Source organism: Microbacterium esteraromaticum (assembly GCF_016907315.1).
Classification (GTDB): domain Bacteria; phylum Actinomycetota; class Actinomycetes; order Actinomycetales; family Microbacteriaceae; genus Microbacterium; species Microbacterium esteraromaticum.
On the sequence record NZ_JAFBBS010000001.1, the window covers coordinates 678,019 to 1,124,933 of the forward strand.

The 446,915-nt window shown below is 68.5% G+C and carries 439 protein-coding genes, 8 tRNA genes, 3 rRNA genes, 1 other RNA gene and 1 pseudogene (2 of these 452 only partly in view); 162 read left to right on the plus strand and 290 right to left on the minus strand.

Annotation, left to right across the window (positions count from 1 at the left end; all coding sequences use genetic code 11):
- The 4 genes from JOE67_RS03355 to JOE67_RS03370 all read right to left on the minus strand — a co-directional run.
- A protein-coding gene (locus tag JOE67_RS03355) for a gluconokinase (protein ID WP_204974144.1) crosses the window boundary here: on the minus strand, positions 1–4 show its 5' portion. The gene continues 524 nt to the left of window position 1, outside the view; the window shows 4 of its 528 coding nt (coding positions 1–4); its start codon is at positions 2–4; its stop codon lies off the left edge, out of view.
- Between the two features lie 2 nt (positions 5–6).
- Positions 7–888 carry a carbohydrate ABC transporter permease gene (locus tag JOE67_RS03360; protein ID WP_204974145.1) on the minus strand — a complete coding sequence of 294 codons (882 nt, stop codon included), beginning with the start codon at positions 886–888 and terminating at the stop codon, positions 7–9.
- Complete coding sequence (locus JOE67_RS03365; protein ID WP_239527964.1) at positions 885–1,811, minus strand: carbohydrate ABC transporter permease; 927 nt, start codon at positions 1,809–1,811, stop codon at positions 885–887. Before JOE67_RS03365 ends, JOE67_RS03360 begins: the two co-directional genes overlap by 4 nt.
- 61 nt (positions 1,812–1,872) lie before the next feature.
- The gene (locus JOE67_RS03370; protein WP_338041482.1) at positions 1,873–3,183 is read right to left on the minus strand and encodes an ABC transporter substrate-binding protein; all 1,311 of its coding nucleotides are present in this window, start codon (positions 3,181–3,183) and stop codon (positions 1,873–1,875) included.
- A 133-nt stretch (positions 3,184–3,316) separates the two neighbouring features.
- Between JOE67_RS03370 and JOE67_RS03375 the strand changes: the two genes are divergently transcribed.
- Genes JOE67_RS03375 through JOE67_RS03385 form a run of 3 tightly spaced genes read left to right on the plus strand, consistent with a single transcriptional unit; the run spans position 3,317 to position 6,408 of the window.
- The gene (locus JOE67_RS03375; RefSeq protein WP_204974146.1) at positions 3,317–4,096 is read left to right on the plus strand and encodes a FadR/GntR family transcriptional regulator; all 780 of its coding nucleotides are present in this window, start codon (positions 3,317–3,319) and stop codon (positions 4,094–4,096) included.
- A 44-nt stretch (positions 4,097–4,140) separates the two neighbouring features.
- Positions 4,141–4,869: a response regulator transcription factor gene (locus tag JOE67_RS03380; RefSeq protein ID WP_204974147.1), complete on the plus strand. Its 729-nt coding sequence runs from the start codon at positions 4,141–4,143 to the stop codon at positions 4,867–4,869.
- Between the two features lie 3 nt (positions 4,870–4,872).
- Positions 4,873–6,408, plus strand: coding sequence for a sensor histidine kinase (locus JOE67_RS03385; protein ID WP_204974148.1), 1,536 nt, complete (start codon positions 4,873–4,875; stop codon positions 6,406–6,408).
- Here the strand turns inward: JOE67_RS03385 and JOE67_RS03390 are convergent.
- The 6 genes from JOE67_RS03390 to JOE67_RS03415 all read right to left on the minus strand — a co-directional run bounded on the left by JOE67_RS03390 (position 6,402) and on the right by JOE67_RS03415 (position 11,924).
- Positions 6,402–7,952: a ferredoxin--NADP reductase gene (locus JOE67_RS03390; RefSeq protein ID WP_420827631.1), complete on the minus strand. Its 1,551-nt coding sequence runs from the start codon at positions 7,950–7,952 to the stop codon at positions 6,402–6,404. The genes JOE67_RS03385 and JOE67_RS03390 overlap by 7 nt on opposite strands.
- A gap of 4 nt (positions 7,953–7,956) precedes the next feature.
- Entirely contained in the window at positions 7,957–8,862 is a 906-nt protein-coding gene (locus tag JOE67_RS03395) for an FAD:protein FMN transferase (RefSeq protein WP_204974150.1), read from the minus strand.
- Between the two features lie 6 nt (positions 8,863–8,868).
- Positions 8,869–9,312: an FMN-binding protein gene (locus tag JOE67_RS03400; RefSeq protein ID WP_204974151.1), complete on the minus strand. Its 444-nt coding sequence runs from the start codon at positions 9,310–9,312 to the stop codon at positions 8,869–8,871.
- Positions 9,313–9,376: 64 nt separating this feature from the next.
- Complete coding sequence (locus JOE67_RS03405) at positions 9,377–10,411, minus strand: ribose-phosphate diphosphokinase (RefSeq protein WP_204974152.1); 1,035 nt, start codon at positions 10,409–10,411, stop codon at positions 9,377–9,379.
- A gap of 9 nt (positions 10,412–10,420) precedes the next feature.
- A complete protein-coding gene (glmU, locus tag JOE67_RS03410; protein WP_204974153.1) occupies positions 10,421–11,851 on the minus strand; it encodes a bifunctional UDP-N-acetylglucosamine diphosphorylase/glucosamine-1-phosphate N-acetyltransferase GlmU in 1,431 nt (476 codons plus the stop codon).
- A gap of 1 nt (position 11,852) precedes the next feature.
- A tRNA-Gln gene (locus tag JOE67_RS03415) sits at positions 11,853–11,924 on the minus strand.
- Positions 11,925–12,036: 112 nt separating this feature from the next.
- Between JOE67_RS03415 and JOE67_RS03420 the strand changes: the two genes are divergently transcribed.
- A complete protein-coding gene (locus tag JOE67_RS03420; RefSeq protein ID WP_204974154.1) occupies positions 12,037–12,531 on the plus strand; it encodes a MarR family winged helix-turn-helix transcriptional regulator in 495 nt (164 codons plus the stop codon).
- A 16-nt stretch (positions 12,532–12,547) separates the two neighbouring features.
- Positions 12,548–13,489 carry a pseudouridine synthase gene (locus tag JOE67_RS03425; protein WP_204976646.1) on the plus strand — a complete coding sequence of 314 codons (942 nt, stop codon included), beginning with the start codon at positions 12,548–12,550 and terminating at the stop codon, positions 13,487–13,489.
- Here the strand turns inward: JOE67_RS03425 and JOE67_RS03430 are convergent.
- The 4 genes from JOE67_RS03430 to JOE67_RS03445 form a co-directional block, all read right to left on the minus strand.
- Positions 13,476–14,135, minus strand: a complete 660-nt coding sequence (locus JOE67_RS03430; RefSeq protein ID WP_204974155.1) for a methionine ABC transporter permease — start codon at positions 14,133–14,135, stop codon at positions 13,476–13,478. The genes JOE67_RS03425 and JOE67_RS03430 overlap by 14 nt on opposite strands.
- Positions 14,135–15,178: a methionine ABC transporter ATP-binding protein gene (locus tag JOE67_RS03435; protein ID WP_204974156.1), complete on the minus strand. Its 1,044-nt coding sequence runs from the start codon at positions 15,176–15,178 to the stop codon at positions 14,135–14,137. The genes JOE67_RS03430 and JOE67_RS03435 overlap by 1 nt, the downstream gene beginning before the upstream one ends.
- Before the next feature lie 118 nt (positions 15,179–15,296).
- Positions 15,297–16,205 (minus strand): MetQ/NlpA family ABC transporter substrate-binding protein, encoded by a 909-nt coding sequence (locus tag JOE67_RS03440; protein WP_204974157.1) that lies wholly within the window; start codon positions 16,203–16,205, stop codon positions 15,297–15,299.
- A gap of 72 nt (positions 16,206–16,277) precedes the next feature.
- A complete protein-coding gene (locus JOE67_RS03445; protein WP_204974158.1) occupies positions 16,278–16,826 on the minus strand; it encodes a MarR family winged helix-turn-helix transcriptional regulator in 549 nt (182 codons plus the stop codon).
- Positions 16,827–16,902: 76 nt separating this feature from the next.
- Between JOE67_RS03445 and idi the strand changes: the two genes are divergently transcribed.
- The 7 genes from idi to JOE67_RS03480 are packed head-to-tail and all read left to right on the plus strand — an operon-like array spanning position 16,903 to position 22,436.
- Positions 16,903–17,466 carry an isopentenyl-diphosphate Delta-isomerase gene (gene idi, locus JOE67_RS03450; RefSeq protein WP_204974159.1) on the plus strand — a complete coding sequence of 188 codons (564 nt, stop codon included), beginning with the start codon at positions 16,903–16,905 and terminating at the stop codon, positions 17,464–17,466.
- Positions 17,463–18,509, plus strand: a complete 1,047-nt coding sequence (locus JOE67_RS03455; RefSeq protein WP_204974160.1) for a polyprenyl synthetase family protein — start codon at positions 17,463–17,465, stop codon at positions 18,507–18,509. Before idi ends, JOE67_RS03455 begins: the two co-directional genes overlap by 4 nt.
- Entirely contained in the window at positions 18,506–19,378 is an 873-nt protein-coding gene (locus JOE67_RS03460; RefSeq protein ID WP_239527965.1) for a phytoene/squalene synthase family protein, read from the plus strand. The genes JOE67_RS03455 and JOE67_RS03460 overlap by 4 nt, the downstream gene beginning before the upstream one ends.
- Positions 19,375–20,952: a phytoene desaturase family protein gene (crtI, locus tag JOE67_RS03465; RefSeq protein ID WP_204974162.1), complete on the plus strand. Its 1,578-nt coding sequence runs from the start codon at positions 19,375–19,377 to the stop codon at positions 20,950–20,952. Before JOE67_RS03460 ends, crtI begins: the two co-directional genes overlap by 4 nt.
- Positions 20,949–21,278 carry a lycopene cyclase domain-containing protein gene (locus JOE67_RS03470; RefSeq protein ID WP_204974163.1) on the plus strand — a complete coding sequence of 110 codons (330 nt, stop codon included), beginning with the start codon at positions 20,949–20,951 and terminating at the stop codon, positions 21,276–21,278. Before crtI ends, JOE67_RS03470 begins: the two co-directional genes overlap by 4 nt.
- Positions 21,275–21,586 (plus strand): lycopene cyclase domain-containing protein, encoded by a 312-nt coding sequence (locus JOE67_RS03475; RefSeq protein ID WP_204974164.1) that lies wholly within the window; start codon positions 21,275–21,277, stop codon positions 21,584–21,586. Before JOE67_RS03470 ends, JOE67_RS03475 begins: the two co-directional genes overlap by 4 nt.
- Entirely contained in the window at positions 21,576–22,436 is an 861-nt protein-coding gene (locus JOE67_RS03480) for a prenyltransferase (protein ID WP_204974165.1), read from the plus strand. Before JOE67_RS03475 ends, JOE67_RS03480 begins: the two co-directional genes overlap by 11 nt.
- Here JOE67_RS03480 and JOE67_RS03485 read toward each other — a convergent pair whose 3' ends face one another.
- From JOE67_RS03485 to JOE67_RS03500, 4 genes are read right to left on the minus strand one after another with little or no spacing between them, the layout of a single operon-like run.
- Entirely contained in the window at positions 22,437–23,174 is a 738-nt protein-coding gene (locus JOE67_RS03485; RefSeq protein ID WP_239528356.1) for a type 1 glutamine amidotransferase, read from the minus strand.
- Positions 23,175–23,179: 5 nt separating this feature from the next.
- Positions 23,180–23,923 (minus strand): ATP-binding cassette domain-containing protein, encoded by a 744-nt coding sequence (locus JOE67_RS03490; RefSeq protein WP_204974167.1) that lies wholly within the window; start codon positions 23,921–23,923, stop codon positions 23,180–23,182.
- Between the two features lie 4 nt (positions 23,924–23,927).
- Positions 23,928–25,031, minus strand: a complete 1,104-nt coding sequence (locus JOE67_RS03495; protein WP_204974168.1) for an amino acid ABC transporter permease — start codon at positions 25,029–25,031, stop codon at positions 23,928–23,930.
- Positions 25,028–25,906: an ABC transporter substrate-binding protein gene (locus tag JOE67_RS03500; RefSeq protein WP_204974169.1), complete on the minus strand. Its 879-nt coding sequence runs from the start codon at positions 25,904–25,906 to the stop codon at positions 25,028–25,030. The genes JOE67_RS03495 and JOE67_RS03500 overlap by 4 nt, the downstream gene beginning before the upstream one ends.
- Before the next feature lie 116 nt (positions 25,907–26,022).
- On the opposite strand from JOE67_RS03500, the gene JOE67_RS03505 reads away from it, so the two are divergent.
- Positions 26,023–27,027 carry a LacI family DNA-binding transcriptional regulator gene (locus JOE67_RS03505; protein WP_204974170.1) on the plus strand — a complete coding sequence of 335 codons (1,005 nt, stop codon included), beginning with the start codon at positions 26,023–26,025 and terminating at the stop codon, positions 27,025–27,027.
- A gap of 18 nt (positions 27,028–27,045) precedes the next feature.
- On the opposite strand, the gene JOE67_RS03510 is transcribed toward JOE67_RS03505, so the two are convergent.
- The gene (locus JOE67_RS03510) at positions 27,046–28,842 is read right to left on the minus strand and encodes an ABC-F family ATP-binding cassette domain-containing protein (protein WP_204974171.1); all 1,797 of its coding nucleotides are present in this window, start codon (positions 28,840–28,842) and stop codon (positions 27,046–27,048) included.
- A 40-nt stretch (positions 28,843–28,882) separates the two neighbouring features.
- Positions 28,883–30,274, minus strand: a complete 1,392-nt coding sequence (locus tag JOE67_RS03515; protein ID WP_204974172.1) for a threonine/serine exporter family protein — start codon at positions 30,272–30,274, stop codon at positions 28,883–28,885.
- Between the two features lie 78 nt (positions 30,275–30,352).
- Between JOE67_RS03515 and JOE67_RS03520 the strand changes: the two genes are divergently transcribed.
- The 5 genes from JOE67_RS03520 (at position 30,353) to mmsB (ending at position 36,009) form a co-directional block, all read left to right on the plus strand.
- Entirely contained in the window at positions 30,353–31,357 is a 1,005-nt protein-coding gene (locus JOE67_RS03520; RefSeq protein ID WP_204974173.1) for a substrate-binding domain-containing protein, read from the plus strand.
- Between the two features lie 139 nt (positions 31,358–31,496).
- A complete protein-coding gene (locus tag JOE67_RS03525; RefSeq protein ID WP_204974174.1) occupies positions 31,497–31,997 on the plus strand; it encodes a class II aldolase/adducin family protein in 501 nt (166 codons plus the stop codon).
- A gap of 50 nt (positions 31,998–32,047) precedes the next feature.
- On the plus strand, positions 32,048–33,169 hold the full coding sequence (gene chvE, locus JOE67_RS03530) for a multiple monosaccharide ABC transporter substrate-binding protein (RefSeq protein WP_204976647.1): 1,122 nt from the start codon (positions 32,048–32,050) through the stop codon (positions 33,167–33,169).
- Positions 33,170–33,263: 94 nt separating this feature from the next.
- Positions 33,264–34,808, plus strand: coding sequence for a multiple monosaccharide ABC transporter ATP-binding protein (mmsA, locus tag JOE67_RS03535; protein ID WP_204974175.1), 1,545 nt, complete (start codon positions 33,264–33,266; stop codon positions 34,806–34,808).
- Positions 34,795–36,009, plus strand: coding sequence for a multiple monosaccharide ABC transporter permease (gene mmsB / locus JOE67_RS03540; RefSeq protein WP_204974176.1), 1,215 nt, complete (start codon positions 34,795–34,797; stop codon positions 36,007–36,009). Before mmsA ends, mmsB begins: the two co-directional genes overlap by 14 nt.
- Before the next feature lie 33 nt (positions 36,010–36,042).
- Here mmsB and JOE67_RS03545 read toward each other — a convergent pair whose 3' ends face one another.
- The 3 genes from JOE67_RS03545 to rsmA are packed head-to-tail and all read right to left on the minus strand — an operon-like array spanning position 36,043 to position 38,898.
- Positions 36,043–36,963 carry a 4-(cytidine 5'-diphospho)-2-C-methyl-D-erythritol kinase gene (locus JOE67_RS03545; protein ID WP_204974177.1) on the minus strand — a complete coding sequence of 307 codons (921 nt, stop codon included), beginning with the start codon at positions 36,961–36,963 and terminating at the stop codon, positions 36,043–36,045.
- Entirely contained in the window at positions 36,963–38,027 is a 1,065-nt protein-coding gene (gene mgrA, locus JOE67_RS03550) for an L-glyceraldehyde 3-phosphate reductase (protein ID WP_204974178.1), read from the minus strand. The genes JOE67_RS03545 and mgrA overlap by 1 nt, the downstream gene beginning before the upstream one ends.
- 4 nt (positions 38,028–38,031) lie before the next feature.
- Positions 38,032–38,898: a 16S rRNA (adenine(1518)-N(6)/adenine(1519)-N(6))-dimethyltransferase RsmA gene (gene rsmA / locus JOE67_RS03555; protein ID WP_204974179.1), complete on the minus strand. Its 867-nt coding sequence runs from the start codon at positions 38,896–38,898 to the stop codon at positions 38,032–38,034.
- A gap of 44 nt (positions 38,899–38,942) precedes the next feature.
- On the opposite strand from rsmA, the gene JOE67_RS03560 reads away from it, so the two are divergent.
- Positions 38,943–40,217, plus strand: a complete 1,275-nt coding sequence (locus JOE67_RS03560) for an MFS transporter (protein WP_338041483.1) — start codon at positions 38,943–38,945, stop codon at positions 40,215–40,217.
- Between the two features lie 9 nt (positions 40,218–40,226).
- Here JOE67_RS03560 and JOE67_RS03565 read toward each other — a convergent pair whose 3' ends face one another.
- From JOE67_RS03565 to rsmI, 5 genes are all read right to left on the minus strand, one after another.
- Positions 40,227–40,811 carry a GNAT family N-acetyltransferase gene (locus tag JOE67_RS03565; protein WP_204974180.1) on the minus strand — a complete coding sequence of 195 codons (585 nt, stop codon included), beginning with the start codon at positions 40,809–40,811 and terminating at the stop codon, positions 40,227–40,229.
- Positions 40,812–40,995: 184 nt separating this feature from the next.
- Complete coding sequence (locus JOE67_RS03570; RefSeq protein WP_204974181.1) at positions 40,996–41,871, minus strand: TatD family hydrolase; 876 nt, start codon at positions 41,869–41,871, stop codon at positions 40,996–40,998.
- Between the two features lie 13 nt (positions 41,872–41,884).
- Positions 41,885–43,462, minus strand: a complete 1,578-nt coding sequence (metG, locus tag JOE67_RS03575) for a methionine--tRNA ligase (protein WP_204974182.1) — start codon at positions 43,460–43,462, stop codon at positions 41,885–41,887.
- Positions 43,463–43,593: 131 nt separating this feature from the next.
- The gene (locus JOE67_RS03580; RefSeq protein WP_338041484.1) at positions 43,594–44,205 is read right to left on the minus strand and encodes a class I SAM-dependent methyltransferase; all 612 of its coding nucleotides are present in this window, start codon (positions 44,203–44,205) and stop codon (positions 43,594–43,596) included.
- 94 nt (positions 44,206–44,299) lie between these two features.
- A complete protein-coding gene (gene rsmI, locus JOE67_RS03585) occupies positions 44,300–45,121 on the minus strand; it encodes a 16S rRNA (cytidine(1402)-2'-O)-methyltransferase (protein WP_204974183.1) in 822 nt (273 codons plus the stop codon).
- 59 nt (positions 45,122–45,180) lie between these two features.
- On the opposite strand from rsmI, the gene JOE67_RS03590 reads away from it, so the two are divergent.
- Positions 45,181–46,752, plus strand: coding sequence for a dolichyl-phosphate-mannose--protein mannosyltransferase (locus tag JOE67_RS03590; RefSeq protein WP_338041485.1), 1,572 nt, complete (start codon positions 45,181–45,183; stop codon positions 46,750–46,752).
- Between the two features lie 2 nt (positions 46,753–46,754).
- Positions 46,755–46,973 carry a hypothetical protein gene (locus JOE67_RS03595; RefSeq protein WP_204974184.1) on the plus strand — a complete coding sequence of 73 codons (219 nt, stop codon included), beginning with the start codon at positions 46,755–46,757 and terminating at the stop codon, positions 46,971–46,973.
- Between the two features lie 20 nt (positions 46,974–46,993).
- Here the strand turns inward: JOE67_RS03595 and JOE67_RS03600 are convergent, their stop codons facing one another.
- From JOE67_RS03600 to JOE67_RS03620, 5 genes are all read right to left on the minus strand, one after another.
- Positions 46,994–47,920, minus strand: a complete 927-nt coding sequence (locus tag JOE67_RS03600; protein WP_204974185.1) for a DUF808 domain-containing protein — start codon at positions 47,918–47,920, stop codon at positions 46,994–46,996.
- A gap of 107 nt (positions 47,921–48,027) precedes the next feature.
- On the minus strand, positions 48,028–49,437 hold the full coding sequence (locus JOE67_RS03605; RefSeq protein ID WP_204974186.1) for an amino acid permease: 1,410 nt from the start codon (positions 49,435–49,437) through the stop codon (positions 48,028–48,030).
- A gap of 170 nt (positions 49,438–49,607) precedes the next feature.
- Positions 49,608–51,383 carry a thioredoxin domain-containing protein gene (locus tag JOE67_RS03610; RefSeq protein ID WP_204974187.1) on the minus strand — a complete coding sequence of 592 codons (1,776 nt, stop codon included), beginning with the start codon at positions 51,381–51,383 and terminating at the stop codon, positions 49,608–49,610.
- Between the two features lie 71 nt (positions 51,384–51,454).
- Positions 51,455–52,291 (minus strand): aldo/keto reductase, encoded by an 837-nt coding sequence (locus JOE67_RS03615; protein WP_204974188.1) that lies wholly within the window; start codon positions 52,289–52,291, stop codon positions 51,455–51,457.
- Complete coding sequence (locus JOE67_RS03620; RefSeq protein ID WP_338041486.1) at positions 52,288–53,700, minus strand: heparan-alpha-glucosaminide N-acetyltransferase domain-containing protein; 1,413 nt, start codon at positions 53,698–53,700, stop codon at positions 52,288–52,290. Before JOE67_RS03620 ends, JOE67_RS03615 begins: the two co-directional genes overlap by 4 nt.
- Before the next feature lie 56 nt (positions 53,701–53,756).
- Here JOE67_RS03620 and hrpA point away from each other — a divergent pair, with 56 nt between their 5' ends.
- From hrpA to JOE67_RS03645, 5 genes are all read left to right on the plus strand, one after another.
- Entirely contained in the window at positions 53,757–57,776 is a 4,020-nt protein-coding gene (gene hrpA / locus JOE67_RS03625) for an ATP-dependent RNA helicase HrpA (RefSeq protein WP_239527966.1), read from the plus strand.
- Positions 57,777–57,799: 23 nt separating this feature from the next.
- On the plus strand, positions 57,800–58,744 hold the full coding sequence (locus JOE67_RS03630) for a quinone oxidoreductase family protein (RefSeq protein WP_204974190.1): 945 nt from the start codon (positions 57,800–57,802) through the stop codon (positions 58,742–58,744).
- 87 nt (positions 58,745–58,831) lie between these two features.
- Positions 58,832–60,172, plus strand: a complete 1,341-nt coding sequence (locus JOE67_RS03635; protein ID WP_204974191.1) for an O-acetylhomoserine aminocarboxypropyltransferase/cysteine synthase family protein — start codon at positions 58,832–58,834, stop codon at positions 60,170–60,172.
- 42 nt (positions 60,173–60,214) lie between these two features.
- Complete coding sequence (locus JOE67_RS03640) at positions 60,215–61,213, plus strand: Gfo/Idh/MocA family protein (RefSeq protein ID WP_204974192.1); 999 nt, start codon at positions 60,215–60,217, stop codon at positions 61,211–61,213.
- A gap of 1 nt (position 61,214) precedes the next feature.
- Entirely contained in the window at positions 61,215–62,120 is a 906-nt protein-coding gene (locus JOE67_RS03645) for an NYN domain-containing protein (protein ID WP_204974193.1), read from the plus strand.
- A 31-nt stretch (positions 62,121–62,151) separates the two neighbouring features.
- Here the strand turns inward: JOE67_RS03645 and JOE67_RS03650 are convergent, their stop codons facing one another.
- The 8 genes from JOE67_RS03650 to JOE67_RS03685 are packed head-to-tail and all read right to left on the minus strand — an operon-like array spanning position 62,152 to position 71,188.
- Positions 62,152–63,165 (minus strand): sugar phosphate isomerase/epimerase family protein, encoded by a 1,014-nt coding sequence (locus JOE67_RS03650; RefSeq protein ID WP_204974194.1) that lies wholly within the window; start codon positions 63,163–63,165, stop codon positions 62,152–62,154.
- Positions 63,162–64,415 carry an MFS transporter gene (locus tag JOE67_RS03655; protein WP_204974195.1) on the minus strand — a complete coding sequence of 418 codons (1,254 nt, stop codon included), beginning with the start codon at positions 64,413–64,415 and terminating at the stop codon, positions 63,162–63,164. Before JOE67_RS03655 ends, JOE67_RS03650 begins: the two co-directional genes overlap by 4 nt.
- Before the next feature lie 7 nt (positions 64,416–64,422).
- On the minus strand, positions 64,423–65,370 hold the full coding sequence (locus JOE67_RS03660; RefSeq protein ID WP_204974196.1) for a sugar phosphate isomerase/epimerase family protein: 948 nt from the start codon (positions 65,368–65,370) through the stop codon (positions 64,423–64,425).
- Between the two features lie 38 nt (positions 65,371–65,408).
- Complete coding sequence (locus tag JOE67_RS03665) at positions 65,409–66,236, minus strand: carbohydrate ABC transporter permease (protein WP_239527967.1); 828 nt, start codon at positions 66,234–66,236, stop codon at positions 65,409–65,411.
- Positions 66,233–67,192: a carbohydrate ABC transporter permease gene (locus JOE67_RS03670; protein WP_204974197.1), complete on the minus strand. Its 960-nt coding sequence runs from the start codon at positions 67,190–67,192 to the stop codon at positions 66,233–66,235. The genes JOE67_RS03665 and JOE67_RS03670 overlap by 4 nt, the downstream gene beginning before the upstream one ends.
- An 8-nt stretch (positions 67,193–67,200) precedes the next feature.
- On the minus strand, positions 67,201–68,514 hold the full coding sequence (locus tag JOE67_RS03675; protein WP_204974198.1) for a sugar ABC transporter substrate-binding protein: 1,314 nt from the start codon (positions 68,512–68,514) through the stop codon (positions 67,201–67,203).
- A gap of 36 nt (positions 68,515–68,550) precedes the next feature.
- Positions 68,551–70,035 carry a GMC oxidoreductase gene (locus JOE67_RS03680; RefSeq protein ID WP_204974199.1) on the minus strand — a complete coding sequence of 495 codons (1,485 nt, stop codon included), beginning with the start codon at positions 70,033–70,035 and terminating at the stop codon, positions 68,551–68,553.
- Positions 70,036–70,078: 43 nt separating this feature from the next.
- Entirely contained in the window at positions 70,079–71,188 is a 1,110-nt protein-coding gene (locus tag JOE67_RS03685; protein WP_204974200.1) for a Gfo/Idh/MocA family protein, read from the minus strand.
- A 114-nt stretch (positions 71,189–71,302) separates the two neighbouring features.
- Here JOE67_RS03685 and JOE67_RS03690 point away from each other — a divergent pair, with 114 nt between their 5' ends.
- The 6 genes from JOE67_RS03690 (at position 71,303) to JOE67_RS03715 (ending at position 79,095) form a co-directional block, all read left to right on the plus strand.
- Positions 71,303–72,508: an ROK family transcriptional regulator gene (locus tag JOE67_RS03690; RefSeq protein ID WP_420827632.1), complete on the plus strand. Its 1,206-nt coding sequence runs from the start codon at positions 71,303–71,305 to the stop codon at positions 72,506–72,508.
- A 119-nt stretch (positions 72,509–72,627) separates the two neighbouring features.
- Entirely contained in the window at positions 72,628–74,433 is a 1,806-nt protein-coding gene (locus JOE67_RS03695; protein ID WP_204974201.1) for a glycoside hydrolase family 3 protein, read from the plus strand.
- Between the two features lie 5 nt (positions 74,434–74,438).
- Positions 74,439–75,758, plus strand: coding sequence for an exo-beta-N-acetylmuramidase NamZ family protein (locus JOE67_RS03700; RefSeq protein ID WP_204976659.1), 1,320 nt, complete (start codon positions 74,439–74,441; stop codon positions 75,756–75,758).
- 11 nt (positions 75,759–75,769) lie between these two features.
- Positions 75,770–77,512, plus strand: a complete 1,743-nt coding sequence (locus JOE67_RS03705; RefSeq protein WP_204974202.1) for a serine hydrolase — start codon at positions 75,770–75,772, stop codon at positions 77,510–77,512.
- 18 nt (positions 77,513–77,530) lie between these two features.
- Positions 77,531–78,151, plus strand: a complete 621-nt coding sequence (locus JOE67_RS03710; protein ID WP_204974203.1) for a DUF4166 domain-containing protein — start codon at positions 77,531–77,533, stop codon at positions 78,149–78,151.
- On the plus strand, positions 78,148–79,095 hold the full coding sequence (locus JOE67_RS03715; RefSeq protein ID WP_204974204.1) for a DUF1731 domain-containing protein: 948 nt from the start codon (positions 78,148–78,150) through the stop codon (positions 79,093–79,095). The genes JOE67_RS03710 and JOE67_RS03715 overlap by 4 nt, the downstream gene beginning before the upstream one ends.
- A gap of 6 nt (positions 79,096–79,101) precedes the next feature.
- Here the strand turns inward: JOE67_RS03715 and JOE67_RS03720 are convergent, their stop codons facing one another.
- The 3 genes from JOE67_RS03720 to JOE67_RS03730 form a co-directional block, all read right to left on the minus strand.
- On the minus strand, positions 79,102–80,343 hold the full coding sequence (locus JOE67_RS03720; RefSeq protein ID WP_204974205.1) for an MFS transporter: 1,242 nt from the start codon (positions 80,341–80,343) through the stop codon (positions 79,102–79,104).
- On the minus strand, positions 80,340–80,972 hold the full coding sequence (locus tag JOE67_RS03725) for a helix-turn-helix domain-containing protein (protein ID WP_204974206.1): 633 nt from the start codon (positions 80,970–80,972) through the stop codon (positions 80,340–80,342). Before JOE67_RS03725 ends, JOE67_RS03720 begins: the two co-directional genes overlap by 4 nt.
- Before the next feature lie 107 nt (positions 80,973–81,079).
- Complete coding sequence (locus JOE67_RS03730) at positions 81,080–81,454, minus strand: PLDc N-terminal domain-containing protein (RefSeq protein WP_204974207.1); 375 nt, start codon at positions 81,452–81,454, stop codon at positions 81,080–81,082.
- Between the two features lie 71 nt (positions 81,455–81,525).
- Between JOE67_RS03730 and JOE67_RS03735 the strand changes: the two genes are divergently transcribed.
- Positions 81,526–82,653 carry an acyltransferase family protein gene (locus JOE67_RS03735; protein WP_204974208.1) on the plus strand — a complete coding sequence of 376 codons (1,128 nt, stop codon included), beginning with the start codon at positions 81,526–81,528 and terminating at the stop codon, positions 82,651–82,653.
- A 177-nt stretch (positions 82,654–82,830) separates the two neighbouring features.
- The gene (locus JOE67_RS03740) at positions 82,831–83,313 is read left to right on the plus strand and encodes an Lrp/AsnC family transcriptional regulator (protein WP_204974209.1); all 483 of its coding nucleotides are present in this window, start codon (positions 82,831–82,833) and stop codon (positions 83,311–83,313) included.
- A gap of 25 nt (positions 83,314–83,338) precedes the next feature.
- Here JOE67_RS03740 and JOE67_RS03745 read toward each other — a convergent pair whose 3' ends face one another.
- The gene (locus JOE67_RS03745) at positions 83,339–84,163 is read right to left on the minus strand and encodes a sulfurtransferase (RefSeq protein WP_204974210.1); all 825 of its coding nucleotides are present in this window, start codon (positions 84,161–84,163) and stop codon (positions 83,339–83,341) included.
- 17 nt (positions 84,164–84,180) lie between these two features.
- Positions 84,181–85,110: an aldo/keto reductase gene (locus tag JOE67_RS03750; RefSeq protein WP_204974211.1), complete on the minus strand. Its 930-nt coding sequence runs from the start codon at positions 85,108–85,110 to the stop codon at positions 84,181–84,183.
- A gap of 109 nt (positions 85,111–85,219) precedes the next feature.
- Between JOE67_RS03750 and pgi the strand changes: the two genes are divergently transcribed.
- Together pgi and JOE67_RS03760 are read left to right on the plus strand one after the other, a co-directional pair.
- Entirely contained in the window at positions 85,220–86,902 is a 1,683-nt protein-coding gene (pgi, locus tag JOE67_RS03755; RefSeq protein WP_204974212.1) for a glucose-6-phosphate isomerase, read from the plus strand.
- An 85-nt stretch (positions 86,903–86,987) separates the two neighbouring features.
- Positions 86,988–87,599: a flavodoxin family protein gene (locus tag JOE67_RS03760; protein WP_204974213.1), complete on the plus strand. Its 612-nt coding sequence runs from the start codon at positions 86,988–86,990 to the stop codon at positions 87,597–87,599.
- Between the two features lie 59 nt (positions 87,600–87,658).
- Here the strand turns inward: JOE67_RS03760 and JOE67_RS03765 are convergent, their stop codons facing one another.
- Positions 87,659–88,690 (minus strand): fatty acid desaturase family protein, encoded by a 1,032-nt coding sequence (locus tag JOE67_RS03765; protein ID WP_204974214.1) that lies wholly within the window; start codon positions 88,688–88,690, stop codon positions 87,659–87,661.
- A 266-nt stretch (positions 88,691–88,956) separates the two neighbouring features.
- On the opposite strand from JOE67_RS03765, the gene JOE67_RS03770 reads away from it, so the two are divergent.
- Entirely contained in the window at positions 88,957–90,414 is a 1,458-nt protein-coding gene (locus JOE67_RS03770; protein WP_204974215.1) for an amino acid permease, read from the plus strand.
- Between the two features lie 94 nt (positions 90,415–90,508).
- Positions 90,509–90,889, plus strand: coding sequence for a VOC family protein (locus JOE67_RS03775; protein WP_204974216.1), 381 nt, complete (start codon positions 90,509–90,511; stop codon positions 90,887–90,889).
- Positions 90,890–90,958: 69 nt separating this feature from the next.
- On the opposite strand, the gene JOE67_RS03780 is transcribed toward JOE67_RS03775, so the two are convergent.
- The 6 genes from JOE67_RS03780 to JOE67_RS03805 all read right to left on the minus strand — a co-directional run bounded on the left by JOE67_RS03780 (position 90,959) and on the right by JOE67_RS03805 (position 96,454).
- Positions 90,959–91,591 (minus strand): flavin reductase family protein, encoded by a 633-nt coding sequence (locus JOE67_RS03780; RefSeq protein ID WP_204974217.1) that lies wholly within the window; start codon positions 91,589–91,591, stop codon positions 90,959–90,961.
- Between the two features lie 120 nt (positions 91,592–91,711).
- The gene (locus tag JOE67_RS03785) at positions 91,712–92,887 is read right to left on the minus strand and encodes an NAD(P)/FAD-dependent oxidoreductase (protein ID WP_204974218.1); all 1,176 of its coding nucleotides are present in this window, start codon (positions 92,885–92,887) and stop codon (positions 91,712–91,714) included.
- 2 nt (positions 92,888–92,889) lie between these two features.
- Positions 92,890–93,969 (minus strand): Gfo/Idh/MocA family protein, encoded by a 1,080-nt coding sequence (locus tag JOE67_RS03790; protein ID WP_204974219.1) that lies wholly within the window; start codon positions 93,967–93,969, stop codon positions 92,890–92,892.
- Positions 93,969–94,739 carry an amino acid ABC transporter ATP-binding protein gene (locus JOE67_RS03795; RefSeq protein WP_204974220.1) on the minus strand — a complete coding sequence of 257 codons (771 nt, stop codon included), beginning with the start codon at positions 94,737–94,739 and terminating at the stop codon, positions 93,969–93,971. Before JOE67_RS03795 ends, JOE67_RS03790 begins: the two co-directional genes overlap by 1 nt.
- On the minus strand, positions 94,736–95,524 hold the full coding sequence (locus tag JOE67_RS03800) for an amino acid ABC transporter permease (RefSeq protein ID WP_204974221.1): 789 nt from the start codon (positions 95,522–95,524) through the stop codon (positions 94,736–94,738). Before JOE67_RS03800 ends, JOE67_RS03795 begins: the two co-directional genes overlap by 4 nt.
- Positions 95,525–95,584: 60 nt before the next feature.
- Complete coding sequence (locus JOE67_RS03805) at positions 95,585–96,454, minus strand: ABC transporter substrate-binding protein (RefSeq protein ID WP_204974222.1); 870 nt, start codon at positions 96,452–96,454, stop codon at positions 95,585–95,587.
- Positions 96,455–96,638: 184 nt separating this feature from the next.
- Between JOE67_RS03805 and JOE67_RS03810 the strand changes: the two genes are divergently transcribed.
- Positions 96,639–97,706 (plus strand): LacI family DNA-binding transcriptional regulator, encoded by a 1,068-nt coding sequence (locus tag JOE67_RS03810; protein ID WP_204974223.1) that lies wholly within the window; start codon positions 96,639–96,641, stop codon positions 97,704–97,706.
- A gap of 82 nt (positions 97,707–97,788) precedes the next feature.
- On the opposite strand, the gene JOE67_RS03815 is transcribed toward JOE67_RS03810, so the two are convergent.
- The 6 genes from JOE67_RS03815 to JOE67_RS03840 form a co-directional block, all read right to left on the minus strand.
- The gene (locus tag JOE67_RS03815) at positions 97,789–99,495 is read right to left on the minus strand and encodes a hydantoinase B/oxoprolinase family protein (RefSeq protein ID WP_204974224.1); all 1,707 of its coding nucleotides are present in this window, start codon (positions 99,493–99,495) and stop codon (positions 97,789–97,791) included.
- A 1-nt stretch (position 99,496) separates the two neighbouring features.
- Positions 99,497–101,545 carry a hydantoinase/oxoprolinase family protein gene (locus JOE67_RS03820; RefSeq protein WP_204974225.1) on the minus strand — a complete coding sequence of 683 codons (2,049 nt, stop codon included), beginning with the start codon at positions 101,543–101,545 and terminating at the stop codon, positions 99,497–99,499.
- Between the two features lie 103 nt (positions 101,546–101,648).
- Positions 101,649–102,632 (minus strand): ABC transporter permease, encoded by a 984-nt coding sequence (locus tag JOE67_RS03825; protein WP_204974226.1) that lies wholly within the window; start codon positions 102,630–102,632, stop codon positions 101,649–101,651.
- Positions 102,629–104,155: a sugar ABC transporter ATP-binding protein gene (locus JOE67_RS03830; protein WP_204974227.1), complete on the minus strand. Its 1,527-nt coding sequence runs from the start codon at positions 104,153–104,155 to the stop codon at positions 102,629–102,631. The genes JOE67_RS03825 and JOE67_RS03830 overlap by 4 nt, the downstream gene beginning before the upstream one ends.
- Before the next feature lie 4 nt (positions 104,156–104,159).
- Entirely contained in the window at positions 104,160–105,191 is a 1,032-nt protein-coding gene (locus JOE67_RS03835; RefSeq protein WP_204974228.1) for a sugar ABC transporter substrate-binding protein, read from the minus strand.
- A 33-nt stretch (positions 105,192–105,224) separates the two neighbouring features.
- Entirely contained in the window at positions 105,225–105,545 is a 321-nt protein-coding gene (locus JOE67_RS03840; protein WP_204974229.1) for a putative quinol monooxygenase, read from the minus strand.
- 212 nt (positions 105,546–105,757) lie between these two features.
- Between JOE67_RS03840 and JOE67_RS03845 the strand changes: the two genes are divergently transcribed.
- Genes JOE67_RS03845 through JOE67_RS03855 form a run of 3 tightly spaced genes read left to right on the plus strand, consistent with a single transcriptional unit; the run spans position 105,758 to position 109,630 of the window.
- Positions 105,758–107,044 carry a hydantoinase/oxoprolinase family protein gene (locus JOE67_RS03845; protein ID WP_204974230.1) on the plus strand — a complete coding sequence of 429 codons (1,287 nt, stop codon included), beginning with the start codon at positions 105,758–105,760 and terminating at the stop codon, positions 107,042–107,044.
- Positions 107,028–108,110, plus strand: a complete 1,083-nt coding sequence (locus JOE67_RS03850) for an S-methyl thiohydantoin desulfurase domain-containing protein (RefSeq protein WP_204974231.1) — start codon at positions 107,028–107,030, stop codon at positions 108,108–108,110. The genes JOE67_RS03845 and JOE67_RS03850 overlap by 17 nt, the downstream gene beginning before the upstream one ends.
- On the plus strand, positions 108,107–109,630 hold the full coding sequence (locus JOE67_RS03855; protein WP_204974232.1) for a helix-turn-helix domain-containing protein: 1,524 nt from the start codon (positions 108,107–108,109) through the stop codon (positions 109,628–109,630). The genes JOE67_RS03850 and JOE67_RS03855 overlap by 4 nt, the downstream gene beginning before the upstream one ends.
- Before the next feature lie 215 nt (positions 109,631–109,845).
- Here JOE67_RS03855 and JOE67_RS03860 read toward each other — a convergent pair whose 3' ends face one another.
- The 6 genes from JOE67_RS03860 to nrdH all read right to left on the minus strand — a co-directional run bounded on the left by JOE67_RS03860 (position 109,846) and on the right by nrdH (position 115,091).
- Positions 109,846–110,817 (minus strand): NAD-dependent epimerase/dehydratase family protein, encoded by a 972-nt coding sequence (locus tag JOE67_RS03860; protein WP_204974233.1) that lies wholly within the window; start codon positions 110,815–110,817, stop codon positions 109,846–109,848.
- Positions 110,818–110,954: 137 nt separating this feature from the next.
- The gene (locus JOE67_RS03865) at positions 110,955–111,131 is read right to left on the minus strand and encodes a hypothetical protein (RefSeq protein ID WP_204974234.1); all 177 of its coding nucleotides are present in this window, start codon (positions 111,129–111,131) and stop codon (positions 110,955–110,957) included.
- A 122-nt stretch (positions 111,132–111,253) separates the two neighbouring features.
- Entirely contained in the window at positions 111,254–112,234 is a 981-nt protein-coding gene (nrdF, locus tag JOE67_RS03870; protein WP_101188904.1) for a class 1b ribonucleoside-diphosphate reductase subunit beta, read from the minus strand.
- 37 nt (positions 112,235–112,271) lie between these two features.
- Positions 112,272–114,431, minus strand: coding sequence for a class 1b ribonucleoside-diphosphate reductase subunit alpha (gene nrdE, locus JOE67_RS03875; protein WP_204974235.1), 2,160 nt, complete (start codon positions 114,429–114,431; stop codon positions 112,272–112,274).
- Positions 114,413–114,847 (minus strand): class Ib ribonucleoside-diphosphate reductase assembly flavoprotein NrdI, encoded by a 435-nt coding sequence (gene nrdI / locus JOE67_RS03880; protein WP_204974236.1) that lies wholly within the window; start codon positions 114,845–114,847, stop codon positions 114,413–114,415. The genes nrdE and nrdI overlap by 19 nt, the downstream gene beginning before the upstream one ends.
- Before the next feature lie 10 nt (positions 114,848–114,857).
- A complete protein-coding gene (nrdH, locus tag JOE67_RS03885) occupies positions 114,858–115,091 on the minus strand; it encodes a glutaredoxin-like protein NrdH (protein ID WP_182253815.1) in 234 nt (77 codons plus the stop codon).
- A 376-nt stretch (positions 115,092–115,467) separates the two neighbouring features.
- On the opposite strand from nrdH, the gene JOE67_RS03890 reads away from it, so the two are divergent.
- The 4 genes from JOE67_RS03890 (at position 115,468) to JOE67_RS03905 (ending at position 120,047) form a co-directional block, all read left to right on the plus strand.
- Positions 115,468–116,676: an MFS transporter gene (locus JOE67_RS03890; protein WP_204974237.1), complete on the plus strand. Its 1,209-nt coding sequence runs from the start codon at positions 115,468–115,470 to the stop codon at positions 116,674–116,676.
- A gap of 9 nt (positions 116,677–116,685) precedes the next feature.
- Entirely contained in the window at positions 116,686–117,435 is a 750-nt protein-coding gene (locus JOE67_RS03895; RefSeq protein ID WP_204974238.1) for an alpha/beta fold hydrolase, read from the plus strand.
- Positions 117,432–118,607 carry an acyl-CoA dehydrogenase family protein gene (locus JOE67_RS03900; RefSeq protein WP_204974239.1) on the plus strand — a complete coding sequence of 392 codons (1,176 nt, stop codon included), beginning with the start codon at positions 117,432–117,434 and terminating at the stop codon, positions 118,605–118,607. The genes JOE67_RS03895 and JOE67_RS03900 overlap by 4 nt, the downstream gene beginning before the upstream one ends.
- A gap of 72 nt (positions 118,608–118,679) precedes the next feature.
- Complete coding sequence (locus JOE67_RS03905) at positions 118,680–120,047, plus strand: aspartate aminotransferase family protein (RefSeq protein ID WP_204974240.1); 1,368 nt, start codon at positions 118,680–118,682, stop codon at positions 120,045–120,047.
- A gap of 64 nt (positions 120,048–120,111) precedes the next feature.
- On the opposite strand, the gene JOE67_RS03910 is transcribed toward JOE67_RS03905, so the two are convergent.
- The 6 genes from JOE67_RS03910 to JOE67_RS03935 all read right to left on the minus strand — a co-directional run bounded on the left by JOE67_RS03910 (position 120,112) and on the right by JOE67_RS03935 (position 126,307).
- Positions 120,112–121,770: an amidohydrolase gene (locus JOE67_RS03910; protein ID WP_204974241.1), complete on the minus strand. Its 1,659-nt coding sequence runs from the start codon at positions 121,768–121,770 to the stop codon at positions 120,112–120,114.
- A gap of 1 nt (position 121,771) precedes the next feature.
- The gene (locus JOE67_RS03915; protein ID WP_204974242.1) at positions 121,772–122,635 is read right to left on the minus strand and encodes an ABC transporter permease; all 864 of its coding nucleotides are present in this window, start codon (positions 122,633–122,635) and stop codon (positions 121,772–121,774) included.
- Positions 122,632–123,516 carry an ABC transporter permease subunit gene (locus JOE67_RS03920; RefSeq protein WP_204974243.1) on the minus strand — a complete coding sequence of 295 codons (885 nt, stop codon included), beginning with the start codon at positions 123,514–123,516 and terminating at the stop codon, positions 122,632–122,634. Before JOE67_RS03920 ends, JOE67_RS03915 begins: the two co-directional genes overlap by 4 nt.
- Entirely contained in the window at positions 123,509–124,687 is a 1,179-nt protein-coding gene (locus JOE67_RS03925) for an extracellular solute-binding protein (protein WP_204974244.1), read from the minus strand. The genes JOE67_RS03920 and JOE67_RS03925 overlap by 8 nt, the downstream gene beginning before the upstream one ends.
- 44 nt (positions 124,688–124,731) lie before the next feature.
- Positions 124,732–125,901: an ABC transporter ATP-binding protein gene (locus tag JOE67_RS03930; RefSeq protein ID WP_204974245.1), complete on the minus strand. Its 1,170-nt coding sequence runs from the start codon at positions 125,899–125,901 to the stop codon at positions 124,732–124,734.
- Between the two features lie 133 nt (positions 125,902–126,034).
- On the minus strand, positions 126,035–126,307 hold the full coding sequence (locus tag JOE67_RS03935; protein WP_204974246.1) for a metal-sensing transcriptional repressor: 273 nt from the start codon (positions 126,305–126,307) through the stop codon (positions 126,035–126,037).
- A gap of 34 nt (positions 126,308–126,341) precedes the next feature.
- Here JOE67_RS03935 and JOE67_RS03940 point away from each other — a divergent pair, with 34 nt between their 5' ends.
- A complete protein-coding gene (locus JOE67_RS03940; RefSeq protein WP_204974247.1) occupies positions 126,342–127,625 on the plus strand; it encodes a DUF445 domain-containing protein in 1,284 nt (427 codons plus the stop codon).
- 40 nt (positions 127,626–127,665) lie between these two features.
- On the opposite strand, the gene JOE67_RS03945 is transcribed toward JOE67_RS03940, so the two are convergent.
- The 5 genes from JOE67_RS03945 to hutH form a co-directional block, all read right to left on the minus strand.
- Complete coding sequence (locus JOE67_RS03945; protein ID WP_204974248.1) at positions 127,666–128,310, minus strand: NAD(P)H-binding protein; 645 nt, start codon at positions 128,308–128,310, stop codon at positions 127,666–127,668.
- Positions 128,311–128,375: 65 nt separating this feature from the next.
- On the minus strand, positions 128,376–129,275 hold the full coding sequence (locus tag JOE67_RS03950; protein WP_204974249.1) for an arginase family protein: 900 nt from the start codon (positions 129,273–129,275) through the stop codon (positions 128,376–128,378).
- 27 nt (positions 129,276–129,302) lie between these two features.
- A complete protein-coding gene (hutI, locus tag JOE67_RS03955) occupies positions 129,303–130,469 on the minus strand; it encodes an imidazolonepropionase (protein WP_204974250.1) in 1,167 nt (388 codons plus the stop codon).
- Positions 130,466–132,145, minus strand: a complete 1,680-nt coding sequence (gene hutU / locus JOE67_RS03960; protein ID WP_204974251.1) for a urocanate hydratase — start codon at positions 132,143–132,145, stop codon at positions 130,466–130,468. The genes hutI and hutU overlap by 4 nt, the downstream gene beginning before the upstream one ends.
- Positions 132,138–133,679, minus strand: coding sequence for a histidine ammonia-lyase (gene hutH, locus JOE67_RS03965; RefSeq protein ID WP_204974252.1), 1,542 nt, complete (start codon positions 133,677–133,679; stop codon positions 132,138–132,140). The genes hutU and hutH overlap by 8 nt, the downstream gene beginning before the upstream one ends.
- Positions 133,680–133,730: 51 nt before the next feature.
- Here hutH and JOE67_RS03970 point away from each other — a divergent pair, with 51 nt between their 5' ends.
- The gene (locus JOE67_RS03970) at positions 133,731–134,519 is read left to right on the plus strand and encodes an IclR family transcriptional regulator (protein WP_338041487.1); all 789 of its coding nucleotides are present in this window, start codon (positions 133,731–133,733) and stop codon (positions 134,517–134,519) included.
- 339 nt (positions 134,520–134,858) lie between these two features.
- Here JOE67_RS03970 and rrf read toward each other — a convergent pair.
- The 7 genes from rrf to galU form a co-directional block, all read right to left on the minus strand.
- Positions 134,859–134,975, minus strand: a 5S ribosomal RNA gene (gene rrf / locus JOE67_RS03975).
- 103 nt (positions 134,976–135,078) lie between these two features.
- Positions 135,079–138,183: ribosomal RNA gene (locus JOE67_RS03980) — 23S ribosomal RNA — on the minus strand.
- 352 nt (positions 138,184–138,535) lie between these two features.
- Positions 138,536–140,060, minus strand: a 16S ribosomal RNA gene (locus JOE67_RS03985).
- The 16S, 23S and 5S rRNA genes sit together here, the layout of an rRNA operon.
- Before the next feature lie 879 nt (positions 140,061–140,939).
- Positions 140,940–141,012: transfer RNA gene (locus JOE67_RS03990), tRNA-Ala, on the minus strand.
- Positions 141,013–141,039: 27 nt separating this feature from the next.
- Positions 141,040–141,906, minus strand: a complete 867-nt coding sequence (locus JOE67_RS03995) for a hypothetical protein (protein WP_204974253.1) — start codon at positions 141,904–141,906, stop codon at positions 141,040–141,042.
- Between the two features lie 66 nt (positions 141,907–141,972).
- Positions 141,973–142,584 carry a GNAT family N-acetyltransferase gene (locus JOE67_RS04000; protein ID WP_204976663.1) on the minus strand — a complete coding sequence of 204 codons (612 nt, stop codon included), beginning with the start codon at positions 142,582–142,584 and terminating at the stop codon, positions 141,973–141,975.
- Positions 142,585–142,620: 36 nt separating this feature from the next.
- Positions 142,621–143,493, minus strand: coding sequence for a UTP--glucose-1-phosphate uridylyltransferase GalU (galU, locus tag JOE67_RS04005; RefSeq protein ID WP_239528371.1), 873 nt, complete (start codon positions 143,491–143,493; stop codon positions 142,621–142,623).
- An 82-nt stretch (positions 143,494–143,575) separates the two neighbouring features.
- Here galU and JOE67_RS04010 point away from each other — a divergent pair, with 82 nt between their 5' ends.
- Genes JOE67_RS04010 through mscL form a run of 3 tightly spaced genes read left to right on the plus strand, consistent with a single transcriptional unit; the run spans position 143,576 to position 144,893 of the window.
- Positions 143,576–144,172 (plus strand): 5-formyltetrahydrofolate cyclo-ligase, encoded by a 597-nt coding sequence (locus JOE67_RS04010; protein WP_204974255.1) that lies wholly within the window; start codon positions 143,576–143,578, stop codon positions 144,170–144,172.
- A gap of 11 nt (positions 144,173–144,183) precedes the next feature.
- Entirely contained in the window at positions 144,184–144,456 is a 273-nt protein-coding gene (locus JOE67_RS04015; RefSeq protein WP_204974256.1) for an FmdB family zinc ribbon protein, read from the plus strand.
- A gap of 26 nt (positions 144,457–144,482) precedes the next feature.
- On the plus strand, positions 144,483–144,893 hold the full coding sequence (gene mscL, locus JOE67_RS04020; protein WP_204974257.1) for a large conductance mechanosensitive channel protein MscL: 411 nt from the start codon (positions 144,483–144,485) through the stop codon (positions 144,891–144,893).
- Positions 144,894–144,975: 82 nt separating this feature from the next.
- Here mscL and JOE67_RS04025 read toward each other — a convergent pair whose 3' ends face one another.
- Both JOE67_RS04025 and JOE67_RS04030 read right to left on the minus strand, forming a co-directional pair.
- Positions 144,976–145,152: a hypothetical protein gene (locus tag JOE67_RS04025; RefSeq protein WP_204974258.1), complete on the minus strand. Its 177-nt coding sequence runs from the start codon at positions 145,150–145,152 to the stop codon at positions 144,976–144,978.
- Positions 145,145–148,852: an AAA family ATPase gene (locus tag JOE67_RS04030; protein WP_204974259.1), complete on the minus strand. Its 3,708-nt coding sequence runs from the start codon at positions 148,850–148,852 to the stop codon at positions 145,145–145,147. Before JOE67_RS04030 ends, JOE67_RS04025 begins: the two co-directional genes overlap by 8 nt.
- Before the next feature lie 178 nt (positions 148,853–149,030).
- On the opposite strand from JOE67_RS04030, the gene JOE67_RS04035 reads away from it, so the two are divergent.
- The gene (locus tag JOE67_RS04035) at positions 149,031–149,561 is read left to right on the plus strand and encodes a methylated-DNA--[protein]-cysteine S-methyltransferase (RefSeq protein WP_204974260.1); all 531 of its coding nucleotides are present in this window, start codon (positions 149,031–149,033) and stop codon (positions 149,559–149,561) included.
- Between the two features lie 85 nt (positions 149,562–149,646).
- Here the strand turns inward: JOE67_RS04035 and JOE67_RS04040 are convergent, their stop codons facing one another.
- Together JOE67_RS04040 and JOE67_RS04045 are read right to left on the minus strand one after the other, a co-directional pair.
- Positions 149,647–151,254, minus strand: coding sequence for a solute symporter family protein (locus tag JOE67_RS04040; protein ID WP_204974261.1), 1,608 nt, complete (start codon positions 151,252–151,254; stop codon positions 149,647–149,649).
- Positions 151,251–151,598, minus strand: a complete 348-nt coding sequence (locus JOE67_RS04045; RefSeq protein ID WP_204974262.1) for a DUF485 domain-containing protein — start codon at positions 151,596–151,598, stop codon at positions 151,251–151,253. Before JOE67_RS04045 ends, JOE67_RS04040 begins: the two co-directional genes overlap by 4 nt.
- A 109-nt stretch (positions 151,599–151,707) precedes the next feature.
- Here JOE67_RS04045 and JOE67_RS04050 point away from each other — a divergent pair, with 109 nt between their 5' ends.
- The gene (locus tag JOE67_RS04050) at positions 151,708–152,562 is read left to right on the plus strand and encodes a LuxR C-terminal-related transcriptional regulator (protein ID WP_338041488.1); all 855 of its coding nucleotides are present in this window, start codon (positions 151,708–151,710) and stop codon (positions 152,560–152,562) included.
- Positions 152,563–152,651: 89 nt separating this feature from the next.
- Complete coding sequence (locus tag JOE67_RS04055; RefSeq protein ID WP_204974264.1) at positions 152,652–152,996, plus strand: histone-like nucleoid-structuring protein Lsr2; 345 nt, start codon at positions 152,652–152,654, stop codon at positions 152,994–152,996.
- A 122-nt stretch (positions 152,997–153,118) separates the two neighbouring features.
- Here the strand turns inward: JOE67_RS04055 and JOE67_RS04060 are convergent.
- The 4 genes from JOE67_RS04060 to JOE67_RS04075 all read right to left on the minus strand — a co-directional run bounded on the left by JOE67_RS04060 (position 153,119) and on the right by JOE67_RS04075 (position 155,810).
- Positions 153,119–153,192 (minus strand) — tRNA-Arg (locus JOE67_RS04060).
- A gap of 29 nt (positions 153,193–153,221) precedes the next feature.
- On the minus strand, positions 153,222–153,719 hold the full coding sequence (locus JOE67_RS04065; RefSeq protein WP_204974265.1) for an HNH endonuclease: 498 nt from the start codon (positions 153,717–153,719) through the stop codon (positions 153,222–153,224).
- A 305-nt stretch (positions 153,720–154,024) separates the two neighbouring features.
- Entirely contained in the window at positions 154,025–154,765 is a 741-nt protein-coding gene (locus JOE67_RS04070) for a M23 family metallopeptidase (protein ID WP_204974266.1), read from the minus strand.
- A gap of 343 nt (positions 154,766–155,108) precedes the next feature.
- On the minus strand, positions 155,109–155,810 hold the full coding sequence (locus JOE67_RS04075; RefSeq protein WP_204974267.1) for an iron-dependent transcriptional repressor DtxR: 702 nt from the start codon (positions 155,808–155,810) through the stop codon (positions 155,109–155,111).
- A 100-nt stretch (positions 155,811–155,910) separates the two neighbouring features.
- Here JOE67_RS04075 and serC point away from each other — a divergent pair, with 100 nt between their 5' ends.
- On the plus strand, positions 155,911–157,020 hold the full coding sequence (serC, locus tag JOE67_RS04080) for a phosphoserine transaminase (RefSeq protein ID WP_204974268.1): 1,110 nt from the start codon (positions 155,911–155,913) through the stop codon (positions 157,018–157,020).
- 83 nt (positions 157,021–157,103) lie between these two features.
- Here serC and JOE67_RS04085 read toward each other — a convergent pair whose 3' ends face one another.
- Both JOE67_RS04085 and JOE67_RS04090 read right to left on the minus strand, forming a co-directional pair.
- A complete protein-coding gene (locus JOE67_RS04085) occupies positions 157,104–157,766 on the minus strand; it encodes a DUF3027 domain-containing protein (RefSeq protein WP_204974269.1) in 663 nt (220 codons plus the stop codon).
- A complete protein-coding gene (locus tag JOE67_RS04090; protein WP_204974270.1) occupies positions 157,750–158,130 on the minus strand; it encodes a cold-shock protein in 381 nt (126 codons plus the stop codon). The genes JOE67_RS04085 and JOE67_RS04090 overlap by 17 nt, the downstream gene beginning before the upstream one ends.
- Positions 158,131–158,231: 101 nt before the next feature.
- Here JOE67_RS04090 and JOE67_RS04095 point away from each other — a divergent pair, with 101 nt between their 5' ends.
- The 3 genes from JOE67_RS04095 to JOE67_RS04105 are packed head-to-tail and all read left to right on the plus strand — an operon-like array spanning position 158,232 to position 161,866.
- A complete protein-coding gene (locus JOE67_RS04095; RefSeq protein WP_204974271.1) occupies positions 158,232–158,507 on the plus strand; it encodes a multidrug ABC transporter ATPase in 276 nt (91 codons plus the stop codon).
- A 2-nt stretch (positions 158,508–158,509) separates the two neighbouring features.
- Positions 158,510–160,180 carry a helicase-associated domain-containing protein gene (locus JOE67_RS04100; protein ID WP_204974272.1) on the plus strand — a complete coding sequence of 557 codons (1,671 nt, stop codon included), beginning with the start codon at positions 158,510–158,512 and terminating at the stop codon, positions 160,178–160,180.
- Positions 160,181–160,225: 45 nt separating this feature from the next.
- A complete protein-coding gene (locus tag JOE67_RS04105; RefSeq protein ID WP_204974273.1) occupies positions 160,226–161,866 on the plus strand; it encodes a DNA repair helicase XPB in 1,641 nt (546 codons plus the stop codon).
- 21 nt (positions 161,867–161,887) lie between these two features.
- Here the strand turns inward: JOE67_RS04105 and JOE67_RS04110 are convergent, their stop codons facing one another.
- Complete coding sequence (locus JOE67_RS04110; protein ID WP_204974274.1) at positions 161,888–162,031, minus strand: hypothetical protein; 144 nt, start codon at positions 162,029–162,031, stop codon at positions 161,888–161,890.
- 121 nt (positions 162,032–162,152) lie between these two features.
- Between JOE67_RS04110 and JOE67_RS04115 the strand changes: the two genes are divergently transcribed.
- The 3 genes from JOE67_RS04115 to JOE67_RS04125 all read left to right on the plus strand — a co-directional run bounded on the left by JOE67_RS04115 (position 162,153) and on the right by JOE67_RS04125 (position 164,987).
- Positions 162,153–162,845: a response regulator transcription factor gene (locus tag JOE67_RS04115; RefSeq protein ID WP_204974275.1), complete on the plus strand. Its 693-nt coding sequence runs from the start codon at positions 162,153–162,155 to the stop codon at positions 162,843–162,845.
- Between the two features lie 19 nt (positions 162,846–162,864).
- Positions 162,865–164,580 carry a sensor histidine kinase gene (locus JOE67_RS04120; protein WP_204974276.1) on the plus strand — a complete coding sequence of 572 codons (1,716 nt, stop codon included), beginning with the start codon at positions 162,865–162,867 and terminating at the stop codon, positions 164,578–164,580.
- A 119-nt stretch (positions 164,581–164,699) separates the two neighbouring features.
- On the plus strand, positions 164,700–164,987 hold the full coding sequence (locus JOE67_RS04125) for a WXG100 family type VII secretion target (RefSeq protein WP_204974277.1): 288 nt from the start codon (positions 164,700–164,702) through the stop codon (positions 164,985–164,987).
- Between the two features lie 94 nt (positions 164,988–165,081).
- Here the strand turns inward: JOE67_RS04125 and groL are convergent, their stop codons facing one another.
- From groL to JOE67_RS04145, 4 genes are all read right to left on the minus strand, one after another.
- Positions 165,082–166,698: a chaperonin GroEL gene (gene groL / locus JOE67_RS04130; RefSeq protein ID WP_099195723.1), complete on the minus strand. Its 1,617-nt coding sequence runs from the start codon at positions 166,696–166,698 to the stop codon at positions 165,082–165,084.
- 130 nt (positions 166,699–166,828) lie between these two features.
- Entirely contained in the window at positions 166,829–167,404 is a 576-nt protein-coding gene (locus tag JOE67_RS04135; protein WP_338041489.1) for a LytR C-terminal domain-containing protein, read from the minus strand.
- Positions 167,405–167,476: 72 nt separating this feature from the next.
- Entirely contained in the window at positions 167,477–167,734 is a 258-nt protein-coding gene (locus JOE67_RS04140; RefSeq protein WP_204974278.1) for a DUF3263 domain-containing protein, read from the minus strand.
- Positions 167,735–167,743: 9 nt separating this feature from the next.
- Positions 167,744–168,736 (minus strand): DUF2332 family protein, encoded by a 993-nt coding sequence (locus tag JOE67_RS04145; protein WP_204974279.1) that lies wholly within the window; start codon positions 168,734–168,736, stop codon positions 167,744–167,746.
- Positions 168,737–168,826: 90 nt separating this feature from the next.
- Between JOE67_RS04145 and msrB the strand changes: the two genes are divergently transcribed.
- Positions 168,827–169,231, plus strand: a complete 405-nt coding sequence (gene msrB, locus JOE67_RS04150; RefSeq protein ID WP_204974280.1) for a peptide-methionine (R)-S-oxide reductase MsrB — start codon at positions 168,827–168,829, stop codon at positions 169,229–169,231.
- Positions 169,228–169,914, plus strand: a complete 687-nt coding sequence (locus JOE67_RS04155; RefSeq protein WP_204974281.1) for a nitroreductase family protein — start codon at positions 169,228–169,230, stop codon at positions 169,912–169,914. Before msrB ends, JOE67_RS04155 begins: the two co-directional genes overlap by 4 nt.
- A gap of 1 nt (position 169,915) precedes the next feature.
- Here the strand turns inward: JOE67_RS04155 and JOE67_RS04160 are convergent, their stop codons facing one another.
- A complete protein-coding gene (locus JOE67_RS04160) occupies positions 169,916–170,860 on the minus strand; it encodes a DMT family transporter (RefSeq protein ID WP_420827652.1) in 945 nt (314 codons plus the stop codon).
- A 53-nt stretch (positions 170,861–170,913) separates the two neighbouring features.
- Here JOE67_RS04160 and JOE67_RS04165 point away from each other — a divergent pair, with 53 nt between their 5' ends.
- Together JOE67_RS04165 and JOE67_RS04170 are read left to right on the plus strand one after the other, a co-directional pair.
- Complete coding sequence (locus JOE67_RS04165; RefSeq protein ID WP_204974282.1) at positions 170,914–171,567, plus strand: SOS response-associated peptidase family protein; 654 nt, start codon at positions 170,914–170,916, stop codon at positions 171,565–171,567.
- Positions 171,568–171,664: 97 nt separating this feature from the next.
- Positions 171,665–172,813: a M14 family zinc carboxypeptidase gene (locus tag JOE67_RS04170; protein ID WP_204974283.1), complete on the plus strand. Its 1,149-nt coding sequence runs from the start codon at positions 171,665–171,667 to the stop codon at positions 172,811–172,813.
- Positions 172,814–172,872: 59 nt separating this feature from the next.
- Here the strand turns inward: JOE67_RS04170 and JOE67_RS04175 are convergent.
- A tRNA-Thr gene (locus JOE67_RS04175) sits at positions 172,873–172,948 on the minus strand.
- Positions 172,949–172,994: 46 nt separating this feature from the next.
- Positions 172,995–173,966, minus strand: a complete 972-nt coding sequence (locus tag JOE67_RS04180) for a DsbA family protein (RefSeq protein ID WP_204974284.1) — start codon at positions 173,964–173,966, stop codon at positions 172,995–172,997.
- Between the two features lie 242 nt (positions 173,967–174,208).
- On the opposite strand from JOE67_RS04180, the gene JOE67_RS04185 reads away from it, so the two are divergent.
- Positions 174,209–175,312, plus strand: a complete 1,104-nt coding sequence (locus tag JOE67_RS04185; RefSeq protein ID WP_204974285.1) for an ABC transporter ATP-binding protein — start codon at positions 174,209–174,211, stop codon at positions 175,310–175,312.
- Positions 175,313–175,378: 66 nt separating this feature from the next.
- Positions 175,379–176,683 (plus strand): DUF4032 domain-containing protein, encoded by a 1,305-nt coding sequence (locus JOE67_RS04190; RefSeq protein ID WP_204974286.1) that lies wholly within the window; start codon positions 175,379–175,381, stop codon positions 176,681–176,683.
- A gap of 27 nt (positions 176,684–176,710) precedes the next feature.
- Here the strand turns inward: JOE67_RS04190 and JOE67_RS04195 are convergent, their stop codons facing one another.
- From JOE67_RS04195 to JOE67_RS04215, 5 genes are all read right to left on the minus strand, one after another.
- Positions 176,711–177,352 carry an NAD(P)-dependent oxidoreductase gene (locus JOE67_RS04195; RefSeq protein WP_204974287.1) on the minus strand — a complete coding sequence of 214 codons (642 nt, stop codon included), beginning with the start codon at positions 177,350–177,352 and terminating at the stop codon, positions 176,711–176,713.
- 57 nt (positions 177,353–177,409) lie between these two features.
- The gene (gene rlmB / locus JOE67_RS04200) at positions 177,410–178,414 is read right to left on the minus strand and encodes a 23S rRNA (guanosine(2251)-2'-O)-methyltransferase RlmB (protein WP_204974288.1); all 1,005 of its coding nucleotides are present in this window, start codon (positions 178,412–178,414) and stop codon (positions 177,410–177,412) included.
- The gene (gene cysS / locus JOE67_RS04205; RefSeq protein WP_204974289.1) at positions 178,407–179,846 is read right to left on the minus strand and encodes a cysteine--tRNA ligase; all 1,440 of its coding nucleotides are present in this window, start codon (positions 179,844–179,846) and stop codon (positions 178,407–178,409) included. The genes rlmB and cysS overlap by 8 nt, the downstream gene beginning before the upstream one ends.
- A gap of 49 nt (positions 179,847–179,895) precedes the next feature.
- Positions 179,896–181,080 (minus strand): 2-C-methyl-D-erythritol 4-phosphate cytidylyltransferase, encoded by a 1,185-nt coding sequence (ispD, locus tag JOE67_RS04210; protein ID WP_204974290.1) that lies wholly within the window; start codon positions 181,078–181,080, stop codon positions 179,896–179,898.
- A 95-nt stretch (positions 181,081–181,175) separates the two neighbouring features.
- Positions 181,176–181,658, minus strand: coding sequence for a CarD family transcriptional regulator (locus JOE67_RS04215; RefSeq protein ID WP_071640539.1), 483 nt, complete (start codon positions 181,656–181,658; stop codon positions 181,176–181,178).
- Between the two features lie 150 nt (positions 181,659–181,808).
- On the opposite strand from JOE67_RS04215, the gene JOE67_RS04220 reads away from it, so the two are divergent.
- A complete protein-coding gene (locus tag JOE67_RS04220) occupies positions 181,809–182,321 on the plus strand; it encodes a DNA modification methylase (protein WP_338041491.1) in 513 nt (170 codons plus the stop codon).
- 75 nt (positions 182,322–182,396) lie between these two features.
- Here the strand turns inward: JOE67_RS04220 and JOE67_RS04225 are convergent, their stop codons facing one another.
- Both JOE67_RS04225 and JOE67_RS04230 read right to left on the minus strand, forming a co-directional pair.
- The gene (locus JOE67_RS04225; protein ID WP_204974291.1) at positions 182,397–183,080 is read right to left on the minus strand and encodes a response regulator transcription factor; all 684 of its coding nucleotides are present in this window, start codon (positions 183,078–183,080) and stop codon (positions 182,397–182,399) included.
- A complete protein-coding gene (locus tag JOE67_RS04230) occupies positions 183,077–184,297 on the minus strand; it encodes a sensor histidine kinase (protein ID WP_204974292.1) in 1,221 nt (406 codons plus the stop codon). The genes JOE67_RS04225 and JOE67_RS04230 overlap by 4 nt, the downstream gene beginning before the upstream one ends.
- Before the next feature lie 184 nt (positions 184,298–184,481).
- On the opposite strand from JOE67_RS04230, the gene phoU reads away from it, so the two are divergent.
- The gene (gene phoU, locus JOE67_RS04235; protein ID WP_204974293.1) at positions 184,482–185,195 is read left to right on the plus strand and encodes a phosphate signaling complex protein PhoU; all 714 of its coding nucleotides are present in this window, start codon (positions 184,482–184,484) and stop codon (positions 185,193–185,195) included.
- A gap of 96 nt (positions 185,196–185,291) precedes the next feature.
- On the opposite strand, the gene JOE67_RS04240 is transcribed toward phoU, so the two are convergent.
- Entirely contained in the window at positions 185,292–186,035 is a 744-nt protein-coding gene (locus JOE67_RS04240; RefSeq protein ID WP_204974294.1) for a phosphoglyceromutase, read from the minus strand.
- Between the two features lie 176 nt (positions 186,036–186,211).
- On the opposite strand from JOE67_RS04240, the gene JOE67_RS04245 reads away from it, so the two are divergent.
- Positions 186,212–187,033: a class I SAM-dependent methyltransferase gene (locus JOE67_RS04245; RefSeq protein WP_204974295.1), complete on the plus strand. Its 822-nt coding sequence runs from the start codon at positions 186,212–186,214 to the stop codon at positions 187,031–187,033.
- Between the two features lie 18 nt (positions 187,034–187,051).
- Here the strand turns inward: JOE67_RS04245 and ygfZ are convergent, their stop codons facing one another.
- The 3 genes from ygfZ to JOE67_RS04260 all read right to left on the minus strand — a co-directional run bounded on the left by ygfZ (position 187,052) and on the right by JOE67_RS04260 (position 189,202).
- Positions 187,052–188,146: a CAF17-like 4Fe-4S cluster assembly/insertion protein YgfZ gene (gene ygfZ / locus JOE67_RS04250; RefSeq protein ID WP_204974296.1), complete on the minus strand. Its 1,095-nt coding sequence runs from the start codon at positions 188,144–188,146 to the stop codon at positions 187,052–187,054.
- 1 nt (position 188,147) lies between these two features.
- Positions 188,148–188,750: a heme-binding beta-barrel domain-containing protein gene (locus JOE67_RS04255; RefSeq protein ID WP_204974297.1), complete on the minus strand. Its 603-nt coding sequence runs from the start codon at positions 188,748–188,750 to the stop codon at positions 188,148–188,150.
- A gap of 158 nt (positions 188,751–188,908) precedes the next feature.
- Complete coding sequence (locus JOE67_RS04260; RefSeq protein ID WP_204974298.1) at positions 188,909–189,202, minus strand: hypothetical protein; 294 nt, start codon at positions 189,200–189,202, stop codon at positions 188,909–188,911.
- Between the two features lie 77 nt (positions 189,203–189,279).
- Between JOE67_RS04260 and JOE67_RS04265 the strand changes: the two genes are divergently transcribed.
- From JOE67_RS04265 to JOE67_RS04300, 8 genes are all read left to right on the plus strand, one after another.
- Positions 189,280–189,957 carry a winged helix-turn-helix domain-containing protein gene (locus JOE67_RS04265; protein WP_204974299.1) on the plus strand — a complete coding sequence of 226 codons (678 nt, stop codon included), beginning with the start codon at positions 189,280–189,282 and terminating at the stop codon, positions 189,955–189,957.
- Between the two features lie 40 nt (positions 189,958–189,997).
- Positions 189,998–192,169, plus strand: coding sequence for an RNA degradosome polyphosphate kinase (locus tag JOE67_RS04270; RefSeq protein WP_204974300.1), 2,172 nt, complete (start codon positions 189,998–190,000; stop codon positions 192,167–192,169).
- Positions 192,166–193,104 (plus strand): NUDIX hydrolase, encoded by a 939-nt coding sequence (locus tag JOE67_RS04275; protein WP_204974301.1) that lies wholly within the window; start codon positions 192,166–192,168, stop codon positions 193,102–193,104. Before JOE67_RS04270 ends, JOE67_RS04275 begins: the two co-directional genes overlap by 4 nt.
- Before the next feature lie 148 nt (positions 193,105–193,252).
- Complete coding sequence (locus JOE67_RS04280) at positions 193,253–194,353, plus strand: extracellular solute-binding protein (protein ID WP_204974302.1); 1,101 nt, start codon at positions 193,253–193,255, stop codon at positions 194,351–194,353.
- Between the two features lie 99 nt (positions 194,354–194,452).
- Positions 194,453–195,409, plus strand: a complete 957-nt coding sequence (gene pstC, locus JOE67_RS04285; RefSeq protein ID WP_204974303.1) for a phosphate ABC transporter permease subunit PstC — start codon at positions 194,453–194,455, stop codon at positions 195,407–195,409.
- 1 nt (position 195,410) lies between these two features.
- On the plus strand, positions 195,411–196,493 hold the full coding sequence (gene pstA / locus JOE67_RS04290; protein WP_204974304.1) for a phosphate ABC transporter permease PstA: 1,083 nt from the start codon (positions 195,411–195,413) through the stop codon (positions 196,491–196,493).
- A gap of 28 nt (positions 196,494–196,521) precedes the next feature.
- The gene (gene pstB, locus JOE67_RS04295; protein ID WP_204974305.1) at positions 196,522–197,301 is read left to right on the plus strand and encodes a phosphate ABC transporter ATP-binding protein PstB; all 780 of its coding nucleotides are present in this window, start codon (positions 196,522–196,524) and stop codon (positions 197,299–197,301) included.
- Between the two features lie 258 nt (positions 197,302–197,559).
- On the plus strand, positions 197,560–198,513 hold the full coding sequence (locus JOE67_RS04300) for a type IV toxin-antitoxin system AbiEi family antitoxin domain-containing protein (RefSeq protein ID WP_204974306.1): 954 nt from the start codon (positions 197,560–197,562) through the stop codon (positions 198,511–198,513).
- Between the two features lie 17 nt (positions 198,514–198,530).
- On the opposite strand, the gene JOE67_RS04305 is transcribed toward JOE67_RS04300, so the two are convergent.
- The 4 genes from JOE67_RS04305 to sigK all read right to left on the minus strand — a co-directional run bounded on the left by JOE67_RS04305 (position 198,531) and on the right by sigK (position 201,850).
- Positions 198,531–199,412 carry an aminodeoxychorismate lyase gene (locus tag JOE67_RS04305; protein WP_204974307.1) on the minus strand — a complete coding sequence of 294 codons (882 nt, stop codon included), beginning with the start codon at positions 199,410–199,412 and terminating at the stop codon, positions 198,531–198,533.
- A gap of 319 nt (positions 199,413–199,731) precedes the next feature.
- Positions 199,732–200,361, minus strand: a complete 630-nt coding sequence (locus tag JOE67_RS04310) for a DNA-directed RNA polymerase subunit beta (protein WP_204974308.1) — start codon at positions 200,359–200,361, stop codon at positions 199,732–199,734.
- A gap of 29 nt (positions 200,362–200,390) precedes the next feature.
- Positions 200,391–201,254: an anti-sigma factor gene (locus tag JOE67_RS04315; protein WP_204974309.1), complete on the minus strand. Its 864-nt coding sequence runs from the start codon at positions 201,252–201,254 to the stop codon at positions 200,391–200,393.
- Positions 201,251–201,850 (minus strand): ECF RNA polymerase sigma factor SigK, encoded by a 600-nt coding sequence (gene sigK / locus JOE67_RS04320; RefSeq protein WP_204974310.1) that lies wholly within the window; start codon positions 201,848–201,850, stop codon positions 201,251–201,253. Before sigK ends, JOE67_RS04315 begins: the two co-directional genes overlap by 4 nt.
- Positions 201,851–202,056: 206 nt before the next feature.
- Here sigK and JOE67_RS04325 point away from each other — a divergent pair, with 206 nt between their 5' ends.
- Positions 202,057–202,722: a fasciclin domain-containing protein gene (locus JOE67_RS04325; protein ID WP_204974311.1), complete on the plus strand. Its 666-nt coding sequence runs from the start codon at positions 202,057–202,059 to the stop codon at positions 202,720–202,722.
- 333 nt (positions 202,723–203,055) lie between these two features.
- On the opposite strand, the gene JOE67_RS15850 is transcribed toward JOE67_RS04325, so the two are convergent.
- The gene (locus tag JOE67_RS15850; protein WP_420827633.1) at positions 203,056–203,388 is read right to left on the minus strand and encodes a helix-turn-helix domain-containing protein; all 333 of its coding nucleotides are present in this window, start codon (positions 203,386–203,388) and stop codon (positions 203,056–203,058) included.
- 51 nt (positions 203,389–203,439) lie between these two features.
- Between JOE67_RS15850 and JOE67_RS04335 the strand changes: the two genes are divergently transcribed.
- Positions 203,440–204,186, plus strand: coding sequence for a DUF5131 family protein (locus tag JOE67_RS04335; protein WP_204974313.1), 747 nt, complete (start codon positions 203,440–203,442; stop codon positions 204,184–204,186).
- Between the two features lie 9 nt (positions 204,187–204,195).
- On the opposite strand, the gene JOE67_RS04340 is transcribed toward JOE67_RS04335, so the two are convergent.
- The gene (locus tag JOE67_RS04340; protein ID WP_204974314.1) at positions 204,196–205,284 is read right to left on the minus strand and encodes a three-Cys-motif partner protein TcmP; all 1,089 of its coding nucleotides are present in this window, start codon (positions 205,282–205,284) and stop codon (positions 204,196–204,198) included.
- A gap of 598 nt (positions 205,285–205,882) precedes the next feature.
- Here JOE67_RS04340 and JOE67_RS04345 point away from each other — a divergent pair.
- From JOE67_RS04345 to JOE67_RS04370, 6 genes are all read left to right on the plus strand, one after another.
- A complete protein-coding gene (locus tag JOE67_RS04345; protein ID WP_239527979.1) occupies positions 205,883–206,194 on the plus strand; it encodes a thioredoxin family protein in 312 nt (103 codons plus the stop codon).
- Positions 206,195–206,287: 93 nt separating this feature from the next.
- Positions 206,288–207,265, plus strand: coding sequence for a thioredoxin-disulfide reductase (gene trxB, locus JOE67_RS04350; RefSeq protein ID WP_204974315.1), 978 nt, complete (start codon positions 206,288–206,290; stop codon positions 207,263–207,265).
- Positions 207,262–207,588, plus strand: a complete 327-nt coding sequence (gene trxA / locus JOE67_RS04355) for a thioredoxin (RefSeq protein ID WP_204974316.1) — start codon at positions 207,262–207,264, stop codon at positions 207,586–207,588. The genes trxB and trxA overlap by 4 nt, the downstream gene beginning before the upstream one ends.
- Complete coding sequence (gene arsB, locus JOE67_RS04360) at positions 207,585–208,682, plus strand: ACR3 family arsenite efflux transporter (protein ID WP_204974317.1); 1,098 nt, start codon at positions 207,585–207,587, stop codon at positions 208,680–208,682. The genes trxA and arsB overlap by 4 nt, the downstream gene beginning before the upstream one ends.
- Complete coding sequence (locus JOE67_RS04365) at positions 208,679–209,677, plus strand: metalloregulator ArsR/SmtB family transcription factor (RefSeq protein ID WP_204974318.1); 999 nt, start codon at positions 208,679–208,681, stop codon at positions 209,675–209,677. Before arsB ends, JOE67_RS04365 begins: the two co-directional genes overlap by 4 nt.
- 22 nt (positions 209,678–209,699) lie before the next feature.
- Complete coding sequence (locus JOE67_RS04370; RefSeq protein WP_204974319.1) at positions 209,700–210,104, plus strand: arsenate reductase ArsC; 405 nt, start codon at positions 209,700–209,702, stop codon at positions 210,102–210,104.
- Positions 210,105–210,148: 44 nt separating this feature from the next.
- Here JOE67_RS04370 and JOE67_RS04375 read toward each other — a convergent pair whose 3' ends face one another.
- From JOE67_RS04375 to JOE67_RS04390, 4 genes are all read right to left on the minus strand, one after another.
- Positions 210,149–210,838, minus strand: a complete 690-nt coding sequence (locus JOE67_RS04375; protein ID WP_338041492.1) for a DsbA family protein — start codon at positions 210,836–210,838, stop codon at positions 210,149–210,151.
- A gap of 11 nt (positions 210,839–210,849) precedes the next feature.
- Positions 210,850–212,730: a heavy metal translocating P-type ATPase gene (locus tag JOE67_RS04380; protein ID WP_204974320.1), complete on the minus strand. Its 1,881-nt coding sequence runs from the start codon at positions 212,728–212,730 to the stop codon at positions 210,850–210,852.
- Between the two features lie 203 nt (positions 212,731–212,933).
- Entirely contained in the window at positions 212,934–213,269 is a 336-nt protein-coding gene (gene cmtR / locus JOE67_RS04385) for a Cd(II)/Pb(II)-sensing metalloregulatory transcriptional regulator CmtR (protein WP_338041493.1), read from the minus strand.
- A gap of 47 nt (positions 213,270–213,316) precedes the next feature.
- Positions 213,317–215,554: a heavy metal translocating P-type ATPase gene (locus JOE67_RS04390; RefSeq protein ID WP_420827634.1), complete on the minus strand. Its 2,238-nt coding sequence runs from the start codon at positions 215,552–215,554 to the stop codon at positions 213,317–213,319.
- A 311-nt stretch (positions 215,555–215,865) separates the two neighbouring features.
- Between JOE67_RS04390 and JOE67_RS04395 the strand changes: the two genes are divergently transcribed.
- From JOE67_RS04395 to JOE67_RS04410, 4 genes are all read left to right on the plus strand, one after another.
- On the plus strand, positions 215,866–216,312 hold the full coding sequence (locus tag JOE67_RS04395) for a DUF6153 family protein (protein ID WP_204974321.1): 447 nt from the start codon (positions 215,866–215,868) through the stop codon (positions 216,310–216,312).
- An 88-nt stretch (positions 216,313–216,400) separates the two neighbouring features.
- Positions 216,401–217,012, plus strand: a complete 612-nt coding sequence (locus JOE67_RS04400; protein WP_204974322.1) for a DUF305 domain-containing protein — start codon at positions 216,401–216,403, stop codon at positions 217,010–217,012.
- Between the two features lie 148 nt (positions 217,013–217,160).
- On the plus strand, positions 217,161–217,997 hold the full coding sequence (locus tag JOE67_RS04405; RefSeq protein WP_204974323.1) for a F510_1955 family glycosylhydrolase: 837 nt from the start codon (positions 217,161–217,163) through the stop codon (positions 217,995–217,997).
- 147 nt (positions 217,998–218,144) lie between these two features.
- The gene (locus JOE67_RS04410; protein WP_204974324.1) at positions 218,145–218,438 is read left to right on the plus strand and encodes a hypothetical protein; all 294 of its coding nucleotides are present in this window, start codon (positions 218,145–218,147) and stop codon (positions 218,436–218,438) included.
- A 163-nt stretch (positions 218,439–218,601) separates the two neighbouring features.
- Here JOE67_RS04410 and JOE67_RS04415 read toward each other — a convergent pair whose 3' ends face one another.
- The 3 genes from JOE67_RS04415 to JOE67_RS04425 all read right to left on the minus strand — a co-directional run bounded on the left by JOE67_RS04415 (position 218,602) and on the right by JOE67_RS04425 (position 221,525).
- Positions 218,602–219,099, minus strand: coding sequence for a universal stress protein (locus JOE67_RS04415; protein WP_204974325.1), 498 nt, complete (start codon positions 219,097–219,099; stop codon positions 218,602–218,604).
- A 42-nt stretch (positions 219,100–219,141) separates the two neighbouring features.
- Positions 219,142–220,563, minus strand: coding sequence for an MFS transporter (locus JOE67_RS04420; protein ID WP_204974326.1), 1,422 nt, complete (start codon positions 220,561–220,563; stop codon positions 219,142–219,144).
- Between the two features lie 290 nt (positions 220,564–220,853).
- A complete protein-coding gene (locus JOE67_RS04425; protein ID WP_204974327.1) occupies positions 220,854–221,525 on the minus strand; it encodes a TetR/AcrR family transcriptional regulator in 672 nt (223 codons plus the stop codon).
- 62 nt (positions 221,526–221,587) lie between these two features.
- Between JOE67_RS04425 and JOE67_RS04430 the strand changes: the two genes are divergently transcribed.
- Positions 221,588–222,220: a DUF4386 domain-containing protein gene (locus JOE67_RS04430; RefSeq protein ID WP_204974328.1), complete on the plus strand. Its 633-nt coding sequence runs from the start codon at positions 221,588–221,590 to the stop codon at positions 222,218–222,220.
- A gap of 53 nt (positions 222,221–222,273) precedes the next feature.
- Here the strand turns inward: JOE67_RS04430 and JOE67_RS04435 are convergent, their stop codons facing one another.
- The 10 genes from JOE67_RS04435 to JOE67_RS04480 form a co-directional block, all read right to left on the minus strand.
- Positions 222,274–222,585: a metal-sensitive transcriptional regulator gene (locus JOE67_RS04435; RefSeq protein ID WP_204974329.1), complete on the minus strand. Its 312-nt coding sequence runs from the start codon at positions 222,583–222,585 to the stop codon at positions 222,274–222,276.
- 302 nt (positions 222,586–222,887) lie between these two features.
- Positions 222,888–224,039, minus strand: a complete 1,152-nt coding sequence (locus tag JOE67_RS04440; RefSeq protein WP_204974330.1) for an FAD-dependent oxidoreductase — start codon at positions 224,037–224,039, stop codon at positions 222,888–222,890.
- Between the two features lie 37 nt (positions 224,040–224,076).
- Entirely contained in the window at positions 224,077–224,418 is a 342-nt protein-coding gene (locus tag JOE67_RS04445; protein WP_204974331.1) for a metal-sensitive transcriptional regulator, read from the minus strand.
- A gap of 66 nt (positions 224,419–224,484) precedes the next feature.
- Positions 224,485–224,757, minus strand: a complete 273-nt coding sequence (locus tag JOE67_RS04450) for a YHS domain-containing protein (protein ID WP_204974332.1) — start codon at positions 224,755–224,757, stop codon at positions 224,485–224,487.
- Positions 224,758–224,806: 49 nt separating this feature from the next.
- A complete protein-coding gene (locus JOE67_RS04455) occupies positions 224,807–227,077 on the minus strand; it encodes a heavy metal translocating P-type ATPase (RefSeq protein ID WP_204974333.1) in 2,271 nt (756 codons plus the stop codon).
- A 49-nt stretch (positions 227,078–227,126) separates the two neighbouring features.
- Positions 227,127–227,960, minus strand: coding sequence for a hypothetical protein (locus tag JOE67_RS04460; RefSeq protein ID WP_239527985.1), 834 nt, complete (start codon positions 227,958–227,960; stop codon positions 227,127–227,129).
- 125 nt (positions 227,961–228,085) lie between these two features.
- Complete coding sequence (locus tag JOE67_RS04465; RefSeq protein WP_204974335.1) at positions 228,086–228,295, minus strand: heavy-metal-associated domain-containing protein; 210 nt, start codon at positions 228,293–228,295, stop codon at positions 228,086–228,088.
- Between the two features lie 1,098 nt (positions 228,296–229,393).
- A complete protein-coding gene (locus JOE67_RS04470) occupies positions 229,394–231,244 on the minus strand; it encodes a DUF4365 domain-containing protein (RefSeq protein WP_204974336.1) in 1,851 nt (616 codons plus the stop codon).
- Between the two features lie 407 nt (positions 231,245–231,651).
- Positions 231,652–231,945: a hypothetical protein gene (locus JOE67_RS04475; protein ID WP_204974337.1), complete on the minus strand. Its 294-nt coding sequence runs from the start codon at positions 231,943–231,945 to the stop codon at positions 231,652–231,654.
- 101 nt (positions 231,946–232,046) lie between these two features.
- Entirely contained in the window at positions 232,047–232,841 is a 795-nt protein-coding gene (locus JOE67_RS04480; RefSeq protein WP_239527987.1) for a metallophosphoesterase family protein, read from the minus strand.
- Between the two features lie 645 nt (positions 232,842–233,486).
- On the opposite strand from JOE67_RS04480, the gene JOE67_RS04485 reads away from it, so the two are divergent.
- Positions 233,487–233,771 (plus strand): helix-turn-helix domain-containing protein, encoded by a 285-nt coding sequence (locus tag JOE67_RS04485; protein WP_338041494.1) that lies wholly within the window; start codon positions 233,487–233,489, stop codon positions 233,769–233,771.
- 411 nt (positions 233,772–234,182) lie between these two features.
- Here the strand turns inward: JOE67_RS04485 and JOE67_RS04490 are convergent, their stop codons facing one another.
- The 4 genes from JOE67_RS04490 to JOE67_RS04505 all read right to left on the minus strand — a co-directional run bounded on the left by JOE67_RS04490 (position 234,183) and on the right by JOE67_RS04505 (position 238,335).
- The gene (locus JOE67_RS04490; protein WP_204974339.1) at positions 234,183–234,602 is read right to left on the minus strand and encodes a DUF6262 family protein; all 420 of its coding nucleotides are present in this window, start codon (positions 234,600–234,602) and stop codon (positions 234,183–234,185) included.
- Positions 234,592–236,034 carry a tyrosine-type recombinase/integrase gene (locus JOE67_RS04495; RefSeq protein WP_204974340.1) on the minus strand — a complete coding sequence of 481 codons (1,443 nt, stop codon included), beginning with the start codon at positions 236,032–236,034 and terminating at the stop codon, positions 234,592–234,594. Before JOE67_RS04495 ends, JOE67_RS04490 begins: the two co-directional genes overlap by 11 nt.
- Positions 236,035–236,536: 502 nt before the next feature.
- Positions 236,537–237,574 carry a tyrosine-type recombinase/integrase gene (locus JOE67_RS04500; protein ID WP_204974341.1) on the minus strand — a complete coding sequence of 346 codons (1,038 nt, stop codon included), beginning with the start codon at positions 237,572–237,574 and terminating at the stop codon, positions 236,537–236,539.
- Positions 237,575–237,843: 269 nt separating this feature from the next.
- Complete coding sequence (locus tag JOE67_RS04505) at positions 237,844–238,335, minus strand: hypothetical protein (protein ID WP_204974342.1); 492 nt, start codon at positions 238,333–238,335, stop codon at positions 237,844–237,846.
- 108 nt (positions 238,336–238,443) lie between these two features.
- Here JOE67_RS04505 and JOE67_RS04510 point away from each other — a divergent pair, with 108 nt between their 5' ends.
- Positions 238,444–239,271, plus strand: a complete 828-nt coding sequence (locus JOE67_RS04510; RefSeq protein ID WP_204974343.1) for a serine hydrolase domain-containing protein — start codon at positions 238,444–238,446, stop codon at positions 239,269–239,271.
- Positions 239,272–239,278: 7 nt separating this feature from the next.
- On the opposite strand, the gene JOE67_RS04515 is transcribed toward JOE67_RS04510, so the two are convergent.
- Positions 239,279–239,806, minus strand: coding sequence for a CGNR zinc finger domain-containing protein (locus JOE67_RS04515; protein WP_204974344.1), 528 nt, complete (start codon positions 239,804–239,806; stop codon positions 239,279–239,281).
- A gap of 25 nt (positions 239,807–239,831) precedes the next feature.
- Here JOE67_RS04515 and JOE67_RS04520 point away from each other — a divergent pair, with 25 nt between their 5' ends.
- The gene (locus JOE67_RS04520) at positions 239,832–240,038 is read left to right on the plus strand and encodes a hypothetical protein (RefSeq protein WP_204974345.1); all 207 of its coding nucleotides are present in this window, start codon (positions 239,832–239,834) and stop codon (positions 240,036–240,038) included.
- On the opposite strand, the gene JOE67_RS04525 is transcribed toward JOE67_RS04520, so the two are convergent.
- A complete protein-coding gene (locus JOE67_RS04525) occupies positions 240,019–240,678 on the minus strand; it encodes an IMPACT family protein (RefSeq protein WP_204974346.1) in 660 nt (219 codons plus the stop codon). The two genes, JOE67_RS04520 and JOE67_RS04525, sit on opposite strands and share 20 nt — an antisense overlap.
- A 118-nt stretch (positions 240,679–240,796) precedes the next feature.
- Here JOE67_RS04525 and JOE67_RS04530 point away from each other — a divergent pair, with 118 nt between their 5' ends.
- Genes JOE67_RS04530 through JOE67_RS04545 form a run of 4 tightly spaced genes read left to right on the plus strand, consistent with a single transcriptional unit; the run spans position 240,797 to position 244,334 of the window.
- Positions 240,797–241,345 (plus strand): type 1 glutamine amidotransferase domain-containing protein, encoded by a 549-nt coding sequence (locus JOE67_RS04530; RefSeq protein WP_204974347.1) that lies wholly within the window; start codon positions 240,797–240,799, stop codon positions 241,343–241,345.
- Between the two features lie 57 nt (positions 241,346–241,402).
- Positions 241,403–242,080, plus strand: coding sequence for a response regulator transcription factor (locus JOE67_RS04535; protein ID WP_204974348.1), 678 nt, complete (start codon positions 241,403–241,405; stop codon positions 242,078–242,080).
- A gap of 2 nt (positions 242,081–242,082) precedes the next feature.
- Positions 242,083–243,438, plus strand: a complete 1,356-nt coding sequence (locus JOE67_RS04540; protein WP_239527989.1) for a sensor histidine kinase — start codon at positions 242,083–242,085, stop codon at positions 243,436–243,438.
- Positions 243,439–243,494: 56 nt separating this feature from the next.
- Positions 243,495–244,334 (plus strand): hypothetical protein, encoded by an 840-nt coding sequence (locus JOE67_RS04545; protein WP_204974349.1) that lies wholly within the window; start codon positions 243,495–243,497, stop codon positions 244,332–244,334.
- A gap of 64 nt (positions 244,335–244,398) precedes the next feature.
- Here JOE67_RS04545 and JOE67_RS04550 read toward each other — a convergent pair whose 3' ends face one another.
- Both JOE67_RS04550 and JOE67_RS04555 read right to left on the minus strand, forming a co-directional pair.
- Positions 244,399–244,944: a DUF1697 domain-containing protein gene (locus JOE67_RS04550; protein ID WP_204974350.1), complete on the minus strand. Its 546-nt coding sequence runs from the start codon at positions 244,942–244,944 to the stop codon at positions 244,399–244,401.
- A complete protein-coding gene (locus JOE67_RS04555; RefSeq protein ID WP_204974351.1) occupies positions 244,941–245,519 on the minus strand; it encodes an isochorismatase family protein in 579 nt (192 codons plus the stop codon). The genes JOE67_RS04550 and JOE67_RS04555 overlap by 4 nt, the downstream gene beginning before the upstream one ends.
- Positions 245,520–246,026: 507 nt before the next feature.
- On the opposite strand from JOE67_RS04555, the gene JOE67_RS04560 reads away from it, so the two are divergent.
- Entirely contained in the window at positions 246,027–247,685 is a 1,659-nt protein-coding gene (locus JOE67_RS04560) for a sodium:solute symporter family protein (protein ID WP_204976676.1), read from the plus strand.
- 15 nt (positions 247,686–247,700) lie between these two features.
- Positions 247,701–247,838 (plus strand): putative transporter small subunit, encoded by a 138-nt coding sequence (locus tag JOE67_RS04565; RefSeq protein ID WP_204974352.1) that lies wholly within the window; start codon positions 247,701–247,703, stop codon positions 247,836–247,838.
- Positions 247,839–247,895: 57 nt separating this feature from the next.
- Here JOE67_RS04565 and JOE67_RS04570 read toward each other — a convergent pair.
- The 7 genes and pseudogenes from JOE67_RS04570 to JOE67_RS15470 form a co-directional block, all read right to left on the minus strand.
- Positions 247,896–247,967: transfer RNA gene (locus tag JOE67_RS04570), tRNA-Thr, on the minus strand.
- 82 nt (positions 247,968–248,049) lie between these two features.
- Positions 248,050–249,528, minus strand: a complete 1,479-nt coding sequence (locus JOE67_RS04575) for an alpha/beta hydrolase (RefSeq protein WP_204976678.1) — start codon at positions 249,526–249,528, stop codon at positions 248,050–248,052.
- Between the two features lie 86 nt (positions 249,529–249,614).
- Positions 249,615–250,772, minus strand: a complete 1,158-nt coding sequence (locus JOE67_RS04580; RefSeq protein ID WP_204974353.1) for a DNA polymerase III subunit delta' — start codon at positions 250,770–250,772, stop codon at positions 249,615–249,617.
- 49 nt (positions 250,773–250,821) lie between these two features.
- On the minus strand, positions 250,822–251,451 hold the full coding sequence (gene tmk / locus JOE67_RS04585; RefSeq protein ID WP_204974354.1) for a dTMP kinase: 630 nt from the start codon (positions 251,449–251,451) through the stop codon (positions 250,822–250,824).
- Complete coding sequence (topA, locus tag JOE67_RS04590) at positions 251,448–254,306, minus strand: type I DNA topoisomerase (RefSeq protein WP_204974355.1); 2,859 nt, start codon at positions 254,304–254,306, stop codon at positions 251,448–251,450. The genes tmk and topA overlap by 4 nt, the downstream gene beginning before the upstream one ends.
- A gap of 116 nt (positions 254,307–254,422) precedes the next feature.
- A complete protein-coding gene (locus JOE67_RS04595; RefSeq protein ID WP_204974356.1) occupies positions 254,423–254,695 on the minus strand; it encodes a helicase in 273 nt (90 codons plus the stop codon).
- Positions 254,696–254,955: 260 nt separating this feature from the next.
- Positions 254,956–255,042, minus strand: a pseudogene (locus JOE67_RS15470) (DUF4244 domain-containing protein); the annotation flags it as partial.
- A 47-nt stretch (positions 255,043–255,089) separates the two neighbouring features.
- On the opposite strand from JOE67_RS15470, the gene JOE67_RS04605 reads away from it, so the two are divergent.
- Entirely contained in the window at positions 255,090–255,560 is a 471-nt protein-coding gene (locus JOE67_RS04605; RefSeq protein ID WP_204974357.1) for a hypothetical protein, read from the plus strand.
- A gap of 15 nt (positions 255,561–255,575) precedes the next feature.
- Here JOE67_RS04605 and JOE67_RS04610 read toward each other — a convergent pair whose 3' ends face one another.
- On the minus strand, positions 255,576–256,199 hold the full coding sequence (locus tag JOE67_RS04610; protein ID WP_204974358.1) for a hypothetical protein: 624 nt from the start codon (positions 256,197–256,199) through the stop codon (positions 255,576–255,578).
- 426 nt (positions 256,200–256,625) lie between these two features.
- Between JOE67_RS04610 and JOE67_RS04615 the strand changes: the two genes are divergently transcribed.
- The 5 genes from JOE67_RS04615 (at position 256,626) to JOE67_RS04635 (ending at position 259,531) form a co-directional block, all read left to right on the plus strand.
- Positions 256,626–256,763, plus strand: a complete 138-nt coding sequence (locus JOE67_RS04615) for a hypothetical protein (protein WP_204974359.1) — start codon at positions 256,626–256,628, stop codon at positions 256,761–256,763.
- On the plus strand, positions 256,760–257,140 hold the full coding sequence (locus tag JOE67_RS04620) for a hypothetical protein (protein ID WP_204974360.1): 381 nt from the start codon (positions 256,760–256,762) through the stop codon (positions 257,138–257,140). Before JOE67_RS04615 ends, JOE67_RS04620 begins: the two co-directional genes overlap by 4 nt.
- A complete protein-coding gene (locus tag JOE67_RS04625) occupies positions 257,137–257,658 on the plus strand; it encodes a bifunctional DNA primase/polymerase (protein ID WP_204974361.1) in 522 nt (173 codons plus the stop codon). The genes JOE67_RS04620 and JOE67_RS04625 overlap by 4 nt, the downstream gene beginning before the upstream one ends.
- A 377-nt stretch (positions 257,659–258,035) precedes the next feature.
- On the plus strand, positions 258,036–258,536 hold the full coding sequence (locus JOE67_RS04630) for an ImmA/IrrE family metallo-endopeptidase (RefSeq protein WP_204974362.1): 501 nt from the start codon (positions 258,036–258,038) through the stop codon (positions 258,534–258,536).
- A gap of 11 nt (positions 258,537–258,547) precedes the next feature.
- Positions 258,548–259,531 carry a hypothetical protein gene (locus JOE67_RS04635; RefSeq protein ID WP_204974363.1) on the plus strand — a complete coding sequence of 328 codons (984 nt, stop codon included), beginning with the start codon at positions 258,548–258,550 and terminating at the stop codon, positions 259,529–259,531.
- 61 nt (positions 259,532–259,592) lie between these two features.
- Here the strand turns inward: JOE67_RS04635 and JOE67_RS04640 are convergent, their stop codons facing one another.
- Positions 259,593–259,763, minus strand: a complete 171-nt coding sequence (locus JOE67_RS04640; protein WP_204974364.1) for a hypothetical protein — start codon at positions 259,761–259,763, stop codon at positions 259,593–259,595.
- A gap of 325 nt (positions 259,764–260,088) precedes the next feature.
- Between JOE67_RS04640 and JOE67_RS04645 the strand changes: the two genes are divergently transcribed.
- Positions 260,089–260,994, plus strand: coding sequence for a hypothetical protein (locus JOE67_RS04645; RefSeq protein WP_204974365.1), 906 nt, complete (start codon positions 260,089–260,091; stop codon positions 260,992–260,994).
- Between the two features lie 100 nt (positions 260,995–261,094).
- On the opposite strand, the gene JOE67_RS04650 is transcribed toward JOE67_RS04645, so the two are convergent.
- The 4 genes from JOE67_RS04650 to JOE67_RS04665 are packed head-to-tail and all read right to left on the minus strand — an operon-like array spanning position 261,095 to position 263,392.
- Entirely contained in the window at positions 261,095–261,238 is a 144-nt protein-coding gene (locus tag JOE67_RS04650) for a hypothetical protein (protein WP_204974366.1), read from the minus strand.
- The gene (locus JOE67_RS04655; protein ID WP_204974367.1) at positions 261,226–261,567 is read right to left on the minus strand and encodes a hypothetical protein; all 342 of its coding nucleotides are present in this window, start codon (positions 261,565–261,567) and stop codon (positions 261,226–261,228) included. The genes JOE67_RS04650 and JOE67_RS04655 overlap by 13 nt, the downstream gene beginning before the upstream one ends.
- Complete coding sequence (locus JOE67_RS04660) at positions 261,453–262,463, minus strand: type II secretion system F family protein (RefSeq protein WP_204974368.1); 1,011 nt, start codon at positions 262,461–262,463, stop codon at positions 261,453–261,455. Before JOE67_RS04660 ends, JOE67_RS04655 begins: the two co-directional genes overlap by 115 nt.
- Entirely contained in the window at positions 262,457–263,392 is a 936-nt protein-coding gene (locus tag JOE67_RS04665; RefSeq protein ID WP_239528384.1) for a TadA family conjugal transfer-associated ATPase, read from the minus strand. The genes JOE67_RS04660 and JOE67_RS04665 overlap by 7 nt, the downstream gene beginning before the upstream one ends.
- Positions 263,393–263,817: 425 nt before the next feature.
- Here JOE67_RS04665 and acs point away from each other — a divergent pair, with 425 nt between their 5' ends.
- The gene (gene acs, locus JOE67_RS04670) at positions 263,818–265,788 is read left to right on the plus strand and encodes an acetate--CoA ligase (RefSeq protein ID WP_204974370.1); all 1,971 of its coding nucleotides are present in this window, start codon (positions 263,818–263,820) and stop codon (positions 265,786–265,788) included.
- 61 nt (positions 265,789–265,849) lie between these two features.
- On the opposite strand, the gene JOE67_RS04675 is transcribed toward acs, so the two are convergent.
- Together JOE67_RS04675 and JOE67_RS04680 are read right to left on the minus strand one after the other, a co-directional pair.
- The gene (locus JOE67_RS04675; RefSeq protein WP_204974371.1) at positions 265,850–266,308 is read right to left on the minus strand and encodes an Atu1372/SO_1960 family protein; all 459 of its coding nucleotides are present in this window, start codon (positions 266,306–266,308) and stop codon (positions 265,850–265,852) included.
- Positions 266,305–266,532, minus strand: a complete 228-nt coding sequence (locus tag JOE67_RS04680) for a Sp36 family protein (RefSeq protein WP_204974372.1) — start codon at positions 266,530–266,532, stop codon at positions 266,305–266,307. The genes JOE67_RS04675 and JOE67_RS04680 overlap by 4 nt, the downstream gene beginning before the upstream one ends.
- Before the next feature lie 84 nt (positions 266,533–266,616).
- On the opposite strand from JOE67_RS04680, the gene JOE67_RS04685 reads away from it, so the two are divergent.
- From JOE67_RS04685 to JOE67_RS04705, 5 genes are all read left to right on the plus strand, one after another.
- Positions 266,617–269,232: a transglycosylase domain-containing protein gene (locus JOE67_RS04685; protein WP_239527991.1), complete on the plus strand. Its 2,616-nt coding sequence runs from the start codon at positions 266,617–266,619 to the stop codon at positions 269,230–269,232.
- Complete coding sequence (locus JOE67_RS04690; RefSeq protein ID WP_204974373.1) at positions 269,229–270,173, plus strand: metallophosphoesterase; 945 nt, start codon at positions 269,229–269,231, stop codon at positions 270,171–270,173. Before JOE67_RS04685 ends, JOE67_RS04690 begins: the two co-directional genes overlap by 4 nt.
- A 68-nt stretch (positions 270,174–270,241) precedes the next feature.
- A tRNA-Pro gene (locus JOE67_RS04695) sits at positions 270,242–270,315 on the plus strand.
- A gap of 172 nt (positions 270,316–270,487) precedes the next feature.
- Entirely contained in the window at positions 270,488–270,961 is a 474-nt protein-coding gene (locus tag JOE67_RS04700; protein ID WP_204974374.1) for a VanZ family protein, read from the plus strand.
- Between the two features lie 12 nt (positions 270,962–270,973).
- Positions 270,974–271,747 carry an HAD-IIB family hydrolase gene (locus JOE67_RS04705; RefSeq protein ID WP_204974375.1) on the plus strand — a complete coding sequence of 258 codons (774 nt, stop codon included), beginning with the start codon at positions 270,974–270,976 and terminating at the stop codon, positions 271,745–271,747.
- Positions 271,748–271,762: 15 nt separating this feature from the next.
- Here JOE67_RS04705 and JOE67_RS04710 read toward each other — a convergent pair whose 3' ends face one another.
- The 8 genes from JOE67_RS04710 to JOE67_RS15750 all read right to left on the minus strand — a co-directional run bounded on the left by JOE67_RS04710 (position 271,763) and on the right by JOE67_RS15750 (position 280,437).
- A complete protein-coding gene (locus JOE67_RS04710) occupies positions 271,763–272,998 on the minus strand; it encodes an alpha-hydroxy acid oxidase (protein ID WP_204974376.1) in 1,236 nt (411 codons plus the stop codon).
- Between the two features lie 16 nt (positions 272,999–273,014).
- Complete coding sequence (locus tag JOE67_RS04715; RefSeq protein ID WP_204974377.1) at positions 273,015–273,734, minus strand: FadR/GntR family transcriptional regulator; 720 nt, start codon at positions 273,732–273,734, stop codon at positions 273,015–273,017.
- 68 nt (positions 273,735–273,802) lie between these two features.
- Positions 273,803–274,432 carry a thymidine kinase gene (locus JOE67_RS04720; RefSeq protein WP_204974378.1) on the minus strand — a complete coding sequence of 210 codons (630 nt, stop codon included), beginning with the start codon at positions 274,430–274,432 and terminating at the stop codon, positions 273,803–273,805.
- Positions 274,433–274,442: 10 nt separating this feature from the next.
- The gene (locus tag JOE67_RS04725) at positions 274,443–275,915 is read right to left on the minus strand and encodes a malate:quinone oxidoreductase (protein ID WP_204974379.1); all 1,473 of its coding nucleotides are present in this window, start codon (positions 275,913–275,915) and stop codon (positions 274,443–274,445) included.
- An 84-nt stretch (positions 275,916–275,999) separates the two neighbouring features.
- On the minus strand, positions 276,000–277,073 hold the full coding sequence (locus JOE67_RS04730) for an aspartate-semialdehyde dehydrogenase (RefSeq protein WP_204974380.1): 1,074 nt from the start codon (positions 277,071–277,073) through the stop codon (positions 276,000–276,002).
- A 142-nt stretch (positions 277,074–277,215) separates the two neighbouring features.
- On the minus strand, positions 277,216–278,502 hold the full coding sequence (locus tag JOE67_RS04735) for an aspartate kinase (protein WP_204974381.1): 1,287 nt from the start codon (positions 278,500–278,502) through the stop codon (positions 277,216–277,218).
- 181 nt (positions 278,503–278,683) lie between these two features.
- Positions 278,684–279,298, minus strand: a complete 615-nt coding sequence (locus JOE67_RS04740) for a response regulator (RefSeq protein WP_204974382.1) — start codon at positions 279,296–279,298, stop codon at positions 278,684–278,686.
- Positions 279,295–280,437: an ATP-binding protein gene (locus JOE67_RS15750; RefSeq protein WP_204974383.1), complete on the minus strand. Its 1,143-nt coding sequence runs from the start codon at positions 280,435–280,437 to the stop codon at positions 279,295–279,297. The genes JOE67_RS04740 and JOE67_RS15750 overlap by 4 nt, the downstream gene beginning before the upstream one ends.
- Before the next feature lie 96 nt (positions 280,438–280,533).
- On the opposite strand from JOE67_RS15750, the gene JOE67_RS04750 reads away from it, so the two are divergent.
- The gene (locus JOE67_RS04750; protein ID WP_420827635.1) at positions 280,534–281,004 is read left to right on the plus strand and encodes a DUF2871 domain-containing protein; all 471 of its coding nucleotides are present in this window, start codon (positions 280,534–280,536) and stop codon (positions 281,002–281,004) included.
- Between the two features lie 109 nt (positions 281,005–281,113).
- Here the strand turns inward: JOE67_RS04750 and JOE67_RS04755 are convergent, their stop codons facing one another.
- The 10 genes from JOE67_RS04755 to ffs all read right to left on the minus strand — a co-directional run bounded on the left by JOE67_RS04755 (position 281,114) and on the right by ffs (position 293,797).
- Positions 281,114–282,031 (minus strand): DMT family transporter, encoded by a 918-nt coding sequence (locus JOE67_RS04755; protein WP_338041495.1) that lies wholly within the window; start codon positions 282,029–282,031, stop codon positions 281,114–281,116.
- The gene (recR, locus tag JOE67_RS04760; RefSeq protein ID WP_204974384.1) at positions 282,028–282,621 is read right to left on the minus strand and encodes a recombination mediator RecR; all 594 of its coding nucleotides are present in this window, start codon (positions 282,619–282,621) and stop codon (positions 282,028–282,030) included. The genes JOE67_RS04755 and recR overlap by 4 nt, the downstream gene beginning before the upstream one ends.
- Complete coding sequence (locus tag JOE67_RS04765) at positions 282,621–285,302, minus strand: DNA polymerase III subunit gamma and tau (RefSeq protein ID WP_204974385.1); 2,682 nt, start codon at positions 285,300–285,302, stop codon at positions 282,621–282,623. The genes recR and JOE67_RS04765 overlap by 1 nt, the downstream gene beginning before the upstream one ends.
- A gap of 354 nt (positions 285,303–285,656) precedes the next feature.
- Positions 285,657–288,149, minus strand: a complete 2,493-nt coding sequence (locus JOE67_RS04770) for a glycoside hydrolase family 65 protein (protein ID WP_204974386.1) — start codon at positions 288,147–288,149, stop codon at positions 285,657–285,659.
- Positions 288,150–288,187: 38 nt separating this feature from the next.
- Positions 288,188–288,928 (minus strand): HAD family hydrolase, encoded by a 741-nt coding sequence (locus JOE67_RS04775; RefSeq protein ID WP_204974387.1) that lies wholly within the window; start codon positions 288,926–288,928, stop codon positions 288,188–288,190.
- 105 nt (positions 288,929–289,033) lie between these two features.
- Positions 289,034–290,254 carry an acetate/propionate family kinase gene (locus tag JOE67_RS04780; protein ID WP_204974388.1) on the minus strand — a complete coding sequence of 407 codons (1,221 nt, stop codon included), beginning with the start codon at positions 290,252–290,254 and terminating at the stop codon, positions 289,034–289,036.
- Positions 290,251–292,356 carry a phosphate acetyltransferase gene (pta, locus tag JOE67_RS04785; RefSeq protein ID WP_204974389.1) on the minus strand — a complete coding sequence of 702 codons (2,106 nt, stop codon included), beginning with the start codon at positions 292,354–292,356 and terminating at the stop codon, positions 290,251–290,253. Before pta ends, JOE67_RS04780 begins: the two co-directional genes overlap by 4 nt.
- 9 nt (positions 292,357–292,365) lie before the next feature.
- Complete coding sequence (locus JOE67_RS04790; protein WP_204974390.1) at positions 292,366–293,016, minus strand: hypothetical protein; 651 nt, start codon at positions 293,014–293,016, stop codon at positions 292,366–292,368.
- Positions 293,013–293,621 (minus strand): rhomboid family intramembrane serine protease, encoded by a 609-nt coding sequence (locus tag JOE67_RS04795; protein ID WP_338041496.1) that lies wholly within the window; start codon positions 293,619–293,621, stop codon positions 293,013–293,015. The genes JOE67_RS04790 and JOE67_RS04795 overlap by 4 nt, the downstream gene beginning before the upstream one ends.
- A gap of 79 nt (positions 293,622–293,700) precedes the next feature.
- Positions 293,701–293,797, minus strand: an RNA gene (gene ffs, locus JOE67_RS04800) — signal recognition particle sRNA small type.
- Between the two features lie 104 nt (positions 293,798–293,901).
- On the opposite strand from ffs, the gene JOE67_RS04805 reads away from it, so the two are divergent.
- The 3 genes from JOE67_RS04805 to JOE67_RS04815 are packed head-to-tail and all read left to right on the plus strand — an operon-like array spanning position 293,902 to position 298,248.
- Entirely contained in the window at positions 293,902–294,879 is a 978-nt protein-coding gene (locus tag JOE67_RS04805; RefSeq protein ID WP_204974392.1) for an AAA family ATPase, read from the plus strand.
- Between the two features lie 5 nt (positions 294,880–294,884).
- Positions 294,885–296,069: a DUF58 domain-containing protein gene (locus JOE67_RS04810; protein WP_204974393.1), complete on the plus strand. Its 1,185-nt coding sequence runs from the start codon at positions 294,885–294,887 to the stop codon at positions 296,067–296,069.
- The gene (locus JOE67_RS04815) at positions 296,062–298,248 is read left to right on the plus strand and encodes a transglutaminaseTgpA domain-containing protein (RefSeq protein ID WP_204974394.1); all 2,187 of its coding nucleotides are present in this window, start codon (positions 296,062–296,064) and stop codon (positions 298,246–298,248) included. Before JOE67_RS04810 ends, JOE67_RS04815 begins: the two co-directional genes overlap by 8 nt.
- Positions 298,249–298,271: 23 nt before the next feature.
- On the opposite strand, the gene trhO is transcribed toward JOE67_RS04815, so the two are convergent.
- Positions 298,272–299,171, minus strand: coding sequence for an oxygen-dependent tRNA uridine(34) hydroxylase TrhO (trhO, locus tag JOE67_RS04820; RefSeq protein ID WP_204974395.1), 900 nt, complete (start codon positions 299,169–299,171; stop codon positions 298,272–298,274).
- Between the two features lie 9 nt (positions 299,172–299,180).
- Positions 299,181–299,909 carry a DeoR/GlpR family DNA-binding transcription regulator gene (locus JOE67_RS04825; RefSeq protein ID WP_204974396.1) on the minus strand — a complete coding sequence of 243 codons (729 nt, stop codon included), beginning with the start codon at positions 299,907–299,909 and terminating at the stop codon, positions 299,181–299,183.
- Between the two features lie 67 nt (positions 299,910–299,976).
- On the opposite strand from JOE67_RS04825, the gene JOE67_RS04830 reads away from it, so the two are divergent.
- Both JOE67_RS04830 and JOE67_RS04835 read left to right on the plus strand, forming a co-directional pair.
- Positions 299,977–300,363: a DUF4406 domain-containing protein gene (locus tag JOE67_RS04830; protein ID WP_204974397.1), complete on the plus strand. Its 387-nt coding sequence runs from the start codon at positions 299,977–299,979 to the stop codon at positions 300,361–300,363.
- Between the two features lie 19 nt (positions 300,364–300,382).
- A tRNA-Ser gene (locus tag JOE67_RS04835) sits at positions 300,383–300,470 on the plus strand.
- Between the two features lie 206 nt (positions 300,471–300,676).
- Here the strand turns inward: JOE67_RS04835 and JOE67_RS04840 are convergent.
- The 5 genes from JOE67_RS04840 to JOE67_RS04860 form a co-directional block, all read right to left on the minus strand.
- Entirely contained in the window at positions 300,677–301,282 is a 606-nt protein-coding gene (locus JOE67_RS04840) for a GNAT family N-acetyltransferase (RefSeq protein WP_204974398.1), read from the minus strand.
- Positions 301,257–301,922 carry a phosphatase PAP2 family protein gene (locus JOE67_RS04845; RefSeq protein WP_204974399.1) on the minus strand — a complete coding sequence of 222 codons (666 nt, stop codon included), beginning with the start codon at positions 301,920–301,922 and terminating at the stop codon, positions 301,257–301,259. Before JOE67_RS04845 ends, JOE67_RS04840 begins: the two co-directional genes overlap by 26 nt.
- A 112-nt stretch (positions 301,923–302,034) precedes the next feature.
- Positions 302,035–303,003, minus strand: coding sequence for a carbohydrate ABC transporter permease (locus tag JOE67_RS04850; protein ID WP_204974400.1), 969 nt, complete (start codon positions 303,001–303,003; stop codon positions 302,035–302,037).
- Entirely contained in the window at positions 303,003–304,343 is a 1,341-nt protein-coding gene (locus JOE67_RS04855; protein WP_204974401.1) for a carbohydrate ABC transporter permease, read from the minus strand. The genes JOE67_RS04850 and JOE67_RS04855 overlap by 1 nt, the downstream gene beginning before the upstream one ends.
- 90 nt (positions 304,344–304,433) lie before the next feature.
- Entirely contained in the window at positions 304,434–305,768 is a 1,335-nt protein-coding gene (locus tag JOE67_RS04860) for an ABC transporter substrate-binding protein (protein ID WP_204974402.1), read from the minus strand.
- Positions 305,769–306,014: 246 nt separating this feature from the next.
- Between JOE67_RS04860 and JOE67_RS04865 the strand changes: the two genes are divergently transcribed.
- Positions 306,015–307,022: a LacI family DNA-binding transcriptional regulator gene (locus JOE67_RS04865; protein WP_204974403.1), complete on the plus strand. Its 1,008-nt coding sequence runs from the start codon at positions 306,015–306,017 to the stop codon at positions 307,020–307,022.
- A 77-nt stretch (positions 307,023–307,099) separates the two neighbouring features.
- On the opposite strand, the gene rplL is transcribed toward JOE67_RS04865, so the two are convergent.
- The 3 genes from rplL to JOE67_RS04880 form a co-directional block, all read right to left on the minus strand.
- A complete protein-coding gene (gene rplL, locus JOE67_RS04870) occupies positions 307,100–307,483 on the minus strand; it encodes a 50S ribosomal protein L7/L12 (RefSeq protein WP_204974404.1) in 384 nt (127 codons plus the stop codon).
- Positions 307,484–307,534: 51 nt separating this feature from the next.
- The gene (gene rplJ / locus JOE67_RS04875) at positions 307,535–308,023 is read right to left on the minus strand and encodes a 50S ribosomal protein L10 (RefSeq protein WP_204974405.1); all 489 of its coding nucleotides are present in this window, start codon (positions 308,021–308,023) and stop codon (positions 307,535–307,537) included.
- Between the two features lie 347 nt (positions 308,024–308,370).
- Positions 308,371–309,354, minus strand: a complete 984-nt coding sequence (locus JOE67_RS04880; protein ID WP_204974406.1) for a hypothetical protein — start codon at positions 309,352–309,354, stop codon at positions 308,371–308,373.
- A gap of 285 nt (positions 309,355–309,639) precedes the next feature.
- On the opposite strand from JOE67_RS04880, the gene JOE67_RS04885 reads away from it, so the two are divergent.
- Positions 309,640–310,317, plus strand: coding sequence for a YqaJ viral recombinase family protein (locus JOE67_RS04885; protein ID WP_204974407.1), 678 nt, complete (start codon positions 309,640–309,642; stop codon positions 310,315–310,317).
- Positions 310,318–310,321: 4 nt separating this feature from the next.
- Here JOE67_RS04885 and JOE67_RS04890 read toward each other — a convergent pair whose 3' ends face one another.
- Positions 310,322–311,209 (minus strand): LysR family transcriptional regulator ArgP, encoded by an 888-nt coding sequence (locus tag JOE67_RS04890; protein ID WP_204974408.1) that lies wholly within the window; start codon positions 311,207–311,209, stop codon positions 310,322–310,324.
- A 70-nt stretch (positions 311,210–311,279) separates the two neighbouring features.
- Between JOE67_RS04890 and JOE67_RS04895 the strand changes: the two genes are divergently transcribed.
- The gene (locus JOE67_RS04895; protein ID WP_338041497.1) at positions 311,280–312,014 is read left to right on the plus strand and encodes a LysE/ArgO family amino acid transporter; all 735 of its coding nucleotides are present in this window, start codon (positions 311,280–311,282) and stop codon (positions 312,012–312,014) included.
- Positions 312,015–312,041: 27 nt separating this feature from the next.
- Here the strand turns inward: JOE67_RS04895 and JOE67_RS04900 are convergent, their stop codons facing one another.
- The 8 genes from JOE67_RS04900 to JOE67_RS04935 form a co-directional block, all read right to left on the minus strand.
- Positions 312,042–312,824, minus strand: coding sequence for an amino acid ABC transporter ATP-binding protein (locus tag JOE67_RS04900; protein ID WP_338041498.1), 783 nt, complete (start codon positions 312,822–312,824; stop codon positions 312,042–312,044).
- Positions 312,811–313,473, minus strand: a complete 663-nt coding sequence (locus JOE67_RS04905; protein WP_204974409.1) for an amino acid ABC transporter permease — start codon at positions 313,471–313,473, stop codon at positions 312,811–312,813. Before JOE67_RS04905 ends, JOE67_RS04900 begins: the two co-directional genes overlap by 14 nt.
- A gap of 10 nt (positions 313,474–313,483) precedes the next feature.
- On the minus strand, positions 313,484–314,296 hold the full coding sequence (locus JOE67_RS04910) for an amino acid ABC transporter substrate-binding protein (protein ID WP_204974410.1): 813 nt from the start codon (positions 314,294–314,296) through the stop codon (positions 313,484–313,486).
- 146 nt (positions 314,297–314,442) lie between these two features.
- Positions 314,443–315,132, minus strand: a complete 690-nt coding sequence (rplA, locus tag JOE67_RS04915) for a 50S ribosomal protein L1 (protein WP_204974411.1) — start codon at positions 315,130–315,132, stop codon at positions 314,443–314,445.
- Between the two features lie 11 nt (positions 315,133–315,143).
- On the minus strand, positions 315,144–315,575 hold the full coding sequence (gene rplK, locus JOE67_RS04920; protein ID WP_099195392.1) for a 50S ribosomal protein L11: 432 nt from the start codon (positions 315,573–315,575) through the stop codon (positions 315,144–315,146).
- Between the two features lie 162 nt (positions 315,576–315,737).
- Entirely contained in the window at positions 315,738–316,754 is a 1,017-nt protein-coding gene (nusG, locus tag JOE67_RS04925; RefSeq protein WP_204974412.1) for a transcription termination/antitermination protein NusG, read from the minus strand.
- Positions 316,755–316,811: 57 nt separating this feature from the next.
- On the minus strand, positions 316,812–317,081 hold the full coding sequence (secE, locus tag JOE67_RS04930) for a preprotein translocase subunit SecE (protein WP_204974413.1): 270 nt from the start codon (positions 317,079–317,081) through the stop codon (positions 316,812–316,814).
- Between the two features lie 36 nt (positions 317,082–317,117).
- A tRNA-Trp gene (locus tag JOE67_RS04935) sits at positions 317,118–317,190 on the minus strand.
- Positions 317,191–317,417: 227 nt separating this feature from the next.
- On the opposite strand from JOE67_RS04935, the gene JOE67_RS04940 reads away from it, so the two are divergent.
- Together JOE67_RS04940 and JOE67_RS04945 are read left to right on the plus strand one after the other, a co-directional pair.
- Entirely contained in the window at positions 317,418–319,265 is a 1,848-nt protein-coding gene (locus JOE67_RS04940; protein WP_338041499.1) for an HSP90 family protein, read from the plus strand.
- Positions 319,265–322,054, plus strand: a complete 2,790-nt coding sequence (locus tag JOE67_RS04945) for a hypothetical protein (protein ID WP_204974415.1) — start codon at positions 319,265–319,267, stop codon at positions 322,052–322,054. Before JOE67_RS04940 ends, JOE67_RS04945 begins: the two co-directional genes overlap by 1 nt.
- A gap of 240 nt (positions 322,055–322,294) precedes the next feature.
- Here the strand turns inward: JOE67_RS04945 and JOE67_RS04950 are convergent, their stop codons facing one another.
- The 6 genes from JOE67_RS04950 to gabT form a co-directional block, all read right to left on the minus strand.
- A complete protein-coding gene (locus tag JOE67_RS04950) occupies positions 322,295–323,656 on the minus strand; it encodes an NAD-dependent succinate-semialdehyde dehydrogenase (protein ID WP_204974416.1) in 1,362 nt (453 codons plus the stop codon).
- 71 nt (positions 323,657–323,727) lie between these two features.
- Positions 323,728–325,197, minus strand: coding sequence for an NAD-dependent succinate-semialdehyde dehydrogenase (locus JOE67_RS04955; protein WP_204974417.1), 1,470 nt, complete (start codon positions 325,195–325,197; stop codon positions 323,728–323,730).
- Positions 325,198–325,229: 32 nt separating this feature from the next.
- Positions 325,230–326,795 carry an APC family permease gene (locus tag JOE67_RS04960; RefSeq protein ID WP_204974418.1) on the minus strand — a complete coding sequence of 522 codons (1,566 nt, stop codon included), beginning with the start codon at positions 326,793–326,795 and terminating at the stop codon, positions 325,230–325,232.
- A complete protein-coding gene (locus JOE67_RS04965) occupies positions 326,795–327,688 on the minus strand; it encodes a universal stress protein (protein ID WP_204974419.1) in 894 nt (297 codons plus the stop codon). The genes JOE67_RS04960 and JOE67_RS04965 overlap by 1 nt, the downstream gene beginning before the upstream one ends.
- On the minus strand, positions 327,685–329,064 hold the full coding sequence (locus JOE67_RS04970; protein WP_204974420.1) for a flavin monoamine oxidase family protein: 1,380 nt from the start codon (positions 329,062–329,064) through the stop codon (positions 327,685–327,687). Before JOE67_RS04970 ends, JOE67_RS04965 begins: the two co-directional genes overlap by 4 nt.
- A gap of 85 nt (positions 329,065–329,149) precedes the next feature.
- A complete protein-coding gene (gene gabT, locus JOE67_RS04975) occupies positions 329,150–330,508 on the minus strand; it encodes a 4-aminobutyrate--2-oxoglutarate transaminase (protein ID WP_204974421.1) in 1,359 nt (452 codons plus the stop codon).
- Between the two features lie 101 nt (positions 330,509–330,609).
- Between gabT and JOE67_RS04980 the strand changes: the two genes are divergently transcribed.
- A complete protein-coding gene (locus JOE67_RS04980; protein ID WP_204974422.1) occupies positions 330,610–332,115 on the plus strand; it encodes a PucR family transcriptional regulator ligand-binding domain-containing protein in 1,506 nt (501 codons plus the stop codon).
- 126 nt (positions 332,116–332,241) lie between these two features.
- Here JOE67_RS04980 and JOE67_RS04985 read toward each other — a convergent pair whose 3' ends face one another.
- The gene (locus JOE67_RS04985) at positions 332,242–333,099 is read right to left on the minus strand and encodes a hypothetical protein (protein WP_204974423.1); all 858 of its coding nucleotides are present in this window, start codon (positions 333,097–333,099) and stop codon (positions 332,242–332,244) included.
- Between the two features lie 59 nt (positions 333,100–333,158).
- Positions 333,159–334,595: a helix-turn-helix domain-containing protein gene (locus JOE67_RS04990; RefSeq protein ID WP_338041500.1), complete on the minus strand. Its 1,437-nt coding sequence runs from the start codon at positions 334,593–334,595 to the stop codon at positions 333,159–333,161.
- 143 nt (positions 334,596–334,738) lie between these two features.
- Between JOE67_RS04990 and aceB the strand changes: the two genes are divergently transcribed.
- The 4 genes from aceB (at position 334,739) to JOE67_RS05010 (ending at position 339,931) form a co-directional block, all read left to right on the plus strand.
- Positions 334,739–336,397 (plus strand): malate synthase A, encoded by a 1,659-nt coding sequence (aceB, locus tag JOE67_RS04995; RefSeq protein ID WP_204974424.1) that lies wholly within the window; start codon positions 334,739–334,741, stop codon positions 336,395–336,397.
- Positions 336,398–336,427: 30 nt separating this feature from the next.
- Positions 336,428–338,023 (plus strand): isocitrate lyase, encoded by a 1,596-nt coding sequence (locus JOE67_RS05000; protein WP_204974425.1) that lies wholly within the window; start codon positions 336,428–336,430, stop codon positions 338,021–338,023.
- A gap of 84 nt (positions 338,024–338,107) precedes the next feature.
- Complete coding sequence (rraA, locus tag JOE67_RS05005; RefSeq protein ID WP_204974426.1) at positions 338,108–338,572, plus strand: ribonuclease E activity regulator RraA; 465 nt, start codon at positions 338,108–338,110, stop codon at positions 338,570–338,572.
- A gap of 141 nt (positions 338,573–338,713) precedes the next feature.
- Positions 338,714–339,931: an aminotransferase class I/II-fold pyridoxal phosphate-dependent enzyme gene (locus JOE67_RS05010; protein ID WP_204974427.1), complete on the plus strand. Its 1,218-nt coding sequence runs from the start codon at positions 338,714–338,716 to the stop codon at positions 339,929–339,931.
- Between the two features lie 131 nt (positions 339,932–340,062).
- Here the strand turns inward: JOE67_RS05010 and JOE67_RS05015 are convergent, their stop codons facing one another.
- The 4 genes from JOE67_RS05015 to JOE67_RS05030 are packed head-to-tail and all read right to left on the minus strand — an operon-like array spanning position 340,063 to position 342,509.
- Entirely contained in the window at positions 340,063–340,461 is a 399-nt protein-coding gene (locus JOE67_RS05015; protein ID WP_204974428.1) for a VOC family protein, read from the minus strand.
- Between the two features lie 32 nt (positions 340,462–340,493).
- Positions 340,494–341,630, minus strand: coding sequence for a UDP-N-acetylmuramate dehydrogenase (locus JOE67_RS05020; RefSeq protein WP_204976704.1), 1,137 nt, complete (start codon positions 341,628–341,630; stop codon positions 340,494–340,496).
- 16 nt (positions 341,631–341,646) lie between these two features.
- Positions 341,647–342,048 (minus strand): MaoC/PaaZ C-terminal domain-containing protein, encoded by a 402-nt coding sequence (locus JOE67_RS05025; RefSeq protein WP_204974429.1) that lies wholly within the window; start codon positions 342,046–342,048, stop codon positions 341,647–341,649.
- Positions 342,048–342,509 (minus strand): FAS1-like dehydratase domain-containing protein, encoded by a 462-nt coding sequence (locus JOE67_RS05030; RefSeq protein ID WP_204974430.1) that lies wholly within the window; start codon positions 342,507–342,509, stop codon positions 342,048–342,050. Before JOE67_RS05030 ends, JOE67_RS05025 begins: the two co-directional genes overlap by 1 nt.
- Positions 342,510–342,641: 132 nt before the next feature.
- Between JOE67_RS05030 and JOE67_RS05035 the strand changes: the two genes are divergently transcribed.
- On the plus strand, positions 342,642–346,439 hold the full coding sequence (locus JOE67_RS05035; protein ID WP_204974431.1) for an NPCBM/NEW2 domain-containing protein: 3,798 nt from the start codon (positions 342,642–342,644) through the stop codon (positions 346,437–346,439).
- Positions 346,440–346,526: 87 nt separating this feature from the next.
- Here JOE67_RS05035 and JOE67_RS05040 read toward each other — a convergent pair whose 3' ends face one another.
- The 4 genes from JOE67_RS05040 to JOE67_RS05055 are packed head-to-tail and all read right to left on the minus strand — an operon-like array spanning position 346,527 to position 350,487.
- Positions 346,527–347,333, minus strand: coding sequence for a sulfite exporter TauE/SafE family protein (locus tag JOE67_RS05040; RefSeq protein WP_204976705.1), 807 nt, complete (start codon positions 347,331–347,333; stop codon positions 346,527–346,529).
- Positions 347,334–347,376: 43 nt separating this feature from the next.
- Positions 347,377–348,924 carry a tripartite tricarboxylate transporter permease gene (locus tag JOE67_RS05045; protein ID WP_204974432.1) on the minus strand — a complete coding sequence of 516 codons (1,548 nt, stop codon included), beginning with the start codon at positions 348,922–348,924 and terminating at the stop codon, positions 347,377–347,379.
- Positions 348,924–349,469, minus strand: a complete 546-nt coding sequence (locus JOE67_RS05050; RefSeq protein WP_204974433.1) for a tripartite tricarboxylate transporter TctB family protein — start codon at positions 349,467–349,469, stop codon at positions 348,924–348,926. Before JOE67_RS05050 ends, JOE67_RS05045 begins: the two co-directional genes overlap by 1 nt.
- Position 349,470: 1 nt before the next feature.
- Complete coding sequence (locus JOE67_RS05055) at positions 349,471–350,487, minus strand: Bug family tripartite tricarboxylate transporter substrate binding protein (protein WP_204974434.1); 1,017 nt, start codon at positions 350,485–350,487, stop codon at positions 349,471–349,473.
- Positions 350,488–350,645: 158 nt separating this feature from the next.
- Here JOE67_RS05055 and JOE67_RS05060 point away from each other — a divergent pair, with 158 nt between their 5' ends.
- Both JOE67_RS05060 and JOE67_RS05065 read left to right on the plus strand, forming a co-directional pair.
- Complete coding sequence (locus JOE67_RS05060; protein ID WP_338041502.1) at positions 350,646–351,914, plus strand: PAS domain-containing protein; 1,269 nt, start codon at positions 350,646–350,648, stop codon at positions 351,912–351,914.
- Positions 351,915–351,950: 36 nt separating this feature from the next.
- Positions 351,951–353,528 carry an AMP-binding protein gene (locus tag JOE67_RS05065; protein ID WP_204974435.1) on the plus strand — a complete coding sequence of 526 codons (1,578 nt, stop codon included), beginning with the start codon at positions 351,951–351,953 and terminating at the stop codon, positions 353,526–353,528.
- Positions 353,529–353,654: 126 nt separating this feature from the next.
- Here JOE67_RS05065 and rplQ read toward each other — a convergent pair whose 3' ends face one another.
- The 42 genes from rplQ to JOE67_RS05275 form a co-directional block, all read right to left on the minus strand.
- Complete coding sequence (gene rplQ / locus JOE67_RS05070) at positions 353,655–354,170, minus strand: 50S ribosomal protein L17 (RefSeq protein WP_204974436.1); 516 nt, start codon at positions 354,168–354,170, stop codon at positions 353,655–353,657.
- 35 nt (positions 354,171–354,205) lie between these two features.
- The gene (locus tag JOE67_RS05075; protein WP_101188505.1) at positions 354,206–355,195 is read right to left on the minus strand and encodes a DNA-directed RNA polymerase subunit alpha; all 990 of its coding nucleotides are present in this window, start codon (positions 355,193–355,195) and stop codon (positions 354,206–354,208) included.
- Positions 355,196–355,323: 128 nt separating this feature from the next.
- On the minus strand, positions 355,324–355,722 hold the full coding sequence (gene rpsK, locus JOE67_RS05080) for a 30S ribosomal protein S11 (RefSeq protein ID WP_071644012.1): 399 nt from the start codon (positions 355,720–355,722) through the stop codon (positions 355,324–355,326).
- Between the two features lie 27 nt (positions 355,723–355,749).
- Complete coding sequence (gene rpsM, locus JOE67_RS05085; protein ID WP_099196937.1) at positions 355,750–356,124, minus strand: 30S ribosomal protein S13; 375 nt, start codon at positions 356,122–356,124, stop codon at positions 355,750–355,752.
- 161 nt (positions 356,125–356,285) lie between these two features.
- Positions 356,286–356,402 carry a 50S ribosomal protein L36 gene (rpmJ, locus tag JOE67_RS05090; protein WP_071644008.1) on the minus strand — a complete coding sequence of 39 codons (117 nt, stop codon included), beginning with the start codon at positions 356,400–356,402 and terminating at the stop codon, positions 356,286–356,288.
- Positions 356,403–356,467: 65 nt separating this feature from the next.
- A complete protein-coding gene (gene infA, locus JOE67_RS05095) occupies positions 356,468–356,689 on the minus strand; it encodes a translation initiation factor IF-1 (RefSeq protein WP_017201569.1) in 222 nt (73 codons plus the stop codon).
- Between the two features lie 152 nt (positions 356,690–356,841).
- On the minus strand, positions 356,842–357,501 hold the full coding sequence (locus JOE67_RS05100; RefSeq protein ID WP_204974437.1) for a DsbA family protein: 660 nt from the start codon (positions 357,499–357,501) through the stop codon (positions 356,842–356,844).
- Between the two features lie 114 nt (positions 357,502–357,615).
- Complete coding sequence (gene map, locus JOE67_RS05105) at positions 357,616–358,464, minus strand: type I methionyl aminopeptidase (RefSeq protein WP_204974438.1); 849 nt, start codon at positions 358,462–358,464, stop codon at positions 357,616–357,618.
- A 7-nt stretch (positions 358,465–358,471) separates the two neighbouring features.
- A complete protein-coding gene (locus tag JOE67_RS05110; RefSeq protein ID WP_204974439.1) occupies positions 358,472–359,068 on the minus strand; it encodes an adenylate kinase in 597 nt (198 codons plus the stop codon).
- Positions 359,065–360,387 carry a preprotein translocase subunit SecY gene (gene secY / locus JOE67_RS05115; RefSeq protein WP_204974440.1) on the minus strand — a complete coding sequence of 441 codons (1,323 nt, stop codon included), beginning with the start codon at positions 360,385–360,387 and terminating at the stop codon, positions 359,065–359,067. The genes JOE67_RS05110 and secY overlap by 4 nt, the downstream gene beginning before the upstream one ends.
- Positions 360,388–360,500: 113 nt before the next feature.
- Entirely contained in the window at positions 360,501–361,085 is a 585-nt protein-coding gene (gene rplO, locus JOE67_RS05120) for a 50S ribosomal protein L15 (protein WP_204974441.1), read from the minus strand.
- Positions 361,085–361,270, minus strand: a complete 186-nt coding sequence (gene rpmD / locus JOE67_RS05125) for a 50S ribosomal protein L30 (protein WP_071640253.1) — start codon at positions 361,268–361,270, stop codon at positions 361,085–361,087. Before rpmD ends, rplO begins: the two co-directional genes overlap by 1 nt.
- The gene (rpsE, locus tag JOE67_RS15620; protein WP_182254228.1) at positions 361,270–361,953 is read right to left on the minus strand and encodes a 30S ribosomal protein S5; all 684 of its coding nucleotides are present in this window, start codon (positions 361,951–361,953) and stop codon (positions 361,270–361,272) included. Before rpsE ends, rpmD begins: the two co-directional genes overlap by 1 nt.
- A complete protein-coding gene (rplR, locus tag JOE67_RS05135; protein WP_182254230.1) occupies positions 361,950–362,309 on the minus strand; it encodes a 50S ribosomal protein L18 in 360 nt (119 codons plus the stop codon). Before rplR ends, rpsE begins: the two co-directional genes overlap by 4 nt.
- Before the next feature lie 2 nt (positions 362,310–362,311).
- Positions 362,312–362,848 carry a 50S ribosomal protein L6 gene (gene rplF / locus JOE67_RS05140; protein WP_204974442.1) on the minus strand — a complete coding sequence of 179 codons (537 nt, stop codon included), beginning with the start codon at positions 362,846–362,848 and terminating at the stop codon, positions 362,312–362,314.
- 6 nt (positions 362,849–362,854) lie between these two features.
- On the minus strand, positions 362,855–363,253 hold the full coding sequence (rpsH, locus tag JOE67_RS05145) for a 30S ribosomal protein S8 (RefSeq protein ID WP_204974443.1): 399 nt from the start codon (positions 363,251–363,253) through the stop codon (positions 362,855–362,857).
- A gap of 161 nt (positions 363,254–363,414) precedes the next feature.
- Positions 363,415–364,005 carry a 50S ribosomal protein L5 gene (rplE, locus tag JOE67_RS05150; protein WP_071640263.1) on the minus strand — a complete coding sequence of 197 codons (591 nt, stop codon included), beginning with the start codon at positions 364,003–364,005 and terminating at the stop codon, positions 363,415–363,417.
- Positions 364,005–364,364 carry a 50S ribosomal protein L24 gene (gene rplX, locus JOE67_RS05155; protein ID WP_204974444.1) on the minus strand — a complete coding sequence of 120 codons (360 nt, stop codon included), beginning with the start codon at positions 364,362–364,364 and terminating at the stop codon, positions 364,005–364,007. The genes rplE and rplX overlap by 1 nt, the downstream gene beginning before the upstream one ends.
- Before the next feature lie 2 nt (positions 364,365–364,366).
- Positions 364,367–364,735, minus strand: coding sequence for a 50S ribosomal protein L14 (gene rplN, locus JOE67_RS05160; RefSeq protein WP_099194602.1), 369 nt, complete (start codon positions 364,733–364,735; stop codon positions 364,367–364,369).
- Positions 364,732–365,046, minus strand: a complete 315-nt coding sequence (rpsQ, locus tag JOE67_RS05165) for a 30S ribosomal protein S17 (protein ID WP_204974445.1) — start codon at positions 365,044–365,046, stop codon at positions 364,732–364,734. The genes rplN and rpsQ overlap by 4 nt, the downstream gene beginning before the upstream one ends.
- Positions 365,046–365,360, minus strand: coding sequence for a 50S ribosomal protein L29 (gene rpmC / locus JOE67_RS15625; RefSeq protein WP_204974446.1), 315 nt, complete (start codon positions 365,358–365,360; stop codon positions 365,046–365,048). Before rpmC ends, rpsQ begins: the two co-directional genes overlap by 1 nt.
- Positions 365,360–365,779: a 50S ribosomal protein L16 gene (gene rplP / locus JOE67_RS05175; protein ID WP_099194600.1), complete on the minus strand. Its 420-nt coding sequence runs from the start codon at positions 365,777–365,779 to the stop codon at positions 365,360–365,362. The genes rpmC and rplP overlap by 1 nt, the downstream gene beginning before the upstream one ends.
- On the minus strand, positions 365,779–366,543 hold the full coding sequence (gene rpsC / locus JOE67_RS05180; RefSeq protein ID WP_071640276.1) for a 30S ribosomal protein S3: 765 nt from the start codon (positions 366,541–366,543) through the stop codon (positions 365,779–365,781). The genes rplP and rpsC overlap by 1 nt, the downstream gene beginning before the upstream one ends.
- Entirely contained in the window at positions 366,543–366,944 is a 402-nt protein-coding gene (rplV, locus tag JOE67_RS05185) for a 50S ribosomal protein L22 (protein ID WP_182254257.1), read from the minus strand. The genes rpsC and rplV overlap by 1 nt, the downstream gene beginning before the upstream one ends.
- Positions 366,945–366,982: 38 nt before the next feature.
- The gene (gene rpsS, locus JOE67_RS05190) at positions 366,983–367,264 is read right to left on the minus strand and encodes a 30S ribosomal protein S19 (protein WP_071640280.1); all 282 of its coding nucleotides are present in this window, start codon (positions 367,262–367,264) and stop codon (positions 366,983–366,985) included.
- 12 nt (positions 367,265–367,276) lie between these two features.
- Entirely contained in the window at positions 367,277–368,116 is an 840-nt protein-coding gene (gene rplB / locus JOE67_RS05195) for a 50S ribosomal protein L2 (RefSeq protein ID WP_204974447.1), read from the minus strand.
- A 20-nt stretch (positions 368,117–368,136) separates the two neighbouring features.
- The gene (rplW, locus tag JOE67_RS05200) at positions 368,137–368,457 is read right to left on the minus strand and encodes a 50S ribosomal protein L23 (RefSeq protein WP_182254259.1); all 321 of its coding nucleotides are present in this window, start codon (positions 368,455–368,457) and stop codon (positions 368,137–368,139) included.
- Positions 368,454–369,119, minus strand: a complete 666-nt coding sequence (gene rplD, locus JOE67_RS05205; RefSeq protein ID WP_204974448.1) for a 50S ribosomal protein L4 — start codon at positions 369,117–369,119, stop codon at positions 368,454–368,456. The genes rplW and rplD overlap by 4 nt, the downstream gene beginning before the upstream one ends.
- A gap of 4 nt (positions 369,120–369,123) precedes the next feature.
- On the minus strand, positions 369,124–369,783 hold the full coding sequence (gene rplC, locus JOE67_RS05210; RefSeq protein WP_204974449.1) for a 50S ribosomal protein L3: 660 nt from the start codon (positions 369,781–369,783) through the stop codon (positions 369,124–369,126).
- Positions 369,784–369,791: 8 nt separating this feature from the next.
- Positions 369,792–370,100 carry a 30S ribosomal protein S10 gene (gene rpsJ, locus JOE67_RS05215; protein WP_017201594.1) on the minus strand — a complete coding sequence of 103 codons (309 nt, stop codon included), beginning with the start codon at positions 370,098–370,100 and terminating at the stop codon, positions 369,792–369,794.
- Positions 370,101–370,522: 422 nt separating this feature from the next.
- Entirely contained in the window at positions 370,523–370,735 is a 213-nt protein-coding gene (locus tag JOE67_RS05220; RefSeq protein WP_204974450.1) for a hypothetical protein, read from the minus strand.
- A gap of 145 nt (positions 370,736–370,880) precedes the next feature.
- Positions 370,881–372,074 carry an elongation factor Tu gene (tuf, locus tag JOE67_RS05225; protein WP_204974451.1) on the minus strand — a complete coding sequence of 398 codons (1,194 nt, stop codon included), beginning with the start codon at positions 372,072–372,074 and terminating at the stop codon, positions 370,881–370,883.
- A gap of 151 nt (positions 372,075–372,225) precedes the next feature.
- Positions 372,226–374,340 (minus strand): elongation factor G, encoded by a 2,115-nt coding sequence (gene fusA / locus JOE67_RS05230; RefSeq protein WP_204974452.1) that lies wholly within the window; start codon positions 374,338–374,340, stop codon positions 372,226–372,228.
- A gap of 77 nt (positions 374,341–374,417) precedes the next feature.
- Positions 374,418–374,888, minus strand: coding sequence for a 30S ribosomal protein S7 (gene rpsG / locus JOE67_RS05235; RefSeq protein ID WP_017201608.1), 471 nt, complete (start codon positions 374,886–374,888; stop codon positions 374,418–374,420).
- Positions 374,889–374,893: 5 nt separating this feature from the next.
- On the minus strand, positions 374,894–375,262 hold the full coding sequence (gene rpsL / locus JOE67_RS05240; protein WP_018171438.1) for a 30S ribosomal protein S12: 369 nt from the start codon (positions 375,260–375,262) through the stop codon (positions 374,894–374,896).
- 215 nt (positions 375,263–375,477) lie between these two features.
- A complete protein-coding gene (locus tag JOE67_RS05245; protein WP_204974453.1) occupies positions 375,478–376,125 on the minus strand; it encodes a spermidine/putrescine ABC transporter substrate-binding protein in 648 nt (215 codons plus the stop codon).
- 59 nt (positions 376,126–376,184) lie between these two features.
- Positions 376,185–376,676 carry a hypothetical protein gene (locus tag JOE67_RS05250; RefSeq protein WP_204974454.1) on the minus strand — a complete coding sequence of 164 codons (492 nt, stop codon included), beginning with the start codon at positions 376,674–376,676 and terminating at the stop codon, positions 376,185–376,187.
- Positions 376,677–376,691: 15 nt separating this feature from the next.
- Complete coding sequence (locus JOE67_RS05255; protein ID WP_204974455.1) at positions 376,692–377,828, minus strand: MFS transporter; 1,137 nt, start codon at positions 377,826–377,828, stop codon at positions 376,692–376,694.
- 107 nt (positions 377,829–377,935) lie between these two features.
- Entirely contained in the window at positions 377,936–378,094 is a 159-nt protein-coding gene (locus JOE67_RS05260; protein WP_204974456.1) for a hypothetical protein, read from the minus strand.
- A gap of 94 nt (positions 378,095–378,188) precedes the next feature.
- A complete protein-coding gene (locus JOE67_RS05265; protein ID WP_204974457.1) occupies positions 378,189–379,073 on the minus strand; it encodes a sugar ABC transporter permease in 885 nt (294 codons plus the stop codon).
- Positions 379,073–380,677, minus strand: a complete 1,605-nt coding sequence (gene malF, locus JOE67_RS05270; protein ID WP_204974458.1) for a maltose ABC transporter permease MalF — start codon at positions 380,675–380,677, stop codon at positions 379,073–379,075. Before malF ends, JOE67_RS05265 begins: the two co-directional genes overlap by 1 nt.
- 85 nt (positions 380,678–380,762) lie before the next feature.
- Complete coding sequence (locus JOE67_RS05275; protein WP_204974459.1) at positions 380,763–381,977, minus strand: sugar ABC transporter substrate-binding protein; 1,215 nt, start codon at positions 381,975–381,977, stop codon at positions 380,763–380,765.
- A 268-nt stretch (positions 381,978–382,245) separates the two neighbouring features.
- Here JOE67_RS05275 and JOE67_RS05280 point away from each other — a divergent pair, with 268 nt between their 5' ends.
- A complete protein-coding gene (locus JOE67_RS05280; protein WP_204974460.1) occupies positions 382,246–383,559 on the plus strand; it encodes a serine/threonine-protein kinase in 1,314 nt (437 codons plus the stop codon).
- Between the two features lie 45 nt (positions 383,560–383,604).
- The gene (locus JOE67_RS05285; RefSeq protein ID WP_204974461.1) at positions 383,605–384,093 is read left to right on the plus strand and encodes a YajQ family cyclic di-GMP-binding protein; all 489 of its coding nucleotides are present in this window, start codon (positions 383,605–383,607) and stop codon (positions 384,091–384,093) included.
- A 24-nt stretch (positions 384,094–384,117) separates the two neighbouring features.
- Here JOE67_RS05285 and JOE67_RS05290 read toward each other — a convergent pair whose 3' ends face one another.
- Positions 384,118–384,783 (minus strand): lipoate--protein ligase family protein, encoded by a 666-nt coding sequence (locus JOE67_RS05290; RefSeq protein ID WP_204974462.1) that lies wholly within the window; start codon positions 384,781–384,783, stop codon positions 384,118–384,120.
- Positions 384,784–384,912: 129 nt separating this feature from the next.
- Here JOE67_RS05290 and JOE67_RS05295 point away from each other — a divergent pair, with 129 nt between their 5' ends.
- A complete protein-coding gene (locus JOE67_RS05295; RefSeq protein WP_204974463.1) occupies positions 384,913–385,557 on the plus strand; it encodes a GntR family transcriptional regulator in 645 nt (214 codons plus the stop codon).
- Here the strand turns inward: JOE67_RS05295 and JOE67_RS05300 are convergent.
- The 5 genes from JOE67_RS05300 to JOE67_RS05320 all read right to left on the minus strand — a co-directional run bounded on the left by JOE67_RS05300 (position 385,550) and on the right by JOE67_RS05320 (position 391,139).
- Entirely contained in the window at positions 385,550–386,548 is a 999-nt protein-coding gene (locus JOE67_RS05300; RefSeq protein WP_204974464.1) for an alpha/beta hydrolase, read from the minus strand. The two genes, JOE67_RS05295 and JOE67_RS05300, sit on opposite strands and share 8 nt — an antisense overlap.
- A gap of 44 nt (positions 386,549–386,592) precedes the next feature.
- Entirely contained in the window at positions 386,593–387,966 is a 1,374-nt protein-coding gene (locus JOE67_RS05305) for an FAD-dependent oxidoreductase (RefSeq protein ID WP_204974465.1), read from the minus strand.
- A 13-nt stretch (positions 387,967–387,979) separates the two neighbouring features.
- Positions 387,980–389,041: a polyprenyl synthetase family protein gene (locus JOE67_RS05310; protein ID WP_204974466.1), complete on the minus strand. Its 1,062-nt coding sequence runs from the start codon at positions 389,039–389,041 to the stop codon at positions 387,980–387,982.
- A 231-nt stretch (positions 389,042–389,272) separates the two neighbouring features.
- A complete protein-coding gene (locus JOE67_RS05315) occupies positions 389,273–390,541 on the minus strand; it encodes an isochorismate synthase (RefSeq protein WP_204974467.1) in 1,269 nt (422 codons plus the stop codon).
- Between the two features lie 43 nt (positions 390,542–390,584).
- Positions 390,585–391,139, minus strand: coding sequence for a DUF402 domain-containing protein (locus tag JOE67_RS05320; protein WP_204974468.1), 555 nt, complete (start codon positions 391,137–391,139; stop codon positions 390,585–390,587).
- 140 nt (positions 391,140–391,279) lie between these two features.
- On the opposite strand from JOE67_RS05320, the gene ubiE reads away from it, so the two are divergent.
- A complete protein-coding gene (ubiE, locus tag JOE67_RS05325; protein ID WP_204974469.1) occupies positions 391,280–391,990 on the plus strand; it encodes a bifunctional demethylmenaquinone methyltransferase/2-methoxy-6-polyprenyl-1,4-benzoquinol methylase UbiE in 711 nt (236 codons plus the stop codon).
- A gap of 16 nt (positions 391,991–392,006) precedes the next feature.
- Here the strand turns inward: ubiE and JOE67_RS05330 are convergent, their stop codons facing one another.
- Positions 392,007–392,861 (minus strand): polyphosphate kinase 2 family protein, encoded by an 855-nt coding sequence (locus JOE67_RS05330; protein ID WP_204974470.1) that lies wholly within the window; start codon positions 392,859–392,861, stop codon positions 392,007–392,009.
- 99 nt (positions 392,862–392,960) lie between these two features.
- Between JOE67_RS05330 and JOE67_RS05335 the strand changes: the two genes are divergently transcribed.
- Entirely contained in the window at positions 392,961–394,526 is a 1,566-nt protein-coding gene (locus JOE67_RS05335) for a DNA recombination protein RmuC (RefSeq protein WP_204974471.1), read from the plus strand.
- 17 nt (positions 394,527–394,543) lie between these two features.
- Here the strand turns inward: JOE67_RS05335 and JOE67_RS05340 are convergent, their stop codons facing one another.
- Positions 394,544–396,295 (minus strand): thiamine pyrophosphate-binding protein, encoded by a 1,752-nt coding sequence (locus JOE67_RS05340; RefSeq protein WP_204974472.1) that lies wholly within the window; start codon positions 396,293–396,295, stop codon positions 394,544–394,546.
- On the minus strand, positions 396,292–396,633 hold the full coding sequence (locus JOE67_RS05345; protein ID WP_204974473.1) for a PLD nuclease N-terminal domain-containing protein: 342 nt from the start codon (positions 396,631–396,633) through the stop codon (positions 396,292–396,294). Before JOE67_RS05345 ends, JOE67_RS05340 begins: the two co-directional genes overlap by 4 nt.
- Before the next feature lie 88 nt (positions 396,634–396,721).
- On the opposite strand from JOE67_RS05345, the gene JOE67_RS05350 reads away from it, so the two are divergent.
- Positions 396,722–396,982, plus strand: a complete 261-nt coding sequence (locus tag JOE67_RS05350; protein ID WP_204974474.1) for a DUF4229 domain-containing protein — start codon at positions 396,722–396,724, stop codon at positions 396,980–396,982.
- A 12-nt stretch (positions 396,983–396,994) separates the two neighbouring features.
- Here JOE67_RS05350 and JOE67_RS05355 read toward each other — a convergent pair whose 3' ends face one another.
- Genes JOE67_RS05355 through JOE67_RS05365 form a run of 3 tightly spaced genes read right to left on the minus strand, consistent with a single transcriptional unit; the run spans position 396,995 to position 398,310 of the window.
- Positions 396,995–397,636 (minus strand): dihydrofolate reductase family protein, encoded by a 642-nt coding sequence (locus JOE67_RS05355; protein ID WP_204974475.1) that lies wholly within the window; start codon positions 397,634–397,636, stop codon positions 396,995–396,997.
- 12 nt (positions 397,637–397,648) lie between these two features.
- On the minus strand, positions 397,649–397,945 hold the full coding sequence (locus JOE67_RS05360; RefSeq protein WP_204974476.1) for a DUF4287 domain-containing protein: 297 nt from the start codon (positions 397,943–397,945) through the stop codon (positions 397,649–397,651).
- Positions 397,946–397,953: 8 nt separating this feature from the next.
- A complete protein-coding gene (locus tag JOE67_RS05365; protein WP_204974477.1) occupies positions 397,954–398,310 on the minus strand; it encodes a cupin domain-containing protein in 357 nt (118 codons plus the stop codon).
- A 64-nt stretch (positions 398,311–398,374) separates the two neighbouring features.
- On the opposite strand from JOE67_RS05365, the gene JOE67_RS15755 reads away from it, so the two are divergent.
- Positions 398,375–399,412, plus strand: a complete 1,038-nt coding sequence (locus tag JOE67_RS15755) for a DUF5937 family protein (protein ID WP_204974478.1) — start codon at positions 398,375–398,377, stop codon at positions 399,410–399,412.
- A gap of 62 nt (positions 399,413–399,474) precedes the next feature.
- Here JOE67_RS15755 and JOE67_RS05375 read toward each other — a convergent pair whose 3' ends face one another.
- Together JOE67_RS05375 and JOE67_RS05380 are read right to left on the minus strand one after the other, a co-directional pair.
- On the minus strand, positions 399,475–400,443 hold the full coding sequence (locus tag JOE67_RS05375) for a 1,4-dihydroxy-2-naphthoate polyprenyltransferase (protein ID WP_204974479.1): 969 nt from the start codon (positions 400,441–400,443) through the stop codon (positions 399,475–399,477).
- Positions 400,444–400,511: 68 nt separating this feature from the next.
- Complete coding sequence (locus JOE67_RS05380) at positions 400,512–400,961, minus strand: Lrp/AsnC family transcriptional regulator (protein WP_239527999.1); 450 nt, start codon at positions 400,959–400,961, stop codon at positions 400,512–400,514.
- Positions 400,962–401,033: 72 nt separating this feature from the next.
- Between JOE67_RS05380 and JOE67_RS05385 the strand changes: the two genes are divergently transcribed.
- Both JOE67_RS05385 and JOE67_RS05390 read left to right on the plus strand, forming a co-directional pair.
- Positions 401,034–402,464, plus strand: a complete 1,431-nt coding sequence (locus JOE67_RS05385) for a DUF6421 family protein (RefSeq protein ID WP_204974480.1) — start codon at positions 401,034–401,036, stop codon at positions 402,462–402,464.
- 115 nt (positions 402,465–402,579) lie between these two features.
- A complete protein-coding gene (locus JOE67_RS05390) occupies positions 402,580–403,221 on the plus strand; it encodes an SDR family NAD(P)-dependent oxidoreductase (RefSeq protein WP_204974481.1) in 642 nt (213 codons plus the stop codon).
- 25 nt (positions 403,222–403,246) lie between these two features.
- On the opposite strand, the gene JOE67_RS05395 is transcribed toward JOE67_RS05390, so the two are convergent.
- Together JOE67_RS05395 and JOE67_RS05400 are read right to left on the minus strand one after the other, a co-directional pair.
- Entirely contained in the window at positions 403,247–403,816 is a 570-nt protein-coding gene (locus JOE67_RS05395; protein ID WP_338041506.1) for a GNAT family N-acetyltransferase, read from the minus strand.
- A gap of 41 nt (positions 403,817–403,857) precedes the next feature.
- Positions 403,858–405,369 (minus strand): MFS transporter, encoded by a 1,512-nt coding sequence (locus JOE67_RS05400; protein WP_204974482.1) that lies wholly within the window; start codon positions 405,367–405,369, stop codon positions 403,858–403,860.
- Between the two features lie 54 nt (positions 405,370–405,423).
- On the opposite strand from JOE67_RS05400, the gene JOE67_RS05405 reads away from it, so the two are divergent.
- Positions 405,424–406,491, plus strand: coding sequence for a beta-eliminating lyase-related protein (locus JOE67_RS05405; RefSeq protein WP_204974483.1), 1,068 nt, complete (start codon positions 405,424–405,426; stop codon positions 406,489–406,491).
- Between the two features lie 130 nt (positions 406,492–406,621).
- Here the strand turns inward: JOE67_RS05405 and JOE67_RS05410 are convergent, their stop codons facing one another.
- The 3 genes from JOE67_RS05410 to JOE67_RS05420 form a co-directional block, all read right to left on the minus strand.
- Entirely contained in the window at positions 406,622–408,613 is a 1,992-nt protein-coding gene (locus tag JOE67_RS05410; RefSeq protein ID WP_338041508.1) for a M3 family metallopeptidase, read from the minus strand.
- 68 nt (positions 408,614–408,681) lie between these two features.
- Entirely contained in the window at positions 408,682–409,614 is a 933-nt protein-coding gene (locus JOE67_RS05415; protein WP_204974484.1) for a hypothetical protein, read from the minus strand.
- A 1-nt stretch (position 409,615) separates the two neighbouring features.
- The gene (locus JOE67_RS05420; RefSeq protein WP_204974485.1) at positions 409,616–410,209 is read right to left on the minus strand and encodes an NUDIX hydrolase family protein; all 594 of its coding nucleotides are present in this window, start codon (positions 410,207–410,209) and stop codon (positions 409,616–409,618) included.
- 65 nt (positions 410,210–410,274) lie between these two features.
- Between JOE67_RS05420 and JOE67_RS05425 the strand changes: the two genes are divergently transcribed.
- Both JOE67_RS05425 and JOE67_RS05430 read left to right on the plus strand, forming a co-directional pair.
- On the plus strand, positions 410,275–410,931 hold the full coding sequence (locus JOE67_RS05425; RefSeq protein WP_338041509.1) for an alpha/beta hydrolase: 657 nt from the start codon (positions 410,275–410,277) through the stop codon (positions 410,929–410,931).
- Positions 410,932–411,193: 262 nt separating this feature from the next.
- Positions 411,194–412,921, plus strand: coding sequence for an ABC-F family ATP-binding cassette domain-containing protein (locus tag JOE67_RS05430; RefSeq protein WP_204974486.1), 1,728 nt, complete (start codon positions 411,194–411,196; stop codon positions 412,919–412,921).
- Positions 412,922–413,017: 96 nt separating this feature from the next.
- On the opposite strand, the gene JOE67_RS05435 is transcribed toward JOE67_RS05430, so the two are convergent.
- Entirely contained in the window at positions 413,018–413,428 is a 411-nt protein-coding gene (locus tag JOE67_RS05435) for a DUF6157 family protein (protein ID WP_204974487.1), read from the minus strand.
- 81 nt (positions 413,429–413,509) lie between these two features.
- Here JOE67_RS05435 and JOE67_RS05440 point away from each other — a divergent pair, with 81 nt between their 5' ends.
- The 4 genes from JOE67_RS05440 to JOE67_RS05455 all read left to right on the plus strand — a co-directional run bounded on the left by JOE67_RS05440 (position 413,510) and on the right by JOE67_RS05455 (position 420,177).
- Positions 413,510–418,159 (plus strand): ATP-dependent helicase, encoded by a 4,650-nt coding sequence (locus tag JOE67_RS05440; protein ID WP_204974488.1) that lies wholly within the window; start codon positions 413,510–413,512, stop codon positions 418,157–418,159.
- 12 nt (positions 418,160–418,171) lie between these two features.
- Positions 418,172–418,924: an EI24 domain-containing protein gene (locus JOE67_RS05445; RefSeq protein ID WP_204974489.1), complete on the plus strand. Its 753-nt coding sequence runs from the start codon at positions 418,172–418,174 to the stop codon at positions 418,922–418,924.
- Positions 418,917–419,690 (plus strand): DNA-formamidopyrimidine glycosylase family protein, encoded by a 774-nt coding sequence (locus JOE67_RS05450; protein WP_204976714.1) that lies wholly within the window; start codon positions 418,917–418,919, stop codon positions 419,688–419,690. The genes JOE67_RS05445 and JOE67_RS05450 overlap by 8 nt, the downstream gene beginning before the upstream one ends.
- Positions 419,691–419,769: 79 nt before the next feature.
- Positions 419,770–420,177, plus strand: a complete 408-nt coding sequence (locus JOE67_RS05455) for a transferase (protein WP_204974490.1) — start codon at positions 419,770–419,772, stop codon at positions 420,175–420,177.
- A gap of 83 nt (positions 420,178–420,260) precedes the next feature.
- Here JOE67_RS05455 and JOE67_RS05460 read toward each other — a convergent pair whose 3' ends face one another.
- Entirely contained in the window at positions 420,261–420,929 is a 669-nt protein-coding gene (locus JOE67_RS05460) for a LuxR C-terminal-related transcriptional regulator (RefSeq protein WP_204974491.1), read from the minus strand.
- A complete protein-coding gene (locus tag JOE67_RS05465; RefSeq protein WP_204974492.1) occupies positions 420,922–422,166 on the minus strand; it encodes an ATP-binding protein in 1,245 nt (414 codons plus the stop codon). The genes JOE67_RS05460 and JOE67_RS05465 overlap by 8 nt, the downstream gene beginning before the upstream one ends.
- Positions 422,167–422,280: 114 nt before the next feature.
- Here JOE67_RS05465 and JOE67_RS05470 point away from each other — a divergent pair, with 114 nt between their 5' ends.
- From JOE67_RS05470 to JOE67_RS05490, 5 genes are all read left to right on the plus strand, one after another.
- The gene (locus JOE67_RS05470) at positions 422,281–423,822 is read left to right on the plus strand and encodes a PspC domain-containing protein (RefSeq protein ID WP_204974493.1); all 1,542 of its coding nucleotides are present in this window, start codon (positions 422,281–422,283) and stop codon (positions 423,820–423,822) included.
- A complete protein-coding gene (locus JOE67_RS05475; protein WP_338041510.1) occupies positions 423,819–424,166 on the plus strand; it encodes a hypothetical protein in 348 nt (115 codons plus the stop codon). Before JOE67_RS05470 ends, JOE67_RS05475 begins: the two co-directional genes overlap by 4 nt.
- Positions 424,167–424,259: 93 nt before the next feature.
- On the plus strand, positions 424,260–424,970 hold the full coding sequence (locus tag JOE67_RS05480; protein WP_204974494.1) for a helix-turn-helix transcriptional regulator: 711 nt from the start codon (positions 424,260–424,262) through the stop codon (positions 424,968–424,970).
- Between the two features lie 24 nt (positions 424,971–424,994).
- Positions 424,995–425,735 (plus strand): LysR substrate-binding domain-containing protein, encoded by a 741-nt coding sequence (locus JOE67_RS05485; RefSeq protein ID WP_338041511.1) that lies wholly within the window; start codon positions 424,995–424,997, stop codon positions 425,733–425,735.
- A gap of 56 nt (positions 425,736–425,791) precedes the next feature.
- Positions 425,792–426,505, plus strand: a complete 714-nt coding sequence (locus JOE67_RS05490; protein WP_204974495.1) for a glutamine amidotransferase-related protein — start codon at positions 425,792–425,794, stop codon at positions 426,503–426,505.
- Between the two features lie 41 nt (positions 426,506–426,546).
- Here the strand turns inward: JOE67_RS05490 and JOE67_RS05495 are convergent, their stop codons facing one another.
- Positions 426,547–427,008: a glutaminase gene (locus JOE67_RS05495; protein ID WP_204974496.1), complete on the minus strand. Its 462-nt coding sequence runs from the start codon at positions 427,006–427,008 to the stop codon at positions 426,547–426,549.
- Positions 427,009–427,083: 75 nt separating this feature from the next.
- Here JOE67_RS05495 and purU point away from each other — a divergent pair, with 75 nt between their 5' ends.
- Positions 427,084–427,935 (plus strand): formyltetrahydrofolate deformylase, encoded by an 852-nt coding sequence (gene purU, locus JOE67_RS05500; RefSeq protein ID WP_204974497.1) that lies wholly within the window; start codon positions 427,084–427,086, stop codon positions 427,933–427,935.
- 38 nt (positions 427,936–427,973) lie between these two features.
- Here purU and JOE67_RS05505 read toward each other — a convergent pair whose 3' ends face one another.
- The 3 genes from JOE67_RS05505 to JOE67_RS05515 all read right to left on the minus strand — a co-directional run bounded on the left by JOE67_RS05505 (position 427,974) and on the right by JOE67_RS05515 (position 430,435).
- The gene (locus tag JOE67_RS05505; RefSeq protein WP_204974498.1) at positions 427,974–429,029 is read right to left on the minus strand and encodes an NAD(P)H-dependent flavin oxidoreductase; all 1,056 of its coding nucleotides are present in this window, start codon (positions 429,027–429,029) and stop codon (positions 427,974–427,976) included.
- 216 nt (positions 429,030–429,245) lie between these two features.
- Entirely contained in the window at positions 429,246–429,554 is a 309-nt protein-coding gene (locus tag JOE67_RS05510) for a hypothetical protein (protein ID WP_204974499.1), read from the minus strand.
- Positions 429,551–430,435 carry an SDR family oxidoreductase gene (locus JOE67_RS05515; protein ID WP_204974500.1) on the minus strand — a complete coding sequence of 295 codons (885 nt, stop codon included), beginning with the start codon at positions 430,433–430,435 and terminating at the stop codon, positions 429,551–429,553. Before JOE67_RS05515 ends, JOE67_RS05510 begins: the two co-directional genes overlap by 4 nt.
- 206 nt (positions 430,436–430,641) lie before the next feature.
- On the opposite strand from JOE67_RS05515, the gene JOE67_RS05520 reads away from it, so the two are divergent.
- Positions 430,642–430,992, plus strand: a complete 351-nt coding sequence (locus tag JOE67_RS05520) for a hypothetical protein (RefSeq protein ID WP_204974501.1) — start codon at positions 430,642–430,644, stop codon at positions 430,990–430,992.
- Here the strand turns inward: JOE67_RS05520 and JOE67_RS05525 are convergent.
- The 3 genes from JOE67_RS05525 to JOE67_RS05535 form a co-directional block, all read right to left on the minus strand.
- On the minus strand, positions 430,941–432,587 hold the full coding sequence (locus tag JOE67_RS05525) for an alpha-amylase family glycosyl hydrolase (RefSeq protein WP_204974502.1): 1,647 nt from the start codon (positions 432,585–432,587) through the stop codon (positions 430,941–430,943). The two genes, JOE67_RS05520 and JOE67_RS05525, sit on opposite strands and share 52 nt — an antisense overlap.
- A complete protein-coding gene (locus JOE67_RS05530) occupies positions 432,584–433,543 on the minus strand; it encodes a TIGR03885 family FMN-dependent LLM class oxidoreductase (RefSeq protein ID WP_204974503.1) in 960 nt (319 codons plus the stop codon). Before JOE67_RS05530 ends, JOE67_RS05525 begins: the two co-directional genes overlap by 4 nt.
- A gap of 100 nt (positions 433,544–433,643) precedes the next feature.
- Positions 433,644–433,967 (minus strand): DUF7882 family protein, encoded by a 324-nt coding sequence (locus JOE67_RS05535; protein ID WP_204974504.1) that lies wholly within the window; start codon positions 433,965–433,967, stop codon positions 433,644–433,646.
- Positions 433,968–434,037: 70 nt separating this feature from the next.
- Here JOE67_RS05535 and JOE67_RS05540 point away from each other — a divergent pair, with 70 nt between their 5' ends.
- Positions 434,038–434,343 carry a DUF7882 family protein gene (locus tag JOE67_RS05540; RefSeq protein WP_204974505.1) on the plus strand — a complete coding sequence of 102 codons (306 nt, stop codon included), beginning with the start codon at positions 434,038–434,040 and terminating at the stop codon, positions 434,341–434,343.
- A gap of 18 nt (positions 434,344–434,361) precedes the next feature.
- Here the strand turns inward: JOE67_RS05540 and JOE67_RS05545 are convergent, their stop codons facing one another.
- A complete protein-coding gene (locus JOE67_RS05545; protein ID WP_204974506.1) occupies positions 434,362–435,039 on the minus strand; it encodes a DUF6766 family protein in 678 nt (225 codons plus the stop codon).
- A gap of 301 nt (positions 435,040–435,340) precedes the next feature.
- On the opposite strand from JOE67_RS05545, the gene JOE67_RS05550 reads away from it, so the two are divergent.
- From JOE67_RS05550 to JOE67_RS05565, 4 genes are all read left to right on the plus strand, one after another.
- Positions 435,341–435,754, plus strand: coding sequence for a CBS domain-containing protein (locus JOE67_RS05550; protein ID WP_204974507.1), 414 nt, complete (start codon positions 435,341–435,343; stop codon positions 435,752–435,754).
- 57 nt (positions 435,755–435,811) lie between these two features.
- On the plus strand, positions 435,812–436,372 hold the full coding sequence (locus JOE67_RS05555; protein WP_239528001.1) for an FHA domain-containing protein: 561 nt from the start codon (positions 435,812–435,814) through the stop codon (positions 436,370–436,372).
- Between the two features lie 102 nt (positions 436,373–436,474).
- The gene (locus tag JOE67_RS05560; protein ID WP_204974508.1) at positions 436,475–436,759 is read left to right on the plus strand and encodes a DUF6412 domain-containing protein; all 285 of its coding nucleotides are present in this window, start codon (positions 436,475–436,477) and stop codon (positions 436,757–436,759) included.
- Positions 436,760–436,836: 77 nt separating this feature from the next.
- Complete coding sequence (locus tag JOE67_RS05565) at positions 436,837–437,577, plus strand: YidC/Oxa1 family membrane protein insertase (protein WP_204974509.1); 741 nt, start codon at positions 436,837–436,839, stop codon at positions 437,575–437,577.
- A gap of 5 nt (positions 437,578–437,582) precedes the next feature.
- Here JOE67_RS05565 and JOE67_RS05570 read toward each other — a convergent pair whose 3' ends face one another.
- The 6 genes from JOE67_RS05570 to phnD form a co-directional block, all read right to left on the minus strand.
- Positions 437,583–438,704, minus strand: a complete 1,122-nt coding sequence (locus JOE67_RS05570) for an alcohol dehydrogenase catalytic domain-containing protein (RefSeq protein WP_204974510.1) — start codon at positions 438,702–438,704, stop codon at positions 437,583–437,585.
- A gap of 1 nt (position 438,705) precedes the next feature.
- Complete coding sequence (locus JOE67_RS05575; RefSeq protein WP_204974511.1) at positions 438,706–439,410, minus strand: phosphonatase-like hydrolase; 705 nt, start codon at positions 439,408–439,410, stop codon at positions 438,706–438,708.
- Complete coding sequence (locus JOE67_RS05580) at positions 439,407–440,564, minus strand: TIGR03364 family FAD-dependent oxidoreductase (protein ID WP_204974512.1); 1,158 nt, start codon at positions 440,562–440,564, stop codon at positions 439,407–439,409. Before JOE67_RS05580 ends, JOE67_RS05575 begins: the two co-directional genes overlap by 4 nt.
- The gene (locus JOE67_RS05585) at positions 440,561–442,309 is read right to left on the minus strand and encodes a PhnE/PtxC family ABC transporter permease (RefSeq protein WP_204974513.1); all 1,749 of its coding nucleotides are present in this window, start codon (positions 442,307–442,309) and stop codon (positions 440,561–440,563) included. Before JOE67_RS05585 ends, JOE67_RS05580 begins: the two co-directional genes overlap by 4 nt.
- Positions 442,306–443,118, minus strand: a complete 813-nt coding sequence (phnC, locus tag JOE67_RS05590) for a phosphonate ABC transporter ATP-binding protein (RefSeq protein ID WP_204974514.1) — start codon at positions 443,116–443,118, stop codon at positions 442,306–442,308. The genes JOE67_RS05585 and phnC overlap by 4 nt, the downstream gene beginning before the upstream one ends.
- A gap of 153 nt (positions 443,119–443,271) precedes the next feature.
- Positions 443,272–444,198, minus strand: a complete 927-nt coding sequence (gene phnD / locus JOE67_RS05595; RefSeq protein ID WP_204974515.1) for a phosphate/phosphite/phosphonate ABC transporter substrate-binding protein — start codon at positions 444,196–444,198, stop codon at positions 443,272–443,274.
- A gap of 171 nt (positions 444,199–444,369) precedes the next feature.
- Here phnD and JOE67_RS05600 point away from each other — a divergent pair, with 171 nt between their 5' ends.
- Positions 444,370–445,113: a GntR family transcriptional regulator gene (locus tag JOE67_RS05600; RefSeq protein ID WP_338041512.1), complete on the plus strand. Its 744-nt coding sequence runs from the start codon at positions 444,370–444,372 to the stop codon at positions 445,111–445,113.
- Between the two features lie 162 nt (positions 445,114–445,275).
- Here JOE67_RS05600 and JOE67_RS05605 read toward each other — a convergent pair whose 3' ends face one another.
- Positions 445,276–446,139, minus strand: a complete 864-nt coding sequence (locus JOE67_RS05605; RefSeq protein ID WP_204974516.1) for an EamA family transporter — start codon at positions 446,137–446,139, stop codon at positions 445,276–445,278.
- 220 nt (positions 446,140–446,359) lie between these two features.
- Here JOE67_RS05605 and JOE67_RS05610 point away from each other — a divergent pair, with 220 nt between their 5' ends.
- On the plus strand, positions 446,360–446,915 hold the start of the coding sequence (locus tag JOE67_RS05610; protein WP_204974517.1) for a M18 family aminopeptidase. 731 nt of this gene lie beyond the right edge of the window; only the first 556 of its 1,287 coding nucleotides appear in the window; it begins with the start codon at positions 446,360–446,362; its stop codon lies beyond the right edge, outside the window.

The window sequence follows — 446,915 nt, forward strand, 5'->3', positions numbered from 1 at the left end:
ACATGGTCATCCCTTCGTCGCGCCGGCGGTCAGGCCGGAGACGATGTAGCGCTGGGTGAACAGCGCGATCAGCATGATCGGGGTGGTGACGACGACGGATGCCGCCATCAGGGCGCCCCAGTCGATCGAGGCGTACCCGATGAAGTCGAAGATCGCCACGGGCAGGGTCTTGGTCGACTGCCCGGCCAGCACCAGCGCGAACATGAAGTTGTTCCACGAGAAGATGAACGACAGGATCGTCGCGGTCGCGATGCCGGGCACGGACAGCGGCAGCGTGATGCGGTAGAACGCGCCGATCGCTGTGAGCCCGTCGACCTGCGCCGACTCCTCGAGCTCTTCGGGGAGCTGGTCGAAGAACGACATCATGATGTAGAGGATCAGCGGCAGCGACACGAACATGTGCGACAGGATCAGCGGCAGGTAGCCGCCGGTCATCTTCAGCTGGGCGAAGATGAAGTACCACGGCACCAGCAGGCTGACGCCGGGGATGATGCGGGCCAGCAGCACGACCAGCGCTGAGCGGTTCATGAGGAACCGGCTCATCGCATACGCGGCCGGCACCGCGAGCAGCAGCGAGAGCCCCGTCGCCATGAACGCGACGAAGAACGAGTTCCAGATGTAGACGAGGTAGTTGCCGCGGCTCGGGTCGAACACCGTGTCGTAGTTCTGCAGAGTGGGCTCGAACAGCAGCGCCTGGCTGGCGTCGTAGATCTGCACATTGAGCTTGAAGCTCGCGAGCACCATCCACACGATGGGGCCGAGGAAGGCGAGCACGATGAGGGCGAGGCCGACGAAGCGACCGACCGAGCCCCAGCGGAACTTGCGGCGACGGATCAGCGGCGCGGGTCCAGGCGCGACCAGTGCGCGGGTGTGGGTGGCGGAGGTCATGACTCCCGGCCCTTTCTCTGCATCTGCAGCACCCAGATGACAGCGAGGATGATGAGGAAGAAGAGGATCAGCACCGCCGAGGCGAGGCCGTACTCGTTGTAGTCGAAGCTCAGGCCGTACGCGTAGACGTTCAGGGTCTCGACGTCGTGCGAAGACCCGCCGCCCTTGCCCTTGGTGGCGTAGAGGATGTCGAACGTCTTCAGCGCGTCGATTCCGCGCAGCAGCACGGCCGCGATGATGACGGGACGCATCAGCGGAACGGTGACGAACCAGAAGCGCTGCCATGCGTTCGCGCCGTCGACGCGGGCCGCCTCCTGGGTCTCCTCGGGCAGTCCGGTGAGACCGGCGAGCAGGATGAGGGCGACCATCGGCGTCCACTGCCAGACGTCGACGAATATCAGGGTGGACAGCGAGGTGGCGGGGTCGGCGAGCCAGGGCTGCGGTGCGATGCCGACCCACGAGAGCATCTCGTTGACGAAGCCGATGTTGGGCTCGAACAGCAGGCGCCACATCATGCCAACGGCGACGGGGGTGGCGACGAGGGGCAGCAGCACGATCGTGCGGACCACGCCCTGGCCCCGGAACGGCTTCCAGAGCAGAAGGGCGATGATCATGCCGAGGATGAGCTCGAAGAAGAGGGCGCCGGCCGTGAAGTACACCGTGCGGCCCACCGAGGGCCAGAAGCGCTCGGTGTCGGTCAGCGCCTCCGCGTAGTTCTCGAAGCCGATGAAGTCGAAGTCGCGACGGACGGAGCGCTTCGAATCGGTGAAGCCGAGGTAGATGGTCCATCCCAGCGGGATGGCGAGCATCAGCAGGGTGAAGACCATCGACGGGCCGGCGAGGACCCATTTGCGGTGGCGGTCGGCCCAGCGGCTGAAGCGCTCGCGCGCGCCCACCTCGGGAACGGTCGGGGATGCGGTCATGATGCGTCCAAAGGTCGGTCCGCACCGCCCCGCGACGGCGGGGCGGTGCGGGATCGGATCGTTATTCGGCGTCTTCCGCGAGGAACTCGTCGAAGGCCTTGGCCGCCGTGTCGACGGCCGCGTCGACGTCGCCGCCGGCGATGGCGGTGACGATGGGGTCGCCGACGATCTCACGCGCCTGCGCGACCTGGATGACAAGGGGGCGATCCTGGCCGACACCGTTCTCGCCGTTGACCTTGATGGCCTCGATCAGCTCGTCGGGGTAGTCGGCCGTGGCATCCGCGTCATCCCAGACCGAGGTGCGCGATCCGGAGACGCCCAGCTTCGACATCTCGAGCATCGTCTGCTTCGAGGTGGCCCACTCGATGAACTGCCAGGCGGCGTCCTTCTTCTCGGTGGCGTCGTTGATCGCCAGGCCCCACGATGCGATGTTGTAGGGCTTCGCGCCCGCGTCGCCGGCCGGGAACGCCGCGAATCCGACGTTGTCTGCGACGGTCGACTGCGACGGATCGGTCATGTTCTTGTACAGGCTGTCCGCGTCTGCGATGAACGCGGCCTTGCCCTGCTGGAACACGGCGAAGGCCTCGGGCCAGCTCATCTCGGGGTTGATCGTCGCGCTGGTGTGCGTGCGGATGAGGTCGCCGTAGAACTTGTACGCGTCGCGCGCCTCGTCGCTGTCGATCGCGGACTCTCCGTCGTCGGTGATCCACTTGCCGCCGAAGCTGAAGAGGAAGGCGCTGAACTGGGTGACCGCCGCGGACTTGCCGGTTCGACCGATGTATCCGGCGATGTCGGGGTTCTGCTCGTGGATCTTGGCCGCGGCCGCATCCAGCTCCTCGAGCGTGGTCGGCACCTCGAGACCGGCCTTCTCGAGCAGGTCCTTGCGGTAGTAGAGCACGGTGCGCTCGGTGATGATCGGCACGCCGACGATCTCGTCATCGTACGTCGTCAGCTCGGCCGGGCCCTTCTGGAAGTCGGACCAGTCCCACTCCTTGTCTCCCTCCGCGAGGTCGGTGAGGTCGGCGAGGTAGCCGTTGTCTGCGAAGAGCTTGCCCTCCTGCAGCGGCCGGTACATCATCACGTCGATTTCGTCGGTTCCGGCGTTGAGCTTGACGTTGTACTGGTCGGAGAGCTGATCCTCGGCGAGCTGGGTGATCTCGACCTTCGCGCCGGTCTCCTTCTCGAACTCCGGGATGAGCTCCTTGATGCTCTCGGTCCAGACGTGGTTGGCGAGAGTGACTCTGATGGTCTGACCCTCGATACCGGCCTCCGGGTCGACCTCTGGTGCGGAGCTGCAGCTTGCCAGCGCTCCTGCCACCATCGCGATACTTGCCGCCGCGATCACGCGGGCGGGCTTGGATCCGTACTTCACTGTGACTCCATCCTGTGCCGGGCTCCCTCGCTGCGGCACTGTTCAGATGCGGGGTTACATCTGCCCTATCGACACGATAACCGCCAAAAGTATGACAATTCAACCCTCGTTGCCTAAAAGATATGCTCTACACATGCCGTCGCCTCTGACCCCGCCGCACGTGCCGCTCGCCGTGACCGGCGATCTGCGCAATCTCGTGCTCGACACCCTCGGCCGCGAGATCTGCTCGGGCGCCATCGGCCCCGAGTCCACGTTCACCACGGAGTCGGTGGAGGGCCGCTTTCAGGTCTCACGGCCGGTGGTCAGAGAGGCCTTGCGCGCCCTCGAGGCCCTCGGCCTGGTCGTGTCGAAGAGACGCGTGGGCGTGCGGGTGCAGCCACTCGCCCAGTGGAACGTCTACGACCTCCAGGTGATCCGGTGGCGCCTGGCGGGCCCCAGTCGAGTCGCGCAGCTGCGCTCGCTGACCGAGCTCCGCGGAGCCATCGAGCCGGCGGCCGCTCGGCTCGCCGCCCTGCGCGCGCCCCTCAACCAGGCCAGCGAGCTCGTCGGGCTCTCCGGCAGGCTCTGGGCCGCAGGCCGCAAGGGCGACACCGAGGGATTCCTGCAGCTGGACCGCGAGTTCCACGCGCTGGTGCTCGAGATGAGCGGCAATGAGATGTTCGCCAAGATGCATCACCTCGTCGATGAAGTGCTCTCCGGCCGCACCCACTATGGGCTCATGCCGCAGTATCCCGCGCACGAGGCGCTGCAGATGCACGTCGACATAGCGACCGCGATCCAGGCCGGCAACGCTGAGAAGGCCGCTTCGGCGATGATCGCGATCATGGAGCGGACCATGAACGAGATGCGCTCGATATGGGAGCAGCAGGCCACAGAGCTGCCCTCGACCGACCCGGACTCAGAGCGCTCATAGCAAAACCTATGGATTCTCGATGAAACGCACCCGAGAATGGCCTCATGAGCACCGAGCACCCCGAACTGCGTCGACCTGACGGAACTCCGCTGCGCATCCTCGCCGTCGACGACGAGCCGATGCTCACCGACCTGCTCGCCATGGCGCTGCGCATGGAGGGCTGGGAGGTGCGCACGGCCGCATCGGGCCTCGAGGCCCTGCAGGTCGCGCGCGACTTCGAGCCGGATGCCCTGGTGCTCGACGTCATGATGCCCGACCTGGACGGCATGAGCGTGCTGCGTCGGCTGCGCGAGTCGGGCAATCTCGTGCCGGTGGTCTTCCTCACCGCGAAAGACGCCGTCGCCGACCGCATCGCCGGGCTCACCGCCGGCGGCGACGACTACGTCACGAAGCCGTTCAGCCTCGAGGAGGTGATCGCACGGCTGCGCGCGGTCATCCGCCGCTCAGGCCAGGTCCACGCAGACGACGAGCAGTCCATCCTGCGCGTGGCCGACCTGTCGCTGAACGAGGACAGTCATGAGGTCATGCGCGGCGACGACGAGATCGAGCTGACGGCGACCGAGTTCGAGCTGCTGCGCTTCCTCATGCGCAACGAGCGGCGCGTGCTGTCGAAGGCGCAGATCCTCGACCGCGTGTGGAGCTACGATTTCGGCGGCAAGTCATCGGTGGTCGAGCTCTACATCTCGTACCTGCGCAAGAAGATCGATGCGGGGCGCACTCCCCTGCTGCACACCGTGCGTGGCGTCGGCTACATGATCAAAGCACCGCAGTAGCCCATGCTCCCCCACCCCCTCAGCCTGCAGGCGCGGCTGATGGCCGCGGTGATCGGGTTCGTCTCGCTCATCCTGGTGATCGTCGCCATCATCACCAGCGCCACGCTCGGCAAGACGCTGGAAGACGGCCTGCAGGAGCAGCTCGACGCGACGTCGAACGTCACGACCGCGCTGGTCACCGACCGTGCGCAGCGGGCGGCGCTGCGCGGCGAGGTGCTGACGGCCGAGACCGCGATCCAGGGCGGCATCGTCTCCGACGGCAGCCTGCTGGTGGCCGTGCTGCCGCCGAGCGCCGCCGCCTCGGGCGTCATCGCGACACCCGACACCCGCCGGAGCCTCCCGGCAGGCGACCTGCTCACCCTCACCTCGGCGCTGCACGACTCGAAATCCGCGACCGTCGTCCTTCCCGACTTCGGCTCGTACCGCGTGACGGTCGATCGCACGGAGAACGACGTGGTGGTCATCACCGGGCTCCCCCGGGCCGAGGTGCAGCGCACCATGACCTCGCTGTTCACCGTGATCGCTCTCGCGACCCTCGGCGGGCTCATCCTGCTGGCGCTGACGACCGCGCTCACCATCAGCATGGGGCTGCGACCGCTGCGCGCCGTCGCCGCCACCGCATCGAGAGTCGCCGGGCAGCCACTCGACCGCGGCGAGGTGAGCATCACCGAACGTGTGCCCGACTACGAGGCCGACCCCCGCACCGAGGTGGGCAGGGTGGGCGTGGCGCTGAACACGCTGCTCGACCATGTCGATTCGTCGCTCGCGGCGCGCCAGCGCAACGAGGAGCGCATGCGCCGATTCGTCGCAGACGCCAGTCACGAGCTGCGCACACCGCTGGCATCCATCCGCGGGTACTCCGAGCTGTCGCTGCGCGCTCTCAGGCAGTCGCAGGACGCGCCCGCGGTCGAGGACACGACCTCGGCGCTGGAGCGCATCCAGGCGCAGTCGCTGCGCATGACCCGGCTCGTCGAGGATCTTCTGCTGCTCGCCCGCCTCGACGAGGGGGCCGAGCTCGTGCACGGCGAGGTCGACCTCTCACAGCTCGCCGTCGAGGCGCTCGCCGATGCGCAGCCCACCGCCCCCGGCCATCACTGGAAGCTGGAGACCCCGGGCGAACCCATCACCGTAACCGGCGACGTGGGACGCCTGCACCAGGTCGTCGGCAATCTGCTCGCGAACGCGCGCACCCACACCCCAGAGGGCACGACGATCACGCTCTCGGTATCGGCCACCCCGGCCGGCGCCGAGCTGCGCGTGCACGACGACGGGCCAGGCATCGACCCAGCCGTGCGCGAAGAGCTCTTCGCCCGCTTCGCCCGCGGCGATGTCTCCCGCGCACGGCAGACCGGCGGCACGGGGCTGGGGCTCGCGATCGCCAAGGCGATCGTCGAGGGCCACGGCGGCACCATCACCGTCGAGAGCGAGCCCGGCGACACGGCCTTCACCGTGCGCCTGCCGCGCGCCGCCGGCGCGCGGGAGCCGCTCGCGCCCGAGCAGGCCGACGACGCAGGGTGGCCAGGGCCGCAGACTCAGTAGCCGGCGAACGCGTCGGTGGTGACGCCGCGCGCCTTCTGCAGCGCCGGTGCCAGATCGGCGATGAGCCGCGGCGGTCCTGAGATGAACGCGTGACGGCTCGCCAGGTCGGGCACGACGCGCTGCAGGCCCTCGGCATCAAGGCGGATGCCCTGCGCCCAGGTCCAGTGCGCGGGCAGGTCGGCCGGTTCGTCGCGCGTGAACACGATCGTTCGCGCACCGGTCGCGGCGAGCTCGTCGCGGAAGGCGAGCTCCGCGGCCTCCGACGCCACGTAGACCAGCACGACATCGCGCGTCACGCCGGTGGCCTGCAGCTGCCGCAGCTGCGACACGAACGGTGTCACGCCGATACCCGCGGCGACCATGAGCACAGGTGACGCGCCGCGCGGCAGCACGAAGTCCCCCCAGGTGCCCGTGACCGCCAGCACCGCTCCCGGCTCAGCGGCCTTGAGCGCTCGCTTGTAGCTGGAGGGGTGCTTCTGATCGCCGTCCTTGTAGGCGATGCGCAGCGTCGGGAGGTCGGCAGGAGCGGACACGATGCTGAACTCGCGACGAGTGCCACGGGCATCCGGATTGCGGTGCGGCACCTCCAGCTCGACGTACTGTCCGGCGATGAATCGCACCCGGCCCTTGGCTCGGAAGGTGAGTTCCTGCGCGGTGGGCGTGATGAACTCTCGCTTCGTGAGCACGAGGCGCACCGAGCCGCGCAGCGCGAAGGCGAAGGCGAGCAGGTTGCCGATCAGCAGCGCGCGCTCCTGTCCGAGCGTGAACAGCGTGCCGATCGCGATCGGCCAGCCGGCGAGCACGCCGACAAGCGCCGCGACGCTGAACTGCTGCCACCGCCGAGGCGGCAGGGTCAGTGGCTCTGACAGCATGAACGCGCCCAGGAACAGATACGGGGTCTGCGTGATCGCGCCGACGAGGGCATCGCCCGCGTCGAACGGCACGCCGAACGTCTGCGCCTGCACGACCTGGCGCACCACCGAGACCACGACGACCACGATCAGGAAGACGAGCACGAGTCGCACCTTCTCGGTGCGCCACAGCACCACCAGGCCGAACAGCGCGACGAACGGCGACAGCCAGGGCGTGCCGACCCACCACGCCGAGAACGTGCCCAGCCCCAGGATCGTCACGACCGCGGCGCCGAAGGCAGCCGGGTTGACGATGTGGCGCCCCCGCCACGCGATGAGGTACTTCGACAGGCTGGCGAGCACTCCGGCGAGCGCCGTGCCGCCGAGCCCGGGGAGCGTCAGCGACGGCTGCAGCACGAAGAGCAGGATCAGCGCGGTGACAAGCGATGACTCGATGCGCCACGGCAGTCGCAGCGCGCGCTGCGCGATCGCGTCGACCACGGAGATCGCCACTGACAGCACCGCGAACGACGCGAGGATCTCGCCCGCTGAGGGCCCGACGAGACCGGCGAGCGAGAGTCCGAGGGCGATCACCGCCAGCGCGGCGAGAGCGAAGAGCACGAGACGGTACATCGAGATGGCGCCGAGCACGGCCAGCACCCGCTGCCGCATGGCGAGAAACGCAGTGATCACCGTTCTACTCTTCCGCATCCTCGCCGCCCTGGCGCCGCCCACCGCCCGCGGTGAACACCTCACCGGGGAAACCGGCAGAACGTTCCACGCGCCCGTCCGTCGACATCCTCACCCATTCGACGCCCCAGCGATCGGCGAGCGGCGGGCCCCCGTCGAAGAACAGCGCCGTGGCGACGGCATCCGCGTGCAGTGCGTCGCCCGCGAGCGCCCAGGTCGCAGCCCAGGTGCGCACCGGCAGGCCCGTGCGTCCGTCGAGCACGTGATGCAGCCCGCCGGCCCACGAGCGACGCGTGACACCGGAGGCGCAGAGTGCGGCATCCGCCACCTCCACCACTCCGATCGCAAAGGCCGGGTCATACGGGTGCTCCAACGCGACCCGAGCCGTGCCGCCCCGTACGCGCAGGTCGCCGCTGCCGTCGACGGTGACCCGCCCGGCGTTGCCTTCGAGCGCGTCGCTGATCAGGTCGACCAGCCGGCCCTTGCCGACCGCGCCGACATCGATGACGGCCGCACCCTCCAGCACCAGCGCACCGGCGTCAGCGCGCAGTCGGGTCCGCCAGTCGCCGGGCGCCTGCAGCGCGGGGCCGGCCTGCAGGCTCAGCGCGGCGTCGTAGCCGAGCGCCTCGAGCGCCGCGCCGATCAGCGGGTTCACCGCGCCGTGCGTCGCGAGATCCAGCTCACGGTAGACGTCGAGCATCGCCTGGGCGTCGGCGGCAGCATCCGGATCGAGCGGCGCGGATCCGCCTCGCTCCCGCAGCGCGGAGACGACCGAGTCGTCTCTGAAACGAGACCAGGTCTCGTCGAAAGAGCCGATGATGCTCTGGATCCGGGCGCGATCGCCGTCGCCGAGCGATTCGGCGGTCTCGATCTCCCAGCGCGTCCCGATGGCGTCGAACCGCCAGGCGTGCATGCCGTCTCACTCGGCCGCGGCGGCGGCCTCGTCCTTGATCTTCGCGAGCGCCTGGTCGAAGCCCTCGCTGGTCAGCGAGGACCCGGCAACGCGGTCGACGTCCAGATCGTCGACCTTCACTCCGACGATCTCGTCCGAGATGCCCGCGATGAACTGCCCCTGGTAGTTCTTCGACTCGGGGGCGATCGGGTCGCCGACCACCGTGACATCGCTGACCGCATCATCGGCGATCGTGAGGGCCACCTCGATCGTCTCGACCGTCTCGGGCGTCTGATACGACCCTTCGGCCGTATACGTGCCGTCGGCGTACGGCGCTGTCACGTCGCTCGACGTACCCGGAGCCGCGTCGCCTGTCTCGGCGTCTGCTGCGCCGGAGCATCCCGCGAGCACGAGGGCGCCGGCGATGCCGAGCAGAGCGGTTCCGGTACGGGCGACGGGATGCTGGTTCATGCCTCCAGCTTCGGGCATCCGGCTATGAGGATTCCGGATGCCCGATATGCATCCAGCCAGAGGCTCAGGCGTCTCCGCCGAACATGCTCGTGACCGAGCCGTCCTCGAAGACCTGGCGGATCGCGGTCGCCAGCAGCGGCGCGATCGGCAGGATCGTGAGCCCCTCCCAGCGACGCGATTCGGTGAGCGGGATGGTGTCGGTGATGACGACCTGGTCGATCGCCGCGTCCTGCAGGCGCTCGGATGCCGGATCGCTGAACACGGCGTGCGTCGCGGCGACGATCACCTTGCGGGCACCGTTCGCCTTGAGCGCCTGGGCGGCCTTGACGATGGTGCCGCCTGTGTCGATCATGTCGTCGACGAGGAGGCAGGTGCGGTCGTCGACGGTTCCGACGATCTCGTGCACCGAGACCTGGTTGGCGACCTTCGGATCGCGGCGCTTGTGGATGATCGCGAGCGGCGCACCGAGGCTGTCGGACCAGGTGTCGGCGACGCGCACGCGGCCCATGTCGGGCGACACGATCGTGAGCGTCTCGCGGTCTTCCGCGGTGAGGGTTCCCTCGAAGTGCTCGAGCAGCACGGGCTTGGCGAAGAGGTGGTCGACTGGTCCGTCGAAGAAGCCCTGGATCTGCGCGGCGTGCAGGTCGACGCTCATCACGCGATCAGCACCGGCGACCTTGAGCATGTCCGCGACGAGACGGGCCGAGATCGGCTCGCGGCCACGACCCTTCTTGTCCTGACGTGAGTACGGGTAGTACGGCGCGACGACGGTGATCCGCTTGGCCGACGCGCGCTTGGCCGCGTCGAGCATGATCAGCGTCTCCATCAGCCACTCGTTCACCGGCTCGCCGAACGACTGCACGATGAACAGGTCGCAGCCGCGGATCGAGACCTCGAACCGGGCGTAGATCTCACCCGAGGCGAAGGTGCGGTGCTCGACGGGAGCGACCTCCTGGCCGAGAGCCGCGGCGACGGCCGCTGTCAGCTCGGGATGCGAGCGTCCGCCCGCGACGACCAGCCGCTTCTTCGTCTTCGCGATGAGTCCGGGTGCGACGCCCTTCTCACGGTCGAGTGCAGCCGTCTTCTTCTTGCGCCCCATGCCAGTCGCCTATTCTGCTGATCGTTCCCGGGCGGCAGCGTCCGCTGCCCCCGTGCCTGCTCGGTTCTTCTCGACCCACCCGTCGATGTTCCTCTGGGGGGCGACGCTCATAGCCAGCGCACCCGCGGGGACGTCCTTGCGGACGACGGCGCCGGCACCGGTCTTCGCACCAGCTCCCAGCCTAACGGGCGCGACCAGCACCGTGTGCGAGCCGGTGTGCACCTCGTCGCCCACCACGGTGCGGTGCTTGCTCACGTCGTCGTAGTTCGCGGTGATCGTACTGGCGCCGAGGTTCACGCCGCGGCCGATCGTGGCATCGCCCACATAAGACAGGTGGGGCACCTTGCTGCCCTCGCCGATCTCGGCGTTCTTGGTCTCGACGTAGGCGCCGATCTTGCCGCCCGCGCCGAGCACGGTGCCTGGACGCAGGAACGAGAAGGGGCCCACGGTCGCGTTCGCCCCGATGACCGCGAGGTTCGCGTCGGTGCGCTTGACCACGGCGTCCTCGCCGACCTCGCAGTCGACCAGCGTGGTGTCGGGGCCGACCGTCGCGCCGGCGGCGATGACCGTGGCACGCAGGATCTGGGTGTTCGGCAGGATCGTGACATCGGCGGAGAGCTTCGCGTCGTCGTCGATCCACGTGGTCTCGGGGTCGACGATCGTGACGCCCTCGCGCTGCCAGCGACGAACGATGCGCTGGTTGAGCAGGCGTCCGACGAGCGCGAGCTGAGCGCGGTCGTTGACGCCGAAGGTGACGGAGACGTCGGAGACGACGGATGCCGCCACGCGGTCGCCGTCGCGACGAAGCAGGCCAGGCACATCGGTGAGGTACATCTCGCCCTGCGCGTTGTCGACGCCGATCTCAGGCAGGTAGCGACGCAGCGTCTCTGAACGGAAGACGTACATGCCCGCGTTGATCTCGCTGACCGCGGCTTCGTCCTCGCTGGCATCCTTCTGCTCGACGATCCGGTCGACGCCCCCGTCGGCGTCGCGGATCACTCGGCCGTACCCGGTCGGGTCGTCGACCACAGCGGTCATCAGGGTCGCCGGTGCACCCGAGGCGCGGTGCTCGTCGAGGAAGGCCGAGAGCGTGTCGGCGTCGGCGAGCGGGCAGTCGCCCGAGAGGACGAGCACGTCTCCGTCGAAGTCGGCAGGCAGCGCATCGATCGCGACCTGCACCGCGCGACCAGTGCCAGGCACGTCGTCCTGATCGACGAAGACCGCGTCGGGATAGTCGGCCGCGAGGGCGCTCACGACCTGCTCGCGCTCGTGCCTGACGACGACCTCGATGTGCGCGGCACCGAGCGAGCGCGCGGTGGTGAGCACGTGGCCGACGAGCGGGCGCCCGGCGATCTCATGCAGCACCTTCGGACGACGGGACTTCATGCGCGTGCCCTGCCCTGCGGCGAGCACGACGATGGCGAGATTGTTCTGCGTCATGCTCCGCCGCCAGGATTCGAACCTGAACCTCACAGCTCCAAAGGCTGTCGTGCTGCCGTTACACCACGGCGGACCACGGTCTTGTGCCGTCCGAGACGGCGACCGCTCGTCAATTCTGCCACGGCGCACCTGACGCCCCCGCCGAGCGGGATCGGCCGCCGGCGCCAGCACGCGATAATGGACGGATGAGCGAGGCGGATGAGGTCGACCGGATCGTCGGCGCCTGGAACACCCAGCGTCCCGACCTGGACTTCTCACCGCTCGAGGTGCTCTCACGCATGGACCGGCTGTCGCGACATCTCGACCGCGCGCGGCGAGACGTGTTCCGCCGCAGCGACATCGAGCCGTGGGAGTGGGACGTGCTGTCGGCGCTGCGCCGAGCGGGCGCACCCTTCCAGCTCTCCCCAAAGCAGCTGCTGCAGCAGACCCTCGTCTCGAGCGGCACCATGACCAATCGCATCGATCGTCTCGTGGGTCGTCGCTTCGTCCGCCGCGAGGCGGATCCGCAGGACGGCCGCAGTGTGCTGGTGACCCTGACCGATGACGGACGGGTCCGAGTGGATGCGGCGATCACCCGCCTCGTCGACGCCGAGGCGGTGCTGCTGCGCGCCCTGCCCCGCGCCGACCGCGAGCGGCTCGCCGGCCTGCTGCGCAAGCTCAGCCTGAGCTTCGATTCGTGATGGATTCCTGATGGCGATGGCATCGCCCCTGCCGGTGCGCGACGGCGTCGGGGCGACACGGCTGCACCTGCCGATGGCCGGCCCCTGGGCGACGGTCGGCGCATACATGGCCGAGCGCTTCTTCCACCTCGAGCCCGAGCGACTGCTGGCCCGGTTCGACCGCGGTGAGATCGTCGCTCGCGACGGCACGCCGCTGGGCCGCGAGACCCCCCTCGGGGCACACGAGTTCGTCTGGTACTACCGCGAGCCGCCGGTCGAGCGGGAGATCCCCTTCGAGATCGAGGTGCTGCATCACGACCGCGACCTGGTCGTCGCCGACAAGCCGCACTTCCTGCCGACCACGCCCGGCGGCAAGTACCTGCAGAACTCGGCGCTGGTCCGGCTGCGCAATCTGCTCGGCATTCCGGAGCTGACCCCGATCCACCGGCTCGACCGGGCGACCGCCGGGCTACTGATGTTCTCGACCCGGCCCGAGACCCGCGGGGCCTACCAGCTGCTGTTCGAGCGCCGGCAGGTCGAGAAGGTGTACGAGGCGGTCTCGGCGCTTCCCTCGGGGTGGGATCCGGCTTCCCCTGCTCTCGCCGGTCACCCGTTTCCCATCGTCCACCGCAACCACATCGAGAAGCTGCGCGCGCACGTGTGCGTGAAGGTCGACGACACCCGTGAGCCCAATTCCGAGACCCTCATCGAGCTGCGAGGCTTCGACGACCAGGTCGTGCACACGCTGCTGCGCCCGCACTCGGGGCGCATGCATCAGCTCCGGGTGCATCTCGCAGCTCTCGGCGCGGGCATCCTGAACGACGGCTTCTATCCCGACCTGCTGCCCGAGGCGCCGGACGACTTCGACAGACCGCTGCAGCTGCTCGCGCGCGAGCTGCGGTTCACCGACCCGCTCAGCGGCGCGCCGCGCGAGTTCACCACCCGGCGCACCCTGCGCTTCGCGCCTATCGGCGCATGATCCGCCTGGCGAGCCAGGTACCCAGCGTCTGCGCCAGGTGCACGAAAACGACGATGAGCAGCACGGCCGCCCACATCACCACGGGCTCGAACTGACGACGCCCGTAGGTGAGCGCGAAGTTGCCCAGGCCGCCCGCGCCGATGTAGCCGGCCATCGCCGTCATGTCGATCAGTGCGACGATCACGAAGGTGTAGCCGAGCACCAGCGGGCCGAGCGCCTCGGGGATCACGACCGTGAACAGCGTGCGCCAGGGACCGGCGCCCATCGCTCGCGCCGCCTCGATCACGCCGGGTGACACGCCGACCAGGTGCTGCTCGACGATCCGGCCGATCGCGAACATCGATGCGACGACGAGCGCGACGATCGCCGCGTTCGTGCCGATGCCGCTGCCCACGACCAGGCGCGAGAACGGGATCAGCACGGTGATGAGGATCACGAACGGGATCGGGCGGAAGAAGTTGATGAACAGGTTGAGCAGGAACGACACCGGCCGGTTCTGCAGCATCCCGCCCGGTCGGGTCAGGTAGAGGCCGACGCCGATCAGCCCGCCGAGGATGCCACCGAACAGCAGCGTCAGCGACACCATGTACAGCGTCTCGACCGCTGCCTGCCAGAACTCCGGCGAGAGCTCGATGAGACGATCCATCAGCGCTCCTCCTCCCGGTCGATGTCGGTCACTTCGACCTGTTCGGCGATGCGTGCGAGCGCCGCGTCGATGCGCTGCCCGTCTCCTCGGATCGCGAGGGTCAGATGTCCGAAGGCGCGCCCTCGGATGTCGTTGATGCCGCCGTACACGAGCTCGAAGTCGAGACCGGCGTCGGCGAGGTCGACGAAGAGCTGCGCCTGAGAAGGGCCTCCGTCGCGGAACGAGAACGTCACCAGACGTCCGCTGTGCCGCTCGCGCAGCACCGCTCTCTCGGACGGCGACGGGATGCCCTTGACCACAGTTCCGACGAAACGCTGCGAAGCCGGATGCCGGGGCGCGGAGAACACGTCGAAGACGTCACCGTGCTCGATGACGCGACCGCGGTCCATCACCGCGACCTTCGTCGCGATGGTCTGGATCACGTCCATCTCGTGGGTGATCACGATGATCGTCACGCCCTGCTCTTCGTTGACGCGCTTGAGCAGTGCGAGCACCTCGTGCGTCGTCTCGGGATCGAGCGCGCTGGTCGCCTCGTCGGCGAGCAGGATCGCGGGCCGGGTGGCGAGCGCGCGGGCGATCCCGACGCGCTGCTTCTGCCCGCCAGAGAGCTGCTCGGGGTACGACCGCGCCTTGTCGCTCAGGCCGACGAACGAGAGCAGCTCGGTGACCCTCGCGTCGATGTCGGCCTTCGACCAGCCGGCGAGCTTGAGGGGGTACGCGATGTTCGCCCTGACCGTCTTCGCCGAGAAGAGGTTGAACTGCTGGAAGATCATGCCGATGCCGCTGCGCACCTCGCGCAGCCTGCGCTCGCCGAGAGAGGTGATCTCGATGTCGCCGACCGTGATCCGGCCGGCGGTCGCGGGCTCGAGAGCGTTGATCAGGCGCACGAGAGTGGATTTGCCCGCGCCGGAGTACCCGATGATCCCGTACACGTCTCCCTTCTCGATGTGCAGGGTGACGTCGTCGACGGCGATGACCTGGTCTCCCGCGCGCTGCGGGGACGGGTATCGCTTCGACACGTTCTCGAGCGAGACGATGGGCATGGGTTTCACTCCGGCTTCGGGTGGGTGCTGGATGCGAGCGGGGACAGGCGGATGTCGTGCGACGCGGAGAATCGGGCGGCGCAGATCGCGCCGCCCGATTCTCTCAGACCCACCTGGATCAGCTGTTGTCAGCGACGTCCTTCTGGACCTTCGCCAGCGTCTTCTCGAGGTCGGCCTGCGGGAGCTGGACCGTGACGCCGGTTCCACCCGACGACTCCGAGAGGCCCTTCTGGACCGCCTCGTCGGTCTGGAAGATCTCGATCAGCTTCAGGTACGTCTTGTTGTCGACGTCCTCGGCGCGCGAGGCGAAGATGTTGACGTATGGCGCAGCGGCAGGGTCCGAGGCGTCGTCGGTGAAGAGCGCGTCGTCGAACGTGAGACCGGCCTGCTCGACGAAGTCGTTGTTGATGATCGCCGCGGCGACATCGGGCAGAGCCTCGGGCGTGAGCGCGGCTTCGAGGGCGGTGACCTTGACCTTCGACTTCGCCTCGTCGACGTCGTTGAGGTCGGAGAACGGCGATCCGCCGTCCTTGAGCTCGATGAGGCCCGCCGACTGGAGCACGAGCAGGCCGCGGGCCTGGTTCGACGCGTCGTCCGGGACGGCGACGGTCTCGCCCTTCTCGATGTCCTTCACATCGTCGTACTTCGACGAGTACAGCCCGAGCGGGTAGGTCTGCGTGGAGCCGATCGCGGCCAGGTCCTCACCGGATGCCTGGTTGTACTGCGCCAGGTAGATCACGTGCTGGAACTGGTTGAGGTCGATCTCGCCCTCGGTCAGCGCCGGGTTGGGGAGCTCGTAGGAGCCGAAGTCGACGAGCTCGATGTCGATGCCCGCGGCCTCGGCAGCCTTCTCGAATGCCGGCCACTGGGGGTCGCTCTTGCCGACCACGCCGATCTTGATGACATCGCCGTCCGCACCGGAGGCGGGCTTGTCGGCGTCGGCGTCGGCGGAGGCGCAGCCTGCGAGGCCGGCGACGAGGGCGACCGCTGCGGCTGCGGCGGCGAGGGTGGTGAAGCGGCGGGACATTTTCGGGTTCTTCCTCTCGTGGGGGACTCCGAAAACGTACGCGGGGAGGGCCTGGGGCTCAGAATCGCATCGTCACACAGCGTCACGCTGAGCCGTCGCGGCCATCGCGTCGAAGAAGTCGGCGATGACACGGCGCTGCTCGGGAGCGAGCGCGGCGACCACGTCGAAGCGCCTGGCGTGCTCCCGGCCCACCGTGGCACGGGCGGCGAGCCGAGTGTGCTCCGTCACCTGGATGACGAGGCTGCGGCGATCGTCGGGGTGCGCGAGCCGCACGATGTGGCCGCCCCGTTCGAGGCGGTCGAGGAGCTTGGTGGTCGACGCCGCCGAGATGCCCAGATGACCGGCCATGGCGCTCGGCGTGATCGGGACGTTCTGGTTGCCGGCGGCTATGAGCATGCGCAGCGCGCGCATATCGCTCGCGCCGAGCTTCATGTACTTCTGCGAGGCCTCGCTCGTCTCGCGCTCGGCCTCGCGCCAGCGACGCATCGCGTCGAGCACTTCCAGGACGCTCTCCAATTCGCCCGCGGCGAGATCGCCGGTGCGCACGATCTCCTGCGCCGGGTCGTTCAGGCGCGGATCGTGCATGACGATCCGGGCCTGACTCGGCTTCTCCTGAGGCATGGATTGATTTTAGGTGGCGTCTGGATATTTCTCTAGTTGAAAGCTAGCCTGTCTAGCAATCAACCAGGAGGTCGAAGTGTCCCACTCCCCCGAGCGCGTGATCCTTCTCGACGACGACGGGAACCCCCGCGGAGTCGCCCGCAAGGACGAGGTGCACAACGAGGCGACTCCGCTGCACCTCGCGTTCTCGTGTCACGTCCGCGACGATGAGGGAAGACTCCTGCTCACCCGCCGCGCGCTGAGCAAGCGCGCCTGGCCCGGCACCTGGACCAATGCGTTCTGCGGACATCCCGGACCGTTCGAGGCGATCCCGGACGCCGTGCAGCGCCGGGCACAGCAGGAGCTGGGCCTGGAGATCACCGACCTGCAGCTCGAGCTGCCGGACTTCCGCTACCGCGCGATCGACGCCTCCGGCATCGTCGAGAACGAGATCTGCCCGGTCTACACCGCACGCGCGGTCGGCCAGCCGTCGCTCAACCCCGCCGAGGCGATGGATGCCAGGTGGGTCACCCCCGAAGACCTCGCCGACGCCCTGACCGCCGCGCCGTGGGCGTTCAGTCCCTGGCTGGTGCTGCAGGCGCAGCAGCTGTCGGCGACCGCGGGAACCATCCACGCCACGGCGTGGAGGAGCGTCGCGTGAGGCTCGACACGGCGGTCGATCCGCGACTCGACGAGATCATCGACCGCTTCTTCACCACCCGGATCGCCCGCGCCGACGCCATGGGCGGACGCTATGGAGAGCTGTGGCGCCGCGCGGCGGACGCGACCCAGGGCGGCAAGCGGCTGCGCCCGCGCATGCTGCTTCTCGCGCACGACCGGCTCGGCGGAGTGGAGGATGCCTCGGCCCTGAATGCGGCGGCGGCCTTCGAAGTGCTGCACACCGCCCTGCTGATGCACGACGACGTGCTCGACCGCGACCTCGTGCGCCGCGGCCAGCCCAACCTCGCCGGCCGCTTCGCCGCTGCCGCGCTCGATGATGGACTCGATCCCGAGACCTCCACCTCGTGGGGCGAGGCCTCTGCTCTGCTCGCGGGCGATCTGCTGATCAGCGGCGCGCACGTGCTGGTGGCCGAGGTGACCCATCCGGCGGCCGCGACGCTGCACCGTGTGGTCGACGATGCCCTCATGCTGACGGCGGCAGGCGAGCACGCCGACGTGGGCTACGCGAAGGGGATCATGCCTGCGGACCCCGACGACATCCTCCGGATGATCGAGCAGAAGACCGCCGCCTACTCGTTCGCGGCACCGCTGCGCGTCGGGGCGCTGCTCGCCGGCGGGACCGACCAGGTCGTCGAGGCGCTCGAGCGGATCGGGTCGCGTCTCGGTCTGCTGTATCAGCTGCGCGATGACGCGCTCGGCGTGTTCGGCGCCGAGAGCACGACGGGCAAGAGCGTGATCGGCGACCTGCGCGAGGGCAAGCGCACCATGCTCGTCGCCTTCGCCGAGGGCACAGAGGAGTGGGAGGCGGTGCGGCCGCTGTTCGGGCAGGCTCCGCTCGACGCGGCGGACGCCGACAGGCTGCGCGCAGCGCTGATCTCCTGCGGAGCCGTCGACAGGATGCAGCGGGTCATCGACGAGGTGCTGCGCGAGGTGCTGCACGAGGTCGCGATCGCCCCACTGCCCACCGGGCTGCGTGCCGAGCTCGCGCTCATCGCCGAGAGATGCGCGGAGCGGCAGTCATGAGACCTCCGCCCGCCCTCGACCTGTACACCCGCACGGCGCACGCGGCGTCGGCCCACGTGATCAGCGGGTACTCGACGTCGTTCGGCTACGCCAGCAGGCTGCTGCCGCGCGAGGTGCGCGCGGGAATCGCCGACGTGTATGCGCTGGTCCGCGTCGCAGACGAGATCGTCGACGGCCCGGCCGCAGAGGCGGGTCTCGACCGACCCGAGGTCGTGGCGATCCTCGACGAGCTCGAGCGCGACACGGTCGCCGCCTTGCAGCGCGGATTCAGTGCGAACCTCGTGGTGCATGCCTTCGCCGACACCGCGCGGCGGACGGGGATCGGCGTGGATCTGATCCGGCCGTTCTTCGAGTCGATGCGCGTCGACGCCACCGCGCACGCCCGCTTCGACCGAGACGAGTACCGTCGCTACATCCATGGCTCCGCCGAGGTCGTGGGCTCGATGTGCCTGCGCGTTTTCGCGCTGGAGCAGCCGGGGATGGTGCTCGACGAGCACCTCGAAGAGGGTGCTCGCCGCCTCGGCGCAGCCTTTCAGAAGGTGAACTTCCTGCGCGATCTGGCTGACGATGCGGGGCGTCTCGGCCGCTCGTACATCCCTGAACTCGACCCCAGGACGTTCACCGACCAGGAGAAGGAGGCCGTGGTGGATGAGATCGCCGATGACCTCGCGATCGCCCGATCGGCGATCGCACGCCTGCCCCGCGGCGCGCGGCGGGCCACGACCGCGGCCGCCGCGCTGTTCGGCCGCCTGAACGAGCAGCTGCGCGAGACGCCCGCATCGCGACTGCGCACCACGCGGGTGTCTGTGCCGCTGCGGCGCAAGGTGGCCATCCTGTTCGGCGCAGCGACCGGCAGGACCGCCGTATGAGGCGCGTCGTCGTCATCGGCGGGGGCATCTCGGGACTCGCCACCGCCGCGCTGCTCGCCCGCGAGGGCGCATCCGTGACCCTGGTCGAAGCGCGCGACGAGCTCGGCGGTCGTGCCGGCAGCTGGGAGTCGAACGGCTTCCGATTCGACACCGGACCCTCCTGGTACCTGATGCCCGAGGTCTTCGATCACTTCTTCCGTCTGCTCGGCACGTCATCGGCGGAACAGCTCGATCTCGTCCGTCTCGATCCGGCGTACCGGGTCTATTTCGAAGGCGAGGATGCGCCATTCGATCTGCCTGCGGAGGGCGCCAGGGATGCCCTGATCGCGCTCGACCCGGCCGCCGAGCAGCAGCTCGACCGGTATCTCGAGTCGGCCGCCGACACCTACGATCTCGCGACCTCGACGTTTCTCTACAGCACCTACGAATCGCTGCGTCCGCTGCTCACTCCGCGTACCCTGCGAGGGCTGCCGACGCTGACCCGTCTGCTGGCCGAGCCGCTCGACCGGCGCATCCGCCGGCACAGCCGAGAGCCGCGCGTGCAGCAGATCCTCGGATATCCGTCGGTGTTCCTCGGCACCTCGCCCGCGAAGGCGCCAGGCATGTACCACCTGATGAGCCACCTCGACGTCGGCCAGGGAGTGCTGTACCCGCGAGGCGGCTTCGCCGAGGTGATCGCCGCCATCGCCCGGCTCGCTGCCGTCGAGGGGGTCGACATCCGCACCGGATGCCCGGCCCGCCGCATCAGGATCGAGGCCGGTGCCGTCACGGGGGTCGAGGTCGAACTCGCCGACGGGTCGCTCGAGCTGCTGCCCGCCGACGTGGTCGTCTCGACGGCCGACCTGCATGTCACGGAGCAGCAGCTGCTGTCTCCGGAGCACCGCACGCGATCCGAGCGCTGGTGGGACGGGCGCGACCCCGGACCGGGGGCCGTGCTCGCGCTGCTCGGCGTGCGTGGCGAGCTGCCGCAGCTGGCACACCACACGCTGCTGTTCACGAAGGCGTGGGAAGAGGGCTTCGACGCCATCTATGGCAGAGGCAGGGGCCGTGCGGGCACGCGCATCCCCGATCCTGCGTCGCTCTACGTGTGCCGTCCGAGCGCGACAGACGACGTGGCGCCCGAGGGTCACGAGAACCTGTTCGTGCTCATCCCTGTGCCCGCCGACACCTCGATCGGCGCGGGTGGCGTCGACGGAGCAGGCGACGACCGCGTCGAGCGCGCGGCCGATGCGGCGATCGATCAGATCGCCGGCTGGTGCGGCATCCCGGATCTGCGGGAGCGGATCGTCGTCAGGCGCACCATCGGGCCGGCCGACTTCGAGCGCGAGTTCGGAGCCTGGCGCGGCGGCGCGCTCGGCCCCGCGCACACGCTGCGTCAGAGCGCCTTCCTCCGCGGTGCGAATACCTCGTCGAAGGTCGACGGTCTGCTCTACGCCGGTGCGACGACGATCCCCGGCATCGGTCTGCCGATGTGCCTGATCAGCGCCGAGCTCGTGGTCAAGCGCCTGCGCGGCGACGTGTCGGCCGGGCCCCTGCCGGAGCCGCTGGCGGAGCCGGTGGCGGGGCGCCTGTGAGCGCCGCCTATCTGATCGCCCTGCTGGTCTCGCTCGCGGGGATGGTGCTGCTCGACGTGCGCCACCGGCTCTTCCTCGGCCGGGATCCCCTGCGCGCGACGATCGTGCTGGCCGCAGGCACCGTGTTCTTCCTGCTGTGGGATATCGCCGGCATCGGGCTCGGCATCTTCTTCCGCGACGACGGGGAGTTCGCCACTGGCATCCTGCTGGCCCCCGAGCTGCCGCTCGAGGAGCCGATCTTCCTCCTCTTCCTGTGCCAGCTCACCATGGTGCTCGTGTGCGGCGCCGAGAAGATGCTCGCGGCGCGACGAAGGGACGACGCATGAGCTACGTGCTGCTCTGCGCTGCCTTCCTCGTCGCGGCTGCAGGGATCGCTCTGGTCGTGCGACGCCGTACCCGGATGCCCTCCCCCGCCGCACTCGCGGTGGCCGCCGGCGCTCTCCTGCTGCTCACTGCGGTGTTCGACAATGTCATGATCGCTGTGGGGCTCTTCGACTACTCGAGTGCGCACATCTCGGGCATCCGGATCGGCGAAGCCCCCATCGAGGACTTCGCGTACCCGCTCGCCGCGGTGATCCTGCTGCCGGCCCTGTGGTCGCGGCTGAGGGGGAAGGAGGCGGACGATGATCGGTGACCTGCTCGCGGCGTCCCGGCCGCTCAGCTGGATCAACACGGCCTACCCGTTCGCCGCCGCCTACCTGCTCGTCGAGGGCGGGATCGACGCCCGCTGGGTGATCGGGACGCTGTTCTTCCTCGTGCCGTACAACCTCGCGATGTACGGCATCAACGACGTCTTCGACTATGCCTCCGACCTCGCCAATCCCCGCAAGGGCGGCGTCGAGGGGGCCTTGCTCTCCCCGCAGCGGCACCGCACGGTGCTCGTGACCGCCGTCGCCGTGTGCGTGCCGTTCGTCGTTGCGCTGGTCGTGCTGGGTTCGCCCGTGTCGTGGCTGATCCTCGCGATCAGCCTGTTCGCGGTGGTCGCGTACTCTGCGCCGCCGTTCCGCTTCAAAGAGATCCCGATGCTCGACTCGGTGACGTCGAGCGTGCACTTCGTGAGCCCCGCCGTGTACGGGTTCGCCCTGGCGGGCGGTGAGGTGACGCCAGGGCTCGTGGCGCTGCTGAGCGCCTTCTTCCTCTGGGGCGTCGCAAGCCACGCGTTCGGCGCGGTGCAGGATGTCGTTCCCGACCGTGAGGGCGGCATCTCATCGATCGCCACCGCTCTGGGGGCGGCTCGCACCGTGCGCCTCGCACTCGCGTGCTGGACGGCGGCGGGTCTGCTGATGCTGCTGACGGGCTGGCCCGGCGCACTCGCCGCGGTGCTCGCGCTGCCCTATCTCTGGGCGGCCCTGCCGTTCCGCTCGGTGTCCGACGCCGAATCCGGCACCGCCAACCGGGGTTGGCGGCACTTCCTCTGGATCAACTACGCCTGCGGCTTCGTGGTGACGATGCTGCTGATCGCCTACGCCCTCGACGTCCGCTGATCAGCTCTGCGCCACGGAGGTAACCGATGCCCGAGCGATGGCGAGCCACCGGCGGGCGACGCCGCTCCACGTGCTCTCCAGCCACTCCTCGTCTGCCGCCATCCCGTCGACGATCTCGTCAGCGGTCAGACCGAGTCCCGCGAGCTTCGTGCTCTCGGGCTCGGCCCATCCACGAGCGATCTCCGCGTCGGCTTCGAGATGGAACTGCAGGCCCCACGCATTGCGCCCCACGCGGAACGCCTGATTCGCGCAGGCGCCACTGCGGGCGAGCGACACGCTGCCCTTCGGCAACTGGGTGACCTCGAGGAAGTGCCACTGCAGAGCGCGCAGCGGACCGGCATCCTCCTGCAGCCCGCTCAGCAGCGGATCATCGGCGGCCGCGGGCGTCAGCTCGAACTCGCACAGCCCCACCTCGGGCTGCACGGCATCGCCGACAGCGCCTCCCGCCACGACGCCGAGCACCTGAGCACCGAGACAGATGCCGAGGTACGGCATCTCGGCCTCCAGAGCCTGCCGCACGAGCTCACGGGTCTGTGGCATCCACGGCGCGATGTCGTCGTCCTCGGGACCGGGGGAACCGCCCAGCACCACGAGCGCGTCGTAGCCCTGCAGGTCGGCGGGCAGCGGCGCGCCGACCTCAGGGCCCACGATGTCGAGATCAGCACCCTCGGCGGTGAGCGCCCTGCCCACGCGCTGGATGCCGGTGTCGGCCTCGTGCTCGACCACGAGCACCCGCATGGCGCTCACAGTCGGCCCGCCGCGACGATCTGCCCGAGGAACTCCCTGGTGCGCTCCTCCCGAGGAGCGCCGAAGATCTGCTCGGGCGGTCCCTGCTCGAGCACGCGTCCCTCGTGGAGGAAGGCGATCGAGTCGGCGACCTCGCGCGCGAAGTTCATCTCGTGCGTGGCCATGAGGATGGTCAGCCCGTCGGCCGCGAGGTCCTTCACGATGTTCAGCACCTCGGCGACCAGCTCGGGGTCGAGTGCGGAGGTGATCTCGTCGAGCAGCAGCACGTCGGTGTTCATCGCCACCGCGCGCACGATCGCCACCCGCTGCTGCTGTCCGCCCGAGAGCTGGTCGGGATAGGCATCCGCCTTCTCCTCCAGCCCCACGCGCGAGAGCAGCTTGCGGGCGAAGGTCTCCGCCTCGCCGGCGCTGACACCCAGCACCCTGCGGGGCGCGAGCATCACGTTCTCGAGCACCGTCATGTGCGGGAACAGGTTGAAGCTCTGGAAGACGATGCCGATGCGCGTGCGCAGGCGATCGAGATCCACCCCTTCGCCCGAGACGGTCTCGCCGTCGAGGCGGATCTCGCCGTCCTGGATGTCCTCCAGGGCGTTGATGGTCCGCAGCAGGGTCGACTTGCCGCATCCGGATGCGCCGATCAGGCAGACCACCTGGTGCTGCTCGACGTGCAGATCGATGCCGCGGAGCACCTGGTGGTCGCCGTACGACTTGCGCACGCCGTTGAGTTCGAGGAAGGCCACGGGATCAGCTCCTGGTCTTGGCGCGGTTGTCGCGCTCGATGAGCCGGTCGACGAAGCGCGTCTGCGGGATGGTGATGATGATGAAGAGGATCGCCACGACGGTCACCGACGACAGGTTGAAGTAGTTGCTCGAGAGGATCTTCGCCTGCGTGAAGGCGTCGACCATGCCGATGATCGTGACCAGCGCGGTGTCCTTCTGCAGTCCGATGAAGTCGTTGAGCAGCGGCGGCATGACACGACGAACCGCCTGTGGCAGCACGACGAAGCGCATGGTCTTGCCGTAGCTCAACCCGAGCGAGCGGGCGGCTGCCACCTGCGACCAGTGGATGCTGTCGATGCCAGACCGGTACACCTCGGCGACGTAGGCGCCGTAGGTGAGCGTGAGGGCGAGGATCGACGACCAGAACGGACCCAGGTCGCTGAAGAACGGGATGCCTGCGAGGGGCAGGCCGAACCCGACGAGGTAGATGACGATGATCGACGGCACCGCGCGGAAGATGTCGATGTACGCGGTGGCGAGCCACCGGATGGGGCGTCCGGCCGTACCGGGCAGGATCCGGCCCAGCGCGATCAGCATGGCCCAGACCAGCACCAGCACCTCGGCGATGACCGCGATCTGCACGTTCTGCCAGAACCCGACCGCGATGTCGCCCAGGCTCCTGAGCATGAACGGCACATCGAAGAACGTGGTCTGCACCGCGTGGTCGTTCGCGGCGAGGAACTGCGCGAACAGGGTCACGAGAAGGATCGGCACCGAGTATCCCGCGCCGATCCATCCGGCCTGGCGCGCACGGTGGCGTGCCGCGCGCGCCACCGTCTCGTCACCCGCGCTGCGAGCGCTGGCAGCGCGTCCTCGCTCGGCGAGGCCTCGTGCCAGGGGCAGGCCCGCGGCGAGCGCGAGCGCGACGACGGCCCAGAGCACGCCGCCGATGATCAGCGACCACACGCCGTCGGCGACGGCGGGAAGACTCAGCGCCGTCATCGTCGAGGCCGCGACCGCCGACGCCCACACCAGGGCGCCGACGAGCAGCGCCGTGCCGGAGGTGTCGTGCTCCGAGGTGATGCGCTCGCGCACGCGCACCGGCTGCGTGGCCGAGCTCAGGGTCATTCGATGCTCCACAGCGGGATCTCGGTCGGGTCGACGCCGTAGGCGACGCTGAGGTACTTCGACGAGAGCTCGTCGATCGTCCCGTCCTGCTTCATCTGCTGGATGATCTCGCTGACCACGGCGGTGTTCGGCGACCCCTTGGGCAGCAGCACGCCCATGCTCTGTCCGCTGTCGTACTGCCCGATCACCTCGATCGCACCGTTCGAGGCTGTCGCAGATCCGAGGGCGACGCTGAGGTCCTGCACTGCGGCGTCGATCTGGCCGGCGGCCACGGCTGCGTCGAGCTCGGGGTCGCCGGGGAAGACCGATACCTGCTGAGAGGGCTTCAGAGTGCTCTCGACGAAGATCTGCTCGGTCGTGCCCTGCTTGACCCCGATCTTCGCGTCGCGCAGGGAGTCGGCGTCGATATCCGCGCCCTTCTTGACCACCACGCCGGCGGTGGACGAGAAGTAGGGCTCGGAGAAGTCGAAGATCTCGGCACGTTCGTCCGTGATGGTGATCTGGTTCAGCGTGAGATCCATGTCGCCGGCCTTGCCGGCGATGAGCCCGTCGAACGACGAGTTCTGCAGGTCGATCTCGTCGATGCCGGAGCGGTAGGCGATGTTGGCGAGGATGCAGTAGTCCACGCCGTCCTTGATCGAGTCGACGGTGTCGCCGTTGTACCAGCCGCGGCTGGGCAGGTCGGCCTTGACGGTCAGCTTGCCCTCTTCGAGCGTCTGAAGGGTGAACTCGCCCTTCTTCCCGGCGACCTCGCAGTCGCCGTAGGGCTTGGCGTCGGCTCCGCCCGCTGCGTCTCCCGGTGCGCTCGTGCAGCCGGTCAGGAGGGCTGCGACGGAGCTGACGGCGACCAGCCCGACAAGAATGCGCTTCTTCATTGAAAACCTCTTTCGGATGAGTGTGCGTGTCGACCTAAACCGGTTTAAGCACTCGGCGATAGTATGGGACGAATCCCGCGGGTGTCAATCCCGCGGGCAGCGCTGTGAAGGATGCCATGACCAGCACCTCAGGGAAGATCACGATCCGAGACGTCGCCGCTGCGGCAGGCGTGTCGCCCGCGACGGTCTCGCTCGTCTACAACGACAAGGGCGAGGTCGCCGCCGCGACCCGTGAGCGTGTGCTCCAGGCAGGACGGCGCATGGGCTACCAGCCGGGCTGGATCAGCAAGGTCTTCCGCTCGGGACGCACCAACATCCTCGGCATCGCGGTTCAGCACGGGACGACGAGCGCGTGGGAGCGGACCTACCTGCCCTACTACCGGGGCATCATCGCGGGGGCCGCTCTGGAGGCCCTGGATCACGGCTACACGGTGACGGCTGTGCGCGTGGCAGCCGACGGATCGTTCGACGACAGGTTCTCTCTCGACGGCATGGTGATCGTCGACCCGCGGCGCGACGACCCCGCCGTGACGCTGGCCCTCTCGCAGGGTATCGCCGTGATCGCCGAGGGCGGATGCCTGGGCGACCAGCCCGAGGGCCGGATCCGTTCGGTGCGGGCTGATGTCGAGACCGGCGTCCCGCTGGTGCTCGATGAGCTCCGCGAGAAGGGGGCCCGCCGTCCCGCGTTCTTCCGCGGCCCATCGGACGACCTCTACACCGAGCTCTCCCTGCACGCGTACCGCACGTGGTGCACGGCTCATGCCGTAGACCCGATCGAGTACAGCCTGCCCGAGGACCACCGGCCCATCGACGGCGCCCGCCAGCTGCTGTCAGGAGACCTCGGGGAGCTCGACGCCGTCTACTGCCTGAACAACACCTACGGCAGCGCGACCGTGGCGGCGGCAGCCGAGCTCGGGCTGGGCATCCCCGATCGTCTGCATGTCGCCGCCGCTGCGGAGGCGCACGAGGCCGCGGTCGATCCGAGGCTCGTCTACCTCGCCCTGGACCCTGTGGAGTCCGGCGCGACATGCGTGCGGCTGCTCATCGATCTCATCGAGGGGCGTTCCCCCGCAGATCAGCTGCTCCCCGTGCGCGTCCTGAACGCACGGGCGAGCGCCTGACCCTGCCGTCGTGCGGCGTCAGTCGAGCTGCTCGGTGAGCTCGAACCAGCGCATCTCGAGCTCGTCGACTTCGTCCTGCTGCGCCTGGATCTTCTGCATCCGCTCACCCAGGCCCGTGTAGTCGGACCGGTCGTGATCGGCGAGCGCGTGCTTGGCCCTGTCGATCTGATCGTTCAGCTTCTGCATCCGTCGTTCGAGCGCCGAGAGCTCCTTCTCGGCTGTTCGCCGCGCCGCGCCCTCCAGTCCGGATGCCTTGACGGGGGCGGCCTGCCCGCCCGCGGCGCCGGCCTTGTCGTGCTTCTCGAGCTCGCGCAGTCGCAGGTACTCGTCGATGCCGCCCGGCAGGTGCCGCACGTGCCCGCGCAGCACGGCGTACTGCTGGTCGGTGACCCGCTCGAGGAAGTACCGGTCGTGGCTGACCACGAGCAGTGTTCCGGGCCACGAGTCGAGCAGGTCCTCGATCGCCGCGAGCATGTCGGTGTCCATGTCGTTGGTCGGCTCGTCAAGGATCAGCACGTTGGGCTGGTCGAGCAGCACGAGCAGCAGCTGCAGGCGGCGCTGCTGGCCGCCCGAGAGATCCTTGACCGGCGTCGACAGCTGGGCCGAGGTGAAGCCGAGGCGCTCGAGCAGCTGCCCCGGAGTGAGCTCGGCCGCCTTCGATCCTGCCCCGAAGGTGTACGAGGTACGCAGCCCGTTGATGACCGTGCGCACCGGATCGTTCCAGTGCTGCTCGAGCTCGTCGATCCGCTGGGTGAGGGTGCGCACCTGCACGGTCTTGCCGCGCTTGACGCGCCCCTCCGTCGGGTCGACGGTGCCGGCGACCAGCCCCAGCAGCGTGGACTTGCCCGCACCGTTCACGCCGAGGATCCCGGTGCGCTCCCCCGGTGCGATACGCCACTCGACATCCTTGAGCACGACTTTGTCGCCGTATGAGACGCCCGCGTCGAGCAGGTCGACGACGTCCTTTCCGAGTCGCGACACGGCCAGCGACTGCAGCGACACCGAGTCGCGGATCGGGGGCACGTCGTCGATCAGGGCGTTCGCGGCGTCGATGCGGAACTTCGGCTTGCTCGTACGTGCGGGGGCGCCGCGGCGCAGCCAGGCGAGCTCCTTGCGGGCGAGGTTCTGCCGCTTGGCCTCGGACGCCGCGGCCATCCGGTCGCGCTCGACCCGCTGCAGGATGTACGCGGCGTAGCCACCCTCGAAGGGCTCGACGATGCGGTCGTGCACCTCCCACGTCGCGGTGCAGATCTCGTCGAGGAACCAGCGGTCGTGCGTGACCACGAGCAGAGCGCCTGCGGTCTTCGCCCAGCGGCTCTTGAGGTGGGCCGCGAGCCAGGTGATCGCCTCGACGTCGAGGTGGTTGGTCGGCTCGTCGAGGGCGATGATGTCCCAGTCTCCGACGAGCAGCTTCGCCAGCGAGACACGGCGTCGCTGGCCACCGCTGAGCGACGCCACCGAAGCGTTCCAGTCGAGGTCCGAGACCAGTCCAGCGATGACGTCGCGCACCTTCGCGTCGCCCGCCCACTCGTGCTCGGGGGTGTCGCCGACCACGGCGCGCCCTACGGTGAGGTCGTCGTCGAGGGTGTCCGCCTGGTCGAGCACTCCGATCGTCGTACCGCCGCGGACGGTCACGCGCCCGGCGTCAGGCTCCCGCCTGCCGGCAAGCATGCCGAGCAGGCTCGACTTGCCGTCGCCGTTGCGGCCGACGATGCCGATGCGGTCGCCCTCCTCGATACCGAGGGTGACGGAGTCGAAGACGACGCGGGTGGGGAACTCGAGATGAAGCCCTTCGGCTCCGAGAAGATGTGCCATGTCGCCTTCCAGGGTAGGCGACGGCGGGCCGTCGGGATTCTCAGCGGATGCGGCCCCGACGGCGCACAACGCTCTGCAGCGTGTCGCGGACGGGTGCGCCGAGGACGAGTCCGAGGGATGCCCCCGACGCCAGGGCCAGGCCCACCGCGCCTGCCTGCATCAGGTCGGAGAAGCCGAGGATGAGGCCGATCGGATCCTGCTCGGCCTCGACGATGCCCAGCAGGCCGCGGTACACGACCGATCCGGGCACCATGGGCACGATCGCGGCCGTGGTCACCGCGATCGACGGGACGTGCAGTCGGTGCGCGATGAGAGTGCCCACGAAGCTCGCGATCAGGGCGCCGGCGGCGCTGGCGATCGGCACGCCGAACCCGCCCGCCCCGGCGGCACTGAATCCGCCCCACGCGATCGCGCCGAGCGCGGCCGAGACGAGAATGGTACGCGAGGTGGCGCCGTTCCACACCGCGACCGTGACGGCGATCAGAACGACCCCCACCACCTGCATGGCCCAGGGGCCGAGGGCGGGCGGCTGGGTCGACAGCGGGAAGCCGACTCCGAGCCGCTGTGCGAGCGCGACTCCGCCGACGATGCCGATCACGACGCCGAGCGTGAGCAGAGCGAGGTCGAGGATGCGTCCACCCGCTGTCAGCGCGAAGCCGTCGATGGCGTCCTGCGCCGCTCCCACGACCGACATCCCGGCGAGCATGAGCACGATCCCCGCGGCGACGATCACGGCGATGCTGGCCTCGTCGAAGGGCGCGACGCCGCTCGTGCGCAGTGCATTGGTGGCCGCGGCGAACGCCGTGACGACGAGCGCTCCTGCGGCCTGCGAGAAGAAGAACGGCACGTGCATGCGGGCCATCCACCTCTGGGTGAGCGCAGCGCCGCATGCCGCGAAGAACGCGATGAGCGTCGTGACCCACGATGCCCCGTACAGCAGGCAGACGCCGACCGCCAGCAGCGCCTGCGCGAGGACGATCACCGTCGGGCGGTAGCGGAAGGGCATGCGCCGGATGGCATGGAAGCGCACGCGCGCCTCGGGCAGGGCGAGACCGCCCTCGATCTCGACGACGAGCGCCTGCAGCTGCTGGAGCTTGGCGTGGTCGGGAACCGGCGCCCGGACGACCCGGATCGCCGTGAACGGCGGGTCGGACTCGCCACCCTGGTACGACACCGCGATGGAGTTGAAGGTGATGTCGACGTGCACGGGCCTGATCCCGAGGGCCGCGGCGACGCGGGTCGCCGAGAGCACCACCTCGTTGGCCGCCGCGCCGACAGCGATGAGCGCTTCTGCGATGCGCATCGCGAGTTCGATCACGCGTCGGGCATACATCTCGTCGACCGACAGGATCGCCTGGGTCTCGGGGCGGGACGAGGCATCGACGCGGATGGCCTCGACCAGACGCACGCGCCAGTTCTTCTGTGCAGCCATCAGTCCATCCTCACAGGACGAGCCTGACCTTCATAATGGAGATCACCGTGTGAACGTACACATCAGGGAGGCCGACACGTGGATCGCGTCCGTGCACCGAACATCCGCGATGTCGCACGCCTCGCCGGCGTCTCGTATCAGACGGTGTCACGGGTGCTCAATGACTCCCCCAACATCCGCTCGGCCACGAAGGACCGCGTGCTCGCCGCGATCGACGAGCTCGGCTACCGCCCGAATCAGGCGGCCCGCGCACTCGTCACGAGTCGCTCGCGCACGATCGGCGTGCTGACCTCGATGTCGGTGCACTACGGTCCGACCACCGCGATCAACGCCCTCGAGGTCTCGGCTCGCGAGGCCGGCTACCGCATCAGCCTGACGACCCTGGCGACGGGAGACGACGCCTCGGTGCGCAGCAGTCTCGACTTCATGATGTCGCAGAACATCGAGGCTCTCGTCGTCATCGCCCCCCAGGAGCGCATCGTGCACGCTCTCGACGACGTGGCGATGTCGATACCGACGATCACGCTCGACACCAGCGGGCGCGCCAAGGCGCACAGCGTCGGCGTCGATCAGGTCGCCGGGGCCCGGCTGGCGACCCAGCATCTGATCGACCTCGGCCACACCGACATCGTGCATATCGCCGGCCCTCGCGACTGGATCGAGGCGGATGCCCGGATGCAGGGCTACCTCGAGACACTGTCGGATGCAGACCTGCGCACCAGGGCCCCGATCCTCGGTGACTGGAGCGCGGGGTTCGGGTACTACGCGGGCATGGAGCTGCTGCGCTACCGCGACTTCACGGCCGTGTTCGCCGGCAACGACCAGATGGCCCTCGGCTTCCTGCACGCCTGTCGCGAGCTCGGCATCGAGGCACCGCGTGAGATCAGCGTGGTGGGCTTCGACGACATCCCCGAGGCCGCCCACTTCGCGCCCCCTCTGACCACGGTGCGGCAGGACTTCGCCGAGATCGGCCGGCGCACCATGAGCATGCTGCTCGACCTGATCGCGGGCGGCGATGCTGCACCATCGCGGATCACGCCAGAGCTCGTGCGCCGCGCATCGACGGCACCCCCGTCGGCGTGATCTCGCGACACCCGGGAACACGGCCCGCACGAAGGGCGATCATGTTCGGCCACTGAGCGGCTCGTCGGACCGATATTCACCTCTTGACAGATGTGACCGTTTCACATTTACTATCAAGCACGACTTGTGAACGGTCACAATGTCAGCCGTCCCGAACGGCCACCTGCAGACGACGATGGAGTCCACGATGCCGCACGCCCCCGCCTCCCGCGACCGCGGAGACGCGCGCGCGGCCGTGGCGGCCGTGATCATCGCCCGCACCCGTGAGCAGCTCTGCGAGGCCTGCGCTGCGGCACCCGTCGTCGCGCGTCCGACGGCGCTCTCCCTGCGCGTCGACGGAACCGATCTCTTCGTGATCACCCCCGACACCGCCGACCTGGCGGCCGTCGGCCCCGCCCAGACCTCGCTGGCCGACCTCGACGGCAGGCTCGTGAGTGCGGCCTGGGACCGCCGCACGCGGGCATCCGCCGCCACCGCCGAGCACGCCGGCGCACACCGCACGATGCAGGCGCCCGCCGTCGCCAGCCGCGACGGCCGCGTCGTGCACGCTAAGACTCCCGCCGCCGCTCTCGGGGCCGTGGCGGACCCCGGGGGCACCGCGCCCCCGAACGAGTCCAGCAGGACTCCGCACCACCCGTAATCCCGGGTCCTCACTCACCCGACCACCCAATGAAGGAGCACACAGTGAAGATGAAGAGGTCTCTCGCGCTCGTCGGCATCGCCGCCACGGCCGCCCTCGTCCTGGCCGGCTGCAGCGGCACGCGCGGCGGCGGCGGAGACGGCGGCGACGGCGCCGGCGACAAGCCGGCGTCCGATTTCACCGTCGGCGTCGCGATGCCCACGCAGCAGTCCGAGCGCTGGATCGCCGACGGCGACAACGTCAAGAAGACCCTCGAGGAGATGGGGTACAAGGTCGACCTGCAGTACGCCAACGACGACATCCCCACCCAGGTCTCGCAGATCGAGAACATGGTCTCGACCGGCGCCGACGCCCTGATCGTCGCCTCGATCGACGGCACCACCCTCACCGACGTGCTGCAGCAGGCGGCCGACAACGACGTGCCCGTCATCGCCTACGACCGCCTGATCAACGGCACCGAGAACGTCGACTACTACACGACGTTCGACAACTACCAGGTGGGCGTGCAGCAGGCGACCAGCCTGCTCACCGGTCTGGGCGTGCTCGACGAGAACGGCAAGGACACCGGCGTCGAAGGTCCGCTCAACATCGAGGTGTTCGCCGGAAGCCCCGACGACAACAACGCGAAGTTCTTCTGGGACGGCGCGATGGACACCCTCAAGCCGTACCTCGACAAGGGCGTGCTGACCGTCCCATCCGGCCAGACCGACTTCGAGCAGGCCGCGATCCTTCGCTGGCTGCCCGAGACCGCACAGAAGCGCATGGAGAACATCCTCACGGTCATCGGCGGCACCAAGCTCGACGGCGTGCTCTCGCCGTACGACGGTCTGTCGATCGGCATCATCTCGGCGCTGACCTCTGGCGGATACGCAGCCAGCGACCTCCCCGTCGTCACCGGGCAGGACGCCGAGGCCGGCAGCGTGAAGTCGATCATCGCCGGCGAGCAGTACTCGACGATCTTCAAGGACACCCGCGAGCTCGGCAAGGTCGCGGCCGAGATGGTCGACGCCATCCTCAAGGGCGAGAAGCCCGAGGTGAACGACACCGAGACCTACGACAACACGGTCAAGGTCGTGCCGTCGTACCTGCTCGAGTCGGTCATCGTCACCAAGGACAACTACAAGTCGGTCCTGGTCGACAGCGGCTACTACACCGAGGACGATCTGAAGTGATCTCCGCGTCCGGGCCCGCCTCTCGCGGCGGGCCCGGACCGGGCATCCATCAGCAGTCCACCACGCAACCAAAAGGCAGAAGGGAGGAGAGCGAATGAGCACGATCCTCGAGGTGCGCGACATCACGAAGGAGTTCCCCGGCGTCAAGGCGCTGCAGAACGTGACGATCGAGGTCGAGCGCGGGCAGGTGCACGCCATCTGCGGCGAGAACGGCGCCGGCAAATCCACGCTCATGAAGGTTCTCTCCGGTGTGTACCCGCACGGCACCTACGGCGGTGACATCGTCTTCGAGGGCGAGGTCGCCCAGTTCCGCGACATCCGCGACTCCGAGGGCCACGGCATCGTCATCATCCACCAGGAGCTCGCGCTGAGCCCCTACCTGTCGATCGCCGAGAACATCTTCCTCGGCAACGAGCGGCAGAGGCGCGGAGTCATCGACTGGGCCGCGACCAACCTCGAGGCACAGAAGCTCCTGGCCCGCGTCGGGCTGCGCGACGACCCGTCGACTCCGGTCAATGAGATCGGCGTCGGCAAGCAGCAGCTCGTCGAGATCGCCAAGGCTCTGTCGAAGGAGGTCAAGCTCCTCATCCTCGACGAGCCGACCGCCGCGCTCAACGACGACGACTCGGCGCATCTGCTCGACCTGATCCGGCACCTCAAGGGCCAGGGGATCACGTCGATCATCATCAGCCACAAGCTCAACGAGATCAAGGACATCGCCGACAAGGTCACGATCATCCGGGACGGCCGCACGATCGAGACCCTCGACCTCACCAGCGAGGAGATCAGCGAGGACCGCATCATCAAGGGGATGGTCGGCCGCGACCTCGCGCACCGCTACCCCGACCGATCGGTCGACGTGGGCGAAGAGGTGTTCCGGATCGAGGACTGGTGGGTGCACCACCCGGCCGACCCGAACCGCACCGTCATCCACGGCGCCAACCTGACCGTGAAGGCCGGAGAGGTCGTCGGCATCGCCGGCCTCATGGGCGCAGGACGCACCGAGCTCGGCATGAGCGTGTTCGGCCGCAGCTACGGCACCAACATCTCCGGGCGCGTCTACGTGCGCGGGCGCGAGGTGAACACCCGCACGGTGTCGAGCGCCATCGCCGCCGGCATCGCCTATGCGACCGAGGACCGCAAGCGCTACGGCCTCAATCTCATCGAGGACATCAAGCGCAACATCTCCGTGGCCGCGCTGGGCAAGATCGCCAGAGGCGGCTGGGTGAACAGTCACGAAGAAGTCGTGATCGCCGAGGGCTACCGCAAGAGCATGAACATCAAGGCTCCGTCGGTCGCCTCCGTGGTCGGCAAGCTCTCAGGCGGCAACCAGCAGAAGGTCGTGCTGTCGAAGTGGCTGTTCTCGGACCCCGAGGTGCTCATCCTCGACGAGCCCACGCGCGGCATCGACGTCGGCGCGAAGTACGAGATCTACTCGCTGATCAACCGCCTCGCCGCTCAGGGCAAGGGCGTCATCGTGATCTCGTCCGAGCTGCCCGAGCTGCTCGGCATCTGCGACCGCATCTATGCCCTGTCAGAAGGGCGCATCACCGGGGAGGTCGCCATCGCCGACGCCACCCCCGAGACCCTCATGCACTACATGACCAAGGAGAAGGAACCCGACCATGTCCACCCGTAGCGAGACCGCGCCCCGTGCGAACGAGGTGCTCTCCCAGCTGACCTCGCGGATGCGTCAGATCGGGATCTTCCTGGCGCTGATCGCCATCGTCGTCTTCTTCCAGGTCGTGACCGGCGGCAAGCTGCTCACGGCAGGCAACGTGGCGAACATCATCGTCCAGAACAGCTACATCCTGATCCTCGCGATCGGCATGGTGATGATCATCATCGCCGGGCACATCGACCTCTCGGTCGGCTCGGTGGCGGCGTTCGTCGGCGCCATATCCGGCGTGATGGTCGTGCACTGGGGATGGCCCTGGTGGATCGGCATCATCGCAGCGCTCCTCGTCGGCGCCCTCGTGGGAGCCTGGCAGGGCTTCTGGGTGGCCGTGGTGGGCATCCCGGCGTTCATCGTCACGCTGGCGGGCATGCTGATCTTCCGCGGTCTCACCCAGATGGTGCTCTCGAACACGCAGATCACCCCGTTCCCACGTGAGTACCGCCAGCTGGGCGGTGGGTACCTCTTCCCGCAGCTGTTCCCCGCATCGACATCGCCGGTCGAGTGGATCACGCTCGGTCTGGGCGTTCTCACGCTCGTGCTCTTCGTCGGCTACGAGCTGCGCGAGCGGGCGAAGGTGCGGAAGATGGGACTCGAGCCCGAGGCACGCACCTGGTTCCTCGTCCGCCTCATCGGCGGCGTGGTGCTGCTGGGATACCTCACCTACCTGCTCGGCATGGCCGACGGCTCGCGCGGCACCCCGATCGTGCTGATCGTGCTCGCCGCGCTGATCGTGGGCTACACCATGGTGATGGGGCGCACCGTGTTCGGCCGGCACATCTACGCGATCGGCGGCAACCGCCACGCGGCCGATCTGTCCGGCATCAAGTCCCGCCGGATCGACTTCTGGCTGTTCGTGAACATGGGAGTGCTCGCGGCCCTCGCCGGCCTCGTCTTCACGGGCCGCCTGAACTCGGCCGGCCCCGGTGCGGGAAACCTGTTCGAGCTGGATGCCATCGCGGCAGCCTTCATCGGCGGTGCCGCCGTGCAGGGCGGCGTCGGCCGCATCATCGGCGCGATCACCGGCGGTCTGATCATGGGAGTGCTGAACAACGGCATGTCGCTGCTGGGCGTCGGCACCGACTCCCAGCAGTTCATCAAGGGAATGGTGCTGCTGCTGGCCGTCGCATTCGACGTCTGGAACAAGCGCCGCCAGCGCGTCTGACCTACCGCGCACTCACGGGCCGGTGCCCGGCGATCACCCCATCACGCGGGCGCCGGGCACCGGCCCGTGCACGTGCAGCGCCGTGCGGCCTGTGTCGCGCAGCAGATCCTGCACCAGGCGCGCCTGATCCGGATCGTCGCACAGCAGGGCGATCGTTGGGCCCGAGCCCGACACGATTCCCCCCAGAGCGCCGAACCGTATGCCGTCGACGAGTGCCGACGTGAGGTCCGGCCGATCGACCAGCGCTGCGACCTCGAGATCGTTCAGCAGAGCAGGGGCGAGATCGCGGGCATCCCCCGCACGCAGCGCCTGCAGCACAGCGAGCGGCACGTCGAGCGACATCGGCGGATCATCGGCCACAGCACCGTCCTGTGCGCGCAGGAGGTCGAGCTGGCCGTAGACCGCGGGGGTCGACAGGCCCTGCTCGCTCAGCACGAGCACCCAGTCGAACCGCCCGCGCGCGAGAGCGGGCGTGAGCTCGTCGCCGCGGCCCGAGCCGACCGCGGTTCCGCCGTGCAGCGCGAACGGCACATCGGCACCGAGCCGTGCAGCCAGCTCATGCAGCCGGTGCGCGCCGAGCTCGGTTCCCCACAGTGCGTCGCACGCGACCAGCGCGGCGGCGGCGTCCGCCGACCCGCCACCCATGCCGCCCGCCACGGGTACGCCCTTGCGGATGCGCAGGTGCACCCCGGCATCCACCCCCGCGGTCTGCGCGAGCAGCTTGGCCGCGCGCATCGCCAGGTTTCGATCGTCGAGGGGCACACCCGAGACATCGACGTCTCCGTCCACCTCGAGAGTGAATGCATCCGAGGGGCTCGCGTAGACATCCTCGTACAGCGACACGGCCTGGAAGACGGTCGCGAGCGAGTGATAGCCGTCGTCGTGGCGGGGGCCGACGCCGAGGTAGACGTTGATCTTCCCGGGAGCCCGCACATGCACGGGTCGCGATGCCATCACAGCTCCGATGACACGGACCAGAGGTTCACATCGACGCCGTGCGCGAGGGAATCGATCGCCGTGAGCTCATCGTCGCTGAACTCGGGGCCGTCGATCGCCGCGATGTTCTCGTCGAGCTGCTCAGGACGCGAGGCGCCGATGAGCGCCGAGACGACGACAGGGTCGCGCAGCGTCCACTGCAGCGCCATCTGCGCCAGCGTCTGCCCGCGGTCCACCGCGATGTCGTTCAGGCCCCTGAGCACGGCCAGCCCCTCCTCCGAGAGGGGCCGGTCGGGCAGCGACCTGCGCTTCTGAGCCCGATCGGCCGTGCCGTTCTGGAGGTACTTGCCGGTGAGCAGTCCCTGCGCCAGCGGCGTGAAGGCGATCGCGCCCACACCGGTCGAGCGCAGCGCGTCGGTGAGGCCGTCCTCGATCCAGCGGTTGAGGATCGAGTACGAGGGCTGATGGATCACCAGCGGCGTGCCGAGATCGCTGGCCACCGCGACCGCAGCCTCGGTGCGCTCGGCGCTGTACGACGAGATGCCGACGTAGAGAGCCTTGCCCTGACGCACGAGGGCGTCGAGCGCTCCGATCGTCTCCTCCACCGGAGTCACCGGGTCGACCCGATGCGAGTAGAAGATGTCGACGTACTCGAGGCCCATGCGGGTGAGCGACTGCTCGGCGCTGGCGAGGATGTACTTTCGGCTGCCGAGGTCGCCGTACGGGCCCGGCCACATGTCCCACCCGGCCTTCGACGAGATGATCAGCTCGTCGCGGTACGGACGCAGGTCCTCCGCGAAGATGCGACCGAAGTTCTTCTCGGCGGAGCCGTAGGGCGGACCGTAGTTGTTCGCCAGATCGAAGTGGGTGATGCCGCTGTCGAACGCATGGCGAAGCAGCGTGCGCTGGTTGTCGAGCGGGATGTTGTCGCCGAAGTTCCACCACAGGCCCAGCGAGATCGGCGGCAGGTAGAGCCCGCTCGTGCCGACCTGGCGGTACTCGAAGCGCTGGTAGCGATCCGTGGCAGCGACATACGGCCGGTGGATCTCGGGGACGTCGGGTCGGAAGCGCGGTTCGGTCACGCTGTCAGGCTATCGGCACCGCGAGGGCATCGGGCTGGACGCGCGCGATGCGGTGGTAGTCGTCGACCGTGAGATCCTCACCCCGGGCAGTCGGCGCGACCCCGGCCGCTTCCAGCACGGCGGATGCCGCCGCCGACCCGCCGTAGAGACCCGAGAGCGCCTGGCGCAGCATCTTCCTGCGCTGGTTGAAGGCCGCGTCGACGATCTCGAAGGTCCTCCGGCGCTCGTCCTCATCGCCGCGCGGAACCTCATCGCGCACGAAGCCGACGAGCAGGCTGTCGACGTTCGGAACCGGCCAGAACACCTGACGTGAGACGGTGCCGCACAGCCGCCACGGCCCGTACCAGGCGGCCTTGACGCTCGGGGCGCCGTAGATCTTCGAACCGGGCTTCGCCGCGAGGCGCTCGGCGACCTCGGCCTGCACCATCACGACGCCGCGCTGCAGGTACGTGAACGTCTCGAGGAAATGCAGCAGCACCGGCACGGAGACGTTGTAGGGAAGATTGGCGACGAGCACCGTGGGGTCGCCGGGCAGCTCGGTGACGCGCATGGCATCGGCATCCACCACTGTCAGTGCGCCCTCTGCGACTCCCCGCTCGCGGGCGGTCTGCGGCAGCCGCTCGGCGAGACGATGGTCGATCTCGACGGCGGTGACGGATGCGCCGGTCTCGAGGATCGCCAGGGTCAGCGACCCGAGCCCTGGTCCGATCTCGACGACGCGCTCACCCGCCTGCACGCCCGCCGCGGTGACGATCTTGCGCACGGTGTTCGCGTCGACGACGAAGTTCTGCCCCAGCTTCTTCGTGGGGGTGACGTCGAGCTCGGCGGCAAGACGGCGGATCTCGGTGGCGCCGAGCAGGGAGACGGTCATGCGTCCATTCTCGCGCATCCCGCCCCACCCCTAAGATCGTGCGAGTGACCGCACTCGGAGAGCTCATCGCCCCGCGCCGCCTGGGCCGCGACTTCCGCTGGCTGATGTCGGCCGCGTGGACGAGCAACATCGGCGACGGCATCGCCCTCGCCGCCTCTCCCCTGCTGATCGCGTCGATGACCTCGTCGCCGGTCCTCGTCGCCTCGGGAGCCATGCTGCAGTTCCTGCCGTGGCTGCTGTTCGGTCTGCACGCGGGCGCGATCGCCGATCGCGTCGAGCGGCGGATGCTCGTGATGCTCGCGCACGGCATCCGGGCCCTCGTCGTCGCCGGTCTCGTCGCCTTCCTCGTGACCGGCACCGCGAACATCGCGATCGTGCTGGTCGTGTCGTTCCTGTACGGCACCGCGGAGGTGTTCGCCGATACGAGCACGAGCACGCTGCTGCCGATGATGGTGAAGCCGGCTGACCTCGGCATCGGCAACGCGCGGCTGCAGGCCGGGTTCCTCGTCGCGAACCAGCTCGCCGGTCCGCCTCTCGGAGCCTTCCTGTTCGCCGTCGGATCGTTCTGGCCGTTCCTCGCGCAGGTGCTCGCCGTGTCCATGGCGCTCGTGCTGATCTCGCGGATCTCCCGGCAGCCTGTGCCTGCGCGGTCGGATGCAGCCGAGACAGCCGAGAAGAAGCGCCCCGTGCACACCGAGATCGGCGAGGGGCTTCGCTGGGCGTGGCACAACAAGCCCGTGCGCACGCTGATCGTGATCATCCTCGCGTTCAACGTCACGTGGGCTGCACCCTGGGGCATCCTCGTGCTCTATGCCACCGAGCACCTGGGAATGGGCCCGGTCGGCTTCGGCGCGCTGACGACCGCCTCGGCGATCGGCGGGCTGCTCGGCACGCTGAGCTTCGGATGGCTCGAGAGACATGTGTCGTTCGCCACCATCATGAAGGTGTGCCTGTCGCTCGAGGTGCTCATGCATCTCGCCTTCGCGCTGACGACGAACGGCGTCATCGCGCTGGTCATCATGTTCGGCTTCGGCGCATACGCCTTCGTCTGGGGCACGATCTCGACGACCGTACGGCAGCGGCTGGTGCCCCATGTGCTGCAGGGCCGGGTCGGCTCGGTGAACATGGTCGGCGTCTTCGGCGGCATGGTACTCGGCCAGGCGCTCGGCGGCGTGCTGGCGCAGACCTGGGGGCTGACGGCTCCCTGGTGGTTCGCGTTCGCGGGCTCCGCGGTCACTCTGCTGCTGATGTGGCGGCAGATCTCGCACATCGCCGCAGCGAAGCCGGCGCTCGACGAAGGAGCCGCGGCGACGGCGTGAGGTCGTCGGTCAGCGGCGCGCCAGCCGCGCGTCGAGGCCGTTGCGCACCGCCGGCCACTCGTGCGGAAGGATCGAGTAGTTCGCGGTGTCGCGCAGCGATCCGTCGGGCATGATGCGGTGATTGCGCAGAACCCCGTCGAGCTTGGCCCCGAGCCGCTCGATCGCGGCACGCGACTGTCTGTTGTGGAAGTGCGTCAGAAGCGACACCGCGATGGCGTCGCATGCGTCGAAGGCGTGCCCGAGCATCAGCCGCTTCATCGCCGGGTTCACCTCGGTGCCCTGCGCGGCGGCGCCGAGCCAGGTGTAGCCGATCTCGACCCGGCGGTTCGGCTGATCGATGCTGCAGAACGTCGTCATGCCGACGACCTCTCCGCTCTGCAGCCGACGGACGGCGAACGGGTTCATCGCCCCGGCATCGCGCAGTGAGAGCCGGCGATCGATCTCGGCCGGCACCTCGCCGGCGCTCGGCACCGAGGTGTACCAGGCCGGGGCGAGCGTCGCCGCGGCTCGGCTCAGGTCGTCTGCGTGCTGATGGCCGAGCGGCTCGAGCCGCACGCGTCCGTCATCCAGGGTGATCTCATCGGCAAAGTGCACCCGTTCAGGCTACGCGACGGTCGCCGCCACCCCTGCCCAGCTACCTCGCCCCTGCTGGTTCGCGCAGCTGAGCGGGGGCGAGGTAGCTCGGCAGGGGCGAGGACCGCTGGCATGGCGGGCATCGCGGGGGGCGGGGCACCGCGGGGCATCGCGGGGCATCGCGCGGGCGACGCGGGGGGGCGGGTCAGGCGAACGAGCCGTACACCGACAGCGTGTTGGCGGCGAGCTGCGCGCAGAGCTCATCGACGTCGACGTCGAGCTCGGCAGCCATGAAGCGCACCGTGATCGGCACCAGATAGGGCGCGTTGGGGCGACCGCGCAGCGGCACCGGAGTGAGGAACGGCGCGTCGGTCTCGACCAGGATCCGGTCGAGCGGTGTGACGGCGAGCGCATCGCGCAGGTTCTGGGCGTTCTTGAACGTGACGTTGCCGGCGAACGAGAGCCAGTAGCCGGCATCCGCGGCGATTCGAGCCATCGCATCGTCACCCGAGAAGCAGTGGAAGACCGTCTTCTCCGGTGCGCCGACGCGAGCCAGAGTCTCGAGCACGTCATCGTGTGCGTCGCGGTCGTGGATCTGCATGGCGATGCCATGCTTCTTCGCCAGCGCGATGTGCGCCTCGAACGACTCGTGCTGCGCCGGACGCCCGGCCTCGCCGGTGCGGAAGTAGTCGAGCCCTGTCTCGCCGATCGCACGAGTGCGCGGATGCGCCGCGAGCTCGTCGATCACCGAGATCGCCTCATCGAGGCGGCCCTCAGCCGCGTACGTCGGCGCGTCGTTCGGATGGATGGCGACGGCCGCGAGCACCCGAGGGTCGGATGCCGCGGCATCCACCGCCCAGCGCGACGACTCGATGTCGCCCGACGCCTGGACGACTCCGGCGATGCCGACCTCGGCCGCCCGGTCCAGCTGCTCCGCGAGCGAGAGCGGCTCGACGCCGTCGGTGATCTCCAGGTGCGCGTGGTTGTCGTAGACCGCGACGGTCAGCGGCTCGGGGGCCGCCGGGTAACGCAGGTCCTTGCGGCCCTCGGCATCCCGGCGCTGCACGTACGTGTCTGCCATCTCGCCTCGCGGGTCAGGCGGTCTGCTCGACGCGGGGGAACAGCGGCGCGAGCGTGGACACGGTCGTGCCGGGCTGCAGCGCACCCCAGGTGCCTGCCTCGCGGATCGGCTGAGCCGTGATCTCGCCGAGCGAGCCCTCGACGCCGAGGGCGTCCCACAGCTTCGCGGTCGACTGCGGCATCACCGGCGAGAGCAGCACGGCGAGCGCCCGCAGGCCCTCCGCGCAGGTGTACAGCACGGTGCCCAGACGCTCACGCTGCTCATCGTCGCGCGCCAGGGCCCACGGCTCGTTCTCGGTGATGTACAGATTCAGGTCGTCGACGATCGTCCAGATCGCGTCGATGGCCTCGTCGATGCGGAAGTTCTCGATCGCCGCATCGGCCGCGACCGTGGCATCCGCCACCTTCTTCTGCACCACCAGGTCGCGCTCGGTGTACTCGGAAGGCGCCGGCACGACGCCGTCGAAGTACTTCTGGATCATCGCGACCGTGCGCGAAGCCAGGTTGCCGAAGCCGTTGGCGAGCTCTGCCTGGTAGCGGGCCGAGAGGTCCTCCCACGAGAACGAGCCGTCCTGCCCGAACGCGATGGCCGAGAGGAAGTAGAAGCGGTACGCGTCCGAGCCGAACACGTCGGTGATCTCGGTGGGCGCGATACCCGTCAGCTTCGACTTCGACATCTTCTCTCCGCCGACCAGCAGCCAGCCGTGCGCGAAGATGCCCTTCGGCACATCGAGCCCCGCGGCCATCAGCAGTGCGGGCCAGATGACGGCGTGGAAGCGCAGGATGTCCTTGCCGACCACGTGGTACGCGGGCCAGCGACGGGCGAAGTTCTCGTTGTCCTCGCCGTAGCCGACGGCGGTGGCGTAGTTGAGCAGCGCGTCGACCCACACGTAGATGACGTGCGACTCGTCCCACGGCAGCGGGATGCCCCAGTCGAACGTCGACCGCGAGATCGACAGGTCCTTCAGACCCTGGCTCACGAACGAGACGACCTCGTTGCGCGCGGAGTCGGGGCGCACGAAGTCGGGCTGGGTCTTGTACAGCTCGAGCAGGCGGTCCTGGAACTCGCTGAGCTTGAAGAAGTAGTTCTTCTCCTGCAGCAGCTCGAGCGGCTTCGAGTGGATCGCGCAGACCTTCAGCCCCTCGAACGGACCGGTGCCGTCGACGATCTCGGACTCGGGCTTGAACTCCTCGCAGCCGACGCAGTACAGCGCCTCGTACTCGCCGGCGTAGATGTAACCCGCGTCGTACAGCTTCTGGAAGAAGACCTGCACGTTCTTCTCGTGCCGCTCCTGCGTGGTGCGGATGAAGTCGTCGTTCGCGACGTCGAGCGTCTCGAGCAGCGGGAACCAGCTCTCGCCGACCAGCTTGTCGACCCACTCCTGCGGAGTGACGTTGTTCGCCGCGGCCGCACGCAGCATCTTCTGACCGTGCTCATCGGTGCCGGTCAGCATCCATGCGTCATCACCCGCCTGGCGGTGCCAGCGCGACAGGGTGTCGACGGCCACCGTCGTGTACCCGTGGCCGATGTGCGGCACGTCGGACGGGTAGTAGATGGGCGTGGTGATGTAGAACGATTCGCCTGCGGGCATGCGATCGATTCTAGGCGGGAACTCGTGGCGGCTTCTGTTCCGTGACCTGGTTCTCGTTCTTGTGATGGGGCGCCGCCGGGCGGGAATCGGGACGTCGCGGGCGATGGGGTGGTGTGGGAGGAGTGAAAGGGTCAGGCGCGGGTGGCGGTCAGTGAGGCGTGGGGGCGGATGCTGGGCTCGCCGGGAGTGCGCACGCGGCGCTCGAAGGCGGTGACGATGAAGCCCGCCTGCTCGAGCAGCGGCTGCAGGGCATCCGGGGTCCAGAAGTACGCCGTCGCGACGGCGTGGGCGAAGGGCTCGCGCGCCGGGCCGTCGAAGAAGCCGATCAGGATGCTGCCGCCGGGCGCCGTCACCCGGGCGAACTCGGCCAGGATCGCAGGCAGCCCTTCAGGAGGGGTGTGGATCAGCGAGTACCAGGCGAGGATTCCGCCCAGCGACGCGTCCGCCACCGGGAGTGCGGCGAACGACCCCTGGCGGAACTCGAGGTCCGGATGCCGTCCGCGGGCGTGCGCGATGAACTCCTCCGACAGGTCGACGCCGAGCACGGCGCGGTCGCCGTCGTGCAGGAACCGCGTCCACAGGCCCGGCCCGCATCCGGCATCCAGCAGCCGCCCCTGTGTGGCGTCGCGCCACGCGGCGATGAGCGTGCGGTCACGGGCATCCGTCTGTCCGATGTCGCCGATCAGCGCGACGTACTCCGCCGCTCGAGCGTCGTACGCGGCAGCGATCATCTCATCGGTCACGCGCCGACTGTACCGGCCGCCGTCGACAGCACCGCATGACCGCGTCGGCCGGTGGTGCGCTCGACACGACGTGGTGCGCTCGGCATACGGCGCCTCATGCCCGCTTCGCGGCAAGGGCGCCCTGGTACAGGTCGCGGGACGACAGGCCGGTGGCAGCGGCGACCTCGGCGCAGGCGTCTTTGAGACGGGTTCCGGATGCCACGAGTGCCTGCACCTGTGCAAGCGCGTCGTCTGCGGAGACCGAGACCGGGGCAGCGCCTTCGACGACCACGACGATCTCACCCTTGACACCCTGTTCAGCCCAGGCCACCAGCTCGGACGCGGTGCCGCGGCGCACCTCTTCGTAGAGCTTGGTGAGCTCCCGGCAGACCGCGATGCGGCGATCCGCACCGAACCCCGCGCCCATGTCGGCGAGCGAGGACGCGAGCCGCGAAGGAGACTCGAAGAACACCATCGTGCGCGGCTCGTTCGCCAGCGCGCCCAGCATGGAGCGGCGCTCCCCCGGCTTTCGCGGAAGGAAGCCCTCGAACGTGAAGCGGTCGGTGGGCAATCCGGAGATCGCGAGGGCCATCAGCACCGCACTCGGCCCGGGGATCGCCGTGACGGTCACACCGCGCTCGACGGCGGCGGCGACGACGCCGTAGCCGGGATCGCTGACCGCGGGCATCCCCGCGTCGCTGACGACCACCACATCCTGCTGCTCGGCGAGCTCCGCCAGCTCGGCAGCCTTGTGCTTCTCGTTGTGGTCGTGCAGCGCGATCAGCCGCGGCCGGTTCTCGATCTTCAGCGCCTGCAGCAGCCGCTGGGTCGTGCGGGTGTCTTCTGCAGCGACGACCTCGGCGTTCTCGAGCACCTCGATCAGGCGGCGGGAGGCGTCGCCGAGATTGCCGATCGGGGTCGCCGCGAGGATGATCACCCGACCAGCTTAGGCGGGTGCCGTCAGCCGATCCGAAGGTGATTGCCTAGGCTGATCAGGTGACCCTGCCCGCACCCCCGACGCCGTCTCGCCCCGCGACGCGCGGGGAGCGTGTCGCGGCCTGGGGCCTTGCGGATGCCTCTCGTGCGCGCACGCTCGGCTGGCTCGCTCCCCTGCTGGTCACTCTGCTCGCCGCGGTGCTGCGTCTGACGAACCTCGGGCATCCGCACGAAATCATGTTCGACGAGACGTACTACGTGAAGGACGCCTGGTCGCTGTGGAACCTCGGCTACGAGGGCAAGTGGGGCGACGGCGCCGATGCCGGGCTGCCGAAGGGCGATGACTCCGCCATGCAGACCGCAGGCTCGTACGTCGTGCATCCGCCCCTCGGCAAGTGGATCATCGCGATCGGCATGGCTCTGCTGGGGCCAGGTTCGAGCGTCGGCTGGCGACTGACGACTGCCCTGCTCGGCTCGCTGACCGTGCTCGTGCTGTATCTGGTCGCTCTGCACCTGACCCGCTCCCGCGTGTTCGCGACCATCGCGAGCGGCCTGCTCGCGGTCGACGGGCTCGGCATCGTGCTGAGCCGCATCGCGCTGCTCGACGGCGCTCTCACCTTCTTCATCCTGCTCGGCTTCCTGTTCGTGCTGCTTGATCGTGACCGGTCGCTGCCACTGCTCGACGCGCGGATCGTCGCGCAGCGCAGGGCGGATGCCGACGACGCACCCGTGCGGCTGATCGGACCCGTTGTGTGGTCGAGGCCGTGGCTGATCGCCGCCGGCGTCGCACTGGGAGCCGCGTCGGCCGTGAAATGGTCCGGCCTGTACGCCCTGGCCGTGTTCGGCCTCTACGCCGTGGTCACCGACGCCCTGGCCCGTCGGCGCGCGAACGTCCCGCTATGGCCGAGCGACGCCGTGCTGCGCCAGGGTCCGGCGTCGTTCGTGCTGATGGTGGGCCCTGCGATGCTGACCTACCTGATCTCGTGGACCGGGTGGCTCGTGACATCGGGCGGCTACGACCGCGGCGCCGACGCCAACCCCCTGGTTGCGCTGTGGAAGTACCACGCGTCGATGTACGGCTTCCACATCGGGCTCGCAACCCCGCACGCTTACGCCAGCCCGGCGTGGCAATGGCCCCTGCTGCTGCGTCCGACCGCGATCTGGGTCGGCTCGGATCCCGCCGGCTGCGGCACCGACCACTGCATAGCGGTGATCTCGTCTGTGCCGAATCCGCTGATCTGGTACGGCGGCGTCATCGCGGCCGTCTACCTGCTGTACCGCTTCGTGCGAGGCCTCGTCGAGCACGAGCCCGTGGGCCCGCTGCACACGGCGGCCCTGGTGGGTCTGCTGGCGACCTACGTGCCGTGGCTGCTCGTGCCGAACCGCACGATCTTCCAGTTCTACACGGTCGTGATGCTGCCGTTCGTCGTCCTCGCGCTCACCGTCGCGCTGCGCGATCTCGCCGGACGGCGGACCGATCCGCTGCACCGTCGGAAGGCCGGTCAGCGCACCGTGGCGGTGTATCTGGTCGTGGTCGTGCTCGTCTCGGCGTTCTTCTACCCGGTGTGGACCGGCATGAGCGTGCCCTACCCGTTCTGGCTCATCCACAACTGGCTGCCTGGCTGGATCTGACCATGCCCTCACCGCACGGGTTCGAGCACCGCGTCCGAGGCGACGAGGTCGTGATCCTGCATCACGGCATCCGGGCGGCCACCCTTCGCGGCGCGCGAGCGGCCGACTTCCTCAGCCGCGTCGAGACAGACGATCCGCAGCTGCTGATGGCTCGTCTCACCGGCGACTACCGCCGGGGCAACGAGCGGGCCGCGCGGCGGCATCCGCGCAATGCCGGCTGACCCGGGCTGACGCGGTCGGATCAGGCTACGGATTCCGGCGCGGTGTGGCCGGCGCGGTGCGCCTCATCGAACGTGGGCCGCTTGCCCATCAGCCTGCCGATCAGCAGCACGACGCCGACGACCACCAGGCCGACCAGCATGCCGGCGACGGCGGACATGGCGGTGTTGCCGAGCCAGACGACGAAGCCGCCCAGCGAGGCGAGCAGCTCGTCGACACCGTGCAGCAGGTCGGCGGGTGCATGCCATCCGACCTCGCCGAGGTTGACGACCACCAGGTGACCGCCGACCCACAGCATCGCGACCGTGCCGACCACGCTGATCACGCGGAACACGGCCGGCATCGATCGCACGATGCGGGTGCCCGTGTGCCGCACGTTGCGCGCCGGGTTCTTCGCCATGCGCAGCCCGATGTCGTCGAGCTTGACGAGCAGTGCGACCGCCCCGTACACGACCCCCGTCATCAGCAGGGCGATCACCGCCAGCACTCCCAGGGTCTGCCAGATGCCCAGACCGCGATCGAGGCTCGCCAGCGAGATGAGCATGATCTCGGTCGACAGGATCAGGTCGGTGCGGATCGCACCCCACACCAGTCGCTTCTCGTCTCTGGCACCTTCGTCGTCGTGCCCGTGCCCGAAGCCGAACCACTCCAGCACCTTCTCGGCGCCCTCGAAGCAGAGATAGGTGCCTCCGATGATCAGCAGATAGGGCAGCACCCACGGCGCGAAGGCGGTCAGCACCATCGCGATGGGGATGATGATGAGGAACTTGTTCGCGATCGACCCGAGGGCGATCTTGCCCACGACCGGCAGCTCACGCGCGGGCGTCAGCCCCTGCACGTACTGCGGCGTGACGGCGGCGTCGTCGATGACGACGCCCGCAGCCTTCGCGGACGCCTTCATCGCGGCGCTCAGGATGTCGTCGACGACCGCCAGCAGACCAACCGACATTCGGGCTCCTCCCCGGCACGCTCGGCGAGCGCGCTCCGGCCTGCAAGACTACTGTGCCCGCGCGGCCGCCACGAGAATCCGCGCGGACTGGCGGGCCGGTGGGTCGCCTAGCGAGCCTGCGTGTCGTCGAGCTGCTTGACCACGCCCTGGCGCGAGCGCCCCTTCGTCAGCCGTGAGAGGCCGAGAAGCGCGGCGGTGAGCGCGAGTGTGAGCAGCAGCTGGGTGCGCGCCGCCGGATCGATCATCGCGAGGGAGATGATCAGCGCGAGCAGCACGAGCGCGGCCCACGACAGCCACGGGAAGCCCCACATGCGCATCGGGAGCGCCTCACCGTCGCGGTCGGCGCGGCGGCGCAGGATGATCTGCGAGACCGCGGTCGCGGCCCAGATGATGAGCACGGTCGACCCGACGATGTTGAGCAGCAGCCCCATGACCGTCTCAGGGAAGGCCCAGTTGAGCACGACGGTGACGAAGCCGAAGGCGACCGACGCGAGCACGGCGACGTAGGGCACGCCGGCGGCGCTCGTGCGGGTGGATGCCAGCGGCGCCAGCCCCCGCTCGCCCAGCGAGTAGGCCATGCGCGAGGCGCCGTAGATATTGGCGTTCATGGCCGACAGCAGCGCCATCACGACGATGAGCGACATCACGAGGTCTACGCCGGGCACGCGCAGCGTGGACAGCACGGCCGAGAACGGCCCCTCGAGGACCTCGGGTGAGTTCCACGGCAGCACGGCCACGATCACGAAGATCGAGCCGAGGTAGAACACGAGGATGCGCACCATGACCTCGCGCACGATGCGCTTGATGTTGCGCGCCGGGTCGTCCGACTCGGCGGCGGCGATCGCGACGACCTCGGTGCCGCCGAACGCGAAGACGACGACCAGCAGCGCGGCGGCGATGCCCGCGATGCCGTGCGGTGCGAAGCCGCCGTGGTCTACGAGGTTGCCGATGCCCGTAGCGGGGACACCGGGGATGAAGCCGAGGATCGCGCATGCTCCCACCACGAGGAACGCGATGATGGCGAACACCTTGATCGCCGCGAACCAGAACTCGAAGCGGCCGTAGTTGCGCACGCCGAACAGATTGACCGCGGTGAGCGCGGCGACGAAGATGAGCACCCACAGCCACGCCGGCATGCCGGGAACCCACCCCTCGATGATGCCCGCGGCGCCCGTCGCCTCGGCGGCGATCACCACCACGAGCTGGATCCAGTAGAGCCAGCCGACCGCGCTTCCGGCGCTGCGACCCATGGCGCGCTGCGCGAACGAGCTGAAGGCGCCGGAGCTGGGGCGGGCGGCGACCATCTCGGCGAGCATCGCCATGATGAGGATCACGACGGTGCCTGCGATGAGGTACGACACGAGCACGGCGGGTCCTGCGATGCCGATGGCCTGACCCGATCCGACGAAGAGACCGGCGCCGATCGCGCCGCCGAGGCCCATCATCGAGATCTGCCGGCGGGTGAGCCCGGGATGCAGACCCTTGGTGGTCGTCGTGGTCAGTGGCACCTCGGCCATGGCGGACCTCCTCGTCCGGTCGCGGGAAGCGCGGCGTGCGCGTCGCTCCGAAGCGCAACACTAGAACGGCGTGCCATCCCGATGCAAAATGCCGCGAGATCACCGCGCACCGTGCGCGCTGAGGCACGGCGTGCGGTCTCCTCAGTGATCAGAATGCGCACCCGTGGCCGCTATCGAGCAGACGCGAGCTCTTCGGGCCGCGCGGTCGGAAGCCGGCACACGAAGTCGCGGCAGTCGTAGGCGACCCCGTCGGTGGCGTGCTTGCCCTCGAAGAGCGCGAAATCGGCATCCGCGAACGCACGAGCCTGAGCCGGCGTCACCACGGCCAACACATCGGCGTCGACCGCGCGAACGGCATCCGCGAGCGCCCCGCCGCGAGAGGTGACGGCGACGACCTGACGGGAGGGCCCGGCGAGCGTCGCCGAGACGCGCAGCAGCGTGCCGTACGCGAGCGGATGCTGCAGTGCGCGCCCGACGAGCGGCGCGCACAGCGCGACGGCGCGCTCGCGGTGATCGTCGCCCGCGCCGAGAAGCCACGCACTGAGGTGAGCGGATGCCCGCGCCGCTGGCCCCGAGGGCAGATCCCCGTCGCTGTCGTCACCCGCGGCCGCGAGCCCCTGCGCGGAGAGCACGGGGTCGGCGGCGAGCGGCTCGTCGAGCACGGCGACCGCCCTCGTCGCCCAGTCCGCGTCGCCGGTGGCGAGCGCCAGCGAGAACAGCCCGTCCGCGAGGAGCCCGATGTCGGCGGCCGTGGCGACAGCGGACGCCGCGACGCCGTCGAGCGACGAGCGCACGATCGCCCCCGCATGCGAGCGGTTGACCCGCAGCACGTGCGCGGCGGCCGCGGACGCGGCATCCACCCACTGCTGCTCCCCCAGCCGCGCCCCGGCGCGGGCGAGCGCGCCGATCGCGAGGCCGTTCCAGCCCGTGAGCACCTTTCCGTCGACAGCGGGCGGGGCGAGGGATGCCCTCGTCGCGGCGTCGGCGCGGTAATACCCGCCCTCGCTGCGCTGACCGTCGATCCACGACTCCGAGTCCTGCGCTGCGGCGAACGCCCCCTCGTCGCGGCGCAGCACCCCGAGCAGGAACCCCACGATGCCGCGCACGACGTCGTCACGCCCCGCGGCGAGCGCGACGTCGATCAGCTGGGCATTGTCGATCAGCATCCGCTCGTAGTGCGGCACCGTCCAGTCGCCCTGCGTCGCATACCGGAAGAAGCCGCCGTCGACGTGATCACGCAGTTCCGACGCGGCCATCGCATCGAGCGCTCGGCGTGCGGCATCCGCGCCGTCGGCGACCGGATGCTGGAGGAATCGCAGCGTCGTCGCCATCGGGAACTTGGGCGCCCCACCGAAGCCGCCGTGCAGGCGGTCCTCGCGCTGCAGGATCGTCGCAGCCGCGGCCTGCAGCGCAGGGGCGGCGGGCATGCCGCCGTCATCACCGGTCGCCGCGTGCCGAAGGGCGTCGGCCACGGCATCCGCCGACTCGTTCACCTCGCTGCGGCGATTCGTCCACGCCTCGCTGACCGCCGTCAGAACGTCGCGGAACGACGGCATCCCGCCGCGGGCCTGCGGCGGGAAGTACGTGCCGGCGTAGAAGGTGCGACCGGCGGGTGTGGTGAAGACGGTCAGCGGCCAGCCGAGGCTGCGGGTGAAGGCGGACGCGGCGGCCATGAAGGCGGAGTCGACGTCGGGATGCTCCTCGCGGTCGATCTTGACCGCGACGAAGTCCGCATTGATCTGCGCCGCAGTCGCCTCGTCGGCGAACGACTCGCGCGCCATCACGTGGCACCAGTGGCAGGTCGAGTAGCCGATCGAGATGAGCAGGGGCACGTCGCGGCGCTGGGCCTCGGCGAACGCCTCTTCGCCCCACGGATGCCAGTCGACGGGGTTGTCGGCGTGTGCGCGCAGGTAGGGGCTGAGCGTGTCGGCGAGCCGGTTCGTCATTCCCCCACGCTACGCCGAGACCCCCTGCCCCGGGGCTGTGCGGCCGGAGGCAGAGGGTCTCGAGATTCGCGTCAGTTCAGATCGTTCGGGTGCGTCCCGACCCGACCAGAGCCGTCGAGCGGGTCGAGGCCGTCGATCGCCGCCATCTGCTGCTCGTCGAGCTCGAAGCCGAACACGTCGAGGTTCTCGCGCATGCGCTCGGCTCGCACCGACTTCGGGAAGACGATGAAGCCCTTCTGCAGGTGCCAGCGCAGGACCACCTGTGCAGGGGTGCGGCCGGTGGCGACAGCGGCATCCGCGATCGGCCGGGCGCCGAACAGGTCGTACTTGCCCTGCCCGAGCGGGCCCCACGACTCGATGCGCACGCCGTGCGCGGCGGCCCAGTCGGTGATGTCGCGCTGCTGGTAGGCGGGGTGGAGCTCGATCTGGTTGACCGCCGGGGTGACGCCGGTCTCGGCGACGATGCGCTCGAGGTGCGGCACGAGGTGGTTCGAGACGCCGATCGAGCGGGTCAGACCGCGCTCGCGGATGCCGATCATCTTCTCCCACGCGTGGACGTAGTTGTCGTTCGCGGGCGTCGGCCAGTGCACGAGATAGAGATCGACGGCGTCGAGACCGAGCTTCTCGAGGCTCTCGTCGATCGCCCGGTCGGGCTCGTCGCCGTCGTGGCGGTCATTCCACAGCTTGGTGGTGATGAAGAGCTCGTCGCGCGGGATGCCGCTCTTCGCGATGGCGGCGCCCACGCCCTCTTCGTTGCGGTAGATCGCCGCAGTGTCGATGTGGCGGTAGCCGGTCTCGAGAGCCTCGCTCACCGCGCGCTCCGCTTCGTCGGCGGGCACGAGGAAGACGCCGTAGCCGAGCTGGGGGATCGTGTTTCCGTCGTTGAGTTCGAGAGTGGGGATCGTCATGCATCCACCCTAGGTCGGTCTGGTGCTGCGGGCGCGGGGGCGCCCGCAGACATGGCGGCGGCCGCCCGCGCCACCAGCTTCTCGAGCGGCCCCTGGCCGACGATGATCGCCCAGCCGGTCGTCGCCACCAGCAGCGACAGGGAGAACCAGCCCCAGGCGTGCTCGCTGTCGGGAAGCCCTGCGGGACCCGCGATGGCGACGATCGCCACGATGTGGGCGGAGTACGCGCTCAGGGGCATCGAGCCGAGCGCCGCGAACGGCAGCAGCACCCAGCGCAGCGGGCGACTGAGAAGCAGGCACGCCCCGATCACCGCGACGGCGAAGCCGCCCGACCCGAGGATCTCCGCCGTGCCGCCGGAGTGCGGGCCCGATGAGAGGAGCGCGCTCACGACGGCCTCCCCTGGCAGCTGCTCGGCGAGAGCCTGCGGGTACGAGGCCCAGCCACCCGCGCCGTCGATCCCCTCGTCGATCGCGGAGCTCGACGGTGAGCCGGAGGACGGAGCGTCCAGTCCGCTCTGCGACGGCTGGGGGTAGCAGTAGAACTGCCCGTCGCCCCAGGAGTCGCAGACCGCCTCGCCGAAGTCCACCTCCGAGGCGGGCATCGGCGCGGGCATCTCCTCGGAGCCGCTGCCGTCGATGATGCTCGAGCCCTCTTCGACCTCGGTCGGCGCCAGGGCTCCGCCCAGGGCGCCGAGACCGTATCCCCCGACGGCGAAGACGATGCCGGCCACGAGCAGGACCACGGCTGTGCGCGCCGCATCCACCCGCACGCGCCCGATCGCCATCCCCACCAGCACGAACGCCATCCACACGGTGATCGGGTAGGTGCCGAACAGCACCATGTCGGTGCCAGGTCCCGTCGCGCCCAGCGACAGCACCCGGGCGAGTGCGAGCAGAGGCGGTCCGGCGACCGCGAGGACGCCCGCCGCCAGCAACAGCTGCCACACTCGCCATCTCAGCATCGGGATCGCGGCGACGTACACCAGCCCGTACACGGTGAGGATGACGGCCACGGGCGTGCCGAGCAGCTCGAGGACGATGCCGATGACGAACACTGCGGCCCCGCGGCCGATCAGATTCAGTCGCAGCCGGGGCAGGTCGTCACGACGAGGGATGCTGGTGCGCCCCGTCATCAGCGAGATCGAGATGCCCGCGAGCACGGCGAACAGGATGGACGAGCGCCCGTGCACGAGGGCGTTCCAGGTATCCGGCTCGAAGACGCGCACCTCGTCTGCCGTGGTGGCGACGTGCGCGCCCACCATGCCGAGGACGGCGAGCGCACGCGCCACGTCCAAGCCCATGATGCGCGGAGCACGGCCGAAGCCCTGCCACCACCGTGCGAGAGCCGAGCGGGCGGGCAGACGGGCGGAAGGCGACTCCGGTGGGGAGACGGGCGGCGCAGCGGTCACTCGCTGATCGTAGCGACCGGTCGCGACCGGGATCGGCGGCGATACGATGGAGGGCTATGTCGTCGCCCGTCATCACCTACCCGCCCGAGCTGCCGGTCAGCGCGGCGCGCGACGAGATCGCCGCCGCGATCCGCGACAGCCAGGTCGTGATCGTCGCGGGTGCGACCGGGTCTGGCAAGACGACCCAGCTGCCGAAGATCTGCCTCGAGCTCGGGCGGGAGCGCATCGCGCACACCCAGCCGCGGCGTCTGGCGGCCCGCACGATCGCCGAGCGCGTGGCCGAGGAGCTGCACGTCGAGCTCGGCGACCTGGTCGGCTACAAGGTGCGCTTCACCGACCAGGTGTCTGATGCCACGCGCATCGCGCTGATGACCGACGGCATCCTGCTGAACGAGATCCATCGCGATCGGCTGCTGCGACGCTACGACACGATCATCATCGACGAGGCGCACGAGCGCTCGCTCAACGTCGACTTCCTTCTGGGGTACCTGCGGCGGATCCTGCCCGAACGGCCCGACCTCAAGGTCATCATCACCTCGGCGACGATCGATCCCGAGAGCTTCGCGGCGCACTTCGCCGACGCGAACGGAGAGCCCGCGCCGATCATCGAGGTCTCCGGCCGCACGTACCCCGTCGAGATCAGGTATCGTCCGCTCGTCGACGACGCCGCAACTCCGGAAGAATCCCGCGAATCGGGAGCGGGACGACCTGAGCGGCGCGGTTCGTCGGCGAGACTCCGAAGTTCTGACGGCAGCGCCTCCGAGCCGGAGGACGAGGTCACGGCCATCGTGTCGGCCCTGCGCGAGCTCGACCGCGAGGCGCCGGGCGACGTACTCGTGTTCCTGCCCGGCGAGGCCGAGATCCGCGATGCGGCGGACGCCGTGCGCGGCGCGTACCGCTCGTCGACCTCGCCCGTCGAGGTGCTGCCGCTGTACGGCCGCCTCTCGGCCGCTGAGCAGCACCGGGTCTTCGAGCCGTCGAAGGTCGCCGGTGTACGTCGCCGCGTGGTGCTGGCCACCAACGTCGCCGAGACGAGCCTCACCGTGCCTGGCATCAAGTACGTGGTCGACACCGGCACCGCCCGCATCTCCCGGTACAGCGCCCGCTCGAAGGTGCAGCGGCTGCCCATCGAGGCGGTGTCACAGGCATCCGCGAACCAGCGCTCCGGCCGCGCGGGCCGAACCAGCGACGGCATCGCGATCCGTCTGTACAGCGAGGACGACTTCGAGAAGCGGCCGGAGTTCACCGAACCGGAGATCCTGCGCACCTCGCTCGCCTCGGTCGTGCTGCAGATGCTGTCGCTGGGCTTCGGCGACATCACCGCGTTCCCCTTCCTCACCCCGCCCGACTCCCGCGGCGTGAAGGCCGCCCTCGACCTGCTCACCGAGATCGGCGCCGTCGACCTCACTCGCTCCTCCTCAGGCTCCGGAACCGGGCAGCCCCGCCTGACGAGGATCGGTCGCGACATCGCGCGGATGCCCATGGATCCTCGGTTCGCGCGGATGCTGATCGAAGCGACGCGCTCGGGCGGTCAGGTGCTCGCCGACGTCATGGCGATCGTCGCCGGGCTGTCGATCCAGGACGTGCGCGAGCGCCCCAGCGCCGACGCCCCGCAGTCGGTGCGCGATGAGGCCGATCGCATGCACGCGCGCTTCGCCGATCCGACCAGTGACTTCCTCACCCTGCTGAACCTGTGGAACCACCTGCGCGAGCAGCAGAAGGAGCTCGGCTCGAGCGCCTTCCGCCGCATGTGCCGCAGCGAGCACCTGAACTACGTGCGCGTGCGGGAGTGGTTCGACGTGCACCGTCAGCTGCGCACGCTCGTGAAGGCGCCGAGGGACACGGCTCGGGGCGACGGTGCGACCGACCCCGATGCCCTCCACCGGGCGATCCTGGCCGGGCTGCTCTCGCAGATCGGCATCCTCGACGAGCGCACCGCATCGCCGAGCGCCAACAAGGCCAAGGGCGAGAAGCGCCGCATCGCCGAGTACCGCGGCGCCCGCGGCATCCGGTTCTCGATCTTCCCCGGCTCGGGACTGCGAAAGAAGTCGCCGCAGGCGGTCATGGCCGCTGAGGTCGTCGAGACCTCCCGCACCTTCGCGCGCACGGTCGCGGCGATCGATCCGGCGTGGGCCGAGGCCCTCGCCGGCGACCTCGCCAAGCGCCAGGTCACCGAACCGCACTGGTCGAAGGATGCCGGTGCCGCGGTCGCCTACGAGAAGGTGACGCTGTTCGGGGTCGAGATCATCCCGAAGCGACGAGTGCAGTTCGCGCGGATCGATCGCGCGGGGGCGCGCGAGCTGTTCCTGCGCCACGCGCTCGTCGAAGGCGAGTGGGATCCGTCGCGGATCGACAAGCGCGTCAGCGCGTTCTGGCGGGCGAACGCCGAGCTGCGCCGACGGCTCGAGAAGCTCGAGGAGCGCGAGCGCCGCCGCGACATCCTCGCGGGCGACGAGACGGTCTTCGCGTTCTATGACGAGCGCATCCCGCGCGAGGTGTTCGACGTGCGATCCTTCGAGAAGTGGTGGCGCGACGCGCTGCAGAAGACGCCCAAGCTGCTCGTGATGCGCGAGAGCGACCTCGTCGACGACGACAGCCGGTCCGATCAGAGCGAGTTCCCCACTCGGTGGCAGCAGGACGACCAGGTGCTGGGCCTCGCGTACCGCTTCGAACCAGGCGCCGAAGACGACGGCGTCAGCGTCGTGATGCCGCTCGCGCTGCTGCAGCAGGTCCGTGACACCGGCTTCGACTGGCAGGTTCCGGGGCTCCGCGCCGAACTGATCACCGCACTGCTGCGCGCCCTGCCCAAGGCGATCCGCCGCCATGTCGTGCCTGCCGCCGATTGGGCGGAGAAGTTCGGCGAGCAGCTCGCCGCCGAAGGGCCGGAGCACCACTCCGGCGTGCCTGCACGCACGCTCAAAGAGGCGCTGGCGAAGCTCATCCAGCCGCTCGCCAATCAGCCCGTCTCTGCCGCCGACTTCGACGACGCCCGCGTGCCGGGTCACCTGCTGGTGAACTTCCGGGCCGTCGACGAACGGGGCCGGATCGCCGGGTCCGGTCGCGATCTGCAGGACCTGCAGCAGCGTCTGTCGGATCGGTCCCGGCAGAGCGTGACCCGCTCGCTGAACCGTCCGGACCAGGGCCGCACCGCCGGCCCCCGTCGTGAGGCCGAGCGCGTCGCAGCCGCATCGACCCGTGGTCCGATCGAGCGAGACGACCTGACCGATTGGACCTTCGGCGACCTGCCCGAGGTGCTCGACACCCGCGTCGCCGGTGGCACCGTGCGCGGGTACCCGGCGATCGTCGACCGGGGGAAGTCGGTCTCGGTTCGGGTCGAGGCGACGGCGGATGCCGCGGCCGCGGCGACCAGGGCGGGCGTGCTGCGCCTCGTGCTGCTGAACGTCCCCTCCCCCGCCTCGTACGTGCAGAACCACCTGACCGCGCCCGAGAAGCTCGCGCTCGCCGCATCGCCGTATGAGAACGTCGCCGCGCTCATCGAGGACGCGCGCACGGCCGTCGTGCGCTCCCTCGTCGATGCGCGTGTGCCGGGCGGGGTGATCCGCACCGAAGCGGAGTTCCGCCGGGTGCGCGACGAGGTGAATGCCGAGCTCGTCGACGCGCTCTTCGCCTGCGTGTCGCTCGTCGCGAAGATCCTCACGAAGAGCCGTGACGTCGAGCGCGGCATCAAGTCGCAGAACTCGCTCGCGCTGCTCGGTCCGCTGAACGACATCCGCTCGCAGCTGAGCGCGCTGATCCGGCCCGGCTTCATCTCGGCGACCGGCGTCGAGCGCCTCACTCACCTGCCCCGCTACCTCGACGGCATGCTCGAGCGGCTGAAGACCCTCGCGAACGAACCGGGCAGGGACCGTACACGGATGACGGAGTACGAGCGGGTCGCGAAGGCGTTCGGCGACGCCGGCGGAACCGTGCCGCTCGGCCCGGATGCTCCAGCCGACCTCGTCGAGGTGCGCTGGCTGCTCGAGGAGTACCGCGTCAGTGTCTTCGCCCAGCGGCTCGGCACTGCACAGCCGGTCTCGCCGCAGCGCATCATGAAGGCGCTCGCGGCCCGCGCCTGATCCGTCGAGGTAGCGTGGGGCGCATGGCTCACGCAATCGTCTACACCGAGATCGGCACGCCTGACGTCCTGCACCTCACCGAGATCCCCGAGCCCGTCGCGGGCCCCGGCGAGGTGGTCGTGCGCATCGAGGCGGCCGGAGTGAATCCGCTGGATGCCAAGCTGCGCCGCGGCGCCCGCCCCTCGCCCCCCATCGTCGAACCGCGCCGCGTCGGCTTCGACGGAGCGGGTGTCGTCGCAGGCCTCGGCGAGGGCGTCACGGGTTTCGCGATCGGCGACCGCGTCGTCGTCGACAATGTGCTCGGCACCTACGCGAGCGCCCTCGCTGTTCCCGTGTCGAAGCTGTTCCGCCTCTCCGACGGCGTGACGATGGCCGAGGGCGCAGCCCTCGGCATACCGGTCGGAACCGCCTACCAGTGCCTGCGCTCGCTCGAGGTGGCGAAGGGCGACACCCTCCTGGTGCACGCGGGCTCGGGGGCCGTCGGGCAGGCCGCCGTGCAGTACGCCGTCCTGTGGGGCGCGAGGGTGATCGCCACCGGCAGCCCCGGGCGATTCGACCAGCTGCGCGCGCTCGGCGCTGAGCCCGTCGCATACGGCGAGGGGCTGACCGAGCGCGTGCGCGAGGTCGCCCCCGGCGGTGTCACGGTCGCTCTCGACTGCGCGGGCACCGACGAGGCGATCCGCACCTCGCTCGACCTCGTCGACGACCGCGACCGCATCGCGACGATCGTCCGAGGCCCGGATGCGGCCGACTTCGGCATCCGGGCGTTCTCGGGCGGCAGTCCCGTCCCTCTCACGGAAGAGGAGCAGGCGTGGCGGCAGGAGGCGATACCGCTGACGATCAACCTCATCGAAGCCGGCGACTTCCAGGTCGAGCTCGGCCCCGAGCTGCCCCTCGCCGAGGCGGCCAGGGCGCACGAGCTGATCGAGCGGCACGCCGCCGACGGCAAGATCATCCTCATCCCCTGAGCCGATCGCGCACGGCACTCCGACGCACGTCGCAACAGTTCGACACACGACGCGCGCAGCGGCGCCCCTGCGGAGCATCATGAGCACATGACTTCCCCTGGTGCCGAGACGACGCCGGCTTTCGCGACCGCGCAGGTGCAGGCCGGCTACCAGCCGACCGGGGTGATCAGCGCCGTCCCGCCGATCCATCAGACAGCGGCCTACGAGTTCTCCTCCCTCGCCGAGGCGGCCGACCTGTTCGCCCTGCGCAAGACGGGCATCATCTACAGCCGCAACGCCAATCCGACCCAGCAGATCCTCGAAGAGCGGGTCGCGCTGCTCGAGGGCGGCGTGAGCGCTGTCGCCGTCGCCTCCGGCCAGGCCGCCGTGGCGGTCACGATCCTCGCGCTCGTGCACCGCGGCGGTCACGTGGTCGCAGCCGACCAGCTGTACGGCGGCACGATCGACCTGCTGCAGGAGACGCTCGACGACTTCGGCATCTCGGTGACCTTCGTCGACCAGGACGACCTCGGCGCCTGGCGCGATGCCATCACCCCGCGCACCCGGCTGCTGTTCGCCGAGTCGGTCGCCAACCCGATCGCCCAGGTGCTCGACATCCGCGCGGTGGCCGACATCGCGCACGAGGCCGGCGTTCCGCTCGTCATCGACAACACGGTGGGCACGCCTCACCTCGTGCGCCCCGGCGAGCACGGCGCCGACTTCGTCGTGCACTCAGCCACCAAGTTCCTCTCGGGACACGGCAGCTCGCTGGGCGGCGTGGTGGTCGACCAGGGCAGCTTCGACTTCGGTGCGCAGCCCGAGCGGTGGCCGCAGTTCACGGGACCGTACACGCGCTTCGGCGACCTCGTGCTGTGGGAGCGGTTCGGCCGAGGAGGGGCGTTCGCCGCCCTCGTGAAGTCGAAGTACGTGCACGATCTCGGCCCGTCGCTGTCGCCGTTCAACGCCTGGCAGATCCTGCAGGGCGTGGAGACGCTCGACCTGCGGGTCGCGCGGCAGTCGGCGACCGCGCGCCTGATCGCCGAGCACCTGGCGCAGCATCCCGCCGTCGCCCGGGTGCACCATCCCTCGCTCGCCGGCAATCCGTGGAACGAACTCGCGTCGCGGTACCTGCCGAGAGGCGCCCCGTCGGTCTTCTCTTTCGACCTCGTCGGCGCGGAAGACGAGCAGGCGTTTCCCCAGGTCGCGAGCGTCGTCGACGAGCTGCGGGTCTTCCGTCTCATCGCGAACATCGGCGACGCGCGCAGCATGGTCGCCCACCCGGCGTCGATGACCCACTCGCACCTGACCGCCGCCCAGCGGGAGGCCGCGGGGATCTCGCTGAACACGGTGCGTGTGTCAGCGGGGCTCGAAGACCCGGCCGACCTGATCGCCGATCTCGACCGCGTGCTTGCACCGCTGCGGGAGCACGCTCTCGTCGGCGCACGCTGACTCGAGCGCCGACGATGTCCGACGCCCCGATACGCTGAAGGCATGACCGGACTCCGATGGGGCATTCTCGCCACCGGCGGCATCGCCGCCGCCTTCGCATCTGACCTGCGCGCAGCCGGTCTCGACCTCGTCGCGGTGGGCTCGCGCTCACAGGAATCGGCGGATGCGTTCGCCGCCCGCTTCGACATCCCCCGTGCGCACGGCTCGTACGTCGACCTCGCCGAAGACCCCGACGTCGACATCATCTACGTCGCGACCCCGCACCCCATGCACCATGAGGATGCGCGTCTCGCCCTGCAGAACGGCAAGCACGTTCTCGTCGAGAAGGCGTTCACGGTCAATCGCGCAGAGGCCGAGGACCTGCAGTCCCTCGCCGCCGAGAAGGGCCTGCTCGCCATGGAGGCGATGTGGACGCGCTACCTTCCGCACATGATCCGCGTCCGCGAGATCATCGCCGAGGGCACCCTCGGCGAGATCCGCTCGGTGTCCGCCGATCACACGCAGAACCTGCCGACCGACCCCTCGCACCGGCTCAACGACCTCGCACTCGGCGGCGGAGCCCTTCTCGATCTGGGCATCTACCCGATCTCGTTCATCTGGGACGTGCTCGGCCAGCCCGTCGACATCACCGCGACCGGTCGTCTGCTCGAGACGGGGGCGGATGCCGAGGTCGCGACCATCATGACCCACGAGGGCGGCGCGATCTCGACCTCGCTGTCCTCGTCGCGTGCCGCAGGCCCGAGCACCGCAGTGGTGCTGGGGACGGAGGCCCGCATCGAGGTCGGCCCGTTCTTCCTCGCTCCCTGCGCGGTGCGCGTGATCGCCCCGGACGGAACGGTCATCGAGGAGTTCGACGGAAGCATGAAGGCCGGTGAGGGCCGCGGCATGCACTATCAGGCGAAGGCCGCCGAGCGCGCGGTCGCCGCGGGCGACACCGACGGATCGCAGCTCGCGCTCCCGATCGCCGAGTCGATGGCCATCATGGGCACCCTCGATGAGATCCGCCGGCAGATCGGCGTCGTGTACCCGAGCGAGAGCTGACATGGCTGAGACACCTGGCCGCGTCGCGGTCTACCTCGACTTCGACAACATCGTGATCTCCTGGTACGACCGGGTGCACGGTCGCAACGCGTACGGCAAGGACCGCCAGCGCATCATCGACGACCCGCACGACGCCGAGGTCGCAGAGCGCCTCAAGCAGGCGACGATCGAGGTCGGCGCGATCATCGACTACGCCTCGTCGTTCGGCACGCTCGTGCTCACCCGCGCCTACGCCGACTGGTCGTCTCCGGTGAACGCGGAGTACCGCTCGCAGCTCGTCGCCCGCGCCGTCGATCTCGTGCAGCTGTTCCCCGCGGCGGCGTACGCCAAGAACGGCGCCGATATCCGGCTGGCCGTCGATGCCGTCGAAGACATGTTCCGCCTGCCCGACCTCACGCACGTCGTGATCGTCGCCGGCGACAGCGACTACGTTCCGCTCGCCCAGCGCTGCAAGAGGCTCGGCCGCTACGTGATCGGCGTGGGTGTCGCCGGCTCGACGGCGAAGTCTCTCGCCGCGGCCTGCGATGAGTTCGAGTCGTACGACTCGCTTCCCGGCGTCGTCCGTCCGACCCCTGATCCCCCGGCCGCCGCGTCGACGAAGGACAAGCCCGAGCCGAAGAGCGCCACGAAGACCCGGCGCGCCCGCACCACAGCACCCAAGCAGGACGAGCAGACCGAGGCGACCTCGCTGCTCGTGCGCGCGCTGCGTCTCGGCCACGACAAGACCGATTCCGACGAGTGGCTGCATGCGTCGGCCGTGAAGACGCAGATGCGCCGGATGGATCCGTCGTTCAGCGAGAAGGCGCTCGGGTACCGCTCGTTCAACGACTTCCTGCGCTCACGCGACGACGCCGCCGAGCTCGAGGAGAGCGGTCACGAGCGGCTGGTGCGCCTCAAGGAGGCGTGACGCTCGCGGGCGCTCCCGACGCTCCCGCTCCTCACTGATTGCTGAAGGCGGCGTCGAATGACGCCTGCGGCTGAGGCCACAGCAGCGAGCGCACGTACTGCACGGCCTCCGCAGCGCCGTGCAGGCGGTCCATGCCCGCGTCCTCCCATTCGATGGAGATCGGCCCGGTGTAGCCGATCGCGTCGAGGGCCCGGAACGAGTCCTCCCAGGGGACGTCGCCGTGCCCGGTCGACACGAAGTCCCAGCCGCGTCTGGGGTCGCCCCACGGCAGGTGCGAGCCGAGCACGCCGGCGCGGCCGTTGTGCGGACGCATGCGGGTGTCCTTGCAGTCGACGTGGTAGATCCGGTCCTTGAAGTCCCAGATGAATCCGACCGGGTCGATGTTCTGCCACATCATGTGCGACGGATCCCAGTTGAAGCCGAAGGCCTCGCGGTGGCCGATGGCCTCGAGGGCGCGAACCGAGCTCCAGTAGTCGTAGGCGATCTCGCTCGGGTGCACCTCGTGTGCGAATCGCACGCCTTCATCGTCGAACACGTCGAGGATCGGGTTCCATCGATTCGCGAAGTCCTCGAAGCCGCTCTCGATGACCGATGCCGGCACGGGCGGGAACATGGCGACATAGGGCCAGACCGACGATCCGGTGAAGCCGACCACCGTGTCGACGCCGAGCTTGCGCGCGACGCGCGCCGCGCGCTTCATGTCGTCGGCGGCACGCTGCCGTACGCCCTCCGCCTCACCGTCCCCCCAGACGTAGTCCCGCAGGATCGCCTTGTGGCGGAAGTCGATCGGAGCGTCGCAGACGGCCTGCCCCGCCAGGTGGTTCGAGATCGCGAAGATCTGCAGGCCGTAACGGTCGAGGATCTCCTTCCTGGACGCGACATAGGCGTCATCCTCGTCGGCGCGCTTCAGGTCGAGGTGATCTCCGGATGCGGCGACCTCGAGACCGTCGTAGCCCCACGAGGCGGCGAGACGCGCGACCTCCTCGAACGGCAGATCGGCCCATTGCCCGGTGAACAGGGTCACGGGGTGCGTGCTGGCGGTCATGCGGGTTCTCCTTCGAGACGATCGGACGATGCGGACGCGCGAGTGCGCCGGACGACGAGAATGTTCAGTGCGGCGACGAGCACACCACCGACGGCGGCGGCGAGCAGGCAGCCCGCGGCTGCGGCGAAGCCGAGGTGCTCGGCGAGACCGCCGGTGACCGCCGAGGCGATCGCCTGGCCGACGATGATGCCGCTGGCGAGCAGGGTCATCGTGGTCGCCATGCGGCGGGGCGGAGCGGCGGCCGCCCCCGCACTGTTGAGGGTGACGAGCAGCGCGCCGGCGGCGGCTCCGACGAGCAGGATGACGAGGATCATGCCCCACACCGTGTCCACGAACGACATGCACACGGCCGCGACGACGAGCACAGAGGCGGACACGGCCCAGCGCGTGGCGAGCGAGACACGCTCGGGCAGCGCGACCAGGGCGACCGCCGAGACAGCACTGGTCACTCCCATGCAGCCGTACACGAGACCAGTCTGCTCCTCGAGGCCCTGAGCGCGAAGGAATGCGGTGAGCGCCACCAGAGCGGCGCCGAAGAACGCGCCCATGAAGAACATGCCGCCGATCGGCAGCGCGACGAGGGGGCGCAGCAGCAGCGGCCGACCCGCCGGCCCTGGTGCAGCCGGGTGCGGGTGCGGACGCACGGCCGCCGCCGTCGGGTGCCAGGCGAACGCGAGCACGAAGACCAGGGTGATGGCTGCTGCGGTCAGCATCGGCACGGCGGGGCCGAAGCCGGCCCCCAGGACGCCAACGAGCACAGGCCCGCCGACGAAGGACAGCTCGTCGGCCATGCCCTCGTAGCTCATCGCGGCGGACATGCGTCGGCGACTGCGGTCGTCGCCCACGAGCAGCGCCATCCAGCGGGTGCGGGCCATCGACGAGATCTGCGGGATCGTCGCGCCGGCGAGAAGGCACGCGGCCGAGAGGACGACGAGCGGCACATCGGCGAACGCGGCGGTGACGACGCCGATCAGCGCGGCCGTGTTCACCAGCGCGACCGCGGTGAGCACCGGCCGCTGCCCCCAGCGATCGGCCGCGGCACCGAGCAGCGGTGCGCCGATGCCGGATGCGATGCCGAGTGTGGCCGACGCGATGCCGGCCTCCGCCAGCGATCCGCGCGCCACGGCCACCAGCGTCAGCACTCCGACGACGTTCATCGCCACCGGCAGCCGGCCGAGGAAGGCGATGACGAAGAAGTGCCAGCCGGCCGCGGTGCGCAGTTCGCCGAAGGCGGAGGTCCGGGGCGTCATGGACGCGTCAGCGCCCGGTGACGTCGGCGACCCAGCGGGCGGTGTGGTGGGCGCTCTCGACCGGGTCCATGCTGGCGCGGTCGACCTCGATGATGACCCAGCCGTCCCAGCCCTCCGGCAGCGCGGCGAGCGTGCCCGTGAGGTCGAGGTCGCCGCGGCCCGGTTCGCGGTAGAGGCCCAGGTCGGTGGCCCGCTCATAGGTGAGCTCGCCGTCACGGGTGCGGCGGGCGAGGTCGAGATCGAGATCCTTCAGGTGCAGGTCCTGCACCCGGTCCGCCCAGGTCGTGATCGCATCCTTCGCGCTGATTCCCGCCCACTCCAGGTGACCGATGTCGAAAGCAGCGCCGAGGCGCGACGCGTCGATCGCGTTCAGCACGTGCTCGTACTCGTGCTGCGTCTCGATCCAGGTGCCTACGTGGTTGTGCAGGCCGGGCTTCACACCTTCTGCGTTGAGCACGTCGACAGCCTCGTCGATGAGGTCGGTGAGCTCGTCCAGACGGTCCTGGCGGAAATCGTGACCGACCGCCGGCTTGGTCCAGCGGATGGCGGTCTGGTCGACCTCGGCGGCGAGGAACACGGTCTTGAGGCCGAAGTAGTTCGACTCCTCGGCCTTGCGGCGCACGCCGTCGAACCAGTGGATGCGCTCGAACGTGCCGCGCTCCAGTCGTCCGCCGTGGTCGCTCGCCAGCGGAACCTGCACGTAGCCAGGGGCGAGTGCGAGGCCGGAGTCGGCCACCATCGCGGCGTAGCTCTGCAGCGTCTGGGTGTCGAGGACCTCCATCATCGTGGCGCCGAACCCCGCGTCCTTGATCGCCCGGAGCACCTCGGGGTACTCGGCGACGAAGGCCGGATCGGCGAAGCGCCACAGGCTCGCGCTGTCGAGGTCGTCAGGATCCTCCTTCACGTTGATCCACTGGATGGCGTTGAGAGCGAACTTCAGTTCCGAGAGCGGCATTGCGATGGTCCTTGTCTTTCTCATCAGAGGGAGGTGCGTCACTTCAGGCCCGTGGCGGCGACGCCCTGGATGAAGTACTTCTGCAGGAACAGGAACAGGATGAGGATCGGCAGCAGCACCACCATCGCTCCAGCCAGCAGCAGGCCGAAGGAGATCGAATTGGATGCCTGGGAGGCTACCGACAGGCCGACGGGGGCCGTGTAGGTGTCCTGCGACTGGGCGACCACGAGCGGCCAGAGGAAGTTGTTCCAGGAGGTGAGGAACGACAGGATCGCGACGGTCGCGAGTCCTGGCCCGGTGAGCGGCAGGAACACGCGGAAGAAGATCCGGCCCTCCCCCGCGCCGTCGAGGCGCGCCGCCTCCATCAGCTCGTACGGCACGCCGTGCGCGAACTGGCGCATGATGAACACGCACAGCGGCAGGGTCAGCACCGGGAGGATGATGGCGATCAGCGAGTCGACCAGGCCCATCTGCACGACGATCACGAACTGCGGCACGAAGAGTGCGACGTAGGGCACGATCATCGAGGCGATCACCAGCGGGAACACGACGTTCTTGCCGCGGAAGCGCAGTTTCGCCAGGGCGTACCCCGCCATCGCGCTGAAGACGACGTTGCCCGCGATCGCGACGCTCGACACGATGAAGCTGTTCATCATGTAGTCGCCGAATCCGCGGTCGCGGAAGAGCTGGATGTAGTTGTCGATCTGGAAGGTCTCAGGGAACCAGGCCCCTGGATTCGCGAGGAACTCGCCCTGCGTCTTGAACGAGCCGAAGAAGACCCAGACGAACGGCAGGAGCATGAAGACGGTGATGACGGCGAGGGCGGTGTAGTTGAGCGCCTGACGCGTCGGAGACAGGGTTTTCAATGTTTCGGCCTCAGAATTCGGAACTGGACGATCGCGACGACGCCGACGAGCACCAGCAGCAGCACCGATCCCGCCATCGAGGCGGAGACGTTGCCGAAGCCGAACTGCTCGTAGACCCACAGAGCGATCGACTTCGTGGAGCCGAGCGGACCGCCCTTGGTCAGCAGATAGGGCTCCTCGAAGATGTTCAGGAACGACACCGTCTGCAGCACGGTGACCAGCAGAGTGGTCGGGCGCAGCAGCGGCAGGGTGATGGACCAGAGGCGGCGCCACGGGCCGGCGCCGTCGGTGGCTGCGGCCTCGTAGATCTCCTCCGGAACCGCCTGGAGGCCGGCGAGGAAGAGGATCATGCAGGTGCCGGTGGTGCGCCAGACGCCCATGGCGACGACGGTGGTGATGGCCCAGCCGGGGTCGCCCAGCCAGTTCGGCTCGGGAAGACCGAGGCTGCCGAGCACACTGTTCACCGGGCCGGTGATCGAGAAGGCGTACTGCCAGATCACGGCGGCGGCCACGATGTTGGTGATGACCGGGATGTAGGCGGCCGCCCGGAAGAACGTCTTCAGCCGGCGGATGCCGTTGTTCAGCATGAGTGCGAGAGCGAGACCAAGCCCCATGCTGATCGGCACGCACAGCACCACGAAGAGCACGGTGTTGAGGAAGGCGCTCTGGAATCCCGGGTTCCCGATGATCGCGGCGAACCCGTCGAAGCCGGTGAAGTTGACGTTGAGGGGGTCGCGGATGTCCCGCGCGGACATGTCCGTCAGGCTCGCGCCGATGGCGAGGACCGCCGGGACACCCGTGAACAGGAGGAAGATCACGAGGAACGGAGCGAGGAAGAGCCACGCGGTGGTGGTCTCCGCCCGCGAGCCCTCGTGCGCCTTCCGGACCCCCCGGGGACGCCGTGCCGGCGTCCCCGGGGTGACCACAGTGCGAGTCGCAGAGGTGGTGGTGGTCATGATCGGAGTCAGTCGCCCATCCCGATGGACTCGGCCTGTGCCTGCGCCGCGTCCAGCGCTTCCTGCGCGGATGCACCCCCGCGGACGACCTTCTCCATCTGCTCGCCGATCACGGTGCCGACCTGGGTCCAGGTCGAGACCTTGGGCAGGTTGACGCCCGACTCGAGGCCCTTCTCGACGGTTTCGAGCACGCGGTTGTCTGCGAGCGCGGGGTCTTCCCACGCCGCCTTCACGGCGGGCATGTTCTTGAAGATCTCGAACCACTTGACCTGGCTCGAGGGCTCGGACATGAACCGCGCGAACTTCCAGGCGCCGTCCTTGTTCTCGGAATCGGAGGGGACCATCCAGCTTCCGCCGCCGACCGTGGTCGCGGCATCGCCGTCGGGACCGGTCGGCATCGGGGCGAGCGTCAGGTGCTCGTCCGACCAGCCGGCGCCGTTCGCGTCGTCGAACCAGCTGATGAACCAGGGTCCGCCGTCGACGATCTCCGCGTTCTTGCCGCTGCTCGTCCAGGGGACGGTGTCGAGGAACGCCGGACCGTCAGACGACGCGAGTCCGTCGGTCTTGAGGCTGGAGAGGAACTCCAGGGCCTCGACGTTCTCCTCGGAGTTGATCGTCCAGGTCGACAGGTCGTCGGAGATGAAGCCGCCGCCGTTCTGCACCGAGAACGCGAGCAGCTGGCGCGCCGTGTAGGCGTCGTAGCTCGAGTCCAGCGCGAGGGGGTACTCGGTGCCTGCATCCTTGAGCTTCTCGGCGAAGGTGCGAAGGCTGTCCCAATCGGTGGGCACCTCGGCACCCGCCTTCTCGGCGAGGTCGGTGCGGATGATCTGCATGTTCGCGTAGGCGTACCACGGCACACCGTACGCGACGTCGTCGTAGACCGAGTTGTCCCAGATGACCTCGAAGAAGTCATCGGGGTCGACCAGCTTCTCCGGCACGGCGTCGAAGCCGCCGGTCGCGATGAGCGAGGACTGCGTCTCGGTGAACGCGTAGATCAGGTCCGGCACGGTGCCGGCCGTGATCGCCGCCGTCATCTTCGATGCGAACTCCGCCTCGGGCACCTGCGTCATGTTGATCTCGACGTCGGGGTTGTCCTTCTTGAACTCGTCGAACATCTGGGGCAGCTCAGCGCCGTCGGCGCCCTGCGTCCAGATCTCGATGGTCCCGGTGGCGGGCTTCTCGTCGACGGTCGTGGCGTCGCCGCCGGCCGCTCCGCCGTCTTCCGCCGCGCGGCCGCAGCCGGTGAGCAGCAGGGTGCTGGATGTCAGAAGTGCGATCCCGAGCATCGTCGCTCGGCGTCGCGAAGGGGAAAGGGGGTACATCGCGATCATCTCCTTGGTGTTGGGTGGTGCGTCGGGTCAGAGGGAAGCGGCGACCGCGCGGGCGATCCGCACGGAGAGAGTGGCGCCGGTCAGCGTCGAGTTGCAGGTGAGGGCGGTCGGGATCACGCCGTTGCCTGCGAGGAAGAGGTTGTCGAAGCCCCAGACGCGACCGTCGGTGTCGACGACGCTGGTGCCGTCGTCCTCCGCGCCCATGCGCACGGAGCCTGTGTAGTGCAGAGAGGCGCCGGGAGGGAGGATCTCTGAGTCGCCGTCGGGGAACGAGCCGATGGCGTTCGCGGCAGCCCGCTGCACCTGCATAGTCTTGCGGATCACCTCCATGTCCTTCTCGGAGTATGAGAAGTGCACCGTCATGTGCGGCATCCCCAGGGTGTCGGTGAGCTCGTCCGAGAACTCGATGCGGTTCTCGGGCCTGATCTCCGTGGCGCAGTACCAGCCGACGCCCAGCACGTGCTGTCCGTCGAACTCGCGTTCCATGAGCTGCCCGTGTGCGGGCCGCTCTGCTCCGATCGAGGGGCTCCAGTACGAGCCGATGAACGGCTCGCCGGCCGGCGGCTTCGGGATGTCGGCGTCGCTGAGCCCCAGGCGCGCGGCGTCGATGACGACGTCGCCGTCGATGGACGCGTGCTCGTTGAGGCGCACTCCCAGCGCCTCGGGCCGGATGCCCGACGCCCACAGCAGCTGCGGCGTGCGCAGCGCGTCGCCCGCGACCAGCACCTCGCGTGCAGAGAAGACCGTCTCCTCGCCACTGACGAGATCACGGCCGACGACGCCGGTGACGCGGGAGCCGTCGTGCTCCAGGCGGGTGACGAACACCCCTGTGCGCAGCTGCAGCGCTGGTTCGCTGGCGTCGAACAGCGACGGTGTGATGTCACGCGGACCGGTGCGGGCGAACGGCCGGTCGACGTGCGGGATGCCTGCCATCGGCATGTACCCGAACTCCCGCTCCGGGTCGGGGCTGGGCACCGCGGCCCGGATCGCCTCGAAGATCGGCTCGGTGAAGGGGTTCTCGACGAGCGGTCCGACGTAGGTGCGCAGGAGACTGCGAGCGGTCTCCAGGTCGGCATCCCATTCCGCCCGCGGGAGGAAGTCGGGGATCTCCTCGGCGTAGGGCCAGGGTGTGGCGGCGGTCCAGTGCACGCCCATCCCTCCGATGTTCCACGCCAGCGATGCGCCGGGGAACTGCGCGAAGTTGTGTCCGAAGAACGCGGCGGGGAACACTCCGGTCGAGGACGGGTCCCAGCTGTCGCCCTCGATGCTGTTCATCGAGGCGGCACCCTTGACGTACTCGATCTGCCGCGCGCGGCGCATGAGGTCCTCGTACGACGCGTTCATGGCGTTCTCGTCGACCTCGACGAGGTGCTCGCCGTCGACGCCCGTGATGCGGGAGCCGGCCTCGAGCACGAGGATGCGGGCCTCGGGCCTGCGCTCGTGCACCTCGCGGGCGATGATCGCGCCGTTCGGGCCGGAGCCCACGATCACGAGGTCGTAGTTGTCTGTCATCTGTGTTCCTTGTCTGCGTTGAATCAGGAAGCGCTGCGTGTTCTCAGGAGGCCGGGGTGTCGATCCAGCGCTCCTCGCGGGCGGCGAGGAGCACCGCCTCGGTGAGCTGGGCGGCGCGGACGCCGTCCTGGAACGTCGGCAGGCCGTCGGGAAGCGCGTCGCCCCGGATGGCCGCGTACGCGTCGGCGACGAACCCGTTGAATGCGTCCTGGTACCCCTGGGCGTGACCGGCGGGCACCGTCGAGAAGCGAGCCACTCCGGGGTGAGCGGTCGCGGGGTCGCGGAAGAGCTGTCTGCTGCCCTCTCGCTGACCGACCCACAGCTCCTCCGGCCGCTCCTGATCGAAGCGGATGCTCGCGTGGGCGCCGTGGAGTTCGAGGGTGAGCGCGTTCTTCCGGCCGGCTGCCATCTGCGAGATGAGCAGAGTCCCGATCGCTCCCGAGGCCATCTCGACGAGGATCGAGACGGCGTCCTCATTGGTGACCGGACGACCACCTCGCTCGTCGTACACCCGGCGTGTGCGCGCGGTCAGACGCACGATGCGCTCGCCTGCGACGAATTCGAGCAGATCGCACAGGTGCGAGCCGATGTCGGCGAAGGCGCGAGAAGGACCTCCGTCGGCCGAGGTGACACGCCAATCGTCGTCGCCGGGTCGAAGCATCCAGTCCTGCAGATAGCCGCAGTCGACGGTGAGGAGTCCGCCGATCTCGCCGGCGGCGACTCTCGCGCGCGCCTCACGCACCATGGGGTGGTAGCGGTAGACGAACGGCACAGCGGCGACGACGCCGCGCTCCTCGGCAGCGGCGGCGAGCGCGCGCGCGTCCTCCGCGCGGGTGGCCAGCGGCTTTTCGCAGATCACGTGGATGCCGGCGCGGATCACCTCGAGGGCGAGTTCGGCGTGTGTGGCGTTGGGCGTGCAGACGTGCACGATGTCGACGTCGTCCGCGAGGAGTTCGGAGACGTCGGCGGCGGCCTTCGCGATACCGAGATCCTGCGCGGCCGCGACACCGCGCTCGGGAGTGGAACTCGCGAGAACCGCTGTGATCGCACCGGCCGCGCGTGCCGCGCGGCTGTGCACCTGGGCCATGAAGCCCCCGCCGAGGAAACCGGAGCGGATCGTTCCGACGCCTGTTGCTGTGACATCCGTTGTCATGTGGATGATTCTGACACGACACGACACACTTTTGCTAGATCAAAATCAAAAGTATTTCTGTCGTCGTCATATGTCGGTCCTGGCGCGCACGGAAGCGTGTGCTTTACTGACTCCGTGAGTGACGTCGAGAGGCTTTCCGCGAGCGCCGCGCCCGGCGCCGGAGACATGCTGCAGACGCTCCTGGACGGGCGAGCGCGGACCAAGGCCGATCTCGTCCATCTGACCGGGCTCGCCCGCTCGACGGTCTCCTCTCGGGTCGATGCGCTGCTGGCATCCGGGTTGATCTCACCCGCCGGCGAGGGCGCCTCGACCGGCGGCCGCCCGCCGTCGCGCGTCGCGTTCAACCCGCAGGCCGGCGCGGTGCTGGCGGCCGACCTCGGAGCCTCTCACGCGACCACTGCCGTCGCAGATCTCAGCGGCCGCATCCTCGCGTCGCGCACGAGGCAGATCGACATCGCCTCGGGGCCGACAGCCGTGCTCGAGGCGGCACTGTCGGACTGGGCGCTGCTCCTGGACGAGATGAGCGCGCAGGGCATGCCGGTCGTCGGAGTCGGCATCGGCGTGCCTGGCCCGGTCGAGCACTCGACGGGGCAGCCGTACAACCCGCCGATCATGCCGGGCTGGGACAGATTCGACGTGCCGGGCTACGTCCAGCGCACTTTCGACGTGCCTGTGCTCGTGGACAACGATGTCAACATCCTCGCGCTCGGCGAGCAGGCGATGAGCTTTCCCGACGCCTCCGACCTCATCTTCGTCAAGGTCGCCACGGGCATCGGAGCGGGGATCATCTCGGGTGGGCAGCTGCAGCGCGGCGCCAAGGGATCGGCGGGCGACCTCGGCCACGTGCGCGTGCCCTACTCCCCCGATTCCTCGCTGCAGCCGGGGGATGAGCGGGAGCTGGAAGAGCTCGCCAGCGGAACGGCCATCGCGGGGGCGCTGCGGGCACAGGGTCTCGAGGCCGAGAGCAGCGCAGACGTCGTCGAGCTGGTCCGCTCGGGCAATGTCGCCGCCATCGAGGCCACCCGGCAGGCGGGACGCGAGGTCGGCGAGGTGCTCGCGACGGTCGTCAACCTGCTGAATCCGTCGATCATCGTGCTGGGCGGCAGCGTTGCTCGCGCGGGAGAGCACCTGCTGGCCGGTGTGCGCGAGGTCGTGTACCGGCGTTCCATTCCGCTCGCGACGCAGCACCTGGCGATCGTGCAGACGCAGGCGGGCGAACGAGCCGGTGTGCTCGGTGCGGCGATCATGGTCGCTCGCGAGGTGCTCTCCCCTGCCAACGTGGACGCCCTCGTCGCGCGCGGCGCGAGCAGAACCAGCTGAGACTCGCCTCCCGCAGACGGGCGCAGCAGCTGGCCCTGTCGCTCGGTCGAGGGCGTTGCTAGGCTGGCGGGCACGTCTGGGGGGACGAAGCCGGGGACGCGACTCAAGGAGGAGACGTCATGCTGAGAAGACCTGCTCACCGCGCTGTGGCCGCTGCGGCGGCCGTAGCGCTCACCGCCACTCTGACACCGGCCGCCGCATCGGCCGCGCAGAATAGGGGCGCAGGCGATGCCCCTCCGGGCAAGGAGCGCCAGGCAGAGCAGTACGTCGATCGGACTCTCGAATCCATGACGCTCGAGGAGAAGATCGGACAGCTCTTCATCCTCTTCGCCTACGGTCCCACGGCCGACACCGCAGACGCGCGCAACACCAAGATGTACGGCGAGGCGAGTGCCGCCGAGATCGTCGACGAGTACGAGCCCGGCGGGTTCATCCTGTTCTCGGCGCGCGACAACGTGACAGACCCTGAGCAGGTCGCCACGCTCTCGAACGGTCTGCAGGCGGCAGCGGCGGATGCCGGCGCCGGCATCCCGATGCTGATCAGCACAGACCAGGAGCAGGGTCTCGTCACCCGCATCGGATCACCCGCGACGCTCTTCCCGGGCAACATGGCCCTCGGCGCCGGTCGCAGCGCGAAGGACACCCGCCGCGCCGCCGCCATCACCGGCCAGGAGCTGCTCGCCATGGGCATCCATCAGAACAACGCCCCCGACGCCGACGTCAACGTCAATCCCGACAACCCCGTGATCGGCGTTCGCAGCTTCTCGTCCGACCCCGACCTCGTGTCGCAACTCACGGCCGCAGCCGTGCGCGGCTACCAGGACGACGCCGGCATCGTCGCGACCGCCAAGCACTTCCCCGGTCACGGCGACACCGCCACCGACTCCCACACCGGCCTGCCCGTGATCACCCACACCCTCGAGGAGTGGCAGCGCATCGACGCACCGCCGTTCGAAGCCGCGATCGCGGCCGGAGTCGACTCGATCATGACGGCTCACATCGTGGTGCCGTCGCTCGACGACAGCGGCGACCCCGCCACCCTCTCGAAGAAGATCGTCACCGGTCAGCTGCGCGAGGCGCTCGGATTCGAGGGCGTCATCGTCACGGACGGTCTCGAGATGGCCGCCGTGCGACAGAAGTACGGCGACGGCGAAGTCGCGGTGCGCGCGATCGAAGCCGGAGTCGACCAGCTGCTGCTGCCCGCCGACCCGCCCGCCGCCTATGCGGCCATCGAGCAGGCACTCGACTCCGGGCGTCTCACCGAAGAGCGCATCGACGAATCGGTCGCCCGCATCCTGAAGATGAAGTACGACCAGGGTGTGATCAAGCGACCCACCGTCGAGGTCGACAAGGTGATGAACGTCGTCGGACGCCAGGGAAGCCTGCGCGCGGCCGAGAAGATCACCGACCGCACCACGACCCTCGTGCGCAATGAGAACGGCGCGCTGCCGGTCGCGGTCGACGGCAAGTCCGTGCTCGTCACCGGCTACGGAGAGGCGACCGGACGCACGCTCGCCGCCGAGCTCACGGCTCGCGGCGCAACCGTCACGACCCTTCCCACCGGGACCGCCCCATCGGCGGGCCTCATCGACCAGGCCACGGCAGCCGCCGCAGAGCACGACGTCACCGTGGTGCTCACCAACGGCGTCACCGCGACGAGCAGGCAGAAGCAGCTCGTCGCCGCGCTCGACGGCACCGGCACCCACCTCGTCGTCGCCGGCGTGCGCAACCCCTACGACATCAACCAGCTGCCCGGAGTCGACAACTTCATCGCCACGTACTCGTACGCGACTCCTGCGCTCGCATCGCTCGCGAAGGTGATCACCGGTGAGATCGAGCCGCAGGGCAAGCTGCCGGTCGACATCTACAGCAGCGCCGGCTCGGGCGAGGTCCTCTACCCGTTCGGCCACGGACTGGGGTGGTGAGCGCCATGGTCATCAGCAGACGAGGAGTGTTCCGCGCCGCCGGCATCGCAGCGGCGAGCGCCGCGGGAGTCGTCGCCACCGGCGGATCGGCATTCGCCGCAGGCAAGCCCGACAAGCCCGGAAAGCCCGAGACACCCGGCAAGGGGCGCCCGGTGCGCACCGGCGCCGACATCGCGGCTGCCGATCGCTGGCGGATCTTCGCCGGACGACGGGTCGGCGTCATCACCAACCCCACGGGCGTGCTCGAGGACTTCACGAGCATCGTGGATGACATGGTGGCTCACGACGTCGACCTGCGTGCGGTGTTCGGCCCCGAGCACGGCTTCCGCGGCACCGCCCAGGCGGGTGAGGCCGAGGAGACCTCGGTCGATCCGCGCACCGGGGTCACGGTGTACGACGCGTATGGCGCCACGGTCGCGAAGTTCGCCGGCTTCTTCGCCCAGTCGGAGGTCGACACGGTCGTGTTCGACATCCGCGATGTCGGCGTGCGGTTCTACACCTACATCTGGACGATGTGGACGGCGATGCAGGCGGCAGCGCAGGCAGGAGATCTGCGCTTCGTGGTGCTCGATCGTCCGAACCCGCTCGGCGGCCGAGCGCGCGGCCCGGTGCTTCAGCCCGGCTTCACCTCGGGCGTCGGGCTGCTGGAGATCGCGCAGCAGCACGGCATGACGGTCGGCGAGCTCGCGCGCTACTTCAACGCGACGTTCATGCAGCGCGCGGACCAGAAGCCCCTCACCGATCTGCAGGTCATCGAGGCCGAGGGGTGGCGGCGTCAGATGGTCGGGCCGGACCAGGCCGAGCGGTGGATCCCGCCGTCGCCGAACATGCCCACTCCGCAGACCGCCGTGCTCTATCCCGGCACCGGGATGGTCGAGGCGACCGACTGGTCGGAGGGGCGGGGCACGACGCGTCCTTTCGAGCTGATCGGAGCGCCGTATCTCGATCACCGGTGGGCTGCGGCGCTGAACGACCGGAAGCTGGCCGGCGTCGAGTTCCGTGAGGCGTACTTCACGCCGACGTTCTCGAAGAACGCCAACAAAGTGTGTGCGGGCGTGCAGGTGCACATCATGGATGCCGAGAAGGTGGATGCCATCGCGGTGGCCACCCACATGCTGGTCGAGGCGCGTCGCCTGTACCCCGACTTCGCGTGGCGCGGGGATGGCGGCAGGTGGATCGGCCTTCTCACCGGATCGGGACGCTTCCAGCAGCAGCTCGAGGCCGGCGCGTCGGCCGAGGAGATCATCGCGGCGTGGCAGCCCGAGCTCGCTCGCTTCCGGGACGACACGGAACCGTTCCTGCTCTACCCGGGGCCGCGCGAATGATCCGGCCGCGGGTGACACGTCTCGGTCTCGTCTGCGTGACGACAGCAGGCCTTCTCGTCGCCGGCGGTCTGACCCCGGCATTCGCCGACGCCGCGGGCGCCGAGGACCGCACGGGTCAGTACGACGCGCCCGCCGAGGGGTTCATGGACGAGCGCACGGTGCTGGACCAGGCGGAGCCTGCCGCGCTGGGTCTCGATCCGGCGCCCATCGACGCGGCGTGGGCATCGATCGACGCCTTCGCCTCGCCGACGACGCCGGGCACCAAGCCGATGTACGCGTCAGCCGTGGGGATCATGGGTCACCAGGGGCGGATCGTCAGCGAGCACCACACCGGGTACTCGCTGCTCTATGCCGACGCCGACACGAAGCTGCCGGCGGATGAGCGCATCGCCGCGCAGCAGGACACGATCTACGACATGGCATCGGTGAGCAAGCTCTTCACCTCGATCGTGATCATGCAGCTCGTCGAGAAGGGGCTGGTCGACCTCGACGCGACCTACGGCAGCTATGTGCCCGAGTTCGCGAACGGGGGCAAGGAGACCATCACCGTCCGGCAGATGCTCACGCACACCTCGGGTCTGGTCTCGTGGCTTCCGCTGTGGAGCGCATACGACGACAAGGCCGCGCGGATCGCCGCCGTGATGAACGTGAAGGTGAAGAACCCTCCGGGAACGGTGTACGAGTACTCCGACCTCAACCTCATCGCCCTCGGCGTGCTGGCCGAGCGGCTGACCGGATCGACTCTCGATCAGCTGGTCGAGACGGGCATCACCGCCCCACTGGGCATGACCGACACGGGGTACAACCCCGATGCGTCGCAGCGCGAGCGGATCGCAGCGACCGAGTTCCAGTCCTCCCCCGACCGCGGGATGGTCTGGGGCGAGGTGCACGACGAGAACGCCTGGAGCCTGGGCGGCGTCGCAGGTCACGCCGGCATCTTCTCGACCGCGCGCGACATGGCGGTGCTGGCGCAGACGATGCTCAACGGCGGCATCTACGGCGGCAACCGCATCCTCTCCGAGGCATCGGTGCTGGCGATGGTGACCGACGAGAACACCGCGTTCCCCGGCGACTCGCACGGACTGGGGTTCGAGCTGAACCAGCTCTGGTACATGGGTGGCCTCGCGGCGCCGTCGACCGCGGGACACACCGGCTACACCGGCACATCGCTCGTGATCGACTTCACCTCGAGGTCGTTCGTCGTACTGCTCACCAACCGGGTGCATCCCAGTCGCAGCTGGGGCTCGAACAATCCCGCCCGCCGAGCGGCGGCACAGGGACTGGCGCTCGCACTCGCGGTCTCACCGCAGAAGGGCAGAACCGCGTGGTTCGGCGGAACCGACGACGCATCCGAGCACACCCTCTCGCTGGACGTGCCGAACGCCGCGGCGGGGACGCTGGAGTTCGATGTGTTCGCCGACATCGAGGCAACCGACGTGTTCGCTGTGGAGGGCTCGGCTGACGGAGGCCGCACGTGGTCGCCGCTGCCGTTCACGGTGCGTCAGGACGGCACGTCGATCACCACCGACGGCACCTACGAGAACCAGGGTGAGCGCACGTGGGGCAGGGCGGAGGCAGTTGTTCCCGCCGGAACGGAGGTGCTGCGCTGGCGCTACACCACCGACGCGAACACCCAGGGCCGTGGCCTGTACATCGACGGCGTCAAGCTGCGCCAGGGCAGGAAGGTCGTGGTCAACGGAGAGGCGTCGCCCGACGCTTTCGTCTCAGAGGGCTTCACCGTGGCCGACCGCTGACGCGGGTAGTCTCGAAGCATGGATCACGTGCCCCAGTCCCCGTATCTGCGGGCCCTGGGCGAGCAGCGGCCGGGTCTGCACCCGGCGCTGCACACGTACTTCTCGCCGGTGCCGCGCGGAAGCGTCGGCATCGGCGAGGGCGTGTTCGAGCGGGTCGGCACTCCGCGACGCTGGCTCTGGCCGCTGCTTCGGATGCTGCAGGGCAGCGGCGCCGTGCTCGCCGGATGGCACGAGAAGGTGCCGTTCACCATCCGCAACCGCACCATCGCCGGCAGGGCGGTCAGTGTGCGGACCCTGCACCTGCCCGACGGCGACTGGGTCATGAAGGACACCGTCACCGCGCGCCCCGGCGGGCGGATCATCGATCAGATCGGCGAGCCGACGACGCTGGCTGTCGCGTTCGACGTCGCGGTCGACGAGCATGCGCTGACTCTGCGCAGCCGAGCGATCGGCGTGCGCCTCGCGGGTGTCCGCGCGCGCATCCCGCGCATCGTCGCGCCGATCGTACGTCTGCGCGAGAGCGCCGAGAAGCAGGCGGGTCTGCAGCGCGTCGAGCTGACGGTCGATGCGCCGCTTATCGGGCGTATCTACGAGTACTCGGGCACGTTCTCGTTCCGCGTCGAGCAGGAGCAGGTGTGACGCGCGTCGTCATCGGCGGCTCGACGGGTTTCATCGGCCGGCACCTTCTGCAGAAGTACCGTGCGGAAGGGCGAGAGGTCATCACAATCTCGCGGTCTGGCGCCGATCTGACCTGGGGCGACCAGACGGGCATCGACGAGGCCGTCGACGGTGCGAGCCTCGTGATCGGACTGGCCGGCAAGAGCGTGAGCTGCCGGTACACGCCCGAGAACCGCGCGGAGATCCTCGGCTCCCGGCTCGACACGACCGCCGCTCTCAGCGCCGCGATCCATCGGGCGACCCTGCCTCCCGCGCTGTGGGTGAACTCATCGACGGCGACGATCTACGGGCATGCAGAAGACCGCCCGATGACCGAATCCGGCGGCGAGCTCGGCGCCGGATTCTCGGTGGAGGTCGCGAAGGCGTGGGAGCGGGCGCTGATGGCGGAGGCCCTCCCGGCGACCCGCCGGGTCGCTCTGCGCACCGCGATCGTGCTCGGCGACGCTGGTGTGCTCGGCCCGCTGCGCAGCCTCGCCCGGCTGGGCCTCGGAGGAACGCAGCTCGACGGCTGGTGGCCGGTCTCGGCAGCACGACGGGCGGCCGGTACCGCCCACCTCCCGGGTGCACGAGGCGGGCGGCAGCGGTTCAGCTGGATCCACGTCGATGACGTGCTCGGCATCATCGACTTCGTCGAGGGGCATCCCGATCTCGACGGTCCGATCAACGCCTGCACGGCGAACCCTGTCGACAACCGCACGTTCATGGCCGCCGTGCGCCGCGCCGTCGGTGCGCGCATCGGCCCGCCCCTGCCTCGGTGGATGCTCGAGCTGGGCGCCATGGGCATCCGGACCGAGACGGAGCTGATCCTCAAGAGCCGGTGGGTTGTGCCGGAGCGGCTCACCTCCGCCGGCTATGTCTTCCGGCATCCGGATCTCGACGAGGCGCTGCGAGCCTCTCCCGACTGATCCGGTTCAGTCGGCGCCTGCGGCTCGCTGCTGACGCAGGGCGGGCAGGTAGCCCACGACGCCGAGCATGCTGAAGGCGCCGGCCGCAGCGATGGCCGTGATCGTGCTCGTCGACTGGGCGAGCGGCATGAGCGCGAGCAATCCGAGACTGTACGCGCCACCGGCGATCATCGAGTTGATCGACAGCACCATCGCCCTCGTCTCCGGTCCGCTCTGCCTGTGCAGCAGGGCGTTGTGCAGCGGTCCCGCCGCGCCGTGCGTGAGGTAGGCGAGCCCGTAGCCGATCAGCAGACCGACAGGTCCTGCGGCGATGCCCATCACGACGACGACGGCGCCGTTGAGAAGCCGCATGAGCATCGCCGCCCCGGCAGGTCCCAGCCGCCGGCGCACGAACACGACCGACGAGGAGCCGACCGCGAACAGGCCCCAGGCGACTGCCGAGGCCGGGCCGAACACGGCCGCCGCTGCGCTCTCGCTGCCGAACTGCTCGGTGAGACGCACAGGTGCGAGGGACTCGAACGCGATCATCGCGATGCTCCAGAACACCTCGACGAGCACGAGTCCGCGCAGAACTCGTGAACCGCGGAGCAGTCTCAGCCCTCCTCGCATCGCGAGCGGCGTCTCACGCACGGCGAAGGCCAGCGACACGCGCTCGCGGTGCGGCTCGCGCACCAGCAGCGCCACCAGTACGCCGAAGAGTGCGTAGACGGCGGCCGAGACGATGTAGGGCAGCACGAGCGCCGAAGAGCCGGCGATCGGATGCCAGGCGACCAGCGCCCCGCCGGCCGCCGCGCCAAGGGCGATGGTCGTGCCGAGCGCCGCAGCCGCTCGTCCGAGCGGCCTGTCGAGCTCGGCGTCCGGTTCGTCGGCGAGCGCGGCGTCGACGAACCAGGCCTCGAGCGGGCCCGAGTCCAGCGCACGGAACAGGCCCTGCAGCACGAGCGCGACGGCGAAGACGACGAACGACTCGGCCATGAGGAAGACCCAGGTGGATGCGACGGCGATGGCGGCACCGGCGAGCAGCAGGGGCCTGCGTCCGATGGCATCCGCCAGTCCCCCGGTGGGAAGCTCGAGGGCGAGCACGACGAATCCCTGCAACGACATCAGCACGCCGATCTCAGCGAGGCTGAGTCCCCGCTCGAGGGGCAGCAGGACGATCATGCCGAACGTGAGGCCGGCCGGCAGCCAGCGCACGGAGGTGAGCACGACGAATCTCCGCTCAGCCTGTCGCCGCGTGAGCGCCCTCATGATCGTGACGGAGCCTCGTCGCCCGCTGGGTCGGCGGCCGAGAGAGACGAACGTGCGGCCGACGAGAACTGCAGGGGTGCGGCGTGGGTGGTGACATGCAGCCGGATCGCGTCCTGGCCGCCGGCCCCGATGGTGCGGTAGCGGCCGAGCACCTCAGCCAGTTCGGCGTGCATCGCCCGGGCCTGCTCCGGGGTGACCTCGACCACCGTGTCACTGAGGCCGAGAGCATCGCGCCATTCGGCCGACCAGTCCGGGGCGGCCTCCTCCCATCGCTCGGCGCGCTCGACGAAGTCCCGCAGGTACGCTCGCTGAAGCCAGCCGACGGCGGCTGCTGCGTCCGGTCGATCGTCGAAGTCGGAGGGCGACCACGAGTGGAAGTCGCTGGTGGCCCGCCATTCTCTGCGCCGCCCGACGCCCTCCCCCGTGTCCGTGACCAGGCCCACCTCGGCCAGCTGCCGCAGGTGATAGCTGGTCGCCCCCGAGTTCGTGTCGAGCAGGCGTGCCAGATCCGTGGCGGTCGCCGGGCCGCGCATGCGCAGGAGCCCCGGGATGCGCGCACGCAGAGGGTGCGCGAGCACCCTGATCTGCCTCTCGTCGAGCCGTATCCCGCGGTCGCCGTCTTCGCTCATGCGCCCATCGTGGCAGCGCTCCGAGCTATGCACAACTCCTTTGCATAGTTTCTGTGCATGATCGGCGGCGGCGGCGGGGCCGGCGTCCGCAGGATCAGGTGACGGCCTCAGTCGTCGCTGACGCCCTCGCCGCGCTCCTTCTTGCGCTTCTCGATCTCCTGCCGAAGCCGCCACTCCTCGATCTCGCGGTCGAGATCGGCGATCTGCTGCTCGGTCGAGCGCACATCGGCCGGTGGCGCTGTCGCCACGGGGGGTGCGGCGGACGCGTCGCGTCGCGAAGGTCGCCCGAGCTGTATCCCGCCCTCGGGGTACTCGCGGCCGATCGCGAACCACAGCACGCTGCCGATGAGCGGCAGCAGGATCACCAGCAGCAGCCAGACGAACTTGGGCATGAACCGCACCTGGCTGTCGTCGCGACGGATGATGTCGACGAGCGCGTACACCATCAGTGCGATGGTGATCAGGGTGAACAGGAACGGCATGACATCAGATTAGACCGTCCTCGGCGCACCCCGCCCCGGTCTCCGCCCCGGACCCTCGCCCCCAAACGGAGGTGCAGACGGTTGCGCCTGACACCGGGCCAACCTGCCGGTTCGATACGCTCGGGCGCATGACTTCGCTGGGGACCGCCTTCCATCCGAAGCGGAACAGCCTGAATGCCCTTCGCCTGCTGTTCGCGACAGCGGTGATCGTCGCTCACTCGTGGCCGCTGAGTGGTCGGACGGACGAACCGATCGGACCGGGGGCATTCAACTCGCTCGGCCCGTGGGCGGTGGCCGGGTTCTTCGTCATCTCCGGATACTTGATCGCGAGCAGTCGCGATCACTCCGAGCTCGGCCGATTCCTTTGGCGCCGTATCCTGCGGATCTACCCGGCGTTCATCGTCGTGCTTGCGGTGACGGCCTTCGTATTCGCCCCACTGTCGACGCTCGTCATGGGCGAGTACTCGCTCGGTGCGGGGCTCGAATACCTTGTGAAGAACGCAGGCCTCTACATCTTCACATTCGATGTGACCGGCACGCTTGCGCATGCGCCCTACCCGGCCACTTGGAACGGGTCGCTGTGGACGCTGTTCTACGAGGCGCTGTGCTACCTCGCGATCGGTCTCGCGATGACGTTCGTCCCCCGACGGTGGCTGGCGCGCTTCCTCGCCGTGACGTTGGCCAGCGGCATGGCGGTCACAGCCTCCCACGTGTACCTCGACGTGCTGAACATCAGCGTCCTTCTTCACACCGTGCGGCTCGGAACCTACTTCGTCGCTGGCGCACTGCTGTATGTCCTCCGTGAGCGCGTCGCGTTCCGATGGGAGTTCGCGGCAGCGTCCGCTGCCGCCGTCATTCTCACCGCGGTGAGCGGTACGTTCGACTTCCTCGCCCCCATCCCGCTCGCGTACCTCTGCATGTGGCTCGGCATCGCGCTGCCACTGCACCGGATCGGTGCGAAGAATGACATCTCCTACGGGATGTACATCTACGCCTTCCCGGTGCAGCAGCTCCTCGCGATCACGATCGGACGCGGGCTGCCGCTCTGGCTGTACATGCTGGCCTCGATCGCCGCAACGGTACCGTTGGCATGGGCAAGCTGGACACTCGTCGAACGCCCCGCGATGAAGCTCCGAGGGCGCACGACGCAACGTACGCGCACCATGCCCCGCACGCTCGAGAAGACAGGTCGCGGCTGAGCCGCGACCCTCTCAGGCGCACCCGGGTGACGAGGCGCCCGTTTCGCCCCCGTCGTCCACCATGCAAGCTCCGCCGACGTCGCGGATCCGTCGGCGCAGAGGCGCGCGGGTCGAAGATCCTGCATAGGATCGTCGTGCATCGACCACGATCTTCGCGCAGACCACAGGAGCAGCCCCATGCCCGCCGCATCATCCTCGACGCCGGGGAATGAGCTCGACGCCACCGACCGCCTCATCCTGTCGGAGCTGAGCCGGAACGGCCGCATCTCGAACTCGGATCTCGCCGCGATCGTCGGAGTCGCCGAGTCGACCTGCCTCAAGCGCGTGCGAGCGCTGCAGACCAACGGGGTCATCGTCGGCTTCCACGCCGAGATCTCGCCGTCAGCCATCGGACTGCACCTCGAAGCGCTCATCTCGATCCGGCTGCACGCGCACGCCCGGGGCGATCTTCGTCGATTCCAGTCCTATCTCGAGGACCTGCCCGCCACCGAGCGCGTTTACTTCCTGGCGGGCGACCGCGACTTCCTCGTACACGTGGCCGTGGCCGATGCGACCGTGCTGCGCGAGCTGGTGTCCGACACGATCAGCCTCCGCCCCGAAGTGGCGTCGACGAGCACGAGCCTGATCTTCGCTCAGGCGCCGGGCGCGAGGGGCCTCTGATCACCCCACCGACGCCGTGCGCCCGTCACTCCGCGCCGGTCGCTACCGGCCGTCCCGGGGTGTTCGACCAGGCGCTCCACGAGCCGGGATAGACCGTCACGTCTCTTCCGGCGATCACGCCGGCCAGTGCCAGCTGAGCGGCGGTGATACCCGATCCGCAATACGCGGCGATCGGCGTGTCAGCCGTTGCGCCGACGGCGTCGAAAGCGGCCGCAATGTCGGACGCCGGGCGGAATCGCGCATCATCGGTGAGCAGCTGCCCGATCGGCAGGTTCTTCGCACCGGGGATGTGCCCGGCGACCGGGTCGATGGGCTCTGTCTCGCCGCGGTAGCGCTCAGCCACCCGGGCATCCAGCAGCGTGCCGTCGTCCGGCCAGCCGGCGGCCGCCTCGGTGTCGATCACGCCGTCGTTCCCTGGTGACCCGAGAACGATATCCCCTGGTGACACGACGACCTCACCCCTCTCGACGTCGCCACCGATGCTCAGCCAGGCCTGCCAGCCGCCGTCGAGCACCCGCACCTCCAGCCCCGCGCGCCGCAGCGCCCACCAGGCGCGTGACGAGGGAAGCATCCGGTCGTCGTCGTAGACGACCACCGACGCGCCCTGCCGTACGCCCCACCGACGCGCGGCCGCGGCGAGCGCGGCGTCGTCGGGCAGCGGGTGACGCCCCTCGTGCGGCTCCCCGTGACGAGTGAGGTCATGCTCGACGTCGACGAAGACTGCTCCGGGGATGTGCCCTGCGAGGTACTGATCGTGTCCGTCGGTGCGGCCGAGCGACCAGCGCGCGTCGAGCACGTGTATGGAGTCGAGCTGATCGCGCAGCTCGGCGGCCGAGATGAGCGGATGCATGTCGCGCGTCCTCCCGGTCAGGGGACGATGTGCCCGCCGACACGGAACAGCTCGTACCATTCGGCGCGGGTGAGTTCGACGTCTGCTCCGGCGGCGGCGTCGGCGACGCGCTGCGGGGTGGTCGTGCCGAGCACGACCTGCATCTTCGCGGGGTGGCGAGTGATCCACGCCGTGGCGATGGCGATCGGGGCGACGTCGTACTTCGCGGCGAGCCTGTCGATCACCGCATTCAGCTCGGGATGCTTCGGGTTGCCGAGGAAGACCCCGTCGAAGAAGCCGGCCTGGAACGGCGACCACGCCTGAACCGTGATGCCGTTGATGCGGCAGTAGTCGACGATGCCGCCGCCGTCGCGGACGACGCTCTGCTCCTCCCCTGCCATGTTCGCGGCGATCCCCTGGGCGATGATCGGCGAGTGGGTGATCGACAGCTGCAGCTGGTTCGCGATGAGCGGCTGGCTCACGGCCGTTCGGAGCAGGTCGATCTGACGGGGAGTGTGGTTCGAGACGCCGAACGCGCGCACCTTGCCTGCGGTCTCCAGCTCGTCGAAGGCACGGGCGACCTCGTCTGGTTCGACCAGCGCGTCGGGGCGGTGCAGCAGCAGAACGTCGATGTAGTCGGTGCGAAGCGCCTTCAGCGACCCCTCGACCTGGGTCGTGATGTGCTCGTACGAGAAGTCGAACATCTGCTGCGACGGCACGATCCCGCACTTGGTCTGCAGCACGATCTCGGACCGCTCCGCGGGGCTCAGCTGCAGGGCCGCCGAGAAGCGCTCCTCGCAGACGTGCATGGCGCCGCCGTAGATGTCGGCGTGGTCGAAGAAGTCGACACCGGCCGAGCGCGCGGTGTCGTAGAGCTCGCGGACCTCGGCATCGGTCTTGTCGGGGATGCGCATCATCCCGGCGATCACCGCGGGGGCGGTGCGGTTTCCGAACGGCACTGTCTTCATCGTTCCTCCTGAGGTCCGGTGACCACGCTACCCGTCAGCGTCGACACCCGGCCCCGGGGGCCCGACATCGGCCGCGCGACGGTTCGGACACGGCGCTAACGTTGCGTGTATGAGCGCACCGATCGATCCCACGTCCACGTCCGCCTGGGCTGAGCTGTCGGCCATCCGGGACTCGTTCTCCCCCGACCTGCGTGGCTGGTTCGCCGATGACCCGACGCGCGTCGAGCGCCTGTCGCTGCCGCTGGCCGATCTGCACGTCGACCTGTCCAAGAACCTCGTGACCGACGAGATCGTCGCCTCGCTCGTGCGACTGGCCGAGCAGACGGGTGTCGCGGAGCGCTATGCGGCGATGTTGGCGGGCGAGCACATCAACACCACCGAAGACCGCGCCGTGCTGCACACGGCGCTGCGTCGCCCTGAGGGCGCGTCTCCTGCGCTCGTCGTCGACGGGCAGGACGTCGACGACGACGTGCAGTCCGTACTCGCCTCGCTGTCGGCGTTCGCCGACCGGGTGCGCTCCGGTGACTGGGTCGGCGTCACGGGCAAGAAGGTCACGCATGTCGTGAACATCGGCATCGGCGGCTCTGACCTGGGCCCCGTGATGGTCTACGAGGCGCTCAAGCCGCTGGCGGATGCCGGTATCGAGGCGCGGTTCGTGTCGAACATCGACCCGACCGACATCGCTCAGAAGACAGCCGACCTTGATCCCGAGTCGACTCTGTTCATCGTGGCCTCGAAGACCTTCACCACGCTCGAGACCCTGACCAACGCGCGCCTCGCGCGCGACTGGCTGTGGGCGGGGCTCTCGGCGGCCGGTCTGATGGAAGACGACGACGCGAGCCGCAAGGGCGCCGTCGCTCACCACTTCGTCGCGGTCTCGACCGCCCTCGACAAGGTCGAGGCCTTCGGGATCGACCCCGAGAACGCATTCGGTTTCTGGGACTGGGTGGGCGGGCGCTACTCGGTCGACTCGGCGATCGGGCTGTCGCTCGCGATCGTCTTCGGCCCCTCGGCGTTCCGCGAGCTGCTCGCCGGCTTCCACGCCGTCGACGAGCACGTGCGCACCACCCCGCTGGCGCAGAACGTGCCGGTGCTGATGGGGCTGCTGAACGTCTGGTACGTGAACTTCCTCGGCGCGCAGTCGCACGCCGTGCTGCCCTACGCGCAGCAGCTGAGCCGCTTCGCCGCGTATCTGCAGCAGCTGACCATGGAGTCGAACGGCAAGTCGGTGCGGTGGGACGGCACGCCCGTCACGACCGACACCGGCGAGGTGTTCTGGGGCGAACCGGGAACGAACGGCCAGCACGCGTTCTACCAGCTGATCCACCAGGGCACCCGCCTGATCCCGGCCGACTTCATCGCCTTCGTGAACCCCGCCTACCCGCTGACCGACGGCGGCGCCGACGTGCACGGCCTGTTCCTGGCGAACTTCCTCGCGCAGACCAGGGCCCTCGCCTTCGGCAAGACGGCGGAAGAGGTCGAGGCCGAAGGCACGACCGGCGCCCTCGTCGCCGCGCGCACTTTCCCCGGCAATCGCCCGACGACGTCGATCTTCGCCCCCGCTCTCACGCCGGCCGTGCTCGGCCAGCTCATCGCACTGTACGAGCACATCACGTTCACTCAGGGTGTGATCTGGGGCATCAACTCCTTCGATCAGTGGGGTGTCGAGCTCGGCAAGCAGCTGGCCATGCAGATCGCCCCGGCGATCGAGGGCGATGAGGAGGCCCTCGCCGCGCAGGACCCGTCGACCAAGGCCCTGCTCGCCTACTACCAGGCGAACCGCGCCCGCTGACCGGCGTTCCGGATGCCCGTAGCGCAGCAGCCGGGCATCCGGAACCCCCTGCTCGGCGGCGGCCGCCGAGCGTACCGTGCGGTGCATGGATGACACGCTCAGCGCACTTCTGATCAACTGCACCCTCAAACCGTCGCCGTCCGGCTCGAGCACCCATGTTCTGGGCGAGCAGGTGCTGAACGCCCTGGCCGAGCACGGGGTGACCGCCGACCGCATCCGCGCCGTCGACCACGACATCCGCCCCGGCGTTCAGGCCGACATGGGCGACGGCGATCAGTGGCCGTCACTGCGAGAGCGGGTGCTCGCGGCCGACATCCTCGTGTTCGCGACGCCGACGTGGATGGGTCAGCATTCGAGCGTCGCGCAGCGCGTGCTCGAACGGCTCGACGCCGAGCTCAGCGAGACCGATGAGCAGGGCCGCCCGACGCTGTTCGACAAGGTTGCGCTCGCCGTCATCGTGGGCAACGAGGACGGGGCGCATCACATCGCGGCGATCGTGTTCCAGTCGCTGAACGATGTCGGCTTCACGATTCCCGCGCAGGGCTCGATCTACTGGAACGGCGAGGCTATGGGCTCGGTCGACTACAAGGACCTCGATCAGACGCCCGAGAAGGTCGCGCAGACGATCACGACCGCGGCGGCGAACGCCGCGCACCTGGCCCGGATGCTGAAGGAGAGGGCGTACCCGAAGGCCTGATCGTCCACGCAGACGCAGAAGAAGGCGGATGCCCTCGGGCATCCGCCTTCTTCTGTTCGTCAGGCGCGGCGCAGCTGCGCGGCAGCCGGGCAGTCGAAGGGGTCGGCCCCGGCGGCGAGGCCGACGCGGTTCAGGTACTCGATGACGATCGCGTACGAGCGGCCCAGGCTGGTCTCGGTGTACGGCACGTTGTTCGAGAGGCAGTAGTCGCGAACGATCTCGCGCGCCTTCGCGAGGTGCGGGCGCGGCATGTTCGGGAACAGGTGGTGCTCCACCTGGTAGTTGAGGCCGCCCATGAGCGCGGTCGCCCACCAGCCGCCGCGGATGTTGCGCGAGGTGCGCACCTGCTTCGAGAAGAAGTCGAGGCGGGCGTTCGGGTCGATGATCGGCATCCCCTTGTGGTTCGGCGCGAACGACGCTCCCATGTAGACGCCGAAGACAGCCAGCTGCACACCCAGGAACGCGAACGCCATTCCGAGCGGAAGCATCATGAACACCGGGATCAGCACGATCGCGAAGCGCACGGCGATGATGCCGAGCTCGGTCCAGCGTCCCTTGACCTTCTTCTTCGTCAGGAGGTGCTTCAGCCCGATGTAGTGCAGGTTCAGGCCTTCCAGGGTGAGCAGAGGGAAGAACAGCCATCCCTGCTTGCGAGTGATGAGGCGGATCAGACCCCGCGACTTCGCCGCGTCCTCTTCGAGGAACGAGATGGTGTCGACCTCGATGTCAGGGTCCTTGCCGACCTGGTTCGGGTTGCCGTGATGCTTGGTGTGCTTGGAGTCCCACCACGAGTAGCTCATGCCGATGGAGCCCGCGAGGATGCGGGCGAGCGTGAAGTTCGCCGGCCCCGAGCTCAGGATCTGCCGGTGGGCCGCCTCGTGCGAGAGGAAGGCGATCTGGGTGAAGATGATGCCGAGGGCTCCAGCGATCAGCAGCTGATACCAGCTGTCGCCGAGCAGGATGAACCCCGTGACGGCTCCGCCCAGCGCGAGTGCGATGCCGGCGGCGACGAGGATGTAGAACCACGAGGCGCGGCGCAGCAGTCCGGTCTCGCGGACGACCTGCGACACCTGCTTGTAGGCGTGGGCCATCGGGGGGAACTCGGCCGTGCCCGAGTAGGTCTGGCGGACCGGTCCGAGGATCGCTGCGCCGCTGTCGACGTCGGTGTCGATGTGGGTGGAACTGATGATGCTCTCCTGCCGCTCGGATGCCCTTGAGCTGTGTCAGCCAAAGGCGGATGCCGATCGCTGGTGCCCACGCTACGCCGGTCGGTATGCGTGCGGACGCATACGTCGCCGTCTTTCTCCGGGCGAATGCCGGCTTGGTGATCGGAACGGCGAGCGGGAAGACTGTTCGGATGACCGACGACTCCCCGTCCTCCCCCTACTCGCGACCCGTCTCCCCCGAGACGTCGGCGGGCCACCCGGTGACAGGCAAGAAGCTCCGCTCCCGTCACGTCATGATGATCACCCTGGGCGGCATCATCGGCGCCAGCCTCTTCGTCGGCTCCGGAAACGTCATCCGCTCCGTCGGGCCGGCGGCGATCCTCTCCTACCTGCTCGGCGGTCTGCTGGTGTTCCTCGCCATGCGCATGCTGGGCGAGATGGCGGCGGCGCGCCCGACCATCGGGTCGTTCATGGAGTACGCCCGCGTGGGACTGGGCGACTGGGCCGCCTATCTCGTGGGCTGGCTGTACTGGTACTTCTGGGTCGGCGTCCTCGCGTACGAGGCGGTGCTCGGCGGCGAGACGCTGCACGAGTGGTTCGCCCTCCTCCCCTCGTGGGCGTGGTCGCTGCTGCTGATCCTCATCTTCATCGGCACCAACGCCATCTCGGTGCGCACCTTCGGCGAGGTCGAGTTCTGGCTGGCGAGCATCAAGGTCATCGCCATCGTGGTCTTCCTCGGCGCCGGCCTGCTGTTCGCCCTCGGCCTGTGGCCCAACGCCTCCTTCTCCGTGCCGAACCTGTGGGAGCACGGCGGCTTCGCCCCGAACGGCATCGGCGTGGCGCTGACAGGAGTGGCGCTCGTCATCTTCTCGTACTTCGGCACCGAGATCGCCGTGATGGCCGCCGCAGAGTCGGAGGATCCCGCCAAGGGCATCCGCCAGGCGACGAGCACCGTGATCTGGCGCATCCTGCTGTTCTTCGTCGGCGCTGTGCTGGTCATCACCATGGTCATCCCGTGGAACGAGCTTCCCGAGCCGGTGAACGTGGCGGCCGCACCCTTCACGCAGGTGTTCGCACTGCTGGGGCTCCCCGGCGCCGCAGTAGTGATGCAGCTCGTGATCTTCACCGCCGTGATCTCGGTACTCAACTCGGGCCTGTACTCGGCATCGCGCATGTTCGCGGCGCTCGCCGATCAGGGCTTCGCACCGCGGCTCGTCGCGAAGCGGTCTCGCAACGGCGTGCCGCTCTGGGCCCTGGTCGCGTCGACCAGCGGCGCGGTCGTCGCCACGATCGTGAACTTCGCGGCCCCCGCCTCGGGCGTCTTCGACTTCATCATGAACTCGGCCGGCCTGGTCGCGCTGTTCGTGTACGTCTTCATCGCGCTCACCCAGATGCGCCTCCGGCAGAAGATGACTCCGGAGGAGGCCGCCGGACTGAAGCTGCGGATGTGGCTGCACCCGTGGCTGAACATCCTGCTCATCGCGGCGATCGCCGCCGTCTTCGTCGTCATGCTCACCACCGAGGCCGGGCGCACGCAGGTGTGGACGAGCCTGATCGCCACGGGACTGCTCATCGCGGTGTGGCCGCTGGTGAGGCGCAACCTGCGCAGGCGCAGGGCGTCCGCCGACGCCGAGGTGCCGAGCGCCTGATCCTGACGTGCACCGTCTGTGTCCGATGTCGGTGGCCGGGCGTAACGTGACCGCGGGAGCATTCGCCCCACGATCTCGAGGAAGGCGCAGGAGCATGGACTGGAAGATCGAGCTCATCTTCGTACCGGTGACCGATGTCGACCGCTCGAAGGAGTTCTACGTGAAGATCGGGTTCAACCCCGATCACGACCAGCAGGTGAACGACGAGCTGCGCTTCGTGCAGATGACCCCGCCAGGGTCTGCCTGCTCGATCGCCTTCGGCACGGGCCTCGGCGTCGACCTCGAACCAGGACGGCAGAACACGATCCAGGTCGTCGTACCTGATGCCGATGAGGCGCTGTCGCACCTGCGGTCAGTCGGCGTCGAGGCTCGCGGTGTCGATGAGCTCGCCTGGGGTCGCTTCGTGACCTTCGACGACCCCGACGGCAACACCTGGACGCTGCAGCAGCTGCCGGACTACAGCGCGCAGGGCTGAGCAGCCGCAGGGTGCGGACGTGAAGAGGGCGGATGCTGCACAGCATCCGCCCTCTTCCGCTCGGCCCGATCAGGAGCTCATGGCGGCCGCTGGTTCGTCGAGCAGAGGTGCCCGGAAGTTCGAGCCGACGCGAGCCCCCTGGGCGAAGTAGTGACGGAAGCTGTAATACAGCGGCTGCCACTTGTCGGTGTCCACGCGATCGGGCCCTTGAGGCCTGAGGATGCTCTCGTGCGCGTGAACACGCAGGACCTCGGCCTCGACGGCGACAGCGCTGCCTCCGTCGATCTCGATGAGCTGCGCGACGCGCGCTTCGATCTGCACAGGGCACTCGCCGATTCGAAGAGGAAGAACATCCTGCGAGTTGACGCGCGTCAAGCCGCCGAGGCTCCACTTGTCACTCTCGTGACGATAGCTCGCCTTCTTCTCGTCGGGAACCGGCGTGCGGCCCGTAGTCGGGGCGATCGCCTCGACGGCAGGCGCGAGATCGGCCGAGGGGAGGTTGATGACGAGCTCGCCGACGCGCTGCAGGTTCGCGTACGCCTGGCCCTCCGAGCCCAATCCGAGCATGTAGCGATCGCCCAATGCCCACGCCGACGAGATCGGGCTGATGTTCGACGACCCGTCCGGGTTGACCGTGGTGATCAACGCGACAGGAGTCCCGAAGTACAGCACGGGCAGATCGACATTCCTGGTTCTCTCCATGCCTCCATTCTCGGCCAGCGCCACGTCGGCCGAGAGCACCCAGGCGGGTCGTGCAGTCGCGGCTCTCAGACGCGAAGAGAGCGGATGCGCCCAGCATCCGCCCTCTTCTGCTCGTCCCGATCAGGAGCTGGTGACCGGCGCCCACGCGCCGATGCCCACCTCGTCGATCTCCGCACCCGCTGCGAATCTGTTCAGCCGGAAGGCGTCGAGCACCGGCGACGGCTTGCCCGTCACGATCTCCTCCGCGACGAGCTCACCGAGGATGAGCCCGAGAGTGGCACCCGAGTGCGTGAACAGCGTGAAGAGGTTGTCGATGGCCGGCACCGCCCCGACGACGGGCTCACCGTCGCCGGGGATCGGCTTCAGGCCGGCTGCCACGCGCTGCGCGACCAGCGCGGGGTTGCCGGCGAGCACGCGCGACCCCTCCTCGAGCAGCCCGCGCACCGACTCCTCCGGCACCGTGAGCGACCCGTCGGGCTCGACGATGATCGACCGCTCGGCCCAGTCCGCGTCGAGCACGAGGCGTCCGTCCGGCATGGGGCGCACGGCGACGCGCGGGGTGTTCAGTACGGTCCTCACGCGAGGCTCGACCGGTTCGGTGATGACGACGAACGCCGCGGGGGTGGCATCGGGCACCGTCACGCCGAGTGCCGCAAGCTGGGCCGGAACGTCGCCACCGGTGGCGAGCACCACCCGGTCGGCCGCCAGCGGGGTGCCGTCGCCGAGGACGACGCCGACAGCGGCACCATGGCGAACATCCACGCGCACCTCTCCGGCGTTCTCGACCAGCACCGCTCCGTCGGCTGTCGCCTCGGCGAGGAGGGCGCCGATGAGGTCGGGAAGGTTCACCCAGCCCTCGCCCCGGTTGAAGATCGCGCCCTCCTGCGAGACCGCATCGGCATCCACATCCGGCGTCAGCGTCGTGACCTGCGCCTTGTCGAGCCACTGCGAGTCATAGCCGCCCGCGCGCTCGTAATCGAACGTGTCGCGGAAGCTCTCGTCTTCCCCGCCCCACTTCAGAGCGCCGTCGAAGCGCAGGTACGAGGCGCTGTCGGGGTGCCGCTCCCGCCAGGTGCGGTAGCGGTCGAGCCCGATCAGGCGCAGATAGCGGTACTCCGTTGAACGCGCACCCGAGGAGTTCAACCAGGCGATCGACCGACCGGATGCCCCATCGCCCGGTCTCCCGGCGGTGACGAGCGTCACTCGAGCGCCGGAGCGCGCGAGGTGCGCTGCGGTCGATGCGCCGAGGATCCCGGCGCCGATCACGACGACGTGCAGAGGCTGCGAGTTGGTCATCTTCATCCTTCGTTCCGTTCTGAGAGGTCGGGGCGACGCAGGGGCGTCTCGGCATGCAGTCGCTCGATGATCTCGAGCACCGTGACGGCGTCCGCCGGGTCGACGGGCAGGGCGGCGTCGCCCCGGAGCGCGGCGGCGAGGGCGCGGTAGAAGGCGCCGTAGTCTCCGCGGCGCATCGGCAGCGGCTCCAGCGAACCCTCCACGCCGAAGAGCCCCCAGCGAGAAGCCGGCGTGACGCCGTAGTCCTCGTCGGCAGGCGACGCACCGGCAGCCAGCGCCGCCTCCTGTCCGTCCAGGCCGTGGCTCGTGTACCCGCTGAGTGAGCCGAGCACGTGGAATCGGGGGCCGAACTGCGGCGCGAGAGAGTTCATCCACAAGTGCGAGATGGTGCCCGACTCATGCCGCAGCGCGACGAAAGCGTCGTCGTCGGCGAGGCCGTCCGGCCGATTCACCGCCAGCTCGGCCGTCGCCTCTGCGACCGGGCCGAACAGCTGCACGGCCTGATCGATGAGGTGCGTGCCGAGATCGAACAGGATGCCGCCGCCCTGAGCCGCTGATGCCTCCGCCTTCCAGCTCGCCCGCACCTCGGGCTTGTACCACTCGAAGCGCGACTCGAAGCGACGCACCGCGCCGAGACGACCGGTCTCCACGAGATCCCGCACCGTCTGGAAGTCGCCGTCCCAGCGCCGGTTCTGGAACACCGTGATCCGCCGGCCGAGCTTCTGGGCGTGCGCGATCAGCGCGCGCCCCTCCTCGGACGTGGGCGTGAACGGCTTGTCGACGACGACGTCCAGGCCTGCATCGAGTGCGGCCGTCGCGATGCCGGCGTGCGTGGCCGGCGGTGTTCCGATCACGACGAGGTCGAGGTCGCCTGCGCCCGCGAGCATCTCCTCGACGGATGCGAGCACCCGGGCATCCGGATGCTGCGCCGCGGCCTCCGCCGCGCGGCCCGCGTCGCCGGTGACGATGACATCGAGCGAGAACGCCGGATCGGCTTCGAGGAACGGCGAGTGGAACACACGGCCGGAGGCTCCGTAGCCGATGACGGCGGTGCGGATCGGGTCAGCTGACGTCGTCGCCATCACAGCACCTCCGACAGGAAGAGGCGCAGGCGGTCGCTCTGCGGATCGTCGAAGATCTGCTCCGGCGTGCCCGCTTCGACCACTCGCCCCTCGTCCATGAAGACGACCTGGTCGGCGACCTTGCGCGCGAAGCCCATCTCGTGCGTCACGACGAGCATCGTCATGCCGCGCTGCGCGAGCTCAGCCATGAGGTTGAGCACGCCCTTGACCAGCTCGGGGTCGAGAGCACTGGTCGCCTCGTCGAAGAGCATGACCTCCGGCTCCATGGCCAGGGCACGGGCGATCGCGACGCGCTGCTGCTGCCCGCCCGACAGGTCGCGGGGGCGGTGATCTGCGCGCTCGGCCAGGCCGACTTCGGTGAGCCGTGCCAGGGCGATGCGCTCGGCCTCGCCCTTCGCCAGACGCTTCACATTGCGCAGCGCAAGAGCGACATTCTGCTGTGCCGTGTGGTCGGGGAACAGGTTGAAGTGCTGGAAGACGAGTCCCACCCGGCGGCGGAGCACATCGGGCTTCAGGGTCAGAGCGTCGTCATCTGCGAGTTGCACGCGACCGGCCTTGGGCTCGTGGAGGCGGTTCACTCCTCGCAGCAGCGTGGACTTGCCCGAGCCCGACGGCCCGATGATGCAGGTCGTGGTGCCGGGCTCGACGGTGAGGGAGACGTCGTTGATGACGTCGATGTCGCCGTAGGCCATGCGGAGGTTCTCGATCCGAAGCCGGGATCCCTCGTAGAAGCGACCCTCGGTGACGGGCTGGGGCGAGGTGTAGGTCATGTGTTCTCTCCACGGGTGTAGACCGGGCTGAGGGACTGCTCGGCGACCTCTTCGAGACCGCTCTTGGGCGGGGTGGGCTTGCGGCGGCCGGTGCGGAACCGGTTGTCGAAGTAGTTCACCAGGTGGGTCAGCGGCACGGTGATCACGAGGTAGAAGATGCCGGCCATCACCAGCGGTGACAGGTTGCCGGTCAGCACCGCGGCATCCTGGCCCACACGGAACAGCTCCCGCTCCGACACCAGCAGCCCGAGGAAGTACACCAGGGAGGAGTCCTTCACGATGGCGATGAACTGGTTCACCAGCGCCGGCAGGACCCGGCGGATGCCTTGCGGGACCACCACCAGGCGCATGGCCGAGCCGTAGCTCATGCCGAGGGCCCGGCAGGCCTCGAGCTGGCCACGCTCGACGGACTGGATGCCGGCGCGGAAGATCTCACCGATGTACGCGCCCGCGATCAGGCTCAGCGCCAGGATGCCGAGCGGGTATGGCGAGGGACCGAACATCTGCCGGCTGATCGAGGCGAACCCCTGCCCGATCAGCAGAATCGTCAGAATCGCGGGCAGGCCGCGGAAGACGTCGGTGTAGATGCGCGCGGGAACGCGCAGCCACGCGGTACGGGCGACGCCCATGACCGCGAGGATCATGCCGATGACGATGCCGAGCACTGTGGCGGCCACCGAGATGATCAGGGTGTTCACCAGCCCCGTGCCGAGCAGCTGCGGAAGAACCTTCCACATCGCCTCGAAATCGAGGAACGTCTTGATGAGCTTGTCGAGCCAGTCCATGAGGATCTCCTGTTCGAGGTGCGGGGCCACGTCGGCCGAGGCCCCGCACCGACGAGGCGATTACTCGCCGCCGCCCTCGCCCTGCTCGTCGCTGGGCAGGTACTGGTCGGGCATCGGGGAGCCCGGGAACCACTTCTCGTACAGCTCCTTCCAGGTGCCGTCCTCCATCGCATCGTGCAGAGCGTCGTTCAGCGCCTCCTTGAACTCGTCCTTGCCCTTCGCGATCGCGAAGCCGGCCGGCGCATCGAACGACGGGATGTCGATCGCGTTCTCCAGGCCGTACTGCTCGGCGTACTCCTTGGCAGCCTCGTAGTCGAGGAAGTGCGCGTCGACAGAGCCGCTGTTGACTGCGGAGATCGCCGAGTTGTTGTCCGGGAAGCGGACGAGTTCGGTGTCGGTGAAGTTCTTCACCGCGTACGCCTCCTGCAGGGTGCCCTGCACGACGCCGAGACGCTTGCCTGCGAGGCTCTCCTCGTCGGTGATGTCGCTGTCGGGGCTTGCCATCACCGTGAGGTAGCCGGCGAGGTACCCGTCCGAGAAGTCGACCGTCTGCTTGCGCTCGTCGGTGATGCCGATCGCGGCCACGCCGACATCGAACTGGCCGTTCGCGACGGCCGCGAGCAGGCCGGAGAAGTCCTGGCCGGTGAAGACGACCTTCTCGATGCCGATGCGGTTCGCCACGTCGGTGAACAGCTCGACGTCGAAGCCGGTGAACTCCCCGGACTCGTCGGTGAACGTGTAGGGCTTGGAGTCACCGAGGCTTGCCACTCGGATCTCGCCGGGGGTGATCAGCCCGTACGGGTTGTCTTTTGCAGCGTCGTCTCCCCCGCCGCCGGTCGAGGCGGAGGGCGAGCATGCGGCGAGCGCGATCGCGGCGGTGGCCGCGACGGCGGCCAGGGCCGTGCGGCGAAGTGTGGAGCGGATGCTCATGGTGTTCCTCTCTGAACTGCAGATCCACGGGGTGGGGGGGCTTGTGGTGAGACCGGTCTCAGCCTGTTACATTGAGACCGGTCTCAATTCGTTTCGATGGACGCTACACGGCTTCTGGTTCGGCGTCAACCGATAGGTTCGAGATCTGCGATCCCCCGCTGACGCGGAGACACGAGAGGGCGACATGAGCGAAACGGGAACCGGGCGCCGAGAGGCGACGGTCAGCGATGTCGCTCGGGTCGCGCGGGTGTCGAAGGCCACGGCGGCGCGGGCACTCGGCGACTACGGCGCCGTCAGCGACGCCGTACGCGACCGGGTGCAGAAGGCCGCGGATGAACTCGGCTACCGCCCCAACGCGCTCGCGCGCACCATGAGCACCGGACGGTCGCACACCCTCGGCATCATCATCGGAGACATCGAGAACCCGTTCTTCGCGAAGGCGACCCGCGGAGCGGCGGACGTCGCCGCCGAAGCCGGCTACGACCTCATCCTGTCGAATTCCGACGAGGAGCCGTCGGTCGAGGCGAAGGCTGTCGCCGTTCAGCTCGCCAAGCAGGTCGACGGTCTGCTCATCGCGCCGGCGTCGTCGCTCGAGCCCGGCAATCTGCAGCCCGTGCTCGACGCTGGCCGACCTCTCGTGCTCTTCGACCGCACGGTGCCTGGTGTCGACGTCGACGCGGTGATCACCGACAATCGCGCGGGCGCGCGGCGGCTCACAGAGCTGATGCTCGCCGCCGGCCACCGCCGGATCGCGTTCATCTCCACGCTCGCCCACGACGGCGCCTTCCGCACCGGAGAAGAGCTGTCGTCATCGGCGGTGGCCGACCGCGTCATCGGCTTCGTGGAGACGCTGGGCGCCGCGGGCATCGCGCACCCGGAATCCTTCGTCCACCTCAACGCGCGCCGCGACGGTGTCGACGTGCTCGCTGCCCGGCTCCTCGACGGCGAGGCCGCGGTGACGGCGATCATCGCCTCCGACAGCCTGATCGCGCTGGCGGTGTTCAAGGCCGCACAGGAGCGCGGTGTGCTGATCCCCCAGCAGCTGTCACTCGCGGGGTTCGATGACGCACCGTGGATGAGCCTGACCACCCCTGGCGTCACCGTGGTCGAGCAGCCCATCCACGAGATCGGCGCGCAGGCGACACGCACCCTGCTCCACCGCATCCGCGGCGACGGGCGTCCTCCTGAGACGACCGTGCTGGCTCAGACGCTCGTCGAGCGCGGGTCAGTGGCAGCACCGCCGGAGGGGTGAGCCGCGCCCCGCGTGGCGGGCGGAGCGGGGCATGGGACGAAGGCGGCGCGCCGGCATCTGCGAGCGCACCGCCTTCGACGATTCATCGGCCTCGGATGGCTGCCGTCGCGGCTGCGTCGACCGTGAAATCGTCCGTCACCACCACGCCGTAGTCCTGCTCGGCCGACCGTCGTGACACGAAGCCGTTGCGCACGTCGTGTGCGACGGCAGCGGGGTCTCGCCGCAGCGGATCGCCGTAGCCGCCACCGCCGCCCGTCTGGTTGACGAGCACATCTCCTGCGGCGAGCCGGTTGTAGCTGCCGCCCTGCACGACCTCCCGATCCGTGCCCGGGTTGAGAACCACCCTGTTCGGCTTGCCCTCCGACCCGCCGTCGATGGCCCACGGCTCCGTCTTCGTCTTGTAGACGAGGCAGATGCCCGTGGCGGGGGCTGTGAAGCGATACGACCGGCTCACGCCGACCCCGCCGCGGTGCTCCCCGGCACCACCTGTGTCAGGGCGGTAGCCGTAGTGATCGATGATCATCGAGGACTTCGCCTCGAGCACTTCGACCGGGTTGTTGCGACAGCCCGGCTCCGAGAGGTGCATGATCCCGTCCTCGCCGTCGTGGTGCGCGGTGCCGCCGAAGCCGACCGCCTCATTGGTCGCCTCCTGCCACGGCTCGCCGGTGCGCGGGTTGACGCCGAGGCCCATCATCGAGCACACGTCACCGCCCGAGCAGGCGGGAACCAGCTCCGGCATGCCCTGGGCGAGAGCCTTCAGGATGACCTCGCCGGCGAGCAGACCGGTCCACAGGGTGAAGGTCGGCATAGGCGGCACGGCGTGCATCACCGACCCCGGCACCGTGACCACCCGCAACGGGGCGAAGTTTCCCGCGACGACCGGGGAGTCCGGAGTCGTGAGCGACTTGAAGATGAGGCTCGACAGCGCCTCGGTCTGGCCGGGCGGCAGGTTGATGGGTCCTTCGACGTTCTCGGCGCTGCCTGTCCAGTCGACCACCATCTCCTCGTCCGTGACCGTCACCGTGCACTGCAGCTTGACGAGGTCGTCCTTGTTGATGCCGTCGTCGTCGACGTAGTCGACCGCGCTCCAGGTGCCCTTGGGCAGCTTGGCGAGCGCGAGCCTGGCGAGCCTCTCACCGTGCTCGTTGATGGTCACCATCGCCTCGGTGAGCGTGCGGACGCCGTACTTGTCCGCGAGCTCCTGCGTGCGGCGCACGCCCGTCACGCACGCCGACACCTGCGCCTGGATGTCGCCGATCGTGTGCTTCGGCATGCGGCTGTTGAACCGGATGATGTTGAACACATCCTCGTTGCGCTCTCCCCGTCGGTACAGCTTCGAGGCGGGGAGCATGAGTCCCTCCTGCGAGCGATCGGTCGAGTCGAGCACGTAGCCCGGGTCCTTCTGATTCAGGTCGGTCACATGCACACGGCAGGAGGCGAACCCGATCAGCTCGTCGTCCACATGGATCGGGGCGAAGACGAGCGGATCGAGGGTGTGGGCGCTCGACCAGTAGGGGAAGTTGATGATGAAGACGTCACCTGGCTCGATCGCGTCGGCGCCGAGGAACTCGACCGAGTGCTTGATGCCGGCATCGTTGCCCCTGGTGAAGACCGCGATGCCCGGCGCGTCCGCGACCACGTCGCCGTTGGCGTCGTGGATCCCGATGCCGTAATCGTGGATCTCGTAGACAACGGTGTTGTAGGCGGTGCGGCACAGGTTGCGCGCGACCTCCTCCGCGGCGGCCAGCAGGCCGTGCCTGATGATCTCGGTGGTGATGGCGTCGGCCACGTCAGGCCCCCTTCTTCGCGTACTGGATCGAGATGATGAGCTCGCCGTATGCACCGACCTCGAGTCGGTCGCCGGCGTGCAGCACAGTGGTCGCCGTGTGCTCGGTCACGACCACAGGCCCTTCGATGACGTCCCCGGCCATGAGCTCCTCGCGTGAGACCAGGCCGTACTCCGCTGTCTCGTCGCCGTCGAGCACGACCGTGCGCGTTCGCAGCTCGGGCCCTCCGCCTTCCGGACGGCGCGCCGCCTTCGGCAGATCCGGCTTGTCGACGACGCCGACCGCGCCGAGGCGCAGCGTCGTCGTCTCGATCGGGTCGTCCATGGTGTGACCGTACTGACGCAGGTGCAGGCGGTCGAACTCCGAGCGGATGGCCGCTCGGGGGTCCGTGCTGTCGTCCGGGTAATCGACCGTGACCGAGTGCTCCTGCCCGGAGTACCGCACTGCGACGACCCGATGGAAGAGCATGCGCGCGTCGTCGAAGCCCTCGGCGCGCAGCGTCTCACGCGCCTCCGCCTCCATGCCTGCGTAGAGCGCATCGGCCGCATCGGCGTCGAGCTCGTCGAGAGCCTGCAGGCTCGTGCGCGAGTAGTCGTGCTGCACGTCGGCCATCAGCATCCCGAGCGCAGAGAAGGCGCCCTGGCCCGGCGGCACGATCACCTCAGGGATCCCCAGCTCACGTGCAACATCGACAGCGACCAGCCCCCCTCCGCCACCGAAAGACAGCAGTGCGAAATCCTTGGGGTCGTGACCGAGCTCGATGGTGATGGCGCGCACCGCGCCCATGATCTTGGTGTTCGAGATCTTCACCATGCCCCGCGCCAGCTGGGTGACGCTCAGCCCCAGGGCCTCGGCGATCGGGCTGAGCGCTGTCAGCGACTTCTCCCGGTCGAGGGTGAGCTCGCCGCCGAGCGGGGTGTCCGTTCCGAGGTAGCCGATAGCGAGCGCGGCATCGGTGAACGTGGGCTCCGTACCGCCACGGCCGTATGCGGCCGGTCCAGGCATGGCGCCGGCGCTCTTCGGTCCGACCTGCAGGGCGCCGGCCTCATCGAGATAGCCGAGCGATCCGCCGCCGGCCCCGATCGTGTGGATGTAGAGCGAAGGCGTGTTGATCGGGAGCCCCTCGAACTCCGCACCGTGATACAGGACGGGGCTGCCGTCCTGCACCAGCGACGCGTCGAGGCTGGTGCCGCCCATGTCGATCGTGATGAGGTTGGGCCTGTCGATCAGCTTCGCGAAGGCGGCTGCACCGACGACACCGCCGGCAGGACCCGAGAGGATCAGGTTCACTGGCTGCTCGCGCGCGGCCGACGCGGTCATCGCCCCGCCTCCGGAGCGCGACATGAGGAAGCGCCCGTCGAAACCGCGCCGTTCGAGCTCGCCTTCCAGCGCCTTGAGATAGCTGCGCATGATGGGCTTGATGTAGGCATCCAGCACGGCGGTGCTCGTGCGCTCGTACTCCCGGTACTCGCGCGAGAGCTCGTGCGACAGGGTGACTTCGACTCCCGGTGCCTCCTCGACGAGGATCTCGCGCATGCGCAGCTCGTGAGCGGGGTTCGCATACGCGTGCAGGAAGGCGACCGCCACCGCGTCGTATCCGCGACGGAGGATCTCACGGGCGACATCGCGGGCGTCGTCGTCGTCGAACGGCGTCGCGACCGAGCCGTCGAACATGCTGCGCTCGGTCACCTCGAAGGTGTCGTACCGCTCGAGCAGAGCCTCCGGCTTGCGGTGGGCGATGTCGTACATCACCCGGCGGTCCGTTCGTCCGAGCAGGTAGACGTCTCGGAAGCCGCGCGTCGCGATCGTCGCGATGCGCGCACCCGTGCGGGTCAGCAGGGAGTTCAGTCCCAGGGTGCTGCCGTGGTTGAACGTCGAGACCACGGCCGGGTCGGCGTCGGCCTTCTCGAACGCGGCGAGCACCCCGGCCGTCGGTTCGCTCGGCGTGGTCGGCACCTTCTCGAAGCGGAGCTCGCCGGTCTCGGGCACGAGCTTCACCACGTCGGTGAATGTGCCTCCGACATCGATGGCGATTCGGACGTTCTCGGACATTGCAGGGGTCCTTCCATGAGGGATGGGTGATGTTTTCGGGCAGCCCGTCGAGACCCGGGGCGACCCGGGCCGTCTCCGGCAGAGCTGCGAGGAGGTGGTGCAGCTAGCGCTTGCCTCGCCCGGCCGCGGCGAGGCCGACCGCCGCGAGGATGATGAAGCCGGTCACCATGTCCTTGAGCTGGGGGTTCAGGTTCAGCAGATCGAAGCCGTTGCCGATCAGGGCGATGAGGAAGACGCCGGCCACCGACCGCCAGACCGCGCCGATGCCGCCGTAGATGCTCGTGCCGCCGAGGATCACCGCTGCGATCGCGCTCAGCTCGAGCCCGGCGCCGGCAAGCGGCTGTCCGGATGCGATCCGCGAGACACCGATCGCCGCGGCCGTGCCGGCCGCGAGACCGCTGATGACGAAGACCAGGATGCGCGTGCGATCCACGTGGATGCCGGAGAGCTCAGCCGCCTCCGCGTTGCCGCCGACGGCGTACACTCGGCGCCCGAACAGCGTCCGCGACAGCACGAACCAGAGGATCGCCACCACGACGATCATCACCAGCACCGCGATGAAGACGCCGCCGACACGGTTGCGCCCGAGAGCGGTGAACCCGGGTGTCGTCACGGTGATCAGGCTGCCTCCGGTGATGAGCACGGCGATCGTCGTGAAGATCATCGAAGACGCGAGCGTCGCGAGGAACGAGTGCACTCGAAGGCGGGTGATGACCGTGCCGTTGAAGGCCCCGAGGACGATGCCGATCACGGGCGCCGCCCCGAGGGCCAGCGCCACATTGCCCGTGGTCACCGCGAGCCACGCGGCCACGACCCCGGCCACGCTGTAGATCGCGCCGGTCGAGAGGTCGAAGTTCCCCGAGATGATCACGAACGTCCCGGCCGCGGCGATGATCACGAGCGGTGCGTTCTGGTTCAGGATGTTCACGATGTTGCCGAAGGTGAAGAACGACGGCGACAGGATCGCGAGCGCAACGAGCACGACGGCGAGCAGCAGCAGTACCGCGTACTCGATGACGAGTTCCTTCGCCGAGAACTTCCTGCGGGCGCGGGTTCGCGTCACGGTGGTGTTTGCGGCTTCCGTCATGCTGCCGGCTCCTGTCCGATGGTCACGTGGAAGAGCCGGAACAGCACTTCCTCCACAGTGGTCTGCTCGGGGATGATCTCCCCGAAGGTCTGGCCCTCCGAGACCAGGTAGGCGCGGTGGGCGAGCTCCATGATCTCCTCGTGCTCCGAAGAGATCAGCAGCACCCCGATGCCCTGCGCTGCGAGCCGGACGATGAGCTCGTAGATCGTCCGCTTCGCGCCGACATCGACGCCGCGTGTCGGCTCGTCGAGGATGATCAGCTTCGGCTGCGCGGCGAGTGCCTTCCCCAATAGGGCCTTCTGCTGATTGCCTCCCGAGAACCATCCGACGGGCAGTTCGATGTCGGGCGGCCGGATCTCGAGCGATTCAGCGAGATCCCGCGCGATGCGCTTCTCGCGCCTCCGGTCGATGACCCCGCCACGCGCGCGGGCCGGCAGGCTCGAGAGCCCGATGTTCTCGCGCACCGACCGCTGCAGCACCAGGCCGTCCTTATGGCGGTCCTCCGAGACGAGTACCAGTCCCGCGTCGATGGACTCCTTCGGCGTCCGGCGAACCCAGTCGCGGCCGTCGAAGCGGATCTCGCCCGAGACCACCTGGTCCAGGCCGAACACCGCACGCAGGCACTCGGTGCGCCCGCTGCCGACGAGACCGAGCATCCCGACGATCTCACCGGGGCGCACCTCGAAGCTCATCCGCTCGACGCCCGTCGCGGTGCGCAGATCCCGCACCGAGAGGAGCGGGTCGAGGAGTTGAGGTCGTAGCGGGCGATCCGGATACGCCTGATCCATCTCCCGGCCCAGCATCGAGGTCACCAGCTCATGCTTCGACACCGACGCCGCGTCGACGGTCTCGATGCGGCGACCGTCCCGCATCACCGTGATGCGGTCGGCGACCCCGAGAACCGAGTCGAGGAAGTGCGAGACGTAGATCACGCAGCAGCCGCGATCACGCAGCGTCCGCATCAGGTCCTCGAGCTGCTCCATCTCGTGCGCCGTCAGAGATGAGGTGGGCTCGTCCATCACGATGATCCGTGCGTCGCGGGCGAGGGCTCGCAGGATCTCGACCTTCTGCTGGTCGGCGATGCGCAGGTCACGCACCTTCTCCCCCGGGTCCAGGCCGAATCCCACCTGCGCGTCCAGCGCTTCGAATCGCTCTGCGACGTTGCGCCGCTCGATGCCGAAGCGGTGCTCCTCGGCACCGAGGAAGACGTTCTGTCCTACGGTCAGGTCGGGCACGAGCGCGAGCTCCTGCGCGATCATCACGATCCCCCGCCGCTGAGCGATCGCCGGGTTCCATCGGTCGACCACGGCGCCGTCGACCACGATCTCGCCGTGGTCGGCCGCATAGATGCCGGCGATCACCTTGCCGAGAGTCGACTTGCCTGCACCGTTCTCACCGACGAAAGCGTGGATCTCGCCCCCGCGGACGTCGAGCGACACACCGTCGAGCGCCTGGGTCGCGCCGAACCGCTTGCCCACTCCGCGCAGTTCGACCAGGACCGGCCCGCTGGCAGAATCCTGCATCGGATCAGCCGTTCCACTCACCGGTGAAGTCGGGCGCCGCATCGAGGTCCTCCTTGGTGACCATCGACGGGAGGTCGACGAGCGTGTCCGCGTCGACGACAGCCTCGACCTTCTCGCCGCGGAGCTTGTTGATCAGCTGCTCGAGCGCCGCCTCGCCCATGCTCACCGGGTAGTTCAGGTAGTCGTTCGTCCACTTCCCCTCGCGCACCGCCTTCACGGCCTCGGTGGTCCCGCCTCCGCCGGTGAGGAAGATGGAGGACGGGTCGATGCCTGCGTTCTCCAGGGCGATCTGCGCGCCCATCGTCTGCTGATCGGCGTTGCTCAGGATGCCGTTGATGTCCTTGTTCGCCTGCAGCAGGTTCGACACGGCCGTGAGCGACTTGTCGCGATCGTAGGCGCCCTCGACGGTGCCGACGATCTCGATGTTGTCGTGCGCGCCGAGCACGTCCTTCCACGCCGCGATCCGCGCGACGTCGAGCGGCGAGTTCAGGAGTCCTGCCAGCAGGCCGATCTTGCACGGATCGATGTCCTTGCAGTAATCGACGACGGTCTCGGCCTGGCGCTCGGCCCCCGCCGAGGGCGGCGAGGCCACGGTCGACACGACTCCCTCGGTCTGCGGCTCCATCTTGTCGATGTCGGGGCCGATCGGGTTCAGTACGGAGACGACGGGAATGTCATTGCCCAGTGGGAACGCTGCGGCGAGGCCCGGCCCGTCCTGCGGCACGACGATGACGCCGCTCGCCTGACCGGTCGTCCCGGCGTTCTGCAACTGGGACAGCTGCGTGTTGGCGTCGAACTGGCCGTCCTGGATCTTGGTCGTGATGCTGATGCCGAGCTCTTTCTCGAGCTCCTTCGCCTTGTTCTGCACACCCTCGTACACGGCCTGGTTGTAGCCGTTCTGAGACGAGGACGCGAGGAACACTATCGAGAAGCCGTCGCCGTCACCGGCCCCGCCGCCGTCAGCACTGCAGGCGGCGAGGGAGACGCCGAGCGCGAGCACGCCGGCGCCGGCGATGATCCGTGGGAGGTGCGTCATTGCATTCTTCTTTCGTGAGGGGTTCGGGTGGGCTCAGATCTCGGTTCTGGATGCGCGGTGGTCGACCTCGTACAGCCGCCCGACCCCGATCCGGGCGTCGGCGAGCAGTGCCGACAGCTCAGGGGCGGTGCGCCCGCGATTCGGGTGGTCGAGCCACTCCTGATACGCGGCCTCATCGGGCCACACAGCCGTCACGATGATCTCGCCCGATCCGTCGATCGCCGTGGCGATCTCCGAGCTGACGGCACGGGTCAGGTCGAGTGATTCCTGCAGAATCGCCTCGCGGCGGTAGAGCTCCAGCACGGAATCCGCCTGCTCTGGTGAGGTGTGCAGGGTCAGGACTGAGCGGATCATCAGGTCTCGTACTCCATTGTCTCGATCGTCTGGTGCGGCGGTGCGGCTCGGTCGATCCGCGACGCTGCTCCATGAAACTATCCACCCTCCGTTTCGCGTCTCTGTGCATGTTGCATATTGCGGAGGCATCCCGAAATGCAAAAGAATGAAATCGCTGAGTTTCGGGCGGAGCTACCGGCTACCCGAAACAGGAATCGCAAGGGAGCGGATGCATGCGCGTCGGGATCGCAGTGCAGGAACGGCGCGTCGCCGCCGCACTGCTGCGCCCCGACGGATCGCATTCGATGCTGGTGGACGCCGTCACCGGCGCCGGGATCGAGCGGTCCGTCGACCGGCTGCTCGATCGGATCGCGCACTCTGGTGACACGGTGTCGTCGATCGCGTTCGACCTGAGCGACGTGCTGCACCGCACGGAGGGCGCGCCGCTCGCGCTCGTCCGCATCGCGCCGAGGCCCCCTGTGGCCCTCGAAGATGAGCCTCGCGCCGGCGATGCGCCCATCCTTCATGTCCGCGGTGGGCACACCACGCTCGGCGAGGAGCTCGCGCCGTTCGACGCGGACGGCTTCCGGGCGGCCGCCGCAGGGATCCCGGCAGGATCCCGCGTCGTGATCACGAGCGTCGGCGCGCTCGTGAACCCCTCGCACGAACTCGCCGCAGGAGAGATCCTGCTCGAACACGGCGGACCGCTGAACGTGGTGTTCTCGCACGCCTTCGACAGCAACTCGTTCGCGACGCGGGAGCACACCGCGATCCTCAACGACGCGCTCGTGCCCGACGCCGAGACGCTCGCCACCTCACTCGCACTCGTCTCAGGGCGCCGGTTTCCCGAGGCCCGACTCTCCGTCACGCGGAACGACGGCGGCCGTGTGCCGCTCAGCCGGCTCCCGGCCGAGCCCATCCACTCGGCCTTCTCGGGCGCTCCGGTCGAGTTCCTCGGGGCGGCGGCGCTCTGCGGGCTCGATGACGGCGATCTCCTGCTCGCGACCGAAGACGGCCTCACCCTGGGGACGCTGCGCGCGGGTGCCCCCGCCGTGATCCCGCGGCTGCGCTGGGATCACACCCGCCTGTCGACGCAGGCCGCGCACCTCGTTCCGGCGACCGAGATCCTGCTCCACGGACGGACGCCAGCTCCCCGGCTCGTCCGCGTGGCCGGAGCGCCGCTGCCCATCTGGCTCGACGACGAAGGAGCGGTGGAGACCGAGGACGACCTGCGGGCGCTCGGAGCCGCCTGCGCGCCGCTCTCCGACTGGGCACTAGGGACCGTCGGCGCCGTGAACGCGGCAGAGATGGCGCAGGAACTGCAGGCGGCCGAAGCACGGGTCCGTGGCAGGCTCGCAGCGTTCGGGGCGCTGCCTTCGTCCGTTCGCATCCTGGAGTCGCAGCTCGTGGCCACGACCTACGAGCACGCGCGGGTCGTCTCGGTGCGCGTCAGGGGCGTGGCCGGAGATCCCGTGGGAGGCCTGCTCGACAGGGGGGTGCGCCGTGCAGCTCAGCGCTGACGACGTCCGGCACCTGCGCACCGGCGCACTCTTCCTGGCCTGCGCCGCCGATCCTGAGTGGTGCGATGAGCAGCAGGATCGGATCCTCGCGCGCATGGCGAGCGGCGATGAGGCACCAGAGCTGCTCGGCGTCGAGGACCTCGCCGGGGACGCGCTCGTCGCCGCCGTCGGCTTCGTCAACAACGGGCTCCCGCTGTCGGAGCTACGCCCGGCCGGCGACGAGTTCGTCAGCAGCGTCGAGCTGCTCGAACGCGAGCTGGGGAAGCGCATCGAGGGCCTGTTCCCGCTCGCGGCGGCGAACGTGAATTCGATGGTTCCTCTGCTCACCGGGATGCAGCTCGGGCGTCCCGTCGTGGATGCCGATCCGATGGGCCGGGTCTTCCCCCTGCTGTTCCAGTCGGTGTTCACGCTTGCCGGCCTTCCTGCGGGCCCGCTGGCCGCGACGGGGCCCGTCGGCGAATCGGCGCTCCTCCGGGTGCGCGAGCCGCGACGGGCGGAGCGTCTGGTCAGAGCGCTGGCCGAGGAGTTCGGCGGTTGGTCGGCCACGGCGCTCTACCCCATGACCGCAAGGGATCTTGCGCGGACGGGGGTGCTCGGCAGTGTGTCGCGGATGGTGCGCATCGGGAGGATCCTCGACTCCGACGCGACGACGGGCGAGAAGCACCAGCAGCTCCGCCGAAGCGAGGGCGTGCGCCGGATCATCCGGGCGCGGGTCGCAGATGTCGCGGGGCTCTCCCGTCCCGCGCCCGCCGGCGAGCCCGACCATCCCTCCAGCGTCGTGCTCATCGAGGAGTCACAGGGTCGCTTCGTGCAGCTGGAGATTCAGAACGAGCTGCTTCTGCTCATGGTCGACGGCACGCCGGAGGCGGTGATCCCCGACATCATCACGATGCTGCATCCGGATGACGGTCGCGTCGCCAGCCTCGACGATCTGTGGGTGGGCAACACCCTCGACCTCGTCGTCCTCCCGGCCGCCGCACAGTGGTACACGCCGGATGGCCGCCGCCTGGCCGCTCCAGAGACACTGCATTCGCTGCTCCCCGACCGTGGAAGAGGCCCGAGATGAACCGATCGTCTGCGGGAGCCGTCGAGCTGCGCGACCTGATCGATGCCCGCGAGCTCACCGGACTCTCTGTGCTGCACCTCGTCTCGGAACGCAGTCCCGTTCGAGACCTGGCCCTGGTCTCCGACTTCGAGGACATCGGAGCGGTCGGACCCGACACGGTGGTGCTGCTCGCGCGAGGCGCCGCGCGCGGAGGCTGGATGATCTCGGCGGCCCTGCGCTACGCGTGGGAGCGGCGGGCATGCGCGCTCATCGTCCCCGAGCAGCCGTTCACCGCATCCGTCATCGAACTGGCGAAGCGGCTGGAGGTCTCACTGCTCACCACCCGTCGCGACATGACCCGCCTCGCGATCGACGCGGCCATCCGGATCGGCGCCGCACGAGCCGAGGCGATGGTGCGTGTGCGTGCCGTCGTCGACCGCCTGGCCGATGTGCCCGGCCCCGCGCAGGCGATCGCGTTGCTCTCGGACGAGCTCGGTGGTGCCGAGGTGTGGATCGAATCGTCGGGGGCTCGCACCCTCGCATCGCCGACGCCTGCGGGCATCGACTCCGCATCGCAGCGTGCACCGCTGGTGAGGGCGCGCCTCGGGATGGGCGCAGAGGGGCCGGACGCGGATTCCGACCTGCTTCTGGCCAGGGTCCCCGCACAGGCCGTGGTGTTCGGCGAGCAGTTGCTCGCCGGAGCAGCGCCCTCGGTCAGGGCGCTGCTGCTCGAGCAGAGACTCACGGCGACCCGCTCGTCGCTGCCGGCGATCTCGATCACCGCCCTCACGGGCTCCGCTTCCGTCACGTCATTCGAGGAACCGGAGGCGGGAAAGACCACAGCCTGGCCACAGGCGCCCCTCGACGGTTCCTTCTTCGCCGTATGCCTGCTCACGTCCGAGCCGGACCGCGTGGGTGCACTCGTCCATCAGCTCTGGCTGATGGCTTTTCCCGAAGCCCCGCTCGCCCGGTTCGACGGTGGCTGGATCGGGTTCCTGCCCGCGGAGGATCCCAGCCAGCGCACCAGGGCACTGGAGAGAGTGAGAAGCGGGTTCGTGCGCGCCGCGGGAGTCCCGATCACCGGAGGCTCTTCGCGCATCCACCGCTCCCCTGCCGAGGCGCGGTACGCCGTCCGGGAGGCGTGGCTGGCTGCGCGACTGGCAGACCCCTGCACGGCGACGGCCGACGGGCCGGGCACCGATGCCTTCGTGGAATTCGAGTCCGCACCTCTCCGCCTGCTGAGCCGCCTCGTTCCGCTCGACCTCGCCGAGCAGCTCGTCGCAGCGCTGTTCCCCCGCCTGCTCGCCGACCCGTCGGCGCCTCGCCTCATCGAGGCGGTGATCGGCTACCTGTCGGCGAACGGGTCGGTGTCGACCGCCGCCGCACGCCTCGGCCTGCACCGCAACACCGTGCAGTCGAGGCTCCACCGCGCGGCAGAGCTCGACGTCGACCTCACCGAGCCTGCGAACGTGCTGCCGATCCACCTGCTCTTCGAGGCCGTCCGGCGCAGTGAGTCGCCGTCTCTCGAGAGCGACCGCTGAGCGCGAGCTTCGGGGTGGCTTAGACCCGGGTACCGAGTTCGAGAGCTACCGGTCTTGACGCATCTCGGCATGGAGCAGACCGCTCTCCCGCTGCCCTCTGTGCACAGTCCAGCCGAGCACGAACATCGGCCCCGTGTATGGCGCGGCCCGAGATGGTCGGCGTGTGAAGAGAGAGTCGAAGGTGGCGTCGTTGATCGACGCCACCCCTCGAGCGGTCAGTCGACCAGAGGTGAGGAGACCTCCAGCTTGTCGTTGTCGATGAGCCATTTGACGGACTCGAAGACCGTGTCCGCGGCGGAGTGCTGAGGGACGTAGCCGAGGAGGCGATGTGCCTTCTCGGTGGTGACGAAATGGCTGCGGACGAGATGGTCCCAGCTGAGGTCCGCGTTTCTCGCCCCGACATCGGCTCGGAACTCGTCCCAGGTGACGGATTCCAGCGTCGCGGACTTGCCGAACCAGGAGGCTGCCGCCGCCGCGTAGCCGCGGACGGTGAGGGCGTCATTCGCGGTGATGAAGAAGTCTTCTCCCGAAGCCGCCTCGCGGTTGTTCACGGCGAGCTCGAAAGCGAGGGCAACGTCATCGGCGTGCACGTGTGCCATCGACTCCGCACCGAGCCCAGGGATGGGCAGCGCTTCGCCGGCGGCGAGCTTCTGCCAGACGCGAGCGTCAAGGTTTCCGGTCGGTCCGATGGGCTCCCAGCCGGGCCCGCTGATGTGGCCCGGGTGGATGGTCGTTGTGGCCACTCCGCTCTCCGCGGTCTCTGCCTTGAGCATGCGAGCGATGTCGTGCTTGGCAACGCCGTACTCGCCGAACGGCGCGGGGGCGTTGTCCTCGGACATCGGAAGCACTTGACTGGGACCGGCTCGCCAGATGGATCCGCAGAACAGGTAGTGGCCGACGTTTCCGCGCAAGCGCTCCACGAGCGTCGTGGCGGATTCGAGCGTGAAGCATACGAGGTCGATGACGACGTCGGCGCTCAGCTCGACGACACGGTCGGCGAATACGCCCTGCGCGTCTTCCTTCTCCCGGTCTGCGGCCACTTGGGCAACGTGCCGCCACTCGGCGGAGTCCGTGTAGGGCTCGGAGGTGCCTCGGCTGATGTTGATCACCTCGTGTCCGGCTCGCACAAGTCGAGGGATGAGGAAGGATCCGATGTGGCCCGAGCCACCGATGACCAGCACACGCATGAGTTGTCTCCTACTGGTTCGTCGTGGGGATGGCGTCGTCGTCCGCGGTCTGTGCGAGGCGGACGGTGGTGTCGGAAGCATATCCAGTACCGGTGAGATCTGTACCGATCGGCGTCATCCGACGCGGCACTGATCGCTCAGCCGACCGGCTGCAGAAGAGAGGGATCAGTGGTGGCGACGGGTCGGGAGTTGTTGACCCTGCAGTCGACGATGTGTTCCCGGATGGTGCTCGCGACGTCCGATGAGGTGTGCTCGAGCATCGCGAGAGCCTCGACCTTCGCGGTGCCGGTGAGCTTCTCCGGCGACAGCCACACAAAATGGCCATGGAGCGGCGTCCTCGCTGAAGTCGCAAGAAGGGCCGCGGAATTGAACAATTCCGCGGCCCTTCTTAGGTCACACATGGCTTGTGAAGGATCACAGCCGATCTACGGACAGATCAGAAGTCCCAGTCGTCGTCTTCCGTGGCCTCGGCCTTGCCGATGACGTACGACGAACCCGACCCCGAGAAGAAGTCGTGGTTCTCGTCGGCGTTCGGCGACAGGGCCGAGAGGATCGCCGGGTTCACGTTGGTGACCGTCGAGGGGAACATCGGCTCGTAGCCGAGGTTCATCAGCGCCTTGTTGGCGTTGTAGTGCAGGAACTTCTTGACGTCCTCGGTCAGGCCGACGCCGTCGTAGAGGTCCTGCGTGTACTGCACCTCGTTCTCGTAGAGCTCGAACAGCAGGTTGAAGGTGTAGTCCTTCAGCTCCTGACGGCGCTCCTCGGTCTCGTTCTCGAGCCCCTTCTGGAACTTGTAGCCGATGTAGTAGCCGTGCACGGCCTCGTCACGGATGATGAGGCGGATGAGGTCGGCCGTGTTCGTCAGCTTCGCCTTCGACGACCAGTAGATCGGCAGGTAGAAGCCCGAGTAGAACAGGAACGACTCGAGCAGCGTCGATGCGATCTTGCGCTTGAGCGGGTCGTCGCCACGGTAGTAGTCGACGATGATCTGCGCCTTCTTCTGCAGATTCTGGTTCTCGACCGACCAGCGGAACGCCTCGTCGATCTCCTTCGTCGAGCACAGGGTCGAGAAGATCGACGAGTAGCTCTTTGCGTGCACCGACTCCATGAACGCGATGTTGGTGTACACCGCCTCTTCGTGCGGGGTGATCGCGTCGGGGATCAGCGAGACCGCACCCACGGTGCCCTGGATCGTGTCGAGCAGCGTGAGTCCCGTGAACACCCGCATGGTGAGCAGCTGCTCGTCGGGCGTCAGCGTGTTCCACGACTGCACGTCGTTCGACAGCGGCACCTTCTCGGGCAGCCAGAAGTTGTTCACGAGCCGGTTCCAGACCTCGAGGTCCTTCTCGTCCTCGATGCGGTTCCAGTTGATCGCCTGCACGTGGTCGACCAGCGTGAGCTTCGGTGAGGGAGTCAATTCATCGTTCCTGTTCTCAAAATCCCGGATCAGCGGATCACAGCATGCAGCTGACGCACTCGGTCATGTCGGTGCCCTCGAGCGCGAGCTGGCGAAGACGGATGTAGTAGATCGTCTTGATGCCCTTGCGCCATGCGTAGATCTGCGCCTTGTTGATGTCGCGGGTGGTGGCGGTGTCCTTGAAGAACAGCGTCAGCGACAGGCCCTGATCGACGTGCTGCGTCGCGGCGGCGTACGTGTCGATGACCTTCTCGTAGCCGATCTCGTACGCGTCCTGGTAGTACTCCAGGTTGTCGTTCGTCATGAACGGCGCCGGGTAGTAGACGCGACCGAGCTTGCCTTCCTTGCGGATCTCGACCTTCGAGGCGATCGGGTGGATCGACGACGTCGAGTTGTTGATGTACGAGATCGATCCGGTGGGCGGCACAGCCTGCAGGTTCTGGTTGAAGATGCCGTGCTTCTGGATGCTGTCGCGCAGCTCGATCCAGTCCTGCTGCGTCGGGATGAACTTGCCGGCGAAGAGCTCCTTGACCTTCTCCGTCTCGGGCACCCACGCCTGGTCGATGTACTTGTCGAAGAACGTACCCGACGCGTAGGTCGAGTCCTCGAAGCCGTCGAAGGTCTCGCCACGCTCGATGGCGAGCTTGTTCGACGCCTTCAGCGCGTGGAACAGCACGGTGTAGAAGTAGATGTTCGTGAAGTCGATGCCCTCTTCCGAACCGTAGAAGACGCGCTCGCGAGCGAGGTAGCCGTGCAGGTTCATCTGGCCGAGACCGATGGCGTGCGAGCGGTCGTTGCCGTCTTCGATCGAGCGCACCGAGGTGATGTGGCTCTGCGTGCTGACGGCGGTCAGCGCGCGGATCGCCGTCTCGACGGTCTTGCCCAGGTCATCGGCGTCCATCGCCAGGGCGATGTTCATCGAGCCGAGGTTGCACGAGATGTCCTTGCCGATCTGGTCGTACGACAGGTCGTCGTTGTACGAGGTCGGGGTGTTCACCTGCAGGATCTCGCTGCACAGGTTCGACATGTTGATGCGGCCCTTGATCGGGTTCGCCTTGTTCACCGTGTCCTCGAACATGATGTACGGGTAGCCCGACTCGAACTGGATCTCGGCGAGGGTCTGGAAGAACTCGCGCGCGTTGATCTTCGTCTTCTTGATGCGCGAGTCGTCGACCATCTCGTGGTACTTCTCGGTCACCGAGATGTCGCCGAAGGGCACGCCGTACACGCGCTCGACGTCGTACGGCGAGAACAGGTACATGTCCTCACCCTTCTTGGCGAGCTCGAACGTGATGTCGGGCACGACGACACCGAGCGAGAGCGTCTTGATGCGGATCTTCTCGTCGGCGTTCTCGCGCTTGGTGTCGAGGAAGCGCATGATGTCGGGGTGGTGCGCGTTGAGGTAGACGGCACCGGCACCCTGACGGGCACCCAGCTGGTTGGCGTAGCTGAAGCTGTCTTCGAGCAGCTTCATCACGGGGATGATGCCGGACGACTGGTTCTCGATCTGCTTGATCGGCGCACCCGACTCGCGGATGTTCGACAGCAGCAGCGCGACGCCGCCGCCGCGCTTCGACAGCTGCAGCGACGAGTTGATGCCGCGGGCGATCGACTCCATGTTGTCTTCGATGCGCAGCAGGAAGCAGCTGACGAGCTCGCCGCGCTGCGCCTTGCCTGCGTTGAGGAAGGTCGGGGTGGCCGGCTGGAAGCGGCCAGAGATGATCTCCTCGACGAGGTCGATGGCGACCTGCTCGTCGCCCTCGGCGAGCGCGAGGGCGGTCATCACGACGCGATCCTCGAAGCGCTCGAGATAGCGCTTGCCGTCGAACGTCTTCAGCGTGTAGCTCGTGTAGTACTTGAAGGCGCCGAGGAAGGTCTCGAAGCGGAACTTCTTCGAGTAGGCCAGGTCGTTGAGCTTCTGGATGAAGTCGAACGAGTACTGCTCGATGACAGCGCCTTCGTAGTACTGCTTCTCGACGAGGTAGTCCAGGCGCTCCTTGAGGGAGTGGAAGAACACCGTGTTCTGATTGACGTGCTGCAGGAAGTACTCGCGTGCGGCGCGCTTGTCGGCGTCGAACTGGATCTTGCCGTTCGCGTCGTACAGGTTGAGCATCGCGTTGAGCGCGTGATAGTCGAGCCCCTCGTACGCGGGGTTCATCTTGAACTCGACTGCGTCTGTCACTGTCGCTTCCACCATCGTTCCAATCCGTCGCTTACGCGATCGACGTCGTCCTGCGTGCCGAATACCTCGAACCGATACAAGTGCGGCACGTTGCACTTTCGGCTGATGATCTCGCCGGCGAGGCAGAACGCCTCGCCGAAGTTCGTGTTGCCCGCGGAGATCACTCCGCGGATGTGGCGCCGGTTGCGCTCATCGTTGAGGAACCGGATGACCTGCTTGGGGACCGCCCCCTTCTCCTCGCCGCGCCCCTGCCCGCCCCCGTAGGTCGGGGTGACGAGGACGAACGGCTCGTCGATGACGAGCGGATCCTCGGTGCGGTGCAGGGGGATGCGACGGGCGGGCAGTCCGAGCTTCTCGATGAATCGTGCGGTGTTGCCGGACACGCTCGAGAAGTAGACCAGGAGCGGCACCGCGGTCGCGACAGCGCTCATGGTCGGCGGCTTACGCGAGACGGGCGGCGAGCTCGTCGATCTTGTCGGGACGGAAGCCCGACCAGTGGTCCTCGTCGGTGACGACGACGGGCGCCTGCATGTAGCCGAGCGCCTTGACCTGCTCGAGCGCCGAGGCGTCCTCAGAGAGGTCGTGGATCTCGTACTCGATGCCCTTGGCGTCGAGGGCGCGGTAGGTCGCGTTGCACTGCACGCAGGAAGGCTTGGTGTAGACCGTGATCGACATGGTGATGTCTGATTCCCCTCTAATCCAGGTGGTTTTCCCGACAGGCCCCCGCCGGGACTTCAATACTACATATGGGGACGGACATTGGAAGCGACCACAAGGGGTAGTAGTTACATCCGTGTAGTTTTCCACTGCCTTCCCCAGATACAACACAGGTTGTCCACCCTTTCTTCCACAGCCCGGCACCCTCGCAGAACCGGTTCGGACCGCGGATTCACGCGGCTCGAGTGAGCTCGTTGCAGATCCATCCACAGCCAGGACCGTACGCCTGGCCACCGACATCCGATTTCCTGTGGAGAAGCGTCTTCGGCGTGTCGCGGCGTGTCGCCGCAGCGCCTCCTCGCGTCGGCCGCTCGGCCCCGGATAGCCTCGTCTGGTGGCTGGCTATCGTGACCTTCTTCGCACTCCCGGCGTGGCGCGCATGATCGCCGCGCAGCTCGTCGCGCGCTTCCCCAACGGCATGACGAGCCTTGCGATCCTGCTGCACGTCGAGCAGCAGACCGAATCGTACGGCGCGGCGGGAATCGTGCTCGCCGCGGCCTCCGTCGGCCAGGCGGTGGCAGGGCCCGTCACGAGCCGCTGGATGGGCGCCTGGGGCATGCGACGCGTGCTCACGCTGACCCTCGCCGGGTGCGTGGTCGCGGTGCTCTGCCTCGCCCTGCTGCCCCTGAGCCTCGCCGGCTACATGGTGTTCGCGCTGCTCGCCGGACTCTCGACTCCGCCCGTGCAGGCCGCTGTGCGCACCATCTACCCCAAGCTCGTCAACGCCGGACAGCTCACGCCTCTGTTCTCGCTCGACGCCTCGCTGCAGGAGATCATCTGGATCGTCGCGCCGGTCGTGATCACGGTCGTCTCGACCCAGGTCGGCACCGTGCAGGGACTGCTGCTGGTCGCGGCGATCCTCGTGATGGGCGGTTCGTGGTTCATCCTCTCCCCCGAGGTCGGCCGCGTGCGCATCCCGCGCAGCCGCCGCGCGTTCGGCCGCGTCGTGCTGAAGCCGCCGGTGATGCTGGCGACGGTCATCGGGTTCCTGCTCATCGGCGCGTGCGCAGCCGTCGAGGTCGGAGTCGTCGCGACGTTCGGGCACGGCGGCCTCGAGGCGGGCCTGGTGCTCGCCGTCTTCTCGGTCGGCAGCCTGGTGGGCGGACTCGCATTCGGGCACATCCCGATCGGCCCCTGGGCGATGGCCCGCCGCCTGCTCATCGTCACGATCGGTCTCGCTCTGACGATGGTGTCGCTGAACATCTTCTGGCTGGGCGGCACGCTCGTGCTCGCCGGCGTCGGCATCGCGCCCGCCCTCGCCGTGCTGTTCGCGATCACCACCGCGAGCGTCAAGTTCAGCGAGACGGCCGAGGCATTCGGATGGGCCGGCACGGGTCAGCTCATCGGAGCCGCGGCTGGCTCCGCCGTCGCCGGCATCCTCATCGACCAGTCCGGCCCGCAGGGCGCCTACCTCGCGGCCGCCCTGTTCGCCGCCGTCGGACTCGCGGTCTCGATCGTCTTCGTCCGGGCCTTCCCCGACCTGCGTCACCGCGACCCCGCGCCGTACCCCGACACCGAGCCGATCCAGACCGCCCGCCTCTAGGCTGGTGGCGTGCCTGCACCCCTCACCCTTCCTCGCCTGGTCTGGGGCGACGGCCCCCGTCGCGCCCTGCTCGTCCACGGTCTCGGATCATCCGCCGCGCTGATGTGGCGCATCGGATCCGCACTGGCTGATGCCGGGTGGCAGGCCACCGCGGTCGACCTGCGCGGTCACGGCGACGCGCCTCGCGCGCTCGACTACACGGTCGCCGCGTACGGCGCAGACCTCGCCGCCGTGCGCCCGGAGGGCGGCGGAGAGTGGGATGCCGTGATCGGCCACTCCCTGGGCGGCGCGTCGACCGTGGTGGCGGCGACCACGGCATCCGGATGGGCGAGACGACTCGTGCTGATCGACCCGGCGATCCACGTCGCGGGACGCGACGAGGGGATCATCCGGCGCAGTCAGAAGCGCGCCTTCGCCTCCCCCGACGTCGAGTCGGTGCGCGCCGAGCACCCGGACTGGCACCCGCACGACGTGGAGCTGAAGGTGGATGCTGTGCTGCGGGCGAGCCGCTGGGCGGTAGAGCAGACCAGCGCGCAGAACGATCCGTGGGACGTACGCGCGCAGGCTGCGCAGCTCAGCATCCCGACCCACATCGTCGGCGCCGACCCCGGCGTCTACAGCCTTTTCACCGGCGAACTGGCCGAGTCCGTGCTCGAGAACCCGAACATCACCATGTCGGTCGTGCCGGATGCCGGTCATTCTCCTCACCGCGATCGCCCTGAGGAGACGATCCGGCAGATCCTGGAGGCCATCTCATGAGCGCACCCGAACGCGACGGCTTCGACCCTGCTCGCCATCTGCCCGATGAGCTGCTCGAGCGCATCCGCGAGCGGGCGGCCGTGCATGACCGCGAGAACACGTTCCCGCAGCACGACCTCGACGAGCTGCGTGCGGCCGGATACCTGTCGATCCTCGTCCCCCGCGAGCTCGGCGGCGCCGGACTCGGTCTCGCCGATGCGGCCGTTCTGCAGCAGCGCCTGGCGTCGGCGGCACCCGCGACGGCGCTCGCGATCAACATGCATCTCGTGTGGACGGGTGTCGCGAAGGTGTTCAGCGACCGCGGGGTCCCCGGTCTCGAGTTCGTGCAGCGCGGCGCTGTGGCCGGTGAGGTCTTCGCATTCGGCATCAGCGAGGGCGGCAACGATCTCGTGCTGTTCGGCAGCGACACGTCGGCGGACCCTCAAGATGACGGCGGCTACGCGTTCACCGGCACGAAGATCTTCACCTCTCTCGCGCCGGTCTGGACGAAGCTGGGCCTGCACGGGCTCGACACGACGAGTCCGGATGCTCCGAAACTGGTGTTCGCGTTCATCGACCGCACCGAGGCGGTGACCACGAGCGACGACTGGGACACCCTCGGCATGCGCGGCACGCAAAGTCGCACGACCCGCCTGGACGGCGCGGTCGCCGCACCCGAGCAGGTGGTGCGCCGGATCGACCCCGGCCCCAATCCTGACCCGATCGTCTTCGGCATATTCAGCGTGTTCGAGATCCTGCTGGCGTCCGTCTACACCGGCATCGCGCGGCGCGGCCTCGACCTCGCCGTCGAGGCGGCGAAGAGCCGGCGCTCGAAGAAGACCGGCACGTCGTACAGTCAGGATCCGGACATCCGCTGGCGCATCGCCGACATGGCTCTCGCGTACGACGCGCTGCCGCCGCAGATCTCCGCTCTCGCTCGCGACGTCGACGAGCTCGCCGACCACGGCGCGCGCTGGTTCACGCTGTTGTCGGGGCTGAAGCACCGCGCCGTCGTGATGGCGAAGCAGGTGGTCGATGAGGCGATGCTCGTCGCGGGCGGCGGGTCGTACTTCTCGTCGAATGAGCTCTCCCGGCTGTACCGCGATGTGCTGGCCGGCATGTTCCATCCCTCGGATCCCGAATCGGCGCATTCCGCCGCCGCATCCGCATGGCTGGGGCCGATCGAGGGCTGACAGCGGAGCCGATCGGGCCCGATGCCTTCGAATTCTGTTGTCTTCGTGTGCGTTCAGTGTCAATATCGACACATGGATACCGAACTGCAGCGGAAAGCGAAGGAACATCTCTGGATGCACTTCACTCGTCAGTCGACGATGGCGTCATCCGATGTTCCTGTGATCGTCAAGGGCGAGGGTCATCACATCTGGGACTCGACGGGCAAGAGGTACATCGACGGTCTCGCCGGCCTCTTCGTCGTGAACGCCGGTCACGGCAGGCGTCGTCTCGCCGAGGCAGCGGCCGCGCAGGCCCAGGAGCTGGCCTTCTTCCCGCTCTGGTCGTACGCGCATCCCGCGGCGATCGAGCTCGCCGACCGGCTCGCGGCCGAGGCGCCTGGCGACCTCGACCGGGTGTTCTTCTCGACCAGCGGCAGCGAGGCCGTCGAGACGGCGTTCAAGCTCGCCAAGCAGTACTGGCGCCTGCGCGGCCGGCCAGGCAAGCACAAGGTGCTCTCGCGGGCGATCGCCTACCACGGCACGACACAGGGCGCCCTGGCGATCACGGGCATCCCGGCCATGAAGGAGATGTTCGAGCCGGTCACCCCTGGCGGCTTCCGCGTGCCGAACACCAACATCTACCGCGCCGACGAGATGGGGGCGCCGACCGACCCCGACGCCTTCTCGAAGTGGGCGGCGGATCGGATCGAGGAGATGATCCTGTTCGAGGGGCCGGACACGGTCGCCGCGATCTTCCTCGAGCCGGTGCAGAACTCCGGCGGGTGCTTCCCGCCGCCTCCGGGATACTTCCAGCGCGTGCGCGAGATCTGCGACCGCCATGACGTGCTGCTCGTGTCGGACGAGGTGATCTGCGCTTTCGGTCGCGTCGGCCGCACCTTCGCATGCGACGCGTTCGGCTACGTGCCCGACATGATCACCTGCGCGAAGGGGATGACGAGCGGCTACTCCCCCATCGGCGCGACCATCATCTCGAGCCGCATCTACGAGCCGTTCGCGCAGGGTGACACGTTCTTCCCGCACGGATACACGTTCGGCGGGCATCCGGTATCGGCCGCCGTCGCGATGGCGAACCTCGACATCTTCGAGGAGGAGGGGCTCAATGCCCACGTGCGGGAGAACTCGCCGCTGTTCCGCGCAGAGCTCGAGACCCTTCTCGACCTGCCGATCGTCGGCGACGTGCGCGGCGAGGGCTACTTCTTCGGCATCGAGTTGGTGAAGGACAAGGCGACCAAGCAGACGTTCGATGCGGACGAGTCCGAGCGGCTGCTGCGCGGCTTCCTGTCGAAGGCGCTCTTCGACGCCGGCTTGTACTGCCGAGCCGACGACCGCGGCGACCCCGTGATCCAGCTCGCGCCGCCGCTGACCGTCGGTCCCGCCGAGTTCCGTGAGATCGGCGACATCCTGCGTGGGGTGCTCGGCGAGGCCGCTCGCATCATCTGACCCGCCCGGCAGACGTCTGGGCAGAGAAGGGCGAAGGCGGGGCGCAGGGCAGCCCGGGTGGGGCTCAGGCCTCGAAGACCCGCACGCCCTCGACCCAGGTCCCGAGAACGCGGGTGTCGCCGATCTGCTCTGGCTCGCCCTCGAACGGGTCGCGGTCGAGCAGTGCGAGGTCCGCCAGCATCCCGACGCGGATCACGCCGGTCTCGGGCAGGCTGTTCACCCGCGCCGACCCCGCCGTGTAGGCCTGCAGTGCCGTGCCCAGGTCGAGCGCCTGCTCGGGCAGGAACGGCGGGTAGTCGCCCTCCCATTCCGAGGGAGCCGAGCGCCGGTTTACCGCCGTGTGGATCGCCGCCATCGGATCGGGCGTCGAGACCGACCAGTCGCTGCCCGCGGCGAGCGGCGCGCCCGAACGCAGCAGATCGCCGAACGGATACTGCCAGCTGGAGCGCGTCTCGCCGAGGAAGGGCAGCGTCAGGTCGACCATCTGCGGCTCGAGGGTCGCCCAGAGCATCTGCATGTTCGCCGTCACGCCGAGCCGGCGGAAGCGCGGCACGTCGTCGGGATGCACGACCTGGATGTGCGAGATGTGGTGCGGGTTGCCGAGCGGGCCGTTGCGTCGCAGCGCGGTCTCGACCGCGTCGAGGCATTCGCGGACCGCCCTGTCGCCGATGGCGTGGAAGTGCAGCGTGAAACCCAGCGCGTCCAGCCGCGCGGCGGCCTCGTTCAGCACCTCGGGATCGACGAAGGAGATGCCGGCGTTCTCGGTCGGATGCCCGTGTCCGTCGCAGTACGGCTCGAGCATCGACGCCGTGAAGTTCTCGGCCACGCCGTCCTGCATGATCTTGATGCTGGTCGCGGCGAACCGGCGGCCGCCCGCGGCGCTCTCCCGCATCGCGACGAGGTCGTCGATCTGCTCGAGTCCGCGCGTGCGGTCCCACCACAGCGATCCGACCACGCGTCCGGTGAGCTCGCCGGCTCGGTCGGCGGCGATGTACACCGGCAGGGGGTCGCCCGCATCGCTGTACTGCGTGCCGACGATCGCATCCTGCCAGGCGGTGATCCCGAACGAGTGCAGGTGGCGCTGCCCGACGGCGAGCGCCTCGCGCAGCCGCTCGTGCGGCTCTGGGGGCAGCAGCCGGTTGACGAGCGACATCGCGCCCTCGTGCAGCGTGCCCGAGGGCGCACCGGACGCATCCCGTTCGATGCGGCCGTCGTCGGGGTCGGGGGTTTCTCGTGTCACGCCCGCGAGTTCCAGCGCGCGGGAGTTCACCCACGCGCCGTGACCGTCACGGTTGGGCAGGAAGGCGGGTCGGTCGGGCACGACGCGGTCCAGCGCTTCGGCTGCCGGCGCGCCACCGGGGAAGGCCGACATCTGCCAGCCGCCGCCCAGCACCCACCCGTCGTCCGGATGCCCGGTCGCGTACTCCGCGATCCGCGCCAGGTACTCGTCCTGGGTCGACAGGCCGGCGAGGTCGCAGCGCAGCATGTCGAGCCCGCCCCAGAGCGGGTGCACGTGAGCATCTTGAAAGCCGGGAACCAGCATCCGGCCCTCGAGGTCGACGATCTCGGTGCCAGGACCGATCAGCGCGACCGCCTCCCGGTCGAGGGCGACGATCCGGCCGTCGCGCACGGCGACGGAGTCGGCGCGGGAGCGCGACGCGTCGGATAGGAAGACGCGGCCGCCGTAGGCGCCGCCCGTGAAGACGATGTCGGCCCGGGTCATGTCATCCTCCTGCCATCGTTCTGGCGATCTCGGTGGTCGAGTCGCCCGCCCGCTTCAGCACGTACGCGACGAGCGCCAGCGAGACGAGTGTGAGCAGCAGCATCACCGTCGACACCGCCGCGATCTCGGGCCGAAGGCCGCTGCGCAGCGAGCTAAGCACGTACACCGGCCATGGCGTCGTACCCGACACCTGCACGAACGCCGAGACGACCGTGTTGTCGAGGCTGAGCGTGAACGAGAGCAGGAAGCCGGCGAGCACGGCGGGCATGGCCAGGGGCAGGGTCACCTTGAGGAAGGTGCGCACCGGCGGTGCGTAGAGATCGGCCGAGGCCTCTTCGAGCTTCGCGTCGAGACCGACCAGCCGGGCTCGCACGATGTACGAGACGATCGCGATCGAGAAGAGCGAGTGGCCGACGACCAGGCGCACGGTGCCGTCGTTGAACATCGACAGCCCGAGGTCCTGCCCGAGGAAGACGAGCCACGGCAGCAGCGCGACGGCGTCGACGATCTCGGGGGTCACCGAGACGAGCAGCAGAAGTCCGAGGAACCACCACACCCACTTGCCTGGCCGCCGTGCCATCGCGATGCCGGCGAGCGTGCCGAGCACCGCGGCGAACAGGGCCGCGATCAGTCCGGTGCGCAGCGAGACCATCACCGCGTCGCGGATCACCGGCTTCTCGACCAGCGCCGCGAACGGCGCGAAGCTGAAGCCGTCCCACGCGACGAGCAGCCGGCCGGAGTTGAACGACGCCATGATGATGACGATGATCGGCAGGAAGAGGAACGCGTAGACCAGGATCGACCAGATGCCGAGGATGCGGTCGCCGACGGCCGGGCCGCGGCGGCGGGTGCGGGTGTCGCTCATGATGCCTCTCCGAGGACGAGTCGGCTGCGGTTTCTGAAGGGCAGCGAGATCAGCCACAGGATGCCGGCGGCGACCCCGATCGTCAGCATGATCACGAGGATCAGCAGCACCGCCATGGCCGAGCCGAGCGCCCAGTTCTGCGCGGTGCCGAACTGGCTGGCCACCAGCTGCCCGATCATGTTGCCCTGCGCGCCGCCGAGCACGGTGGCGGTGATGTAATCGCCCATCAGCGGGATGAAGACCAGCAGCACGCCGGCGACGATCCCTGGTCGCGCGAGCGGCACGGTCACCTGCAGGAAGGTGCGCAGCCCATCCGCCCCGAGGTCCTTGCTGGCCTCGCGAAGCGGGGTTCCCACGCGGTCGAAGGCGACGTACAGCGGCAGGATCATCAGCGGCAGGTAGTTGTAGACCACGCCGATCAGCACCGCCGTGCGGGTGTACAGCACCTCGATGGGGCCGTCGATGACGCCCACCCCCTGCAGCAGCGACGACAGCCACCCCTCTGGCGAGAGGATCACCTGCCAGCCCAGAGTGCGCACGAGGAAGTTCGTCCAGAACGGCACCATCACGAGCGCGATGAGCAGGCCGCGGCGCGACGGCGGCGCCTTCACCGCCATCCAGTAGGCCACTGGTCCGCCGATAAGCAAGCACAGCACCGTGCCGAGGATGCCGACCCAGAGCGTGTTCTGGAAGGTCGCGAAGAACGTCGGCGACATCGCCTCGGCATAGCGGTCGAACGACAGCACATCGTTGGCGTGCGTGCCGAAGATGCCCGGCTTGTAGCCGAAGCTGAACCACACGACCATCGCGATGGGCGCGATGAAGAACAGCGCCAGCCACACCCACGCGGGAACGGCCAGCCCGAAGCGAGGACTACGCACCGGCGGCGGCCTTGGTCTTGTTCCAGATCTCGACGATCCGCTCCTGCGCCTCGGTCACCTTGCCCTCGTGCATGGTCTTCACCTGCGCCTCATCGAAGAAAACCATGTCGAGCATCTCGAGTCCGGCCTCCTCGGCAGCATCGCGGATGCCCTTCGCACCCGTGTCGTAGCCGATGTAGTCGACCTGCGCGAGCTGGTTCTCGGGCGTGAGGATGTAGTTGAGGAAGGCGTGCGCGGCCTCCGGGTGGGGCGCGCCCTCGACGAGGGCCCAGTTGTCCATCCACAGCTCGGTGTCGGGCGAGCCGAGCACCCACTGCCAGCGGTCGGGGTCAGGCGACTCCTGGATGCCGATGCGCGCGTCGCCGTTCCACGACTGCATCAGCACGTGGGAGGCCTGCGGGATCGCCGCACCGCCCGGGTACGAGTCGAACGCGGAGATGTGCGGCGCGAGCTCGTCGACCAGGAACTTCTCGCACGCGTCGAGATGCTCGGGGTCGGTGGTGTTCCAGTCGATGCCGTTGGCCCAGTAGTAGATGCCGCCAAGGGGGGCCGGGTCGTCGAGCACCGACGTCTTGCCCGACGCCTCGTTCTTGGCCGCGTCGATGAAGTCGTTCCACGTCTTCAGCTCGCGCGTGATGACGGTCTTGTCGTACACGAACCCGGTGGTGCCCCACGCCTTGCAGATCGAATACTCGTTCTTCGGATCCCACTCGCGGCCGAGGAAGGCCGGGTCCATGTGCTCGATGTTGGGGATGAGGTCGAGGTTGAGCTTCGCGAGGAGGCCGTTCTCGATCATCTGCGGGATGAACACGCCGGTCGGCACGACGAGGTCGTATCCACTGGTGCCCTTTGCCGCGACGAGCTTGGCGATCATCTCCTCGTTGGAGTTGAAGGTGTCCATGACGACCTTCGCCCCCTCGTCGTTCGTGAACGCCTCGATGACCTCGGGGGCGTCGTACTCGCCCCAGCTGTAGATCGACAGCTTGTCCTCGATCGCGCCGCCGGTGGCGCCGGGGGCGGGCTTGCCCGAGCCACCGGGCGAGCAGGCGGTGAGCACGCCGGCGGCGCCGAGCGCGGCGACCACCCCGATGAAGCCGCGGCGGGTGAGCTGGTGGCGGACGACCGGCGCGATGCTGCTGTCGGCGAGGATGCGGATGCTGTTGTCGTTCATGAGAGCACTCCTTCGTGCGGTGCGGTGCGGGTGGTGGATGCGGCTCAGCGAGCGGCCCGGTCGGGTAGCGCGATCACATGGGTGGCGGCCGTCGGCGCGCCTTCGGCGGCGAACAGGCGAACGTCGGACGGTGACCAGGTGCAGCGCACGCGCTGGTCGACCGCCACGGGCGGGGCGGTGGGCGCTGGGGTGCGCACCAGCAGGGTCTGGTCACCGGCGATGCCGACGACCACCTGCAGGGTCTCGCCGAGGTACGAGACGCCGAGCACACGCCCGTCGACGCCGAAACCCTCGGCGTCAGCGGGCCCGATGCGGATGAACTCGGGGCGGATCGCAGCGACAGCGGCTTCGCCCGCCGTGACCTGCTGCGCTCCCCACCGACCGTGGATCAGGCCCACGCTCGTGTCGACCGCGTCGCCCTGCGCGGTGCCGCTGAGGAAGTTCTGCTGACCGATGAACGAGGCGACGTACGCGGATGCCGGTGCCGCGTAGATGCGGTCGGGGGCGTCGAGCTGCTCGATGCGGCCGGCCCTCATGACGGCGATCCTGTCGCTCATCGACAGGGCCTCGCCCTGATCGTGGGTGACGAACACGAACGTCGTGCCCAGGCGGGCCTGCAGCAGCTTCAGCTCGACCTGCATCTCCTCACGCAGCTGCCGGTCGAGCGCGGCGAGCGGCTCGTCGAGCAGCAGGACGCTGGGCCGGTTGATCAGTGCGCGCGACAGGGCGATGCGCTGCTGCTGACCACCCGAGAGCATGGTCGGCTTGCGGTCGGCGAAGCGGCGCAGCTGCACCATGTCGAGGGCGGCGATGACGCGCTCGCGCTGCTCGGCCTTCGGCACCCGACGCTGCTGCAGACCGTACGCGACGTTCTCGGCGACGGTCATGTGCGGGAAGAGCGCGTACGCCTGGAAGACGGTGTTCACCTCGCGCCGGTGCGGCGGCAGGCCGAGCACGCTGCGGCCCGAGATGCGGATGTCGCCGCTGTCGGGGTGCTCGAAGCCGGCGATCATGCGCAGCGTCGTGGTCTTGCCGCAGCCTGAGGGCCCGAGCAGCGACAGGAACTCCCCCGGCTGGATCGACAGGGACAGGTCGTCGACGGCGGTCGCGTCACCGTAGTGCTTGGTGACCGAGACGATGTCGACGCCGCCGGTGCCAGGTTCGGCGGTCGGGACGGGGGCCGGGGTGGGGGCCGCGGGTGCGGGCTGTGCCATGAAACCTCCACGTTGAGTTCTGACTGACGTCAGTCAAGCACAGTCACGCGGTGAGGTACAGCGAAAAACGAAGAATGTGACGAAGCCAGCGACGATATCCGTCGTCAAGGCGTTCCGTTCCTGCGGATATGGTCTACTTGCGGTCGAAGTCGAAAGCCTTGAGCAGCTCGCCCACAGCCTGCTCGCGCTCGTCGCCGCCCTCTTCGAACATATGGGTGACGTGCGTGCGCAGGTGGTTCTCGAGCAGCAGCCGGTTCAGCGATTCGAGCGAGCGCTGCACGGCGCGAGACTGCGTGATGATGTCCATGCAGTACTCCTCGCTCTCGATCATCCGCGCGATGCCGCGCAGCTGACCCTCGAGGATGCTGGTGCGGTGCAGGGCACGCTTCTTGATGTCGTCGATCACCCCTCAAGCGTAGTCACCGTGAAAGGATGTCGGCATGTCGCGAACACCGATGGCGCTGCTCTCGCCCGCCGATCAGGAGCGACTGCGCGGTCTGCGCCGTATGAAGGCGGTGGCCCTCGGCGCGCTCGTCTTCATGGCCGTCGTCTTCGTCATCTCGTTCTGGCTCGAATCCAGGCATCCGTGGCTCGGTTACGTCCGCGCCGCCGCCGAGGGCGGCATGGTCGGCGCACTCGCCGACTGGTTCGCGGTGACCGCGCTGTTCCGTCGCCCGCTCGGTCTCCCCATCCCGCACACCGCCATCATCCCCAACCGCAAGGACGAGATCGGGCGCACGCTGGGCGAGTTCGTCGAGACGAACTTCCTCGCCGCCGACGTCGTGCGCGACAAGCTCTCGCGCACAGCGCTCTCGCAGCGCTTCGGCGAATGGCTCCGCGTGCCCTCGCACGCGGAGCGCGTGACGGCCGAGGCGTCGACGGCGGCCACGGCTGTGCTGCACGCGCTCAGCGACGACGATGTGCAGGGCCTGATCGCCGACCTCGCTCGAGAGCACCTGATCGAGCCCGACTGGGCGCCGACGGCCGGCGGCTGGCTGCAGCGGATCGTCGAGGCCGACGCCCACCGCAGCGCCGTCGATCTGGCTGTCGACAGCATCGGCGCGTGGCTCGAGAACAACGCCGTCGCCTTCCAGGGACTCATCTCTCGGCGCCTCCCGTCATGGGTGCCGCGCCTCGCGCACCGCTTCGTCGATGAGACCGCGTACAGCGAGGCGCTGAAGTTTGTCCGCGCCGTGCACGCCGACCCACGGCATCCTGCCCGCCGCGCGATCGACGGCTACCTCACCCGCCTCGCCGAAGGGCTGCAGAACGATCCCGCGATCCAAGCGCGGCTGGAGGGCGCGAAGGCGGCCCTGTTCGACAGCCCCCGCGTCGGCGAGCTCGCGGCCCAGCTCTGGAACACGGCGAAGACCGGCCTGCTCGCGGCTCTCGCGGATCCGCAGAGCGGGTTGCGGGTGCGTGCATCGCAGGCCGTGGGCGAGATCGGCGACCGTCTGGCCACCGAGCCCGCCCTGCAGTCCCGCGTGGATGGCTGGGTGACCGATGCCGCCGTGTTCCTCGTCGACCGCTACCGGCACGACATCGCGTCGATCATCACCGAGACCGTCGAGAAGTGGGATCCGGCCGAGACCACCGAGAAGATCGAGCTCATGGTCGGCCGCGACCTGCAGTACATCCGGCTGAACGGCACCGTCGTCGGCGCCCTCGCCGGTCTGGCGATCTACGCCGTCGCCCACGCCCTCATCCCCGTCGGGCTCGCCTGACTCCCTCCGGCCTGAGCTGAGCTCGCCGGATCGCGCAGGATCAGCCGCTGAGCGCGTCGGCGATCGGCGTGGCTCCGGAGTTGAAGCGGACGGTGCGGCGGATGGTCGAGTCGGCGACCAGCGTCTCTGCGATGACGAGGGCGACGTCGGCGCGCGACACCTCACCCGATTCATCAGCGGTGACGTCGATGCGCCCGGTCGCCTCTCCGAGCGTGAGCCGGCTGGGCCCGAGGATCGTCCAGTCGAGTCCGGATGCCCGAAGATGCTCGTCGGCTGCCGCCTTCGCCTCTGCGTAGGCATGGAAGGGATCATCGGCCGGGATGCCGTGGTCGGGCGATGCGCCGAAGTACGACACCATCACGTAGCGGCGCACTGCCGCGTCCGCCGCCGCGTCCATCGACCGCACGGCGGCCTCGTGATCGACGGCCCGTGTTCGCGCTGCATCGCCTCCGCCTGCGCCGGCCGACCACACGACCGCGTCGTGGCCGGAGAGCATCTCGGCGATCGCGGCACGATCCTGATGCTCGACATCGAACACGACGGGCTGTGCGCCCGTCGCCCGCACGTCGTCGGCCTGGTCGGGGTTGCGGATCACGGCGGTCACCTCGTCACCGCGAGCAGAGAGAAGAGGGGCGAGCAGCAGGGCGATCTTGCCGTGGCCGCCGAAGATCACGATTCTGGACATGCCTCCACGCTACGCGCCCTTCGCGAGCGCGGGGCCGTCCGGCGATCCGGCGTGCAGAGCGGGTGTCAGCGCGAGGCGAGACCGGCGAGCAGTTCGAGCACGCAGAGCGCCGCCAGGCGCACGGTGCGCGCGTCGTCGGCGTCCGCTGTGGCATCCACCTCGGCGATATCGGCGCTGACCACCTTCTCGTCGGCCGCGATCGTGCGCACCAGCGCGCGCAGCTCCCACGCGGCAAGGCCACCGGGCACGCTCGCCGGGCACCCCGGTGCGATCGATCGGTCGACGACGTCGACATCGATGTCGAGGTGGATGCGCGAGCCGGCGCCAGCGACGGCAAGCGCCTCGGCGACCACGGCTGCGATGCCCTTCTCGCGCACCTCGTCGAGGGTGATGACCCTGATGCCCCATTCCGCTGCGCGCTGCGCGTAGGCTGCCGAGTTCGCGAAGTCCGCGATGCCGATCTGCACGATGCGGGACGGATCGATCCGCTCACCGTCCGGGGCGTCCTGCACGAGTCGCCGCACGGGCGTGCCGTTCGAGACGCCGTCGCGCAGATCGAAGTGCGCGTCGAGCGTGATGAGCCCGTCGGCGCCGGCGCCGCGCGCGGCCGGGTAGGTGAGCGAGTTGTCGCCGCCGAGCGCGATCACGAGTCGCGTCTGCTCGGCGAGTTCACGCACCGCCGCGACGGCGCGCTCCACGCCCTCGTCGCCGTCGGGCTCGTGCACGTCGCCGGCGTCGACGATGCGCAGCACCTGGTTGAGATCGACGGCAGGAGGGCCCATGAGCGTGGCGCTGTAACGCGGCAGTGCATCGCGGATCGCCCCCGGCGTCGCGTGCGCACCGGTCGGCGACAGCGACGTGCGCCACGTCGGGATGCCGAGGATCGCGGCGTCTGCGTTCTCGCCCGCCACGTGCGCAGGCCAGGACCCGGCGCGCGGCCAGAACTCGTCGTGGGAGAGTGCCATGTCGTCCTCCTGAATCGTCGCGCCGCGTCAGCGGGTTGCGACGCCGTCCTTCCAGACCGTCTTCACCAGCGGCACACCGGGCCGGTAGGCCAGGTGCACTCTGGTCGGAGCGTCGAGCAGCACGAGGTCTGCCCGCGCGCCCGGTGCGATCACTCCGATGTCCGAGCGCTGCAGTGCAGCCGCTCCCCCGGCCGTCGCGGCCCAGACCGCCTCGGCGGGCGTCATGCCCATGTCGCGCACCGCGACGGCGATGCAGAACGGCATCGACGAAGTGAAGCTCGACCCGGGGTTCGTGTCGCAGGCGATCGCGACCGTGACGCCCGCGTCGATCAGACGCCGAGCGTCGGGGTACGGCTGGCGGGTCGAGAACTCCACGCCGGGCAGCAGGGTGAGCACGGTGTCGGATGCGGCGAGGGCGGTCACGTCGTCGTCGGTCAGGTAGGTGCCGTGGTCGACCGATGCGGCGCCGAGCTCGATCGCGAGCTGCACGCCCTCTCCTGGTCCGAGCTGGCTGGCGTGCACCCGCGGCTTCAGTCCTCGAGCGATGCCGGCCTCGAGCACACGGCGCGACTGCGTCACGCTGAATGCACCCGTCTCGCAGAACACGTCGATCCACTTGGCGTGCGGTGCGCAGGCATCCAGCATCTCGCCGATCACGAGGTCGACGTACGCGTCGCCGCGGTCGGCGTACTCGGCGGGCACGACATGCGCACCGAGATACGTGACCTCCTCGGTCACCTCTGCGGCGAGACGTACCAGGCGCGCCTCGGTCTCGACATCGAGTCCGTACCCGCTCTTGATCTCGACGGTCGTCGTGCCCTGAGCGAGCATCTCGTCGAGGAACCCGCGCACCCGGGTGCGCAGCTCGGCGTCGGTCGCCCCGCGGGTCGCGGCCACGGTGGAGCGGATGCCCCCGGCGGCATACTTCTGCCCCGCCATGCGCGCCTCGAACTCGGCCGCTCGATCGCCCCCGAAGACGATGTGGCTGTGGCTGTCGACGAAGCCGGGTATGACGGCACGTCCGCCGGCATCCACCGTCTCGTCGGCGGTCGGTGCGTCGACCGCCGCGCCGACCCACGAGATCAGGCCGTCCTCGATGAGGACGGCTGCATCGGCCAGCGTGCCGAACCGGTCCATCGGGGAGCCGACGTTGGTCGTCAGCTCCCCGATGTTCGTGATGAGCGTGCTGCTCACAGCATCGGCACCTTGAGTCCGCGCTCGCGAGCGATGTCGCGGGCGTGCTCGTAGCCGGCGTCGACGTGACGCATGACCCCGGTGCCCGGATCGTTCGTCAGCACGCGCTCGAGCTTCTCGGCCGCCAGCTCCGAGCCGTCAGCGACGGTGACCTGACCGGCGTGGATCGAACGGCCGATGCCGACGCCGCCGCCGTGGTGCAGCGAGACCCAGCTCGCACCAGACGACGTGTTCAGCAGGGCGTTCAGCAGCGGCCAGTCGGCGATCGCGTCCGAGCCGTCCTTCATGGCCTCCGTCTCGCGGTAGGGCGATGCGACCGAGCCGGAGTCGAGGTGGTCGCGGCCGATCACGATCGGCGCCGACAGTTCGCCGGAGGCCACCATCTCGTTGAACTTGAGGCCCGCGAGGTGGCGTTCCTTGTAGCCGAGCCAGCAGATGCGAGCGGGCAGGCCCTCGAAGTGCACCTTCTCGCCGGCCTTGTCGAGCCAGCGGTGCAGCGCCTTGTCTTCAGAGAAGAGCTCGGCGATCGCCCGGTCGGTCTTGTAGATGTCCTCCGGGTCACCCGAGAGAGCAGCCCAGCGGAAGGGTCCACGTCCCTCTTCGAACTGCGGGCGGATGTACGCCGGCACGAAGCCGGGGAACTCGAAGGCGCGGTCGAACCCGCCCAGCACGGCCTCGGCGCGGATCGAGTTGCCGTAGTCGAACACGGCGGCGCCCGCGTCCTGGAAGGCGACCATGGCGGCGACGTGCGCTGCCATGGACTCGCGGGAGCGACGGGTGAACTTCTCGGGGTCGCGTTCGGCCTCGGCCTTCCAGTCCGCGACCGAGATGCCGATGGGCAGGTAGGCGAGCGGGTCGTGCGCGCTCGTCTGATCGGTCACGACGTCGATGGTCAGCTCACCGGCGTCCTGACGACGCTTGAGCTCGGGGAACACCTCGGCCGCATTGCCGACGACGCCGACCGACAGGGCTTCGCCCGCCTCCTTCGCGGCGATGACGCGGGCGACGGCGGCGTCGAGGTCGGTGGTGTACTCGTCGAGGTAGCCGTGCTCGACGCGGCGCGACAGACGTGACTCGTCGACGTCGACGATCAGCACGACACCGTCATTGAGCGTGACGGCCAGCGGCTGTGCGCCGCCCATGCCCCCGGCGCCGCCGGTGAGGGTGAGGGTGCCCTTGAGCGAGTCCTTGCCCAGCGAACGGGCGACGGCGGCGAAGGTCTCGTAGGTGCCCTGCAGGATGCCCTGGGTGCCGATGTAGATCCAGGAGCCGGCTGTCATCTGGCCGTACATCATCAGGCCCTCGGCCTCGAGCTTGCGGAATTCGGGCCAGTTCGCCCAGTCGCCGACGAGGTTCGAGTTCGCGATGAGCACGCGGGGTGCCCACTCGTGGGTGCGGAACACGCCGACCGGCTTCCCGGACTGCACGAGCAGCGTCTCGTCGGGCTCGAGCTCGTCGAGGGTCCGGACGATCGCGTCGTACGCCTCCCAGCTTCGCGCGGCGCGGCCGGTTCCGCCGTAGACGACGAGGTCCTCGGGGTGCTCGGCCACCTCGGCATCGAGGTTGTTCATCAGCATCCGCTTGGCGGCCTCGGCGCCCCAGCTCTTGGCGGTGCGCTGGTTGCCGCGCGCAGCGCGGATGCTGCGGGTGGGGTCATGGAGAGTGGGTTCAGACATTCGCGTGCTCCTTCGCAGTGCGGAGGACGGCGCCCGAGCGTACGAGCTCGGTCACAGCCTCCATGTCGGGTGAGAGGAAGTGGTCGGGTCCGGGCCCGGCGGCCACCGTGCGGACGAGGTCGCGCACCGCGCCGGTGGCGGGGCCGGCCTCGAGCGGGGCGCGCAGATCGAGCGCGCGGGCTCCTGTGAGGATCTCGATCGCGAGCACCCGGGTGAGGCCGTCGATCGCACGTCGCAGCTTGCGGGCGCCGGACCAGCCCATCGACACGTGGTCTTCCTGCATGGCCGACGACGGGATGGAGTCGACGGACGACGGCACGGCGAGACGCTTCAGCTCGGAGACGATGCCGGCTGCGGCGTACTGCGCGATCATCAGGCCCGAGTCGACGCCCACCTCGTGCGCGAGGAAGGGCGGCAGTCCGTGGCTGCGGGCGGGGTCGAGGGCGCGGTCGGTGCGCCGCTCGGAGACGGATGCCAGGTCGGCCACCGAGATTGCGAGGAAGTCCAGCACCGCGGCGACGGGCGCGCCATGGAAGTTGCCGTTGGATTCGATGCGGCCGTCGCTGGTCACGACGGGGTTGTCGACCACCGACGCCAGCTCGCGCTCGGCGATCGTGGCTGCGTGGGCCATGGTGTCGCGCACGGCGCCGTGCACCTGCGGCGAGCAGCGCAGGGAGTAGGCGTCCTGCACCCGTCCGTCCTCCGGGCCCTTGTGGCTCTGCACCATCGGCGAGTCGCCGAGGAAGGCACGAAGGTTCGCGGCCGATGTGGCCTGGCCGACCTGCGGTCGAAGCGCCATCAGGTCGGCGGCGAACACAGCATCGGTGCCCAGCTGCGACTCGATCGACATCGCGGCCGAGAGGTCGGCGGTCGTGACGAGCGTCTCGAGGTCGTGCAGGGCGAGCAGCAGCATCCCGAGCATCCCGTCGGTGCCGTTGATGAGGGCGAGTCCCTCCTTCTCGAGCAGCACGAGCGGCTCGATGCCGGCGGCTGAGAGCGCGTCGGCGGCGGCGACCAGCTCGCCGTCGGCGTTGCGGACCTCGCCTTCGCCCATCGACGCGAGCGCGACGTGGGCCAGCGGGGCGAGGTCGCCCGAGCAGCCGAGCGAGCCGTACTCGCGCACGATGGGCGTGACTCCGGCGTTCAGCATCGCGGCGTACGTGTCGACGACGACGGGACGGACCCCGGTGTGGCCGGATGCGAGCGTCTGCAGGCGCAGCAGCTGCAGCGCACGAACGACCTCGGTCTCGACCTCGGCTCCCGTGCCGGCGGCGTGAGATCGGATCAGGCTGAGCTGCAGCTGACGGCGGCGCTCAGGGGCGATGAAGGTCGTAGCGAGGGCGCCGAATCCGGTCGAGACCCCGTAGTGCGGGTTCGGGTCAGCCGCCATGCCGTCGATGACGGTTCGCGCAGCGGCGACACGCTCGCGGGCGGAATCGGCGATCTCGACGGGGGCGAAGTGGCGGGCGACGGCGACGACGTCGGCCGGCGACAGTGGGGCCGCGCCGATGATCACGGGGGAAGTTTCAGGCATGACTCGATTCCACACCCTGCGCTGTCGCTGCGGGGGCCGGAGTGACAGACTGTGTCTGTGATCCCAGACGAGTCGGATGCCCGGTCGAACCGTCCCCAGGTGCCCGCAGCCGACCAGACGCTGCGGATCCTCCGACATCTGGCGCGACGACCGGCGCCGATCGCCGCGACGGCGCTCGCACGTGACCTCGGCATCCCCCGGTCGACCGTCTACCACCTGCTGGCCACTCTCGAGGAGCACGGGTTCGTCGTGCACCTGCCGCAGGAACGGCGCTGGGGCCTGGGAACCAGCGCATTCGAACTCGCCGGCGGCTATGCCCGCCAGGAGCCGCTGGCCCGCCTCGGGCGACCGCTGCTCGCCGCCCTCGCTGACCGCATCGGAGAGAGTGCGCACCTGGCGGTGATGAGCGGCCGAGACGTGCTGTACATCGTCGAGGAACGAGCCGTGCGCCGCCCGGCGCTGGTGACGGATGTCGGCGTGCGACTTCCCGCGCACCTCACCGCCACGGGACGCGCCATGCTGGCATCGCTCCCCCGGGCGCAGGTACGCGCGCTCTATCCGGATGCGGCATCGTTCACCGATCGCACGGGGAGGGGGCCTGCTCGCCCCGCCGAGCTGAGAGATCTGCTGCGCGAGGTGCGGCAGGCGGGGATCGCGAGCGAGGACGGTGAGGTCACGCCCGGCTTCCGTTCGGTGGCTGCTGCGGTGCACGACCATGCCGGCTGGCCGGTCGCCGCCGTGGCCGTGACGTGGGAGGGCGAGCGAGGGAGCGATCCTGCGCAGGAGGTGCGGGGCGCCGCCCGGATGCTGCAGAGCCGCCTCGGCTACGACAGGCGCTGACCGGTCATACGCAGAAGGCGTCGTCCGGTTTCCGCTGTGCGGGGTCCGGACGACGCCTTGTGGGCTGCGGGATCAGCCCGCTGCACCCTTTCGAGGCTTGAGGAAGGCTTCTGGTTCGCGCTTCGCGCGCTTCTCAGCTCTCTTCTCCTTGAGTGAGAGCTGGGGTGCCTTCTTCCCTGCTCGTGATTGCGGCGTCTTTCCAGACATAGGACTCGCTTCCCCTCTTCGGCTGGCGGGTTCGGTTGACCTCTGACCATAGCCCGGACTGCAGGGAAGTCAAATCATGCGGCCTTAACGCAAAAGAGCCACCCAACAATGGGTGGCTCTTTCACAGAAGAAGTCCGGCGGTGTCCTACTCTCCCACAGGGTCCCCCCTGCAGTACCATCGGCGCTGTGAGGCTTAGCTTCCGGGTTCGGAATGTGACCGGGCGTTTCCCTCACGCTATGGCCGCCGTAACACTATTGACGTTTCGGCAACGCACACGTTGAGTGTGGTTGTTTGGTTCCGACCGTACGTCGAGAACCACAAAGTGGACGCGTTCATCTCGCAGAAAGGAGTGTTATCAAGTCATCGGCTTATTAGTACCAGTCAGCTGCACGTGTTGCCACGCTTCCACATCTGGCCTATCAACCCAGTAGTCTGGCTGGGAGCCTCTCGCCCCGAGGGGCATGGAAGTCTCATCTTGAGGCCGGCTTCCCGCTTAGATGCTTTCAGCGGTTATCCATCCCGAACGTAGCTAACCAGCGGTGCTCCTGGCGGAACAACTGGCACACCAGAGGTTCGTCCAACCCGGTCCTCTCGTACTAGGGTCAGATCCTCTCAAACTTCCTACGCGCGCAGCGGATAGGGACCGAACTGTCTCACGACGTTCTAAACCCAGCTCGCGTACCGCTTTAATGGGCGAACAGCCCAACCCTTGGGACCTACTCCAGCCCCAGGATGCGACGAGCCGACATCGAGGTGCCAAACCATGCCGTCGATATGGACTCTTGGGCAAGATCAGCCTGTTATCCCCGAGGTACCTTTTATCCGTTGAGCGACAGCGCTTCCACAAGCCACTGCCGGATCACTAGTCCCGACTTTCGTCCCTGCTCGACCTGTCAGTCTCACAGTCAAGCTCCCTTGTGCACTTACACTCGCCACCTGATTGCCAACCAGGTTGAGGGAACCTTTGGGCGCCTCCGTTACTTTTTGGGAGGCAACCGCCCCAGTTAAACTACCCACCAGGCACTGTCCCTGAACCGGATTACGGTTCGAAGTTAGATATCCAATATGACCAGAGTGGTATTTCAACAATGACTCCACCGTAACTGGCGTCACGGTTTCATAGTCTCCCACCTATCCTACACAAGCCACACCGAACACCAATACCAAGCTGTAGTAAAGGTCACGGGGTCTTTCCGTCCTGCTGCGCGTAACGAGCATCTTTACTCGTAGTGCAATTTCGCCGAGTTCGCGGTTGAGACAGTTGGGAAGTCGTTACGCCATTCGTGCAGGTCGGAACTTACCCGACAAGGAATTTCGCTACCTTAGGATGGTTATAGTTACCACCGCCGTTTACTGGGGCTTAAATTCTCAGCTTCGCCTTGCGGCTAACCGGTCCTCTTAACCTTCCAGCACCGGGCAGGCGTCAGTCCGTATACATCGACTTGCGTCTTCGCACGGACCTGTGTTTTTAGTAAACAGTCGCTACCCACTAGTCTCTGCGGCCACCACACCCTTTCCGGAGCAAGTCCGTATAAGCGGGTGGCCCCCCTTCTCCCGAAGTTACGGGGGCATTTTGCCGAGTTCCTTAACCACGATTCTCTCGATCTCCTTGGTATTCTCTACCTGACCACCTGAGTCGGTTTGGGGTACGGGCGGCTTGAACCTCGCGTCGATGCTTTTCTTGGCAGCATAGGATCACCCACTTTTTATCCGCATCGTGTCTCAGCCTGTATGAGTCACGGATTTGCCTATGACTCGGCCTACGCACTTGCACCAGGACAACCATCGCCTGGCTTGGGCTACCTTCCTGCGTCACACCTGTTAATACGCTAGCCGCACCAGCATAGGGTCGTGTGCTCCACCGGACGGTGAACCCCGAAGGGTTCGATGTCCGGCTTTGGACACTTAGCATTACTGGATTGACTGGGGCGGTTCTTCGCCGGTACGGGAATATCAACCCGTTGTCCATCGACTACGCCTGTCGGCCTCGCCTTAGGTCCCGACTTACCCAGGGAAGATTAGCTTGACCCTGGAACCCTTGGTCTTCCGGAGGACGTGTTTCTCACACGTCTTTCGCTACTCATGCCTGCATTCTCACTCGTGTGGCGTCCACGGCTGGTTTACACCGCCGCTTCACTCGCCACACGACGCTCTCCTACCCATCAACACGGCTGGACCACGAAGGCCTACCACAAATGTCAATGCCACAGCTTCGGTGGCGTGCTTGAGCCCCGTTACATTGTCGGCGCGGAATCACTTGACCAGTGAGCTATTACGCACTCTTTCAAGGGTGGCTGCTTCTAAGCCAACCTCCTGGTTGTCTAAGCAACTCCACATCCTTTTCCACTTAGCACGCGCTTTGGGACCTTAGATGGTGGTCTGGGTTGTTTCCCTCTCGACTATGAAGCTTATCCCCCACAGTCTCACTGCTGCGCTCTCACTTACCGGCATTCGGAGTTTGGCTGACGTCAGTAACCTGGTGAGGCCCATCGGCCATCCAGTAGCTCTACCTCCGGCAAGAAACACGCAACGCTGCACCTAAATGCATTTCGGAGAGAACCAGCTATCACGAAGTTTGATTGGCCTTTCACCCCTATCCACAGCTCATCCCCTCAGTTTTCAACCTAAGTGGGTTCGGCCCTCCACGACGTCTTACCGTCGCTTCAGCCTGGCCATGGATAGATCACTTCGCTTCGGGTCTAGAACATGCGACTGAAACGCCCTATTCAGACTCGCTTTCGCTACGGCTACCCCACACGGGTTAACCTCGCCACATATCACTAACTCGCAGGCTCATTCTTCAAAAGGCACGCTGTCACCCCTACTAAGGAGGCTCCAACGGTTTGTAAGCAAACGGTTTCAGGTACTATTTCACTCCCCTCCCGGGGTACTTTTCACCTTTCCCTCACGGTACTTGTCCGCTATCGGTCATCTGGGAGTATTTAGGCTTATCAGGTGGTCCTGACAGATTCACACGGGATTTCTCGGGCCCCGTGCTACTTGGGATACTCTTCACGCTGCGCACAACATTTCGACTACGGGGCTGGCACCCACTATGGCCCGCCTTTCAAGACGGTTCGTCTATATCGTCACATCACGTCGAACACTCGGCAGAATGTTCAAAAGAGTCCCGCAACCCCGGGCATGCAACGCCTGCCGGCTATCACACACACCCGGTTTAGCCTCATCCGCTTTCGCTCGCCACTACTCACGGAATCACTGTTGTTTTCTCTTCCTGTGGGTACTGAGATGTTTCACTTCCCCACGTTCCCTCTACCCGCCCTATATATTCAGGCGGGAGTCACCAGGTCGCAAAACGCCTGGCGGGGTTTCCCCATTCGGACATCCTCGGATCAACACTCGCTTATCAATTCCCCGAGGCTTATCGCAGATTGCTACGTCCTTCTTCGGCTCCAGATGCCAAGGCATCCACCGTTTGCTCTTAAAGACTTGAAATCACATGAGATGAACCAGATCCAGGAAAAGATCTGATTCGGTTTTCTTTAAGATGCTCGCGTCCACTGTGTAGTTCTCAAAGTACGGGCGGTCCCCCACCCCCACTGCCATACGGCAACAGAAGTAAGGGCCGAGAGGTTCAGAACGACCCGAAGGCCGGCCCGGTCCCTCAGGACCCAACAGCGTGCAGGCACCCCACCCTCCAGGCCAAGCGTTCCCCCTGCCGAAGCAGCGTACTAACTCAAACCCTCAGGTCGAATGCCATGTCAAATGTTCCACCCATGAGCTCCGGTCACACACATTCGGTGTGAATCCGGCTCTGTCAGACCCGAAGGCCTGCAGTGCTCCTTAGAAAGGAGGTGATCCAGCCGCACCTTCCGGTACGGCTACCTTGTTACGACTTAGTCCTAATTACCGATCCCACCTTCGACAGCTCCCTCCCACAAGGGGTTAGGCCACCGGCTTCAGGTGTTACCGACTTTCATGACTTGACGGGCGGTGTGTACAAGACCCGGGAACGTATTCACCGCAGCGTTGCTGATCTGCGATTACTAGCGACTCCGACTTCATGAGGTCGAGTTGCAGACCTCAATCCGAACTGGGACCGGCTTTTTGGGATTCGCTCCACCTTACGGTATTGCAGCCCATTGTACCGGCCATTGTAGCATGCGTGAAGCCCAAGACATAAGGGGCATGATGATTTGACGTCATCCCCACCTTCCTCCGAGTTGACCCCGGCAGTATCCCATGAGTTCCCACCATTACGTGCTGGCAACATAGAACGAGGGTTGCGCTCGTTGCGGGACTTAACCCAACATCTCACGACACGAGCTGACGACAACCATGCACCACCTGTTCACGAGTGTCCAAAGAGTTGACCATTTCTGGCCCGTTCTCGTGTATGTCAAGCCTTGGTAAGGTTCTTCGCGTTGCATCGAATTAATCCGCATGCTCCGCCGCTTGTGCGGGTCCCCGTCAATTCCTTTGAGTTTTAGCCTTGCGGCCGTACTCCCCAGGCGGGGAACTTAATGCGTTAGCTGCGTCACGGAATCCGTGGAAAGGACCCCACAACTAGTTCCCAACGTTTACGGGGTGGACTACCAGGGTATCTAAGCCTGTTTGCTCCCCACCCTTTCGCTCCTCAGCGTCAGTTACGGCCCAGAGATCTGCCTTCGCCATCGGTGTTCCTCCTGATATCTGCGCATTCCACCGCTACACCAGGAATTCCAATCTCCCCTACCGCACTCTAGTCTGCCCGTACCCACTGCAAGCCCGAGGTTGAGCCTCGGAATTTCACAGCAGACGCGACAGACCGCCTACGAGCTCTTTACGCCCAATAATTCCGGATAACGCTTGCACCCTACGTATTACCGCGGCTGCTGGCACGTAGTTAGCCGGTGCTTTTTCTGCAGGTACCGTCACTTTCGCTTCTTCCCTGCTAAAAGAGGTTTACAACCCGAAGGCCGTCATCCCTCACGCGGCGTTGCTGCATCAGGCTTCCGCCCATTGTGCAATATTCCCCACTGCTGCCTCCCGTAGGAGTCTGGGCCGTGTCTCAGTCCCAGTGTGGCCGGTCACCCTCTCAGGCCGGCTACCCGTCGACGCCTTGGTGAGCCATTACCTCACCAACAAGCTGATAGGCCGCGAGCCCATCCCCAACCGAAAAATCTTTCCACCCGCACACCATGCGGTGACGGGACATATCCAGTATTAGACGCCGTTTCCAGCGCTTATCCCAGAGTCAGGGGCAGGTTGCTCACGTGTTACTCACCCGTTCGCCACTAATCCACCCAGCAAGCTGGGCTTCATCGTTCGACTTGCATGTGTTAAGCACGCCGCCAGCGTTCATCCTGAGCCAGGATCAAACTCTCCGTAAAAAAGAAATGCATACACAACCGGGAAAACGGTCATGCAGCGAGTTTGAAACTGACCAAAAGAGACGAACATCATTGCTGACATTCATATAAATTGATCCAAAGGAATTCTCAACCAACCCCCACAGGGATTGGACGAGGATAATTTGGCATTTGACAAGTGCACGCTGTTGAGTTCTCAAGGATCGGACGCACCCGCACACCCACCCCTCAGGGCAGAGAAGCGCAGGGCAACTTCACAATCTTATATCTTCCCGACCAGGCAGTCAAATCCGACACGCCGTAAGGACCAGGTGAAGACATCCGCCACCTCAACGAGGCAACCGCTCCAGCCTATCCCAACCAGCGAGCTTGTCAAATCGACGAACCCGAACCGGGAACCACACTCCCCGGGCCTAACAGCCCCTCCAAACCAACAAGTGATCCAGAGTGAAGGTGGGTGGTTCGCTACTTGGAGGGGAGCCAGGCCCTTCAGGCCTTCCGCTCAACCGCTTGGGGCGAACAAGTAATAATTTACGCGCCACCCACCACCCCCGCAAATCACCACCACACCCCGGGCGTGTCGCACTACCGTGCTGACGCAGGAAATCGCTTCCGACCAGGCAGTACCCGCTCCGACCGTCCGGTGGACGGCCCGAGCTCGTGGTCGCTGGCCCTACTTGCTGCCCGTGGCGGGCCCGGTGGAAGCGTGGCCGGCCTGATCAGCGCGCGCCTGCTCGGGGCGCGTGATGAGGACCTGCGCCAGTGCGGCCGGACGGTGCTCGAAGTCGCGGTCGCACCGTGCCCGGATGCCGCGGTCGCACGGTGCTCGGAGTCTTGGTCGCGTTGTGCCCGGATGCAGAGAACCCCCGCACCTCAGTGCGGGGGTTCTCTGTCACAGTGTGGACCTAAGGGGATTCGAACCCCTGACCTCCTCGATGCGAACGAGGCGCGCTACCAACTGCGCCATAGGCCCGTGAACAGAGTTCAGGTTATCACGCGTTCAACCGGCTGCTCGCCGCGCAAGCAGCTGGCGTACGTGCGCCTCGATCTCGGCGTCGTCGACCACGCCCATCCGGGCGTAGGGCGACTCCCCCGCGGCCGCGGCCGGCGCGACGGGAAGCGCCGCCGGGGCGGCGGGCGCGAGCTCCTCCGCCCGACGACGCAGCTCGGCACGGCGTGCCGCTCGCTGGCGCTCGGCGCGAGCATCGATCTCCGCCTGAGCGGTCTGCGCGCGCGAGCCGGCAACCGTCACGAGCTGCTGCGGCAGCGGGCGCGGCGTCCAGACGGCCGGGCCCTGATCGTGCAGTGGGGGCGAGACGCGCTCGGCCACGGGCTCCGCGACGGGACGGCTGGCGCGCCGCGCGCTGCGACGGGCGACCTGTGCCATGCGCGCGAGCACGGTGAGCCCGAGCACCGCGAGCACCAGACCGCATGCGGCCAGCATCCATGCGCCAGTGGCGATGATCTGCCACACCCCGGATGCCAGCATCCCGAGTGCCACCACGACGGCACCTGAAGCCGCCAGCCGCACGCGACGTCGTGCCCGTGCCTGACGGAGGACGGGATCACGACGGGTAGCGGCGAGCTCCTCGCGGAGGAGTTCGAGCTGAGCGCTCTCCTTCTGCGCCTGCACGCGCTTTGCGAGCCTTTGCTGAGCCGCGGCCGTGCGCGCCGTCAGCTCGAGTCGCACCTCGTCAGGCGTCTCACTGGTCTCAGCCAGGACGCGAAGGGCCTGGTTGAGCCGGACCGCGTTGCGCTCGGCGGCATAGAACTGGTGTCGCCCGCGCCAGCTGGGCACGAAGTACAGCACCCAGAGCAGCACGGCGACGAGGACGATCACGCCCCCACTCAGCACCGGCCCATCCATGCAGTCAACGGTAGGCGACTGCGGCATCGGGAATGATCATTCCCGCGCGTGTGTCGCCGCAGACCGTCAGCTCTGCAGCGCGTCGTGCGGAGGGATCGCCGCCGCCTCCTGCGGCGCCGCTCCACTCACCCAGCGCGAGAGCACACCGCGGGGCACCTCATCCTGCGTGAGCGCGAACGCGTAGTGGTCGCGCCAGTCGCCGTCGATGTGGATATAGCGCCGCCGAAGCCCCTCGTAGCGGAACCCGAGCTTCTGCACGACGCGCAGGCTCGCACGGTTCTCGGGCCGGATGCAGATCTCCATCCGGTGCAGACCGAACTGCTCGAACGCCGCGTCCGTCGCCATGGCGACGGCAGTCGGTGTGATGCCTCGGCCCGCGAAGCGCTCGCTCACCCAGTATCCGATGGTCGCCGACGACAGGGATCCGCGGGCGATCCCCCAGATGTTCAGCTGCCCCGCGATCTCCCCGTCGTACTCCATCACGAATGGATACCCTGCTCCGTCGCGATGCTGCTGAAGCAGCCGGCGGATGCTGGCGCGCATGTCGAAGCCGGTGGCGGCGCCCGGGATCGTCGCCTCCCACGGCTGCAGCCATGAGCGGTTCGTCATCAGCTCACGCTGCAGCACCCGAGCGTCTCGCGGCTTCACCAACCGCAGGCCGACCGGGCCGTAGCGCATCACCGGCTGGACGTCGTTGGGCATCGCATCCTCCGGTCAGAGACCAGCCGCGAACTGCTTGAGCCAGGGCCTCAGCTCAGCGCCGAGATCGTCGCGGTCGGTTGCGAGCTGCACGATCGCCTTGATGTAGTCGGCGCGGTCGCCCGTGTCATAGCGACGGCCACCGAAGACCACTCCGACGACGCCAGGTCCGTCAGGGTCGGCCGCGAGCTCCTGGAGGGCGTCGGTCAGCTGGATCTCTCCGCCCTTGCCCGGCGGAGTGCGCTCGAGGATCTCGAAGACCGCCGGCGGCAGCACGTAGCGTCCGATCACTGCGAGGTTCGACGGGGCGTCCTCTGCCGCGGGCTTCTCGACCAGGGCGTCCACCCGCACCACGCCGTCCGTGTCCGTCGCCTTCGCATCGGCCGCGCCGTACATATGGATCTGCTCGGGGTCGACCTCCATGAGGGCGATGACCGCGGCCCCGGTGCGCTCGTGCGTGGCGATCATCTCGGTGAGCAGCGAGTCTCGCTCGTCGATGAGGTCGTCGCCGAGAAGCACGGCGAACGAGCTGTCGCCGACATGCGTCTTCGCGCGCAGCACCGCATGACCCAGGCCCTTGGGCTCGCCCTGCCGGACGAAGTGGATGTCGGCGAGATCGCTGGACTTCACCACACGCTCGAGGCGTCCGTGGTCGCCCTTCTGCTGGAGCCGCACCTCGAGCTCGGGCACCGAGTCGAAGTGATCGGAGATCGCGTTCTTGTTGCGTCCGATGATGACGAGGATGTCGTCGATGCCGGCCGCCACCGCCTCTTCCACGACGTACTGGATGGCGGGCTTGTCGACGACGGGGAGCATCTCCTTCGGCATCGCCTTCGTCGCCGGCAGGAACCGCGTACCCAGACCTGCGGCGGGAATGACGGCCTTCATGGTGCTCATGCGCTTCAGCTTAGTCGTGGGCCCGGCCGCCGACCCGGCGGGTTGCCAGACCCGCCGCCGTATGATCGGGGACATGCGGAGCGAAGCAGAACAGCAGAAGCGCGCCCTGCGCGCCGAACTGCGCGAACGCCGTCAGATCCTCTCGGAGACGCAGCGGCATGAGGCGGCCGCGGGCATCACCGCCCAGCTCGACGCCCTCGTCGACGCTCACGGTGCGCGGTCGGTGTCGTGCTTCCTCTCGACCACCACCGAGCCAGGCACCATGCCCTTCGTACAGGGCGCCGTGCGAAGGGGCATCCGGGTGCTGCTTCCGATCACGCGCGCAGACGGACTGCTCGACTGGGCCGTCGCGGACGACTCCGGAACGGTGGCCGAAGGGCTCTTCGGCCTCCCCGAGCCGACGGGCGAGGTGCTCGGCCCGATCGCCGTGAACGATGTCGACCTCATGATCATCCCCGCCGCGGCGGTCGACCGATCGGGCACGAGGCTGGGCTGGGGGCGCGGCTACTTCGACAAGACGATCGGCTCGATGGAAGGCTGCCCGCCCGTCTACGCCGTGATCTATGATTCCGAAGTACTCGATTCGCTGCCGCGCGAAGTGCACGACCAGCCGGTCGATGGCATCGTCACCCCGACGCAGACCATCACCCTGTCGCCCGCGCGGAACTGACAGGAGCATCCATGCCCACCTACGCCTACGCGTGCACGGCCTGCGACCACCGGTTCGACGCCGTGCAGTCCTTCACCGAGGACTCGCTGACCCTCTGCCCGGAGTGCGGCGGAGCACTGCGCAAGCAGTACGGATCGGTCGGAGTCACCTTCAACGGCTCGGGCTTCTATCGCACCGACTCGCGCGGAAATACTGGTGCAGCCTCGACGTCTTCGGCATCATCTAAGGCGGAATCTTCGACGAGCGCCAACCCGGCGCCCGCGAAGGCCCCGGCCTCGAACTGAGGCCGCAGCAACTCCAGGGGGAGTCCATGATCCAGGGATTCAAGGAATTCATCACCAAGGGCAACGTCATCGACCTCGCCGTCGCGGTGGTCATCGGCAGCGCGTTCACGGCGATCGTCAACGCGGTCGTGAGCGCGATCATCACGCCGCTCGTCGCCATGTTCTTCAAGGCGGATGAGGCGGGCAAGTTCGGCTTCACCGTCGACAACATCTACGGCGACCCGGTGACGTTCCCCGTCGGCGAGCTGATCTCTGCGGTCATCACCTTCTTCGCCGTCGCACTCGTCGTCTACTTCGTCTTCGTCGTCCCGATGAACAAGTACAAGGAGCGCCAGGCTGCGAAGAACCCAGCCGTCGAGGAGGAGACCCTGCCGACCGAGCAGGAGCTGCTCATCGAGATCCGCGACCTCATGCGTCGCGACGCCGACCTGCGCTGATCGACGCACGGCATATGAGAACGCCCTGCCCCGTCGGGGGCGGGGCGTTCTCATATGCTCGGGCAGCGTCTCAGCACGCGGTTCAGTAGTGCGGCGGCACCTCGCGCAGCATCCGATCATCGTTCGGTCCTCGCTCCTCCGCCGGCGGCGTGGAACGCTCGTCGCGGGAATGCGGTTCGGAGGTCGTGCCCTCGACCGGCGTGAGTCTCGCGCGCCGCGATCCCGCGACGTGCACGATGCGCTGCCGCTCGTCAGTCATCGAGGTCGAGCGGCTGCGTGTCGTGCTCTGCGCGCACCGCGCCCTCCTCGATGCCGAGCACCGTGGCGATACGACGGGCAACCGTAGCCGGGTCGCTGTACAGATCGAAGGCGTGCACACGCACGTAGTGCCACCCGAGCCGGCGCAGCACCTGAGGACGCAGCCGCACGCTCTCCCGCAGCGACTCACCGCGGGTCTCGGGGTCGGACTCGATGACCACCGCACGTCCGCCGTGCTGCGCGACGAGCGGAAGCAGGCCGCGGTAGTCGACGTCGACAGAGGCACCCAGTCGTCGCAGCTCCCGAGCGAGGGCGAGCGTGAGCGGATCGGCGAGATCCTCGAGACGCGCGTCGCGCCCCCTCGCCGCGAGTCCGCCGAGGATCGACATCAGGGTCGACGCTCCGTGCTCGAGCCGGCCCTCGTCGAACGCGGAGGGACGGATGCACGAGACGATCACCATCGAGCGGCGGGCTCTCGTCATGCCCACGGTCAGCAGACGCTCGCCGTCGTGCTGCGACAGGTCGCCGAAGTCGCTGAGCACACGGCCGTGCTTGGTGAGGCCGAAGCCCAGCGAGAAGATGACGCGGTCGCGGCTCTCCGCGACCGACTCCTCGAGCGTGAGAACGGCGAACGGCTCGGCGGTGTCGCGGCCGACGAAGTCGGCGACGTCCGAGCGTCCGGCGAAGGCGGATGCCACGGCCGACCGCACGCGCTCCGCGTGCCTGCGGCTCGCGGTGATGACCATCAGCGATTCGGTGGGGCGATGGACGGCGTGCTCGACCGCCAGGGTCACGACTCGGGCGACCTCGGCATCCGGGCTCTCGACGGCTCCGGTCTCGGGGTCGGGTGTGCCCACTCCCCCTTCGACGTAGTCGACGGTGAGGCTGCCGCGGCCGAGATACGAGCCGGCCCACGGCAGCGACACGATCTCGCCACCGTAGAACGCGTCGTTGATGAGCTCGGCGAGGTCTTCGCCTCCCGCGCGGTAACTGCGGGTCAGAGTCATGACGGGGAAGAGCTCGGCGAGACGCTCGAAGACCGAGACGTCGTCGAATTCGACCTCCGGCTCCCAGTCGGGATCGACGATCGTCGCGACCGTGAACGGCGTCGGACGCTGAGTGACGGGGTCGCCGAAGGCGACGACCTGGCGGGCCCGCCTGATCGCAGGCGCGGTCTCGGCGAGGTTGACGGCAGCGGCATCCACGAGAAGCACCGCATCGAACTCGACCGAGTCGGGGATCAGCGGCACCTCGTACGGCGAGGCGATCCAGACCGGCGCGAGCACGCGGGTGAGATCGGGTGCTGCCGAGACGATCTCGGCGGTCGTCGCGTCACCGCTCTTGAGGGCCTTGCGCAGATGCCTGGCCTGGTCTGGCTCATCGACGATCGCGATGCGCCACTGGCTGGCCAGGTTCCACGCGAGCAGCGGACCCGCCATCGCGGTGTGCGCCTCGTCGACGAGCCGGAAGTCGCGCTCGAGGCGGTCGACGACCGCGGTGTTCGCACCGAGCAGCGACCGGTCGTCCTGCAGTGCGCGCTCGAGAAGCGACTGCCACCAGGCGAACTCGAGCTCGGCCGAGACCCGCTCTTCAGGGACGTGACGCACCGACAGATCCGACAGCAGCGGACGCAGCCCGAGACCCGTCAGCGCATCTCGGATCTGCGTGCGCTCGACAAGATTGTCGAACACCGCAGAGCGCGCGGCGAGGCCGGAAAGCGTGCGCACCAGTCGGGCGACGGGCAGCGAGCTGAGCGGCTCGCGACGGCCGAGGGCGTGGTCGAGGTCTGCCAGCTCGGCAGACACGCGTTGCCAGGCCACGTGCACGTCGGAGAGACCGAGCGGCACCTGCGGCGCCACGCCGGCCTCGACGTAGCGCTGCCACTGCGTGCGCTGCTGCTGGATGCGCAGCAGCGACTCGTGCATCTCCGAGACGTGGGCGCCTGGTCGCACGTACTCCCGCGCCAGCTTCTTGAGCCGGCGCCGGTTCGCTGAGGACATGCCGGGGGCATCGCGGCGCGAGCCGTGCGCCTGGATCAGCTCGCCCAGCGGCCGTTCGAAGACCGTCGGGCTGAAGCGGTCGAGGGAGTCCCGGATGCCCTGCAGCAGCCGTACGTACTCGCCGAGCTCGTCTATGGTGCCGAACGGGCGCATGCTGGTCTGCGCGATGAGCTCGTAGCCGCGTTCCAGCAGCGACGGCACGGCCGAGCCGTGCAGGCGACCAGCGAGCTCGTGCGCCTTCTGCGCGGCCTCGGCGCTGTCGAAGCTGACGCCGTACCAGGGCGAGTCGTCGGGTCCGAAGCGGAACTCGCCGAGCTTCGCGGCACGCGTGAGCGCCTGCGCGGCGTCACGCCGATCGCCCGAGAGCTTCTCGAGGGTCTCCATCGACAGACGTGCCCCTGTCGATGGCGGCACCGGCAGCGACGCGAGTCGCGTGAGCTCTCTGGTCGCGTCGAGCACGGATGCCCCCGTGCGGGCCACCGGCTCCGACAGAGCCCCACGGTAGTCGCGGAGAACCGTGCGCAGACGCACCAGCGCCTCGTCCAGCTCAGCCGCCTTCGGCTGGGTCGCCTTCTCACTGCGTGCGATGGCGGTGATCAGGTCGCGGCGAGCGCGGGTGGGAGACACGGCGAGCGCGTCGAGGCCGACGCCGGCCAGCCGGTGGCGCACACCGTCGAGGGTCGACCGGCGGGCCGAGACGACGAGCACGCGTCGACCCGAGCGCACGAACCCGCCGAGCGCGTTGATGACCGTCTGCGTTCCCCCGGTGCCGGGCAGCGTCGACACGACCAGCGAATGACCGGCGGCGATGCGGGCGAGCACCTCCTCCTGCTCGGAGTCCGCGTCGAGCAGAAGGCTCTCGGACGCGGGGGCCCGCTCGTCGGGGCTCGACCAGGCCGGCAGCTCACGCGGTGCGGTCACTTGCTCGCGATCGCCGATGTGCCCCGCGAGGGCATTGAGCACCGGGTGGTCGAGGTCGACCATGTCGCGCACCATCGCGTCTGCGACATCGGCGAAGGTCGATACGACGAGGCGCGGATGCACGGCGAAGGTGTCGATGGAGTGGGTCAATGCGCGCAGCTGGTCGATCACCGGCTGCGGCTTGAAGATGCCGCCGTCGTACGCGAGGGAGGCGAGACCTGCCGGGTCGAGCTCGAGTCCGAAGTGCTCGCGCGCGACGCGCACGAGTTCGGGGTTGACCTCGAAGCGACCGTGCAGCTTCAGCTCGAAGTCGGCGTGGTGGCGGCGGATCGCGAGCGGACGAAGCAGCACGGGAGCGGCGAACGGCGCGCCACCGAGACGCCAGCGCGCGATGCCGACCGCGAGCCGGACGGCATCGATCCCTCTCACCGTGCGCAGCTCGGTGTTGCGCGCGGTGATCCGCTCGGCGGCCATTCGCGCGGTGCGGAGCCCGACCTCGTCCCTGAACAGGTTCGACAGCAAGGTGGAGCGGCCGGTGATGAACTGCGGAAGGCTGCCCGGATGCGCCTTGGAGATGTCGATGACCGACTCCGGGGCGTCGATGAACGTGGTCAGCGGCGAGGCTCCGCCGAGATCGGCAGCCTGAGCGCGAAGGCTGGTGCGCCGCTCCTCCGCCACATGGGCGATGTCGACCCCGGTCGACGAGTCGCTCAGGTCGCCGAGAGTCACTGCGGCCCGCTGGTCCGCGTTCTCAGCATCCTTCGCCTCTCGTCGCCACACACCGCAAGCCTAGGCGCGACACGCGCGACCGGCGGTATTCCAGGCCGATTTCGCCGCGATTCCGCCCACCGTCGGCCGTGCCGGTCGTCTTCTGCACAGATCGGAGAACGGATGGAGTTCTCCACGGGCTCCGGGACAGCGGCGGGCCTCTGTCGCTGTCCCGGAGCAGGATGGGGGCATGACCTTTCGCTTCGACTTCGCTCCAACGCCGTTCGGCGACGCGCTCGCGGTGTTCTCGGATGCAGGCATCGTGAGCTTCGACCTCTCGGAGTCGGCGGATCCGAGCGTGCCGTGGCTGCTCGAGAGCGTCACTCGACGCCTCGGCGCGGTACCCGAGCCGGAGCCTGGTGCCGCGGACGAGCTGACCGAGGCCCTCGACGCGTACTTCGACGGCGAGCCGGTGCGCTTCGATGAGCGCTTCGCCTTCGACTGGAGGCTCGTCGACGGGTTCGCCCGGTCGGCGCTGCAGGCCGTCTGCGAGATCCCCTGGGGTGAGACGATGAGCTACGGCGAGGTCGCGGTCATCGCCGGTAGCCCGGGAGCGGCACGAGCGGTGGGCACGGCGTGCCGGCTCACCCCTCTCTCGGTCGTGGTTCCGGTGCACCGGGTCATCCGCTCCGACGGCACGCCCGGCCATTACGGTGCGTACCCCGAACGCAAGCGCTACCTGCTCGATCTCGAGCGCGACGCCTCGGCATCGCGCTCATGAAAGAAGTGGAGCCCGGCGTGTAGGCCGCCGGGCTCCGCTCCTGCCGCGCTGGGGACACGGCACTCGGGTATCTCTGGGGAGAGTTCTAGTGCTCCACCGCTTTCTCGGCACCATAGCCGGTGAGCGAACGGACTTCCATCTCGGCGGCGAGGGCACGCGACTCCGCCGTCCTCGCCGTGACGGTGCCGATCCACCCGAGCAGGAACCCGAGGGGGATCGAGATGATGCCCGGGTTGTTCAGCGGGAAGATCGCGATGTCGATGCCGGGGATCATCGCCTTCTCGTTGCCCGAGAAGACCGGCGAGATCACGATCAGGCCGATGGCCGCGATCAGACCGCCGTACATGCTCCACACTGCACCGCGCGTGTTGAAGCGCTTCCAGAACAGCGAGTAGAGGATCGTCGGCAGGTTGGCCGAGGCCGCGATCGCGAACGCGAGGGCGACGAGGAAGGCGATGTTCTGGCCCTGCGCGCCGATTCCGCCGATGATGGCGAGGATGCCGATCACGATCACCGTGCGGCGTGCGACCTTGACCTCGCCCGCGGGGTCGGCGTTCTGGCCGCGCTTGATCACGTTCGCGTAGATGTCGTGCGCGAACGATGCGGCGGCCGTGATCGTGAGCCCCGCGACGACCGCAAGGATCGTGGCGAACGCCACCGCAGAGATGAAGCCCATCAGCAGCGAGCCGCCGAGCGCCTGCGCGAGCAGCGGAGCCGCCGAGTTGACTCCACCCGGCGCCGCCGCGATCGTCTCCGGGCCGACCAGCGCCCCCGCTCCGTAGCCGAGCACGAGGGTGAGCAGGTAGAAACCGCCGATCAGCCAGATCGCCCAGACCACCGACTTGCGTGCCTCCTTCGCGGTCGGCACCGTGTAGAACCGCATCAGCACGTGCGGAAGCCCTGCGGTGCCGAGCACGAGAGCCATGCCCAGCGAGAGGAAGTCGAGCGGGTTCGCCCCGTACTGCAGACCCGGGCCGAGGATCTTGTCGCCGTTGGGCGAGTTGTCGACGGCGGTCTCGAGCAGGGTGTTCAGGTTGAATCCGTGCAGCGCGAGCACCCACACGGTCATCGCCACGGCGCCCGCGATGAGCAGCACCGCCTTGACGATCTGAACCCAGGTGGTGCCCTTCATTCCGCCGATCAGCACATAGACGATCATCAGCACGCCGACGATCGCGATGACGAGCGACTGACCGAGCTTGTCGTCGATGCCGAGAAGCAGCGACACGAGCCCGCCTGCACCCGACATCTGCGCCAGCAGATAGAAGAAGCACACCGCAAGGGTGGTGAGCGCCGCCGCCATGCGCACCGGGCGCTGCTTCAGCCGGAAGGAGAGCACGTCGGCCATCGTGAACTTGCCGGTGTTGCGCATCATCTCGGCGACGAGCAGCAGCGCCACCAGCCAGGCCACGAGGAAGCCGATCGAGTAGAGGAATCCGTCGTAGCCGTTGATCGCGATGGCGCCGCAGATTCCGAGGAACGAGGCGGCCGAGAGATAGTCGCCGGCGATCGCGAAGCCGTTCTGGGTGCCGCTGAAGGATCGACCGGCCGCGTAGTAGTCGGCCGCCGTCTTGTTGTTGCGACTGGCCCGGATCACGATGAACAGGGTCACCGCCACGAATGCGCCGAAGATCGCGATGTTGAGCACGGGATCGTTCTTGACCGCTTCCGCAGCCACGGGAATGGTCGTCATAGCCGGGCCTCCGCCTTCTCGAGCTCGTCACGGATCTCGGTCGCAATGGGGTCCAGCCGGCGATTCGCGAATGACACGTACGCCATCGTGATCACGAAGGTCGTGACGAACTGCCCGAGTCCCATGAGCAGTCCGACCGTGATATCACCCCAGACGCGCTGGCTCATGAAATCGGTCGCGAAAGCGGCCAGTAGAACGTAGACGAAATACCAGAGGAGGAAGAACGCGGCCATAGGGAAGATGAATGACCGCTGGAGTCGCCTCAGTCCCTGGAACCTCTCGGATTCGTCGACAGCGATGTAGTCGATTCCGTGAGAGGAATCGCCCGTCGTCGGGTCTGTCATGGGGCCTCCTTGCCACATGTCCTTCATCGCGTGTCGGGGCGACACGCGATGGTATCGTCGACGCTACGAAACCGGCGGGTTCGGTCGTCACCCCCGAAAGTTGGTAACAGTGGAAGCCGAGAAGCGCATCGGAACCGCCGAGGATCTCGTTGCCGACGGCGTGCGCGAGCTCGCCAGACGCACCCGGTTCCCGGTGGCCTTCGGAGGCCTCATCGAAGACGGCGTGGTCCGGGTCACGAGCATCGTCGGAAACCGAACGCACAGCCTCGACGGCCTCAACGTGCGCCCGGAACGCGGGCTCGGCGGGCGCGCGATGATCGAGCTGCGCCCCCGGATGACGAACAACTACCGCACGTCGCAGCAGATCACCCACGACTACGACGTGTTCGTGCTGGGAGAGGGGCTGCGCACGCTGCTCGCGCTGCCGATCGTCGTGGAGGGCCGTCCGCGAGGCGTGCTCTACGCCGGCGCGTGGGAGGAGTCGGAGATCGGCGGCGTGACCACCGCTCCTGCGATGAGCGTCGCACAGAACATCGCCAACGAGCTGCACATCCGCGACGAGGTCGAGCGTCGCCTCCGGGCGATGCGCCCCGAGCCGGCGCTCGACGCCACCCATCTCGAAGACATCAGGGAGAGCTTCGCCGAGCTGCGCAGCATCGCGGCATCCGTCACGGACGAGGCGGTGCGCGAACGGATCGCCGCCGTGGAGCGGCGCCTTGTCGGAGCATCGTCAGCCGAGCCGGCACCGACGACGGGGTCGGTTGGCACGGTCCGCCTCTCCCCCCGCGAGACCGACGTGCTCGCCTGCGCCGCGCTCGGCGCGACGAATGCGGAGATCGCATCTCAGCTCGGTCTGCGAGAAGGCACGGTGAAGGCGTATCTCGGCGCGGCGATGTCGAAACTCGATGCATCGACGCGGCACGCCGCTGTCGCGCGGGCTCGACGCGCCGGCCTTCTTCCCTGACAGACGAAGACGCATTCACGGCGCATTCATTTCCGGAAATGCACGTCGGCGATTGCACGGCCCATATGAGATCAAATACTGTTTTCCGTATGGCTCGAAGAATTGTGCACCAGCTTGTCGACGATATCGATGGAACGCTGCTCGACGTGGGCGAAGGAGAGACCGTCCATTTCGCGCTGAATGGTGTCGCCTATGAGATCGATCTGACGAATTCACATGCTCAGGAGATGCGCGACGCCCTCGCCCCGTACATCGATGCGGGTCGCCGCGCTGCCGGTTCCAGCGCAGCCCGTCCGTCCGCTCCGCGTCGCCGAGCGGCACGCAGCTCGGAGACGGTCGAGATCCGCGAATGGGCGAAGAAGCAGGGGCTGAAGGTCTCGGAGCGCGGGCGCATCGCGGCCGACGTTCTCGAGGCATACCACGCAGCTCACTGACATCTGACGGATCCGAAGAGCGGGCTGCCCTCCGGGGCGGCCCGCTCTTTCTGCGTGTGCCCTTGCCGGCGGATAGATCGCGAAATGGACGCCACCCTCCGGCGGCGTCCTCTTCGTCATCGTGCCCTCGACAGGATTCGAACCTGCGACCTGCCCTTTAGGAGAGGGCCGCTCTATCCGACTGAGCTACGAAGGCGCCAGACAAGTCTAGTCGCCGCCTTGCCGCTATGCCGCCAGCGCGAGGTAGCGCTCCCAGACCGGATCGCCCCGCTCGGCCCCGCGGACCACCCACGTCCCACCGTGCGGAGGTCTGGGGGTTCGGCGCAGCTCCCACCCCATCTCCTGCGGCGTGCGGTCGCTCTTCGCGTTGTTGCAGCGAAGGCAGCACGCGACGAGGTTCTCCCAGCTGTCCGCTCCCCCACGGGAGCGCGGCATGACGTGGTCAATGGTGGATGCTGTCTTGCCGCAGTATCCGCACCTGTGGTCATCGCGGCGAAGCACCCCCCGCCGGGTGACGGGCTGCCGACGGGCGGTCGGCACCCGCACGTAGCGCGTGAGCAGGATCACCACCGGCCGGTCGTAGCGTCTGAGTCCGGCGATGACGGGATCGTCCTCGACGCGCTCGATGACGCTGGCCTTCTCATTCATCACGAGGACCATCGCCCTCTTGAAAGAGACCACCGTGAGCGGTTCGTATCCGGCGTTCAGGACCAGTGTGCGCATCGTCGTCATCCTCTCGATCCGCCGGGATGGCTTCCCGGCACTCTCGACTCACACGCCGTCGAGCGGATCAGAAGGAACGCGGATACGAAGAAAGGCGCTGTCTAGAGACAGCGCCTTTCGCGCTCGGTCAGACCGAGTCGGATCTGCGGGCGTTGCCGAAGGACCAGACGACCGAGCGCATCCATGGTGCGGATGCCCGGTATCGAATCCATCAGCTTCTCCCGTCCGTTCGACGACGGGTTCAGGGTAACCCATCCACGTGAACGAGGGACGTACCGAGGCTGAACGCCGCGGTGAGGCGTCGGTCAGCCGGCGTTGGCGCGGAGCCAGCCGATCGGCTCGACGATCGAGCCGTTGATCCTCACCTCGAAGTGCAGGTGAGCGCCGTACGAACGACCGGTGTTGCCGACCTTGCCGATGAACTGCCCCGCCTCGACCGTCTGACCGGCCTGCACGCCGCGGGTGCCGTTCGTCATGTGCGCGTATGTGGTGGACACTCGCTTGCCGCCGACGACCGAGTCGATCACGACCGCGACGCCGTAGGCTCCGTAGCTCTCGGACGAGACGCGCACCACGCCGCTGGTGGCCGCGAAGATCGGGGTGCCGGCGGGAGCGACCATGTCAGCACCCTCGTGGCCGCCGCCGACCGTGCGGCTGACGTAATACGAGCCCTGCGGCAGCGGGTAGCGCACTGCGCCGGACCCCGCAGAGATGAGGCGCAGGTCGGCGTCGCTGATCTTGCCGCCGGTGTTCGAGGACACTCGGGCCGCCGCAGCAGCTGCGGCCGCAGCTGCAGCGGCGCGCTTCTTGGCAGCTTCCTCCGCCTGCTTCTTCGCGATCTCGTCGGGCGTGGTCGCGGAGTAGGTGCCGCGCTCCATCGGGGCGCTGGTCGCCTCAGAGGCGACGACGAGCGACTGGGCGTCGTCGAAGGCCATCTGCTGCAGAGTGGCCGCCTCGGAGGGCAGGGGCTTGGCGGACGCCAGAGCGGGAAGGGCGACGCCGGCGACGAGGGCGCACACAGCGCCGAGGATCGCGACGGTGCGCATGGGCTTGACGCTCGAGCGGGCTGCACGGGGTGCTCGACGTCGGGTCGGCTCCAGGTTGCCAGCGGACTCGGTCGGGACGATTTCTTCGGCCAAAAGGGATTCCTCCTGCGCCTCCGCGCTTCGGGCAGCGCAGGCTCGTCAGCAATGTCGTTTCTCGGGCACGTATGTCACACGGCACGTTGTGCGAACTCTTCGCGAAGACGACGAGCCAGGGAGGCGATCTTCGCGATGCGTCATCGGCGGGCTTCTTCTCCGACGACCTCACCGACGTTACCTGAAGATAACGATTCTGTCACCCTGCGAACCTGGCAATCATCTCCACAGGCCGAGGATGACCCTCTGATCAGGCGTTCTCTCCCACGAGGAAGATGTGCGAGGCGAGCTCGACCGGCAGCTCCAGACCCTCGTCGCGACCGTCCATCTGGATCAGGACGTACCCCTCGCTGTAGCGGTAGTCGCCGCTCGCCCCCGGCACGACCCCGGCGTCGCGCAGCTGCTCGAGCAGGTCAGGACTGACCTGAGCGGGCTCGGCGAGGCGGCGCACGGTGCCCGTGATCGGACCGCCCGCAGCATCCAGCTTCTTGACCAGACCCACCACACCCGTCTCGAAGGCCGGCGTCTCGACATCGCCCAGCTGGTCGAGTCCGGGGATCGGGTTGCCGTATGGCGACTCGGTCGGGTGGCCCAGCAGCTCGACGAGACGGCGCTCGACCTGCTCGCTCATGACGTGCTCCCACCGGCAGGCCTCTTCGTGGACGTATGCCCAGTCGAGGCCGATCACGTCGGACAGCAGGCGCTCGGCGAGGCGATGCTTGCGCATCACGTCGACGGCCTTGCGGCGACCGTCATCGGTCAGCTCGAGTCGGCGGTCTTCAGAGACGACGACCAGACCGTCCCGCTCCATACGACCCACGGTCTGCGACACCGTGGGTCCGGAGTGACCGAGACGCTCGGAGATGCGCGCACGCAGCGGCACGATGTTCTCCTCCTCGAGCTCGAGGATGGTGCGCAGATACATCTCTGTGGTGTCGATCAGATCGGTCATTCATGCCCTCCGGGGTTCTTAGGCAAGCCTACCTTGCGGGCCCGACGTCGAGCCCGTCACGGGGCGCGGCGGACACCGCGCCCGCCTCTACAATCGAGCCATGTCGATCGAGATCCCCCGCGAACTGCTGCCCGCCGACGGACGCTTCGGCTGCGGCCCCTCGAAGGTGCGCCTCGAGCAGGTGAACGCGCTCGCCTCGGCGGGTGCCGACCTGCTGGGCACGTCGCACCGCCAGGCGCCCGTGAAGAACCTCGTCGGAAGCGTGCGCGAGCGCCTGTCGGCGCTGTTCCGTCTTCCCGACGGCTACGAGATCATTCTCGGCAACGGCGGCTCGACCGCGTTCTGGGATGCCGCCGCATTCGGCCTCATCGAGCGCCGCAGCCAGAACCTCGTCTTCGGCGAGTTCGGCGGCAAATTCGCCAAGGCCGCTGCGGCTCCCTGGCTCGACGCGCCTGACGTGCGCACTACCGACGCCGGATCGCTGACCGCGGCAGAGATCGTGGAGGGCGTCGACGTGTACGCCTGGCCCCACAACGAGACCTCCACCGGCGTCGCCGCCCCCGTGCGGCGGGTCGCCGCGGACGGCGCGCTGACCGTCATCGACGCGACGAGCGCCGCGGGCGGCATCGACTTCGACGTCGCCGAGGCGGACGTCTACTACTTCGCGCCCCAGAAGAACCTCGGATCGGACGGCGGGCTGTGGTTCGCCGCCGTGTCGCCCGCCGCGGTCGACAGGATCGAGCGCATCGCCGCATCCGGGCGGTACATCCCCGAGTTCCTCAGCCTGAAGAACGCGGTCGACAACTCCCGCCTCAACCAGACGCTGAACACTCCCGCGCTCGCGACCCTGCACCTGCTCGACAGCCAGCTCGAATGGATTCTCGCCAACGGCGGGCTCAGCTGGGCGGCCTCGCGCACCGCGGAATCGTCGGGCCTGCTGTACGACTGGGCGACGGCGTCGTCGGTCGCCACTCCCTTCGTCACCGACCCCGACCACCGCTCGCCCGTGGTCGCGACCCTCGACTTCGACGAGAGCGTCGACGCGGCGGCCGTCGCGAAGACCCTGCGCGCGAACGGCATCGTCGACACCGAGCCGTACCGCAAGCTCGGCCGCAATCAGCTCCGCATCGCGACGTTCGTCTCGATCGAGCCCGACGACGTACGCCAGCTGATCCGCTCGATCGAGCACGTGCTCGCCCACCAGGGCTGAGATCCCGCCGAACAGCGTGAGGCCCCTCCTGGGATCAGGAGGGGCCTCATTCCGTTCTCAGACCCGGACGTCGGGCCCCGGGGCTACTCGGATTCGTCGTCCTCGGCCTCGGGGTCCTCGTCCTCGTCCTCGTCGTCGGATTCGTCGTCCTCGGAGTCCTCGTCCTCGGAGTCGGAGTCCTCGTCCTCGGAGTCGGAGTCCTCGTCGTCCTCGTCGTCGTCCTCGTCGTCGGACTCGTCCTCGTCGAGCTCGTCGATGTCGACCCCGTCGACGTCGCCAGCGTGCAGACGGGGCGAGACATCATCCTCGTCCTCGATGTCCTCGTCCTCGTCCGACTCGTCGTCGTCGTCCAGCCCGCCGTCCTCGGAGTCGTCGTCGGAGGCATCCGAATCGCTCTCGGCGGCATCCGCCTCGGCCTGAGCCGCGAGCTCCGCCTGGTGTGCGCGGTACTCGGCCAGCCGCTCGGCCCACGGCACCCAGTCGGGTGCGAGCAGCGCGCCCTCGCCGGGCATCAGCTCCACCTCGAGGACGGTCGGCGCGGAGTCGTCGACCTGGGCGACCGTGACCGTCCAGAACCAGCCTGGATAGCCGGGCAGACGGTTCTCGAAGCGCAGCGAGACAGCCCCGCTCTCTTCGACGGTGTGGCCGGCAACCGGGCCGACGGTCGATGCGGGGGTGATCTCGTACAGCGCGGCGAGCGCGAGGTCGCGGGTCGCGGCGGCGAGGTCGTCAGGCTTCGAGGTCATCAGCTACCTTGCGGAGAACAGCGGCGACCGTGCGGCTTCGCGCGGCAGACGGGTAGCGACCGCGGCGCAGATCGCCGCCCATCTCGTCGAGCATGCGCACGAGGTCCTCGACGATCACTGCCATGTCGTCGGCCGGCTTGCGCGCCGCCTTCGCGAGGCTGGGCGGAGCGTCGAGCACGCGCACAGACAGCGCCTGCGGACCGCGGCGTCCGTCTGCGAGACCGAACTCGACACGTGCGTTCTTCTTCACGGAGACGCCTGCAGGAAGGGCAGAGGCGTGCAGGAAGACGTCCTGGCCGTCATCGGATGCGATGAAGCCGAACCCCTTCTCGTCGTCGTAGAACCTGACCTTGCCGGTGGGCATGGGAGAACCTCACTGAAACACGAAGATGGAGACGTCGCGCGGCGGCGCGACCCCTCCAGCCTACCCGTCCGCCCATGCGCGCAGGAGATACGCTGAGAGCAATGAGCAAGCACGACGACAGCAGCGCGCCCAAGACCGGCCGCCTCGAGCGATTCCTCGCCTTCACCGCGCTGGGTCTCGCGGCGGCATCGGTCATCAGCTTCTTCTCGATCATCATCGGCACCGCCGTGGGGATGGATCAGTCCGCGTTCGGACACGGCGTCTGGCCGTTCGTCGCGGGGCTTCCGCTCTTCGGTCTGCCGATCGCCTTCCTGATGATCATCACCCTGCTGGTGCTCAGCTGGGCTCGCAAGGGACGCACGGGCACCGGGTCCTGAACATGAGCACTCACGCCCGTCCGCTCGCTGACCGGCTCGCCGCCGCGAGCGACGTGCAGCTGGAGCGGATGCTGCGTGAGCGGGCCGTGCGCGCAGACGTCGGGTGGTCCGACTTCTTCGACGCGGCGGAGGCCCTCCTCGAGCCGGCATCGATCGAGCGGGCACTGGCCCGTCTCACGCTCGACCAGGCCCGCGCGCTGCGAGACGCAGGCCCCGATGGCACTGTCGATATCGGCGATGCCGGCATCGGCCTGCTCGACGCGGATGGTCGGGTGCTTCCGCCGGTTCGTGCGGTGATAGAGGTGCAGGCCGAGCTCCCGGATGCCGATCGAGGCCGCCCCGCACCGGCGTCCGATGCGGATTCCGCCCGTGCGGCGGAACGCGCATTCGCCACGATCGGGGGGCTGGCCGAGCTGCTGCTGGCCGCGCGCACCGCGCCCCTCGCGCTGGTGGCGACCGGTGCTCTGAGCGCGACCGAGAAGCGCCGGCTGCTCGATGAAGGCGACCTGGATGCGCTGCGCGACCTCGCCGAGCTCGCAGGTCTCGCCCGACGCGTCGATCGTGAGCTGCGGCTGACCAGCGACGCCGAGGGGTGGCTGGATGCCTCATTCGATGATCGCTGGACCATGACCGCCTCCCGGTTCAGAGATGCCCTGCCGTCGGGCATCCGGGAATTCGCGGCGAGCGTGTGGCCGCACATCCATCCCTGGGATGCCCAGTGGCCGGCACGTGCCGGGCGCGTGCGCGATCTCGCCTGGCGGCTGGGGCTGCTCGCGGGCGCGGCCAGCGGCTGGACGGTACCGGCATGGGGAGCACCCCTGCACACGCACGAGCCGTTCGACAGCTCGGCGCTGCAGGCGCTGCTGCCATCGGAGGTCGATCGCATCTTCCTGCAGAACGACCTCTCCGCCATCGCCCCCGGACCGCTCCAGCCCGTGCTCGACAACCGTCTGCGCGCGATGACCGAGCACGACCCTGCGCAGGCATCGTCGTATCGTTTCACCGCCGAATCGGTGTCGCGCGCTCTGGTCGAGGGCCACACCGCCGAGGGGATCCTGAGCTTTCTGCGCGAGATCTCGCTGACCGGCGTCCCGCAGCCTCTCGAGTACCTGGTCGGGCAGACCGCCACGAGACACGGACTGGTGCGTGTGCGGCCGGATGCCGATGGCGGCACCGCAGTGACCAGCGCTGACGCGCACCTGCTCGAGGCGATGGAGATCGACCGCAATCTGCGCCCGCTCGGACTGATCCGCGAGGGCGATCGACTGGTCTCGCGAGTGGGCGCCGAGGCGGTCGCGTGGGCGCTGACGGACGCCAGGTATCCCGCGACCCTCGTCGACAGCAGCGGACGCAGCATCGCCGCGGGCGGGGCCAGGCTCGCCGGCCCGGGCGCCCATGACGACGGCGCCTACGCCGCCCTGATCGCCCGGCTGCGCTCTCACCAGGGCCCGGACGCCGACGCCGCGTGGCTCGATCGCGAGCTCGAGGCAGCCGTGCGGGCGAAGGCGGTGGTGCTCGTCGAGGTCGCGATGCCCGACGGCTCGCACCGCGAGCTCACACTCGAGGCGGCCGGACTCGGCGGCGGGCGGCTGCGCGGCCGCGATCGCGCCGCCGACGTCGAGCGCACCCTCCCCGTGCGCAGCATCGTGTCGGTGCGCATGCTGCAGAGCTGAGCGACGTCGGACCCACCTGCCGAGCGGCCGGTAGACTGGTCTGCTATGTCTGATGGCCCCCTGATCGTCCAGAGCGACCGCACCGTGCTGCTCGAGGTCGCGCACGCCGACGCCGAATCCGCACGGCACGAGCTGGCGATCTTCGCCGAGCTGGAGCGCGCGCCCGAGCACATCCACACGTACCGCATCACCCGGCTCGGGCTGTGGAACGCGCGCGCCGCCGGGCACACGGCAGACGACATGATCGAGACGCTCGACAAGTACTCACGCTTCCCCGTGCCTCCGTCTGTGGCGGTCGACCTGCGCGAAACGGTCAACCGCTACGGAAGGCTCGTGATCGAGCGCGACGACGAGGGCGCGCTCGTGCTGCGATCGACCGACCCTGCTGTGCTGGCGCAGGTGGCGAACAACAAGCGCATCCAGCCGCTGCTGATCGGCCACCCCTCCCCCGACAGCTATGTCGTCGATGCGTGGGCGCGCGGTCAGATCAAGCAGGAGCTGCTCAAGATCGGCTGGCCGGCCGAGGATCTCGCCGGCTACACGCCAGGCACTCCGCACGAGATCGAGCTCGATGAGGACGGCTGGACCATGCGTCCCTACCAGCGCCAGGCCGTCGACGCCTTCGCGAAGGACGGCTCAGGCGTCGTCGTGCTGCCCTGTGGTGCGGGCAAGACGATCGTCGGTGCGGGCGCCATGGCCGCAACCGGCACCACCACCCTGATCCTCGTGACGAACACGGTCTCGGCGCGGCAGTGGCGCGACGAGCTGCTCAAGCGCACATCGCTCACCCCCGAGGAGATCGGCGAGTACTCCGGGCAGGCCAAGGAGGTCAAGCCGGTCACGATCGCGACGTACCAGATCCTCACCGCGAAGCGGAAGGGACAGTACGCCCACCTCTCGCTGCTCGACGAGATGGACTGGGGCCTCATCGTCTACGACGAGGTGCACCTGCTCCCCGCCCCCGTCTTCAAGCTGACCGCCGATCTGCAGGCTCGCCGGCGCATCGGCCTCACCGCGACGCTCGTCCGCGAGGACGGTCGCGAGGGCGACGTCTTCAGCCTGATCGGGCCGAAGCGCTTCGACGCGCCCTGGAAGCAGATCGAGGCACAGGGCTTCATCTCGCCCGCCGCCTGCTACGAGGTGCGCGTCGACCTGCCGCCGAGCGACCGGCTCGAGTACGCGGCAGCGACCGACGACGAGCGATACCGGCTGGCCGCATCCGCCCCCGCGAAGATCACCGCTGTCCGTGAGCTGATCGCGAAGCACCCCGGCGAGCGCATCCTGGTCATCGGTCAGTATCTCGACCAGCTCGAGAGTCTGTCGCAGGCGCTGAACGCCCCGCAGATCACCGGCGCCACACCGATCGACGAGCGGGAAGAGCTGTACCGCCAGTTCCGCGAGGGCGAGATCTCGCTGCTGGTCGTGTCGAAGGTCGCGAACTTCTCGATCGACCTTCCGGAGGCATCCGTCGCGATCCAGGTGTCGGGATCGTTCGGCTCCCGCCAGGAGGAGGCGCAGCGCCTCGGCCGCCTGCTTCGCCCCAAGCAGTCGAACCACACCGCGAGCTTCTACACGCTGATCGCCCGTGACACCGTCGACCAGGACTACGCGCAGAACCGGCAGCGGTTCCTCGCAGAGCAGGGCTACAGCTACACGATCATGGATGCCGTCGATCTGGCCGCCTGACACGCAGCCGGGCTCGTGCGACTAGCTCTCGCCGGTCACGTCCGCCCCCGGCTTCAGGCCGCAGCGCCAGCAGGGGGCAGCGAGGTCGTCGAGCAGCGCGCCGCACTCCGGGCACACCTGCGCGAGCCAGCACGCGCTGTCGCCGCCGTGCTCCTCCTCGTCCATGCGGTCGACGCTACTCCTCGGAGTGCTCCCGCAGGTCGGCCGCGGTCTCGCGCTCGGGCATCCTGGCGCCCGCGCCGCGCCCAATCAGCCGACGCAAGGGCGAAGTCACCATAATGGGGGCATGACTGATGCGCGAATCCTGGTCGTCGACGACGAGCCGAACATCCGCGACCTGCTCTCCCGGGGTCTCAGCTTCGCCGGGTTCAAGGTGAGGACCGTCGCGAACGGCGCCGCCACCATCTCGGCCGTCCTCGAAGAGGAGCCGGACCTGATCATCCTCGACGTCATGCTGCCCGACATGAACGGGTTCAGCGTGACCAAGCGCCTTCGCGGCGCGGGCTTCACCGCTCCCATCCTCTTCCTCACCGCCAAGGACGACACCCAGGACAAGATCGAGGGCCTGAACGCCGGCGGCGACGACTACGTCACCAAGCCGTTCGCCCTCGACGAGATCGTCGCCCGCGCCCAGGCGATCCTGCGTCGCACCATGCAGGCCGACGAGGAGTCGCTGATCCGCGCCGGCGAGCTGTCGATGGATCAGGACACCCACGACGTGTTCGTCGGAAAGATCCCGATCGAGCTCAGCCCGACCGAGTTCAAGCTGCTGAAGTACCTCATGCTCAATCCGAATCGCGTGCTGTCGAAGGCGCAGATCCTCGACCATGTGTGGGAGTACGACTTCAACGGCGATGCGGGCATCGTCGAGAGCTACATCTCGTACCTGCGCCGCAAGATCGACCCGCACACCGAGGAGTCGGTGATCCAGACCAAGCGCGGCTTCGGCTACATGCTGAAGGTCGGCAAGTCCGCCTAGCGGACGGCCAGAGCAAGTCATGGCAGGCGAGCCCGACTCCGTCACCCGCTGGTGGCGGCGGATCAGCCTGCGCGCCAAGGTCACAGGCGTCACCGTCGCGGTGCTCGCGCTCGGTCTCATGATCGCGGGCATCGGCACGGTGCCGATCCTGCGCGGGGCGATGATCAACAACATCGACGCGCAGCTGCCCGCCCTCGCGACCACCGGGCAGGCCGAGCGCTTCTTCGACGTCTCAGCCGAAGGCGGCCGACTCGTGTTCAGCCCCACCGAGGTCGCCCCGAGACCAACGGACTTCACCGTCGCCTTCTACACCGCAGACGGTGAATTCGTCGCCGAGGCGGGCGGCCAGGCATCGGCTCCCCGCCCTGACTTCCCCGCGACATTCACCCTGCAGGACACCGTGACCCAGGGCGACCAGGTGGTGACGCTGCAAGGCGAGGAGGGCGAGTCGTACAGCGCCGTCGCGTCGGCGCAGTCGGCGCAGGACCCCCAGGGCCTCACCTACGTGCAGATCGTCGCGCTGCCCCTCGATGAGGCCGACCGCATCGTCGCGACCTATGTCGCGGTGTACACCACGGTCGCGCTCGTGACGATCCTGCTCGCGGCGCTGCTCACCCGAGGTCTTGTGACGCTGACCTTCCGCCGGCTCGGCCATGTGGAGTCGACAGCGATGGCGATCGCCGCCGGCGACTTCAGCCAGCGCCTCACCGACCTCGAGCCGACCACGGAGGTGGGGCGGCTGAACGCGGCGATCAACACCATGCTCGACCGCGTCGACCAGTCGCTGGCTCAGCGCGATCGCACGGTGCAGAACATGCGCCGGTTCATCGGCGACGCCAGCCACGAGCTGCGCACCCCTCTCGTGAGCGTGCGCGGGTACGCCGAGCTGTACCGGATGGGCGCGATCACCGGCGAGGAGGACACGTCGCGGGCCATGGAGCGCATCGAGAAGGAGGCGATCCGCATGGGCGTGCTCGTGGAGGATCTGCTCGCGCTCGCCCGGCTCGACGAGGAGCGCTCCCGTGAGCTGCAGATCGAGCCGCTCGATCTGCGCCCGATCGCCCGCGACGCCGCGCTCGATCTGCGCGTTGCCGCCCCCGGGCGCAGGATCACCGTGATCGACACGACGGCCGACGACTCCGGAGAGCTGCGGCTCCACGGAAAGCCGAGCACAGCGCCCACTCCGGTCTCGCCGCGTCCATCCCCGTCACGCCCCGCGAGCGCGCTCGCGCGCCTCCGCCGCCGCCCCCGCCCGACGACTCCCGTGCCGGCGATCGACTTCACCGAGGCGACGGATGCCCCGGTCCGAACACCCCCGATCGTGCTCGGCGAAGACAACAAGGTGCGTCAGGTCGTCACGAACCTGCTCGGCAATGCGCGCAGGTTCTCGCCGGACGACAGCCCTATCGAGCTCGTCGTCGGCGCCGATCGCCGCGCGGGCGTCGGCACGATCTCGATCGTCGATCACGGCGAGGGCATCCCCCCGCAGATCCGCGAGCACATCTTCCAGCGATTCTGGCGTGCCGACACCTCCCGCGCACGGGAGACCGGCGGCTCCGGTCTCGGGCTCGCGATCGTCGCCTCCATCGTCGAGGCGCTGCACGGCACGGTGTCGGTCGACGAGACGCCCGGCGGCGGTGCGACCTTCATCGTCTCGCTGCCTCTGGCGCCGTCGCAGGCGACGCCGGATCATCTGCTCGCGGAGACGCAGCCGATCGACCGTCTCGAGCTCTGACTCCCCCACTCACCCTGCACATCCGTCCTGTCCGTCGACCTGTGCACGGATGCTGCAAGACGGCTCCCCCTCGCCGGGCAGGGGCTTCTAGTGTCAGAAGCCCATCGAGAGGAGATCCCATGTCCGTCTTCACCGTGGACACCGACGCGGTCCAGGCCGCGAACGGTGCCGCCTACGCCACCATGGAGCGCCTGCAGGGCGAGTCGGCCGCGCTGATGGCGCAGCTCGGACAGCTGCAGTCGTCGTGGACCGGCGCCGCCGCCGCGGCCTTCCAGCAGTGCAGTGAGCAGTGGCGCGGCGCGCAGATGCACGTCGAGCAGGTGCTCGGGTCGATCAGCGCGGCGCTCGGCTCCGCCGCCGCACAGTACGCGGACGCCGACCAGTACTCGGCGAGCCTGTTCCGCTGACGACGGCCGAGGCGCAGCAGACGCCGCGTACGCAGAGAACACCCCCTGCCGCATAGGCAGGGGGTGTTCTCTGCGGTTCTTCAGATCGTCAGGATCAGAAGTCCATGCCGCCCGACGGGTCAGCCGGCATGGCGGGAGCCTTCTCGGGCTTGTCGGCGACGACGGCCTCGGTGGTCAGGAACAGACCGGCGATCGACGCAGCGTTCTGCAGCGCCGAGCGCGTCACCTTGGCGGGGTCGATGATGCCCTGGGCGAACATGTCGCCGTACTCGCCGGTGGCCGCGTTCAGGCCCTGGCCCGCGGGGAGCTCGGCGACCTTGTGCGCCACGACACCGGGCTCGAGGCCGGCGTTGATGGCGATCTGCTTCAGCGGAGCCTCGATCGCGACGCGGACGATGTTCGCACCGGTCGCCTCGTCGCCCTCGAGGGCGAGCGTGTCGAGGACCTTGGCCGACTGCAGCAGCGCGACGCCACCACCGGGGACGATGCCCTCTTCAACGGCTGCCTTCGCGTTGCGGACGGCGTCCTCGATGCGGTGCTTGCGCTCCTTGAGCTCGACCTCGGTCGCGGCGCCCGCCTTGATGACGGCGACGCCACCGGCCAGCTTCGCGAGGCGCTCCTGCAGCTTCTCGCGGTCGTAGTCGCTGTCGGTGTTCTCGATCTCGCGACGGATCTGGGTGACGCGACCCTCGATGGCGGACTGCTCGCCCGCACCCTCGACGATCGTGGTCTCGTCCTTGGTGACGATGACCTTGCGCGCACGGCCGAGCAGGTCGAGCGTGGTGTTCTCGAGCTTGAGGCCGACCTCTTCGGTGATGACCTGGCCGCCGGTGAGGATCGCGATGTCCTGCAGCTGAGCCTTGCGGCGGTCGCCGAAGCCGGGCGCCTTGACAGCGACCGACTTGAAGATGCCGCGGATCTTGTTGAGCACGAGCGTCGCGAGAGCCTCGCCCTCGACGTCCTCGGCGATGATGACGAGCTCCTTGCCGTCCTGGATCACCTTGTCGACGACGGGCAGCAGGTCCTTGATGTTGCCGATCTTCTGGTTGGCGATGAGGATGTACGGGTCCTCGAAGACAGCCTCCTGGCGCTCGGGGTCCGTGACGAAGTAGGGGTTCAGGTAGCCCTTGTCGAAGCGCATGCCCTCGGTGAGCTCGAGCTCGGTGCCGAAGGTCTGCGACTCCTCGACGGTGACGACGCCCTCCTTGCCGACCTTGTCGATCGCCTCGGCGATGAGCTCGCCGATGGCGGGGTCAGCGGCCGAGATCGACGCGGTGGCGGCGATCTGCTCCTTGGACTCGATCTCCTTGGCGCTGTTCAGCAGGTCCTCGGTGATGGCCGCGACGGCCTTCTCGATGCCGCGCTTGAGCGAGATGGGGTCGGCGCCGGCTGCGACGTTGCGCAGACCCTCGCGGACCAGTGCCTGAGCGAGGACGGTCGCGGTGGTGGTTCCGTCACCGGCGACGTCGTCGGTCTTCTTGGCGACCTCCTTGACGAGCTCCGCACCGATCTTCTCGTACGGGTCGTCGAGCTCGATCTCCTTGGCGATCGACACACCGTCGTTCGTGATCGTGGGGGCTCCCCACTTCTTCTCGAGCACGACGTTGCGACCGCGCGGGCCGAGGGTCACCTTGACGGCGTCGGCCAGGATGTTCAGGCCGCGCTCGAGGCCGCGACGGGCCTCCTCATCGAAAGCGATGATCTTTGCCATGAGTCTTTCGTCCCTCCCGGACGTAGGCGATGGGGTGTTAGCACTCAGACTGTTCGAGTGCTAAACCCAGTCTGGCACTCGACCCATGAGAGTGCAAGCCGCCGCAGGCTGGGGAGGGGCGCGCCCGGGGTCAGGGCGCCGGAGTCTCGGGGCTCGGCGTCTTCTCGACACGGTCGAGGCCGACCACCACCGTGAGCTGTGGCTCATCGGAGTCGTTCAGCGCAGCGTAGAAGTCGCTCTTCTGCACCTCGGCGTCGCCGAGGAGCTCGGCGAGACCGAGCGCTGCTCCCTCATCGTCGTCCGAGACGTAGAAGACCGTGGTCTTCGAGAACTCCTGCGATGATCCATCGCTGCCGAACACGTCATCCGTCGACCAGCCCTCGGCGAGCAGTGTCTCGCGCACCTCGGCGACGAGCCCCTCCTCGGGAGTCGCATTGAGGATCAGCACACGGTACGACGTGTCGAGTTCTGCGACGACGCCCGGCTGCGTCTGCGCGGGCGTCGGCTCGTCGCCACCGAACAGCGAGATGCGGTCCATCATCACGAGCGACACGAAGATGCCGCACACGATCAGCACCAGAGCGACTGCGGCCGACCACAGCAGTACCACGAGGCCGTTCATGCCCGGCTGCTCGGCGCGGTGCGCGCCGACTCGTCCAGTGGCGCGCGGGACGTCGTCGAATCGATCGCGGGGGGACTTCTGCACCCCTCGATGCTAGCGGGCGCCTCCCGTGAGTCCGCACGGAGCGCGGCGGCCGGGTGACTGCGACCGGGGCGGTCAGCCGACGAAACCGCGCATGCGTGCAGTGCGCTGCACCGAGCGCGCGTCACGAAGGCGCCGGAGCCTGCGCACCAGCAGAGGGTCGAACTCCAGCGCGGCCTCGGTCTCGATCAGCCGTCCGAGCAGCTGGTAGTACCGGGCGGGGCTCATGCCCAGCTGCGCGCGGATCGTCTCCTCCTTCATGCCGCCGTGACGCGGCCAGGCCGCCTCCAGCGTCAGGATCGCCTTATCGCGATCAGAGAGGTCACCGAGCATGTGCTCAGGCTACGCGGCGTCAGGCGAGATGCCCGCGCGCCACTCCCACCAGCGCCCCAACGGGTCGGCATCCGCCACCACCCGACCGTCGAGCCCGACGGCGAAGCCGCGGAAGTCCGCGGCCTCGATGGCCGGCCGCCAGGCGTCGTGCAGCGCCGGCGGATCGATGGTGATCCAGCGAGCATCGAGCGCACGGATGCGGTCGATGAGTTCCAGCCGCCGCGCACGGGGCAGGTACACGAGCATCCCGGGGGTCGTGATGACGAGCGTGGCATCGGCGGGGGCGGCTGCGGCCATCGCGTCGAGCTGCTCGATGGCATCCCCCGCACGCAGCAGCGGCGGATCGGAGGCAGCGATCGCCATGGCCGCGGAGATCCGCTCGGCGCGCTCGTGCTCACCCGGCCAGATCAGCGACTGCAGCCAGTCGCGGTCGCCGGGCGCACGCACATCGATCGGATCGAGGTCGATGCCCGCGCGCCAGACGACCTCCGGCAGCCGTAGTCGTGGCAGCTCGCCGCGGACTGTGCTGGTGAGCAGAACCTGCGACGGCCCGTCCTCCGGGTCCAGACCCAGCCGCGCGGCGCCGTCTGCGTCGTTCACGCGGAACGAGTACCGGTCGGGATACAGGCACAGCCCCGCCGCCGCGCCGAGCTCGAGCAGCGCGACCGGCCCGTCGACCATGCTGAGCGCGGGCAGCAGAGCCGCGAGGCGGAGCGGCTCATTGATCTGCACACCACGTCGCGCGCACTCTGCGACCAGCACGTCGGCGTGCGCGAGCACGAACTCCCGCCACCGCGGATATGCGGCGACGGGCGCACCGAGCAGGCGTGAGACGGCGAACACCAGAGGCGGCTGGCGGTGCTGCGGAGTCAGCCGCTCGAGCAGGGCCTGCACCTCGGCGTCCGCGGCCACCCCTGCCGCCCACTCGGCGTACACGTCGCTGCGCCCTGGCGCCTCGTCGCGGGCGAAGCGGTCGTAGCGATGGGCGACAGCATCCGTCATCCCGCCATTCTCTCAGCGAGCCGCCGCCCCCACGCAGGGAGCCGCCCGGACCGCGGCGCCCCCGACCCGCTCAGGGGTGAGAATGGAAGCATGGCTTACAGCGTGAACAAGACGGATGCGGAATGGCGTGCCGAGCTCGGCGACGACCAGTACGCGGTGCTGCGCACCGCGGCGACCGAGCGCCCGTGGACAGGGGAGCTGCTCGACGAGGAGCGCGCGGGTCTTTACACCTGCGGCGCGTGCAACGCGGAGCTGTTCCGCAGCGGCACGAAGTTCGACTCGGGCTGCGGCTGGCCGAGCTTCTACGAGTCGGTGCGCCCCGAGGCGGTCGAACTCATCGAGGACACCTCCCTCGGGATGGTGCGCACCGAGGTGCGCTGCGCGGCGTGCGGCTCGCACCTCGGGCACGTCTTCCCCGACGGCTTCGGCACCCCCACGGGCGACCGCTACTGCATGAACTCGCTGGCACTGTCGTTCACCCCTGACCAGTCGTGAGCGCGCTCGACGCCGTCCGGCGCCGCACGTCCTGGTCACGCGTCACCGACGACGCGCCGACCCGTGAGCAGCTGCTTCCGCTCATCGAGGCAGCCGGACGCGTCGCCGACCACTCGTCGCTGCGCCCCTGGCGGCTGATCGAGCTGCGGGGAGACGACCGTCTCGTTCTCGGGGCGGCCCTGGCAGAGGCCGACGGAGAGGACAAGCCGTCGACCAAGCCGCTGCGCGCCTCGCTGCTCATCGCGATCGTCGCCTCGTATCGCAAGAGCGACAAGGTGCCGCGCTGGGAGCAGGAGGCCGTCGCCTCCGGCGTCGCGCACACGCTCAGCCTGCTGCTCGACGAGGCCGGCTGGGGCGTCATCTGGCGCACCGGCGGACTCACGCGCTCCGAACCCGTCGCCAGGGTGCACGGGCTGTCTGCGGACGAGGAGCTGCTGGGCTGGCTGTACGTCGGCGGCCGGCCGGAGGGCCGCGAGCCAGGGCACCGCAAGCCGGTGGACGCCGAGAGTCTGCTCACCGCCCTGCCGCGCGCCGATGGCGATGCCCTGTCATCCGACGACGAGGAAGCCCGCCGCGAGGCCGAGAGCGAGAAGAAGCGCGCCAAGAAAGAGCGCAAGCGCGAGAAGAAGCGCCTGAAGAAGGAGCGCAAGCGCGCGAAGAAGGCGCAGAAGAGCCAGGGCTGAATCAGCGTCGTCGTGGCAGCGCGACGACGACGGATGCGGCGGCGACGACGATCATCGCCCCGAGCTGCCAGAGCGCGGGCCCATGGTCGACCGGCCAGAGCACGTCGATCGTCACCGAGGTCACGAGCTGCCCGAGCACGCTGCCGAGTCCGAGCAGCAGCACCCCGGTGTACGGCACGAGCCACGCGCCGAGCAGGATGTAGGCGAAGCCGAGAAGGCCGCCCAGGTACAGCCACGGCTCGGCCGGCGGCGCCCCTGGCATCCCTCGGGTGAGGATGCTGACGCCGGCACCGGCCAGCAGCACCACGGTGCCCGCGATGAAGCTCATCAGCGTCGCTGTCAGCGGCGATTCGACACGGCGGGCGAGGCGGCCGTTCGCGGCCGCCTGCCAGGCGATGCCCGCGCCTGCGGCGAACGGCAGCAGGAGCAGCCAGAGCGGCGCGTTCGCCAGCACGTCGCCGCCCAGCGAGATGGCCACAGCGACGAGCGCGAGAGCGCCCCCGATGATGCGACCAGGAGTGACGGCCACGACGCCAGACGGACCGACCCCGACGCGGTCGAGCAGCAGCCCGTGCAGCGTCTGTCCGGCGACGACGCCGACCGTGAACAGCGAGACCCCGAGCACGCCGGCGACCAGCCCCTGGGTGGTCACGGTGAGCGCACCGCAGGTGCCGCCGAGCAGCATCCAGAACGGGATGGTGCGGGTGCGGATGCCCGAGAGAAGCCGTGCGGCGCCCGCTCGTCCCGACGGCATCGCCAGGATGACCGCGATGAGGAAGGCGAGCCCGACGGCGAAGGAGATGAGGCCGGCGACGATGCCGTCATCGATACGGACGCCCAGCACGCCGTTGATGCGGGCCTGCACGGCCGTCATCGCACCGATCGATACGGCACCGCCCAGGGCGACCCAGGTCGGCAGCGGGCGAGTGGAGGTCACTCGCTCCAGGCTACCGGCGCCAGGCCCTTTCCGGTGTCTGCGGCCGCGACTACCCTGGCGGCATGTGCGCGAGCTATGGGCTTGACCCCCGATTCACCGACGCCGAGCTGCTGGCCGAGGCCGACGACGCGGTGCTCGAGGGCCTGCGGTCATGGGCCGAGCAGAACGCCGGCGAGACGCTGCGCCCCACCGGGAAGAACCTGCGCAACCTCAATCCGCTCGTGACGGCTCACGACGGCGCTGCCGTGCTCGAACCAGCCTGGTGGGGGTACCTCGTCGACGGACAGCCGGCGCGGTTCCCCTCGATCAACACCCGATCGGAGCGGCTGCAGGACCGTCCGGGCGGGATGCGCAACCGAGCGCTCGTGCCGTCGACAGGCTGGTACGAGATGCAGAAGCCCGATCGCGTCTGGCACGAGTTCGGTCTCGGCCGGGGACTGCTGTTCGGGATGGCGGCCGTGACACAGCGGGGCCGCACGCCCGACGGCGAGTGGGTCACCTGCTACTCGATCGTGATGCGCCCCGCTCCCCCGTACCTGGCGAACATCCACGACCGGATGCCCGTGCTGATCCCCACCTCGTTCGCCGACGACTGGCTCACCGGCGAACCCACACGGGAGCTCATCGACGAGGCGCTGCTCGCGGCGGCCGATCTCGACGAGCGCGTCGCCGCTGTCCCTCGCTCCGACGACAAGGGCGCGCAGACGCTGTTCTGATCGCGTCGTGCCCCGAACTCGGGAAAACGATTGCTCCGCCACGAGGTCACTGCCACACTGACCTCATCCCCAGTCAACGACGACACAGGAGCAAGTGATGCACGATACACGCCCCCCGTTCACCCTCACTCGCCGTCAGGTTCTCGCAGCCATGCCCCTGGCCGCAGCGCTTCCGCTGCTCGCCGGCCAGTCGGCATTCGCTGCCGGCAGCTTCCCCGAACCCGGTGAGCAGGTGCCGCGCGCGGCGCTTCTCACCTACGCCGACGTGCAGAAGTCGCTCTCCGACATCCAGCGCAGCTCGAAGGGCGCCGTGCAGGTCAAGACGCTCTCGAGCCTCGGCTTCGGCCGCAGCGAAGCAGGCCGCGAACTGTATGTCGCCACCGTGGGCACCGGCCCCACGAAGGTGTGGCTGCAGGGCCGCATCCACGGCAACGAGCCGTACGGACCCGACGTGCTGCTCGACGTGCTCCGCAACGCAGGCAGCAGCGGGTCGCCGCTGTGGAAGGCCGTGCGCGAGAAGCTGACGCTGCACGTGATCCCCATGTACAACCCCGACGGATCCGAGCTCTACATCCGTCACACCGTGCTCGAGGACGGCAGGCGCATCGACCTCAACCGCGACTGGTCGCCGAGCGGCTTCGCGGCAAAGGAGTCGGTGGCCTGGTACTCGTACTGGGCGAGCGTGAAGCCCGACGTCGGCCTCGACATCCACCACCAGGGTCTGAAGTACGACGACTCCGACGAGCCCATCACCATGTCTCTCGGCATCTCGCTCGCGCCCAGCGGCCCCACCCTTCCCGGTGTACGAGGCGGCGAGTACGACGTGAAGACGCGCCAGCTGCAGGGGCACGTGTACACGGCGCTGCAGCGCTACGGCTACGTGAACGCCGACCGCTACAGCGTCGGCAGCGCCAGCAGCGGGTACCGCGAGATCGACATCAAGGGCGGCGTCTCTTCGGCCGTGATGATCGGTCTGAACTACAACGGGCTCAACCCGACCGGGCACAGCCACCCGATGGTGTTCTTCGAGACCTACGGCGGCTCCATCGGACAGAAGAGCCGCGGCAAGGCGATCAAGCAGAACGTCGTGGGCGTCGAGGCGCTGCTCGGCGGACTCGCCGACGGCAGCGTCTGGAGCGTGGATCCGATGATCTGGCACGGCATCCCGCACTACGACTACGTCGGATACCAGGTCGACACGGGCCTCATCGACGGCTGGCCGACCCAGCCGCCCGTGATGCCCTGACGCCAGGCCCCCGAGCGAGACGGAGGCCCGTGTTCCCCAGGGAACACGGGCCTCTTGCGTGGAGCCGACTACGGGACTCGAACCCGTAACCCCCGTATTACAAGTACGGTGCGCTACCAATTGCGCCAAGTCGGCGGACCGTCACAAGCATACCGACGGCATACGGCATGCCCGCACCGGGTCAGGACGCGGGTGTCGTGGTGGCGCTCGGAGTCGGCACCGGCGTCGGAGTCGGCTTGGCGGAGTCGAGGGACTCGCCGCTCGCGATCGTCAGCACGAACTGCGAGAACTCCGCAGGGTCGTCGAGAGCGCCCACGTACGACTTGCCGCCGACGAGGATGAGCGCCTCGTTGTTCAGCTTCAGGTCGTCGGTGCCGGGCAGCGGGCCCTCGAGCGCTCGGTCGGTCGCGTCCTTCGCCCACGAGACGAAGTCCTGGTCCTCGATGCACGCGCGCACCTTCTTGGCATCCGACACCCCGACCGCGACCGCGAGGTCGGCGAGGTCGGCGTCGGTGCGCCCGTCGCTGTCGGCCTCGGGCTGATCGGTCAGCAGCTCGTGGTTGTAGTCGTAGAAGCTGCCGGGCGCGTAGGTCGCGACGCACGCCGCGGCGGCTGCGGCGCGAAGCGAGTACTTCGTGCCGTTCGAGCTCGCGGTGAGCAGCGCGACCGGGTGGTATGTGACGGTGACCGCACCCTCGGAGATCCAGCCCGCGAGCTGACGCGCATTCGCACGCTCGAACTCCGCGGCGCCCGCCGACAGATAGTCGACGTAGATGTGGATCTCGGTGGACTTCGCTCCTGGTGTGGCAGACGGCGACGCGGACGGCGTGACGGCCTCGCCGGCCTCGGTGGCGGTCGCGGACGGCGCGGGCGACGCTTCGGTGCCGGCCGGGGTCGCCGCGATCTCGCTCACGGTGACGCCGTCACCGGGCATCCCGCTGGGGCTGAGCTGCGGCTTCGAGATCGACGAGCCCACCGCGTACGCCACGGCGGCGCCGATCGAGCCGACGGCGAGGATCGCGACGAGACCGATGATGAGGCGTCGCACCAGTCGTGCCCGCGACTGCTGCGCGTGCACCTGCTGAGCCTTCTCACGCACCGCTTCGCGGGAATTGCGAGCGGCGGGGACGTTCGGCGTTTCGTCGCTCGTCATCGTTCCTTCTTGAAGATCGGGTGGGTTCTGAAGCATCGGGTGGGACCGGGGATCCCTCGGCCGCGAAGCGTGCAGAGCCTGCGGCGACCGGATTCGATGCTAACGAGGCAGTCTGAGAAATACCCAGACGCGCCCGGCCGTGCCATACTGATCCCGACCCGATGGCGGGTCACGGCGGGCATCGCCCGCCGCTTCCATCACGAAGGATCGTCCGGCACGTACCTGCCGGTGAAGGAGAAACCATGGCCACCGTTACGTTCGACGACGCCACCCGCCTGTACCCCGGCGGAACCCGTCCGGCTGTCGACAAGCTGAACATCGAGATCGCCGACGGCGAATTCCTCGTTCTCGTCGGCCCTTCCGGCTGCGGAAAGTCCACCTCGCTGCGTATGCTCGCCGGCCTCGAAGAGGTCAACGGCGGCCGCATCCTCATCGGCGACCGCGACGTCACCGACGTGCCGCCCAAGGACCGCGACATCGCGATGGTGTTCCAGAACTACGCGCTGTACCCGCACATGACGGTCGCCGAGAACATGGGCTTCGCGCTCAAGATCGCCGGCGTCGGCAAGGAGGAGCGCGCCAGCCGCGTTCTCGAGGCCGCCAAGCTCCTCGACCTCGAGGAGTACCTGAACCGCAAGCCGAAGGCCCTCTCGGGTGGTCAGCGTCAGCGCGTCGCCATGGGCCGCGCCATCGTGCGTCAGCCGCAGGTGTTCCTCATGGACGAGCCGCTGTCGAACCTCGACGCGAAGCTGCGTGTGCAGACGCGCACCCAGATCGCGTCGCTGCAGCGCCGCCTCGGCGTCACCACGGTCTACGTCACGCACGACCAGACCGAGGCCCTCACCATGGGCGACCGCATCGCGGTGCTCAAGGACGGTCTGCTGCAGCAGGTCGGCACCCCGCGCGACCTGTACGAGAAGCCGAACAACGTCTTCGTCGCCGGCTTCATCGGCTCGCCGGCCATGAACCTCTTCGCCGCTGACCTCGCCGACGGCGGTGTGCAGTTCGGCACCGAGGTCGTGCCGCTCGACCGCGACACCGTCGGCCGTGCCACCGGCAGCCAGGTCACGGTGGGTGTGCGCCCCGAGGACATCACCGTCGGCCCCGCCGACGGCAAGGGCCTCTCGGTCGTCGTCGACCTCGTCGAGGAGCTCGGCGCCGACGGCTACCTGTACGGCCACACCGACATCAACGGCAAGCGCACCGACATCGTCGCGCGCGTCGACGGCCGTAACCACCCCAACGCCGGCGAGACGGTCACCCTGGCCGCCAACCCCGGTCACGTGCACGCTTTCGACCTCGAGTCGGGCGAGCGCCTCAACGACAAGCCGGTCGTCTCGGCCTGACGATTCATCACACGCGGCGCGGGCGACCATCTCGGTCTCCCGCGCCGCGGTGTTTCCGGAGGAATCATGCAGGAGTCCCTGCGTATCACCGCCAGCTCCATCGACCCGGGCCTGCTTGGCCTGCCCTGGTCCACACCGCTCGGCAAGTGGCCGTCGGAGCACATCGTCTCACTGCCGAAGGGTCTCTCGCGGCACCTCGTGCGCTTCGCCGACCTGTCGGGCCGCGTCGTAGCCGTGAAGGAGACGACGGCCGAGATGGCGCAGCGCGAGTACGACATGCTCGGCAACCTCGGCCGACTGGATGTCCCGTGCGTCAGCCGCGTCGCCGTGATCGCCGGCAGGCAGGACGCCGACGGCAAGCCGCTGCCCGCCGCGCTCGTCACCTCGCACCTGCGGTTCTCGATGCCCTACCGCGCGCTGTTCACTCAGGTGCTGCGCCCTGACACGGCCACGCGCCTGGTCGACGCCCTGGCCCTGCTGCTCGTCCGGCTGCACAACGTCGGGTTCTACTGGGGCGACGTATCGCTGTCGAACACGCTGTTCCGCCGCGATGCGGGAGCCTTCGCCGCGTACCTGGTCGACGCGGAGACCGGAGAGCTGCACGAAGAGGGCCTGACCGACGGTCAGCGCGCCTACGACCTCGATCTCGCCCGCACCAACATCGCCGGGGAGATCATGGACCTCGCGGCGGGAGGCCGGCTGGAGCGCGGTCTCGACGCGCTCGAGATCGCCGACGGCATCGTCTCCTCCTACCGCTCCCTGTGGGCCGAGCTGACCGACGAGGAGTCGTTCCCCACCGGCGAGACCTGGCGTATCACCGAGCGCGTCGAGAAGCTCAACGCTCTCGGGTTCGACATCGACGAGATGTCGATGGTCACCACCCCCGACGGCACGTCCGTGCGCATCCAGCCGAAGGTGGTCGACGCCGGTCATCACCAGCGCCGGCTGATCAGGCTCACCGGACTCGACGTCGAGGAGAACCAGGCTCGACGCCTGCTCAACGACTTGGACGAGTTCCGCGTGCGCTCGACCAAGGTGTGGGCGGACGAGGAGATGTACGCGCATGAGTGGCTCACCCGGGTGTTCGAGCCCGTGGTGCGCGCGATCCCCTACGACCTGCGCGCCAAGCTCGAGCCCGCCGAGGTCTACCACCAGGTGCTCGAGCACCGGTGGTACCTGTCGCAGGCGCAGTCGCGGTCGGTACCGCTCGCCGAGGTGCTCACGAGCTACATCAACGACGTGCTGCGTCATCGCCGCGACGAGGCCACCATCATGGGGCCGCCGACCGAGACCATGAGTCTGCCCGTCGTCACCGGGTCGGTCGAGGTATCGGACGACACGGCCTCGATCGACTGGCGCGACCTGGTCTAGCGCCGCGCCAGTCGCCGGGCGTGGGGATCAGTAGCCGACGGTGAAGCGACCGCGGCGATGCTTCGGCTGCTCGATCTCGTCGACGACGGCGATCGCGAAGTCGGCGCCGGAGATGGTGGAGGTGCCGTCGGCGTCCCGCACGAGCACGTCGCCGCCGTCGCGGTAGCTGCCGGTGCGCTCGCCCTCTGCCCAGGGCCCGAAGACCTCCGCTGGGTGGATGAAGAACCAGTCGAGGCTCTCGTCCGTGCCCTGCAGCAGCTCGAGCGAATCGATGCCGACCTGCGCCTCGTGCTTGTACTCCTCAGGGAAGTCCTGGTCGAACAGACGAGGGCCGCCGGGGGCGACGAGGCTGCCGCCGGCGCCACCAACGACGCCGAGGCGGGTGGGGGTGCCTGTGAGCTTGTCAGCGAGGGCGCGCAGCGCCGGAAGGACCGCGTTCTCCATGTCACCGCGGGGCGAGAGCGCTGAGACCCCGGCATCCGCGCCGTCGAACACGTCGCCGAGTCCGTCGAGGTCGAGCACAGAGCCCTGCACGTACCGTGCGCCGTCGAGACGGGCATCCGGAGTCGAGCGCGAGATCACGGTCACCTCATGACCGCGACTCACCGACTCGCGGGCGATGTGCGATCCGGCGTAGCCGGTTCCTCCGATGACGACGATGCGAGACATGCGCTTCCTTCCGATTGCCTGACGGTACGTCGGGTACAAGTCGCGCAGGGGCGCCTGTTATTCCGCAGACCCCCGCATGGTCGCCACCTGGTAGAGCGCGACAGATGCCGCGATGCCGGCGTTCAGCGACTCGGTGGCCGACGAGATCGGGATCGACACGATCTGGTCGCATGTCTCGGTCACGAGGCGTGAGAGGCCCTTGCCCTCGGATCCGACGACGATCACGACGGGACGGTCGGCGAGCTCGAGCGCCGGAAGCGCGACGTCTCCCCCGCCGTCGAGTCCGAGCACGAAGACGCCCTGCTTCTTGAACTCCTTCAGCAGGGTGGTCAGGTTCGCGGCGAGTGCGACGGGCAGCCGGGCCGCCGCTCCGGCGCTGGTCTTCCAGGCGGCGGAGTTCACGCTCGCCGAGCGACGCTGCGGCAGGATGATGCCGTGACCGCCGAAGGCGGCCGTGGAGCGGATGATCGCACCGAGGTTGCGGGGGTCCGTGATGCCGTCGAGGGCGACGAACAGCGGCGTCTGGCCGCGGTCGATGACCTGCTCGAGCAGATCCTGCGGGTGCGCGTACTCGTACGGCGGCACCTTCAGGGCGACGCCCTGGTGCACGCCGTCGAACCCTGCCATGCGGTCGAGCTCCTGGCGGGTGACCTCGAGCACCGGGATCTCCCGGTGCCGGGCGATCGCCAGCATCTCCTTGACGCGGTCGTCCATCTCGACGCGCTGCGCGATGTAGAACGTCGTCGCGGGGATCTTGGTGCGCAGCGCCTCGAGCACCGAGTTGCGTCCGGTGACGGTCTCGGTGTCGTCCGTGGACTTGCCGCGGGCCTGACGGTTCATGTCGCGGCCCTGCGGCTTCTGCCCGCCGGGCTTTCCCTTGCCGCCGGCCGCGGCGAAGCGCTCCTGAGCGGCCTTGCGCTTGCCGGCGACGTGCCAGCTGCGGTCTTCGGCCTTGGGCGTGGGGCCGCGGCCCTCGAGTGCCTTGCGGCCGAGACCGCCGGTGCCCTTGGAGGCACCCTTCTTCTTGCTGTTGCCCGCTCCGGGGCGGCCAGGCTTAGCCATCGATACTCCAATGTGTTCCGTCCGGAGTGTCCTCCAGAGTGATTCCTGCCGCAGCGATCGCATCGCGGATGCGATCTGCTGCGGCCCAGTCCTTGTCTGCGCGCGCCTGCGCGCGCTGCGTGATCATCGTCTGCACGAGCGTGTCGAGGGCGGATGCCTCGGCGCCGCCGCTTCCGGATTCCCACTCAGATGCGAGCGGATCGATCCCGAGGATTCCCGCCATCTCGCGCACCTGCATGGCCGCCAGCTGGGCGTCCGCCGTCTCACCGGCGTCGAGCATCGTGTTGCCCGACCGCACCGTCTCGTGCAGCACGGCGAGCGCCTGCGGCACGCCGAGGTCGTCGTCCATCGCCGAGACGAAGCCGGCGGGGAGCGCCTCGAGGCCCGGCTCCTCGCCTTCCGCCGGCCGTTCGGCAGACCAGGCGAACTCGCGCGGCAGTCGTGCCTCGCGCTCGAGGAACGACCGGATGCGCCCCAGAGCAGCCTCCGCCTCGGCGAACGACGAGTCGGTGAGGTCGAGGCTGGAGCGGTAGTGCGCGGCGGCGAGCGCGTAGCGCGCCACCAGCGGGTCGAACTCGAGGAGCATGTCGGATGCCAGGATGAAGTTGCCCAGCGACTTCGACATCTTCTGGCCGCCCACGGTGACGAGGCCGTTGTGCACCCAGTAGCGCGCGAAGCCGTCGCCTGCCGCGGTCGACTGCGCGAGCTCGTTCTCGTGGTGCGGGAACCTCAGGTCGAGCCCTCCGCCGTGGATGTCGAACTCAGCCCCGAGGTAGCGCTTCGCCATGGCCGAGCACTCGATGTGCCAGCCAGGGCGCCCGCGGCCCCACGGCGAGTCCCAGACGGCGTCCGGCTGCTCATCGGCCTTCGCGCCCTTCCACAGCGCGAAGTCCTGCGGGTTGCGCTTGCCGCGGGGGTCGGCGTCGGCCGCCGCCTCCATGGCATCGACGGACTGCCGCGTGAGCACGCCGTAGTCCGCCCACGAGCGCACGTCGAAGTAGACGTCTCCGGATCCGTCCGGTGCCACGTACGCGTGACCGCGATCGATGAGCGACGAGATCAGGTCGTGCATCTGGGGGATGAATCCGGTGGCTCGCGGCTCGTACGTCGGCGGAAGGATGCCCACCGCGGCATACGCCTTCGAGAACTCCTGCTCCATGCGGTAGGCGAGCGCCCACCATGGCTCGGCATCGGTCGCGTTGGCGAGCACCTTGTCGTCGATGTCGGTGACGTTGCGCACGAAGGTGACGCGGCCGTAGCGGCGCTCGAGCCAGCGACGCAGCAGGTCGAAGCTCAGGGCCGCCCGGACGTGCCCGATGTGAGGGCCGGACTGCACGGTGGGTCCGCAGACGTACATCGTCACGTTCGAGGGGTCGAGCGGAACGAAGTCGCGCAGCTGCTGCTCGCGGGTGTCGTACAGGCGGATCGTCACCGCACAAGACTACCGGGGCGGCGCGGCCCGCACCTGGGCGTCGGCCGGTCTAGCCGAGAGGGTGGATGAGCGCCACAGCGGTGACGGCGATGCCCTCGCCGCGGCCGGTGAACCCGAGCCCGTCGGTCGTGGTCGCCGCGACCGAGACGGAGGCTCCGCCGAGGGCTGCCGAGAGCACCTGCTCCGCTTCGGCCCTGCGCCCGCTGAAGCGGGGGCGATTGCCCTTGATCTGCACAGAGACGTTGCCGATGGCGAAGCCGGCCTCCGCCAGCATCTCGGCGGTGCGGGCGAGGAACACCTGGGCGTGCGCACCCGCGTACTCGGGGTGCGCGGTGCCGAAGTGCTGGCCGATGTCGCCGAGACCGGCGGCGCCCAGCAGGGCGTCGACGATCGCGTGCGCCACCGCGTCTCCGTCGGAGTGCCCCGACAGTGGCTGCTCGCCGGGCCATTCCAGACCTGCGAGCCACAGGTCGCCCTCGCCCCCGAAGGCGTGCACGTCGGTGCCGACGCCGATGCGCGGCAGCATGGGGGCCGCGCTGCGGGCGCCGAGCAGCATCCTGGCGCGCTCCAGGTCTGCCGGGGTGGTGATCTTGAACGCGCGCTCGGAACCATCGATCCGGCGCACGGCACCGCCGGCCGCGGCGAAGAGCGCGGCGTCGTCGGTGTGCTCCGCGCCGGATGCACCCGCGGCCGCGTACGCGTCCTGAAGGGCGGCGCGCGGGAAGCCCTGCGGGGTCTGCGCGGCTGCGAGCACCGAGCGGTCGACGGGTCCGGTGATCTCGTCGCCGTCGACTCGCTTGAGCGTATCGACCACGGGCAGGGCGGGGATGACGCCGGCATCCGTCACAGCGGCCGCGACCGCGTCGATCTGCGCGGGCGGGGTGAGCGCGCGCGCGGCGTCGTGCACCAGCACGATGCGGACTCCGTCCTGCAGGGCAGCCAGTCCTGCCGCCACCGACTGCTGCCTGGTCGCTCCGCCGGTCACGACCGTCACGAGGTGGCGCCGTTCGCCGGCGGATGCCCTGATCTCGGCGTCGACCTGCTGCTCACCGCCTGCGGGAGCGACGACGACCACCTGCATGGGTCCGGCGGCGAAGACGCCGTCGAGCGCATGGCGCAGAACTGAGCGCCCGTCGATGTCGACGAGGGCCTTGGGGGCACCGGCAGCGAGGCGCGTGCCGGATCCGGCGGCGACGACGATGATCGCGGTGTCTGGAGTCGAGTGCGCAGTCACGCTCTCACGCTACCGACTCAGGGGCCGCAGACACGAAGAGGGCGGATGCCGATGGCATCCACCCTCTTCGATGTTCCGGTCGTCAGACGCGCTCGTCAGGAGGCGAGCACCTCGTCGAGCAGCGCGCCGGCCTTGTCCTCGTCGATCTTCTCGGCCAGAGCGAGCTCGGACACGAGGATCTGACGGGCCTTGGCGAGCATGCGCTTCTCGCCCGCGGAGAGTCCGCGATCCTGATCGCGGCGCCACAGGTCGCGCACGACCTCGCTCACCTTGATCACATCGCCCGAAGCGAGCTTCTCCAGGTTCGCCTTGTAGCGGCGCGACCAGTTGGTGGGCTCTTCCGTGAACGGGGCGCGCAGCACCTCGAAGACGTTCTCGAGCCCCTCCTTGCCGATCACGTCGCGAACGCCGACCAGGTCGACATTCTCAGCAGGAACCTCGATGATGAGATCGCCCTGCGTGACGTTGAGCTTCAGGTACTTCTTGGTCTCCCCCTTGATCACGCGGTCCTTGACCTCGATGATCGTCGCGGCTCCGTGGTGCGGATAGACGACGGTTTCGCCAACCTCAAAAAGCATAAGAACGTGTCCTTTCGGCAATCTCCAGGATACCACAGCGGATATGCAGTAAGGTTCGCGCCGATCCGCCCCGCCATGGCATCCGTCCGCGTTCCCGGCCCTCGACCCACTAGACTGAACCAGGACACCCGTCGCACCTCAGGAGGATCCGTGAACTCGCGCTCTGCTGCGTCCATCGCTCCGCGCCTCGTCGCCACCATCGCCCTGGGCTCGGCGCTCGCGCTCGGCACGACCGGATGCACTTTCATCACGCATCAGGCGACGACGAACCCCTACTCCGCCTCCGACGGCGTGAACATCGACGAGACCGGCGGCGACGTCGTCGCGCGCAACGTGTTCGTCGTCACCACCGAAGACGGCGGCGTCGGCAACCTGGTCGGCGCGTTCGTCAACCAGGGATCCGAGACCACCAGCGTCGACATCGACGTTGCGGGAGAGCAGCTCTCCCTGCGCGTGCCCAGCGAAGAGCGCGTGAGCCTCGGCGCCGACGAGATGCCGCTGCGCATCGAGAGCCTCGACACCAAGCCCGGCGCCACGGTCGAGGTGCTGATCGTCTCGGGCGACGGCGAGGCCGTGCCCGCCGAGGTGCCGGTGCTCGACGGCTCGCTGCCCCAGTACGCCGACCTCGTGCCGGCTGCCGAGTCCTCCGACACCGAATCCTGACTCTCCGCGGCGACGACCGCGAACACGACGAGGCCGGCTCCCCAGGGGAGCCGGCCTCTTCTGCGTCCGGGCCCATCAGCCCTCGAAACGGTAGCCCAGTCCGCGCACGGTCACGAGCATCACGGGGTCGCCGGGGTTCTTCTCGATGCGCGAGCGGATCCGCTTGATGTGCACGTCGAGCGTCTTGGTGTCTCCGAAGTAGTCGCTGCCCCAGACGCGATCGATCAGCTGACCGCGAGTGAGCACGCGACCGGCGTTGCGCATCAGCACCTCGAGCAGCTCGAACTCCTTCAGCGGCATGTTGATCTCCGAGCCGTCGACGGCGACCGTGTGACGGTCGATGTCGAGGGTCACGCGCCCTCCCTCGAGCACGCGCTCGTCGACCTCGGCCTCGGCCTGCACGACACGACGGAGCACGGCGCGCATGCGCGCGAGGAGCTCGCGCGACGAATACGGCTTGGTGATGTAATCGTCGGCACCGAGCTCGAGCCCCACGACGATGTCGACCTCGGAGTCCTTCGCGGTCAGCATGATGATGGGAACGCTCGAGGTCTGCCGAACCTGGCGGCACACCTCCGTGCCCGCCATGCCCGGAAGCATGAGGTCGAGCAGGATGATGTCGGCGCCGCGCTCCCGGAACGCGGTCAGCGCGCCGGGGCCGTCCTCGCAGATCTCGACCTCGTAGCCCTCGCGCCGCAGCAGGTAGGCGAGCGGGTCGGCCAGATCTGGCTCATCCTCGACGAGCAGGATGCGGGTCATGCGAACTCTCCGTTTCGAGCGTCGCGTCTGCGGGCATCCGCATTCGGGCGCTTCTTCTTGTTCTTCCTCTTGGACTTCTTGTCTGCACCGGCTTCGGGGGCGCCGGCTCGCGGCAGACGCATCGTGAACGTCGATCCGCGGCCGGGCCGCGACCACACGCGCACCTCGCCGCCGTGCCGCTGCGTCGCGTGCTTCACGATCGACAGCCCGAGGCCCGTGCCTCCCGTACGGCGCGAGCGGGCCTCATCGGCACGGTAGAACCGCTCGAAGATGCGCTCACGATCAGCATCCGAGATCCCGATGCCCTGATCGGTGACAGCGATCTCGACCACATCACCGTCGACCTTCACCCCCACGCCCACGCGCGAGCCCCTGGGCGAGTACACGATCGCGTTCGCGATGAGGTTGCCGACCGCCTCGATGAGAACCTGAGCGTCGCCGCGCACCCAGACTCCCCTCTCGCCCCCGCGGCTGAGCTCGACCCCGGCGGAGTCCGCCTGCACGGAGTGGGCCTCGATCGACGCGGCGACGACTTCGTCGATCGCGACCGGTTCGACCTGCGACAGGCTCTCGGCCGCCTGAAGGCGGGACAGGCTGAGGATGCGACCGGTGAGCTGCGCGAGCCTCGTCGCCTCTGCCGTGATGCGCGCTGCGAAGATGCGCACCTGATCGGCATCGTCCGCGGCGGACTCGATGGCCTCGGCCAGCAGGCTGACAGACGCGACCGGTGTCTTCAGCTCGTGGCTGGTGTTCGACACGAAGTCGGTGCGCATCTGGTCGAGGCGCTCGCGCTCGGTCACGTCGCGGATGATCAGCAGCGTCAGCTGAGGGCCGACCGAGCTCGCACGGGCCGAGACCAGGCGCGGATCGAGCGACGCGCCGCCCGTGAGACGAAGGGTCTCGGTGGCACTCGCGCCGCTGTCGCGCACGCCGCGCACGAGACGACGAAGCTCCACATTCTCGAGCACGGCACCCGTGCGGATGCCGAAGCGCGTCGCCGCATTCGACGTCGCGACCACCAGGCCCGAGGCGTCGAGTACGCAGGCGGCGTCGTCCATTCCCGCCAGCACATCGGCGACGCCCTCCGGGATGGTCGTCGAGGTCTCCTGCAGAGCGATCGCCCGCACGCGATACGCCCAGCTGACGAGCAGCACTGCGCCGGCGCCGATCAGTGCGCCGACGGCGAGCGCGAACAGCGCGAGCTGAGCGGAGTCCATGCCTCAACAGTAGGGGTCTGGGCGCCGGCCACCAGACGTACACCGCGTGGTCATGCGGCGGAAGGGCTAGTATTCACGTTCCCGGCACCGTTTGTTAACCTTCGCCCCGGACAATCGTTCCGGCCGCGTGAGCGCGTGCCCCTCGGCATGCCGTGCCGAACCCCCGACGAAAGGTTGCGCCGACATGCGCGAAGTCTTCCACCAGTCCCTCGAAGAGCTGCAGTCGCGCCTCGCCGAGATCGCAGACCTGGTCACGGTCGCGATCCAGAAGGCCACCACGGCGTTCGCCGAGAGCGACGTCGCACTGGCCGAGGAGGTCATCGCCGACGACGCCAAGATCGACGAGCTCGCCGTCTCGCTCGACGAGCAGGCCATCGAGATCCTCGCCCGCCAGCAGCCGGTCGCCCGCGACCTGCGCATCGTCATCACCGCACTGCGCGTGAGCGCTTCGCTCGAGCGCATGGGCGACATGGCCGAGCACATCGCCCAGCTCGCGCGGCTTCGCTTCCCCGAGCGTGCCGTGCCCAAGGGCCTGAAGGGCACCTTCCGCCGCATGGGCGAGCTCGACGTGCAGATCGCCGGCACCCTCGCCGAACTGCTGCGCACCCAGGACCTGCGCTTCGCCGACGAGATCCGCAACGCGGACGACGACGTCGACGAGCTGCACGCCAGCGTGTTCGAGAAGGTGCTCAGCGACAACTGGAAGGGCGAGGCGACAGCCACCGTCGATGCCACGCTCGCCAGCCGCTACCACGAGCGCTTCGCCGACCACGCTGTCGCCGTCGCCAAGAAGGTCGTCTATCTGGCGACCGGCGACTGGGCCGTGCACGAAGAGGACATCGCCCTGGCAGCCGAGGCGCAGTCGGCGCCCACGCCGCCCGTTCCCCCCGCGCTCTGAGCGCGGCGTCGGCCCGTTCGCGCCGGCACCCCGCTGAACGCCGAGACCCCGTGCTGCAGACGACTGCGGCACGGGGTCTCGGCGTGAGCAGGGGTGTTACTTCTTGCCCTGGGCGGCGACCGCTGCTGCTCCAGCGGCGGCGGCTTCGGGGTCGAGGTAGCGGCTCGGACCGGTCGGCACGTTGTTCTCATCGAGCTCGTACACCAGCGGGATGCCCGTGGGGATGTTCAGCGCGGCGATGTCGTCGTCGCTGATGCCCTCGAGGTGCTTCACCAGGCCGCGCAGCGAGTTGCCGTGCGCGGTGACCAGCACCGTCTTGCCTGCTTCGAGGTCGGGCACGATCGCGTCGTTCCAGTACGGCAGCAGACGGTCGATGACGAGCTTGAGCGACTCCGTGCGCGGGACCTCGCCGTCGATGCCCGCGTAGCGCGGGTCGTTCACCTGGCTGAATTCGCTGTCGTCCGCGAGCACAGGCGGCGGCACGTCGAACGAGCGGCGCCACAGCTGGAACTGCTCAGCACCGAACTCCTCGAGCGTCTGCGCCTTGTCCTTGCCCTGCAGCGCGCCGTAGTGACGCTCGTTGAGACGCCACGATCGCGTGACAGGGATCCACAGGCGATCGGCCGCGTCGAGGGCGATGTTCGCGGTCTGGATCGCACGGCTCAGCAGCGAGGTGTGCAGCACGTCGGGCAGCAGCCCGGACTCGGCCAGCAGCTCGCCACCGCGCCGGGCCTCGGCCTTGCCCTGGTCGGTCAGGCGGACGTCCACCCATCCCGTGAAGAGGTTGAGCTGGTTCCATTCGCTCTGGCCGTGGCGGAGCAGGATCAGGGTGCGCGTCATGGGTCTGAGTTTATCGACTCTGCTCATCGGGGCGGGCTGCGTGACCTTGTCTTCATTCGCAGAGTGGGCCCCTCCGCTTCGCTCCTCCCCAATGCTCATTCCGACAAGGTCACTCCGCCCTCGACTGCTTGCGTGGAGCATGAGCGAGGAGGAAGGAGTGAGGAAGAATGGGAGAGATGAACGCACCTGTGGGGCAGCCGACGAGAGGGACGACGGGGACGAACCGGCTGCGACGCAACGACCGCTGGATCGCGGCGTCCGACGCGTTCCGCAGGGCATCCGATCCGCTCGTGGTCGATCTGGGCTACGGCGCCAGCGGCGTCACCGCGTTCGAGCTGGCGACGCGCCTGCGCCGGGTGCGGCCGGATGCCGAGGTGCTGGGGCTCGAGCTCGACCCGGAGCGCGTCACGACAGCCCGGCGGCAGCTCGAGGAGGTGCGCGCAGGCGGAACGCCCTTCGCCCCTGACCTCGCGGTGTCGTTCGCACGCGGCGGCTTCGAGGTGCCGGTGCCGGACCGGCGCCGCCCCGCCGTCATCAGGGCGATGAACGTGCTGCGGCAGTACGACGAGGGCGACGTCGCCGACGCATGGCGCCAGGTCGCCTCACGTCTCGCGCCGGAAGGGATGCTTTTCGAGGGCACCTGCGACGAGATCGGACGCATCTCGAGCTGGGTCGACGTGGCCTCCGACGGCTCCCCCGTCGCGTTCACGATCTCGCTGCGGCTGGCCGGCCTCGAGCATCCGGGGATCGTCGCCGAGCGTCTGCCCAAGGCGCTCATCCACCGCAACGTCCGCGGCGAGCGGATCCACCAACTGCTGACCACCCTCGACCGCGAATGGGAACGCGCCGCTCCCCTCTCGACCTTCGGCCCCGTGCAGCGCTGGCTCGCGGCCGTGACGGCCCTGAAGACGCAGGGCGTCCCCATCCAGGGCACCAGGACGCGCTGGCGCCTCGGCGAGCTCACCGTTCCCTGGTCGACCGTCTCCCCCGCATCCTGACGGGCACGGAGGCGACGATCAGCGCGTGTGGCGCGGGTCTTCGGCGACCGGGCGCCGCGACAGCCGGGTGAGCCGCGGCACGTCGGCGGTGGCACCGGCGTCGGCCGGTACGATCACCTGCTGAGCAGCGGCGATCAGCGTCTCTCCCGCTCGCACCACCAGCTCGCCCACCGGCGCACGGCGCGACAGCATCGCGAGCGCGATCGGGCCGTCTTCATGGTGCATCGCGACCGAGGTGATGTGCCCGACCTCGGCATCCCCCGCCAGCACCGCGTCGCCAGGCGACGGCATGACGACATCGCTGCCGTCGAGCAGCAGCGCGGCGAGCCGGCGAGGTGGATGCCCGAGGTTGTGCACCTTGGCGACCGTCTCCTGGCCGCGGTAGCAGCCCTTGTTCAGATGCACCGCACTGCGGATCCAGTCGGACTCGTGCGGGATGCTGCGGTCATCGACCTCGCGAGACCAGCGGGGCCGCCAGGCAGCGACGCGCAGCGCCTCGGCGGCGAGTGCTCCGGCGAAGGGTCCGGTCAGCGAGCCTGCGTCGTCGACGACGGCGATGCACCAGCTGTAGTCGGCGGCCGGATGACCGGAGGCGACGGCGTACTGGTGCCCACCTGGCTGCACGTGCGCCCACGGGTCGCGCCAGATCAGCGGGACGCCGTGCGGTGCGGATGCCGTCGTGCGCGCCTCTGCGGACCCGCCTGCGAAGAAACCGACCAGCGTCGCCTCTGCGCGCACGGTCACCGTCACGCGCGAGCGGAACACCATGCGCTGCAGCCAGCCGGCGAGCTTCTCGGCGCCGCCCTCGTCGGCGATCAGCCAGACCGACGCGCCGTCTTCGAGAACGCCGGCCGCATGCTCTACCCGGCCCTGCGGGTCGAGCACGAGCAGTTCGGTGCTGTCGCCGGCGCGCAGCCGCGCCACGGACTGCGAGGTGATCGAGTCGAGCCAGCTGAGCCTGTCGTCGCCGGCGACCTCGATCAGCACGCGATCCGTGATCGGCGCGATCGCCTCACCAGACGCCAGGCGGCGCTGCTCGACGAGCGGGTTGCCGAAGTGCTGGATCAGCTCGCCCTCGCGCACAGCGCCCGCGATGCCGTCGAACGCGGCCATGTCAGACCTTCGCCATGCGCGCCGAGGCGTGCGACTTCAGCTTCTCGCCGAGGGCGGTGATGTCCCACGCCCAGAGCAGATGCCCGTCGACCAGCCCGTACATGCGGGTCGCCGCCGAGTACTCCCGGCTCTCGGCGGGGCGGACGACGGCGTCGGTGGCGATGTCGATGCGCGGGCCGGCGATGCGACCCAGGTACAGCTCGAGCGTGCCGTCGGAGTGCGTCACCGAGACCTGAAGCGGGAATCCGTCGTCGGTGCGCAGCGCTTCGACGTCGTCGACCGTGCGCGGCGCAGCCTCTCCAGTCGGCGGAAGCAGGGCCGGACCGGGGTCGGCGTCCGTGAGCGGACGCGCGAGACGCCAGAAGCCCGTCTCCGCCAGCAGGGCGACGGGCTCGTCCATGCCGTCGGCGCCGCGGAACGACGCGGACGCGGCGTAGTTCAGGAAGGGGCCGCCATCATGGCTGAAGCTCACGCGGTGCGTGAACTCCCCCTGGTGACGGTGCTCGCCGGCCGTGTACTCGATGACGCCGGTGCCCTCCCAGACACCGAGCAGCCAGGACAGCGGTGCGAGGTCAGCCGGAAGATCGGTGGGCAGCTCGATCACGACGGCGTCGGATCAGCGCTGGCCGCGGAACAGGTTGACGAGCACGACGCCGGAGACGAAGGCGATCGCGAGGCTCGCAAGCCCCAGCAGGCCGAGGAAGAAGAATTCGAGCGCGACGAGGTCCATGCCGTCCACTCTACCCCTCCGCGGAAGGGGTGTCAGAGGGCCGACGCGAGTGCGGCGATGCCGAAGGCCGCCGACACCAGGCCCATGATCACCAGTGCCCCGACGACGCTGCCGGCCATGCGCACGATGAACCCCTGCGCCCGTCCATAGGCGAGCTGGACGCCGAACGAGACGAGCACGATCCCGCCGAAGGCGATCAGCAGCCATCCCACCCTCGACTCCTCGGGCAGCACGATGCCGAGCGTGACCGCGACCACCAGCGAGGCGATCCAGACCGCGACCACGCCGTGGAAGGCGTTGCGCGGGGCGAGGGCCGGTTCAGACATGGTGACATCGTAACGGCCGCGCCTGCGGGCATCCGGCATCCCGTCATCAGCCGCGCCTGCGCCACTAGCATTGACCCGTGGTCCTCGTGCTGGCACTCACCTCGGCCCCCGACGGGGACCCGGCGCTGCCTGCGCTCGAGCTGCTGCCGCACAGCATCCGCCGCCACCCGCTCGACCAGGCACGCCTTCTGGATCTGCCCGAGAGCGATGCCGTGCTCGTCGACGCGCGCGGCGACCTGGCTGCGGCGCGCGCAGCCTGCCGGCTGCTGCGCACCGCCGCGACCGAGGCGCCGGTGCTGCTGGTCGTCACCGAGGGCGGCATGAGCGCCATCGCGTCGGACTGGGGCTTCGACGACGTGCTGCTGTGCACGGCTGGTCCGGCGGAGGTGGATGCCCGCCTGCGGCTCGCGCTGGCCCGGGTGGATGCCGCAGCCCCCGCCCACGTGCAGGCGTCCGGCATCACGATCGACGAGCAGTCGTACTCGGCCCGCCTGCACGGGCGGCCGCTGGATCTCACCTACAAGGAGTTCCAGCTGCTGCACTTCCTCGCCACGCACCCCTCCCGCGTATTCACCCGCGAGCAGCTGCTGAGCGATGTGTGGGGCTACGACTACTTCGGGGGCACGCGCACGGTCGACGTGCACGTGCGACGGCTGCGCGCCAAGCTCGGCGAGGCCGAGCAGATCATCGGCACCGTGCGCAACGTCGGGTATCGCTTCAATCTGCACGACGAGCCGTCGACATCGGCGGACTGAGTTCGCATATCCGTCACCGGCGGGTGCAAAGATGTACCCCATGATGGAACCCGCCCTTGTCGACACCGGCCTCGGGGATGCCGAGGACGACGACTTCGACGCGCACGAGGCCCCTGACGCGGTGCTCCCCGACCACCGCTACCACGACCGCGAGCTGAGCTGGCTGGCGTTCAACCAGCGGGTGCTCGAGCTCGCCGAGGATCCGTCGCTGCCGGAGCTCGAGCGGGCGAACTTCCTCGCCATCTTCGCCAGCAATCTCGACGAGTTCTTCATGGTCAGGGTCGCGGGGCTGAAGCGACGCATCCTGACGGGGCTCGCCGTGCCGACCAACGTCGGCCGGGCTCCGACCGACGTGCTGGCCGACATCTCGCGCGACGCTCATGCCCTGCAGCTGCGTCACGCCGCCGCCTGGACCGACCTCGTGCGCCCGGCCCTCGCCGACGCCGGGATCGAGATCACCGAGTGGAACGACCTCACCGACTCAGAGCGCGACGCGCTCGGCGAGTACTTCCAGGCGCAGGTGTTCCCCGTGCTCATGCCGCTCGCCGTCGACCCGGCGCACCCGTTCCCGTACATCTCGGGCCTGTCGCTGAATCTGGCCATCCGCATCCGCAACGCCCGCACCGGCCGGCAGGACTTCGCCCGGCTGAAGGTGCCGACCATGCTGCCCCGCTTCGTCGAGGTGCCGGGCACGAGCGAGATCACCCGCTTCATCCGCCTCGAGGAGCTCATCGCCAACCACCTCGGCGACCTGTTCCCCGGCATGGAGGTGCTCGACCACCACGCCTTCCGACTCACCCGCAATGAGGACGTCGAGATCGAGGAGGACGAGAGCGAGAACCTCATCCAGGCGCTCGAGGCCGAGCTGCTGCGCCGCCGCTTCGGACCCCCGATCCGGCTCGAGATCACCGACGACATGGACGAGGTCACCCTCGACCTGCTGATCAGGGAGCTCGACATCACCGACCAGGAGGTCTATCGGCTTCCCGGACCGCTCGACCTGCGCGGTCTGTTCGACCTGGGCAGGATCAACCGTCCCGACCTGCGCTACCCGCCGCATCTGCCGACCACGGCCGTCGCGTTCCAGCCCGGCGACAGCAATGAGCGCACCGACATCTTCCAGTCGATCCGCAAGTCCGACGTGCTCGTGCACCACCCGTACGAATCCTTCGCGACGAGCGTGCAGGCCTTCCTGGAGCAGGCCGCTCGCGACCCCCACGTGCTCGCCATCAAGCAGACGCTCTACCGCACCTCCGGAGACAGCCCCGTCGTTCAGGCTCTGATCGACGCGGCCGAGGCGGGCAAGCAGGTGCTCGCGCTCGTCGAGGTCAAGGCGCGCTTCGACGAGGCGAACAACATCGTCTGGGCCCGCAAGCTCGAGAAGGCCGGCGTGCACGTGGTGTACGGCCTGGTGGGCCTGAAGACGCACTGCAAGCTCGCCCTGGTCATCCGCGAGGAAGACGGCGTGCTGCGCCACTACTCGCACATCGGCACGGGCAACTACAACCCCAAGACGAGTCGCATCTACGAGGACTTCGGCCTGTTCACCGCCGACCCCCAGGTCGGCAAGGACCTCACGCGCCTGTTCAACGAGCTCAGCGGCTACGCGATCGAGAAGAAGTTCAAGCACCTCCTCGTCGCCCCCCGCCACCTGCGCAAGGGTCTGATGCGGCACATCGACGCAGAGCGCCGCAATGCCGAGGCGGGCAAGCCGGCCCGCATCCGGATCAAGGTCAACTCGATGGTCGACGAGGAGATCATCGACGGCCTGTACCGCGCGAGCATGGCGGGCGTGAAGGTCGATGTGTGGGTTCGAGGCATCTGCAGCCTGCGCGTGGACCTGCCCGGTGTGAGCGACAACATCACGGTGCGCAGCATCCTCGGCCGCTACCTCGAGCACTCCCGGCTGTTCATGTTCGACAACGACGGCTCACCGATCGTCTACATCGGCAGCGCCGACATGATGCACCGCAACCTCGACCGCCGTGTCGAGGCACTGGTGCGGCTGAGCGAGCCGGCGCACCTGCAGGAGCTGCACGCGCTGTTCGATCTCGCCATGGATCCGCACACCAACTCGTGGCATCTGGCCGAGGGCGGTGAATGGAAGCGCGTCGCCGAGATCGACGGAGCACCCCTGGTCGATCTGCAGGATCTCACGATGGCGAGCGTGCAGGCTCGTCGGCGTCGTCGCAGCAAGCGCACGATCCGATGAGCGATTCGGCGGTCTACGCGGCCGGCGCCGTGGTCTGGCGCCTCGTCGACGACAAGCTCAGGGTGCTCCTCATCCATCGCACGAAGTATCGCGATGTGACCCTGCCGAAGGGCAAGGTCGATCCCGGCGAGATGCTCGCCGAGACCGCCGTGCGCGAGGTCCGCGAGGAGACGGGCATCAAGGTCTCGCTCGGGGTCCCGATCGGCGTCAGCAAGTACTGGATGCGCCCGAAGCGGCAGAAGGTCGTGCACTACTGGGCCGCTGAGGCCACGGACGACGCGATCCGCGCCTCGTCGTTCGTGCCCAACGGCGAGATCTCGGGCGTCGAGTGGGTGAGCCTGAAGAAGGCGCGCAAGCACCTCAGCTACCCGGTCGACGTCGAGATCCTCGACAACTTCATCCGCCTCGTCGACGACGGCGTGCTGCACACCTTCCCCGTCATCGCGCTGCGGCACGCGAAGGCCGTGTCGCGCTCCGACTGGCATGAGGCGGACGCCGCGCGCCCCCTCACCGACAAGGGCCTGCTGCAGGCGAAGGCGATCGTCGGCCCCCTGCGCGCCTTCGGTGTGAAGCGGATCGTCACCAGCGATGCCGTGCGCTGCGCGCAGACCGTGGCTCCCCTGGAGCGCAAGCTGGGCCGGATGGCCCGGCTGACCCCTAAGCTCAGTCAGGACGCATGGGAGGCGGATGCCGCCGACGTTCGTTCGGTGATCGGCCGCCGGGTGCGCTCTCGCAAGGCCACGGTGCTGTGCAGCCACGGACCGGTGCTCCCCGCCATCCTGTCGGAGCTCGCGCTCGCCACGGGAACCCTGCCCGGGTCGTACATCGACAGCGCCAGCGCACTGAATGTCGCGGCGTTCAGCGTGGTGCATCTGTCGGCCACCAACCCCGGGTCGGGGATCATCTCCATAGAGACCCACGAGCCCAAGATCTGACCAGTGGGGGCGCGGGATCCGCTCCGACTGTCCCCACCTCGTTCACCTCCCGTTCACCTGTCGGGGAGAGTCTCGTTAACCGGCCCTCCTAACGTCACTGTGTGCCCTGCACCGGGCCATACACATTCCCCGATCGAACGGATCCACAGTGAAGATCACCCGCATCGCTCGTATCAGCGCCGTCGGCGCTGTCGCCGCCCTCGCACTCGCAGGCTGCGCCGCGAACGAAGCCCCCGCTGCCGAGAACTCCGACGCCCCCGCGGCCTCGAACCTCGAGGGCACGCTGAAGGCCACCGGCGCCTCGTCGCAGGGCGCCGCCCAGGAGGCCTGGGTCGCCGCATTCCAGACCGCCAACACCGGCGTCACCATCAACTACGAGCCCACTGGCTCGGGCACCGGCCGCGAGAACTTCATCGCCGGCGCGAGCGACTTCATCGGCTCGGACCGGGCGTTCAAGCTCGAGGAGCTCACCGACGGCTTCAAGACCTGCTCGTCCGAGGGCATCGTCGAGGTGCCGCTGTACATCTCGCCCGTCGCCGTCGCCTTCAACCTCGAGGGCGTCGACGAGCTGAACCTCGACGCCAAGACGATCGCCGGCATCTTCGCCGGCACCATCACCAACTGGAACGACGAGGCCATCGCCTCGCAGAACGAGGGCGTCGAGCTGCCCGACCTGGCGATCTCGCCCGTGCACCGCTCCGACGACTCGGGCACCACCGAGACCTTCACCGCGTACCTGAACGCGACCGCTCCCGACGTCTGGACCAACGAGGCCGACGGCGTCTGGCCGCTGCAGGGCGGCGAAGCCGCTCAGGGCACCTCGGGTGTCGTGCAGGCGATCAAGTCCGGCAACGGCGCGATCGGCTACGCCGACGCCTCGCAGACCAAGGGCCTCGGTCAGGTCAAGGTCGGCGTCGAGGGCGAGTACATCGCGTACTCGGCTGAGGCCGCCGCCGCGCTCGTCGAGGCATCGCCGCTCGAGGAGGGTCGCGGAGACGCCGACCTCGTCTTCGACGTCGACCCCGCCGCGGCACCCGCGGGCTCGTACCCGATCGCCCTGGTCAGCTACCTCGTCGCCTGCGAGCAGTACGAAGACGAGAACAAGGCCGAGCTCGTGAAGTCGTACCTCGAGTACATCGCCAGCGAGGACGGCCAGAAGGCTGCCGCCGACAACGCCGGCAGCGCTCCGATCTCGGACGGCCTGCGCGAGAAGGTCCTCGCAGCGATCGACACGATCAAGGTCGGCTGACCCATCACCACCAGCTGACACCGGTGCCCCCGCGTCCGATCCGGCGCGGGGGCACCGGAGGGTCAGCCCTCATACGCACTTCGACCCGAAACGGAGACCATGAGCACGACGACCAGGCAGGCCCCGCCTGCCCCGATCAAAGCCAAGCAGCGCCTCGGCGACCGGGTGTTCTCGGGCAGCGCGCTCGGCGCAGGCATCATCATCCTCGTCGTGCTCGCCGCGGTTGCCGCCTTCCTCATCATCCAGAGCCTGCCGGCGTTCGCGCCCGACACGAGCGACAACCACATCCTCGAGGGCCGCTCGTTCTGGGAGTACGTCGGGCCGCTCGCCTTCGGCACCGTCTGGGCGTCGTTCCTCGCCCTGCTGATGGCGACGCCGATCGCGATCGGCATCGCGCTCTTCATCTCGCACTACGCGCCGCGCCGGCTCGCCGGCGTGCTGGGCTACGTCATCGACCTTCTCGCGGCTGTGCCTTCGGTCGTCTTCGGCCTCTGGGGCGGTCTCGTGCTCGCGCCCCTGCTTCAGCCCATCTACGCCTGGCTGAACGAGAACGCCGGCTGGTTCCCGATCTTCGGCGGTCAGGTGTCGTCGACCGGCAAGACCATCATGACCGCCGCCGTGGTGCTCGCGGTCATGGTGATCCCGATCATGACCGCGATCTGCCGCGAGGTCTTCCTGCAGACCCCGAAGCTGCACGAAGAGGCCGCCCTCGCCCTCGGCGCCACCCGCTGGGAGATGGTCACCATGGCCGTGCTGCCCTTCGCGCGCGGCGGAATGGTGTCGGCCGTCATGCTCGCCCTCGGCCGTGCGCTGGGCGAGACCATGGCCGTGACCATGGTGCTCTCCCCCGCCGCCGTCTACAGCTTCCTGGTGCTCACCGCCACCAACCCCACCCCGATCCCCGCGAACATCGCTCTCGCCTTCCCCGAGGCCCACGACACGGGTGTGAACACCCTCATCGCCACCGGTCTGGTGCTGTTCGTCGTGACCTTCGCGGTCAACGCGCTCGCTCGCTGGATCGTGGCCCGTCGCGCCGAGTTCTCTGGAGCGAACTGACATGACAACGCTCACCGCCGCACCCGCCTCGACCTCGCTGACCGCAGGCCGCCTCGCCTCGTGGGCCCCGTGGGCCCTGCTCGGGGCATCCCTCGCCATCTCATTCACCGTCTTCGCCCTCGCGGCCATCGGCGCCGACCCGGCCGACTTCAACATCGCCGGCGCCGTCATCGTGGGCGTGCTGATCTACATGGTGCTCATCACGGTCGTCTCGTCGATCGCCGAGAGCCGCCGCAAGGCCGTCGACCGCCTGATGACCGCGCTCGTCACCGCCGCGTTCGTCGTCGCGCTGCTCCCGCTCATCTCGCTGCTGTGGACGGTCGTCGCGAACGGCATCGGCCGTTTCGACGCCGAGTTCTTCAGCTACTCGATGCGCAACGTCGTCGGCGAGGGCGGCGGCATCGTGCACGCGATCTGGGGCACCGTGCTCGTCACCCTCACCGCGACGCTGATCGCCGTGCCCGTCGGCCTCATGACCTCGATCTACCTGGTCGAGTACGGCCGGGGTCGCATCGCCAAGGGCATCACCTTCCTCGTCGACGTGATGACGGGCATCCCGTCGATCGTCGCCGGTCTGTTCATCTACTCCGTCTTCGCCCTGCTCGTGCGGCCAGGCATCTCGATGGGACTGATGGGCGCCCTGGCTCTCGCGGTGCTGATGGTGCCTGTCGTCGTGCGAGGCAGCGAGGAGCTGCTGCGCATCGTGCCGAACGAGCTGCGCGAGGCGTCGTACGCGCTGGGCGTGCCCAAGTGGCTCACCATCCTGAAGATCGTGCTGCCGACCTCGATCGCCGGCATCACGACCTCGGTCATGCTGGCCATCTCGCGCGTGATCGGCGAGACCGCCCCGCTGCTGCTCACCGCCGGCTTCACCGCCAGCCTCAACACGAACCTCGTGAACAGTCAGATGATGACCCTGCCGGTGTTCGTCTACAACTCCTACATGAACCAGGGAACCGCGGCGGATGCCTCGGTCGCCCGCGCCTGGGCCGGCGCGCTCACCCTGATCCTCATCGTCATGCTGCTGAACCTGCTCGCGCGTCTGATCGCGAAGCTGTTCGCCCCGAAGACCGCCGGCCGCTGAGTCGCACCCGAACCCGAAGGAACCCGCTATGTCCAAGAGCATCGAAGTCAACGACCTCAACGTCTACTACGGCGACTTCCTCGCCGTCGAGGGCGTCTCCCTCGAGATCCAGCCGCGCAGCGTCACCGCCTTCATCGGACCGTCGGGCTGCGGCAAGTCCACCTTCCTGCGCACGCTCAACCGCATGCACGAGGTCATCCCCGGCGCCCGCGTCGAGGGCGAGGTGCTGCTCGACGGGAAGGACCTGTACGGCGCGGGCGTCGACCCCGTTCTCGTGCGGCGCCAGGTCGGAATGGTCTTCCAGCGCCCCAACCCCTTCCCGACGATGTCGATCAAAGAGAACGTGCTGGCGGGCGTGAAGCTCAACAACGCCAAGATGTCGAAGAGCGATCAGGATGCCCTCGTCGAGAGGTCGCTGATGGGCGCGAACCTCTGGAACGAGGTCAAGGACCGCCTCGACAAGCCCGGGTCCGGCCTCTCGGGCGGTCAGCAGCAGCGTCTGTGCATCGCGCGCGCGATCGCCGTGTCGCCCGAGGTGCTGCTGATGGACGAGCCCTGCTCGGCGCTCGACCCGATCTCGACGTTCGCGATCGAGGAGCTCATCCAGGACCTCAAGAACGAGTACACGATCGTGATCGTCACGCACAACATGCAGCAGGCGTCGCGAGTGAGCGACAAGACCGCGTTCTTCAACATCGCCGGCACGGGCAAGCCGGGCAAGCTGATCGAATTCGACGAGACCTCGACCATCTTCACCACGCCCTCGGTGCAGGCCACAGAGGACTACGTGTCGGGTCGCTTCGGGTAAGCCCGGGCTCGGCTCGGCTGGGCTGGTTGTCTGGCTGGCTGGCGCGGTCGGAGCTGTCGGAGTTCTCGGAGTTCTCGGAGTTCTCGGACCATCCGATCTCGAACCGGCGTGTCCCTCGGGGACACGCCGGTTCTTTCACATTCGGTCCGGTGTTTCCGACGGGCTGGTCTCACTGCACATCCGGGACAGGCGGGCGATTGTGCACAGCCGTCGGGTTCAGGGTGATCGAGCGGGCGGCGGGTCGGGCATCGTCGACGGATGCTCGCACGCAGCGCACTGATCACTCGAGGTCCCATTGCCCGCGCCGCGGACCTCAGGGCGCTCGGCGTGCGCGAGCGGGAACTCACCCGCGCCGTGCGCGCCGGTGAGGTGCTGCGCCTGCGACAAGGGATCTACGCGCTGCCCGACGTTCCTGTGGCGTTCCGGCACGCCACCGCGCACGGCGGCGTTCCCGGATGCGCGGAAGCCGCGCGGCTGCACGGGCTCTGGGTGCTCGACGGCGCCGCCGACCACGTCTGGATGGGCGATCGCGGCGCTCCGCACGGGTCATGCGCGGCCGCGGCGGCGTCCGCGGGTTCTCCGGCATGCCGCCTGCACTGGGACGAGGGCCTCGCGGTCATCGGCGAACTGCCTCCCGTGCAGAACGTGCTGCTGCAGATGTCGCGGTGCGAGAGCGAAGAGGCCTTCTTCGCGGCCTACGAGTCGGCGCTGCGGCTGTCGAAGATCTCACCGGGCGGCATCGCCTGGCTCTGGCGGCGTCTGCCCGTGCGCATGCGGTGGATGCTCGACATCGCCCGCTCGGATGCGGACAGCGGGCTCGAATCGCTCGTGCGGCTGCGCCTTCACCTGCTCGGGATCTCCGTGCGGACGCAGTTCAGCATCCGGGGCGTCGGGGAGGTCGACATCCTGATCGGGGATCGACTGCTGATCGAGTGCGACGGCCGGGAGAACCACGAGCGCGAGCAGCAGCGGCACAAGGACGTGCGGCGGGATGCGGCCGCTGCCGCCCTCGGCTTCGAGACGCTGCGGTTCGACTACGCCCTGATCGTGCACGACTGGTGCCGGGTCGAGGCGGCCATCATCGCGAAGATCGAGGCGCGCGCTCACCTGCGGACGCCCCCGCCGGGCATCCGACGTCGGAATCGCCAGGTCATTCGCTCCGACCGCGGCGTGGCGACGCGCGACGCGCCGCGGCCCGCGCGCACGGTCTGAGACTTCCGGCGGACGAATCAGCGTGGGGAGAGCAGGAACCCGTTCAGCTCAGCGGTGAGCTCGGGGTCGGATGCCAGGGGCGCGCCGTCGACGGCGGTGATGGGCGCGGCGAGGCGGATGCTCGAGACGAGCCACGCCGCATCAGCTCTGATCAGATCGGTCGCCGTCAGGGTCTCGTAGCGCGTCGTGAAACCACGGCTCTCCAGATGCTCGAAGACGCTGAGCTGGGTGGTGCCGTGCAGGATGCCGCCGCCGGGAGCCGGCGTGAGGAACTCGTCGCCCGAGCGGAGGATCAGCGATGCCGTTGGCGCCTCGAGCACGTACCCGTCGCGGGTGACGAAGACCGCGTCGTCGGCACCGCGTCGCTTCGCCTCGCGCAGCGCAGCCATGTTCACCGCATACGACAGAGTCTTCGCGCCGAGCAGCAACCACGGCGCCCGCTCCGCCACGCCGAGGTCGTAGCCGCGGTCGAGGGTGACGACCTTCACGCCGTCGCGTCGCGCGGCGCTGAAGTCGGGAGCCGCCGCGACAGTCGCCCAGGCCGTCGGCGCGGGGCCGTGCTCGACTCCCCGGCTGAGGATCAGTTTGATGACCGCTTCGCCAGCTGGAGCGTGCGCGGCGACGGCCTCGATCGCCTGCCGCCACTGCGCCAGGTTCGGCGCTGGCAGGTCGCACAGCCGCGCCGAGTGCGCGAGCCGCTGCACGTGCGCCTCGACCTCGTTCGCGTGCCCGTCGATCACGCCGATCGACTCGAACACGCCGTCACCGCGCTGCGTGCTGAGCTCACCCACGCTGAGCGCGGGCGCAGCGACATCCATCTCGGTGAAGGTGCCGCCGAAGTCCGCTCGGTCGTCGGCGACATCGGCGGGGGCGATCATGAGGGCGAAGCGCTGAGCCATGTGCACAGCTTAGGACGGCGGGAATACCCCAGCCGAGGACGCGTTACACTTGATCGGCCGGGCCGCATAACCCCGGGCTCCAATATTCGCCGCTGCGAGCGGCCTTCCGCCGAGAGGCGTTCTTGCGGTCCGGCTTTTTTCATGCCCGCTCGACGCTGGCCATCCGCATCCCGCGTCGGAAGCGCCAGACCACCCGCCCCAGCCACGGCGTGTCCATGCACGGCACGCCGCCGCGCGACCGGACCGTCCGAGAACTCCGACACGGCCCGGCGACAAGGGTGCCCGCTTCCCAGGACCGGACCAGGACCGGAAGAGGACGTCAGGCCAGCATGCCGCGGCGCCAGGACCCGGCGGAGGCGGACAGGTCCTCGGCGTAGGTCGAAAGGCGAAGAGCGCGGCGGGTGAGCTCGCTTGCCCGCTGGGGCTCGGTCTGCTCGTAGTCGTCGGCGGTGTGCGTGGCTCCGGATGCCTGCACCCGGCAGTACGCGGCGGCACGCTCGAGCGCCACGGAGAAATCGCCTCGGAACACGCCGCGCAGGATGGCATCGACGAGGTCGACCAGCTCACCGGGCTCGGCGGGTGCAGGCGCGCCGGCGATGGCCGCGTCGGCGGTGTGCAGCTCGACGCGTCCGCGTTCGTACAGCAGGGCCGTGAGCTGCGCGTCAGAGCGGATCGCGATCTGCAGCAGATACAGGCGCCACAGCGCACCGGGCAGCGAACGGGCCGGCGCGTGCGACCACAGCTCGGCGATCTCGTCGATTCCGTGCTCGGATGCGAAAGCGAGCAGCCGTTCGGTGACGGCACCCGATTCGTCGCTGCGCGCCCGTTCGAGCAGGGCGGATGCCGTGGCGTGTGCGACACGCGACTGCTCGGCGGGATCAGCGTCGCCCACGATGTTGTCGAACGCGGTGGGCGGCCTGCGGACGGGACGATGGAACTGCTCGGGCATCCGTCAAGGGTACGCCCGCACGGGCGGTCTCAGGCCGTGGGGATGACGATGATCGGGTCGGTGGTGGGCGAGCCCGACGGCGAGCCGCCGGCCTGCTCGATCGTGACGGCGATGACGTCACCCGCCTGCATGGGCTGCTCGAGCAGTGCGGTCGCCTTGCCGTCGTCGGCGTCGAACACTCCGGCCGCGATCGGCTGGTCGCCCCGAACGAACCACAGCTCGTAGCTCTTGTCGGCACCGAGGTCGTCGAGACCGGATGCTACGAGCACGGCCTTTCCGACCTCTCCCGACCAGTGCGCGGTCGCCGTCGCGCCGGAGTCCAGCCGTACCTCGGCCTGCTCGGCGTCGGGCGCGGAGCGGATCTCGTCGAGCGCGACCACGGAGGCAGGGCGCTGCAGCTGCGAAATGACGGCCGTCGTGGCGACGCCCGCTCCGACGACCAGCGCGAGACCCGCGGCGAGCGCGAACAGCCGGCGTCGCCACGGCGCACGCGGCCGTTCTGGCGCATCGAGGCCGCGGTCATCCGCATCCGGCACGGCCCGGGCATCCGGCACAGCATCCGCATCCGGCGCGGCCCCGGCATCCGGCACAGCCTGAGTATCCGCCACAGCGGCCGCGTCCGCCTCCGTCTCGGCATCAGGATGAACATCGTCCGCGTTGCCGCCCTGCGGCAACGTCGCGATCCGGCTCAGCAGCTCGGCGCGCAGCGCCGGCGGCGGTGTCACCGGGGTGAGACTGTCGGCGAGGTCGGCCACGGTGTCGTGGTCGTCATCGGCGATGGCCTGCCACTCGGGATGCCGGGCGAGCGCCTCGATGAAGCGCCGCTCGTCGGCATCCGACAGTGCACCGAGAGCGCGGCCTGCCGCAAGCTCCGCGAATTCCCGCTCGTTCATGCTGACACCCCCATCTCTCCGCGCAACCGCGTCAGTCCGTCCCGCATTCTCGTCTTGATCGTTCCCAGCGCCACTCCCGTGAGTGCCGAGATCTCGCTCTGGCTGTAGCCGCCGTAGTAGGCCAGGATGAGCGCTTCCTGCTGCGCCTCGGGAAGGGCGGCGAGGGCTGTGACGACCCGCTCCCCCTCCAGCTTCGATTCGACGGCCTCCTGCACCACATCCCGTTCTCCGCCGAGGTCGCGTACCCCGACGCGCATGTCGCGGTCGGTGCTCGACTGCGACGAGCGCACCCGATCGACGGCCCGGCGGTGTGCGATCGTGAAGACCCAGGATCGTCCCTGACCTCTGTTCGGAGCGAACCGCGAAGCGGATTGCCAGATCTCGAGGAAGACCTCCTGCAGCACCTCTTCGCTCTGGGAGCGGTTGACGACGACCTTGAGGATCAGCGCGAAGACGCGCGAGGAGAGCAGGTCGTACAGCTCGGCGAAGGCGCGCTGGTCGCCCTCGGCGACACGGAGGAGGAGGTCGGCGGCGAGATCGCCGGACGACCCGTCCTCGAGCACCTCGACGCCATCGATCACCATCTCGACAAGCATGCCTCATCCCTCCTCTCACCGGATCACGCCACTCCGTCACCCGAAGGTGAACGAGCCTTCACGCCCGGCCCGACCTTCAGGGTGAGCTCTCCCCCGTGATTCGATTCCGGAAATCGGATCGGATTGGTTCCCATCCGATTCCGCAGGGGTTCCGAACAACCGTCGACGCCGCGGGAGGTCCGCGGCCAGGAACCCCGGAGGTTGAAATGCTCAGCACCAAGAAGAAGATCACCGCCGCTCTCTCGCTCGGGTTCGTCGGCGCCCTCGTCCTGTCGGGCTGCTCGATGGGAGGCGACTCGAACATGGAGTCGTCCGAGCCCAAGGCGCCCGAGACGTCGAAGAGCGAAGAGGCGACGCCCGAGATGATGGATCCGGCCGCGAACCTCGTCGGCCCCGGCTGCGAGGCGTACGCCGAGCAGGTGCCGGACGGTGACGGCTCGATCCAGGGCATGTCGCAGGACCCTGTGGCCGTGGCCGCCTCGAACAACCCGCTGCTGAAGACGCTCGTCGCAGCCGTCAGCGGTCAGTTGAACCCCGACGTCAACCTCGTCGACACGCTCAACGGCGACGAGTTCACCGTCTTCGCGCCGGTCGATGACGCCTTCGCCAAGATCGACGCAGCGACGATCGAGGGCCTGAAGACCGACGCCGACACGCTGACGTCGATCCTGACGTACCACGTCGTGCCCGGCCAGATCGCGCCGGCCGACATCGAAGGCATGCACAAGACCGTGCAGGGCGCCGAGCTCGAGGTCACCGGCTCGGGCGATGAGTGGATGGTGAATGACGCCAACGTCATCTGCGGTGGCGTGCAGACCGCCAACGCCACGGTCTACCTCATCGACTCGGTGCTGATGCCGCCGGCACAGTGATCCGAGAACAAAGCGACCGGGGCTGAGTGACCCGGGTCGCCGCGCGGGGATGACGCGAGGAGCCGTCATCGGGAACGCGCGGGAGGAAGGTGGGGACCGCCCTCCTAACCGGAAGCGCCCGTCGAAGAGAGTCGACGGGCGCTTCCTCATGTCTCAGGCGATGCGCGGTCGGAACCAGGATCGAGCGGCCTCTAGAATTGAGGCACGGGCCTCTAGCTCAGTTGGCAGAGCGTCCGTTATCTGCGTTCTCGCTCCTAATCGCCCTCAATTCCGCGCTCGCCCTCGGCGTGAACATGTCCAGACCGAACGTGCCGGCGGGCGTTCGGGTCAGCGCTATGCGGATCGATCTGCTGCGTCAACGACGGCGGCGCCAACGGTCGCGGAGAGATCGGCGGCCCACTGCCAAGCGGAGCTCGGATTCCGCGCGTAGTAGCGAAACCGCGTCCCAGTGTCAGGCAGCTCTGTTAGTAGACCTAGATCTACGAGTGCCTGAAAGGGTCGTTGCAGGCTGCTCATCGTGACGTTCAAGCGCCTCGCAAGCTCCGTCAGCGTGCACAAGCCATCCTCAGAAGCCATGACGGCGAGCATCAGCTCAAGCCGATGTGCCTGCCCGAACGCTACTCGTGACACGGCACGAAGCTCAGCGGTTCCCGGCCTAATCTTCATACACTATGAATATCACGTAACGCATATCGCGTAACGAGGATTGAGGCGATCATGGCTAAGCGCACCGGCATCGAGTGGACCGAGGTGACGTGGAACCCCACCACAGGGTGCGACAGGGTGACTCCGGGATGCGACCACTGCTACGCGTTGACCCTCGCAAAACGGCTGAAAGCGATGGGCGCGGAGAAGTACCAGGCTGACGGGAATCCTGTCACTTCTGGGCCGGGATTTGGGCTGACGCTTCACGAGTCAGCTCTCGCTCAGCCCTACCGGTGGACAGGGCGTCGAACGGTGTTCGTCAACTCGATGAGCGACTTGTTCCACGCGAAGGTGCCCTTGGATTTCGTGAGGCGGGTGTTCGATGTCATTAGGGACACCCCGCAGCACACCTACCAGGTTCTGACGAAGCGTTCATCTCGACTCCCGAAGGTTGCTGACAAGCTTGATTGGCCGGCGAACCTTTGGATGGGGGTGAGCGTGGAAGACAACGAGCACCTCTACCGCGTCGACCACCTTCGTCAGGTGCCCGCGGCCGTTCGCTTTCTTTCCTGCGAACCGCTTATCGGTCCCCTGCCTGACCTCACCCTCGATGGGATCGGCTGGGTCATTACGGGTGGCGAGTCCGGGCCAGGCGCGCGTCCCCTAGACCCGGACTGGGTGCGAGAGATCAGAGACAGATGCGCAACCAGTGGCGTGCCGTTCTTTCACAAGCAGTGGGGTGGTCGAACGCCGAAGGCTGGCGGCCGTTCGCTTGACGGACGGGTGTGGAGCGAAATGCCCGCCGCTGAGTCCGCCTGACCAGCCGCGTCAGAACTGGATCATAGTTCCCGCAGGGAACGTGCCGAAGCGGTTCTGCTTCGGCACCGAGATTCGACCCGCGTGCTGAAGGGCCTTCAACGGACGTTTGAAGTGCGAGTCGGTGAAGCTGGTGTGCTCAGCAACGAAGTCGCTCACCTCCTCAACGGATGCAGCTCTGCCTGCGAAGAATTTGGTGATCTCGTTCGCGAGGAACTCAAGGTCCGGCTCGGCATCAAAGAGAACCGCCTGTCCCGCCGTCCGATCACGGAACCGATAGTCGCCACTAGGAGCCACCTTCCACATGGCTGCCTTCATTTTCTTGAGTCCCGCGATGTGGTTCGTGCAGAAATACAAGTGATATGACGTGTGTCCGCCATAGTTCTCCATTGCGAAGCTGCGGACGTAGCGGAACTGCGCGACCTCCCGGAGTTGTCTCGCATAGAGATCGTGCAGGAACTGTTCGCGACCCGAGGATGGAGCGAGAAGATACTCGTCCGTGCCGAAAAGGGGCTCGAGGTGATGATCGATCTTGCGAGCTCCGCTGAACCTCTTGATGTGGTTGGTGTTGAAGTAGATGAACAGTTCGCTTCTGTCACTGGCGAGCAGGCGGCGGACGACATCCATTGGCGCTCCGTACCCAAACGGGTCGATAAAGGCGAAGATCGGAGCCATAGCGCGTCCGCCGAGACCTGAAAGCATGTCCTCCGCGAGGTCGACGAATGGTTGGTTCGACAGGTGAACGGCGACGTTGCTAGGGAGGCCTTGGTAGTTGCGCTTGAGGTCTTCTATCACCAGCTGGAGCTCGGCGAATCGCTGTGCGTCTTGCTCATTGAAGACGAAGACGAACTGCGTACCACTCATTTTTGCCAGGTACCCATGCTCAAGCAGCACCTGAAGCGCGATAGTCGGCGAACCATCCTCGCCCGACTCATACCTTCCCGGACCAGCAAAACCGTCGAGGAAGATAACTCTCGAGTTTCTGGACCCGAGAACTGCAAACCAGGCTCCAAGGTACGCACGGAGCAAGTCATGCTTCGCGGCCGTATGAGGCTCGAGCGGCCAAATTGTAGCCTGTCGATCCGTGCGCTTAACTGCCACCCTTGGCCTCCCCCTCGAAGTCGCTATGAAGCAGAATGGCACAGATCAGCGGTGGCATCTTGGAGCGACGCATCGGCGCGACGAGAGTGACTTGATCCGCGCATCGTGCGTGAAGTGCGAATTGGCCCCAGCGCGCCGCTGGACGGTGACCGGGATCGCCCCGGTTGCCGTCTGCAACTTCCGCTCCTCAAACTCCGTCAGCGCCACCGGCGCGCACCGATTCACGCCGCCCGAGAAGTACCTGCTCATCGTCGGTGTGAAGTCGTGCGGTCCCGCCTCGACGCTCTCGGCTCTCGCCAGCTCACCAGCAGGCCCGTAGCATCGCGTCTGATCTGGCCAGAGCCAGTAACGCTGGGGAGGTGCCGAGCTCGCCCCTCGCCACCCTCGGGTCGCGGCGGCGCCGATGACTTCGAGCCCGTGGAGCCGGTGACAGCCGGGGACCTCAATTGGCTCGCGGACCGGATTCGACATTCTGCGCCCGCCAGCCTGGTCGAGCCGCGGGAGATGCGGCTTCCATTGGAATTCAGTCTCCCTGCACAGGAAGCTCCTCTCACATCGGATGCAGCCACAGCGGGCAGGTGGCATGCACAATGAATGGATGGTGAGCGTTGAGATCCTGCACGTCGATGAATGCCCTAGTTGGGAGACGGCGGAGGCCAGAACGCGGGAGGCGCTGGAATCTCTAGGACGGCCGGACATCCCTGTCAGTACTCGCCTGCTGCTCACGGCCGAAGACGCGGCGAGGTCCGCGTTCGCCGGTTCTCCAACGATCACGCTCGACGGCACTGATCTGTTTCCCACCGAAGGGCGTGCCTCCGATCTCGCCTGCCGAGTGTACGTCACTCCCGAAGGCCTGAGAGGCGCGCCCACGGTCGACCAAATCGTCGACGCGCTCCGCTCTCGGCTCTAGGCGGTCACCCCCACGGCCCGCGTTCCGGTGAAGGGTGGGTGAACACTCCCGAATCCGTTTGCTCGTTGCTTTGAAGAATGTCAATATAGATGCATGTCGAATCAAGAGGTTGAGCTGGTCATCATCGGGTCGGGCCCCGCGGGGTTCACCGCCGCGATCTACGCGGCTCGGGCGAACCTCGCCCCGGTGGTGATCGCCGGCTCGGTGACCACTGGTGGCGCGTTGATGACGACTACCGAGGTGGAGAACTTCCCGGGTTTCGTTGACCCTGTCAACGGCCCGGAGTTGATGGAGTCGATGCGTCAGCAGGCCGAACGGTTCGGCGCACGCATCCTGCTCGACGATGCGGTCAGCGTCGACCTCGACGGCCCGGTCAAGACCATCGTGACCGGCGCGGGCGAGACGTTCCGTGCGCATGCGGTGATCCTCACTATGGGCTCCGCGTATCGGAAGCTCGGCCTCCCGGATGAGGAGCGGCTCACCGGCCGCGGGGTGTCCTGGTGCGCCACCTGTGATGGGTTTTTCTTCCGTGAGCAGGAGGTCGTCGTGGTCGGCGGCGGGGACTCCGCGATGGAGGAGGCCCTGTTCCTCACCCGTTTCGCGTCGAAGGTGACCGTCGTGCACCGCCGCGACGAGTTCCGCGCGTCGAAGATCATGGCGCAGCGCGTGCTTGACCACCCGAAGATCGAAGTCGCCTGGAACAGCCAGGTCGCACGCCTGAACGGGGCCGAGAAGCTGGAGTCTGTCACCCTCCGCGACACCGTCACCGGTGCCGAACGTGAGCTACAGGCAACCGGTCTTTTCGTCGCCATCGGCCACGACCCCCGTTCGGAGATCGTCACCGGCATGGTCGACACCGACGCCGCCGGCTTCGTACGCGTGGACCACCCCTCGACTCGCACGAACATCCCTGGTGTCTTCGCGGCCGGCGATCTCGTCGATCACACGTACCGGCAGGCGATCACGGCCGCCGGCACGGGTTGTGCCGCCGCCCAGGACGCGCAGCACTTCCTGTCGCACCTCGAGAACGAGCCATCCACCCTGACCGAGGCCGAGGAGGTCTTCGCATGAGCACACTTACTGCCGTCACCGACGCCACGTTCCGCGACGAGGTGCTGACTTCCGAGATCCCCGTCGTTGTCGACATCTGGGCCACCTGGTGCGGCCCGTGCCGCCAGGTCGCTCCGGTGCTCGATCAGCTCGCTGTCGAGTACGACGGACGGGTGAAGATTGTCAAGGTGGATGCGGATCAGAATCCCGAGACCGTGACCGCAGCCGGTGTCACCTCGATTCCGACCCTCGGGTTCTACCGCGACGGAACCCGCACGGACATCCTCATCGGCGCGCACCCGAAGCCGGTCATCGCCGAGAAGATCGAGGCGATGCTCGCATGACCACCGCAACCGTAGCTTCTGCTCCCGTCGCCGTCCGGCGCCTGTCCACGCTCGACAAGTGGCTGCCGCTGTGGATCGGGCTCGCCATGGTCGCCGGGCTCCTCCTCGGCCGATTCGTCCCCGCACTGTCGGATCTCCTCAACCGTCTCGAGGTCGGCGGCATCTCCGTGCCCATCGGGCTCGGGCTGCTCGTGATGATGTACCCAGTGCTCGCGAAGGTCCGCTACGACAAAGTCGCGGCCGTCACCGGCGACAAGAAGCTCCTGATCTCCTCACTGGTGCTGAACTGGATCGCAGGCCCGGCGGTCATGTTCGCGCTCGCGTGGATCTTCCTGCCCGATCTGCCCGAGTACCGCACCGGGTTGATCATCGTCGGCCTCGCTCGCTGCATCGCCATGGTCGTCATCTGGAACGACCTCGCCTGTGGAGACCGGGAGGCGACCGCTGTGCTCGTCGCGATCAACTCGGTCTTCCAGGTGATCGCCTTCTCGCTGCTGGGCTGGTTCTACCTCACCGTTCTGCCCGGCTGGCTGGGCTTGGACGCCCAGGGGCTGGAGATCTCGATCTGGCAGATCGCGCTGAACGTGCTGGTCTTCCTCGGCGTCCCACTCGTCGCCGGCTTCGCCTCCCGGTGGATCGGCGAGAAGCGTCGCGGCCGCGCCTGGTACGAGGAGAAGTTCCTCCCTGTGATCGGCCCATGGGCACTCTACGGGCTGCTGTTCACTATCGTGCTGCTGTTCGCTCTGCAGGGCGACGCGGTCCTGGCTAACCCGATGGATGTCGCACGTATCGCGCTGCCGCTGTTGGTCTACTTCGGGCTGATGTGGTTCGCCGGGCTGCTGCTCGGCAAGAGCCTGGGCCTGAACTACGCCCGCTCCACGACGCTGGCTTTCACCGCTGCGGGGAACAACTTCGAGCTCGCCATCGCCGTCGCTATCGGCACCTTCGGCGCCGCATCTGGGCAGGCTCTGGCCGGCGTCGTCGGCCCTCTCATCGAAGTCCCCGTCCTCGTCGGGCTCGTCTACGTCTCCCTCTGGGCAGCACGCGCCTGGTTCCATACCAACCCCTACACAGGCGAGAGGAGCGCCGCATGAACGTCACGCTCACGGACGCCGCCGACACCTGCAGCCCCGTCGCCACCCACGCCATCGGCCACGAGGCAGCGTCCACGGTCGCAGCGACCTTGAAGGCCCTGTCGGATCCGCTGCGTCTGCGTATGCTCTCCGCCATCGCCTCCGATCCGCGCGGTGAGTCCTGTGTCTGCGACCTTGCCGAGCTCGCAGACGTGTCACAGCCCACTGTCTCGCACCACCTCAAAGTGCTCAAGGAGGTCGGCGTCCTCACCTCCGAGCGCCGCGGGACCTGGGTCTGGTACCGCATCAACCCCAGCCGCCGCAGCGCCGTCACCGCTCTGCTGGACTCGTTCGCGCCGGCGACCATGACGGAGCCTGGCGAGGGCAGCGACACCGAAGGCCGCGCCGGACATCCCGACTTCGATGCGCGGATTAGCCGCCTCGCCGATGAACTCGCCGCCGAGGTTCCCGAACTCGCCCCAGACACCGTGCTGAGCATCGTTCGCGAGTCCTACACCTCACTCGCCCGCACAGCGAAAGTCACGGGAGCCCTCGTCCCGCTCACGGAGCGATTCGCTCGTCAGCGTCTCGCAGACCTCACCCGGGACCGCGACGCGTCGGTGCCGCAGGTGCTGTTCGTCTGCGTCGCCAACGCCGGGCGTTCGCAGTTGGCCGCGGCCCTGGTCAACCAGATCGCCGGCGGCAACGTCATCGCCCGTTCAGCCGGATCCAGCCCTGCCGAGGTCATCCACCCCCATGTACGCTCGATCCTCGCCGAGATCGAAGGAGAGATCGCGGTCGACCGGTTCCCCAAGCCTCTCACCGACGATGCCGTCCGCGCCGCCGACGTGGTGGTCACGATGGGCTGCGGCGACGTCTGCCCGATCATCCCCGGCGTCCGCTACGAGGACTGGGCCGTCGGCGACCCCGCCCTCGCCTCCCGGGAAGGTGTCGAAGCTATCCGCGACGACATCGAGGACCGCGTGCGCGCCCTCGTCAATGAACTCACCCACTGACCGCCGTTCCATAGGAGCCCTCATGACCGACACAGCCAAGCCCTCCGTCCTCTTCGTCTGCGTCCACAACGCCGGCCGTTCGCAGATGGCCGCAGGGTTCCTCCGCGACACCGCCGGCGACCGCATTGAAGTGCGCTCAGCGGGGTCGATGCCCGCCGATAAGATCAACCCCATCGCCGTCGAAGCAATGAAGGAACTGGGTATCGACATCACTGCCGAACATCCCAAGATCCTCACCACCGAGGCCGTGCAGGCCTCCGACGTCGTGATCACCATGGGCTGCGGTGATGCCTGCCCGTTCTTCCCCGGCAAGCGCTACGAGGACTGGAAGCTCGACGATCCTGCAGGCCAGGGCATCGAGGCTGTTCGCCCGATCCGTGACGAGATCCGCACGCGCATTGAAAGGCTGGTCGACGAAATCATTTGAGTCGAAGCCTGTCCGTTGACGTCCGCCTCGCACACTCGATACGGTCAGCGAGCGACCGCATCGTCGAGGGCGTCCGTGAGGTCGCTGAGCTGGGCCAGTTCGAGCTTTTTGCCGTCGAGGAAGAAGGTCGGCGTGCCGCTGATATCGAGATGCTGGCCGTCGTTGAGGTCTGCTTCGACTCTTTCCTTGGTTGCGGGGCTTGCAATTGCTTCGTCATACGCATCCAAGTCGAGGCCGAGGTCCTGGGCAAAGGTGCGGAACAGCTCGGCGTGAGAGGTCTGCTGCTCGCCCCACTGAGCCTGGGTCTCGAACAGTCGGGCGTACATCTCCTCGAACTTGCCCTGTGGAGCTGCCGCTTCCGCGGCTAGGGCGGCGTTCATGGAGTTGAAGTGCCCGGGCAGTGGGAAGTACCGCACGACGTAGTTGATCTCACCCGCGTAGTCGGCGCGAATCTGTTCGACCACCGGGTAGAATGCCCCGCACGCTTCGCACTCGAAGACCAGGAACTCCACCAGCGTCGGAGCATCCGCGCCGGCGTCGTCCAGGACGTGCGAGTCACTCCGGGCGCCAGGCATGTGCCTGACGAGCCGGAAAGGGCGGGAGCAGGGGGGCCGGGTCAGAATGACCGCGACCAGGGCAACGATCACGAGGGCGATGACGGCGGCGCTGGTGATGAGGGTGACTTTGACAGGGGTCTTCACGAAGAATGGCTCCAGCTTGGGCGGCAGCGTCACCGCAGGGTTGGTCAGGTACGTACGGGTTCGGTTACCGGCGCTAGTTCTCGGAGTCCAGCGGGGCGTCGGGCTGCGCGGACGCCGTTGAGGATGACGACGACCTCGGCGATCTCGTGCACCAGGACGACGCCGGCCAGACCGAGGACGCCGAACAGCGCCAGCGGGAAGAGCCCGATGATGATCGCGAGAGCCAGGGCAATGTTCGCGGTCATGATGCGCCGGCCACGGCGCGCGTGCGCGAGCGCGCCGGGGATGAGGCGGAGGTCGTGCCCAGTGAAGGCGACATCGGCGGACTCGATGGCGGCCGCCGACCCCTTCAGCCCCATGGCAATCCCCACCGTGGCGGTCGCGAGTGCTGGGGCGTCGTTGATGCCGTCTCCGACCATGGCCGTCGGGCGGAGGGTGGTTAGGGATTCGATTGCCCGGGCCTTGTCGGCGGGCAGCTGCTCGGACCGCACATCATCGATGCCAGCCTGCGCGCCGATGGCACGGGCGGTGCGTTCGTTGTCTCCGGTGAGCATGATGGTCTCGATGCCCTGACTGTGCAGCATCCGCACCGTCTCGGCCGACTCCGGTCGCAGCTCATCGCGGATGCCGATGAGCCCGGCGACCGTCCCGTCGGCTTCGACGACGACCACGGTCATGCCCTCCGCCGCCATCCCGTCGGAAGCACCGCTGAGTGCTGCCGGGTCGAGCCAGCGCACGTTCCCGACGCGGATGAGCTTGCCGTCGACGCGGCCGGTGACGCCGTGGCCGGCTTCTTCAACGACGTCGAGCCCGGGTAACGTCTTCGGGGATGTGGCGGTGATCGCGGCGGCCAAGGGATGCGTGCTGGTCGCCTCGATGGCGGCCGCCCAGGCGAGCAGGTCGTCGCGACTGATCCCGTCGGCGGGTCGGACGTCTACCACTGCCGGTTCGTTGCGGGTGAGCGTGCCGGTCTTGTCCAATGCGATGGCGCGGATGGTGCCGAGCTGTTCGAACGCCTCCCCGGACTTGATCACCACGCCGAACTTCGATGCCGAGCCGATGGCGCTGATCACGGTCACCGGCACGGCAATCGCGAGCGCGCACGGGGATGCCGCGACCAGGACAACCAGCGCTCGCTCGATCCAGGTCCCCGGGTCCCCGACGAAGAAGCCGAACAGGGCGACGAGCGCTGCGGCGATGAGGACGACGGGAACCAGCGGGCGTGCGATCCGATCCGCCAGTCGCGCTCGGTCGCCCTTGCGGGCGTGGGCCTGCTCGACGAGCGAGACGATCTGCGTGAGGGAGTTGTCGCGACCGTCCGCGGTCGCCTCGATCCGCAGCGTCGCCGACCCGTTCACCGAACCAGCCGCGACCGGGTCGCCGGGCCCCACCTCGATGGGGATGGACTCCCCGGTGATCGCTGAGGTGTCCACGCTGGAGCACCCCTCGGCGACGACACCGTCGGTCGCCACTCGCTCGCCCGCTCCGACGACGAGGATGTCGAGCTCACGCACATCGGCCGCAGGGATCGTGATGTCGCCACTGAGCCGCGAGACGCGCACACTGTCCGGAATCAGGGACAGCAATGCGCGCAGGCCCTCCTTCGCGCGGTCCATCGCGCGATCCTCCAGCGCCTCGGCCAGGGAGAAAAGGAACGCCAGCGTCGCGGCCTCACCGACATGCCCCAGCAAGACAGCGCCGACAGCGGCGATTGTCATCAGCAGACCGACACCCAGCCGGCCGCGGATCACGCGGCGGATCGCACCCGGGACGAACGTGTACGCGCCGGCCAGCAGTGCAGCCCACGGCAGCACCAGTGCGGGAATCTCCAGGCCCGTCCACTCGAACGCGAACCCGGCGAGCAGGAACACCCCGGACAGCGCCGACGGCAGCAGGGCGACGTCCCGCCACCACGGCGGACGCACCTCGCTTTCTTGATCGGCGCCTGCAGTTGCCGTCAGTGCCGGACCGCAGCACGCATCGCCGTCATCATGAGCAGCCGCGGCCGGTGCCGACACTACGACATCGGAGCCGCAGCACGCGTCTCCCGTGGCGTGCGGCCGCGACAACTCGATGCGCTGGGCCGTACTTGTCTTCCGCGGCTCGTCAGCGCCGCAGCACTCCGCGCTCATGCGCAGCACTCACACTGCTCGTCCACGCACAGCACGCCTTCATCGACCGCGACAACCGCGTCGAGAAGGTGGCGCAGACCCACGGACAGGTGCGGATCCGCGATCTCATACCGCGTGCGACGACCCTCAGGTGTCGTGACCACCAGCCCACAGCCCCGAAGACAACTGAGATGGTTCGACACGTTCGTGCGGCTCAGGCCGAGATCTCGCGCGAGCTCCGCCGGATAGCACGGAGCATCGAGTAGCGACAGCAGGATCCTCGAACGCGTAGGGTCGGCCATCGCCCGGCCCAGCCGGTTCATCACATCAAGACGAGAAGCAATAGTCAGCACACGATGACTATACACGGGTTGATGAACTCTCTGTAATGCCTCCGTGGTCAGCGCTTGAGGATCGCTCCGGTCGTCATCTGCGGCCGAAGGTCGAGTCGGCGCAGGAGCTGCGCGTTGAGTGCGACGACGATGGTCGACAGGGACATGAGGACCGCTCCCACGGACATCGGCAGCACGAACCCGAGGGGTGCGAGCACACCGGCAGCAAGTGGCACCGAGACGAGGTTGTAGCCCGCTGCCCACCACAGGTTCTGCTTCATCTTGCGGTAGGCAGCTCGGGAAAGCTCGATGACGGAAAGTACCGAGCGTGGGTCATCGCTTGCGAGGATGACGCCTGCCGACGCGATGGCCACATCGGTGCCGGCGCCGATTGCGAGGCCGACGTCAGCCTGCGCGAGCGCGGGCGCATCATTGACGCCGTCTCCGACCATTGCGACCTTGCGTCCTTCCTTCTGAAGCTCCTGCACCTTCGCGGCTTTGTCCTCGGGGCGAACGCCGGCGAAAACACGGTCGATGCCCAGGTCAAGGGCGACGGCATGGGCGACGGCTTCTGCATCGCCGGTGATCATCACAACTTGAACGTCGAGCGCGTGCAGCGCATCCACCGCCTCGCGTGATTCGGTCCGTACTTCATCTGCGAGCTTGAGAGCGCCGATCACACGGCCGTCCTGGAGGACATGGAGGATGATCGCGCCGTCGTTGCGCCACTGCTCAGCAACAGGCAGCTCCGCGGCGTCCTCCTCGGTGAGCAGGTGCGGTCCACCCACCCGCACAACGGTGCTGTTCACCGTAGCGGTGACGCCAACGGCGGGCGCCGAAGTGAAATCAGAGCTTCGCGGCACATCCAGCCCGCGGTCGGCTGCAGCGCGGACGATGGCCTTGGCGAGGGGATGTTCGCTGTCGGCTTCGGCGGCAGCAGCGAGGGCCAGCACCGGGTCCGTATCGCCGCCGTCGACCGCGGAGATCTCCGACACCGTCGGTTCGCCCTTCGTGAGGGTGCCAGTCTTGTCGAACAGCACAGTGTCGACGGTGCGCATGCTCTCCAGCGCGAGACGGTCTTTCACGAGCACGCCGCCGCGCGCGGCTCGTTCGGTGGCGATGGATACCACTAGCGGAATGGCCAGTCCAAGGGCATGGGGGCAGGCGATCACGAGCACCGTGATCGTGCGGATGACGGCCTCGTCCGGGAACCCGATGGCCGTCCAGACGGCCGCGGTGACGAGGCCCGCGCCGAGAGCGAACCAGAACAACCAACCAGCCGCCGTGTCGGCGAGGCGCTGTGCACGGGAGGAGGAGCTCTGCGCGTCCGTGACGAGGCGCTGGATCCCGGCGAGCGTGGTGTCGTCGCCGGTGGCGGTGATCTCCACGCGCAGCCCGGAGTCCGTGGCCACGGTTCCGGCGGTGACGTAATCATCGACGCCACGAGTCACGGTGCGGGATTCGCCGGTGACCATGGACTCGTCCATGGATGCGCGCCCTTCGACGATGCGCCCGTCCGCAGGGACGCTGCCACCTGGGCGGACAATGACGATGTCCCCGACGACGAGCTCCGACGGAGAGACGGTGACGACGCCGTCACCCTCCACCCGTTCTGCTTCGTCGGGAAGGAGTGCGGCCAGGGAGTCGAGCGCAGACGTGGTCTGCGCGAGCGAACGCATCTCGATCCAGTGACCGAGCAGCATGATCACAATGAGCAGCGCGAGCTCCCACCAGAAGTCCAGCTCATGGTGCAGCAGTCCAATGCTCGCACCCCACGACGCGACAAACGCGACAGAGATGGCGAGCCCGATGAGCAGCATCATCCCGGGCTTCAGGGCGCGGATCTCCCCCACCGCGCCGACCAGGAACGGACGGCCACCCCAGACGTACATCACGGTCCCGAGCACCGGAGACACCCAGCTGAGGCCGGGCACGTCAGGGAGGGCGTAGCCGAGGATCATCGCGAACATCCCCGACAATGCGACCGTCGGAACCGCGAGAACCAGCATGATCCAGAACAAGCGACGGAACTGAGCTACATGGTCACCGTGGCCCCCATGTCCGCCGTGACCGGCATGCGTCTCATGCCGCTCGTCCCCGCCGTGCTGGGCATGAGTGCCGTGCGCGGCGGGACGTGTCGGGCCGGCCTGTCCGTGTGCCGCCACGCTTGGGTCACTGTGGTGCGACGCGCGGTCCCCCTGATCCTCCATGGCAGTGGCTCCCGTGCGCTCCGGTGAGGTGCCCTCAGGGGACGTGTGGCCGTGGTGCCCGGTATGGGCGGCGCCTTCGTGGTGCGGGTCGGTCATGGACTCATCCTCCTGGTGAACGAGATACGGGGCTGGGCGCCGATACGGTGGACTGCCCAGCAAACGCAGAGACTCGGGCAGTGACGACGCGCTCCGCGGGCCCTGCGTCGAAGTGCGGGTGCACCCGGCGCAGCAGCATTAGTTCCGTGTGCCTGCACAGCGCATCTCCGGCTGGCGTCCACGATATACCCGTGGGGGGTACTGTGGTCAAGGGTGAGGGACAGGTGACGCCGGCGTCGTCCCGACATCAGCAGTTCGTTCTCACACATAGATTTCAGTGCTACCGTCATCGAGCGATGGGAGGATCAACGATGCGAATCGCGGTGCGTGCAACGCCACGGCAGCTGTCGCTGCGCTCAGTGCTGATGCTCGGCGCCGCCGCAGTTCTGATCATCGTCGGCCTGCTCGCTATGCACACCTTCACCGCAGAGTCGGCAGGACACGGTTCCACCGGTGTTCATGTGGCCTCAACGGTCACCGTGGGGCACGACTTGTCATCGATGAGCAGCGCCTCCGCCGATTCAAGCACCTGTGACCCGTCGTGCGACGGTCCTGCCGGACAGACTCAGCGGCACGCGGACGTGATGGCCGCCTGCGTCTTGGCGTTGTTGGCTGGGCTACTGCTGTTGATCCCGCCGGTGGCGCTGCGGTGTCGGAGCTTCGCTCCCGGACAGGTCATGGCGCGGCTGGTGTGCGGCGCGACGGTCACTCTTCCTCGCGCGCCATCGTTGATTTTCCTGTCGATCAGTCGGACCTGAGCAGTTCGCCGCCGGACCAGCCTCCGGCTTCGTGGCGCCTTCGTGGCGCCTATTCGGTGAACCCTAAAACGACTTTGAAGGAACAACAATGAAGAAGACATCGATGGCTCTCAGCGCGGGTGCTCTCACCCTCGCATTCGCCCTGACAGGCTGCACGGATACCGGTAAATCACCCTCCCAGGAGAGCATCACACCGCCGGCATCGTCGTCCGCTTCGACGGCTAACGCCACTGAAGCCGACAAGATGTTCGTCACGATGATGATCCCGCACCACGAGCAGGCCGTCGAGATGTCCGACGTCCTGCTCGACAAGGACGGCGCCGATCCTCGTGTCGTCGAGCTCGCTGAGCAGATCAAGGCGGCACAGGGGCCGGAGATCGACAAGATGCTGAGCTGGCTCAATGACTGGGGTGTGGAGTACGACCCGGAATCTATGAGCGGCATGAGCCACGGATCCATGGACAGCGGTGACGGCATGATGTCCGAAGAGGACATGACCCGCCTCGAGGACGCCGACCCCGCCGAGGCGAACCGTCTCTTCCTCGAGCAAATGATCCAACACCACAAGGGTGCCGTCGACATGGCACGCACCGCACTTGCGGACGCGCAGAACCCCGACGTGCTCGAGCTCGCTCAGCAGGTGATCGACGACCAGACGGCTGAGATCGAGGTCATGCAGGACCTCCTCGAAGAACTCTGAGAATCAAGGGGGGGCGGGTGGTGCACACCACCCGCCCCGATTCCCGCCTTTGCGCGCTCTCCAGCGTGAGCATCCACCGCGACGCAGCACGTCTGGCCGTCGTATCCCTCACCCCCGGCCACCTCGGTGGCCGCTACCGGAAACCCTCATGAAGCGACCCCTCCTCACTGCAACTGCCCTTCCCGCCCTCATTATCGTCATCACCGGATGCTCCGCGGCCCAGCCGAACGAATCCGCCCAGACTGGCCGTATCGAGCACGTCCACGGCATCGCCGAAGACCCTCGCGGCGACGATCTGCTCGTGGCCACTCACGATGGGGTGTTCATCGTCACCCTGGACGGGAACGTCACTGGTCCAGTCGGCGGCCATGACTTCGATGCCATGGGGTTCATCGTCACAGGGAACACTTTGTTCGCATCCGGGCATCCTGGGCAGAACACACCTGCCGAGCTGGGGGCTCCCAACCTCGGCATCATCCGCAGCGACGATCATGGACTGACGTGGACGCCTATCGCCCTCAACGGAACCACCGACTTCCACGTGCTCACCGCCGCGCCAGATGGAACCCTGTATGGGGTGGCATCGAGTCAGGTGAACGTTCTCTCCAGCACGGATGACGGGAAGCAATGGACAACGCGCGCGCCCATCGCCGCGGCTGACCTCGCCGCCACCAGTTCGGGCCTCTACGCCGCTGCCGAACAGGGTCTTCTCGTCAGCACCGACGGAGGTGACAGCTTCACGCCCGTGCCTAGCGCGCCCCTGCTCTACGCTATCGACGCTCGCCCCGATGGCAGGCTGGTCGGTGCTGGCACCGATGGCGGCCTCTGGGCGCAGGAGCCCAGTGGCACCTGGCAGCGCCTGGGATCTCTCCAAGGTGCCGCGCAGGCGCTGAGTGCGACTGAGGATCGGATCCTTCTCGTCGACGACCGAGGGATTGTTGCAGCCACGGATGGCGGCGCCTCCGTCCTCGTCGCCATTCCGTGACCACGAGCGCGCCCTCGACTACCCCGGAGCCGTTATGCCTAACCACCAGAATCCCTTGCGGAATTTCGCGTTCTTCATCGTCGCCGCCACTATAGGTGTGGTCGTTTTCGCCTTTGCGGTCTATCTCTCAATCGGAATGCTCTTCCAATGACCCGATACGACCAGTGGGAAATGTCCCCGCGTCCGCAGACCGGCGTCTCACAAAAACCCGCGCCCCCTGTTTCGCCCGTCCAACGCCTGCACCGTCGGCTGGTTCGCCTCGGATGGGCGCTCCTCGCCGCTGGTCCTGCCCTTGGTGTGATTCACGCGATTACCGACGTGCTCCTCGGCGGTACCGCCACTTGGTGGACGTACACCATCGCCGGCTATGACACGGCGCTTATCGTCATGATCATCGGTACGGCATTGGTATGCCGATCCACGCCGGATGAGCCGGAATGAACCGTGTGACGGCTCGACGGCCGGCCCACGCGGTCCTGACCTTGATATAGGCCGAGGCTGGCAGACGGTATGCACGGCTGTGATGATCGGTGCAGCGCGAGGCGGCCCGCGTCACTATTGGGCGCGGGCCGCCTCGACTGCTGGTGACTTGTAGCGGAAACTCTTAGGCTCCGTCCGCCGCTGCCCGCTGGGCATGACGTGCTTGCGCCACGGCGTCGGAGGGAATCACCAGAGTCGGCAACGTGGCGTGATGAAGCACATTCGCCGACGTGCTGCCCAGCACGGTAGCTCTGACACCGCGGAGCCCGCGCGAGCCGATCACGATGATGTCGGCATCCAGGCGGTCGGCGGCATCCAGGATCGCCTCGGAGGCGGTGACGACAGCCGACGACACGAGCGATTCCGCCTCGAGCCCCTTGGCCCGTGCCAGCTCCGCGCCCTCGGCGGCGATGACTTCGGATGCGTCCAGTGCGGCGCGGTCGAGAGCATCGAGCTTCTCCAGGGCGGGGTGGCCCTGAAGGTGCGCGGCGAATCCCTCCATGGGCTGTCGAGCGTAGAAGACGACGGCCGCCGAACCCGGGAAGAGCTTGGAGACGGATTCGATGGCGTACTTGGAGTTGGGCGAGCCGTCGTACGCGATCAGCAGTCTTGGCTTAGGCATGGCTTCTTCTTTCGATTTGAGATGCGGAGATGAGAGACGGCGTCACGCGACCGGCAGGGAATGCGCGGGGCGCTTGGTGCGGAAGAACGCCGGCACGAGAATCGCTCCCAGGAGCGCGATGACTGCCGCGGCGATGAACGCGGCGGAATAGCCCCGGGTGAGAGCTTCCGGATCTCCCAGCTGGCCAGCCCCAAAGCCCGCCGCGACGGCGGAGACTGCAGCGAGGCCGATGGCGGACCCCACCTGGTAGCTCGTGTTCACGATTCCGGATGCAAGTCCGCCCTCCTCCGGGGGCGCGGCGGAGATCGCTACCTGAAGTGAGGGGATGAACGCGAGGGCCTGCCCGAAGGCTACGACGAGGGACGGTCCGAATGCGTCAACCCAGTAGTTGCCGTCCGGGCGGATGAACGCCATCCAGCCCAGACCCGCGGCGAGCACGACGAGCCCGAGTACGATTGGCGCCTTCGGTCCGACCGCGGCGATGATGCGAGGAGCGAGGACGATCATGCCCAGCATGATCAGGATCGTCATCGGCAGCAACGCGGCCCCGGCAGGGAACGCGGTGAAGCCGAGCACCTGCTGCAGGTACAGGTTCAGGAAGAACCACATCGGCACCCACGCGCCACCGAGAAGCACCTGCGCGAGGTTTGCCGCGCCCAGGTTGGGGGAGCGGAAGATCGACAGGCGCATGAGAGGTTCGCGCTTGGCGCGCTGAATGACGAGGAACAGCACGAGCAGGACGACGCCAGCCCCAATCGCGATCCACGTCTCGGCCGCGGCCCAGCCCGCAACCTCCGCGCGCACGATGCCGTACACGAGAGCGGCGAGGCCCAGGGTGACGGTCAGAGCTCCGATGACGTCGACAGATCCACGGGCGCCAAGCTTGCCGCCGGGCAGGGCCTTCCACATGAACAGCAGCACGAGCACGGCGATGGGCACGTTGATGAGGAACACCCATGGCCACGAGGCGAACTCGGTGATTACGCCGCCGAGGAATACTCCCGCGGTCCCGCCGGCCGGGGCGGCTGCACCGTAGAAGGCCATCGCCTTAGTGAGTTCCTTCGGGCTGCCGCCGAACAGCATCATGAGCAGAGTGAGCGCTGCCGGAGCGATGAGTGCGGAGCCCGCGCCCTGCATGACGCGGCCGATCAGCTCGACCGGCACGTCGCCTGCGAGGCCTGCAACGAGGGAGCCGACTGCCAGGATCACCCAGCCGGTCGCGAACATTCTGCGGGGACCGAACAGATCGGAAAGTCGGCCACCGAGAAGCAGAAGACCGCCGAGCGCGATCACGTAGGCGTTGAAGACCCAGGAAAGATCGTGCGGTGTGAAGCCGAGGTCGACCTGCATCTGTGGAAGCGCTACCCCGATGATCGAGGCGTCCATGATGACCATGAACTGAGCAAGCGCGATGAGGAAGAGGCCCCACCATCTGGCGTTGCTGGTCGGAGGGGACGAGGACATGTTGAAGCTCCATTCGATTCGGGTGGCATAGCCGTGAAACAAGTACAACCTATACCCTAGGGGGGTACGGTACAACCAAACAGTGTCAGGTGCCATCTTGTTCCACCCCGCCCTGCCTAACCGCGCGAATTGCACGCGAGCGCGGGCGGGTATGGCCCCCGGCTCTGGCGCTCGGGGCAGCCTTCCGCGGACGCTGCTGCAAAGACTCGGCGCCTCCTGCTGGTCGCGCTGATCTGACGCGCGTGCTCGCGATGTGCGTGGACGCTAACGAGGCCGCGTGCTCGGTGTGCTCATCTCGGGGCGGGCGCTGATCGCCATCCGCGCTCGTGGAGCCGCTCGAATCCGTCGAGAAGGATGTCGAGTGCGAAGAGGAACTCTGCGTCCTCGTCGCAGGCCGCGCCGGCATGAGAGGCGGTCGCCGCCATGCGGACGATGGCCGGATACGCCTCGGCGTAGGCGGAGAGAGCCGCGTCGCGTGCCTCCGGGTCGGCAGGCAAGGTGGGGGTGGGCATGACGTCGCGCGTGAACCCCCACATGCGCGTGCTGAGTGCATGCATGGCGTGATGAACGAGGTCGGGGGAGAAGCCGCCGCGGAACATCGCCTCCATCAGCGCGTTCATGTGCGACAGCACGGCCGGTCCTGCCATCGTCCTCGTCTCGACCGCCGTGCGCCACCAGGTGTGGCGTGTCGTCACCGCGCGCGCGGCGAGGATGCGCGCCCGGACCTCACGCTTCCAATCGGCACCCCCGTCCGAGACGCGGAACGCCGAGACGATCCGCTCGACCATCGTGTCGATCAGGTCTTCACGGTTCGACACGTGCTTGTAGAGCGCCATCGGCGTGACGCCGACTGTCTCCGCCAGGCGCCGCATCGACAGACCCTCGAGGCCGACCCGGTCTGCCAGCGCGATGGCGGCGTCGAGGACTCTGTCGCGGTCGAGGGAGGCCTTGCGGCTTGACATATCTACAGCGTATACCTAGCGTGAGGGACGGCGGTATACGCCGTATACCTGAAAGGGCTCTCATGACTCGCCGCAACCGGACCTACGCCCGAAGCGCAGGCATCGCCTACCTCGTGACGCACGTCACCTCTGTGACCGCGGTCGCCGCGTACGCAGCTTCCGCCCTGCCGCTGGGCGTGGCGCTCGAGTTCACGCTCGCGCTCGGCTGCCTGCTCACCGGGCTGCTGCTCTTGCCTCTCCTGCGCTGCGCCGGCGAGGTGCGGGCGCTCACCTTCGCGTTCCTGCGAGGGCTGGAAGCCGCCGTGATCGCGGCCGGGACCCTGCCGATGCTCGCGCTCGCCTGGACTGGTGGCTCGAGGGACGTCCTCGAGGCCCTGCACAGCGCCGCGTTCCTCGTCGGACAGGGCCTGGTGATCAGCGTCAACACCGTCGTGCTGGCATGGCTGCTTCTGGACTCGGGTCTGGTGCCGAAGGCGCTGGCAGTGCTCGGGCTCTTCGGAGGCGTCGTGGTGCTGGGCAGCAACACGGCGCAGCTGTTCGGGCTGATCCCCCTCAACGGTCCGGTCGCAGGCGTGTGCGCCCTGCCCATCTTCGCGTTCGAGATCTGGTTCGCGTTCTACCTGATCATCGCGGGGCTTCGGCCCCGCGCCGACGTGAACGCAGGAGCGGGCGAGCACGCCGCCCCGGCTGCGTGAGCGGATCAGACCACCGCGCGCCGAGCATCGCCTTATGGCTTGCCTGAACGGTCTTAGGAGCGCACGAGGCGGGTGATGGCGTCGGTGGCTTCCTGGATCTTCGCCTTGCCGGCCTCTTCGCTGAGCTTCGCGGCATCGAGCACACAATGCTTCAGGTGATCGTCGAGGAGACCAGTGGCTACCCCTTGGAGGGCGCGAGTGAGCGCGCTGACCTGGGTGAGGATATCAATGCAGTACTTCTCCTCATCGATCATCTTCGCGATGCCACGCGCCTGACCTTCGATGCGCTTCATGCGCTGCAGGTACTGGGTCTTATCGTCAATGTATCCGTGGTGAGCGGCAGAGGCCTCGTTCTCCGATGACATGGTGATCCTTACTGTTCGCGTTCCAGAGCCGAGCGGGTGCTGGCTTCGGGGGCAAGATCTAGACGGCGCAACAGCTGCGCATTCAGAGCAACCACAATGGTCGACGGGACATCAGGACTGCGCCCATCGACATGGGAGCACGAAGCCGGCCGGTGCCAGGATACCGGCCGCCGCTGGTATCGAGAGCGGGTTAGCGGGTTGTGCCGGCCGCCCACCTCAGACTCTGCTCGCATCTTCGGATATCCGGCCGGGGAGCGTTCTATGGCCGAGCGCTCGGAGCGTGGGGCGGAGCGGAACAGCTCTCATACGGATACTCCGTGGAGTCGAGGCGCCCACTGGTAGACGGTGCCCACTGCGTCGACACTGGTGACTCCGCTCACGGTGCCCGCCGTCTCATGCTCAACGACGAACTCCTGGTCGTCCGGGCGACGGCGTCCAGAGCTGCCAATGAAGCCGACCCCGGAGATCATCCGACCGTACACCATGGCCATAAACGGGCTCCGCGGCAGGTAGGCTCCGGGGTCATCTCCGAAGCCGAGGTCATGTAGCGCGGCCAGCGCGGCGTGTGTTCCCTGGGCGGCAGCGTCCTCCCAATGGTCGATGCGCCACGTGCCGAGCGTTGCGTCGTCATGGGTGGCAACACCTCCGGCTGCGTACACATGGGCGGCTTCAGCGCGAAGATGATCGTCGACCGCGACACCGTTCGACCACGGAGCCGGCGCTGAAGGTACGGTCCCAAGAGCGACCAAGAGGAAGTCTGCAACGAGCGTGTTCTCGTCATCGAGAGTGATGGCCACACCGGAATCTGCTTCATCTACGTGCTGGATCGTACGGCCGAATCTGGTCTGCACCGTTGCGGAGTGCAGGGCCGCGATGTGTTCCGCCACGGGGGTGCCGAAAGCTCCGATGCCGGGGATGCCGCTGCGGGCGATCATCATGACCTGATGCCCGTCGGTGTGGAGCGAAGACGCCGTCTCAGCTGCGATGATTCCGCCGCCGTAGATCGCAACTCGGGCAGGCCGCCCGAGACCGGCTAGCAGATCTCGAATGTGCAGCGCATCCTCTAGGGAGTGAAGCATGCTGATGCGGCGGGGGTCCGTAGCTCGGCCAGGTGTGATGACACCGGCGGGCAGGGCACGCGGCATGCTTCCGGTCGCGATGATGAGCGCGTCGTATGCGCGCTGTCTGCCAGAGTCGAGGCGCACCTCCTGCACTGAGGTGTCGATGCTGACCGCGGTGTCGGGAATGACGTCGATCTCTGGCAGCGGCAGTCTGATCAGTTCCGGCGATACCGGACCGAACGCGACGCCCTTGATCAGCATCCGTGTGTAAGGGACTTCACCAGCTCGCGTGATGAGCGTCACCTTGACGTCGTCTCTGGAGGCGAGGCTGCGCGCGGCGGCGGCGCCTGCGGCGCCTGCGCCGAGGATGAGAACGTGCGGCGTCGTGGACATGACAGAAGGCTCCTGGGTCTCTCGGAAAGGGATCGTTCTATGAGCGCACGAAGCGAGCAATCGCTTCCGTCGCTTCGGTGATCTTCTGATCGGCCGATAAACCTCCCGCCACAGCCGCTCTGAGGACGCAATGGCGCAGGTGGTCGTCGAGTAGACCGATGGCCACCGTCTCGAGGGCGTTGGTGATCGCTGAGATCTGCGTGAGGATGTCGATGCAATAGCGGTCCTCGTCCACCATGCGGTCGATGCCGCGGACCTGTCCTTCCAGGCGGCGCAGACGATTGCGGTACGTCGCCTTATCGCTGATGTAGCCGTGCACCGTGCTATCGGAAGTGTCGCTAGTAGGACAGGTCTCGGGGGTGGACGTCGTCGTAGTCATGTGATGCACTCCGGTCGGCCGGCGGGGTGGCTGGCTGAACTGCCCGCCACCCCGCACGCTGGTGATTTAGGCCATGTTCGCGGCGAACTTGGCGGGGTCTGAGTCGAACGCGGGGCCGCAGCCGGCGCAGCAGAAGTAGTAGCGCTGGCCCTCGAAATCACGGAACAAGCCGGCCGCCTCCGCAGCCTTCTTGCTGACCGGGCTACCCACCATGACCGGGCAGGTGGTCATGTCATCAGCGCCACCTCCGAGGAGGTTGTCACGGCCGTTGGCGGTCACGGCCGGCTTCGGCGCAGTGGTGCTGCAGCAGGTGGGCGCGGCCTGGGTGTCGTTCGTCATGAGGAGATGATGCCTTTCGTTCTTTGATGTGGGTTGGTGGTTCAGCTCGTCAGGGGGTGGTGACGCTCTTGAACCCGCGCAGGCGGAGGCTGTTGCCGACGACGAAGACGCTGGAGAACGCCATCGCCGCGCCTGCGAGCATGGGGTTGAGCATGCCCAGCGCTGCAACTGGGATCGCAGCGATGTTGTAGGCGAATGCCCAGAACAGGTTGGTCTTGATCGTTGACAGGGTCTTCCGCGAGAGGCGGATCGCGTCGACCGCGGAGCGCAGGTCGCCGCGAACGAGGGTGATGTCGGATGCTTCGATGGCGACGTCGGTGCCGGTGCCCATTGCCAAACCCAGGTCCGCCTGTGCGAGCGCAGGGGCGTCGTTGACGCCGTCGCCGACCATCGCGACGATCTTGCCTTCCTGCTGCAACCGAGCCACAACGGCGACCTTGTCCGCGGGAAGCACCTCGGCGATGACCTGATCGATCCCGACCTCGGCTGCGATCTGGCGCGCCACCGCCTCGTTGTCGCCCGTGAGGAGCACCGGAACGAGGCCAATCTCCTTAAGGCCCCGAATCGCCTCAGCGCTGGTCGGCTTGACGGTGTCGGCGACCACGAGAATGCCGCGCGCCTGACCGTCCCAGCCAACCGCGACGACCGTCTTACCTTCGCCCTCCGCGCGCACCTTCGCGTGCGCAACGTCGGGGGACAGGTGCAGGGACCAGTCGGCGAGCAGAGACTCGCGGCCGACGACGACAGCGGTGCCATCGACGACGCCCTGAACCCCCTTGCCCTCGATGTTCGCGAAGTCCTCAGGAGTCGGCAGCTGACCCACCTCCTGCGTCGCGCCCTTAGCAATGGCCTGCGCAATCGGATGCTCGGAAGCGTCCTCGAGCGCGCCGGCGATGCGCAGCAGTTCTGCCCGGTCCACGCCTGGCTCCGTGATGACGTCGACAAGAGTCATGCGCCCGGTTGTTACGGTGCCGGTCTTGTCGAGGATCACGGTGTCGACCTTGCGGGTCGACTCCAGCACCTCGGGGCCCTTGATCAGGATGCCCATCTGGGCCCCCCGACCGGTGCCGACGAGGAGGGCGGTCGGGGTTGCGAGTCCCAGCGCGCAGGGGCAAGCGATCACCAGTACCGCGACCGCTGCGGTGAACGCTGCGGCAGCGGGGAATCCCGCACCCATCCACGCGCCGAGGGTGACGAAAGCCACAGCAATCACGATTGGTACAAAAACGCCCGAGATGCGATCAGCCAGGCGCTGCACTTCTGCTTTACCGGTTTGCGCATCTTCGACGAGCTGCGCCATCTGCGCGAGCTGCGTGTCTGAACCGACGCGCGTGGCGCGCACGACCAGGCGTCCACCGGCGTTCACGGTGGCGCCGGTGACCGAGTCGCCTGTACTCACTTCTACGGGCACCGACTCGCCGGTGAGCATTGATGCATCCACCGCGGAGGTGCCGGAGACGACCAGACCGTCAGTGGCGATCTTCTCGCCGGGGCGAACGACGAACTCATCGCCGACCTGCAGCTCCGATGTCGGGATTTTCACCTCCGCACCGTTTCGGAGGACGGACACTTCCTTCGCCCCGAGTTCGAGCAGCGCGCGCAACGCGGCTCCCGCCTGTCGCTTTGAGCGCTTCTCGAAGTAGCGGCCGGCGAGGATGAACATCGTCACCCCGGCACCGACCTCCAGGTAGATGTTCGCTGCGCCGTCGGAGGGGGCAATTGTGAGCTCGAATGGGTGGGTCATGCCTGGGGTGCCCGCGGTGCCCAAGAACAGCGCATAGAGCGACCAGAGCAACGCCACTGAAGTGCCCATGGAGATGAGCGTGTCCATGGTGGCGGTGCCGTGCTTGAGATTCGTCCATGCGGCTCTGTGGAACGGCCAGGCTGCCCAGATGATCACCGGTGCGGCCAGAGCGAGCGACGCCCACTGCCAATAGGTGAACTGGAGCGCGGGAATCATGGCCATTGCGATCACCGGCACGGTGAGCACGATGGACCCGATCAGCCGGTGTCTCAGCGAAGTGAGCTCGGTGTCCTTCTCGTCCCCGGGTTCGGTGTCGGAGGCAGTCGCCTTCGAATCCTTGGGCTTGGGTAGTGCCGCGGTATAGCCGGTCTTCTCGACCTCCGCGATAAGCAGAGCCGGGTCGTATCCCGCGGGTATCGAAACCTTGGCCTTCTCTGTGGCGTAGTTGACGGTGGCTTCGACGCCGTCGAGCTTGTTCAGCTTCTTCTCAATGCGATTCGCGCAGGAGGCGCAGGTCATCCCACCGATCTCTAGTTCGATGCCCTGCCCGCTGGCGGCGGGTGCCGATGTGCTCATCGTCTTCCTTCTCTCTCAGCTCTGTAGTGCCGCAGCCACATCAAATGAATCAGTGGCCGCTGTCATCGTCGGAGTGCGGCTTGTCGACGTCATCGTGTGCGCCGGCATCGAGCCCTGCGTCGATGACGAACTCGGCGGTGTGCACGATTCCGTTCACCTGGAAGTCGAAGTACAGGAGGTAGCGGCCCGCGGTGGGGGCCTCGGCTGCGAACCCGATCTCTGGTCCGGCCGTATCGCCCGCGTGAGGCTCGGCGCCTTCAGCGTGCACGTGTAGGTATGCCAGATCTCCTTCTCGAAGCGCCACCAGATGCCCGAACGCGCCGAGATACGGTTCGAGCGTGGTGACGGGCTTGCCGCCGCGCTCGACGGAGACCGTCAGATCGCTCGATGCTCCTGCAATGAGGTCGCCAGCGAGGCTGACGGTGAAGCCGTCGACCTCAGCGGTGCGCTTCGTCTCGGTGGCGATGGGCGCGAAGTCTCCGGCCACGTTTACAGTGCGGGTCAGGGTGATGCCCGATGCGCCCTTAGCGGCGGGAGTGAAGTCGGCGTAGACGCGGTAGGTGCCCGCCGCATCCCACGTCCACGGCAGCGACCACGTTCCGGTAGTCGCGTCCAGCTCAGGGTGCACATGGCGGAAGTTCGCGCCATCCGCCCGAACGACGATCAGGTGGAGGTCCTTCTCGTGCGCCTCTGCGAACTCTGTGACAGCGTCACCGGCGACGGTTTGGACCTGGAAGCTCAGCTCCCCCTCGGATGCAACGGTCTCCGGGGCTTGGACCGGCGACAGCACGTAGCCGTTGGCGTCGATAGAGACGCCATTGGGCGCGTGGCCGGCGGGCTGCGTCTCGCTGCCACTGTCATGTCCGTTACCGTGTGCGTTCATGTCGCTTCCTTTCGCCCACGCCGCGACGGAGCTGTTGGGGATGACAGCGCCTGCAATCGCGAACGCACCGCCGAACGCCACCACTAGTCCCGCTCCGTAGAGCGCCAGGCGGCCGCCGGCTCTCATCAGATCCTCACCGCCGAGTAGCCAGCTTCCTCGACCGCCGCGAGAACTGCTGCGTCGTCGATCTGGCCCGCGCCACTGACGACGAGCTTGCCTGTCTGCGCGCTGACATCGATGCTCTCGACTCCAGCGACCTCGCTGACCTCTTCGCGGATCGACATCTCGCAGTGTCCGCATGTCATCCCGGTGACCTTGTACTCGTTGGCAGCCATCAACGTCTCCTTTTCCAGTGGTACCCCCCGTGGGTATCACGATTGACAACGGTATACCCCTGGTGGGTATTCCGCAACGAGGTGGCAAGGGCACCGCGCGGTCACGATCCAGGCGATAGTCGACGGACTCCGAACGACTTCTGTCCCGTCGAAGATGGGCCGCGGAACTCGTCGCCGCCGGGTTCGTCGAAGCAATGACAGATCGATTCGTCCGCGGAAGCGATTCGCCGCCGCGCCTGCGTCAAGCCTGCGGAGCACGTCTGCGGTAGCCCCGAGCTGGGGCGTGTCGTCCGTTTCTGCCAAGTCCGACCAGGTCTGCCAAGGCGGCCTTGGCTGGAGAGAGCCCTACTCTCGCTTGGGATCGGAGGCCGCTGCCAAGGTTGCCAAGTAGTAGATCTGTTATATGAGAAGAAAAAGAGAAGAGTAAGAGAGATAGGCCCAACTTCACTCTGAAACCCCTATATAGGACACCCCGCACTTGGCCACCTTGGCTGGAGGGGTGTTTTCTGCCTCCTAACCAGGTAAAAGCCCCGTGGACTCGACTTGGCTGGAGCTTGACATTTGTCAAGTTTCGGCGGATCCGCGTTTGGGGCGTTGACGTGCCGCAGGGTATCCGGTGAGAGAGTGTCGCGGGGGGCATCCCCGGTCTAGGAGTCAGCGGGCTGCCGAGCGTGCCGCGGCCGTTGCAGGGAGGTGGTACCTTCTGCCGGGGCCTGTGCTCATCCACTGACAACTCCACAGCGAAACACCTTGCAACGTGGTGAGCGTGGCCTGGCTGGGGGCGAACCGACGCCGCCTCGCCGGGCTCTTCCGACGAGAGGACACTGCGGGTCGGCGAATTGTCGATTGTGGTCGCACGCCCTAGACGTGGCGGTCGCGCACGCTTGCCACCGATGCTCGAGCAGGATCTCGTGGGTCGCTCGGGGCGTCATGGGGAAGACCGGCGTGCAAGCGGAGCGCCCACCTCCGGAGGCCTCCGTCAATTCTCCAACGATCCGTTGGAGAATTGACGATGGGTGCGCTCGAGAGACTGCATGCAATCGCGCAACGGGTCGTTGCGCAGCGCGGGGCGCTCGAGACGCAGGCCGCCCTCTCTAGTCACGGTTGGTTCGCGACGGAACCAGGTTGCCCAGAGTCGACCGGTTTGACGCCGCGATGTCTCAAGGACCAGATGGGCCATCTCTCAAGTGCGCCTCGTTCGGCCGGCGAGAGTGCGTCGAGGCTCTCCTCGATCTCCTCGGGATCCCCGAGCAGAATCGCGCAGCAGGCAATTGTCTGAGCCGGGTTTGGAACCTGATCCCGCACGGCCCGGGTCCTCAGATCGCGGACTGCTCGTCTGTCCATTGCGCTGGCATCAGCCGAGCGTTGCTGGATTTGCCAGCGGTTGATGAGGTGAGGGGGCTGTTCCCCTTCCTCGCGGATTAGCCAATCGTTCAGGTTTCGCGCCGTCTGCAGGAGATCAGAGCGACTTGGGCCCTTAGCAAGGTCGGCAGCCTTTATGAGGTCGAGAATCTTGTAGTTGGCGCGGTGGTGCCCAACGGCGGGGTCGCTCATCGTGGCATAGGCGTCGACGATTTCCGGGAGCCGAAGATTCAAGGTGATAGCCAAGTCTTCGCTAGTCATGGGCTCGTACGCCGTCCCGGCGATCTCTTCCGACTGTCCGTCTTCGCTCACACTGTAGAGCCGGAACTTCTCGCGGTGCTCAGGGAGGAACAGGTCAATGAACTGCCAGTGTTTCGGCGTGGAACCAGGCAAGACCATGAGAACGACCTTCTCCGTGCCAATCATCACGTCGAGGCGACCTGCAGTTCCCGTCGTCGAGTAAACCTCGTCTCCCAGCACGAGGCCCTTGTGCATAACGCGCAGCAGGTCCAGCTGCCCGTTGTCGATCTCGTTAGGACGGACTCGATTCAAAGGCACACTGAGAACGCGGAGCAACTCAGCGAGTCGCTGATACTGCTCGTACACAGACCGCAGGCCAGCATCTTCAAACTCAGGAGTCGATTCCGGCGTTAGCGTAGCGTCGTCGATGCGAACCGCGTCGCCCCGGCCAGCTGCAAGGAAGAACTCGAGTGCCCGCAGCTGTTCCTCCAGATCATCGGTGGCCGCGAGGTCCAGGTTGGCAGATATCGACCGACCGCCATCCCTCAACACGAGCTCGAGCGACGCGCTGAGTCGGAACTCGATGGAGTCATCGTTCAGCTGCCGTGCAATCACCCGCGAGTACTGGACGTCCGCGCAGGCCACGGTGAGCTCTGTCTCGTGCGCCACATAGTTCGCCGGGAGGATCTTCAGATCGCAGTCCACGGGTAGGTTGAGCCCGCCTTCGGTGTGAAGCACCACCGCGAAGTCGACCGACTCCAGCGACAACTCAGCAGGCCGAGACAAGTCGATGCCATCTGCGGTGAAAATCGAGAACGCGGGATTGCGGTCGAATAGAGCCGGATCGAACCCGAGGCTCACATTCTGCTTCTTCATCTCGACCGCAAGATCGAGGATCCGTTGTAGTCGCGATACATCGCTATCTAGGTGCTTGAGCGAGATGCTCAACGTTTGCTGATCCGGTCGCATTCCGTCGATGAGACGGCGGATCTTGAAAGGACTCAACGCGGCATAGAAGACCCGCTCTTCTCGAGTGTCAGGGTGTATCGCCACGTAGAAGTAGATGCCACCCTGGTTGTCTCTGAGGAACGTCAGAGAGGAGCGGTCGACAGCGAATGATTTCTCGAACGCCTTGAAGACCTTCTTGTTCTGATGAGCGCGACCCTTGACCTGAACGGCGACGCGGCTGTGCAGCCCCTCGTTCTTCCGATCTCCGTCGACGTAGACGTCAATATGCCCATCGGTGATCGGGGTCTTATCGTTGACCGGAATGTCCGCACGCAAGCGCGGGCAGTACGCAATCAGGCTCTTCACGGCCCCGACCGCGAGATCTTCTACATCAATCACTCGCTAAGTCTGGCGGATGCATCGCCACTATCCCAGCGAAACAATCACGCCGTGTAGCCCGGCGTGAAACCTTCGTGGCAGCGGCCGCTGTCTTAGTTCCGGAATGGCTCCCGGTGCGCCGAGAGTTGCCGCGAGCGACTGCGGCTGCGCGACTAGCATCGCGCCAGGTCAACAAGCGTCTCACATCAGCGTGGGGTCGAGATGCGGATGCAGTGCTCATCGTCACGCTCTTCTGCCGGCAGAATCGTGCATAGGAGAACCGCACGAGAGCCTCTGAGTTCTCGCCGCCTCGCCTTCATGGTGTGCGACTACCGAGGGATTCACGGTAGTTGCAGCCCACCTCCGTTTGCACCTCAGGAATCGACCTTCAACTCTCCGAAGATTCCGGAGAGTTGAAGGTCAGCCGGTCAGCTGCGCCATACAGCGGCGTCTTGCTTCGCTTCAAGTAGCACATCGGCCAGCTGCCCCTCGCGGAGCCGCTGCATGTTGGCTGGCTGTTCGACGCCGTCATCTCCGGTGAGGGGCGCGTTCAACCACTGAGCCCATGCCCAGGAGCTGTGGGTTCCGGAGTTCAGCACGCGTAGCACCTCCGCCAGTCCTTTCGCCGGCTGGCCGTCCTGGATCTGAAACGCGGGGTAGAGCTCCACCCCATCGGACGTGGTCAACTTGAGCAGGACGAGCGACTCTGCAGCTTCGATCACCGCCGCTTCCGTCCACCCCAGGATCCGCGCGAGAGACGCCGCTGTGTAGCAAGGACCGACGATATCGACCCAAGGGCTCGTCTGGCCTCTCGTCTTCGAGTTCACCGTCGTCGCGCCGCGTTCCGGATCTCGTTGAGGCTTGGGGTCTCCAGGGTCAGTGTGGTCATGTCCAGGATGGCAAGGTTGTCTTCTTGAATATCGCGACCGAGGCTCACAACTCGTCGCCCGTCCTCAGCCACGCCGCCGCCGGGCGTGTGCATATGCCCGTGCAGCAACAGCTCCGGGCGAGCGGCGTCCCACACCTCGCTGACCCGCGCTCGTGACTTCGCCGATTCCGCGAGGGCCTCCGCGGGAAACCGATTCGGATTGGTGCCCAGCACCTCCTGCACGGCTCGAACGGGAGTATCGGCCGGAGATTCGTGCGTCAGCATCAGATCCGCGGTGCCTCCTGTGATTGCCGCTGCGACCTGCTCATCACTTATCGCTTCCTCCGGCCACCAGTCGAGCCCCTCTGTTCGCCATATTCTGTCCACGGAGGCGGCGCCGCCGAGCGAGAGGACGGTTCTGCCGCCGATGATGAGACGGGCTGGCCGCGGGAGAATCCAGGTGACGTCAGAGACGCGAATGGCGGCGCCGGGGTGCGCCGCGAGCAGCGGACTGATTAGATCAAACGGTTCGTGGTTCCCGACTGTGACAAACACTCGGTCGATGCCTGCCTCAGCGAAGAGCGGGTCCGTCTCGAGCGGGTCCATCCACCAGTCGCCAAGCTGCAGGATGGTCCTCACGTCGTATGCGAGGTTCGGCAGCGCTCGGCTGAGCATGCGTAGCCAGCCGATGTTGCCATGCCAGTCGCCGCAGACTGCGACTCGTTTGTCCGAGAGTGCGATAGCACTCAAGTGCTCGATAGCCTTCAACTGGTAGCTACCTTGAATACAGCGCCAGCACTCATTGGGTCCTCGCAGCCTGCCGCTTGCGCGAGCATTCACGGAATGTCCTCCCGACACGCAAACTACGTGCCACTCCGGGATCCCACGAGACCCATCCGCGCCGTTTCCACTGCACGGCGACATGTAGGCGGAACGAACGGAGAACGGCAGCGCGTGAGGCGTTCGAGAGGCCGGGTGGCCATTCGGGGTGCAAAGGTTCGTCCTTGAAGACCTCGCCGAAGAGCTCCGTGAACGTGGGGCCACGCCCGGTACGTCGCCGAACGCGTGCGATGAAGATCCCGGCGGTTAGACCGTGGCGGTCAGCAACCGTGTCAGCAGTGAGCGCTGCGAACGCTGCGCGCCAGGTGTCAGGAGCCTCGACCTCTGTGGCGGTCCACCAAATCGGTCGGGAATCAGTCACTACTTCTCAACAATCAGGGTCGACCTGAACGGGACCTACGCATCGAGGCGACCCGGAGCCGATGCGCAGCGGCACACGTGCAGGTCGAGACGCACGGTGGCGCCTGTCGATGGAGTGAATGTTTCGTATGGCTGTCCACGATTATGCCATATGAGAAAGGCCATGCGAGGAAGGCATCTCGTCAGGCTGGAAGGGTGGGAAAGAAGCCGGCGAGTTACAGCGCAGAGTGGGAGGCCTTCGCCGGCGAGCTGGGCGTGAACCTCCATCGCGCTCGAATCGCTACCGGACTCTCGCAGGAAGCGGTCGCGTATCGAGCCGGACTCACCCGCTACACCTACCAAGCGTATGAACAGGGCAAGTCTCAGGCGCACACACCAGCGAATCCAACGCTTCTGGTGATGGTCGCATTGTCCCAAGTTCTCGAGGTGCCGCTCAGCCAACTGATTCCCGCCGACCCTCCCGACGTCACCACCCGGTAGGAGGAGGATCCGCTACGGGGGCACGTCGCACAGTGGCTCACGACGCTTCGGTTCGACAACGAACGACACCGTCTTGGTAAGCTGTACTCGCCCCTATAGCTCAGTTGGTTAGAGCAACGGACTTCAACAAAACAGGAGCGCTGGCGCAGAAATACGTCAGATGACCGCCGCTATATGCTGGAACCCCCTTAGAGCCTGAGGTACTCGCCCGTGAGGGCAGTGAAAATCCGATGGATTGGGCGATCAGCAGGTAACCGCGAGGGAACCTCAGAGACTACACGCGGCGCACCTGACCGGCTCGGCCGAAGGTGAAGATATAGTCCAGACTGCAAGCCGGAGACGGTGGCTGGGGAAACTCAGTGCAGCAAGTTAATCCGTGGGTCCAGGGTTCGAGCCCCTGTGGGGGCACCACTATGGCTTCAGCCATCGGTCAGTCTGTAGCTCGAAGAGTTGAGCCGTCAGCGCCTCGATGCGGTTCTCTAGAGCCTTCATGTCGGCCCGGTGCTTCGCGCGTTCCCGCTTGTACTCCTCGATCTTGGAAAGCGCGACCGCGAGCCTAGCGCTAAGCGAAGCCTCGTTCGGCGACGATGTGCCGCGTCGAAGGCCGTTCCGAGAGAGCTCAGCATCAGCCTCAATCAGACTCTTAAGCTCGGGATGCGCGTAGATGAAGCCACGCGATACCGAGGACCGTCGTGCCACAGCGTTGATGTTGATCTTCTCCCCCTCTCGGCGAAGGGCCCCCAGCGCCGAGATGACGGCCGCGCGCGCGGCCGAAGATTTCTTCTTGTTAGCGTCGCGCAGGTTCGCAGTTCGCCGATCCTCAGGCGCCACCGAGAGCCTCCTCCTGCTGACGAATGGTTCTGATGATCTTCTTCAGGTTGTCATTTGGCCGCGTGTTGATCTCAACGATACGCAAGTGCCCCGCAGCCTCGGCCTTGCTGATTACGCGATCAAATTCATCGGATTGAGCGAGGTGGACTGGCAAGAAGGCAGGGGTGGTGACGAAGTTCGGGCAGCCGTCCAAGCACGCATTGGCGTGCGGGCACTTTTGTTGGATCGGAAGGGCACAGCCCCCGTTGGGGAGGGGCTGAACGGCTCGGCCAATTTGGTGGAGCATCCATTCAGCGTCAGCCGCTGGCCCGTCTGGAAGCTCGAGCAACTCGCCTTCGACGTTGATGAAGGTTGCCTTCTCCCACTCCGCCCGCATGCGGACATCTGTGACGGTGGCGTAGATCTCCGTCGAGCTGAGCGATGCGTGCCCCAGCAGATCCCGCACGACTTCGAGAGGCACGCCCCGCTCTCTCATTTCCGTAGCGAACGTGTGCCTGAAGCGATGCGGGGTAAGTTTCAGTGGCACGCCCTGGGCATCACACAGCCCGAGCGCGGCGACCCACTCATCCAGGACAAGATTCATCTTCTCGGGTGTCAGTTGCCTGGAGATCGGCGCACGAGGATTCGGAAACAGCTGAACTGGGGCTGGCTCGCCCATCTGTTTCGACAGCGTCGCCGCGCGCGCTTGCTGCTCGCGAACAGCCCCAGCGACCGCGGCATCGATAGGCAGCGTGATCTGCCTGTTCGCTTTCGTGTCTACGAAGGTAAGTGCCCACCGATCCGTCGAGCCGCCTCGGTTCAAGTCGATGAGGCAGTCGTAAGGCAGCGAGCACGTATGCCCGGAACGAAGCCCCACCTGCATCATGATCTGCATCGCTACCCGGTGCGACGGGTCTGCAATGAGCGCGAGACTCGCTGGCATGCGCAAGGTCTCAATCACTCTTGGCTCTATGAAGCGAGGCCGCGGCGGGTCGGCTTTCGGTAACTCGCCCGGCAAGTAGACGGCGTTGCTTGGGATGCGATCCGTGACGTTGACGCGCGCAAAGGTGAGCATCATCGCGACGGAACTTACAAGCTTTGCGCGGTAGCTACCGGAAAGCCGAGCACCTGTCTTGCCCTTTCGGCGATTGACCTCCGCCGCCCATGCTAGGAGTAGGTTTCGGGTCAGCCCCTCCGGACCGCGAACACCCTTTGCCGTCGCCCAAAGTGCGAAACTTGTGACGGCGCGTTCCTGATCGCCCACGCTCTGCACGTCGCTCGCCTCGGTGTTGAGGCGATAGGAGACCCATCGGTCAACGATGTCTTTGAGCCACGGTTGCTCGATTTCCTGTGACGCAGACCAGCGCATGGTCCCGCCGCGTCGTCTACCCAAGCGTCGACGACCAGATTTCACGCCCGCGGCTTCGTCCAGCCAGATCGGAAACTCTCTCATGTAACCAGCGAAAGCAGACCTATAGCTGTTGGATCCTGAAAGGACAGAAGCCGAGACGTCAGGCGCAACAACCTCACGGATCGAGTGAATTTTAAGATCTGCGAGCTTCCGCACGAAGGCATTGAAACAGCCGACCACGAAAGGGGCCCCGTAGTCCCCCGATGCTTTCCGAGCGATCACGAAGCAAAGTTCCGCTCGAAGCACCTCAGATACCGCGGGTGCCAGGTCGATGATTCCGCGCCCCGTCCAACCTCCCGCCTTCTTCCGCGACGTGACATCTCGGTGCCGTTTCGCGACAGACAGGAAGGCATCGAGCGTTTCGCAGCTGCTGGCCCTGTAGTCGGCGACGTGCGGTCGACAGAAGCTCTCTACGCCGTTTCGCGGCCGCGGGCATCCCGGCACGAGGCAGCCAGCTTTGGAATATCGTCCGCTGGGGTCCGGGGGAAATCGAAGTTGTCGATACTCTACTGGGGTCTGCCCGACCACCCAGTCGAGGTAGACGCTATCTGCCTGAGTTCCACTGGGCAACAGCTTCATTCTGCACCTCCCACACGCCGTGCTTGAGTAGAACATCCCGGAGATCCTCGGCGTCCAAGTGGGAGTACATCTGTACCGTCGTAACCACACTCGCGTGCATAACGAGCTCGCTGATCACGTCTATCGGAACGCCCGCTCGCCGGCTCAGAGTCACGAAGGTGTGCCTGAGCGTATGCAGTGACCACGCGGTCACTCCGCTGTGGCGACGAAGCCGCGCCACGATAGAACGAGCCGCGGAATAGGTTGAGGGAGCCAATGTCTCGTAGTCGATGAAGACATACGGGCTGTCGATAAAGCCATACTCGCCGTGCATATAGTCGATATATAGCCGCGCGACTTGGTCGGATATGGGCACGCTAGCTGATCGCCCGCGTTTTGACCGCGCACCGTTCGGGTTATCATCTCGCGCTGTGACAGTTATTGTCTTCGAGAACGTGTCAATGTCCTCGTGGCGCAGTCCCAGTATCTGTCCGACTCTTAGTCCGGCGCTGAAAGCGAGCATGATTAGCAAACGATCACGGCTATCGCGGCAAGCCTCAAGGATCGCATGAACTTGCTGGACGGTGAGTATCAGCTGGCGCGTCTTCGTACGCGGCAGGCGGGGCCCGAGTCGGCGTCGCTTGCGATAGCGACTCGCATTTCCCACGTTGTCGATGATCGACGTCATGGGCTTCCGATATGAAGTCGCCGACCGCTCGAGCTGCCGGTAAACCGCAGCGCCTGGCGCTTCGTCCCCCAGCGAAGCCATGAACCGATAGAAAGCAACCACCGTAGCCAGCGCGCGGTTCGCTGAGGACCGAGATCGAACAGCGACGCTTTCAGAGATTGCGGTGACATTCGCATCCTCGAACCTGAACCATCGCGCGAACCTGCCCAACAATGCGTTATCGAACGATTCCCAGGAGCAGTTAGAGAGCTCCACAAACTCGAAAAACAGTCGTAGGTCGTATGCAGTCGCCCGCAGTGTGTTCGGCGATGATTCGATTGCTTCGAGATGCGCCATGTAATGACTCGTCTGAGGCAGCAGTCGGTCTTGATTGTCAAGCACGGCCCACCGACATGGCACCCCGGTGTCGGTTCTACCGATCACCTGGACCTTCATGACACCCCCGGCGTGGACACTTCGTCGTGACGTGTCTTAATGGGGGACTTTACGGTCTACATGCGCCCGCGTCAACAGTTGAGACATACGATCACCGTGTGCAGATAGCATCGGACTTTTAATCCGCGGGTCGTGGGTTCGAGCCCCACGGGGCCCACCGCACGACACCGTCAGGCAGCTTTCCCGGCTCTCCGGGCGTTCCTGGCGAGCACCAGCTGAACGATCCACTCGATCACGAGGTACGCCCAGCCGGCGAGCCAGAGGAAGCCGAAGATCAGGGCCAGGATCATCGAGAGGTCCTTGGCCTCCGGCGAGTCGGTCACGCCGAGCAGCACGGTCATGGCTGACTCCGAGCGCCCGTCATCGCCGCCGTCGATCAGGAAGAGGCCGACGCCGAGGATCCCCACCGAGGTGACCCACGCGGCCGTGATCGTGCGCCACGCTCCCCTCGCACGGCGCAGCACCCCGTTCGCGCGCAGCAGGCCGTTGGCGGCGACCACGATCTGGATGATGTACCCGGGCAGCAGCAGCCACCCGAACCAGATGGCGATGACCAGCATCCACCCCGGGTAGACGAGCTTGGCTGCGAGGCCGAGCAGCGGGAAAAGGATGAGGGCGAGGCCCGCGAGCACCGCGGGCGTTGCTGACACTCGCGAGTTCATGTGGAGATTGTCGCATGCAGGTCTCAGGCCGCCCGCCGACGCGTGTGGGAGGATTCCAAGGCGCTCCCCAGCAGCGGGGCGCACACCCCACGACCTCCGGGAGGACCGATGACCGCGATCGACGATGCTCTGAGCCGGATCGACGGATGGCCGGTCGACAACGTGTCAGCCGTTGTCGTCGCCGCCGACGGGTCGGTCGTCGGGTCGCGTGGCGACCTCGATCGCGTCTACCGCCTGGCATCCGTCACGAAGCCGCTCACCGCCTACGCGGCGCTCGTAGCCGTCGAGGAGGGCGTGTTCGACCTCGACGACCCCGCAGGGCCCGCGGGCTCGACCGTGCGGCACCTGCTCGCCCACACCTCCGGCCTCGACTTCTCGGATGACACGGTGCGCGCTGAGCCCGGCACCCGCCGCATCTACTCGAACCGCGGCTTCGAGGTGCTGGCTCAGACGCTCGAGGAGCGGGCTGAGATCCCCTTCGCGACGTATATCCACGAGGCCGTGTTCGCGCCGCTCGGCATGACGTCCACGAGGCTCAACGGGTCGGCCGGGGCCGGCGCCGAGTCGACCGCCGCCGATCTCGCCCGGTTCGCCGCCGAGCTGCAGCGTCCCGCGCTGCTGGCGCCGCAGACGGTGTCACTCGCCACGACGACGGCTTTCCCCGGCCTGTACGGCGTGCTGCCCGGCTATGGCGTGCAGCGCCCCAACGACTGGGGCCTGGGGTTCGAGCTGCGCGACGGCAAGTCGCCGCACTGGACGTCGACCGCGAACTCCCCCGCGACCTTCGGCCACTTCGGCCAGAGCGGCACCTTCCTGTGGGTCGACCCGCAGGCGCAGGCGGCATGCGTGGTGCTCGCCGATCGCGACTTCGGTCCGTGGGCGGCCGAGGCTTGGCCGCCGCTGTCGGATGCCGTGCTCGCGGCGCTCCGCGGCTGAGCAGGCGTCACACGCCGGCGGCGCCTCGCGCGCGGTGCCGGCGCACGGCATCCCTATTCGCGCACCGCACCGAGCAGTACCGCTGGCGTCCGTTTCTGGTGACGTCGACGACCACCCGCCTGCAGGGTGCCGCCTCGCAGCGCCCCAGCCGGTGCATCCCGCGCCCCGCGAGATGCAGAGCCGTCCCGACGCTGATCACCGCCTCGAGGACGACGGGCAGGGTCTGCACCGCGTCGCGGTAGTGCAGGTGCCAGCCCTCGCCGTCGTGGTCGGTCAGCTGCGGATACGCCGCCGCGGCGGCCATCTGCGCGTTGAGGATCGCGGCTCGATCGGCGTGCGTCTCGGCGTCGACGACCTCGAGCCACGCATCGACGACCGCGCGCACGCGTGCGTGGTCGTCGTCGCCTTCGTCGAAGGCCATCGTCATGCCGAAGTCCCTCGTGCGCTGCTCGATGCCGGCTCGGTCGGCCGGCCAGTCGTCGGCGAGAGATGCGGCCAGCAGCACTGCGTACTCTCCGTAAGGGTTGAGATGCATAAGAGCATTACATCATCGTGGAGACATGACCGCACCCCGCACGCTTCCGCTGCCGACGATCGCTCCCGTGCACGAGCACGGGTGGGTCACCGAATCCGCTCATCGCACGTCGGAGGGCGAGGTCGTGTACGTGCAGTGCGCCGCCTGCGGTATGCGACGGGTCGATCTGCGCGCACCGCACGACCTCCTCCCGACCGAGCTGACCCACCCGGTCAGCGCGGTACGTCGATGACCCGCTCCGCACCGGTATCGACCGCGGACACAGTTCCCGCCGACAGCGCGGAGACCTCGGCCTGAAGCCCCGCGACCGCGCCGGCTGGGGCCCACACCTCGAACTCCGCCGCGGCCCCGTACGAGGTCTCGCCCAGCACCGCCCCGCTGCGCGAGACCCAGTCGCGCAGCAGATTGTCGAACCGGCCGGCATCCGCATGATCCGCCGCGACACGCACCTGCTGCAGCACCCTGCGATCGACCAGCGCCGCGACATCGAGGGTCTCGGAGACAGCCGATGAGTACGCCCGCACCAGCCCGCCCGCACCGAGCTTGATCCCGCCGAACCAGCGGGTGACGACCGCGACGACATCGGTCAGCTCGCGTCGGCGCAGCACTTCGAGCATCGGCACCCCCGCCGTCCCCGACGGCTCGCCGTCATCCGACGACCGAGCCCGGTCACCGAGCAGGCCCGTCACCTGGGCGCTGCAATTGTGCCTGGCATCCCAGTGCCGTTTCTTCGCCGCGGCGATGACGGCATCCGCCTCTTCCGACGACGCCACCGGCGCGACCACCGTAAGAAACCGCGACTTGCGGATCACCAGCTCATGCTCGACCGGAGCCGCGATCGTCGCCGGCAGCAGACGGGACGGCACGGACATGCCTCCAGCGTATTCACCCCACGCGTATCACGCGCTCCCCGGCCTCGCCATCCCCTGCCGTGATGTGCCTCCCCGTCGCAGGGTGGAACCACCCCAACCCCCAGCGAAAGGACGCATCATGACGAGCATCTCCGGCAAGAAGGTCGCCTTCCTCGCAATGGACGGCTTCGAAGACAGCGAGCTGACCGAACCGTGGCGGGCCGTGAGCGAGGCCGGCGGCACCGCGACCATGGTGGCTCCCGATTCGGGCCGGATCACCGGCAAGAACGGCCACGAACAGGCAGTCGAGCTCACCTCTGACGCCGCATCGGCCGACGACTTCGACGCTCTGGTGCTGCCGGGTGGCGTGGTGAACGCCGACCATCTGCGCATGGACCGCGCCTCGATCGACCTCGCACGCGCCTTCTTCGAGCAGCACAAGCCCGTCGGCGTGATCTGCCACGGCGCCTGGATCCTCATCGAGGCGGGCGTCGTCGACGGGCGCACGCTCACCAGCTACCCCAGCCTCACGACCGATCTGCGCAACGCCGGAGCGAACTGGGTCGACGAAGAGGTCGTGGTCGACGCCGGCCTGGTCTCGAGCCGCACACCCGACGATCTGCCCGCGTTCTGCGCGAAGGTCGTCGAGGAGATCGCCGAGGGCGCGCACCGCGAGCAGCACGCCTGACCCCACGGGCGGCCGCGCTTCAGTTGCGCTTCAGGATCCAGCCGACAGACTGTGTGCATGCGGATCCTGCTCGTCGACGATGAAGTGCGCCTCGCCGACGGCATCCGGCGCGGGCTCGAGGCCGAGGGCATGGTCGTCGACGTCGCTCACAACGGCGTCGACGGCCTCGCCCGGGCTCACGACCACGATTACGACGCGATCGTGCTCGACGTCATGATGCCGGGCATGAGCGGCTACCGCGTCTGCCAGGCGCTGCGCACCGAGGGCGACTGGACGCCCGTTCTGTTCCTCACGGCGAAGGATGGCGAGTGGGACGAGGTCGAAGGCCTCGACACCGGCGCCGATGACTGGCTCACCAAGCCGTTCTCGTACCCCGTACTCGTCGCCCGCCTGCGCGCACTGGTCAGGCGCGGCGTCAGAGAGCGCCCCGCAGTGCTCGAAGCAGGCGACCTGCGGCTCGACCCCGCGGCTCGCCGCGTGTTCCGCGGCGACACCGAGGTCTCCCTCACTGCCCGAGAGCTGGCGGTGCTCGACTTCCTGCTTCGCCGCCGCGACGAGGTCGTCACCAAGGCCGAGATCATCGCCAACGTCTGGGGCGCCGACTTCGACGGCGACGCGAACATCGTCGAGGTGTACGTCGGCCATCTGCGCTCGAAGGTGGACCGCCCCTTCGGCAGGGAGAGCATCCAGACCGTGCGCGGAGCCGGCTATCGCCTGGTCGGGAGGGATGCCTGAGCATGACGTCGCCGCTGCGCTCCATCCGCTCGCGCCTGACGATCGGCGCGCTGCTGATCGTGGCCATCGCCCTGATCGCGGGATCGTTCGCCGCGGTGCAGGTGCTTCGCGCCACGCTGACCGACAGTGTCTCGGCCGCCGTGCAGCAGGACGTCGACACGATCTCATCGCAGCTCGATCGCGGTCCAGGACGGGTGGATGCCATCGACGACGACGTACTCGTGCGGCTGCAGGGTGCAGGTGATGATTCCGATGACGACCACGACGACGACGACGATCGACCGGCCCCCGCGCCCGCACCCGATCAGACCAATGACGAGGATGCCCGGGCTCTGCCCGCCCTGGATGACGGCGGCGTGCAGCGCATCGAGGTCGACGGAGAGCCGTACCTGGCCGCGAGCGAGCACACCGACCGCGGCACGCTGACGGTCGCACGGCCGCTCGCCGGCGTCGACGAGGCGGTATCCGCCTCGGCCGCGCTGCTGGCGGTCGCCGTGCCCCTCGTGCTCGGCCTCGTCGGGCTCGTCATGTGGGTCGTCGCGACACGAGCCCTCGCTCCTGTCGAGCGGCTGCGCAGGCAGGTGGATGCGATCGACGCCGCCGGGCTCGATCGGCGGGTGGATGCCGCACGAGACGACGAGCTGGGCGCGCTCGCGCACACCATGAACCGGATGCTGGATCGCCTGGAGCAGTCGCAGACCACTCAACGACGGTTCGTCAGCGACGCCTCGCACGAGCTGCGCTCGCCCCTGGCGACCATCCGTCAGCATGCGGAGCTCGCTGCCGCGCATCCCGAGGCGAGCTCGCTGCCCGTGCTCAGTCGCGTCGTTCTCGACGAGGGCGAGCGCATGCAGGAGCTCGTCGAGGGGCTGCTGCTGCTGGCCAGGCTCGATGAGGGCCGCGGTGCAGCCATGGCTCCGACGGACGTCGATGACATCGCCCTCGCCGAGGTGCACAGGCTGCGCGGCATGGGCATCGCCGTGGATGCTCGGGGCGTCGGCCCCGGCCGCGTCACCGGCAGCGCGTCCCTGCTCGCCAGGGCGGTGCGCAACCTCGCCGACAACGCCGCGCGCCATGCTCGTCAGCACGTGACCATCCGCGTCTTCGAGCGGGACGACCGCGTGGTCGTGCAGGTCGAGGACGACGGCTCGGGCATCCCCGCCGAGCAGCGGGAGCACATCTTCGACCGATTCGTCCGCCTGGACGAGGCGCGAGCGAGGGATGCCGGTGGGAGTGGTCTCGGGCTGGCGATCGTCCGTGAGATCGCACTCGCGCACGGCGGCACGGTCACGGCATCCGACGGCGCGTCGGGCGGCGCCCTCATGACGCTGTCGCTCCCGCGCGCAACCGAAGTCTGAAGACGTCTTCAGGTGGCTTCAGGAGCCCTTCACCCCCTGCGGAGCAGAGTGGAGACATGGACAACGACGAGAAGACCCCCGCCCCCTCCGACGACCGCGACCGCCGGGACGCCGCAGCGCAGGCCGCCGGCACGCAGGCTGAGAGCGCGGGCGCCGAGACTCCTACCGAGCGTCTCGATGACGCATCCGCTCCCACCGCCGCGTCAGCCGCACCCGCGACAGATGCAGGCCGTCGCAGCCGGCGCACCCGCAACACCCTGATCGGCGTGGGCGCCGGCGTCGCCCTGCTCGCCTTCGGTGGCGGCGCGTTCGCGATCGGCAATGCCGTGGGCGACGATGACGACGACGACCGCCCCGGAATGCACGCTCCGGCCGCACCCGGCGGCGACGACCGCGGCGGACAGCCGGGCCACGCCGAATCGGACGACGACCGCGGCGACGACCGCCACGGAGACGACAGCGCCGGCGCATCCGCGCCCGCCGACGCAGCGGCGCTGCGCGCGGCGGCGGAGGCGGCGATCGCACACGCATCGGCCGAGGGCATCACCTCGATCGAGATCGAGCGCGGCGGCTACGACATCGACACCCGGCTCGCCGACGGCACCGAGCAGGACCTCTTCGTGACGCCCGAGGGCACGGTGCGCGAGCGCGGGAACGACGACGTCGACGACGATGACGATGACCCGCTGATCGATCTGGCGCAGCTCGGCGACATCCTCGCCGCCGCGCAGGCGGCCGCCACCGATTCCGGGGCCGCCGAGACGGCCTTCCACTCGCTGTCGACCAGCAGCTCCGCGGCCGTCTACGAGGTCGAGCTGCGCACGGGGGTCCGCGGCGACGCCGAGGTCGAACTCGACGCCGACCTGGGCGTCGTGCGCGTCGACATCGACGACTGATCGGGAGCGCTCAGGGCCGGGGCCGACGTCGTCGGCGCCGGCCCTTCTGCGTTCGCGGACGCGGTCAGGCAGGTGCGGTCAGCTGCACGAGTCTGCGCACCGTGTTGCGGTTGCGACCGGTGGCCGGCGTGCCGAGAGCGCGATCCAGCACGGGGCGGGTCAGCTTGGTGCTCGCGACGCCGCCCTGACCGTAGTCGATCCACAGTTCGCGGCCGACGAGGGCGATGCGCTCGCCCGGCTGCAGACGGGGCGTGAGCTGCTCCACCGCACCGGGCGCCGGGTCCGCTTCGAGGAACATCGCGTGGACCATCTTGTCCAGCGCCGCATCAGGGAACGGGTCGGCGTGCTCGGCCCGGGCCAGCTCAGCGTGCGTGCGGGCGATCACCGGGGTGTCGACGCCGAACTCGTCGGCGATGAGGGCTCGCACGCCCGCGCGCGCCGCCTCGAGGTCTTCCGGGGTATCGCAGATGACGTTCCCGCTGGCGATGTACGTCGACACGTTCTGCAGCCCGCTGCGCGCGGTCAGCAGAGCCCGGAGCTCGGCCATGGGCACACGGTTCGCGCCCGAGACGTTGACCGCGCGGAGCAGCAGCGCGCAGCGGTCGCTCATCGGAGGGAGGTGCCCAGCTCGGCGCCTGCGTGCGCAAGCTCGGCCAGTGCCGCCTCGCTCGGCCCCGGCGCGACGCCGGCGACGAGATCGGTGAGGATCCGCACGCGGATGCCGTGATCGATCGCGTCGAGAGCCGAGGCGCGCACGCAGTGGTCGGTCGCGATGCCGACGACGTCGGCCTCGGTCACGCCGTGGGCGGCGAGCACCTCGGCCGTGCGCTCACCGCTCTCGGTGACCCCCTCGAACATCGAGTAGGCAGGGATGCCCTGCCCCTTGCGCACGTGGTGAGTGATCGCCGCCGTGTCGAGCAGCGGGTCGTAGTCGGCACCGCTCGTGCCTGCCACGCAGTGCACGGGCCAGGTGTCGACGTAATCGGGCTGCTCCGAGATGTGTCCGCCGTTGTCGCTGTCGCTGTCGTGCCAGTCGCGTGACGCGAGGATGACCCCGTAGTCCGCAGCATGCTCCGCGAGAAGCGCCGACACGCCCGACGCGACGGCATCGCCGCCCGAGACGGCGAGCGCACCGCCCTCGGTGAAGTCGTTCTGCACGTCGACGATGAGAAGAGCCCTGGTCATGCCATCGAGCGTACGCGTCGCACGTGCCTGCGTGGAGGGCATCCGCCGCCTGCCGCAGCTGCGCATTTGACTTGCCACGGCCTGTTGCTACCGTGAGGAGAGCGGGCCGGACAGCTCGCAGCGCTGCCGCACAGTTTCCGAATGCGCGCCGCACGACGGCCACGGGCCGCCGCGCGGACGCGCCGCGACGGATCGCCTGCGTCGTGGGCAGCGCCCGCTCTCTCCGGCTCGCACGAAGGGCTCAGCCCTTCGTCGCATGCGCGCGTCACCTCCGCGGCGAGAGGGACGTCTGCGCGCGTGCCTGCCGAGACAAGGAACCACATGCCGGCCAGTGCCCGCAAGACTCCCCCATCCCCCGCCCGCTTCTCCGCAGGCCCTCTCAAGGCCACGCTCCCCTCCCGTTAGCGCTCTCTCGTCCCGTCCTCCGGCAATGCCGCCGGCCCATCGACAAGAGAGTGAAACGTGGAAAATCTGCAAACCCTCGCAGGCCCCGTCGTGGTCCTGCTCATGCTGCTGTTCTTCGGCGGCAGTCTGTACATGTCGCTGCGCATCCGCAAGCGCACCGAGAACGCCGACGGCTATATGACCGGTGGCGGCCGCATCGGCTTCGGCATCTCAGCCGCATCGATGACCGCCACCTGGATCTGGGCATCGTCGATGTACGCCTCCGCCACCTCGGGGTACACCTACGGGATCTCGGGCCCCATCCACTACGGACTGTGGGGCGCGCTGATGATCCTGCTGATCTACCCCTTCGGCAGGCGCATCCGCCAGGTGGCGCCGAAGGCCCACACGATCGCCGAGGTCATGTTCGCGCGTCACGGGCGCTCCAGCCAGCTGATGCTCGCCGGCTCCAACGTGCTCGGCAGCATCATCAGCCTGACGTCGAACCTGATCGCCGGCGGCGCCCTCATCTCGATGCTCTCGCCCTTCACGTTCAGCCAGGGAATCGTGGCGATCGGCGCCGGGGTGCTGCTGTACACGCTGTGGTCGGGCTTCCGCGCATCGGTGCTCACCGACTTCGCGCAGGTATGCGCGATGCTCGGCGCGGTCATCGTCATCATCCCGGTGATCTTCTTCGCTGCGGGCGGCCCGAGCCTCTTCGAGACGGGTGCCGCGAACGTGACGCCGGAGCAGGCAGACTTCTTCTCGTCGGACGCGTTCTTCAATCAGGGCGCGCCGTACATCGCCGCCGTGCTGGCCTACGCGATCGGCAACCAGACCATCGCACAGCGCCTGTTCGCCGTGCGTGAGGATCTGATCAAGAAGACCTTCGTGACGGCGACCTTCGGATACGGCGCCACGATCATCGGCGTCGGCATGCTGGGGGTCATCGCGCTGTACGCGGGCATCACCCCGGTGGGCGGTGACGTGAACAACCTGATTCCGCAGATGGCGGCGACCTACCTGTCGCCGCTTCTGCTGTGCGTGTTCTTCGTGATGATCATCGGCTCACTCTCGTCGACGGCCGACGCCGACCTCACAGCGCTGTCGTCGATCGTGATGGCCGACATCTACGGTCAGAACATCGCGGGCAAGAAGGGGGCGAACCCGCGCACCATGGTGCTGGTCGGCCGGATCACCATGATCGTCGCGATGGTCGCGGGACTGTACTTCGCGGGCAGCCAGTTCAACATCCTCGACCTGCTGGTCTTCGTGGGAGCGCTCTGGGGTGCGCTGGTCTTCCCGGTGATCGCGAGCTTCTACTGGAAGCGGGTGACCAACCTCGCCTTCTCGGTGTCTGTGATCGTCGCCCTCGCCGCGTTCCTGCCGGTGCGCTTCGAGTGGATCGACCTGAGCGGACCGGTCGGCATCGTGTCCGATGTGCTGGCGACGCTGGGGATCGGCGTGGTGCTGGGACTCATGGCATTCGGCTTCTTCGGCACGCGGATCGCACTGATCGTCGGAACCGTCGCGACGCTGGCATCCGCGCCGTTCGCGATCGGCTTCCTGCACACCTATCCGGTGCTGTCGGGTTCGCTGATCGCCTATGCCGTATCGACCATCGTCTGCGTCGCCCTGACGTTGCCGAGCAAGAAGGACGACTTCGACTTCGACGTCATCCGTCAGCGCACCGGCGACTTCGATCCCGCGCCGGACACGGCGTTCGATCCCGATGCAGAGCTCGCCGAGCTGGCTGATGCCGACGAGCCGACTGGACGCTGAGAGGAGGAGCAGAGCATGGACCTGTCGACAATCGCACTGACCGCGTATGTCCTGGTGTGGCCGGTGATCGTGGCGGTAACGCTCACAGTCATCGTGCGCGCCTTCGTCGCAGAGGCGAGGAAGGCCAAGGCGGAGGGCCGCACGATCATCTGATCCCAGCCGCCTGGCACGAAGAAGGGCCCGGGATGACATCATCCCGGGCCCTGTCGGAGCCACCTGTCAGGATCGAACTGACGGCCTTCCCATTACGAGTGGGATGCTCTACCACTGAGCTAAGGTGGCGTGCGCAGCGGACTGCGGCACAAGCAATGATCCTACTACGACGATCGGGCGTGCGCGAAACCGAGCAGCCACCGCAGGCGGATCACTCGCAGCGCAGCCCGTCGTCGGGCACAGTGCCGTCGATGAGGAAGTCCTCGACGGCCGAGTCGACGCAGCTGCTGCCCTTGTTGTAGCCCGTGTGACCCTCGCCCACCCGGGTGACAAGCACTCCGTTCTCGAGCTGCTCGGCGAGCGACTCGGACCACTCATACGGGGTCGCCGGGTCGTTGGTCGTGCCGACCACGACGATAGGGCCCGACCCAGCTGCCGTGATGAGCTCGCGCACGCCGACCGGTTCGTACGGCCAGACCTCGCAGGGGTCCGGCCCCTGCCAGTAGGGGGCGAACGTCGGAGCGAGCTTCTCGATCTTCGCCATCGCCGCGTCTTCGGCGACCGGGTCGTCTTCTACCGGATAGTCCATGCAGTTGTACGCCCGGAACGCCTGCGACGAGTTGTCGGCGTAGGTGCCATCGGGCTCGCGCCCGTTGTAGCTGTCGGCGAGCGCGAACATGCCCGAGGGGTCGCCCTGCAGTGCCGCGGTGAGTCCCTGTGTCAGATACGACCAGCTCTGCTCGCTGTACATAGCGGTGATCACGCCGGTGATCATCGTGTCGACCGTCAGCATCCGCCCGTCGCCGTTCTCGAGCGGGGTGCGCGCGACCGCGGCCAGCAGCGCCTGGAAGTCGGCGGTGGCCTCATCGACCGAGCCGTTGAACGGGCAGTCGGCCCCGGCGACGCAGTCGCTGAGGTAGGCCCGCAGTGCCGACTCGAATCCGACCGCCTGGGTCGTGCCGACATCGAGTCCGGGCACTGCAGGGTCGATCGCGCCGTCGAGCACGAGTCGCTGAGCGCGCTCGGGGAACAGCTTGGCGTACGTGGCACCGAGGAACGTGCCGTACGAGTACCCGAGGTAGTTCAGCGTCTTGTCGCCGAGCACGCCGCGGATCAGATCCATGTCGCGCGCGGAGTTGACCGTCGTGATGTGCGGCAGCAGTCCATCGCTGTTGGCCTCGCACGCGTCGGCATACTGCTTGTTGCGTGCCGTGAGCTCGTCTTCCCATTCCGGGGTGCCACGCGGAGCGTCGACCACGCCGTAGTTGTACTCGTCCATCTGCTCGTCGTCGAGGCAGGTGACGGCGCTCGAGCGGCCCACTCCGCGCGGATCGAAGCCGATCACGTCGAATCGCTCGATGAGGTCCGCGCCGACCGCGTACTCGAGGCTGTCGGCGACGAAGTCGTACCCGCTCGATCCTGGTCCGCCGGGGTTGATCAGCAGCGATCCCTGGAACTCGCCGCTCGCCTGGTGACGCACGATCTCGAGTGTGAGATCGCCCGCGTCGAGGTCATCCCAGTCGCGCGGAGCGGTGATCTCCGCGCAGTCGAAGCGCGACCCGCAGGCCTCCCAGCTGATCTTCTGCGAGTAGTACGGCAGCAGGTCGGCCGAGACGCCGGTGGTGTCAGGCTCGCGGGTGATCGATGTGGGCGCGTCGGGGATCTGCGAGTAGAGGCAGCCCGAGAGCATGACGGATGCGGCGGCGAGAGCGGCCAGCGCCGCAGCGGCTCTGCGCACGGGACGCGCGGCCCTCGGCAGGCGGAGGGGTCGGAGGTTCACGGGGTCCTTCCGCTGGAGACGGTCACGAGGAGACTCTCGACGGCGAGCAGCGGAGCGACATTGCGCTCCAGGGATTCGCGGGTGTCGGCGAGGGCATCGAGCACGGTGATGGTGCGCTCGACCGGCCACGCCTCGGCGACCCGGTCGAGCTCATCGCGCAGCTCGCGGTTGATGAGCTCGTCGCCGCGGCCGAACTGCAGCATGACGACGTCTCGGTACAGCGACTGCAGATCGGTGAGCACCCGGTCGATGCCGTCGCGCAGGCTGCGCGTCGCGCGCTTGCGCTGATCGTCTTCGAGAGCACTGATCTGCGATCGCAGCGCCGGCGGCACGGCCTGGCCCTCGGCGATTCCGACGGTGCGCAGCAGGGCCGCGCGCTCGGCGGCATCGCGCTCGGCGGTGAGCGATTTCGCGTCATCGGTGGCGGCCTGGATGATCGTGCCCGCCACCTCGACGGCTGTGCTCACTCCGCGCACGCCGAGCACTGCGCGCAGCGTCTCGTCGCGCCGTCGGCGTGCCTCGTCGTCGGTCGCCAGGCGCTGAGCCATGCCGATGTGCCGCTGCGCGTGGCGCGCGGCCTGCTCGGCGACCGCGGTGTCGGCCCCGGTGCGGGCGGCGATCAGTCGCGCCACATCGTCGACATCGGGCTCGCGCAGGCGCAGGGCGCGCACTCTCGAGCGGATCGTGGGCAGCAGGTCTGCCTCGCTGGGGGCGCAGAGCACCCACACCGTCTTCTCCGGCGGCTCTTCGAGGGCCTTGAGCAGCACGTTCGAGGTGCGCTCGACCATGCGGTCGGCGTCTTCGACCACGATCACCCGATACCGGCCGGCCGACGGCGCGAAGTACGACCGCTCGACCAGCGCACGCGCCTCGGCGATGGTGATGATGACCTTGTCGGTGCGCAGCGCCGTGACGTCGGGGTGAGTGCGCGCGAGCACCTGACGCATCGTCGCCTCGTCGCCCGCCCCCTCGGCGATCAGTGCCGCGGCGAAGGCGTACGCGAGCGTCGAGCGGCCAGACCCGGGCGGGCCCGTGATCAGCCACGCGTGAGAGAGCGATGCCGGATCGGCTGCTGCCTGGCGGAGGGTCTGCACGGCGGCATCCTGACCCCACACGTCCGTCCACGGGAACGGCGCGGTCGCGAGGGCTGTCATGCCCTCAAGCCTAACTGCGGCGTCGACATCGGCCGGCCCGCCTGCGGGGTCAGACGAGCACCGACATGCGCGCCCGGATCAGCACGGCGATGTCGTCGGGATCGAGCGACGCGTCGATGACGAGGAATCTCTTCGGCTCGGCTGCGGCCAGCGCCAGGTAGGCGCCGCGCACGCGGGCGTGGAACTCCTCCTTCTCGGCCTCCAGCCTGTCGAACGGCTTGTCGTCGGCATCGAGCCGACGGCGAGCGGTCGAGGGGTCGAGGTCGAGCAGGACGCTCAGGTCGGGCAGCGCCCCGTCGGTCGCCCACATCGACAGGTCGCGCACCTCGGTCGCATCCAGCACGCGACCGGCTCCCTGGTACGCGACCGACGAGTCGAGGTAGCGGTCCTGGATGACGACGTCGCCGCGGGCGAGCGCCGGGCGCACGACCGTGGCGACGTGGTGCGCACGATCAGCCGCATACAGCAGCGCTTCGGCCCGCGGCGCGATGTCGCCACGATGGTGCAGCACGATGTCGCGGATGAGCTGGCCGACCTCGGAGCCGCCTGGTTCACGGGTGCGCAGCACCGTGCGGCCGCGCTGCTGCATCCACTCGGCGAGCAGGCCGGCCTGGGTGGTCTTGCCCGAGCCGTCGCCGCCCTCCAGGGTGATCCACAGGCCGGATCTCTCCGAGGTCACGAGCCTGCCTTCGCCGCGCGTGCTGCGTCGGCCTTCGCGATCGCGTTCGCCTTGCGCGTGGCTGCCGCCTTTTTCGCCGCCTCAGAACGAGCGGCCGCCTTCTCGGCATCCGACGTCGGCGCCGCCTTCTTCGCCGAAGCCTTCTTGGCTGGCGCCTTCTTGGCAGCGGTCTTCTTCGCCGGAGCCTTCTTCGCCGGAGCCTTCTTCGCGCCGCGCTTCGGAGCCGGGCCCTTGGCGCGCTTGTCGGCGAGCATCTGCACGGCGATCTCGAACGTGACGTCGTCAGGCGTCTGACCGCGCGGGATGGTCACGTTCGTCTCGCCGTCGGTGACGTAGGCCCCGAAGCGGCCGTCCCGGATGCGGATCGGCTTGCCGCTGACCGGGTCGGCCTCGAACTCCTTGAGAGCGCTGGATGCCTTGCGCCCGCCGTACTTCGGCTGCGCGTACAGTTCGAGCGCCTTCTCGAGGGTGACGTCGAAGATCTGCGATTCGCTCTCGAGCGAGCGCGAGTCGGTGCCCTTCTTCAGATACGGGCCGAAGCGACCGTTCTGAGCGGTGATCTCCTCGCCCGTCGCCGGGTCGGTGCCGACGACGCGCGGCAGGCTGAGCAGCTGCAGCGCGGTGTCGAGGTCGATGGTGTCGACCGACATCGAGCGGAAGAGCGAGGCGGTGCGCGGCTTGGGCGCCGCCTCCTTCTTCGCCTTCTTCTTGGGCTTCTCGACGACCTCGCCCGTCGTCTCGTCGACCGCGTCGTCATCCGACACCGGATCGTTCTCCTGCACGTACGGACCGAAACGACCGTCCTTGACGACGATGATCTTGCCGTTCTCGGGGTTCTCGCCCAGAACACGGTCACCGGCGACGGGCGCGTCGATGAGTTCGCGCGCCTTCTCAGCGGTGAGCTCGTCGGGGGCGAGGTCTTCGGGCACGTTCACGATGCGCGGCTTCGCCTCGGGGTTCGCCGGGTCGACGACCTCGAGGTAGGGGCCGTACTTGCCGAAGCGCAGAGTGGCGTCGTCGGTGATCGGAGTCGAGTTCAGCGCGCGCGCGTCGATCTCGCCGAGGTTGTCGACGACCTGCCGCAGGCCCACCTGCTTCTCGGAGCCGTAGTAGAAGGACTTCAGCCATTCGACGCGCTTCTGCTCGCCGCGCGCGATCGCATCGAGGTCGTCTTCGAGTGCCGCGGTGAAGTCGTAGTCGATCAGGTCGGCGAAGTGCTGCTCGAGCAGTCGCACGACGCTGAAGGCCAGCCAGGTGGGCACGAGCGCCTGCCCGCGCTTGGTCGCGTACCCGCGGTCGATGACCGTGCCGATGATGCTGGCGAAGGTCGATGGACGGCCGATGCCGTGCTCTTCGAGAGCTTTCACCAGCGAGGCCTCGGTGTAACGCGGCTTGGGGGTCGTGCGGTGGCCCTTGGCCACCGACTCGCTCATCGCCAGCTCATCGCCGACGGCGACGGCGGGCAGCGACTGCTCGGCCGAACTGTCCTGTGCGTTGCGCTTCTCGTCGCGGCCTTCCTCGTACGCCTCGAGGAAGCCCTTGAAGGTGTAGACGGTTCCGGATGCGGTGAACTCGACGCGCTTGCCTGCGGCCTGGGCCTCGAGCGTGACCGTGGTGGTCTCGTACTTGGCATCCGACATCTGGCTGGCGACGGTGCGCTTCCAGATCAGGTCGTACAGGCGCAGCTCTTCGCGGTCGAGACCGGACGAGACGGACGCCGGGGTGCGGAAGGTCTCGCCGGAGGGGCGGATGGCCTCGTGCGCCTCCTGCGCGTTCTTGCTCTTCGACTTGTACACGCGGGGCTTCAGCGGCACTGCCGAATCGCCGTACAGGGCGACGGCCTGGCTGCGTGCGGCCTGGATCGCCTGCGTGCTCAGCGCGACCGAGTCGGTGCGCATATAAGTGATGTACCCCTTCTCGTAGAGCCGCTGGGCGACGCTCATCGCCTGCTTGGCGCTCATCGAGAGCTTGCGTCCGGCCTCCTGCTGCAGCGTGGAGGTGGTGAACGGGGCATAGGGGCTGCGCGTGCCCGGCTTGGCCTCGACCTTGGTGACGGTCGCGGTGCCTGCCGCGTCCACCGCGGTCGCGAGCGTCTCGGCGTCGGCCTCTGACAGCACGACGACGGCCTTCTTGAGCTTGCCTGCGTCGTCGAAGTCGGTTCCGCGCGCCAGCTGGCCGCCGTCGACGCGAACGAGACGCACGCCGAATGCGGCGCCGGCCGACGACGCCTGCGACTCGACATCCCAGTACTCGGCTGAGACGAACGCCATGCGCTCGCGCTCGCGTTCGACGACCATGCGGGTGGCGGCGGACTGGACGCGACCCGCTGAGAGGCCGGACTTGACCTTGTACCAGAGCACGGGCGAGACGTCCCAGCCGTAGAGCCGGTCGAGGATGCGGCGGGTCTCCTGAGCGTCGACGAGTGCGAGGTCGAGCTCTCGGGTGTTGCCGACGGCGGCCTGGATCGCGTCCTTCGTGATCTCGTGGAAGACCATGCGCTTGACCGGGACCTTCGGCTTGAGGGTCTCGAGCAGGTGCCACGCGATGGCTTCGCCCTCGCGGTCTTCGTCTGTGGCGAGCAGCACTTCGTCGGCGCTCTTGAGCGCACGGCGAAGCTCGGCGACCGTCTTGGTCTTGCGATCGGACACCACGTAGTAGGGGTCGAAGTCATTTTCGACGTCGATGGAGTACTTGCCGTACGCCTTCTTGTCGTCGGCGGGGATGTCCTTCTTATCGGCGAGGTCGCGGATATGACCGACCGAGCTGAGCACCTGGTACCCGTCGCCGAGGTATCCCTGGATCGACCGCATCTTCGTCGGGGACTCGACGATGACGAGCTTCTTGCCTTCTGCCAAGGGGCGTCCTTTCTTCGAAGCACACCATACACACCGCCATCCAGGCGTGTGCCGAGAGATCCGCAGACGGGTTGGCTGCGAAAGACGCGCAGGGCGGTGCGAGGGGTGTCGCGCGTCTACCTGTTCGGGGGTCCCGCTCGGGCGCGGGCGACGGCGACCAGTCCAGAGTACGCCGATCTGACCTCGACCGTCGCCGTGAGGCCGTCGAGATCGCAGACCCCCAGCTCTGATCCGGCTGCGCGGGCCACCAGGGCAGCCGACGCGCAGGCGTCCACTTCTGCGCGGATCGCACCTGATGCGACGTCCGCGGCGGCCAGCGCCGCGGCGTCGGCCGCTCCCGCGGCACGCTGCGCGGTGACGACTCCTGCGGCGAGCGCGGTTCCGCTCATCCCAGCCCTCCCTTCTCTCCGCCTGCTCTTTGTCGCAGTGACTCCTCGCGGCCCTCACAGTCCGCCGGCTGGTGCGCAGCTGGATGCGCGCAACGGCACCGAGATCAGTCGTCCGATCCGCATCTCGAGTGATGCGGTCACGCACACGAGGTCGCCGGATGTCGTGGTTGCCGATGACGCGCCGTCAACCGCCTCGCGGACCACTCCGGCTGCCGGAGCCTGGCTCTCGCCTCGCCCGAGCAGGCGGGCCGAGTCGGCTGCGCCCGTCGGACAAGGCCGGTGAGGATGCCCCTCACCTCATCTGAGCGCATGATGGCCACCAGCAGCCCCGCCAAGGCCACAGCGGTCACTATCGTGAGAACTAGGCGTATATCAGTCTCGATATGCTCGGGCCATGGACCCGACTGCCCTCGCCGTACTCTCTATCTTCGGCGGTGCCGCCCTGACCGCGCTCGCTGGCTTCATCGGAGCGTGGCTGCAGGGTCGTCGAGAGCACTCCCGCTGGCTGCGCGAGCAGCGGTATGAGGCGTTCACCCGCGCCATCGATCTGGTCAGCAACCTGCGCGGGATCGCCCAGGAGGTTGCTGAGCTGACATCTGAGATCAAGGACGGCCTGTCCGAGCCGGAGCTGGCGGACGCGACCGCGCGTCTAGTCGATCGCGTCGAGCGTCTCGACGTGCTCAACGATGAGGCTGCCGAACGCATGGCTCCGCTCGTGCTGCTCGGCCCGGATGCTGTCTCCGATGGGTACGTCGCGCTCATTGGCGCAATGAATCCGCCCGGTGCCATGGATGACGATCGAGTCAACGCCGCCGAGTCTGCCCTGACGATCGCGATGCGGGCAGCTCTCGGAGTCAAGGCCTGATTCGCCTGGCAGATCTCAGCGCCGGAATCGCCAAAAGCGCCGTCTCCGCTGCCGACGTGCGACGACCGCGGCTCCGCCCAGCTTCTCGATCTCGGCGCGCCGCTGTAGCTCGGCTTCGTCCAGCTCTGACGGGTCGACTTCCTCGCCGCCGGGGCGCACCGCTCCCGAGACGACGCCGTCGTACATCGTCTGCCAGAAGTCGACCACCTGCTGCTGGATACCTTTCGGGGACCGCTCGCCCCGGTACCAGGCGGCTACCTGCGCCGTCGTCGCCGAGACCAGCGAGTGATTGGCCGTCGACGTCGCTTTCGTCCCGTCGGCATGGGCGTGCATTAACGCGATCTCGAGCGCACCGGCGATCTCACCCTCACCCTTCCCCAGCAGGTAACCGAGTCGGGATGTCTGAGCGACCGCCTTCTCGCGGGTATCCCACCACTCTCGTTCCGATGCGTCGCGGTTGAGCCGGAGCATCTTCATCAGGAGAGCGTCGACCTTCGCCAGGATCTCGCCGATCTCCTGGTGCGTCTCGTCCCGCCGCTTCGCTCGGCGATCGAGGCGGTCTTTAGCCAGCGGCCCGAACACACCACCGGCCAGCGTCCCGGCGACGCCGATGAGCGCAACTATCACGACGTCGGTCATACGGCCAGGTTAGCGGCTCGACGTCACCACATATGTGGACCACCGTCGCCTCATACGTGGAGGCCTCACATATTATCTCTGACCTGGCGTTTTTCGACCCAACCGTCCGCTCAGGCTTCGCTAGTCTTTAGGCGGTCAGCATCACACCCCCATCGCCACCGATAGGTCGCCATCGTCCGATTCCGGGGGTTCCCGAAGGGAACCTGGAATGAGACGAAATGGAATCTCGACCCCGCGTCGCGACCAGCCACTACGGCGCTGCTGTCCGATACCACGGGCCTGAGTCGCCCGAGGCGGTGGATGCCCGCCGGATCTCGCTGCGGCGAAGATCCGGGCCTCGATCGGCCCGGCTCTCGCCGCCTCCGGCGCGCCACTGAAGCCCGAGCACGCCGCGCAGCTCGCGGCCCGCCTGCAGGGCGACGCACGATGAACGCCGCGCCTGCTGCTGCACCCGTCGACGACGGCACGCTCGACCGCCTGGTCGCCGCAGCTTCAGCGCTGTCGTCGGCTACCCGCGCCCGCCTCGCGGCGCTGCCCGCCGCGAGCAAGGGGGCAAAACGGTGAGTGCAAAGGAAAGCCGCCCCGACGTCACCGGGGCGGCTAGCGAGAATCGTTTCGACGGCTCCTCTGCTGCTGTCCATCTTCTCACGGGCGGGGGACATTCGTTCCTGGTGCACTACCTGTCGCAGTTCGCCGACGCCCGCCGCACGCTGCGTGGTCAGCTCGTCTGCGTCCGGTTCTCCGGGTCTGGGCTCGCCGCTGGCCTGTGCGACGTCACCGGTCGCGTGCAGGCCACCGACCGCACCGGCCTGCTGCTCGTCGCGCCCGGTCACGCGATGCTCGACGGCTCCGAGTTCGTGTCGCTGATCCCGTGGGTTCAGATCGAGCAGGTTGTCGTCAGCCGGGCCGATGATGTTTTCCCCGAGGAGGTCGCATCATGAGCGGCAAGCGCAAGAAGCGCCCCTACGCCGATGCGGTCGCAAGCTACGTCTCGCGGGCCTGGCCTTCGGTGATTCCCGTCATCGGCAAGGGCGGCACGGGCGAGCTCCCGACCAGCTGCACCGGTCACGACGGCACCGTCTCGCGCGCCGACCGCGACGCCTGGGCCGCCTCCAAAAAGTGGGGTGGCGAGAACGTGGCGATCTGGCATGAGCTGACTCTGGCGTTCGACGAGGACACGGCCACCGTCGACGATCTCCGCGCACTGCTGGAGGCCGAGCGCGGCGAGCCTCTGCCCGACCTCGCACCCACCTGGTCGTCAACGGCGCGCGGGAAGGACTCGCCTCGGCGTCAGCGCTTCTATCGGCTGCCGGGTGCGGTCCCGAAGGGTATGCGGATCCGGTCCGGGCCTCTTGCCGGGACGGAGATCCCGTGGCGCGGTCACCGCTATTCGGTCGTCTCCCCGAGCGTGCATCCGGTCTCGGGGGAAGGCTTACCGCTGGTACTCGCCGACCGGTGAGCGCTGCGACGCTCCTGCCGTCTCCGACCTCCCGCCGCTGCCGATCGAGTGGTTCGAGGCGCTGCTGGAGCCGCGCGAGGATCGCTCCTCCGCGCGCTCCGTGGACTTGGACGAATGGCGCGATCGAGGTCGCACCAAGCCGACCAAGCGCGTGCGCGCCGCGGTACGGTCCGTGCCGACCTCGGGCGTCGACAACAACGCTCTGATGTCCATCATCGGCGCTATCGAAGACATAGCGTATCCGGGGCTCGCAGTGGGTGCTCCCGGAGAGCATGGGTGGGTAGCGCTACGCTGGGCATGCGGGGTCGTGAGCCCCGCGGCCCCGGGGGGACCGTCCCGGCCTAGAATTGAAGTGGGTCTGAGGGAGGCTGATTTCGGTGACGATCGATGCGTCCACACTTTCGCGTTCAGCGATCTGCGACTATGCAGAGCGTGTGGCGGATAAGCATGGCATCTTCGCGGATGGAGATTATGCCGACCTCGAGCGTCTTGTGCACGCACTCGGCGGCAGAATTGACGTCGCCGCTTCTTTCGTTGCCCCCGAAGCCTTGACCGTCCGCGGCGAACGTGACTTTACCGTGCACCTGCCGCCCGTGACTTCCCACCGACGCGACAGGTTTACCATCGCGCACGAGCTAGGGCACTACTTCTTGCACTACCTTCAGCCGCGCGTCCAGGGAGCACGTTCGTTCGGTCGCGGAGAGCGAAACCGAGTCGAGACGCAGGCCAACTACTTCGCTGGCGCGCTGCTGATGCCTTCTGAACGCTTCAGTCGAGCTTGGAAGCGTTGCGACGGTGACGCGTGGTCGGTCGCCGACCGTTTCGGTGTCTCTGCGAGCGCTGCGGCCGTGCGCGCCCAGTCCCTTGGCCTCAGCTGACCCTGCGCTCAATGGCACCTCCACAAGCGAAGTCGGTCCTCTTCCTGTCTGCAGACTTGGTTGGATCGACCAGCTACAAGCAACAGGCGGACGGATGGCAGAAGATCTTCCTGAGCTTCTATCGCGAGTTCCCTCAAGCACTCGCTGACGCGAGCCGTGAGTATGCGAAGCAGCACTCAGTCACAGTCGACTTCGACTTGTGGAAGGCGATTGGCGACGAGCTGATCTTCAAGGTGGAAGTGCGCAGCGAAGCAGACGTAAGTAACGCGGTCCGTGTTTGGCTGCAAGCCGTGACGGCGTACGAGAACGACTCTCTAGAAGAAGTCAAGCTTGCCCTGAAGGGGGGCGCCTTCATCGCGACCTTCCCGGGGCCGGACAGCGAATCATCGATTCCTCGATCGCCAGCCGATGAGGACTCGGATGAGCCCGTGGTGATCCTGAATGACAAGGCCCTTAGCGGAAGGCGCGCACACACTAAGTACCTCTACGACTACTTCGGGCCGAGCGTCGACACCGGTTTCCGCGTCGCGGGGCTTGCCTCTCGTCGGTACTTCACTATGACGATCGAAGTCGTATGGGCTCTGGCCTCTATCGCGCATGCGCAGGAAACTACCCCCGGCAACGGTTCCCCTCACCATGTGCGAGACGTGGTTTTTCGGGGCCGAGAGCCGTTGAAGGGGGTATGGCGCGGTCAGGAGTATCCGGTATTCGCGGTTGACCGCGAGATCAGCTCTCCGCTGAACGAAGCGCTGGCCAAGCTCAACGGAAGCCCGATCAATGCTCAGAGCATCACGCACGTGTGCAAGGCATGCTCAGAGAGCGAGGGATGGCCCTCTCGGCTCTATCTGCCTGATGCCGCCCACGAAGCATTCAAGCACCCACCGGTGGACGCGATGCAGTCACTGCGCGAGAATGAAGCCAAGATCACCGTCGATGTTCCGACGGAGGGGGCTGACGAAGGCGAGCCGCTCCAGGAGAACGCGCCCCTGGGATAGGGCTCATCGGTTAGCAGGGACCGCTCACGCTCGGGTCGTCGTCCGATTAAGGCCGCGCGCGTCAGCCGCCGTAGATGCTCGGCCCGTCGAAGCTCGGTGGCAGCGGCGCCTGCGTGACCGGCTCGAAGCGGCGGCATGACGGGCACGTCCAGCCGCCCCTCTCGCCGCGCATAACGACGCCGCAGTCGGGGCAGCGCGGCTCGGTGCTCCCGAGGTCGTCGGCGTAGGTCATCCGCCCACCGTAACGTGCTCCGAAGCGCGGCCTTAGTGCGGGGGGGGTCGAGAGGGTCGCCCTTCGCGGATATTTTCAACTTCCGACCGCCGTAGTCGCCAACCTCGCGCCGTCCAACTTCCGCGTAATTCCGCAGGGTGTGCAGGGTGTGCAGGGTGTGCAGCCTCTGTATGTTGACGCGCCCACGCGCGCGCATTTCTCGTCAATGTTGAGCGCCTGCACACCCTCTTAAGGCCGCATCGGCTCGGCCCTTTAGCGACGCGCCGCGGGGGGCGGCGGCGATCCCGTCCGTGCTGGTGTCGCTCGCCTCCGGTACGGTCGGGCCATGAGACTACTAACCGAGGGCTGGTGCGAGCGCGGCCCCTCCCTCTCCGAGGCCGCTGCTGCCGTCCCGCCTCCGGAGTCCGCATGGTGGGACTCGGCCGAGTTCGTCGACGGCCCCGAGGACGACCGCCGCGCCGCGATCAACCTCTGGCTGCTCACCGGCCTCACACCCGAGCGCCGCGACGTGAAGGGCGAGCGCGACGGCGACGGCCGCGTCGACCTGTTGTTGCGCCCGGCCGGCGCTCCGGTCGAGGTCGTCGAGGTGCTCACGACGCTGGACCGCGACCACTCCGACGCCGTGCCGCGTGCCGCTGCTCTCGTCGCCGAGCTGAACGGCGCGGAGCCTCCCGCGCTGCTGTTCCCCATGCATCTCAAGCGCGGCTGGGAGCCTCCGCTGACGCGCGGCCGGAAGGGCAGGGCGGCCGGTCGCCGGTGGCGCGAGGTGGTCGAGCGGCTGCAGCACGAGGCTCATGCTGGGGCGATCAGCGCCGAGGCCGCGGCCGAGGCAGCGGCCGTGTTCCCCGGCATCGAGTTCCGCGACCCGATCGACGATCCCGAGCGAGGCGGGTTCTGGCTCAGCTCGCTCAACGCCGCGGTGCGCGACCCCGAGGACGTGCCCTACCTTGAGCGACTCTCCGCGTATCTGGCGGCCGAGGAGCGCCCCGTGCACCACGTCGTCAAACTCGCCCGCGAGGCAGCCGCGCTGGGCGCACAGCGGCGGCACCTGTATCTGCTCGTCGCCTCCGCAGGGCAATGGGGCGACCTGGTGCCGACGTCGCCGAGCTGGTTCACCGACGGCACCTTCACCGCTCCCAACGGACTGACCGATCTGTGGCTCGACGGCGGCACCGGCTACATCATGCGCTGGCGGCGCGAGGGCGGTTGGACCTATCACGAGACAGGCTGACGCCGCCTCTCCGGGCCTGCAGCGCCTCGTCTGCGGCTTCCGGCCCCACTGCCGCCGCGCTCGGCGCTCAGCGGCCGCGATGGGCGCCGCGGCTGGCGGCTCAGGCGTGCCAGAGGATACTCAGGCTCTGCGCCATGGCTGCGTCTGACATATTGCGCCGGTTCCCCTGGCCGACGCTGTGCACGACGATCGTCATCAGCGTCTCGATCACCGCGCGCTTGCGCCCGAGCGTCAGCCGTCCCACACCACGCGTACGTCCTCCGCGCCGACAAGATCACGCAGCGGCTCGACGACCGCGCCGCGCTCGAGCTTCGGTCGCACCTCCTCGAGCTTCGCGTCGACTCGCTTGAGCCGCCGCTGGTACTGGGCGCGCCCGATAAGGCCTTCGTCGCGGTCGTCGCCCAGCTCACGCCGAACGGCCTCCAGGCGGGTCAGCTCGGCGCTCAGCGCCTCGGCGTCTAGCCGCTCCCGGTCGATGAGCAGATCGGCCGCGTCCGGCGCTGCGAGGCGCGCGACGACGAGTCGCTCGATGAAGTCGTCGAGCGGGTGACCGCGGCGCATGAAGTGCGCCATCGACCCGCACCTATGCGAGTGGATCCCGGCCTCTCCGCCGGTGCGACGCCGAGCAGCAGGAAGGCGGGAAGGGTGCACGCGCCCAGCGGAAGAAGCAGCTTCGACGACAGGCGGGCGGCTCGCACGCGACCCTGCACACGTGCCTCGTGGCGCTGCTGAGCCGCAGAGGCCCGCAGCAGCTCGCCCGCAGGCACACCCGCTGATCGCGAGAGCTCGAGCACAGCGTCGGTGCCGTCGCGATCGTCGGGCAGCCGGCCAGGACTGTGCTCCACGAGCCGCAGAGCACGCGGGATTCCCACGCCCCCGGCGAGCGCCACCGCGACGAGCTCGGCGTGCATGCCCGGTGTGCCTGGTCGAGGCTGCGCCGCCCGCACCATTCGCGCCGTCCACCAGCGCGCAGCCAGCACGAGTCCGATACCGAGACCCAGGCAGGCGATGCCGAGCGGATGGGTCACCAGCACGCCGACGGTGTCGAACCCAAGCGCGAATCCGAGCAGCAGGCCGGCGAAGGGCAGCCAGAGCAGCAGCCGTGCCGTGCCGGTGGGCTCGGCGAGCGCGATGCGCACATCGTCTGCGGCCGCCGCCGCATCCTGCAGCGATTCGGCCAGCGACCGCAGCACCACGGCGAGAGGCGCACCGACGGTCGTCGCGATCTCCCACGCAGCGGCGACGTCGGACCATGCACCACCCTCGGCATCGATCGCGCCGACCAGCTCCGATCCGGCATCCATCCGCGCCGCGATCCGGCCTGCGACCGGGTCGCCGGTGTCGACGAGGTGCCGCCACGCCGTGAGCGGCCGGGCGCCCGCCTGCAGCAGCACTGCCAGGGTGCGCACTGCGGCCGCGGTCCGCTGAGGGTCATCGTGACCGGGATGCCCCTTTCGTCGCCTCACCACGGCCGCACCTCCTCCACCCCGAGGCGATCGTCGACGAGCACGAATCGGCCGGCGCGCGCGATGCGCCGCTGTCCGTCCGAGCCCCGCTCGAGATGCAGCACGATCGTGAACGCGCTGACGACCTGTCGCGCCAGCGCCGTGGCATCCATCCCCGCCAGCGCGCCCAGCGCCTCCATCCGGGCAGGCACATCGGCCAGTCCGCTGGCGTGCAGGGTGCCGGCCCCGCCGTCATGTCCGGTGTTCAGCGCCGTCAGCAGCTCGCGCACCTCTTCACCACGGCATTCCCCGACCACGAGGCGATCCGGGCGCATGCGCAGCGACTCGCGCACCAGCATCGCGAGGGTGATGCGCCCGGCCCCCTCGAGATTCGCCTGCCGGGCCTCGAGCGAGACGTGGTGCGGATGGCGGGGGCGGAGCTCGGCGACGTCCTCGATGGTCACGATGCGCTCCCCGTCGCCGACCTGCGCGAGCAGAGCCGCGAGCAGGGTGGTCTTCCCGGTTCCTGTTCCGCCGGTGATCAGCACGTTCGCGCGGTCGCGCACCAGGCGCTCGAGCCAGATCCGCTGAGCATCGCCGAAGGTTCCCGTCGCGGCGAGCGCGGCGAGATCGGCCCCGAGCACGCGAGGCACACGCACCGACAGCGCGGTGCCGGTCACCGAGACCGGGGCGAGCACCGCGTGCACCCTGATGCCCGAGTCGAGCCGCACGTCCACGCAGGGAGACTGGTCGTCGAGATGCCGCCCTCCCGAGGCGACGAGGGCGACCGCGAGATCGCGTACCTCGCGCTCCGACGCCCGCCACCCGGCCACCCTCTCGGCGCCGTCGCCGCGGTCGACGTAGAGTCCGCCCGCGCCGTTGACGAAGATGTCGGTGACGCTCTCGTCGCGCACGTGCTCGGCGAGCGCACCGAAGGCGGGATCGACCGCCATCACGGGTCCGACGCCATCGACGATGCGGGCGGCGGTATGGCGTGGCAGGAGGACGAACGGTTCGGGCATGCGACGACGCTAGGCCGGTCGTACGACGCCGCCGCGCCTGTATCCCGGCCGATGTGGACAACGGAGGGAATGCGCCTACTGTGCAGGTCGAGACCCGACCCGGCGGAGACGAAGAGGCGGCACCTCACGGGGGGAATGAGGTGCCGCCGACGCGCAGCCCGCAATGGGGGGTGCCGGGCGCGCGGAAAGCCGTATTCGAAATCGGCTGAGGCCAGTGTATTCACCCTCATGCGTCCGCGCCAAACCGTCCGCACTACCGACTTTCGACAGTAGGCTTCGATATCTGACCGGGCTAGATTCACCGTGTCACGGTCGTGTCCCTGCACGATCGCCCGACCGCGCAAAGGAGCGAGTGCATGAGCAGCCAGATCGACCACCTTCTCGACGAGGCCCGCAGCTTCCCGCCGTCAGAGGAGTTCGTCGCTCAGTCGATCGACGATCCGGCCCTCTACGAGCGTGCAGCCGCAGACCGTGAAGGCTTCTGGGCCGAACAGGCTCGCGAGAGCGTGCACTGGCACAAGCCCTTCACGAGGACTCTCGACTGGTCGAACCCGCCGTTCGCGAAGTGGTTCGACGACGGCGAGCTGAACGTCGCCTACAACTGCCTCGACCGGCACGTCGAAGCCGGCAACGGCGACCGGGTCGCCATCCTCTGGGAGGGCGAGCCAGGCGACGAGCGCCGCATCACCTACGCCGAGCTCACCGACGAGGTCAAGCGCACCGCCAACGTGCTGCGGGAACTCGGTGTCGGCCGCGGCGACCGTGTCGCGATCTACCTGCCCATGATCCCCGAGGCGGTCATCTCGATGCTGGCCGTCGCGCGACTGGGCGCGATCCACTCCGTGGTGTTCGGCGGGTTCAGTGCCGACAGCCTCCGCTCGCGCATCGACGACGCCGGAGCGAAGCTCGTGATCACCGCCGACGGCGGCTACCGCAAGGGCAAGGTCTCGGCGCTCAAGCCCGCCGTCGACCAGGCGCTCAACGACCGCAACGGCGAGGGCGAGCAGCAGACCGTCGAGCACGTCCTCGTCGTCAAGCGCGGCGAGAACGAGGTCGAGTGGAACGACGAGCGCGACATCTGGTGGCACGACGTCGTCCCGCAGGCGTCGAATGACCACGAGGCCGAGGCCTTCCCGGCCGAGAACCCGCTGTTCATCCTGTACACCTCGGGTACGACCGGCAAGCCGAAGGGCATCCTGCACACTTCTGGCGGCTACCTCGTGCAGGCCGCGTACACGCACAAGTACGTCTTCGACCTGCACGCCGAGACCGACGTCTTCTGGTGCACCGCCGACATCGGCTGGGTCACCGGCCACAGCTACGTCGCCTACGGCCCCCTCGCGAACGGCGCGACCCAGGTGCTCTTCGAGGGCACCCCCGATTCCCCGCACCCCGGGCGCTGGTGGGAGATCATCGAGAAGTACGGCGTGACGATCTTCTACACCGCGCCCACCGCGATCCGGTCGTTCATGAAGCTCGGACGCCAGATCCCGCAGAAGTTCGACCTGTCGAGCCTGCGCCTGCTCGGGTCGGTCGGCGAGCCCATCAACCCCGAGGCATGGATGTGGTACCGAGAGGTGATCGGCGCCGAGAAGACCCCGATCGTCGACACCTGGTGGCAGACCGAGACCGGCGCGATCATGGTCTCTCCCCTCCCCGGCATCACGGCCACCAAGCCCGGCTCAGCGCAGGTGCCGATCCCCGGCATCACGATCGACGTCACGGACGACGACGGCAACGTCGTCGGCAACGGCAACGGCGGTCTGCTCGTGATCACCGAGCCGTGGCCGTCGATGCTGCGCGGCATCTGGGGCGACCCCGAGCGCTTCAAGGAGACCTACTGGGAGAAGTTCCAGGACCAGGGCTACTACTTCGCCGGCGATGGCGCCCGCCTCGACGAGGACGGCGACCTGTGGCTGCTCGGCCGTGTCGACGACGTGATGAACGTCTCCGGCCACCGTCTCTCGACCACCGAGATCGAGTCGTCGCTCGTCGCTCACGAGGCCACAGCCGAGGCCGCCGTCGTCGGCGCGTCGGACGAGACCACCGGTCAGGCCGTGGTCGCCTTCGTGATCATCAAGCAGAGCTACCTCGACGAGCACTCCCCCGAGGGCCTCGTGACCCAGCTGCGCTCGTGGGTGGGTGAGCAGATCGGGCCGATCGCGCGTCCCCGCGACGTGTACATCGTGAACGAGCTGCCCAAGACGCGCTCCGGCAAGATCATGCGCCGTCTGCTGCGCGATGTCGCCGAGGGCCGTGAAGTCGGCGACACCACGACCCTGGCCGACACCATGGTGATGAGCACGATCACCAGCCAGGTGAAGTAACCCGTACACACGACAGCGGCCCCTCCGACTGTGATCGGAGGGGCCGCTTCTGCGTGAGTCGTCAGGCGAGGATGAACGTGACCTCGACCTCGACGGGGGTGTCGAGCGGAAGGCTGGCGACGCCGACGGCTGCGCGTGCGTGCTTGCCCGCATCGCCGAAGATCTCACCGAGAACCTCGCTCGCGCCGTTGATCACGGCCGGCTGACCGGTGAAGGCCGGATCGGATGCCACGAAGCCGCCCACTCGGAGCACGCCGGCGATACGGTCCACGCCGCCGGCCGCCTGCGCCGCTGCTGCCAGCGCGTTCAGGGCACACGTGCGGGCGTAGGCCTGGGCATCCGCCGCCTCGATCTCGGCGCCGACCTTCCCGGTCGCCGGGAGAGCGCCGTCGACGAATGGCAGCTGCCCGGAGGTGTAGACGAGACCGCCGTGCACCACGGCCGGAACGTAGGCCGCGACGGGGGCGGCAACGGCGGGAAGCTCGATGCCGAGCTCCTCGAGACGGGCTGCGATGCTCACTGCTGTACTCCCTCATCGAACTGGCGGGATGCCTGTGCTGCGGCTGCGAGGCCGGCGTTGGCCGTCGCGTCCTGCGTCACCGGACGCTTCAGGTAGGCGACGAGGCCGCCCTCAGGACCCTGGACGACCTGCACGAGCTCCCACCCCTGCTTGCCCCAGTTGTTGAGGATCGCCGCCGTGTTGTGGATCAGCAGCGGCGTGGTCAGATACTCCCACGTGGTCATGGCACTCCTGTGCGTCGGCGACGGACGGCACCGGATGCCGTGCGTCGAGGCTCTTATTCAGGGAACTCCCTTAACATCAAGCGTATGCCTCAAACGAAACGCACGCTGAAGGGTGTGCTCGGCGGTCTGCTGGGCCTGGTGGGTCTCAGCGCAGTCGCCGGCGTCCTGGTGACCGCAGCCGTCACGCCCGCCATCGCGGTCGCCGGAGTGACGGGATCGCAGGCGCTCACGATCTTCGACAACCTTCCGAACAGCCTCACGCCCGGGGCCCCGATGGAGCCGACGACGATCTACGCCAACGGCACCGACGGCAAGCCGTTCCAGCTCGCGAAGTTCTACGACCAGAACCGCGTGCCGGTGTCGTTCGACCAGGTGTCACCGCTGCTGTACGACGCGATCCTCTCCAGTGAGGACAAGAGCTTCTACGAGCACGGCGGCGTCAACCTCGGCGCGACCGTGAAGGCGGTCGTCGACAACGTGCGGGGCACGTCGTCGCGAGGCGCCTCGACGATCAGCCAGCAGTTCGTCAAGAACGTGCTGATCCAGGAGTGCGAGTGGGACGTCAAGCCCACGCTCAAGAACGGCGAGGCGAACCCCGAGTACGCCAACCAGCTGCAGGCGTGCTGGACCGAGGCGACCGAGGCCAAGGGCGCCGACGGCATCGAGCGCAAGCTGCAGGAGATGCGCTACGCGATCCAGATCGAGAAGGACTTCTCGAAGAACGACATCCTGCTCGGCTACCTCAACGTCGCGAACTTCGGCGGTCAGACCTACGGCATCGAGGCCGCGGCGAACCGCTACTTCGGCACGACCGCGAAGAACCTCACGCTCGGACAGGCTGCCACCCTCGCCGGCATCGTGCAGAACCCGAACCGGTTCCGCATCGATCGCGCGGAGGGCACCAACTCCAAGGCCGACGGATACGCCGACACCAAGGTGCGCCGCAACTACGTGCTGAACCGCATGCTCCAGAACGGTCAGATCACCGAGGCCCAGTACAAGGAGGCTTCGGAAGCGCCGATCGTCGCGAACATCAAGTCGACCGCCCAGGGATGCTCGGCGGCGGGCGCTCAGGCGTACTTCTGCCAGTACGTGCGCGCGGTGATCGAGAACGACGAGGCGTTCGGCAAGACCCAGAGCGAGCGACAGGAGACGCTGCGCCGCGGCGGCCTGAAGATCTACACCTCGCTCGACATGCGCATCCAGCAGCCCGGCGTCGACGCGATGAACGAGCTCGCGCCGACCTTCGTTCCCGAGGCCACCTACGCCGCGAGCGGCGTCACGATCGAGGCGACCACCGGACGCGTTCTCGCGATCGTGCAGAACACGAAGTTCAACGAGACCTCGAAGGCCGCCGCCGGCGAGACCAGCCTCGTGTACGCCGCAGACCAGGACCACAACGGCTCCGGAGGCTTCGGTCCCGGCTCGTCGTACAAGCTGTTCACCCTGCTCGACTGGCTCGAGAAGGGGCACTCGGTGAACGAGAACCTCAACGGCGCCGTGCGCAACGGCGGCTCCTACAAGCTCACGACGTGCGGCAAGCAGTCGACCGTCGCGGCCAAGAACGCCGGAGGAAACTTCCGGAAGAACCGGGGCTTCGCCGGCACTCCCATGAGCTTCACGGCCCAGTCGCTGAACACGGGCTACTACGCCATGGCCGAGAAGCTCGACCTCTGCGACATCAACAAGATGGCCGAGCGACTCGGCGTGCACGAGGGCGACATGGGGTCGGTGACCTCCAGCAACGGCCTCTTCGAGTCGACGCTCGGCTCCAAGTCGATCGCGCCGCTCCAGATGGCCAGCGCGTACGCCACCGTCGCCAACCAGGGCAAGTTCTGCCAGCCGCGGGTCATCGACAAGGTCGTGAACACGGCGGGCGAGGAGATGCCCGTGCCGAAGTCGACGTGCACCCAGGTGATTCCCCCCGAGGTCGCGGCGACCGCTGCGCACGCCCTGCAGGGCGTCATGAGCGCGACGGGACGGGATGCCCGTCTGGGCGACGGCGTGCCGCTGATCGGCAAGACGGGAACCAACGAGTCGACGGGCACCGCGATGGCGACCGCCTCGACGAAGACCGCCACGTTCATCTTCTCGGGTTTCGACAAGGACATGACGGCGGACTCGATCCCGTTCGAGAAGCGCAAGCGCATCGAGCGCACCTACGGGCCGAGCGGCATGCAGCTCAGCCAGATCCGCTTCCCCCTCTCCCGCGCCATGCAGGGTGCGGCGAACGCGGTGTACGGTGGCGACCGCTTCCCCCAGCCCGACCGTGACCTCACCCGTCGCGTGATGAAGGATCTGCCGGACGTCGTCGGTAAGTCGATCGACGAGGCGACGGGCATCCTCCGTGAGGCCGGCTTCTCGGTGCAGGTGGGCGATCCCGTCGACAGCGAGATCGGTCAGGGCCTGGTCGCCGAGCAGAACCCGGGCGCCGGGCGCGCGCCGGCGGGGGCGACGGTGACGCTCCGCCCGAGCAGCGGGAAGAAGCCGGGTGCTGCAGCGCCCGAGGCAGAAGGCACTGTTCCGAACGTGACGGGTGCGAAGTACAACCAGGCGAAGGCCGCGCTCGAGAAGCTCGGCTTCGGTGTCTCGGAAGACGGCTGCAACGGCGGCTCCACGGTCAGCGGACAGGATCCTGCTGCGGACACGAAGGCGCCCGCTGGCACCGAAGTCGCCCTCAGCTGCGGAGACGACGGTTGACCCAGCGCCAGGCCGCGCATCCGGCCCTCATCGCGCTCGGCGCGGTGGGGGCCGTCGGCGTCGGCGCTGCCGTCTGGGGAGTGGGCATCGAGCGCCAGCTGTTCACCGTGCGCGAGGCGACGACGGCGGCCCTCGCACCCGGCAGCGCTTCGCTGCGTGTGCTGCACATCTCCGACGCCCACATGGCACCGTGGCAGCACCGCAAGCAGCGCTGGCTTGCGTCTCTTGCTGCGCTCGGGCCCGACCTCGTGGTGAACACGGGCGACAACCTCGGACACCGCGACGGACTCGCCGGCATCCGCCGCGCCCTCTCCCCCTTCGAGGGCATACCAGGAGTCTTCGTGCACGGCTCGAACGACGTGCATGCCCCGTCCGCCCGCAATCCGCTCAAGTACTTCCGCGGACCGTCGGAGACTCCGCCCGAGGGCGGTCCCGGCGGACTGGACACCCAGGCGATGGATGCCTTCTTCACCGACGAACTCGGCTGGCGCAGCCTCAACAACACGGCATTCCGCACGGCTGTCCGCGGCAACGATCTGGAATTCATCGGCGTCGACGATCCGCACCGCGAATGGGATGACTTCGAGACGCTGCGAGCGGACATCTCCTCCCTCGGAGCGGCACGCATGAAGTCGTCGAGGATCGCGGTCGCGCACGCTCCCTACCGGCGGGTTCTCGACGGCTTCATCGACCTCGGAGCCGACGCCCTGTTCGCCGGTCACACGCACGGCGGACAGGTGTGCCTGCCCGGCTTCGGGGCGCTGGTTGCCAACTGCGACATCCCGCTGAAGCAGGCGAAGGGTCTGAGCACCTGGTCGCACAGCGGCCGCACGGTGCCGCTGAACGTGAGCGCGGGTTGCGGTCATTCGATCTACGCGCCGGTGCGCTTCGCCTGCCGGCCCGAGGCGACCCTCCTCACGCTCACGGCCCGCTCCGCCTGACGCGCCCGGCGATCGCCCGCGATTCGTCGTAGCGAGTTCGGGCATGTAGACTTGAACGGTTGCAATCACGGGGTGTGGCGCAGCTTGGTAGCGCGCTTCGTTCGGGACGAAGAGGCCGCAGGTTCAAATCCTGTCACCCCGACAGCATGAGAGGGGCAGATCCGCCAGTGGCGGATCTGCCCCTCTTCTCGCATGCCCCACGGCACCAGACTCGGGCCCTCCCCGTCGTCGGCCGGCCTCGGACCGGCCGGCGCAGGGAGGGCGACGCCCAGCCCTCCCCCAGACCGCACGTCTACGCTCGTCGCGAGGACTCCATGACCACATCCCCGATCACCCGCCCAGGAACCCGACGCTCGTCGGCGCCGGTTCTCGCGTTCGCCGCGGTGCTCGGTCTGCCATATGTGATCGGCATCCTGGTGCTGACCCTTACGCCGCGCGGTTTCCAGAGCCGCATGCCCGAGGTGCTCGACCTCGTGCTCGGCTTCGCCCACCACACTCTCGGCTGGGATTGGCTCGGCTTCACAAAGCTCGAGCTGATCGCCAACGTGCTGGTGTTCGCGCCGATCGGAGTGCTCGCGTTCATGCTGCTTCGCACCAGGCCGATCATCCTCGCGCTGCTCGTCGGACCCCTGCTGTCCTTCGGCGTCGAGCTGGTGCAGGCCACCCTGCTGCCCCATCGTGTGGCCTCGCTGGTCGACGTGGCCGCGAACTCGCTGGGGGCTACGGCAGGGGTCGTGCTGGCCTGGTCGGTAGCCACGCTGGCGCGAGCTCTCAGCCGACGGCAATAGTCTGAGGACATCATGACGCATCCTCGACTGGTCGCCTTCGACCTCGACGACACCCTGGCGCCCTCGAAGGGCGAGATCGACGACCGCATCGCCGGCCTGCTGCACGAACTGCTGCGCCGGGTTGACGTGGCGATCATCTCCGGCGGCAACGAACAGCAGTTCCGCACCCAGGTGATCGCACGTCTCGCCGACATCGGAATCGCCGAGCAGTCGCGTCTGCACCTGCTGCCCACGTGCGGCACGCGCTACCTGCGCCATGACGGCGAGGCGTTCGCCACCGTGTACGCGCACGATCTGAGCGACGACGAGAAGTCGGCGGCCATCGCCGCGCTTCGGGAAGAGGCCGAGCGTCTGGGCCTCTGGGAGACCGAGCCGTGGGGCGACATTCTCGAGGACCGCGGCTCGCAGATCACCTTCTCGGCGCTGGGCCAGCGCGCACCCCGCGACGCGAAGCACGCATGGGATCCCACCGGCGCCCGCCGCGAAGCGCTGCGCGATGCGGTCGCTCCTCGTCTTCCTGGCCTGGAGGTGCGCTCCGGCGGATCGACGTCGATCGACATCACCCGCGCCGGCATCGACAAGGCGTACGGCATGCAGAAGCTGGTCGAGCACACGGGTATCGGGCTCGACGAGATGCTGTTCTACGGAGACCGTCTCGACGAGGGCGGCAACGACTACCCGGTGCGGGCGATCGGCGTGCTCTCGGTGCAAGTGGAGGGCTGGCAGGACACCGCCGAGAAGCTGGATGCCCTGATCGCCACCCTTCCCGCACCCATCGCGCGCTGATCCCCCGCAGCGGGGTCAGCGGGGCATGGGCGCGAGTCGGGTCAGCTGCGTGACATGACCCGGCGTGAGCTCGGCGAGAGTCGAGACGCCGAGCAGGCGCATCGTGCGCTCGATCTCGCCGCGCAGGATCGCGATCGTCCGGTCGACGCCCTGGCGTCCTCCGGCCATCAGCCCGTACAGGTAGGCGCGGCCGATGAGAGTGAAGTCCGCACCGAGGGCGACCGAGGCGACGATGTCGGCGCCGTTCATGATCCCGGTGTCGATCATCACGGTGAAGTCGTCGCCGACGGCCTTGCGCACATCAGGCAGGAGGTGGAACGGGATCGGCGCGCGGTCGAGCTGACGCCCGCCGTGGTTCGACAGCACGATGCCGTCGACTCCCGCGTCGCGCAGGCGCAGCGAGTCCTCGACGGTCTGCACTCCCTTGATCACGATGCGCCCCGGCCACAGATCGCGGATCACCGCGAGATCGTCGTAGCTGATCGTGGGGTCCATCGCGGCATCCAGCAGCTCTCCCACGGTGCCGCCCGTCGCGCTCAGTGAGGCGAACTCGAGCTTCGGAGTGGTGAGGAAGTCGTACCACCACCACGGCCGCGGGATGGCGTTGACGATCGTCCCGAGCGTCAGCTGCGGCGGGATGCTGAAGCCGTTGCGCTTGTCGCGCAGCCGCGCCCCAGCCACCGGCGTGTCGACGGTGAAGTGCAGGGTGTCGAAGCCGGCGGCCGCCGCGCGACGGGTCAGCTCGTACGAGATCTCCCGGTCGCGCATCACGTACAGCTGGAACCAGTTGCGACCGTCGGGATTGGCATCCCTCACCGCCTCGATCGATGTCGTGCCGAGCGTCGAGAGGGTGAAGGGTATGCCCGCCGCCCCGGCAGCGCCCGCACCCGCCACCTCGCCCTCGGTCTGCATCAGCCGCGTGAATCCGGTCGGGGCGATGCCGAACGGCAGCGCTGAGCGCCCTCCGAGGATCTCGATGCTCGTGTCGACGTCGGGGGCGGGCTTGAGGATGCCGGGATGGAACTCGACATCCTGGAACGCCTGTCGCGCGCGCGTGAGCGAGAGCTCGCCCTCGGCGGCACCGTCGGTGTAGTCGAAGGCGGCCTTCGGCGTACGGCGCTTGGCGATCAGCCGCAGATCGTCGATCGTGAGCGCGGCGTCGAGCCGACGCTTGCGCGCGTTCAGCTCGGGCTTCTTGAACTTCATCAGCTCGAGCAGCTCGACGGGGTTGGGCAGCTGGCGTGTGACCATCAGTGCGTCCTCTCGGTCAGTCGGCGCCGGGCACGAGCCCGGCGGCGGTGTAATAGCCGGTGATGTGGGAGTTCACGAGCGTCTTCGCCTTCGCCACGTCGCCGTGCTCGATCGCGGCGATGATGGCGCGATGCTCGGCGCGAAGGCGGGACGCCATGGCATCCCACCGCTCGATCCGCGCCGCGCCTTCGACCACGTACGACTCGATGGCGGTGCGAAGGCCCGCCATCGTCGCGGTGATGACGGTGTTGCCCGCCGCCTCGGCGAGGGCGTAGTGCAGCGATGCGTCGAGGGCGAGGAACTCGCCGGGGGTGAGCGACTCGGCATCCATCGCGTCGAGCACGGAGTGCACCGTCGCGAGGTCCCGCTGCGGGTCTGCGCTCAATGCAGCCACGACGGCGTCCTCCAGCACAAGGCGCGTCTGCACGACATCCGCCAGAGGGAAGCCCTGAGCGGCGACCTGCAGGCGCAGCAGGGCTGCCATCCCGCCCGACGGCGCGGCGATGACGATCGCCCCCGCGTGGGGACCGGAGCCCGTGGAGGTGCGGATCAGCCCCATCACCTCGAGTACGCGCAGGGCCTCGCGGACGCTGGAGCGGCCGACGCCGAGGTCGGCCGAGAGGTCGCGCTCCGACGGGAGGCGATCTCCGGGGCCGAGGGCGCCGCTGAGCAGGTCGTCCTCGATCCGCTCGAGCACCGTGCGCCACGCGCGGCCGGGCGCAACGGGTTCCGCCATACGTCCTCCTGTGGTCTGACCACAGGTTACGCCCTGTGGTCAGACCACGCAAGCGGGCGGCGTCGCGCTCAGTCCAGGGCTCCCCCGGACTCCTCGAGGTAGCAGTTGCCGCACAGCGACTCGTAGGTCACCTCGGCGCCGTCGATCGCGACCTGGTCGCCGGAGAACACGAAACGGCCGTCGACGAGCCGGCCGTTGAAGACGGCCTTGCGGCCGCATCGGCAGATCGTCTTCAGCTCTTCGAGAGAGTGCGCGATGGCGAGCAATCGGGCCGACCCCGGGAACGCGTGAGTACGGAAATCGTTGCGGATGCCGTATGCCATCACCGGGATGCCCTCGAGCACCGCGATGCGGAACAGGTCATCGATCTGCTCGGTCGTGAGGAACTGCGCCTCGTCGACCAGCAGGCAGGCGACATCACGCGGCTCGGCTGGCAGCAGCTCGTCGGCCGCCTCGGAGCGCACCCGGGCCCGTTCACGCAGGAACAGCTCGCGGGCGTCGTCGTCGGTCCCGATGAGGAAATCGACCTCGCGGGTCATGCCGAGCCGGCTCTCGATCTGAGAGGCGCCCTTCGTGTCGATCGCGGGCTTGGCCAGCAGCACCCGCTGTCCGCGTTCCTCATAGTTGTACGCGGCCTGCAGCAGGGCGGTGGACTTGCCCGAGTTCATCGCGCCGTAGCGGAAGTACAGCTTCGCCACGGTCGCGCGATCAGGCCGTCAGCGAGAGGACGGATGCCGTCGCGCTCATCGACTTCTCTGCGGAACCCGCATCGTCGTTGAGTCGCTGGCCCATCGTGGGGATGAGATCCTTGAGCTTCGGCTCCCAGCCCGCGTACTGCTCGGGGAAGCAGCGCTTGAGCAGACCGAGCATGATCGGCACGGCCGTCGACGCACCGGGCGATGCACCGAGCAGGCCGGCGATCGTGCCGTCTTCTGCGGCCACGACCTCGGTGCCGAACTGCAGGACGCCACCCTTCTCGGGATCCTTCTTCATGACCTGCGCGCGCTGACCGGCCTGGATGAGCGTCCAGTCCTCGTCTTTCGCCGTCGGCACGAAGGTACGCAGGTTGTCGACCTTCTTGCGGTGCCCCTTCACGAGCTCGCTCAGCAGGTAGGTGATGAGATCGGGGTTCGCGAAGGCGACCCGCAGCATGGGCCACAGGTTGTGCGGACGCACCTGCGTGACGATGTCGAGCAGCGAGCCGTGCTTCAGGAACTTCGGGCTGAAGGTCGCGAACGGCCCGAACATCAGCGACGTCTCACCCTCGACCACGCGGGTGTCGAGGTGCGGCACCGACATCGGAGGTGCGCCGACGGCCGCCTGCGAGTACACCTTGGCCTGGTGCTGAGCGACGACCTCGGGGTTCGTGGTCTTCAGGAACTGCCCGCCGATCGGGAAGACGCCGTAGCCCTTGATCTCGGGGATGCCACTGTTCTGCAGCAGCTTGAGAGCCCAGCCACCTGCGCCCACGAAGACGAACCGGGCCTTGACCTGCCCAGGGGTGCGTCCGATGACGTGGCGGTACTTGACGAGCCAGCTTCCGTCACTCTGACGCTTGAGGCTGCGCACCTCGTGGTCGGTGCGCACCTGCACGCCGGAGGAGGCCAGGTGCTCGAAAAGCTGGTGCGTGAGCGCACCGAAGTCGACGTCAGTGCCCGACGGCACGCGGGTCGCCGCGAACGGCTCGCCCTTGCGGCGCTTCTGCATGAGCAGCGGAGCCCACTTGTTGATGACGCGGGAGTCCTCGCTGTACTCGATGCCCTCGAACAGCGGCTGCTTCTTGAGCACCTCGTACCGCGCCTTGAGGAAGGAGACGTCCTTCTCACCGCGCACGAAAGTCATGTGCGGAACCGAGTTGATGAACGTCGACGGCCCGTCGAGCACGCCGCGCTCGACCAGGGACGACCAGAACTCCCGACTCTGCTGGAACTGCTCGTTGATCGAGATGGCCTTCGCGGGATCGAGCGATCCGTCCTTGCCCTGCGGCATGTAGTTCAGCTCGCACAGCGCGGCGTGACCGGTTCCGGCGTTGTTCCACGGGTTGGAGCTCTCTTCGGCGACGTCGCCGAGTCGCTCGTAGGCGACGATCTTCCAGTCCGGCTGCAGCTCGTGCAGCAGGGTACCCAGCGTGGCGGACATGATGCCCCCACCGATCAGAACGACATCGACGGTTTCGGTCACCAGAACAGTCTAGTCGTCCGCAACGGTGCGGATTTCCGCCTGACGGAGTGCTGCGCGGGGCACCCGGCCCCGCGCAGCACGGGGTCAGACGCCGGCCGGCGTGAGGCGCTTCGTGAGCTCTTCCGCGATCTGCACGGCGTTCAGCGCGGCACCCTTGCGCAGGTTGTCGTTGCTGATGAAGAGCACCAGGCCCTTGCCCTCAGGGGCCGACTGATCGGCGCGGATGCGTCCGACATAGCTGGGGTCGCTGCCGGCCGCCTGCAGCGGCGTCGGCACCTCTTCGAGCGCAACGCCAGGAGCGGATGCCAGTACCTCGCGTGCCCGCTCGGGAGTGATGTCGTTCGCGAACTCCGCGTGGATCGACAACGAGTGACCGGTGAAGACCGGGACCCGCACGCAGGTGCCCGCGACCCGCAGGTCGGGCAGTCCGAGGATCTTGCGGCTCTCGTTGCGGAGCTTCTTCTCCTCGTCGGTCTCGTTCTCGCCGTCGTCGACGATCGAGCCGGCGAGCGGGATGACGTCGAACGCGATGGGGGCGACGTACTTCTCCGGCTGCGGGAAGTCGACGGCTGATCCGTCGTGCACGAGGCGAAGCGTGTCACCCTGGGCGAGCACGCCTTCGACCTGGCCGAGCAGTTCCTGCGCACCGGCGAGACCGGAGCCCGACACCGCCTGGTAGGTGCTGACGATGAGGCGCTCGAGGCCGGCATCGGCGTGCAGGGCCTTCAGCACGGGCATGGCCGCCATCGTGGTGCAGTTCGGGTTGGCGATGATCCCCTTGGGACGCTCGTCCATGGCATCCGGATTCACCTCGCTGACCACCAGCGGGACCTCGGGGTCCATGCGCCACGCGCTCGAGTTGTCGACGACCACGGCGCCGGCCTCGGCGAACTTCGGCGCGTATGCACGGCTGGCCGTCGCTCCTGCCGAGAACAGCGCGATGTCGATGCCGGAGGCGTCGGCCGTCTCGACGTCCTCGACGATGACGTCGACTCCGCCGAAGTCGATGGCGGTACCCGCGGAGCGGGCGGAGGCGAACAGCCGCAGCTCGCGCACGGGGAACGAGCGCTCGGCGAGGATGTCGCGCATCACGGTGCCGACCTGGCCGGTCGCGCCGACGATGGCGATCGAGAATCCGGATTCGGAGATACGGGTCATGGGGGATCCTTGGCGTGGAGACGATGCGCCAGGCTCAGCCCCAGGGTGCGGACGCTGCGCCTGGCACCGGTGTCAGGGTTGCCGTGAGTCTACCCGCTCGCATGGGCGGGCAGACCCGTCGTTTCGGCCTGCGGAGGAGGGGTCAGCGACCGGTGCCTGCGTGCACCACGGCTTCGATCTCGCTGTCGAGTCCGTAGGCGCTGTGCACGGTGCGCGCCGCTTCGGCGAGGTCGTCGCCGCGGAGCACGACCGAGATGCGGATCTCCGAGGTCGAGATCATCTCGATGTTGATACCGCCCGCGCTGAGCGCCTCGAAGAGGATCGCCGAGACCCCGGAGTGCGTGCGCATGCCGGCGCCGACGACCGACAGCTTGCCGATCTGGTCGTCGTGCAGCAGGCTCTCGAAGCCGACCTCGCCCTGCTCGGCCGCGAGGGCCTTGAGGGTCGCGGGGGCGTCGGCCTTGGGCAGCGTGAACGAGATGTCGGTGCGTCCCGTGGATGCCGCCGACACGTTCTGCACGATCATGTCGACGTTCGCGCCGGCCTTCGAGACGATCTTGAAGATCTCGGCGGCCTTGCCAGGCACATCGGGCACGCCGGCGACGGTGATCTTTGCCTGGCTGAGGTCGGTGGCGACTCCGGCGACGATCGGTTCTTCCATGACTTCTCCCTCGGTGGCGCGAGGGTTCTTCATGCCCTCGCCCAGAACGTAGGTGCCCTCGGACGACGAGAACGTCGAGCGGGCGTGGATGAGCACACCGTGACGGCGGGCGTACTCGACAGCGCGGATGTACAGCACCTTCGCGCCGTTGGCGGCGAGCTCGAGCATCTCCTCACTGGAGACGTGGTCGAGCTTGCGGGCGCGGGGGATGACTCGCGGGTCGGCGGTGAAGATGCCGTCGACGTCGCTATAGATCTCGCAGACGTCGGCATTGAGCGCCGCCGCGAGCGCGACGGCGGTGGTGTCGGAGCCGCCGCGTCCGAGCGTGGTGATGTCACGGGTGTCGCGGTTGAACCCCTGGAAGCCGGCGACGATGACGATCGCGCCCTCGTCGAGGGCTTCGCGCAGACGCACGGGCGTCACATCGACGATGCGCGCCGAGCCGTGCTGCGAGTCGGTGATCATGCCCGCCTGGCTGCCGGTGAACGACCGGGCCTCGAAGCCCATCGAGTGGATCGCCATCGCCAGCAGCGCCATCGAGATGCGCTCACCGCTCGACAGCAGCATGTCGAGCTCGCGCGGGGCGGGGATCGGGGCGACCTCGTTCGCGAGGTCGAGCAGCTCGTCGGTGGTGTCGCCCATCGCGCTCACCGCGACCACGACGTCATGGCCGGCACGACGGGTGTCGACGATGCGCTTGGCGACGCGCTTGATGCTCTCTGCGTCGGCGACGGACGAACCGCCGTACTTCTGCACGATCAGGGCCACGATCACTCCCGGGGACGATGGGCGGATCCGCCCACGCACATTCTACGGATCGCCCTCATGCCGCCTTCCGCATGTGACAGGGCTGCCCGATGCGGTGCATCTCTGAAGGAGAGCCGCGATTGTGAAGGACTTCTAGGGCGTCTGAGTCCTTCAGAAGTACAGGAGTCCTTCAAAGTCGTGCTCAGATCAGACCGCGCCGTCTCGCCTCGGCAGCGGCTGCGCTGCGCCCAGGCACCCCGAGCTTCTCGAGCAGGTGCACCACGTGCGTCTTGACCGTCGCCTCGGCGATGAACAGCTGCGCGGCGATCTCGCGATTGCTCGCGCCCTCGTCGACGCGCCGGAGCACCTCGAGCTCGCGCGGGGTGAGCTCGATGCGGGGCGCGCGCAGCGCCTCGACCAGTCGGCGATCGTCGGGGCCGAACACGAGGGCCCCGGCGGCGGCATCCGTGATCGCCTTGGCGATGACCTCCGTGGCGACGTCCTTCAGCAGATATCCCGCCGCCCCGGCCTCCAATGCCCGCACGATCTGCGCGTCATGGTCGAACGTGGTCAGGATGATCACCGCTGGCGGGCGCGGGGCGGAGCGCAGCGCCGCGGTCGTCTCGACGCCGTCGATCCCCTCCCCCAGCCGCAGATCGCAGAGCACGACGTCAGGGTGCAGGTCGGATGCCAGGGCGAGCGCCTCCTCGCCGCTCGCCGCCTCGGCGACGACGTCGAACCCGCGCCGTTCGATCACGCTGCGCAGACCGGCGCGGACAATCGGATGATCGTCGACGATCAGCAGCCGGATGCTCATCGTCCGACCTCCGCGCGGACCGTCGTGCCTTCGCCCGGCGCGCTGTCGATGCGCAGCTCACCGCCCAGCTCCCGCAGGCGCGACCGCATCGCGATCAGCCCGTACGAGCGCGTGCGGACCTCGAGGGCTGTCGTGTCGAACCCACGGCCGTCGTCGGAGATCTGCAGCACCGCGCGGTCGCCCTCGCCCGCGAGCACGACCCGCACGAGTTCGGCTGCGGAGTGCTGTCGCACGTTCGCCAGGGCCGACTGCGCGATGCGCAGCAGCGTCACCTCAACGGAGGTGGGGAGCGCGGGCGGCGCCTCATCGACGTCGAGTTCGGTCCGGATGCCCGTGTCCGCGGCGAGCGCATCGAGCAGGCGCTGCAGCGCGCCGGCGAGCGCCGTGCCCTCCAGCTCGGCAGGCGCGAGCGCGGCGACGATGCGGCGCAGCTCGGTCAGCGAGTGCTGGGCGAGGGCGTCGATCTGCGGCATCCGGTCGGCATCCCCTCCCCTCGCCAGCAGCGAGACGGAGCTCAGCTCCTGCGCGATGGTGTCGTGCAGGTCGCGGGCGAGCCGGGTGCGCTCTCGGGCGGCTCCCGCGTCACGCTGCGTGCGGGCGAGCTCGTCCTGCAGCTCGGCCATCTCCTGCTGCGCACGCAGCAGGGAGGCGATCAGCTCTTCGCGCTCCACGGCATCTCTCAGCAGCGCGTCGTAGCCGAGCGAGACGGCGAGCGCGAAGCCGCCGCCGAGCAGCGGTCCGGCGAGGTGCGCGAAGGTGACCTCGATGCCGTGCAGGTGCGGGGCCACGATAGCTGCGGCCAGGACCACGGCCGCGAACAGCGCCGACCACCGCGCCGTGAGGACGTGACCGGCGAGCAGCAGCAGCGGGAACGACAGCCAGACGAACTCGGGCGACAGCGCCAGCATCGCCGTCCAGATCGCTCCGAGCCCGACGAGCCACCAGCTCGCGGCTCTGCCGTGCGCGAAGGCCGCGCCGGCTCCGTACCAGGCCAGGAAACCGCCGGCGGCGAGCGCGGCCGGCAGCACCTCTGCGCCGTCGACGACCGCGCGCACGGTCGTCACGACGACGAGCGCGACGGTGATCAGGTGCAGCGCGAAGCGTGCGGCGCGCAGCAGTCGTCGGCGATCGGAGCTCACCCTTCGATTCTCACTGCTCGGCGCGTCGAGCGCAGCCGCAGAAGATCGATCCTTCGATGGATCCTTCGGCTGCGACGCGCCGCGAGGCTTGATGCCATGACAGACACCGCTCTCGCCCCTTCGGCCGCGACCTCGCCCGCCCCCTCCCAGAGGCCTGCGCTGCGGATGCTGCTCGCCGCCGTCACCGTGTACACGCTCGCCGGTCTCGCCGCTGGACTGTTCTACCGCGAGTTCACGAAGCTGAACGGCTACACGGAGGGCATGCACGGCCAGCTGGGGCTCGCGCACACGCACATCCTCACCCTCGGCGTGATCGTGCTGCTGATTGTGATAGCACTGGAGAAGACATTCGGCCTGTCCGACGGCCGCCTGTTCCGCTGGTTCTTCTGGATCTACAACGCGGGCGTCGTGATCTCGGCGGCCGGTCTCGTCTGGCACGGCATGCTGCAGGTGCTCGGCCAGGAGTCGTCCAAGATGATCGCCGGGATCGCAGGAACCGGGCACATGCTGCTCGGTGCAGGATTCGTTCTTCTGCTGCTCATGCTGCGCAAGGCCATCAGCCGCTGAAGCCTCTCCCCCGGCCTGTCGGCTTCACTGCTGAAGGACGTTCGCGCTTCTGAAGGACTTCTGGGGCGTCTGAGTCCTTCAGAAGTGCAGAAGTCCTTCAGAAGCGCGGTCAGATCTGCGGCGGCTGCGGCTCGCGGGGTCTCAGCCTTCCGCCGGTCGCGGCGAACCAGCATCCGATCAGCACGATCGGGAAGCCGATCAGCAGACCGGGCGTCAGCGGCTCGGACAGCACGATCGTGCCCAGCAGGATCGCGACGATCGGGTTGATGTAGGTGAACAGCGGTGCGCGCACCGGGCCGACCTCGCGGATGAGCGCGAAGAAGGCGACGAACGCCAGCGCGGTGCAGACGACGCCGAGCAGCAGCAGCGAGACCGTCGCCCGCGCGGTGGGCACCTCATGCTGGGTGAGCAGTGCGGCGGGCAGGTAGCCGATCCCGATCGCGAAGAGCGCGAGCGTGATGGTGCCGAGCGAGGGCACGTCCCTGAGCTTGAGAGCGATGATGAACGGCGCGATCGCGTACATCACCGCGGTGAGCAGGATCTCGCCGATCGCGAAGGCGCTGCCCGCGCCGTGCGGGAAGAGCCCCGGTCCCGCGACGACCACGGCGACGCCCGCGAATCCGAGCAGCAGTCCCCCGAGTCTGATCGGCGCGAGGGCCGAGCGGTCGCCGCGCAGCAGCGCGATGATCACGGCGAACAGCGGCACGGTCGACACGAGCAGTCCGGTGAGTCCTGAGGGCAGCTGCGTCTCGGCATGGCTGAGCAGAAGGAACGGACCGGCCATCTCGATGAGCCCGAACGCGAGCACCCACGGCCAGTGCTTCCAGGCCGCCGAGAGGGCGCCGCTGCGCAGGGCGAATGGCAGCAGAACGAGCCCGCCCAGCAGGGTGCGGCCGGCCACCACGGCGGGCGGCGAAAACGAGTGCACGGCCTCTTTGATGAACAGGTACGTGATGCCCCATACGAACGCCATCACGGCGAACAGGATCCAGCCCTTGCGGGTGAACCCTGCGTGGTGCGCGCTCACAGACGGCGACGTCCTTCGAAGGCCCGCCCCAGCGTCACCTCATCGGCGTATTCGAGGTCGCCGCCGACGGGCAGACCGGACGCGAGTCGCGACACCGTGATCGCCATGCTGGTGAGCAGGCGGCTCAGGTAGCTGGCCGTCGCCTCTCCCTCGAGGTTGGGGTTGGTGGCGAGGATGACCTCCTGCACCGTGCCGTCGGCGAGCCGCGTCATCAGCTGAGCGATGCGCAGGTCGTCGGGGCCGACGCCGGCGATCGGGCTGATCGCGCCGCCGAGCACGTGGTACAGGCCACGGAACTCGCGGGTGCGCTCGATCGCCGCGACGTCCTTCGCGTCCTCCACGACGCAGATGAGCTCGGGGTTGCGGCGCGGGTCGCGGCAGATCGCACAGCGGTCCTGTTCAGACACGTTGCCGCAGACCTCGCAGAAGCGCACGCGCGCCCGCACCTCGGTGAGCAGCTCGGAGAGCCGGGCGACGTCGAACGACGGCGTCTGAAGGATGTGGAACGCGATGCGCTGCGCGGACTTCGGGCCGATGCCGGGCAGGCGACCGAACTCGTCGATCAGCTCCTGGACGATTCCGTCGTACATCAGGAGAACCTCGATGGGGGCTGGTAGGGCTCTTCGCGGATGAACCTCGCGCCGAGCACCTGGCGGACGACGGCCTCGCCGCGGCGCTCGACGCCGTCAGAGGCCAGGGGGCGGGTGGCCGACGGCGGCACCTCACGGAGAGAGGGACGCGCGACGGGTGCGGCGGCCGGTGCGGGTGCCGCGCCGGGTGCGGCGGCGGGTGCGGGCGACGCGCCGGGTGCGGATGCGGACGCTGCGGACGGAGCGCTCTGCCGGGGCGGCTCGTCGTACTCGGGGTCGTATGGCGGCTCGTCGTCGTACGGCGGGTACTCGTCGTCGAGTGGCGGAGGAGGGGCGTCGACGTCGCCGTCGCGCGGCGGAAGCGGGGCCGATGCCGCGGCTTCGACCTCGGCCGGCTCTTCGTCGACCGGGAACTGCGGCTGGGGCGCGATCGTCGCGACGGGTGCGCCCTGCCCCGCCGGAGCGCCGGTGGGAGCCGACGACGGGATCGGCGCGACGGCCCACTCGGTGACGGACGCCGCGGCCGATCGGGTGACGGCCGCGGGAGACGATGCGGATGCCCGCGCCGCGCTGTTGGCACGTGGCTGCGGCGGCGCAGAGGAGCTCTGGCCTCCGCTCGCGCCGCCGAGATCCTGGGGCCCGCTCATCGGATTCGCCCATCCGGCGGCGGGGGCGTCATCGCCTCTCGGCGCGGGCGAGGAGGAGGCAGGACCGGGACCGGACGTCGCTGGCCCGCCGGGTGCAGGACCGGTGGGCGCGACGGCACCCCCTCCTCCGCCAGGGGGCAGGGGCGCGGGCCGGTACTTGACCGTCACGCCCAGCTCCTGCTCGATCGCCGTTCGCAGGTGATCGGAGGTGCCCTTGCCCGGTGTGGTGCCCTTGAACTTCGGCACGTCGCTCGGGCTCGAGAAGCCGAGCGTGAGCACGTCGGAGGTGCTGTCGAAGGCCAGTGGCTGGATGCCCGTGACGACGAGCCACGAGGCGCGGCTGATCGACTCGAGACGGGTGAGCACCGCGGGCCAGGCCCCTGAGATCTGCTCGAAGGTCACGGGTCCGGCGGGCGCCGATGCGGTCGACGCCTGTTCGCCCCCGCTCCGCTTCGGCTGGGCCTGTCCGGTCGCCGCCTGCTCGGTCGACTTCTGCTGAGCCGTTGCGGGTGCGGCGGCGGGCGGCGCGGTCGAGCCCGTCGCTCCGGATGCCTCCGGCTGAGATGCCCGTGCAGCGCTCGCCTCGTGTCCCAAGGTCTCGGACGCAGGCTGCGAGTCGGATGCGGGCGGCGTCGCGGTTGCCTGCGTGAGGTTTTCGACGATCACAGGCGAGACCGCCGTGGGCTCGGCGGATGCAGCGGGCTCGGGGACGACCGTGGGCTTCGGGGCCGCAGCCGACGACGGCGTGGCAACCGGAGCAGCAGAATCTGACGCAGTGGCCGGGGCTGCTGCGGCAGGAGCCTGTGCAGCAGGGGCCGGTGGGGCTGGGGCCGCTGAGGCAGGAGCCTGTGCAGCAGGGCGCTGGGCCGCTGTGCTCTGCGTCGATGCGCTGTGCGCCGGAGCGCCCTGCGCAGCCGCGGCGCCGGCATCCCTCGGTGCTCCGGCGAGCACCCGCGCGACCATCAGCTCCAGGTGCAGGCGGGGCGAGGTCGCGCCGCTCATGTCGTCGAGGGCCTGGCTGACCAGGTCGGCGGTGCGCGAGAGGCGAACGGCGCCGAAGGCTGCGGCCTGCGCCTGCATGCGCTCCATCTCATCGGCGGGGATGCCACGCAGCACAGCGGACGCCCCATCGCCGACGGCCTGGATGACGATGAGGTCGCGCAGCCGTTCGAGCAGGTCGTCTACGAAGCGGCGCGGATCCTGCCCGGTCTGCACGACCCGGTCGACGGCGGGGAAGGCGGATGCCGCGTCGCCAGCGGCGAGCGCGTCGACGATCTCATCGAGCAGTGCGGCGTGCGTGTAGCCGAGCAGGGCCACGGCCCGCGCGTAGGTCACGTTGCCCTCGTCGGACCCCGCGATCAGCTGGTCGAGCAGCGAGAGCGTATCGCGCGGCGATCCGCCGCCGGCGCGCACGACGAGAGCCAGCACGCCCTGTTCGACCTGCACTCCCTCTTCGACGCACAACTTCTCGACGTACTCGAGCATGGCTGCCGGCGGCACGAGACGGAACGGGTAGTGATGCGTGCGCGAGCGGATCGTGCCGAGCACCTTCTCGGGCTCGGTCGTGGCGAAGATGAACTTCACGTGCGCGGGCGGCTCTTCGACCAGCTTCAGCAGGGCGTTGAAGCCCTGCGGGGTGACCATGTGGGCCTCATCGAGGATGAAGATCTTGAACCGGTCGCGGCTCGGCGCGAAGGTCGCGCGCTCGCGCAGGTCGCGCGCGTCGTCGACGCCATTGTGGCTCGCCGCGTCGATCTCGACCACGTCGAGCGATCCGCCACCGGCGCGCGACAGCTCGACACAGCTGGGGCACACGCCGCACGGGGTGTCGGTCGGCCCCTCGGCGCAGTTCAGGCAGCGCGCGAGAATGCGCGCCGAGGTGGTCTTTCCGCAGCCGCGAGGACCCGAGAACAGATAGGCATGCCCGACACGATCGCCGCGCAACGCGGTCATCAGCGGATCGGTCACCTGGGACTGCCCGATCATCTCGCCGAACGTCTCGGGCCGGTAGCGGCGGTACAGGGCTGTCGTCACCAGAACAGCCTACGGCGTACCGCCGACACGAGCCCTCTCCGAGCCGCCCCCTCCACGACCCGCTCCGTGTCCCGCTCCGCGCCCAGGCATCCGCCCTCGCCCCTCCACGCCCTCACCTTCACCCGCGCACACCCTGCGCCCCTCACCCCTCGCCGACGCACACCCTGCGGCCCCCACGCCGAGACCTGCGCCTCCCGCCGAAACCTGCGGTTGCAACTGCAGGTCTCGGCGGGAAGTGCAGGTCTCGCCGGGAAGTGCAGGTCTCGGCACAGAGGACGGCGCGGGAGGACGGCACAGAGGACGACGCGGGAGGACGACGCGGGAACGGCTCGGGGGAACGAGGGGGGGCCGGGATCAGTCCTCGTAGGCGTCGATGATCGGGATCGTCGTGGTGGTCACCGGCACCGACGCCGACAGGCGCGTGCCGTCATCGCGACGGGCATCCGCGATCCCGCGCAGCGTCGGACGGCCGGGCCTCCGCGGCCCCTGACCGGCGAGCAGCACAGCGGCCGGCTTGCCCACCGCCGCGCTATGCGCCGCGCCGCGCACGGTGAACTCCACCGGGTCGCCGTCGCGCACCTCGAGATGCAGCCGATCGCGGGTGATCGTGACCTGCAGCTGCGAGCCCCGCCACTGCAGCGGGTACGACAGCTCCGGCCAGTCGGCGGGCAGTCGCGGGTCGAAGCTCAGCTCGCCGTCATGATCGCGCATGCCGCCGAAGCCGCTGACGAGCGCTGTCCAGACGCCGCCGGTCGACGCCACGTGCACGCCATCGGCGGCGTTGTGATGCAGATCGCCCAGGTCGACATACAGAGCCTGCTCGAAGTACTCACGGGCGAGGTCCTGATAGCCGACCTCTGCCGCCATGATCGACTGCACGACAGCCGACAGCGTCGAGTCGCCCGTCGTCAGCGGGTCGTAGTAGTCGAAGTCGGCCAGCTTCTCCTCGTCGGTGAAGTGGTTGCCCTGCAGGAAGAGGGCCAGCACGACGTCGGCCTGCTTGAGCACCTGGAACCGGTAGATGACCAGTGGGTGGTAGTGCAGCAGCAGCGGCCGCATCTCGGGCGGCGTGCCCTCGAGGTCCCACACCTCGCGCTCGAGGAAGAAGGCGTCCTGCGGATGGATGCCCAGTGCCTCGCTGTACGGGATGTGGATGGCCTCTGCGGCTCGGGCCCAGGCATCCCGCTCCCCGTCGTCGAGACCCGTGCGGTCGACGAGAGCCGCGTACGCGGCCGGGTCGTTCTCTGCCATCTCGCCGACGACCCGCGCCGCGAAGCGCAGGTTGTAGCGGGCCATGACGTTGGTGAACAGGTTGTCGTTCACGACGGTGGTGTACTCGTCAGGGCCGGTCACACCGTGGATGTGGAAGGTCGAGTCGCCGTTCGTGCCGCGCCAGAAGCCGAGGGTCGCCCAGAGCCTCGCGGTCTCAACGGCGATGTCGGCGCCTTCGCGACGCAGGAAGTCCTCATCGCCCGTGGCGCGCACGTACTTGCCGAGTGCGAAGCTGACGTCGGCGTTGATGTGGTACTGCGCGGTACCAGCTGCGTAGTACGCCGACGCCTCCTCGCCGTTGATCGTGCGCCACGGGAACAGCGCTCCTGCCTCGTTCAGCTGCGCCGCGCGCCTGCGCGCGGCGGGCAGCATCGTGACCCGCGCGCGCAGCGCGTTCTTCGCCCACTGCGGCGAGGTGTACGTGAGAAAAGGCAGCACATAGATCTCGGTGTCCCAGAAGTAGTGACCGCTGTAGCCCGAGCCCGTCAGGCCCTTCGCCGCCACACCGTGCCCGTCGGCACGCGAGGCCGCCTGCGCGAGCTGGAACAGGCACCAGCGGGTCGCCTGCTGCAGGTCGTCGTGCCCTGCGATGCGCACGTCGGAGCGCTCCCAGAACGAGGCGAGCCAGTCACGCTGAGCGGTGAACAGCGCATCGACCCCCTCGACGCCGACGCGGTCGAGCGAGCGACGGCAGCGGTCGACCAGCTCGCGCGGAGGCACGCCCCGTGACGTGTGGTAGCTGACCACCTTGCTGATGCGGATCGGCACGCCGGCCTTCGCCTGCACCCGGAACACGTTCTTCGCGATGTCGGGCTCGACGAGCGAACGCGCCGTGTAGTCGTTCTCGGTGTCGATGATGTGGTCGGCCACGACCGCCACGGTCATCCCCGAGTCGGAGACGCGGTACGACAGCGCCGAGCGAAGGCCGTCCTGCCAGTACTCCACCGGCTGCAGCACCCGCTCGGTGATCTTCTCGGCCTTGCGGGGATCGAAGCCCGCCTTGCCCGCGGCCTTCGCCGCCATAGGGTCACCTGCGTAGATGCCCGCGCCGTCCTGGCGGTTGAGCATCTGGCAGCTCACGGTGACCGGGGCGTCTGCGTTCTCGACAGTGAGTTCGAGACGCAGCACGGCGAGGTGGCGCTCCTCGAAGCTCACCATGCGCTCGTCGCGCATGCGCACGCGCTTGCCTGACGGCGTGACCCAGACGACGTTGCGCTCGAGCACGCCGGTGCGCATGTCGAGAGTGCGGGAGTACTGGTGCACCTCCATGTCGTCGAACGAGAGCGGCTCGTCGTCGATGTACACGCGCATCACCTTGGCGTCGGGCGCGTTCACGATCGTCTGGCCGACCTCGGCGAACCCGTACGCCTGCTCCGCGTGGCGAATAGGCCACGTCTCATGCAGGCCGTTGATGAAGGTGCCGTGCTCGTGGGCGCCGCGCCCCTCGATGTGGTTGCCGCGCAGACCGAGGTAGCCGTTGCCGACGGTGAAGAAGGTCTCGGAGACCCCCTCTTCGTCGTAACGGGTCTCGATGAGGCGCCAGGGGTCGACGGGGTAGCGGTCGCGGTCGAGCATGCTGTCTCCGAAGCGGGTGAGGGGAGGCGTTCGAGGGGTCAGTTCTGCGCGTCGCCGAGCAGGCGCGCAAGATCATCGACGATACCGGTCGCGCCGGCCTCGCGCAGCGCATCGGGGCCGGCACCGCGATCGACGCCGATCACCGAGCCGTATCCGGCGGCGGCGGCCGAGGCGACGCCCGACACGGCGTCCTCCACGGCGATGGACTGCGCGGGGTCGACTCCCAGCATCCGCGCCCCCTCGAGGAACATGTCGGGGGCGGGCTTCGAGGCGAGATGGTCGCGCTCGGCGACGAGTCCGTCGACGACGGCGTGGAAGAAGTCGCGGATGCCGGCGCTGCCGAGCACCTCCTCGGCATTCTTCGAGCTCGAAACGACGCCCATGGGAACGCCGGCATCGCGCAGGCTCTCGAGCAGGGCGAGGGATCCGGGGTAGGGGGCGATGCCCTCGCTGCGCAGCACCGAGATGAACGCGTCGTTCTTGCGGTTGCCGACACCGCAGACCGTCTCGGCCTCTGGCGGGTCGGTGACCTCTCCCCACGGGATCTCGATGTTGCGGCTGCGCAGCAGGCTGGCGACGCCGTCGTAGCGCTTCTTGCCGTCGACGTAGGCGAAGTAGTCGGCGTCGGTGTACGCGGGCTGGATGCCCCAGCGGGCGAACACCTCGTCGAACACCTTCTGCCAGGCGCGCATGTGGACCTCTGCAGTGGGGGTGAGCACCCCGTCGAGGTCGAAGAGGACGCCGGGGGCGCTGTGCAGGTCGGGGAGTGCGTCAGACATGGAACCTCCTGGATCGGACGTGCGCATCCAGCCTAGTGAGCGCAGGCGTCAGGCGGAGAGGGTTGACGGCTGGGAGCGGAACAGGTCGCTCCGGCCCGCATCGGGTCAGATGACCGAGAGCGTCTGACGCGCGATCTCGAGCTCCTCGTCGGTCGGCACCACGAGCACGGCGACGGCGGAGTCGTCGGCGGAGATGCGGCGGATGCCAGGGCCACGCACCGCATTGCGCCCTGCTTCCAGCCGCACGCCCAGGAACCCGAGGGTGCTCAGCGCGTCCGCGCGGATGTCGGCCACGTTCTCTCCGACCCCCGCGGTGAAGGAGATGACGTCGACCCCGCCGAGCTGCGCGATGTAGGCGCCGATGTAGGCGCGCAGCCGATGGACGTACACGTCGTATGCGAGCGCCGCCGCCTCGTCGCCCGTCGCGCGGCCCGCGAGGATGTCGCGCATGTCGTTGCTGCCCGCGAGTCCCTGCAGCCCGCTGCGCTTGTTCAGCAGCGCATCGAGGTCGTCGATGCCCATACCCGCCCGTCGCGCGAGATGCAGCAGGACAGCCGGGTCGATGTCGCCGGTGCGGGTGCCCATCACGAGGCCCTCGAGGGGCGTGAAGCCCATGGACGTCTCGGCCGAGCGCCCTCCATCGATCGCCGTGATCGAGGCGCCGTTGCCCAGATGCAGGACGAGCTGGCGCACATCGGCGAGGTCTCGGCCGAGGAACCTCGCGGCGGCCTCCGACACGTATTTGTGGCTCGTGCCGTGGAAGCCGTAGCGCCGGATGCGGTGCTCGCTCGCGATGGCCGTATCCAGCGCGTAGGTGTATGCGGCCGGTGCGAGCGTCTGGTGGAAGGCGGTGTCGAACACGGCGACGTGCGGCACGTCGCGGAAGGCGGCTCGCGCCGCCCGGATGCCCGCCACATTGGCCGGGTTGTGCAGCGGGGCGAGCACCGAGAGATCCTCGATGTTGATCTCGACGAGCGGGGTGATGACGGTCGGCTCGAAGAAGCGAGCACCGCCGTGCACCACCCTGTGTCCGACAGCCGCAGGCGGATGCTCGTCGAGGCTCGGCCCGTGCTCGGCGAACTGCGCGAGCATGACCGCGAACGCCTCGTCGTGATCGGCGACCGGTCGCTCCTCCTCGAAGCGCTCATCGAGCACGGCCGGCGCGGGCACACCCGGCTCGGTGAGCGCGAACACCCTGTGGCTGACCACGCCGCCCGCGCCGATGCGCTCGATGAGGCCGCTGGCCAGCTCGCGCTCGCGCTCGACCTCGATGAGGCTGTACTTCAGCGATGACGAGCCGCTGTTGATGACCAGGACGACGCTCACGACTGCTCTCCCTGTGCCTGGATCGCCGTGATGGCGACGGTGTTGACGATGTCATCGACCAGGGCTCCGCGTGACAGGTCGTTGATGGGCTTGCGCAGCCCCTGCAGCACAGGCCCGATGGCGACGGCGCCTGCGGAGCGCTGCACGGCCTTGTAGGTGTTGTTTCCCGTGTTCAGGTCGGGGAAGACGAACACCGTCGCTCGGCCTGCGACCTCGGAATCGGGCATCTTCGTCTTGGCGACGGCGGCATCCGCAGCCGCGTCGTACTGGATCGGCCCCTCCACGGGCAGTTCAGGCATCCGCTCACGCACCAGCGCCGTCGCCTCGCGCACCTTCTCGACGTCGGCCCCCGATCCGGATTCGCCGGTGGAGTACGAGAGCATCGCGACACGCGGCTCGATGCCGAATCGTCGCGCCGTCGCGGCCGACGAGATCGCGATGTCGGCGAGCTGCGCGCTGGTCGGATCGGGGATGACCGCGCAGTCGCCGTAGACGAGCACGCGATCGGCGAGCGCCATGAGGAAGACACTCGAGACGACATCGACGCCCGGATTGGTCTTGATGATCTCGAACGACGGACGGATGGTGTGCGCCGTGGTGTGCGTGGCGCCCGAGACCATCCCGTCGGCCAGCCCCAGGTGCACCATCATCGTGCCGAAGTACGACACGTCGGTGACCGTGTCGGCCGCCTGCCCGAGGGTGACGCCCTTGTGCGAACGAAGCCGCGCGTATTCGGCGGCGAATCGCTCCACGAGCTCGGGGTCGGTGGGGCTGATGATCTGCGCCGAGGCGATGTCGAGCCCGAGCGCCGACGCCCGCGCCCGGATCTCGCTCTCGTCGCCGAGGATCGTGAGGTCGGCGACACCCCGGGCGAGCACGATGGATGCGGCCCGGAGAATGCGGTCGTCGTCGCCCTCCGGCAGCACGATGCGCTTTCGCGTGCTGCGCGCCCGCTCGATGAGCTGGTACTGGAACATCAGCGGGGTGACGACCGTGGAGCGTGCGAGGCCCATCTCGACCGTCAGCTCGGTGGTGTCGACATGAGCCTGGAAGAGCGACAGCGCCGTCTGGTACCGCTGGGTCGACTCGGCGGTCATGCGTCCGCGGGCGCTCATGATGCGCACGGCGGTGTCGAAGGTGCCGAGATCGGTCGCGATGATCGGCACGGGCAGCTCGAAGCCGTCGATGAGCTGCAGCACCGGTTCAGGCAGCTCGAACGGCCCGTTCAGGACGATGCCGGCGAGTTCGGGGAAGGTGCCGGAGCTCGCCGCGAGCAGAGTGGCGAGCAGGGTCTCGGTGCGGTCGGCGGCGATGATGACCACGGCGCCCTCGACGAGGCGCGGGAGCACGTTGACCATCGACATCCCGGCGATGACGACGCTGTACGCCTCGCGGTCGAGCAGCCGCTCGGCACCGCGGACCAGACGTCCGTCGACGGCCTGCATGATGGTGCCCATCGACGGGGCGACGAGCGAGCGCTCCTCGGGGATCGCCCACACGGGCGTGCGGTCGCCGGCCACGCCCTCGACGATCTGCTTCGCCGCGGCGGGGTCGGCGCGGTTGACGATGACCGCGAACAGCTCGGCCCGCTCGGCTGCGAGCTCGGAGAGGGCGAGGGCGGCGAGCTGTCGCACCTGCGCGGGCGTGCGCGCTGTCGTGGTTCCGAGCTGCTCGGCCTGGTTCTGGCTGTCGCGGCCCGAGAGCACGAGCAGCACCGGCACGCCGAGGTTGGCGGCGATGCGCGCGTTGTAGCCCAGCTCGGCCGGGCCAGCGACGTCGGTGTAGTCGCTGCCGACCACGACGACGGCGTCGCACTGCGCCTCGACGGCCTTGAACCGCCCGACGATCGTGCCGAGCGCGCCCTCGGGGTCGCGGCGCACATCGTCGTAGGTCACGCCGATGCAGTCGTCGTAGTCGAGGTGCACGCCGTCGTGCGCGAGCAGCAGCTCGAGCACGTGGTCGCGCTCGGATTCGCTGCGCGCGACCGGCCGGAAGACGCCGACGCGCGGCGAGACGCGCATCAGGGCGTCCAGGACGCCCAGCGCGATCGTGGATTTGCCGGTGTGCCCCTCGGCTGAGGTGATGTAGATGCTCTGCGCCACGCGCTCAGCCTAGTGAGCGCCCCCTGCGCCCGGCCTGGACGCCGATGGGGTCGGGCACGGGCCCGAGAGGGCGTCGACGACATCCGCCGCGTCGTCGGCGAAGCGGGCGTAGTGCTCGCGATCGGAGTTGATCTGCACGCGGTTGATCGCGTGGGAGGGCTCGAGGCTCCGCCAGTCGGGCACGCGGCTCAGTCGCGTGAAGAACATCGACGACGCGATGGCGGGGTCCATGCGCTCGGCGGTGCTCCCCCACCACTCCTGCTGCTGGAACAGGCCGATGCTCGTGGTGCGGCTGCCGTCGGGGTTCGTCACGCCCGAGGTCTCCCAGTCGCCGTGGTCGATGTTGCGCAGCGAGCTCTCGCCCATCGCCGCCATCACGCCGATGATCTGCCCGTCGCGGGCGAACCCGAGCTCTCGGGCGGTGCGCACGATGATGGCCGCATTCTCGAGCTGCTCGCCCCGCCATCCGCTGATCCCGAAGGCGGGGTATGCCTCCGGCTGGTCGAGGCAGTATCCCTCGGGTCGGGGCGCGGTGATCAGGGCGAGGACGGCCAGCACACCGGATGCCAGGATCGCGGCGCCGACGGTGACCGCGGCGACCTCGAGCCCCCGCCGGCGGGTGCGGCGGCGTGACGGACGGCGTCGGCGGCGGGCGCTCATGGTCGCACAGCGGCGCGGCTGGCGCGAGGCGGGCGCCTGGCGCCCAGCGCCGCCACCCCGCCGCCGATCGCGCCGAACAGATGCGCCTGCCAGGAGACGCCGGCCGCGGCTCCGAAGATGCCCGTGAGCACGGTGGTGCCGTACAGGACGATGACGATGAGGGCGATCGCGGCGTACGCGATGCGGTGCGACACCCGCCCCGGCGCGAAGACGCGCAGCACCGTGTAGCCGAAGTACCCGAAGACCAGGACGGAGGCGCCGACGGTGAGCGTGCCCGGCGCGTTGAGGAACCAGGTGCCGGCTCCGCCCACGACCGCGATGATCCCCGTGACAGCCCAGAACCTGCTGGCGCCCTCGACGGCGACGAGGCAGCCGAGCACGAGCAGGGGAAGTGAGTTGCTGATCAGATGGGCCCAGCTCGCATGCAGCAGGGGTCCGAGCACGAGGCCGGGGAGGCTGGTGGGGTCCCACGAGCGCAGGCCCCACCCGGTGAACGATCCTGGCAGCAGCGCGTCGAGCAGCTGAATCGCCCACATCAGGGCGAGCAGCGCGACAGGCGCGAGGAAGCGTCCGGCGGAGCGGGAGCGTGTGGCGGGAGCGGTCACGGGTCGATCCTCGCAGGGCATCCGGTGAGAGAGCCGAGATCCGGGTCGCCGGTCGGAAGAGCCGGCTCCGCTCGGGAAAGGAAAAGACCCTCCGCGCACCCGACAGAGCCCGGTTACCCTTGCTACGTTTCCGTCCTGGGGGAATTGGCCTGGATGCCGTCACGCGGAGAGCCGTAGATCAGTCTACCCGACCCGGGAGAGGGCTTCGCACGCGGCGGGTCGGGCAGGGGCCGCAGAGGGTTACGATCATCAGACGCACCGTCGCGCCGAGGGGACCCGCATGCACGAGAACGCACCGTCGATCACCGCTGAGCAGTTCGCCCAGCACACGTCCCGCATCGTCGCCTCGGTGTCGTCGGTCATCGACGGCAAGCCCGATGCCGTGCGCAGCGCCCTGGTCTGCCTTCTGGCCGAGGGGCATCTGCTCATCGAGGACGTGCCTGGTGTGGGCAAGACGATGCTCGCGCGGGCTCTGGCGGCGAGCGTCGACGCCACGGTGCGCCGCATCCAGTTCACCCCCGACCTGCTGCCAGGCGACGTGACCGGCGTCGCGGTGTACGACCCCGTCGAGCGGGAGTTCGAGTTCAAGCGAGGCGCGATCTTCGCGCACATCGTGATCGCAGACGAGATCAACCGCGCCTCGCCCAAGACCCAGTCGGCTCTGCTCGAGGCGATGGAGGAGCATCAGGTCACGGTCGACGGCTCGAGCCACCCCCTGCCCGAGCCGTTCCTGGTGGTCGCCACCCAGAACCCGCTCGAGATGGAGGGCACCTATCCCCTGCCCGAGGCGCAGCGCGACCGGTTCATGATGCGCATCTCGATGGGGTATCCGGATGCCGCCGCCGAGACCCTCATGCTGCGCCAGCGCGACACCGCCAATCCGCTCGCCTCGGTCACGCCCGTCACCGACGCCGCGACCGTGCGCGCGCTGATCGCGTGGGCCAGGCGCGTGCACGTCGCCGAGTCCCTCGAGGAGTACGCCGTCGCTCTCGCACAGGCCACCAGGCAGGATCCGAGCCTGCACCTCGGCGCCAGCCCGCGCGCCACGCTGCAGCTGGTGCGGGCGGCGAAGGTGGTCGCCGCCCTCGACGGACGCGAGTACGTGGTGCCCGACGACCTGGCCGATCTCGTGATCCCGGTGTTCGCGCACCGCCTTCTCGCAGCGCGGGGCGTGCACCGCGCGGGTGCGCAGCCCGTCGAGGCGGCGCTGCGTCAGATCGTCTCCCGGGTTCCCGTGCCCTTCGCCGCGCGCGTCTGAGCACCATGCGCACGCGACCGCTGACAGCACGGGGAGCCGCCTGCCTGGTGCTCGGCGTGCTGCTGTGCGTGGCCGCCAATGTGCTCTCGGCCCGCCCCCTGCTCTACCTCGGCGTGCTGCTGCTGGTGCTGCCGCTGCTCTCGCTGCTGGTCGTGCGGGCGCCGCGGCGGCGCGGTGAGGTGTGGCGCCAGATCTCCACCGATCTGCTGTCGGTCGGCGAGACCTCGAAGGTCACGGTGCGCTTCGAGCTCTACGCCCCTGGCATCCCGCACGGGCACTGGCGCGACACCCTGCCCGACGCCGTGCGCGGCCAAGCGGGTGGCGAGTACCCCGGTGAGACCCGGCTGCTGCACTACGACCTCGAGGGCGTGCGCCGCGGCACCGCGACGCTCGGCCCGCTGCTCCTGCGCACGGTCGACCCCTTCGGGCTCGCGCAGCGCGTGCAGGCGTTCGGCGAGACCCGCATGATCACGGTCGTACCGCAGGTCATCGCACTGTCGCCGCTGCCGACCAAGGTGGGGGCTGCAGGCGGTGCGGCGCAGACGAGATCGACCAGACTCGGCCAGGGCGCTGACAACCTCATCCCCCGCGCATACATGTCCGGCGACTCGCGCCGGCGGATCCACTGGCGCGCCACCGCGCACCGCGGTTCGCTGATGGTGCGGCAGGAGGAGGAAGAGGCGAGCCCAGACGCCGTGGTCGTGCTCGACCGCGCGGCCTCCCGCTGGGCGCGCCAGGGCGATGCGCCCGATCCTGCCTTCGAGGCCGCCGTCTCACTGTGCGCCTCGGTTGCACTGCGCTTCGTGCAGGACGGCTACAGCGTCGACGTGTTCGACAGCGCGGGCTCGCTGCTGGGCGCGCTGCGGGGACACGAGGACGACCGCGACGGCCTGATGGTCGCGCTGGCGACCGTGATCCCGCGCGGCGAGCCGCGCGATCTCCGGACGATCGTCGGCGGCACGCCCCCTGGCCCGCTGGTGGTCATCACCGGTGCGATCGAAGCCGATGACGCCGCTCGCCTCAGCACCGCTGGTGCGTCCGCACCGATGCTGATCGCGGCTGGTGCGAGCCCGGATGCCCTGGCCCTCGCCTCCGACCATGGGTGGAACGTGGCGTCGCTGACCTCCGCCTCCGACCCCGCCGAGGTGTGGGAGTCGGCGATGCCGCAGGCGAAGGCACCCCGTGACTGAGCGGCGGCGCTCCGAGCCCCGCCCCGGCGTGGTCGGGCCGGCCGTGCTCGCCGCCGTCGCGAGCCTGGTGGCGATGTGGCCGTACACCGGAGTCATCTTGCCGGGCCCGTGGACGTTCGTCGTGGTCGCGATCATCGTCGCGGTGGCGGTGTCGGGAATGGCGGGACGGATGCTGTTCGCGCGGCTGCGCGAGGGCATCCGGTCTCTGCTCGCCCTGCTGGTCCAGCTGATCGCGCTGGCTCTCACCCTCACGAATCTGCTGGCCAGCGAGACGGCCGAGTTCGGCGCCGTGCCGACGCCGGCCAGCATCGAGCTGACCGGCCTGCGTCTGCAGCGTGCGGTCGACGAGATCTCGAACGGCGTCGCACCGATAGACCCGACGGTCTCGATGACCACGGCGATGGGGCTGGTGTTCACGCTGGTCGCCCTGCTCGTCGATCATCTGATCGCCCAGCGCCTGGTCGTGCTCACGGTGCTGTTCACCTCCGTCGTCGGCGCGGTGCCCATGCTGCTGACATTCGGGTCGGTGAACCTCGTGTGGTTCGTGCTGCAGGCGATCATGATCCTGGTCGTGCTGCGCTTCGGAGCGCGGCACGACCGCGACGCCACTCGGCACTCCCCCTTCGTCGCCGCCGGCCTCATCGGCACGGCAGCGATCGTCGCCACCGTGCTCGTCGCTCCGGCTCTGCCCCTCACCGACCCCAGGGGCGGCACCGGGCAGGCGATGACCGTGAGCGCCGACCTGCGCCTGGGCGACGACCTGCGCCGCCCGAACGAGACGGAGGCGCTGACCGTCGTCACCTCGGCATCCGCTCCCCCGTACCTGCGCATGGCCACTCTCTCGCGATTCGACGGCGAGATCTGGCGGCCCGACCGCTCCGATCGCAACCCCGTCGAGGAGGGCTTCGGCTCCCGCCCGTGGAGCGATCCGATCGACACGGTCGAGCAGGAGGTGTCGATCAGGGTGGTGGGCATCTCGAGCTCGCGTCTGCCCGTGCCTTACGCTGCCGAGGAGATCAGCGGCCTCCCGGAGGGCTGGCAGGCGATGCCGCTCAACCGCACCGTGATCAGCCCGACGCGGGATGCCGCCGGCGCCGACTACACCGTGCAGACCGCGACCCCCGCACCGAGCCTCGAGCAGATCCGCGCCACCAGCGCCGGAGGGGCGGAGCTCGTCGCCGCCCCCGCAGAGGGCCTGCCAGACATCATCAGTGATCTGGCTCGCGAGGTCACCGCCGGCGCGGACACCGACTACGACCGGCTGCTGGCGCTTCAGGACTGGTTCCGCGCCGAATTCACGTACTCGCTCGACGCACCCGTCGAAGACGGCTTCGACGGCACCGGCGCCGATGCGGTCGCGACGTTCCTCGAGGTGCGCAGCGGCTACTGCATCCACTTCGCCGGCGCATTCGCTCTCATGGCCCAGTCGCTCGACATGCCCGTGCGGATCGTCGTCGGGTACCTGCCGGGCACGTCGACCGACCAGACCCGCGGCGACGACCGGGTCTACTCGGTCACCAGCGACAAGCTGCACTCCTGGCCGGAGGTGTACTTCCGCGGCATCGGCTGGGTGCCGTTCGAGCCGACGGCGACGCTCGGCACGCCCACCGATTTCGTGTCCGAGGCGGGCGGAGGTGAAGGCGACGATCCCGATTCTCCGACGGCCTCGCCGTCGCCGACCGCAGCGCCCTCGTCGTCGTCGACCTCGGGCCCCGACCGCAGCGATGAAGACGCGGGTGCGGGCGGCGGCGCACTGCCCCGACTCGACCCGACACCGGTGATCCTCGTCACCGCCGGCATCATGCTGGTGCTTCTGCTGCCCGGACTCGGCCGCGCACTGCTCCGGATGCGGCGCATCAGTCGCGCACGGCGCGGCGACGCGATGGCCGCGTGGCGTGAGGTGGCCGACACGATGGCCGACCTGCGGCTCCCGCTGCAGGCGTCAGAGACCGCCCGAACGCGCGCGCAATCGCTCGCCGCGACGCACGGGGTCGACGCCGAGTCGCTGCGGATGCTGGTGGATGCCGTCGAGCGTCGGAGCTATTCGGATCGCGAGCCCGCGGAGCGGGATCTGAGTGCGCCGCTGCGCCCTGTCATCGCACAGCTCGAGGCGAGCGTCAGCGGACGGCGGCGGCTGGTCGCCTGGCTGCTGCCTGCGTCTCTCGTCAGGCGGCGCTGACCGCCGGCTGTCCCCCTCTGCCTTCAGGCGCCGGCGGCGGCGTGATCGCCGCACGGCACGGTGACGCAGTCCGCGCATACGACGAACTGACGGCGGCACGAGGCGTCGGGGCAGTTGGCCGTGCGGCTCGTCGCCGCGCCGCAGCCGGCGCACGTGCCGATGACCGCCGCGTGGTCGCTGAAGTCGACCGAGCCGCGCTTGTCGAAGACGTAGAGCGAGCCCTCCCACAGACCGTCGTCACCGTACTTCTCGCCGTAGCGCACGATGCCGCCGTCGAGCTGGTACACCTCTCCGAAGCCTCGCGACACCATCAGGCTCGACAGCACCTCGCAGCGGATGCCGCCCGTGCAGTAGGTCACGACCGGCTTGCCTTTGAGGTCGTCATAGGCGCCCTCGTCGAGCAGGCGCACGAAGTCTCTCGTGGTGTCTGTGTCGGGCACCACGGCGTTCTTGAACCGCCCGATCTCGGCCTCGAGCGCATTGCGCCCGTCGAAGAAGACGACGTCGTCGCCGCGCTCGGCGACCAGGCGGTGCAGTTGATCGGGGTCGAGGCGCACGCCGCCCCCGACGACTCCGCGCTCGTCGACCCGCAGCTCATCGGGCGCGCCGAACGACACGATCTCGTCACGCACCTTGACGCTCAGCTTCGGGAAGTCGGCGCTGAATCCGTCGGCATCGATCGCGGTGCCTTCGCTCCACTTGACGTCGGCGTCCGTGAATGCCGGATGCTCGCGGAACCGGCGCAGCCACTTCTTCACGGCGGGCAGGTCGCCCCCGAGCGTGCCGTTGATGCCGTCCTTCGAGATGATGATCCGCCCGCGCAGCTTGAGCGACTCCGCGAGATCGCGCTGCCAGAGCCGGATCGCCTGAGGATCGGCCAGCGGCGCGAACGCGTAGAACAGCACGATCTTCGGAGTGGGCACCAGGAGATTCTAGGCCGTGGGCAGCTGGGCGATAAGCGGGTTCTGATCTTGCGGATCGACCACGATGCCGGTGATCTCGTCGAGCCCGACCACCGGGAAGCGGGAGGCGGCACCGATCTTCTCGGCGCTGCCGAGCACGTAGGTGTCGGCGCTGCGCGCCGCGAGCGCGCGTTTGGTGACGGCGTCGTCGAGCTCACCGGTGGTGAGCCCGTGGTCGGGATGGATGCCCGTGACGCCGAGGAAGAAGGCATCTGCCGCGATCCGGGTGATGGCCTCGTGGGCCAGTCCGCCGCCGGCGACCGCGGAGTGGCGGCTCAGTTCGCCGCCGATCATCACGACTCGGGCCTTCGTCGAATCCAGCGCCTCGACCGCCACCGCCGGACTGGGCGTGATGAGAGTGATGTCGTCAGGCAGCATCGTCGCCATCGCGAGCGCCGTCGTGCCGGCGTCGAGGATGACGGTCATCCCGGGGCGGATCAGCGCGGTGGCCGCCTGTGCGACGCGGTGCTTGCTGTCGACAGCGACGCCGAGGCGGCGCTGCACCGGCGCATCGGCGAGCGGCACGGGCAGGGCTCCGCCGTAGACGCGGATGCACAGCCCCGCCTCTGCGAGCTCTCGCAGGTCGCGACGGACCGAGTCTTCGGAGATGCCGAGTTCAGCGGCGACCGACTTCGCCACCACCCGGCCCTCGGCCGCGAGCAGAGTCAGCAGGTGCTCGCGTCGTTGGGCACTCAGCATGGTCTTTCCTTTCCCGTTCTTCGCTATTCTTGCACGTTCCTGCATGTTTCAGGCTACGCTGTCTCTCATGGACAGACCACTTCTCATTCTCATCGCAGGCCCCTACCGCTCGGGAACCGGGGGCGACCCCGACGCGATCGCCGCCAACCTCGAGCGGCTTGAGCAGGCCGCCGCTCCGATCCATCGCCTAGGCCACGTGCCGATGATCGGCGAATGGGTCGCGCTCCCGGTGCTTCGCGGACTCGCTCCGGAGGAGGCCGCCGAGACGGACGTCATGTACCAGACCGCCGATCGGCTGCTGATGCACTGCGACGCGGTGCTCCGCCTGCCCGGAGAGTCCGCCGGCGCCGACAACGACGTGCGACTCGCACGCGAGCGCGGGCTGCCCGTCTACCACTCGGTCGACGAGATCCCCTCGGCTGAGCGTGCCGAGGCACCGTCGCCGATCGGATAGGATGGACAGGTTGTTCCCTGGTGACGTGTCCGAGCGGCCGAAGGAGCACGCTTGGAAAGCGTGTGTTGTGCAAGCAACCGCGGGTTCGAATCCCGCCGTCACCGCCAGAAGCCCTGAGGCCCGCACGAAGTGTGGGCCTCAGGGCTTTTTCCGATGACGGTTGGCCCTTCGCCACCCCAGGGCGCGACGACGCCCGAGGCTCCACTCGGCGCCCCTGCACCCAACCCGAATCCACCCGCACACGCGCGCCGCGTGGAGTCGCGTCGAGGGATCGAATCACGCCGTCACCCGCCCCGCGCGGAATCCCGCCGGGCTATACGTCGAACCGCACGCCGTACATCGTCGTGTCGGGTCCGGAGTCGAGCCGGTGCATTCCGAGGCGCTCGTAGAACGCACCCGCGCCGGTGTTCGTCGGGTTCATGCCCAGGTGCAGGCCGCGCACGCCGCGGGTCTTCAACTCGGCGAACAGGGTCTCGATCAGACGCCGGCCGAGACCCTGCCCCTGCGTCTCGGGCAGGAGGTCGATATGCAGGTGCGCCGGGTACTCGGCCGCGTGCTTCTCGCTGCCGGGCGCGCGGCGGCTGGCGTAGCCGATGATGCCGTCCTGGCGGGTCGGCTCAGCCGCACCCGAGAGCGGGTACAGGCTCTGCTTCGAGGGCCACCACTCCTCGCGGAACCACCGCTCGAAGGCATCCGTGTCGTCCGTCGCGACGATGTAGCCGATCGTCCGCCCGTCAGCGGACTCGACCACCCACGCGAGGTCCGGATGCCGCACGGCGTACGGCGCGGCGAAGACGTCGCCCCACAGCCGGTCGTCGGTGAGGATGCCGGTCGCGTCGCCGCCGGCATCCGCCGTCTTCACGCAGATGTCGTACAGGGCGTCGCGGTCGGCGTCACGATACGGGCGGATCTGCGTCACGGGTGCTCCTCTGTGCGGGCTCGGGGGTCGGCAACCAGCCTAGTGACGCCCACGAGAGCACGAACGCGCCGACGATCAGGGCCGCCGAGGCACCCACCAGAGCCCCGCCCAGCGTGTCGGTGATCCAGTGCACGGCGAGAAGGGTGCGTGACAGAGCCATCAGGACGACCCACACCACGCCGGCGATCGCCATCCAGACGCGGGGGAAGACGAGCCAGAGCACCATCGCGATGGTGGCCGCATTCGACGTATGCCCGGACGGGAATGAGCCGAAGTCGGAGGTCACGAGCATGTCGTCTGGCCGCGCCCTGGCGAAGATCTCCTTCAGCAGCTGGGTGAGCCCGGCGCTCACCACGAAGGACAGAGCCGCGAACACGGCCCCTCGCCATCGACGCAGCAGCACGAGCAGCAGCACGATAAGCAGCGGCACGAGGGCGATCGCCACCCATCCCCCTCCGACCCAGTTCAGCGCATACGCCGCAGACAGCATCCAGTCCTGGCGCACCTGAGACATCAGATGGTTCCAGAACGCGTCGAGGCCGATGGTCGCACCCCGAGGCAGCAGCACCACGAGCACGCCCAGCAGCGCGGCGAGGGTCAGCATCGCGCTTCCGGCGATCAGCAGCTTCCGTCTCGTCATCGTCCCATTGTGCCCCTGCGCCTCGCCAAGCTCGGGATATGAGCGCCGCGCCCTCACGCGTCGACGCCCTCCCGGTCTGCGATCCGGGAGGGCGTCGGCGGAGCGGCCGGGTTCAGCCCTTCGTCGCGCCGGCCAGCAGGCCGCGCACGAAGAAGCGCTGCAGCGCGAAGAAGACGATCAGCGGAACGATGATCGAGATGAACGTTCCCGCCGATTGCAGGAACCAGCGGTTGCCCCAGGTGCCGGACAGCGAGTTGAGAGCCTGCGTGATCGGCAGGGCTCCCGGCGAGGCGAAGATCGTCGCCACCAGCAGGTCGTTCCAGACCCAGAGGAACTGGAAGATGCCGAACGACGCGATCGCCGGCATAGCCAGCGGCAGGATGATCCGGAAGAAGACCTGCCCGTGACCAGCGCCGTCGACGCGAGCCGCCTCGACGATGTCGCCCGGGATCTCGGAGATGAAGTTGTGCAGCATGAACGTCGCGAGCGGCAGCGCGAAGATCGCGTGCGCGATCCACACGCGGGCGAAGCTGAACTCGACGTCGTTGAGCGTGAGTCCAGGGAAGATCATCACGTCGTTGATCGTGAGACCTTCCGAGAACAGGCTCAGCAGGGGCACGAGGGCCATCTGCAGCGGCACGATCTGCAGGGCGAACACGAACACGAACAGCATGTTGCGGCCCTTGAAGTCGATCCACGCGAACGCGTACGCCGCGAGTGCGGCGATCACGATCGGGAAGACCGTCGCGGGGATCGTGATGGCGAGCGAGTTCACGAACGCGGTCGCGAGGGTGGTGGACGTGCCACCGGAGTTGAGCGCCTCGACGTAGTTCTCGAATGTGAACTCGGGGTTCGTGAAGGCCGTCCACCAGCCGGAGGACTGCGTGTCGGCACCGGGCCGGAACGAGGTGACGAACAGGCCGAGGGTGGGGATGGTCCAGAACACCGCGATGATGGCGGCGGCGATGGTCGCGCCCTTCGAGGTGAGCTTCTTGTGCGCGATCGCCTCGTTGCGGCGCGTGTCGCGGGCGACCTGGCGCTTGGTGCGCGTGTCGCGGACGATGGCTTCCGTGGCGCTCATCAGCGGATCTCCCTCTGCTTGGTCATCGATCGGGCGTTGTAGATGATCAGCGGCAGCACGAAGATGAACAGCACGACGGCGAGCGCCGACGAGTGCCCGTAGCTCTGGAAGCGCTGCTGCTGATTGACCATCTCGAAGCCGAGGACGGTGGTGTCGTCGCGACCGCCGGTCATCACCGCGACGATGTCGTAGACCTTCAGCGACATGATGGTGATCGTCGTGAGCACGACGATCAGCGACGACCGGATGCCTGGCACCGTGACGTTCCAGAACCGCTGCCACGCGTTCGTGCCGTCGAGCTCGGCCGCCTCGAGCTGCTCGGCCGGGACGGCCTTGATCGCCGCCGAGAGGATCACCATCGCGAAACCGGTCTGGGTCCAGATGAAGACGATCAGCAGCATGAAGGTGTTGATCAGCGGCTTCACCGCGAGCCAGCTCACCGGATCGCCGCCGAACATGGTCACCACGGCGTTGAGCAGACCGATCTGGTCGCCCTGGCGGTAGTCGTACATGAACTTCCAGATGATGCCGGCGCCCACGAACGAGATCGCGACGGGCATGAACACCAGCACCTTGAGCAGCTTCTCGCCGCGCGCACGGTCGATGAACACGGCGTACGCGAGGCCGAACGCGACCGAGATCGTCGGGGCCAGCAGCGCCCAGATCAGGGTGTTGATCACCGACCACGTGCCGACCGGGTTGGTGAAGACCCATACGTAGTTCTCGAGGCCGACGAACTCATCCCCGCTCTTGTCGAAGAACGACTTCACGAAGGTCGCGACGGCCGGGTAGATCAGGCCGAGCAGCAGCATGATCGCGGCCGGCGCCATGAACAGCACGAGCTGGAACAGGTAGCCGGCGCCCTGGCGCGAGCGGTAGTCGGCGAAGAAGAGCAGCGCGCCGGAGAGAAGCGCGATCGCGACGACGTAGAGCACCGCGTTCGAGTACGGGCGCAGCAGCATGAGCGCCAGCACCGGGATGACGAGGCACGCGACCAATCGCATGATGAAGTAGCCCCGGCCGGGACGGGGCGCGAACTCGATCAGGACGAGCACGATGCCGACGACCAGTCCGAAGACGATCAGCACGGCGGGGATCTGCGCCAGGGGATGCAGGCCACCCAGCCACAGGAAGAAGTTGTTGAGAGACGCCGGGCCCAGGGCGATGCGCGCGGGGTCTTCGACCGGTGCCGAGATGATGAGCAGGAACAGCATCGCGGCGATGAGGATGAAGCCGGCGGCGACCACGATCTTCGTGATGCGGCGCCCCTTGGCATCAACCCCGTGCGTCGTCTTCGGCAGTTCCGCCGTTTCCTTGTCGTCGACTGTCAGCAGTGACATGGGATCCCCTTCTGAGTACGGATGCGGGGTCGGGCATCGCTGCCCGACCCCGCTTTCACCAGCGGATTGCGCTCAGACTAGCGCCACCGGCTAGTTCTCGTAACCTGCCTGGATGTCCTTCAGGACCTGGTCGGTCGCCTTGCCGTCGACCCAGTCGACCATGCCCTTCCAGAACGAGCCGGAGCCCACGGTGGACGGCATCAGGTCGGACGCGTCGAAGCGGAAGACGGTCGCGTCGTCCTGGAGGATGCCCATGGCCTCCTGCAGGAACTCGCTGCCGGCGAGGCTCGGGTCGGCCTTCTTGTTCGCCGAGATCACGCCGCCGAGCTCGACGCGCGCGTCGGCGAACTCGGGCGAGGCCATGAACTCGAGCACCTTGACGGTCGCCGCGTCGTCGTTGAAGCCGGCGACGAACTCGCCGCCACCCTCGACCTGCAGCTCCCCCTCGGTCATGCCAGGCGTGATGAACGCGTACACGTCACCATCGGGGCCGACCTCCGGGGTCTCGCCGTCGGCGTTCTTCACGTCGAGGAAGTTCGCCGAGAGGAACGACGCCTGGTGGGTCAGCGCGCAGCTGCCGTCAGCGACCTTGGCCGCGACGTCGCCGAAGGCGGTCGAGTTGATGCTCTTCACGTCGCCGAAACCGGCGTTGACGTAGTCGGGGTTGAGGATGATCGAGCCGACGGCGTCGAAGGCTTCCTTGATCTCGGGGTCGGTGAACTTGACGTCGCCGGACACCCACTTGTCGTAGACCTCGGGACCGGCCTGGCGGAGCACGAGGTCCTCGATCCAGTCGGTGCCGGGCCAGCCGGAGGCGTCACCCGAGGCGAAGCCGACGCACCACGGCGCCTGACCCGACTTCTCCTTGATGGTGTCGGTGAGCGTCATCATCTCGTCCCACGTCTTGGGAACCTCGACGCCCCACTCCTTGAACTTGGCGGGCGAGTACCAGATGTAGCCCTTCAGGTTCGCGAGCATGGGAGCCGCGTAGAACGTGTCGTCGAACGTGCCGTACTTCTTCCAGTCCTTCGACCAGTTCTCGTCGACCGCCTTGGCGACACCCTCAGGAGCCTCCATGACCTTGCCGGTCTCGACGAGGGTCTTGAGCAGACCGGGCTGAGGGACGACGGCGATGTCGGGGGCGTCGCCACCGGTCACCTTGGTGACGATGTTGCCCTCGAAGCTCTTGTCGCCGGTGTACTCGACCTTGATGCCGGTCTCCTTCTCGAAGGCGGCGAAGCTCTCGTTGAGGTCGTCGGCCTCCGTGCCGGTGATGCCACCGGAGATGCGGACGGTCGCGCCCTTGACGTCGCCGTCTCCGCCTCCTTCTCCGGGGGTGGCCTCCGCGCATCCGGTCAGGGCGATCGCAGTCGCTCCGACCAGGGCGAGGGGAGCAAGCAGGCGGTATCGCTGTGACAGAGCCATGTGTTTTCTCCTCTTCCAGGGTGTTCCGGGCCTCTTCGGCGGAGAATTCCGCAGCGTTGAGGAACCGATTCCAGGACAACCTACTTGCCCCGGGCGCCCCGGCACAATGCCACGCGGAGACAATCTCACAACCGTTGTGCAGACGTGACCCCGCGGGTGGGAGCGCTCCCACAGCGTAACCTGTGGAACCGGTTCCCTTCTACGCGCGATCTCGATAATCTGACTGCGCCCGATCCGAGGAGCATCATGAGCACGATCGCCGACGTCGCCGCGAGAGCCGGCGTGTCCAAGGCCACGGCCAGCCGTGCGCTGAGCGGCGGCGGCTACGTCTCCACCGGCACACGCGAACGCGTGCGCGCCGCCGCCCGCGAGCTGCACTACGTCGCCCACTCGTCGGCCACCAGTCTCGCCACAGGGCGATCGCTGTCGGTGGGCGTGATCATGCCCGCCCTCGACCGGTGGTTCTTCGCGGAGCTGCTCGCGGGCATCCAGGAAGGGCTCCTCGCCGCCGGGCAGGACCTGGTGCTCTACGGAACCCAGGAGGGCTCAGCCGAACGCGAGCGGCTCTTCTCCGATGTGCTCCCCCGCCGCCGGCTCGACGGGATCATCGCCGTCGGGATCCAGCCGAGCACGCATGAGCTCGAACGGCTCGTGCAGGTCGGTTCACCCCTGGTCAGCGTCGGGGCCTATCACGACGAGAACAGCTCTGTCTCGATCGACGACGAGGCCGCCGCGCGCATCGCGACCGAGCACCTCATCGACCTCGGACACCGCGACATCGCCTTTCTCGGCGGGCGCGAGGATGCCGCGACGCACGCCTACGGCGACGAGCAGCGACTGCGCGGATACCGCTCGGCCATGTCCGCCGCGTCGCTGCAGTCTGCGATCCGGCATGCGCCGGGTGATCCGACGACGCCAGGCGGCTACGAAGCCGGAGTGCGGATGCTCGGCGACCGGCAGAATCGTCCGACCGCTTTCGTGGCGGTCTGCGACGAAGCCGCGATCGGCGGCATCATCGCCGCGCGGCGCCTGGGACTGTCCGTACCGGCCGAGCTCAGCGTGGTCGGGATCGACGATCATGCCCACGCGGAGATGTTCGCGCTGACGACCGTGCGTCAGCATCCCCGGGCGCAGGGGCTGGCCGCGGTCGAGCTGCTGCGGTGCCGGATGGATGCCCCCGACGCGCCACCCGAGCAGCGGGCGCTTCCGCTCGAGCTGGTCGTGCGCGCGTCGACCGCAGTGCCGAAGCCCTGACCGCCGAGCGCGTCAGGCCGGAACGGCAGAAGGCCCCCGGTCGGAACCGGGGGCCTTCGCTACGCAGTGAAGCGTGATTACTTGAGGGTGACCGTGGCGCCGGCGGCCTCGAGGGCCTCCTTCGCCTTCTCGGCGGTCTCCTTGTTGGCGCCCTCGAGGACGGCCTTAGGAGCACCGTCGACGACGGCCTTGGCCTCGCCGAGGCCCAGCGAGGTGAGCTCGCGGACGGTCTTGATGACCTGGATCTTCTTGTCGCCGGCAGCCTCGAGGATGACGTCGAACGAGTCCTTCTCCTCCTCGGCCTCAGCAGCGCCAGCGCCACCGGCAGCACCGGCAACGGCGACCGGGGCGGCCGCGGTGACGTCGAACTTCTCCTCGAACGCCTTCACGAAATCGCTGAGCTCGACGAGGGTGAGGCCTGCGAACTGCTCCAGCAGCTCCTCAGTGGAAAGCTTCGCCATGATGTATCTCCTAGATAAAGGTGTGGTTGTTGTGAGGGGATCGCCGGTCGCTCACGCGGCCTCGGCGGTCTCCAGCTTTTCGCGAAGCGCGTCGATGGTGGCGGCAGCCTTGCCCATCGTCGCCTTCATCATGCCCGCTGCCTTCGCCAGCAGAACCTCACGGCTCTCGAGCGAGGCGTACTTGTTGACCTCGTCGGCGTCGAGGGCCTTGCCCTCGAAAACGCCGCCCTTGATCACGAGAAGCGGGTTGGCCTTGGCGAAGTCACGCAGAGCCTTGGCAGTGGCGACGAAGTCACCGTGCACGAACGCCACGGCCGAGGGACCCTTCAGGTCCTCGTCGAGCGACGTGATCCCCGCGTTGTTCGCGGCGATCTTGGTCAGCGTGTTCTTCACCACGGCGTACTCCGCGTCCTGACGGATGTTGCCGCGCAGCTCCTTGAGCTGGGCAACCGTCAGACCGCGGTACTCGGTCAGCAGGACGGCGTTCGAGTTCTCGAAAGACTTCGTGAGCTCGGCAACCGTTGCATCCTTCTGCGCCATGGTCACTCCTTACGTGTACGGACGCCACGCGGATGCGGGACGTCGACCTCGACCGCCCCACGACATGAGAAAAGCTCCGGCGCAAGCGCACGGAGCTTCGAGAAGAAATTCGCACACCTGCGCGGGCCCCTGCTGAGCAGTGCTTCGATCGTCACGTTCGCACACGACGATGACCGGCGGTCTTCGGTTATGACCAACTGTACGGCATCCGCCCCCCTCCCCCAAATCCGGGGCTCCCGTGAGGGCGCCCGACCCGCTCCCGCCCCTGCTGAGCTACCCCGCCCCCGTTCATCTGCGTAACTGAGCAGGGGCGAGGCAGCTCAACGGGGGCGAGGACGCAACGCTGGTCACCCGGGCGGACGGATGCCGAACGAGGCGAGCCTCGCGCCGAGAACGGACGCGCTCCTGATGTCGGCCGAGCCCCAGCGAACGGTGCGCCACCCGGTGACGCCCCGGATGTCATCCTCACGTCGCTTCTCGGCGAGAACGACCTCTTCCGCGGTCCGGCGTCCTCGCATTCCGTCATCGAGGTACTTATCCCGGCCGTCGAACTCTCCGAAGCAGCGCGACCGTCGAAATCCGAAGTCGAGCCAGTAGTCCTGCCCAGCCGAGCCGACCACGTGCAGCTGGAGCTCGGGCTCGGCGAAGCCCAGATCGAGAAGATGCAGACGGCTCACACTCTCGCCCGGAAGCTGCGCGCGTCCGTCGGCGAGGTCGATGATCCGCCTCGCGCTCCTGATGCCAGGCCTACGAGGATGCGCGGCGCGGGCCAGCATCCGGTCCTTCCACGCGCCGACGGCATCGGCATCCTGCACGTGCCCGGACACGGCGACGCTCCGCAGGGCGGCGTCTGCAGCCGAGAGCGCGACGGGCGGCGAGCTCACACAGGCGAGGTCGAGCACCGTGCGCTCGAGCGAGGTGCAGCGGATCCCATCGCGCTCGACGATGTCGGCGGAGTCGAGCGGAACCCCGTGCCACATGACCCCGGCCACGGTCCTTCCGTGACGGGCAGCGCGGATCGCGGCGTGCACCGACGTGGGGACGAGCCGATACAGGGGCAGGCCGTGCAGGACCGCAGCGGAAGGCCCCCAGAACACCGGTCCGGGCGAGGCGGAGTTGAGATGTGTCGACACCACCTCGACGAGGTGCCGGCCCTCATTCCACAGTGCAGCCCACGCTGCGGCCTCGAGGTACCGGTTGTGGCGCACGCGACGCAGCGCCCCGTCGGTCACCAGGCGCTCGATCTGGCGCTCGGAGTGCCCACGAGAACGCAGCTCCGCTCGAGTGATGATGAGCGCTCGGGCTCCTGCGATGTCGATGTTCTTCGGCATCCAGCGATCCTGTCTTCCTGCCGTCCCCGAACCGACGCTCTCCACAGCCTGATCCCGATCTCGCGCCGAACGCTGTGCTGTGGAAGACGGATGGCACCTGCCCATCCCGTTCGCGCCCCTGCTGAGCTACCCCACCCCTGTTCAGCTGCGTAACTGGGCGGGGGCGAGGTAGCTGAGCGGGGGCGAGGACGAGCGGCGCGAGAAGACAGAAAGACAGGGGGACAGGGACCCGCGGGGCGGCGTGTGAGAGAAGGGATGCCCGGGGGCGAGCGTTAGGCTCTTGGGGTGACTCCCGAACTCCAAGCGCGCATCCTCGCGGACTCCCGCGATCGCGTCGCATGGCTTCGCGCGCGAGCTCGCGGGATCACCGCGACCGACGTCGCCGGGCTCTCGGGAGAGGCCTCGATATCGCGGGCGGCGGATGCCAAGCTCGGAGCAGGTCCGCGCTTCGGCGGCAACGCCTACACCGACCACGGGCGCCGACGCGAACCGGAGATCGCGGCGTGGGTCGCGGCGACGCACGGCATTCTCCCCTCCTCCGCACTCTTCCACGCCGAGATCGAGAAGCGCCACCTCGCAACGCCGGACGGCATCTGCGTCGACGGAGAGGGGCGTGTGCTGCTCGCCGAGATCAAGACGACAAACAAGTCGTGGCGCACCATCCCCCGCACCTACCTGCGTCAGGTCTGGTGGCAGCAGCACGTGCTCGGCGCCGAGCGCACGCTGTTCGTGTGGGAGGAGCACGACGACTTCAACCCGATCCACGACGAGCCGCGCTCGGTGTGGATCGACCGCGACGAGAAGGAGATCGGCCAGCTCGTGGCCCTCGCGACCCGGCTGATCGACGAGCTCTACCGGCGCACGACCGGTCAGGCCCCTCCTACTCGCGCCCCGCTGGCGCCGAGCCGGCGCAACGCGCTGCGCGAGCGCGACATGTTCCGCGCACTGGCCCTGTCGGAGTAGTCGCTCACATCGGAGCGAGCACCAGTGCCGCTTCGGCGGCGACCTCTTCAGCGATCGCATCGAGCAGCGGCGACCGCAGGTTCCACTGCTGCCAGTAGAGCGGCACGCGGATGCGCGGCTCGCCCAGCGACACGAGAGCATCCGAGAGGTGCGGCGCCGGGATCAGACCCCAGCCCAGCCCGAGGCGCACGGCCTCGGAGAAGTCGTGCGATGCGGGCACGTAGTGGCGCGGCACCTGCCACGGGTCCACTCCCCTGGCGCGGAGCCAGCCCTGCTGCAGCGCGTCTCGCCGATCGAAGTCGACGAAGGGCGCGCGGGCGAGTGCCCCTGCGGTGACGCCATCGGGAAACCAGCGCTGCACGAAATCGGCGGTCGCCATCGCGCGGTATTCGAGCACGCCGAGCGGGGTGACGGCGCTGCCGCCGACCGGGTCGGCCTCGCTGGTGACGGCCGCCATCACCTCGCCCGACTCGAGCATGCGCGCGGTGTAGTCCTGATCGTCGCGGTGCAGGTCGACGTCGATCGGATGCTGTCGCGCGACGCGCGCGAGCGGGGCCAGGAACCACGTGGCCATCGAGTCGGCGTTGACGGCGAGCGGCACACGGACGCGCGGGGCATCGACCCCGGCGGCGTCGCCGAGCCCGAACGCCGCGACCGTGTCGTGCTCGAGAAGGGCCACCTGGCGCGCGAGGCGGACGAGTGCCTCTCCGGCCTCGGTGGGCCGGACGGGCCGCGAGCGCACGACGACGGCGCGACCGATCTGCTGCTCGAGCGTCTTGATCCGCTGGCTCACCGCCGACTGCGTGACATGCATCCGTCGGGCGGCAGCCTCGAAGCTGCCCTCATCGACGACCATCGCCACGGTCGCCGCCAGCTGAGCGTCGATCTTCATATAAGTCACGCTAATGCAATGCCAGATATCTTCGCTGGAACTGATCAATGATCGGTTCTAACGTTGATCCGTGCTCACCTTCCTCTCCGGCCTCGGACTCATGTACTCGCTCATCGTCGCCGTCGGCGCTCAGAACGTCTTCGTGCTGCGTCAGGGCCTGCGCCGTGAGCACGTGCTGCCGGTGGTGCTCATCTGCGCCGCGTCGGATGCGGCGCTCGTGCTCGTCGGCACGGCGGGCCTCGGATTCCTCATCGCCGAGCTGCCCTGGCTCATCATCGCCGCACGGTGGCTGGGAGGGATCTCGCTGGTCCTCTACGGCATCCTCGCCGCACGGCGCGCGTGGCGGGCAGAGGGCGAGACGCTCGTGGCCGACGCAGCACAGGCATCCGGACCAGCACAGGCATCCGGACCCGCACAGGCATCCGGGCCAGCACAGGCATCCGGACCAACCCAAGCATCCGGATCAGGATCAGCGGCCGGCGGCGGCACGGCCACGCTCTCGCGCTCCCGGCTCGCCCCCGTTCTCGCCGCGACGCTCGCGTTCACGTTCCTCAACCCGAACGTCTACCTCGACACGGTGCTGCTGATCGGGTCGATCGCCGCGACGCACGGCCCCGCACGCTGGGTCTTCGCCGCCGGCGCCATCCTCGGCAGCATCACCTGGTTCTTCGCCCTGGGCTTCGGTGCCCGCCATCTGGGCCGCTGGCTGCGCACGCCGCGGGCATGGCGCATCCTCGACACGGTCATCGCGGCGCTGCTGGTCGTCATGGGCGTGCTGCTCGTGCTGCCCGTCTTCACCGCCTGACCGCGCCGAGCCGGAGGGAGTTGCCGCTCAGGCCCCGTCGAGCGGGCGCAGGATGCGGGTGAGGAACCGCTGCGTGCGCTCCTCGCGGGGCGCGCCGAAGATCTGCGACGGATGCCCCTCCTCGACCACCACGCCGGCATCCATGAACAGCACGTGGTCGGCCGCCTCCCTGGCGAAGCTGAGCTCATGCGTCACGACGACCATGCTCCAGCCCTCATCCGCGAGCTCCTTGATCACCAGCAGCACCTCGCCCACGAGTTCGGGATCGAGGGCGCTCGTGGGCTCGTCGAAGAGCAGCAGATCGGGGCGCAGGGCCAGCGCGCGCACGATGCCGACCCGCTGCTGCTGACCGCCCGAGAGCTCGTGCGGTCGGGCGTCGGCCCGGTCACCCAGGCCGACCCTCTCGAGCAGCCCGCGGGCCTCGGCGACCACCTCGGCCTTGGGCCGCCCCTGCACGCGCCACGGCCCCTCGATCACGTTCTCGAGCACCGTGAAATGCGGGAACAGGTTGTGATGCTGGAAGACCATAGCCGAGCGATCGCGCAGCGCCAGGCGCTGCCGCGGCGTCACCCGCTCGGCGAAGTCGATCTCGGGCCCGCCGTCGACGACGATCGATCCGGCATCCGGCGTCTCGAGGCCGTTCAGCGATCTCAGCACCGTGGTCTTGCCCGAGCCGCTCGGCCCGATGAGCACGACCACCTCGCCACGGTGCAGGGTCAGATCGATCCCCCGCAGCACCTCGTTGTCGCCGAAGCGCTTGTGCAGCCCGCTCGCCGTCAGCAGCGGCGGAGACGAATCAGTGCGCGACACGTTGATCGAGCCTCCTCTCGACGGCGCTCTGCCCGAACGACAGCACCAGGCAGAAGACCCAGTAGACGAGCGCCGCCGCCAGATACAGCACCATGAACTCGTACGTGGTCGACGCGATCTGCTGGCTGACCTTGAACAGGTCGGTCACGAGGATCAGCGAGGTGAGCGACGTGTCCTTCACCAGGGAGATGAAGGTGTTCGACAGCGGCGGCACCGAGACCCGAGCAGCCTGCGGGAGCACGACCCTGGTCAGGGTGCGCGTGCGATTCATGCCGACCGTGTACGCGGCCTCCCACTGCCCCTTCGGCACCGACAGGATCGCGGCCCGCACGACCTCGGCGCCGTAGCCGCCGACGTTCAGCGACAGGGCGATGATCGCGCTGGGCCACGAGTCGATCGTGACGCCGATCGACGGCATCCCGTAGAAGATGACGAACAGCTGAACGAGCAGCGGCGTGCCGCGGATCACCGAGATGTAGAACCGCGCCAGATTCGACAGCACCGGGTTCACCGAGATGCGCATCAGCGCGATCCCGATGGCGATGAGCAGTCCGAACGCGAACGAGACCAGCGCGAGCGGCACCGTGGCCGTGAGACCTGCGAGTGCGATCGGGCCCAGTGAGTTCAGGAAGAGCTGCCAGGCATCCATCGACGCGAGCTTACTCGGTGACGTCCTCGCCGAAGTACTTCTCGCTGATCTCCGCGAGCGTGCCGTCGGCCCGCAGCTCGTCGAGCGCGCCGTCGACGGCCTTCACGAGGGCGTTCTTGTCCTTGGTGAACGTGAACGCCTGCTCGCCTGCCTCGTCGGTCTCGGCGGCGATCTTCAGGCCCGTGGGACCGTCGGTGGTCTCGTAGTCGAGGAAGGTGAGCTTGTCGTTGATGGTGGCATCGACACGCCCCTGACGCAGCAGCGCCACGGCCTGCGCCCAGCCCTCGACAGCCTCGATCTTCGCGCCCGATTCCTTCGCGAGCTCGTTCCAGTTGCTCGTCAGCGACTGCGCTGCGGTCTTGCCCTCGAGGTCGTCGAACGAGCTGATCGAGTCGTCATCGTCCTTCACGACGATCACGCCGGGCGAGACCGTGTACGGCTCGCTGAAGAGATACTTCTCTTCGCGCTCGTCATTGATGGTGACCTGGTTCGCGATGACGTCGAAGCGTCCCGCGTCGAGGCCGGCGAAGATCGCATCCCACTGCGTCTCCTGGAACTCCACCTTCAGGTCGAGCTTGTCGGCCACAGCCTGGATGATCTCGACGTCGTATCCGGTCAGCGCACCGGTGCCGCCGTCGCCGTGGAAGCTGAACGGACGGTACGTGCCCTCCGTCGCCACGGTGAGGGTGCCGTCCTTGACCAGCCCGAGCTCGGCGCCGGACTCCGCCGAGCCGCTGGAGGCGGGTGCCGTCGAGCCGCTGCAGGCGGTGAGCGCTGCGGCTGCGATGACCAGTGCGGTGGCGGCGATGAGACGACGGGACATGAGTACCCTCCTGGGGTGTGCGGTGCGGTGACGCGGTGATCTCACACTATGCGCGCTCACCTGGGCAAAGGGCGTGCGTGACGCCGTATGACATGCAGAACGCCCCCGCCGGCGAACCGGCGGGGGCGTTCTGCGGTCACTCGGACTCAGATGGAGTTGACGTCCAGCGGGATGCCGGGGCCGAACGTGGTCGACACGGCGCCCTTCTGGATGTAACGGCCCTTCGAGCTCGACGGCTTGAGGCGGACGATCTCCTCGAGCGCTGCGCCGATGTTCTCGTCGAGCTGCTCAGCCGTGAACGAGGCCTTGCCGACGATGAAGTGCACGTTGGCGTGCTTGTCGACGCGGAACTCGATCTTTCCGCCCTTGATCTCCTCGACGGCCTTGGCCGGGTTGGGGGTCACGGTGCCGGTCTTGGGGTTGGGCATGAGGCCACGGGGGCCGAGCACCTTACCCAGACGACCGACCTGGCCCATGAGCTCAGGGGTCGAGACGGCTGCGTCGAAGTCGGTCCAGCCTGCGGCGACCTTCTCGATGAGCTCGGTGCCACCGACCTCGTCTGCACCGGCGGCGATGGCGGCCTCAGCGGCAGCGCCGTTCGCGAACACGATGACGCGAGCGGTCTTGCCGGTGCCGTGGGGCAGCATGACGGTGCCGCGCACCATCTGGTCTGCCTTGCGGGGGTCGACCGAGAGCTTGAGCGCGACCTCGACGGTCGAGTCGAACTTCGACGAGCCGGTCTCCTTCGCGAGGGCGACGGCCTCGGTCGGGGTGTAGAAACGGTCTGCCTCGATCTTGGCGAGGGCAGCCTGGTATGCCTTGGACTTGGTAGCCATTGTTATCTCCCTCAGCCCTCGACCGTGATGCCCATCGAGCGCGCAGTGCCCTCGATGATCTTCGATGCGGCGTCGATGTCGTTCGCGTTCAGGTCAGCCTGCTTGGTCTCGGCGATCTGACGGACCTGGTCCTTGGTGATCTTGCCGACCTTGACGGTGTGCGGGGTGGCCGAAGCCTTCGCGACGCCTGCGGCCTTCTTGATCAGCTCGGCGGCCGGCGGGGTCTTCAGGACGAACGTGAAGCTGCGGTCCTCGTAGACGGTGATCTCCACGGGGATGACGTTGCCGCGCTGCGACTCGGTCGCGGCGTTGTACGCCTTGCAGAACTCCATGATGTTCACGCCGTGCTGACCGAGCGCCGGGCCGATCGGCGGCGCCGGGTTGGCTGCACCGGCGTTGATCTGAAGCTTGATCAGGCCGGTCACCTTCTTCTTGGGTGCCATGATTCTCCTTTCATCGAGCGGATGCCGAGGCATCCCTCTCCCGCATCCCCGGCGTCTCCGGGGCGCGGTGCTGTCTGTGCTCGCGCACAAACCACAACAGTCTACCGCATGCAGAACGCCCCGCCGGACGGAGCCGGCGGGGCGTTCTCATGACGCGGGGCGTCAGATCATCTTGGTGACCTGCTCGAACGACAGCTCGACCGGGGTCTCGCGCTCGAAGAGCGAGACGAGCACGGTGAGCTTGCCGCTGGCGGCGTTGATCTCGCTGATCGTTCCAGGCAGACCCGCGAACGAGCCCTCCTTGATCGTGATGGTCTCGCCGACCTCGAAGTCGACCTCGGCCGCCATCGGACGAGCCACGGCGACGCCGCCCTTGGCCGCGATCGACTTCGCGGTGGGGACGTCCTTGACCTCGACGAGCGACTTCAGCATGTTGAAGGCCTCTTCGAAGCGCAGCGGGGTCGGGTTGTGGGCGTTGCCCACGAAGCCGGTGACGCCGGGCGTGTGACGCACGACGGACCAGGTGTCCTCGTTGAGCTCCATGCGCACCAGCACATAGCCGGGGATGCGCACGCGGTTGACCATCTTGCGCTGGCCGTTCTTGATCTCGACGACGTCCTCCATCGGGACCTCGATCTGATAGATGTCGTCCTCGACCTCGAGCGTCGACTTGCGCTGCTCGATGTTGGCCTTCACCTTGCGCTCGAAGCCGGCGTAGGAGTGGATGACGTACCACTTGCCGGGAAGCATGCGCAGGTCGGCGCGGAACGCCTCGTACGGGTCCTCCTCGGCCTCGGTCTCGTCGTCGGACTCGCCGCCGACCTCCGGACCGTCGTACGGGGTGACCTCGTCGGCCGCGGCCGCCTCGGCCTCGGCGGACTCCTCCGCCACTGCGTCGTTGAGGACCTCGGCGGCTGCTTCAGTCTCAGCCGCTTCGTCCAGGTTCAGAGCGTCGTTCACGATCGCGTCCGCCTCCGGGTCTTCGATTTCGATGTCATCGGTGTCGTCGTAGTCGACGTCGATCTCACCGTCGCCCTCGATGTGCAGAGCGTTGTGCTCGGCTGCCGAGGACGACTGCTCCTGCTCGGCGAGCACGTTGCCCTCCTGGGCTTCGTCCTCTTCGCTGGACTGCTCTGCAGCGGTCGCCCAGTCGGCGTCGTCGGAATACTTGTCAGACACTTTGCTTCTTTCCAATCGCTGCGACGGCCCGCCTGGCGGACCATCGAAGTGGGTGCATCAGCTCAGCGGGACTCCGAAGACGTAGTGCGCTCCGGTTCCGAAGAGCCAGTCGAGTCCGTAGACGAGACCCATGACGATCAGCACGAAGACGAACACCACGGTGGTGAACTTGGCGAGTTCCTTGCGGGTCGGCGTGACGACCTTGCGCAGTTCGCTGATCACCTGGCGGAAGAACAGGGCGATGCGTCCGAAGAAGCCGAGCTTGCTGTCGCGCAGGGCGTAGGTGCCCGAGGCGGCGATGTCGCCGCGAACGTCGTCCTGGTCCATGCACGTACCTTTCGTGAGTCAGCATGCGCTGACGCGCAGGGCGGACAGGAATCGAACCTGCAACCTGCGGTTTTGGAGACCGCTGCTCTGCCAATTGAGCTACCGCCCTAGAGACCGGATGGCCTCTGGGTCCGCCTCCCGCCGCCGCGCCCTGGGGCACGGTGAAGGATGCAGACAACTGCCCCTCAAGTGTACGGCATCCGGAACCGTCGGCCGAACCGGCACCGACGCCCGCGTGAGTCGCGCCGATTCGGGCAGACTGGAGCATGCCGGTCCTCACCGGATCGGAGCAGTGTCGAGAGGGGCGCAGTGGGCGCGGATGTGCAGCAGTTCCAGGTGGACCTTCGTGGAGTCGTCGACCTGCTGAGCAGGCACATCTACTCCGGCCCTCGCGTCTACCTCCGTGAGCTGCTGCAGAACGCACGCGATGCCATCGCCGCCCGCTCCGAGGTGGACGGCGGCGGCACGGGCATCCGGATCACGCCCCTCACCGACGACGGCGAGTTCGTGCTGCGCGACGACGGCGTCGGACTGACCGCCGACGAGGTCGCAGACCTGCTCGCGACCGTCGGCCGCAGCTCGAAGCGCGACATCTTCGATCTGCCCCGCAGCGACTACCTCGGCCAGTTCGGCATCGGACTGCTGAGCTGCTTCATGGTCTCGGATCGCATCGTCATCCGCTCGCGCAGCGCCCGCGGCGGCGCCGGAGTGGAGTGGACGGGCAGCTCGGACGGCACCTTCCAGGTGGCCGAGCCCGCCGACGAGCTGCCGATCGGCACCAGCGTGCATCTGACCCCCCGCTTCGAGCACGCCGACCTGCTGCGACCGGCGGCGGTCAGGCAGCTCGCGCAGGACTTCGGCGAGTTCCTGCCGGTGCGGGTCACCGTGAGCATGCCGGGCGGCGACGTCGACATCACCCGTCCCGCGCCGTTCCTCGGCGAGGGGGATGCAGATGCGGCCCTCGCCTACGGCCGCGACCTCATCGGCGCGACCCCGATGGACGTCATCGAGATCTCCGAGCCCGCCACCGGCACACGAGGGCTCGCCTACGTGCTGCCGTTCGCCCCACCCCCTAACCTGCGCCAGGCGACGCGCACCTACCTGGGCCGGATGCTGCTCGCCGAGCGCTCGACAGAGGTGCTGCCCGACTGGGCTTTCTTCGTTCGGGCGGTGGTCGACAGCACCGGCCTCTCCCCCACCGCCAGCCGCGAATCGCTCGTGGACGACACGGCTCTCGAGCACGTGCGCGAGCAGCTCGGCGCAGGCATCCGCCGCTGGGTGCTCGAGCTCGGACTCACCGCCCCGCATCTGCTCACCCAGTTCGTCGCCGTGCACGAGCTGGGCCTCAAGTCGCTCGTGCGGCACGACGAGGAGCTCTCCCGCTTCATCACGCGCTGGCTCACGGTGGAGACGACGCACGGCAGCATCCGGATCGGCGATCTCGTCGAGCGTCACCGGCACATCCGCTACGCCCGCACCGTCGACGAATTCCGGCAGGTGGCCGGGATCATCCCCGCCACCGAGGTGCTCGTGAACGGCGGCTACCTGTACGACGCCGATCTCATCGCCGACCTGCCTGCGCTGTATCCCGACGTCACGGTCGAGCAGATCGACGTCGCAGGCGAGCTCGACCGGCTCGACCCGCCTCCGCTCGACGACCGCGCTGCCGCGATCACGCTCGAGGCTCGCGCAGGCGAGGTGCTCGCGGCATCCGGGTGCGGCGTGATCGTGCGCACGATCGCCCGAGCGGATCTCACCGGACTGTACGTCGCCGACCCGCGCGTGCTGCGCGCGATCGACCGCGGGCGCACCAAGGGGATCACGGGTGGGCTGTGGGGCGGCGTGCTGTCGAAGGTCGACGACACGATCGGCAGCGCGGGCGACGATGACCTGCGGGCGCGACTGTGCCTGAACTGGTCGAATCGCGTGGTGCGCACGCTCTCGACCGTCGACGACGACGCTGTGTTCTCGCGCACGGTGCAGCTGCTGTACATCCAGGCTCTGCTCGCCGGCCACCATCCGCTCACCGATGCCGACCGCGGCCTGATGACGACGGCGCTGACCGATCTCGTCGCGCTGTCGGCGGGTGTGCGCGACGACTTCCCCTTCGCCGGGCACGATCTGCTCGACTCCCCCGACTCCGCCGCCCCTGACCGGCCCGATTCCCGCCCCGAGGAGCATTGATGACCGACCGGAGCCGTTTCCAGCAGCTGCTCGACGAGATCGACGCCACCCCCTGGGGCCCGCATGAGCAGGCGCTCACCGCCGAGGCCGTCGCCCTCGCGCAGGAGCTCGGCGACGAGCAGCTGGAGTACCAGGCCCGCATGCGCCAGACCGCGTCGGCGAACATGGGCGGGCTGACCGACGTCATGCTGAACTCGTTCGCCTGGTGCCTCGCGCGCCACGACGCCGATCCGCAGCGCTTCCCGCTCGACATCGACAACGGCGCCGCCGACCTGATGTGGCAGTTCAAGTGGATGGCGTCGACGCTGCGGGCGTCGCCCGCGTTCTCGAGCGAGCAGATCGCGGCCGTGCTCGACGACATGGAGGCGCACTACCGTCGCGCCGGTCTCGGTCTGAGCGGAGTGCTCACCGCCCGGTTCGAGGATGCCTGGGCCTCGGGCCGCATCGACGAGGCCGAAGCCCTGCGCGGACAGCTCGAGACCACTCCGCGAGACGACTACAGCCACTGCGACGCGTGCGGACGCAGTCAGGCGGCCGGGTTCTTCGCTGCCACCGACCGCGACGAGCAGGCGATCCACCTGGTGGAGGAGATGATCGAGGGCGGCTTCTCGTGCGGCGAGGAGCCGGAGCACGCGCTCTCGCGTGTGCTGCTGCCGTACCTGCGCACGGGGCGACTCGACGACGCGCGCGCGGCGCACCTGCGCAGCTACCGGCTCGCGAAGGACAACCCCGACAACCTCGGCATCATCGCGAACAGCATCGTGTTCGCCGCCGTGACCGGCAACGAGGCGAGGGCGCTGTCGATGGTCGAGCGGCACCTGCCCTGGCTCGCGCACGACCCGCTGAACGTCGACGGCCACTTCGCGATGCTCACGGCGATCGCCTTCGCACTCGATCGGATCGACGCCGTCGGCCACGGCGACGCCGCAGTCCGCGGCGCCGGCTCCGCGGACCTCGAGGCGTTCTTCGGCGCACGGGACGGCGCGTGGACGGCATCCGCCCTCGCCGCAGCGGCAGGCGAGGCCGCCGACCGGATCGGCGCCGAGTTCGACGCGCGTGACGGCTCGGACTGGCACGCGCAGCGGCGTGCGCGCGTGCAGGCACTCGCGAACGAGCGCTGGGAGGTGCCGATCCGCTCCGATGGCTTCGCCGTCGAGACGCCGGCTCCCGAACCGCCGGATGCCGACGGCTGGTTCGATCGGGCTGTCGCACTGGCGAGCTATGGGTCGGAGCGCGACGCCCTGGCCGCCGCGGCCCGTGTCGGTGAGCTGCCCGACGCCGATCGGCGCGCACGGCTGCTCGGACTGCGCATCGGCGCTCACGCGTCGCTGGAGGACTGGGACGCCGCCGAGGCGCTGCTGCCGGTGCGCGGCGAGGCGCTGCGCGAGGCAGGGCGCCCCGAGCAGGCCGACCTCGAGGCGCGGCGAGGGCTCGCTCTGTACGGACGCAGCGCGGTGGGCGATCATGCGGGGCTCGAGCAGGAATGGGCCGATGCCGCTCAGCTGCCGGCCTGGTCGCGCGGCGACGTCGCCCTGACTCTGGCCGCCCTGCGTCTGCGCGGCGACGATCCCGCCGGCGCCGCAGAGCTCACCGAGCACGCCGCCGCGTGCTTCGCCGAGGCGGACGACCCCCGGCTCGTCGCCGCCAGCGCCATGCTGCGCGCGATGGCGCACGTGGCGATGGGCGAGATCGACCAGGCCCATGAGCTGCTGGCGTCGCTGCTCGCCGACGATGACCTGAACGCCGGCCAGCGGGCCCGGCTTCTCGAGCTGCGCGCGCGACTGCACGGCGGGGCCGGACGTCTCGAGGACGGCGCGGCCGACGCCGACGCCGCCGCCGGCATCCTGACCCGGCTGGCGGCACCGGTCGCGCTGGCCGAGACGCAGATGCTCGCGGGAGCGCTGTGGGAAGACGCCGGACACCCCGACCAGGCCCTGTCCCGCTACCGCGCCGGGGTGCGGCTGATGCAGGAGCGCGACGTCGACGTCACCGGTGCGCAGTTCCGGCTCGGCAGGGCGATGCTGTCAGCCGGGCATGCCGGCGAGGCCGTCGAGCTGCTCGGCGACGTTCTTCAGCGCGAAGAGCAGAACGGGGCATCGGCCGCGTCACGGGCCATGACGGCAAGCGTGCTGGCGCGCGCCCTGGTGGCTGCAGAGGAGTACGGGCAGGCCATGGGCGCCTACGGCTATGCGGCGGAGCTGCACGCCGAGGCCGACGAGCCCGCAGAGCAGGCGATGGTGCTCACCGAGCAGGCCAAGATCCTGGCGCGGTTCGGCGAGCAGTCCGACGCGCAGGAGCTGCTCGAGCAGGCCGCCGAGCTCGTGCGCCCCACCGGGGCGGTCGGCGCGATCGTCGAGGTGCTGCACAATCTCGGTCAGGCTTACGGCGGCGCTCGTGACGAGCGGGCCTTCGCCCTGTTCGACGAGGTGCGCGCACTCGCCGTCGAGCACGAGGCCGAATGGCTGGTCGCCGACGTGACCGACTCGCGCGGGCGCGCGCTGATCGAGTTCGACCGCATCGACGAGGCGATCTCGGCGCTGCTGACCGCGGCGGACGGCTTCGCCGCGATCGGGGATGCCGCATCGGCGGGCGGCTCGGAACTGTTCGCCGCGCGCACGCTGACCGGCATCGACAGGCTCGATGACGCCGTTCCCCTGTACCGCAGCGTGCTCGACCGCTCGGCGGAGATCCCGCCGCTCAGGCAGGTCGCGGCCCTCGAGCTCGGCGACGTGCTCGAGAAGCTCGGCCGCGCGAGCGACGCTGCGGAGGTGCGCGGGCTGCTGGGCTGAGCTCCGGGCGGTCCGGCTCGGCATCCGGCTCGGGATCCGGCATCCGGCTCACCCAGCACAGGAGAACACGCGAGAACAGGATGGATCCCGCCGGAATCTCCTGTCCTGGCGTGTTCTCCTGTTCTCAATGAGCGGGTCGGATGCTCAGGACGGCTCGAACCGGGCATCCGGATGCCCGAGAGCAAGCGGATACGAGAACAGGCCGGATGCGAGGCATCCGGCCTGTTCTGGGACAGCCGATCAGGCCTTGCGGATCAGCTTCTTGTTGACGAACTCGTCGGCGGCCAGCAGACCCAGCTCGCGCGAGGTGCCGCTGCGCTTCACGCCGCCGAAGGGCAGCTCCGGGCTGTCGGCGAGGGCGATGTTCACGTAGACCATGCCCGCCTCGATGCGGTTCACGACGCGTTCTGCCTGCTCGGCATCGGTCGTGAAGACGTACGAGCCGAGACCGAAGGTCGTATCGTTGGCGAGCTCGACGGCGGCGTCCTCGTCGGCGACGCGGTACACGACGGCGGCCGGGCCGAAGAGCTCCTCGCGGTAGACGTCCATCTCCGGCGTCACGTCGGCGAGCACGGTCGGCGCGAAGAACGCGCCGTCGCGGGTGCCTCCGGTCAGCACGGTCGCACCCTGGGCGACGGCCGTGTCGACCTGCTCCTGCAGGCGCTCAGCGGCGGCCAGCGACGACAGCGGCCCGAGAACCGTGTCCTCGTCGGTCGGGTCCTCGGCCGAGACCGCGGCGAGAGCCGCGGTGAACTTGGAGGTGAACTCCTCGTACAGGTCGTCGACGACGACGAAGCGCTTCGCGCCGTTGCACGACTGGCCGTTGTTGTCGAGGCGTGCGTCGACGGCGAGCTGCACGACCGAATCCAGGTCGTCGGTCGAGAGCACGATGAACGGGTCGGATCCGCCGAGCTCGAGCGCGACCTTCTTGAGGTTGCGGCCGGCGACCTCGGCGACGGCGGCGCCGGCACGCTCGGAGCCGGTCACCGAGACGCCGTGCACGCGCGCGTCGGCGATGATCGTCGCCGCCTGCTCGTTGGTGGCGTAGACGTTGACGTACGCGCCGTCGGGCAGACCGGCGTCGCGGTAGATGGCCTCGATCGCTGCGGCCGACTCGGGGCACTGCGGGGCGTGCTTGAGGATGATCGTGTTGCCGATCGCGAGGTTCGGGGCGGCGAAGCGCGCGACCTGGTACGCCGGGAAGTTCCACGGCATGATGCCGAGCAGCGCGCCCAGCGGAGCACGGCGCACGACGGCGGTGCCCTCACCGAGGATCTGCAGCGGCTGGTCGGCCGTGATCACGTCGATGTTGTCGGCGTAGTACTCGATGATGTCAGCGGCGAACTCGACCTCGCCGACGGCGGCGGCGATCGGCTTGCCCATCTCGCGCACGATGATCGCACCGAGCTCGTCCTTGCGCTCACGGTGCAGCTCTGCGATGCGGCGGATGACCGCGGCGCGCTCGGCGGGAGCCGTGGCGCCCCAGGTCTTCGCAGCCGAGGCCGCGCGCGCGATGGCATCTTCGATCTGTGCGTCGGTGGCGGTCTCGTAGCTGGCGACGGTCTCGCCCGTGGCGGGATTGACGACGGCGTAGTCGGTCATGTCGGTTCCTCTCGTGAAGTGCGGATGCTGTGATGGGCTCCCTCGCAGCGCTCGGGAGCCCATCATCGTGGTCAGCTGTTGGGGATCAGCGTGTACTTGGTCGACAGGTACTCGTGGATGCCCTCGGCGCCGCCCTCGCGGCCGATGCCGGACTGCTTGACACCGCCGAAGGGAGCTGCGGCGTTCGAGACGACGCCCACGTTCAGACCCATCATGCCCGTCTCGAGCGCGTCGATCATGCGGTGACCGCGAGCGAGGTCCTCGGTGAAGACGTACGAGACCAGGCCGTACTCGGTGTCGTTCGCCAGGCGCACGGCCTCTGCCTCGTCGGCGAAGGTCGCGATGGCGAGCACCGGTCCGAAGATCTCCTCGCGCAGGATCGCGCTGCCGGCGACCACATCGGTCAGCACGGTCGGCTCGTAGAAGGTGCCGGTGCCCTCGACGGCCTTGCCGCCGGCGAGCACGCGAGCGCCGCGGTCGACGGCGTCGCCCACGAGCTCCTGCGCCTTGGCGACCGCATCCTCGTCGATCAGCGGGCCGATGGCCACGCCGTCTTCGGTGCCGCGGCCGATCTTCATCGCCTGCACGCGCTCGGCGACGCGACGGGCGAACTCGTCGGCGACGTCCTGGTGCACGATGAACCGGTTGGCCGCGGTGCAGGCCTGGCCGATGTTGCGGAACTTCGCGGCCATCGCGCCGTCGACCGCCTTGTCGAGGTCGGCGTCCTCGAAGACGACGAACGGGGCGTTGCCGCCCAGCTCCATCGACACCCGCAGGATTCCGTCGGCCGCCTGGGCGATGAGCTTGCGGCCCACCTCGGTCGAGCCGGTGAACGACAGCTTGCGCAGACGAGGGTCGGCGATGATCGGGCCGGACAGCGCGCCGGAGCGCGAGGTCTGCACGACGTTCACGACACCGGCGGGCAGGCCGGCCTCTTCCAGCAGCTTCGTGAAGAAGATGGTGGTGAGGGGCGTGAGTGCCGGGGGCTTGATGATGACGGTGCAGCCGGCTGCGAGCGCCGGGGCGATCTTGCGGGTCGCCATCGCGAACGGGAAGTTCCACGGGGTGACGAAGAACGACGGGCCCACCGGGCGCTGCGACACGACCATCTGGCCGGTGCCCTCGGGGTTGCTGCCGTAGCGGCCGCTGATGCGCACGGCCTCCTCGCTGAACCAGCGAAGGAACTCGCCGCCGTAGACGACCTCTCCGCGGGCCTCGGCGAGCGGCTTGCCCATCTCGAGGGTCATCAGCAGGGCGAGGTCCTCCTTGTGCTGCTGCACGAGGTCAAAGGCGCGGCGGAGGATGTCGCTGCGGGTGCGCGGGGCGGTCGCCGCCCAGGCATCCTGCGCGGCGACGGCGGCGTCGAGCGCCCGGATGCCGTCAGCCGGCGTCGCATCGGCGATCGACGCGATCACCTCGTTGGTGGCGGGGTCGCGCACGTCGAAGGTGCGCCCCTCTTCGGCATCCGTCCACTGGCCGCCGATGAAGAGTCCGCCGGGGACGCGGGAGAGGAGCTCCTGCTCGTTCGATGCGAGTGTCATGTTCGTCTCGATTCTGTCGGTATGTGGGTCGGTCAACCGCGGCGGGTGCTGGGCGGGGCGTCCACACCCAGCGTCTCACCGCGGAAGAAGGCGGGGGCGAAGATCCGCTGCACCATCATGAGCACTGCTCCGAAGACGAGCAGGCCGACGCCGATGAAGAACACGATGCCGATGCCGCCCTCCCCGTTCGCGTCGGCGCCGATGGCGATGGATCCGTAGTCGGGCGCGAGGCTGTCGACCGCCGTGATCACGAAGAGCACGAGCAGGATGACGCCGCCGACGAGGGGGCTGGCGAACTTGAAGAAGAAGTCCTTGCCGGAGTCGAACCACTGACGGCGGAAGTACCAGACGCACGAGAGCGCGGTGATGCCGTAGTAGAAGCAGATCATCATGCCCAGCGCGAGGATCGTGTCCCACAGCGCGTCTTCGCTGAGGAAGCGCATGACGGCGTAGAACCCGCCGGCGACCACGGCGGAGGCGATGGTCGCATAGCCCGGCGTGAAGAAGCGCGGGCTGACCCCGGCGAACTTGCGCGGCATGGCACCGTAGTGGCCCATCGCCAGCAGGGTGCGTGCCGGTGAGATGAAGGTCGACTGCAGCGACGACGCCGAGGAGGTCAGCACGGCGAGCGAGAGCAGGAAGGCGAGGCCGCCCATCACCGGGCCCGAGAGCGCGAAGAAGACGTTGCCGCCGATGTCCTCGTTGGTGAGTCCGAGGCCCTTGTCGCCGATGCCGGAGTACATGAGGCTGCTGACGGTGAGCAGCAGGTAGATCGCGATGATCGAGACGACCGTGAGCATGGCGGCGCGGCCGGGCGTGCGCTCGGGGTCCTTCGCCTCCTCGTTCATGGTGAGGGTGACATCCCAGCCCCAGAACATGAACACCGAGGCCGACAGGCCCATGACGATCATCGACAGACCGCCCTGGATCTCGAAGGGGTTGAACCAGGCGAACTCGGGCAGGTTCGCCTCGAAGGCGCCACCCTGCACGGTCTCGACGATCGCCATGACGGAGAACAGCACGAGGATGGCGAGCTGGAACGCCACGAGGCCGTACTGCAGCTTCTGCGAGGTCGACACGTCGCGGTACGAGACCCATGCGGCGAGAGCGACGAAGATCAGGCACACCGCGACGTTGACGAACGGGTTGCGGGTGATGCCGGCGATGGTCTCGTCGCCCGAGATCTGCGCGATCAGGAGGAAGAGGAAGTCCACCGCGATGCCGGCGAGGTTGGAGAGCACCAGGATGGTGGCGACGATCAGGCCCCAGCCGGCCATCCAGCCGACGTAAGGGCCGAACGCTCGCGTGGCCCAGGTGAAGCTCGTGCCCGAGTCGGGCATGGCCTTGTTGAGCTCGCGGTAGCCGAACGCGACGAGCAGCATCGGGATGAACCCGAGCAGCAGAATCGCCGGCACCTGGAAGCCGACGGCGCCGACGGCGCCGCCGATGCCCGCGGTGTAGGTGTAGGCGGGGGCAATGCACGAGATGCCCATCACCAGGGCGCCGAGGACGCCGACGGTGCCCACGCTGAGGCCCTTGCGTGAGATGCCGGTCGTCACTCCGGCTTCGGGCGTCGTTGCCCGGTCGATGCTGGACATCAGTTGTCTCCTGCTTCAGCGCGAGTGCGCGGTACGACGATCATCGGGACGGGGAGTTCGTGCAGCATCTTCGCGGCCGTCGACCCGAGGAAGAGGCGGCGAGGCTGGGCCAGGCGGCTCGAACCGACGAGGACGACCTCACCCGGATGCCAGCGCAGGTGCGCCACGGCGTCTTCGACGCTGTCCCCGGCGGCGCGCTCGACCTCGGCCGAGACGCCATCGGGAAGCGCGGCGCGCACCTGGGCCAACACGTCGTCGCCGTGCGCGTTCTGCACCAGGCTGATCGCCCCGGTATCGAGACCCGCGGGCACGTCGAACGGCACGAGCGACACGAGACGGAGGGTTCCGCGGGCTGCGGCTGCCAGGCGCACGGCGGCGTCGAGCAGCACGTCGGCCCCCGCACGGGTGCCGACGGCCGCGGTGACGCGCGGGATCGGCGCATCGGCGTCGGCGTTGCGACGCGATCCGGCCGGCGCGAGCGCGACGGGGATCGGTGACGAGTGCACGAGCTCGGATGCCACGGAGCCGAGGCGGTGACGCCCGAGCGTGCTTCCGTTCGCGGCGCCGACCACGAGCAGACGGGCGTCGAACTCCTCGCCGGCGGCGATGATGCCCTCGGCGAACGACTCGTTGAAGCGGACGTGCCCCAGGCTGCGGACGTCGGACGGAACCTCGGCGATGGCGGCGCGCAGCCACTCCTCGGCCTGGCCGCGCACGTGGTCCTCGAAGGCGCGCTCGGGCGGCACCACCGAGGCGCTGCGCGTGCCAGCAGGCGGCAGGACGATCACCAGGTCGAGGTGCGCGTCGATGCTGCGGGCCAGGCGGATGCCGAGCGCCAGGGCGTCAGCCCCGGCATCCGTCGCCGTGTAGCCGACGACGATCGAACCGGTCATGCGCCGGCGCCCTCGGCGCCGACCTTCTCGACGATCTGCGAGGCGGCGAGGCGGCCCATGCGGATCGCGCCGTCGACGTGCTGGTAGCCGGCGCCTGCCATGTCGCTGCACGCGAAGTGGATCGGGCCGACGGCGGCGCGCAGGTCGGCGCCGTAGCGGTGCAGACCGCCCATGTCGAAGCTCGCCGCGTATGCGCCGCGGGTCCACTCCTCGGTGCCCCAGTCGCTCTCGTAGTAGACAACCGGGTTCTTCGCCTCGGGGCCGTAGTAGTGCGACAGCGACTCGAGGATGCGCTCCTTGCGCTCCTCGGCGCTCAGCGTGAAGAGGTCGTCGGCGTTCTGGTCGCTGACGAAGCCGACGAGGGTGCCTCGTTCGTCGCCGTGGTTGGTGTTGTCGTAGGCCTCGTGCGAGAGCTCGTACGGGCTGAACGCGGTGCCGCTGAGGCCCTGCTCACGCCAGAACGGGCGGTCGTACACGGCGTGCACCTTGATGACGAAGCCCATCGAGAGGTGCTGGTGCAGCTGGTGCTGACGGCGCGGCAGCGGGGGCACGAACGAGATGCGGTTGTAGAGCACGGGCGCGTGCGCGAGGATCGCGTGCTTCGCGTGCACGGTGACGCCGTCCGCGTGCGCGACGACCCCCTCGTCCGACCACTCGAGGGTGCGCACCGGCTGGCCGAGCATGACGTCGTCGCCGAGGCGCTCGGCGAGCAGCAGGGGCACCTGCTGGAGTCCGCCGACGACGCGCTTGTCGAGGATGAAGTCGGCGTCGACGAGGTTCGAGTACGAGCCGGCCGATGCCGCCATGAGCAGCGACTGCAGCAGCGAGAACGCGTGCGTCGGCTTGGTGAGCATCGCGGAACCGGTGGCGAACGCCAGGTTGCGCACGGCCTCGTCATCGTCGGTCTGCTGGCGCAGCCAGGCATCCCAGGTGACCGAGTCCCACTCGGCCGCGTTCGGGTGCTCCCACGGACGGTCGGGGTCGATCTCGGCGACCATGGCGTCGAGACGCTCGGTGATCTCGGCGATCGTCGCCTCGGTCTCGGCCGACACGGGGAACATCTCGCCGGTGAAGCGGTGCAGGGTGCCGTCGGGGCCGACGTAGACGCTGTCGCCGTCGCGGTAGCGGTCGTAGGTCTCGAGGCCGAGTTCGGCGAGCGTGTCCTTCAGGGCGTCCTGATCGGGCGAGACCCACTGGCCGCCCAGCTCGAGCATGGCACCGTCGACGGTGTCGGTCCACAGACGCCCGCCGACGCGGTCCCGCGCCTCGAGCACGACGACCGACAGACCGGCCTTGCGCAGCTCGTTCGCTGCGGTGGTGCCGGCGGCTCCGGCGCCGACGATGACGACGTCGCGAGTGATCTCGTGCTGTGCCATGGGTGATCTCCTTCGATGCAAGATGTTCAAGTGAATGTGCCGGCCGCGATCCCTGATCCCCCGACCAGGATCGCGGCCGGCCGTCTCAGGCGCGCTCGAGCGCGGCGGCGAGGACGTCGATGCCCTCGTTCAGCAGGTCGTCGCCGATCGACAGCGGCGGCAGGAAGCGGATGACGTTGCCGAACGTTCCGCAGGTGAGGATGATGACGCCCTCGGCCACGCAGGCCTTGGCGACGGCGCTGGTGAGCGCGGCGTCAGGGGCGCCGGTCTCGGCGTCGACGAACTCGACAGCGATCATGGCGCCGTGCCCGCGGATGTCGCCCAGGCGCGGGTCGTTCTCGCGGATCGCGCCGAGGCGCTCGGTGAGCAGTGCGCCGATCTGCTGTGCGCGCTCGATGAGGCCGTCGTTCTCGAAGGCGTCGATCGCAGCGAGCGCTGCTGCGCAGGCGATCGGGTTGCCGCCGTAGGTGCCGCCGAGGCCGCCGGCGTGAGCGGCGTCCATGATCTCGGCACGCCCGGTGACGCCCGCGAGCGGGAGGCCGGCGGCGATGCCCTTGGCGGTGGTGATCAGGTCGGGCTCGATGCCGAAGATCTCGCTCGCGAACATCGAGCCGGTGCGGGCGAAGCCGGTCTGCACCTCGTCGGCGATGAACACGACGCCGTTGTCGCGGCACCAGGCCACGACGGCGTCGAGGAAGCCATCGGCGGGGACGATGAAGCCGCCCTCGCCCTGGATGGGCTCGATGATGACGGCTGCCAGGCTGTCGGCGCCGATCTGCTTCTCGATGAGCGTGATGGCGCGCGTGGCCGCCTCGGCGCCGGTGAGGCCGTCGCGGTACGGGTACGAGCCGGGCACCCGGTAGACCTCGGGGGCGAACGGGCCGAAGCCGGCCTTGTAGGGCATCGACTTGGCGGTGAGCGCCATGGTGAGGTTGGTGCGGCCGTGGTAGCCGTGGTCGAACGCGACGACGGCTTGGCGGCCGGTGTGCTTGCGGGCGATCTTGATGGCGTTCTCGACGGCCTCGGCGCCCGAGTTGAACAGGGCGGTCTTCTTGGCGAAGTCGCCGGGGGTGAGGCGGTTGAGGGCCTCGGCGACGTCGACGTACGACTCGTACGGCGAAACCATGAAGCAGGTGTGGGTGAACTGCGCGGCCTGCGCGGCGACGGCAGCGGCGACCTTCGGGTGCGCGTTGCCGACGCTGGTCACGGCGATGCCGGAGCCGAGGTCGATGAGCGAGTTGCCGTCTGCGTCGAGGACGACGCCGCCGCCGGCGGCGACGACGGAGACGGGCATGGAGTGCGCGACTCCTGCGGCCACCGCCTCGGCCTTGCGGGCGAGGATCGCGGCGGAGCGCGGGCCGGGCAGCTCTGTGACGATGCGACGGACCTGCTCGAGGGTGGGTCCGCCTGCGGGAATCGTGGAGGTCTCGTCGATGAGGGTCATGAGGCGAGGTTACGACTGTCGGAAGACCGGATGCATTCGCCGCGGCGTACACTTCTGATGGACACTTCGCCATTCTGTACAAACCCGGGAAAGGGGTCGTCGTGGACATCGCCGCCCCGCCCACGCTGCGCACCCTGCTCGGGCACGCCGAGCTGCGTCTCTCGCTTGTCTCGGAGCAGGCATCGCTGCCGGACGGGGCGCTCGACGTACCGGTGCGCTGGGTCCACAGCTCCGACCTCGTCGACCCGACCCCGTTCCTCGCCGATGACCTCGCCCTGCTGACGACGGGTAGCCAGTTCGCCGATAGCGACGGACCCGGCGCCGCCTCTTACGTCGAGCGTCTCGTGCACCGCGGCGTCCTGGCACTCGGATTCGGCTCCGGGGTGCACCGCGTCGGCCCGTCCGACGAGCTCGTCACGGCGTGCGCCGAGGCCGGGCTCGCCCTGTTCGAGGTGCCCTACGACATCCCCTTCCTCGCGATCGCCCGCGCCCACGCCGAGGCGATGGCCGCGCACGCCTATGCCCGCCGCACCTGGGCGCTCGAGGTGCAGCGCGCGCTGGCCGTGGCCGCCCTGCGCCCGCGCGGTCTCGAGGCGACCCTGACCGAGCTCGCGCGCCGTCTCGACTGCTGGGTCGGGCTCTTCGACTCGAGCGGAGCGATCGCGCAGGAGCATCCGGTCGCGCTCGACCGCGGTGCCGACGCCGTCGCGGATGCCGTGGCGGAGCTGCTCGCCAGGGGGACGACTGCGAGTCGCACGCTCTCTGCCGGCGAGCGCACCGTCACGCTGCTCACCTTCGGCCGCACCGGTCAGCTGAAGGGCGTGATCGGCGTCGACCTCAGCCCGATCGACGCTGAGGCGCGTGCGGTCATCACCACCGCGATCGCCATGGCCGGCCTGTCGCTCGAGCAGAGCGAGCAGCTCGCCCGTGGACGACGGCGCATGCACACTCAGCTGCTCGCCTCGCTGCGCGACGACGATCCGACCCTCGCGCGCCGCACGCTCGGCGCGCTCCCGCCTGCGCCGATGCTCGTCGCGACGGCCGATGCTGCTCCCGTCGACGCCGTGGTCGGCTGGTTCGAACGGCAGCGGGCGGTGGGCGGCACGGTGTCGTTCGTGGCGGAGGATGCCGACGGGCTGACGATCTGCCTCGGCGCGTCGTCTAGGGGCCTCCTCGACCAGGTCGCCGAGCGCTTCGGCATCCGGATCGGCGTCTCGGAGCCGTCCGAGTACGGCGAGTTCTCGCATGCCCACGCACAGGCGATGACGGCGCTGCAGCGTTCAGGCGGCGACGGCGTGATCGACTACCACGACGTGGAGTCCGGCGGCGTGCTCGACGCGCTTGTCTCGGGAGAGACCCGCACCCTCGCGCGTACGCGCCTCGCCCCGCTGCGCACGCACGACGCGACGGCCGGCGCTGAGCTCGAGCGCACCCTGCGGGTCTGGCTCGAGCACGATGCGCATGCCGAGCAGACGGCTGCGGCACTGGGCATCCATCGGCACACGCTGCGCACCCGCCTCGCGCAGGCGGCGGGACTGCTCAGTGCCGACCTCACCTCGTTCCCGGCACGCGCCGAGCTCTGGGCGACCCTGCGCGCAGCCGGCTGATGCCCGCGCGCTGAGGGGTCGGCGTACGCTCCGCGCGGAGATGTGCGCCTGCCGCGGACCGATCACAAGCATCCGTCCGCGCGAAGCGCACATTCCCGCGCCAGGCGCGCGCGGGGTCCGACGCGATCAGTGCCGGGGTGCCTCCGCTGCCGCGCGTCCGCGGGCGATCAGCATGCGCACGCAGCCCCAGGCCATCGCGGCGACACCCAGCACGACGAGCACCACACCCGCGAGCCACATGGCCTCGTCCCAGGGCACGTAGCCGTACGATACCGCGTTCAGGAACCGCGCCAGACCCTCGGGGAATTCGATGATGCTGCCGCCGTCTCCGAACGCCCACAGCCCGATGCCCAGCGTCGTCGCTCCGAGCCCGACGAACACGAACGCGGTCGCGGCATCACGCCGCCCCGGTTCGACCTTCTCGAGGTGCGACCCCTCGGCCGCGATGCGCGGAGCGCGAAGCGACAGCACGGGCATCACGATGATGAGCATGACCGCGAGAGGCGCGCACATGCCCACCACGTATCCGGCCCCCGGCACGAGGGCGAGCTGGGCGCCGATGCCCTCGCTCCACCAGTAGTGGAAGCCGTCGTTCGCCGACGTGGCGTCGTCGATGGTCTGCCGCACGCCGGGGGATGCGACGGCGATCGCCTGCACGATCCCGACCGGGACGGCCACGAACACCGGGGCGACGAAGCATGCGGTCATGAGCCGCAGCAGTACGGTGGCGACCTGCGATAGCGGCTTCCAGGCCATCTCGAGCATGCACCAGCCGGCGTACACGGCGGGAGCCGCAATCGACAGCGTGCCCCAGGGCCGGTCGCCGCCGGCATCCGCCAGCGTGTCGAACACGCCCCAGACTCCGGCCACGATCGCGGCGATCAGCACCACGAGGTTCGCGCCGCTGAGCATCGCCCGCAGGTCGCTGCGGAACGGATGCGGATCGTCGATCGGCTCCGCAACAGGTGCGCTGCGCTCGTCCATGCGCCTCCTCCCCGACGTCACGCCGCTCACACTACCGGGGCGCACCTGCACCGCCCGGTTCAGCGAGGAGCGTGCGCCTCGAGGAACTCGTACACATCGGTCGTGTCGACGCCGGGGAACGACCCGGTCGGCAGGGTCGCGAGCAGGGTGCGCGGGGTGCGCACGTTCGGCCACGCCTGATCGCGCCAGCGCTGCTCGAGCTCGGCCGGCGCACGGCGGCAGCAGGTCTCGACCGAGTGCTTCGACACCGCGCGATTCGGAGTGTCGCGCCCGACGAACCACTTCGTGTCATCGAAGCGGACGCCGACGCTGACGGAGTGCATCCCCTCGCTCGATGGCTCGACGCGGGCCGTGCACCAGTAGGTGCCATTGCCCGTGTCGGTGTACTGGTAGTACGGGTTGAAGCGGTCGTCGACGTCGAAGACCTCGCGGCTGGTCCATCGCCGGCAGCACATCTGCCCCTCGATCGAGCCCAGCCGGTCGGTCGGGAAGTTCACGTCGTCGTTCTCGTACGCCTTGGTGATGGTGCCCGACTCGTGCACCTTGAGGAAGTGCACCGGGATGCCCAGATGCCGCGTCGCCAGGTTCGTGAACCGGTGCGCGGCGGTCTCGTACGACACCGAGTACGCGTCACGCAGGTCTTCGATCGAGATCGCGCGGCGCTCTTTCGCGTCCTTCAGCACGGGCACGACGTGCGACTCGGGCACGAGCAGGGCTCCGGTGAGGTAGTTCGTCTCGACCCGCTGCCGCAGGAACTCGGCGTAGCTGCGGGGTTCCGAATGCCCGAGGATGCGGCTCGACAGCGCCTGCAGCACCGCCGTGCGCGCATCTCCCTTCGCAGGAATGCTGCTCGAGAGGTAGAGGCGGCCGTGCGCGAGATCAGCGACGCTGCGAGTCGACTGGGGCAGGTCGGGCGCGTAGTGCAGCGTGAAGCCGAGGTGCGCGGCGATCTCGGATGCGGTGCGCTGAGTGAGAGGCCCGCCCGGGTGGCCGACGGCGTCGAGGATCTCGCTGGCCTGCACTTCGAGATCGGAGAAGTAGTTGTCCTGCGTGCGCATCAGGTGGCGCAGTTCGAGGTTGGCACGACGCGCCTCCTCCGGCGTCGCCGCGCGCTCGTCTCGCAGGCGCTCGATCTCTGAGTGCAGGGCGAGCATCGCGTCGATCGCGTCGTCGGGAAACGATTTGCCGATGCGGAACGACGGGATGCCGAGGGCGCGGAAGGTCTGCCCCTTCATGGCGCGCTCGAGGGCGATCTCGCGCGTCGCGCGCTCGTCGAGCGGCTCGCCCTCGAGCAAGCCGTCGAGGGTGGTGCCGAGCACCTTCGCGATCGTCTGCAGCAGCGTGAGCTTGGGCTCGCGCTTGCCGGTCTCGAACATCGACACCTGGCTGGGGGCGCGGTCGATGCGGCTCGCGAGCTCTTCCAGCGTCATCCCCTGCGCGGTGCGCAGCTGTCGGATGCGCCGGCCGATGGTGAGCGCGTCGGATTCGTCTGTCACGCGAGCAGTCTGTCACAGAAACAGAAATTCGCACGAACTTCTCTGCGGTTTTGATCATTCCGGATGCTCTTCTTCACACACAGTGGATGTCACAGCCAACCGGCCGCCATGGCCGACCGGGCATCTCACGGAGGAGACAGATCATGAGCATTCCCACTGCGACCGCACCGACTCGCACCGTCGACGCAGCCGTCTCCGCCGGACTCGGCCCGACGCTGCACATCACCGGACCGCAGCTCGACCGCCAGGACGAGATCCTCACCACAGAGGCCATCGCCTTCCTCACCGAGCTGCACCACCGCTTCGGCGGGCGCCGCCACGACCGTCTGGCCGACCGGCAGCGCGCGAGGTTCGAGATCGGCAACGGCCACGACCCGCGCTTCCGCGAAGACACCGCGCACATCCGCGACGACGCCGACTGGCGCGTCGCCGGGGCCGGCCCCGGCCTGGAAGACCGCCGGGTCGAGATCACCGGGCCCACCGACCCGAAGATGACCATCAACGCCCTGAACTCCGGAGCCAAGGTGTGGCTCGCCGACCTCGAGGATGCGACCAGTCCGACCTGGCGCAACATCATCGGCGGGCAGCTGTCGCTGCGCGACGCGATCCGTGGCGAGCTCTCCCACACTGCGGCCGACGGCAGGGAGTACCGCGTCACCGCCGAGCAGACCCCCACGATCGTGATGCGGCCTCGGGGCTGGCACCTGAGCGAGAAGCACATCGAGTTCACCGACCGCACGGGGCGCCGGCTCGCGGCATCCGGGTCGCTGATCGACTTCGGCCTGTACTTCTTCCACAACGCGCAGGCTCTCATCGACGCCGGCCGCGGACCCTACTTCTACATCCCCAAGCTCGAGTCGAGCGAAGAGGCCCGCCTGTGGAACGACGTCTTCTCGTTCAGCGAGGAGTACATCGGCATCCCGCACGGCACCATCCGCGCGACGGTGCTGATCGAGACCCTCCCCGCCGCCTTCGAGATGGACGAGATCCTCTACGAGCTGCGCGACCACTGCGCAGGGCTCAACGCCGGCCGCTGGGACTACATCTTCTCGATCATCAAGAACTACCGCGGGCGCGGGGCGCGCTTCGTGCTGCCCGACCGCAGCGAAGTGACGATGACGGTGCCGTTCATGCGGGCGTACACCGAGCTGCTTGTGAAGACGTGCCACAAGCGCGGGGCACACGCGATCGGAGGCATGAGCGCGTTCATCCCGAACCGCAGCGACGCCGAGCTGACCGAGCGGGCCCTCGAGAAGGTCGCCGCCGACAAGCGCCGCGAGGCCGGAGACGGATTCGACGGAACCTGGGTGGCCCACCCCGACCTGATCCCCGCGGCTCAGGCGGAGTTCGACGCGGTGCTCGGCGAGCGCCCGAACCAGCTCGACCGCCGGCGCGACGACGTGGAGGTGACGGCAGAGCAGCTGCTCGACCTGCGCATCGGCCGCCCCGTGACCGAGGCCGGCGTGCACGAGAACGTGTCCGTCGCCATCCGCTACCTCGAGGCGTGGCTGCGCGGACAGGGCGCCGTCGCCATCGACGGCCTGATGGAAGACGCCGCCACCGCCGAGATCAGCCGCTCGCAGGTGTGGCAGTGGATCCACCAGGACCGCCGCACCGAAGAGGGCACGGCGATCACCGTCGAGCACATCGAGGGCCTGATCCAGCAGGTGCTGGCCGACGCATCGCGGCACGACGGCGACCGGTTCGACGACGCCGCCGACATCTTCCGCGAGGTGACGCTGCGGCCCGAGTTCCCCGCCTTCCTCACGCTGCCCGCGTACTCGCGGTACCTGACCGACTGACCGACCATCCCCACCGAAGAAGGACATGCCATGACCCGCTACCAGGACGACATCGCCGCCATCCAGCAGCTGAAAGACGAGCAGGGCTCCGGCTGGAGCGCCATCGACCCCGAGTCGGCAGCCCGCATGCGCGCACAGAACCGCTTCCGCACCGGACTCGAGATCGCGCAGTACACCGCAGACATCATGCGCCGCGACATGCAGGAGTACGACGCCGACTCGTCGGTCTACACGCAGTCGCTCGGCGTCTGGCACGGCTTCATCGGCCAGCAGAAGATGATCTCGATCAAGAAGCACCTGAAGTCCACGAACAAGCGCTACCTCTACCTGTCGGGCTGGATGGTCGCCGCCCTCCGCTCGGAGTTCGGTCCGCTCCCCGACCAGTCGATGCACGAGAAGACCGCGGTTCCCGCGCTGATCGAAGAGCTCTACACCTTCCTCCGCCAGGCGGATGCCCGTGAGCTCGACCTCCTGTTCACGCAGCTCGACGCGGCACGCGCGGCCGGCGACACGACGGGCGCCGAGTTCATCCAGTCGCAGATCGACGGGTACGAGACCCACGTCGTGCCGATCATCGCCGACATCGATGCCGGCTTCGGCAACCCCGAGGCGACGTACCTGCTCGCCAAGAAGATGATCGAGGCCGGCGCCTGCGCCATCCAGATCGAGAACCAGGTGTCGGACGAGAAGCAGTGCGGGCACCAGGACGGCAAGGTCACCGTTCCCCACGAGGACTTCCTCGCGAAGATCAACGCGGTCCGCTACGCCTTCCTCGAGCTCGGCATCGACAACGGCATCATCGTCGCCCGCACCGACTCGCTCGGCGCCGGCCTGACCCAGAAGATCGCCGTCTCGCACCAGCCCGGCGACCTCGGCGACCAGTACAACTCGTTCCTCGACGTCGATGAGGTCTCGGCCGACAGCCTCGGCGACGGCGACGTCGTGATCAAGCGCGACGGCAGGCTGCTTCGCCCGCGGCGCCTCGCGAGCAACCTGTACCAGTTCCGGCCGGGCACGGGCGTCGACCGCGTGGTGCTCGACTGCATCACCTCGCTGCAGCACGGCGCCGATCTGCTCTGGATCGAGACCGAGAAGCCGCACGTCGAGCAGATCGCCGGCATGGTCGACCGCATCCGCGAGGTCGTCCCGAACGCGAAGCTGGTCTACAACAACAGCCCGTCGTTCAACTGGACGCTGAACTTCCGCCAGCAGGCGTACGACGCCATGGTCGAGCAGGGCAAGGATGTCTCGGCGTACGACCGCGACAAGCTGATGAGCGTCGAGTACGACGACTCCGAGCTGGCGGCGCTGGCCGACGAGAAGATCCGCACCTTCCAGCGCGACGGCTCAGCCCGCGCCGGCATCTTCCACCACCTCATCACACTGCCGACGTACCACACGGCCGCGCTGTCGACCGATGACCTCGCGAAAGGCTACTTCGGCGACGAGGGCATGCTGGCCTACGTCAAGGGCGTGCAGCGCCGCGAGATCCGCGGCGGCATCGCCACCGTCAAGCACCAGAACATGGCCGGCTCCGACCTGGGCGACAACCACAAGGAGTACTTCGCCGGCGAGGCGGCCCTCAAGGCGGGCGGCCAGCACAACACGATGAACCAGTTCAGCTGATCCGAGGCGCGCTGAGCGAGAGGCCGGATGCATCATCGCATGCGGCCTCTCCCGCGTCGCCAGGCGACCTGATAGGAGTGAGACATGACATCAACCGCTGACCTCTACGACGTGCACGGCGACGACCTGCAGTCGCTGCCGCTGCAGCTGCGCTCCTTCGGCGGGTACACCTCGTTCGAGGGCCCGATCCGCACCGTGCGCTGCTTTCAGGACAACGCTCTGCTGAAGTCGATCCTCTCCTCTCCCGGCGACGGGGCGGTTCTCGTGGTCGACGGCGACGGCTCCTACGGCACGGCGCTGATGGGCGACATGATCGCGCAGCTCGCCGTCGACAACGGCTGGGCTGGCGTCGTCATCAACGGCTGCGTGCGAGACAGCGCCGCGCTCGGCACCATGGCGCTGGGCGTCAAGGCCCTCGGCACCAATCCGCGCAAGAGCGGCAAGCAGGGCACGGGCGAGGCCGACGTCACGGTGGAGTTCGGCGGAGTCTCGTTCCGCCCAGGCGCACGCCTGTACGCCGATGAGGACGGCGTGCTCGTCGAGCGCTGAGCATCCGGCATCCGGCATCCGGCATCCGGCATCCGGCATCCGGAGAAGAATCCCGCATTTCTTCGGATGCCGGGGTTTCGCCGCTTCTCGCCCCCGTCTCAGACCGGTTCGGGGCGATCAGCCCCGAGTACGATCGGAGTCGTGACCGAACGCGCCCCGCTCTCCCGCAAACTGTCCGCCATCGCCGAGTCCGCCACGCTGAAGGTGGATGCCAAGGCCAAGGCCCTCAAGGCCGAGGGCAAGCCCGTCATCTCGTATGCCGCCGGCGAACCCGACTTCGCGACCCCGCAGTTCATCGTCGATGCCGCCGCCGAGGCGCTCGCGAACCCGGCGAACTACCGCTACACCCCCGCCGCCGGGCTTCCCGAGCTGCGCGAGGCGATCGCCGCGAAGACGCTGCGCGACTCGGGGCTCGAGGTCTCGCCCAGCCAGGTCATCGTCACCAACGGCGGCAAGCAGTCGGTGTACCAGGCCTTTCAGGCCGTGGTGAACCCGGGCGACGAGGTGCTGCTGCCCGCGCCGTACTGGACCACCTACCCCGAGGCGATCCAGCTGGCCGACGGAGTGCCGGTCGAGGTCTTCGCCGGTGCCGACCAGGAGTACAAGGTCACCGTGGAGCAGCTCGAGGCCGCCCGCACCGAGCGCACCACCGTGCTCGTGTTCGTCTCGCCGTCGAACCCGACCGGCTCGGTGTACACGGCTGACGAGACCAGGGCGATCGCCGAATGGGCTCTCGAGCACGGCATCTGGGTGATCAGCGACGAGATCTACCAGAACCTCACCTACGAGGGAGTCAAGGCGACCTCCATCGTCGAGGCGCTGCCCGCGATCGCGAACCAGACCATCCTCGTCAACGGCGTCGCGAAGACGTACGCCATGACCGGCTGGCGAGTCGGCTGGATGGTCGGCCCCGCCGACGCCATCAAGGTCGCCGCCAACCTGCAGTCGCACCTGTCGAGCAACGTCAACAATGTCGCGCAGCGCGGTGCGATCGCGGCGCTGAACGGCCCGCAGGACGAGGCCGAGCAGATGCGCGAGGCGTTCGACCGCCGTCGCCGCCTGATCGTCGACGAGCTGTCGAAGATCGACGGGATGGTCGTTCCGACCCCGAAGGGCGCGTTCTACGTCTACCCCGACGTGCAGGGTCTGCTGAACCGCACATGGACGCGCCGCGACGGCAGCACGGTGACACCGGCCACCTCGCTCGAGCTCGCCGATTTCATCCTCGACGAGGCCGAGGTCGCGGTCGTGCCCGGCGAGGCGTTCGGCCCCTCCGGCTACCTGCGCCTGTCGTACGCGCTGGGCGACGACCAGCTGCTCGAGGGCGTGCAGCGCCTGCAGCGCCTGTTCTCGGCCTGACCATCAGGAGCCCGGTCGCGGTCGTCTCGTCCTCGCCCCCTCCTGTCGTCGTCGCCCCCTCTGATCCGCGTGAATCAGAGGGGGCGACGACGTTCAGAGGGGGCGACGACGCGCGAGCCCTGGGGCCCGCGTCAGCCCTGGTGCCCGATCAGCCACGGCACGCCGAAGCGATCGACGAGCGTGCCGTCGTGGTCTCCCCACGGACGCTTCTGCAGCGGGTCGATGATGCGGCCGCCCTCGGCGAGCGCATCGAACCACGACGCGAGCGTCGCGGGATCGGCGGTGCCGAGCAGCGAGAAGAACATGCCGCTCATCTCGAACGTGCTCTCGCCTGCAGCGGCATCCGCGCCGGCGAGCTCGACGGGGCCGTCGACGAGCATCCCGTGCGCGATCGCCTCAGCAGGTCCGTCGGTGCGGCCCGCCTGCTCGTAGGTGAACAGGCGCGACTCACCCCCGAACGCGGTCGAGTAGAACGACAGAGCCTCGGCGGCGCTGCCGGGAAACAGAAGATAGGGAATCAGTCCGCTCATCCGGCGAGTGTATGCGGCCCGCCCGGACCCGCCTACAGCTCGACGCCGACGAGAACGGGCTCCGGCTGCAGCAGCAGACCGAACTCGGCGTGCACTCGGCTCTGGATGAACCGGGCCAGCTCGCCCAGCTCGGCGGCGGTCGCGCCGCCGCGGTTCGTGAGCGCGAGAGCATGCTTGGTCGAGACGCCGGCTCGCGACTGCGGCAGGTGGAATCCCTTGCGGATGCCCGCATTCTCGATCAGCCAGGCGGCGCTGACTTTGACCATCCCCACCGGCTTCTCATCGCGCGGCGCGAGTCCGTAGTACGCGTCGAGCGGGATGACCGTCACCGAGTCGAGGTCCGGCTCGACGGGCCAGCGAGGACACTCGGGGGGAAGGCTGCGCGCGACGGGCTCTGGCACGATCGCGTTCTGGAAGAACGACCCGGCGCTCCACGTGTCGGGGTCGTCGGCGTCGAGCAGCATGCCCTTCGCGGCGCGCGTCTCGAGGATCCGCGAGCGCACCCACGCGAGGGGCACTGCTTCGTAGTCGACCAGGCCCAGGGCCCTGCGCAGCTGCTCGCCGCGCACCACGCGCCCGGCGTCGCCGGTGACCGCGAGATCGAGGGTCACCGAGAGGATGACCGCGCGACGGCCCTGCGCCTCGCCGTAGTGATGCTTGAGCACAGAGGTGCGGAATCCGAGACCGAGCTCGGCCGCCGGCAGCACGACAGGGGCGTCCTCGTGCTCGTCGATCAGTTCGACCTCGACGAGCGTCTCCTGGATCTCCTGTCCGTAGGCACCGACGTTCTGCACGGGGGCGGCGCCAACGGTGCCGGGGATGCCGCTCATCGCCTCGATGCCTGCGTAGCCGCGCTCGACGGCGTATGCCACGAGCGCATCCCAGTTGTGCCCTGCCTGCACTCGAAGCCGGATCCGCCCATCGTGGGGCGAGGCCAGCTCTTCGATCCCCTCTGTCAGCACCCGGATGACCGTGCCCTCGAACGGCTCGTCGCCGACGAACAGGTTCGACCCGCCGCCCAGCACGAACCAGTCGTCGCCGGTCGACCAGACCTCCTGCAGCGCGACGAGCAGCTCCTCGCGGGTGGTGGCCTCCAGCATCCGCTGCGGTGCCGCGCCGGTGCGCAGGGTGGTCAGCTCCCGCAGGGCGATGGGCGCGATCTCGGTCACTCCAGTGGATGCCATGTCAGAGTGCGACCCGCAGCTGGGCCTTCACGAGCACGGTCGTCTCTGCGGCCTTGACGGTGAGGTCGATGCGCGCGGCGGTCTCATCGACAGCGCCGACCTTCGCCACGATGTGCACGTCGGCGCCGGTCTCGGCGTCGACGACGACGGGCTTGGTGAACCGGACGCCGTAATCGACGACCTCGGTGCCGACCGGAAGCGCGGAGAGCACGACCGACGAGGCGATGCCCATCGTGAGCATCCCGTGCGCGAGCACGCCGGGCAGGCCGACGGAGGCCGCGACGTCGTCGCGGTAGTGGATCGGGTTGAAGTCGCCGGATGCCCCTGCATAGCGCACGAGGGACTCTCGAGTCAGGTGCAGGGTGCGCTCGGCGATCACGTCGCCGACGGTGAACTCGGTCATCACGCGGCCTCGCCTTCGCTGTCGGAGCCGACCAGCAGCACGCTGATCGCGGTGACGACGTGGTCGCCTGCCGCGTCGGTGATGGTCGCCTCGCTCGTGATCATCGCGTTGCCTCCGAGCGAGCGGATGCCCGTGACCGCGAGCTGTGCGGTGAGCTCGTCACCCGCGACGATCGGGCGCGTGTACTGGAAGCGCTGCTCGGCGTGGATGGTGCGCGCCAGCACGATGCCGGAGTCCGGCTCCGAGAGCAGCTGCTGCAGGGTGAGGTCCTGGATCACCATCGGGAAGGTGGGCGGAGCGACGACGTCTGCGTAGCCTGCGGCACGGGCGGCGTCGACGTCGAGATGCTGCGGGGCATCGGCGAAGACCGCGCGCGCGAACTCGCGCACCTTCTCACGGCCGACGAGGTACGGGGCCGTCGGCGGGAACTCCCGGCCGACCAGTTCACTGTTCACGGGCACCCCTCGATCCTAGCCGCGGGCGCTCCTGTGCCCTCCGGCGAGCGCCGGAAGAACTCTTGACCGAGAGAACCCAATCTGCTTGCATGTGATTGATTCTCATCCCCAATTGCAGAATCAATCACAGAGGAGACGATGAAGTTGAACTCACCCACCTGCCGTCGGCGCTTCACCGCGCTGGGCCTGGCCGTCGCACTGGGGGTGACCGGGGTCGGCGTGACCTCGGTCGGCGCCGCCGTCGCGGCGCCCGCTCCCCAGACCGCTGCGTCCTCGCCCTTCACCCCGATCACCCCGGACCCCGCCTCTCCTGAGGTCGCCGTCGATGCCGACGGCACCACCGTGGGCGCCATCACCGCCGTCGAGAAGGACGGCGCCGCCGTGACCCTCGTCGCCGAGAACGGCGCGATGCGCGTCACCTTCCTCGAGAACGGCACCTTCCGGCTCGAAGCAGACCCGAGCGGCTCGTTCACCGACCCCGCGAACACCCCGCAGGACGACCCTGCGCGCACCGCCGACATCGTCGTCGGCGCCGACAGCTTCGACGGGGCCGACATCACCGTCACCGAGGGCGAGCGGATCCGCATCGCCTCGAAGACGGTGACCGTCGAGGTCGATCGCGCCACCGGCGCCGTCTCGGCCGCACGCGCAGACGGCACCGCGATCTTCAGCGAGTCGGCGCCCATCAGCTTCGGCGCGAAGACCGCCACCCAGCACCTGACAGACGTCGACGGCGAGCAGATCCTCGGCGGCGGCATGCAGAACGGCCGCTCGATCCACACCGAATCGGTGATCAACGTCGCCCGCAGCTACGACTGGGATGACGACGGCTACCCGAACGCCGTGCCGTACTACATGTCGTCGAAGGGGTACGGCGTGCTGCGCAACACGTTCGCGCGCGGCACCTACGACTTCCAGAAGAACACCACCACGCACGAGGAGCGCCGGTTCGACGCCTACTACTTCGTCGGCGACTACAGCCAGTCCCTCGAGTCGTACACCCAGCTCACCGGACGCCCCATGATGCCGCCGGTGTACGCGCTCGAGTACGGCGACGCCGACTGCTACAACCGCTCGAGCCCGACCTATTCCGGCACGAAGACGCCGTCGAAGCTGCGCACTCCCCAGTCGCTCGACGTCGCGAAGGACTTCGTCGAGCACGACATGCCGGCCGGCTGGATGCTGGTCAACGACGGCTACGGCTGCGAATACCAGGAGCTGCCCGAGACCGTGCAGGCCATCGAAGACGAGACGGCGCTCAAGACCGGCCTGTGGACCCAGCGCTCGCTGACGAACCAGGAGTACGAGGTGGGCGAGGCGGGAATCCGGCTGCGCAAGCTCGACGTCGCCTGGGTCGGCAGCGGCTACCGCCTCGCACTCACCGGCTGCGAGGCCGCGCACAGCGGGATCGAGAAGTACTCCGATGCTCGAGGCACCTCCCTGATGGTGGAGGGCTGGGCGGGATCACAGCGATGCGGGATGCAGTGGACCGGCGACCACACGGGCAACCTCGACGCCGTGCGCTGGCAGGTCTCGGCTCTCACCGGAGCCGGCAACTCGGGCCTCGCCTTCAGCACCGGTGACGTCGACGGCATCTTCGGCGGCTCGGCCGAGAGCTACGTGCGCGACCTGCAGTGGAAGGCGTTCGCTCCCGCGCTCTACTCGATGAGCGGATGGGCATCGGTCGACAAGCGGCCATGGCTGTACGGCGACCAGGCTACGGCCATCAACCGCAGCTACCTGCAGCTGCGCCAGCAGCTGATGCCCTACATCTACACGCTCGCGGCCGAATCGCACCGCAGCGGCCTGCCGATGATGCGCTCGCTCGCCCTCGAGTACCCGAACGATCCCGGCTCGTACAGCGCCGAGGCCAACAACGAGTTCCTGCTGGGCAGCGACTACCTCGTGGCTCCCGTCTTCACCAAGAGCACCGTGCGCAACGGCATCTACCTGCCCAAGGGCACGCAGTGGGTGGATTACTGGACAGGCACGCTGCACGAAGGCGGGCAGGTGCTCAACGGGCATCCGGCTCCGCTCGACAAGCTGCCGATCTTCGTTCGCGCGGGCGCCGTGGTGCCGCAGGGCATCGTGGCCCGCAACGCGTCACTCGTCGCAGAGGACTCCCCCATCACCCTCTCGCTCTTCCCTCAGGGCACGAGCACGTTCTCGCTCTACGAGGACGACGAGGTCACCCGCGCCTATAAAGACGGCGAGTCGAGCACGCAGAAGTTCACCGTCGCCGCTCCGGAGGCGGGGAAGAAGGGCACCGTCACGATCGGGATCGGCAAGCGCTCCGGCTCGTACGACGGCATGGCCGATGCCCGCCCGTACCTCATCGAGGCGCACACCGGCTCCGCACCGAAGAACGTCTCGGTCGACGGCAAGGGCCTGAAGCAGGCGGCGTCGCTCGATGCGCTGTCGACGCAGGCCACCGGCTGGTTCTTCGACGCGTCCGACGCGGGTGGTGTCATCCACGTGAAGACCGCGCCCCTGGCATCCGGCAGCAGCGCCGAGGTCGTGCTTTCCGCGACCAGCGCGGTGGGCGGCCGTGACGCCGACCTGACGGCGGCAGCGGTCTCGGTCGACCTCGAGGAGCGCGTGTTCCAGGGCGACGCCACGACAGTCACCGCCACCTTCCGCAACACCGGCTCGAAGAAGAAGGAGAACGTCACCCTCTCGCCGCAGCTTCCCGACGGCTGGGAGGTCGTGTCGGCCGAGGGCGAGCGCGCCGCGCTGGTCGAACCTGGGGCGTCGTTCACCGCGACATTCGAGGTGAAGGTCACCGACGCTGCCGAGGCGGACCTGCAGACCGTGACGGTCACGGCCGCGTACACGGCGCAGAAGACCTCGCAGAAGGTCAGCGGAGCGAATCAGATCTACGTCGCCTACGGTTCGCTGGCAGGCGCCTACAACGCCGACTCGATCACCACGATCGAGACCGCGAAGGAGGGGAACTTCGACGGCGGCGGGGCGAGCTTCTCGGCCGAATCGCTGGCACGCGCCGGGGTCACGCCTGGGTCGACGGTGACGGTCGGAACGGGCGACGCCGCGATCGCCTACACCTGGCCCGCACCGTCGGGTGCCGCCGACTCGGTCTCGCCTGCAGGGCAGACGATCGCGCTCACAGGCAAGGGCACGCACCTCGCGATCCTCGCCTCCGCCGCATCGGGCGGCGGGGTGAACCCGGCGATCGAGCTGCACTACGCCGATGGAACCGTGTCGACGCAGAACGTCTTCTTCCCGAACTGGCTGCAGCAGGCATCCGGACTCGGCGGCGCGAGCGTCGCGATCGTGTCGATGGGGCGCAACAGCGCCACCAACCCGGCCGTCTACGAGTACCCGACGTACAAGTACCAGGTGTACTCGAACCTCGTGCGCCTGAACCCGTCGAAGGAGCTGGCGTACGTCGTGCTGCCGACGGAGAGCCGGCTGAAGATGTTCGACTGGAAGGTCGTCGACCAGCCGCTGCCTCCGGCGCCCACTGCGTCCGCCTTCGCGTCGGATCTGCAGTGGATCAGTGCGACCAACGGGTACGGAGTGATCGGCAAGGACGTGGCGAACAAGGACTCCGCGTCGTCGCCCGACAAGCCGCTCGCGATCAACTACGTCGACCCGGCGACGGGCAAGAACCCGACGTACGCGAAGGGACTCGGCGTGCACGCCCTGTCGAAGGTGACCTACTACGTCGGCGGCGAGTGCAGCGCGTTCACGGCCGACGTCGGACTCGAGGCCGGCTTCGCAGGAAACGTGGTCTTCAAGGTCGACATCGACGGCGCGAACGCCTACCAGTCGCGCACCTTCACCCCCGGGTTCGCGCCCGAGAGCGTGAGGGTCGGCCTGAAGGGCGCCCAGTACGTCGACCTCATCGTCGAGGCGCCGGGCAGCATCAACGGCGCCCACGGCGTGTGGGGAGACGCGAAGTTCAGCTGCGACTGATCCGGATGCCCTGATCCGGCCCGGTCAGGCCCACACGAAGCGCCCCTCGGAGATCCTCCGAGGGGCGCTTCTCGTGGGTGCGCGGGCTCAGCGACGGCGCGCGCGCCACGCCTTCAACGCCATCTGGACGGCGATGAAGACGAGGTACAGGGCGAAGAGGATGTTGCCGGTGAGCGGATCGATCAGCGTCGCCAGCCACGCGCCGAGCGCGGTCGTGGTGCAGGCGGAGACGCCGATCACACCCGCGGCGACCAGGTCGACGTTGTGATGGCGCAGGTTGCCGATCGTTCCCGAGACCGCCGTGGGGATCATCATCAGCAGGGATGTGCCCTTGGCGACGAGGTCGCTGGTGCCGAATCCGAGCATGAGCACAGGGACGACGACCACTCCCCCGCCGACTCCGATGAGCCCCGCGATGATGCCGGTGACGACCCCGACTCCCACCAGGGCGATGCCGTTGAGCCAGCCGAGCTCGAACTCCGCGGCGCGCGAGGGGATCACGAGGAACAGGCTCACGATGACCACGACGAGGAAGGCGACGAACCCCCAGCGCAGGGCTGTCTGCGAGACCCGCGGCAGCAGACGCGAGCCGATCTGAGCGCCGACGACGGCCCCCGCGGCCAGGATCAGCGCCGGGATCCAGGCCACCGCGCCCGACAGGGCGTACGAGATGACCCCGACACTCGCGGTCGGCACGATCGCGGCCAGCGAGGTGCCTGCAGAGAGGCGCTGGTCGAAGCTGAGCAGCAGCACCAGCAGCGGCACGATGACCGTGCCACCGCCGACGCCGAAGAGCCCTGACAGCAGTCCGGCGATGAGGCCGATGACGACGAAGGACAGGTAGGCGCGAGGCCCCCGGGAGATGGCCTGGTGCTCTGCGTTCACGCAGTTCAGACTATCGCCGGGGGCCTCGCGACCCTCACCGTGCCCTGAGCGGTCAGACCTCCTGATCGGCTTTGATGGGCACGGCGATCGACTCGGTGAGCTGCTGCTCGTACCGCGTCTGCCTGCGGCGCAGCCACAGGCCGCCGGCGACGAGCAGTGCCAGCACGATGTACGCGGCCGCCGCGAACGGCTGCGTGACAAGTGTCGACAGGTCTCCCTGGCTCAGCTGCAGCGCCTTTCGCAGGTACTCCTCGCCCATCGGGCCGAGGATCATGCCCACGACCAGCGGTGCCACCGGGTAGCCGAAGCGCCGCATGAAGTAGCCGAGCACGCCGATGATCACGAGGATCAGGATGTCGACGACCGCGAAGTTCAGCGCATAGGCGCCGAATGCGGCGAACAGCAGGATCCCGGCGTACAGGTACGGCCGGGGGATCTGCAGCAGCTTGACCCACATACCGACCAGCGGCAGGTTGAGCACGATGAGGATGACGTTGCCGAGGTAGAGGCTCGCGACCAGGGCCCACACCAGCGCCGGCTGGTTCTGGAAGAGCTGCGGACCTGGCTGCAGGCCATAGGCCTGGAACGCGACGAGGATGATCGCCGCCGTCGCCGTCGTGGGCAGCCCGAGTGTCAGCAGCGGCACGAGCACACCGGCCGCAGCCGCGTTGTTCGCCGACTCGGGGCCGGCGACTCCCTCGATCGCTCCGCGGCCGAACTCCTTCTTGTGCTTCGACAGCTTGCGCTCCGTCGCGTACGAGAGGAAGGTCGCGACGTCCGCGCCGCCGGCGGGGATCGTGCCGATCGGGAAGCCGATCGCGGTGCCGCGCAGCCAGGGCTTCCACGAGCGCTTCCAGTCGTCCTTCGTCATCCAGCTGCGCCATCCGCCCGTCACGGGGATCACGTCGATGCCTCCGTGCCGCAGCCGCGCGGCGATGTAGAGCGTCTCGCCGACCGCGAACAGCCCGACCGCGACGAGCACGATGTCGATGCCGTCCGAGAGGGGCAGCAGGCCCAGCGTGTAGCGCTGCTGGGCCGTGAGGGTGTCGGTGCCGACGAGGCCGAGGAAGAGCCCGACGCCGAGCGAGGTCATGCCACGAGGAACCGAGCTGCCGATCAGCGCGCCGACGGTGACGAACGCGATCACGATCAGGGCGACGTAGTCGGCCGGCCCGAGGTTCACCGCGAACTGCGCGAGCACCGGTGCGAGCAGGGTGAGACCCACCGTCGCGATGGTGCCGGCGATGAACGAGCCGATCGCCGCCGTCGCGAGCGCGGCGGCCCCGCGGCCGAGCTTGGCCATCTTGTTGCCCTCGATCGCGGTCACGATCGAGGCCGATTCGCCGGGTGTGTTCAGCAGGATGCTGGTGGTCGATCCCCCGTACATCCCGCCGTAGTAGATGCCGGCGAAGGTGATGAGCGCCGCGGTCGGGTCGAGCGTGTAGGTCAGCGGCAGCAGCAGGGCAACCGTCATGGCGGGCCCGATGCCGGGCAGCACGCCGACGGCCGTGCCGATCAGCACGCCGAAGAACGCGAAGATGAGGTACTGCGGCTGCAGAGCGGTCGCGAAGCCCTCGAGAAGCAGGGTCCAGCTGTCCATCAGAACATCCCTCCCAGCCAGCCGAGCGCCGGCCCCCACGGCAGCGAGAGCCCCATCAGGCCTCCGAACACGACCTGCACGACGAGGCCGAGCACGAGGCCGATGACGAAGGCGAGCCACCAGCGCTTCGCGCCCAGCGACCACGCGACGACGCCGAACAGCACGGCCGCCGCCGGAGCCCAGCCGATGACGTCGATGAGCAGGAGGTGGGCGACCACGGCGCCGACGATCTTGGCGAGGGTGAGCCAGTCGGTCTTGGCGTCGGGATCGATGTCCTCACCCTCCTCGACCTCTGCGCGGTCGCCGCGCAGCACCGAGACGAGCACGGCGGCGGCGGAGCCGAGCAGCACGATCGAGACGAAGATCGGGAAGATGGTCGGACCGACCTTCACGCCGACGGGGACGTGGATCGAGAAGGCTCCGACGAGGGCGAAGACGCCGAGAGCGAGCATGAGCAGGGCGAAGACGAGTTCACCGAGGGGAACCCGTGGGGCGGGCCGAGTCGCCTCGGCCCGCCCGCTCGCCCCGAGGATCGGGGCGTCCATGTCAGATCAGCCCGATGTTCTTCAGAGTTCCGGTGACGTCGGAGATGTTCTCCTCGAGGAAGGCGTCGAACTCGTCGCCCGCGAGGAAGGCATCCGTCCACCCCTTGGTCTCGAGCTCCGCCGCCCACGCGTCGGAGTCGTGCATCTCGGTGACGATGCGCTCGAGCTCGGCGCGGTCGGCGTCGGAGATGCCACCGGGTGCGACGACGCCACGCCAGTTCGTCAGCACGACGTCGTAGCCGGCGTCGGTGATCGTGGGGACGTCGGCGAGCGACTCGACCGGCTCGGCCGACGACACGGCGAGCGCGCGCATCGAACCGTCCTCGATGTACTGCAGGAACTCGCCGACGCCCGAGATGCCGGCGGCGACCTTGTTGCCGACGAGCAGCGAGACCGCCTCGCCGCCGCCGGAGTTCGGGGTGTAGTTCAGCTTCGACGGGATGTCGGCGCCGTCCACGCCCGCCTCCTCGAGCAGGAGGCCTGCGAGAATGTGGTCGGCGCCACCGGCCGATCCACCGGTGACGGTGACCTCCTGGCCCTTGTCGACGATGTCCTCGACCAGGTCCTCGAGGGTGTCGTACTTCGACTTCTCGGGTACGACGACGACGAGCGGCTCATCGGTCAGGCGCGCGATCGGGGTGGTGTCCTCGAGGCGCACGGCCGAGGCGTTCGTCTCGATCGCGCCGACCATCACCAGCCCCATGACCATCAGCGTCGCCGGGTCCTTCTCGTTGGCGAGCTGGGCGAGGCCGACCGTTCCGCCTGCGCCGCCGACGTTGGTGACGGCTGCGGCGCCGGTGATCTTGTCGTCGGTGAGCACCTTCGACATCGATCGGCCGGTCTGGTCCCAACCGCCACCGGGGTCTGCGGGAACGATGAGCGAGACGTCGTCGAACGACGAGGCCTCGCCCTTGCCGTCGGCGCCGGGGGCCGGGGATGCGTTCTGCGACGAGCAACCGGCGAGTGCGAGTGCGGCCATCGCCGCGACGGCGACGAGAGCGGTGCGTGACTTCTTCATGCGCTCCTCCTTGAGCGTGTAGGGATGCTGGAAACCGTATGCACCCGGAAGGCGCCGGATCTGCTTCTGAAATCATTGGTCGGGCTTTCGAAAGTATTGGTCTCGGATGCCCGGCGTCGGCCTGTTCCGCTCCTCGCGTGCGCGGGGAGAATGGCTGTGTGGCCTCGAAGATGATGCGCGCGTCGCAGATGACGCACGGCGGTATGTCGCTGCGGGTGCAGCTGATCCTGCTGCAGGCGCTGATCGTCGCCGTCGTCACCCTGATCGCCGGAGTCACCGCCGGGGTCATCCAGGCGCACACGGTGCGCGACGCGTACGAAGACCGCATGCTCGCCGTGGCGCAGTCCATCGCCTCCATGCCCGCGGTGCTCGACGCGTTCGACGATGCCGATCCCTCGGCGACGATGCAGCCCCTCGCCGAGACCATCCGCCGGGCATCCGACCTGACGTACGTCGTGATCGCCGACGCCGACGGCATCCGCTTCTCGCACCCCAACCCCGACCTGATCGGGAAGAAGGTCTCGACCTCCGCCGCCGTGCCGCTCTCCGGCGAGATCTACATGGGCACGCAGACGGGCACGCTGGGCCCGTCGTGGCGCGTGAAGGTTCCCGTCTTCGACGGCTCAGACGTCATCGGCACGGTGTCGGTCGGAATCCTCGAGTCGCAGGGCACGGGCGAGTTCGTGGGCAACCTCGCGTGGATCATCGGCGCCATGCTCGCTGCAGTCGTGCTGGGCATCTTCGGCTCGGCCTGGGTCACCGCGGTGATCCGCCGCCGCATCCAGCTGCTCGAGCCCCACGAGATCGCCGCCCTCGTGCGCAACCAGGAGACCACTCTGCACGGCCTCAGCGAGGGCGTGATCACGGTCGACGCCGAGGGGACCATCACCCTCGCGAACGACGCCGCGGCTCGCCTGCTCGGCGCGGATGCCGGGGAGCTCACCGGCGCTGCGGCGGCCGACGTGCTGGATGAGGAGCTGCTCGCCGTGCTGCGCGACGGCGAGGACGCCGGGCGTCCGGTGATCGTCGGCAGCCACGTGCTGGTCGCGCGCGGCACCGGATCGCGGGTGGACGGCGAACCGGTGGATGCCACCCTGCTGCTGCGCGACCACACCGAGCTGCATGATGTCGTCCGACGGGTCGAGGCTGCAGACGCGATCATCGCCTTCCGTCGGCGTGCGGGTCTGCCCAAGGGGCTCAGCGCCGAGACGCTCGACCGCACAGCGACAGCGCTGGCGCAGCATCCGGATTCGTCCGCGGCCGAGCTGGCCGAGGTGCTGGGCATGTCGAGGGTGAGCGCCAGACGATACCTCGAGCATCTCGCGTCCACGGGGCGGGCGGCGCGCTCTCTCGACTACTCGACCAAGGGACGCCCTGGCACCCGCTACCGAACTATTGAGACCGTGTCTCAGGGCATGCGAGACTGACTCTCAGAAGCCGCCCGCTTGATCGAAGGAGATCACATGCTTCGCAGCCCGCTTCCCGACGTCGAGATCCCTGACGTCTCGATCTACGACTACCTGTTCTCCGACCTCGATGAGAGCACGCTCGACTCGGTCGCCATCGTCGACGGCATGACCGGCGCAGAGACCACCTATCGGCAGCTCGTGGCGCAGATCGGCCTCTTCGCCGGTGCCCTCGCCGCCCGCGGAATCGGCATCGGCGACCGCATCGGCGTGCTCTGCCCGAACGTCCCGGCCTTCGCGACGGTGTTCCACGGGATCCTTCGGGCAGGAGCCACCGCCACGACCATCAACTCGCTCTACACCGCCGGCGAGATCGCCGACCAGCTCGAAGACGCGGGCGCGGCGTGGCTGGTCACGGTGTCGCCCCTTCTCGCAGGCGCGAAGGCGGCCGCCGAGCGCCGCGGCATCGCCGACGACCACGTCATCGTCCTCGACGGCGCCGACGGGCACCCCAGCCTGCGTGACCTGCTCAGCGAGGGGCACGCTGCCCCCGAGGTGACGTTCGACCCCCGCACGCACCTGGCCGTGCTGCCCTACTCGTCGGGTACCACCGGTCGCCCGAAGGGCGTGATGCTCACCCACCGCAACCTCATCGCGAACGTCGCCCAGTGCCGCCCCGTGCTCGACGTGGATCACACCGACCGTGTGCTGGCCGTGCTGCCCTTCTTCCACATCTACGGCATGACCGTGCTGCTCAACTTCGCGCTCCGCCAGCGCGCCGGGCTCGTCACCATGCCGAAGTTCGACCTGGTCGAGTTCCTGCGCATCATCGCCGAGCACCGCACCACGTGGGTGTTCGTCGCCCCGCCGATCGCGGTCGCGCTGGCCAAGCATCCCGTCGTCGACGACTACGACCTGTCTGCCGTGAAGGTGATCTTCTCGGGCGCCGCGCCCCTCGACGGCGCACTCGCCGCAGCCGTGGCAACGCGCCTCGACTGCGAGGTCGTGCAGGGCTACGGCATGACCGAGACGAGCCCCGCGGTCAATCTGATCCCCGCGGGCCATCCCGAGATCGACAAGGCGTCGATCGGCCCGCTGGTGCCCAACACCGAAGCGCGGCTCGTCGACCCCGAGACCGGCTCCGACGTCGAGGTGCCCGCAGACGGCGTGAGCGCGCCCGGCGAGCTCTGGGTGCGAGGACCGCAGGTCATGGTCGGGTACCTGAACAGGCCCGAGGCCACCGCAGACATCCTGGACGACGACGGCTGGCTGCATACGGGCGACATCGCCACCGCGTCGTCCGACGGCATCTTCCGCATCGTCGATCGTCTGAAGGAGCTCATCAAGTACAAGGGCTACCAGGTCGCACCCGCCGTGCTCGAAGCGGTGCTGCTCGAGCATCCCCTGATCGCGGACGCCGCAGTGATCGGCGCGAGCGACGAAGACGGCCAGGAGGTGCCCAGAGCATATGTCGTGCGTCAGGGCGGTGCAGAGCTCTCGGCGGAACAGGTCATGGAGTTCGTGGCGTCGAAGGTCGCACCTCACGAGAAGGTGCGACAGGTCGAGTTCATCGACGGCATCCCGAAGTCGGCGTCGGGGAAGATCCTGCGCAAAGACCTGCGCGCCCGCGTCTGACCCGCGCGCGATCCCCCGCCCGCGAGCGGGACCGGTCGCCGATCGAGCCGAAGACAGTGGCCGAGCGGACACGAAGAAGCCCGCCACCGGCGAACGGTGACGGGCTTCTTCGACGCGGGGAAGGTCTTACTCGGCCTTCTCCTCGGCGGGAGCCTCGGTGGTCTCCTCAGCGGCCTCGACCGGAGCCTCGGTGGTCTCCTCGACGGGAGCCTCCTCGGTCTTCTCGGCCTTGGGCGCCTCAGCCTTGGCAGCCGGCTTCGCAGCCTTCTTCTTCGGGGTGACGGGCTCGAGAACGAGCTCGATCACGGCCATGGGCGCGTTGTCACCCTTGCGGTTGCCGACCTTGACGATGCGGGTGTAGCCACCCTCACGGTCAGCGACCAGCGGCGCGATGTCGTTGAACAGCGCGTGAGCGGCGTCCTTGTTCGAGCGCAGCACGGTCAGAGCACGGCGACGCGCGTGCAGGTCGCCGCGCTTGCCGAGCGTGATCAGGCGCTCGGCGAGCGGACGCAGGCGCTTCGCCTTGGTCTCGGTCGTCTTGATCGACTTGTGGGTGAAGAGCTGTGCAGCGAGGTTGGCAAGCAGCAGGCGCTCGTGTGCGGGGCCGCCTCCGAGGCGGGGACCCTTGGTGGGCTTGGGCATAATCGTCTAACTCCTGGTCAGAAAGAGGTCGGGTTTCAGAAGGATTCGTCTTCGCCTGCGCTGTAGAAGTGGGCGCCGTCGAAACCGGGCACCGAATCCTTCAGCGACAGACCGAGCGAGACGAGCTTGTCGCGCACCTCGTCGACCGACTTCTGTCCGAAATTGCGGATGTTCATCAGCTGCGTCTCAGAAAGGGCCACCAGCTCCGAGACGGTGTTGATGCCCTCGCGCTTGAGGCAGTTGTACGAGCGCACCGACAGATCGAGGTCCTCGATCGGCATGGAGAGCTCGCTGGAGAGCACAGCCTCGACCGGCGCGGGGCCGATCTCGATGCCCTCAGCCTCGACGTTCAGCTCGCGGGCGAGGCCGAACAGCTCGGTGAGGGTCTTGGCTGCGGATGCGACCGCGTCGCGCGGGAGGATCGACGACTTGGTCTCGACGTCCAGCACGAGCTTGTCGAAGTCGGTGCGCTCACCGGCACGGGTGGCGTCGACGCGGTAGCTGACCTTGAGCACCGGCGAGTAGATCGAGTCGACCGGGATCTGGCCGGCCTCTGCGTACTCGTTGCGGTTCTGAGCTGCCGAGACGTAGCCGCGGCCGCGCTCGATGGTCAGCTCGAGCTCGAAGCGAGCGGTGTCGTTGAGCGTCGCGATGACCAGGTCGGGGTTGTGCACCTCGACACCCGCCGGAGCGGAGATGTCGGCTGCGGTGACCTCGCCGGAGCCCGTCTTGCGCAGGTACGCGGTGATGGGCTCGTCGCGCTCGCTGGAGACGACCAGCTGCTTGATGTTGAGGATGATCTCGGTGACGTCCTCCTTCACACCGGGGATCGTGCTGAACTCGTGCAGCACGCCGTCGATGCGAATGGTGGTGACCGATGCGCCGGGGATCGACGACAGCAGGCTGCGACGCAGCGCGTTGCCGATCGTGTATCCGAATCCGGGCTCCAGCGGCTCGATGACGAACCGGCTGCGGTTCTCGGAGATCTTCTCCTCGGTGAGAGTGGGACGCTGTGCGATGAGCACTATGTGTTCCTTTCGATCACATGCCCGCTATATGACATGTGTGGGGTGAGGTCTGAAGTTGTGGAAAATCTGGGGGCGGGTCTGCCCTTCCCGCGCCCGCGAGGGCTCAGGAAGGGCAGACTGCGAGATCAGACGCGGCGGCGCTTCGGCGGGCGGCAGCCGTTGTGCGCCTGAGGCGTGACGTCCTGAATGGACCCCACCTCGAGGCCGGCGGCCTGCAGCGAGCGGATCGCGGTCTCGCGGCCCGAACCCGGACCCTTCACGAAGACGTCGACCTTCTTGACGCCGTGCTCGGCAGCCTGGCGAGCAGCGGACTCCGCTGCCATGCCTGCGGCGTAGGGCGTCGACTTGCGCGAGCCCTTGAAGCCCACGCCACCCGACGATGCCCAGCTGATGACAGCGCCGGACGGGTCGGTGATCGAGACGATGGTGTTGTTGAACGTCGACTTGATGTGGGCCTGGCCCAGCGCGATGTTCTTCTTTTCCTTGCGGCGCGGCTTGCGCGCGGCGGCCTTGGGTGCAGCCATGAAAGTGTTCTCCTATTCCCTGGCCGCTTAGCGGGCCTTCTTCTTACCGGCGACCGTGCGCTTCGGTCCCTTGCGGGTACGAGCGTTGGTCTTGGTGCGCTGACCGCGGACCGGAAGGCCACGACGGTGACGAAGACCCTCGTAGGAGCCGATCTCGACCTTGCGGCGGATGTCGGCGGCGACCTCGCGGCGCAGGTCACCCTCCACCTTGTAGTTGCCTTCGATGTGGTCGCGCAGTGCGACGAGCTGCTCGTCGGTGAGGTCCTTGACGCGGATCGACTCGTCGATCTCGGTCGCCTTGAGGATCTCGACGGAGCGGGTACGGCCGATGCCGTAGATGTAGGTGAGGGCGATCACCACGCGCTTGTCGCGCGGGATGTCAACGCCGGCAAGACGTGCCATGCGGTTCTCCTGGAGTGTTGTGGAGGTGTGGAGCAGCATCCGGTCCCGGGCCTCCGCCCCGAGGTGTCCCCCGCTCGCGCGGGTTCCGATGCTGCCTTGTTTTCGATATTGAGTTGTTCAGATGCCGGGCCGGATGCCGGAGCAGACGGCCCGACCCCTGCTCAGCCCTGGCGCTGCTTGTGACGCGGGTTCGACTTGCAGATCACCATGACGCGACCGTGACGACGGATCACGCGGCAGTGGTCGCAGATGGGCTTGACGCTGGGGTTGACCTTCATGATGTTTCCTGTTCGCTGTCTTCACCGGGCAGGCGGAATCGCCTGAGGTGTTACTTCTCGACCGATCAGCGGTAGCGGTAGACGATGCGCCCGCGAGTCAGGTCGTAGGGCGAGAGCTCCACGACCACGCGGTCCTCAGGGATGATGCGGATGTAGTTCTGCCGCATCTTTCCGGAGATCGTTGCAAGAACCTTGTGTCCGTTGCTGAGCTCAACGCGGAACATCGCGTTGGGAAGAGCCTCGGAGATCACGCCCTCGATCTCGATGACACCGTCTTTCTTAGCCATAGCCTCGCTGACGCTTCTGCAGACCGGTCGATCTGCGGTGGATGGGTGATGAGTGTGATGCCGCCCGTTCGGACACGCCAGAACAAGGCGCAAGGCACCAAAGATCTATGATAGACCCTCGGTGCCCCTGCGGCAAATGCTGCCGGCCTCGATCAGGGCAGCACCTTGGGGAGCTCGGTGTTGATGTCCTTGATGTCGAGACGCTTGCCGTTGATCTCGACGGTGGGGGTGCCCGAGATCTCGTGGGCCTTGGCCTGTGCGGCGCCGTACTTGAGGTAGGTGCCCTCGTCGATGCAGCTCGCGGCCTTGTCTGCGCCCACCTGCTCGGCGATCTGCTTCAGCTGGTCGTCCGTCAGGCCCGTCGACCCTTCTGCGGGCTGGTTCGCGAACAGCGTGTTGAGGAACTCGAGCGCCTTGTCGGAGTCCTTCTCGGCGACGCAGTACATGGCCGCAGCGGCGCGGGACGAGTAGTTGGTGCCCTGCGAGAGGTGGTCGAGGATCGCGATCGGGTGGATCTCGAGCGTGATGTCATCGGCTGCCGCTGCATCCTGCAGCTGCTGGCCGTACGCCTGCTCGAACGCGTTGCACGCCGGGCACATGAAGTCGACGTAGGTGGAGACCACGTCTTCGCCATCGCCGAAGGAGATCGCGCCGGTCTCGGAGTTGACGATGTCGCCCTTCGGCGCCGGGCCCGCGTCGGTGGCCTGATTGTTCAGCCAGACGACGACCGCGCCGAGCGCGACGAGCACGACGACGACGGCGATGGAGATTCCGATGGCAAACCAGTTGGGCTTGCTCTGGGCGTGGGCCATGACAGTCCGATCTTCAGCACTAAATTGTCGGAACCATTCTGCCCCGCGCACGCTATGCCTGCCATGTGAGCCGTCCGGCCGCACAGCGAGAGACGCACCCTCGCGACAGAGGCGTCAGGCGAACGGGACGGGGGTGATGCCGAACGGCGCCAGACCGGCGGCGCCGCCGTCGGCCGCGGTCAGAACCCAGATGCCGCCCTCGTGGCGGGCGACGCTGTGCTCCCAGTGCGAGCCGTCGCTGCCGTCGATGGTCGAGACGGTCCAGTCGTCGTCCTCGACGAACGTCGCCTCTCCCCCGGCGGTGACCATCGGCTCGATCGCCAGCACCAGACCCGGACGGATCTCAGCTCCGGCGTCGGGCGTGCGGTAGTTGAACACGCTGGGTGCCTCGTGCATCTTGCGTCCGATGCCGTGGCCCACGTACTCCCGCAGGATGCCGTAGGGCTCGCCAGAGACCTCCGACGGACCCTGCGCCTCGATGTACTCCTGGATCGCCGTCCCGAGATCGCCGATGTGCGAGGCGGATGCCATCGCCGCGATGCCTGCCCACATCGAGCCCTCGGTGACACGCGAGAGCTCCTCTCGGCGCGCCACGAGCTCGGGCCTGGACGGGTCGGGCACCACGAAGGTCACGGCGCTGTCGCCGTTCCATCCCTTGAACTGGGCGCCGCAGTCGATCGAGACGATGTCGCCCGGCTCGAGAACCCGATCACCCGGGATGCCGTGCACGACCTGCTCGTTCACCGAGATGCAGGTCGTGTGCCGGTAGCCGCGCACGAGCTGGAAGTTCGACTCGGCGCCCCGGTCGACGATCGTGCGCTCGGCCACGGCATCCAGTTCCGCCGTCGTCACGCCGGCGCGCACCAGCGGCCGCACGGCGTCGAGGGCCGCGGCCGTGATCAGCCCCGGCTCGAGCATCGAGCGGAGCTGGGCCGGGCTCTTGTAGATCGACTTGCGGAACATCGACGGATCAGACCAGCTGACCGATGCCGCGCGCCGCGAGGGCGCCCGAGATGCGCTCGGTGATCTCGTCGAGCGAGCCGACGCCGTCGATGCGGTCGACGATGCCGCGCTCCTCGTACACCGAGATGATCGGAGCGGTCTCGTGCTCGTAGATGTCGAGACGATGCGCGATGGCCTCGTCGGTGTCATCGGAGCGTCCCTGCTCGACCGCACGCAGGCTGAGGCGGGCGATGCTCTCCTCACGCGGCACGTCGAGCAGGATCACGGCGTCGAGCGCGGCGCCGTGCTCGGTGAGGAACGCGTCGAGGTGGTGCACCTGGGTGGTGTTGCGAGGGTAGCCGTCGAGCAGGAAGCCGCCCTGGGCGTCGTCCTGCGACAGACGGTCGCGCACGATCTCGCTGGTCAGCTCATCGGGCACCAGGTCGCCGGCATCGAGGATCGCGGTGACCTTCTGCCCCAGCTCGGTGCCCTCTTTGATGTTCGCGCGGAACATGTCGCCGGTGGAGACCACGGGGATCTGCAGCGCCTCGGCGATGCGGATGCCCTGGGTGCCCTTGCCTGAGCCCTGCGGGCCGACGATCAGAAGACGAGCGGAAGCGGTCATCGGAGGAGCCCTTCGTAGTGGCGCTGCTGCAGCTGCGCGTCGATCTGCTTCACCGTCTCGAGACCGACACCCACGATGATCAGGATCGAGGCGCCGCCGAACGGGAAGTTCTGGTTGGCCTGCACCGTCGCCAGCGCGACCAGCGGGATGAGCGCGACGAGACCGAGGTACAGCGAGCCGGGGAACGTGATGCGGGTGATCACGTAGTCGAGGTACTCGGCGGTGGGACGGCCGGCGCGGATGCCGGGCACGAATCCGCCGTACTTCTTCATGTTGTCGGCGACCTCGACCGGGTTGAACGTGATCGCGACGTAGAAGTAGGTGAACCCGATGATGAGCAGGAAGTAGACCAGCATGTACAGCGGCTGGTCGCCTGTGGCCATGTTCGCGAGGATCCATGCCACCCATGCCGGCGGCTCGCTGCCGTCGGTGGGCGTGTTGAACTGCGCGATCAGCATCGGCACGTACAGCAGCGACGAGGCGAAGATGATCGGGATCACACCCGCCATGTTGACCTTGATCGGGATGTACGTGTTGGTGCCGCCGTAGGTGCGGCGGCCCACCATGCGCTTGGCGTACTGCACGGGCACACGTCGTTGCGACTGCTCGACGTAGACGATGAGCGTCATGACGACGATGCCGATGAGCATCACCAGCAGGAAGGTCTCGAAGCCCTTCGCCTCCCAGATGGCCCACATCGAACCGGGGAAGGTGGCGGCGATCGAGGTGAAGATCAGCAGCGACATGCCGTTGCCGATGCCGCGCTCGGTCACGAGCTCGGCCATCCACATGATGAGGCCGGTTCCTGCGGTCATCGCGATGATGATGAGCGCCTGTGCCCACCACACGTCGTTGGTCAGAAGGGTGTTGCAGGCCGCGACGTCGGTCTGGCCGAACAGCTGGCCGCTGCGCGCGACGGTCACCACGGTCGCGGACTGCAGCAGTGCGAGTGCGATGGTGAGGTAGCGCGTGTACTGGGTGAGCTTGCTCTGACCAGCCTGGCCCTCCTGGTGGAGGGTCTCGAAGTGCGGGATCACAACGCGCAGGAGCTGCGTGATGATCGTCGCCGTGATGTACGGCATGACGCCGAGGGCGAAGATCGACAGCTGCAGCAGCGCGCCGCCGGAGAAGAGGTTGACCAGGCCGAGCAGACCGTCGGTGCCGGCGTTGGCAGCGAGGCACTGCTCGACGTTCGGGAAGTTCACGAACGGAGCCGGCACATTCGAACCCAGACGGTACAGAGCGATGATGCCGATGGTGAAAAGGATCTTCTGCCGCAGGTCAGGCGTGCGGAAGATTCGCGCGATGGCGCTAAACAAGGGCGTTCCTCCTGAAGGGATTGCCGAACGTCGAAGGACGGCCGAAAGTCCAGGGTAACGCACAGGAGGGGCCGGAGAATCTCCGACCCCTCCCAGCGTTCACAGCGGCTGGCTCAGTTGACCGAACCGCCGGCGGCGACGATCTTCTGCTCGGCGCTGCCCGAGACCTTGTCGACCGACACGGTCAGCTTGACCGAGATGTCGCCGTCGCCGAGGACCTTGACCTTCTCGTTCTTGCGCACGGCACCCTTGGCGACCAGGTCGCTGACGGTGACGTCTCCACCCTTGGGGTAGAGCTCCGCGAGCTTGGCCAGGTTCACGACCTGGTACTCGACGCGGAACGGGTTCTTGAACCCGCGCAGCTTCGGGGTGCGCATGTGCAGCGGCATCTGCCCACCCTCGAAGCCGGCGCGCACGGTGTTGCGCGCCTTGGTGCCCTTGGTTCCACGACCGGCGGTCTTGCCCTTCGAGCCCTCACCGCGACCCACGCGGGTCTTGGCGGTGTGAGCACCCGGGACGGGACGCAGGTGGTGAACCTTCAGGACGGCGGGACGAGCGGCCGGAGCCTCAGCGTCCTTCTTGGCCGGAGCCTTCTTCTCGGCGGCCTTGGCCGGAGCGGCCTTGGCGGCAGCCGGCTTCTTGGCAGCGGTCTTCTTCGGGGCCTTCTCGGCCTCGACGGCTTCGTTCTTCTCAGCCATTAGTCGATCTCCTCAACCTTGACGAGGTGCGCGACGGCGCGGACGTAGCCGCGGGTCTGAGCGTCGTCGGGACGAACGACAGAGTCGCCGATCCGCTTGAGACCGAGCGAACGCAGCGTGTCGCGCTGGTTCTGCTTCTCGCTCACCTTGGACTTGATCTGCGTGACCTTGAGGCGCTCAGCCATCAGGCACCTACCTTCTGCGCGGCGGCGGCAGCAGCGGCCTTCGCCTCGTTGCGGATGATGATCTCCGGCACGACGGCGTCGTAGTCGAGACCACGACGAGCGGCGACGGCGCGCGGCTCCTCGAGACCCTGCAGGGCCTCGACCGTGGCGTGCACGATGTTGATCGTGTTCGACGAGCCGAGCGACTTCGACAGGACGTCGTGGATACCGGCGCACTCGAGCACGGCGCGGACGGGACCACCGGCGATGACACCGGTACCGGCAGCGGCCGGACGGAGCAGCACGACACCTGCGGCGGCCTCACCCTGCACGGGGTGCGGGATGGTCGAGCCGACGCGCGGGACGCGGAAGAAGTTGCGCTTGGCCTCTTCGACACCCTTCGAGATCGCCAGGGGGACCTCTCGGGCCTTGCCGTAGCCGACGCCCACCAGACCGTTGCCGTCGCCGACGACCACGAGAGCGGTGAAGCTGAAGCGACGACCACCCTTCACGACCTTCGAGACGCGGTTGATGGTGACGACGCGCTCGAGGAACTGGTTGTCACCACGGTCGCGCGAGTTGCGGTCGCGGCTCTGGCCGCGGTCGCGGCCGCCACGGCGGCCATCGCGCTGCTCGCGCTGCGGCTCAGCCTGAGCCTCGGCAGGAGCGGTTTCGGTCACTTCGTTCTCCTTGATGTCACTCACAGTGCCAGCCCCCCTTCACGGGCGCCATCGGCGATGGCTGCGACACGACCGGCGTAGCGGTTGCCGCCACGGTCGAACACTGCCTCGGAAACGCCGGCGGCCTTCGCGCGCTCAGCGACGAGCTCGCCGACCTTGCGGGCCTTGGCGGTCTTGTCACCGTCGAAGGAGCGCAGCTCGGTCTCGAGCGTGGAAGCGGATGCCACAGTGTGGCCCTTGGCGTCGTCGACGAGCTGCACGAACACGTGGCGCGCAGAGCGGTTGACGACGAGACGCGGACGAGCGTCGGTGCCGACGATCTTCTTGCGAAGACGTGCGTGGCGACGCGCGCGGGCGGCGGACTTGGACTTGACAGCCATGGTTACTTACCAGCCTTTCCGGCCTTGCGACGCACGACCTCGCCGGCGTAGCGCACACCCTTGCCCTTGTACGGCTCGGGCTTGCGGATCTTGCGGATGTTGGCAGCGGCCTCGCCGACCGCCTGCTTGTCGATGCCGCTCACGGTCACCTTGTTGGTGCCCTCGACCGTCAGGGTGATGCCTGCGGGCGGGTCGATGAGGACCGGGTGCGAGAAGCCGAGGGCGAACTCGATCGAGTTGCCCTTCTGCTGCACGCGGTAACCGGTGCCGACGACCTCGAGGCCCTTGGAGTAGCCCTGGGTGACGCCGATGATGTTGTTGTTGATGAGGGTACGGGTCAGGCCGTGCAGCGAGCGCGATTCGCGCTCGTCGTCCGGGCGGGTGACCAGAACCTGGTTCTCCTCGACCGAGACCTCGATCGGGTTGGCCAGGGTGAGCGACAGCTCGCCCTTGGGGCCCTTGACCGCGACCTCACGGCCGTCGACCGAAACGGTCACGCCCGCGGGGATGTCGATGGGAAGTCGTCCGATACGCGACATGTCAGATCACCACACGTAGGCGAGAACTTCTCCGCCCACGCCCTTCTGCTCGGCCTGACGGTCGGTGAGAAGACCGGAGGAGGTGGACAGGATGGCAACGCCGAGGCCACCGAGGACCTTGGGCAGCTCGGTCGACTTCGCGTAGACGCGGAGACCGGGCTTCGACACGCGCTTGATGCCGGCGATGGAGCGCTCACGGTTCGGACCGTACTTGAGCGAGAGGGTGAGGTTGCTGCCGACGCGTGCGTCGGTGACCTCGAAGCCCGCGATGTAGCCCTCCTGCTGGAGGATCGAGGCGATGTTCGTCTTGAGCTTGCTCGACGGCATGGTCACGGAGTCGTGGTGCGCCGAGTTCGCGTTGCGCAGACGGGTCAGCATGTCTGCGACCGGGTCTGTCATTGTCATATTCGGGTTCCTTCGATCATGAGGTTCCGGCTGCCGTTACACGACAGACGGCCTTCGATGAGAGTCGCGTCCGAGCGGACGCACAATCTTCAATTGTACGGGATGCGGGGAGGGATGCTGTGCAGCATCCCTCCCCACTCCCCGCTTGTGCGAGGTTCCGCTTACGCCGGGGCGTCCGCGGCCTTGAACGGGAAGCCGAGCGCGCGCAGGAGTGCGCGACCCTCGTCGTCCGTCTTGGCCGTGGTGACCACGGTGATGTCGAATCCGCGAACGCGGTCGATCTTGTCCTGGTCGATCTCGTGGAACACGCTCTGCTCCTGGAGACCGAAGGTGTAGTTGCCGTTGCCGTCGAACTGGTCGGCCGACAGACCGCGGAAGTCGCGGATGCGCGGCAGCGCCAGGTTGACGAGGCGGTCGACGAACTCCCACGCACGGTCGCCACGGAGGGTGACGTGCGCACCGATGGCCTGGCCCTCGCGCAGCTTGAACTGCGCGATGGACTTGCGGGCCTTGGTGACGATCGGCTTCTGACCGGTGATCTTGGTGAGGTCGTCGATCGCGCCCTCGATCACCTTGGAGTCACGAGCCGCCTCACCGACACCGGTGTTGACGACGACCTTGACCAGGCCGGGGATCTGCATGACGTTCGCGTAGCCGAACTGCTCCTGCAGAGCCTTCTTGATCTCGGTGTTGTACTTCTGCTTCAGGCGAGGCTGGGTCTTGCCAGTCTCAGCAGCAGTTGCCGTAGCCATCAGAGGTCCTTACCTGACTTCTTCGCGTAGCGCACGCGGACCGTGCGCTTCACGCCGTCCTTGACCTGCTCCTCGACACGGTGGCCGACGCGGGTCGGCTTCTTGGTCGAGGGGTCGACGAGAGCGACGTTGGAGATGTGGATCGGGGCCTCGACGGTCTCGATGCCACCGGTCTTGGTGCCGCGCTGGGTCTGGCCGACACGGCTGTGGCGGGTGACGTAGTTGACGCCCTCCACGACGACGCGGTTCTGCTCGACGAGGATCTCGAGGACCTTGCCCTGCTTGCCGCGGTCGCCGCCCTTGTCCTGCTTGCGGCCGCTGATGACCTGAACCAGGTCACCCTTCTTGATTTTCGCCATGATCAGATGACCTCCGGGGCGAGCGAGACGATCTTCATGAACTTCTTGTCGCGAAGCTCACGACCGACCGGTCCGAAGATGCGGGTGCCGCGGGGCTCCCCATCGTTCTTCAGGATGACGGCGGCGTTCTCGTCGAACTTGATGTACGAGCCGTCTGCACGACGGGTCGACTTGACGGTGCGGACGATGACGGCCTTGACCACGTCGCCCTTCTTGACGTTCCCACCGGGGATCGCGTCCTTGACGGTCGCGACGATGGTGTCGCCCAGGCCGGCGTAGCGGCGGCTGGAGCCACCGAGAACGCGGATCGTGAGCAGCTCCTTGGCGCCGGTGTTGTCGGCGACCTTGACGCGGGACTCGGTCTGGATCACTTTGCCTTCTCCAGGATCTCCACCAGACGCCAGCGCTTGGTGGCGCTCAGCGGGCGGGTCTCGTTGATGAGAACGAGGTCGCCGATGCCGGCGGCGTTGTTCTCGTCGTGCGCCTTGACCTTCGAGGTCACGCGGATGACCTTGCCGTAAAGCGGGTGCTTCACGCGGTCCTCGACCTCGACGACGATGGTCTTGTCCATCTTGTCGCTGACGACGTAGCCGCGACGGGCCTTGCGGTAACCGCGTGCGTCCGCATCGCGGACGTCGTGCTCGCCGTGCTCGACGGCGGCAGCAGCCTTCTTCTCAGCCATTACTCGGCCTCCTCCTTCGGCGCCTCAGCCTCATCGGCCTTCTTCGCCTTCGCCTTGGACGCCTTCTTCGCCGGAGCCTCGACCGGAGCGGGCGTCGCACGGATGCCCAGCTCGCGCTCGCGGATCACGGTGTAGAGGCGCGCGATGTCGCGCTTGACGGCGCGGATGCGGCCGTGGCTCTCCAGCTGGCCGGTGGCCGACTGGAAACGGAGGTTGAACAGCTCCTCCTTGGCCTTGCGCAGCTCCTCAACGAGGCGCTGGTCTTCGAACGTGTCGAGCTCTGCCGGAGCGAGCTCCTTGGTGCCGATCGCCATTACGCGTCGCCCTCCTCGCGCTTGATGATGCGTGCCTTGAGCGGCAGCTTGTGAATGGCCCGGGTGAGCGCCTCGCGTGCGAGCTGCTCGTTCACGCCCGCGACCTCGAAGAGGACACGGCCCGGCTTGACGTTGGCGACCCACCACTCGGGCGAGCCCTTACCCGAACCCATGCGGGTCTCAGCGGGCTTCTTGGTGAGCGGGCGGTCGGGGTAGATGTTGATCCACACCTTTCCACCACGCTTGATGTGACGGGTCATCGCGATACGAGCGGACTCGATCTGACGGTTCGTCACGTACGCGGGGGTCAGCGCCTGGATGCCGAACTCACCGAACGACACCTTGGTGCCACCGGTGGCCTGGCCCGAACGCTTCGGGTGGTGCTGCTTGCGGTACTTGACCTTGCGAGGGATAAGCATCAGGCAGACGCTCCTTCTGCGACGGGAGCCTCGTTGCGACGGTCACCGCGGTCGCCACGGGGGCCACGACGGTCGCCACGCTCGCGCGAAGGCTTCTGGTTGGCCTGCTCGCGAGCAAGCTCCTTGTTGGTGAGGTCGCCCTTGTAGATCCAGACCTTCACGCCGATGCGGCCGAAGGTGGTCTTCGCCTCGTAGAAGCCGTAGTCGATGTTCGCGCGCAGCGTGTGCAGCGGCACACGACCCTCGCGGTAGAACTCCGAGCGGCTCATCTCCGCGCCGCCGAGGCGGCCGGAGACCTGGATGCGGATGCCCTTCGCGCCGGCGCGCTGAGCGCCCTGCAGACCCTTGCGCATCGCACGACGGAACGCCACACGAGCAGAGAGCTGCTCGGCGATGCCCTGCGCGACGAGCTGAGCGTCGGCCTCGGGGTTCTTGACCTCGAGGATGTTCAGCTGGATCTGCTTGCCGGTGAGCTTCTCGAGGTCGCCGCGGATGCGCTCGGCCTCGGCGCCACGGCGGCCGATGACGATGCCGGGACGTGCGGTGTGGATGTCCACACGCACGCGGTCGCGGGTGCGCTCGATCTCGATGTTCGAGACACCGGCGCGGTCGAGCTGCGTCTGCAGCAGACGACGGATCTTGATGTCCTCGGCGACGTAGTCGGCGTAACGCTGGCCCGGCTTCGTCGAGTCCGAGAACCAACGCGACACGTGGTCCGTGGTGATGCCGAGGCGGAAGCCGTACGGGTTGACCTTCTGGCCCATTACTTGCTCGCCTTCTTCGTCTTGGCCGCCGGTGCAGCCGCCTCAGCGACCTCCGGGGTGGCCAGCACGACCGTGATGTGGCTCGTGCGCTTCTTGATCTGCGAGGCACGACCCTGAGCACGGGGGCGGAAACGCTTGAGCGTCGTGCCCTCGTCGACGTACGCGTTCTTCACGTACAGGTCCTGCTCGTCCAGGAACTCGCCGTCGCGGTCGGCCTTGACCGACGCGTTGGCGATGGCAGAGTGCACGAGCTTGTAGATCGGCTCGCTGGCACCCTGCGGTGCGAACTTCAGAATGGCCAGTGCTTCCTGCGCCTGCTTGCCCTTGATGAGCGCGACGACACGACGAGCCTTCTGAGGGGTCACGCGGATGTGCTTGACGCGTGCGATGGATTCCACCATTGTTCTCCTCCTCTGTTTCTGTCCAGAGCGTCACCGCGTCAGCGGCGACGGCCCTTCTTGTCGTCCTTCTCGTGGCCGCGGAAGGTGCGGGTGGGCGCGAACTCGCCCAGCTTGTGGCCGACCATGGTCTCGGTCACGAACACGGGGATGTGCTTGCGACCGTCGTGCACGGCGATGGTGTGTCCCAGCATTGCGGGGATGATCATCGAGCGACGCGACCAGGTCTTGATGACGTTCTTCGTACCGGACTCGTTCTGTCCGACCACCTTGCGAAGCAGGTGCTCGTCGACGAAGGGGCCCTTCTTGAGACTGCGTGGCATCTTCCTCTACTCCTACTTGCGCTTCTTGCCGGCGTTGCGGCGGCGGACGATGTACTTGTCACTTTCCTTGTTGGCGTGACGGGTACGACCCTCAGCCTGGCCCCACGGGGAGACGGGGTGACGTCCACCGGACGTCTTGCCCTCACCACCACCGTGCGGGTGGTCGACCGGGTTCATGGCGACACCGCGGACGGTCGGGCGGACGCCCTTCCAGCGCTTGCGGCCGGCCTTGCCCCAGTTGATGTTCGACTGCTCGGCATTGCCGACCTCGCCGATGGTCGCGCGGCAGCGCGCATCGACGTTGCGGATCTCGCCCGAGGGCAGACGCAGCTGTGCGTAGGGGCCGTCCTTCGCGACCAGACGCACCGAGGCGCCGGCCGAACGGGCCATCTTCGCTCCGCCGCCGGGACGCAGCTCGATCGCGTGGATCACGGTACCGGTGGGGATGTTCTTCAGCGGCAGGTTGTTGCCAGGCTTGATGTCAGCGCCGGCACCCGACTCGATGACGTCGCCCTGCTTCAGCTTGTTCGGGGCGAGGATGTAGCGCTTCTCGCCGTCGAAGTAGTGCAGCAGCGCGATGCGCGCGGTGCGGTTGGGGTCGTACTCGATGTGAGCGACCTTGGCGTTGATGCCGTCCTTGTCATTGCGACGGAAGTCGATGACGCGGTACTGGCGCTTGTGTCCACCACCGATGTGACGGGTCGTGATGCGGCCCTGGTTGTTGCGACCACCGGTCTTCGAGAGCGGGCGCAGCAGCGACTTCTCAGGCGTCGATCGGGTGATCTCGGCGAAGTCGGCCACCGACGAACCGCGGCGACCCGGGGTCGTGGGCTTGTACTTGCGAATAGCCATTATTAGTCCTTATCCCCCGGTCAGCCGACTGCCGTGAAGATGTCGATGGAACCCGACTTCAGAGCCACGATCGCGCGCTTGGTGTCCTTGCGCTTGCCGGTGCCGAAGCGGGTGCGGCGGGCCTTGCCGACGCGGTTGATCGTGTTGACCGAGGCCACCTTGACACCGAAGATCTTCTCGATGGCGAGCTTGATCTCGGTCTTCGAGGCGCGCGGGTCGACGAGGAAGGTGTACTTGCCCTCGTCGATCAGGCCGTAGCTCTTCTCGGACACGACCGGTCCGAGGATGATGTCGCGCGGGTCCTTGTTCAGGGCCGTGGCGAGAACGTTCTGCTCGGTCATGCCGAGACCTCCTCTGCGGTCGCACCGGTCTTGGAGGCGATGAAGCCCTCGAGTGCGGCCTTGGTGAAGACGATGTCGTCGGAGACGACGACGTCGTAGGCGTTCAGCTGGTCGAAGCTGATCAGGTGAACGTTCGCGAGGTTGCGGACGCTCTTCGTGGTCAGCTCGTCGGTGCGCTCGATGACGACCAGCACGTTCTTCGACGGGGCGACGGTGGCCAGCAGGCCGGCCGCAGCCTTGGTCGAGGGGGTGCTGTCGGCGACGAAGGCCTCGACGGCGTGCAGACGCTCGCCGCGCAGACGGTCGCTCAGCGCGCCACGGAGGGCTGCGGCGATCATCTTCTTGGGGGTGCGCTGCGAGTAGTCGCGCGGCTGCGGGCCGTGGACCGTGCCACCACCGCGGTGCTGCGGCATGCGGATCGAGCCCTGACGGGCGTTACCCGTGCCCTTCTGCTTGAAGGGCTTGCTGCCGGAGCCGGACACGTCGCCACGAGTCTTCGTGGCGTGGGTGCCCTGACGCGCTGCTGCGAGCTGCGCGACGACGACCTGGTGGATCAGCGGGACGTTGGTCTCGACGTCGAAGATCGAGGCGGGCAGCTCGACCGAGCCTGCCTTCTTGCCGTCGACCGACAGGACGTCGATTGCCAGAGTGGAGTCAGCCATGAGATCAGGCACCCTTCACTGCGTTGCGGACGTACACGATACGACCACGAGCACCGGGGACGGCGCCCTTGACGAGCATGAGTCCCTTCTCGGCGTCGATGGCGTGCACCGTGAGGTTGAGGACGGTCACGCGCTCGCCACCCATGCGGCCGGCCATGCGCATGCCCTTGAACACGCGGCTCGGGGTCGACGATGCGCCGATCGAGCCGGGCTTGCGGTGGTTGCGGTGCGCACCGTGGGAGGCCGAGACGCCGGCGAAGTTGTGACGCTTCATGACACCGGCGGTGCCCTTGCCCTTGCTGGTGCCGACCACGTCAACCAGCTGGCCTGCCTCGAACACGCCGTCGAGCGTGAGCTCCTGGCCGAGCGAGTAGTCAGCGGCGTCCGCGGTGCGGATCTCGGTGACGTGGCGACGGGGGGTCACGCCTGCTGCCTCGAAGTGAGCGCTCAGCGGCTTGTTGACCTTGCGGGGGTCGATCTGGCCGTAGGCGATCTGAACGGCGTTGTAGCCGTCCTTCTCGGGGGTGCGAACCTGGGTGACCACGTTCGGAGCCAGCTCGATGACGGTCACGGGGATGAGCTTCCCGTTCTCGTTCCAGACCTGGGTCATGCCGAGCTTGGTGCCGAGCATGCCCTTGGAAATCTTTGCGTTGATGTCAACCATGGCGGACCTCAGAGCTTGATCTCGATGTTGACATCGGCGGGCAGGTCGAGACGCATCAGCGAGTCGACGGCCTTCGGCGTCGGGTCGACGATGTCGATCAGACGCTTGTGGGTGCGCATCTCGAAGTGCTCGCGGCTGTCCTTGTACTTGTGGGGCGACCGGATGACGCACACGACGTTCTTCTCGGTCGGAAGCGGCACGGGGCCGACGACGGTCGCGCCCGCACGGGTCACGGTGTCGACGATCTTACGTGCCGACGTGTCGATGACCTCGTGGTCATACGACTTCAGGCGAATGCGGATCTTCTGTCCCGCCATTGTCTGCTCTCTCTCTTCAGGCGTCGTACCGTCCGGAGCCGGGTGGCCCTGGGGCATTGGACGCACGATGGCGCTGTTGCGCCTTCGGCACTTGCGCACCGCTGTTCTGTTTTCACCATGAAGACGCCAGCAACGTGTGCTCGCGTCTTCGAGTGGGGCTTGTTCTGCTGTCCGCGGCCTAGAACCCTGCTGCGCCCTTCGGGAGGGGGCTGCCGCCTATGCACGTTCGTAACAGTGATTCCGCGCATCACGGAGAGCGCAGAAATGTGGAACCTGACTATTCTGCCACGCGGATTCGGGCACCGCAAACCCGGGCGTGTCGCGCGTGATCCTGCGGGCTCAGACCCGGGCATCCGGACGCGCGAAGGGGTGGTGCGCCCCAGGCGCACCACCCCTCCTCGTCGCGCGGCGAACCGCGTCGGTCACTGGTTGCCGACGGCTCCGTCGGCCTTGTCGCGGATGTCGTCGATCTGGTCGGCGGCGCCGGGAGCGACCTTCTTCGCGAAGTCGGCGATCTCGTCGAGAACGCGATCGCTGATGTCCTCAGCCTGCTCGCTCTTGACCGCTTCGGCGATCTTGTCCTTGTTCTGCTCGAAAGCATCCTTGCCCTGGTTCACGAGATCCTCGATGCCCATTGCTGTCCTCCCCTGTTGATGCGGCGCAGCGTCCCTGCGCCCCCTCATTTCTACGCGATGCAGGCGACTCCTGTCGAGCACCGCGTGATACGCAGAAAGAGGGGCCGGACCCGAAGGTCCGACCCCTCTTTCGAGAAGCAGATGCTTACGCGAGCACCTTGGTCACCGTGCCGGCGCCGACGGTGCGGCCACCCTCACGGATCGCGAAGCCGAGGCCCTCTTCCATGGCGATGGGCTGGATGAGGTCCACCTTCATGTCGGTGGTGTCACCGGGCATGACCATCTCGGTGCCCTCGGGCAGCGTGATGACGCCGGTCACGTCGGTGGTGCGGAAGTAGAACTGCGGACGGTAGTTCGTGTAGAAGGGGTTGTGGCGGCCACCCTCGTCCTTCGACAGGATGTACGCGGTGCCCTCGAACTCCGTGTGCGGGGTGATCGAGCCCGGCTTCACGACGACCTGGCCGCGCTCGACGTCCTCGCGCTTGGTGCCGCGGAGCAGCAGACCGCAGTTCTCGCCGGCCCATGCCTCGTCGAGCTGCTTGTGGAACATCTCGATACCGGTGACCGTGGTCTTCTGGGTCGGGCGGATGCCGACGATCTCGACCTCGGAGTTGATGGCCAGGGTGCCACGCTCGGCGCGGCCCGTGACGACCGTTCCACGACCGGTGATCGTGAAGACGTCCTCGATCGGCATGAGGAACGGCTTGTCGCGGTCACGCTCGGGGTCCGGGATGGCGTCGTCAGCGGCCTGCATGAGCTCGACGATCGACTCGACCCACTTCTCTTCGCCGTTGAGGGCGCCGAGAGCCGAGACCTTGATGACGGGAGCGTCGTCGCCGGGGAAGCCCTGCGACGAGAGCAGCTCGCGGACCTCGAGCTCGACGAGCTCCAGGATCTCCTCGTCGTCGACCATGTCCGACTTGTTGAGGGCGACCATCAGGTACGGCACGCCGACCTGCTTGGCGAGCAGCACGTGCTCACGGGTCTGAGCCATCGGGCCGTCGGTGGCGGCGACCACGAGGATGGCGCCGTCCATCTGAGCGGCACCGGTGATCATGTTCTTGACGTAGTCGGCGTGGCCGGGGGCGTCAACGTGCGCGTAGTGGCGCTTCGGGGTCTCGTACTCGATGTGCGAGATGTTGATGGTGATACCGCGCTGACGCTCCTCGGGAGCCGAGTCGATCGAGGCGAAGTCACGCTGGACGTTGGTGTCCGACGGGTACTTGTCGGCGAGCACCTTCGAGATCGCGGCAGACAGGGTGGTCTTGCCGTGGTCGACGTGACCGATCGTTCCGATGTTGACGTGCGGCTTGGTCCGCTCGAACTTGGCCTTGGCCACTGGGTCCTCCTCAGGACGTTCGTGTAGAGATCGCCGGGCACTGGATTGTGACCGGCTCCCTACGGGTTTCGGTTTCTCAGTTTAGTAGAGAGTGAATGTGAAGTTGTGGGGTGTGGGGATGCCGTGCGGGCACGGCATCCCCAGGAAGGGCTTACTCGCCCTTGGCCTTCTGGATGATCTCATCCGCAACAGCGCGCGGGACCTCAGAGTAGCTGTCGAACTCCATGGAGTACACAGCGCGACCCGAGGTCTTCGAGCGCAGGTCGCCGATGTAGCCGAACATCTCGGACAGCGGCACCGAAGCGCGCACCACCTTGACGCCCTGCGCGTCCTCCATCGACTGGATCTGTCCGCGACGCGAGTTCAGGTCGCCGATGACGTCGCCCATGTACTCCTCGGGAGTACGCACCTCGACCGCCATGAGCGGCTCGAGCAGCACAGGGTTGGCACGGCGAGCGGCCTCCTTGAAGCCCATGGAGCCCGCGATCTTGAACGCCATCTCCGAGGAGTCGACGTCGTGCGCTGCACCGTCGACGATGGTCGCCTTGACGCCCACCATCGGGTAGCCGGCGAGCACGCCGACGTTCATCGCGTCCTGGAAACCGGCGTCGATCGAGCCGATGTACTCACGCGGGATGCGTCCACCGGTGACGGAGTTGACGAACTCGTACGTCTTCTCGCCGTCGAGGTCGAGCGGCTCGATGTTGAACTGGATCTTCGCGAACTGACCCGATCCACCGGTCTGCTTCTTGTGCGTGTAGTCGTGCTTCTCGACGGCCTTGCGGATCGTCTCGCGGTAGGCCACCTGGGGCTTTCCGACGTTCGCCTCGACGCGGAACTCGCGCTTCATGCGGTCGACGAGGATGTCGAGGTGCAGCTCGCCCATGCCCTTGATGGTCGTCTGACCGGTCTCGGGGTTGAGCTCGGTGCGGAAGGTCGGGTCCTCTTCAGCGAGCTTCTGGATCGCGAGACCCAGCTTCTCCTGGTCGGCCTTGGTCTTCGGCTCGATCGCGACCTCGATCACCGGCTCGGGGAACGTCATCGACTCGAGCACGACGGGCGCAGCCGGGTCGGCGAGGGTGTCACCGGTGGTGGTGTCCTTCAGGCCGATGACGGCGTAGATGTTGCCCGCGGTGAGCTCGTCGACCGGGTTCTCCTTGTTGGCGTGCATCTGGAAGATCTTTCCGATGCGCTCCTTCTTGCCCTTGGTCGAGTTGACCACGGCGGAGCCCGAGTCGAGGTGACCCGAGTACACGCGGACGTAGGTCAGACGACCGAAGAACGGGTGCACGGCGACCTTGAAGGCGAGAGCCGAGAACGGGTCGTTCGCGTCGGGGTGACGCTCGATGACCTTCTCCTCGTCCTTCGGGTCGTGAGCCTCGATGGCACCGACGTCGAGGGGGTTGGGGAGGAAGTCGATGACTGCGTCGAGCATCGGCTGCACGCCGCGGTTCTTGAACGCCGAGCCGCAGAGGACCGGGTAGATCTCGTTGGCGACGACCATCTTGCGGATGGCGCCCTTGATCTCGGCGATCGTCAGCTCTTCGCCGCCGAAGAACTTCTCGAGCAGAGCGTCGTCGGTCTCGGCGACGGTCTCGAGCAGCTGCTGGCGGTACTCCTCGGCCTTCTCCTGAAGGTCGGCGGGGATGTCCTGCACCTCGTACGAGGCGCCCATGGTCACGTCACCCTTGGCATCGCCGGGCCAGACCAGCGCGCGCATCTCGATGAGGTCCACGACGCCGATGAAGTCGCTCTCGGCGCCGATCGGGAGCTGCAGCACGAGCGGCTTGGCACCCAGACGGTTCACGATGGTGTCAACGGTGTAGTAGAAGTCGGCGCCCAGCTTGTCCATCTTGTTGACGAAGCAGATGCGGGGAACGCCGTACTTGTCGGCCTGACGCCACACGGTCTCGGACTGGGGCTCGACGCCCTCCTTGCCGTCGAAGACGGCGACAGCGCCGTCGAGCACGCGCAGCGAGCGCTCGACCTCGACGGTGAAGTCCACGTGACCGGGGGTGTCGATGATGTTGATCTGGTTCTTGTTCCAGAAGCAGGTCACGGCGGCCGACGTGATCGTGATGCCGCGCTCCTTCTCCTGCTCCATCCAGTCCGTCGTCGACGCGCCGTCGTGGGTCTCGCCGAGCTTGTGGTTGACACCCGTGTAGAACAGGATGCGCTCGGTGGTGGTGGTCTTGCCGGCATCGATGTGGGCCATGATGCCGATGTTGCGGACCTTGCTCAGGTCGGTGAGCACTTCTTGTGCCACGGGGGTTCCTCCGGGATGGTTCAGGAACGAACAGAGAGTGGGAGCGGATGCCGCATCAGCGGCATCCGCTCAGCCCTTTACCAGCGGTAGTGGGCGAAGGCGCGGTTCGACTCGGCCATCTTGTGGGTGTCCTCGCGGCGCTTGACCGCGGCTCCCAGGCCGTTCGACGCGTCGAGGATCTCGTTCTGCAGGCGCTCGGTCATCGTCTTCTCACGACGGCCCTTCGCGTAGCTGACAAGCCAGCGCAGCGCGAGGGTGTTCGCGCGGTGCGGCTTGACCTCGACGGGAACCTGGTAGGTCGAGCCGCCGACGCGGCGGCTGCGGACCTCGAGGGTCGGGCGCACGTTGTCGAGCGCCTTCTTGAGGGTGGCGACGGCGTCCTGGCCGTTCTTCGCCTCGACGCCGCGGAGGGCGCCGTACACGATGGACTCGGCGAGCGACTTCTTGCCGTCGACGAGGATCTTGTTCACCAGCGAGGTGACGATCGGAGCGCCGTAGACCGGGTCGTTGACGACGGGGCGCTTGGGTGCGGGTCCCTTACGAGGCATCTGACTCAGCCCTTCTTCGCGCCGTAGCGGGAACGAGCCTGCTTACGGTTCTTCACTGCCTGGGTGTCGAGCGCACCACGGACGATCTTGTAGCGGACACCGGGGAGGTCCTTCACACGACCACCGCGGACGAGCACGAGCGAGTGCTCCTGCAGGTTGTGGCCCTCACCGGGGATGTAGGCGGTCACCTCGGTGCCGTTGCGGAGCTTCACACGAGCGACCTTGCGCATCGCCGAGTTCGGCTTCTTCGGGGTGGTGGTGTACACGCGGGTGCACACGCCGGCCTGCTGCGGGTTCGCCTTCAGGGCGGGCGCCTTGGTCTTCGAGACCTTGGGCGAGCGTCCCTTGCGAACCAACTGCTGAATAGTTGGCACGTTCTCTCCTCATAGTGCTGCACGGTGACAGCGTGATGGGTTTCACATCATGACCCACCGGCTCGACAGAGGAGTCGGGCTTTTGGTGTGATGGGTATGCCGTGGGGGCGAACCGACGGTGCCGGCGCCCTGCGTGCGCGCACAGTCGTGCACACACCCGATCAAGTGTAAGGGCGCGGGGCCGTGGCGGTCAAATGAGCAGAGCGGATGCTGTGCTACGGAGTGTCGGGGTCGAACGGCGAGTCGAGCGCCTCGCTCAGCTCGGCCAGCATGGCCTCGATCTGCGGCTCGACGTACTGCGAGATCGCCGCCTGCACGTTCAGCCGGTGGCGGAGCAGGAGACCGCAGATCTCGCGCCCGATCATGTTCGCGTAGTCGTCTGCGAGCGCCACCTCCTGGCGCAGAGCGGCCTTGGCGTCCTCCGACAGCGGGGGCAGGGGCGGGAGCTCCGCGGCCGCCTCGTCCGCTATGCCCGCGACGGTGAAGAGGAAAGGCGCTCCCGGCAGGGGGTCGGGATCGAGGGGCATCCCCTCGTACTCGGGATCGAGCCCCTCCCCCGGGCGGTAGGCGCGCGATCGGTTGCGGTCGGCCTGATGGTCGAGCTCGGCCTGGAGCATCGGGAGGTTTCGCGCCGTGTACTCGGCGACGGCTTGATCGACGATCGACTTGATGCGGGTGGAGAGCCCGTGCTGCACGCCATGCGGAACGTTGCCGCCGATGCCGACCGCCGAGAGAATCGGAGAGCCGAGGCAGCGGCGGCATGGTGCCACACGCCCGCGGTGCGTCGCCGGCGCCCAGCGCGGCACCCAGCGCAGCCAGGCCTCGACGGCCTGGTCGACCTGAGACTCCAGCGACCTCTCCACGAATACAGAGTAGGGCCGTGATCGCCGCAGACGGCGCTTTCCCCGGGGCGGCGCGTCCGTCACTCCGCGTCGTCGCGCTCCCACGGCCAGCGGGGGGCGCCGGATCGTGAGCGGCGCAGGGCGACCGCGATCCAGCCCGCGATCAGGGCAGCCACGATGACCACCGCGCTCGACCCTCGGACGACGATCTGCGAGGCCGCAGCGACGGCGTGCGCGATGCCGGCGCCGCCGATGAGTGCCGAGAGCCAGACAGCGCCGAGATGCGCGAGGGCCGTGGCGACGGCGATCAGCACGACCGCCCCGAACGAGGGCAGGTCGCGGCGCAGCAGCGGTGCCGACAGCGCGGCGAAGACCACGATCGCCACCGCCATCCCCATCACTCCGGGCCAGAGGGTGAGACCTTCGACGGCGATGATGTCGATGTCGGCGAAGTACGACAGCATCCCGAGGCCGAGGATCGAGAAGGCGGCGAAGCAGACCCCGCCGACGACTCCGGCGAGAAAAGCAGAGACCCCCTCCGGCGCGGGGCCGTGGGGGTCTCTGGTGGTCATGCCGTCACCTTACGCTCATCGAAGAGCTGCGGGGCCGGCTTCGAGCGTGCGCTCGTACTCGGCCTGCGCCTCGGCGTTGAGCGCCTTCTTCTTGGCCCCGCTGCGGGCGACCCAGGCGCCGAACCAGATCGTGAGCTCACGGGCGAAGATGAACGATGCGATCGCGAGCGGGGCGAGCAGCGACTCGTTGACGACCTCGGCCGACTCGGTGGCGGTGATGCGCCAGAACGGCTCCTGGAAGAGCTGCCCGAGGATGTATCCGCCGTAGGTCGCGATCGCCACGAACAGTCCGAGGGTGACCCACTTGCCCCAGCGGGCGCGGTTGATGAACGCGCCGAGCAGCCAGAAGGCGAGGAAGAAGACCACGACGGGCACCCAGAACGACCAGGTGGTGAGCGGTGCGAGAGCTGCGGTGCCGACGTTCGCGGTCGTGACGTCGCCGCTCAGCGCGCCGAAGCCGAGGATCGCGCCGAGGTAGAGGATCGCGAACGCGAGGGCTGCCAGCAGGCCGATGGCACCCGCGGTTCCGCGGTTGCCCAGCTCGCGAGGCGGCTCGGGCGCCTGCACGAAGATCGGCTGCGGGGCAGCGGGAGGCGCGACGGGCTCGGCGGGCACGACCCGCGTCTCGGCCGAGTGGTCGACGGGCGCCGCGTAGGCGGTGTCGGCGACCGTCGGGTGGTGCTCGCGGTCGGTGTCGATCACCCGTGTCGCTTCGGCGTCGGTGTCAGCGGTCGAGACGTGTGCGGAGCTGTCGGATGCGTCGCGGAGAGACCCGTCGCGGTGGGTGTCGACACGGGCGGCATCCAGGCGGTGCGCGTCGCCACGGTCGGCGTCGAGACGGTCTGCGTCGGCGGGCACGGCGTCTGCACGGTCGATGTCGGCACGGTCGGTGTCGACGCGGTCGGCGTCGGCACGGCCGGCGTCGGCGGGGTCGCGGGTCACGGCGGGCTCGGTCGAGCCGAAGGTGCCGGGGTGGTCGCGCTCGGCCGCCTCGAAGGCCGCCAGGTCGGGATCGACGGGACCTGCCGCAGCATCCGTCCGCGGCACGTCAGCGCGGGCTGCGGCGGCGGCGTCGAGTCCCTCGTTGGCGCGGCCGACGACGTCGTCCACGTCGTGGTGCTGCTCGTTCTTGGGAACCTCGGGGTCGCTCATGTGATCGCCTCTCGTGATAGGTGCACACCGAGGTTAGCGCCGCGGGCGACGCGCACAGCGCAGGCGTGCCGATGTGTCCGGGATATCGGCATCCGTCAGGGTCCGCGTCAGCGCGGCACGGTGCCGTCGAGCAGATGCCCGACCATGAACAGCAGCCCGGGCCCGGCCGGCAGCGAGAGCCACATCAGGGCGCCGACGACGGCGGCGCACAGCAGACCCACGATCCAGCTGATCGCCAGGTTCCGTCCTCCGACTCGGGCCGCCATGCGCTCACCGTACGCCCTGTCGCGGCCGCGTGGGAGCATCGGGCCATCGTGTCTCTGTGCTGACCCACGATGGCCGAACAGTGGACTGCGGGTGCTACTTGACCGCACCGGCGGTGAGGCCGCCGACGATGTACTTCTGCAGGAAGAGGAACAGGATCATCACGGGCACGGCGGCCATGACCGCACCGGCCGAGAACGCCGACCAGTCCGCGTAGCGGGGGTTCGCCACGAGCTTGGTGAGACCGACGACGAGCGTCTGCTTCTCGGGGTCGATGAGGATGACGCTGGCGATCACGTACTCGTTCACGATGCCGATGAACGACAGCAGCCCGACCACCGCGAGGATGGGCGCGACCAGCCGCAGGATGATCGTGAAGAAGATGCGCGCATGACCTGCGCCGTCGATGCGCGCGGCCTCGTCGATCTCCTTGGGGATCGTGTTGAAGAAGCCGTACATCAGATAGGTGTTCACGCCCAGGGCCCCACCGAGGTAGACGAGGATCAGGCCCGTGTGCGTGTTCAGTCCGATCGCCGGGAACCAGTCGCCGAGGGTGGACATGAGCATGAACAGCGCGACGACCGCGAGAAGCTGCGGGAACATCTGCACGACGACGACGGTGATCAGGCCGATCCGGCGGCCGGCGAATCTCATGCGCGAGAACGCGTATGCGGCGCACGCTCCGATGAACACGGTCAGAAGACCGGTCACCGTGGCGATGATGAGGGTGTTGAGGAACCACAGCCCGTACGGGTTCTGCGGGTCCGACAGGATGCGCACGTAGCTGTCGATGCCGATGGCCGAGAAGAGCTGGTTCGACCCCGTCAGCGTGCCCTTGGGGTTCAGCGACGCCGAGAGCACGTACATCAGCGGGAAGAGCGCGAACGCGCTCACCACGACCGCGACGAGGTGCCGCCACCCGGTGTCGGCGAACCACGAGCCGAACGAGCGCTTGCGCGGAGTGAGTGTCTGGGTGCTCATCAGTTCAGCTCCTCGAGTGCCTTGGTCTTGCGGAAGCTGATGATCGAGATCGTCGCCACCACGATGAAGATGAGGATCGTGAAGGCCGACGCGAGGCCGTAGTCGCGGGTCTGGCCTGTGAACGCCACCTTGTAGACCATCGAGATCAGGATGTCGGTGTGCCCGACCGGGATCGAGACATCGGTGAACCGCGGCCCGCCCTTGGTGAGCATGTAGATCAGGTTGAAGTTGTTGAAGTTGAACGCGAACGACGAGATCAGCAGCGGCGCGACCGTCACCAGCAGCAGCGGCAGCTTGATGCGGCGGAAGATCTGCCAGGGGTTCGCGCCGTCCATCACGGCGGCCTCGTTGACGTCCTCCGGGATGCCCTGCAGGGCGCCCATGCAGACGAGGAACATGTACGGGAAGCCCAGCCACAGATTGACGATGAGGATCGACACCTTGGCGAGGGTCGGGTCGGTCAGCCACGGGACCTCGGCACCGCCGAGCAGCACCTGGTTGATGAAGCCGAAGCTCTCGTTCATCATTCCCGCCCAGACCAGCGCCGACAGGAAGGCGGGGAAGGCGTAGGGAAGGATCATGATGATCCGGTAGGCGTTGCGGAACCGCATCCGGGTGTTGTTGAACACCAGCGCCATCAGCAGGCCGAGGAAGAACGTCGACGCCACGGAGATGACCGCGAAGACGAAGGTCCAGATCGTGACCGAGATGAGCGGGCCGCGGATCGACGCGTCGGTGACGGCGCGCACGAAGTTGTCGAACCCGACGTTGACCTGCCAGCCCGGCATGAGCTGCTCGCCGCCGTCGGCGGTGAAGGCGCCGGTGCCGATGTCGGAGTAGACGACGCCGCTGCGGGTGTCGGTGATCGTGTCGGCTGACGCGTCGTACTCGAGCTGCGAGATGTACAGGTAGCCGCTCTGCCCGTCGGGAGTGCGCAGGCTGCCGTCGTTCGGGTCGTCGCTGAACGGGACCGACAGCTTCTCGAGCTCGGACGAGAGCCCGAACACCTCGGCGAGCGGGAGCGAGTTCCAGCCGTCGGTCGCGGTGGCGCGGTCGCCGTCGAACTGCGCATCGACCTCGTGCAGCGGCTCCTCGTTGGTTCCGAGCAGCGCGTCTCCGGTGTCGGGGTCGGTGACGAGCAGTCCGTAGACCCCGGCCTGCTCGACGATCTGCACGGGGTATGCCGGGGAGTCCTCGACCCGCTCCTGAGCGGAGGCGAGCAGGGCCGAGACGGCCTGGGGCTTCGACCCGTTGTGCCCCGTGCCGTAGTTGGTGAATCCGATGTAGCCGGTGTAGATGAGCGCGAAGACCTGGAAGATGACCAGGAAGATGATGCCGGGCGTGAGGTACTTGGCGGGCACGCGGCGCCGCGAGAAGTAGATGTAGTTGACGGCGGCCGTGACCGCCACGACGATGGCCAGCACGAGCCATTCCTGGTGCGTGAAGAGCACGAAGGCGGCGTAGAGCGCGACCGCGTCGACGATGCCCAGCAGCAGGATCTTCAGCAGCATCCAGCCGATGGGCGTGCCGGCCGCCTCTGCGATCTGCGCCGCCTGCCGCTGACGCCTGGTCGGAGGCGCCGTCTGCTCGGTGGTGTCTGTCATCTCTGTCCCCGTCGTCTCGAAGGCTCGATGGCGCGGGCGCACCCGGGGCGCGGCGATGCCGCAGGCCCCGGATGCGCCCGGGCGATCACTTGATGGCTGCGGACACGTCGTCCGCGAGCTTCTGCCAGGTGGCCTTCGGGTCGGCGCCGTTGATCACGGCCGCCTCTGCGATTCCCCAGTACTGCCAGACCGATCCCATGGCGGGGATGGCCGGCATCGGGACGGCGTCTGCGCCGACGGCCTGGAAGCCGGCGATGATCGGGTCGGATGCCGCGGTGTCGGCTGCGGCGGTCAGCGCAGGCAGCACGTTGCCGGCCTTGAACAGCTCGAGCTGCACGTCTTCGGTGCCGATGTAGTTGACCAGGAAGTCGTTCGCCGCGACCTTGTTCTTCGACTCGGAGCTCACGAAGAAGCCCTTGACGCCGGCGAACGGGGAGGCGGGCTCGGCGGTGGGGCTGGGGATCGGGTCGATGGCGACGTCGATGCCGGCGTCGACCGCCGTGCCGACGTTCCACGGTCCGGTCAGCCAGAACGCGGCCTTGCCGTCGAGGAACTGCTGCTTGGCGATCTCGCCGTCGATGTCGGTGTTCAGCGTTCCGGCCTCGCCCTGGGCGGCGAGCCAGTCGGCGAAGGCGAAGCCGCCCTCGCTGCCGAGCTGCAGGTCGGCCGCGTCGTAGCTGCCGGATGCGTCGGTGCCGAAGACAGGTGCGCCGAAGGCGGTCTGGAACGGGTAGAGGTGGTAGGGGTTGCCCTCTGCGCCCTGCTCGACCACGAACGTGCCCTTGGAGACCATGTCGTCGAAGTTCTTCGGCGCCTCGGGAACGAGCTTCGTGTTGCGCAGCACCGCGATGTTCTCGACGGCGTACGGGAGCATGTAGACGGTGCCGTCGTAGGTGGCGGCCTGGGTCGCGACGGGCAGGTAGCCGTCGGCCGAGTCGCCGAGCTCGATCGGAGCGACGACGCCGTTGGTCGACAGCTCGCCGAGCCAGTCGTGGGCGCCCATGACCACGTCGGGGCCCTTGCCCGTCGGCGCCTGCTGGATGAAGTCGTCCTTGATGTCGTCGACCGACTTGCCGACGAGGTCGACCGTGACGCCGGTCTTCTCTTCGTACGCGTCGGCTGCGCCCTTGAGCGCGTCGACGCGCTCGGCGTCGAGCCAGACGGTGAGCTTGCTGGACTCGCCCTTGGCCGGCTTGTCGCCGTCGGTGGAGGGTGCGGACGATGCGCAGCCGCTCAGGGCGATTGCGGACGTGACGGCGAGTGCGCCGAACGCGAGGATGCTCCTCTTGGTCACCTTCATTGGTGCGTGCCTCTCTGGATGCGGGTGGCCTGCGGAAACTGCAAGCGCTTACAGTATGCATCCCTCTCTCCGTGACGCGCAATGGTCGTACCCACCGATATGAACCTGTGACTCAACGAAGTCCATCGGCCAACCCATGAAAGCGCTTCCAAGACAGGCGGTCCTTGCACGTTCTCGGCCCGGCGTCAAGGCAGAAGACGACCCCCGGCGGGGCTCCTACCGTGAGGAGGGTCACGGCGCCCGAGCCGTGCGGGATTCCGGAGCTCCGATGGACACGATCGACGACGAGGCCACAGCTCCCCTCCTCGACGGGCGGTATCGACTCGACGCCTGCGTGGGCAGGGGCGGAACGTGCATGGTCTACCGTGCCCACGACACCCTGCTCCGGCGCACGGTCGCGATCAAGCTGCTTCGCGCCGATGACGAGATGACGCTCGAGTCCGAGCGCATCCACAGCGAGACGGCTCTTCTGGCATCCCTCTCCCACCCCTCGCTCGTGGCGCTGTACGACGCCAGCCTCGACCTGCCCCACCCCCGCTACCTGGTCATGGAGTACGTCGACGGGCCCACGCTCGCGACGCACCTCACCCACGGTCCGATCAGCAGGCGTGAGGCTGCGGTGATCGGCCGCGACCTCGCCGACGCGCTGCGCGTCGTGCATGCGCGCGGCATCGTGCATCGCGACGTGAAGCCATCCAACGTGCTTCTCGCCCGAGCCGAAGACGGCGCCGGCTGGATCGCGAAGCTCACCGACTTCGGCATCGCCTTCCACCCCGACGAGGCGCGCCGCACCTCGCCCGGGATCGCGATCGGCACCGCCGCATATATGGCTCCCGAGCAGGTGAAGGCCGATCCGATCACCCCGGCCGCCGATATCTACTCGCTCGGGCTCGTGCTGCTCGAGTCGCTCACCGGCGAGCCCGCCTTCCCGCGCACCCGCGACGTGCAGACGGCCCTCGCCCGGCTGGTGAGTCCCCCGACCATCCCGGACGAGCTCGGGATCGAATGGGTGCACCTGCTCAGGCGCATGACCAGCAGCGAGCCGGGCGAGCGGCCGACGGCGGCCCAGGTGGTCGCCGAGGTCACGGCCCTGTCAGTGGATGCGCGTGACGACACGACCGGTGTCACCACGGCGCTTCCGGCCGTCGAGATCGCCACTCCTGTCGCGCCGCTGGTCGCGGCGGCCACCACCCCCGACATGCGTCCGAAGCGCTTCGGGCGGCGGAGGACGATGGGCGTGTTCGCGGCCGCAGCGGCTGCTGCCACCGTGCTCGCCGGCGCCTGGATGGGATCTCCCGCCGGCCCCTCACCGCTGCCGAGCGAGTCGCCCGCGCAGGTCGCAGAGACGCCGGCGGCGCCGGCAGCCGTGCAGCCGGCGCCCGTGCAGACCCCCGTCGCCGAGCAGCCGGACGCACCCGAGGCGCAGACGGCCACCGCGCCGGCGGAGAAGAGCGCGGCCGAGACGGCGAAGAACGACAACGCAGGACCCGGGAAGAACTCGGGAAGCTCGTCGGACACCAACTCGGGCAAGGGGTCGGACAAGGGCGGAAGCTCACAGGGCAAGGACAAGGGCGGCAAGTGACGGACGCCTCCCGGCGTTCGGCACAGACGCTCTATGGTGGTAGGCATGGCTGATTCTTCGTTCGACATCGTCTCCAAGGTCGACCACCAGGAGGCGGACAACGCTCTCAACCAGGCGCGCAAGGAGATCGAGCAGCGCTACGACTTCAAGGGCACCGGCGCCTCGATCTCGTGGAGCGGCGAGCAGATCGTCATCGTCGCCAACTCCGAGGAGCGCGTCAACGCGGTCCTCGATGTGTTCCAGACGAAGCTGATCAAGCGGGGCATCTCGCTGAAGAGCCTCGAGTCGGGGGAACCTGTCGCCAGCGGCAAGGAGTACCGTCTGACGTCGACTCTCAAGGACGGCATCTCCAGCGAGAACGCGAAGAAGATCGGCAAGATCATCCGCGACGAGGGCCCGAAGGGCGTGAAGAGCCAGATCCAGGGCGACGAGCTGCGCGTGCAGTCCAAGAGCCGTGACGACCTCCAGGCCGTGATCGCCCTGCTCAAGGGCAGCGACCTCGACATCGACCTGCAGTTCATCAACTACCGCTGACACCGGCCCGCCCCGGCACCGCGCTCATTCTGCGAGCGCGGCGATCAGGGCATCCACCACCGTCTGCCGGTCGACCTGACCGATCTCGGCAGAGAGCCCGCCGAAGGTCGACGGGTCCCAGTCGAGGCCGAGCGCCGCGTTCGCGGCGTCCAGCACCGGAAGCAGGTGGTCGACCGCGCCCAGCGCGATCACCCCGCTCAGCAGGCGCGCCCCGCGCACTGCGCGCTGCGAGGTGCCGATGAGCTTGACCGCACCGCGCGCGTTGATGCTGTACTCGCCGGGGCAGTACTCCCCCGCCACGGCGCCGACGTGCGCATCGACGCCCATGTCTGCGAGCGCGCTCGCGAGACGTGCTGAGGTCGACGCGAAGAGTGGCTGCGGGTCGATGCCCTCGTCTTCGCGCACGACGAGGTCGAACACCAGGCAGGTCTGGTCGTAGGCGGCGGCTCGTCCGCCGGTGGGTCTGATCGCCGGAGCGAAGCCGAGGCGGCGCGCGGCATCGGACGCGGCCGCGAAACCGGGCTGACGGCTCTCCCATCGGCTCATCGCCAGCGTCGGCAGCGGCGTGTGGATGCGCAGTGCGCGTTCGCCGGCGAGTTCACCAGAGCCGATGGAACGCAGCGGCGCCACGCTGTGATCGAAGGCCTCCTCGGCGACGAGAGGGGCTTCAGGGAGGTCGATTGCGGTCACAGCACAGACGATATCGGGAGGTCCGCCGATATCCGTCGGTCAAAACCGGCGATGACGCGGGTAGAATGCTGGTGTTACAGGCTGTATGGGGCAGCCGGGGGACGCCGCAAGGCGTATGGGGAGTGACACATGATCGACGTCGAACGACCGGCTCGAGCAGAGATCGCGACGAAGAAGCACCTGCTTGCCGAGGGACTTTTCCAACTGATCGGCGAGCGCATCGTCAGTGGGGATCTCGCGCCAGGCGCGCGCATCCGCGACAACGAGCTGGCCGCCGAGCTCTCGGTATCGCGGACGCCCGTGCGCGAGGCGCTGCAGCGCCTCGAGCGCATCGGCCTGGTGATGATGTACCCGAGCAGGTACACCGAGGTCACGTCGGTGACGCCCGAGCAGGTCGAGACGGCGCACGTCTTCGCGGGCCTGCAGGCTGGCATCATCGCGCGTCTCGCGTGTCGGCGGCTGAGCGCCGACGAGGTCGAGGTCGTGTGCGGCCTGATCCGCGCCGTGCCTGCCGATCTCGCCGACGCCGCCGCGACCTCGCGCGCGCGTCATGCGGTCGTCGGATTCCTCGCCGCGCGGTCAGGAAACACTCTGCAGCAGTCGCTGGTGGGCGAGGCCAGCCTCGCCCTCTCGCGCGCGCTGAAGACTCACGAGGTGCCGGCCGAGAGGCATCCGGCGGTCGCCGCCGCGTGCGCCGATCTCGAGGAGGCGCTGCGGCTGGGTGATGCGGATGCCGCCGAGCAGGCCTGCAGGCGCATGTACGACGTCATCTGAGCCGCGCGCCCAGCGCCCAGCCGCGCACCCAGCGGTCGAGCCGGGCGTATGCCTCGTTGCGCGCCTCTCGTCGTGAGAGGAACACGTCGTGCAGCGCGCCGTCGATGCGCTCGACGGTCACGGAGCTGCCCAGTTTCAACGCCGCACGGGCGATGTCGTCGACGACGAGCACGCTGTCGGCGCTCGTGAGCTCCTCCGACCAGCGCGTGGGCACGGCGGTGCGCGCCGAGAGCAGCACGCACACCGGAGCCAGGATGTGCAGCCCGGACGCGACCGCCGCATGGCCTTCGAAGATCGCGTGCAGCCATGCCGCGTGCACCGTCATCGTCTGCTCCGGGCGCCAGGCGAGGTTGATCTCCATGGGATCGTCCGGGTCGGCCACCTCGTTCTGCGCGCGGGTGTAGAAGCCCAGGTCGACCTGCGGCGCGACGTCCTTGGGCCAGAGCCGTGCCTGAAGACCCACCATGGGAGCGATAGCAGCCCGCACGGGGCGCAGCTGGAACTCGAGCCACGGCGCGTTGAGGACGATGGCGTCGACCTGACGCGGATGCCGTGACGCCCACAGGCTGAGGATCAGGCCCCCGGTCGAGTGCCCGAGCAGCACGAGCCGGCGTCCGTCGGTCTCGCCTCGCGCGCCCAGGGCCGCCTCGATGTCGGCGTCGTACTCGGCGAGACCCATCACGAAGCCCGGCGTCTGCCACGGCCGCAGGCTGCGGCCGTACTTCCGAAGGTCGAGGGCGAAGAACCGGGCACCCCGGTCGGTCCAGAACCGGGCGAGACGCTTCTGGAAGAAGTAGTCCGACCAGCCGTGCACGTAGAGCACGTCGACGCCGTTCAGCGGGCGGGGATCACCGCGCAGCCGCCACCAGGGTGCTGCTTCGGGCAGTGCGCGCACCACGGTCGCGAGGACCTCGCCCTCGGCATCCTCGCCCAGCGGCAGCGTGAGCTGTTCGAAACCATCGCCGAGGATGTCGGGGACCCACTCGCCCATGCTTCGTCTCACTCCGCCCGCTCAGGAACCCGGAAGAGCCCGGCTCACTCCCCGCGGGAGACGCGCACCATCTCGTCGCGCGGCACGAGCTTGACGCGGGCGCGCTCGTGCGGGGCTCCGAGCTCGATCTCGTGCGCGTCGAGACGGTGCCAGCCGTCGAGATCCGTCCACTGCACTCCGCGCTCGGCGAGCAGCGCCGGGATCGCGTCGTCAGACGGGTCTTCCGGCTGCCACCACGAGCCCTGGTCGTTGATCAGGTGACGCACGGTCTCCATGGCATCCGACTTGGTGTGGCCGATCAGGCCGACCGGGCCTCGCTTGATCCAGCCCGTCGCGTAGATGCCCGGCACGCGCTGATTCGACTTCGTCTCGAGCACCTGCCCCTCGCGGTTGGGGATCACGCCGTGCTTCTTGTCGAACGGCACGCCGGGCAGCGGCGAGCCGAAGTACCCGATCGCGCGGTACAGGGCCTGCATGGGCACCTCGCGCAGCTCTCCGGTGCCGACCGCGCCGCCGGCGCCGTCGGACTTCGTGCGCTCGTAGACGAGGGCGGCGACACGGCCGTTCTCGTCCTTCCTCACCTCGACAGGGCGCGCCCAGAAGTGCAGGTGCAGGCGGCGCGATGCCGTGCCGCCGGCGTTGTTGACCGAGTCGAGCTTGCGCCACGACTGCATGATGCGATCCATCACCATGACCTGCTTGTTGCTGGTGACAGCCTGGCGCGAGGCCTCGTCGTAATCGAAGTCCTCGTCGTAGACGACCATGTCGACATCGCGCAGCTCGCCCAGCTCACGCAGCTCGAGAGGCGTGAACTTCACCTGCGCCGGTCCGCGGCGGCCGAACACGTGCACGTCGGTGATGCAACTGGCCTTGAGCCCCTGGTACACGTTCTCGGGGACCTCGGTGACCAGCAGGTCGTCGGCGTGCTTGGCGAGCATGCGCGCGACGTCGAGGGCGACGTTGCCGTTGCCGATGACGCCGACGGACTCGGCATCGAGGCTCCACTCGCGCGGGACGTCCGGATGCCCGTCGAACCAGCTCACGTACTCTGCCGCGCCGAACGAGTGGTCGGCGTCGATGCCGGGGATGTCGAGCGCCGAGTCGCGCACCGCGCCGGTTGCGAAGATCACCGCGTTGTAGTGCTTCTTGAGGTCTTCGAGCGTGATGTCGGTGCCGAAGCGCACGTTGCCGAACAGGCGGATGTCGCCGCGGTCGAGCACGTCGCGCAGCGCCGTGATGATGCCCTTGATGCGCGGGTGATCGGGGGCGACGCCGTAGCGGACCAGACCGTAGGGTGCGGGCAGCTGCTCGAACAGGTCGATGGAGACATCGAACTTGCGCTCGGCCTTGAGCAGGAGGTCGGCGGCGTAGATGCCTGCCGGTCCCGCCCCGACGATGGCCAGCTTGAGCTTCGTCATGGGGTTCCTTCCGTCAGCTGCTGCGATCAGCGAGAGTCTCCGCGAACCGGGTGAGCGCATCGCGCACCGTGCCCTTGGGCAGCGGTTCGAGTGCGGCGATCGCATCAGCGGTCCAGGTGCGGGCGAGAGTCATGGTCTGCGCGGTGGCGTCGTTGTCGCGCAGCTCGGCGAGCGGGCCGTCGAGCACAGCGGGGTCGGCGCCCTCGGCGATACGGGCGACGCCCTCATCGATCCGGCGCGCGAGATCGACGTCTTCTGGGGCGGTGCTCGTCTTCAGCAGCAGGGAGGGCATGGTCGGCACGCCGGCGCGCAGGTCGGTGCCGGGCACCTTGCCCGTCTCCTCCGCGTCTGCCGACAGGTCGATCACGTCGTCGAGCAGCTGGAAGGCGACGCCCACCTTCTCGCCGTAGACCCGCAGCGGCTCCTCGTACTCGGCCGGGGCGTTCGAGAAGATCGCACCGCCCTGCGTGGCCGCGGCGATCAGCGAGCCGGTCTTGTCGGCGAGCACCTGGATGTAGAACTCGATGGGGTCGTCGCCCGGCTGTGCGCCGACCGTCTCGTGCAGCTGGCCGAGCACGAGGCGCTCGAACGTGTCGGCCTGCAGCCGCATCGCCCGGTCGCCGTAGCGCGACATGATCTGGCTGGCCCGCGAGAACAGGATGTCTCCCGTGAGGATCGCGACGTTGTTGCCCCACACCGCGTGGGCTGCGGGAACACCGCGCCGGGTGTCGGCGCCGTCCATGACGTCGTCGTGGTAGAGCGAGCCGAGGTGGGTGAGCTCGAGCGCCTTGGCGACGTCGATCACGGCATCGGTGCTGCCGTCGCCGAGCTGGGCGGTGAGCAGGGTGAGCACGGGCCGGATGCGCTTGCCGCCGGCCTCGTAGAGGTAGCGGGCGGCGGCGTCGGCGATCGAATCGGCGACCTTCACCTCTTCGGCGATGCCCGCCTCGACGAGGTCGAGACCCGCCTCGATGCGCGACGCCACGCGACGTGCGGCGGGGCCGAGGAAGATGCGGTCGCTGAAGCCGAGTCGGCTCGCCAGTCGCGTGCCCGGGGTCGCGGGGCTCGAAGTCACGTGGTCAAGCCTACCCGCGTGCGGAGACACGACGGCACGGCCGCCGCGCAGGTTCGCTCTCCGCGCCTCCGAAGGCTCGCCACGACGCCGAGACCTGCATCTGTCGCCGAAACCGGCAGTTGCAACCGCCGGTTTCGGCGACAGATGCAGGTTTCGGGATGGAGGAGGGAGTGGAGGACGGGCGGGTAGGGCAGGCGGGACGGACGGTGAGGCGGGCGACGGGCGGACGAATCATGCCAGCGCGTCGACGAGCGGCCGGAACTTCACGCGCGTCTCGAGCAGCTCCGCCTCGGGCTCGCTGCCCGAGACGATGCCGGCCCCGGCGTAGGCCGTGACGCGGCGGGCTCCGGATGCCCCGTCCGGGGCGTCGCCGAACTGCGCGCAGCGCAGCGCGATCGCCCACTCGCCGTCGCCGGCGGCATCGATCCAGCCGACCGGGCCGGCGTACCGCCCGCGATCGAAGGGCTCGATGCGTCGGATGGCGGCGATCGCGGCATCCGTGGGCGTGCCGGCGACAGCCGCCGTCGGATGCATCGCCCCGACGAGGTCGAGCGACGAGGCGCCGTCGCTCAGCCGGCCAGCGACGTCGGTCGCGAGGTGGAAGAGGTTGGGAAGCTCGAGCACGAAGGGCTCGGCGTCGGCATCGAGCTCGCTCGTGTGCGGTCCGAGAGCGGCGAGCACGCTCTGCACGGCGTAGCGGTGCTCATCGAGGTCCTTGCTGCTCGCGGCGAGCGCCGCCGAGGCCGCGTGGTCTTCGGCGGGGTCGGCGCCGCGCGCCGCGGTGCCTGCGAGCACCCGTGCCGTGACAGCGCGCTCGTGCGAGGTGACGAGCGTCTCCGGGCTGGCGCCGATCAGGCCGTCGACCGCGAAGGTCCACGTGTCCGGGTAGCCGGTGGAGAGGGCGCGCACGAGGCGGCGCAGGTCGGCGTCACCCGGCACCGTGCCGGTGAGATCGCGGGCGAGCACCACCTTGCTGTATGCGCCGGCGCCGATCTCGTCGAGGGCTCGGCGGACGGCATCCTGATACCCCTGCGGCGTCTGGGCGCCCGGTCCGACGCGGCCGGCCCAGTGGGGGCCGTTCGCCGCCGGCTCGGGCACGGGGGCGAAGTCGGCATCGTCGATCGCGCGGATGCGCGTGATCCAGCTGCGTCCGTCGCGCAGACCGATGATGGTCTGCGGCACGACCAGCACGCTGACGGCGGTGGATCGCGCGTCGAACGTCAGCGCGCCGAAGCCGACCAGACCGGTGCCGGGGATGCCGACCTCGTCGTCGACCTCGGCGTCGGCTGCGAGCTCTCGCCACGCGGCGGCGAGCTCTGCGCTGCGCAGGTCGGCGCCGCTGGAACCCACGCCGACCTCGACGGCGATCCCGTCGCCTGCGGCCACGATCCCCTCGCCGCGGCGCAGCCAGACGAGCGGCCGGAGGGCGGAGGTGTGTGCCAGCAGATCGTCGACGGGTGGGATCTCGCGGGTCTGCGCGACCAGGCGGATGCTGCTCACGCGTCCAGCCTACGGGTTCGCGGCGACGCGTGGACGCCTCGGGTCAGCGGTCGAGGCCGAGCGCGATGAGGCGGTCGAGCCACGGGTCGGCAGTGGCGTCGTCGAACGGCACGCTCTGCGCGCGCACCCGTTCTTCGAGCTCGAGCGCGCGGGCTTCGAGGTGAGTCATCACGTCGGCCGGATACCCGTAGCGGATGCTGTGCTCGGCCCACTCGTCGCGGTCGTCGACGTAGGTGCCCTGCTCGTTGAGCCGGCGCACGACGTCGAGGTCCATGTCGATCGCGGTCGACAGCAGCGGGTCGTCGGTCCAGCGCACATCCCAGGCGAGGTCGATGTAGATGCGCATGCCCCGCGGGTGCCCGCGATGGACGGTGAGGGCGTAGTCGTCGTGGTCTCGCGGGATGAGCGTGACGTTCGGCGACTCGGCGACGAAATCGGCACCGGGGCGGTGGCTTCGCCACCCGATCGGCTGCCCGACCCAGTCGCCCCACTCATCGGCGCCCAGATAGATGACGTCGTTGACCCAGTGCGGCGAACCGTCCCACTTCCGCCACTTCATCGCCATCGGAGTGCCGGGTTCGGGCCGATTCGCATTCACCCGGCGAGTCTATGCCCGGCGCCGCGCGACACCTGGCGCGGAGATGTGCGCTTCGCGCGGGCCGAATCCCGGCATCCGTCCGCGCGAAGCGCACATTCCCGCGCGAAGCGCGCGCATCCCGCCCGCTCTAGGATCGAAGCATGGAGCCGAACCGCGCCGATCTCGGCAAGAACCCCTCGCACGTCAGCGGCATGTTCGACCAGGTCGCGAAGGGCTACGACCGCACGAACACGGTCATGACCCTCGGCAACGACGCGCTGTGGCGCGCTGCCACGACCCGTGCGGTGGCACCGAAGCGGGGCGAGCGGATCCTCGATCTGGCCGCGGGCACGGCATCCTCCTCCGCGTCTCTCGCCGCGAGCGGAGCGCAGGTGGTCGCCGCCGACTTCTCGCCCGGGATGCTGGCCGAGGGCCGCCGCAGGCACGGGCACCTCCCGAACATCACCTTCGTCGAGGCGGACGCCACGGACCTGCCCTTCTCGGACGACGAGTTCGACGCGGTCACCATGTCGTACGGGCTGCGCAACGTGCAGGATCCCAAGAAGGCGCTGCGTGAGCTGCTGCGCGTCACCAAGCCCGGCGGACGCGTCGTGATCAACGAGTTCTCGACCCCGCCAGGTCGCTTCTTCCGCGGGTTCTACAACTTCTACAACGCCCAGGTGCTGCCGCGCGTCGCCCGTCTGGCCAGCACGAACGGCGACGCCTACGACTACCTCAACGAGTCGATCCGCGACTGGCCCGACCAGCGCACGCTCTCCGCATGGCTGCGCGAGGCGGGCTGGACCGACGTCGAGTACCGCAACCTGTCGTTCGGCATCGTCGCGCTGCACCGCGCCCGCAAACCCCGCTGATCCTGACCGTCGGCGCTCAGCTGGCGGCGAGGCGCTTCTTCTCCGCCTCGACGTCGAAGTCGGCGGAGGGCCACTGCGGGTCGATGTCCTCCAGCGCGTCGATGAGCAGCTCCTGCACCGCAAGGCGCGCGTACCACTTGCGGTTCGCCGGCACGACGTACCACGGCGCCTCCGGCGTCGAGGTGCGCTCGAACACGGTCTGGTAGGCGGCCATGTAGTCGTCCCAGTGCATGCGCTCGTCGACGTCGCCGGGGTTGTATTTCCAGTGCTTGTCCGGCCGTTCGAGGCGCTCGGCCAGGCGCTCCTTCTGCTCGTCGCGCGAGATGTGCAGCATGACCTTGACGATGCGGGTTCCGGATGCCGCGATGCGGCGCTCGAAGTCGACGATGGCGTCGTAGCGGCGCTCGATCTCGGCCTCGTCGGCGAGGCCGCGCACGCGCCCGATCAGCACGTCCTCGTAGTGCGAGCGGTCGAACACGCCGATCATCCCTGGGCCGGGGAGGCGCTTCTCGACGCGCCACAGGAAGTCGTGCGCCAGCTCCTCTTCCGTGGGGGCCTTGAACGCCGCGAAATCGACCCCCTGGGGGTCGACGCCGCCCACCACGTGCCGCACGATGCCGCCCTTGCCCGCGGTGTCCATCGCCTGCAGCACGAGCAGCACGGCGTCGTGTCCGTCGCCGATGCGACTGGCGGCGAACAGGCGCTCCTGCAGCTCGTCGAGCCGCTGCTCGCGAGCGTCGAGCAGAGCGGTTCCGGCAGCCTTGTCTCCGTCGAAACCCGGATGCGCGCCCGCGTCGACGTCGGAGAGCGAGAAGTCCTCGCCCACCCTGAGCAGTTCTGCCGGTTCGGTCGTCCATGCGTGCGTCGCCATGCAGACATCATGCCCGCCTGGGGACCCAGGGGCGAGTGCGGTGCGCCGAGCGCGCGTCGGCGAGACGCAGTGTCGGTGGCCTCCCCCACAATCGGATGCATGGACACCATCGTTCTGGTCATCGTCGTCGCCGTCATCGCCGCGGCGCTCGGCTTCGTGCTCGGGGCGCAGCGCGGACGGTCGGCCGATGCCGCGCAGCTGGCCGAGGCGACGGCTGCTCGCCTTCGGGCCGATGCGCTCGAACGGGATGCTGAGGCGCTGCGCGCCGACACGGCCGCCCGGCTGCAGGAGGAACGGGCGCTGGGCGACCGGCGGGTCGCCGAGGCTCGACAGCAGGGCGAGGCGGCGGTGGCCGATGCCAGGCGAGAGGCGCGCGAGCGGCTCGAGCACGAGCGAGCCGAGCATGTGCGGCGGCTGGCCGAGGTGCGCGACGAGGCGGATGCCGATGTGCACGCCGAGCGGCAGCGTGCCGCCGAGCGTCTCGACGAGCTGAAGGCCGACCAGAAGCGCCTCGCAGACGAGTTCGACGCGCTGAGCAGGCGGGCGCTCGAGGCGAACACGAAGGCGTTCCTGCAGCAAGCGGAAGAGCGGCTCAAGCGCAGCCAGAGCGAGGGCGCGGCCGAGCTGCAGAAGCGGCAGGATGCCGTGCAGCAGCTCATCGATCCGATCCAGAAGACCCTCGACACGGTGAAGTCCGAGATGACGACGGCCGAGAAGGCGCGGCTCGAGGCCCACGCGGCGCTGGCCGAGCAGCTGCAGATCATGCGCCAGTCGTCTGAGACGCTCGGCTCCGAGACCCGAAACCTGGTCAATGCGCTGCGCGCACCGCAGGTGCGCGGGCGGTGGGGCGAGCTGCAGCTGCGGCGGGTGGTCGAGGCGTCGGGCATGGTCAATCACGTCGACTTCGACGAGCAGCTGCACCACACCACCGACGACGGGGCTCTGCGCCCCGACCTGGTGGTGCATCTGGCCGGCGACAAGCGCGTGGTCGTCGACTCGAAGGTGGCCTTCAGCGGCTACCTCGAGGCGATGGAGGCCACCGACGACACCGTTCGTGCACAGCGCCTGGCGGCGCACGCACGCCACCTGAAGAAGCACATCGACGAGCTGGGGGCCAAGGAGTACTGGGACGTCGTGGCCGGCTCGCCCGAGTTCGTGGTGATGTTCGTGCCGGCCGAGCCGTTCCTCGCAGCCGCTCTCGATCAGGACGCCACGCTGTACGAGTACGCGTTCGAGCGCAATGTGGTGATAGCGACGCCGTCGACGCTCATCGCGCTGCTGCGCACCGTCGGGCATGCCTGGCGGCAGGATCAGCTGGCGCAGGAGGCGCAGCAGATCTTCACCGTCGGCAAAGAGCTGCACAAGCGTCTCGGCACCCTCGGCCAGCATCTCGCGAAGCTCGGGCGCAGCCTCAACTCCACCGTCGACGCCTACAACCGGTTCGCGGGGTCGCTCGATCGCAATGTCGTCACGCAGGCGCGCCGGTTCAGCGCCCTGCAGGGCCTCGAGGACGTGCTCACCGAGACCCAGCCTGTCGAGGCGCAGGCCGTCGCTCCGCAGAAGAGCGACCTGTACGAGCTCGAGGCCGGCACATCGGAGGTGTCGGCATCCGACGAGCGCTATGCCAGCGCAGATCTCGGCGAGATCACCAGCAGGCTCGACTGACCCCGGCCGGTGTGCGATCAGCGGTCGAGAGGGACCTCGATGAGCTGCGGACCGGCGATCGCAGACGTCAGCGCCTGATCGAGCGCTGACCGGGTGCTCACCTGCAGGAACTCCCAGCCGTAGGCGGCGGCGAGCTGCGCCAGCTGCACTCCCTGCGGCGTGTAGAACGCGCGGTCGAGGTCTTCGCGCTGGGCGGATGACGCGACTTCGAGGCCGTCGAAGATGGTGCCGCCGCCGTCGTTGCCGACGATCACCTGAATGCGCGGCCTCGGCTCGTCGGCGGGCAGCAGCAGCGCACCGACATCATGCAGAAGAGCGAGGTCGCCGAGCAGCACGCGGGTCACGCCGGGAGCGCCATCGGCCTGACTGGCCAGCGCGATGCCGATGCCGGTCGCCACCGTGCCGTCGATGCCGGCCAGCCCGCGGCTGGCGTGCACGGGCACCTTCTTCCCGCCCAGCACCTGATCGGCCACCCGGACCAGGCGGGACGATCCGAACATGAGGCGGTCGTGCGGCCAGGTGGCGCGCCATACGGCATCCACCAGGATCTCCCTGTCCACCCTCCTGCGCACCGCATCGAGCTCGGCGCGCACCGCGCCCAGACGCTCGGCCTTGTCTTCGGAGTACAGGCCCTTCTGATCCGGCGCCGGGGCGCTGAGGTCGATCGCGCGCGTCTGCGAGGCGGTCATCCACTCGCCCAGCCACGTGCGGTCGGCCGGACCCGGCTCGACCGCGACCGCCGGCGCCGCCTGGGTGCGTCCGTTCAGGTCGAGCGCCTCGCCGCCACCGCGTACGGCGACGACATCGACATCACGACGTGCGAGCAGCGCCGCGACCTCGCGGCTGAGGGTCGGGTGCCCGAAGACGACGGCGCGCTCCACACGGCCGCCGAGCGCGTCATCGCGCAGCAGCTCGCGGTAGCCGTGCACGAGGAGCCTGCCGAAGCGCGCGCCGCTGACGACCTCGGCGATGAGAGGCCACCCCCCGGCGTGAGAGAGCTCCTCGGCATCCGGTCCGGCATCCGCTCCCGCGATGACCACGGTGCGAAGACCGCGCGGGAGCACCACAGGCTCGGCAAGCACGGCGGCGGGGGCTTCGCCCGGCGCGGCCGCCACATCGCCGGCAGCCGACAGGGGCTCACGACTGGGCAGATTCAGGTGCACGGGGCCGGAGACCCCGGCCAGCCCATCGCCCTCGATCCCGAGCGCGGCCCGCACGGCCCGCTCGCCGAGCCCGGTCCACGCCGTGCCCGCGGTCGGAACTGTCGGACGATCAGGCCCGCTGCCGGCGCGCCCATTCGCGACATCCTGCTCCGTGGCCGTCTCGTCCGAGATCTCCGACGCACCGGGCACCTCGGCATCGACCTGCAGCCGCACGAACGGGCCGAAGATGCCCGGCTGGATGGTCGCCTGGTTGGCGCCGACGCCGCGCAGCTCCGGTGGCCGGTCGGCAGTGAGGAGCACCAGCGGGATGCCCGAGTGGAACGCCTCCATCGTCGCGGGAAGCAGGTTGCCTGCGGCCGTGCCAGACGTGCAGAGCACAGCGACGGGAACACGGCTCTCACGGGCCAGGCCCAATGCGGTGAACCCCGCCACCCGCTCGTCGATGCGCACGTGCACGCGCAGAGCACCGGAGCGGGCGAGCGCGGTCGCGGCGAGCGCGAGAGCCTGTGATCGTGACCCCGGCGAGAGCACAAGGTCTCGCACCCCGTGCGCCACGAGCTCAGCGAGGAGCGACGCGGCCGCGTCGCTCGCCGGCGAGACGGTCACGACCGGGGGTCCGTGCCGTCGGTCTCGTCGTCGAGCCGCGCGAGCTCCTCCTCGAGCTGGCGGATACGGGCATCCTGCTCGGCCGTGCTCATGCGACGAAGCGCCGCGGGATCGTCGTCGGGCCCAGTCACGAAATCGCTGACCTTCTCGCCGCGGCGGCGGCGCCCGATCCAGAACCACAGGATGCCCCCGATCACCGGCAGCAGGATGACGATCAGCACCCAGGCGGTCTTGGAGACCCCGCGGTGACGATCGGCCGGCTGCACGGCCACGTCGACGATGCTGAACACCCAGAAGATGACAGCCAGAAAACCGCCGACGAACAGGAAACGAGCCATGTTTCCAGTGTAGGTCGCCGCGTCGCGACTGGATCCGGTGAGCGGGCTCGCACAGCGGGCGCCTAAGCCCCGCTCGTAGACTGTCGGGGTGAAGCTGCCACCCCTCCTCGTCTACACCGTTCTGCGGTTGCTGGCGTTCATCGTGCCGCTGGGGATCCTGTGGCTGTTCCCCGTCTTCCGCGAGTACTGGTGGCTCGCCGCGCTGTTCGCCGCGCTCATCGGCATGAGCATCTCGCTGCTGTTCCTGCGGGCCCCTCTGTCGCAGGCTTCCCGCGACCTCTACGCGAAGCGCAACCGCGACAGAGGACCATCGGACGAGGACGCTGAGGACCAGGTCTCCGGTCAGTGAGCCGCGCGGCGCTCAGCGCCGGAAGGTGATGTGCGTGACGCCGCTCTCGGCGACCTCGCTGCTGATCGAGTAGTCGTTCTCGATGCCGCGCAGGTCGTCCCAGATGCGCTCTCCGCGCCCGAGCACGATCGGCGCCACCGCGAGATGCAGCCGGTCGACCAGCCCTGCCTTCAGGAACTGCCGCACCACGTCGATGCCGCCGCCGATGCGCACATCGGCATCGCCTGCGAGCTCGCAGGCGCGTGCGAGGGCGTCGCGAGGCGACGCGTCGATGAAGTGGAAGACCGTGCCGTTGTCGAACTCGATCGACGGCCTCGGTGTGTGGGTGAGCACGAGAACGGGAACCTCGAACGGCGGCTCGTCACCCCACCAGCCGCGCCAGCCCGGGTCGTCTCCGAACAGGTGCAGACCGAACATGCCTGCACCCATGATCTCGGCACCGGTGCCCTCGAAGTAGGCGCTCGCGTACTTCTCATCGACCCCCGTGGTACCGGCTCCGGACGTGTCGCCGAGCACCTTCTCGCGCATGGTGCGGGTGCCGACGTACGCCGCGGTCAGGCGCGACCAGTCGTCGCCCATCGGGTTCTCCTGGGTCTGATCGGTCGTCGTCGCGAAACCGTCGAGCGAGACGTTGAGGTCGATCTTCACGGTCATGGTCTTCTCCTCTCAGCCGGCGGATGCCGGGTTGCTGGCCTTGCCGTCGAGCCAGAGCGTGTCTGTCGGATCGGCGTGCGAGCCATCGGTGCCGACGTGCTTCGCGCTGATCTGCGGGCCCTTGGTGATCACATGCACGAGCGCCATGCCGTACCCCCGTGACAGGTCGTAGTCGGCTTTCAGCCATTCGAGGATCGGAGTGGCCTTGGTGCCGGGACCGAAGCCCTTCTGGGACGCGAGCTCGATGAACTGTCTGGGGGTCAGCCCCGTCTTGGTCTCGATGTTGTCGAGATATGCCTGAAACGACATGCTGCTCCTTATTCGAGGTCTGTCTGGATGATGACTGCCGAGGCGTGGATGCCGATGAGGCGCATCCGTGCGTCGCCGGTGTTCGTGAATCGGTGGGGCACGAAGGCCGGACCGGTGACCGTGTCGCCGGCGGTGGCGACGATGCGCCGGTCGGCGACGACGAAGGTCGCCTCGCCTTCGAGCACCACCCAGGTCTCAGGATAGGGATGCCAGTGCAGCCCTGAGCCCTCGCCCGGCCGGTTGTCGACGAAGAAGTACGAGACGGCCGCTCCGTGCTCGACGCCTTCGAAGCGGCGTGTGCCTCGGCTGCCGATGACGAGCTGCTCGGGGGCGACCAGCGTCGGTTCGGCGAGTGTGTCGATCATGATGCCTCCTCGGTGTCTGAGGATCACTCTTCCGCCGCCGGCACGGAGCCCCTAGAGTTTCGACGTGGATCGAAACACGCGCCCGACGGGGGCGCCGCCCGAGGGCGTCGAGCACCCCGATCACCGGGTCGACTTCCACCTCAGCCCTGGTGACATCCAGGCCGTGCGCTTCGGCATCTCGCCCGGGCATGAGCTGGCTCATGCGGTTCGCATCCTCCTGCGACCGCAGCAGCACCCGCTGCAGTGGGGCTGGCTGCGCAGCGTGCGCGAGAATCTGCCTCGAGAGCCCTTCGCGCTGCTGACGCAGGTGATCGGCGCGGACGGCTACATGCCCGATTTCCTCACCACCGACCCCCGGTGGGATCTGACGCCGGCCGACGAGCTCGCCGCTCTGCGCGCGGCGGCGATCGCTGGCATCCGGATCGATCTGGCGAAGATGGTGGTGCGCTCGTCAGGCGAGCGGCAGGCGGCGCTGCGCCGCATGCACGCCGAGCCCGAGCGCGCCAGAGCGCTCATCGCCGACGCCTGGGAGCAGGTGTGGGATGCCGCGCTGTCGCCCGTGTGGCCCCAGCTGGAGCGGCTGCTGCGTGCAGACATCGCCGTACGAGCCCGCGCCATCGCCACCGGCGGGATCGCCGCGATGGCCGGTGGACTGCACCGCACCGTCCGCTGGAGCGACGGCGCCGTGCGCGTGCAGCTGCGCCGGCACAGCGAAGACGTCGACTGCCGCGGAGGCGGACTCGTGCTCGTACCGTCGGTGATGTCGTCGTGGGGGTGCATGGTCATCACCGAGCCGCCCGCGCAGCCCGTCCTGTTCTATCCGGCTCGCGGCGTGACGGCGGGCTGGGCACGGGACACCACCGACCTGGCGCACGCGCTCGGCGCGCTGCTCGGTCCGGTGCGCGCCGGGATCCTGCTGCAGGCCCATATCGCGCGGACGACGTCGCAGGTCGCCGTCGACGCCGGCATCGCAGCGTCTACCGCGTCGCATCACCTCACGGTGCTGCGCGACGCGGGGCTGATCGCGAGCTCGCGGGAGGGAAACAGGATGCTGCATCTGCGCACCCCGCTGGGCGAAGCGGTCGTCGGGGCCACCCTCTGACCCTGGCGATGGGTCGCGCCGGTATCACCCGCGGCCAGGTCGACCCGGTCGGCCGGCCGCCCTCAGCCGACGAGCGCCCAGTAGACGAGCCCCGCGTAGGCGAGGGCGGTCAGTGACGTGAGCGCGAGCGCGGTGACCAGCTCGCGCGGGCGCCGGTACGACCAGACGATCACGACCGCCACGAGACCCGACAGCAGAGCGAGCATCGCCAGCCACGCGATCGGGTACAGCACGGCGATCCACGCGGCGAGTGCGAACGGGATCAGCACGAACAGCGTGAACAGCACCTGGGTCGCACGCCTGCCGATCAGCACCGTGAGGGTGCGCTTGCCTACTGCGCGGTCCTGGTCGATGTCACGAAGGTTGTTGGCGAGCAGCACGGCGCACGCGAAGAGCCCGGCGGCGACAGCGACGATCCACGCGACGGTCGGCAGATGCTGCACCTGCACCCAGGTGGTGCCGAGCGTCGCGACCAGACCGAAGAACACGAAGACGAAGAGCTCGCCCATGGCGTTGTAGCCGTACGGCCTCTTGCCGCCGGTGTAGAACCAGGCGGCGACGATGCAGAGGGCCCCGACGACCAGCATCCACCACTGCTGCGATCGGATGACGATCGCCAGGCCGACCACCGCAGCCAGGGCGAAGAACACGAGGGCGACCGTCAGCACCCGCTTCGCGGGCACTCGGCCCGAGGCTGTCAGCCGCGCAGGACCGACGCGCTCGGCGTCGGTGCCCCGGATGCCGTCGCTGTAGTCATTGGCGAAATTGACGCCGATCTGCAGCAGCACCGCCACGGCGAGGCAGGCGAGCGCGATGGCCCAGTGGAAGAGGTGGTCGACGGTCTGGGCGGCTCCGGTGCCGAGCACGACAGGCGCGACGGCGAGGGGCAGCGTGCGCAGGCGCGCCGCCCCGATCCAGTCCTTCGCGGTCGCCGGCTCGAGGGCGAGCGCCGGGCGCTTCGCCGGATTGCCGCTGGTGCGGCGCCGCTGCTGCGGAGCGCGCTTCTTCGTCTTCTTGGAGGAACCTGCCACGCCAGGAATCCTACTGGCCGCCTCGATGCGGGCCGTGGCCGCCTGAGAGCCGGGGCGCCGCAAGCCGATCAGGCGGGCGTGACGATGGGCCGGCGCTCGTAGAAGGTCTGCAGCACGACCGTCGTGCGGGTGCGCACGTTGGCGGCGCTCCGGATGTCGCGCACGAGCTGCTCGAGGGCGCGCGGCGATGCCACACGCACGAAGAGCATGTAGGCCGCATCGCCCGCGATCGAGTGGCACGCCTCGATGGCGCTGAGGTGCTCGAGCATCTCGGGCGCGTTGTCGGGCTGAGCCGGATCGAGCGGCGTGATCTCGATGAAGGCCGACAGCGGCGCCCCCACCTGCTCCGGGTCGAGCACCGCCTGGTAGCCGGCGATCACACCTCGTGACTCGAGGCGCTTGAGCCTCGACTGCACGGCAGAGGTCGACAGCCCCACCGCCTCGGAGAGCTGCGCCAGGGTGGCGCGCCCGTCACGGGAGATGGCAGCCAGGATCGCGTGGTCGACAGGGTCATCCATAGATGGAATAATACAGGTGAAATGCATCCATGACCGGAAAATTTCCGGCAATCTCTACGATCGGAGGGTTCGATGTCCATCATCACCAGCGCCACCCACAGCATCATCGGCGAGCCCGAGGTCGTGGAGGACGCATCGACCGCCGAGCACAGCGCCGCCTGGAAGCAGCTCAAGGACGCCGCGATCGCCATCCGCCCGACTCAGATCAAGGACGGCTCGATCCCCGACGTCGACGACCGCGAGGCCGCAGCCGGTCACGTCGCGGCGATCATCGCCGGCATCCGCGCCCTCGCGCCCGCCTTCCCGCACGACGCCGCCTACCTCGACGCGCTCGTCGTCGACTTCCAGCGCTGGGCCGACGACGGCTTCGGCGTGCCGGACTTCCTCGACTCGCTGGTCGCCTTCCAGCCCCAGCAGCACCGCATCGACGGCATCCGCCACCTGGTCGTCTTCCCGATGTACACGCAGAACGGCTCGAGCGACCGCCTCGTCGAGGCGCTGATCGTCGAGACCATCTGGCCCGAGTTCATCGCCGAGCTCGAAGCAGGCGACTACGGCAACAAGCTGTTCGTCTCGCTGCGCCTGGTCGACTTCACCCCCGGGTACGACACCAACTCGGCCGTGCTGTTCCCCGAGACCGTCGCCATGCGCGAGATCCCCTCGTTCACCTGGGGTGCGATCTTCCAGGACCGCGAGGCCGCACGGTACCGCCGCGTCGTGCGCGCAGCATCCGAGATCACCAACCTCGACCTGCCCGAGCGTGCCAAGGCGATGCTCGACGACCAGCAGATGACCGAGAAGACGTTCGTGATGTGGGACATCATCCACGACCGCACGCACATGCGCGGCGACCTGCCGTTCGACCCGTTCATGATCAAGCAGCGCATGCCGTTCTTCCTCTACTCGCTCGAGGAGATGCGCTGCGACATGACCGCGTTCCGCGAGTCGGTCAAGATCGAGCGCGCGTTCGACGCCCGCATCGCCGCCGGTGAGACCCTCACCGAGTCGGAGAAGGAGATGCACGACTACGCGCACCTCGTGCAGTACGCGGTCATCTTCGACCGCATCTTCCGCTTCGCGATCACCGGCAACCGCGTGCGCAACTACGACGCCGTCGGCGGGCAGCTGCTCTTCGCCTGGCTGCACCAGCACGGCGTGCTGCACTGGACCGACACTGCCCTCGCCTTCGACTGGGACAACGTGCCCGACGCGGTCGTCGCCCTCGGCGACGCGATCGACGACCTGTACTGGCACTCGATCGACCGCCCGAAGGTCGCCCACTGGCTCGCCGCCTACGAGCTCGTGCGCGGCACGCTCACTCCGCACCCGGCTTCGCAGTGGGCTCGCGGCCTGTCCGACGAGATCCTTGCCGGCGCGCCCAAGGGCTACACCGACGCCGTGATGGACGACGAGTTCCCGCTGTCGATGTTCTTCGAGACGCTCGACAAGAAGATGAAGCCGGTCATCGAGTCGACCGTCGGAATCCGCGGCACCGACAACTGACACACCCTCGTGGCATTGCAGGTCTGAAGGACGATCTCACTTCTGAAGGACGATCCTCTGCGGATCGTCCTTCAGACTTGCATCCGTCCTTCATCTCAACTGTCAGGAGCGCCGCATGAGCATCAACCGCACCGTCGTCCTCGCCGGCGCCACCAGCGAGGCTGGCCTTGCCGCCGCTACCGCACTGATCGACTCCGGCGCGCGGGTGATCGCCACAGGACGCTCAGAGGAGCGGCTGGCTGCGCTGCGGGATGCCGGGGCGCAGACCGAGATAGCCGATGCGACCTCGCTCGCCGATATGCAGGCTCTGGCCGAGAGGCTCGGCGAGGTCGACGCGGTGATCCCGCTGGTCGGCGGCTGGCGCGGAGGCGGCGGCCTGGCGGGGCAGACTGACGAGGACTTCGAGGCGCTGCTGCCCGCCCTGCAGGCGGTGCGCGCGACGAGTCGCTCCTTCGACGCCGCCATCAGGGCATCGGATGCCGGCCGCTTCGCGATCGTGTCGTCGACCGTGGTCACGCGCCCGCTCGCAGGCGGGGCGAACTACGCAGCCATGAAGGCTGCGAGCGAGGCATGGACGCGTGCGGTCGCGCAGGGCTACGCGAAGGCCGCGCGGGATGCCAGCGCCGAGCTGCGTGCGGCAGCCGTCATTCTGCGGGCTCAGGGCGGCCTGCAGGCCGATGCTCTCTCGCGAGCAGTGGTCGCGCTGTGGGATCAGGATGCCGTGGCGCTCAACGACACGGTGATCACGCTGGGCTGAGCCCGGCGGGTATGCGGCGGCCCGATCAGAGCTCGAGCCGCATCACCACGCGACGCACGGTCGGGCGAGACACCTCGGTGAAACCCGCCGCGGAGAACGGCCCGACCGACCCGACGTTCATCTCGCCCCACGTCACCGTGCCGCCGCCCGTGAGCATCGGGTAGCCCTCGATCGCTGAGGCACCCTGCGTTCTCGCATGCTCGACCGCACCGGCGACGAGCGGGTACGTCAGGCCACGGCCGCGATGCCCCGGCCGCACGATCACACAGGTGATCGCCCACACCGACTCGTCGTCCTTCCGCTCGGAGCGCCCCTTCCACGGCACCGGCGAATTGCGCAGCCGCGCGTACACGCTGCGCCGGTCGACCGCGCACCAGCCGGCGGGTTCACCGCCCTCATAGGCGACGACGCCGATCGTCTCGTTCGCCCGCGGGTCATCGCAGCCCACCTCGCTGCGCAGCAGCGCCGTGCGCTCGTCCACCGGCATGTACCACCAGTCGCCGTCGCCGAGCCGCTGCCGCTCGCACTGACACTGGCAGGCAGTGCCCGTGAGGATCTTCTGCAGGTCGTCCCAGCTCGCCTCGCTGGCGGGCACGACCCGCACCTCTGCCCCGCCGGTGCTCCCACCCGCCTGCCTCACCTGCGCCCCTCGTCGGGTTCGGGCCACGTCGTCGCCGGGTCACCGGCTGCGACATCGTCGGCATCGAGCAGGTGCGCCTGACCTCCTCGCGCCGCGACCGGGTCGAACGCGGGGTCGACGGGCGCTCCAGGGCCGGCGTCCACCGAGCCCCCGGAAGCGTCAGGCTCGGGCGCCTGAGCGTACAGGCGGGTGAGCAGCCGGTACGAGCGCGTGAAGAACGCGAGCGCGGCCGCGACGACCATGATCAGGCCCGCGAACAGGCAGATGAGGGCGATGCCCCGGGCCTCGCCCTCACCGAGCAGCCAGCCCCACTGCATCCGCCCCTCGTCGCCGCGCATGTACGGGATGATCAGGAACTCGGCAAGCGGCGCGATGAGGAACGCCGTGACCGGCGCAGCCGCCGCTTCCATCGCCTGCGCCATGCCGAACACCCGCCCCTGCCGGGCGTACGGCACGACCTTCTGGATCACCGTCTGCTCGGCCGCCTCGACCGGCGGCACCATCATCATGTACAGCCACATGCCGATCGCGAACAGCGGCCACCACTCGCGCAGCATGAACACCGCTCCGAGAATGCCCATGCCGATCACCACGAGCAGCATGGTGCGCACCGGCCGCTTTCCCAGACCGAACTTCGCGACGAGCGCCCCGCCGATGAGGAACCCGGTGGATGCGAACGCGAGCACGATGCCCCACATCTGCGGCGAGAACAGGGTGAGGCCGTACGGGTCCATGAGCGCCATGTAGACGCCGCCGATGAGGTTGTTGAAGGTCGAGAACACGATCAGGGCGAACAGGCCAGGTGCTTCGCGGATCGCCCTGACGCTGCCGTGGAAGTCGAGTGCGCTCGGGGCGTCGGGGTCGCGCTGCGGCGCCTCTTCCGGGATGCGGATGAAGAGCAGGTGCGCGAAGGTCAGCCCCATCGCGACGATAGAGATGACCAGGGTCCACCCCATGCCGAGAAAGCCGATCGACAGACCCGAGAAGACGCTGGTGATCAGGAACGCGATGCCCTGCACCGTGCCGACGAGACCGTTGGCGTTGGCGTGCTTCTCTTCGGGGATCAGCAGCGTGACGGTCGTCGACAGGGCGATGCTGCGCAGCTGCTCGATGACGCCGCCGATCAGGATGATCAGCGCGAACGCCCAGAACCACGGACCGCTGATGTCGAGCAGCGCCGACTCGGGCTGCCAGAGGTAGAGCAGGCCAGCCGCCCCGAACGCCACCGCCGAGACGACGCTCGAGATCACCATCACGGTGTGCTTGCGGTAGCGGTCGACGATGGTGCCGAACACCATCGAGAAGAACGCGATGAGCAGCATGTACGCGCCGCCGATGACGCCGGTGGCGAGCACCGACTTCGTCTCGATGTACACCCAGAACGTCAGCGCGAACCAGAGGAAGCTGGTCGTCACGTTGGCGATCAGCGTGTTCACGAGCACGTTCGCGAACGCCCTCGTCTTCGCAGTTGCGGTCACGGGTTCGAGGGTAATCTCGGCCACCGACATCCGACAGGGCCGGAGGCGAGAATCCGGGCATCCGCCGCCTCGTAGAATCGGACGGTGAGCACTCTGCATGACACCGCCGTCCGCGGCTTCGCATCCGACAACTACTCCGGCATCCACCCCGAGGTGCTGGCCGCGATCGCGGCGGCCAACGACGGCCACCAGATCGCCTACGGCGAAGACCAGTACACCGGGCGCCTGCAGGAGGTGTTCCGCGGTCACTTCGGCGACAGCGCGCAGGCCTTCCCCGTCTTCAACGGCACCGGCGCGAACGTCACCGGGCTGCAGTCGATGCTCCCCCGCTGGGGCGCCGTGATCTCGGCATCCACCGCTCACATCAACGTCGACGAGGGCGGCGCTCCCGAGCGCATCGGCGGGTTCAAGCTGCTCACCGTTCCCGCCGATGACGGCAAGCTCACCCCCGAGCTCGTCGACCGCGAGGCCTGGGGCTGGGGCGACGAGCACCGGGCGCAGCCGCTGGTCGTCTCGATCACGCAGTCGACCGAGCTCGGCACCCTCTACACGGTCGACGAGATCGCGGCGCTCGCCGAGCACGCGCACGAGCGCGGCATGAAGCTGCACCTCGACGGCGCCCGCATCTCGAACGCCGCAGCCGCCCTCGACGTGCCGCTGCGGGCCTTCACGACCGACGTCGGCGTCGACGTGCTCAGCTTCGGCGGCACCAAGAACGGCGCGATGCTCGGCGAGGCGATCGTCGTGCTGAATCCCGACGCCGCCGAGGGCCTGCTGTACAGCCGCAAGTACAACATGCAGCTGTCGTCGAAGATGCGGTTCGTGTCGGCCCAGCTGATCGCCCTGCTCGAGGGCGACCTGTGGCTGCACAACGCCCGTCACTCCAACGCGATGGCCCAGCGGCTGCGCTCCGAGGTCGAGCAGGGCATCGCCGACGGCAGCATCCGCGGCGTCGCCTTCACCCAGCCCACCCAGTCCAACGGCGTGTTCGCGACGCTGCCCGACGGCGTCGCCGACAGGCTGCGCGAGAAGTTCCGCTTCTACGACTGGGATGCCGCACGCAACGAGGTGCGCTGGATGTGCTCGTTCGACACGCAGGAGTCCGACGTCGACGCCTTCGTCGCCGAGCTGTCGCGCCTGACGACCGCCTGACACCGCCGGCCCTCGGGCGCCCGAGCATCCGGGCATCCCCGCGACCGAGCATCCGGGCATCCGGGCATCCCCGCCCCTGCTGGACTACCTCGCCCCTGCTCATTCACGTAAACGAGCAGGGGCGAGGTAGTCAGGAGGGGGCGAGGATGCGGGGCGTGCGCAGCGCGCGGGGGCGGGCGCCGGGCGCCCGGCACCGCGGGCTGAGCTCAGGCGGCGGTCGAGCCCATCCACTGCCGGTACGCGTCGACCGTGAACGGGCGGCCGAGGAACGCCTCGACCAGGTCAGCGGCATCGCGGCGACCACCGGGCTCGAGGATCTCCCGGCGGTAGCGCGCGGCTGACGCCTCGTCGAGCATAGCCCGGCGAACCCCGTGAGCAGGTCGCGGGCGATCACGAGGCTCCACTGGTACGTGTAGTAGCACGATCCGTAGCCCGTCAGGTGCCCGAACGACGCGTAGGAGTGCGTACCGGGCAGCGTGCGCACGGGCGTCGACACCTCATACCAGTGGTCGGTGGCTGCGGCGAGGTCGTCGGGGCGGTCCATGTGCAGGTGGTACGAGACGCGGGCATGACCGAGCTGCGTCCGTGTGAGCAGGGCGCGTCCGAAGGCCTCGGCCTCGCGCATCCGCTCGACCAGATCGGCGGGGATCGGCGCTCCGGAATCGTCGGTTGCGAACGACGAGAGCACCTCGGCGTCCCACACCCACTCCTCGAGCATCTGACTCGGCGCCTCGACGAAGTCCCATTCCGTGGCGACACCGGAGAACGGCGCCCACTCCTGGTCGCCGCCGAGGATGTCATGCACGAGGTGCCCGAACTCGTGGAAGAACGTCTGCACCTCACGGTGCTCCATGAGCCCGCGCGGGAAGTTGCACACGAGTGCCGCCTCGGGCAGCATCCGGCCGCGCACGCCCGGCGCGAGCGGGAAGCATGCCGCATGGTTGAACTTGCCCTCGCGCGGGTGCAGGTCGAGGTGGATGCGCCCGATGCGCTCCCCCGCCCGCACGACGTCGTACGAGCAAACGTCCCGGTGCCACACCGGCACGTCGACCGGCACGTACTCGATGTCGAACAGGCGGCCCGTCGTCGACAGCAGGCCGCCGAGCACACGCTCGAAGTCGAGATGACGACGCACCTCCTGCGCGTCGACGGCGAAGCGCTCTTCGTGCATCCGCGCCAGCAGGTAGTGCTGATCGGCGTTCGTGACTTCGACGGCATCCGGATGCTCGTCGCGCAGCCGTGCGAGAAGCAGGTCGTACTCGGTATGAGCGGCCGCGCGGGTCGCCTCATCGACCTCGGCGAGGAACGATGCCACACGTGCGGCCGAGCCGGCCATGCGGTCGTCTGTCTCGTAATCCGCCCAGCTGTCGTAGCCGAGCAGTTCGGCGTGCTGCTGTCTCACGGTGAGCAGCTCGGAGAGGATCGCGTCGTTCTCGGGCCAGGCCAGCTCGCTGCGGGCCGCTCGCAGCTCGGTGCGGATCTCGCGATCGCGCACGTAGTTCATCACCGCCATGACGTCGAGATTGTCCGTCGAGATCGCGACGAGCCCGTCGTCGCCCAGGGCCCGGCCCGCGAGGAAGTCGTCGGGGAGCCCGGCCAGCCTGTCGGGTGCGACTCGGATCTCACGACGCCCCTCCCGGATGTTCCTGGCGAACGCGACTCCGAGCTCCGTCTCGCGGGCGGCGAGTTCGCGCAGGCGCTCGCGGGTGCCGGCATCCCTGTCCGCACCGCCTCGCCGGAAATCACGACGGATCCTCTCCAGCAGACGTGAGGCGTCGGCGTCCAGGCCGGTCGCGTCGGCGGCCGCGAAGAGGGCCCCGAGCCTGGCATCCGTCATGAGCTCGGCATCCTTCGCCTCCGCCGCCGCCGTGCGCGACTCGGCGCCCTCGCGCACCACACGGTCGGGGTGCACCTCGGCGAGCACCTCGGCCTCGCTCCGGGAGGTGCGCAGGGCGATCTGCAGGTCGTTCCACAGCTGAAGCAGCTCAAGCGAACCGCGCGAGGTGCCGTCTGTGAGTCGTGCGACGATCCCGTCGACCACAGCGAGACGGTCATCGGTGCGGGCGGTGGCGAAGTCGAGCCAGTCGGTGGGTTCGGCGGGGAAGGCGATGGGTTCGATCACCCGACCGAGCCTAGCCGCGGCCCTCTGCGCGACTGTCGCGCCTGACGAGCGCCTGACGCCGCCTCATGTCAGAGCGCGGACTCCGCCAGCCATTCGGCATCCGCCCCGCGGTGATCGTCTGCGACGAGCTCGCCGGGGACGCTCTCGAGGATGCGGTGCCAGGATTCGGCTCGCGCGACGGCGGCGAGCCGGTTCGCCGCCGTCAGCGCCGCGCGCAGCTCGGCCATCGGCGCGAGATCGCTCCACACCTCGAGCGCGGCGTCGGCGATCGCCAGCACACGCGGGTCGCTCTCAGAGGCGTGGATCGAGTTCGCGTACACGGCGAGCGGCACACGCAGGGCGGCCAGCGGGCTGGATGCCACCGCATCACCGAAATCGAAGAAGCGCGCTCCATGATCGCCGACGAAGGCGTTCGCATCGTGCAGGTCGTTGTGATCCAGCGCGAGCGGCAATCCGAGAGCGGCGATCTGGTCGCCGGCTGCGCCGACGACGTCGACGGCAGCATCGACGCCGGCGCGGAACTCGTCGGGGATGCGCCACTCGTCACGAGCGCGGATGAGGTGATCCCGGATGCCCGCGGGATCGAGCACCGTGAGGCCCATGTCGTCGAGCACCGGCACCGATGTGCGGGCCAGCAGCATCGCATCGTGCAGCAGCGTCTCCCATCCCACCGCGGCGCCGTCGGCCAGCGCCTCGCGCCAGGTGCGACCGGCGTCGGCGGTGAGCAGCAGGTCACGCTGCTCATCCAGGGCCACCGGTTCGACGATGAAATCGGGGGCGATCCTGCTCAGCACCGAGACGATGCGCGCCTCCTGCTGCTGCCCAGGGCAGTTCTGCTTGGCGTAGAAGGTGCCGTTCTCGGCATCCACCCGCCAGACACCAGACCACGGACGATCCTTGACCCGCACGAGCCCTCGCACCGCACCGGTGTGCGGAGTGATCCACTCACGCAGCTCGCGCTCGAATGCCTCGCTCTGCCAGACCTCGGGCGTCCAGGTCATCTCAGCGCAGCAGGCCCAGATGTGCGAGGGCCTGACGGATGAGGGTTCCCCGGCCACCCTCGAGATCCGCCGCGAGAGAATCCGACGCCGCCTCTTCGGGTGAGAACCAGGTGACCTCGAGCGCGTCCTGCCGCGGTTCGCAGGTGCCGGTGACAGGCACGACGAAGGCCAGCGACACGGCGTGCTGACGGTCGTCATGGAACGCGCTCACACCCGGGATCGGGAAGTACTCGGCGACGGCGAACGGCGCGGGCGACGGCGGCAGCAGCGGAAAGGCCATGGGGCCGAGGTCGTTCTCGACGTGCCTGAACAGCGCGTCGCGGATCGTCTCGCCGTAGCGCACCCGACCCGACACGATCGTGCGGGTGATCTCGCCCAGGGGCGTGGATCGCAGCAGGACGCCGACCGAGGTGACCTGACCGGATCCGTCGGTGATGACGGGGATGGCCTCGACGTACAGCATCGGCAGACGGCGGCGGGCCTCTTCGAGCTCGATGTCGGTGAGCCAGCCGGGGTTGGCGTCGACCGGACGCGCTCCGTCGAAGCTGAAGTCGTCGTCGGGCTCGGGGCCGGGATCAGGAGTGCGCACCGCCATGGCTCATTTCTACCAGCGTCCGACTGCGCAGACGGGACGTCGGAGGGGACTGGCAGGATGTCACCGTGACAGTCTCGATCGATTCCTCCGTGACCCTGTGGTCGCCTGAGCCGCGCGAGGGCAAGCCGCTGCTGGTGCTGCTGCACGGCTACGGCGCCGACGAGCGCGACCTGTTCGGTCTGATCCCCTACCTGCCCGACGGCATCGCGGTGGCCGCCGTCGGGGCTCCGCTCACCCCGCCCTGGCCGATGCCCGGTCGGTCGTGGTACGCGATCGATTCGCTCGACACGCGGGATGCCGCAGGCATCACCCTCGCAGCCGAAGCGCTGCTCGCCTGGCTCGACGAAGCGACCGCAGGTGTCCCATCGGTCGCGCTGCTGGGGTTCTCGCAGGGCGCTGCCGTGTCATTGCAGGCGCTGCGCCTCGAGCCATCGCGGATCGACGCGGTCGTCGCACTGAGCGGGTACGCAGCCCCTGGCGAGCTGCCGAACGACGCCGTGCTGGAGGAAGAGCGACCCCCGGTGTTCTGGGGCCGCGGCACTCACGACGACGTCATCCCCGCAGGCCTCGTCGAACACACGGCACAGTGGCTGCCTGCGCACTCCGAGCTGTCGGGCCGTGTCTACCAGGGGCTGACCCACTCGATCTCCGAGCAGGAGCTCTCGGACGTGCACGTGTTCCTCTCGCAGTGGAAGGACTCGGTCTCGAAGAAGACCGCATGACCACGACACGCCCGGGTTGCGCGTCCGCGTCCGGCGCAGATAAAGTCGCAGGGTCCTATCCGCCGTGTCTGGAAGTCCATTGATCTGATTCGTCGCCTCTCCGCGTAACACATCCACGCGCTGATCCGACGAACCCGCCCTCCGGCAGGACCCGCTCCGTACTCGAGCCCCTCGACAGGCCCTTCGATCCGACGTCTCTCCGACGTCTCGCGAAGCCCTCTTCGTCGGCATCCGCGCACCCGCATATTTCCGGGAGTCGCTCATGTCATCACCGAACATCTTCACCACAGCCGCCGTCACGCTCGACCGGGTCTCTTTCGCCTGGCCGGACGGCTCCATCGCACTCGACGCCGTCAGCGGCTCGTTCGGATCGGGTCGCACCGGTCTCGTCGGCCGCAACGGCGCCGGCAAGTCGACGCTGCTGCGCCTGATCGCGGGCGAGCTCACCCCGGCGTCCGGGCAGATCCTGCGCTCCGACCAGGTCGCGTACCTGCCGCAGCGCCTGACGCTCGAGACCGACCGCCGGGTCGCCGAGCTGCTCGGCATCGCCGCTGCGCTCGACGCGGTGCGCGCGATCACCGCGGGCGACGTCGACCCGGCGCACTTCGATGCCGTCGGCGACGACTGGGACATCGAAGCTCGCGCCGAGGCATCCCTCGCCGAAGCCGGACTCGACCCCTCGTTCCTCGACCGGACCGTCGGAGAGCTGTCGGGCGGCGAAGCCGTGCTGGTGGCGGTCGCGGGCATCCGCCTGAGGCGGGCCCCCATCACACTGCTCGACGAGCCCACCAACAATCTCGACCGCGAGGCGCGACAGCGACTCGCCGACATGGTGCGCGCGTGGAAGGGCGCGCTCATCGTGGTCAGTCACGACCTGTCGCTGCTCGAGCTCATGGACGACACCGCCGAGATCTACGGCAGCGAGCTGAGCGTGTTCGGCGGCCCCTACTCGCAATGGCGGGCATGGCTGGACGCCGAGCAGGGCGCTGCGCGCCAGGCCGAGCGCGACGCCGCGCAGGCATACCGGAAGGAGAAGAGGCAGCGGATCGAGGCCGAGGCCAAGCTCGCCACGCGTGCGCAGATGGGCCGGAAGGCGTTCGAGGAGAAGCGCGTGCCGAAGATCATCGCGAACGGGCGCAAGATGGCCGCCGAGGTGTCGGCCGGACGGCTGCGCACCGAGGTTCGAGGCAAGGAGGATGCCGCTCACCAGGCCCTCGATGCCGCCGGCCGCCGGGTGCGCGACGACGACACGATGAAGATCGGGCTGCCGGATCCCCGGATGTCGGCGTCGCGCCGGATCGCGACGATCGGCGACGGAGAGCGGTCATGGATCGTGCAGGGCCCGGAGCGGGTGGCGCTCATCGGCCGGAACGGAGTGGGCAAGACGACCCTGTTGCGCCGGCTGGTGGCATCCGGTGCTGGCGGGACCGACGCTTCGCGCGGAGAAGTGCGCCTCGCGCGGACGGATTCGGCGGATCTATCCGCGGCAAGCGTACATTTCCGCGCGGAGAGTGCGGATGCCGGGGCATCCGGCCCTCCGCTGAACCCGAACCTGCACGCTGACGCGCACACCGACCGCATCGGGTACCTCTCGCAGCGGATCGACGGGCTCGACGATCAGGCGTCGGTGGTGCAGAACATCGCCGCGGCCGCGCCGCACGTGCCCGACAAGGAGCTGCGCAACAGGCTGGCCCGGTTCCTGATCCGCGGCGCGACGATGGACCGGCCGGTCGGCGCGCTGTCGGGCGGCGAGCGGTTCCGCGTCGCTCTGGCGAAGGTGCTGCTCGCCGATCCGGCGCCGCATCTGGTCGTGCTCGACGAGCCGACCAACAACCTCGATCTCGACACCGCGGACCAGCTGGTCGAGGCGCTGCGCGCCTATCGCGGTGCCGTGCTGATCGTCAGCCACGACGACGCGTTCCTCGCCAGGCTCGGACTCGATCTGACGCTGGAGCTGGATGCGGAGGGCGGGCTCACCGAGGTCGGCTGAGGCGCCCAGGGCGGACACGCTCAGGGTTGACGCGCGGAAGGGCGGCTGGGGTCATCCCCCGGCCGCCCTCCTGCGATCCGCTCTCTCGCGATCCGCTCAGCTGCGACGGCTCGAGCGCATCGCCCGCTTGTGCTCGAGCGACGGATCGGCGGCGAGCGCGGCGTACTCGTCGGAGTCGCGGGGGAACATCGCGACGCGGCCGTGCTCGTCGTGGTGCGTGCCCCAGCCGTACCGCTTGCTCAGGGGCGATGCGCGCAGGCAGGCCTGTCCCTTCGAGAAGAACTCAGCCCTGGCGTCAGCGTCGTCGGGGTCGATGCCCTTGCGCAGCGCATGCGTCTCGAAGAGCACGTCGTCGGAGGTGCGCGTGTACGGCTCTTCGCTGAGCAGGCGGTAGTGCAGGGCGGCGATCGACAGGTTCTCGGCGATCGGCGGTTCGACGCCGTGCTGCGCCGGGCAGTCTTCGCTGACCTCGATGAACGTGTTGGTGTAGTTCGTCGTGTGCGCCATGCGGCCAGCATCCCCTACCCCTCCGACGTTGTCGAGGGCAAGCTCCGCGCCGATGTCGGAGGGGCAGACGATGATGGAGGGATGAGCGACGTGCTCGACAGATTCACCCCCGCGACACAGGACTGGTTCCGCGGGGCGTTCGATGCGCCCACGCCCGCGCAGGCCGGCGCGTGGGACGCGATCTCGGCCGGGCGCAACGCGCTGGTGGTCGCTCCGACCGGATCGGGCAAGACGCTCTCGGCGTTCCTCTGGGCCATCGACAGCGTCTTCCGCGAGCGCACGGCCGCGCCCGACAGCAGCCCGGATGCCAGGGAGCGCACCTCACGCACGCGCGTGCTCTACATCTCGCCACTGAAGGCCCTCGGCGTCGACGTCGAGCGCAACCTGCGCTCGCCCCTGATCGGCATCGGCCAATCGGCGCGGCGGCTCGGCGTGCCCGCCCCCGAGATCACGGTGGGCGTGCGCTCTGGCGACACGACCTCGAGCGATCGGCGCAAGCTCGTGAGCGACCCGCCCGACATCCTCATCACCACGCCCGAGTCGCTGTACCTCATGCTCACCAGCCGTGCGGGCGACACCCTGCAGAACGTGCACACCGTGATCATCGACGAGGTGCACGCGGTCGCCGCGACCAAGCGCGGCGCTCACCTCGCGGTCAGCCTCGAGCGGCTCGACGCGCTGCGCACGGCGCGCGGCGCCGAGGGCCCGGCTCAGCGGATCGGCCTATCGGCGACCGTGCGCCCGATTGACGAGGTGGCGCGGTTCCTGGGCGGCTCGGCGCCGGTCGACATCGTCGCTCCGCGTGCGGTGAAGACGTTCGAGCTCGGAGTGGTCGTGCCTATCGACGACATGCGCAACCCTCCCCCGCCGCCCGGTGCCACAGCGGCGGCCGACGAGCCGGCGGAGTACACCGAGATCACCGGATCGGTGTGGCCCCACGTCGAAGAGGCCATCGTCGACAAGGTGCTCGAGAACCGCTCGACCATCGTCTTCGCGAACTCGCGGCGGCTCGCCGAACGGCTGACGGGCCGGCTCAACGAGATCTACGCCGAGCGGATCGGGATGCCCGTTCCCGAACCCGCGGCACCGCCTGCGGCCGGGATCGCGCAGGCGGGTGCCACCGCCGCTGCCGAGCCGGTGCTCGCGAAAGCCCACCACGGATCGGTCTCGAAGGAGCAGAGGGCGATCGTCGAAGACGAGCTGAAGTCGGGGATGCTGCGCTGCGTCGTCGCGACGAGCAGTCTCGAGCTGGGCATCGACATGGGCGCGGTCGACATGGTCATCCAGGTGGAGGCGCCGCCGTCGGCGGCGTCGGGTCTGCAGCGCGTCGGCCGAGCCGGGCACCAGGTCGGCGAGATCAGCCGGGCATCCCTCTTCCCCAAGCACCGCGGCGACGTGCTGCACACCGCCATCGTGACCGAGCGAATGCTCGCCGGGCAGATCGAGGCGATCGCCGTGCCGCGCAACCCTCTCGACATCCTCGCCCAGCAGACCGTCGCGGCCTGCGCGCTCGACTCGATCTCGGTCGAGGAGTGGTTCGAGACCGTGCGGCGCAGCGCTCCGTTCCAGACCCTGCCCCGCTCGGCCTACGAGGCGACGCTCGACCTGCTCGCCGGCAAGTACCCGTCGGACGAGTTCGCCGAACTGCGCCCCCGCGTCGTGTGGGATCGGGATGCCGGTACGCTGACCGGCCGGCCAGGAGCACAGCGCATCGCGGTGACGAGCGGAGGGACGATCCCCGACCGCGGGCTGTTCGGCGTCTTCGTCGCCGGTGAGACCTCGGGTGCCCGCGTCGGCGAGCTCGACGAGGAGATGGTCTACGAGTCCCGTGTCGGCGACGTCTTCACGCTCGGCACCACGAGCTGGCGCATCGCCGAGATCACCCACGATCGGGTCAACGTGCTGCCCGCGTACGGGCAGCCGGGCAAGGTGCCGTTCTGGCACGGCGACGGCATCGGGCGCCCGTTCGAACTCGGCGAGGCCCTCGGCCGGTTCTCACGAGAAGTGTCGACCGCGCAGCCTGCGAAGGCGCAGCAGCGCCTGATCGACGCGGGGCTCGACGAACGCGCCCGCGACAACCTCATGGGGTACCTGACCGAGCAGAGAGAGGCCACCGGCACCCTCCCGACCGATCGGACCTTGACCGTCGAACGCGGCCGCGATGAGGTCGGCGACTGGCGGATCATCCTGCATTCCCCGTACGGAATGAAAGTGCATGCGCCGTGGGCGCTGGCCCTCAACGCGCGCGTGCGCGAGCGCCTCGGCGTCGAGGGTTCGGCCGTGGCGAGCGACGACGGCATCATCGTGCGGATCCCGGATGCCGATGCGCAGCCGCCGGGAGCCGACCTCTTCGTCTTCGATGCCGACGAGCTCGAGCAGATCGTCACCGCCGAGGTCGGCGGCTCTGCGCTGTTCGCCTCCCGCTTCCGCGAGTGCGCGGCCCGCGCGCTGCTCATGCCCCGCATGAACCCGAACAAGCGCACTCCGCTGTGGCAGCAGCGGCAGCGCTCTGCGCAGCTGCTCGAGGTGGCGCGCCGGCATCCGACCTTCCCGGTGATCCTCGAGACGCTGCGCGAGGTGCTGCAGGACGTCTACGACCTGCCGTCGCTGCGCCGCCTGATCATCGACATCGCCGAACGGCGCATCCGGCTCGTCGAGACCGAACCAGCGCAACCATCGCCCTACGCGCGCGACCTGCTGTTCGGTTACGTCGGCGCGTTCATGTACGAGGGCGATTCTCCTCTCGCCGAGCGCCGGGCGGCTGCGCTGTCGGTCGATCCGGCTCTGCTCGGCGAGCTGCTCGGCACGGTCGAGATGCGTGAGCTGCTCGACCCCGACGTCATCGCCCAGTTCGAGCGCGAGGCCCAGCGGCTCGACCCGCAGCGGAGGGTGCGCGGTGTCGAGGGCGTCGCCGACCTGCTGCGCATGCTCGGCCCTCTGGACGCCGAGGAGGTGGCGCTCCGGCTCGAGACAGCCGCGACAGCCGCTCCGGATACCGCCGAGTCCGAGGTGCCGTCCGCGACCCCCGAAGCCGCCGCCGCCTTCCTCGCCGAGCTCGTCACCGCCCGTCGCGCCATCCCCGTGACCATCGCCGGGCGTTCCCGCGTCGCCGTGATCGAGGATGCGGGCCGTCTGCGCGATGCGCTGGGAGTGGCGCTGCCCACGGGCATCCCCGTGGCCTTCCTCGAACCGGTCGCCGATCCGCTCGGCGATCTCGTCTCCCGCCACGCGCGCACGCATGGTCCCTTCACGACCGACGATGTCGCCGGTCGCTTCGGCATCGGGGCCGCCGTCGCACGGCACACCCTGCAGCGACTGGAGTCGGCAGGCCGGCTGACCAGCGGGTTCTTCCTGCCGGCGTCTTCGGGCGGCGCGACCGCCTCTGACGGATCGAAGGAATGGTGCGACGTCGAGGTGATGCGCCGCCTGCGCATGCGGTCGCTCGCCGCGATCCGAGGCAGCGTCGAGCCTGTCAGCCCCCAGGCGTACGCGCGCTTCCTGCCCGACTGGCAGCACCTCACGCGCCCGACCGAGGGCGTCGATGGGGTGCTCAGCGTCATCGAGCAGTTCGCCGGCGTGCCGATCCCCGCCAGCGCATGGGAGTCGCTCGTTCTGCCCGGTCGGGTGCGCGACTACTCCCCCGCGCTGCTCGACGAGCTCACGGCCTCGGGCGAGGTCGTCTGGGCCGGGCACGGCTCGCTGCCCGGCCGCGACGGCTGGATCTCGCTGCACCCCGCAGACCTCGCTCCCTACACGCTGCCCGTGCCCGAAGAGCCGCCCGCGTCGGGCTCGCTGGAAGAGAAGGTGCACGATGCCCTGCGGCTGAGCGGGGCGTCGTTCGCCGGCCCCCTCAAGATGATGACCGGTGCCGAGAACCAGCAGTCGGTGGTCGAGGCGCTCTGGTCGCTGGCGTGGCAGGGGCACATCACCAACGACACGTTCGCCCCTGTGCGCGCCCTCATCGCGGGCGGCTCCCAGGCGCACAAGACCGCGAGGCGTGCCCCGCGCACGCGCACCTACCGGGGCATCTCGCTCGCCAGACCAGCCGCCCAGCCGAGCGCCGCCGGGGCGGGTGGCCGCTGGGCCGTACTGCCCGACACCGATCCGGATGCCGCGCGCCGAGCGACGGTCACCGCGGGCCTGCTGCTCGACCGCTACGGCGTCGTCACCCGCGGTGCCGTGCAGGCCGAAGGGGTACCGGGTGGCTTCGCCCAGGTGTACCGGGTGCTGGCCGGCTTCGAAGAGGCCGGGCACTGCCGCCGCGGATACGTGATCGAGAAACTCGGTGCGGCCCAGTTCGCCGCATCCACCACCGTCGACCGCCTGCGCACCTTCGCCGGACTCTCCGACCCGCCGCCGCGCAAAGCCGTCACCCTCGCCGCGACCGACCCGGCCAACCCCTACGGCGCTGCACTCGCGTGGCCGCGGCTCGAGACCGTGTCGCACCGTCCTGGCCGCAAAGCCGGCGGCCTCGTCGTGCTCGTCGACGGCGAGCTCGTGCTGTATCTCGAACGCGGTGGCCGCACCGTGCTCGCCTTCGATGACGATCCGGAGGTGCTGAAGGCGGCGGCGGCCGATCTCGCCGCAACCGCCCGCGCCCGCCGGCTCGAGACGCTCACCGTCGAGAAGATCAACGGCGAGGGCGTCTACGGCACCCCGTTCGCGTTCGCGCTGCAGGAGGCGGGGTTCGTGGCGACCCCCCGCGGCTACGCCCTGCGCAAAGCGGTCTGATTGACTTTCCCCATGGTCAGCGAGTTCTTCACCGGCATCCGCTTCCTCGGGCGCGGGTTCGGCTACTGGAAGCGCCGCCCCGGCCTGATGGCGCTCGGACTGGTGCCAGGTCTGATCGCGCTCGCCCTGCTCGCGGCCGTCATCATCCCGCTGCTGCTCAACCTGGGCGGCATCACCGCGTGGGCGACGCCGTTCGCCGACGGATGGGATCCATTCTGGAGGGATGCCCTGCGCACCGCCCTCGGCGTAGTGGCGGCCATCGCGGTGCTCGTGCTCGCCAGCGTCACCTTCACCGCGCTCACGCTGCTCATCGGCGATCCGTTCTACCAGCGCATCTGGCGCGCGATAGAGACGGACCTCGGCGGTGATGTTCCCGAGGGCGACGGCGGCTTCCTCGTGGCACTGGGCGAGAGCATCCGGCTGGTCGCGCTCGGCGCCCTCGTCGCGCTGCTCGCGCTGGCGATCGGCTTCATCCCGCTCGTCGGCGCACCGCTCGCGGCCGTGACGAGCGTGCTTCTCACGGGTCGCCTGCTCGCGCGCGAGCTCACCGGGCGGGCGCTGAACGCGCGCGACATCCCGAGCGCCGAGCGGTCACGCCTGTTCGCGGGGCGCCGCGCACGGCTGCTGGGCTTCGGCGCGGCGACGCAGCTGTGCTTCATGGTTCCGCTCGGTGCGGTGTTCATCATGCCGACCGCGGTCGCAGGAGCCACCCTGATCGCGCGTGACCTCCTCGCTCAGCGAACAACGGGAGCGCCCGGTGCCTGAGGGCGACACGATCTATCGCGCCGCGCATCGCCTCGATGCCGCGCTGCGCGGTCAGGAGGTGACGCGCTTCGATCTGCGCGTGCCCCGCCTTGCGACCGCCGATCTCACCGGCCAGGTCGTGCACGACGTCGTGCCCCGAGGCAAGCACCTGCTCATGCGCATCGGCGAGTACACGCTGCATTCCCATCTGCGCATGGACGGCACGTGGTTCATCTACCGACCCGGCGAGAAGTGGCGGCACCCCGCGTTCAAGGTGCGCGCGATCGTCGGCACCGCGACCCATGAAGCGGTCGGCGTCGACATCGCGGAGGTCAAGCTCGTCCCCACTCGCAACGAGGGCGATCTGGTCGACTACCTCGGCCCTGATCCGCTCGCGGACGACTGGGATCTCGATGAGGCGATCCGACGGCTCAGCGCCGATACCCGCGAGATCCACGTGGCGCTCCTCGACCAGCGCAACGTGGCCGGCTTCGGCAACGAGTACGCCGCCGAACTGCTGTTCCTGCGGGGCATCCGACCCGAGACGCCGACGGCAGAGGTCGACGTTCCCGCGCTGCTCGACCTCGGCGTGCGCACGATCCGCGCCAATAAGGATCGCGTCGACCGCACGTTCACCGGCGACGCGCGCCGCGGCTTCACCGACTGGGTCTACGGCCGGGCAGGACGATCGTGCCGACGCTGCGGAACGCCCATCCGCAAAGGTGAACTGGGCGCGGATCCGACCCGAGAGCGCATCACATTCTGGTGTCCGAACTGCCAGCGTTGAGCTAATCCCAAACGGGGAATGAATCAAGCCCCCTCCCGGTTGTACATATATCCGGAAGACTCCGGACACGGGAGGAAACGTGGGCAAGAACTACATCGATATCGAGGACGACCAGGGCGCCACGCTGCGATACCGCAAGCACGCCAACGGACGCGGACTCGTCGCGCACGGCGCGAAGGTGCATCCGAAGGCTCTCATCGAGGCCGGTGCCTATGTCGAACCCGGCGCCCGGGTGGGCGCCGGAGCGAGGGTCGCGCGCGGCGCCTGGGTCGAACCGGACGCCGTGATCGGCGAAAACGTGCGGATCGACGCGCATGCGCACATCGGCGCAGGAGCGGCCGTCGGCGACGGCGCCTGGATCGGCGTTCGCACCGAGATCGGCGCGGGAGCGCAGGTTGCACGCGGCACCCGCATCGGGCACGACGAGAGCGTCGCCCCTGGTCTCACGGTCATCACTGACCGGAAGGGTCTCTGGCTGGCAGCCTGAGCCCTCATCCGAGAGCCCGCCTGGTCGCGTCGACCGGCGGGCTCTCTGCATGTGCGAGTGGCCGGGCGGATCAGAACGGAAGGTCAGAGCAGGCGGCGCTCGGTCGCCCAGACCGTCAGCTCGTGCCTCGACGACAGCTGCAGCTTGCGCAGCACCGAAGACACATGCGTCTCGACCGTCTTGATCGAGATGAACAGCTCCGACGCGACCTCCTTGTACGCGTAGCCGCGCGCGATCAGCCGCATCACCTCCTGCTCACGCCCTGACAGACGGTCGAGCTCGTCTTCCACGGCCGCGGTCTCACCGGCGACGGCGCCGAAGGCATCCAGCACGAACCCCGCCAGACGAGGAGAGAAGACGGCGTCCCCACCCGCCACTGCATGCACCGCCTTGGACACCTCGACTCCCGACGATCCCTTCGTGATGTAGCCGCGGGCGCCCGCGCGGATCACGCGCACGACGTCTTCGGCGGCGTCCGACACGCTCAGCGCGAGGAACCGCGCCGTGGTCGGCATGGATCCGCGGATGACCGCCTCACCTCCGGTCGAGTCGGCGAGCGGCATGGACGGGCCGCCGGGAAGGTGCACGTCGAGCAGCACGACATCCGGCCGCATCTCGGCGATGATGGCGATGGCCGAGGCCACATCGGCTGCCTCGCCGACGACCTGCACGGTGTCGTCGAGGTCGGCCCTGAGGCCCGAGCGGAAGATCGAGTGGTCGTCGACGATCACGACCCTGATGCCGTCAGCCATTCCTCTGCTCCCCCGTGTCGCGCGCCGGGCTGCCGACGATGCGCAGGTGCACCTCGGTGCCGTTCTCGTCGCTGCGCACCGTCGCCGTGCCACCGGCGCGACGCATGCGCGCGATGATCGACTGACGCACGCCGAGCCGGTCGCCCGGCACAGCGTCGAGATCGAATCCCTCTCCGCGGTCGCGCACGAACACGTCGACGCCCGTCGCGGCCCCCTCGATGTACACCGACACCTCGCCGCCCGCATGCCGCGCCGCGTTGAGCATCGCCTCGCGGGCTGCGGCGGCGAGCTCGCCGCTCGCACGCTCGGTCGACAACCCGGCCGAGACCACGTCGATACGCGCGGGATAGTCGAGTTCGAGGGCTCCGGCGTAGTCGCGCAGATCGGTGGCGAGGTCACTGTCGGCGGGCGCATCGCCGTCGTACAGCCACGCGCGCAGCTCACGTTCCTGAGCGCGGGCGAGTCGGGCCGCCTCGCTCGAGGCGCCCGCCCTGTTCTGGATCAGCGCGAGCGTCTGCAGCACCGAGTCATGCAGGTGCGCTGCCATCTCGCTGCGCTGCTCTTCGCGGATGCGCCTGATGCGCTCACTCGCCAGCTCGCGCCAGCGCTGCGCGAGCGACGAGGAGAACATCGCCAGCAGTCCCGCGAACGGAACCAGCAGCAGGAAGGGGTTCGAGGCCCGCAACAGGGCGAGCAGCAGGATGACGACGCCTGCGACGGCGATCATGCGCACCGCCGCCGAGTGACGGGGTCCGCGGCGCGGGTCATCACGATCGACGAGATCCGCCCAGAGCGCGGCGGCGACGACGGGAACGACGACGATGAGCAGTGTCAGCAGATCGGCGACGGTCGGGACATCGGGTGACATGCCGCCGATGTCGCCGAGCCACACCCCGAAGCGGTATCCGGTGCCGAGCTGCGGAAGCACGATCAGCGCCAGGACGGCGCTGGCTGCAAGCAGCAGCCAGGCCACGGGTATCCGTCGGGACGGGCGGGCCTCGCCCTGCTCCCACGGCGTGAGCATCCAGCACCAGAGGTAGAGAAGAACACCGAAACCCGCCATGGGCGCCGAGACGATGAAGATCGTGCGCACCAGCGCCGGTCCTGTGCCGAGGTGCCTCGCGAGACCCTCGGCTGTGCCACTGACCAGGCATTCGCGCACTCGGGCGAGTGGCGGACGGTGCGCCGCCGACCGCGGCGAGCGCGCGGGCGGCGCGAGGGGGACGGAAGTCGACATGCCGCCATCCAATCACCGCCGCACGCGGATCCGCCCCTCCGCCGGCCAGGATCAGGGTCGGCTCAGGGGTTCACCCCATAGCGGGCGGCGAACGCCGCCCGACAGGATCGGAACATGACATCTCCGACCGCGCCGCCGCCGCTCGATCGCCCGCCGGCGTCCCGCCGCTCCGACCGCTTCTTCGCCTGGGTGGCTGGTCTCGGCATCGCCCGTTCGGACGGATGGATCGGCGGCGTGGCTGCGGGCCTCGCCGCGCGTCTGCGGATCGATCCGCTGATCGTGCGCGGAGTGCTGGTCGTCGCGACGCTGTGCGGTCTGCCGCTGGTGCTCGTCTACGCACTCGCCTGGGCTCTGCTGCCGGATGCCGAGGGGCGCATCCACCTGCGCGAGCTGATTCGCGGACGCTTCGAGCCAGCCCAGCTGGGCATTCTCGCCGGGGTCGCGTTCGGCCTGTTCGCGAGTGGGCCCTCGCTGTTCTCGCTCCTGTTCGGCCGGATGGTGACCTCGTACGGCGAGCCCTTCTACGCACCGCGACTGAGTCCCTTCGGAACGTTGCTCTTCATCGTCGGGCTGGTGCTGATCGGCATCCTGCTCGTCCTCATCGTGCGCGCCGCGCGCCGCACGCCGGGCGATGTCACCGCCCCGGCACCCTCCGCACCGGCTGGCGATTCGGGTGTCGCCGCCGCAGCGGACCCGCGAGGGGAGGATGCGGCGGCCGACGGGCGGCTGCCGGCATCCCCCCTCGCCCCCTACCCCGCGGACGGGACCGACTTCGAGACCTGGCGCGCTCAGCACGCGGACTGGCAGCAGCAGGAGCAGGCGTGGCGTCAGCAGCAGCAGGACGCCGATCGCGCGGCACGCGATCAGGCGCGCCGTGAGCGCCAGGCTGCCGCTGCGGCGTTCTCGGCAGAGGCCGCCGAGCGCCGTCGCATCCGTCGCGCGTCGAACCCGCGCGTGAGCGCGGCATACGTCGGCACCGTGCTCGGGGTCGCGCTGGTCGCCGCCGCCGTCGTCTGGCTGTGGGCGCCCGATCCGGATGCCACGACCGCGGCCGTCGCACTGTTCGGCGCCGCGCTGGTGCTGGCGTTCGGAATGATCGTCGCGGGTGTCGCCCGACGACGCAGCGGCTTCCTCGCATTCGCGGCTGTCGCGACGCTCCTGGCGGGAGTCGCGACCGGCGGCGCCGCGTCAGCCGGCGATGTGCGCCTCGGCGACCAGACGCTGATGAACACCGAAGACCAGAGCGCCATCAGGCAGCCGTTCGGGCGGACCGAAATCCATCTGGCGAACATCTCCGACGTGCGCTCACAGCCGGTGGTGCTGCACAAGGGCGTCGGATACACCGATATCTACGTGAGCCCCGGTGTCGAGCTGCAGCTGACCGCCACGGTCGGCGACGTCGCCGTGCAGTGGGAGCGAACGGCTTTCGATGCGAACGGCAACGTGACCGCCGTCGAGCAGGGTGCGTTTCAGGGGACGCCGCGCGGCGACGGCCGCACCCTCTTCCGCGAATCGGTCACCTCGTCGCTCGATCCCCGGTCGACGGGGCCCGATGCTCCCCGCAGCGTGATCTCGGCTCCGGTCAGGATCGACCAGGACTCGGGCTCGATCTTCGTGATCTATTCGACCCAACCCGATGAGGAGGCAGCACAGTGAGCACCGAACCGACCGTTCCGCTGCCTGATCTGGCCGAGACGCTCGCGATAGAGGGGACGGCGCCGGCTGATCCCGCTGACGTCACCTCGGCGCCGGCGCCGACGCCGCGCACCCGGTGGGCGGCCATCATCTGGGGCGTGTGCCTCGCCGCTGCCGCGTGGTTCGGGATCTGGATGCTGAGCGATACCGCCCGCCAGGATGCGATCACCGAGTGGTTCGCCTCGCTGAGTCCGGGGACGATGACCGCGACTGCGCTGCTCGGCGTCGGTGTGCTCGTGCTGATCGGCGGCGTGGTCGGCCTGGTCAGGCGGATGCAGCGCCGGGGTCCCTCGAGCACCGGCTGACCCGGTGCTCGCCCTGCGGTGAGGACCGTGCGCGACAGCGTCTCGCGAGTTAGGATCTCTAAATACATGCGGGGCTGCTTTTAGAGGGGCATCATGGACATCACCGCGCGCGCCTCGAGCATCGGCGCTCTCGCCGACGAGACACGACAGGCGCTCTACGAGCACGTCGTCGGCCAGCCCGACGCGGTGACCAGGGAAGCGGCAGCGACCGCTCTGGGCGTGCCGGTGCACATGGCCCGATTCCATCTCGACAAGCTCGTCGAGGCCGGGCTTCTCGAGACGGAGTTCCGGCGCCTGAGCGGCCGCAGCGGCCCCGGGGCCGGTCGCCCGTCGAAGCTGTACCGGCGCGCGGCGAGCACGGTGAGCGTCTCGCTGCCCGAGCGTCGCTACGACCTCGTCGGGCACGTGCTGGCGGGTGCGATCGAGCGGGCCAGCGAAGGGATGCCCCTGCGGGACGCCCTCGCCGAGGTCGCGCACGAGGAGGGACGTGCGATCGCCGCATCCGCCACCGCCACCGCCGCAGCCGCCGCCTCCCCGGGCGACGATGACGAGTCGGCGCGTCTGACGGCGGTGCTGACGGCCCACGGCTACGAACCGCGCAGCGGATCGGACGAGGGCGGCGATGCCGTGATCCTCGCCAACTGCCCGTTCGACTCCCTTGCCCGCGATCACACCGAGCTGATCTGCTCGGCGAATCTCTCGCTGCTCGGCGGCGTGCTCGACGGACTCGGCTGCACGCGCCTCAGCGCGCACGGCGAGCCGCACACCGGGCGCTGCTGCGTGGCGATCCGTCCGCGGCCGTGACGGCGCGGCGGGTACGCTGAATCGGTGAAGAACGACCGGCGCCGCGCATCCAAAGGCGGAAGGCCGCGCCCGGCCAAGGCCGCCAAGCCCACGCAGAAGGGCGGGCAGAAGCCCGCGCAGAAGCGCACACCGCGTCCCTCTCCGCAGCCGGCGCCCCTGCCGCCGGTCGATGAGACGCCTCGCACCTTCCGCCTCGGCGTGATCCCCGGAGCGACGCCGGGCAGATGGGTGGATGCCTGGAAGGAGCGCATGCCCCACGTCGACATCGAACTCGTGCCGGTCGCCGTCGCCGATCAGCGCTCGGCCGTCGACGAGCTCGACGCGGCACTCGTGCGCCTTCCCCTCGATGACCGGGACGAGCTGCACGTGATCCCCCTCTACGACGAGGTGCCCGTGGTGGTGGCATCCGCCGATTCGTTCCTGATGGCGACCGACCGGCTCACGGCCGACGACCTCGCAGGCCTGGTGCTGATCACGCCAGGCGACGACGTGCTCGGCCCCCTCGACCTGCCCACCGTCGCGCCGTCGTTCCCGACCATCGCCACCACCGCCGACGCGGTGGCGACGGCAGCCACGGGCGTCGGCATCCTGATCGTGCCGATGTCGCTCGCGCGGCTGCACCAGCGCAAGGACGCCGACTACCGGCCGCTGCTCGGCGGACGCACGTCGACCGTCGCGCTCGCCTGGCCGCGCGAGAAGACCACTCCCGACGTCGAGGCCTTCGTCGGCATCGTGCGCGGCCGCACCGCGAACTCGTCACGCTGAGTCACCTGCGCACGCCGCCGCCCGGCCGCTCGCATGCGGGCCAATAGACTCGGCGCATGTCATCGGTGCTGTACGTGTGCGTTCGACCCGAGCGGAGTGCGGCTGACGCCGAGCACCGCTCGTTCCGTCGCGGACTCGGCCTCGGGATGCTGGATCGCCTCGACCTGCTGCACGCCTCGCTCGAGACCGTGGAGTGGGAGCAGTACGACGGGTTCGTCATCGGCGGGTCGCCGTTCAACGTCACGGATACCGACAAGGGTCAGCACCAGAGAGCGGTGGAGCACGACCTCGAGCGCATCGCCACTCGCGCGCTCGACGGCGAGGCGACGGCGCTGTTCACCTGCTACGGAATCGGCGTCGTCACGCGCATGCTGGGCGGCGAGGTGCACACCGAGCAGCCCGAGCAGGCCAGCGCGACGACGGTGCACCTCACCGACGCCGGGGCCGACGACCCCCTGTTCGGCCCGAGCGCGCCGAGCATGTCGGTGTTCACCGCTCACAAGGAGAGCGCTCGAGAGACGCCTCCGGGAGCCGTACTGCTGGCGACCAACGACGCATGCGCCGTGCAGGCGTACCGCGTGGGCGAGCGACTGTACGCCACGCAGTTCCACCCTGAGGCCTCGCCGCAGGACTTCGCCGATCGGATGGCCGTGTACCGCGCATCGGGCTATTTCGACCCGCGCGACTACGACCGCACCGAGCGGGCGATCCTCGACGCAGCCGTCGACGGCGACGACCTGCTCGCGCGCTTCCCCCGGCTCATCGGCTGACCACCGCCACCGGAGCCAGCCGTTCCGGTCCGGCCGCGGCGTCAGCCACCCAGCGCGAGCGCGATGCGCTCGTCGAGGTAGCCCCGCAGCGGCACGAGTGCACCGCCGGGCGACCAGCGAACGCTCGGAACGCCGTCGACCAGCGCCAGGGGGCCGGATGCCGCGCCGGAATCGACCGCGGCGACGTCGAGCTCCTGCCAGCCCACGTGCACCACCTCACCCTCGGCGAAGCCACCCCGGCGGGCCTGCGCCCGTCGCTCGGCCCGTGCACGCGCGGACTCGGCCGCATACCCGCGGCGCACCTCTTCTGCGGCTCGCACGATCTCAGCCGTCGACAGCACGCCGTCGTCGGTGAGCAGCAGAACGCCGAGGTGCCAGGCGAATCCGGCTCGCACGATCCGGTCCGCACGCCAGCGCGAGGTGCGCTCGCGACCAAGCGCCTCGCGCGGCACCTTGGTCAGACGCGCGCGTGCATCCCGCAGCAGTTCCTCGGTGGCGCCCATCTCTCCAGGGTAACGATTGGGCGCCATCGGCCTGATGCGGGCAGAATCGACAGACACCCCAGCTGAGGAGCATCCATGCCGCAGACCGACACCGCACGCCTTCTCATCGCCTGCGACGACCAGCCCGGGATCGTCGCGGCCGTCGCCGGAGTGCTGGCGTCGCACGGGGCGAACATCATCTCGCTCGACCAGCACTCCACCGACGAGGAGGGCGGCAGGTTCTTCCAGCGCACCGTGATCCACCTCGACGGTCTCGCGGCCAAGCGCCCCGAGCTCGAGGCGTCGCTCGGCGAGGTGGCCGAGCGCTTCGGGATGGAGTGGTCGCTGCACGACACCGCCAAGCGCAAGCGCGTCGCGATCTTCGTCTCGAAGTACGACCACTGCCTGATGGAGTTGCTGTGGCGCACCCAGCGCGGAGAGCTCGACATCGACGTGACCATGGTGATCTCGAACCACCCCGACCTGGCCGAGTCGGTGCGGTCGTTCGGCGTGCCCTTCGTGCACATCCCGTCGGGCGACAAGGCGGCGATGGAGGCACGCCAGATCGAGCTGCTGCAGGGCAACGTCGACCTCGTCGTGCTCGCGCGGTACATGCAGATCCTGACCGACGGGTTCATCGAGCGCCTCGGGGCCCCGGTGATCAACATCCACCACTCGTTCCTGCCTGCGTTCATCGGCGCGAACCCGTACGCTCGCGCGAAGGACCGAGGCGTCAAGCTCATCGGCGCGACCGCGCACTATGCGACCGCAGACCTCGACGAGGGGCCGATCATCGAGCAGGACGTCACCAGGGTGACGCACGCCGAGTCGGCGGCCGAGCTGCAGCGTCGGGGCGCAGATGTCGAGCGCTACGTGCTCGCCCGCGCCGTCAAGTGGCACGCCGAGGATCGCGTGATCGTGCACGGCCGCTCGACCGTCATCCTCTGAGGCCCGTAGGCGTCCGACACCGGCAAGGACCGTCCCGGTCAGGCCGGAACGCCCGCGACCAGCTCGGCGAACACCTCGGACGCCGTGCGTCCCCGCGCCAGCGGCGCCGACTGCCCGAGCCACAGCGACTGCAGCTCGCCCATTCCCCGCTGCCCCGCGACGGCGCGGAAGCGACCGGTCAGCCAGTTCTGCGCCGGGAAGGGGGCGATGGCTCCGGATGCCTCGATCTCGCGGACTGCGCGGTTGGCCGCTCCGCGCGCGAGGCGTCCGCTCATCGCGCGAGTGAGCACGCTCTCGTCTGCCGCCGTGGAGCGGATCGCCGCTCGGTGCGCGGCGCTGGCGGCCGACTCGTCGGTGACGAGGAACGACGTGCCGATCTGAACGCCCGACGCGCCGAGCGCGAACGCGGCGGCGACGCCGCGGCGGTCGGCGATGCCGCCGGCCGCGATGACGGGCACCCGTACCGCATCCACGACCTGCGGCAGCAGCGAGATGAGCCCGACGAGCGACTCCTCGGCCGGACGCAGGAACGACACTCTGTGCCCGGCGGCCTCGGCGCCAGTGGCGACGATCGCATCAACCCCGCTCGCGTCGAGCGCCCGCGCTTCGGCGACCGTCGTCGCCGTGCCGATGATCCGGATGCCGCGGCTGCGGGCCTCGTCCACCAGTTCGGCGGAGGGGACGCCGAAGACCACGCTCAACGCTGCGGGGGCCGCCTGCCAGATCGCGTCGAGTTGCTCGTCGAGGGCCGGCAGGTACCGTTCGGGTCTGGCGGGCGGGTCGATGCCGACCTCGTCGAAGAAGTCGGCGAGCGCCGCCGCCTGACGGTCGTGCTCGTCCCCCGGCGCGACTTCGTCTCCGGTCGGGAGCCAGATGTTCAGGGCGAAGGGAGCGGAGGTCGCGGCGCGCAGCGCAGCGGCCGTCTCACGGATGCGCTCGCCGTCGTACCCGTACAGACCGTACGAGCCCAGTCCGCCCGCTTCGCTCACCGCCGCGGTCAGCGCGACGGACGAGAGTCCGCCGAACGGCCCGAGGACGACGGGATGCCGGATGCCGAGCAGTTCACGCAGGTCCGTGTCGCGCAGGTCAGTCATGCTCCGAGGCTACGCCCGCCGTCCGCACGTGTTTCAGCGCCTTCGCATCGACCCGGCCGGTTCGTCAACCCCCGTGCACCTATGTCGTCGAGCGCCTAACGTCTTCACATCCCGCACTGTGCGCCCCCTCCCCCTAAGTGCACAGTGCGGGACACGACAAAGGCGAAGCGCTCGGATCCATGATCCGAGCGCTTCGTCACGTCAGCGGCGCATTGCTCAGAGCGGGCGTCTGCCCGGGATGGGCGACGGCTTCTGCGACCGGTTCGATGCGTTGGCGACTGCGAGGTCGAGCGCCTCGAACAGCTCGCGGAATCCGCGGAAGCGGGTCGTGCGCGGGCACGGCGTGCGCAGCCAGAGCACATCGAGCACACCGGTCGGCGAGCGGTCGACATACGCGATCAGGCAGTCGGCGTCGGCGTGCCGCCGCGCGGGGTCGCAGATGCGCCAGCTGTCGCGGCCCAGCGACGTGAGCTCCCAGTCCCCGTGAGGGGTGCCCGGTTTGGGGTCGTCGATCATGACAGTCACAGCGCCTTACCTCCTGTCACCGCGAGCACCGTGCCCGAGGTGTACGAAGACTCGGCCGCGGCCAGGTACACGTACGCTCCGGCGAGCTCGGCCGGCTGACCGGCCCTGCCCAGCGGGGTGTCGCTGCCGAACTGCTCGACCTTCGTGTCGTCCCAGCCGGTGGCCGGGATGAGCGGGGTCCAGATGGGCCCCGGTGCGACGGCGTTCACGCGGATGCCGCGCTCACCCGCCTCGGATGCGAGCGCCTTGACGAAGGCCACCTGGGCGGCCTTCGTCATGGCGTAGTCGATCAGGCCAGGCGACGGGCTGTAGGCCTGGATCGAGGCGGTCACGATGATGCTCGCGCCCTCCTCGAGGTGGGGGTAGGCGGCGCGCGCCGTGAAGAGCGTGCCGAGCAGGTTGGTGTCGAACACTCGCCGCATCTCTTCGGACTTCAGCGTCTCGAATCCGTCGACGTCGTGCTGGTAGGCCGCGTTGAGCACGACGATGTCGAGACCGCCGAAGGCCTCCCGTGCGCGGGTGACCGCATCTTCGGCGAACTGCTCTTCGCGCAGATCGCCCGCGATGCTGAGGCCCTGGCGGCCGGCATCGGTGATGAGCGCGACGGTGTCGTCGGCGTCCTTCTGCTCCTCGGGCATGTGCACGATCGCGACGTCGGCGCCCTCACGGGCGAACGCGATGGCGACGGCGCGGCCGATGCCCGAGTCGCCTCCGGTGATGAGGGCGCGACGGCCTGTAAGACGGCCATGCCCCTCGTAGCTGGATTCGCCGTGGTCGGGCGTGGGCGCGGTCTCGTCGGTGAGGCCGGGCTGGGTCTGCTGCTGAGGGGGGAAGTTCTCGTCGTGGTGCTGGTGGCGAGGATCTGGGGTGGTGTCGCTCATCGTGCGCCTCTCTGCAGTTTCTCTGGGGGAGCACCGGCACGGGTGCCAGTGTGCCCACACTCTCCCGGGAACCGCGGCCGGGCCAGGGGGTTGACTATTCACGTCATCCAGCGCACGCGCGAGGGCGGTGCAGCCGGATGCTGTCAAGGGGCGTGCTTCGGTCGGCTGCGCCGACCACGCTGGGGTGACGACGAAAGGACACCGCCATGAGCAACGAGTACATGAGCACCGGCGACAGCACCGAGGACTCGATGAACACCGAGAACCCCGACCCGGCCGAGCACCTGCGCACGCACCGTCATGACGAGGTGCCCGCTGCCGACGCCGCGGTCGCCGGACGGCCCGACCTGCAGCCGGACTCGCAGGGCGACGCCCCGCTCGACGCCGAGCTCGGCGAGGACGGGCAGGGCGACCTCGCAGAGGGCGACGGATCGCAGCACTCGGGCGACGCGCCAGGCGACCTGCGCACTCAGGCCCCGTCGGGCGAGGTGCACGAGCAGAGCGCTCAGGCGACCGACCCCGCATCCGGCGAGACGCGGAACCAGCGGAACCCGTAGCCGTCCAGCAGCTGCTCGGTGTGGTCGCTCTGCGGGGCGCTGCCGGAGTGCTCGAGCAGCACGGTGGCCGTGCATCCCTCAGCCAGAGGCTCGAGATGCGCGGTCACCGGCTCGGCCGAGAAGTTGTGCACGGCGACGAAGGTCACGTCGCCATAGGTGGCCTGGTGCACGAGCACGCGCGGATCACCGGCATCCTGTACCCGCACCTCCCCCCACGCGATCTCGGGGGTGGAGCGGTAGCGGTCGGCCAGCAGCGCCACGAATGACCACAGCGAGTTCGGATCGCGCCGCTGGTCGTGCACGTTCACGTGAGCCGGCGCGTACGCGCCGCCGGCGACCGGCCGGCGCAGCTTCGATGGCTTCGAGGTCGTGAACCCGCCGAGGGGACCGGCGTCCCACTGCATGGGTCCGCGCACCGCTCCCCTGCCGAGATCCGTGCTCAGCTCACCCATGCCGATCTCCTCGCCGTAGAAGATCATCGGCGCTCCCGGCAGCGAGAACAGCAGGCTGTACGCCAGGCGCAGCCGCCGCGGATCCGACTCGAGCATGGGCGCGAGACGGCGCACGATGCCCCGACCGTAGATGCGCTGGTCGGGCTCGGGGGCGAAGGTGTCGAACACCTCCTGCATCTCTGCGTCGTCGAGCAGCCCGAGGTTGAGCTCGTCGTGATGCCGCAGGAAGATCGCCCACCCGTATCTCGCGTCGACGGTCGGCCGCGCGGCGAGCACCTCCGCGAGCGGGGTCGCCTGCTGGCGGCTCAGCGCGAGGAACAGCTTCGCCGTCGTGAGGAAGTCGAACTGCAGATCGAGCTCGGTGCCGTCGTCGCCGAAGTAATCGAGCTGCTCCTCGTGCGAGAGTCCCACTTCGCCGAGCAGCATCGCCGAGGCTTCGCGCCTGCTGACGAAGCGCCGCAGCTCGCGCAGGAACGAGTGGGGATCCTGCTCGTCGGCGATGCCCTCGCCGGTGATCAGGAACGGCACCGCGTCGACGCGGAATCCGTCGACCCCGAGCTTCAGCCAGAAGCCGATGATGCGAGCGACCTCGGCACGCACGTCGGGGTTCGCGAAGTTGAGATCGGGCTGGTGGCGATAGAAGCTGTGCCGGAAGTACTGCTCGGTGCGCTCGTCGTACTCCCACATGCTCGTCTCCTCTCCGGGGAACACGAGCTGCTCCTTCTTGCGCGGCGGCTTGTCGCGCCACACGTAGTAGTCGCGGAACGGCGACGTGCGCGAGCGCCGGGCCGACACGAACCACGGATGACGGTCGGAGGTGTGGTTGATGACGAGGTCGATCACCACCCGGATGCCGCGGTCGTGAGCCACGCGGATGGCCTCGACGACCCGGCCCAGATCGCCGAAGCGGGGATCGACGCTGTAGAAGTCGGAGATGTCGTAGCCGTCGTCGCGCTCTGGAGTCGGCTGGAAGGGCATGAGCCAGATGCAGGTGACGCCCAGCGCGTCGAGGTCGTCGATGCGGCGGGTCAGCCCCGCGAAGTCACCGTGCCCGTCGCCGTCGGAGTCCTGGAACGTCTCGACGTCGAGGCAGTAGATGACGGCGGTCCGCCACCACAGGTCGCTGGTGTCGGCGGGGTTCACAGCCGCTCCCGCAGCAGCGGCAGCAGCTCCCGCTCGCAGCGGTCGAGGAAGCTGCGCTGATCGCGTCCCACCTGATGCAGGAATACCCCGTCGAATCCGTCCGCGACGGCGGCGATGCGATCGGCGACATCGGCGGCATCCGAGCCGACGACGACCGCTTCGCGCAGCTTCTGGTCGGTCGGATCTGCGTGTGCCTCGAACTCGGCGGGGTCGTGCAGCTCCCACATGAGCTGAGGGGGCACCGTCGCCTGCGCCCACTGCTCGCGCGCCGCTGCGAGCGCCTGCTCCTCGGTGTCCTCGAGGCTGATGTGGATCTGCAGCAGCAGATCACCGCGGCCCCCTGCTTCCCGGTACGCGGTCCGCGTCTGCGCAGTGGCCGCGGGATCGGCACCGACGGTGATCAGCCCATCGGCCCACCTCGCCACCTCGGTCGCGGTGCGAGTGCTGATGCCGGCGGCCAGCAGCGGCGGGGGCGTCTCGGGCAGCGACCAGAGCTTCGCCTCGTGCACGCGCACGTGCCCGTCGGCGTCGACCTGCTCGCCCGCGAGCAGTCGGCGCATCACATCCGCCGAGGCACGCAGCCGCTCATCGCGCTCCTCCTTGCGTGGCCAGTCGTCGCCGGTGACGTGCTCGTTGAGCGCCTCACCGCTGCCGAGAGCGGCCCAGACGCGCTCGGGGAACATCTCGCTCAGTGTGGCGAGCGCCTGCGCCAGGATCACCGGATGGTAGCGCTGACCGGGAGCCGTCACGACGCCGATCCGGAAGCGCGTCAGGGCGAGCGCAGCGCCGAGCCACGACCAGGCGTGACCGGACTGCCCTTGCGCCTTCAGCCAGGGGGCGAGGTGGTCGGAGCACATCGCCTCGTCGAAGCCGATGCGCTCGGCGTGCGTGAGATCGCGCAGCAGTCTGCCTGGTGCGTGCTGCTCGTGCGAGGCGTGGAACCCGATGCGAGTCATGTGGGGAGGTCCTCTCGTCGGAGGACAGCAGGCTAGGGAAGCGCACGCCCACGCAATACGGGGTTGACCGTGGCGTCACCCCCGTGCATCCTCCGGGCGATCAGCCCTCGGCGCCCGCGTTCGGGTCGTCCGGCGGCTCCGGAACCATGTGCAGGCCGGTCGGCGTGTTGGCGGTGTAGGCGAGCGCCTCGATCCAGGCGCGGTTGATCGCCGGCTGACGACTCCCGAAGTACTTGAACACCAGCGAGCTGCTGGGCTGCACCCAGACGGTCGTGCGCCCGCCGCCGACGCTGGCGTCTTCGCGCCAGCTGAACGGGAACGGCTCCCCCCGGCGCAGCTTCGCGGTCATCACGAGCTGCAGGTGCGTCAGGGCGCGGTCCTCGATCTCGGTCTTCACCGAGCCCTCATAAACGAACTTTCCCAACGAAGTGCACCTCTCCAGACATCCTGAACTGCTTATGGCGTGCCCCATCCCCTCCGGCTAGCTTAGTCAGATGGGAATGCTCTTCTACGGCGGCAACTCGGTTCCCATCGAGATCGAGGACCGTGCGCTCGCCCATCTGAAGGTCGTGATCGCGATGAAGCTGCGACGCAACGAATCCTTCACCCTGTCGTGGCAGCACCCGCCGTCCGACCCGACGGGACGCACGACCATCTGGCTGCACCCCTCGATCCCGCTGCAGTTCGTCTTCGGAGAACCAGAGCCCCCTGAGCTCAGCAGCGAATGGATCACTGCGCTCGCGAACTCGGCGAACACCACCGGGGGCATCCGGCTGCTGCCTGAGAACCTCTCCGACTGAGGCGCACGCGGGCCGCGGTCACTCCGACTCCTGCGCCGACACCGCATGCGGCAGGCCGACGGGCTTCGACTCCGACGAGCCTCGCTGGCGCAGGAAGATCGAGAACGCGACCATCGAGCCCACCGCGAGGAACTCGCTCTGCCAGTTCTGCAGGGTGCGGTCCCAGAACTCCGGCGAGACGATGTACTGCGCCCAGGTGATGGCCGGCTCACCGTGCTGCGCGTTCTCCTCGTTCATCACCACCACGCCGCTCAGCGACTGCACTAACCACGACATGAAGAAGATCGCGCCCATCACGAGCACGAGCGAGTTCTCGTACACGGTTCGACGCCACCCGGTGACCCGCGCCCAACGCGGACCGTTCGCGGGGGCGTACGCGCCGACCTTCTGGTTCTCGTCGCTGTCGACGCCCTCGTCGCCCGGCTTCTTCGACTCGGGTGAGCCCCGCTGGACGAGCCACACGGTCGCCGCGATGAAGAGCAGGAACTGCAGGAACTCGCTCTGCCAGTTCTCGGCGACGTCGACCACGAAGTCGCTCGAGAACACGAAAGACCAGTAGGTCTCGAGCGGCCGGCCGTGCTCTGCGAGCTCCTGGTTGGTGCGAAGCAGGCCTGCCACCGACTGCCCGAGCAGCGCCAGCAGGAAGATCGCGAAGAAGAAGAGGCTGAGGCCGTTGTCGCGAACGAATCTCTTCATGCTCATCGCCCGCTTCCCACGACCGCGAGCATGATCGAGAATCCGACGACGATCGTGCCCATCCACATCCAGAACATCACCTTCGGGCCGAGACTGCTGCGCCCTGGCTGCTGCTGTGACATGTGCTCCTCCTTCGAGTGAGGCCAACCCCACTCCGGATGCTGGCCGCCGAACCCGCGCGGCAGAACCGGGTTGACGAGCGGGCGACCACCTGTCAACCCCATTAGCCGGGTGGGAGGCGCTGTCTACCGTCGAGGTAGATCGAGACAGGTGAAGAAGACGAAGCGAGAGGAACGGGACGATGACCCAGACGCGAGACATCATGACGCCGAACGCGCAATGCATCGGCGAGAACGACGCACTCTCGATCGCCGCGGAGAGGATGCGCGAGCTCGACGTCGGCGCTCTTCCCATCTGCGGTGAGGACGGACGGCTGAAGGGGATGCTGACCGATCGCGACATCGTCGTGAAGGCCATCGCCTCCGGCCTCGATCCCGAGACCACGAACGCGGGTCGTCTGGCCAACGGGGTACCCGTGATGGCCGCGCCCGACGATGACATCGAGCGTGTGCTGGCCCTCATGCGAGAGCACCGCATCCGCCGTGTGCCGGTTCTCGACGAGCACCGGCTGGTCGGCATGATCAGCCAGGCCGACATCGCCCGCCACCTCGAGCCGTCGACGACAGGCGAGACCGTCGAGGTCATCTCGCGCTGAGGAGCGCGACACCAGCATCCGCACGACAGCCCTGACAACCCCGGAAGAGGAGGACATATGTCCGAGCACACCGCCGGCGCATCGCCGGCCCACAGCGCTCCCGAGATCGACGATCAGCTCGACCAGCTCGAGGAGTCCGACGGCGAGCAGCCCACGACGACCCACGCCGAGTGGGGTGCGGGTGACCCGCATCTCCGCATCACCAGCCCTGAGGGCGACCGCACCGTGTTCCCGCTCCGCGAGGACCGCGTGACGGTCGGGTCAGGCGCGGACTGCTCGCTGCGCATCCCCGATGCCGATGCCGTGCACGCGACGATCGTGCACGACGAGCGCGATGAGTACGTGCTGACCCTGCACGGTGCCGGCGAGATGAACGCGAACCCGACGCCGGGTGAGGCGGGCGACCGCAGCGAGATCCTGCGCACCGGCGCCCACTTCACCGTGGCTGGGTGGAATCTCGTCTTCGGGCGCGAGGAGTACGCAGACCACGGCCGTCCGTTCGGCGGCCGCGAGGGCGGCGAGCTCGACGACCAGCCGCCGCAGCCCATGCGTCCCGACTACCGCGACGAGCGCGCCGACGACGAGAGCGGCAGCGGCCTCGAGGTGAAGGACGGCTGAGCCCCCGGAGGGTGCGAGGGGCGAGCGATCCGCAGTGATCGCTCGCCCTTCGTGTGCCGGGGCGATGCGGGCGGTGATAGCGTCGGGCGGAGAGGAGGGGTGATGATCGACGCGATCCGGATGCTGCTGCACGCGCTGCTCGTCGCGCTCGGCGCCGTCCCCCTTCCCGATGCGCTCACAGCGGGTGGCGTGCTCGGCATCGCCGCGATCCTCGTCGCGGCGACCGTGCTCGTGATCGCGCTCGCCGTGCTGATGCCCCGTTTCGGCATCCGGTCGGCGCCGCACCCGCGTCGCGCCATTGATGTGTCCACGCTGCTCGCGCAGAGCGATCCGGATGCCGCAGGTCACCCGCGTCCGCGAGCGCCTGGCGTCGCGCCCGCCGCCTGACCTGTCTTCGCGTCCTCCGCTGAGGGACGGGTCCTGCGGCCACCGGCCGACCCACTCCTTCTGCGAACGGACAATCCATGGACATCTTCGCCTTCCCTCCGCTGACCCTTCTTCTCGACTCCGCGTACTCCGCCCTTCTCGCCCTCTCCGCACTCCTCGAACCGGTCGGCCGCTCCGCATCCGCCGCTCTTGCCGTCGTGATCGTCACGCTCGCCGTGCGGGCGGCCCTCATCCCCGTGGGCGTCTCGCAGGCGAGGGCCGAGCAGCTGCGCGCCCGGCTCGCCCCGCGACTGCGCACGCTGCAGCAGAGGCACGGCGGCGACCGCGAGCGGCTGCAGCGCGAGACCCTCGCGCTGTACCGCGACGAGCAGGCCTCGCCCCTCGCCGGGTGCCTCCCGCTTGCGGTGCAGGCGGCGGTCGTCGGCATCCTCTACACGCTGTTCCTTCGCCCTGAGATCGCCGGGCACCCGAACGAGCTGCTCGCACACGACCTGCTCGGTGCACCGCTGGGGTCGTCGCTGATCAGCGCGATCGGCGGCGGCCTCGATGCGCCGACCGCACTCGTCTGGGCGGTGGTGCTGGTGGTGATCACGATCGTCGCCGACATCACCCGCCGCGTGTTCCGCCCGCAGGTGCCCGACGACGGTCCCCTCGCGGCCCCCGGCATGCTCGGCGTGATGAACGCACTGCACTACCTGACGGCCGTCTTCGCGGTGTTCGTTCCCCTCGCGGCGGCGCTGTATCTCGTGGTCACTGTGACCTGGACCCTCGTGCAGCGATGGGCGCTGCGGCGGAGGTACCCGCTGCCCGCCGCATGAGCGCTTCAGCGGGCGGCGACGCCTATGCGCGGCGGTGCGCCCGGTGCTGCCGCGAGCGCTATCGCCTGGTCGAGATCGGCCAGCGGGTGCACAGTGCCCACCATCTCGGCGAACGGGAATGCCCGGCCACGGCCGGCCAGGAACGAGACGGCGTCGGCCAGCTCATGACCGGTGTAGTTGTGCACGCCGGCGATCGTGACCATGCGCCGCACGATCGACTCCGCGTCGAGCGGCACGGGCTCTGCAGGGAACACGCTGCCGACGAGGACGACCGTCCCCCCGACGGCGACGTCGGCGATCGCGGCGGAGACGGCGTGGCCCGACGCCTCTATCGCGATCTCGGGCTCGGAGGAGAGGGCATCCGGTTCGGCGCCGAAGCGGGTGGCCAGCCGCAGCCGGTCGGCATTCGGATCGACCACATCGACGATCGCGCCTTCGGCGGCGGCCATCGCGACCGCCGACAGCCCGACCAGCCCGGCGCCGTACACCCGCACGCGCACACCGTCGAGGTCACGCCCTCGCGCACCACGGCGCACGGCCGCGCAGGCGGTCGCCGTCGCGCACGACGCAGGGGCGAGCGCTGCGGCCGGAAGGGCCTCCGGCACGCGCACGATCGCCGTGCCGTGGCGCAGCTGCGCGTGACTCGCGAAGCCACCGGTCAGCTCGCGGTGCGGGGCGACGCGCTCGTGGCCGTACTTTCCCAGCCGGCGGCACTTCTGCGTGACGCCTGCCGTGCAGCGGTCGCACTCGCCGCACGAGACGGTGACCGACCAGACGACACGGTCGCCGATGCGCAGCGGGGTGCCGTCTTCCGCATCCGCGCCCGCCTCCCCCAGCGCGATGACCCGTCCGACGCTCTCGTGACCCAGCACGAGCGGCACCGGCGCCGACCGGCGCCCGAGCACGGTGTGCACGTCGGAGCCGCAGATGGTCGACAGCTCGATCGCGACGAGCACGTCGTCGGGTGCCAGGGCGACGCCGGGCACGGCGATGGTCTCGTGCGGATGCCCTTCACCCACGAACGCCATGGCGACGGCGGAGGGCCGCAGCACGACATCGGAGCGGGTGCCGCCCCCGGATTCGGGACGGCGCGACAGCGACGGTGCTGCCGCCAGAAGCGGACGCATGTCAGTGCGCCGCGACGCGGGTGAGCAGGTCGCGCTCGGCGAGCGCGGCGCGCAGGTCGACGACACTCGGCAGCGCCGCGTGCGCCCCGGCGGCGAGGATCGCCGTCTCGTCGTGCGCTCCGGTGAGCACCCCGCCGACGAAGCCAGCCCCCGCCCGCAGGCCAGAGCGCACGTCGCTGACCGTGTCGCCGGCGACCGCGACGGCCTGCACCGACGAGGTGCCCGTGCGCATCAGCGCGGTCAGCACGAGGTCGGGGTGCGGTCTGCCGCGACCGGCGTCGACCGGTGACAGCGCGACGTCGACCAGGTCGCGCCAGCCGAGTGCATCCAGCAGCGCGTCGCGGGTGACCGGCGCGAAGCCGGTGGTGAGGGCGACCCGGATGCCGTCGGCCCTGAGCTGCTCGATCGCGGCGCGGGCGCCGGGGATCTCGTCGGCGCCCTGCTCGGCGACGATCTCGTCGTACGCGCCCTCGAAAGCCGCGGTGGCCTGCTCGGCGGCTGCGCGATCACCGCCCGAGAGGTGGGTGAACACCTCGATCTTCGACTGGCCCATGGTGTCGCGCACGTAGTGCAGAGCGTCGTCCCACGGCATCCGGTCGGCGACGCCGGTTCGCTCGGCCGCTCGCTGGAACGCCTGCTCGACGACGCCGTCGTCGAGCACGGTCGTGCCTGCCATGTCGAGGACGACGAGTTCGATGCTTGTCATGTGGGTGCCTCCGTGCTGAGCGTGGATGGGGTGGTCTTGGTCGGGGTGAGAGCCGCGACGATCGCCGATTCGGCGAGGCCGAGGCCGCAGGTCATGCCGATGCCTGTCGTCGCGGCGATCGCGGTGACGCCAGCGACGGGGGTCTCGCGCAGGAACTCCCGCGGGCCCGAGGCGTACACGCCCTGCCAGCGCTCGAGCACGCGCACGCCGTCGGCCCGGAACAGCGCGACGGCCTCGTCGACGAACGCGTCGAACGCGGCCTCGGGCTGGAAAGGACCCGGCTGCACGGCCCTGGCGTGCGAATCGCCGAGGATCAGCGACCCGTCCGGCAGCTGCGTGTACATCTGGTTCAGGTCGAGCGCGGCGAGGTCGGGGCGCTGCGCGTGCAGTCGCCGGCGCAGCGCATCTGTCTCGGCGAGGGCGGCGAACCGGCCGTAGCGCGCCAGCGACCAGCCGGTCAGCAGCGGGGCGTCGAGCCGCCCGGGCAGGTCGGCGACGACGCGCATCATGTCGAGCGCGCACCGGACGACCCCGGTCTGCTCGGCGACCTCGGGCATCAGCTGGTCGATGTCGTGGTTGACCGCCACGATGATGTGACCAGCCTCGATCGAGCCTCGCGTCGTGCTGACGCGGCCGGTCGCCACACCGGTCACCGCGGTGCGGAAGCGGAAATCGACGCCCAGGGATGCCAGATGCCTGACGATCGCGCCGGCCGCCTCACGCGGGTTCACCTGGAGATCGGGCGCTATCAGCGCACCGCCGCGGAGCGGCTCGCGGCGCAGCGGAGCGCGGCGCAGCACCTCGTCGGCGTCGAGCAGCCGGATGTCATCCCGTCCGTCGCGCGTGGCCGCGTCGAGCACGGCGAGCTCGTCGTCGTGCCTGGCGGCGATGAGGGTGCCCGATTCGCGCAGCCAGAAGCCTGCGTCCGCCGCGAGACGCAGCCAGTGCTCGCGGGCCAGGTCGGCGTACTCGCGCGCCTCACCGGTCTGCGCGCCGATGCAGAGATGCCCGAAGTTGCGCACGGTCGAGCCGACAGGCGCATCGGTGCGCTCGACGACGATCACGCTCAGTCCGCGGCGCACCGCCGCGTAGGCCGCGCCCAGGCCCACGATGCCCGATCCGACGACGACGACATCGGCCCGAGGGGCGCTCAACGGAACACCTTCCGCATCCACATCGCGAGCCCTTCGACGACGAGCACGGTGACCAGGATCATGATCACGATGCTCGCGACCAGAGGGTAGTTCGAGCCCTGACCGGCGTTCAGCAGGTAGTACCCGACGCCGCCGCCGCCCACGATGCCGAGCAGCGTCGCCGCACGCACGTTCGTGTCGAGCATGTAGAACGTGTGGCCGATGAGAGCGCGCGAACCCTGGGGAAAGGTCGCCGCCGCGTACATCTGCATGCGGCTGGCGCCCGTGGCGAGCAGCGCGCGCTCGGGGCCGCGCGGCACCTCTTCGAACGAGTCGGCGATGAGCTTGCCGAGCAGGCCGATGCCGCCGATCGCGAGCGCGATGGTTCCTGCTTGCGGGCCGAGGCCGGTGATGATGATGAGCACGATGGCGAGGATCAGCTCGGGGATGCCCCGGATGATCACCAGCAGCAGCCGGAAGCCGCCGTGGGTGACGCGATTCGGAGCGACGTTGCGCGCTGCGAGCGAACCGATGACGAGTGAGAGCACGAGGGTGATGAGGGTGGCGGCCAGCGCGATGCGGATGGTGTCGAGCATCGCGGCGCCGATCACCTCGAAGCCGTAGCTGCCGAAGTCCGGCGGCCAGAACTGCGCGGCGACCTCGGGCACCCTGGACCAGAACGTGAGGAGGTCCTCCCACACGATCTCGCTGACCACGACCGAGCCGATGACGACGAGCACGGCGATGCAGCCGGCGATCGTGTTGCGCACGCGCTGCGCGGTCCACGGGCGGCGCAGCGCCTGCTCCACCGTCGCGTACTTCTGCGTGACCGCCGGCGCGCCGCTCTCGGCCCTGCCGCGCGAGAACAGCCGGACGAAGGCGCCCCTCCCTGCTTCTTTCTCTCCCAGCATCGCCACGCGCACGGCGCTCGAGATCATCTCCATCGCGACGCACAGCAGGAAGATGACGAGGGCGTAGCCGAGACCGAGGCCGTAGTTCAGCGACTTGAAGGCGTGCGACATCTCCAGTCCCAGGCCCGCGACGCCGACGTAGCCGAGCACGACCGAGCCGCGCAGGTTGATGTCATTGCGGTGCAGCACGGTCGCGACCCAGCTGGGCAGCACCTGAGGCAGCACGCCCGCGAAGAACTCCTGCGACCGTGAACCACCTGCCGCCCGGATCGCGAGTCGGGGCCCCTCGTCGATCTGCTCGATCGCGTCGGCGAACATCTTCGAGATCATGCCGATGGAGTGGATGCCGATGGCCAGGATGCCCGGCAGCGTGCCGAGCGAGAACATGAGAACGAACACCATCGCGAGCACGACGTCGGGAAGCGCGCGGGTGAGCACGCCGATGAAGCGGGCGATGCCGCGCAGCGTGGGGTGCGGGGTCGTGTTCGACGCCGCGAGATAGGCGATCGGCACCGAGAGCGCCGCGGCGAGCAGCGTGCCGGTGAGCACCAGGCCGACGGTGAGCACGGTGAGCTCGATGAGCTCACCCGCTTCGGGAAAGCGGAGCCCGCCGACGCGCGCGAAGAAGTTCTGCGCGTTGCCGAGGCTGTCGCCGATGCTCGCGAGGCTGATGTTGAGGTCGATCAGCGACATCACGGCGATGACCGCGATCGCGGCGAGCGTCAGCGAGGCGCAGATGCGCTCGGGGCTGATCGGGCGGCGCGGGGCGCGGGCCTGCAGGCCGGAGGCCGCGGTCTCGCTCCCGGCATCCGGAGTCGCCGACGGCCCGCCGGGCCGGTCGAGAACAGAGCTCATGCCACGGGCTCCGCGACGAGCAGGCCGGTCTCGAGCGCCGCGATCTCGGCGGTGCTGGTGGCGACGCGCCCGTAGATCTCCATCACCTGTGCCTTGTCGAGACCGGTGGTGGTGGTGTCGAGCACCACCTCGCCGTGGCGAAGGCCCACGATGCGGTCGGCCCAGTCGATCGCGAGGTCGACCTGATGCAGGCTGCAGAGCACGGTCAGGCCGTCATCGGCGGCGATCTCGCGGATCAGCGACATGACCTGCGAGCTCGACTCGGGGTCGAGCGAGGCGACGGGCTCGTCGGCCAGCAGCACCTCGGGGTTCTGCATCAGCGCGCGGGCGATCGCCACCCGCTGCTGCTGGCCGCCCGAGAGCGTGTCGGCGCGCTGGTAGGCACGATCGAGCAGGCCGACGCGGTCGAGATGGCCGAGTGCGCGCAGCTTGTGCGCACGGGAATAGCTGAACAGTCCGAGGCGCGGACCCCGCAGCCCGGCGAGAGAACCCGCGAGCACGTTCTCGAGCACCGAGAGCGAGCCGACCAGCTCGAACTGCTGGAAGATGAAGCCGACGCGACTGCGCAGGCTCCGCAGCGCCCGGCCGCGCAGAGCGGGCACGTTCTCGCCGAGCACGCTGATGCTGCCGCTGGTGGGGGTCTCGAGCGCATCGATGTGGCGCAGCAGCGTCGACTTGCCCGAGCCGGAGAGGCCGAGCAGCACGACGATCTCGCCTCGGCCGACGGTCAGGTCGACGCCGGACAGTGCTGTGGTCGAGTCGAAGCGCTTGGTGAGCGATTCGATGCGGACGACGGGTTCGGGGTTCATGGCTTCGTCTCTCTTCGAGTCCGGATGCGGGTGGTGGGGCGCTGCGTGTCTCGCAGCGCCCCACGTCTCGACTCCGCGGCTTCGCCGCGTAGCTCGATGACCGTTCCGACGGGCGCGGCGGGGGCTTCGCCGCTGCGCTCGTCGGTCAGGCGATCAGCCCTGGCACTGGGTCGCGTTGGTCTTCTTGCAGATGTCGCGGATGAGGTCGTAGTACTTGTCGTCGACCGGCTTCGTGGCGTAGAACACCGAGCGGAACGCGTCGGAGTCGGCGCTGTCGACGCCGGCGTCGATGATGTCGTCGATGGTGACCTCGGCGAGCGAGTCGGTCAGCACGCTGATCACCTCGTCGGGCAGCGTGTTCGAGTAGACGAGCGGCGCACCGGGGACCATGGTCTCGGCGACGACCTTGACCTTGTCGGACTTGGCGACCTCGCTGTCTTCCGCGAAGCCCACCTCGCACTCCTTGCCCTCACCGGTCTTCGTGACGCTGACGTCGTGCTTGCCCGCGAACACCGGCGTGATGCCCTTCTCGGGGTCGATGCCCGCGTCGAGCAGGTTGTACGAGGGGAACAGGTAGCCCGAGGTCGACGACGGGTCGACGAAGCAGACCTTCTTGCCCGCGAAGTCCTCGATGCTCTCGACGTCGGAGCCCTTCGGGGCGATGGCCTGGGAGTAGTAGCCCGGCTCCTGACCCTCCTTCGTGACGATCGACGAGATCGGGGTGAGCTTCGCGCCGTTGTTGGTGGCGGTGACGTAGGTGAAGCCCGAGAACGAGGCGACGTCGACCTTGCCGGCGATGGCCGCCTCGATCAGGGCCGCGTAGTCGGTCGACTCGTGGTACTCGACCTCTTTGCCGGTCTTCGTGGCGATGTAGTCCATCAGCGGCTGGTAGTTGGTCTCGGTGTCGACCGAATCGGGGACGACGCCGAAGACGAGGGTGTTCTCGTCGACCGCGTAGCCGCCAGCCTTGTCGACGGGTGCATCGCTGCCTGGCGCCGCGTCGGCAGGGCCGGAGCACGCGGCGAGGCCGAGCGCCAGCAGGGCGGCACCGGCGAGGGCGGGGAGAGCACGAAGCTTCATGAGGACCTTTCAGGGATGTCGGGAACGTGTCCGACAGAGACTCTGACAGGCCGGATGCCGAGAAATGTACCTATCTCGGCACTGTTCCCCGCTCGTTCACCAAGGATTTCCCCGAGTGAACATCCGCGAAACGAGGCGAGGTCATCACACCTGCGCAAGTAATATGCCTATGTGTCCCGAGCTGTGTACATCGACATCGCCCACGACCTGCGCGAGCGCATCGCCTCGGGTCAGCTGCGCCCCGGCGACGACGTGCCGACCGAGGCCGAGCTCGCCGAGCGCTGGCAGACGTCGCGCGGCCCGATCCGCAACGCCCTCGCCGCGCTGCGGGCGGAGGGGCTGGTCGAGACCACGCGCGGACGCCCGGCGCGCGTCGTCTCGAAGAAGGCGACGCAGCCCGTCGACATGTCGGTGCCCTTCACGCGATGGGCACGCGATCTGGGTGTCGAGCCCGGTGCGCAGACCCAGGAGGTCGCGCTGCGCCGCGCAGCAGACCTGGCGGAGCTGTTCGGCATCTCCCCCGACGACCAGGTGGTGAGCGTGCTGCGGCTGCGGATGCTGGACGGCCGGCCGACCATGGTCGAGCGCCTCAACTACACCGAGGATGTCGGGCGACTGCTGTTCCAGATCGACACCGACGCGGTGTCGATCACCGATTACCTGGGCGAGCAGGGGCATCCGATCGTCTCGGTGCAGCACGAAATCGACGCGATGGCGGCCGATGAGAGGGACGCGGCGCTGCTGCGCGTGCCGCTGGGCACACCGCTGCTGCGACTGAGCCGCATCTCGCGCGACGCCGAGGGACGCATCTTCGAGGCGTCGCAGGACCGCTACCTCGGCGATGTCGTCCGGTTCACCGTCGCGGGGTCGGGCATCTCTGCCGACGGCCAGTACCTGCGCGCCGTCGGCGGCTGACGACGTACCGACGGCGGCTGACCGCTGCATCCAGAACAGGCGATCCCTCCAGAACAGGATGCTTCTGCGCAGATCGTCCTGTATTCGCGCGTTCTCCTGTTCCCAGGCTTCGGGTTCGGGGGCGCAGAGAGGGAGCGACGGCGGCGATCACCGCATCCGGAGTCAGAGCGCGATCAGCACCACTCCCGCGACCACCGCGACCGACGCCGCGACCCGCCAGGCAGGCCGCGATTCGCGCAGCACGAACGCGCCGAACAGGCTCACGAGCACCACGCTCACCTCGCGCAGCGGCGCGATCAGCGCCACGGGCGCGAGCGTGATGGCCTGCAGGACGAGGATGTACGACAGCGGCGAGAGCACGCCGAAGACGAGGATGCGCCGCCATTCCCGCCGTCCCAGCTCGCGCACCGCGGCCCACCTCCTGCTCACGGCGAGGGTGTAGAACGGCACCTGCGCGAGCGTCGTGCCGACCATGAACGCGACCGGCGACAGGCTCCATTCGCGCACGGCGTGGGCATCCCAGATCGTGTAGGTCGCGATCATCACTCCCGTGAGCAGACCGAACAGCACCGCAGGGTCGATCCCGCGGCGGGTGCCCGCGGGCGGCCGGTCGACGAACCCCACGGCGACGACACCCACGATCACCAGGCCGACGCCGACCAGCGCCGCAGCCGACGGCCGCTCGCCGAGCAGCAGCATCGCGACGATCACCGCGAGAAAGGGCCCGCTGCCTCGGGCGGTCGCGTAGACGGTCGACAGGTTCCCGAGCTGGTACCCGCGCTGCAGCACCGACATGTACAGCACGTGCAGCACCGCGGAGACGCCGACACCGAGCGCGAAGCCGGCCAGATCGTCGGTGCCGAGACCGCCGGTGAACGGGATCACCCCGATCCACAGCACGGTGCTCGCCACAGCACCCCACCAGAGGAACGGCACACCGGCGCGGCTCACGTTGTGCGCGATGATGTTCCACGCGGCGTGCGCGACAGCGGCGCCGAGAGCGAGGACGATGGCGATGACGGACATCCGTAGACCCTTCTGCTCGCCGCAGGCGCGACGAACGGGTCCTCCAGGCTTTTGTCCGTTCAGATGACGGTCCGCCGCGTGGCGAATCCGTGGCGCCGCTCGGACCAGGCGGGCGGATGCCCCGGAACCCTAGGCGCTGTCGAGTACCACCCTAACCGCTCCGGTCGGGCGACCGAGCCGAGGGCGACCGAGCCGAGGGCGGCCGATTAGGCTCGGAGGCATGCCTGCCGTCTCCGCCGCCCACACGCATGCCGCTGATCTCGCAGACTTCGTCGCCGCGTCGCCGTCGAGCTACCACGCCGCCGAAGAGGTCGCCCGCCGTCTCGAGGAGGTCGGTTTCACCCGCCTCGACGAGACGGCCGAGTGGCCCGAGCAGGCCGGCGGGCGTTTCGTCGTCGTGCGCGACGGTGCCGCGATCGCGTGGGTCGTTCCGGCGGATGCCGCGGCCACGACCCCCGTGCATGTGCTGGGCGCGCACACCGACTCCCCCGGCTTCAAGCTCAAGCCCCAGCCGACCACCGGCTCGCGCGGCTGGCTGCAGGCTGCCGTCGAGGTCTACGGCGGACCGCTGCTGAACTCGTGGCTCGACCGCGAGCTGCGTCTCGCCGGGCGCCTCGCCCTCGCCGACGGACGCGTCGTGCTCGCCGCGACCGGCCCGCTGCTGCGTCTGCCGCAGCTCGCGATCCACCTCGACCGGGGAGCGAACGACGGTCTCGCGCTCGACAAGCAGACCGGCACCCAGCCGGTGTGGGGACTCGGCGATGCCGAGTCGGCCG

What these genes read in the sequence shown, in the direction of transcription:
- arsB (WP_204974317.1), top strand. Translation starts at nt 207,585, where the DNA reads ATGACCACCGCAACCGTAGCTTCTGCTCCCGTCGCCGTCCGGCGCCTG.
- rsmA (WP_204974179.1), bottom strand. Translation starts at nt 38,898, where the DNA reads ATGACCGTCTCCCTGCTCGGCGCCACCGAGATCCGCCGTCTTGCCGCC.
- JOE67_RS04555 (WP_204974351.1), bottom strand. Translation starts at nt 245,519, where the DNA reads ATGACCAGGGCTCTTCTCATCGTCGACGTGCAGAACGACTTCACCGAG.
- JOE67_RS04520 (WP_204974345.1), top strand. Translation starts at nt 239,832, where the DNA reads ATGACCGCACCCCGCACGCTTCCGCTGCCGACGATCGCTCCCGTGCAC.
- JOE67_RS04370 (WP_204974319.1), top strand. Translation starts at nt 209,700, where the DNA reads ATGACCGACACAGCCAAGCCCTCCGTCCTCTTCGTCTGCGTCCACAAC.
- rplV (WP_182254257.1), bottom strand. Translation starts at nt 366,944, where the DNA reads ATGGTGGAATCCATCGCACGCGTCAAGCACATCCGCGTGACCCCTCAG.
- JOE67_RS03740 (WP_204974209.1), top strand. Translation starts at nt 82,831, where the DNA reads ATGCCCGCCGCATCATCCTCGACGCCGGGGAATGAGCTCGACGCCACC.
- JOE67_RS04095 (WP_204974271.1), top strand. Translation starts at nt 158,232, where the DNA reads ATGAGCAAGCACGACGACAGCAGCGCGCCCAAGACCGGCCGCCTCGAG.
- JOE67_RS04855 (WP_204974401.1), bottom strand. Translation starts at nt 304,343, where the DNA reads ATGTCACTGCTGACAGTCGACGACAAGGAAACGGCGGAACTGCCGAAG.
- JOE67_RS04685 (WP_239527991.1), top strand. Translation starts at nt 266,617, where the DNA reads ATGCCTCAAACGAAACGCACGCTGAAGGGTGTGCTCGGCGGTCTGCTG.
- JOE67_RS03420 (WP_204974154.1), top strand. Translation starts at nt 12,037, where the DNA reads ATGAGCGAGGCGGATGAGGTCGACCGGATCGTCGGCGCCTGGAACACC.
- nrdE (WP_204974235.1), bottom strand. Translation starts at nt 114,431, where the DNA reads ATGGTGGAAGCGACAGTGACAGACGCAGTCGAGTTCAAGATGAACCCC.
- JOE67_RS03765 (WP_204974214.1), bottom strand. Translation starts at nt 88,690, where the DNA reads ATGGCCCACGCCTACAAGCAGGTGTCGCAGGTCGTCCGCGAGACCGGA.
- JOE67_RS05035 (WP_204974431.1), top strand. Translation starts at nt 342,642, where the DNA reads ATGAAGTTGAACTCACCCACCTGCCGTCGGCGCTTCACCGCGCTGGGC.
- JOE67_RS05540 (WP_204974505.1), top strand. Translation starts at nt 434,038, where the DNA reads ATGGGAATGCTCTTCTACGGCGGCAACTCGGTTCCCATCGAGATCGAG.
- JOE67_RS05420 (WP_204974485.1), bottom strand. Translation starts at nt 410,209, where the DNA reads ATGGCGGTGCGCACTCCTGATCCCGGCCCCGAGCCCGACGACGACTTC.
- infA (WP_017201569.1), bottom strand. Translation starts at nt 356,689, where the DNA reads ATGGCTAAGAAAGACGGTGTCATCGAGATCGAGGGCGTGATCTCCGAG.
- map (WP_204974438.1), bottom strand. Translation starts at nt 358,464, where the DNA reads ATGTTCCGCAAGTCGATCTACAAGAGCCCGGCCCAGCTCCGCTCGATG.
- JOE67_RS03640 (WP_204974192.1), top strand. Translation starts at nt 60,215, where the DNA reads ATGACCGGACTCCGATGGGGCATTCTCGCCACCGGCGGCATCGCCGCC.
- rpmJ (WP_071644008.1), bottom strand. Translation starts at nt 356,402, where the DNA reads ATGAAGGTCAACCCCAGCGTCAAGCCCATCTGCGACCACTGCCGCGTG.
- JOE67_RS04415 (WP_204974325.1), bottom strand. Translation starts at nt 219,099, where the DNA reads ATGCCTAAGCCAAGACTGCTGATCGCGTACGACGGCTCGCCCAACTCC.
- crtI (WP_204974162.1), top strand. Translation starts at nt 19,375, where the DNA reads ATGAGGCGCGTCGTCGTCATCGGCGGGGGCATCTCGGGACTCGCCACC.
- JOE67_RS05385 (WP_204974480.1), top strand. Translation starts at nt 401,034, where the DNA reads ATGTCCATCATCACCAGCGCCACCCACAGCATCATCGGCGAGCCCGAG.
- JOE67_RS03745 (WP_204974210.1), bottom strand. Translation starts at nt 84,163, where the DNA reads ATGCATCCGCTCATCTCGGCCGCCGAGCTGCGCGATCAGCTCGACTCC.
- JOE67_RS04845 (WP_204974399.1), bottom strand. Translation starts at nt 301,922, where the DNA reads ATGACGAGACGGAAGCTGCTGATCGCCGGAAGCGCGATGCTGACCCTC.
- rplX (WP_204974444.1), bottom strand. Translation starts at nt 364,364, where the DNA reads ATGGCGAAAATCAAGAAGGGTGACCTGGTTCAGGTCATCAGCGGCCGC.
- JOE67_RS05445 (WP_204974489.1), top strand. Translation starts at nt 418,172, where the DNA reads ATGGTCAGCGAGTTCTTCACCGGCATCCGCTTCCTCGGGCGCGGGTTC.
- JOE67_RS04310 (WP_204974308.1), bottom strand. Translation starts at nt 200,361, where the DNA reads ATGCCCGAGCAGTTCCATCGTCCCGTCCGCAGGCCGCCCACCGCGTTC.
- nrdH (WP_182253815.1), bottom strand. Translation starts at nt 115,091, where the DNA reads ATGTCGATCACGGTCTACACCAAGCCTTCCTGCGTGCAGTGCAACGCG.
- JOE67_RS05390 (WP_204974481.1), top strand. Translation starts at nt 402,580, where the DNA reads ATGAGCATCAACCGCACCGTCGTCCTCGCCGGCGCCACCAGCGAGGCT.
- JOE67_RS04560 (WP_204976676.1), top strand. Translation starts at nt 246,027, where the DNA reads ATGCTGCTGTTCTTCGGCGGCAGTCTGTACATGTCGCTGCGCATCCGC.
- JOE67_RS04215 (WP_071640539.1), bottom strand. Translation starts at nt 181,658, where the DNA reads ATGCTTTTTGAGGTTGGCGAAACCGTCGTCTATCCGCACCACGGAGCC.
- JOE67_RS04710 (WP_204974376.1), bottom strand. Translation starts at nt 272,998, where the DNA reads ATGGTCACACGCCAGCTGCCCAACCCCGTCGAGCTGCTCGAGCTGATG.
- rlmB (WP_204974288.1), bottom strand. Translation starts at nt 178,414, where the DNA reads ATGGCTAAGCCTGGCCGCCCCGGAGCGGGCAACAGCAAGAAGAAGGGT.
- JOE67_RS05565 (WP_204974509.1), top strand. Translation starts at nt 436,837, where the DNA reads ATGGACATCTTCGCCTTCCCTCCGCTGACCCTTCTTCTCGACTCCGCG.
- JOE67_RS03425 (WP_204976646.1), top strand. Translation starts at nt 12,548, where the DNA reads ATGGCATCGCCCCTGCCGGTGCGCGACGGCGTCGGGGCGACACGGCTG.
- JOE67_RS03995 (WP_204974253.1), bottom strand. Translation starts at nt 141,906, where the DNA reads ATGGATGGGCCGGTGCTGAGTGGGGGCGTGATCGTCCTCGTCGCCGTG.
- JOE67_RS04595 (WP_204974356.1), bottom strand. Translation starts at nt 254,695, where the DNA reads ATGAGCGGAACCGCGCTCGCCGCAGGAGTCGTCACCGCGCAGCGTGCC.
- JOE67_RS03805 (WP_204974222.1), bottom strand. Translation starts at nt 96,454, where the DNA reads ATGAGCATCCGCTCCACACTTCGCCGCACGGCCCTGGCCGCCGTCGCG.
- JOE67_RS04100 (WP_204974272.1), top strand. Translation starts at nt 158,510, where the DNA reads ATGAGCACTCACGCCCGTCCGCTCGCTGACCGGCTCGCCGCCGCGAGC.
- JOE67_RS15850 (WP_420827633.1), bottom strand. Translation starts at nt 203,388, where the DNA reads ATGAAGATTAGGCCGGGAACCGCTGAGCTTCGTGCCGTGTCACGAGTA.
- JOE67_RS03950 (WP_204974249.1), bottom strand. Translation starts at nt 129,275, where the DNA reads ATGGCACTCTCCCACGACGAGTTCTGGCCGCGCGCCGGGTCCTGGCCT.
- JOE67_RS03945 (WP_204974248.1), bottom strand. Translation starts at nt 128,310, where the DNA reads ATGTCCAGAATCGTGATCTTCGGCGGCCACGGCAAGATCGCCCTGCTG.
- JOE67_RS03790 (WP_204974219.1), bottom strand. Translation starts at nt 93,969, where the DNA reads ATGGCGACGACGTCAGCTGACCCGATCCGCACCGCCGTCATCGGCTAC.
- rplP (WP_099194600.1), bottom strand. Translation starts at nt 365,779, where the DNA reads ATGCTTATCCCTCGCAAGGTCAAGTACCGCAAGCAGCACCACCCGAAG.
- JOE67_RS04705 (WP_204974375.1), top strand. Translation starts at nt 270,974, where the DNA reads ATGACGCATCCTCGACTGGTCGCCTTCGACCTCGACGACACCCTGGCG.
- rpsC (WP_071640276.1), bottom strand. Translation starts at nt 366,543, where the DNA reads ATGGGCCAGAAGGTCAACCCGTACGGCTTCCGCCTCGGCATCACCACG.
- JOE67_RS03545 (WP_204974177.1), bottom strand. Translation starts at nt 36,963, where the DNA reads ATGGCATCGCGACCCGTGCATGTGCGGGCTCCCGGGAAGATCAACGTC.
- JOE67_RS04550 (WP_204974350.1), bottom strand. Translation starts at nt 244,944, where the DNA reads ATGAGCGACCGCTGCGCGCTGCTGCTCCGCGCGGTCAACGTCTCGGGC.
- JOE67_RS03680 (WP_204974199.1), bottom strand. Translation starts at nt 70,035, where the DNA reads ATGACAGACAACTACGACCTCGTGATCGTGGGCTCCGGCCCGAACGGC.
- rpsS (WP_071640280.1), bottom strand. Translation starts at nt 367,264, where the DNA reads ATGCCACGCAGTCTCAAGAAGGGCCCCTTCGTCGACGAGCACCTGCTT.
- JOE67_RS04575 (WP_204976678.1), bottom strand. Translation starts at nt 249,528, where the DNA reads ATGCTCTCGGGCTGCCTCTACTCGCAGATCCCCGACGCGCCCACATCG.
- hutU (WP_204974251.1), bottom strand. Translation starts at nt 132,145, where the DNA reads ATGTCTGAACCCACTCTCCATGACCCCACCCGCAGCATCCGCGCTGCG.
- JOE67_RS05380 (WP_239527999.1), bottom strand. Translation starts at nt 400,961, where the DNA reads ATGGATGACCCTGTCGACCACGCGATCCTGGCTGCCATCTCCCGTGAC.
- JOE67_RS04505 (WP_204974342.1), bottom strand. Translation starts at nt 238,335, where the DNA reads ATGAACTCGCGAGTGTCAGCAACGCCCGCGGTGCTCGCGGGCCTCGCC.
- JOE67_RS03795 (WP_204974220.1), bottom strand. Translation starts at nt 94,739, where the DNA reads ATGACCTACACCTCGCCCCAGCCCGTCACCGAGGGTCGCTTCTACGAG.
- JOE67_RS03500 (WP_204974169.1), bottom strand. Translation starts at nt 25,906, where the DNA reads ATGAAGAAGCGCATTCTTGTCGGGCTGGTCGCCGTCAGCTCCGTCGCA.
- JOE67_RS05330 (WP_204974470.1), bottom strand. Translation starts at nt 392,861, where the DNA reads ATGGCGACGCACGCATGGACGACCGAACCGGCAGAACTGCTCAGGGTG.
- trxB (WP_204974315.1), top strand. Translation starts at nt 206,288, where the DNA reads ATGTCGAATCAAGAGGTTGAGCTGGTCATCATCGGGTCGGGCCCCGCG.
- JOE67_RS04545 (WP_204974349.1), top strand. Translation starts at nt 243,495, where the DNA reads ATGGACAACGACGAGAAGACCCCCGCCCCCTCCGACGACCGCGACCGC.
- JOE67_RS05415 (WP_204974484.1), bottom strand. Translation starts at nt 409,614, where the DNA reads ATGACCTGGACGCCCGAGGTCTGGCAGAGCGAGGCATTCGAGCGCGAG.
- JOE67_RS04025 (WP_204974258.1), bottom strand. Translation starts at nt 145,152, where the DNA reads ATGACTGACGAGCGGCAGCGCATCGTGCACGTCGCGGGATCGCGGCGC.
- JOE67_RS04405 (WP_204974323.1), top strand. Translation starts at nt 217,161, where the DNA reads ATGAAGCGACCCCTCCTCACTGCAACTGCCCTTCCCGCCCTCATTATC.
- JOE67_RS04055 (WP_204974264.1), top strand. Translation starts at nt 152,652, where the DNA reads ATGGCTCGAAGAATTGTGCACCAGCTTGTCGACGATATCGATGGAACG.
- JOE67_RS03685 (WP_204974200.1), bottom strand. Translation starts at nt 71,188, where the DNA reads ATGACAACGGATGTCACAGCAACAGGCGTCGGAACGATCCGCTCCGGT.
- JOE67_RS03600 (WP_204974185.1), bottom strand. Translation starts at nt 47,920, where the DNA reads ATGTCGGTTGGTCTGCTGGCGGTCGTCGACGACATCCTGAGCGCCGCG.
- JOE67_RS03510 (WP_204974171.1), bottom strand. Translation starts at nt 28,842, where the DNA reads ATGGCACATCTTCTCGGAGCCGAAGGGCTTCATCTCGAGTTCCCCACC.
- JOE67_RS05530 (WP_204974503.1), bottom strand. Translation starts at nt 433,543, where the DNA reads ATGACTCGCATCGGGTTCCACGCCTCGCACGAGCAGCACGCACCAGGC.
- JOE67_RS05250 (WP_204974454.1), bottom strand. Translation starts at nt 376,676, where the DNA reads ATGACCACCAGAGACCCCCACGGCCCCGCGCCGGAGGGGGTCTCTGCT.
- nrdI (WP_204974236.1), bottom strand. Translation starts at nt 114,847, where the DNA reads ATGAGCGCTGTCGCGACCGCGGTGCCGCTCCTGGTCTACTTCTCGAGC.
- JOE67_RS04260 (WP_204974298.1), bottom strand. Translation starts at nt 189,202, where the DNA reads ATGTCTGAACCGGCCCTCGCCCCGCGCAACGCCTTCCACGGCGTGGTC.
- JOE67_RS04860 (WP_204974402.1), bottom strand. Translation starts at nt 305,768, where the DNA reads ATGGCTCTGTCACAGCGATACCGCCTGCTTGCTCCCCTCGCCCTGGTC.
- JOE67_RS05465 (WP_204974492.1), bottom strand. Translation starts at nt 422,166, where the DNA reads ATGTCGACTTCCGTCCCCCTCGCGCCGCCCGCGCGCTCGCCGCGGTCG.
- JOE67_RS03495 (WP_204974168.1), bottom strand. Translation starts at nt 25,031, where the DNA reads ATGACCCTGAGCTCGGCCACGCAGCCGGTGCGCGTGCGCGAGCGCATC.
- gabT (WP_204974421.1), bottom strand. Translation starts at nt 330,508, where the DNA reads ATGACCCTCATCGACGAGACCTCCACGATTCCCGCAGGCGGACCCACC.
- JOE67_RS04015 (WP_204974256.1), top strand. Translation starts at nt 144,184, where the DNA reads ATGCCCACCTACGCCTACGCGTGCACGGCCTGCGACCACCGGTTCGAC.
- phoU (WP_204974293.1), top strand. Translation starts at nt 184,482, where the DNA reads ATGCGCGAAGTCTTCCACCAGTCCCTCGAAGAGCTGCAGTCGCGCCTC.
- JOE67_RS04535 (WP_204974348.1), top strand. Translation starts at nt 241,403, where the DNA reads ATGCGGATCCTGCTCGTCGACGATGAAGTGCGCCTCGCCGACGGCATC.
- JOE67_RS03925 (WP_204974244.1), bottom strand. Translation starts at nt 124,687, where the DNA reads ATGAACGACAACAGCATCCGCATCCTCGCCGACAGCAGCATCGCGCCG.
- JOE67_RS05505 (WP_204974498.1), bottom strand. Translation starts at nt 429,029, where the DNA reads ATGACTGACCTGCGCGACACGGACCTGCGTGAACTGCTCGGCATCCGG.
- rplL (WP_204974404.1), bottom strand. Translation starts at nt 307,483, where the DNA reads ATGGCGAAGCTTTCCACTGAGGAGCTGCTGGAGCAGTTCGCAGGCCTC.
- JOE67_RS03660 (WP_204974196.1), bottom strand. Translation starts at nt 65,370, where the DNA reads ATGCCGCTCTCGGAACTGAAGTTCGCTCTCAACGCCATCCAGTGGATC.
- JOE67_RS04955 (WP_204974417.1), bottom strand. Translation starts at nt 325,197, where the DNA reads ATGACACTCGCATCGAACGAGCAGGAGCTCCTCTCCCGCGTCCCCGGC.
- JOE67_RS04805 (WP_204974392.1), top strand. Translation starts at nt 293,902, where the DNA reads ATGCACGAGAACGCACCGTCGATCACCGCTGAGCAGTTCGCCCAGCAC.
- JOE67_RS04000 (WP_204976663.1), bottom strand. Translation starts at nt 142,584, where the DNA reads ATGCGCTACGGCCCGGTCGGCCTGCGGTTGGTGAAGCCGCGAGACGCT.
- JOE67_RS03645 (WP_204974193.1), top strand. Translation starts at nt 61,215, where the DNA reads ATGGCTGAGACACCTGGCCGCGTCGCGGTCTACCTCGACTTCGACAAC.
- JOE67_RS05305 (WP_204974465.1), bottom strand. Translation starts at nt 387,966, where the DNA reads ATGACGAAGCTCAAGCTGGCCATCGTCGGGGCGGGACCGGCAGGCATC.
- JOE67_RS04610 (WP_204974358.1), bottom strand. Translation starts at nt 256,199, where the DNA reads ATGACCGACGTCGTGATAGTTGCGCTCATCGGCGTCGCCGGGACGCTG.
- JOE67_RS04440 (WP_204974330.1), bottom strand. Translation starts at nt 224,039, where the DNA reads ATGTCCACGACGCCGCACGTTCTCATCCTCGGCGCAGGCGCCGCAGGC.
- JOE67_RS04565 (WP_204974352.1), top strand. Translation starts at nt 247,701, where the DNA reads ATGGACCTGTCGACAATCGCACTGACCGCGTATGTCCTGGTGTGGCCG.
- JOE67_RS04325 (WP_204974311.1), top strand. Translation starts at nt 202,057, where the DNA reads ATGCTCAGCACCAAGAAGAAGATCACCGCCGCTCTCTCGCTCGGGTTC.
- JOE67_RS03915 (WP_204974242.1), bottom strand. Translation starts at nt 122,635, where the DNA reads ATGAGCGACACCCGCACCCGCCGCCGCGGCCCGGCCGTCGGCGACCGC.
- JOE67_RS03525 (WP_204974174.1), top strand. Translation starts at nt 31,497, where the DNA reads ATGTCAGCCGTCCCGAACGGCCACCTGCAGACGACGATGGAGTCCACG.
- JOE67_RS05285 (WP_204974461.1), top strand. Translation starts at nt 383,605, where the DNA reads ATGGCTGATTCTTCGTTCGACATCGTCTCCAAGGTCGACCACCAGGAG.
- JOE67_RS05055 (WP_204974434.1), bottom strand. Translation starts at nt 350,487, where the DNA reads ATGAAGAAGTCACGCACCGCTCTCGTCGCCGTCGCGGCGATGGCCGCA.
- JOE67_RS04045 (WP_204974262.1), bottom strand. Translation starts at nt 151,598, where the DNA reads ATGACAGACCCGACGACGGGCGATTCCTCTCACGGAATCGACTACATC.
- JOE67_RS05255 (WP_204974455.1), bottom strand. Translation starts at nt 377,828, where the DNA reads ATGAGCGACCCCGAGGTTCCCAAGAACGAGCAGCACCACGACGTGGAC.
- JOE67_RS05550 (WP_204974507.1), top strand. Translation starts at nt 435,341, where the DNA reads ATGACCCAGACGCGAGACATCATGACGCCGAACGCGCAATGCATCGGC.
- JOE67_RS03610 (WP_204974187.1), bottom strand. Translation starts at nt 51,383, where the DNA reads ATGACGAACCGGCTCGCCGACACGCTCAGCCCCTACCTGCGCGCACAC.
- JOE67_RS04445 (WP_204974331.1), bottom strand. Translation starts at nt 224,418, where the DNA reads ATGACTACGACGACGTCCACCCCCGAGACCTGTCCTACTAGCGACACT.
- rplK (WP_099195392.1), bottom strand. Translation starts at nt 315,575, where the DNA reads ATGGCACCCAAGAAGAAGGTGACCGGCCTGATCAAGCTTCAGATCAAC.
- JOE67_RS04790 (WP_204974390.1), bottom strand. Translation starts at nt 293,016, where the DNA reads ATGAGCGCCCGCCGCCGACGCCGTCCGTCACGCCGCCGCACCCGCCGG.
- JOE67_RS03750 (WP_204974211.1), bottom strand. Translation starts at nt 85,110, where the DNA reads ATGAAGACAGTGCCGTTCGGAAACCGCACCGCCCCCGCGGTGATCGCC.
- JOE67_RS04140 (WP_204974278.1), bottom strand. Translation starts at nt 167,734, where the DNA reads ATGCTCGGTGACCTCTCTGATCGCGATAAGGCGATCCTGACGCTGGAG.
- JOE67_RS03835 (WP_204974228.1), bottom strand. Translation starts at nt 105,191, where the DNA reads ATGACGCACCTCCCACGGATCATCGCCGGCGCCGGCGTGCTCGCGCTC.
- JOE67_RS03380 (WP_204974147.1), top strand. Translation starts at nt 4,141, where the DNA reads ATGAGCACCGAGCACCCCGAACTGCGTCGACCTGACGGAACTCCGCTG.
- rpmC (WP_204974446.1), bottom strand. Translation starts at nt 365,360, where the DNA reads ATGGCGATCGGCACCAAGGAGCTCGCTCCGGCAGAGCTCGACACGTTC.
- JOE67_RS03405 (WP_204974152.1), bottom strand. Translation starts at nt 10,411, where the DNA reads ATGGGGCGCAAGAAGAAGACGGCTGCACTCGACCGTGAGAAGGGCGTC.
- JOE67_RS03675 (WP_204974198.1), bottom strand. Translation starts at nt 68,514, where the DNA reads ATGTACCCCCTTTCCCCTTCGCGACGCCGAGCGACGATGCTCGGGATC.
- JOE67_RS04640 (WP_204974364.1), bottom strand. Translation starts at nt 259,763, where the DNA reads ATGACCTACGCCGACGACCTCGGGAGCACCGAGCCGCGCTGCCCCGAC.
- JOE67_RS03400 (WP_204974151.1), bottom strand. Translation starts at nt 9,312, where the DNA reads ATGAACCAGCATCCCGTCGCCCGTACCGGAACCGCTCTGCTCGGCATC.
- galU (WP_239528371.1), bottom strand. Translation starts at nt 143,493, where the DNA reads ATGAAGGCCGTCATTCCCGCCGCAGGTCTGGGTACGCGGTTCCTGCCG.
- JOE67_RS04880 (WP_204974406.1), bottom strand. Translation starts at nt 309,354, where the DNA reads ATGCCGAAGAACATCGACATCGCAGGAGCCCGAGCGCTCATCATCACT.
- JOE67_RS04035 (WP_204974260.1), top strand. Translation starts at nt 149,031, where the DNA reads ATGACCTTTCGCTTCGACTTCGCTCCAACGCCGTTCGGCGACGCGCTC.
- JOE67_RS05480 (WP_204974494.1), top strand. Translation starts at nt 424,260, where the DNA reads ATGGACATCACCGCGCGCGCCTCGAGCATCGGCGCTCTCGCCGACGAG.
- JOE67_RS04985 (WP_204974423.1), bottom strand. Translation starts at nt 333,099, where the DNA reads ATGGACGAGCGCAGCGCACCTGTTGCGGAGCCGATCGACGATCCGCAT.
- JOE67_RS04070 (WP_204974266.1), bottom strand. Translation starts at nt 154,765, where the DNA reads ATGCGCACCGTCGCGATCCTCGGCGCTGTGTGCGCCCTCGTCGCCGGC.
- JOE67_RS03700 (WP_204976659.1), top strand. Translation starts at nt 74,439, where the DNA reads ATGGTCATCAGCAGACGAGGAGTGTTCCGCGCCGCCGGCATCGCAGCG.
- JOE67_RS05460 (WP_204974491.1), bottom strand. Translation starts at nt 420,929, where the DNA reads ATGGCTGACGGCATCAGGGTCGTGATCGTCGACGACCACTCGATCTTC.
- JOE67_RS05570 (WP_204974510.1), bottom strand. Translation starts at nt 438,704, where the DNA reads ATGCGTCCGCTTCTGGCGGCAGCACCGTCGCTGTCGCGCCGTCCCGAA.
- JOE67_RS03900 (WP_204974239.1), top strand. Translation starts at nt 117,432, where the DNA reads ATGAGCGCACCCGAACGCGACGGCTTCGACCCTGCTCGCCATCTGCCC.
- groL (WP_099195723.1), bottom strand. Translation starts at nt 166,698, where the DNA reads ATGGCAAAGATCATCGCTTTCGATGAGGAGGCCCGTCGCGGCCTCGAG.
- JOE67_RS04890 (WP_204974408.1), bottom strand. Translation starts at nt 311,209, where the DNA reads ATGAAGATCGACGCTCAGCTGGCGGCGACCGTGGCGATGGTCGTCGAT.
- JOE67_RS05000 (WP_204974425.1), top strand. Translation starts at nt 336,428, where the DNA reads ATGACCCGCTACCAGGACGACATCGCCGCCATCCAGCAGCTGAAAGAC.
- pstA (WP_204974304.1), top strand. Translation starts at nt 195,411, where the DNA reads ATGACAACGCTCACCGCCGCACCCGCCTCGACCTCGCTGACCGCAGGC.
- JOE67_RS04865 (WP_204974403.1), top strand. Translation starts at nt 306,015, where the DNA reads ATGAGCACGATCGCCGACGTCGCCGCGAGAGCCGGCGTGTCCAAGGCC.
- JOE67_RS04605 (WP_204974357.1), top strand. Translation starts at nt 255,090, where the DNA reads ATGGACCCGACTGCCCTCGCCGTACTCTCTATCTTCGGCGGTGCCGCC.
- JOE67_RS04110 (WP_204974274.1), bottom strand. Translation starts at nt 162,031, where the DNA reads ATGGACGAGGAGGAGCACGGCGGCGACAGCGCGTGCTGGCTCGCGCAG.
- JOE67_RS04365 (WP_204974318.1), top strand. Translation starts at nt 208,679, where the DNA reads ATGAACGTCACGCTCACGGACGCCGCCGACACCTGCAGCCCCGTCGCC.
- JOE67_RS05360 (WP_204974476.1), bottom strand. Translation starts at nt 397,945, where the DNA reads ATGTCGTTTCAGGCATATCTCGACAACATCGAGACCAAGACGGGGCTG.
- hutH (WP_204974252.1), bottom strand. Translation starts at nt 133,679, where the DNA reads ATGCCTGAAACTTCCCCCGTGATCATCGGCGCGGCCCCACTGTCGCCG.
- JOE67_RS04145 (WP_204974279.1), bottom strand. Translation starts at nt 168,736, where the DNA reads ATGACGGATGCTGTCGCCCATCGCTACGACCGCTTCGCCCGCGACGAG.
- JOE67_RS03460 (WP_239527965.1), top strand. Translation starts at nt 18,506, where the DNA reads ATGAGACCTCCGCCCGCCCTCGACCTGTACACCCGCACGGCGCACGCG.
- JOE67_RS04180 (WP_204974284.1), bottom strand. Translation starts at nt 173,966, where the DNA reads ATGACGAGCGACGAAACGCCGAACGTCCCCGCCGCTCGCAATTCCCGC.
- JOE67_RS04510 (WP_204974343.1), top strand. Translation starts at nt 238,444, where the DNA reads ATGACCGCGATCGACGATGCTCTGAGCCGGATCGACGGATGGCCGGTC.
- JOE67_RS03780 (WP_204974217.1), bottom strand. Translation starts at nt 91,591, where the DNA reads ATGGAGAGAACCAGGAATGTCGATCTGCCCGTGCTGTACTTCGGGACT.
- rplJ (WP_204974405.1), bottom strand. Translation starts at nt 308,023, where the DNA reads ATGGCGCAGAAGGATGCAACGGTTGCCGAGCTCACGAAGTCTTTCGAG.
- JOE67_RS03820 (WP_204974225.1), bottom strand. Translation starts at nt 101,545, where the DNA reads ATGTCCGAGAACGTCCGAATCGCCATCGATGTCGGAGGCACATTCACC.
- JOE67_RS04905 (WP_204974409.1), bottom strand. Translation starts at nt 313,473, where the DNA reads ATGGATGCCTGGCAGCTCTTCCTGAACTCACTGGGCCCGATCGCACTC.
- JOE67_RS04165 (WP_204974282.1), top strand. Translation starts at nt 170,914, where the DNA reads ATGTGCGCGAGCTATGGGCTTGACCCCCGATTCACCGACGCCGAGCTG.
- JOE67_RS04950 (WP_204974416.1), bottom strand. Translation starts at nt 323,656, where the DNA reads ATGACCGACTACGCCGTCGTCAATCCCGCCACGGGCGAGACCGTCGCC.
- JOE67_RS05275 (WP_204974459.1), bottom strand. Translation starts at nt 381,977, where the DNA reads ATGAAGGTGACCAAGAGGAGCATCCTCGCGTTCGGCGCACTCGCCGTC.
- JOE67_RS05605 (WP_204974516.1), bottom strand. Translation starts at nt 446,139, where the DNA reads ATGTCCGTCATCGCCATCGTCCTCGCTCTCGGCGCCGCTGTCGCGCAC.
- JOE67_RS04390 (WP_420827634.1), bottom strand. Translation starts at nt 215,554, where the DNA reads ATGACCGACCCGCACCACGAAGGCGCCGCCCATACCGGGCACCACGGC.
- recR (WP_204974384.1), bottom strand. Translation starts at nt 282,621, where the DNA reads ATGTACGACGGAATCGTCCAGGAGCTGATCGACGAGTTCGGTCGCCTG.
- mmsB (WP_204974176.1), top strand. Translation starts at nt 34,795, where the DNA reads ATGTCCACCCGTAGCGAGACCGCGCCCCGTGCGAACGAGGTGCTCTCC.
- JOE67_RS04190 (WP_204974286.1), top strand. Translation starts at nt 175,379, where the DNA reads ATGCAGGAGTCCCTGCGTATCACCGCCAGCTCCATCGACCCGGGCCTG.
- JOE67_RS03605 (WP_204974186.1), bottom strand. Translation starts at nt 49,437, where the DNA reads ATGGCCGAGGTGCCACTGACCACGACGACCACCAAGGGTCTGCATCCC.
- JOE67_RS04810 (WP_204974393.1), top strand. Translation starts at nt 294,885, where the DNA reads ATGCGCACGCGACCGCTGACAGCACGGGGAGCCGCCTGCCTGGTGCTC.
- JOE67_RS04740 (WP_204974382.1), bottom strand. Translation starts at nt 279,298, where the DNA reads ATGAGCATCCGGCTGCTGATCGTCGACGATCATCCGATTGTCCGCGCC.
- JOE67_RS04680 (WP_204974372.1), bottom strand. Translation starts at nt 266,532, where the DNA reads ATGACCACGTGGGAGTATCTGACCACGCCGCTGCTGATCCACAACACG.
- JOE67_RS04345 (WP_239527979.1), top strand. Translation starts at nt 205,883, where the DNA reads ATGGTGAGCGTTGAGATCCTGCACGTCGATGAATGCCCTAGTTGGGAG.
- JOE67_RS05100 (WP_204974437.1), bottom strand. Translation starts at nt 357,501, where the DNA reads ATGGCCCACGCCCAGAGCAAGCCCAACTGGTTTGCCATCGGAATCTCC.
- rplQ (WP_204974436.1), bottom strand. Translation starts at nt 354,170, where the DNA reads ATGCCCAAGCCCACCAAGGGTCCCCGCCTCGGAGGCGGCCCCGCACAC.
- JOE67_RS04270 (WP_204974300.1), top strand. Translation starts at nt 189,998, where the DNA reads ATGATGGAACCCGCCCTTGTCGACACCGGCCTCGGGGATGCCGAGGAC.
- JOE67_RS04500 (WP_204974341.1), bottom strand. Translation starts at nt 237,574, where the DNA reads ATGGCGCATCTCGAAGCAATCGAATCATCGCCGAACACACTGCGGGCG.
- JOE67_RS04730 (WP_204974380.1), bottom strand. Translation starts at nt 277,073, where the DNA reads ATGACCCGTATCTCCGAATCCGGATTCTCGATCGCCATCGTCGGCGCG.
- JOE67_RS03825 (WP_204974226.1), bottom strand. Translation starts at nt 102,632, where the DNA reads ATGACGGAAGCCGCAAACACCACCGTGACGCGAACCCGCGCCCGCAGG.
- JOE67_RS04115 (WP_204974275.1), top strand. Translation starts at nt 162,153, where the DNA reads ATGACTGATGCGCGAATCCTGGTCGTCGACGACGAGCCGAACATCCGC.
- JOE67_RS05470 (WP_204974493.1), top strand. Translation starts at nt 422,281, where the DNA reads ATGACATCTCCGACCGCGCCGCCGCCGCTCGATCGCCCGCCGGCGTCC.
- JOE67_RS04230 (WP_204974292.1), bottom strand. Translation starts at nt 184,297, where the DNA reads ATGGACTCCGCTCAGCTCGCGCTGTTCGCGCTCGCCGTCGGCGCACTG.
- rplA (WP_204974411.1), bottom strand. Translation starts at nt 315,132, where the DNA reads ATGGCTACCAAGTCCAAGGCATACCAGGCTGCCCTCGCCAAGATCGAG.
- pgi (WP_204974212.1), top strand. Translation starts at nt 85,220, where the DNA reads ATGAGCGCACCGATCGATCCCACGTCCACGTCCGCCTGGGCTGAGCTG.
- acs (WP_204974370.1), top strand. Translation starts at nt 263,818, where the DNA reads ATGAGCAGCCAGATCGACCACCTTCTCGACGAGGCCCGCAGCTTCCCG.
- JOE67_RS04450 (WP_204974332.1), bottom strand. Translation starts at nt 224,757, where the DNA reads ATGACGAACGACACCCAGGCCGCGCCCACCTGCTGCAGCACCACTGCG.
- JOE67_RS04225 (WP_204974291.1), bottom strand. Translation starts at nt 183,080, where the DNA reads ATGACCCGCATCCTGCTCGTCGAGGATGAGCCAGATCTGGCCGACCCG.
- JOE67_RS05575 (WP_204974511.1), bottom strand. Translation starts at nt 439,410, where the DNA reads ATGACAAGCATCGAACTCGTCGTCCTCGACATGGCAGGCACGACCGTG.
- trxA (WP_204974316.1), top strand. Translation starts at nt 207,262, where the DNA reads ATGAGCACACTTACTGCCGTCACCGACGCCACGTTCCGCGACGAGGTG.
- JOE67_RS05260 (WP_204974456.1), bottom strand. Translation starts at nt 378,094, where the DNA reads ATGGCGGCCCGAGTCGGAGGACGGAACCTGGCGATCAGCTGGATCGTG.
- JOE67_RS03485 (WP_239528356.1), bottom strand. Translation starts at nt 23,174, where the DNA reads ATGCGGGTGCTCGTGGTCGAGCACGAGGCCGACACCGGCATCCAGCGC.
- JOE67_RS05355 (WP_204974475.1), bottom strand. Translation starts at nt 397,636, where the DNA reads ATGACCGTGAAGATCGACCTCAACGTCTCGCTCGACGGTTTCGCGACG.
- JOE67_RS03655 (WP_204974195.1), bottom strand. Translation starts at nt 64,415, where the DNA reads ATGACGCCCCGGACCTCCGCCTTCGGCGAACTGCGCACCGCGGCCGGC.
- JOE67_RS04010 (WP_204974255.1), top strand. Translation starts at nt 143,576, where the DNA reads ATGCGGAGCGAAGCAGAACAGCAGAAGCGCGCCCTGCGCGCCGAACTG.
- JOE67_RS03840 (WP_204974229.1), bottom strand. Translation starts at nt 105,545, where the DNA reads ATGATCCGCTCAGTCCTGACCCTGCACACCTCACCAGAGCAGGCGGAT.
- JOE67_RS05045 (WP_204974432.1), bottom strand. Translation starts at nt 348,924, where the DNA reads ATGGACAGCTGGACCCTGCTTCTCGAGGGCTTCGCGACCGCTCTGCAG.
- sigK (WP_204974310.1), bottom strand. Translation starts at nt 201,850, where the DNA reads ATGCTTGTCGAGATGGTGATCGATGGCGTCGAGGTGCTCGAGGACGGG.
- JOE67_RS05515 (WP_204974500.1), bottom strand. Translation starts at nt 430,435, where the DNA reads ATGAGCGACACCACCCCAGATCCTCGCCACCAGCACCACGACGAGAAC.
- JOE67_RS03845 (WP_204974230.1), top strand. Translation starts at nt 105,758, where the DNA reads ATGCGCGTCGGGATCGCAGTGCAGGAACGGCGCGTCGCCGCCGCACTG.
- JOE67_RS03430 (WP_204974155.1), bottom strand. Translation starts at nt 14,135, where the DNA reads ATGGATCGTCTCATCGAGCTCTCGCCGGAGTTCTGGCAGGCAGCGGTC.
- JOE67_RS04965 (WP_204974419.1), bottom strand. Translation starts at nt 327,688, where the DNA reads ATGACCGGTTCGATCGTCGTCGGCTACACGGCGACGGATGCCGGGGCT.
- JOE67_RS04825 (WP_204974396.1), bottom strand. Translation starts at nt 299,909, where the DNA reads ATGCTGAGTGCCCAACGACGCGAGCACCTGCTGACTCTGCTCGCGGCC.
- JOE67_RS04700 (WP_204974374.1), top strand. Translation starts at nt 270,488, where the DNA reads ATGACCACATCCCCGATCACCCGCCCAGGAACCCGACGCTCGTCGGCG.
- rpsJ (WP_017201594.1), bottom strand. Translation starts at nt 370,100, where the DNA reads ATGGCGGGACAGAAGATCCGCATTCGCCTGAAGTCGTATGACCACGAG.
- JOE67_RS05025 (WP_204974429.1), bottom strand. Translation starts at nt 342,048, where the DNA reads ATGACCGAGTTCACCGTCGGCGACGTGATCGCCGAGCGCACCCTGCAC.
- malF (WP_204974458.1), bottom strand. Translation starts at nt 380,677, where the DNA reads ATGACAGACACCACCGAGCAGACGGCGCCTCCGACCAGGCGTCAGCGG.
- JOE67_RS04435 (WP_204974329.1), bottom strand. Translation starts at nt 222,585, where the DNA reads ATGTCATCGGAGAACGAGGCCTCTGCCGCTCACCACGGATACATTGAC.
- JOE67_RS04335 (WP_204974313.1), top strand. Translation starts at nt 203,440, where the DNA reads ATGGCTAAGCGCACCGGCATCGAGTGGACCGAGGTGACGTGGAACCCC.
- rplW (WP_182254259.1), bottom strand. Translation starts at nt 368,457, where the DNA reads ATGACCGAGCAGAACGTTCTCGCCACGGCCCTGAACAAGGACCCGCGC.
- JOE67_RS03860 (WP_204974233.1), bottom strand. Translation starts at nt 110,817, where the DNA reads ATGCGTGTGCTGGTCATCGGTGGCTCGGGCCACATCGGATCCTTCCTC.
- JOE67_RS04615 (WP_204974359.1), top strand. Translation starts at nt 256,626, where the DNA reads ATGAACGCCGCGCCTGCTGCTGCACCCGTCGACGACGGCACGCTCGAC.
- JOE67_RS03800 (WP_204974221.1), bottom strand. Translation starts at nt 95,524, where the DNA reads ATGGACTGGCTCGACAAGCTCATCAAGACGTTCCTCGATTTCGAGGCG.
- JOE67_RS04945 (WP_204974415.1), top strand. Translation starts at nt 319,265, where the DNA reads ATGACCGACCGGAGCCGTTTCCAGCAGCTGCTCGACGAGATCGACGCC.
- JOE67_RS04430 (WP_204974328.1), top strand. Translation starts at nt 221,588, where the DNA reads ATGACTCGCCGCAACCGGACCTACGCCCGAAGCGCAGGCATCGCCTAC.
- JOE67_RS05430 (WP_204974486.1), top strand. Translation starts at nt 411,194, where the DNA reads ATGTCATCACCGAACATCTTCACCACAGCCGCCGTCACGCTCGACCGG.
- JOE67_RS03615 (WP_204974188.1), bottom strand. Translation starts at nt 52,291, where the DNA reads ATGACGATCCCCACTCTCGAACTCAACGACGGAAACACGATCCCCCAG.
- JOE67_RS04665 (WP_239528384.1), bottom strand. Translation starts at nt 263,392, where the DNA reads ATGGCGGTCGATCCCGCCTTCGGTGCGCTCGCCGAGCACGTGCGCGAC.
- JOE67_RS05400 (WP_204974482.1), bottom strand. Translation starts at nt 405,369, where the DNA reads ATGTCGGTGGCCGAGATTACCCTCGAACCCGTGACCGCAACTGCGAAG.
- rraA (WP_204974426.1), top strand. Translation starts at nt 338,108, where the DNA reads ATGACATCAACCGCTGACCTCTACGACGTGCACGGCGACGACCTGCAG.
- JOE67_RS05265 (WP_204974457.1), bottom strand. Translation starts at nt 379,073, where the DNA reads ATGAGCACCCAGACACTCACTCCGCGCAAGCGCTCGTTCGGCTCGTGG.
- JOE67_RS05560 (WP_204974508.1), top strand. Translation starts at nt 436,475, where the DNA reads ATGATCGACGCGATCCGGATGCTGCTGCACGCGCTGCTCGTCGCGCTC.
- JOE67_RS05345 (WP_204974473.1), bottom strand. Translation starts at nt 396,633, where the DNA reads ATGGCTCGTTTCCTGTTCGTCGGCGGTTTTCTGGCTGTCATCTTCTGG.
- JOE67_RS05440 (WP_204974488.1), top strand. Translation starts at nt 413,510, where the DNA reads ATGAGCGACGTGCTCGACAGATTCACCCCCGCGACACAGGACTGGTTC.
- JOE67_RS04420 (WP_204974326.1), bottom strand. Translation starts at nt 220,563, where the DNA reads ATGTCCTCGTCCCCTCCGACCAGCAACGCCAGATGGTGGGGCCTCTTC.
- JOE67_RS03725 (WP_204974206.1), bottom strand. Translation starts at nt 80,972, where the DNA reads ATGAGCGAAGACGGCGACCGCGGGATACGGCTCGACGAGAGGCAGATC.
- JOE67_RS03770 (WP_204974215.1), top strand. Translation starts at nt 88,957, where the DNA reads ATGACCGACGACTCCCCGTCCTCCCCCTACTCGCGACCCGTCTCCCCC.
- JOE67_RS04400 (WP_204974322.1), top strand. Translation starts at nt 216,401, where the DNA reads ATGAAGAAGACATCGATGGCTCTCAGCGCGGGTGCTCTCACCCTCGCA.
- JOE67_RS03940 (WP_204974247.1), top strand. Translation starts at nt 126,342, where the DNA reads ATGTCGCGAACACCGATGGCGCTGCTCTCGCCCGCCGATCAGGAGCGA.
- rpsG (WP_017201608.1), bottom strand. Translation starts at nt 374,888, where the DNA reads ATGCCTCGTAAGGGACCCGCACCCAAGCGCCCCGTCGTCAACGACCCG.
- mscL (WP_204974257.1), top strand. Translation starts at nt 144,483, where the DNA reads ATGATCCAGGGATTCAAGGAATTCATCACCAAGGGCAACGTCATCGAC.
- JOE67_RS05435 (WP_204974487.1), bottom strand. Translation starts at nt 413,428, where the DNA reads ATGGCGCACACGACGAACTACACCAACACGTTCATCGAGGTCAGCGAA.
- JOE67_RS04185 (WP_204974285.1), top strand. Translation starts at nt 174,209, where the DNA reads ATGGCCACCGTTACGTTCGACGACGCCACCCGCCTGTACCCCGGCGGA.
- JOE67_RS03365 (WP_239527964.1), bottom strand. Translation starts at nt 1,811, where the DNA reads ATGACCGCATCCCCGACCGTTCCCGAGGTGGGCGCGCGCGAGCGCTTC.
- JOE67_RS04645 (WP_204974365.1), top strand. Translation starts at nt 260,089, where the DNA reads ATGAGACTACTAACCGAGGGCTGGTGCGAGCGCGGCCCCTCCCTCTCC.
- JOE67_RS03630 (WP_204974190.1), top strand. Translation starts at nt 57,800, where the DNA reads ATGGCTCACGCAATCGTCTACACCGAGATCGGCACGCCTGACGTCCTG.
- rplR (WP_182254230.1), bottom strand. Translation starts at nt 362,309, where the DNA reads ATGGCTGTCAAGTCCAAGTCCGCCGCCCGCGCGCGTCGCCACGCACGT.
- JOE67_RS03360 (WP_204974145.1), bottom strand. Translation starts at nt 888, where the DNA reads ATGACCTCCGCCACCCACACCCGCGCACTGGTCGCGCCTGGACCCGCG.
- JOE67_RS04850 (WP_204974400.1), bottom strand. Translation starts at nt 303,003, where the DNA reads ATGAGCGCCACGGAAGCCATCGTCCGCGACACGCGCACCAAGCGCCAG.
- rplD (WP_204974448.1), bottom strand. Translation starts at nt 369,119, where the DNA reads ATGGCTGACTCCACTCTGGCAATCGACGTCCTGTCGGTCGACGGCAAG.
- rpmD (WP_071640253.1), bottom strand. Translation starts at nt 361,270, where the DNA reads ATGGCTGAGCGCCTCAAGGTCACGCAGATCAAGTCCAAGGTGAGCGAG.
- JOE67_RS04970 (WP_204974420.1), bottom strand. Translation starts at nt 329,064, where the DNA reads ATGGCACAGCACGAGATCACTCGCGACGTCGTCATCGTCGGCGCCGGA.
- rplF (WP_204974442.1), bottom strand. Translation starts at nt 362,848, where the DNA reads ATGTCGCGTATCGGACGACTTCCCATCGACATCCCCGCGGGCGTGACC.
- glmU (WP_204974153.1), bottom strand. Translation starts at nt 11,851, where the DNA reads ATGACGCAGAACAATCTCGCCATCGTCGTGCTCGCCGCAGGGCAGGGC.
- ubiE (WP_204974469.1), top strand. Translation starts at nt 391,280, where the DNA reads ATGGAGCCGAACCGCGCCGATCTCGGCAAGAACCCCTCGCACGTCAGC.
- ygfZ (WP_204974296.1), bottom strand. Translation starts at nt 188,146, where the DNA reads ATGGCCGCGTTCGACGGCATCGCGGGCGCTGTGCGCGAGGGCGAGCTG.
- JOE67_RS03810 (WP_204974223.1), top strand. Translation starts at nt 96,639, where the DNA reads ATGAGCGAAACGGGAACCGGGCGCCGAGAGGCGACGGTCAGCGATGTC.
- JOE67_RS03855 (WP_204974232.1), top strand. Translation starts at nt 108,107, where the DNA reads ATGAACCGATCGTCTGCGGGAGCCGTCGAGCTGCGCGACCTGATCGAT.
- JOE67_RS05335 (WP_204974471.1), top strand. Translation starts at nt 392,961, where the DNA reads ATGGACACCATCGTTCTGGTCATCGTCGTCGCCGTCATCGCCGCGGCG.
- JOE67_RS04125 (WP_204974277.1), top strand. Translation starts at nt 164,700, where the DNA reads ATGTCCGTCTTCACCGTGGACACCGACGCGGTCCAGGCCGCGAACGGT.
- JOE67_RS05555 (WP_239528001.1), top strand. Translation starts at nt 435,812, where the DNA reads ATGTCCGAGCACACCGCCGGCGCATCGCCGGCCCACAGCGCTCCCGAG.
- JOE67_RS03760 (WP_204974213.1), top strand. Translation starts at nt 86,988, where the DNA reads ATGGATGACACGCTCAGCGCACTTCTGATCAACTGCACCCTCAAACCG.
- JOE67_RS04410 (WP_204974324.1), top strand. Translation starts at nt 218,145, where the DNA reads ATGACCCGATACGACCAGTGGGAAATGTCCCCGCGTCCGCAGACCGGC.
- JOE67_RS04625 (WP_204974361.1), top strand. Translation starts at nt 257,137, where the DNA reads ATGAGCGGCAAGCGCAAGAAGCGCCCCTACGCCGATGCGGTCGCAAGC.
- JOE67_RS05220 (WP_204974450.1), bottom strand. Translation starts at nt 370,735, where the DNA reads ATGGGCATCGAGGATCTCGTGAACCAGGGCAAGGATGCTTTCGAGCAG.
- phnC (WP_204974514.1), bottom strand. Translation starts at nt 443,118, where the DNA reads ATGAACCCCGAACCCGTCGTCCGCATCGAATCGCTCACCAAGCGCTTC.
- JOE67_RS04425 (WP_204974327.1), bottom strand. Translation starts at nt 221,525, where the DNA reads ATGTCAAGCCGCAAGGCCTCCCTCGACCGCGACAGAGTCCTCGACGCC.
- JOE67_RS04085 (WP_204974269.1), bottom strand. Translation starts at nt 157,766, where the DNA reads ATGACCTCGAAGCCTGACGACCTCGCCGCCGCGACCCGCGACCTCGCG.
- serC (WP_204974268.1), top strand. Translation starts at nt 155,911, where the DNA reads ATGTCGATCGAGATCCCCCGCGAACTGCTGCCCGCCGACGGACGCTTC.
- JOE67_RS05295 (WP_204974463.1), top strand. Translation starts at nt 384,913, where the DNA reads ATGATCGACGTCGAACGACCGGCTCGAGCAGAGATCGCGACGAAGAAG.
- pstC (WP_204974303.1), top strand. Translation starts at nt 194,453, where the DNA reads ATGAGCACGACGACCAGGCAGGCCCCGCCTGCCCCGATCAAAGCCAAG.
- JOE67_RS04525 (WP_204974346.1), bottom strand. Translation starts at nt 240,678, where the DNA reads ATGTCCGTGCCGTCCCGTCTGCTGCCGGCGACGATCGCGGCTCCGGTC.
- JOE67_RS03930 (WP_204974245.1), bottom strand. Translation starts at nt 125,901, where the DNA reads ATGGCACAGCCCGCACCCGCGGCCCCCACCCCGGCCCCCGTCCCGACC.
- JOE67_RS04830 (WP_204974397.1), top strand. Translation starts at nt 299,977, where the DNA reads ATGGACAGACCACTTCTCATTCTCATCGCAGGCCCCTACCGCTCGGGA.
- JOE67_RS04455 (WP_204974333.1), bottom strand. Translation starts at nt 227,077, where the DNA reads ATGAGCACATCGGCACCCGCCGCCAGCGGGCAGGGCATCGAACTAGAG.
- JOE67_RS05015 (WP_204974428.1), bottom strand. Translation starts at nt 340,461, where the DNA reads ATGAGCGGACTGATTCCCTATCTTCTGTTTCCCGGCAGCGCCGCCGAG.
- JOE67_RS04460 (WP_239527985.1), bottom strand. Translation starts at nt 227,960, where the DNA reads ATGAACGCACACGGTAACGGACATGACAGTGGCAGCGAGACGCAGCCC.
- JOE67_RS03830 (WP_204974227.1), bottom strand. Translation starts at nt 104,155, where the DNA reads ATGCAGGATTCTGCCAGCGGGCCGGTCCTGGTCGAACTGCGCGGAGTG.
- rplO (WP_204974441.1), bottom strand. Translation starts at nt 361,085, where the DNA reads ATGGCTGAGAAGAACGAAGCCGTCGAGGCCGAGAAGGCCCCGAAGAAG.
- chvE (WP_204976647.1), top strand. Translation starts at nt 32,048, where the DNA reads ATGAAGAGGTCTCTCGCGCTCGTCGGCATCGCCGCCACGGCCGCCCTC.
- JOE67_RS03635 (WP_204974191.1), top strand. Translation starts at nt 58,832, where the DNA reads ATGACTTCCCCTGGTGCCGAGACGACGCCGGCTTTCGCGACCGCGCAG.
- JOE67_RS04040 (WP_204974261.1), bottom strand. Translation starts at nt 151,254, where the DNA reads ATGACGACCATTCCCGTGGCTGCGGAAGCGGTCAAGAACGATCCCGTG.
- JOE67_RS03395 (WP_204974150.1), bottom strand. Translation starts at nt 8,862, where the DNA reads ATGCACGCCTGGCGGTTCGACGCCATCGGGACGCGCTGGGAGATCGAG.
- JOE67_RS04540 (WP_239527989.1), top strand. Translation starts at nt 242,083, where the DNA reads ATGACGTCGCCGCTGCGCTCCATCCGCTCGCGCCTGACGATCGGCGCG.
- JOE67_RS03650 (WP_204974194.1), bottom strand. Translation starts at nt 63,165, where the DNA reads ATGACCGCCAGCACGCACCCCGTGACCCTGTTCACCGGGCAATGGGCC.
- JOE67_RS04910 (WP_204974410.1), bottom strand. Translation starts at nt 314,296, where the DNA reads ATGTCCCGTCGTCTCATCGCCGCCACCGCACTGGTCATCGCAGCCGCA.
- JOE67_RS04495 (WP_204974340.1), bottom strand. Translation starts at nt 236,034, where the DNA reads ATGAGAGAGTTTCCGATCTGGCTGGACGAAGCCGCGGGCGTGAAATCT.
- JOE67_RS04090 (WP_204974270.1), bottom strand. Translation starts at nt 158,130, where the DNA reads ATGCCCACCGGCAAGGTCAGGTTCTACGACGACGAGAAGGGGTTCGGC.
- JOE67_RS04635 (WP_204974363.1), top strand. Translation starts at nt 258,548, where the DNA reads ATGGCACCTCCACAAGCGAAGTCGGTCCTCTTCCTGTCTGCAGACTTG.
- JOE67_RS03670 (WP_204974197.1), bottom strand. Translation starts at nt 67,192, where the DNA reads ATGACCACCACCACCTCTGCGACTCGCACTGTGGTCACCCCGGGGACG.
- JOE67_RS05110 (WP_204974439.1), bottom strand. Translation starts at nt 359,068, where the DNA reads ATGACCGCTTCCGCTCGTCTTCTGATCGTCGGCCCGCAGGGCTCAGGC.
- JOE67_RS05300 (WP_204974464.1), bottom strand. Translation starts at nt 386,548, where the DNA reads ATGGGCGAGTGGGTCCCCGACATCCTCGGCGATGGTTTCGAACAGCTC.
- rplC (WP_204974449.1), bottom strand. Translation starts at nt 369,783, where the DNA reads ATGGTTGACATCAACGCAAAGATTTCCAAGGGCATGCTCGGCACCAAG.
- JOE67_RS03445 (WP_204974158.1), bottom strand. Translation starts at nt 16,826, where the DNA reads ATGCCTCAGGAGAAGCCGAGTCAGGCCCGGATCGTCATGCACGATCCG.
- JOE67_RS04655 (WP_204974367.1), bottom strand. Translation starts at nt 261,567, where the DNA reads ATGGCGCACTTCATGCGCCGCGGTCACCCGCTCGACGACTTCATCGAG.
- JOE67_RS04065 (WP_204974265.1), bottom strand. Translation starts at nt 153,719, where the DNA reads ATGCGCACACTGGTCCTGAACGCCGGATACGAACCGCTCACGGTGGTC.
- JOE67_RS05280 (WP_204974460.1), top strand. Translation starts at nt 382,246, where the DNA reads ATGGACACGATCGACGACGAGGCCACAGCTCCCCTCCTCGACGGGCGG.
- JOE67_RS04465 (WP_204974335.1), bottom strand. Translation starts at nt 228,295, where the DNA reads ATGGCTGCCAACGAGTACAAGGTCACCGGGATGACATGCGGACACTGC.
- rpsQ (WP_204974445.1), bottom strand. Translation starts at nt 365,046, where the DNA reads ATGGCTGAGAAGAAGGCTGCTGCCGCCGTCGAGCACGGCGAGCACGAC.
- JOE67_RS05520 (WP_204974501.1), top strand. Translation starts at nt 430,642, where the DNA reads ATGAGCAACGAGTACATGAGCACCGGCGACAGCACCGAGGACTCGATG.
- rpsH (WP_204974443.1), bottom strand. Translation starts at nt 363,253, where the DNA reads ATGACAATGACAGACCCGGTCGCAGACATGCTGACCCGTCTGCGCAAC.
- JOE67_RS04960 (WP_204974418.1), bottom strand. Translation starts at nt 326,795, where the DNA reads ATGTCCAGCATCGACCGGGCAACGACGCCCGAAGCCGGAGTGACGACC.
- JOE67_RS03730 (WP_204974207.1), bottom strand. Translation starts at nt 81,454, where the DNA reads ATGCCGTTCCTGTTCACCCTGATCACCATCGCACTGATGGTGTACGCG.
- JOE67_RS04395 (WP_204974321.1), top strand. Translation starts at nt 215,866, where the DNA reads ATGCGAATCGCGGTGCGTGCAACGCCACGGCAGCTGTCGCTGCGCTCA.
- aceB (WP_204974424.1), top strand. Translation starts at nt 334,739, where the DNA reads ATGAGCATTCCCACTGCGACCGCACCGACTCGCACCGTCGACGCAGCC.
- JOE67_RS04075 (WP_204974267.1), bottom strand. Translation starts at nt 155,810, where the DNA reads ATGACCGATCTGATCGACACCACAGAGATGTATCTGCGCACCATCCTC.
- JOE67_RS03570 (WP_204974181.1), bottom strand. Translation starts at nt 41,871, where the DNA reads ATGGCAGACACGTACGTGCAGCGCCGGGATGCCGAGGGCCGCAAGGAC.
- JOE67_RS05585 (WP_204974513.1), bottom strand. Translation starts at nt 442,309, where the DNA reads ATGAGCTCTGTTCTCGACCGGCCCGGCGGGCCGTCGGCGACTCCGGAT.
- rplB (WP_204974447.1), bottom strand. Translation starts at nt 368,116, where the DNA reads ATGGCTATTCGCAAGTACAAGCCCACGACCCCGGGTCGCCGCGGTTCG.
- JOE67_RS04305 (WP_204974307.1), bottom strand. Translation starts at nt 199,412, where the DNA reads ATGGCTCAGCGCTTCGCCCTCATGATCGCCCCCGCCGATGTCGCCGAC.
- mmsA (WP_204974175.1), top strand. Translation starts at nt 33,264, where the DNA reads ATGAGCACGATCCTCGAGGTGCGCGACATCACGAAGGAGTTCCCCGGC.
- JOE67_RS05365 (WP_204974477.1), bottom strand. Translation starts at nt 398,310, where the DNA reads ATGATCGACACACTCGCCGAACCGACGCTGGTCGCCCCCGAGCAGCTC.
- rpsM (WP_099196937.1), bottom strand. Translation starts at nt 356,124, where the DNA reads ATGGCACGTCTTGCCGGCGTTGACATCCCGCGCGACAAGCGCGTGGTG.
- JOE67_RS03435 (WP_204974156.1), bottom strand. Translation starts at nt 15,178, where the DNA reads ATGCCCATCGTCTCGCTCGAGAACGTGTCGAAGCGATACCCGTCCCCG.
- JOE67_RS03440 (WP_204974157.1), bottom strand. Translation starts at nt 16,205, where the DNA reads ATGTCCCGCCGCTTCACCACCCTCGCCGCCGCAGCCGCAGCGGTCGCC.
- JOE67_RS03695 (WP_204974201.1), top strand. Translation starts at nt 72,628, where the DNA reads ATGCTGAGAAGACCTGCTCACCGCGCTGTGGCCGCTGCGGCGGCCGTA.
- purU (WP_204974497.1), top strand. Translation starts at nt 427,084, where the DNA reads ATGCCGCAGACCGACACCGCACGCCTTCTCATCGCCTGCGACGACCAG.
- JOE67_RS03785 (WP_204974218.1), bottom strand. Translation starts at nt 92,887, where the DNA reads ATGACCAACTCGCAGCCTCTGCACGTCGTCGTGATCGGCGCCGGGATC.
- JOE67_RS03775 (WP_204974216.1), top strand. Translation starts at nt 90,509, where the DNA reads ATGGACTGGAAGATCGAGCTCATCTTCGTACCGGTGACCGATGTCGAC.
- JOE67_RS04315 (WP_204974309.1), bottom strand. Translation starts at nt 201,254, where the DNA reads ATGAACGAGCGGGAATTCGCGGAGCTTGCGGCAGGCCGCGCTCTCGGT.
- JOE67_RS04275 (WP_204974301.1), top strand. Translation starts at nt 192,166, where the DNA reads ATGAGCGATTCGGCGGTCTACGCGGCCGGCGCCGTGGTCTGGCGCCTC.
- JOE67_RS04170 (WP_204974283.1), top strand. Translation starts at nt 171,665, where the DNA reads ATGCACGATACACGCCCCCCGTTCACCCTCACTCGCCGTCAGGTTCTC.
- JOE67_RS03720 (WP_204974205.1), bottom strand. Translation starts at nt 80,343, where the DNA reads ATGAGGGCGCTCACGCGGCGACAGGCTGAGCGGAGATTCGTCGTGCTC.
- JOE67_RS04770 (WP_204974386.1), bottom strand. Translation starts at nt 288,149, where the DNA reads ATGCTCGACCGCGACCGCTACCCCGTCGACCCCTGGCGCCTCATCGAG.
- JOE67_RS04580 (WP_204974353.1), bottom strand. Translation starts at nt 250,772, where the DNA reads ATGACAGCCCTCGCGACCGCGCCGTTCCCGTGGACGGACGTGTGGGGT.
- JOE67_RS04105 (WP_204974273.1), top strand. Translation starts at nt 160,226, where the DNA reads ATGTCTGATGGCCCCCTGATCGTCCAGAGCGACCGCACCGTGCTGCTC.
- JOE67_RS04245 (WP_204974295.1), top strand. Translation starts at nt 186,212, where the DNA reads ATGAACGCACCTGTGGGGCAGCCGACGAGAGGGACGACGGGGACGAAC.
- JOE67_RS05545 (WP_204974506.1), bottom strand. Translation starts at nt 435,039, where the DNA reads ATGAAGAGATTCGTTCGCGACAACGGCCTCAGCCTCTTCTTCTTCGCG.
- hrpA (WP_239527966.1), top strand. Translation starts at nt 53,757, where the DNA reads ATGTCGTCGCCCGTCATCACCTACCCGCCCGAGCTGCCGGTCAGCGCG.
- JOE67_RS04195 (WP_204974287.1), bottom strand. Translation starts at nt 177,352, where the DNA reads ATGTCTCGCATCGTCGTCATCGGAGGAACCGGCTACGCCGGATCGCAC.
- secE (WP_204974413.1), bottom strand. Translation starts at nt 317,081, where the DNA reads ATGGACCAGGACGACGTTCGCGGCGACATCGCCGCCTCGGGCACCTAC.
- JOE67_RS03475 (WP_204974164.1), top strand. Translation starts at nt 21,275, where the DNA reads ATGAGCTACGTGCTGCTCTGCGCTGCCTTCCTCGTCGCGGCTGCAGGG.
- JOE67_RS03595 (WP_204974184.1), top strand. Translation starts at nt 46,755, where the DNA reads ATGCCCTCACCGCACGGGTTCGAGCACCGCGTCCGAGGCGACGAGGTC.
- pstB (WP_204974305.1), top strand. Translation starts at nt 196,522, where the DNA reads ATGTCCAAGAGCATCGAAGTCAACGACCTCAACGTCTACTACGGCGAC.
- JOE67_RS03910 (WP_204974241.1), bottom strand. Translation starts at nt 121,770, where the DNA reads ATGACCCGGGCCGACATCGTCTTCACGGGCGGCGCCTACGGCGGCCGC.
- JOE67_RS03710 (WP_204974203.1), top strand. Translation starts at nt 77,531, where the DNA reads ATGGATCACGTGCCCCAGTCCCCGTATCTGCGGGCCCTGGGCGAGCAG.
- JOE67_RS05065 (WP_204974435.1), top strand. Translation starts at nt 351,951, where the DNA reads ATGCTTCGCAGCCCGCTTCCCGACGTCGAGATCCCTGACGTCTCGATC.
- JOE67_RS03480 (WP_204974165.1), top strand. Translation starts at nt 21,576, where the DNA reads ATGATCGGTGACCTGCTCGCGGCGTCCCGGCCGCTCAGCTGGATCAAC.
- JOE67_RS03515 (WP_204974172.1), bottom strand. Translation starts at nt 30,274, where the DNA reads ATGGCTGCACAGAAGAACTGGCGCGTGCGTCTGGTCGAGGCCATCCGC.
- JOE67_RS04530 (WP_204974347.1), top strand. Translation starts at nt 240,797, where the DNA reads ATGACGAGCATCTCCGGCAAGAAGGTCGCCTTCCTCGCAATGGACGGC.
- JOE67_RS05495 (WP_204974496.1), bottom strand. Translation starts at nt 427,008, where the DNA reads ATGGGCGCCACCGAGGAACTGCTGCGGGATGCACGCGCGCGTCTGACC.
- JOE67_RS04120 (WP_204974276.1), top strand. Translation starts at nt 162,865, where the DNA reads ATGGCAGGCGAGCCCGACTCCGTCACCCGCTGGTGGCGGCGGATCAGC.
- JOE67_RS04240 (WP_204974294.1), bottom strand. Translation starts at nt 186,035, where the DNA reads ATGACGCGCACCCTGATCCTGCTCCGCCACGGCCAGAGCGAATGGAAC.
- JOE67_RS03375 (WP_204974146.1), top strand. Translation starts at nt 3,317, where the DNA reads ATGCCGTCGCCTCTGACCCCGCCGCACGTGCCGCTCGCCGTGACCGGC.
- rplE (WP_071640263.1), bottom strand. Translation starts at nt 364,005, where the DNA reads ATGGCTACGGCAACTGCTGCTGAGACTGGCAAGACCCAGCCTCGCCTG.
- metG (WP_204974182.1), bottom strand. Translation starts at nt 43,462, where the DNA reads ATGCCCGCAGGCGAATCGTTCTACATCACCACGCCCATCTACTACCCG.
- JOE67_RS04300 (WP_204974306.1), top strand. Translation starts at nt 197,560, where the DNA reads ATGCTCGCACGCAGCGCACTGATCACTCGAGGTCCCATTGCCCGCGCC.
- JOE67_RS03905 (WP_204974240.1), top strand. Translation starts at nt 118,680, where the DNA reads ATGGATACCGAACTGCAGCGGAAAGCGAAGGAACATCTCTGGATGCAC.
- JOE67_RS04515 (WP_204974344.1), bottom strand. Translation starts at nt 239,806, where the DNA reads ATGCATCTCAACCCTTACGGAGAGTACGCAGTGCTGCTGGCCGCATCT.
- JOE67_RS04750 (WP_420827635.1), top strand. Translation starts at nt 280,534, where the DNA reads ATGACAGACACCGCTCTCGCCCCTTCGGCCGCGACCTCGCCCGCCCCC.
- JOE67_RS05490 (WP_204974495.1), top strand. Translation starts at nt 425,792, where the DNA reads ATGTCATCGGTGCTGTACGTGTGCGTTCGACCCGAGCGGAGTGCGGCT.
- JOE67_RS03505 (WP_204974170.1), top strand. Translation starts at nt 26,023, where the DNA reads ATGACCAGCACCTCAGGGAAGATCACGATCCGAGACGTCGCCGCTGCG.
- rpsK (WP_071644012.1), bottom strand. Translation starts at nt 355,722, where the DNA reads ATGGCTGCACCCAAGGCCGCCGCGCGCAAGCCGCGCCGCAAGGAAAAG.
- JOE67_RS03385 (WP_204974148.1), top strand. Translation starts at nt 4,873, where the DNA reads ATGCTCCCCCACCCCCTCAGCCTGCAGGCGCGGCTGATGGCCGCGGTG.
- msrB (WP_204974280.1), top strand. Translation starts at nt 168,827, where the DNA reads ATGGCTTACAGCGTGAACAAGACGGATGCGGAATGGCGTGCCGAGCTC.
- JOE67_RS04715 (WP_204974377.1), bottom strand. Translation starts at nt 273,734, where the DNA reads ATGGCGGAACCCGTTGCGCCCGGCCGCGCGTGGCGCACGGTGCTCGAG.
- phnD (WP_204974515.1), bottom strand. Translation starts at nt 444,198, where the DNA reads ATGAAGCTTCGTGCTCTCCCCGCCCTCGCCGGTGCCGCCCTGCTGGCG.
- JOE67_RS04775 (WP_204974387.1), bottom strand. Translation starts at nt 288,928, where the DNA reads ATGTCTGACGCACTCCCCGACCTGCACAGCGCCCCCGGCGTCCTCTTC.
- JOE67_RS05050 (WP_204974433.1), bottom strand. Translation starts at nt 349,469, where the DNA reads ATGGACGCCCCGATCCTCGGGGCGAGCGGGCGGGCCGAGGCGACTCGG.